This is a genomic window from Methylobacillus draconifructus (assembly GCF_045984385.1).
Taxonomy (GTDB): domain Bacteria; phylum Pseudomonadota; class Gammaproteobacteria; order Burkholderiales; family Methylophilaceae; genus Methylobacillus; species Methylobacillus flagellatus_A.
Genome location: NZ_JBJQIJ010000001.1, coordinates 1 through 461373, shown reverse-complemented (window position 1 = coordinate 461373; position 461373 = coordinate 1). Strand labels below are relative to the sequence as shown.

Here is a 461373-nt window from a genome sequence, read left to right as displayed (position 1 = left end):
CTGCTGCCTGGGCTGCGATCGGCATCAACGCCAGCGCGAGCCACATTCCTCGAATAAACACCTTGCGATTCTCCTTTAGCCGCATTATTCATGCATTATAGCGGTAGTGCCCGATTGCCTGCACCAATGCGCTTGCCTGGCCGCACCTTGGGCGACATGCCATGCAACGATGCTCTGACACAGCCATTTCAACATTAGTTCTTAAAGCCTGTTCACGATCTTTTCATAGGGCAGGTATATGCATGCGATATATGGCAGTAATGTTGCCGATAGGTAAAAATACCTGAAGATATGGTCAGAATAACCAGTTTAAGCCGCTGCAAGCGCCTTGTTTTGCTTTAAAATATCCGCTTACCGCTAAAAACACATTCCATGTTCGATTTCTTCAAAAAAGACAAAAATCCGCCTGCCGCAACTCCCGAACCGGAGAACATAGCGCCGGCAACGCCCCAGGTCCCCACCCAGGAAAAACCGACCTTGAGCTGGACGGAACGCTTGAAGCGCGGCCTGGCCAAGACCCGCAGCCAATTGGGCCTGCAACTGGCCAGCCTGTTCGGCGGCGGCAAGATTGACGAGGATGTCTACGAGGAACTGGAAACCATCCTCCTCACCTCGGACGTCGGCATCGCCGCCACCCAGACATTGCTTGAGCAGATACGCACCCGCGTCAAGCGCCAGAACCTCAACGACACCACCCAGCTCAGGGAAGCGCTCAAGCAATCCTTGCTGGAACTGCTCGCACCCTTGGAAAAGCCGCTGGATACCGCCACCGCGCAACCTTTCGTCATCATGCTGGCCGGCGTCAATGGCGCAGGCAAGACCACCACCATCGGCAAGCTTGCCAACCTGTTCCAGGCGCAAGGCAAATCCGTGCTGATCGCGGCGGGCGATACCTTCCGTGCCGCGGCACGCGAGCAATTGCAGGCCTGGGGCGAGCGCAACAACGTGCATGTCATCGCGCAGGAAAGCGGCGATCCCGCTGCCGTGATCTTCGATGCCGTCAATTCGGCCAAGGCGCGCGGCATCGATATCGTGCTGGCAGACACTGCGGGCCGTCTGCCCACCCAGCTCAACCTCATGGAGGAAATCCGCAAGGTACAGCGCGTCATCGACAAGGCGCTGCCCGGCGCGCCGCATGAGATCCTGCTGGTGCTCGACTCCAACACCGGACAGAACGCCGTCACCCAGGTCAAGGCGTTCGACGATGCCCTGGGCGTCACCGGCCTCGTGTTGAGCAAGCTGGACGGCACCGCCAAGGGCGGCGTGATCGCGGCGATCGCCCAATCGCGCCCCGTGCCCATCCGCTACATCGGTGTGGGCGAATCCATTGACGACCTGCGCCCGTTCAAGGCCAGCGAGTTCATAGAGGCATTATTCGAATAATGTGCTACTTGAATCACATGCCTTGCTCGAATAAGGAAACCACCCGCGCATGATACGTTTTGACCAGGTCAACAAGCGTTACCGCGGCAGCGACGAGATCTTGCGCCATGTGACTTTCGAGATCGCGGCAGGCGAGCTGGTGTTCGTCACCGGGCATTCCGGCGCGGGCAAGAGCACCCTGCTCAAGCTGATGGCCGGGATCGAGCGTCCGACCAGCGGCACCGTGCTCATCGGCAACCAGAACATCAGCAAGCTGCGCCCGCGCATGCTCCCCTACCTGCGCCGCAAGTTCGGCCTGGTGTTCCAGGACCACAAACTGCTCTACGACCGCAATTGCTTCGAGAATGTCGCCCTGCCGCTCTACATCAACGGCATTACCGGCCAGGAGGCCGCCAAGCGCATCCGCGCGGCGCTCGACAAGGTTGGCCTGCTTTCCAAGGAGAAGGCCATCCCCGTTACGCTGTCAGGCGGGGAACAGCAGCGGCTCGCCATTGCCCGCGCCGTGGTCAGCCGCCCGGCCATCCTCATTGCCGACGAGCCTACAGGCAATCTCGACGAGGAATATGCCACCGATATCATGTCGCTGTTCCGCGCGTTCCAGCAGGTAGGCGCCACTGTCATCATCGCCACGCATGATGCGCACAGCATCCAGAACATCCCGGCGAAAGTCCTGCACCTCGACCACGGAAAGCTCTCGGTATCATGAAACACTGGATCAACCAGCACACCCAGGTCTGGCGCCTCGTCTTGTCGCGCATCATGCGCAACAAGCTTTCCACCCTCATGATCTGGAGCGTCATCGGCATCGCGCTGAGCCTGCCCGCCATCCTGTATGTCGTGATCGACAACCTCAACCAACTGGCAGGCGGGGTCAGGAACGAGCCGCAGATCAGCGTCTTCATGAAACTGGATGCCGAGGCGGCCGCGGTTCAGGAACTCAAGCAAAAACTGCAACAGCACCCGGGCATTGCAAAACAGCAATTCGTCAGCAAGCAAGCGGCCTGGCAGGAAATGCAGCAAGAACAGGACGTCGCGAGCCAGCTGGAAAAGAACCCGCTGCCCGATGCCTTCTTCATCGAACCCAAGGACCACTCGCCCGACGGCATCGCCCGCTTGCAGCATGAAATCGAGGGCCTGCCTGGCGTAGAGCACGTGCTGGCGGACGCCGACTGGGCTAAACGCCTCTATGCGCTGCTGCAATTAGGTAAGAAAGCGGTATGGGTGCTCTCCGGCCTGCTCGGGTTTGCACTGGTGGCGATTATCGGCAACACCATCCGCCTGCAGATTGCCACCCAGCGCGAAGAAATCGAAGTCAGCAAGCTGATAGGCGCCACCGACGGCTTCATCCGCCGCCCTTTCCTCTATGCAGGCACGCTGTACGGCCTCGGCGGTAGCTTGCTTGCGCTGGGGTTCGTCAACGGCATTCTTACAATCTTTAACCTCTCGGTAGCAGATTTGGCAGAACTTTATGGTAGCAGCTTCATCTTAGTGTTACCTGGCTGGGAAATCAGCCTGGGAGTAATCGCATGCGCTGTGGTGCTGGGTTGGCTGGGTTCCTATATTGCCGTCAACCGCTCACTGGCGCGCCTCAACCCCAACTAACCAACCTAAGAACCCCGGACTGAATTTACCGTGGCTGCACCGCGCCTGTTTCGCCATCTCCACGCATTGATCGCGAGCCGTTTAGGCAAGGCGCCCACTCAGCCGGACCCTTCCGACCTCCCCTGGCAATCGCCGGCCGACCGGGAGCAATACATCGAATTCCGCATCAGCCGCCGCACGCTGTATGCACTGATATTCTCCCTGATATTGCACTTGATCCTGTTCTTCGGCTTTATCATGCCGACGATGGACCAAGGAGAAGAGTCCGAGCAGGATGGCGGGCAAAAAGAGCTGGTCGTGAGCCTGGCACAGCCGGAGAAAAAACCGCAACCTGAAATGACGCCGCCGCCAGCTGCTGCCCCCCCGCCTCCGCCGCCTGCCGCCAGCAAACCCACGCCCAGGCAGCCCAAGCAAAGCAAGCCTACGCCTCCCGTCGTGACCGGCAAGAGCAAGCCCCTGCCCCAGCCCGAGCAAAAACCGGCTCCCCGACCTGAGCCGCAGCCTGCCCCGACGCCAGCGCCGCCGCGCCCGCAGGAGCCCGACCCCTCGCAATATTCTGACATGTCTTCCTATATGGCCGCCATGCGCGAATACCGCCGCGCCACGGACAACAACTATGCCGCGATGATGGAAAACCAGCGCGCCCAGCGCGAATCCGGCAGCCGCTCGCTGTCTGATGAAGAAAAGCGCGATGAAACCATCAAGAAAAACCTGTCGTCAGGTGCCAGCGGCGTCTTCCGCATCCTCAGCATGAGCAACTACACCTCCACTTTCGAGTTCCGCGGCTGGATCAACGATTTCAGCACCGCCAAGCGCGAAGTATTCCAGATCGAGGCCAAGGCGGGCGAAGACATCCAGCGCGCCACCGTGCGCAAGATGATAGAACTGATCCGCCGCCACTACTCAGGCGATTTCAACTGGGAATCAAGGCAGATGGGCCGCGTGGTGGTATTGTCCGCGCGCATGGAAGACAGCGCCGGCCTAGAGGACTTCCTGATCAAGGAATTCTTCGGAGATGGCGACATGCGCTACCTGGACATGCAGCGCCGCAGGCCGCCGCCTGGACCGCCTAGGTATCCGGTGCCTTAACGCTGCCAAGCAGCTTGGCGGCGGCGTGCGAAAAGCAATATCAAACCAAGAGATAGCAACGCGACACTAGACGGTTCAGGGACTGGTAAAGTGGCTGGTCCAAATCCAGCCAGCATTGCTTCCGGCGATAACGGAATCCATAATTCATCTTGAAATTGCTTGTCGTATGTCGTCAAGATAGTGAGACCAGCAAGCGCAGGTGCATATTGCGATACATAGCTTAGTAAAATTGTTCCGGTATCAGCCTTTTCATTTGTTCTGTTCCAATAGGCTACAGGCAACAACGCTTCGTCGTCGTAACCGATCGCCACAGACCAATTTTCTGGCATCACCGCCTGCTCAAGCGACCAATCACCAAAATAAGGCAGCTTCAAACTAGCGACAGCCTGTGTAGAAAGCGCGAACGCATAATTCCACCCGTCCTCATTTTTGAATGGGATAAGTTGGAATAGGCTGGGCCTGATATGTACAGGAAACTCAGCAATGGGACCTATCCCTATCACCTCTACAGGATAGATAACTTCTGTATTGCAGCCCCCTTCAGCACATAAAGTCACCCCTGCATGGGAAACGGTAGAGACCGACATAGCGCCGATCCAAATCAGAACGGCAATCAATGCTTTGTAGTGTTTCATTGAGAACTATTTTTCTAGTTTATGAGTTGCTCATTCAATCACCATCAAATGAAAGAATAATGACTCTGCTCATAGTCCAATTACTCAATCCCTCCGCTTCTTTTGCATATATGGGCGCCAGATTGCGCTCAATAAAAAAGCTGGCATTGCTATGCCAGCATTTCATAAAACGACAACTGCTTACCTTGAGAATTACTTCTCGGCAAAAGCCCGCTCGATCACGTAATCGCCCACATCTCCAATGCGCTCCGATACCTTGAGCCCTGCAGCGTCGAGAATCTTGCAGGTATCGACCAGCATTTGCGGGCTGCCGCACAGCATGGCGCGGTCGGTCTCGGGGTTGAGCGGCGGCAAGCCGATGTCCTGGAACAGCTTGCCGTTTTCCATGAGATCGGTCAGGCGGCCCTGGTTGCGGAACTCTTCGCGGGTCACGGTGGGATAGTAAATCAGCTGGTTCTTGACCTGTTCGCCAAAGAATTCGTTTTCCGGCAATTCCTTGGTGATGAACTCTTCGTAAGCTAGGTCGTTGATGCGGCGTACGCCGTGCACCAGGATCACTTTCTCGAAACGTTCGTAGATTTCAGGGTCCTGGATCAGGCACATGAACGGCGCCAGGCCAGTGCCGGTGGAGAGCAAGTAAAGGTGCTTGCCGGGCTTCAGGTCGGACAGCAGCAACGTGCCGGTCGGCTTGCGGCTGACCAGCAATTCATCGCCCACCTTCAGGTGTTGCAGGCGGGAAGTCAGGGGGCCGTTCGGCACCTTGATACTGAAGAACTCGAGGTTTTCCGCGTAGTTGGGGCTGGCGATACTGTAAGCGCGCATCAGCGGCTTGCCGTCCACCTGCAGGCCGATCATCACGAACTGGCCGTTCTCGAAACGCAAGGATTCGTTGCGGGTGGTGGTAAAGCTGAACAGGCTGTCGTTCCAGTGCTTAACGCTCAATACTTTCTCGGAATTAAATGCGCTCATTGATATCGATTCTCTTTAAAATTTTTGGTTACTTGCTCAAGGCGGCGGTCAGCTCGGGCACGGCGTCAAACAGGTTGGCGACCAGGCCGTAATCCGCATGCTGGAAGATAGGCGCATCGGGATCGTGATTGATCGCGACAATGATCTTGCTGTCCTTCATGCCGGCTAAGTGCTGCATCGCGCCGGAAATGCCGATTGCGAAATACAGTTCGGGCGCCACGATGGTGCCGGTCTGCCCTACCTGGATGTCGTTGGGGGCGAAACCGGCATCGACTGCGGCACGGGTCGCACCCAATGCGCCGCCAAAGCGGTGCGCCAACGGCTCGAGCAGTTCATTGAAGCGCTCGGCCAGGCTGCGGCCGCCGGAAACCACGACGCGCGCGGAAGACAGTTCAGGACGGTCGGACACGGTCTTGTCCTCCTTGATCCAGCGGCTGAGGCCGGCACTCGCTGGCACGTTCACTGCCGTCACTTCCGCATTGGCGCCGTTTGCAGCAGCGGCAAAAGAAGTTGCGCGGATGGTCACCACCTGAATGGCATCGCTGCTTTCAACCGTAGAAAGCACGTTGCCTGCGTAGATTGGGCGCACATAAGTAGATGGCGCGGTAATGCTAATCGCGTCGGAGATCATCGCTACGTCGAGCAAAGCAGCGACGCGCGGCAATACGCTCTTGCTGAATGCGGTATGCGCTGAAAGGATGACCTTGTAGTCAGCGCCCAGTTGCACCAGCAAGGCGGCTACGTCTTCAGCAAGCGGATGCTCAAAATGCGCCGCATCTGCATGCAGCACCTTGGCGACACCGGCGATTTCGCTGGCTTCCTTAGCCAGGGCTGCGCTATTGGAGCCGGTGACCAGGACATGAACCGGGAGTTGCCATGCGCCAGCAGCGCTGACTGCCTGGCGGGTGGATTGCTTGATATGTTTGCCGTCGTGTTCGGCCAGAATCAGGATGCTCATTACAGGACTTCCGCAAGACGTAGGTTTTCAACGAGTTCAGCCACATTCGCCACCTTGATGCCGGGCTTGCGTGGCTCGGGGTCAGCAACCTTGAGTTGCTTGAGGCGCGGGGCGATATCGATGCCGAGGTCGGCCGCCTTGATGTTGTCGATCGGCTTTTTCTTCGCCATCATCATCGCTGGCAGCTTGATGAAGCGTGGCTCATTCAGTCGCAGGTCAGTGGTGACCACTGCAGGCAGCTTGAGCGCCACCACGTCGGTACCGCCGTCGATTTCACGCGTGACTTCGATTTCATCGCCCTTGACTTCGATCACGGAGGCAAAGGTGCCCTGGCCTGCATTGATCAATGCGGCGAGCATCTGGCCGGTCTGGCCCAGGTCGTCGTCGATGGCCTGCTTGCCGAGGATGATGAGCCGAGGTTGCTCACGTTCCACCACGGCCTTGAGCAGCTTGGCGACGCCCAATGGCTGCAGTTCGGTGTCAGTCTCGACCAGCACCACCCTGTCGGCACCCATCGCCAATGCATGGCGCAGGGTATCCTGACTATTGGTCTTGCCGATGGTCACGGCCACCACTTCGGTCGCAATGCCGCGTTCCTTAAGGCGCACCGCTTCTTCCACGGCAATTTCGTCAAACGGGTTGATGCCCATCTTGACACCGGCGATATCGACATCGGAGCCATCCTGCTTCACGCGGGGCTTGATGTTGTAATCCACCACATGTTTTACAGCAACTAAGACTTTCATATTGTGATCCCACTCCATCATTTGCCGCACATTTTAATCAGCGGTAAAATATCTGTTAAATCAATTATCACTATATCACATATCTATCACATCGATATGAGAATCATTCTCAGGTGAAGCACACCTTACGACAACTCGAAGTATTCGTTGCCATTGCACGCCTGGAGAATGTGTCACGAGCGGCCGAGGATTTGTCATTGTCGCAATCCGCCGCCAGTACTGCACTTGCCGAACTGGAACGACAGTTTGACTGCAAACTGTTTGACCGCATGGGTAAAGTGCTGAAACTCAACGAACTGGGCCGTAGCCTGCTGCCAATGGCAGCCGCCGTGCTGGACCGCGCCGCTGAAATAGAGAGCATTTTACAGGGAAAATCCGCCTTTGGCTTGCTAAAAGTAGGCGCCACGCTGACGATAGGCAACTACCTCGCCACCCTGCTGATCGGCTCGTTCATGAAGCAGCACCGGGATTGCCAGGTGCAATTGCATGTGCAGAACACCAACTCCATCATGCAGCAGGTGGCGATGTACGATCTCGACCTCGGCCTGATCGAAGGCAATTGCCACCACCCCGATCTGCAGGTCGAACCGTGGATCGAAGACGAACTGACCGTGTTCTGCTCGCCGCAGCATCCTCTCGCCAAACAGGGCAGCGCCAGCCTGGAGGCCATTCTTGCCGAGAGCTGGGTGTTGCGCGAGCATGGCTCGGGCACGCGGGAGACGTTCGACCATGCCTTGCGCCACCATCACAGCCGCCTGCACGTGCGCATGGTGCTGGAGCATACCGAGGCCATCAAGCGCGCCGTGGAATCCGGCATCGGCCTGGGCTGCATCTCCCGCCTCGCGCTCAAGGACGATATCGCGCGCGGCAACCTGGTAGCGCTGGCGACGCCCGAGCTCGACCTGAAACGCCAGTTCATGTTCGTCTGGCACAAGAAGAAATACCAGACCGCCGCCGTGCGCGAATTCCTCAACCATTGTCGGCTGCTGACCCGCGACGTGCGGCGCAGCGACGAAATCAACATACCGTATATTCCATGAAAGTTTTAGCATGCAACGCGATGTAATGAATTATGACGTACTGATTGTCGGCGCAGGCCCGTCCGGGCTTTCCGCCGCGATCCGCATCAAGCAACTGGCGCTGGAGCAGGAACGCGAAATCAACGTCTGCGTGCTGGAAAAAGGCGCCGAGGTAGGCGCGCATGTCCTCTCGGGCGCCGTGATCGACCCGATCGCCCTCAATGAATTGATTCCCGACTGGAAGGAAAAAGGCGCCCCGCTCCATACCCCCGTCACTGACGACCACTTCCTGCTATTGGGCAAGGAAAAGAGCTTCGACATCCCCGCCAAGCTGATCCCGCCGCTCATGAACAACCACGGCAACTATATCGTCAGTCTGGGCGACGTCTGCCGCTGGCTGGGCGAGCAGGCCGAAGCCCTGGGCGTGGAAATCTACCCCGGATTCAGCGCCGCCGAGGTGATCTACGACGAAGCCGGCGTGGTGCAGGGCGTCATCACCGGCGACATGGGCCGCGACAAGGAAGGCAACGAGAAGCCGGGCTTTGCGCTGGGCATGGAACTGCGTGCGCACTACACCCTGTTTGCCGAAGGCGCGCGCGGCTCGCTCACCAAGAACCTCACTGAGCATTTCCAGTTGCGCGCTCTGTCCGAACCGCAGAAATTCGGCATCGGCTTCAAGGAACTCTGGCAGATCGAGCCGGAGAAATCCAAGCCCGGCCTGGTGATGCACTCGCAAGGCTGGCCGCTGGACAACAGCACGGGCGGCGGCTCCTTTATCTACCACCTTAAGGAAAACACCGTAGCCGTCGGCTTCGTGGTGCACCTCAACTACAGCAACCCACACCTGAGCCCGTTCGACGAATTCCAGCGCTTCAAGACCCACCCCGCCATCCGCCCGCTGCTGGAAGGCGGCAAGCGCCTGAGCTACGGTGCCCGCGCGCTGACAGAGGGCGGCCTGCAATCCATCCCGCGACTGGCCTTCCCCGGCGGCTTGCTGATCGGCTGCACCGCCGGCTTCATGAACGTACCGCGCATCAAGGGCTCGCACAATGCCATGAAGTCGGGCATGCTCGCGGCAGAAGCCGTGGTGGAAGCCCTGGCGCAGGAAACATTCGGCGCCACGCTGGAAAGCTACCCGGAAAAAGTCCGCAATTCCTGGATATGGAAAGACCTGCAGGCCGTGCGCAACGTCAAGCCTGCCCTCTCGCGCTTCGGTAACATCCTGGGCAGCATTTACGGCGGAATGGAAATGTGGCTGGCCTCGTTCGGCATCACCACGCCATGGACGCTCAAACACGGCAAGGCCGACCATGAAACCCTGAAGCCCGCAGCCACCAGCCCAAAAATCGCCTATCCCAAGCCTGACGGCGTGGTGAGCTTCGACAAACTCTCCTCGGTCTACCTCACCAACGTCATGCATGAGGAAGACCAGCCCTGCCACCTGGTGCTGCGCGACCAGAGCATCCCGGTCGACATCAACCTGCCGCAGTACGACGCGCCAGAACAGCGCTATTGCCCGGCCGGGGTCTATGAAATCGTCACCAACGAGGGCAACCCGAGATTGCAGATCAATGCGTCCAATTGCATCCACTGCAAGACCTGCGATATCAAGGACCCGCTGCAGAACATCAACTGGCGCACGCCGGAAGGCGGCGGCGGACCGAACTACATCAGCATGTAAATAAACAACAAAACCAAGGGCGAGCGCAGCGAAGCCAAGTCGCTGTTGCTTTTGACGTTGGGTTTGAATTCCCCGTCTGGCTGCGCCGAGTAGCGCAGCTTTTAATGGATTAAGGACTGGCGTCTGTCTGAGCGCTAGCGAGTTCAGCCAGTCCCCATTAAAAGCGAGCAACGCAGGTTGCCCGGAACAACGTTCCGGGTCGCAGACAATCGGGTCGCCTTTCCTTTGGTTACTTTCCTTTGGCGAAGCAAAGGAAAGTGACTCGCCCGTCAGGGGCGAAACCCATCCTCGCGCCAATCGCAGTTTTGATGAAGACGGAAAATCGTTGAGCTTGATGGGATTGGATTTGGGTTGTTGAAGGAACAATGGTCTTGACTCCTATCGCAGGTGATTGACCCATTGCCTTTCGCTTGTCAGCGAGTCCCTTTATTTTGCTTCGCCAAAATAAAGTAACCAAACAAAAGGCGACCCCGGAGTCTGCGCCGGGAGCAAGCTCCCGGTTCCCTGCGTTGCTCAATCTGTCTGGGAGCTTGCTGAACTCGCTGCGCTCAGACAGACGCAAGCTCTTTTTCCAGACAGATTTCCGCTACTCGGCGCAGCCAGACGGGAACAACGTCAAACCCATACTTGGCTTCGCTACGCTCGCCCTTGGTTTTAAGAGGTGCGCACTCCACTGAACAACAAGCTAAAACCCCATAAACAACAAACCCCTGGCAAAAGCCAAGGGTTTGCAAAATACTACACGCTTCAAGCGTGCTGTTTCACAGCTTAATAGAGCACACGGGTGCGCAATGTTCCCTCAACCGTCTGCAACGCCTCGATCGCGGCATCTGAAGCCGAGGCTTCCACATCCATGATCATGTAGCCGATATCGCCCTTGGTCATCATGCTTTGCGCAGCGATGTTGATGTTGTTGCGCGCGAACAGGCTGTTCACGGCCGACAGCACGCCCGGCACGTTGCGGTGGATGTGCAACAGGCGGTGGGTACCCGGCTGCTGCGGGATGGAGACTTCGGGGAAGTTAACGGCCGTAATCGTGGAGCCAGCGTCGGAATAACGCACGAATTTCTCGCCGACCTCGATGCCGATATTGGCTTGCGCTTCCTGGGTCGAGCCGCCGATATGCGGGGTGAGGATGACGTTCTCGAACGGACGCAGCGGGGAGAGGAACTCTTCGTCATTGCTCTTGGGCTCAACGGGAAACACGTCGATCGCCGCCCCTGCCAAGTGTTTGGATTCGATCACCGTTGCCAACGCGTCGATATCCACGCAGGTGCCGCGGGCCGCATTGATGAAGATGCCGCCCTTCTTCATCTGCGCGAACTGCTCGGCGCGCATCATGTTCATGGTGGAAGGCAGTTCCGGCACGTGCAGGGAGACGACATCCGCCTGCGACAGCAGCTCTTCCATCGTGCCGACCTGGCGTGCGTTGCCCAACGGCAGCTTGGCGATCACGTCGAAGTAGATCACCTTCATACCCAGGCTTTCGGCCAGCACGGACAATTGCGAACCGATGGAACCGTAACCCACGATGCCCAATGTCTTGCCGCGCGCCTCGAACGAACCTTCTGCCGACTTGGTCCAGCCGCCCTTGTGTACCAGCGCATTCTTCTCGGGAATGCCGCGCAGCAGCAGGATGGTCTGCGCCAGCACCAGTTCCGCCACCGAGCGGGTATTGGAATAAGGCGCGTTGAATACCGGGATGCCGCGCTCCAGCGCGCCATCCAGGTCCACTTGGTTGGTGCCGATGCAGAAGCAGCCGATGGCGGTAAGCTTGTTGGCGGCATCCAGCACGCGGCTGGTAACCTGGGTGCGGGAACGAATGCCAAGGAAATGCACATCCTTGATCGCCTCGATCAGCGCGTCTTCGTCCAGCGCGGTCTTACGGTAATCGATGTTGCGGTAACCCGCGGCGTTCAACACGTCCACGGCGTTCTGGTGCACGCCTTCAAGCAGCAAAAAGCGGATCTTGTCTTTTGGCAGGGAAAGTTGTTGGGTCATTACGGCTCCGGTAAAAGGCCAAAAATCAGTGATCGTAGCATACCGGCAAACTTATTAAACCCCTATCAAATCAGGGATACGGCCCCGTCGAGCGCAAATGCAGGCAGCACGGATAAAACTGAGATCGGGAATCAATATCAATTATAAAACTGCTAGAATAGTTGATTAAGTCGCTTGACCGTTGACTATTTTACATTGACGTTTTTAATGCCATTTTCACAGGTAAATGTTTGATGAATGCACCCGCCAGCCTTCCCTCCTCCCTTCTGGAACAATTGCAGACCATCGTAGGCGAACAACGCGTCAAGACCGATGAAGACAGCCTGAAAAGCTGGGGAGTGGACTGGACCAAGCATTTCGATCCCCGTCCATCCGCCATCGTCTTTCCCGGCAGCACCGAGGAAGTGCAGGCCATCGTCAAGCTGGCCAACCAATATAATATCCCCGTCACACCGAGCGGCGGCCGCACCGGGCTTTCTGCCGGGGCAGTCGCCGCCAATGGCGAGATCGTCATCAGCCTGGACCGCATGAACAAGGTCTTGTCCTTCCTGCATGCCGACCGTTTGGTGCGCATACAGGCAGGCGTAGTCACCGAGCAATTGCAGCAATATGCCGAGCAACAAGGCCTTTACTACCCCGTGGACTTCGCCGCTGCCGGCTCAAGCCAGATGGGCGGCAACATCGGTACCAATGCCGGCGGCATCAAGGTGATCCACTACGGCATGACGCGCGAATGGGTGCTGGGACTGACCGTGGTCACCGGCAAGGGCGACATCCTGCGCCTCAACAAGGGCATGATCAAGAACGCCACCGGCTACGCGCTGCACCAATTGTTCATCGGCTCCGAAGGCACGCTGGGCATCGTCACCGAGGCCGAGATCAAGCTCACGCGGCAGCCACAGGACCTCAAGGTGCTGGTACTGAGCGTGCCAGACTTTGCAGCGGTCATGCCTATCCTGCATGCGTTCCAGCAGCGCATAGACCTCACCGCCTTCGAGTTTTTCAACCAGGTAGCGCTGGAGAAAGTCCTCGCTCACGGTCACGCGGCGCGCCCTTTTGAAACCGAATCCCCGCTATATGTGCTGCTCGAATTCGAGGGCCGCTTCGAGGCCGTGGTCGACGACGCCATGCAGATATTCGAACATTGCATGGAACAAGGCTGGATACTCGACGGCGTCATGAGCCAATCGCAGGCACAGGCACAGGCCCTGTGGCATTTACGCGAAGGCATCTCCGAGACCATTGCGCCGTTCACACCGTACAAGAACGACATCTCGGTGCTGATCACCCACGTGCCCGCGTTCATTGCCGACATCGACGCGATCGTGGCCGACAACTACCCGGACTTCGAAGTCTGCTGGTTCGGACATATCGGCGACGGCAACCTGCACCTCAACATCCTCAAGCCGGCCGACCTGACCAAGGACGAGTTCTTCGAAAAATGCAAGGTGGTCAACCAGTTCGTCTTCGAGACCGTGCAGAAATACAACGGCTCGGTTTCCGCCGAGCATGGCGTGGGCATGACCAAGAAAGACTACCTCGCCTACACCCGCGACCCGGTCGAGATCGGCTATATGCGCGAACTGAAGAAGGTATTTGACCCGAATGGAATCATGAATCCGGGCAAGATCTTCGACCTGTAGCGCAACCCGGCTCAGCACGGGGCGCCTCCGGCATGTAGCGCCGCGTTGCGGCCCAGAACACCAACGCCAGCAAGCTGACCCCGGCTCCGAGGATGCACACGCCTTGCCAGCCTGCAGAAGCATATATGGCGGTCGTGCCGATCGCCCCCAGCCCGCTGCCGACCGCGTAGAACAGCATATAAAGCCCGACCAGCCGGCCATGCGCCTCCGGGCGGGTGCGCAGGATCATGCCCTGATTGGTGACATGCAGCGCCTGCCCGCCGATATCCAGCAGCACAATGCCGGTTACCAGCGCCCACAAAGACCACTCCATCAACGACAGCGGCCACCATGCCAGCAGCAATACCGCCAGCGCGGCGGCAGTGGTACGCTGGCCGAATCCACGGTCTTCCCATTGGCCGGCACGGGCAGCAGCCAGGGCGCCCGCTGCGCCTACCAGCCCGAAAGCGCCGATCACGGTATGCGAAAAACCATAAGGCGGCGCGCTCAACGGCAGCACCAGCGCAACCCAGAAGATATTGAAGGCGGCAAACATCAGCATCGCAAGCATGCCGCGAATCTGCAATACCCGCTCATCCCGCAGCAAAACCAGCATTGAAGCAATTAGGCGCGGGTAGCTCAAGGTACCAGAGATAACAGGCAGCGCTGGCAGCCCCCGCCATAACGGCAATGCGAGAACCAGCATCAACGCCGCAGCACAGAAATACACACCTCGCCAGCCGGCCAGGTCTCTGATACCGCCAGCGAATACGCGGGCCAGCAACAGGCCGATGAATACGCCGCTTTGCGCCGCGCCGACCACTCGCCCTTGCTCATGTGAAGCGGAGGCAGAAGCCGCGTAGGCAATCAGCCCTTGCGTCATTGCCGTGCCCAGCAAGCCGACGCCAAGCATGCCCGCCAACAGGACGATGACAGATTGCGCCAACCCCACCATGCCCAGCATCACCACCAGCAATAGCAACTGCACGATCATGAGACGTCGGCGATCCACCCAGTCGCCCAACGGCACGAGGAACAGCAAAGCCAGGGCGCAGCCGACTTGCGTTGCGGTGACCACGCCGCCGACCGCCGCATGGATGATGCCGAATTCCAGGGCCAGCGCATCCAGCAGCGGCTGGGAATAATACACATTGGCTACGCTCAGCCCGCTGGCGATAGCGAATAGCAAGACCATGCTCGACGACATGCGCGCTGGCGGTTCCATCGTATTGCCATGGCGCATCGATGCGGGAATTAAGACGGGATGCTTCATTACCATCAATCTAGTTTCAAAATAAAACTCATTGAATGGTAGATAATCTAGTTTTAAAATGCAACTTGAATTCAGATATCCCGACGAAGGGAACACCATGCCTCGCCGCAACCCGAAAAAACCTGAAACCTGCCCCGTAGCACGCTCCGTCGATGTGGTTGGCGACCGCTGGTCGCTGCTCATCGTGCGTGACGTTTTCGACGGCATGCACCGCTTCGGCGATTTCCAGCGCAGCCTGGGCGTGGCCCGCAACATCCTGTCCGACCGTCTGCGCCGGCTAGTCGATGCAGGCATCCTGCAAACCCGGCCGGCTTCAGATGGCACTGCCTACCAGGAATATGTACTGACGCCCAAGGGGGAAAGCCTGTTTCCGGTGGTGGTGGCCTTGCGGCAATGGGGGGAACGCCATTTGTTTGCACAAGGTGAACATCACTCCCTGCTGATCGACAGAAAAAACAAGCAGCCTATCGCTTATATGGCCCCGCAAGCCGGTGACGGCAATGTCCTGATGCCGAGCGAAACGGAAGTGCAGAAGCTGTGACAGCATCAGCATACTGACGCAAGCCAATTTCAAACCATTGCCGAATATTGCTGTCTTATATTTACACGGTCGGGTATAGCGGGCTTAGCGGATGGATTTCACGAGATAACGCTGGAATCACCGCAATAATTGACCTGAAAGCCGTTATTTACGGTTGAAAATAGCCCTACTGTGCATGGTAGTTTTTATTGTCTACCTGTGTACAATTCGGTATATAGTTCGTACTATAAGCAAAGCAAGCATAACAATAACGTAGTCGTAGTTAGAACCTGTTCAAGGTCTTTTTATGGGATACGTTGATCCGGTAAGGCAGCCGAAGCAAGGCGCAAACCACAGGCGTGCTGATAGCACGGCGAGGATTTGCAACGCAGCAGCGGCTACCTTACCGGATCAACCCGCAGGGCATGGCTTGAAAACGCGCCCGCTCTGCGTTGCAGTCCTTGACGAGGGCAGTAAGCATCCTCTGCGGACTGCGTCTTGATCGGGCGCGTTTTGAAGTCATGCGTACCGATAAAAAGACCTTGAACAGGTTCTGGTGGATTCGAGGAGAAAGTAATGCATGACCAGATGGCACGCATTAAATCGCACATCGAATCACATCAACATATGGCCGGTGCGTTAATGCCCTTGTTGCATGCGATTCAGGACGATTTAAGCTATATCCCGGAAGAGTGCTACGGCTTGATTGCCAAGGCGCTCAACCTCTCTGTGGCGGAAGTCCATGGCGTGGTGACGTTTTATCACCATTTCCGCACTAAGCCGCCAGGCAGGCATGTCCTGCAGGTATGCCGCGCCGAGTCGTGCCAGGCCATGGGCTGCGGCGCTTTGGAAAACCATGTGAAATCCTCGCTGGGCATCGACTACCATGAAACCACCAGCGACGGCAGCATTACGTTGGAACCCGTCTATTGCCTAGGCAACTGCGCCTGCTCTCCCGCCATCATGCTCGACGACGAAATCTACGGCCGCGTCAGCCCCCAGCAAGTCGAATCCCTTCTCGCCAACGCACGGAGGGACAATCCATGAATACCGTTTACATTCCCCGCGATTCCAGCGCCCTTTCACTGGGCGCCAACCTGGTGGCCGCAGCCATCGCCAAAGAAGCCGAATCGCGCAATATTCCACTGAATATCATCCGTAATGGCTCCCGCGGCATGTTCTGGCTAGAGCCGTTAGTCGAAGTAGCAACGAGTGCGGGGCGCATCGCCTACGGCCCCGTCACGCCTGACCAGGTGGCATCCCTGTTTGACGCAGGCTTTCTTGATGGCGGACAGCACGCGCTGAGCCTGGGCCCAACGGAGGAGCTGCCCTGGATGAAACACCAGGAGCGCCTAACCTTTGCGCGCGTCGGCATCACCGACCCGGTGTCGCTGCAGGACTATATTGCCCATGACGGCTACAAAGGCCTGCGCAACGCAATTGACATGGAGCCGCAAGATATTGTGCAGCAGGTCACCGATTCCGGACTGCGCGGGCGTGGCGGCGCCGCTTTCCCGACCGGCATCAAGTGGAAGACGGTGCTGGAAGCGCCAGCCGAGCAAAAATACATTGTGTGCAATGCAGACGAAGGCGACTCAGGGACATTCTCCGACCGCATGATCATGGAAGGCGACCCGTTCGTCCTGATCGAGGGCATGACGATCGCAGGGATTGCCGTCGGCGCCACGCAAGGCTATATCTACGTACGCTCGGAATACCCGCACTCGATCGCCGCGCTCAACCTGGCGATCAAGAGCGCCTATGAATCAGGTTATCTCGGGCGGGGCATTCTCGGCAGCCAGCATGACTTCTACCTGGAAGTGCGCCGTGCCGCGGGCGCTTATGTCTGCGGCGAGGAAACCGCCTTGCTGGAAAGCCTGGAAGGCAAGCGCGGGTTGGTGCGTTTCAAGCCGCCGCTACCCGCCATTTCCGGCCTGTTCGGCAAGCCGACCGTCATCAACAACGTCATCTCCCTCGCCAGCGTGCCCATCATCCTCGACAAGGGCAGCGTCTATTACCGCGACTACGGCATGGGCCGCTCCCGCGGCACCTTGCCAATCCAGCTCGCAGGCAATATCAAGCATGGCGGTCTGGTGGAAAAAGCCTTTGGCGTCACCCTGCGCGAATTGCTGTACGACTACGGCGGCGGCTCCGCCAGTGGCAGGCCGATCAAGGCTGTCCAGGTCGGCGGCCCGCTAGGCGCCTACCTGCCGGAGTCGCAATTCGACACCCCGCTGGATTACGAGGAATTCGGCAAATTGTGGGCCGTGCTAGGCCACGGCGGCATCGTTGCCTTCGACGATACGGTGGATATGGCGCACATGGCGCGTTATGCCTTTGAATTCTGCGCCGTGGAATCCTGCGGCAAGTGCACCCCATGCCGCATCGGCTCCACCCGCGGCGTGGAAGTCATGGACAAGATCATGGCAGGCACCGATCACGCCAAGCACATCGCATTGGTGCGCGACCTCAGCGATACCATGCTGAACGGGTCGCTCTGCGCGCTTGGCGGCATGACGCCCTACCCCGTTCTGAGCGCGCTCAACCATTTTCCCGAGGATTTTGGCGTGAGCAAGAAGGAACGCGCGGCATGAGTTAACGCAGCAAACATCCGGCAAACCACCCTGCCCCACATAAAAAGCGGGGTTTGCCAAAGTGGTCAAGAGGAGAAAGTGATGGACAAGCAAGCGGATTACGGCACCCCAGCGAGCCGGACAACTGAGCAGCAAGTCACGCTGGAAATTGACGGCATGCAAGTGACGGTCGCCAAAGGCACATCGATCATGCGCGCCGCGATGGAGGCAGGGGTAAGCATTCCCAAGCTCTGCGCCACGGACAGCCTGGAGCCGTTCGGCTCCTGCAGGCTCTGCCTGGTGGAAATCGAAGGCAGGCGCGGCTATCCCGCCTCCTGCACCACCCCGGTCGATGAAGGGCTGAAGGTGCATACGCAAACGCCCAAGTTGGCCGACATCCGCCGCGGCGTGATGGAACTCTATATATCCGACCACCCATTGGACTGCCTCACCTGCTCCGCCAACGGCGATTGCGAACTGCAGGACATGGCCGGCGCCGTGGGCTTGCGCGAAGTGCGCTACGGCTATGACGGCGAAAACCACCTGGCCGCCGGCAAGGATATCAGCAACCCCTATTTCCAGTTCGACGCCTCCAAGTGCATCGTCTGCTCGCGTTGCGTGCGCGCCTGCGAGGAAACGCAAGGCACCTTCGCGCTCACAATCCAGGGCCGCGGGTTCGACTCCAAGGTTGCCACAGGCAATTTCGACAATTTCCTCGATTCGGAATGCGTCTCCTGCGGCGCCTGCGTCGCCGCCTGCCCCACCGCGACATTGATGGAAAAAACCGTGGTCGAGCACGGCCAGCCCGAGCACAGCGTCATCACGACCTGCGCCTACTGCGGCGTCGGCTGCTCGTTCCGCGCCGAGATGAAGGGCGAGCAGGTGGTGCGCATGGTGCCGGACAAGAACGGCGGCGCCAACCACGGCCACTCCTGTGTCAAGGGCCGCTTCGCCTGGGGCTATGCCACCCATCGCGACCGCATCACCACGCCGATGATACGCAAGAGCATCCACGACCCATGGCAGGAAGTGAGCTGGGAGGAAGCGATCGGCTACGCCGCCAGCGAGCTCAAGCGCATCCAGGCCAAGCATGGACGCAATTCCATAGGCGCCATCACCTCCTCGCGCTGCACCAACGAGGAAACCTACCTGGTGCAGAAGCTGGTGCGCGCCGCTTTCGGCAACAACAACGTCGATACTTGCGCCCGCGTCTGCCACTCGCCTACCGGCTACGGCCTCAAGCAGACCCTGGGCGAATCCGCCGGCACGCAGACTTTCGACTCCATCATGAAATCCGACGTGATCATGGTCATCGGCGCCAACCCGACCGACGGCCACCCGGTATTCGGTTCGCAGATGAAGCGCAGGCTGCGCGAAGGCGCGAAACTCATCATCGCCGATCCGCGCGCGATCGACCTGGTATCCGGCCCGCACGTCAAGGCAGATTACCACCTGAAACTACGCCCAGGCACAAATGTCGCGCTGATCACCGCCATGGCGCATGTGGTCGTCACCGAAGGCCTGGCCGACGAAGCCTTCGTCAGGGAGCGTTGCGAGTGGGATTCCTACCAGTACTGGAGCGAATTCGTCGCGCAGCCCGAACATTCGCCGGAATCCATGCAGGAAGCCATCGGCGTACCCGCCGCCGACATCCGCGCCGCCGCGCGCCTGTTCGCGACGGGCGGCAATGCCGCGATCTACTACGGCCTGGGCGTCACCGAGCACAGCCAGGGCTCGACGATGGTGATGGGCATCGCCAACCTCGCGATGGCTACAGGCAACATCGGGCGCGAAGGCGTGGGCGTCAATCCGCTGCGCGGCCAGAACAACGTGCAGGGCTCCTGCGACATGGGCTCGTTCCCGCACGAGTTCCCGGGCTACCGCCACGTGTCGGACGACGCTACCCGCGCCTTGTTCGAGGCCGCCTGGGGCAGGCCGCTCGACAACGAACCCGGCCTGCGCATCCCCAACATGCTCGATTTCGCGATCGACGGCAGCTTCAAGGCGCTGTATTGCGAAGGCGAGGACATCGCCCAGTCCGACCCCAACACCCAGCACGTCACCCATGCGCTTGCCTCCATGGAATGCGTGATCGTGCAGGACCTGTTCCTCAACGAGACCGCGATGTACGCCCACGTGTTCCTACCCGGCTGCTCCTTCCTGGAAAAGAGCGGCACATTCACCAACGCCGAGCGCCGCATCTCGCCCGTGCGCCGCGTGATGACGCCGAAGAACGGCTACGAGGACTGGCAGATCACCGCCCTGCTTTCCGAAGCGCTGGGCTACCCGATGCCTTACCAGCATGCCTCGGAAATCCTGGACGAAATCGCGCGCCTCACGCCGACCTTCCATGGCGTCAGCTTCAAGAAGCTGGATGAAATGGGCAGCGTTCAATGGCCATGCAACGAAGAGCATCCCGACGGCACGCCCATCATGCACGTGGATGAATTCGTGCGCGGCAAGGGCCGCTTCATGATCACGGAATACGTGCCGACTTCGGAAAAGGTCAACGGCAAGTACCCCCTCATCCTCACCACCGGGCGTATACTGTCGCAATATAACGTGGGCGCCCAGACACGCCGCACCGACAATGTCGCCTGGCATCCCGAGGACGTGGTGGAAATCCATCCCCAGGATGCGGAAGACCGCGGCATCAAGGATGGCGACTGGGTGGGAATCACCAGCCGTGCGGGCAACACAGTGCTGCATGCCAAGATTACCGAGCGCGTTCAGCCCGGCGTGATCTACACCACCTTCCACCATCCGGAATCTGGCGCCAACGTCATTACCACCGATAACTCGGACTGGGCAACCAATTGCCCTGAATTCAAGGTCACTGCGGTGCAGGTCACCCGCGTGTCGCAGCTGTCAGACTGGCAGCGCCACTACCAGGAATTCAGCGACGAGCAGATTGCCCTGGTCAAACAACGGGATACAGCCCGTGTGGAATAAGGATGAATGCATCAGAGTTCTTGATTGAAGCGGAAGCGACCGACAGCAGTGTGACGGTGCTCAAGTACAAGCATGGCGAACTGCATGAGTTGCAGGACCAGGTCGCCGAGGAAGTACCTATTGCCATGATCTACAACGGCATATCGCACGCCGTCATGCTGGCCACGCCGGACGACCTGACCGATTTCGCGCTCGGCTTCTCGCTGTGCGAGGGCATATTGTCCGACCCGAAAGAGCTGTACGGCATCGACATCGTCGAGCGCGTCAATGGCATCGAGCTGCAAATGGAGATCGCCAGCGAGAATTTCGTCCACCTGAAGGAACGCAGGCGCAGCATGGCCGGCCGCACAGGCTGCGGCCTTTGCGGTTCGGAAAGCCTGGACCAGGCCATCAGGGTGCCCCGCAGGATACAGGCTGCGGATATCACTTTCGATGCCGAAGCCATATACCGTGCCCAGCGCGAATTGCAGGCCCAGCAGGCATTGCAGGGCAGGACAGGTGCGACCCACGCGTCGGCATGGGCGGACCGGGAGGGCAAGGTGCTGCTGGTGCGGGAAGACGTCGGGCGGCACAATGCCCTCGATAAATTGATTGGCGCCCTCGCCGAGCGGCAGCTGTCCCGCGAGGGGTTTGTGCTGACTTCCAGCCGGGCGAGCTACGAAATGGTGCAGAAAGCCGCCAGCGCGGATATTCCCATGCTGGTGGCAATCTCCGCGCCCACCGGGCTGGCGATCCGCATGGCCCAGGGCTGCGGCATGACCCTGGTAGGATTCGCCCGCAAGGAGCAGCATGTCGTTTATAGCGTCGCGGAACGTTTGTTACACAAGGAGCTGGCATGAGCATGAACATCGAGCAGTTGGTGAAGATGGCCAACCAAATCGGGGATTTCTTCCGTTCCTATCCTGACCATGAACAGGCGAAGAAGGATATTGCGAGCCATTTGCAGCGTTTCTGGGCGCCCCAGATGCGCCAGCAGATCCTGCAGCATATCGGCGAGCATCCGGATAGCGGCCTCAATCCCCTGGTATCAAGCGCCATCAGGGAACATCTTCATTAAGAGCGGCCAACAAAACTCTCCTCGCGTCGTTGCCCTGCCTTACCGTACTGCTTGTACTGCCTGCGGCAGAGCGCCTAGCCAGGATCGCTTCGCTGAGTTCTGTTAGCCGCTCCAAGGTTGCCCTGCTCAATAAAAATGCCCGGCGCAGACCGGGCATTTTTATTACATAGTGAATTGATGCTTAAGAGTGTTATCTTGCCACCTCTTCTTAAGCCTTTTCATCATGCTTGGGACGTACCTTGGATTGGAATTCGGCCCATTTCTGCTTTTGCTCGGGCGTCAGCACTTGGTAAACCTCATGCAGCGTATTGCTGCGCAACACCAATAAATCCGCTTGCAGCTTGGCTTGTTCGCTGGCGATCTCCTGCACTTTCTTTTGATCGTATTGATCATTCGCGGAAGCTGAAGCCAGGGCCTTGAATGAAGCGTGCAAAGCTTGGCGCTTTTCAGCCAGCACCGGCTTCTGCTTATCGACGATCTGCTTCACCTGGGTTTGCTGCTCGCCGCTCAGGTCCAGCTTGCTGAGCTTGCGTTCCAGGAAACGCCCTTCGGAAAAACCGCGATGCTCGCCAAACGCGGCATGCTTTTTATCCTTGTCGCATTTCTTGTCGCCATGCCCCGACTCGGCATGCACTGCAATATTCATTGCCAGCAAGGAGGAAGCGAGGATAAGGGATGGAACCAGGAATTTGCGTGGCTTGATCATGATGAATGCTCCTTTGGTTGTGAAGAACGACAAATAAGCTTGTCTGCATACTATGATCCAGACCTCGGCTAAATGTTTGTTGCCTTTGGTCAAATCGGTGTAATTGTGCGTAAAACTTTGTAAGATGCTGATTCCTGCTATAAAGCCTGCGGCAGAATGCCGTTTGCAATTTTAAAGAAGTGAAAGGTAAACACAGTGCTACGTATCCTGCTCATCGATGATGACGTCGAACTCTGCCAGATGATGGAAGAATACCTGGGGGCCGAGGACTTCACATTGACGATCGCCCATGACGGGGAAGAAGGTGCGCGCCTCGCCCTTTCCGGCGAATACGATCTCGTGGTGCTGGATGTGATGATGCCCCGCTTCAACGGCTTCGACACCTTGCGCTTGATCCGCGTCAGCAGCCAGATCCCGGTCATCATGCTCACGGCCAAGGGCGACGAGATAGACCGTATCGTGGGCCTGGAACTGGGGGCGGACGACTACTTGTCCAAGCCGTTCAACCCGCGCGAGCTCGTGGCGCGCCTGCGCGCCATACAGCGCCGCGTCGTTGTGCGCGACGAGGCCCTGCACAGCCAGAGCACGCCCAACATCACTCGCGTCGGCAAAATCGCCATCTACCCTTCCGAGCGCATTATCGAGTGGAAAGGCGAACCGCTGGACATCACCACCAGCGAATACGCCCTGCTGGAAGTCCTGGCCCGCCATGCCGGGCGCGTCGTCAGCAAGGCCGACCTTTTCACCCAGGCATTGGGGCGGCCGGAAAGCCGCTATGACCGCAGCGTGGACGTGCATGTGAGCAACTTGCGCCAGAAACTGGGCCTGCTGGAAGACGGGCGCTCGCCGATCCAGACCGTGCGCGGCGTCGGCTACCAGTTCATCGCGGGCTAACCTGACCGGGCCATACACATGGGCAAGCTATTCTGGAAAATATTTCTTGGATTCTCACTGACGTTGCTGGTAACTGTCGCAGGCGTTGGCGGTGCAATCTACCTGAATGAAAGAAACCCTTCCGGCGAAGAAGGCTTCCTGCGCGACCGCAGGGCGGATTTCGTTGTCGGCATCACCGCCAATGCCCTGCAATACGGCGGGGAAGCGGGCGCCAAGGCCTTGTTCGATAACTGGCCCGGGCACAAGGTGCCGACCGTACTGGTAATAGGCCAGGACCATGAGGATATCCTCAACCGCACGGTCCGGCCCGAAACCCTGCAGCAAGCTATCCATGCGCTGGACCAAACGCCGCCCATCCCCAGCGTGCGGCGCGTGCAGTCCAGCGACGGCAAGCAATACATCCTCTTCATCCCGGCCGATAGCGCAGACTCTGCAGGCCCGCCTCGCTATAACCTGCAGCTGCAGATTTTCATCGCCCTGCTTGCAAGCCTGCTGTTCAGCGCGGGGTTTGCGCTCTACCTGAGCCGCCCAATCAAGCTCCTGCGCCAGGCCAGCCGCAGGCTTGCCGAGGGCGACCTGAGCACGCGCGTGAGCCCGGAGCTTGGCAATCGCAACGATGAACTGATAGAGCTGGGCGAAGATTTCGACTATATGGCAACGCGGCTGCAAACCTTGCTCGATGCCCAACGCCTGCTGTTGCACGATGTCTCGCATGAGCTGCGCTCGCCGGTCGCCCGCATGCGGCTGGCGGTGGGCCTGGCCCAGCAGCAGCCGGACAAGCTGGCCTCGGCGCTCAGCCGCATCGAACGTGAAACCGAGAGGCTGGACGAGCTGCTCGGCCAGATGCTGACGCTTTCGCGCCTGGAATCTGGCATCAGCAGCGAAAGCAGCGAGAAGCTCAACCTCAATGACCTGCTCGCCACCATTGTCCAGGACGCCAATTTCGAGGCGCAAGCCGTCGGCAGCAATATCGCGTTCCATGCGTCGAACGAAGTGATATTGCACGGCCATTACGAATTGCTGCGCCGCGCGTTCGAGAACATCATCCGCAATGCGCTCAAGTACAACCAGGCCGGCGAACCGATCGAGGTATCCATCAGGCAGGAGCATCATTCCGTGACGGTGGAAGTGCGCGACCATGGCCCAGGCTTGCCGGAAACGGAAATTGAGTCGGTTTTCCAGCCGTTCTACCGCGTGCGCGGCACGGACAAGGCAGGCCATATCGGCTATGGTCTGGGCTTGGCGATTGCCAAGCGCGCCATCGAACACCATCAGGGAAGCATTTCGCTCAGCAATTGCGATGACGGCGGCCTATGCGTACGCTGCATTTTCCCGTTATCCATCACGACAAGCTCATGAGCTAGGCAAAATATAGTTGGGCTGCATCCGTCCATACTGCCGTATGCCTTCGGTATGCAATTGTGCTGGCAGCGCCTCGATGAATGAGAGCGGCCTTGAGCTCATCCTTGGGCAGGCGGGTATCACACGCCCGGACGTTTTCTGCCATGCTAAGCTATCACCCAGGCCGGACTCGCGTTTTCCAGCCAAGCGCCACATGGCTGTAGACAAAAGAAATGGTGCCAGCCTGCTTCGAATTAAGGCTGGTCCACAGTCGCTTAACGTGTAAAAAACAGCTTGATGCGGCGATAGATACGGCCAACGAGCGTGCCGTCCAACTGGTAATGCTTGCGCAGGGGCTGCTTGACCTCCCAGGTGCAGCGGAGGCCTGCAGGGAAAGTGACCAGGTCGCCCTTGCGGAAAGTCACGGAAGCGCTGCCATCGTTAGGCGTAATCACCACTTCCCCATCAAGCACATAGGCAATTTCCTGTTCGGGGAACACCCATGGGAATGTCGAGACTTCCTTGGACCAGGTCGGCCACTTGCCGACTCCTAATTGCTCCAGGCGGGTAGCGGATGGGTTGCTTTCGATCACGATCTTGCTCATTGATATACTTTCAGTCTTTGCCCCTTTCAATATGCTGCAGGGGCGTTTTAAAATCATGTTCCTGGATAACAGGAGCAAAAGGCATTATGGTAACGCCCATGTCCTTACAATGCCAGCAAGTCCCTATATCTGGACCGGAATAACCCAGGATCACCCCGATGACGCTCACGACTTCACACCTGCCTGCATGGCCAGCATTGCTCCAACATCATGGCGATGCCGAACTTGAGTTCATCCCTGACGCAACTGCATTTGATAGATGGCAAACATCATCCACGCCAGCAAAGCTGATAGATACAGAAGGTAGGATATTTGAAATCGACAGGGATAAGCACTTGAGAGCGGCAGGCTATGCCTCACTGGAGGAAATCCTGGGATTGATCCGCGCGCACGCCTTGCTGGAAGGTGTTTGCTGCACGCCAAAACTGGGCGCACCCGATATTCCTTCGGCCATGACCGTGCTCTCCAGCCTGGTTGAAGCCTAACCAATGGATACTCGCGACCTGGAACTGCTGGTCACGCGCACCATGCCTTTCGGCAAATACAAAGGGCGGCTGATCGCCGACCTGCCCGGGAACTACCTCAACTGGTTTGCCCGCGAAGGCTTCCCCCCTGGTGAAATTGGACGTCTATTGGCGTTGATGCAGGAGCTGGACCACAACGGCCTCTCCGGCCTACTCACGCCTTTGCGCTCGCAATAATCCGCTTGCCAGGCTTTCCAAACCGCTTATCCCAAGCATGCAACCGGAATGATGTCGAGCATATGAAATGAAAACGCCGGGCAAAAAGCCCGGCGTCGGATTTTGAGTCTTCCGCCAGGGGGGGATGGCATGGACTCTAGGTAGCCTAAAAACAGGCTGGTACTTCACTTCACTAGTAAGCACCTTTTATGCCAAATTAAATAAGTTATTGATTAAAATAATAATAAATATTATTTATCTAACATTGCCCGCTCGAAGATGTCTCCAAAAAGAGACGCAATCCATTGAACCTGCTTTACGAAACAAAATTAACTATATGTTTTTAAATAACAATATCATGTCTCCCAAAAGAGACATAGATCTGACGTCAAAATGAAACGCAACATCATATGATGACTATCCAACATTTAGGATAGAAATAAAACTCAGTTGAGAGAGGCTCTATTAGCCAAATGCGCATTTTGCTCTAGCCATAACTGATCTTGCCGACGCACTTGTGCCACACGTTCCCGCCAATCTCGCAATTGCTCGTCCTCGATCTGCAGTTGGATTGCCATGATCTCCTGGCGCGAATAGCCTTCCTGCACCAACTGGGAATGCAAATGCACGCTCATCCGGGACAACAGGCGTTCGGCCTTCTTGTCGCTCAGCTCCGATGCCTTGGTGAAATACTCTGCCTGGTATATATAAGCTCTCATGATCAATCTCCCTTTGAACGACACGAAGCTCATCCTTGAACGTCAAACAAGGTAACCTAGCTTGATGTCATTTACATGACAATAATATGTCATAAGAACTAGTCTATTATTTTGCCCCGTTTATAAACGGCGAACAAAACAGACCGGATGATGAACATAGCCCCACCCTACAAATTTATTGCGGCAGATGCTGAAGACGATGCGGCCTATACTATGTCTGAAGATGGGGTAAAGGAGCGGCCTGGAAAGCTAGGCAAGTGAACGAACGTAAGGAGAGATTTTGCTCGATCTGGCGCAGCAAAATACCAGATAAAATAGGACGAAGCATTCAGCACGAACACCCACACCTTTGAAATCAGGCGTGGGTTTAATACACAAACCAGCTATCGCTTTGCTTTCAACCGCCAGCCGATCATCAGCATTAAGCCAACCAATAGCATCGCCCAAGTATCGGCCTCAGGCACTGCCGCCGCAATGCGCAGGTTGAAGGCTTCATCATATTGCGCCTGGGTAATGCCGGCAGACTTGAACAATACATGGAAAGGGTCCGAGTCTATGTATTTCTGCTCGCCGTTTTCCATGGCCGGCGACCATATCTGCAGCGTCAGAAGGTAAGCCCCTGCCGGTGCGGAACTGGATAGCGCCCAATCCAGATGGGAATGGAAAGTCCCATTCTGGCTGGCGGCATCGATCGCAGCCGTTTGCGGCCCACTGATGCCGTCGGCACTGTAAACAGTGCCTCCTGCATAGTAGTTGTACTGTGCCGCATAAGTGGGATTACGTGGGTTCAACATGTAATTGACAAAAACATCTGCTGGAATGGCACCATAAAGCGTCACCGTTGCGCCGCTGGCAGCATCGCCCCAGAGCCCGATGCTCGGATCCCAGTATGAAAGGGTTCCGAGCGCCCTGAAATGCACCTCTTCACCATACTTAAAAGTATTGGCAAAGGATTGGAACCCCGGATCGTCAGTCAGTCGTGGCCCGCCTTCCAGATCGTCAAAATATCCCGGGAAAATCTTGTAACCGGTTTGGGTATCGACAGGTAATTTGCCCGCTAGGTCGAAATCACCATAAAAATCGATGTCGATTTTGCTGCCGGCAACCGGACCGTTGCTGGTATCGACCCGCACATCATAATGCACAGCCTGGGCAAAGGTGGCATAGCCCAACATGGCGAGTGCCAATATAGAAGATTTGATCATTGCTTACTCCCCAATCATGACTTAAAGAAAAGCACCCCTGGGGGTGCTTTTCTCAAAGGATTCAAGCCTGTTGACGACGACGCAATTGCCAACCCATCAAGCCCAGACCGGCGAGGAACATGGCATAAGTGCTTGGCTCCGGCACCGCTACAACCAGATTGTCTTGCAGGTCGTGGAGCGCATGGTGGGCATCGCTGGCGCTCAAGCCGTTGTTAAGCACGAGATAGAAGGGATTGGAAGATAGATAGCCGTTATCGGAAAGCACCAACTGGTTGCCTTGCAACTCGAGCTCAACCAATTGCAGGGTAATGAAGTAAATGCCATCAGTTGGAGAACCTGAAGCTGAACTGATACTAAAGTCGAGATGAGAGTGAATCTTGCCTGAGGAACCGGCTTGGCCAATCAGGCCAAAAGTATCACCATTGATACCATTCACATCCCATGTGGTGGTTTCGCCATAGGCACCTGCAACGCTGATGCTTTCACCATTGTTGACCACATTGGTCCAAACATCGCCAGTCCAAGACCACAAGTTGCCAATGGCCTGATAACCGATGATGGTATCAGGGGCAAAGCTATTGGTTGGACTATCGAAGCCAGGATTGCTTGTCGCGTAAGGACCGCGGGCAAAATCGCGGAAATCGCCCTCGAAAATGGCATAGCCGGTGCCTTCCTGATAGTGCAGCCCTGAGTCAGCGCTACCCACCTCGAACTGGCCATTGTTCAGTGTCACGATGATATCACCTGCATGCAGGTCCTCTGCAAATACAGCCCCGCTGAACAAGCTCGCGCTTACAAACATAGTTGCGATCAAATGACGCATGGCATTACTCCCTTTATAAACAAGAAGATATAAATTCCCATCCAGATACACTATCTGAACCGTAATCCATGATATACAACACTGTTGCACAATGCAACTTAGTAGCATTACAATGATTGCAATCATGAAAACTTCAGATAATTTATTGGTTTAGATGTGCGTCCCCCTGTCGACCCCTCACGCTCCTGCCGCCTTGCCGCACTGATTTCCCTGGCTTTTCCCGGCGCTTTTCTATCGGTACTGGCATTCGCGGCAGAAAAGGCAAGCGAAGAAGGCCCTTCCATTGTGCTGGACGCCATTGAAGTACAGGCTGCGCCGGAAGAACTGACCAACTCGCTGGATCCGTCTAGCACGCTTTCCGGCAAGGAGCTGATGCTGAAAAGCGCGGCGACGCTGGGGGCCACCCTGCAGGACGAACTGGGCGTGGCCAACGCCACATTCGGCCCGAACGTGGGCCTGCCGCTGATCCGCGGGCAGCATGGCTCGCGCACCCGGGTCATGGTCAACGGCGTAGGCACGCATGACGCCTCCGCCATGAGCCCGGACCACGGCACCACGGTGGAATCCCTGTTGGCAAAGGAGATCAAGGTATTGCGCGGCCCGGCCACAATACGCAATGGCGGCGGCGCCATCGGCGGCGCGGTGGAAATCACGGATGGCCGCATTCCCGAGCGCTTGCCGGCCAAGACCAAGGTCACTACGCAGTTGCGCTTCAATACCAACCATGACGAGCGCATCATGGCGACCGAACTGCTCACCAAGGCAGGCCAGGTGGCTTTCCATGCCGATGTGCACGGGCGGGAGAGCAACGATATTCACGTGCCAGGCATGGCCATTGATGAAGCTGCACTCGCCTATATGTGGATGGAACCTCCAGGCGACAAAAATACTCATGGATACACAGGCAATACCAATGCCCGCAGCAAGGGGGGCAGTGTCGGCGCCAGTATCTTTGGCGAGATGGGCTACATGGGCGTTTCGCTCAGCCACTATGCCAACAACTATGGTATCCCGTTGGGTCTTCCTCACAGCCATGGCGGTCCAGTGGGGCAAGCGGAGCGCGTGCGCATCGATATGCAGCAGGAGCGCATTGACCTTAAGGGCGAATTGTTTCTGCCGTATGAATGGCTGGAGAGCATCGCATTGCGTATCGGAAAGTCTCGCTACCATCACGATGAACTTAGTAATGGCTTAGCACAAACGCGCTTCAGCAATGATGTGATTGAACATCGGCTGGAATTCAATCACCGGCTATTTCCCAACCTTTCCGGCACCTTGGGCTTCCATGGTATCAATCGTGATTTTGCTGCCTTGGGCATAGAGGCATTCGTACCCGAATCGAAAATAGATACAAAAGGCTTTTACTTAATTGAAACGCTCGATTTCAATCCCTGGCAGTTGGAATTTGGTTTTCGCAAAGAGAAAAGTAAGGTTAATGCCAATGCGCAGCCTATTCATATTGGTAACTTTCCAGGGGTTATCCCTGCAGCAAAAAAAGATTTTAGCCCCGAAAGCTATACACTGGCATTGAAGTACGCCCATAAAACCGGAAGCATCACCATTAATCGCTGGGTTGCCAGACGCGCGCCAGACATTCAAGAGCTTGCTGCCTTCGGCCCGCATTTAGCCACGAAGACCTATGACATCGGTTCAAGAGATCTAGAGGTTGAGACCTTGAATGGCTGGGATATTCGCCTACAGCAAACACTCGGTAAGTTGGATGCCAACCTCAACCTGTTCAAATACTCTGCCGACAATTATATTTACCAACAAAATTATGGGTTTATGTGTAACCGGAATGGCTTCTATTACCCGAAAGGAGGGGCAACAATTACTCCTGGTTGCAACATGTTTAATATGCGATACGAACAGCAGGATGCGCGCTTTTACGGTTACGAGGCTGAAGTTGGCTTACCCCTGCAGATCCCCGGCATGCGCAAATTCCGCGCCAGCGTGTTTGCCGATCAGGTGCGCGGCATGCTGGACGACAACACCCACGTGCCGCGCCTCACGCCAGCCCGCCATGGCTTGCTGATACAGGCAGCCATAGGGAAATGGGATGGCGATATCCGCCTGACCCATGTTCGCGCGCAGACGCGCACTGGCACGATGCCAACAGGCGAAGGCGACGAAATGATGCCGGAACCCGGCACCGACAGTTACAACAAGGTCGATATCGCGCTACGCCGTAGTATTGAAGTATCCAACTGGTTCACCGGCGACCTGTTCATCAACATGCGCAACATCACCAATGCGGAAATCCGCAACAGCACCTCGTTCCTGCGTTACTACACACCGGAGCTGGGCCGCAATATCGAGATCGGCATGCGGATCGACCTTTGACGGCCTGCCCAAAACATCGCACGAACCAAGGCAACGAACACTCAATCTCATTCTCTACACTTTAATCAGCTCCGTCACTCAATGCTTCTGCTCTCCATCTTCATTGCCACGCTATTGGGTGGCGTCGTTTCAGTCCTGATTTCATCTATCGTCTCGCTCACCGTCCTGGCTCGGGTCGCGGACAAGATGGTGGCATTCGCCGTCGGGATATTGCTGGCCTTTGCCTTGACCGACATCTTGCCCGAGGCGATCGAATCGGGCTTATCGCCCGATGATGCCGGCTGGATATTGATGGCTGGCATCTTGGCGTTCTTCTTGCTGGAAAAAATGGCATTATGGCGACACGACCATCAGCATGCGCATGGCGCGGTCATCCTTGATCAAACGGTGTCCATGATCGTGATCGGGGACGGATTGCACAACTTTGTCGATGGCATGCTGATCGCCGCCGCGTTTTTGACAGATCCCGCGTTGGGCTGGACGATGGCGGTGACGGTCATGATGCATGAGATACCGCAGGAAGTATCGGATTTCATGGTATTGCTGAATGCCGGCCTGTCAAAAAGCCGTGCCCTATTGCTCAATGCCTTGTCGGGCGCGGCCATGGTGCTGGGCGGCTTTCTCGGCTGGCTGTCATTGGGTACCATGCAAACCGCAATTCCTGTGATGTTAGTCATCGCGGCATCGAGCTTTGTTTATATCGCCGTCGCGGACCTGGTGCCGGAATTGCAGCGTAAACGTTCATTGAAGGATGGCGCAGTCCAGATTGCATTGATACTCGGCGGGGTTGCCGTGTCGTTGGCAGCCCAGCATCTTCACCACCACTAACCACGTTATTGGCGTGGACAGGATCAAGAAGGAGCCCTATGCATTCATACTCCAGATTATTCATATATGGCGTCGGCAGCCTGTTGCTCATCACAACGCCTGCGCACGCGCACGAGCAGCATGCACATGTGCACGGCGCCGCCAAATTGAACATCGCCATTGAGGGCAAGTCATTGATTCTTGCACTGGAAAGCCCTATGGAAAGCTTGCTGGGCTTTGAACATGCCCCCCGCAACCCGCAAGAGCAGGCAGCGGTGGATGCGTTAAAAAAACAGCTTTCCAAGCCTGCCCAGTTGTTCGAGTTGCCGGCCAAGGCAGAATGCGAAAGCACTGCAATCGACCTGGAGTCCCCGTTGTTCGAACATGATATCCACCAGCATGACAGCCATCATGCCGACCTGGATGCCGAGTTTGCCTATGAATGCAAACAGCCAGGCCAATTGAAAAGGCTGAGCGTGCAGTTGTTCGAGCGGTTTCCCCACCTGCACAAGATCGACGTCCAGATCGTGGCCGGGAAAATCCAGAAAATTACCAGACTCACCCCAGGGCAAAACCAGGTCGCATGGTAGGCATGATTTCTCCGGTCATCGAGATCGAGAACCTGCAATTTGAATGGTCGCCAGGGCAACCTTGCCTGGATATCCCGTCCCTGATCATCGCGCCGGGGGAGCATATTTTCCTGCACGGGCCAAGCGGCGGCGGCAAAAGCACGCTCTTGGGTTTGCTCGGCGGGGTGCATCTCCCTCAAGCTGGCACTGTCACCATCCTCGGCCAACGGCTGGACGCGCTGAACGGCGCTGGACGGGACCGTTTCCGCGCCGACCATATCGGCTTTCTGTTCCAGCAATTCAACCTGATTCCCTATCTCTCGGTGCTGGACAACGTCTTGCTGCCCTGCCGCTTTTCGCCATACCGGCGCAACAACATTGCTGGCGACGTGGTTCAGGAAGCGCAGCGCCTGCTTGCGGCGCTCCGTATCGATGCCGCGCTCTGGTCCCGCAAGGTCACGGCCTTGAGCATAGGCCAGCAGCAGCGCGTCGCCGCAGCCAGGGCATTGATCGGCAGGCCGGAAATCATCATCGCCGACGAACCCACTTCCGCGCTCGACGCGGAGCATCAAGTGGCATTCATTGACCTGCTGATGCAGGAATGCCTTGCCTCTACCACCGCCCTCATATTCGTCAGCCACGACCACCGGCTGGCCGCCAGCTTCAACCGCAGCATTGCGCTCGCCGAACTCAATCGCGTTGCCACGCAGGTGACGGCATGAATATGCGATACCTGCTGAAAATGGCGCTGCACAGCGCCTGGAACCGCAAGCTGACGCTGGGCATGACCGTGATGGCAATTGCCCTGAGCGTTACTCTGCTGCTTGGGGTCGAGCGCCTGCGCGATCAGGCGCACCAGGGGTTTGGCCTGTCCGTGTCCGGCACCGACCTGGTAGTAGGCGCGCGTACCAGCCCGGTACAGCTCATGCTGTATTCGGTATTTCGCATCGGCGAGGCCACCAACAACATCAGCTGGGCCAGCTACGAGAAACTGAAACAGCATCCCATGGTGGCCTGGAGCATACCCATTTCGCTGGGTGATTCGCATCTCGGCTTCGCCGTGCTGGGCACCAATCAGGATTATTTCAGGCATTACCGTTACGGCGACCGCCTGGCCCTGAAGTTTGCCTCGGGCAAGCCTTTCAATGCCACCTTTGACGCCGTGCTGGGTGCCGATGTCGCCAAGCAACTCGGTTACGAGGTGGGTAGCCGCATCACCCTGAGCCACGGCATGGGCAACAGCACAAACAGCCTGGCGGAGCACGGCGACAAGCCATTTGTCGTCGTCGGCATCCTCAAGCCCACAGGCACACCGGTCGACCGTACCGTCCATGTCAGCCTGGAAGCCATCAGTGCGATCCATCTGGATTGGGTGGGCGGAGCGCGAGCCCCAGGCTTCCAGATTCCGCCGCAATACGTACAGAAATTCGACCTGCAGCCCAAGGACGTCACCGCCGTGCTGATCGGCCTGAAAAGCCGGGCTGCCGTGTTCCGCGTGCAACGGATGGTGAATGAAAGCAAGGACGAGCCTTTGCTCGCCGTCATGCCCGGCCTGGCGCTGGAACAATTGTGGCAAGTGGTCGGGGTGGCGGAGAAAAGCCTGATGGCGGTATCCGCCATCGTGGTCGTGGTGAGCCTGAGCGGTTTGGTTGCCGTCATCATGGCCGGCTTGAACGAGCGCCGCCGGGAGCTCGCCATCTTGCGGGCGGTGGGAGCCCAGCCGAGGGAAATCCTGCTGCTGTTGATGTATGAAGGGATATTCGTCATCCTGGTCAGCATCGTGACCGGCCTGATCGCGCTGACTATCGCCACCCTATGCGCAGCCCCCATCATGCAATCCCATTTCGGCATCAGCATGACGGCCGGCTGGCCCAGCCTGGAAGAACTTCGCCTGCTTGCCGCCATGGCCCTGGTCGGCCTGTTGGCGAGCCTGTTCCCGGCCTGGATGGCCTACAGGCTCTCGCTGGCGGACGGCCTCACGCCCAGGCTGTAAACGCACAGCAGGATCAATCAATCGGAGTAAGAGGATGAAAGCAACTTTTTGGATGCTGGGCATGATTGCCACCATCATCAGCCACACCCCGTCGCTGGCCGCCGACTACAAGGTGGGCGAGCGCATTGGCGAGGCCAAGGCCCTTTCGAAAGCGAACCCGGCCTATAAGACCCTGGACTGGGACGACATGATGCCCGCGGACTGGGACCCGATGAAATCGCTCAAGGGGCTGGACCTGGAAAAGCTGGATGACGCTGATCCGCGCGCAATCGAGGCGCTGGAACAGATGCGCAGCGCCTGGAACGACGCTCCCATCGTACAAAAGCTGGACAAGCAGCACGTGCAGATTCCGGGATTCGTCGTGCCCTTGGACATGAACGGAACGCAGGTGCGCGAATTCCTGCTGGTGCCTTATTTCGGCGCATGCATCCATGTGCCGCCGCCGCCCAGCAACCAGGTGATCCATATCGTCCTGCCCAAGAGCCTGCCCAAGGACCAACAGAAAACATTGAACCAGGCGGCGCAACAATATGGCCCAGTCTCCGTCAGCGGCTTGATGGAGACCGTCGCCAGCAATACCGCGATGGGCTTCGCCGGGTACCGCATCAAGGCCGAGCGCCTCATGCCGTATAAACTAAAAACAAACTAAGACGTCATAGGAAAGAAGCAAGTCACTGCTGGGGAGAAGAATTGTCATCACGCCGAAGAAATGTGCGATGGAATATTCTTCCCTCTCAACGCGAAACTTTTCACCACTAGCACTCTCAAACAGTGAGTGCTAGAATCGTTTCCATGACGGAGGTTTCAAATATGACCAACAGCATGACATTACCTGCAATTTCATCTTTCGACAGCCTTGATCAGTACATGCGTGCCATCAAGAGCTTTCCCGTGCTCAGCGCCGAAGAGGAATTGAAGCTGGCAACCCGCCTTCAAAAGGAAAACGACCTTGAGGCTGCCAAAACCCTGGTAGTGTCCCACTTGCGCCTGGTGGCAAGCATTGCCCGCAACTATTCGGGCTACGGCCTGCCGCAGTCCGACCTGATCCAGGAAGGCAACATCGGCCTGATGAAGGCGGTGCGCCGCTTCGACCCGGAGCGCGGCGTGCGCCTGGTGTCGTTTGCCATGCACTGGATCAAGGCAGAGATCCATGAATACATCGTGCGCAACTGGCGCCTGGTGAAAGTAGCCACGACCAAGGCCCAGCGCAAGCTGTTCTTCAACCTGCGCAGCATGAAAAAAGGACAATCCGCCAGCCTGCATTCGGACGAAGTGGCGCATATTGCGCGCGAGCTGAACGTGAAGCCTGAAGAGGTGCTGGAGATGGAGGCCCGGATGTCCGGGCACGAGATTGCGCTTGAAGGCAATGCGGACGATGAGAACGAGGATGTATTCAGCCCCATCTCCTACCTGCAGGCGACCCATGCCGAGCCTTCCGAAATCCTGGAAGAGCAGGAAGTCGAGCAACTGCATACGACGGGGCTTTCAACCGCCCTGGCCAAGCTGGACGATCGTAGCCGCCGCATTGTGGAAGCCCGCTGGCTGCAAGAAGGCAATAGCGCCACCTTGCATGACCTGGCCGAAGAGTTTGGCGTATCTGCCGAGCGTATCCGCCAGATCGAGCAAAAAGCCATGAAGCAAATGAAGGGCTTCCTGGCTTCTGCCTAACCTCAATGCGACACCCAAATAAAAAAGGCTGCAATTGCAGCCTTTTTTATTGAATCCGTTCTTAACCGAACAGTATCACCGACAACGCGCTCAGCCACGAAACGGCGATGAGGGCGATCGTGATAGTGAGCGGCAGATTCTCGAAAGTGAAATAGGACCTGAAACCTTCGTCCGCTTTATTGGTAGTAGCCATTCAAATTCCCCAGCAAGTTATTTCTTGATTTTATTCTGATTAGCCCCAGTCTTCAAGTGGTTAAATGGAATCAGGGGGTCGTCGTCGTCCATCAGGATACGCTGCGCAGGGCCTTCCAGGTCGTCATACTGACCGCTCTTGATCGCCCATAGAATCCCCACTGCGGCAAAGCCGATGAACACGAATGTCAGGCCAAGTTGCAGCAGCAGGCTGGTAAGACTCATGCCGCTTCTTCCTCTACTATCCTGTTGTCGAATATCAGCGCATTGTGCATGTGCTGGCGCAATATCTTGAGATCGGCCATCTGTGCCAGGATGTTTTTTTCGATGGCCTCCAGTTCGCCGATGCGGTCTTCCAACGTATCAGTCGCCTTGTAGATGCGCTTGATGCTTTCCAGGCGCCGGCGCAGTTGCAGCTGGTGCTCGCGCACCTGGGACTCCATCGGGGCGATCACCGCCTTCAGCCAGTTCTCGACATCATGGTTGGCGACTTCGTATACATGGATCACGCGGCTGGCCAGTGTCTCGAAAAACTTAGACGTCAATGTCATCTTTTCGTTCGTCAGCATGTTTAATGTCGTATTGAACTGCTCGCGGTACGCGCGCTCCAGCTTGCCGAGCTCCTTCTGGTAGCGCAGGGTGGAGAACGCTGGCGGCTCAGCCTTGCGCAAACCGTGGTCCTGCGCGAATTTCTCATACATGGCGTCCATCATGCGTTTGATTTCGTCGATCTGCGCTTCGGATTTCAGCAGGCGGTCGCGCAGGTCGGCAAAGAAGCCGTCCATCGCGCTGCGTATGCTCTTGGTGAAACTGGCGTTGACCATGGTGCTGCGGGTATTGGTCACCTGCACGCGCAGGGCTTCCATGCCGAGCAAGGTGAACAGCTTGTTGGTTTGCTGCGAGAACACGCTGCGCAGGGCCTGGAAACGTTGCAGCCCCTTCTCGAAGATTTCCTTGTCCACCTTGACCTTGTTCATCATGTGTTCGATGACGTCTTCATTCTTGCCGCGCAAGCCGCGCAGCTCGTCCAATTGCTCATTGAGGCTGGACAGGCGGGCATCGAGCAGGATGTTGGAGTTCTTCACCAAGTCGTCGACTTCGCTGATGGTATTGTCGCGCACAATCTCGCGCTTGGAGGGGATCAACTCCTCGGACAACGCCCTTTCCAGGGTGGATAGCCCGCTGCGCTCCAATAGGGCGTCATCCCCTGCAATCTTCGCCAGCAAACCCTTCTGGGCCGAAATCGGGAAGATCTGGCCTTGCTCCAGCCCCAGCAGCTCCGCGCTGGACGCGATCTGTTTGGCGATTTCGCGGCTGATTTCGGTCTCGTTGCGCAACTCGTCCCACAGGCCGTCGATCTTGTTCAGCACCGCCAGCCTGCCCTTCTGTTTCCAGCGCGTGCCGCTGATGTACTGGCGCCAGACATCGATCTCGGACTTGGTCACGCCGGTGTCTGCGGACAGGATGAACAATACGGCATGCGCATTCGGCAGCATGTTGAGGGTCAGTTCCGGCTCGGTGCCGATGGCGTTGAGCCCCGGCGTATCGAGGATCACCAATCCCTGCTCCAGCAGAGGATGCGGGAAGTTGATGACGGCATAGCGCCAGCAGGGAATGTCCACGGTGCCGTCCGCGTTGACCGCCAAGGCATCGTCGGCACTATTGGGATCGAACAGGCCGTAACGCTCGGCCTCTTCCACGGTCACGCGCTTGGTGCGGCTGACTTCCTTGAACACCTCCACCATGTTATCGCTGTCGCTCACGTCGAACGGCAGGACGGTCCACTCCTCGGGATAACGCTTGTATTCGGTAGTGGTGGCGTCCGAGGTGCGGGTTTCCACCGCGAGGAGCTGCAGGGAGGTGGGCTTGGAAGGGTCGTACAGCAGTTCGGTAGGGCACATGGTGGTGCGGCCTGCGCTCGAGGGCAGCAATCGCTGGCCGTAAGCCGAGAAGAAGATGGCGTTGATCAGCTCGGACTTGCCGCGGGAAAATTCCGCCACGAACGCCACGTTGAGCTTGTCCTCGCGCAGGCGCTCCAGCAACTGCTGCAGCCGTAGGTCTATCTGTGCATCGTTGAGCTCTTGCTCGTTCAACCAGTTGCGGTAGTCGCAGATTGTTTCCACCAAGGCTTTACGCCACTCGGAATATGCCTGAAAGTGACGTTCAAGCTTGTTGTCGGCCATAGCACCCCCCGATGCTTATTATTTAAGCGCTACTCTAGCATGCTTATGTAAATTCACAAATGAATCAGCCGCCTAAATCCCTTTTCTGAACCTTGCCGCCACCTATCATGCATCATCAGCGTGACGGTATTTTGAAGCGCGCGAATACATTCTGCTATCATCGCCTTTTGAGTAAATTCCGGCATTTGGCAGATGAGCGGCTTGAGCCCAGAGATTCCACGTCCCACCGATATCCGCTTGCACCAGGTTTCGCGCGCATTGGAAATCACCTTCGACAACGGCGTCAGCGGCATGCTGCCGTGCGAGTTCCTGCGCGTGTACTCCCCTTCTGCAGAAGTGCAAGGGCATGGCAATCCGGTGCTGCAAACCGGCAAGCGGGACGTGAACATCACCGGCATAGAACCGGTGGGCCATTACGCCGTGAAGCTGGTGTTCAGCGATGGCCACGACACCGGACTTTACTCCTGGGATTATCTTTATGAATTGCTGCAGCGGCACGACGCACTGTGGCAACAATACCTTGACTGGCTCGCACAGGCAGGCGCCAGCCGCGACACTGACAATTGATTTAAGGCAAACACCATGAGCGACAACGCCAAGACGCACTTCGGCTTCCAGACTGTGGATGAACGCGAGAAAGCCCGCAAGGTCGGTGAAGTATTCCACTCCGTGGCACGCAAATACGACCTCATGAACGACGTCATGTCCGCGGGCCTGCACCGCGCCTGGAAACGCTTCACCGTCGAGGTCAGCGGCGTCAGGCCCGGCGACCGCGTGCTGGACGTGGCCGGAGGCAGCGGCGACCTGTCCCGCCTGTTCTCCAACAAGGTCGGCCCCACAGGCCAGGTCATCCTGACCGACATCAACGCCTCGATGCTGGCAGTGGGGCGTGATCGCTTGATCGACGACGGCAAGGCTGTTCCCGCGCTGCAATGCGACGCGGAGAAACTGCCTTTCCCTGACCAGCATTTCGATTGCGTCATCGTCGCCTTCGGCCTGCGCAACATGACGCACAAGGACAAGGCGCTGGCCGAAATGCAGCGCGTGCTCAAGCCCGGCGGCCGCCTGCTGGTGCTGGAATTCTCCCAGGTATGGAAGCCGTTGGCGCCGATTTACGATGCCTATTCATTCAAGCTGCTGCCCATCATGGGCAAGCTGTTTGCGAACGACGCGGACAGCTATCGCTACCTGGCCGAATCCATCCGCATGCATCCCGACCAGGAAACCTTGAAACAGATGATGCTGGATGCCGGCCTCGGCAAGGTCGACTACTACAACCTGGCAGCCGGCGTGGTCGCCCTGCACAAAGGCTGGAAAACCTGACCGCCCTTGCTTAACGCGCTGGAATCGAACCACCATGCTGAAGCCACTCCTCACCCGCCTGCTCAATCACCTATTGGCCCAGAACAGCTGGACTGCCGGCCAGTTGCAACCCTTCGGCGGCAAGCACGCCCGCTTGATCCTGCCCCCGTTCAGCGCCACGCTGGCCGTGCTTGAGGATGGCGGCCTGGCGATCGCGGGCGAAACCGCCAATACCGACGCCACCATCACAGTGCCGCCTTCCGTGGCACTGCGTATCCTGGCCGGCGACGAATCGGCCGGCGCGGCCGCGTCCGTCTCGGGCGATACCGAGTTCGCTGCGGCTTTGGCAAGGGTATTGCAAGGCATCTCATGGGAATATGAAGAGGACTTGAGCCGGGTGATCGGCGACATTCCGGCCCATGAAGCCGTCAAGCTAGGCCGCGCCGCCGTTTCGCAGGCAAAACGCCAGACTGCGAATGTGGCCGGCATGCTGGCGGAATATTGGCAGGAAGAGCAACCGCTGATTGCCAAGAAACGTCATATCGAACAATTCGTGCGCGACGTGGATACGCTGCGCGAGGACACCGAGCGTTTGCAAAAGCGCATCGACAAGCTGAAATCCCGCCTGCAGGCGGACCACTAGAAAGAATTCCCATGCGTTGGTTGCGCCTGCTCAACATCATCTTCGTCACGCTTCGCTTCGGCCTGGACGAATTTGTCCTCGGACACACCAGCCTGCGCCCATTGCAACGCCCGGTGCAAATCCTCCTGTTTTGGCGCGACACGTCCCGCCCGCGCGGCGAACGGCTGCGCCTGGCGCTCGAATCGCTGGGCCCCATCTTCGTCAAGTTCGGCCAGATGCTCTCCACGCGGCGCGACCTGATTCCGCTGGACCTCGCCGACGAACTGGCGAAACTGCAGGACCGGGTGCCGGCCTTTGGCTACGATGACGTTGAAACCATCCTCAGGCAGGCCTACGGCAAGCCGGTGCTGGAAGTGTTCCAGAGCTTCGACGTCGAGCCGATCGCCAGCGCCTCGGTCGCCCAGGTGCATTTCGCCCAACTGCCCGACGGCAGGCCGGTGGCGGTCAAGATCCTGCGTCCCGGCATCAGCAAGGTCATAGAGAAGGACCTCAAGCTGCTGGATGGCGCAGCATGGCTGCTGCAGACACTTTCCTCCGACGGCAAGCGCCTGAAGCCGCGGGAAGTGGTGGCCGAATTCGCGCGCCATATCCACAGCGAGCTCGACCTCATGCTGGAAGCAGCCAACTGCAGCCTGCTAGGCCGCAACTTTGCCGACAAGCGCCTGCTGCTGGTGCCCGAAGTCTATTGGGACTGGTGCCACGAGCAAGTGATGGTGATGGAGCGCATGAACGGCACGCCGGTCAGCCAGGTGGCCTACCTGCGCGAAATCGGCGTCGACATCCCCAAGCTCGCGCGCGATGGCGTGGAAATATTCTTCACCCAGGTGTTCCGCGACGGCTTCTTCCATGCCGACATGCACCCGGGCAATGTGCAGGTAGCGGACGATGGCCGCTATGTCGCATTGGATTTCGGCATCATGGGCACCCTCAACGACGAGGACAAGCAATACCTGGCACGCAACTTCCTCGCCTTCTTCCGCCGCGACTACCGCGAAGTCGCACGCGCGCATATCGAATCCGGCTGGGCGCCCAAGGATACGCCGCTCGACGAATTCGAGACCGCGATCCGCGCCGTGTGCGAACCCATTTTCGACAAGCCGCTCAAGGAAATCTCGTTCGGCAAGGTATTGCTGCGCCTGTTCCAGACATCGCGCCGCTTCGGCGTCGAAATCCAACCCCAGCTCGCCATGCTGCAGAAGACTCTGCTCAACGTCGAGGGCCTGGGACGCGACCTCGACCCCAATCTCGACCTCTGGAAAACCGCACGCCCCTACTTGGAGCGCTGGATGTCGGAACAGATAGGCTGGCGCAGCGCGCTGGACAACCTGAAAGCCGAGCTGCCCTACTGGGGCAAAATTCTTCCCCAAATGCCGCGCCTGATCCACCAGCAGCTGGAGCGCGGCCTGCAACTTCCTCCCACCAATGCCGAGCTGCAACGCATGCTTGAGGAACACCAGCGCCAGACCCGCTGGCTGCGCCTCATCACCGTGGCATTGATCTTGCTGGTGCTGTTGCAAAGCACGACTATCCTGTTCTGGTGGCTAGCCCGCCATTGATACGAGCCCGGACTATTTCTGCAAGGCCATTGATTTTCAGAGATAAAGCCTACTTTCAGGACAAGTTTTTGCTAAAATCTGCCTTCCTTTGAAAAGGCACCACTTTTATCCAATTTCAACCTCATAGCAAAGGGCTGGTTTAGTGCTGATCTGGTTTGTCATTCTCTACGTCCTGGTTTCCATCAGCATCGGCCTGTTTGCCGCCACCCGGGTCAAGACCACCAAGGATTACGCCGTAGCCGGACGCCACCTGCCATTGCCGGTAGTGATGGCGACCGTGTTCGCCACCTGGTTCGGCGCGGAAGCCGTATTCGGCGTCTCCGCCACCTTCGTCAAGGATGGCCTCAATGGCATCGTCGCCGACCCGTTCGGCTCCAGCATGTGCCTGGTCATTGCAGGCTTTTTCTTCGCGACCAAGCTCTACAAGCTCAATATCATCACCCTGGGCGACTTCTACCGCATGCGCTACAACCGCACCGTGGAAGTGCTCACTACGATTGCCATCGTCATTTCCTACTTGGGCTGGGTTGCCGCGCAGATCAAGGCGCTAGGCCTGATCTTCCATATCATCACCGACGGCGCGGTGAGCGAGGAAGCCGGCATGATCCTCGGCACGGCCATCGTGCTCACCTATACCACGCTGGGCGGCATGCTCTCGGTCGCCATCCTGGATTTCGTGCAGATGAGCGTGATTATCGGCGGCATGCTCTATATCGCCTACATGGTCTCCGGCATGACCGGCGGCGTCGCGCCCGTCATCGAGCATGCCCGCCTTGCCGGCAAGCTGGACTTCTTCCCGCCTGCCGATCCCTGGCTCTGGGTCACCTTCATCGGCGCCTGGATGACCATGATGCTGGGCTCCATCCCGCAGCAGGACGTGTTCCAGCGCATCACCTCGGCCAAGAGCGCCAAGGTTGCCATCTGGGGCTCCGTCCTGGGCGCATCGGTCTACTTCTGCTTCACCTTCGTGCCCATGTTCATCGCCTACTCGGCCACCCTGATCGACCCAGGCTTCTTCAACACCCTGATCGACCAGGACTCGCAGCGAGTATTGCCTACGCTAGTGTTGCAGCATATGCCGATCGCCGCCCAAGTGATTTTCTTCGGCGCCGTGCTGTCAGCAATCATGAGCTGCTCGTCCGCCACCTTGCTCGCACCGTCCATCTCGTTCGCCGAGAACATCGTGCGCGGCTATTTCCCGCACTTGAACGACCGCGGTTTCCTCAAGATCATGCGCATCTGCCTGGTGGGCTTCGCCAGCTGCGTACTGGTCTATGCATTGAACACCGAGCTCTCCATCTTCCGCATGGTGGAATCCGCATATAAGATCACGCTCGCAGGCGCTTTCGTGCCGCTGTTCTTCGGCGTGTTCTGGAAACGCGCGACCAACCAGGGTGCTCTGGCCGCCATCATCGGCGGCATCAGCACCTGGATATTGGTGGAAGTGTTGGCGGGCGAGGAAGGGCTGATCCCGCCGCAATTGCTGGGGCTGGGCGTCAGCATCATCGGCATGGTGGCGGGGTCGCTATTGCCGCAGAAGATCGCCCCCCAGCGCCGCCATGAGCAACCAAGCTACCTGCATGGCCATGCGGCGCATCCTCACGTGCCGCATAAAGGCAGTTAACAATCCTGTAGGCGTTGAGCCTTATTACTTTGTAACGCCTAGCCGGGGATGAACAACCATCCTGATAAGACTCAGGAAGCTGCTGTATTCAACCGCTGGCGGACATACGGCCAATAGCTGGCGAGAATCAATGCCAACGCCAGCAAGAGATAGATCCAGCGCAATGAATAGGCGGTAACAAAGCTGGCGACCGGCTTCTGCTTCTGCACGAAGGTATAGAAATCGGGCTTGTCCTGAGCCAGCACGTACTGGGCATTGATCTCCTCGGCCAGTTCCTTCAGATATGCCTCTTCCAGCTTGGAAAGATAGCGGTCGTAGTCGGCAGAAGCTACCACCGGATCCGGATCGTCGCGGCTGGTATCGTTGTAGGTGACGCCGACCGCACCGGCGGAGTTCTCCTTGGCATCGGAGGACCAATAGCCCACCCATTTGTTGCTGGAGTTGTAACGCGGAATCGGCACGTCCTCGTTGCCGCCGACGCCGACGAAGACGATATTCTCGCCGATCTGCACGTCATCGAGCTTGAGCTTGTTGATCGCGTTCACCTTGGGCGCCTCGTCGCCGTCGGTGAAGAACAGCAGGCGCGCAGGCGCATTGAGCGAGTCGAAGGCCTTGGCCGCTCCCTTGACGCCAAAACTGATGCGGCTGTTGCCGCGCCAGGACATGCGCCACTCCAGGTGCTCGATCGCATCGACGATGATGTCGTAGTTGGCGCAGGTTTCCAGCGGCGTGAACAACAGCGCGACATCTTCCGCGGCAAACACGCCCAGGCTGAAGTAAGTGCCGCAGGGCGAATTCTCCACCAGCTTGCGCATGAGGTGGCGCGTGTAGGCCATGCGGCTCACCGGCTTGCCGTTGAGGCTGACGTCCTCGGCATTCATGCTTTGCGAGACATCGGCGAGCAATAGGTAGTTATGCACGCGCTGCTTGAGCTGTATTTCCGGCTTAAAGATCGCCAGCAGCAGCAACACGACCACCAACAGGTACAACCCGGACTCGTAATGATCCCTGGCCCAGCGCCAGCCATGGCGCAGCCTCAACTGCCACTTCATGGCAGGCCCACCGGAATGTTGCTGAGCTCCATGCCTTCCTGTTCCTTTTTCAACCCCTCGATGCCATTGGGCTGCACCAGCAGCATTAGGCTGAGGTTGAACTTTGCCTGCCTGAATGCGGGGTCTAGCCGCAAGGCTTGCTCATAGGCGATCTGTGCCTGAGACAAGTCGTATTTCGCCTCGTCCTTGAGGCTGCCGTCGTCATTGAGGCGGCGCTTCAAACCGGACTGCAGGAGGTTGTTGCCGATGTTGTACTGCACCAGCGCCTGCTGCGGCTGGCTCAAGCCGGTTTCGAGCAGCTGGCTGTAGCTTTGCACCGCGTGCTTGTAATCCCCGGACTCTCCCAGCTTGTAAGCCGCCATGAACTTCTGTTCGAAACCATAGCCGTCGTGAGTGACCAATGCTCCGGCCTGGATCTGCCGGTTGGCATCATGGCGCTGCATCAGCGTATTGCCTTCGTAGACGCTGCCCGCCAACCCGGCAACCGCCAGCAGTCCAAACAGCAGGTTGAGGCCTTTTATGCGGATTCCCATGCTTTTACCCTGAAATTTTTAATGACGAACATGCCCAGGCTCAACACCAGGGCCACTACAATCAAGTCGCGCGCGTAATCGCGCCCTGGCACGGTGATGGCATACTGGATCGTATTCTTCTCGCGGCTGTCGATATCCTGGATCGCCATCTGCAGCGCGACGGGATTATCCGCCTCGTAAGCCTTGTAGGTGATCTTGAGCGACTTGAAGAAACGGTCGAGCTGGATCGCCGCAGGCCCCCTGTCCTCTTCGAACACGCGGTCGCCGAATATGCTCACGTCGTCCGGTTCGCGCAACACGATCCAATAGAGCTTGACATCCTTGTCCTTGAGCTCTTCCCTGATGCGCGCCTTGACGCGGGGGCTCAACTTGCCCGCGCCGTCGGACAACAGGATGATGGCGCGCGAGCCCGAACTCTGGATGCTGTCGAACAAGCTGGCCGCCTGGGTGATGCCCGCACCGATATTGGTCTGGTTGATGCCGGCGCTGGTCGCGGCATTGATCGCGGCATGGATGGCATCGCGGTTGGCCGTGATCTTGACGCCATACAAGGCGGAATTGGTAAACGCCACCACGCCCATCATGTCGTCCGGCCTGGAGTCGATGAATTGCGTGATCAGCCGGCGTGCGGCGCCGGACTTGATTTCCCCGGCACGGCCGCTGGTGGCGTCGCCAGCGAAGGGATGATCCATGCTCACGCTGCGATCGATCACCATCACAGTCTGCGCGCCCTTGCCGACGCGGTTCACGACCTTGTCGCTGCCTTGCGGTGCTGCCAGGGCCAGCACGAGACTAGCGATGATGACGGCCGTCACCACCTTGAGCAGCAAGACGATATTGTCCGAGAATGGGTCTTCCGGCACCATCTCCAGCCAGGAGTAACGCTGCCCCTGCAGGCTCCTGAGCCAGAAAGGCGCCAGTGCGAGCGGCAACAGCAGCAAGGCCCAGGGATTGAGCAAACTCATGCGATTCCCCGTTCACAATCCCTCAGGCGGCGGCAAAGCTGCTGCAGCTCCTTGAGCAGGGCTGGGCTACCTGCGTTTGCGCCGGTGAACAGCAAAGTCTCGGAGCGCTGGAAAAAGCTGTCGATATCTTTTGCGAGCGGCTGGTACTGCGGATGCTGCGCGAAGAACTCGCCCAATTGCGGCCGGAACAAGGTGCTTCCATGCACTTGGTTGAATGCATGGTGCACGTAGCCAAGCGCCTGCGCCTGGTGCCCGGCTTGCGCAGGCGTCTTGCGCAGCTTGCGATAAGCCTGGGCGAAGCTGCCGCCCATCCACGGCAGCCAGCGACGGTCGGCATTGATATAGACCAGCCCGACTGCGCCTACCAGGAACACGGCCAACGCAAGCGCCAGCCGCTCCGGCCCGGTATCCAGCAAGGCCGGCTTGCGTTGCGGCTGCGCATTGCTGCGCGCGGTATGAATGTTGCCCGCCGTCAGCGGCGAGCTCCAGAAATGCCAGGCAGGCACATTCACCTCCGCTGGCGTATCGCCGCCGCCTAGCGCCAACGTCACGGCGGGCAAGCGCATGACGCTGGGCTTGCTTGCCGCGGCGAACACCTGGTAGCTGAGCTTGACTTCATAGCGCTGGATGCCTGCCGTCTTTTCGCCCTGCAGCGCGACGCCCACCAGCTCTATGCCGTCGACGCGCTCGCCCTTGAGAGGCAGGGATGACTTGGGCAACTCATAGGGAGGGCTGGCCTCGATCACCAGCCTGCGCTCGAGTACGTCGCCTATCATGATGCCCGTCGCGATGCGAGGATTGTCCAGGCTGACCAGGGCGGCTTCCGCTGCATGTGCCATAGCTCCCGCGCAAAGGCCGATAGGAAGCAGGCAGATGGAAAACAAGGTCGTCAGTTTTTTCATGCTGTCAGGTATTTTTCAAAATAATGCGTCATTGCCTCGGCCTCGAACACCCCGCTGACGAAATGCGGCGGGCTCTCGAAAGCCAGGAACAGGTCTTCCAGCGCCGCCCGGCGCTGTTCAAACGCGGTAATAAATTTGGCACGGACCGACTCGCGGAAGAAAATCGTGCGGTCGCGCCCCGTCTCGGGGTCCAGCATCGTGCCCAGGCCGAAGCGTGGCAGGCGCCGGTATTCCTCTTCTTCCCACAGCACGACCGGCACCACCTGGTGACGGGAAAACATGTTCATGGCCTGGATAATGGTGTCGAACGGCATATGGAAATCCGATATCCAGAACACCAGCCCCTTGTTCTGGCTCAACAGGGGTCCTACCTCCAGGATGCCGGTCGAGCCTCGCCCGAGCGCGTCTATGCCGGTAAAGGCATCGATACGCTCCAGCGCTTCATGCACCTGGTAGCCAAGCGGCAGCACGTAGTCATCAAGCACATGCTGGTCGTAGCCGATCAGGCTGAATACGTCGTTCTCGGCCGATACCGAATACGCGATCGATGCCGCCACCTCCTGCACCAGCTCGATCTTGCGGCGGCCGCCCTTATACTGCATGGAGCTGGACAGGTCGCACACCGCATACACCGGCGTGATCGAGTCATGGTAGAAAAGGCGCACCTGCACCTGCTCATAGGGGTCGCGCAGGCTCTGGCGCAAATCCATGCGGCGCAGGTCGGGATAATCGACCAGCGAGGCGTTACCCTTATACTCGAACCCCAGCCCGCGCTGTATCCCCAGGTGATCGCCAGCATGGACGCTGACAGACTTCCAGGGGATCTGGTAGGAAAACGGCTTGATATATGACGGCAGCATGACTCAGGACGGCACCGCCACGGTTTGCAGTATCTTGGCAGTCAATTCGCGGGCCAGCACCGTGCGGCGGCTTTCGTACATGGAGTTGAACACCAGGCGGTGCGCAATCACCTCGTGGAACACCGCATGGATATCCTCGGGATAGACATATTCCCGCTCCATGAGCCACGCATGCACGCGGGCCGCCTTGAGCAGCATGCCCATGCCGCGCGGGCTAGCGCCGGCCTGGATCAGGCGCTGCATGTCGACGCCCTCGAGCGTGATGCCGAAGTCCTGCGGCTTTTGCGTGGCATCCCAGAGGTCGATCACGTAGTCTTCCAGCGCCTGGGAAGACTGCACATGGTTCTGCACCACGTCGGAAAAATCGTTGAGCATGTTGAACGGCAGCAGGCCGGTCTCGACAGTGCGCGTCAATTGCTCGGCATGCTGGAAGCGCGTATCGAACACCAGCGATTTGCGCAGCGCCTTGTCCTCCGGCACATTGATCGGGATTTCCATCATGAAGCGGTCGCGTGCCGCAGCAGGAATCTCGAACGTCTCATTCTTTTCTACCTGATTGCGATCAGCAAACACAATCATATGTGGCAGACGGTATTCACGCTTGAACGCATGCAAATGACGTTCCGCCATCACGCGCAGCATCAAGGCATGGACTTGCGGGCGGGCACGGTTGATCTCGTTAAAGAAGAACACCGAGAGATTCTCCCCAGCGCGCAGCAATGGGCCCTCGTCGATCTGCGGACGGCCCTCGGGCCCGAGGAAGGTATGGTAGACAAGGTCATTCGGCATCAGGTCCACCGTGCCTTCAATGCGCTCATAAGCGCCGCCAATGCCGCGCGCCACCGATTGCAGCAATGTGGTTTTGCCGACACCCACCCCGCCTTCCAGCATGACATGCCCACGCGCGAAAATCGCGATGTTGATCAAGCGTATGGCCGCATCCTGGCCTACAATCACGCTCTTGACCTCTTCCTCGAGCCTCAAGGCGCGCATTCTCCAGTCCGCTAACTGGCCATCCGTTGCTGTACTTGCCATATCCATCCTCAACCCGCGTCAATAAATATACAGATCTGTATATTCTGAGGATTAAATTAACTTTTGGCAATGGTTTTTAGAAAAACTCCCGGCGTCCATGCCCAAAACATCTCAGCGTTTCCGTCCAGAAAATACCGTTAAGGAACTGAAGTAAAAAGGCATATAACCGGCCAAGACACTATTAAAACGCCAAACTGCAAACGCAGCGACATCCAATAAAAAGGGCTCTTTCGAGCCTTTTTATTCACGCAGATTGATCCAGGTTAATTGCGTTTGCGCCTTGCGGCAACCCCCAGCAATCCCAGCCCTGCCAATAGCATTGCAAGGTTTTCTGGTTCAGGCACCGCGGAGACAGTCACGACAAAATCGTTATAGTCAGCCCCATCGTAAATCCAATCTTCATAGGCCAATGCATAAGTGCCGCTAGCACTCAACCAAACCTGCAAATCGCCAGCAGCTCCTCCCGGAGCCAATTGATCAGCATTGATGCTGGAATTGAACAGAATTCGGCTGGCTACGCTTTCCAGCGTCACGGTCAACGTGGCGCCAGGAACATCCGCGCCACTGAAAATCACCGAGGAATATCCATAAGGATCTGGCGTAAAGGTTGCGTCCAGCCAGAATTCCTGGGTTGCCGCATGGGCAGTATGCTCTGCCACAAAGGTGAAAGTCAGCTTCTGGTCGATCTGGTTCCAGCTGCCACCGATAAAATCAGCGTAATCTATCTGGGTCCAACCGGTCGCCTCAACTCCCTGCAATATCTCGGCCAATGCCGGCTCTGCCGCTTGCGCCGAAGGCGCTGCCATCCCCGCTACGACAAGAAGAGGTACCAATGTCGCGATCATTGCTCTCATGATGACTCCCTATTGATAAATGGATTTCCATCATAAGCAATAAAGATATATTCAAATATAGTCCAGATAGACTATTTTTATTGAAATATTAAATTAATTATATCAATATTATTTTTGGCAAGAGGGGCAGTAAAAGGTGGAACGCTGTCCCAGGCGCAACGTTTCAACTGGCTTCTCGCATACCCGGCAAGGCTCGCCGGTACGGGCATAGACGAAATAGGTTTGCTGGAAATAGCCAGGGTTGCCATCTGCCCCGAAAAAGTCGCGCAAACTGCTGCCCCCGGCCTGCAGGGCATCGTGCAAGGTAGCCTTGATTTCCTGCACCAGCCGTTCGCACTGCGCCAGGCTAAGCGCCCGGGCCGGTGTCTGCGGATGAATGCCGGCACGGAACAAGGACTCGCTTGCGTAAATATTGCCCACGCCCACCACCAGGTGGCTGTCCATAATCAAGATCTTGATCGGAGATGATCGAGTGCGTATGGCCCGGTGAAGAAACTCACCATTGAAAGACTCATCAAGCGGCTCGGGCCCCAGCACACTGAGCAGGCTATGCGCTTCCGGGTGCTCACCCGCCCACAAAACCGCGCCAAAGCGGCGCGGATCACGCAAGCGCATCACGCGGCCATCGGCAAAATGCAGATCGAAGTGGTCATGCTTCTCAGGCGACGTATCCCGCTCCAGCAGGCAAAGCCGCCCGGACATACCCAGGTGCAGGATCAGGCAGCCGCTTTCAAAACGGGCAATAATGTATTTGCCGCGGCGCGTCAGCTCCAGCAGCCTGGAGCCATGCAAAGTCTGCGGCAAATGGGCAGGAATGGGCCAGCGCATGGCAGGCTGGCGAATCACGGCTTGCGTCACAGTGGCGCCGACCAAGGGTTCCAAGCCGCGACGCGTGACCTCGACTTCTGGTAATTCCGGCATCAGCTCATGAGCTACTTGCCCAGGCCCACGGGCGGGTTGAGCATGGTAAAACCGATATCAGGCGGGAAATAGTAGCGCATCCCTTCATCAGGCCGTCCCAGGATCAGCTGTGGAGATTCCTGCAGCCTCTCAAAATGCACTTGCTTACCATCCTTGAGTTTGACCGAGAACGAGGGATAGCGATTCTTGCGGTCGGGAGTGTATGGCTCGACAGAAGATGCGCGGATTTTTGTCCAGAACTCGTCGAACCATTCGTTAAGCTCTTCCTGCTTGGGCTTGTCATTAGGCACGGACACCTGCCATTTGCCACCGGCATCGCGGTCGAGCTGCAGGCGAACCTCTTCCCATTGCTCCAGGCGCGAGAAGTCGAACCCTGCAATCTCCTCCTTGGGTTTGAGCGGGCTCTTGTCCAGCATTTCCAGCAACTGGGTCGCCGCCGTTTCCGAATACAAGCCGGACAGCAGGTACACGGAATCCTTGTAGGCCACATATTGCTCGGCGGTCACCGGGTTATAGAGGCCGAAAATGAACTCCTCGTCATTGAGCCTGATTCTCAGCCTGGGGTTGTCCAGGCCGAAGCGCGCGGGGTCCTCGGCGGAAAATTTTTCACGGCTGGTGCCGGCCACGATCGAAACGATCCGCTGCACAGTCACCTGGTCGGCCCGTGCGGCATATGGCTGGGCCAGGTACCAGAAACCGTCGGTCTTTTCGAACACCACCGGCGCCTTGGCGGGAAACTCGATGCTCAGCTTGTCGAAATCCGACAATTTGAGGCTGGACACCTCATAGCTAGCCGCCTGCTCTTCCTGGTCCTGCGGCTTGAGGTAGAGGAACGCCACGATTCCCGCCACCAGCAACAGCAGCACCAGGTTTACGATCCATCTCGACCTCATGCCTTGCGACGCCTCCACCAGATCACCACGCCGATCACGATCAAGCCCAGCGGCAGGATGCGGCTGAAGCCGATGAAGACAAACTGCGCCAGCAGGTTGGCCCAGCCCTCGGAAGGAATCACGATATTCACGTCCTTGCGCGGCTTGGGCTGGATGGTGATCAGCCTGTCGTCGCCCGCCAGCCAGTTGACGATGTTTAGGCCCAGGTCGAGGTTGCCGCCATTGGAGAGGAAAGTGTTGGCAAGGAAGTTGCCGTTACCCACCACCACCACGCGCTGGCCTTTTTCGCCGTACTTGCGCTCCAGCGCCACCGCGATATTGATCGGTCCAGGCAAGTCCTTCTTGCTGTCGAAACTGACGTTGTCGTCCACCTTGCCGGTCTCGAGCCAGCCATTGGGCGCCACTTCCACCAGGTTGGACGAACGCCAGCCGTTCTCGAAGGAATCCTCGGCATGGATCATGCGCGCCTCGGGGAACAAGGTGCGCAGCATGAAGTTCTTGGTGATCGCATGCACCCCGTACTGGTTGGCGAACGCCACCTTGGCATCCGCGCCATAGCGGGTCGCGGAAAGGTCCACCACCATGCCCGGCGTCAGTTGCAACCCCAGATACTCGGCAATCGGCTGCAAGCCGTGCAGGTTGACCTCGTCGTCGATCAGCCACAGCAGGTTGCCGCCCTTTTCCAGGTATTGCTTGATCTTCTGCACCTCGACCTCGGTCACGTCCACCTCTGGACTCGCGATCACCAGCATGGCGCCGTTGCTCGGCACTTCCTGCGCGATCAGCAGGTCGGGATTGGACAGCTTGAAGCCCTTCTTTTCCAGGTGCCGGCCAAAGTCGCCCAGGTCGTGGTTCTTGACGCCGATCAGGCTGCGCTCGCCGTGCCCGTCCAGGAACATCACGGCATTCTGGTTGGTGCGGGACAGGCGCACCAGCAGGTTGGTCATGTCCTGCTCGATGAATGCTTGCGGTGGCACGATGTGCTCGGTGCGCTGGTTGTACTCCACCACCAGCTCGATCTCTGCCTTGACCCCGGCTTCCTGCGTCGCCTTGGGCTCCTCGGTCGGGCTGACGAAGCTCAGGGTGATATCCGGCTTGACGCGCTGGTAGCGCTCGACGAACTTGTTGATGTACTTGCGCGTGTCGTTGTCCTTGACGACGTAGGCCGTGATATTGATCGGCCCTTCCATCTCCTTGAGGACATTGACGCTGCCCTCGGTCAGGGTATTGCGGCCGCCCTGCGTCACGTCGCGGCTGACGTGGTATTGATACGTCAGGAAGCCGAGCAGGAACACCAGCACCAGGAACAGCACCACGAAGAAGCTGTTCTGCACGAATAATTGAAAGCGTAGTTTGCGATTGGTTTTCATAAAGTCTCTCGATCAGCCACGCAAGCGATCTGCATCCAGCCTACGAACAGTCAGGGTCAGAAAGGTAATGATGAACAACAGGAAATAGGCAATGTCGCGGGTATCCAGCATGCCGCGCGAGAAAGGCTCGAAGTGGCGCATCAGGGACAGGTTGGCGATCGTATTGCTCGGATCGCCCGCGAGGAAATACTCGATCAACTGCAAGGCCAGCAATGCGACGAAGGTAATGATCGCGGCGACCACCGGCTGCTGCGTGGTGCTGGATACATAAGTCCCCAACGCGCAGTAGCTTGCCACCAGCAGGAACAGGCCCAGCAGATTGGCGAGCAAATAGCCAAAATCAATATCCGCCCACAAGTTGAGCGAGAACACCATGGCGCCGATCAGCAATACGCTCAGGGACAGGAACGACAGCAAGCCGACGAACTTGCCGAGGACGATCTCGGTCAGCGACAAGGGCGCGCTGAACAGAAAAGGCAATGTTTGCTGGCGGCGCTCCTCGCTGATCAGGCGCATCGAGAGCAAGGGTACGGCGAACAGCATGATGAAAGGCGCAATGCCGAACACGCTGCCGCCAACGAACTCGGTCACGCCCATGCGCTGGTCGGGCCGCATGGCGCCCGACATGGTGAGGAAGTACTGGTCGACCCCCATCAAGTAGAAAGTAGCAAAGACGAATTGCAGCAGGGCGAGGATCACCCAGCCCATGGGCGAGGAAAACAGGCCCTTCAATTCTTTTCTGGCGATATTGACGATCATAAGAAGTCCTTAAAACTCAGGCTGCCTGCCATCAGGCAGCGGCAGCCTCCTGGAATGTAAGCTGGACGAAGACCTCTTCCAGAGAGGTTTGGTCAGGATTGATCTGGAACAGGCCCCAGTTCTGGCTGACGGCGGCCTGCACCAGCGCCTCGGACGGCGCCTCGCCCGGCGTATGCCGGATGCGCAGCAGGTTGCCTTCCAGCGCCTCGACCGATTCCACGCCGGGAATGCCCAGCAATGCCTCATGGGGGGGCGGCTGCCTGAGCCCGAGAAGCAGGCGGTTGCCGTGGCGCTGCTGCTTGAGGACATCGATGCCGCCATTGAACACCAGGCTGCCCTTGTGGATGATCTGCACGCGGTCACAGACCATTTCGACTTCCGGCAGGATATGGGTGGAAAGAATCACGCTGTGCTCGCCGCCCAGCTCCTTGATCAAGGCGCGGATGTCGCGGATCTGGATCGGGTCCAGCCCCACGGTCGGCTCGTCCAGGATCACCACCATCGGGTTGTGGATGATGGCCTGGGCGATACCCACGCGCTGCTGGTAACCCTTGGAGAGATTCTCGATCAGGCGCTTGCCCATTTCGGTCAGGCCGCAGCGCTGCTTGGCAATGTCGACCGCCTTCCTGATATGCTGGCGGCTGACGCGATGCAAGCGGGCCGCAATCGTAAGGAACTCGTCCACGGTCAACTCGCGGTACAAGGGAGGCTGCTCGGGCAGGTAGCCGATCAATGCCTTGGCATCCTTGGGACGCTCCATCATGTCGATACCGCAAATCTTCACCGAACCGTTGCTAGGCGCCAGGTTGCCTGTCAGCATCTTCATGGTGGTGGACTTGCCTGCGCCATTCGGCCCGAGGAAACCCAGCACTTCGCCCTTGTTCAGGGTAAAGCTGACGTCGTTGACCGCTGCACGGCTGCCATATTTACGGGTTAACTCTGAAGCCTCTACGGTAATAGTCGTCATATGTGAGTGAATTATCCGGTTTTAAGGGGTGCTAAGTTAGAAAAACATCACTCGCCTGTCAAGTTTGTCTCGCCTTTTCGGCATCGCGAAAACGCAAGAACAAGCCCGACGCTGTTGAATTATCATGTTTAAAACCGCTATAGCCGGACATGAGGCCGCGTCCTAAAGCATACAGGTACGTAAACCATACGGCATCCGGTTGATAGCATCGCGCATTATGGGTGAACTTGTGCACACTGTCACGGACTAAGAAAGACGGTGCAAAATCGTGCAAAACTTGCGCCTACCCCATTGAAAACAAGCTCAGCAGGCCTCAATATGCTAATTATCAACCCGCTACGAGATTTCCTTGAAAATGCTTATTAGCAAAAAGATCGCAATTGCAGTTGCCTGCGCAGCAATGACGCTGGGCATGGGGAATGCCGCCACTGCGGCAAACAAGGCAGAAAGCCCCTCGCCTGCGCTCACGGGCGAATTCGTCTATAAATACCTGATCGGGGAAATTGCCGGGCAACGCGGCCAATTCGACCTGGCAAGCGCGTTGTTCCTCGACCTGGCCCAGACCAACCAGGACTCGCGCCTTGCGGAGCGTGCAGCCAAGACCGCCGTGATGGGCAACGACGGACGTACCGCGATCGATGCGGCCAACCTCTGGTCGCAGCTTGACCCCGGTTCCACGGAGGCACACCAGGCCCTGACCCAGATGCTGATCAACACCGGCAAGCTGAACGAGGCCAAGCCGCACCTCAAAGCCTTGCTTGCCAATGAAGAAGGCCGCGCCAGCGGCTTCATGTTCCTCAACAACCTGCTTTCCCGCCAACAGAACAAGGCCGCGGTGCTGAGCCTGGTACAGGAACTCGCGCGCGATTACCCGGACCTTCCCGAAGCGCATTTCGCAATCGCGCATGCCGCCTGGAACGCAGGCAATACCGAGCTTTCCCTTAATGAACTCAACCAGGCGAACAAGCTGCGCCCGGGCTGGGAAATGGCCGCGCTGATGCAAGGCCAGGTGCTGCTGGGCAAGTCTCCCGAACAGGCCGTGGATTTTTACCGCGGCTTCCTTTCCACGCACGCGGATGCCAATGAAGTGCGCCTAGCCCTGGCCCGGATATTGGCCGGACAAAAGAAATTCGACGAAGCCAAGAACGAGTTCATCAAGCTGATCGAGGCCTCCAACGGCAACCCGGAAATCCTGGTGGTGGTGGGCCTGCTCTCGCTGCAGGCGAACGAACTGCCCGATGCCGAAAAATATTTCAAGGACGCCCTGGGCAAGGGATTCAAGGACAAGGACCAGATTTACATCTATCTCGGCCAGATTGCCGAGAAGAAGCGCAACGACGACGAAGCGTTGCAATGGTATAGCAAGGTCGCCCCTGGAGAAGTGCGCTATGTCGACGCGCAGCTCGGCGTTGCCAACGTCATTTCGCGCCGGGAAGGCATCGACGCCGCCATCCAATCGCTGGAGAATTTGCCGGACCTGACCGATGCGCAGCGCGCAGCGGTCGTGCACGCGCAAGCCAACGTCCTGACCCAGGCCAAGCGCCACCAGGAAGCCTACTCGCGCCTGGAAAACGCCATCAACACCCTGCCCAACTCGCCCGAGCTGGTCTACGACTTTGCCATGGCGGCGGAACGCGTCAACAAGGTGGACGTGATGGAGCGCGAACTGCGCAAGCTGATCAAAATACAGCCTGAGTTTGCGCAGGCGTACAACGCGCTGGGGTATTCGCTGGCAGACCGCAATGTCCGCCTCGAGGAAGCTAGGGTGATGATTGAAAAAGCGCACGAGCTAAGCCCCGAGGATCACTACATACTCGACAGCCTGGGCTGGGTGCACTACCGCCTGGGCAACCTGGACAAGGCCCTGGAATACTTGCGCCGCGCCTATTCGCAGCAACCGGATCCGGAAATCGCCGCCCACCTCGGCGAGGTGCTGTGGAAGCAAGGCAAGCGCGACGAGGCAGTCAAGACCTGGGAGGCAGCGCTTTCAGCCTTTCCTGAAAACGAAGTCTTAATCAGCACCAACAGGAAATTCAATCGTTAAGATGCAAGCTGCACAGCGCTGGCTGCTGCTGGGCACCATATTGGCGGCTCCGGGCTGCGCCAGCATTCCCACCACCACCGTCCCAAGCGCGCCCGAGGTTCATCAGCAACACTTGGCTAACGTTGCCGGAATCGACCAGTTCAGCCTGAACGGGCGTATCGGCGTACAGACCGAAGCCAAGGGCTTCTCAGGCTCGACGCAATGGCAGCATACTCCCCGGCATGACACTATCTCGCTGTTTTCTCCGCTGGGAAGCCAGGTCGCCGCCATTGAGCGCACCAGCGGGAATGTCAGCCTGGTGACCAATGACAACAAACGCTACGAAGCCGTGGACGCCGAAACCCTGACTGAGCAGAACCTGGGCTGGCGCCTGCCCATGAACGGGCTGTCGGACTGGGTGCTGGGGCGCCCAGGCAAAGAGCCGGTAGAAGCCGCCCAATGGGACGATGCCGGGCGCCTGGTCAAGCTCAGGCAGGACGGCTGGGATATCGAGTACGGCCAATACGCCACCGTCAACCATTACCAGCTCCCTATGCGCATCACCCTGCGCAATGCCAGCAGGCTCACGCTCAAGCTGATCGTGCAGCAATGGCAGTTGCCATCGCGTTAAGCAACAGCCTCCTCAAGACCATGCAAGATTTCCACGCTTACCCCGCACCGGCAAAAATCAACCTGTTCCTGCATATCACAGGCCGCCGGCCCGACGGCTACCACCTGCTGCAAAGCGTGTTCCGCCTGCTGGATTTTGGCGATACCGTGCATATCAGGCCGCGAACCGACCATATCATCCGGCGCACGGAAAATACGCCCGGCGTGCCTGAAGAAAGCGATTTGTGCATCCGCGCGGCGAAACTGCTGCAACAGCATTCGGGTTGCAAGCTGGGAGCCGATATCTACGTCACCAAGCGCACTCCCATGGGAGGCGGGCTGGGCGGAGGCAGCTCCGACGCTGCCAGCGTTTTGCTGGCCCTCAACCGATCGTGGAGTCTCGGGTTGCGCCGCGAAGAGCTTATCTCCCTGGGCCTGAAACTGGGAGCGGACGTCCCCTTCTTCATTTTCGGAGAAAACGCCTGGGTGGAGGGAGTTGGCGAAAAACTGCAATCAATTCAATTGCCTCAAACCCATTACCTGGTCATCACCCCGCGCGTCCATATTTCGACCGCAGAAATTTTTGCATCGAAGCAATTGACAAGGGACACGAATCCCACGACAATAGCGGCCTTTCTGAGGGACTTGGTTCACAACGATCTCGAAACCGTGGTTAGACGGCAGTACCCGGAAGTTGAAAAATGCCTGCAATGGCTGTCTCAATTCTCCAAGGCTCGCATGAGCGGTTCTGGCGCTTCGGTATTCGCAGCATTCGACGACCAGGAAGCTGCGGAAGCTGTGCTGGCAAGAATGAATGAAACGCGCGAATTGCAAGAATATGCGGGTTGCGAGGTTTCAGGATTCTATGCAAAAGGGCTGGATCAACATCCCCTGCGCAGTTTTGCAGCCTGATGGAAACAACGATCAAATGGGGAGTCGCCAAGCTGGTTAAGGCACCGGATTTTGATTCCGGCATGCGAAGGTTCGAATCCTTCCTCCCCAGCCAGAATAAAAGCGTGTAACTTAAAAATTACACGCTTTTGTTTTTTGCACGCGATTTATACAAGCGATATCTCGCGGTTTTTATAGAAGCGACTTCTCGCGGTTTATGTTAGAGATAAGGATTCCAACTGTGGCCAAGGGCGACATGATGGTATTTACCGGCAACGCCAACCGTGCGCTTGCCGAAGAGGTGGTTAGCCACCTGGGCATAGAGCTGGGCAGGGCCACCGTTGACCGCTTCAGCGACGGCGAAGTGATGATCGAGCTGCTGGACAATGTCCGCGGCAAGGACGTGTTCATCCTGCAATCCACCTGCATGCCGACCAACGACCACCTCATGGAAGTGATGGTCATGGTCGACGCCCTGCGCCGCTCCTCCGCCGCGCGTATCACCGCAGCGATTCCTTATTTCGGCTATGCACGCCAGGACAGGCGCCCGCGTTCCGCACGGGTCGCAATCACCGCCAAGGTGATCGCCAACATGCTCACGACGGTAGGCGTCAACCGCCTGCTGACCATGGATTTGCACTCCGACCAGATCCAGGGCTTTTTCGATATTCCAGTGGATAACATCTACGCCACCCCTATCCTGCTTCATGACTTGACCCAGCAGAAGCATGACGACCTGGTGGTGGTATCGCCCGACGTCGGCGGCGTGGTACGCGCCCGCGCTGCGGCCAAGCACCTCAACGTCGACCTGGCGATTATCGACAAGCGCCGCCCAAAGCCCAACGTGGCCAAGGTGATGAATATCATCGGCGATGTTTCCGGCCGCACCTGCGTATTGATGGATGACATGGTGGATACCGCCAATACCTTGTGCGAGGCCGCGATTGCGTTGAAGCAGCAAGGCGCTAAGAAAGTCGTGGCCTACTGTACCCACCCTGTGCTTTCCGGCGAGGCTGTATCGCGCATCACCAATTCCGAACTGGACGAACTGGTGGTCACCAACACGATTCCATTGCGCCCGAATGCGCAGCAATCGCCGAAGATACGCGTGGTCAGCGCGGGCGAGCTGTTTGCGGAAACCATACGCCGCATCAGCAATGAAGATTCAGTGAGCTCCCTGTTCGTAGATTAGGCGGGAGCACGGTTCCGGCGGATGGGCATGCCCACCCGCCCTTTCTGTTATCTGGTCGCGGATAACAGGCAAACCCAAGGCCGACAGGCCTTTTTTAGGAGTAGTAAAATGGCAATTACAATCAAAGCAGCCAAACGCGAAGGCAAAGGTACGGGTGCGAGCCGCCGTCTCCGTCGCGCTGGCAACGTTCCAGGTGTTGTTTACGGTGGCGACAAGGAGGCTGTCAGCCTTGAGTTCAACCACAAGGAACTGTTCCTCGAATTCCGTCATGAAACATTCCACGCTTCCATCCTGAACCTGGAAGTGGACGGCAAGAAGGAACAAGTCGTTCTGCGTGACTACCAACTGCACCCGGTCCGCAACACCATTCAGCACATCGACTTCCAGCGCGTCAGCGCGAGCGAGAAGGTGCACGTGAAGGTGCCTCTGCACTTCATCAACGCCGACGTTGCACCTGGCGTGAAGCTGGGCGGCGGCATTGTGACCCACATCCTGACAGAAGCGGACGTGAGCTGCCTGCCTAAGGACCTGCCGGAGTTCATCGAAGTGGACCTGGGCAAGCTGGAAGCCGGCCACTCTATCCACCTGTCCGAAATCAAGCTGCCCAAGGGCGTTGAGTTCGTCCAGCTGGCACATGACAACGACTCGGCTGTCGCATCGATCGCCAAGCCACGCGGCGGCGCTGCTGCTGAAGGCGAAGCGGATGCTGAAGGCGAAGCTGCAGCCGAGTAATACCGGCGTCAATGCTTGAACGCGCGCTCCGGGCGACCGGGGCGCGCGTATTCATTTTAAAGAGTCACATCATCATAATGAACGGTATCCGCCTTTTTGTTGGCCTCGGCAATCCCGGCGCCCAATATGAAGACACCCGCCACAATGCAGGCTTCTGGTGGATAGACCAGGTCTGCGCGCAGACTTCCAGCAAAACCGCTTTGGAAGCCAAATTCTTCGGCCTCAGCGGCCGGCTCAACGGCCATGCCGACACCTGGCTGCTCAAGCCGACTACCTTCATGAATGCCAGCGGCCGCGCCGTGGCGGCACTGGCGCGTTTTTACAAGATTCCGGCCGAGCAAATCCTGGTCATCCATGACGAATTGGATTTGCCCCCCGGCGCTGCCCGCCTCAAGAAAGGCGGCGGCCACGGCGGCCATAACGGCCTCAAGGACATCGCCGCGCAACTGGGCACCAATGACTTCTGGCGCCTGCGCCTGGGCATCGGCCATCCAGGCGACCGCAGCGCGGTGGTCAATTATGTGCTGCACGCGCCGCTGCGCGACGAATTGCAGCAGATAGAATATGCCATGGACGACAGTACGCTCGTATTGCCGCAACTGCTCGAAGGCAAGTTCGAGGAAGCCATGCTCAAGCTGCACACCAAGAACAAGCAGAATTAACCCTTAACCAAGAACAGGCAGATCACCATGAAATGCGGAATTGTTGGCCTACCCAACGTAGGAAAGTCCACCCTCTTCAATGCGATTACCCGCGCAGGCATCGAAGCCGCCAATTACCCGTTCTGCACGATAGAACCCAATGTCGGCATCGTTGAAGTGCCCGATCCGCGCCTCAAGCCGCTGATCGAGATCGTCAACCCGCAGAAGATCCAGCCCGCGATCGTCGAATTCGTCGATATCGCCGGCCTGGTGGCTGGCGCCTCCAAGGGCGAAGGCCTGGGCAACAAGTTCCTCGCGAACATCCGCGAGACCGATGCGATTGCCCACGTGGTGCGCTGCTTCGACGACGGTAATATCGTGCACGTCGCAGGCAAGGTGGACCCGCTGGCCGACGTCGAGACCATCAACACCGAGCTCGCGCTCGCCGACATGGAGACCGTGGAAAAAACCCTGCAGCGCGAAAGCAAGAAAGCCAAGTCCGGCGACAAGGAAGCGATCGCATTGTGCGCAGTGCTGGAGAGGGTGCAGAAGCACCTCGACCAGGGCCATCCGGTTCGCACCCTGGGCCTGGATGAAGACCAGCTCAAATTGATCAAGCCGCTGTGCCTGATCACGGTCAAGCCCGTGATGTATCTCGCCAATGTCGACGAAGGCGGTTTCGAGAACAACCCCTTGCTGGAAAAAGTGCTGGAACTCGGCAAGAAGGAAGGCGCGCCCGTGGTCGCCATCTGCGCCAAGATCGAGAGCGAGATCGCCGACCTGGAAGATGAGGACAAGGCCATGTTCCTCTCTGAACTGGGACTGGAAGAACCGGGCCTGGACCGCGTCATCCGCGCCGCCTACGACCTGCTCGGCCTGCAGACCTACTTCACCGCCGGTGTGAAGGAAGTGCGCGCGTGGACCGTGCGCAAAGGCGCCACCGCCCCGCAGGCTGCCGGCGTGATCCATACCGACTTCGAGCGCGGCTTCATCCGCGCGGAGGTCATTGCCTATGACGAATACGTCAAGCACAAGGGAGAGAAAGGCGCGCAGGAAGCCGGCAAGATGCGCCTGGAGGGCAAGGATTACATCGTGCAGGATGGAGATGTGATGCACTTCCGCTTCAACGTCTAACACTCATCCACTCCGTAACTCAAAAAAATCCGTGTCGCAAGCACGGATTTTTTATGTCTCCCATCAATTAGGAAGGTAAGTGGATGACGCTGATCCTGCCGTCCGCCTCCAGCCGCATTTCCTTGACTTGGTCTAGGGTTTCCAGCCCCTCCTCACGGATTTTGGACATCAGCTCTTCCTTGGTGATCCATTCCCGCCGCAGGTTTTTCCACTGGATTTCGCCATTGCGTACCAACATCATGCTGGACGACTCGGTAAACCGCCGGATCAATGGAAAGCGGTATCCCAGATAATCGAACAGCAGGTTCCAGCTTAACAAGGTCGCCACCAGCAACGCTCCATCCACGAACGTCTTGGAATCACCGCTCATGGCATTTTGGGACGCATCGGCAACAATCACCACGAACAGGAAATCGCCTATTCCCAGGCTGCCCACGTCCCGCCGCAATACAAAACGGAAGATGAAGAACAAAAACCAGAACACCAACGATCCCCGGATGATGATTTCCAAAGGTGGAACGCTGAAGGTGAATAATTCCATTACCGCCTCGCGAACAAGTCTATTGCCGCAATATTAAGCATGTCTTACGGGAGGCATGTGTAGTCCGATTGCGCAAAAGAGTGTAGGAAAAGTAGGAAAATACCGAATATCCCGCTTCTTCCAACTTGTCCCCGCTACTCCTACAAAAGAATCAGCACTGTCCGATTCCCATTGACGACGATCTGGCACCATTATGCAAGTTCACGAACCAATGGAGCCCGACATGATGTCTGGATTATGGTTACGCAAGCAATGCCTTAACCTGCTCGCAATATCACTGCTCGCCTCCCCCATGTTCATCCTGAATGACGCCTCGGCGGCAGAGGTGCTGTCTGCAAAAGATCAAGGTTACCTGAAAGACATTACGCGCCTGGAGATATTACAGACCGAAGCCAGCGAACTGGCCGTGATCAAGTCCAGCAATGAAAATGTGCGGGACTTCGCGCGGGAAATGCTCAAGGCACAGACCCAGATGGGCGAAGCGCTCAAGCAGCTGGCCAGCCAGAAACGCGCCGACCTCCCGACGGAGCCATCGCTTTGGCAAAAAGCCAAGTTCAGGAGCCTGTCCTCCAAGGACGGTGCCGAATTCGACCTGGGCTATGCCAAGACTATCGGCGTCAAGTCCCAGGAGGAAATCGTGAAATTGCTGGGCAAAGTAGCCAACCGTACCGAAGACCCCGATATCAAGACATTTGCCCTGCAGCAGTTATCGCCAGCGACATCGAATCTGGAAACAGCCAAAGCCTTGCTCGCCGTTATCAAGGCCACGGAAGACGACTGAGTTCAAGCAAGGCGAATGTCGAGTTTTCTGACACGGATATAAGACGCTGGCTTATAACGAGACGCTCTAGGCCGGCCAATAATGAACACACTTTCTTTTCATTTGAGAGAGTTGCAAGACTAACTGCCTCACTCTATCAACTTCGTTATGGAGGTTTATCATGGTACAGACTGCAAGTCCGCGCGGCTTTGCCGCAATGAGTCCTGAGAAACAACGACAGATCGCCAGCATGGGCGGTAAAGCCGCTCACGCCAAAGGCACAGCCCACGAATTCGACTCCGCCTCCGCCCGGCTGGCAGGCCGCAAAGGCGGACAAGCCGCCCACGCCAAAGGCACGGCGCACCAATTTACTTCCAAGGAGGCACGCGCTGCAGGCCGCAAAGGCGGCCGCCGCAGTTCATAGGCCTTCAAGGCAGCCATGACTAATCTCTCATGGGTGCCTATACAAAAAAGCCAGGAAGAAATTCCTGGCTTTTTATTTATCTCCGATTTTCTACACCTGGTCGCGCTCCAGGAAAAAAGCATAATGCTGGGAATAAAGCTCGCTGCCTTTTTCCAGTATGGATTTATACACCCGCGCCGCTTTTAACCCTTCCTGCGTGTGATGCACCAGCGGAGACATGAGACGGATCACGTAATCCATCACATCCATTTGATTGCTCGACTCATTTACCCCTCCTGCCAAGCTTTCCTCTGGGGTCTCTAGCTTTGTCAGGGCAAGTGCAGACGGGGCGGCGACCAGATCTGAGACATCAGCATACTGCAAATGCTTGCCATACTCCTGGCTGTATGCCAACCAATCCAGCAGCACCTGCTGCTGGTACCCTTGTGCGGGTAACAGACTTTCGCGCTCCAGCACATGCCATAATCTGGTCCTGCCTTTGTCGTCTGGCTGCATCCAGCCTTCATTGCATAACTGCTGCAATAACAAAGGCAATGGCAGGCTATTCGTCCAATGGCCGCGAATACCCCGTTCCATGCAATCAATCCGGTAGGCCCGCTCAAGATAAGCAGCATAAGGCTGTATTGTTGCCAAGAAGGCCTTCTGCAGATCGAATGAGGCGACAATCTTGGGGATATCCAGTCCCAATTGATGCAATTTGTAGCCGTTGTTGACCCGATGAAGCAAAGCTTGCCTTTCTTCATCATCATCCGCCGCATCAAGAAGTGATTTCAGCAACTTGATGGCGCTGGCAACGCAAGCGTCATCCTCTGTGGCATGCAGCGTAAAGTAATGCGGCTGAACCTCTTGCTCGCTCAACTCGTAAGCCGCAATCAGCATCGGCAGAGAGACTTGCTCGTATCCCAAGTTGAATCCAATGATTTCCGGCAAGTAATCGTCGACATGGCGCCCCAATGCCAACCTGATCGCTCCTTGCACGTAATACTGGTCATCCAAACCATACCAATCTGAACAACCGTTTTGGTCAAGCAGCTTCTGGTATAGCTTGACTTGGTTGCAACATTCGTCGCCATCACCCAGGTTTCGGAGATAAATCTTGCACAACGGCGCAAACTTGGCCTCGCGCCAATGCCTGAGAAAACCATATAGCCAGGCACCCTCTACCATACGGCTGGGAGCAACAGACTGCAGGAAGTGCAATGCATGCGCCTTGCAGGAGAAATATCGCGCTTTCTGCCCGGCATGCCTGTCGGCCAAATACGCCCGGTAACCAGCTTTTACCCGCGCACAACGCTGCTCCAGCCATTGAGGTAATGCTGCCATCTCGTCTGGCAAATCGCTCTCAAGCGACTCTGCTTCGGCCAATTTCCCATTAAGAAACGTTCGTGCGGATTTATATGCGCCATCAACATCAGCGCGGCGAACCAAGGCATGGAATAAATCACGGGCGGGAGCAGAGGCCGCTTGAGAAAGCGGCTGCGGAGGATTACGCTTGAATACTATCGAAGAAACATCGCGCCTGAATACCAAGCTTGGAATAGCGCCTGACACGACGCCCCGATCCAGCGTAACCTCTTTCATGATACACCCCCCCGCATTACAAGCCAGTAAGATTAAGATATAGGGAATTATCTAGAAAAGTAGACCCGCATACCGTCAGACAATTCCGCCGGTTTTCGTAGGAAAATCAACACAATCACGAGAAAAGCATACATTCCCTTTATCTTTCAATTAATTAAGGCGTTCAATGAAAAACTCCCGACCTTTTCAGGACCCGCTTCTCCCCAAGCTCTGCTCCTCTTACTCGTTATAAAACACATATTGGCTTTGACTTTAAGCAAACAAGAAAATAAAATAGCGGGCTTGGTTGAATCCTATGGGTTCTGGTGATGTAGCTCAGCTGGTTAGAGCACAGGATTCATAATCCTGGGGTCGAGGGTTCAAGTCCCCCCATCACCACCAAAACACAATCCAAAGCGGTTCAACTGAAGTCATCAAAGCCCGTAAATCCTAAAGATTATGGGCTTTTTTGTTTTTTGGCGTTCAGTCCGGTCCATTGCAATCCATCACTCGATGGGGGCATAATTGGGGGCATGTACCCAACAGGGGATATTTGATGCCCCCAAATGAGGAAAAATGCCCTATGAAGCTGAATGATATAGCTGCAAAAGCACCTGACGCAGCAACAATGAACGCTTTGCTATAACCAAACTGCCTCCTCGGTTGCCGGGACAATTCAATACCCAGCATGGCTCGACTTTGACAAACGCTTAGATCAGATCAAACAATTAAGATTAGCGCATCAAGATGCCCTTCTGAGTAAACGCCTGCTAATGCCCACTGCTTTCGCACTGGCGATCCCAACATCAATTGCCATTACCTTGCTAAGCCTTAAAAGTTCGGCCCAAGGCCTTCTTGCAAGACAACGCTTAGCCTCACTTCCTTTTCTCCGTTAATGTCTTCTCACAGCCTTGCCAGATATCGTCTCATGTTTGTCCTTTCTCCGATTAGGTACATTGAACCGGCTTGGCTTGAATTCAATGTCATACATTACCAAAGGAGAAAGTCATGTTTTCACATAATAAGCGTTTGCAATACACCGTCCATGTCTCGGAGTCCAATCCCGGGTTGGCAAATTTGATGCTTGAACAGTTTGGAGGCCCTCAAGGCGAGCTTGCCGCCGCCTGTCGATACTTCACGCAAGCGATTGCCGAGGATGATCCTGGGCGCAAGGATATGCTGTTCGATATCGCCACGGAAGAGTTAAGCCATCTCGAGATCATCGGCACGATGGTTTGCATGCTAAACAAGGGCGCCAAAGGAAAACTGGCGGAAGGGATCGACAGCGAAGCTGAAATTTATCGTTCATTGTCGGGCGGCGGCAACGATAGCCACATCACGCAACTGCTCTATGGCGCAGGAGCGCCTTTGACCAACTCTGCAGGCGTGCCCTGGTCGGCGGCCTACATTGATACCATAGGCGAGCCGACTGCCGACCTGCGCTCGAATATCGCTGCAGAGGCTCGCGCCAAGATCGTGTATGAACGCTTGATCAACTTGACCACAGACTCGGGAGTCAAAGATGCGCTCACCTTTTTGATGACCCGGGAGATTGCTCACCAGAAATCCTTCGAAAAAGCCTTGTATGCTATCCAGCATAATTTCCCTCCAGGCAAGACGCCCGGAGACCCCCGCTTCACCAATCTCTACCTGAACATGTCCAAGGGAGATGAAATGCGGGGGCCATGGAACCAAGGAGAGCAATGGGAATATGTTCAGGATCCAGGCTCGCTTGGCCAAGGCGGCGGATTGGCTAGCGTTGAACTGAGCACGGATGAAGAAGCACTGAACCTGCAGATGGCACTGCGCACCCAGTCCAACCCAGAGGGAAACCCCTTGACCGGGGCGGAGTTAGGGATGGGGTCAGGCAAATCCGACGCCTTGCATTGATTCTTTTATTTCCGGCAAGCCCCGCAAGGGGCTTGGCCTTTTCAGGAAACTTTCACTTGATCGACAAGTCTCCCTCCCAGGAGGCGCTATCCATATGAGATCGTTACTTGCATTTGCTCTGCTGGCGGTGGCAATGCTTGCCCATGCCGACACAATAGATGAATCCAAAGAGGAAGCGCGACAGCGACAGCAGGTTGAGGCTATCAGACAATACGAGCGCAGCGGGCACCGCGAGCCTTTTGGTGGGGAGCGTGAGCGCATCGGCAATCCCCCTCAGCCCACTCCCAACGACGCATACGAAGATGGAAGCCAACTCCAACCCCAACGCAAGCAATATGACTGGCAGAAACGGTGACTCTCTTTTTTTAAGAGTCATGGCATAATGCAGAGGCAGGTTATCGATTAGCATTAATTAAACCCTACGGCCCGCATCCCCCCCGACAATGCAGAGAGGAAGACTTCCTTGAAAGCACCGACCATGCGTGACCACGCTCCAGATGCTATGGGAGAAGCAGAGTACCAGTTCCTGCTCAAGCTCAGCAATTCCATTCGTCCCCTCGTCAATACCGAAGAAATCAAGCAATGCGTCTGTAAGATGCTGTGCGAGGCGATGCCGGCCGAACGTGCCAGCTATGCCGAGATCAGTGCCGTCGGTGATGCCATGATCAACATCTCCTATCAGCGTCCGGGCATTGCAGAAATCCACGGCAGCTTCGAGCTCGACAAGTTCGGCAAAGGCCTGATGGATCGGCTGCGCATGGGAGAGACGCTCGTCATGCGGGACATCAAGCATGAGGATTCGTTAAGCGAACAAGAGCGCCATGCCTATGCTTCCGTCGGGGTGCAAAGCTATATTGCCGTCCCTTTGATCAAGCAATCCACGCTCATGGCAATGCTCTCGATCAATGCCAGCGCTCCCCGGCAGTGGTCTGCGCACGATGTGCTTCTGCTGCAGAAAGCGGCGGAACGTACCTGGGAAACGGTGGAGCGCGCACGCGCGGAGCGTGCCCTCAGCCTCACCGAGATGCGCTCTCAGCAGATTTTTGATTCCATAGATCAAGGCATGTGCATTATCAAGATGGTCTATGATGGCGCAGGCAATCCGATTGACTATATCTTCCTGCATACCAATGCCGCTTTCGCCAACCAGACCGGCCTTGTCAACGTCATCGGGAAAGGCATGCGCGAGTTGGCCCCCCAACATGAGCAAATCTGGTTTGACACCTATGCGCGCATCGACAGAACCGGCGTGCCGGAACGTTTTGAGCACCGGGCGGAAGCGTTAAAGCGCTTTTACGAGGTTTACGGATTCCGCATCGACGAACCGGAACAGCACACGCTCGGCGTCTTGTTCAAGGATATTTCCTCGCGCATAACTACCGAGCAAGCGCTCATCAAGGCCAACAAGGCAAAGGATGATTTTCTTGCCGTGGTGTCTCATGAATTGCGCAATCCGCTGAACCTGATCCTGCTAAATGCGGAGCTGCTGGGACGCCTGCCCGAGGCCAGTTCTCAGCCCATCATCCAACGCGTTGCGGATACGCTGAGCCGTACTGTCAAGAACCTCGCCACCGTGGTGGATGACCTGCTGGACTTGTCGCGCATCAATACCGGCAAGCTGGCGCTGCAACGCAGCCATTACCACCTTGAGAACCTGGTGGAGAGGCTGGCCACCTCCTTCCAGGATGAAGCCAGCCAGAACGCCGTCCCGCTAAGCCTCGAGTTGCAACCCGGGATTGTGATCTACGCCGACTCGACACGGATCGAGCAAGTGATATGGAACCTGCTTTCCAACGCATTGAAATTCACGCCATCAGGCGGCGCCATTCATATTTCCTTGTCGACACGCGACGAATGGGCGATGCTGGAGGTGACCGACACCGGCCAAGGTATCCCTGCCGATGTGTTGCCGCATGTCTTCGACATGTTCGTGCAGGAAGACTCTTCTTCCTCGCGGATCAACAACGGCCTTGGCATCGGTCTAGCCCTGGTCAAACAGATTGTGGAGTTGCATCAAGGGAGAGTGGAGGCCTTCTCCCAGGGCAAGGGCATGGGCGCAAGCTTTCGCATCTTCTTGCCGCTGAGTCACTCAGCCACCCAGGAAACCAGCCAAGCGAAACCCGGACCGGAACGACCCACTCGCCTCCTGCTGGTGGAAGACAACGGGAATTCCGCCGAGTTGCTAGCGCAATTGCTCACCCTGGAGGGTTACGCAGTGGATGTTGCATTCGACGGCCAGAGCGGGCTGAAGCAGGCGACCAATGCCAAGCACGGCTATGACCTTATTCTCTCCGATATCGATATGCCCGGCATGGATGGTTTTCAGTTGGCCAGATTGCTGCGCGCGCACGAGAAGACTGCGGCGACACCGCTCATTGCAGTGACCGGCATCGCCCTCCAAGGCAGCCGCGACAAATTATACTCGGCGGGCTTCAATGATGTCGTATCCAAACCCATCACCATCGCTGCAATACACACGGCAGTAAAAAACCTGCTGCGTTAACGCAGCCGCTTGCGGAAACCTCGAAGGCAATGCGGCCATCACCCTTCCTCGTCGCTGCCACTTAAGCAATATTGAGGCTTCGCTGGCACTTGAACCTCTCCTCCATTCCGGGTTCGAACTATTTCCAACGGAATCCAGAAAGGAAAAATGATGGGGCAAGAAAACCAAGCGCCTTTATTCCCGGTCATTACGTTCACCACCACGCCCATCCCTGAAAATGGGCTCATCGTGTTTTCCCCGGCTTACCTGAGCGAATTAGGACAACAGCCGGAAGATGCCATCACGGGGCCGAACTACGCATTCACTGCCGATCAAGCCGTGGCATTGATTCTTGAGCTTCATCGCGCCATTGACCAGATGGAGAACTCGAGTTACCTAAAACGGTCGCTGCAAGACATCTAGCATGTCCTCTATCGCCTTACACAACACCTTTCTCCATCATGCCTGAAAGTGTCTTTTTAATGATAAATGACATAGCGCCTGCCTCTCATGCCGCCGTACCATTCATCAAAAAATCACAGATATTAACCAACGTTATGGACCGCAATCATGGCATTGCATAACTCCTGCAATGCATAATACGATCTATATAAAATATTCGTATATGTGATGTTGTTCGACAATTAAAATTATCGTTACCTGCTCTAGCTTTTTCATACTGCTTAATAGGAATTTCTAATGAAATGTCCCATGATTCCGCCAGATTAAACCGAACGCTTGCAAGCATTAGCAGCCTATGGATTAGGTTCGGACCGGCCGCTTCCGGCACTTGAACCGGTGGTACAAATCGCTGCCCGCATGTTCAACATGCCAGTGGCAGCCATCAACATGATCGGCAGCGACCATGTATTTTTCGCGGCCAGTACCGGGGTCGGGAATGTGGACATGAGAAGGGACGTTTCCTTCTGTGCCCATGCCATTAACCAGACCAATGTGATGGTCGTGCCCGATTCCCATCTCGATGAGCAGTTTCACGATAATCCCTTAGTCCTCGGGCCTGCCAATTTGCGTTTCTATGCAGGCGTCCCGTTGATTTCACCTGACGGTCATGCGCTAGGAGCCTTATGTGTGATCGACGGCCAGCCCAGGGAGTTTTCCGGGGAAGATTGCGAGCGCCTACGCGAACTTGCCAAGATGGCAGTGGATCGCCTCGAGCTGCGCCGCCTGGAAATCTCGACAGAGCAATCTCGCCAGCCGTTCGAGGAGTTCGCGCGCAACTCGCCCACAGCAGTTGTCTGGTTTGATGCCCATCGCAACATTGTGACCTGGAACCAGGCCGCCGCAGCGCTGCATGGTTATCGCCTGGATGAAGGCGAAGGCTTGCTCGTCGATCAATTGATTCCGGAACGGGAACACCCCATTTTCCATCAATTGGTCGCACAAACGGTAACAAGCGGTAACCACCGGCACCTTCGACGGCATATCCATGCCGGAAGCCACTCATGGCCTGCGCAAGGATGGAAGCGAATTCGAACTGGGGCTTTCCCTCTTCTGCTGGCAAGAGCATGGCCAGCTTATTTTCAATGCGCACCTGCAGGACATCACGGCAAAAAAGCGGGAGGAAGCGGAGCTGCACCGCTTGGCCACTACCGACCTGCTGACCGGCCTGGCGAACCGCGGCCGCTTTTATCGTGAAGTGGAACAAGCCTTGGTCGCTGCAAAACCGATCGCCGTCTTGATGCTCGACCTCGATGGATTCAAGGATGTGAATGATACGCTGGGGCACGCGGTAGGAGACAGCATCCTCCGCGAAATCGCCCATCGACTGGAGCATGCGCTGGCAGGCTCCGGCTTGGCAGCCCGCATCGGCGGCGACGAATTCGCGCTGCTATTGCACGAATTAAAGGACCCTGCGGAAGCACAGGCTGTTGCACAGGCCTTGATCGAGGCGCTGGTCGATGCGATTGTGATCGACCATCATGAAATTCGCATCACGACCAGCTGCGGCGTAGCGATAGCGCCACAACACGCGCAAGAGGCGCTGGAGTTAATCGGTAACGCAGACTTGGCCTTGTTCCATGCCAAGCGCCTCGGCGGGGCGCAATCCTATGTATTCGTCCAAGCCCTCAGGATGGAGGCGGTGGCGCGCCATCTTTATGGCCTGGAATTGCACCGGGCGGTGCACGATGGCGAATTCGTCCTCTTCTACCAACCGCAGGTCCGCTTGTCCGACGGATTGTTGGCTGGGGCCGAAGCGCTGATCCGCTGGCGGCACCCCGAGCGCGGCTTGCTGTCACCGGCGGCTTTCCTGCCTGTGTTGGAAAACGGACCGCTGGCGGCAACGGTAGGCAACTGGGTGCTGGATGAAGCCTGTGCCCAAGTGGCGCAATGGCGGCGTCAAGGCTTGGCGGACTTCCGCATGGGGGTCAACCTGTTCGGCGCACAGTTCCGGGTGGACGACCTTGCGAAGACGGTCATCTCTATGCTTGAGCGCCACGGATTGCCGCCCTCGGCGCTGGAATTGGAAATCACGGAAAATACGTGCTCGAGCATGACGAGTTGGCACTCGAATCCATACGCCGTTTGCGGGAGGTCGGCGTCGGCATCGCCTTTGACGATTTCGGCACAGGATACGCGTCGCTCAGCCTGCTCAAACATTACCCCTTAAGCCGTATCAAGATAGACCGCTCTTTTGTCCAGGGAATGCTGGAGTCGCAACAGGACAATGCCGTCGTCAATGCCGTGATTGAGATGGCGAACGCATTTTCGTTGGATACGATTGCGGAAGGCATTGAAACTGCGGAACAACAAAAGGCCTTGCTTGAAATTGTCTGCTCCGAAGGCCAGGGATATCTTTTCTCCCGCCCTTTGTCTGCCATCCAGTTCGCTGACATGTTCGGCTTGGATCACTACCTATCCAGACGGGCTTGAATCGTCTATCAAGATAGCAGATCGGACAACGCCGCTCAGCAAGCGTCGGCTGCAAATTCTTGGGATGCTCAGTCATCTTCTCTGACAAAACTCCAGCTCTTGCACAGCCATTATTTGATCTTATCCCGGCCGTTTCCAATGCAAAAGCGAGGGGTAATTTTCCCAATTAGCGGAAGAATTTTGATCGCCTATTTAATAGACCACATTCAAAATTAAGGGCGTGAGCAGCTACTGCCATGCATGCTGCAAGCGGCGGCTTTCACAAAAATTAAACTTCCTGGTTACAGTAAGCTCCAAGCAATAACCAATATTATCCTGACATATTGACGATTACCATTTTTTCTATTTTTGACCTCGACCATATTGTTTCTGAATAAGTGGCGATGTTGTGATCGCCTTGATTTAAATATGAATTGATATGATCGCCAACCTGGCTTCCCGAAGCGGTAGTGTTATCATTTTTCTTTCATTGTATTGATATATTCATTGTTTTATTTTTAAGGTTAATTTGAATATAATGCCGGATCGAAGTGAATTAATTCAGATGATTTCAAAGAATGATTGCTGCATTTCTTCACTGGCGGTATCTTGAATTTATTTCCACATGACCACAAACAGGACTGACTCATGGCAACTATTGATACAAAAAGAGAAAAGCTGAAGCAAAAGATTTCTGCTCTGACAGAGCAATTGGAAGCGCTGGAAAAAAAACCAGTGGAATTGAACCGTCAAAGCGAAGGCATGCCAGAACTGATCGCCGCATTTGACGCAGTAGTCAAATCGCACAAGGTTGCCGCGGTCGACGTATTCGAAGTATTGCTCAAGGCAAAAAGAACCGGGCTGACGCTGGTGAAAAAGGCTTAATCCAGGTCAGTTTTATCCAGGGGCGGACAGGGTTCCGCCTTTTTTATTGCCCTTGATAACAGTTTTTACAACAGCCAGTCGATGGGCATTATCGACAATATTCTCACAAAAAAACGCTGCATCAGGGTGGTGCCCGGGTCAACGCTGTACCGCTGCTCCACCCCGTCCTGGTATGACAGCCAATACAAGCGGTTATTTTCATCCAGCCGGACTTCATAAGCGCTCTCCGGCACATCCGCCTTGAATGCCTGTTCCATCTGCTGGGCCAGTCCCGGGCTTTCGATCATGAAGCCAAGTTCTGTATTGAGCTGCGCTGAACGCGGGTCGAAATTGAACGAGCCGATAAATACGCGCGAACGGTCAATGGTAAAAGTCTTGGCATGCAAACTGGAACCCGAACTGCCCAGTGCCCCCAGATACTTAGCCATGCCGCTTCCAGCCACCTGGCTGCGCATTTCGTACAGCCGTATGCCGGCCTGCAACAACGGCTTACGCCACTTTGCGTAGCCCGCATGCACCGCCACCACGTCGGTAGATTCGAGCGCATTGGTCAGGATGCGGATATTGATGCCCTTCCTGGCGAGCGCGGAAAACCCATCGACCCCGGCCTGGGTCGGCACGAAATAAGGAGAGACAAGGTCGACGCTCTCTTTCGGGTTGCGCAGGATGCGGGCCAGGTTGAACACCATCAGCTCATCCTTTTTTGCCTCTCCGGTAATCTTGTCAGGGCTATCGCTGATCAGCTCCACCTTGGACCAATCGAATGCATGCTGGCCCTTGATGAAATCATGGATGAACTGGCTCTCCTTCAATGCCTTGAGGTAGCCTTGCCCAGTGACGGTTTTTTCCGCCTTGTCTGCCGCAGCGCTCAATGCTTGCAACTCCTCATCGCTTGGGGCGGGAATCAGCACGCTCAAGGGGTAGGCTGATGCGCTGGCCCAGTAGCGGTCGAAATCCTGAGAGGTGTCGTCCACTACAGCGCCGATCGCCATGACATCGAGGTCTGCAAACAATATGCCGTCCGTCGCGCCGAAATACTCATCGCCGACATTGCGTCCGCCGATAATGGTCACCATGTTGTCGGCAGTGAACGACTTGTTGTGCATGCGGCGGTTGAGGCGCGAGAAATCCGTGAGAAAGCCCAGCGGCTTGAATGTTCGGAAAGGGAAAGGATTGAACAGGCGGACTTCGATATTGGGATGCTTGTTGAGCGCAGCCAGCCTGGCATCCATTTCACGACCGCTGATGCCGTTATCGTCCAGCAACAGCCTTACCCGGACGCCACGCTCCGCCGCTTTGCGCAATGCTTCGAGGAACAGTATGCCCGTATTGTCGTTGCGCCAGATGTAATATTGGACATCTAGGGTCTTTTGCGCGGAATGGGTTAACAGCATGCGCGCTGCAAAAGCACTGTAGGCATCCAGCAAAGGCATGATGCCGGATTCGCCCGGATGGGCGGCCTTGAGCGGCCGCATGGTCTGGCCCAACTGCGTGTCCGCCACCTCCTCCACCCGGAGCGCCATGGAAGGCGGCTTGTCGCTCTCACGCACCTGAGGCAAGCCGCATGCGAACAATGGCACGACCAACATCAGCATGATGCCTCGCTGGCACCAGGCCATGCCAGCATGCAGCCAATCCAGCTTGTTCAATCGTCTGGCCGGGGAGGCCCTCATGCTGCCATCTTCTTCATATTCTGGTTCTCTGTAAGAATAAGCCGGATGAGCTTCGCTGTGTGACACATGAATTGCCTCTCGGGTTCTTTGCGCATCATGAGAAAAATTAAGCCTCGCAGGGAAGATTGGAACAATCCTGGCAGACTATAATCAATGCATAATACAAATACAAACACCAGCAATTCACTATTCGATGGAAAAGGAGAACCGCATTATGACCAGCCACACTCGGCAATGGGGGTCGCAATCCTGGCTTTGGCTGTTTATTGTTGTCTTTATCAGCGCGGCGCTGCTTTACTACATTTTCGGCGGGCCGGCAGTCCCTGATAGTGCGGAGCAACGCAATGATCGTGCGGCGATACAGGATTGCTGGAAGCGCCATGCCAATTCCGCGCTTTCGCCCACGGAACTGAAATATGTCGCTGAAGCCTGCGAATTCATGGAAAACGAATTTGTCCTGAAATACCGGCAAAACCCCTGATCAGGGGCCTGATTCAGAATCACAGCCGCCACCCCACATGGCATATATCGGGGCACTCAAAAACGACTGAATACTAAAGGAAAAAATAACAACGCACGGTGCATCTGCCCGCCTCCCTTCATCATCTACTGCGTAAAGCTTCCCGGCTGGCAAATGCCGGATGCAGCGCGCTGATGAACAAACATTTGTGAAACGCACCTTGTGAATTTACTGCACACTAGGTGGCGGGCGGCCAGTTGGCAGACAACATCTATTTTGTGACAATAATGAACAAAAGCGAAGCATATCGCCGCACTATCAGTAAGCAACAGAAGTTGATCGTATCGGGGAATTTATTTGGGAAAGAACGCACATGGAAAGAATTCCATTATTGCAAGCACAGGTTGAAGCAATGGCAAGACAGTTGAACCAACGCACGCTGGAAAGCCTGGAATACCGCATTCTCATGAAGGCTGTCGTCGCGGCCCACCCCGACAAGGATACGTTATCGTCCTGCATTCAAGAACAACGGGACCGGCTTGTCGAGCAAGGCATCATTGGCAATATCGTCGAGGGGGACCGCGAATATCTCAATGAATATATAGAAAAATGGCTGGATCTCTGCCAGCAATGAGCCAGCCTAAAAGGGCTCGACCTAGGGGCATTTAACCTTATTGAAAAACACCTTGCCGTAACCGTCACGTGCGCTGTCCGGATTATCCGCAGGATAAGCCACCACTTTATAATCATCGCCTGCATAGCGGATCGCCTCTTCCGCTATTGGCTGAAAATCCTCAAGCGCACTCACGCTCTCATCTAGTGGCCGTATGGTGAAACCGTCTATTTCCATTTCCACCTCATGATGGGGCGAGGGCGTCTTGAGCTTGGCAATCAAGCTTTCCATTTCATTTGCCTCACTTCTCCACGTACCCTGATGCAGCCTCTATAGAGACAGATGCATTCGCAAGGTCTGGACGCTCCGCCTCGAACTGGGCTTTGCCGATGCGATACGCCTCCTCCACATCGGTCGCATCGACGTCATTGCTCCATAACGGCGGCTCGACAGCCGAGTGTCCTTTATAGCGCACATTGACCGTAAATAATGCCATCACGGATCGCCCTTTTCTCAATGCCGCAACGCGTTGTCCGCATCGGAGGGAATATGGCCGCGCCAGCCGCCCGCAGGCGCCTTGCGTGATTCCAGCAACTGACGGTAACGCTCAAGGTCTTCCGCAATCTTGAGCTCCAGCACACCCATCATGCTGGCGGCCGTTTCAGCCACGGTGTCGGTTTCATATTCAATTTCTAGACGCACGCGGGTGGAATGGACATCTACATGCTGGAAGGACACGACTCCAGTATTGCGTATGCCGGAAACGCTGCGCCACGCGATATGGTCGTCCGGCACCTGCTCGGTAATCTCGGCTTCCCATTCGACGGCCTTCCCGCCGATCTGCGCAAGCCACCAGACATGCCTGTCGTCCAGCTGTTTTACATTGACTACACTATCCATGAAGTTGGGAAAGGTCTCGAACTGGGTCCACTGGTTATAGGCAATATTCACAGGAACCTTGACGTCTATGGTTTTTTCAATGGTCGGCATATCAGACTCCATGCACACTTTACAAGAATGAAAACCAGTGTAATCGCCGTGTTATCCGCGCAAGAGCTGGCTTATTCCTAAAACCATGTCGGAAAAACCAACGGTTTTATACTGACACGTGCCAAAGGCCTGCCACTGCATGAGAAATTCATATAAAAAGTTGCGCGCTGACACAATCTTGAGTTAATTTTCGAATACCCATACTGTCCATGCCGGAATGCTAGGCAGCATGGCTCGCAATTTGATCTCTCGCCAAGTTTGAAAGGTTTCCCCCCGGATGGAGCACACGCCACTCATTGCCACCATAGTTGGAGGCCTGGTACTGGCTTTTATTTTCGGCATGCTGGCCAACCGCCTGAAGATGCCGCCGCTTGTTGGTTACCTGATTGCAGGGGTCGTCGTGGGCCCACATACCCCGGGGTTTGTCGCTGACGCCAACCTTGCCCATGAACTATCGGAAATCGGCGTAATCCTGCTCATGTTCGGCGTAGGCCTGCATTTTTCGCTGCGCGACCTGCTTTCGGTCAAATCGATTGCCATTCCCGGCGCTATCGTGCAGATCGCCATTGCCACGCTGCTCGGCCTTTCAATGGCATTGGCGATCGGCTGGCCGCTGGGAGAAGGCCTGATCTTCGGCCTGGCGCTGTCCACAGCCAGCACCGTCGTATTGCTCACCGCCTTGCAGGAACGGCGCATCCTAGAAACCAAGCGCGGGCAGATCGCGATTGGCTGGCTCATCGTGGAAGACATTGCCATGGTGCTCACCCTGGTGCTGGTGCCTGCGTTGAGCGGCATGCTGGGCGGCGAGAGCAACAACCTGGACGGCAGCGCCCTCCTCAACACCATGGCGTTGACCATAGGCAAGGTGATCGCCTTTGTCGCCGTGATGCTGCTGGTCGGACGCCGCATCATCCCTTGGCTGCTGGCACGCACTGCCGCCACCGGGTCGCGCGAGCTGTTCCGGCTCGCCGTGCTCGCGATTGCCCTCGGATTCGCGCTGGGTGCCACCTATATTTTCGGCGTATCGTTCGCGCTGGGCGCGTTCTTTGCCGGCATGATCCTGAGCGAATCAGAGCTCAGCCACCGCGCCGCGGAAGAATCCCTGCCGTTGCGCGATGCGTTTGCCGTATTGTTTTTTGTCTCGGTCGGCATGCTGTTTGATCCTTCCATCCTCTTTCGCGAGCCTTGGCTCATTCTCGCTACCCTCTTCATCATCGTCATCGGGAAATCATTGGCCGCCTTCGGGATCGTGCTGGCCTTCCGCCATCCATTGGGCACTGCATTGACGATTTCTGCCAGCCTGGCGCAGATTGGCGAGTTCTCATTCATCCTGGCCTCCCTTGGAGGCTCGCTGGGCCTGCTGTCAGACACCGGACGCGACTTGATCCTGAGTGGCGCGATTCTCTCCATCCTGATCAATCCGTTGCTGTTCGCCTGGCTTGACCGCCTGAAGCCGTGGCTGCTCAACCGCGAAGAGAAGCGTCCCCTCAAGGGCGAAAGCGGCGCACGCACCATCTCGTATCCCCACCTGCACGCCCATGCCGTCCTGGTGGGCTATGGACGCGTCGGCAAGCTGGTAGGCGCGTCGCTACGCCAGCAAGACCAGCCGTTCATCGTGCTGGAAGACCAGCCTGAAACAGTCCAGGCCCTGCGCGAGCAGGGTACCCCGGCCTTGTGCGGCAATGCCGCGGCGCCCGGCATGATGGAAGCTGCCAATCTCAAGTCCGCGCGCTGGCTGCTGGTCGCCATCCCTGACGCGCTGGAAGCAGGACAAATCATCGAGCACGCCCGCAAGATCAACCCGCAGATCGAAGTCGTGGCGCGCGCGCATTCCGACGCCCAGATCGAGCACCTGGAAAAACATGGCGCGTCCTACACCATCATGGGAGAAAGGGAAATCGCCAAGGGCATGGCGAACTGGGTGCGTGCCGGCGTGGAATGGTAGCCCTGTGACTTGGCGTCTGGAACTTGGCGCTAGCCAGGCTTTCGGTACGGCGCACGCTCGTCCAGCTCTTGCTGGTAGTGGCTGATGCCAACGCCTTCGCGTGAGACAAAGCGCCTGACCGCGGCCTCGAAATCGGCATGGGTGATATGATGGAATGAACAGGTTTCCCGCGCCACGAATCCGCGTGCCAGTTTGTGCTCCCCCTGGGCGCCGCCCTCGAAGAAGCGGATGCCCTGCTCGATGCAGAACTCCTGCGCTTGGTAATAGCACAGCTCGAAATGCAGGTTGGGGACATAAGCCAATGCGCCCCAATAGCGTCCATACAGGCAATCCGCATCGTACAGGTTGAGCGCTGCACCGATACGTCGGCCATCGCGCTCCGCCAACACCAGCATCACGTTGTCCGGCAGGCGCTCGCCCAGCTCGTGGAAAAATGCCTGGGTCAGGTAAGGGCTAGAACGGTGCTCGAGATAGGTATTGAGATAGCACTTGTAGAAAAAATCCCACTCGCGCTCGCTGATATCGCACCCGCGCAGGCGCCGGCAGCTCACCCCGGCCGCACCGACCCTCTTGCGTTCCTGGCGGATTTTCTTGCGCTTGTCATGCGTAAGGGTCATGAGGAACTCGTCAAAGCCGGCAAACCCCTGATTCTGCCAGCGGAATTGCACTCCCTGGCGCCTGAGCCAGCCTTGACCTGACAACATACTTGCATTTTTCGCGTCGGGAAACAGGACATGGACAGACGACAGCTGCAAGCGGTGCGCCGTATCGCGCAGGATATCCGCCATCCGCGCTTGCAGCACGGCATCATGCGACAATAGCCGCGCACCCGTAATCGGCGTGAAAGGCACTGCCGCCACCAGCTTGGGGTAATACTCCAGCCCATGCTGGGCATAAGCGTCCGCCCAAGACCAGTCAAATACATATTCTCCGTAGGAATGATGCTTGAGGTAGAGGGGCACGGCCCCTGCCAATTTGCCGTCGCGCCTGAATACCAACGGCATGGGTTGCCAGCCGGTGCCCTCGCCAACCGAACCGCTATGCTCCAACGCACTGAGGAAAGCGTGGCTGAGCAAGGGAGACCCATCCGTCAGCGCATTCCATTGCGCACTATCCAGCTCGCTCACGCCTGCGGCGATTTCAAGCTCGATGTTCATGGCGTCTCAACCGGTGAGAACCGCCATGGCCGAATTGCGGCAATTCCATATGCGCTGACTTTGCACCGAATGAGAAAAGACACCTTACTCTCCAATACTGGCGACACTCTAGAGTATCAGGATAATACGGCGGAAGCAGGCGAAAAAACACCACTACCCGCCGGTTGACGCGATAGTGGTGAAGCGGAGGAGAGGTTGAAATATTGGCAGCCATGGGCGTCGCAAAATCGCGACACCCGTGGTTAACACTTGTGGCTTAATACTACTTGCGCTTGCCCGCTGAATCGACGCCATGACCAATGACGCCGCCAATTGCTGCCCCGCCCACGGTGCCGAACGAACTCCCGCCCGTCAGCACCGCTCCCGCTACGCCGCCAATGGCGGCACCCGTAGCCGCATTCTTTTGGCGCGTGGACAATCCGGAACAACCGCTCAACATGGCGAGCAACAATAACCCTGCAATCGTTTTCTTCATTTCATTTTCCTTTCAAATTCCAGGTATTCACCCGGTACTGTTCAGATTGCAAAAACTAGGCCATTAATGATTTTTAAATTAAAATCAATTAGTTGATTAGAAAATTCACAACCAAGGGAGAGGGAAAGTTGAAAAATTGTCGCCAATAAAAGACAAAAGAAAAGCACTGTCCCGGCAAGGCAGTGCTTAAAGGTTTCACAAGGAAGATTTATTATTGGAATTCAGTCATAGCGCCCGCTTGGGAACGGCAACGCTCACATCCTTTACATCGTGCAGCGGCGCTGGTTCAGCCACATCCTGCAATTCTTTGTCCTTCTTCTCGAGCGCCTTGTGCTGACGCTCGGCAATCTGAGCCTGCATGACCTCAAGCTCGTTCATCGTAATCACGCCGTCGCCATTGAGGTCGAACTGTATGAAATGACGAGCCACCTGGGGAAGCATTTCCACCGCTTCCTCACGTGAAATCACCCCGTTGCCGTCTTTGTCAGCTTCTTGAAAACGCTCCAGAATGCGCTGGCGCATCATGCGCCTACGTTCTTCAATCTGAGCATGGGCAGCATCGACGCTGCGGGAGTATTCGTAAAGATCGCGCCGCAAGCGCTGGCGATCCTCACCAGAAATTTTTGCATCCAGGGTTTGATGGATATGTGCCGTCGGCACTTCCTGCGCATCGGCCGCCATATCGTCATTTGCATAACGTACGTTCGCAGCATGGACGACGCCGGCAACGCCCAGCAATACTGCCGTCATTACCAGCTTATGATGCCAAACCAGATCAGTTACCATCAACATAAAGCTAAACCGTACACTTGCAAGATCATATGATTCGCTCGCCTCTGTTTTAAGCTTACTTGCGCCCTCGCCAGCGGCTAACAACATGCGTGGCTCAGGAACCATTCAACCTCGCCATTGATGTAAAAATGTACTGGCAAGCAGTTGAATGAGGCGACATCATCCCTCATTGATGTAAACTGAGTGTTTCATATCGGCTTCTCATTGTAAAAAATTGTAACAATTATTGTGTGGGATTTTCCACCTTATGCAAACCCATAAGCTGGCAATAAAGAGAATCAGCACAAAGACGATGGAACCTGTAAATAATACTTTTCATCCACCCTCATTTCCGCAGAAAATATGGCTATGCAGACACCTTCGAAAAAAATATTAATGGTGGACGACGACTTGCGCATGCGCGAGTTGTTGCAACGTTATCTGGGCGAACAGGGCTTTTCGGTAAAAGCCGTCTCCGATGCCGGAGAAATGGACCAAGTGCTTGCCCATGAGCATGTGGATTTGCTGGTACTCGACCTCATGCTCCCGGGAGAGGACGGTCTTGCCATTTGCCGCCGCCTTCGCGCCAACGGCAGCACCATCCCAGTCGTCATGCTCACCGCACGCGGAGACGAGATAGACCGCATCATCGGTTTGGAGATGGGAGCGGACGACTACCTGCCCAAGCCGTTCAACCCGCGCGAGCTGCTCGCCCGCATCAATGCGGTCCTACGCCGCCACAGCCGGCTCCCGCCCGGCACGCCGGTGGCAGAGGCGGAACACATCAGCTTCGGCGAGTTCATCTTCGACCCCTCGACACGCACGCTGACCAAGAACGGCGAACCCGTCACCATTACCAGCGGCGAATTCGCCCTGCTCAAGGTATTCGTCGACCATCCGCGCCAGCCATTGTCGCGCGACCGCCTCATGCAATTGGCCCGCGGACGCGAACTGGATGTATTTGACCGCAGTATCGACGTGCAGGTATCCCGCCTGCGCCGCCTGATCGAGCCGGACCCATCCCATCCGCGCTACCTGCAGACCATGTGGGGGTTCGGCTATGTCTTCGTTCCCGATGGCGAAACTCAGAAAAGCTAGTGTCGCGCCTCCGTGAGCCTGTTGCCCCGCACCCTTCTCGCACGCGTCATGCTGCTGATCGCCCTGTTGCTCGCAGCAGGGCAGTTCGCGGCGCTAAAGCTGTTCGACTACTTCGAAAGCGAGCCACGCGCCATGGCGGCGGCGCTACAGGCGATCACGGTCGTCAACTATACCCGCGCCTCCCTGCTCGCCGCGCATGAAAACCGCAGGCTAGCCTTGCTCTCGGAGCTATCCGGGCGCGAAGGCGTGCGGATTTACGCCGCGGACATGCTCGAGGAAATCGAGCCGCTTCCCAACGATCACCTCATCCGCCTGATCGCGGAAAAAATCCGCGAGCGCCTGGGCAAGGACACGCTCGTCGTATTGAACCACTTCGGCATACCCGGCCTGTGGGTCAGTTTCAGCCTGGGACAAGACGATTATTGGGTAGTGATTCCTCGTATCCAGGTAGACCGGCCATTCCCCTGGCAATGGCTGGGCTGGGGCGCCCTGGTTATCATGCTGTCATTGCTCGGCGCCTACCTGATCGCATCGAATATCCACCATCCCTTGCGTCTGCTGGTCAAGGCAGCAGGCCGCCTGAGCAGCGGCGAATATCCCCCGCCATTGCCGGAAGAAGGCGCACATGAGCTACGCGAAGTCAGCCGTACCTTCAATGAAATGACCGAAGCGCTGGTACGTCTGGACAACGAACGGACCTTGCTGCTAGCTGGTATTTCGCATGACCTGCGCACGCCGCTGGCGCGCCTGCGCCTCTCCGTGGAAATGCTGCCTGACGAGTACTGCGCCAGCCTCAAGACCGGCATGATCCAGGACATCGGCGACATGGACAGCATCATTCACCAGTTCCTGGATTTTGTGCGCGGGATCGAAGGCGAGCCGACGCAGATGATGGACCTCAATGCATTGCTTACCTCGATTGCAGACCGCCATATCCGCGCAGGCCGCAAATTGACCATGTCCCTGGCGCCGACCCATCTGATTCCCGTGCGCCCGCTAGCCATGCAGCGGCTGCTCACCAACCTGATCGATAATGCCTTTGCCTATGGCGGCGGTGAAGTCACGGTCAGCACGCGCATCACGGCAGGCAACATCATTCTCAGCGTATTGGATAACGGCCCAGGCATCCCTGCCTCGCAGATGGAACGCCTACTGCGGCCATTCGAGCGCCTGGACACTGCGCGCGGCAACAAAAGCGGCAGCGGCCTGGGATTGGCGATCTCCGACCGCATCGCCAAGTTGCACAAGGGCCAGCTCACCCTGCTCAACCGCCCGCAGGGAGGCCTGGAAGCCAGGCTTACCCTGCCGATACAGCCTCAGGTGACGGCGCAAACCAAGCAAGCTTTTCGCGTAAACGCACAACCTCGCCGACAATAATCAGGCAAGGCGCGCGCAACCCTGCGTGCTCCACCAGCCCGGGCAATGTCGCCAGCGTGCCCTCCACTACCCGCTGCCGCTGCGTCGTGCCTTGCTGGATGATGGCGATGGGCAGGCTTTCGGAAGCGCCGTGAGCTTGCATTTGCCGGCATATCTCGGGCAAGCCGACCAATCCCATATAAATCACGACTGTCTGGTTCGGGCGCACGAGGGCATGCCAATCCAGGTTGACCGAACCGTCCTTGAGGTGCCCGGTCGTGAACAGGCACGACTGCGCATAGTCCCGGTGGGTCAGCGGGATTCCGGCATAGCTGGATACCCCATTCGCCGCCGTGATGCCGGGCACCACCTGGAACGGGACGCCGTTCTCCATCAGCGTCTCTATCTCTTCGCCGCCACGGCCGAAAATGAACGGGTCGCCGCCCTTCAGGCGCAATACGCGCTTGCCTTCCTGGGCAAGGCGTACCAATAGCTGATTGATGTCCTCTTGCGGCAAGGTATGCTGGTCGCGCGACTTGCCCACATAAATCAGCTCGGCGTCCCGCCGTACCAACTCCATGACTTCCTTGCTCACGAGTTTGTCGTAGACGCACACATCCGCTTGCTGCATCAGGCGCAGGGCGCGGAAAGTCAGCAGGTCTGGATCTCCCGGGCCGCCGCCGACAAGATAGACTTCGCCATGATTCAGCTCGCCACTCCCTGCCAGCAATTGCTCCATGGCATGCCGCGCCGCAGACTCCTGTCCGGACAATACCTGTTCGCCTATCGCTCCCTGGAACACATCTTCCCAGAAAATCCGCCGCTGCTGCCCGGTACTGAACCGCCGCTTCACTGCCTCGCGGAACTCGGCGGCAAATGCTGCCAAACGGCCGTAGGCGGCAGGAATCATGGTTTCAATCCGGGTGCGCAGCAGGCGTGCGAGCACTGGCGCAGCCCCGCCGCTGGACACCGCCACCAGCAGTGGAGAGCGGTCCACGATCGAAGGCACGATGAATGTACAAAGTTCAGGCGCATCCACCACATTCACAGGAATATTGCGTGCCTGCGCCGCCTGGGAAACGGCGCGGTTTACCTCGGCATCGTCCGTCGCGGCAATCACAACCGCAGCGCCATCCATCTGCGATGGCTCGAATACCAAGGCAAAATGACGTATCCGCCCTTCTGCCAGCCATTGCATCAACGTAGGGTGCAACTCAGGCGCCACCACCGTGATATCAGCCCCGGCTTTTTCCAACAGGCTGACCTTGCGGCTTGCAACATCGCCTCCTCCGACCACAAGGCAGGGTCGATTGCGCAGTTTCATGAAGATAGGCAGTGTTTCCATGCATGGCATTTTATTCCATTTCCAACTTAATACGAGACTAGGCGCGACGACACGGACAGTGCAATTACACGGCAAGGAGGAGCAACACCGTATCGGATTAATTGGAAATGGGATTACTCTGCGATTGGCTTTCCGCAGCAGCTAAGCTAAAATGAGGCCTTACCCTACTGTTTTTCTTACGCTATTTTGCAGCCTGCGACGTCCACCTTCTACTCCTCCCGCGCCTCGAGCGCAGCCTGACCTGCTGTATGAATCCGCCGAAAAGAATTTTCATCAAAACCTTTGGCTGCCAGATGAACGAGTACGACTCGTCGCGCATGCTCGACATGCTGCATGCCGCAGAAGGCATGCAGACCACCGAAAACCCGGAAGAGGCCGACGTCATCCTGCTCAATACCTGCTCGGTGCGCGAAAAGGCCCAGGAGAAGGTGTTCAGCCATTTGGGGCGCTTTGCGCCGCTCAAGGAAAAGAACCCCAACCTGGTGATCGGCGTAGGCGGCTGCGTTGCAAGCCAGGAGGGCGAAAGCATCGTGGCGCGCGCGCCTTATGTCGATGTCGTCTTCGGCCCGCAGACCTTGCACCGCCTGCCGGACATGATCCAGTCCAAGCGCAAGACCGGCATTTCGCAGGTCGACATCAGCTTCCCGGAAGTGGAGAAGTTCGACCACCTGCCGCCGCCGCGGGTGGAAGGCGCCGCGGCGTTCCTCTCCATCATGGAGGGCTGCAGCAAATATTGTACGTTCTGCGTCGTTCCCTACACGCGCGGCGACGAAGTCTCGCGCCCGTTCGATGACATCCTCACCGAGGCGATCCAGCTTGCCGAGCAGGGCGTCAAGGAAATCACCCTGCTCGGGCAGAACGTCAATGGCTACCGCAGCGAAACTGCGGAAGGCGAAACCGCAGACCTGGCGCTGCTGATCGAGTACCTGGCCGAGATCCCGGAAATCGAGCGCATCCGCTACACCACCTCGCATCCGAATGAAATGACCCCTGCGCTGATTGATTGCTACGCCCGCATTCCCAAGCTGGTGTCGCACCTGCACCTGCCGGTTCAGGCTGGCTCCGACCGCGTGCTCATGAACATGAAGCGCAATTACACTACATTGCAGTACAAGTCCGTCATCCGCAAGCTGCGTGCGGCGCGGCCGGACATTTGCATCACCTCGGACTTCATCATCGGCTTCCCGGGCGAAACCGAGCAGGATTTCGAAGCCACCATGAAGCTGATGCGCGATGTCGGCTTTGATTTCAGCTTCAGCTTCGTTTACAGTCCGCGTCCCGGCACGCCTGCCTCCTACCTGCCCGACGATTGCAGTGCAGAGGAAAAGCAGTCACGCCTGTCACGCCTGCAGGCGCTCAATGAAGCGCAGGGCAAGGCCGTTAGCGCCTCCATGGTAGGCAGCGTACAGCGCGTGCTGATCGAAAGCGTTTCCGCCAAGAGCGACAGCGAACTCGCCGGGCGCACCGACAACAACCGCATCGTCAATTTCCCTGGCGATGCCGCCTTGATCAACCAGTTCGTCAACGTAAGAATCACCGAAGCCCTTTCACATACCCTGCGAGGAGAGTTGGTCTAACAATATGCCGGTAGACATTACCCTACAACCTGAAGACAACATGCGCCTCGCCAACCTGTGCGGCGCGCTGGACGAGAACCTCAAGCAGATCGAAGATGCGCTGGATGTCGGCATCTCGCGGCGCGGCGCGCATTTCCGCTTTTCCGGGGAGCAAGGCAATACCCGCCTCGCCGCACAATTAGTCGAGAATTATTACGAGCGCGCGGGCAAGCCCATCAGCCTGGAGGAAATCCAGCTGGGGCTGGTCGAACTTGACCGCCTGTCGCCCGACGAGGTCGCTACGCCTATGACTACCCTGATGACCCGGCGGCAGGACCTGCATGGCCGTACCCCGCGCCAGGTCAGCTACCTGCAGCAGATCCAGGATTTCGACATCACCTTCGGCATCGGCCCCGCCGGCACCGGCAAGACCTATCTCGCGGTTGCCAGCGCCATCGACGCCATGACGCGCGACCGAGTCAAGCGCATCGTGCTGGTGCGCCCGGCAGTGGAAGCCGGCGAGCGCCTGGGCTTCCTGCCGGGCGACCTCTCGCAGAAAGTGGACCCTTACTTGCGCCCGCTCTATGACGCTTTGTATGACCTGGCAGGCTACGACAGCGTCAACAAGATGTTCGAACGCGGCGCGATCGAAGTCGCCCCGCTCGCCTATATGCGCGGCCGCACCCTCAACCAGAGCTTCATCATCCTAGACGAGGCGCAGAACACCACGCCGGAACAGATGAAGATGTTCCTCACCCGCATCGGCTTCGGCACCAAGGCCGTCATCACCGGCGACGTTACCCAGATCGACCTCGCGCGCGGGCAGAAAAGCGGGCTGGTGGAAGCACAGAAGGTACTCAAGGATGTGCGCGGCATCGCCTTCACGCAATTCCTTTCCGAGGACGTGGTACGCCATCCGCTAGTGCAAAAAATCATCAATGCCTACGAACGCTACGACAGCGAACGGCATGCGCAGCCCAATGCAGGCAAATCTGGAGCCGACGGCAAACCCGGCACGGACAAGGAATAACCGCCATGCCCAAGCTCGCCATGAGTGTTCAATACGCTAGCGAAAACGACGGCCTTCCCAGCGAGAAGCAATTCCGCCGCTGGGCGCGCGCCACCCTGCGCGTGGATACCGAAGCGACCTTGCGCATCGTCGATGAAGAGGAAGGCCGCATGCTCAACCGCGACTACCGCGGCAAGGATTACGCCACCAACGTACTGACCTTCCCCCTGGTGGAAGAGCCATGGCTGGTCGGCGACATCATCCTCTGTGCCCCGGTGGTCGCCAAGGAAGCGCATGAACAAAACATTACACTGGAAGCGCATTACGCACACCTCACCGTGCATGGCATACTGCACATGCACGGCTATGACCACGAAGAGGAACACCAGGCCGAACTGATGGAATCGATAGAATCCGCCACCATGGTCCGGCTTGGCTATGCAGACCCTTATTTATCAGAAAAACGGAAGCCTTAATCCATCATCATGGCAGAACCCGACAAACGTAGCGCCAACGACAAACCCCATTGGCTGGAACGCCTGACCCACTTCCTGCTGCGCGAGCCTGAAGACCGCGAGCAGCTCATCGAACAACTCCACACCGCCTATGCCAACAGCGTTCTCGATGCCGATGCGCTGGCCATGATAGAAGGCGTATTGCAGGTTTCCGAAATGCAGGTGCGCGACATCATGATCCCGCGCTCGCAAATGGACGTCATCGACATCACCGACCCGCCCGAGAAATTCATCCCGTTTGTCATCGAAGCCGCGCACTCCCGCTTTCCCGTCATTGACGAAAACAAGGACGACGTCATTGGCATCCTGCTGGCCAAGGACTTGCTGCAGTTCTATAGCGGCAAGGACTTCAACGTGCGCGAGATGCTGCGTCCGGCCGTGTTCATCCCCGAATCAAAGCGCCTCAATGTCCTGCTCAAGGAATTCCGCAGCAACCGCAACCATATCGCCATCGTCGTCGACGAATACGGCGGCGTGGCCGGCATGGTCACCATTGAGGACGTCCTGGAGCAGATCGTCGGCGATATCGAGGACGAATTCGACGAGGACGAGAACGAAGACAACATCATCCAGGACGCGCATGGCCGCTACCGCGTCAAGGCGCTCACCGAAATTGCCGATTTCAACGAGGCCCTGGGCACCGAGCTCAGCGACGAGGAATTCTCCACCATAGGCGGCCTGGTGGTGAGCAAGTTCCAGCACATGCCCAAGCGCGGCGAAGAGGTCAGTTTCGACAACCTCAATGTCACGGTATTGCGCGCCGACAGCCGCCGCGTTTATTCCCTGCTGGTCGAAGTCGTTCCACCCGTACAGGATGAAAGCGGGCTGTAACAAGAGAGCTCTTCACTGAGAACGCCCAATAAGCCATTGTTGCAACAGGAACTTCAGCTCAAAATCGCTATCAAAACTGTCTGACACCTTGAATAGGGAGTTACGTGATGCGTATCGTGTGGTTTACCCTGTTATTGTCCTTGTCCTCCGGCCCGCTCCTGGCGGAAGAAAGCCAGCAGCCGTTGGAGACCGCCATCCCTACGGCTGAAACCGAATTTGTCCAGAACATCCATCAGTTCGACAAGGCCACGATCGTCGCCCAGTTCGGAGAGCCCGCCAGTAAGCAGGACTATCACCGGCCGGGCACGGACGAGCTTATGGCTTCTGTCTGGCAATACCACTACATCAATACCGATCTTGAGGGCAGTTATTACCAGACCACCGAGCTCGATTTCATCGGCGACAACGTGGTCATGGTGGTATTCATGAACCACGATGGCAAGGACGACAGCAAGTCCTCACCCAATCCGTTTACTCCCGACCTATAGTCCCAGCGTCACAACACAATAAAAAAGCCGGAATTTATCCGGCTTTTTTATTGCGATACATAGACCATATGCCAATCCAATGATTGGCAACGATACTGGTGAAGGCTACTTCTTGAGCGAATCCCGAATTTCACGCAACAACAGGACATCCTCTGGCGTAGCGGCTGGCTCAGGTACCTCGGCAGTCTTGAGCTTGTTGATGGCCCGGATCAGCAGGAATACGGCAAACGCCACAATCAGGAAGCTCACCACCGCATTGATGAACAAGCCGTAGTTGAGGGTCACTGCGCCGGCAGCATGTGCAGCCGCGACAGAGGCGTAAGGCGAGGCCACTTCAGCGCCATCCTTGAGCACGATGAAGAGGTTGCTGAAGTCCACGTTACCGAGCAATAAGCCAATCGGCGGCATGATGACGTCATCGACCAGTGATTTCACGATCGAGCCGAACGCCGCACCGATGATGATACCCACTGCCATGTCGACTACGTTGCCGCGCATCGCAAACGCTTTGAATTCCTTAAACATATTATCTCCCGTCAAAAACAGTCAGTTTGAGTAGCGCATGCATGCCGCATACCTGATACCAGTCCGAGCCGCTATAATGCAATAAACACGCGATATCCGTCCAGTTTAATACCCCTGAGGCCCACTTGAAACTTCCGCGCTTGGGTTTACCCCACTTTGCCGCCCTGCTTGCCGGGGCATTCTGCGTCATCGGCTTTGCGCCCTTTTATTGGTATCCGGCCACAATAGTAGGACTCGCCGGCCTGGTCTACCTATGGCAGAAGTCGCAAACCCCGGCCGAGGACTGGTGGCTGGGCCTGGCCTTCGGGCTTGGCTTGTTCGGCGTCGGCATCTACTGGATATACATCAGCCTGCATGATTTTGGCGGCATGCCTGCCGTCATGGCCGTCTTCGCCACTTTCATGCTCAGCCTCTTCATGGCCCTGTTCCCGGCCGCCACCGGCTGGGGGGCGCGCAAGCTCGGCAATCCCTGGCTGGGCATCCCGGTACTATGGGTATTGAGCGAATGGGTGCGCGGCTGGATATTCACCGGCTTCCCCTGGCTTTTGGCAGGCTATTCGCAAATCCCTGACAGCCCGCTGGCCGGGTTTGCCCCGGTACTCGGCATCCACGGCGTCTCGCTCGCCACCGTCCTCAGCGCCGGCCTGCTCGCCGCCATTGCCTTGCATTGGCGCCAGCGCATCATCTTGTTCCGCAGCGCGGCATTGCTGATCCTGCTATGGGTTGCCAGCGGCCTGTTGAAGCTGCCGCAATGGAGCACGCCGGCAGGTGCGCCAGTTTCCGTCGCCTTGCTGCAAGGCAATATCACGCAAGACCTTAAATGGGAAAACCAGACGTTGCGCGAAACGTTGCAACGCTACCTGGACATGACGCTGCAGACCAAGGCGCAACTCATCATCCTGCCTGAGACCGCGTTCCCGCTGATTTCCAGCCAGTTGCCGGCCGATTACCTGCACCACCTTGCCGACCATGCGCGGCAAAACGGCGGCGACATCCTGATCGGCACGGTCGAGCATGAAAACGACCGTTACTACAACAGCATGCTGAGCCTGGGCAGCTCGCCTGAGCAATCCTACCGCAAGACACACCTGGTGCCCTTCGGCGAATTCATTCCGCTCAAGCAGGTGTTTGGCTGGGTCTATGAGAACTGGCTGGACATCCCGCTCACCGACATGTCGCGAGGCGGCTTCCAGCAACGCCCGATGCGGATCGCAGGACAAGCCGTCGCCATCAACATCTGCTACGAGGACGTATTCGGCGAGGAAATCATCCTGCAATTGCCCGAAGCCAACATCCTGGTGAACACCAGCAACGATGCCTGGTACGGGGAGTCGTTCGCCGCCTACCAGCATTTGCAGATTGCACAGGCGCGATCGATGGAAACCGCGCGCATGATGCTGCGCTCGACCAACACCGGCGCCACTGCCATCATCCGGGCGGACGGCACGCTGGCAGCACATGCGCCGCATTTCCAGACCACCATTCTTGAAGGCGAGGCCCAAGGCTACCAGGGCACGACCCCTTATGTGCGCTGGGGCAACTGGCCGGTCCTGATCCTGCTGTTCACCGCGCTTGGCCTTTTATGGCGCCGTCGCGCCCGGCCTTTTGCCGCGCGGTAAAAAGAAGTAAAATCAAGCCCTTTTGCACGTTGCCGCAATGCGTGATGCGCCACCAGGCATCACACAGCGCCAACGGGTGAGCAAACCCAATCCAGACAAATAGTTAATCACACCATGCTGACTTTTCAACAGATCATCCTGACCCTGCAGCAATACTGGGACAAACAAGGCTGCGCGCTGCTGCAGCCTTACGACATGGAGGTCGGCGCAGGCACCTCGCATACCGCCACCTTCCTGCGCGCGCTCGGCCCCGAGCCCTGGAAAGCCGCCTACGTGCAGCCCAGCCGCCGCCCCAAGGACGGCCGCTACGGCGAAAACCCCAACCGCCTGCAGCACTACTACCAGTTCCAGGTCGTGCTCAAGCCGGCGCCCGACAATATCCTGGAACTCTACCTGGGCTCGCTGGAGGCCCTGGGCTTCGATCTGAAGAAAAACGACATCCGCTTTGTCGAGGACGATTGGGAAAACCCGACGCTGGGCGCCTGGGGCCTGGGCTGGGAAGTCTGGCTCAACGGCATGGAAGTCACGCAATTCACCTATTTCCAGCAGGTAGGCGGCATCAACTGCCGCCCGATCACCGGCGAAATCACCTATGGCCTGGAACGTCTGGCGATGTACCTGCAAGGTGTGGAAAACGTCTACGATCTCGTCTACTCCAAGGGCGTCAACGGCGCGCCCGACCTCAAGTACGGCGACGTATTCCACCAGAACGAGGTCGAGCAGTCCGCCTATAACTTCGAGCACAGCGACGCCGACTTCCTTTTCACCGCCTTCAACGCCCATGAAAAGAAGGCGCAGGAACTCATGGAGCACAAACTCGCCCTGCCCGCCTACGAGCAAGTACTTAAGGCCGCGCATACCTTCAACCTGCTCGACGCGCGCGGCGCGATTTCCGTCACCGAGCGCGCCGCCTATATCGGCCGCATCCGCAACCTGGCGCGCGCCGTGGCCGCAAGCTACCTCGACAGCCGCGCCCGGCTCGGCTTCCCGATGGCGCCGAAGGCCTGGGCGGATGAAGTATTGGCAGAACTGGCAAAGAAAGCAGCAGCATGAGCAACCTACTCGTAGAACTATTCGTTGAAGAACTGCCGCCCAAGGCATTAAACAAACTCGGGCAGGCGTTTTCCCAAACCCTGCTCGACAGCTTGAAAGCGCAAGGCCTCACCGCCGCAGACTCCAGCGTCACTTCTTACGCCTCGCCACGCCGCCTCGCCGCGCACATTACCAAGGTCGCGGCCAAGGCCGATGACAAGGCCGTCGCGCAGAAGCTCATGCCGGTCAGCGTAGGCCTGGATGCAGACGGCAACGCCACGCCCGCCTTACTGAAAAAACTGGCGGCGCTAGGCGTCGATGCCAGCGCCGATGCTAGTGTAGCCGGCCAGCTCAAGCGCGAACATGACGGCAAGGCGGAAGTGCTGTTCCTCGACCTCACCGTCGCAGGGGCAACACTGGCGGAAGGCTTGCAGAAAGCGCTGGATGAAGCCATCGCCAAGCTGCCCATCCCCAAGGTCATGACCTACCAGCTGCAGGACGGCTGGAGCAACGTCAACTTCGTGCGCCCGGCGCATGGCTTGGTCGCATTGCATGGTAGCGAGATCGTCCCTATCAATACATTGGGCTTGACCGCCTCCAACCAGACGCAAGGCCATCGTTTCGAAGCCACGCAGAATCCCATTGTGCTGCGTGACGCCAACAGCTACGCTGAGCAATTGCGGCAGGACGGCGCCGTGATTCCCGGCTTCAAGGAGCGCCGCGACGAGATTGCGCGCCAACTAGAAGCTGCCGCAAGCAAGCTCAAGCTGCGCCCGATCGAGGACGAAGCCCTGCTGGACGAAGTCACTGCGCTGGTCGAACGCCCCAACGTGCTGGTCGGGCAATTTGAACAAGAATTCCTTGCCGTGCCGCAGGAATGCCTGATTCTGACCATGAAGGCCAACCAGAAATACTTCCCGTTGCTGGACGCAGAAGGCAAGCTCACCAACCAGTTCCTCATCGTCTCCAACATCAGCCCGGCAGACCCGAGCGCCGTGATAGGAGGCAACGAGCGCGTGGTGCGTCCGCGCCTGGCCGACGCCAAGTTCTTCTTCGAGCAGGACCGCAAGAAAACGCTGGAGTCGCGCATTCCCGGCCTGGCCAAGGTGGTATACCACAACAAGCTGGGCTCGCAAGGCGAGCGCATCGCCCGCATGAGTGCGATAGCCAACCTCGTAGCAACCGCCCTGGGCGACCAAACCCTGGCCGCACAAGCCTCACAGGCGGCGCAGTTAGCCAAGGCCGACCTCGTCACCGACATGGTCGGAGAATTCCCTGAGCTGCAAGGCATCATGGGACGCTACTATGCGCAGCACGAGGGGCTGAGCGACGACATCGCCTATGCCATTGAGGACCACTACCGCCCGCGCTTCGCAGGCGACGAGCTGCCGCGCAACCGTATCGGCCTCGTGGTCGCGCTCGCCGACAAGCTGGAAACCCTGGCGGGCATGTTCAGCATCGGCGAAAAACCCACCGGCGAGAAAGACCCGTTCGCGCTACGCCGCCATGCCATCGGCATCCTGCGCATCCTCACCGAGGGCGGCCTGTCCCTGCCGCTCAACACTCTGCTTGAACAGACATTGTCGGTATTTCAGCACGCATTCGACCATGCAGCTGGATTACAGGCGCTGGAAGAGTTCATTTTCGACCGGCTGTCCGGCAGCCTGCGCGACCAAGGCTACAGCGTGCAGGAAGTCGATGCGGTTCTGGCATTGAGGCCGCAGTTACTTGGAGATATCGCCAAGCGGCTGGAAGCCGTACGCGCTTTCGCCAGCCTGCCCGAAGCGGCCAGCCTGGCCGCCGCCAACAAGCGCGTCGGCAACATCCTCAAAAAGTCCGAAAGCGCGATCGAGAACAATATCAACCCGGCGCTGCTGCACGAAGATGCGGAAAAAGCATTGGCACAATCGCTTTCGCAAGTTCAGCCGCAGGCGCAACAGGCGTTTGCCGCCGGCGACTACACAGGCTCGCTCAAGGCATTGGCCGCGCTCAAGGAGCCGGTGGACACCTTTTTCGACCACGTGATGGTCAATGCAGACGACCCGGCATTGAAGGCCAACCGCCTGGCATTGCTGGCGACTCTGCACCAGGCCATGAACCAGGTAGCCGATTTGTCCAGGCTCGCGGCATAATAGCCATAACAGCCTGACCGGGAACCGCCATGAAACTTGTCATACTCGACCGCGACGGGGTAATCAACCAAGACAGCGCCCAGTTCATCAAGAGCCCTGATGAATGGAAGCCGATCGAGGGCAGCCTGGAAGCCATCGCCCTCCTCAACCAGAACGGTTACCGGGTGGCATTGGCGACCAACCAGTCGGGCATTGGCCGCGGGCTGTTCGACATGGCCACCCTGAACGCGATCCACGACAAGATGCACAAGGCGCTAGCGCAGTTCGGCGGCCGCATCGATGCCCTGTTTTATTGCCCGCATGCGGCGGATGCGAACTGCAATTGCCGCAAACCCAAGCCTGGCATGATAGAGGAAATCAGCAAGCGCTTCGGCATGGACCTCAAGGGCGTGCCCAGCGTGGGAGACTCATTGCGCGACCTGCAGGCCAGCGCGGTATTCGGCGCACAACCTATCCTGGTGCTCACGGGCAAGGGCGAGAAAACCCTGGCGGCCGGCGGCCTGCCGGAAAACACCTGGGTATGCGATAACCTGGCCGAGGCAGCGCGCCGCATCATCACCGAACCAGCTTAATCAACCTGCTTGATCGAACTTGCTTAATCTATGATCTATATCCGCTCTTCCCTCTACATGCTGGGCATGTGGATTTTCACCCCCATATTCACCACGCTCTCCCTGCTCACATTCCCGTTGCCACGCAGGACGCGCTACATCCTGATCTCCGGCTGGGCAAGGAGCATGCTCTGGTGGCTGAAGCTGACCTGCGGCTTGCGCTACCGCGTCATCGGCAGGGAGAACATTCCCGACCATCCCAGCGTCATCCTCTGCAAGCACCAGTCCGCATGGGAGACCCTGGCCTTGCAGCAGATTTTCCCACCGCAAGTCTGGGTGTTGAAGCGCGAATTGCTATGGATTCCGTTTTTCGGCTGGGGATTGGCATTGACCTCGCCGATCGCCATCAACCGTGCCGCGGGACGCGAAGCCCTCAAGCAACTGGTCGCCAAAGGCAAGGAACGCCTCAAGCAGGGCTTCTTTGTCGTGATCTTCCCCGAAGGCACCCGCGTCGCTCCCGGCACCCGCGGCAAATACCATATTGGCGGGGCATGGCTGGCTGCGCACACCAAGTCCACCGTCGTGCCCGTGGCGCACAATGCCGGCGAATACTGGGGCAAGAACTCCTTCCTCAAGCGTCCCGGCACGATCACGCTCAGCATAGGCAAGCCGATTGAAACCGCAGGCATCAAGGCCGATGAGCTCAACCAGCGGGTCGAGGACTGGATCGAGCAGGAAATGCTGCTGCTGGACCGCAAATAATGCAGTACGTCCTGGCCCTGCCCGACGGGGAGCAAATCCCTTACCGGCTTGAGCGGCGGGCCAGGCGCACCATCGGCATGAAGATCACTGTGGATGGCCTGATCGTGCATGCGCCGCTGCGCATCCGCCATGCCGACCTCGAAGCCCTGTTGCGCAGCAAGGCACGCTGGATTACCTCCAAACTCAAGGCCAGGCAAGCGGCGGTCGTTCCCGAATTCGAGTGGCGCGATGGCGCCGAACTGCACCTGCTAGGCCAGCCGCTGACGTTGAGGATCACGCCATCGTCGCGCAACAGCAGCCCCAAGCTCGAAGGCAATGCGTTAAAAATAGCCACCACCAATATTCACGACCATACCATGATCGCCCGCAAAGTGATCCAATGGCTGCAGAAAGAAGCCAGGCTGGACTTTGCGCGCCGCCTGCCGATATTCGCAGCCAGGCTAGGCGAACCCACCCCCGCCCTGTTTCTTTCTAATGCCAAGACACGCTGGGGCAGCTGCAACTCCAGGCGCGAAGTCCGCCTCAACTGGCGCCTGATCCAGGCGCCGCCTGCGCTGATCAATTACGTCATTGCCCACGAACTCGCGCACCTGCGCGAAATGAACCACTCAGCCAGGTTCTGGGCAGTAGTAGCCAAGCTGTACCCCGACTACCCAGCCGCCGAGCAAGCCCTCAAGGCCTGCTCGCAGCAGCTTTACCGTCTAGGCTGACGGAACCCGCATACGAATTTGCTGCCGACAATTGTTGCATACAAAAATAAACAATACTATACTGCAGGCATGCAGCTCACCAAATTCACTGATCTTGGCTTACGCGTATTGATGTACGTTTCCCAGCATGAGCGCAACAAACCCATCACCATCAGTGAAATCGCCACGCAGTTCAATATCCCGCGCAACCACCTGATCAAGGTCGTCACCTTCTTGAACAAGACCGGCTGGATCCAGACTACGCGCGGCCCCAATGGCGGCCTGAGGCTGGGCACGGACCCCGCTTCGTTGCGCCTTGGCCACGTGATCCGCGTGCTGGAAGGCAGCGTATCGCTGGTGAACTGCCAAGAGCCGCCCTGTCCGCTGGGAGGGCAATGCGGCCTCAAGCATGCGCTGGACCAAGGCCTGAATGCGTTCTACGAATATATGGATACCTACACATTGCAGGATGTAATTCATAACAGCACAGCCCATGTCATCATCAAGCTGCAGCAGAGCCATCTGGCGGGAATGCACTGAAATGCCCGCACCACGTTGCAGCGCTTTTTTTGCAGCAATTGTTTCATTTTATGTACAACATAAGGAGCCGATATGCTTTCTGCCGCAGCCCGTCCCTATATTGACGCCAGCGTTCCCGTCCTGAGGGAACATGGTCTGAAAATCACGCAAGCCTTCTATCAGAATATGCTGGGCACCCACCCCGAGCTCAAAAACCTGTTCAATATGGGCAACCAGGCCAGCGGCATCCAGCAGCAGTCCTTGGCTTCTGCCGTTTTTGCCTATGCCGCCAATATCGACAACCCTGCCGCCCTGGCGCCCGTGGTCAAGCGCATCGTGCACAAGCATGCCGCCGTCGGCATCACGCCGGAGCACTACCCTATCGTCGGCACGCACCTGCTCGGCGCCATCAAGCAAGTATTGGGAGAGGCCGCCACCGATGAGCTGCTGGCAGCTTGGGGCGAGGCCTATTGGCTGCTGGCCGACCTCCTGATCGAGGAGGAAAAATCGCTGTATGCTAGCACCGCCAGCACGGCAGGCGCCTTGATGACGCTCAAGGTCGCGCGCAAGGTATTCGAATCAGAGCACATTGTCTCGTTTTACCTGCAGCACCCGGACGGGCGTAAACCAGGGGATTTCCTGCCCGGCCAATACATCAGCGTGGAAATGCAGTTCGAGCAAGGCAAGAGGCGCCAGCTCAGGCAGTACAGCCTGTCGGACTCGATCGCGGCTCCCTGGTGGCGCATCTCGGTGAAGCGCGAACAGGAGGCAGAAAAGCCGCAGGGCCTGGTTTCCAACTGGCTGCATGACGAAGTCAAGGTCGGCGACCTGATCCAGGCCACGCCTGCATTCGGCGATTTTGTGCTGGATACCGTCATCAGCGACCAGCCATTGCTGCTTCTTTCGGCCGGCGTCGGCATTACCCCCATGTTGTCCATGTTGAACTCAGTGCGCGACCTCGCACCGCAGCGCCCGGTATTCTTCGCGCATGCGGCGCGCAGCCCGGCATGGCAAAGCCATAGCCTGGACCTGCAAGAAGCCAGGTATCGCATGCCCAACCTGGCAACCGCATTGTTCTATGAAAGCCTGGAAGGCGCGCATGGCAGCATAGGCGGCGTATACCACGGAAGGATGGATGTCACCGGCTTATGGCCGGCAGCGCTGCAAAATGCGGATATTTACCTGTGCGGCCCGCTGGGCTTCATGCAAGCGCAGCGCGAGCAGCTATTGCAGGCAGGCGTCAACCCCAACCGCATCAAGCGCGAGGTATTTGGCCCAGACCTGCTGGATCATTTACTGTAAGCAAAGAAATAAACGGAAAATTCTGGCACCGGCGGGCAATATGCTCGCCGGCAATGGGAGTCTACTCAGGCAAAGCCGACCGGCATGGCGATGTCGTTTTCCTGATGCGCCTCGCGCAAGCATTGCTTGGCGCAGCTGGCACATTGGCCGCACTCGCTGGCCACGCCCAGATCGCGCCTCAAATCCTTGAGACTGCTGGCTCCTGCGCGCGCTGCCTGGAGAATTTGGCGATCAGTGATGGCCCGACAAACACAGACGTACATAGAACGATCAGTGGCTTTCTCTTGCTGAATCAAGATGCGTTAACAAACGATAACCATTATCGTTTTAACTCCCTGTCTTGTCAAGAGAAATTCCCGACCGACATGCAATAAAAAACCGCAGGCAAAGCTGCGGTTTTTTCTGGATGAAAGCCAGCTTAGTCTGCGGCTTCCATATGGGCTTGCAGATAGTTGGGCAATGTCACATCGGCAATCAGGCTGTGCTGGGTTTCCAGCCAATCGATCGCAGCCTCGCTTTTTTCCAGCAGTTCTTCCAGCAGGTCGCGGCTGACGTAATCCTGCAACTCCTCGCATAACGCGATCGCCTCCACCAGCAACGGGCGGTGGATTTCCCTTTCGTACTTGAGGTCGCCCTGCAGGCATTCCACCACATTTTCACCGATCAGCAACTTGCCCAGGTTCTGCAGGTTGGGCAGGCCGTCAAGGAACAGGATGCGCTCGATCAGCTCATCCGCCTCCTTCATCACGCGGATGGATTGCTTGTACTGATAGTCGTTGAGCTTTTCCAGCCCCCAGTTGCGGAACATGCGGGCATGCAGGAAGTACTGGTTGATCGAGGTGAGCTCGTTCTTCAATACCTTGTTGAGAATATCGATAATCTTTTTGTCGCCCTTCATCATATGCTCCTTATCAAACCGCAGGCTCAGACTTCATCTGGCTCTGCAGGTAGTTTTCCAGGCCGACCAGGCCGATCAGGCGTAGCTGTTGCTCGATCCAGTAGGCATGGTCCATTTCGGTATCGTCGAGTTGCAGCAGCAGCATGTCGCGCGTCACATAATCGCCGGCCTTTTCGCATTGCGCCATGGCCGCCTTGAGATCGGCTACGACCTTGTATTCCAGCGCCAGGTCGGACTTCAGCATCTCGGGCACGGTTTTCCCTGTCGTCAACCCATGGCGCTTTTCCAGGTTTGGCTTGCCTTCCAGGAACAGGATGCGCTGAATGATGGCGCGTGCGTGCTGGCGTTCATGGTCGGACTCGTGCAGGGTTTTCTGCGCCAGTTGCCCCAGGCCGAAGTCGGCATACATTTCGCCATGGAGCAGGTATTGATCAACAGCTGTCAGCTCGCCTGCCAGCAGCTCGTTCAGGGTTTCGATGATTTTCTTATCGCCTTTCATAGCGCCTCCACGGATGATTTGTCCAATTGCACGCATCATACCCAATACCATCTGAAATGGATAGGAAAATATTTTTGTAAATTATTGATTTTTAATGATTTTATAAAGAAAAATACCAACAAGAATCATTCTTCGTACTACACGAGAACACGTCACTTTCGCGAGAAGATATCGAAAAGAAAAAGCTGGAATGCAGGCGCGCTATCGCAGGCGCAAGGCGTTGAGTATGACGATCAGGGAGCTCACGGACATGCCGATCGCCGCCATCCATGGCGCAATAAGCCCCGTGGCGGCAAATGGCAATGCCACGGCGTTATAGACCAGGGCCCAGGTGAAGTTCTGGCGCACGATGCTGACGGTGAAGCGTCCCGTGGTGATGGCATGGTCGATCTCCTGCAGGTTTTCCCCGAGCAGCACGATATCCCCGGAGGCCCTCGCCATTTGCGTGCCATTGCCCATGGCGAACGACACTTGCGCCCCTGCCAGCACCGGGGCGTCGTTGATGCCGTCGCCGACCATGGCAACCACCTCTCCTCGCTGCTGCATCTCGCGCAAGGCGGCAAGCTTGCCCTCAGGGGTCAGGCCCGCCCGCCAGTCGTCAATACCGGCCACCGAGGCGAAATGCTGCACGCTGGAGGCCGTATCGCCGCTCAATATCGATACGGCAATGTTGCGCCTCTTGAGATTGCCTACCAGCGCCGCGACTTCCGGGCGCATCGTATCCGCCAATACAAATGCCGCCATCACCTGCCGCGAATTGCTGAGCCATACGATGCTGGCTCCTGGCTCCAAACCGGACAATTCAGGGTATGCAACCTGAGGATTGAGCGCCATATTGCCGATAAAGTAGCGTTCGCCATCCACTTCGCCGCTGATGCCCTTGCCTGGCTGGTTATTGACGCCAACCACGCCGGAACGCTCGCCCGCAGGCACCACGTCGGTGAAGCTGCGTGCCAGCGGATGTTCCGAGGCCTGCTCCAGGCTTGCGGCAATGCGCAGCGACGCTTCAGCCTCGTACCCATGATAGGGAACGGTTGCAATAATGTGCGGACGGCCGATGGTCAGCGTGCCGGTCTTGTCGAACACCACATGCGTGACCTTGGCGAGGGACTCCAAGGCATGGCCGCGCGTCAGCAACACGCCCCGCCCAACCAGGTGCGAGCCAGCCGCTGCAAATGCCGCTGGCGCTGCCAGCGATAACGCGCACGGGCAACTCACCACCAGCACCGCGAGCACGATCTCAAAGCAGCGCTCCGGCGCGATCCACCACCAGGCCAGGCCGATCACCACGACGGCAATCAGCAGGATAGTGGTGAAATACATGGCGACATGATCGGCCACCCTCGCGAGGCGCGGCTTCTCCGCCTGGGCGCGGTCCAGCAGGCGCGCGATCCCCGCAATCACGGTCTGCTCGCCAAGGCCGGTCACCCTGACTTGCAGCGGACTTTCGTAATTGACGCTGCCGGCATAAACGTAGGTCCCCGGCAGTTTTGCTACCGGGCGGCTTTCGCCGGTGAGCAGTGCCTCATCGACCTGGCTTTCCCCTTCCGTCACGACGCCGTCGCCTGCAATGGCCTCGCCGGGTTTCACCAGCAAGGTATCGCCTACTTGCAGCTCATGCAGCGGCACCATCTGCGGCTGCTGATTATCATCCAGCCTGGTAGCCATCGGGGGAATCAGCCGGTGCAGGTTCTCCGCCGCTTCCACCGATTTTTCTCGTGCGTGGCGCTCCAGGTAGCGCGTGGCGAGCAGGAAGAAAATCAGCATGGTCAGGGTGTCGTAATACACGATGCCTTGCCCCTGGAATGTCACCCAGACGCTACCGATGAAGCCGGTGATCAGACCCAGGCTGATAGGCACGTCCATGCCCACCCTGCGGTTGACAATGCTGCGCCAGGCGGCTTGGTAGAACGGCCAGGCCGAATAGATCATCGCCGGGACGGTGATCACCAGACTGAACCAGCGCAGCAGTTGCTCGGTGGCAGGCTCCAGCCCCTGCTCAGGGCCGGCATAGAATGCCACGGCCACCATCATCACCTGCGCCGCGGAAAGCCCGGCGATCGCCAGCCGGCGGAAATCCTGCCGCCGTTGCTGTTCGCGCACGGCTTCCTGTTGTTGCGCGCTGAAGGGGTGAGCGTGATAGCCCAGCTTGCGGATTTCGGCCAGGATCTGGCTCAAGCGGATTTTGCCGTCATCCCAGCGCACTCGCGCACGGTGGGAGGAATAATTGATCGAAGCCGACGCGACGCCATCCAACTGCTGCAGGTGGCGCTCGTTGAGCCAGATGCAGGCTGCGCACGTGATCCCCTCGAGAATCAGCGAGGCTTCCAGCAAGTTTCCCGATTCATCGTGCACAAAGCTTTTCTGCACTTCGGGATGGTCGTACAGCTCAAGTTGGCGCAGCTCGTCCGGCACCAGCTCCTCGGCTGTCTGGGGCAGTTCGGTACGGTGCCGGTAATAGTCTTCCAGCCCGTTCTCGACGATCGACTCGGCCACCGCCTGGCAGCCATGGCAGCACATCCGGCGGCACTGCCCGAGGATGGCCGCGTGAAACTCGCTGCTGGCCGGTACCGGCAGGCCGCAATGGTAGCAAGACGCTTCCAGCGCCTGCGGACTATTCATCGCCGATGAACAGCGACTCCTGCTTGCGGTAGCGCTTGTCGCCCTGCTTGACCAATACTTCGGCAATCCATCGCCCCGAGTCGGGCAAGACGACATCGGCGCCATATTCCCCTTCGGCCTGTTCTTCCAGGACGTAAATCTTGTCGTCGCGGCTATTCGCCATGCGCCAGAAATTGAGCGTTACCTCGGCCTGGGTGACGGCATTGCCGTTCTCGTCGAGAATACGCGCCACAATGCGCTTCGAGGTGCCTGGATTCAGATCCTCGACTCCTTGCAGCTTGAGCTGCCAACCCAGGGCTTGCTGCTGCTGCAGCTGCTCGAGGTGCGGCTGGTAGCTCTTGTTGCGGTCATGCGGCATCACGCCTGGAAACGCGGTATGCACCCGCTGGTTGTCAGGATTGGGCAGGAAAAAGGATGTCAGGCTCTGCGGCAGTCCCCGCCCTGCTATGGAAAGCAGGATCGCATTCGAAATCACCAGGAAAATGAAAAAGCCGATGATGATCTTCGGGCCCCAATGCATGGATTGCTGCTTCTGCTTCATGCTGCCAAACACGCCGAGCAGGCCCGCATTGGCAAGGAACACCGCGAAGTGGATCGCCAGCACATCGCCGCCCGCCCAATGCTGGGTGCTGTAGACGATATACAGCAGGAACGGGATGGCGCCGCTCAATACGGCTGCCCAGAAGTTGACCACCCGGGCGGCACGCAGCAGGAAATAAAGCCCGATGGCGAAGATGAGGCCGCCGAACAAGGTTTCGGCGATGGATAAAACGGGAATCAGCTTAAGCATGTATCAATGACTGTTGAAATTGGTCTTCACCACCACGGGCTCGGCGTCTGCGATCGTGGGAACGATCACAAACGAGAATTCTTTGGTATTACGCGCGATATCGCTGGCGAGGTCAACCTTGGCGTTCAGGCTCAGGCTTTTGCCGGCACGCACGCGGATTTCCGGAATATTGCCGAGGTCCAGCGCGCCGGCGGGAATGCCTTGTACTTTCAGCTCGTAGCGCTGCTCGTGCTCGGTCTTATTGGCGATGTTGATCTGGTAGCGGTTGCGCACGCTGCCGTCAGACAGCATGACGAACAAGGGCTGCCTGACCTGCTGCACGTTGGCTTCGGTATCGTTCCGGGTGCCGATGTTGTAGAACAATACCATCGTCGCCACCACCAGCGCCGAGGCGTATCCCAGGACCTTGGGGCGCTTCCACTCCAGGCGCGGCTTGTGCGGCGCCGGGCTGTCGATATTCTGCTCGGAGTCGTAGCGGATCAGGCCGCGCGGGGAACCGATGGAGTCCATGATGTTGTTGCATGCGTCGATGCACAGGCCGCAGGAAATACACTGGTATTGCAAGCCGTCGCGGATATCGATCCCGGTCGGGCAGACCTGGACGCAGAAGCCGCAATCGATACAATCGCCGTGGCCGGCCGCCTGGCGCTCCTCGCGGGTACGCAGTCCCTTGGCCGGCGCCTTGCGGCCGGCGGCGCCTTCCCCGCGCTTCACATCGTAGGCGACAGCCAGGGTATCCGGCTCATACATGACGCCCTGGAACCTGGCATACGGACAGGCAAGGGTGCAGATGTGTTCGCGCGACAAGCCGGCTGCGACATAGGTCGTGATGGTCAGCACCACCACGGTGATGTACCCGGCCTCCGCGGCCGTGCCGGCGAATAGCCGCGGCACGAAATCCGGCGCATAGGCGAAATAGCATGCAAACGTCACCCCGGTCCAGAACGACACCAGCACCATCAGACCATGCGAACTGCCCATCTTGATGATCTTTTCGGCGTTCCAGGGCTGCTTGAGCAATCTCAGGCGTGCGGGCCGCTCCCCCTGGATCATGCGCTCGATCATGATGAAAAGATCGGTCCACAGGGTCTGGAAGCAGAAATAGCCGCACCATGCACGGCCGATCAGGCCCGTGGTAAAGAACAGCAACGCGGCTGCGATGAACAGCAGCATTGCGAGCCAGAAGATATCCTGGGGGTAGACAACCAGGTTGAAGATGAAGAAGCGGCGCGATTCCAGGTCGAACAATACAGCCTGGCTCGCAGCGGTATTGCGCTCCCATGGCATCCACGGCAACAGGAAATAAACGGAGTAGGCGATCACCATCACCGCAGTCTTGAAAGTGCGGAACTTGCCTTTTACCGAACGCGTGACAATCGGGATTTGCCGGTTTAGAAGCGGGGATTTTTTAGTAGTGCTGGCCGAACTGGTTGCTTCCATAACGCTGGTGATACACCACCCCTCTAAAAATGCAACTGCTCTAGAAATAAAGGCCCACGCAACCGTGAGCCTTTATTCAATATCGATGCGGTTTAGCGACCGCCGCCCAGTGTGTCATGTACATAGACAGTCAGGAGCTTGATTTGTTCTGGCTTCAACCGTTCCTCCCAAGCAGGCATCACGCCGCTGTTCATCCCGCCGGCGATGATACGCTTCACTTCGGCAACCTTTGCTTCCTGCCCAGTCTTGCCGCCGACATCCGCCCAAAGCCATATCTTATCGGTCAGGTCGGCAGAACCCATTGCCGTATTGCCCTTAGCATCCGGGCCATGGCATGTAAAGCATATCCCGGCGCCGCTGAACAATGTCTTGCCTTGCGTAGCCAGGGCCGCATCATGCGGTTCGCCGGACAAGCTTAATACATAGTGTGCAAGCTGGGTGATTTGATCGTCTTCCAGGCTGTCCTTGAACGGAGGCATCACGCCATTGCGGCCGCCTTCGATCGTCGCGTGGATCTGCTCGTAGGTACCGCCGAACTGCCAATGGTCATCGGTCAGGTTAGGAGCCATGCCGACCTTGCCTTGACCGCCTGCCTGGTGGCAAGCCGCGCAATTTTCGGAAAACAGTGTCTTGCCCGCGGAGTTCACGAACTGCATCAGCTCCGCATCCTTGGAAACGTCCTCGAATGACATCGCAGCCACCTTGTCGAACCATTGCTTCTGGTCGGCCTGGTGTTCGTTCATTTCACGCATGTACTTGGCACGCATGTTCCAATGGGAGGTCTTTTCCACTTCCTTGCCGTCTGCAGTCGTCGCAGTATAGGTAATGGTATGCAGCCCGGGAACGCCCTTGGTGAACTTGTCGCCGATCGGCCAAGCCGGATACAGCAGCCAGTAGACCACGGTGAAGATGAATGTGATGTAAAAACCCCAGATCCACCAGGTGGGCAACGGGTTGGTATATTCCTCGATACCGTCCCAGCTATGGCCCGTGGTCTTTGGTGTTGTCGTCGTAGCCTTATCCTGACTCATAATGCTTTCCTAACTAGATTTCGTCATCTTGCAGCGGAATATTCTTGTGGCTTTCCAGCCTTTCGCCGCGCTTTTTGCTTCCGAAGACATAGAACAGGATGCCGCAGAACACGAGGAAGAAAATCAACAAAGACAAAGGCTTAGTATTTTCAAAGCGAGTGAACCAGAGCAGCCATTCCATCGTCTTTACTCCTTAGCGGAATTTGACGAAATAATCGTCATCATATTTCTTGAAATCAACCATGGTGCCCAGCACCTGCAAATAGGCTACCAGCGCATCCATTTCGGTGATATTGCTTGGGTCAGTATCGTAGTTGCCCGACTGCGCCTGAGCGGCCAGGTTCTTGTCCGCATCAGGAATGTGCAGTTGCTTGGCAATATCCTCGCCGAACTCTTTCACATTGCGCTCGAACTCCGCCTGGCTGTTGGAATACGGCACCCCGACGCGGCGCAGGGCCAGCAAGCGGTCCTTGATGTCGTCGTACTTGAGCTCGGTGGTTGCCAGCCATGGGTAGTTCGGCATCACGGATTCCGGCACCAGGGAGCGCGGCGCGATCAAGTGCTGGGTATGCCAATTGTTGGAGTACTTGCCACCCACGCGCGCCAAGTCAGGGCCGGTACGCTTGGAGCCCCACTGGAACGGATGGTCGTACTTGGACTCGGCAGCCAGGGAATAGTGGCCGTAGCGCAATGCTTCGTCACGGAACGGACGGATCATCTGCGAATGGCATAGATAGCAGCCTTCACGGGTGTAAATATCGCGGCCGCGCTGCTCCAGCGGTGTGTAGGGACGCACGCCTTCGACCTTTTCCACTGTTTCCTTGATGAAAAACAGCGGAATGATCTCAACCATGCCGCCGGCACTGATTGCCAGCATGGTGAACACCAGCAGTATGCCTAGGTTGCGCTCAATTTTGTCATGCTTCATGAATAACTCCAGTAACTCGTCTTTACAATCAAGCGCCGATTAGGCTGCCGCCACATTGAGGCCGGCATGGGCCTCGGTGCTGCCTTGACGGATGGTCTTGTACATGTTGTAGCACATGAGAATCATGCCCGCGAGGAAGAACGCCCCGCCCGCGGCACGCATGACGTAGAACGGATGCGCAGCGGCCACAGACTCGACGAAAGAATACTGCAGGTTGCCGAAGTCATCGAAAGCGCGCCACATCAGGCCCTGCATGATGCCCGAGATCCACATGGCGGTGATGTAGAGCAGGACCCCGATCGTCGCGAGCCAGAAGTGGACGTTGATCAGGCGCAGGCTGTACATCTGGGTGTTCCAGATGCGCGGCACCAGGTGGTACATGCTACCGAAGGTGATCATAGCAACCCAGCCAAGCGCACCGGAGTGGACGTGGCCGACAGTCCAATCGGTATAGTGGGACAGCGCATTCACATCCTTCAGGGACATCATCGGACCTTCGAAGGTGGACATGCCGTAGAAGGACAATGCGACGATCAGGAATCGGATCACCGGGTCGGTGCGCAGCTTGTCCCAGGCGCCAGACAAGGTCATGATGCCGTTGATCATGCCGCCCCAGGATGGCAGCAACAGCATGATGGAGAAGGTAGCAGCCAGCGTGCCGGTCCAGTCGGGCAATGCAGTCCAGTGCAAGTGGTGCGCACCCGCCCACATGTAGAGGAAGATAATCGCCCAGAAGTGCAGGATGGACAGGCGGTAGGAGTACACCGGACGGCCGGCTTGCTTCGGAACGAAGTAGTACATCATGCCGAGGAAGGCCGCGGTCAGGAAGAAGCCCACCGCATTATGGCCGTACCACCATTGGGTCATTGCATCCTGGGTGCCGGAGAACAGGCTGTAGGACTCCAGGGAGAACAGCTTCACGGGCACTTGCAGGTTATTGAAGATATGCAGCAGGGCCGTTGCGAGGATAAAGGCAAGGTAGAACCAGTTGGCGACGTAGATGTGCGGCTGCTTGCGCTTGAGCAAGGTGCCGACATAGATGCCCAGGTAAGCCACCCATACGAAGAGGATCAGCAAGTCGACCGGCCAGGTCATCTCGGCATATTCGCGTGCCTGCGTATAGCCGAACATGTACCCGAGCGCAGAAAGCGCCACCGCGGCCTGCCAGCCCCAGAAGGTGAAATTGGCCAGCCCCTCGCCCCCGAACAGGCGAGCCTGACAGGTACGCTGTACAACATAGTATGAGGTTGCGAACAGGGCGCTGCCGCCGAAACCGAAGATCACGCCACTGGTATGCACAGGGCGCAAGCGGCCGAATGTGATGTACGGGCTGTCGAAATTCAGGAACGGAAAGGCCAGTTCAGAGGCGATATACACGCCGACGAACATACCAATCGCACCCCAGATCAAGGTCATGATGGCGAATTTGCGAATAATATCGTAGTTATATTGTTCGCTAGCACCAACACCAGCAGACGCAATGCTTGCCGTTGCCATGGTCGCACTCCTCATCTAAAAGTCTAATTTATAAAAATCGCAAAATTATATTCTTTATCCAAGCCCTTGGACAAGAAAAACCCTAAAAAAATTGGGTAATATCATGCGCCAGTTGTTCCGGCGTCTCGTCATGCCGCAAATAGGCACGCACTTTTCCTTCCCGGTCAACCACATACACGCCGGTACTGTGATCGACGGTATAAGCATCCCCATCTTCCGCCGGCCGCTTGGCGTATACCACCTTGTAATTTTTCGCGACCCGCTTCAACTGCTCCGGCGTTCCGTTCAAACCGATAAAACGCGCATCGAAGAATGGAACATATTGCGCCAGCACTTCCCGCGTATCCCGCTCCGGGTCTACGCTGACAAACAATACTTGCACGTCCTGCGCCTTGTCGCCCATGAGCTTCATGGCGTTCGCCAGGGACAGCATGGTGGTCGGGCACACATCCGGGCAATGCGTATAGCCGAAAAACAACACTACGACCTTGCCCTTGAAGTCTTCCAGGCGCCGCACCTGGCCTTGATGGTCAGTCAGGGTAAAAGCACCGTCCAACTCCCTGTCGCTGATATCAACGCCGTATAGTTCCAGCTCCTGCTTCCCCGGCCCGCATGCAACCAAGGAGAAAACTAGGAAAATCCACAACCATCTCAACATACATCCACCCGTGGCCGACAATCCAAACTAGGATTATCGGCCACCAGGCGGTTTATGCCAAACCGCAGCCCGTGGCTGCCGGGCAATTAGAAGCGCTTGCCGAAACCAAAACCGATGACCCATGGATTGATGTCCAGGCTATCGATCTTGGGGCCGTTCTTGAGCTTGACGTCGGTATCGATCCATAGGTATTTGACGTCAGCGTTGAGCAACCAGCCATCCTTGAAGTTGATATCGAAGCCGGCTTGCAGCGCAGGGCCCCAGCTGTTGCGCTCGACGCGAATATCCTGACCACCCAGCTGACTGGTATGCAATCCATTATCCATGAAGCGCGTATAGTTGATACCGGCACCTACATAAGGGTCGAATGTCTGGTCGGGGCGGAAGTGCCATTGCGCTGTCAATGTTGGCGGCAACAAATTCACCGAACCCAGGTTTTCATTCGCCACACCGCTAGCGCCTTTGATGCTGACATCATGGCGGGTGCCCAAGGCAAGGATCAGCTCCAACGCAATGTTCTTGGTCACATAGTAGGAAATATCCAACTCGGGAATCACTTGGTCGTTGACTTCCAGCTTGGAACCAGCGCCAGCGCCCAGCAGGGCATTGGTGTAATTTCCCAGCTTGCTGTCTTCATTCGGGCTCACATTCACCGCGCGCGCACGGATCACCCAGTCGCCAGCTTCGGCCATCGCAGCGGCAGGAACCATCAACGCACAAGCCAGCAACACACTTTGCTTCAGTTTCATCATATCTCTCACTTTATTATTGACTACAAAACAGGACACCATGAAACCCATTCTACCCCCATTAACCATAACTTAAAAGTGGTTAATATCCGATCAAATTACTCAACTTATTTAGGCTCCAAATTATTTACTTCATCCCGCCCATATCCGTCGCCAGGTACCGCCTTCTCGCCAACAATTTTGAGAAAACCAGCTATTCAAATACAAGGCCTTGCGCGTACAATGGAAGTTTTTGACAGCACTTGGTAACGGAGAAGCAAAGATGTCGATGGCCGACCGCGATGGTCTGATTTGGTATGACGGAAAAATGGTACCTTGGCGTGATGCCACTACGCATGTACTGACCCATACATTGCATTACGGCATGGGCGTATTTGAAGGCGTGCGCGCCTACAAGACGGACAAGGGCACTGCGATTTTCCGCTTGCAGGAGCACACTGACCGCCTGTTCCGCTCCGCCCATATCCTGGGCATGAAAATGCCATTTGACAAGGCGACCCTGCTGGAAGCGCAAAAAGCCGCCATCCGCGAAAACAACCTCGAGTCGGGCTACATGCGCCCGATGGCGTTCTATGGCGCCGAGGCCATGGGCATCTCCGCCAAGACGCTTTCCACCCACGTGATCGTGGCGGCATGGAAATGGGGCGCCTACATGGGCGACGAGGCGATCAAGCACGGCATCCGCGTCAAGACTTCCTCGTTTGCTCGCCATCACGTCAATATCCACATGTGCAAGGCAAAAGCCAACGGCAACTACATGAACTCGATCCTGGCCCACCAGGAAGCCGCCCAGGACGGCTATGACGAAGCCTTATTGCTGGATGTCGACGGTTTCGTCGCCGAAGGCTCGGGCGAGAACATCTTCATCATCCGCAACAACAAGATCTACACGCCCGACCTCACCAGCGCGCTGGAAGGCATTACGCGCGACACCGTAGTCCAGCTTGCCACGGAATTCGGTTACCAGATCATCGAAAAGCGCATTACCCGTGATGAAGTCTATTCTGCAGACGAGGCATTCTTCACCGGTACCGCAGCCGAAGTCACCCCGATCCGCGAACTGGACAATCGCGCCATTGGCGCCGGTACGCGTGGCCCGATCACCGAGAAGCTGCAATCCAAGTATTTCGACGTGGTGCACGGCCGCTCCCCTGAGCATATCGGCTGGCTGACACTGGTATAACACAGCGCAAGAGGACACGACATGGCAACCGACACCAAGGAAATCGAAGTCACGGCGAAAGACCTGCCCCTGCACTGCCCGACCGACGAGGTAGCGCTGTGGTGCTCGCATCCACGCGTTTTTCTTGATATCGCCGCCACGGGCCATGTCGCCTGCCCTTACTGCGGAACCAAGTACAGATTACAAGCCGGCGAAACCGTCGCACACCATTAAACAATAAAGCCGGACTTGTCCGGCTTTATTGTTTCCATACATTGATCGATACAACAGTGCTCACAGTGAATTGAGTGATTGCCCGCCTATCGCCTCGACTTCTATATCGCCGCCATGCAATAAGCGGATCAGCTGTTTTGCATTACCTGCAGGGCTGTTGGTCCAGGCCCTGACGGTACCTGGCGTCCCTGAGACGGCCAGCAACCCTGCCTCCTCCAGGCGATGGCGAACCTGTCTCGCCACCGCTTCCCCTGTATCGATGAGCACGACATCCGGCCCGGCAATCTCGGCGATAAGGGGTTTGGCAAAAGGGTAATGCGTGCATCCCAATACAATCGTGTCGGCTCCCACATCTATTAATGGGGCGACATACTCCGCCACCAGCGCACGGGTGGCTTTACCATCCAAGTCTCCCCGCTCTATGCATTCGACCAGGCCCAAGCACGCCTGGGTCACCACCTTGATATTCTTCCCGTAATGCGCAAGCAAGGCGGCAAATTGCGCGCTCTTCAATGTTCCGGTAGTAGCCAGCACCCCCACAACCCCACTACGCGTTGCAGCCGCGGCAGGCTTGACTGCCGGCTCCATCCCGATGATGGGGATATCGAGCTCACTCCTGAGAGTCTGGATCGCAGCCGCTGTGGCCGTATTGCACGCGACGACGATCGCCTTGGCTCCATGTCCAATCAAAAACCGGGAAATCTCCCTGGATCGTTCAATGATGAAAGCCTGCGACTTGGGACCATATGGCGCGTTCAGGGAGTCCGCGAAATACAGCAGGCGCTCGCCAGGAAGCTGCTCACGGATATGCCGCAGCACGGACAGCCCGCCCACGCCGGAATCGAATACGCCAATGGCCGGAACGACACAAGGGCTTTCAGGCGGATAAATTGATGAATAGGCCACGATAGACAGAAGAAATAAGAACCTAGGCAGTTTACCCAAGCGCTGGCTTGCGAGCCAGCATGCGCATTGCTTTACAATGCGCCTTATGCACGCGACAAGGATAAGCAACCATGGGCAACCGCCTGAGCAAGATATATACACGTACTGGTGACGATGGCACCACCGGCCTCGGCGACGGCAGCCGGATAGAGAAGGACAGCTTGCGTGTAGAGGCCATGGGCTGCGTGGATGAGCTCAATGCGGCGCTGGGGGTATTGCTGGCCGAACCGCTGCCACTCCAAGTAAGCCAAGCCCTGACGCAGATTCAGCATGACCTGTTCGACCTGGGAGGCGAGATTTCCATTCCCGGCTACCGGCTTTTGCAAGCGAGCCGCGTGGAGGCGCTGGAACACACCTTGGACTCGCTCAACGTTCAACTTGCCCCGCTCAAGGAGTTTATCCTCCCCGGTGGCACGCGTGCTGCAGCGTTATGCCACCTGGCCCGCACCATATGTCGCCGTGCGGAACGGGTACTGCTTTCCCTGCACCGCCAGCAAGCCACCAGCGATGCCGCCTTGCCCTACCTGAACCGCCTGTCGGACCTATTGTTCGTCATGGCGCGCTACCTTAACCATGCGGCGGGCGAAGCGGATGTATTGTGGCAGCACCGGCGCACATAGCATGCATATTAATTATGCATATAAAAATAGATTAAAAAAGTATTTTTAACTATTAATAACTATTGCTAAAGTGCGGGCTATCAATTCATTGAGTTTTTAAAGAACCCCTACATCATGTCGATATTAGCCGTGGAATTTACATTAGGTCTTATCCGTGAGCAGGGGACCGCTTGCCTGGTTCACCAGGCGGCACAACGTAGTCATATCCCAGCGTCTCGTTGTCCTGTTTAAACACCCCTAACACCTACTGTATCACCAGCGGTTGAATATCAACACTTGTTAACAAACAAGGTTCGCTTGCCAGTCAACTGGAAGCAACAAACATCAGGGAGATTTATCTTGATCAAGAAAACTGGGCTTATCCAGCTATTGATTGCCAGCGGCATTGCACTCACGGCCGGACTCACTTATGCAGCCGAAGAAGCTGCGAACGCGCCTCTGTCAGCAGAGGAGCTAGACCAACAAGAACGCATCAAGGCGCGCAAAGCGGAAATTGCAGCCGAGGCGGCACTCGCGAAAAAAGCGGAAAAAGGCTACTGGGTTGCTCCGCGCGCCTATGGCACGCAACGCGAAAGCGAGCCCCCTAGATTCACCAAGCCGATCAACCAGACCTGGCTCAAGGAATATACCGACATCGACTGGCTGGACGTCGGTGCCGACTACCGGTTCCGTTATGAAAACCGGGAAAATGATTTCCGACGTAACAGGAATGTCACTGATGAGCCATTCCTGCTTCGCTCTCGCATCTACCTTGCAGTGCGCAACAAATTTGATCCTTTGAGATTCACGCTCGAACTGGAAGACGATCGCCGCAACCATAGTCAATTCGCCCGCGACAACCGGGATGTCGACCTGGCCGAGCCGATCCAGCTATATGGCGAGCTGTTCTTCAAGGACGGACTGGGCAAGGATGACCTCGGGAACGACCGCCCCATCAGCATCAAGGCCGGCCGCATGGCGTTCGAGCAGCTTGACCGCCGCCTGATCGCCCGTAACGAATGGCGCAACACGACCAATACATTCCAGGGCGTGCGTGCCACTTTCGGCCAGCACAAGAACGACTGGGAGCTGGACCTGTTTGCGTTGCAGCCTATCGTGCGCTTCACCGAGCAGCTCAACCAGCGCGACAAGGCGCAATGGTTCTATGGCGCCGTTTTCGACTGGCGCAAATGGTCCGATATCGTGACGCTGTCCCCATCCTACTTTTACCTTAAGCAGGATGGCGATGAAGTCAAATACAATGCCTCCGGCGCCAGGGTCACTAATATCAACGACTTCAAGGACCGCGAAATCCACACTGCCGGGCTGCGCGGTTATGGCGTAGTCGGCAAGACCGGCTTCGACTACGACGTCAGCTACTACCGCCAATGGGGCGAGGAAGACGTGACGCCGACCACCAAGCGCGACCACCGCGCCTACTCCTACATCGCTGAAGTCGGCTACACCGCAGACCACGCCTGGAAGCCGCGCTTCAGCGCCAATTATGGTGTAGCGAGCGGCAACAAGGCCTCCACCACCGGCACCCAGGAACGCTTCGACCGCCTGTTCGGCTTTGCGCGCCCATGGTCGAGCAATGATTACATCCAGATGGAAAACATCAATGCCACCAAGATCCGCGCCGAGTTCACCCCATATACCGGCGTCAATATTGACACAGGCTACAGCTGGTACAAGCTGGATAGCGCAACCGACCGCTGGGGTGCGGGCAACAACCTGGTCAACACCGGCACCAACCAAGACAGGGATCTTGGCGAGGAATGGGATATTCGCGTCAGATTCCCGATTGTGAAGCAGGTCACGGGCAATGTGGGTTATGCCTACTTCAAGGGCGGCGACTTCGTGAAGAACAATACGAGAGACCGCAAGGACACCTCCAACTTCTTCTATGTCGAGTTGACGGTCAGCGCCTTCTAGTTCGCCTTTTTCTGTATATCTCCATTTTCAACCGGGATCGCCATGGGCTTTCCCGGTTTTTTTGCGCCTATCGATATTCAAAAAAACGATAAAATTATAAAAACAAATTATTTTTAACTATTTAATAACCTTGCTACAGTTCACCCATTCATTGAACACTGCCAAGGGCAAACGTATGTCACAAGAACCAAAATTAAAAACCAGCAACGAGGTGATTCAGGAAATCCTGCGTTCCATCGATCTGCTGCGTTTTGGCTCCATCGAGATCACGGTCCACGATGGCCGCGTCACCCAGATCGAGCGCCGGGAAAAAGTACGCTTCAACAACGACACGCCAAAAACCAAGCCAGCCTTGCAAAGCGCTGTTAACCACTAAGTAAATATAAAAAAGGATTTTGCATGAACCGTTTTATTCCCCGCCTTTCCGGCTTGATCGCCATCGCGGCATTGGGCAGCTCGCTCTCTGCATTGGCGGCCGATGTCACACTGCTGAATGTCTCCTATGACCCGACGCGCGAGCTCTACCAAGAGTACAACAATGTCTTTGCAAAATACTGGCAAGCCAAGACGGGCGACAAGGTCACCATCAAGACTTCCCATGGCGGCTCTGGCAAGCAGGCACGCGCCGTCATCGACGGCCTGCAGGCCGACGTGGTCACGCTAGCACTTGCCTACGATGTCGATGCGCTACAGGAAAAGGCCAAGCTGATCCCCAAGGACTGGATCAAGCGCCTGCCGGACAACAGCTCCCCTTACACCTCCACCATCGTGTTCCTGGTGCGCAAGGGCAACCCCAAGAACATCAAGGATTGGGACGACCTCGCCAAGCCCGGCATCAAGGTGATTACCCCCAACCCCAAGACTTCCGGCGGTGCGCGCTGGAACTACCTGGCAGCCTGGGCTTACGGCCAGAAGAAATTCAACAACGATGAATCCAAGACCCGCGAATTCATCGGCAAGATTCTCAAGAACGTACCGGTGCTGGATTCCGGCGCCCGCGGCTCGACAACCACCTTCGTGGAACGCGGGATCGGCGATGTCCTGCTGGCATGGGAAAACGAAGCCTTCCTGGCGCAAAAGGAACTAGGCCCGGACAAGTTCGAGATCGTCGCGCCGTCGCTGTCGATCCTGGCCGAGCCGTCCGTCTCGGTGGTGGACAAGGTGGCCGACAAGCGCGGCACCCGCAAGGTGGCAGAAGCCTACCTGGAGCATCTGTACAGCGAGGAAGGCCAGGAGATTGCGGCAAAGAACTACTACCGGCCGCGCCTCGAAAGCGTCGCCAAGAAGTATGAAAAGTTCTTCCCCAAGCTGAGCCTGGTCACCATCGACTCGGCCTTCGGCGGCTGGCAAAAGGCGCAGAAAACGCACTTTGCCGACGGCGGCACCTTCGACCAGATCTACCAGCAATAAATTGACGATTCATTGATTAACAGGCAGCGCCGAGCACAATTTGGCGCTGCCAGCAGCTAAAGGAGACTCTCATCATGAGTACTGCGTTAATTGTAGGCGGCGACCAGATTGAAGGCATCAAGCAAGAGCTGTCCAACTTCGGTGTCACGCATATCAACCACTGGTCGGGCCGCAAGGTCGGCGACGGCAAGAAAGCCATTCCGCACGATACCGACCTGATCGTGTTGGTCACCGACTGGATCAGCCATACATTCACCCACAAGATCAAGCAAAGCGCAGCCAAGCGCGGCGTGCGAATTGTTTACACGCCGAATGGTCCAACAGCATTGCGCACCCGCCTGCAAAAACTAGATCCTGATTACGTTGTGGAGGACGAATGTAGACCAGATCAACCTGCAGGTCGGCACGGAAGTCTTGGCCCTGATCAAGGCAACTGAGGTTTCCATAGCGAAAGTCTGAGGCATCATGCCCGATGCATTAATAATGCAAGCTGCCAAAAGAAAAGGCCGGACATCCCGGCCTTTTCTTTGCATCAGCACTACTTACTTTATCAACGCCCACTGCAAACCAGTGATATGTCTAGCAGATTTCAATGTCAGCATAGGTGTTATAGAGCGCCAATGACAGCCTTACTATAGTTTCCACAAAAAACCACCGCAGAAACAACGCATTTGGACCATTTTTACCCCTAGGTAAAAGCTGATTGCATTCACATGCATAACGAACCAGGACTAATAGGTGTTAATAATCATGGGCGCTCAGCAGCTTTCAGCCACTCAACTACACCATTAACTCCCATAGAAAGTAGAATATCCTGTACTGCCACAACACGTTGCAGCATCGCGCCGCTATCAGACTCTTCTCGTTCCTCTGCTTCAGCAAAGAGACGCGTCATTAGTTGAGTAAGACTATCCTCATGGTCATAAAAATATGGTTTGCAATGGGTGACATAATCCAGATAAATTTCGGTTGCAGCCAAGGCTTGTTCCGGATCATGCTGCGAGGTCGCGTTGAGCCATTCGTGAAACTCGAAGAGACGATGGTGCTTTTTCTCTTGATCGTGATCGCTCTTGAATACATCAAAACAACGTCGAATCAGCTCTATCGGCACAGAGATCACCGCCGACCTGTCGAAAAGATGTCCCACTTGCTCCGCAACTGCTTTGGCATGAGTAGCATCAGCATTCAAACCCGCATCCAGCCCCATAAAACATTGCTCAGTGTGCTGCCGAATGTTTTCAAGGTTTGTCCAAACGGTAGCTGCGCCCTGCCACGCTTCCGTTTGATCCAGCACACTCACGTCCTCCAACAACTCTGCAAAATCGATGCGCCGAGCCAGGGCCGCCAAGGCCGAAATGCGCCCCCATGTTTCCAAGTCTTTGCCGCTGCCCTCGCCACGGAGGTAAGCCAACAGAGGCCTCACCACCTCAAAATGACTATGATAGGCATAATAAAGGCAAGGCTCCGCGATCTCCCAAAGCATCTCCGCATCCTTCATAGCGAGGTTAAACAAATCCCAACCCAGGTCAAAAGCTTTGCCTTGCAAGTATGGCAAGCGACGCAGAATCAGTGATCGAATAGCAGGATGTTCGTCACTGGCAAAACGATGCAAGGCAGGGACCAGCAATTCAGGAAATGCACTACCACGTTTATGCAGATTAATTGCCAGAATCATTAATGCTTCGGCAACATCCCCTTTCGCCATATTGATCCCTATGGAGATCAACCCTACGTTATCTCCTCTAATGGGATCATCCTCGTGGAGTCCTTCAAAACCTATGGCCAGAAAAATCAACCGCTCGGCGATCGGCGCATCGTAGATGACATTAGAACAGGCTTCCAGCGCTTTGGCTGCAGGGCGGCTGCGATCCCAATGCTTCGGATGCCTTTCCAGTTCATCAAGAATCAGCCCAGCCAAGACAGAAGCATCGGGCTCTTCGATAGGCTCCCATGTACCGTTGGTTTGCAAATTGCCATAACGATGAGCCAGATAAGTGGCAACACCCTCCATAATGTCATCCCGGAACCGCTTTGGAATATCCACCCAATAGTTAGACAACATTTTCAGGAATCGCGTGGGATGACGGGAAGATGCCTCTCGCAGTTGCCAGCCGACCTCGCGCTCACCACCAACCAGAAAATCATCGAAATGATTTTCATATCCAGCGTAGTGGGACAACAAGCACAGCACCCCGTCATTGCCTGTACTGAGAAATACCTCGTATGAAAACGGCGCACTTACCGTGCCTCCACGCGAGCGTATATCTGGTTGCCGGATCAGCGCGCCAGCCTGCTTTTCATATATCTCCAACACTTCTTGTGCTTCTGGCGAGCGCTGGTGGCAAGGGATCGTGACGATAAATTCGGCTCGTTTTCTCAATATCCAGAAATGGTCGGACTCATCTGAAATCTCTTTACCCCAAAGGGCCATGATGTTTGCCATCACGGAATCTTGCATTGAGGTATCGATTAAGGTGAACGCTGACTGAATCAATGTTCCCAATTCGTAGGAAAGTTCAAACTCCAGCAAATTCTTGTTGCACAACATACGCCCGATCAAATCGATATTGACTGCAGGTGCTGAAATGCATGCGAGGATAGCGAAGTAAATCAACGCCCCTTCGCGACTAGAACATAGACGCTCACGGTTATTCCGCCACCAGTCCGAGTTTGCTTTGGCATGGTGAAGAATAGCTCCTTCAACCGCATCAAGCAGCACATTCATACTATCTGCATGCCGAATATCGCGCTGACTGTGTGCATCGTCGTATGAGGTTTCGCTCAAAAATCCATAGCGGTAACCGATGCGGGTTTCGCCGTAGCGCGATGCACGAACATTGCTCCAGTGCTCTATCGATTCCAAAACTAGATCCAGTAATACCGTGGACTGCTCCATGCGTAGACGGAGAAAATTTTCTTCACGGTCACCGAACTCATGGGAGTTGCAACGCAATTTATTATCGAACCTGTACTTAAGTAAGTCATCGTCGCTAACGCCATCTGCGATATAGCGCCAAAGCAGGGAATCATCCATCACACCGGCGGCCACACAACGTGCGATGGCTCTTCCAAGTGAGCTGTGTTTGGAGCGTGGCATATCGAGCAGCCGCTCAAGTAGCGGAACAACCAGCGCAATATTTTCAGATGTTATTTCTGATAGATGAAACCCAAGTTGTTCTGCAATGCCATTGCCATCCAGCCAATCCAATGACAGCGCCTCCGACCATAGCGCCAGCACGCTGGCAGCGTCTGCACGTCCCCACTGCGCTACTCGATAAACATGCCTTGTCATCCCTTCGGCATCCCTTACGCTCCTCAAGTAGGGAACCAGATGCCTTAACCAGAAGTGATGCCATTCAATTGCCCCAGCACCATAAATCACCTGAAACACGTCACGATGCTTTTCGCGCAAGTCGCGTATCAATGGCCAATCATCATCCTGGGGCTTCTGCTCTGCAAATGATTCTGCAACCAAACGCCTGATATGGAAGGCGCCACCACCCGTCAATACGGTACGTAGCTGCCTCCTGAATTCGCGACGCTCGCCCAGCGCCAACTGGGCTACAAAGCTGCGAATGCTTGGACGGACGAAAGGAACTGGCGGTAGACCCTGAATGAATCCATTTAGCGTGACGCCACTGCGCACCGCCCCACTGATGACCAATACGTCCAGCAGGGTTTGATGCCCGAACGTCAACTTCCCGTCCTGGGTTTCCTGCATCACATTGAGGCTGCAAAGTACCCGGAGAATTTCCTGCGATGCGCCGAAACGCTGATACGGCACAGCCAGACTGCGTGAATTCAGCATATCCGCAGCAATGGCTTCTATCGCTTGAATTGCCGAATCCCCCAGCGCGTTGTTGGCCCGCACGATAGTTCCAAGATAGCGTTGCGCCAAGGCTTGGCTGGTTACCACATTAAAGCTGCCCTCGCGCTGCGCCAACTCGACGAACAATGCCAGTTCGCGTGGATTCTTTATCAGCTCGCGAGTAACCACATCGATGGGTGTCGTTGCAATCCCCAGCTTATCGAGCAACGGCGCAACCTCAGCATTCCAGTCCAAAGGCTGACACTTCAATTCGCAATCCCATTTCCTTTCGGCAATTCGACGGTCGTAATGCCTGTCAAAGTCGCGGCAGGCAGTCACCACGGTAATATTGGCAACCAATAGCAAACGGTCTATCTGCGCCAAAAAGTAGGTCAGCACACGATGGTCGCGAGCGATGGACAGCACATCCAGCGAATCCATGACCACAATTACATGTGCGCTTTCGGACAGGCGGGCAACCTTTTCGACCCATTGCTCAGGCAAGCCTTGGGATTTTCGATCTTGTGCAGTAGCCAGGTCGGCAAATTCACGTGACTGAATGAAGATCGGCGCAATGTCTGAACAGGTTTGCGCTCGTTGCTCCAAGGCCTCTTGTAGCGCGAGCATCACACAGGTTTTCCCAGAGCCAGGCAGCCCGGTGAGCAAGATGGCCCGCTTCTTTGCATCGATTGCGGCAAGCAGTTCGTTCACAGTCGGGCTGGAAATCCTCTGCCCAGCAATATCTCTCCGCCATGACCTGCCAATAGCGGAAGTGCCGGCAAATGACAAGCGCACCTCGGCAAGATCCATGGGAGGTGCCAGCATGGCTCCAGCATTATGAATAATAGTCCTGAGGTCATTTTTGGTGAGTCGGTGCCGATTGGCGGATGTGCTGTCACCAATCATGCGCGCCCCGAGTTGATCTAGGCGAGTCCAGAGAGCATCGAACGCGGCATTCGGGTTGCTCGCCATGCTCCGCAAGCGTTCGAGCAGCAGATTGACCATGCGTTCTAGTGGAGGACTAAGCTCAAATTCTGTGCGCTGCAGGAATTCGTAGGAGGAAACGTTGGGGGAGGACGCAGCAAGCCGTGCCGTCAAAGCCGCATCTATCGCTTTCTGCTCCTTGCCTAAACTTGCTTGATAACTGACCTCATCATTTTGAATCGAGCTGTGTTCTCTCAATTTCGCAAGGTCACCAAAGTTGTTACGCGAATAGAAACGCACCTCGGCATTTCCGTTATTTCCCAACAAGTTGGATGCCTTGTCCAGTTCGTCCGCAAGGTCTGATATTGACCAAGCCTTGAAATCGGTCTGATTTTTCTTGCACTGACAAGCAATCAGAGTGCCGTCGGCCTTACCGATCACGACATCGTCCACCGAATAAGCTATCGAATCAATCTCAAGCCAAAGACATTCCGGATCGGATAGGACTGTCAATGCCCAATCAAATGCTACCAATGTTTGGTAACCGTCCCCTCGATTGGAACGTACTCCTGCGATACTCATCCACTCCCCCATTAGCAGACATTTATTCCGCGCAACTATCAGATTACTCGTATGCGAGGTACAGGTATTTCAGCCTAATCAGCATTATTACTCTAGAAACTCTACAAATCAGCATAGATAGTGTCATTTCTCACTCCGCACCATTAAAATTACCAAATATTATATAAATATAAAAACATATTCTTTTAATTTTTTTAACTCCCTTATTAAAGTACACCCTACCAATTTGGTATCACTTACATTCCACTTGGAGAGGTTTATGCTGAAAGCACTACTCACCACCGTGCTGCTGATCTCCAGCATCACCGCTTACGCGGGCACCACACTACTTAATGTTTCCTACGATGTGACACGCGAGTTCTACAAAGACTTTAACCCTGCCTTCAGCAAATACTGGAAGCAGAAAACCGGGGAATCCGTCACCATCAACCAATCCCATGGCGGCTCGAGCAAGCAGGCCAGATCCGTTGCGGACGGCTTGCAGGCGGACGTCATCTCCATGAACCAGAGCAACGATATCGATATCCTCTTCGAGCGCGGCAAGCTGATTCCTGCTGATTGGCAGAAGCGCCTGCCCAATGCCAGCTCGCCCACCACGTCGACCACCGTCTTCCTGGTGCGCAAGGGCAACCCCAAGAACATCAAGGACTGGGACGACCTGGTCAAGCCCGGGGTCGGGGTGGTCATCCCCAATCCCAAGACCTCCGGCAATGGTCGCTATAGCTATCTTGCCGCCTGGGGCGCCGTCATCAAGAAAAGCGGCGACGAAGCCAAGGCGCGCGATTTCGTCACCAAGCTGTTCAAGAACGTGCCGGTGCTGGACGCGGGCGGCCGCGGCGCAACCACGACTTTCGTGCAGCGCGGCATTGGCGACGTATTGCTGACATTCGAAAACGAAGTCTTCCTCATCAACAAGGAGCTGGGGAACAACAACTTCGACGTGGTCTACCCGTCCTCCAGCATCCTGGCGGAAAATCCGGTTTCACTGGTCGACAAGGTGGTGGACAAGCGCAAGACGCGCCAGATAGCGCAAGCCTATCTGGAATTCCACTATTCGCCGGAAGGACAGGAAATCGCCGCCCGCCATTACCTGCGCCCGCGCTCGGCCGAAGTCCTGGCGGCCCACAAGGCCGACTTCAAGCCACTGCAACTGTTTACCGTGGATGATACCTTCGGCGGATGGCAGAAAGCCCAGAAAACGCATTTTGCCGACGGTGGAATATTCGACCAGATTTATGTGAATAAATAAGCAGCCAGCCATGACGACAAAGAACACAGCCCCCACCTCCGCTGCCATCGAGCAGCTCAAGTCCCAGTTGCGGGAATCCCTCTACCTGGATCTCGACGAGTACGGGCTGGAAGAACAATCCTCGGGAGAGTTCAACAGCACCTTCCTGGGCTTGCAGCTCAACAGCGCCTTCCAGCCTATCTACGATAGCGAGGCCGGGGACTTGTTCGGCCACGAGGCCTTCATCCGCCCATCGCTGGGCGGCCAGCAGGGCATCAGTCCCGAATTCGCCTTCAGCTTTGCCGGGCAGGTAGGCAAGCTGGTGAAGTTCGACCGCGTCGTGCGCACGCTGCACGTGCTCAACTTCCGCCAGATCTATGCGGAAAACGGCTTGCTGTTCCTCAACGTGCACCCTAACCTGCTGATCAGCGTCAATGCGCACGGCAAAGTGTTCGAGCGCATCCTGCACTCGAATTCCGTACCGACCAACCGCGTGGTCATCGAGATACAGGAAAGCGTCGTCGAGCACGAGAACCAACTGGCGGACGCCATCGAGAATTATACGGAACGCGGATACCGCATCGCCATCGGCAACTTCGGCAACAAGCACTCCCACCTGGAGCGGCTGTGGAAACTCTCGCCCGAGTTCGTGAAGCTGGATACCAGCCTGATCAAGGAAGCCGAGCGCAACCCGCGCGTACGCAAGATCCTGCCCCGCTTGATCCAGCTGGTGCACGACATCGGCGCACAACCGGTGATTACCGGCATAGAATCGCAGGCCGGACTGGAAATCGCCATCGAGTCGGGCAGCACGTTGCTGCAAGGCTATTTCCTCGGCAGGCCGGCCACCGCCAAGGAATTACAGCCTGCCGAGGCCTTGAAGCCCGCGCTGCGCCTGAACAAGCGGGCCGCAGCATAACGGCGCGGCCCATAGAAAAATAACGTCGGGGCATATCATTATAAAAACATATTATTTTTGCCCGGCAGTCGCTTCTGCTACATTGCACCAGCCCAACTCCAGCCAAACAAACTAAACTCACAATATGGCAAAAAAACACAAACCGCATAACGTGCTGCCCGGCTTCAACCTCTCTCTCGGCTATACGTTGTTATACCTGAGCCTGATCGTCTTGATTCCATTGTCGGCCGCCTTCTTCAAAACCACCGAACTAAGCTTCGGTGAATTCTGGCACACCGTCACCACGCCGAGGGTCATCGCCTCGTATAAGCTCACCTTCGGGGCATCCCTGTTCGCCGCCCTCATCAATGCGGTTTTTGGCTTGCTGACCGCATGGGTGCTGACGCGCTACACATTTCCAGGAAAAAAGCTGGTCGACGCACTGGTCGACCTGCCGTTCGCCCTGCCTACCGCGGTGGCAGGCATTGCGCTCACCGCGGTCTACTCGGCCAACGGCTGGATCGGCAGCCTGCTCGAACCTTACGGCCTGAAAGTGGCATTTACCCCGCTGGGCGTCGTCGTGGCACTCACATTCATCGGACTGCCGTTCGTCGTCCGCACCGTGCAGCCCGTGCTCGAGGACCTGGAGGCGGAAACCGAGGAAGCCGCCGCCAGCCTGGGGGCCAACCGCTGGCAAACCTTTCACCGCGTCATTCTGCCCGCGCTCTGGCCCGCCCTGCTCACCGGCTTCGCGCTCGCCTTTGCCCGCGCGATTGGCGAATATGGCTCCGTCATCTTCATTGCAGGCAACATGCCGATGATCTCCGAGATCACCCCGCTGATCATCATCACCAAGCTGGAACAGTATGACTACACCGGCGCTACCGCGGTCGCGGTGGTCATGCTCGTCATCTCGTTCCTGCTATTGCTCACCATCAACGGCCTGCAATGGTGGAGCAGCCGCCGCAACAGCGCATCGCGATAGGAACACAAGCATATGTCGACCACCGTTTCCCAACTCGCCCACTACAACGCCAAGGTAGCGCGCAGCCGCGCGACCTCCGAGCCCACCTGGGTTCGCTGGGCCCTGATCATCTCGGCCCTGTTGTTCCTCAGCCTGTTCCTGTTCATTCCCCTGGCTGCCGTGTTCACCGAGGCGTTGCGCAAGGGCTTCGAAACCTACATCGCCGCCCTGGTGGAGCCCGATGCCGTCTCCGCGATCAAGCTCACCCTGATCGCGGCCGCCATCTCGCTGCCGCTCAACCTGGTATTCGGCATCGCAGCAGCCTGGGCGATCGCCAAGTTCGAGTTCAAGGGCAAAAGCATCCTCATCACGCTGATTGACCTGCCGTTTGCCGTTTCCCCGGTCATCGCGGGCCTGATCTATGTGCTGATCTTCGGCCTGCAAGGCTGGTTCGGCGAATGGCTGATCGATCATGACCTCAAGGTGATTTTCGCCATCCCGGGCATTGTGCTGGCCACGATCTTCGTCACCTTCCCATTCATCGCGCGAGAGCTGATCCCGCTCATGCAGGCGCAAGGCAAGGAAGAGGAAGAGGCAGGCCTGGTGCTGGGCGCGTCGGGCTGGCAAATCCTCTGGCACATTACCCTGCCCAACATCAAATGGGGCCTGCTGTACGGCGTGATCCTCACCAATGCGCGCGCCATGGGCGAGTTCGGCGCGGTCTCGGTGGTGTCGGGCCATATCCGCGGGCTCACCAACACCATGCCGCTGCATGTGGAAATCCTCTACAACGAATACAACTATGCAGCTGCGTTTGCCGTGGCCTCGCTGCTGGCTTTCCTTGCGCTCATCACGCTGGCGCTCAAGTCGTATATCGAATGGCAAAGCAGCCGTAGTGCCAGCGCGCGTGAAAAAGCCTCTGACCAATAACGTATAAACAGCATACCTGTCACAAGGATGACATCATGAGTATTGAAATCCGCAACATCAAAAAAGAATTCGGCAGCTTTACCGCACTGGGGGACGTCAGCCTCGACGTGCCAAGCGGCGAACTGGTTGCCCTGCTCGGCCCTTCGGGATGCGGCAAGACCACGCTGCTGCGCATCATCGCCGGCCTGGAATCGCCCGATTCCGGCAGCATCCACTTCCATGGCGAGGAAGCAACCAACCGCGACGTACGCGAACGCCAGGTTGGCTTCGTGTTCCAGCATTACGCCTTGTTCCGCCACATGACCGTGTTCGAGAACGTCGCGTTCGGCCTGCGGGTCAGGCCGAAGAAAACCCGTCCCAGCGAAGCCGAAATCCATCGGCGGGTGCACCAGCTACTGAGCCTAGTGCAGCTCGACTGGCTGGCGGACCGCTACCCGCCGCAGCTTTCCGGCGGCCAGCGCCAACGCATCGCGCTCGCCCGCGCGCTCGCTGTCGAACCCAAGGTATTGCTGCTGGACGAACCCTTCGGCGCATTGGACGCCAAGGTGCGCAAGGACTTGCGCCGCTGGCTGCGCCGCCTGCATGACGAGCTGCACATCACCAGCGTATTCGTCACGCACGACCAGGAAGAAGCCCTGGAAGTCGCGGACCGCATCGTCGTCATGAACCAGGGTAAGATCGAGCAAATCGGCTCCCCGCAAGAGGTATACGATAACCCCTCGTCGCCGTTCGTCTATAAATTCCTCGGCAACGTCAACCAGTTCCATAGCCGCGTTGACCAGGGTCAGGCCCATATCGGCAACATCACGCTCAGCCTGGATGAGCACCATGCCGTGCAAAACAGCAATGCGCTCGCCTACGTGCGCCCGCACGACATCGATATCTACACCGAACCAAATGGCAACCCGGCATTGCAAGCCGTCGTCAGTTACATCCACGCAGCTGGCCCGCTGGTGCGTCTGGAACTGCAACCTGTGAACGATGCCGACATCATCGAAGCGGAAATCACGCGCGAGCGCTTCCGCGAACTTGCCATCGATCAAGGCAGCCACGTCTACCTCAAGCCGCGCAGCGTGCAAGTGTTCCTGGAGAGCAATACCAGCCCAGGCTAGGCTAGGAATACTCCAGCCGACTGACCCAAAGGCCTGTGTGATGCAATATCGCACGGGCCTTTTGTTTGGCTTGAGGAAGAAACGACTTATTCAATCAGTAACCATTGTGATAGCTTAAGTTATAATGACCGCTATCAAGCTGCGCCCAAAACTAAAAACTTATCAAATGATCAAAAAACTGCTGCAACGCGTTTTTAAATCCCCCAAAAAACCTGCCTCCTCCAGTACGGTCCGTCCTCAGGGCAACACCGAGCGCATTCCTGCCAAGGTGCACCGCATAGACCGCAAGCTCATCAGCAATGCAGCGATCAAGACTACTGACGGCTTGCAAAAGGCGGGCTTCGAGGCATTTATCGTGGGTGGCGCGGTGCGCGACCTCCTGCTCAAGCAGCGTCCCAAGGATTTCGATGTCGCGACCAATGCCACGCCTGAACAGGTTAACCGCATTTTCCGCCGCTCGCGCATCATTGGGCGCCGCTTCCGCCTGGTGCACGTGATGTTCGGCGATGAGACCATCGAGGTTTCCACCTTCCGCGGCAGCCATCTGGCGGAACAAGGGGATGCCAAGGTGACGGACAGCGGTCGCATCCTGCGCGACAATGTGTTCGGCAGCCAGGAGGAGGATGCGGCGCGGCGCGACTTCACCGCCAACGCGCTCTATTACGACCCGTCGACCGAAGAGGTGCTGGATTTCCATCATGGCGTAGCCGACATCCAGGCCGGCGTATTGCGCATGATCGGCGACCCGGTCACGCGCTACCGCGAGGACCCGGTGCGCATGCTGCGCGCTGTGCGCCTTTCGGCGAAACTCGGCCTGAAGCTGGATGCGGCAACAGAACGGCCGATTTCCGAATTGGCCGAGCTGCTGCATGACGTGCCGCCTTCGCGGCTGTTCGATGAAATGCTCAAGCTGTTCCTATCCGGCCATGCGATTGAGAGCGCCAACGCCTTGCGCCAGCACGGGCTGCACCATGGCTTGCTGCCGTTGCTGGACGTGGTGCTCGAACAGCCGATGGGCGAGCGTTTCGTCAGGCTGGCATTGAAAAACACTGATGAGCGCGTACTGGCGGACAAGCCGGTTTCGCCCGGCTTCCTGTTCGCCACCCTGTTGTGGCACGAGGTGCTGCTGGCCTGGAAGAAATTCGAGCAGCAAGGCAATAAACCCATCCCGGCATTGCATATGGCGATGGACGAGGTCTGTGACATCCAGGCCGAGAAGATGGCCATCCACAAGCGCTACAGCGTGACGATGCGCGAAATCTGGGGTTTGCAACCCCGCTTCGAGCAGCGCGCGGGCAAGCGCCCCTACAGCCTGCTGGAAAGCCCGCGCTACCGTGCCGGCTACGATTTCCTGCTGTTGCGCTGCGAATCAGGCGAACTGCCCACCGACATCGGCCAATGGTGGACTGAGTTTGCCAACGCCGACGGCGAGAAACGCCAGGCCATGCTGCTGCCCGACACCGCCCCGCGCAAACGCAGGCGCCGCCGCACCAAGAAGCCAGCCTCGGCCGCAACAGAGGAGTGATCATGGCGCGCGCCTATATCGCCTTGGGCAGCAACCTGCGCGATCCCGCCCAAGAAGTCAGGCAAGCCATGGCAGAGCTTGCCACCCTGCCGGGAACCCGCCTGGTGCGGCCTTCTTCGCTCTACCGTACAGCGCCTGTCGGCTATGACAACCAGCCCGACTTCATCAATGCCGTCGCCGAAATAGAAACCAGCCTGGAGCCTATCGCGCTATTGCATGCCATCCTCGGCCTGGAAAACCAGCATGGCAGGGAACGCCCTTTTCCCAACGCGCCCCGGGTGCTGGACCTGGACCTGTTGCTGTATGATGAAGTGACCATGAACAGCGCCGAATTGACACTGCCGCATCCACGCATGCACCAGCGCGGCTTTGTATTGCTGCCGCTGGCGGAAATTGCGCCGGAACTGCATATTGCCGGCCAGGGCAAAGTGGCAGACCTGGCAGCGCAATGCGGGGACCAGGGAGTGGCATTGTGGCAGGAGGACAATGCATGAGCATTTTCGACCGCTTCCACTACATCGTCGTCGAAGGCCCCATCGGTAGCGGCAAGACCACGCTCGCGCATAAGCTGGCCGATATGTTCCCGGTCAACCTGCTGCTGGAAAATGCGGGCGCCAATCCTTTCCTGCCCAAGTTCTACCAGGATGCGCCGCGTTACGCCCTGCCGACGCAGATGTTCTTCCTGTTCCAGCGCGTGGAACAGATCCGCGACCTCAGCCAGCGCGACATGTTCAACCAGGCGACAATTGCGGATTTCTTCCTGGAAAAAGACCCGTTGTTCGCGCGCTTGAACCTCAACGACGAGGAATATGCGCTCTACCGCCAGATGTACAAGCACCTGCATGTGCAGGTGCCCACGCCCGACCTCGTGATCTACCTGCAATCCCCGGTGGAAACGCTGCACGAGCGCGTGAACCAGCGCGGAACCGCCTACGAGCAGGAGATTCCGCGCGAATACCTCGCCCGCCTGTCGGATGCGTACAGCAACTTCTTCCACCAATACGACGGCGCCCCCGTGCTCATCGTCAACAACGAAAAACTCGACATCACCGAAAAGGAAGGCGCCATCCAGATGCTGCTGGACCGCATCATGCAAATGCGCGGCCGCCGCGAGTTTTTCAACCCCAACCTGGAATAGGAGCCTGTTCGGCATGAACCTCCTGGCATTGCAACAGATGAAAGCGCGCGGCGAGAAAATCGCCGTGCTGACCAGTTACGACGCCAGCTTCGCGGCGCTCAGCGACAAGGCCGGCGTTGAGGTGCTGCTGGTCGGCGACTCGCTGGGCATGACCATGCAAGGCCACGCCAGCACCCTACCCGTCTCGCTGCACGATATGGAATATCACACGCGATGCGTCGCCAACGGCGTGCAGAACGCCTTCGTCATCACCGACATGCCGTTCGGCAGCTTCCAGAAAAACCCCGAACAGGCCTTCGAGAACGCCGCCCTGCTGATGGCGGCGGGCGCGCAAATGGTCAAGGTCGAGGGCGGCGCCATCATGCTGGAGACCGTGCGCTTCCTGGTGGAGCGCGGCATCCCTGTCTGCGGCCATCTCGGCCTGACGCCGCAATCCGTGCACCAGCTTGGCGGCTATCGCGTACAGGCCAAGGATGAGGCCGCAGCTCGCCGTTTGCTTGAGGACGCGAAAGCCCTGGCACAGGCAGGCGCTGGCATGCTGGTGCTGGAAATGGTGCCTGCAGCGCTTGCGGCCGCGGTGAGCCAGGCCGTGCAGATTCCCGTGATAGGCATTGGCGCGGGCAAATACTGCGACGGCCAGGTGCTGGTGTTGCAGGACATGCTGGGGATTTACGCGGGCAAATCGCCGCGCTTCGTGCGCAACTTCATGCAAGGCGCCGGCAGCATCGAGCAAGCGATCAGCGACTATGTCGCCGCCGTGAAGGCGCAAACCTTCCCCGATACGGAACACAGCTTCGAGTAACCCATGACGCTACAGGTAATTCCCCAGATTGCGAACCTGCGCGCGCGCCTTGCGCAGGAAGACAGCATCGCCTTCGTCCCGACCATGGGCAACCTGCATGCCGGGCATATCCACCTGGTGGAGCTCGCGCGGCAGCGTGCCGAATGCGTGGTGGCGAGCATTTTCGTCAACCCATTGCAATTCGGCGCTAACGAGGACCTGGCGAATTACCCGCGTACATTGGCGGAAGATTGCGAAAAACTGCAGGCGGCAGGCGCGGACATCGTGTTCACGCCATCCGTCGAGGAAATGTACCCCACCGAGCAAACCATGCGCATCACCCCGCCACCGATTGCGAACGAACTATGCGGCGCCGCACGGCCCGGCCACTTCGACGGCGTCGCCACTGTGGTCATGAAGCTGTTCAGCATCGTGCAGCCGCAGATTGCCGTGTTCGGCAAAAAGGATTTCCAGCAACTGTTCATCATTCGCGAGCTGGTGCGCCAGTTCAACCTGCCGATCGAGATCGTCGCGGGCGAGACCCAGCGGGAGCAAAGCGGCCTGGCCCTGAGCTCGCGCAACGGCTACCTGAACGACGGGCAGAAGCTGGAAGCGCAACGGCTCTACCGCACATTGAAGCTGATCGTCGACAATGTGCAGAAAGGCAACCGCGACTATGCCGCGATCGAGGCGCAAAGCAGCCAATACCTCACCCAGCTGGGCTGGATCGTCGATTACGTCTCCATCCGCTCCGCCGCCACGCTCATGCCGGCCAGCCCGGACGACCGCGACCTGGTGGTGCTTGCCGCGGCACGGCAGGGCAGCACCCGGCTGATCGACAATCTCGAATTTTCCGTTTGAAATAAAGCCTTCTTACAGGGCTCGGCCATAGCGTCATGCTGCCGCCTTAATCGTTGGCTATCTTGTTCTATTGGCTCCATCCATACCGCGGCCATGAACATGAAACCAACCATGTTAAATTGCACCCGTCTATTCAACTGCACCGGCCTCATAGCGCTAGCCATCCACATGGCAGGATGCCACAGCACAGCAACGACACCCTTGACCGCAGCCCACCGCATCCATTCGGCAGATGCCTTGTGGCGCATCACGCACGAGCAATGCGTGCCGCGCCAGTTGGCAGAAAACACGCCCGCGCCATGCGCCAGTGTCAACCTGGAAGATCAATACGTCATATTCAAGGACAGGGTCGGCCCGTTGCAGTACCTGCTGATTCCCACTGAAAAAATCAGTGGCATGGAGTCTACTGATTTGCTCAATCCATCCACCAGCAACTTTTTTGCGCATGCCTGGCAGGAACGCCGCTGGCTGGAAGTGCTTTACGGGAAAACCATTCCTGCCGAAACGCTTTCACTCACCGTCAATGCCCAGCGTGCGCGCACGCAAAACCAGCTGCACATCCATATATCCTGCCTGAAACCTGTAGTCAGAAATCAGCTGGATTCACTCTCCGCCAAGCTGGGCTCCGAATGGCAACCCATATCGAACGGGATGAACGCCCACCAGTACTGGGCACGCACCCTAGACCTGGATGAACTCGCGCACCACAGCCCCTTCCTGCTGCTTGCCAACGGCTTGCCGCAAGCGCGCGGCCATATGGGCGAATTCGGCCTCGGGCTTGCCTCCCTGCAAAACGGCAATCTTGTGCTGCTGGCCAGCAGGCAATCCGACTGGCTGCCTCATCCATCGATGGAGGAAATCCAGGACCATCAATGCCCACAGCTCTTCCATTGACACTCCGCAGAAAGTCACAATTAAGAAGCATTATTATTTATAATCAGCCTTTACTTGAACCCTTCCGCAACTGCCAAGCGTGCTGCAAGACACTCCCCGCCCGACCCTGCTGGCCTCGCTCACGCGACATTACGACGAGCTGGTGGACTATATCTGCCGCCGCTTCGGCGACCGCGGGTTTGCGCGCGAAATCGTGCACGATGTCTGCGTGCATATCATGGAAAAGCCAGCAATCGAGGCCAGGCAGCCGATTGCCCTGCTCAAGCGCATCTCGCACAACATGGCGGTGAATGAATGCCGCTCCGAAAGCGTGCGCACCCGCTTGATCGAATCCATGGCCGAGCTGCCGGATACCACCAGCGTTCCCGATCATGCTGCCGCGCTGGATGCCCAGCGCGAGGTGCAACTGCTGGCGCAAGCCATCGAACAACTGCCGCCGCGCTGCAAGCAAGTGTTCATCATGCACAAGGTTCATGGCCTGACCCAATCCGAGGTGGCCGCGCAACTCGGCATTTCCGTCAAGATGGTGGAGCGCCATACCCGCCTGGGGCTAGCTGCCTGCAAAAAACAACTCGGACGCGATTAAGCATCTATGTCGCAGCAAAATCCGCCGCCCGGCAAAGAACAGCACAGCGCAGAAGACGCACTGGCACAGCACCGCGACACTCTGAAAGAACTATTCCCGCTGCCGGAAATCAAGAAGCCGCGCAAGAAGAAAACCGCCGCGAACGCAACCCTTCTGCTCGCCATGATCGCCGCAGGCTTGCTCTGGCTGGACCCGGCCTACAGGAGCGAACAGCATGCCACCGTCATCGGGCAGCGTGCCGACATTACACTGGCGGACGGCAGCAAGCTCACGCTCAATACCGATACGCAACTGGAGGTTTCCTGGCACCTGCGCTCGCGCCGCGTGGCATTGCGCCAGGGCCAGGCGCTGTTCTCCGTCGCCAAGGCCGCATACCGGCCATTCACCGTGGCGGCGGGAAAGGCGGACATCAGAGTGGTCGGCACCGTGTTCGACGTCTATCGTCAGCAGGACCATGTGACGGTGACGGTGGAAGAAGGCAAGGTGCAGGTCACCAGCAAGGCGGCCGATGGCTATATGCGCGCCATGCTCACTGCCAACCAGCAAATCACCATGTCAGCAGACGGCGCCTTGCAACCGGCACACGACATCAACCCTGCCAACAGTCTGGCTTGGCGGGACGGCAAACTGGTGTTTGAGCAAACACCGCTCAGCCAAGCCATCGCGGAAATCCAACGCTACCGTCGTGAGCCTATCCGCCTGCAATCCGCAGCGCTGGGCAAACTCCGCTTCTCCGGCGTATTCGCCATCGACAATACCGACAAGCTGCTGCAATTGCTGCCGGATATCCTGCCGGTCAAGGTAAAGCAGCAAAAAGATGGCAGTTTGCTAGTTAGCGAAAAATAATCAAAAAAATTCTCATTCCCAGGTTGGGGTAACGACCTTACCAAACGGCTAACTCCCTGTAGGTCATTAAAATCGCTTTACAGAAGGGAAGTTTTACCGTGTCACATCACTACGCACTCAGGCAGGCCGCCGTCGCCATCGGCCTGCTATTTGCCACATCCATCCATGCCGATACCGGCAAGCTGACGTTCGACATCCCAGCCGAGCCGCTGGAACAGGCCGTCAACCGCATCGCCAAGCAAGCCGACGTCCAGGTGCTGCTCGCCAGCAGCTTGGCAAGCGGACTGACCACCCCTGCGATCAAAGGGAACTTCACTGCTCGCGAAGCATTAGAAAAATTGCTGGCAGGCTCGAACCTGAGCTTGCAAGACAAGGGCAACAATAGCTTCATTATCATTAACGCTAAAGAAAAATTCTCAGCAGCATCCGAAACTGCCAACAATGAGCCAACAGAATTTGCATTACAGCAGATAGTCGTTACTGCAACCAGGACGCCAAAAAGCATTGCTGAAATTGCCGGCACAGTACAAACGATCAGCAATGAGCAAATCACGCAACAAGCGGCGGCTGGACGCAAGACCGCTGACGCCCTGGCACAATTGATTCCGTCATTGGCACCAAGCAGCGGCACCACCAGCAATTATGGCCAGACCATGCGCGGACGGCAGGTATTGATCATGATTGATGGCGTTTCACAAACGGGTTCGCGAGATGTTTCCCGGCAATTGAACAGCATTAGTCCCAGCATGATCGAACGTGTTGAGGTTGTATCCGGAGCCAGCAGCATTTACGGCTCAGGCGCGACCGGAGGCATCATCAATATCATCACCAAGCGAACAGACAAGTCCAAACCGATTAGTTATCAGTCAAAAATAGGCGTTGCCTCAGGCACCAATCTCAATCGTGATGGACTCGCCTATGAAATTGGGCAAACCATTTCTTTTAACAAAGACAAAATCGACGGATTCCTGGGAGTGAACTACACCAGCCGCGGCGATCAGCTGGACGGCAATGGGAACCGGATTGCCCTTGACCCTTACCAGACCAGCCGTGCCGACACTGATACTATCGACCTGCATGGACGGTTGAATTTCAATCTGGAAAACCACCAAACCTTAAGCCTTGGGGTTCAGTACTATAAAGACGAACAAGACACCTCATATGCACCAGATTACACTGGTAGTTTCTCAACCAACCCGACTTTCCGCGCAGTCCGGGGCTTGCATTTAAGCAATCAGCCATTTACCGAGCGCTATGCAATCAATACGCAATATCAGCACAAGGATTTCCTGGGGCAGATATTGAATCTTGAAGCTTACTATCGCAAAGAGAAAGCGCGCTTCTTCCCTGTGTACGCTGGCACCGCCTTCGCCAATCAGTCACAATCCAATATTGATGTCGCTGGCTTCAGATCAACAATCCAAACAGACCTGCAAATTCAAGACAAGGATTTAAAGCTGACATACGGCTTCGACTATGACCATGAGAAAGACAGCCAGTACTATGATCTGATGCAGGCGAGTAACAACGGTTTGTCCTATACCTACACAGGTAACAGCTTTGATGCCGGTCCAGACTCAAAAATCCAAAACTTGGGTATCTTCCTGCAAAGCGATTTCGTTGCCAGCGACAAACTCAACGTGCAGGCAGGTATGCGGTATCAATACATCCGGGCTGAAACAGATGCATTTATCCCGACAAGGCAAGCTGCAAGGGCCGCGCAAGGGCTTGCTGCCGACCTGACTCCTGTCGACAGCGGATCAAGCAGCGATGCCAAGGCATTGTTCAATCTTGGGGCAGTCTACAAGCTCCAAGAACAACAACAAGTATTTGCCAATTTCTCGCAAGGGTTCAGCTATCCTGATGTGCAACGCGTCATGCGTGACGTACCATCCGGTTACAACTTGTCTGCGGCCAACATCACCCCTATCACTGTGAATAGCTATGAGCTGGGATGGCGCTTACACATGGAACAAGGACCGAATGTCGGAATCACTGGCTTTTATAACACTTCTGACAAGGTAGTGCAGTTCCAGTCTAACCGAACAATCAATGTTGCCAGCACGGATCAGCGTATCTATGGAATAGAGCTGAATGCAAGCTATCCTGTCTTCGAGCAGTTCAAGCTGGGAGGCACATTGGGTTATACTCGCGGCCAATTCAAGGACGCCGCCGGGGAGTGGCGTGAATTGAATGCGTACCAAGTCTCACCGGTCAAGGCCACCCTGTTTGGCGAATGGAACAACGACCAAGGCTCCGGCGTTAGGGTACAAATGCTGGCAATTCAAGGCTCAGACCGAGCCTACAAAGACTCCCTCGTCACCGCCAATGATGCTAACGTAGTCCCCAATGATGCTGCAATTATCAAGGGATACGCCATCGTGGATGTACTGGCCCATTTTCCGGCACCTAAAGGGCGCATCGATGTTGGTGTGTACAACGTGTTCGATAAATACTATCGCACAGTCTACACCCAGCAGTCCGCTGTTACGTTCGCACCGGTTTCAAGTATTCCGGCTGAAGGCAGAACATTGGCGGTTAGCTACACTATCAATTATTAAACTATCCGATTAACGCCAGACCCGATACCGAACCCGGGCATTCCCATATGTCGGGGTTCGGTATTGTTGGATAGCATCAATTAACAACCTGGAAGACTATCCAATCCCATCAATGTTAATGGTTCATGGCTTGGCGAGATAAGGGGGAAGCCCTCTTTCCATGACATAGGATTTACCTGGATTAACAACCAAGACGTATCCAAGCCTCTACAATCAAGCGTACCGCAATCGCATAACAAGGAACGAGCATGTTACGCAAAAGCTTTCTATTGATCGTCATTTCCGCCGTGCTGCTTGGCGGCTGCTGCGGCTTCGGCCCGCATGGCGGCCATGGCGGAGGTCCGGGCAACTCCGATCGCGGACAGGGCGGCGACAGGCCCGCGCCTGGACGTTGAGCGACTTGTCAAAAAGAAAAAGCCGGCATCTGCCGGCTTTTTACATCATCCCTTGCTGAAAGTATCGCAGGCTTCCACCTTGCCGCTCTTGTAGCCGGTATTGAACCATTGCATGCGCTGGGCGCTGCTGCCATGGGTGAAGCTTTCCGGCACCACGTAGCCCTGCCCGCGCTTTTGCAGGTTGTCGTCGCCGATCTGCGCGGCCGCATTCAACGCAGATTCGATATCCCCGGCTTCCACGAGGCGGTACTGCGCATCGGCATGGTGCGCCCATACCCCTGCCAGGCAATCGGCCTGCAGTTCCTGCAGCACGGAAAGCTGGTTGGCTTCCGCCTTGCTCGCACGGGAGCGCAGTTGATCCACCTTGGGCAGCACGCCGAGCAGGTTCTGTACATGGTGCCCGACCTCGTGCGCGATCACGTAGGCCCGCGCGAACTCGCCCGGCGCGCCCAGCTGCCTTTCCAGCGTGTCATAGAAGCCGAGGTCGATATAGACGGTGCGGTCGAGGGAGCAATAGAACGGCCCCATGGCGCTCTGCCCCACGCCGCAACCGGTCTGCGTGGTATTGGTGCTGCCGCCGAACAGCACCAGCCTGGGTTCCTGGTAGGTGCGGCCCGCCTCGCTGAACAGCTTGCCCCATACGTCCTCGGTGTTCGCCAGCACCGCGGAAACGAACATGGCCTGCTTGTCGTCCGCGGGCGGCGCCGCGCCTTGTTGTTGCGTTGCCGGCGCATTGGCGCCATCGAGCAGGCCGAGGATGGTCAGCGGGTTCACGCCGAATATCCAGCCCGCCACCAACGCCACGACTACGGCGCCCAGGCCGAGGCCACCTTTGCCGCCACGCCCGCGCCTGTCTTCCACATTGCCTGAACGCCTTAATCCATCCCACTTCATGTTCGATCTCCCGTTGAACGCCTACGACTGGCATTGCCGCAATCTAGCATTTTTACAACGATAGGGTAGCACTTGGCCGGCCTGTCGGCAGCAAATCATATTGCCATTGTGGAATACCACCGAATCCTACTAAAATGAGAATCGTTATCATAACATTCCGGCCTGACGTTCATGTCCGCTCCTCCTGAGTCATCCATCATCACCGATTTGTATTCCGCCCATCACGGCTGGTTGTCCAACTGGCTGAACAAGAAACTCGGTTGCCCGCACAATGCTGCGGATATCGCCCAGGATGCATTCGTACGGCTGCTGTTGAAGCATGAAGCGCTGCAAGGACTGGCTACGCCGCGCGCCTACCTGGTGCGCATCGCCAAGGGGCTGCTGGTCGACCAATGGCGCCGCCAGGAACTGGAGAGGCACTACCTGCAAGCCCTGCAACAGCATGAAACGCACACATCAGGTTCGCAGGAGCTGCAACACATGATCGTCGAGACCCTGCTGGAAATCGACGCCATGCTGAACCGCCTCAATCCCAAGGCCAGGCAGGCGTTCCTGCTTGCCCAGATCGACGGGCTGACATACCGTGAAATCGCGACGCAGCTCGATGTCTCAGAACGCATGGTGAAAAAATACATGGCCGCCGCGATGATGCATTGCCTGCTGCTGCGGCGCGAACTCAACGAGGCGCGCGCATGAGCAATGCGAGCAAGAGCGAAGGCGACCTTCTCGCCCTGCAGCAGGCGGCGGAATGGTTCGCCGTATTGCGCGACGAGCATGCGCACGCGCAAGACCGCACCGCGTGGCAGGCGTGGCTGGATGCGAGCCCCCTGCACCGGCAGGCCTGGAATGAAGTCGAGGCGACCCACTCGCCTTTCGAGCAATTGGCCAGCGTTGCGGACAGGCAAGCGTCGCGCAACGCGCTGAACCAGCCGCGGACAAGACGGCAGGCGCTCAAGCTGCTCGGCATCGGCGGCATGGCGTTTGTCGGCGGCATGCTGATCAAGCGCTACGCCCCATGGCAGGATTGGGCCACCACCCTGACCGCGCGTGCAGAAACCCACCGCACAATCGCAGGCAAGACCGGCATGGTGGCGCTTGCCGACGGCGGCAAGCTCTGGCTCAACACCCGCACCCAGGCCAAGGTGGAATACGGCTTCAGCCTGCGCCGCATCACCCTGCTTGCGGGGGAAGTCCTCGTGCAATCCGCGCCGGACAGCCAGGAACCGGCCCGCCCGCTCGTCGTGGACAGCCGGTACGGCCGCCTCACCGCGCTGGGCACACGCTTCACGGTACAGCAGCAGGCGGACCATACCTTGCTCGCCGTCTACCAGGGCGCAGTGGCGATCACCCGCCAACACGGCAAGCCCGTCGTCATTGAGGCTGGCTGGCAGACGCGCTTCGACGCACGGCGCATCGCCCATCCCGAACCGGCGTTGCCTGCGCGCGAAGCCTGGACGCGCGGCATCCTCATCGCCGACAACCGCAGGCTGGACGACTTCATTGCCGAACTCGGCGACTATTACCCCGGCAAGCTCAGCGTCGCAGCCGAAGTGGCGCACCTGCGGCTGATGGGCGCTTATCCTTTCAATGATGTGCCGCAAGTGCTCCACGCGATCGCCGAGACCCTGCCGGTGAGGCTTGAGCGCACCGCACCGGGCGAGATGGCGCTGGTGTCCGCACGTTAGAGCCTATTCAATCTCATTTCATAGGGTACGCATGGCATCAAAACGCGCCCAGTCAAGGCGCAGTCCGCAGGTAATGCTCATTGCCTTGCGAAGGGCTGCAACGCGGAGCGGGCGCATTGGGGCCATGCCCTTCGGATTGTCCCGGCAGAGCAGCCGCTGCTGCGTTGCAAATCCTCGCCGGGCAATAAGCCCGTCTGCGGTTTGCGTCTTGCATCACCTACTCTGCCGGGGCAACGTGCCCTATGAAATGACTTTGAACAGGCTCTTAGGAAAAAATTTCATCCCCGAGGTTCCCTTTTCCACGTTTGCTTCGGTTTAGGGATGAAGCGTTTTAATTCCAACTTCTTCATCAGGGAACCTCAATGCATCATCAGATTTCAATCAAGCCGCTCAGGCAACACCTGCGCGCAGCCATCCTCGCTGTTTCCATCGGCAGCGTTGCAGCCATGCCCGCCTTCGCGGCGGAGCCCAATGCGGCGCAGCACGAATACCATATCCCGGCCGGCCCGTTGAGCCAGGCGCTGAGCCGCTTTGCGGCAGAGGCCGGCATCCTGCTCTCGGCGGACGCCGCGCTGGCTGACAGCAAGACCAGCGCCGGGCTGAACGGGCGGTACAGTGTGGATGCTGGCCTGGAGGCTTTATTAAAAGGCTCGGGCCTGCACCTGCAGCGTCTAGGCGAAAAGCGATATTCCGTCACGGCAATTCCAGCCAAGGGCGACACATTGCCCGAGTTGCATGTATCTGCATCCCAGAATCAAGACGCGGATAATCTGGAATACGATGGTCGGCATAGCTATGCCGCCGTCCGCAGCATCTCGGCCGCAAAAAGCAACGCTTCACTCCTGGAAACGCCTCGCACCATCAATGTCATCACCCGGGAACAGATGGATCACATGGGAGTCCAGACAATCACTGAGGCGCTGCGTTACACCCCTGGCGTAGTGTTGCAGTACAGCAACACGGATTCTCGCTATGACTGGATGACCGTACGTGGCTTCACCCCTCCCACACGCTATCTTGACGGCTTGCGATTGCCTTTCGGCGCCAACGGTTATTCCCAGACTAAAATTGACCCTTACCTGCTGCAACGAGTTGAAGTGCTCAAAGGGCCGGCGTCCAGTCTTTATGGTCAATCTTCACCAGGCGGAATATTGGCGTTGAGCAGCAAGTTGCCCACTGACATCAAACGCGGGGAAATCCAGCTGCAATCTGGCAGATATGATCGCCAGCAAGCCGCATTCGATATTTCCGGTCCTATTGATGAAGAGGGTCGCATACTGTACCGCCTGATCGGGCTGGGCCGCGATGCGGACACCCAAACCCGCCATGTGGAGGATGACAAATACCTGATCGCCCCCAGCCTGACCATCAAGCCTAATGAAAATGTCAGCCTGACATTGTTGGCACATTATCAGAAAATCGACTCTCGCGGCGGCGCAGCGACAGCCTTGCCGGTTCAAGGAACGTTACAGCCATATGGCAATTGGGGCCGCCTGCCGACGAGTACATTTATCGGAGAAAAGAACTACGACCGTTATGTCAATGAGCAATCGTTCCTTGGCTACATGTTCAGCTATATCATCAACCCACAATCGACATTCCGCCAGAATGTCCGTTATACACGTGTTGATACAGACTCCAGACGGGTGCAAGGAACCTGCTTGAGCGCGAACAATTGCCTGCCGACCAACCTCATCCGTTACGCATGGGCGTTCCCCGAAGTATCCGACATGCTGACGATAGACAATCAGCTTGACACCCGTTTCAACACGGCAGGGCTGGAGCACCGCATGCTGCTTGGGGTCGACTATACGTACGAGGAAGCGACTTACCGCGAATCCAACCTGAACATCATCAACCTGATGGACTATAACGCCTACCTTGACCACGGCGCGCTATCGCTGACTGCACCAGCATGGGCAACCAAAATCGACTCCAGCCAAAGGCAACTCGGGTTCTATTTACAAGACCAGATCAAGTGGAGTAACTGGGGGTTACAACTGGGTGTACGTCATGACGATGCAAGAAAGACGAACAAGAACCTGGCTTATGGCTCAGGCGGCACTAGCCGCGTCACTAACGACGACAACGCGCTGAGCGGCAACATTGCCTTGAGTTACACGTTCGCCGGGCAACTGACTCCTTATGTCTCCTTTGCAAGTTCATTCCAGCCAAGCACGGGGGTAGATAGCAACGGCAGTCCTTTGGACGCGACAAAAGGCAAACAATACGAAGCGGGAGTCAAGTATCGGCCATCGGGCATGGATGCGCTATTGAACTTGTCGGCCTACAAGATTAATCAGCGCAACATCGTCACCACAGCCCCCGACGGCTCCCGCATGCAAACAGGCGAAGTGGAGATCAAGGGCGTCGAGTTGGAAGGAAAAGCAAGCCTGGGACATGGTGTTGAAGCATTGGCATCATATGCTTACACAGATAGCGAGATCACCAAAACCAGCGCATCCACCCAGCTAGGCAATGAGCTTGCCTTTGTGCCTCGCCATCAGTCAGCAGCCTGGCTGTACCATACGGCAACTTCCGGCATATTGGATGGTATGTCGTTCGGCCTGGGCGCGCGCTATTTGGCTGGCTCGTTCGGAGAGAATGAAAATCTTTATAAAACCAACGATGTCACCCTGCTGGATGCAACCCTGCGGTATGACCTAGCCAAAGCGAACCCCAAGTTCAAAGGCTTCAGCCTGCAAGTCAACGCCGCCAACCTGGCGGACAAAAAATATGTTGCCACCTGCATCGCTGCCGCAGGTTGTTACTATGGCGACCGCCGCAACATCTATACCACGTTGAAATACCAGTGGTGACAAGTTTGATGGCTTACGTAAACTGATATATAGGGACTGAATCGCCAAAGAAAAAGCCGACCAGAACGTCGGCTTTTTCTTGCATGATCGGTCTGTCATTCCTGCACCATTCAGAACCCTATCACCAAGCCAAGGCCTTGCTGTATACACAACACAAGACTACCCAACGACCTAGGCATAGAAGCGCACTACTCGTTTATTGCTCCTCCACCTGGTATTTCATGTTCCCTATCCACAGCTCGCGCCAGGCGTTGGGCTTGGCGGAGAAATCCAGTGCGTCCAGCTCACGCTGCATCTTGGCGGCGCCCAGCGCGCCCATGTCCTTGCCCGCCAGCCGCCCGGCCACTTTCCATACGCCCTGTTCCTGGGAAAAGATGCGGCTGCCGTAGCCGTCCAGCAGCACCAGCTCCCGCCCGCCGTCGCCGTTCAGGTCCAGCGTCAACACCGGGCACTGCTTGTCGGCACGGCAATTGAGATAAATATCGCCGGCATTGTATCGCCCGAGCAGGAAATCCAGGAATGCCGGATCAAACCCGGTATCGTGCGGATAAGGCGTCAAGCGCTCGCGCAATTGCTCGCGCGTCAGCGGTTCCGGGCCCTTGGGCTTGAACGTGCGATGCGTCACCTTCAGCGCATCCGCGGCCTTCTGCCGGATCAATTCCGCATGTTCGTGCGCGGTATTGCGGGCGAGCTCCTGCAGGCGCTGGTTGCCGTAGCGCCCGCCTTGCAGCCGCAGATACTCGAAATCAAAGTCGCTGACCGGCGTGCGGCCGTCCAGCAGCCTGGCAACCTGGCTGCTCACCGCCACCCTGGCCGGGTCGAGCACCGGCGTCATGGTCAGTATCAGCAATGACACCGTGAACAGCGCCGCGGCAATATTGACCTGCCTTGCTTCCAGCATCCAGACGGCGCTGCGCCTGAGCACCGCGAACGCATAACCCAAGGCGTAGATAGCCATGGTGACGATGGCCAATACCGCCCATATCCTGTCCACGCTCCAGCCATATTGTACGACGCGCAGGCCGAGCGAATAGGCGCAGAGGGCGATGTAAACCGGCATCGCCAGCAGGCCGAGGCTGATGAAGCGCAGCAGCCAGCGGGGGAAACGCTGCTCGCCCGAGGCGTCCTGCCAGGCGGCGTTGAACAGGAATACGGTCCATGCCAACAGGCACAGCATCAGGCTGGTGGCGTAGCCTGTCTTCCAGAGCAGGGCCAGGCCCTGGAACGGCAATGCCAGCAGGAACAGGATCAGGATGAGGCTCACCACGGGCAGCAGCCAGCCCAGGATGTTCAGGCTGGCGCGGTAGATGCCCACCAGCGCCTCCTCTTTCGCGGCATAGAGGGAGATACCGATGCCAAAGGCGATCGCCGTGACGGGATAGGCGAATATGCGGCTGGTGAAGAGGTCCATGAGGAAACCGATGTTGAGGACCTTGAACAACCCGGCCAGCAGGAACAGCAATATCCACAGCAGCCCGGTGAATAATGCCGCCAGCACCAGCTTCACCAGGTTGCGCCAGGCGGCGGAAAACAGCAGCGAATAATCGCTGAACCAGCGATGAGTGACCAGCTTGTGCTCGGCGAACGGCAACAGGACAAACCAACTGCCCAGCGTAATGAAGCCAAGCAAGAAGCCGCGCCGCTCGACGCTGCCAACCGGCAGGCCGTCCACCCATGCCTGGCAGCCCATGTAGGCCGCGGCAGCGGACATCACCAGGGAGAAGCCCGCGGACATCCACCACAATGCCGTTTTGTTGCGGTGCGCGGAGAGCATCATCTGGCTCAACGGCAGCGTCAAGATGAATGCATACAAGGGCCAGATCACGCTCAAATGCTGGCCCTTGTCGACCAACCTGATCAGCCACTCGTGCAGCAGCCACAGGCCTATCCCCTGCAAGGTCGCCCAGGCGATGATCCAGCTACGCTCTTGTCTATTCATGACATTAATATCTCCCTCAGCAATAAATCTTCATTTATTCAGCGTGTTGTTTACACTATAATAGCCGGTCTTGTTTTTTCACATTGGTTGGCCATGCAAAGAACTATGCTCAAATCCAAGCTGCACCGCGTGCGCGTGACGCACTCGGAGCTGGACTATGAGGGCTCCTGCGCCATCGATGAAACGTTGCTCGAAGCAGCCGACATCAGGGAATATCAGCAGATCGACATCTACAATGTCAACAACGGCGAGCGGTTCACCACCTACGCGATCCGTGCCGAGCGCAACTCCGGCATCATCTCGGTGAACGGCGCTGCCGCACGCAAGGCCAGCCCTGGCGACCTGCTGATCATTGCCACCTACGCCAGCTATACTGAAGCAGAACTGGCCCAATTCAAACCCCAGCTGGTGTATGTCGATGCCGAGAACCGCATCAAGAACCAACGCCAGCACATCCCCGTACAAGCCGCCTAATGCTAGATCTAGAACAAATGAAGCTGGCCGTCGTCGACGCGCTGGAAGACATCAAAGCCTTTGACATCACCGTGATGGACGTGAGCAAGCTCACCTCCCTGACAAGCTACATGATCGTCGCCAGCGCCAACTCCACGCGCCAGGCCAAGGCCATTGCCGACAACGTCCGCGAGAAGCTCAAGGAAAAAGGCGCCAACATCCAGGGCACCGAGGGCGAGAAGGAAGGCGAATGGGTGCTGGTCGACCTGGGCGACATCGTCGTGCATGTCATGGTGCCCGCCACCCGCGCCTACTACAACCTCGAGCAACTCTGGGGCGAGGCCGAAAACCGCCGCGGCCACATCAAAGCCGCAGAGTAATCAGAGCCTGTTAATACTAATCAAGGAGTCGCGAAGACATGAAACATTTGTCCAATCAAGGCGCACGTTGCAGTACGTATGTCGATACGCACAAAACGGGCAACGCCGAGTGGACGAATGTTTCATGTCTTCCCGTAGGGTTGAAGCGAGAAAAGGCCGTCCACGGCGTTACCAATGCTCGCAAGGCACTCAGCCTTGCTGTGCTTGGCGTCTTGCAACCAGCCTTTTCTCGCTCCAACGCGATCCCCTTGATTAGTATTAACAGGCCCTAATCCTCCTTGAAGCTGCGGATCATTTCTGTCGGCCATAAAATGCCTGATTGGGTGCAATCCGCATGCACCGAATACACCAAGCGTATGCCGCGCGAAATGAGCGTGGAAATCGTCGAAATCAAGCCCGATAAGCGCGCCTCGGGCAAGAACTCCGAAACCGTGCAGGAAGCCGAAGCCAAACGCATCCTCGAAGCCGCGAGCCGCGATTACCTCGTCGCGCTGGACGAACGCGGCCAGGAAGTCACCACCCTGCAATTAGCCGACAAGATGCGCCTGTGGATGGAAAGCGGCCGCGATGTGAGCCTGGTGATCGGCGGGGCTGACGGCTTGCATGACAGCCTGAAACAGAAAGCCGACTGGCTATGGAGCCTGTCCAGGCTCACCATGCCGCACGGCATGGTGCGCGTGATGCTGAGCGAGCAACTCTATCGCGGATTGAGTGTCATCAACAATCATCCTTACCACCGCGAATAACCCATGACCAAATCCCTGGTGTGGTTCCGCCGCGACCTGCGCGACTACGACCATGCCGCGCTCTACCATGCCCTGAAGGATTCCGAACAGGTCATGTGCGCCTTCGTCTTCGACACCGATATCCTCGATGGCCTGCCCAAAGAAGACCGCCGGGTGGAATTCATCTGGGAAAGCGTACATGAACTCAAGCTTGCCCTGCAGGAACGCGGCGGCGACCTGCTGGTACGCCACGGCAAGGCGATTGACGAAATCCCCGCGCTCGCAAGCGCATTGGGCGCGGAGTGCGTCTACTGCAACCGAGATTACGAACCGGCAGCAGTGAAAAGGGACGACACCGTCAGGCAGCGGCTGGAGGCGCAAGGCATCGCGTTCAAGCGCTTCAAGGACCAGGTGATCTTCGAGCGCGACGAAATCATGACCAAGTCGGGCACCCCGTTCAGCGTCTTCACGCCTTACAAGAACGCCTGCCTGAGGAAATTGGACGACTTCTACCTCAAGACCTACCCGGTAGACCGCTACATGCGCCACCTGGCGCAATCCGCACCTCAGCCGATGCCGCCCTTGGAGTCGCTAGGCTTTGCGCGCAGCAACCTCAAGCAACTCAAGCTGCCTACCGGCATGTCGGGCGGCATGGCCTTGTTCGAGGATTTCAGCGAGCGCATGCCGCGCTACCGCGATGCGCGCGACTTCCCCGCACTGAAAGGCCCATCATACCTTTCGGTGCATCTGCGTTTCGGCACCGTCTCCATCCGTCATTTGGCGAGGACGGCCTGGCAGCAAGGCGGCGCGGGCGCGGAAACCTGGCTCAACGAATTACTGTGGCGCGACTTCTATTTCCAGGTCCTGCACCATCACCCGCAGGTAGCCGCAGGGCATAGCTTCAAGCCGGAATTCGAGCATATCCCGTTTCCCAATGATGAACGCCTGTTCCAGGCCTGGTGCGAAGGGCGCACCGGCTATCCGCTGGTCGACGCCGCCATGCGCCAGATCCACCAGACCGGCTATATGCACAACCGGCTGCGCATGGTAGCCGCCAGCTTTTTGGTAAAAGATTTATTGATCGACTGGCGCTGGGGCGAACGCTACTTCGCTGAACACCTGATCGACTTCGATCTCGCCGCGAACAACGGCGGTTGGCAATGGGCGGCATCGACCGGCTGCGACGCGCAGCCGTGGTTCCGCATCTTCAACCCGGTGACGCAATCGGAAAAATTCGACCCGGAGGGCAAGTTCATCCGCAAATATGTGCCCGAGCTTCAGCCATGCGACAATAAGGAGATCCATGCGCCGTGGCTGATCCCGCCATTGCGGCAGCAGGCGCTAGGACTGGTGATCGGCAAGAACTACCCCGCCCCCGTGGTAGACCACGCCATGCGCCGGGAGCAGGCGCTGGCGCTATACAAACGGGCTGGCAGCAAAGAGGAAACTCAGGAGTAGCCGGTCATGAAGCTCCGATACCGGCAGGCTACGCCGTCGGGTCGGTGAAGGAATGGTACTCCTGCAAGCGCTCCACCTCTTCCCGCGCTCCGAGGATGACCGCCACGCGCTGATGCAGGCTGCCCGGCTCCACCTCCAGGATACGCCTGTGCCCGGTGCTGGCAAGGCCGCCTGCCTGCTCCACCAGCCATCCCATGGGGCTGGCTTCGTACAACAGCCTCAGGCGCCCGCCGCGCCCCACGCTGCGGCTATCCAAGGGGTAGAGGAACACGCCGCCCCGCACCAGCAAGCGGTGCACTTCCGCCACCATGGTGGCAACCCAGCGCATATTGAAATCCTTGCCGCGCGGGCCGCTGCTGCCGGCAATGCATTCATCGACATAGCGCTGCACCGGCGGCTGCCAGAAGCGCTGGTTGGACATATTGATCGCGAATTCCTGGGTGCCCGCGGCAATGGTCAGGTCGGGATGCGTCAGGTAGAACTCGCCCTGCTCGGGATCCAGGGTGAAACCATGCACGCCATGCCCCAAGGTCAGCACCAGCATGGTGGAGGTGCCGTACAGCGCATAACCCGCCGCTAGCTGCCGGGTCCCGGACTGTATGAACGAAGACTCGTCTATTTGCGCCTGCGGCGCGGGCAATACGGAAAAAATGCTGCCGACGGACAGGTTGAGGTTGACGTTGGAAGAACCGTCCAAGGGGTCGAACACCAGCAGGTACTCGCCCTGTTTCCCGGCAAACGCCTGTGCATGCTCCATTTCCTCGGAGGCGATGGCGGCCACCTGCGGCAGCCGGGCCGCCATCTCGACAAAAATATCGTTGCTGATCAGGTCCAGCGTTTTTTGCTGTTCACCCTGCACGTTCTCGCGGCCGGCATTCCCCATGTTGCCGCGCAACGCGCCATGGCTGATTTCGCGCGCAACCGCCTGGCAGGCGCCGGCAACCTCTTGCACAAGCGATAAGAGACTATCCGCATGGGCATATTGCCTTCCCTGCCCGGCCAGAAAATCTGAAAGTTTCAGCATGATCGTCCACGTCCTTTCCGTGATGCTAGAGCAATATAGCCAGCGGCGGCACAAAGCGCCACCTGGATAACGAATTGTTTCATTTTTACAACTAGTGTGCCTCCACGGGTTCGAGTTGTATTAAATTCGATAGACAACTAAAAACCGCTCGGTTAAAGTGAGTTCCGTTTGTGTCAAATTAGAGACACTCAATAATAATTAGGACAGATGTATGCGCGTTAAAATTTCAGGGATTGCGATTAGCGTCGCACTTGCGCTCAGCATGACAGGCTGTGCGACCCAAGCCAATAAAGACCCGCTGGAAAGCATGAACCGGGGAATTTATAAGTTCAATGATACTGCCGACAAGGCCGTCATCAAGCCGATTGCGGGCGCATACAAGGCAGTAGTGCCAAGCCCGGTCCGCACAGGCGTCAACAACTTCTTCACCAACCTGGGCACCTTCACCTCGCTGATCAACAATATCCTGCAACTGGAACTGGGCAAGGCCATGGACAATGCCGGCCGCCTGGTCATCAACTCCACCATCGGTATCGGCGGCCTGATCGACGTCGCCTCCATGGATGACGTGCCCAGGCATAAAGCCGATTTCGGCCAGACCTTGGGCAAGTGGGGCGTAGGCAGCGGCGCCTACCTGGTATTGCCGTTTATCGGCCCAAGCACATTCCGCGATACCGCTGGGCTGACCGTCGACACGCTCTACTTCGACCCGATCCAGTACACAAATCACGTCCGCGTGCGCAACCAGTTGCGCCTGCTGAGCTTCATTGACCTGCGCTCGCAGTATTTGCCCGCAAGCGACCTGATTGACGATGCTGCATTGGACCCTTACATCTTTATGCGCGAGGCTTACTTGCAGCGCCGTGAGCAATTCGTCACCGGCCAGGCATCCTCGGAGTACGATGACTTCGACGATGACGACGAAGAAGAAACGCTGCCAGCCCCAGCAGCACAATAAATAATAGCCATCCAGCAAAAAAGCCACGCAATGCGTGGCTTTTTCATTGGGTGCAAATCAAGTTAAAGCCAAAGGCTATTCGCCGCTTGCCACCGTCATGCGCTCGATCAAGATGGAGCCGGTCTGCTTCGAGCCCTGCACCAGCACATCATTGCCCACCGCCACGATATTCATGAACATCTCGGCCAGGTTGCCCGCGATCGTGATTTCCTCGACCGGATAGGCAATCACGCCGTTCTCCACCCAGAAGCCCGCCGCGCCGCGGGAGTAGTCGCCAGTGACCATGTTGATGCCGTGTCCGAGCAATTCCGTCACCAGCAGCCCTGTGCCCATCACCTTGAGCAAGCCGGCGAGGTCAAGGTCGCCGTGCCGGATGATCAGGTTATGGTTGCCGCCCGCATTGCCCGTGCTCTGCATGCCGAGCTTGCGGGCGGAATAACTGCCGAGCATATAGCCTTCCAGCACGCCGTTGTTGATCAACGTCCTGCCGCGGGTGGCGACGCCTTCATTGTCAAAGGGCGAGCTGGCGAGGCCGCGCGGGATATGCGGCAGCTCTTCTATGTTCACGAGGGAAGACATCACCTGCTTGCCCAGGCTGTCCAGCAGGAACGACGACTTGCGGTACAGGCTGCCGCCGGAAATGGCTGAAACCAGGTGCGAAATCAATCCCGAGGCCAGCGGCGCTTCGAACAACACCGGCACCTGGCAAGTCTTGACCTTGCCGGGGCCGAGCCTACGCGCTGCGCGCTCTCCGGCGCGCAAACCGACGGCACGCGCCGAATCCAGGTCGCCGGGATGGCGTGCGCTGGTATACCAGTAGTCGCGCTGCATGCTATCGCCCGCCTCGGCGATCACCGAGCAGCTCAAGCCGTGGCGCGAGCTGGGATAGCCGGCATTGAAGCCGTTGCTGTTCGCATATGAGAACAGGCCTTCGTAAGTGGAGACCGAAGCGCCCTCCGAATTGCTGATGCGAGGATCGGCCGAACGCGCTGCCTGCTCGCATTCCACCGCCAAGGCCAACGCCTCGTCCACGCTGATGTCCCACGGATGGTGCAAATCCAGGTCGGGAATATCCCGCGCCAACAAGGCGGGATCGGCCAGGCCGCAGAATTCATCCTGGGCCGTGTAGCGCGCGATATTGCATGCCGCGGCGACAGTGTCCCTGAGCGCGTCGGCGCTGAGGTCGGAAGTGCTGGCATGGCCCTTCTGCTGGCCGAAATAGACGGTCACCGACATGCCCTTGTCGCGGTTGTATTCGATGGTCTCGGTCTCGCCCATGCGCACCGAGACGTTCTGGCCTATTCCCAGGCTGACTTCAGCCTCGGCCGAGCTTGCGCCCGCCGCCTTTGCCAGGCGCAGGACTTCATCGCTCAAGCCCCTCAGCTCATCCAGCGTGTATGAAAAGCGCGAACCACGCTCTGTCTGGTCGTTCACAGAAGTCTCTTTGCAAAAAACTGTTATCATACATCAGCATGAAACCTAACAAGACAGAAAACACCGAACACAGCATTGAGCCTGTCAGCAAGACCAAGCGCAAGGCAGAGGCGGATGCCCTGCAAGCCATAGGCGTGACCCTGGTCGAGCTGCCGAAGGAGAAGCTGGCCAAGCTGGACCTGCCGGAAGCCCTACTGGATGCCGTCAACGAAGCCAAGCGCATCACCTCGAACGGCGCGCTGCGCCGCCAAATGCAATACATCGGCCGCCTGATGCGCGATATCGACACCGCGCCCATCGTTGAGCAACTGCAGCGCTGGGAAGGCTCGCACAATGAAGAAAACGCGCGCTTTCACCGGCTGGAGCAATGGCGCAGCCGCTTGCTTGAGGACGAGTCTGCGCTGGCAGAGTTCATCAACGAATATCCCAACACGGAAGCACAACAGGTACGCAACCTGATACGCAATGCACGGCGCGAGCAATCGGCAGGCAAGCCGCCCAAGAGCAGCCGCGAGCTATTCAAGATATTGCGCAGCATTACGGAAAATTTAACGACCGGCACTGAACTCAACGATGATTGATCCAATCAGTGCCATAGTAGGCAGGTAAAGCCCTTCCGGGAGTTTCCGGCTGTGCCGGCGCAAGCCGAGCGCAGATTGATGCCGCACATAAGACTGGCAAGGTTACCGCAAACTTTAACGATGCATTTTTAAACCTCATGGGCTTAGCTTATTTAACACTGGTACCTTTTTTCGGGGCGATTCTCACCAAACTCAGCACCAGGCTGGGACGCTACTCGTCCGCCTGGGTCGCCATCCTTTCTGCAACGCTGTCGCTATTCCTGCTGTGGCCGCTGGCGATACAGGTCTGGCAAGGCGAAACCGTCATCCAGCGCATCGGCCCCTGGCTGCCCGAGCTGGGCATCGACCTTGCATTTCGGCTGGACGGCTTGTCGCTGTTGTTCAGCCTGATGATCCTGCTGGTCGGCCTGATCGTGGTGATCTATGCCCGCTACTACCTCTCCCCGCGCGACAGCATGGGGCGCTTCTACGCCTACCTGCTGCTGTTCATGGGCTCGATGCTTGGCGTCGTGCTCTCGGAGAACATCATCCAGCTGCTGATGTTCTGGGAGCTCACCAGCCTGTCCTCGTTCCTGCTGATCAGTTATTGGCAGCAACGCGAGGAAGCCAGCCGCGGCGCGCGCATGGCGCTCACGATCACGGGCGGCGGCGGGCTCGCGATGCTCGGCGGCTTCCTGCTCCTTGGCAATATGGCGGGCAGCTACGACCTCAGCGACATCCTGCTGGCAGGCGATGCGATCCGCAGCCACGAGCATTATTCATCCATGCTGCTGTTGATCCTGCTTGGTGTGTTCACCAAGTCGGCGCAGTTCCCGTTCCATTTCTGGCTGCCCAATGCCATGGCCGCGCCCACCCCGGTGTCCGCATACCTGCACTCCGCCACCATGGTCAAGGCCGGTATATTCCTGCTCGCGCGCCTGTTTCCAGCGCTCGCCGGCACGCCGGAGTGGACTTGGATCGTCTCCGGCATCGGCATTGTCACTTTCCTCACAGGCAGCTACATCGCCCTGTTCAAGCACGACATGAAGGCGCTGCTGGCCTATTCCACCATCAGCCATCTCGGCCTGATCGTCGCGCTGTTCGGCATCGGCACGCCGCTGGCGGTGGTCGCCGGCGTATTCCACATCATCAACCACGCAACCTTCAAGGCCTCGCTGTTCATGCTGGCCGGGATCGTCGACCACGAAACCGGCACCCGCGACATGCGCCAGCTGCGCGGCCTCAGGCGCTACATGCCTTACACTGCGGCGCTGATGGTCATCGCCGCAGCCGCCATGGCAGGCATCCCCGGCCTCAATGGCTTCGTTTCCAAGGAAATGTTCCTCGAACAAGTCGTCGTGTATGGCGATACCTTCGCCCATCCCTGGCTGCTGCCAGCAATCGTGACGGCTGGCGCAGTGTTCTCCGCCGCCTATTCCATCCGCATCGCCCATAACGTATTCTTTGGCGGCGAGCCTGCCGACCTGCCCAAGGCGCCTCACGACCCGTCAAGCGGCATGCAGATTCCGGTCGCCATCCTGGTGGCCGCCTGCGTCGTGGTCGGCTTGTTCCCGGCGATTGCGCAACCCCTGGTCACACTGGTGGCAGGCAGCGCTCTGCAGAGCGCGCCGCCTGCCTTCCATCTCGCGATTTGGCACGGCTTGACGCCCGCCTTGTGGATGAGTGCGGTCGCACTGGCGGGAGGCATCCTGGTATACCGCCAGCGCGAGGCATTCTTCTCGCTGCAAAGCCTCGTCAACGGCAGGATAGACGCCAAGATCATCTACAACGGCGTCATGCGCCGGTTGTTCGCCTGGTCGAGCGCCATCACCATGAATGCCGACAACCTTTCGCAAAAACGCATGTTGTGGATATTGTTCGTCACGGCGATCGTGCTGGGCGGATACGGTTTCCTCAGCGGCGGCGGCCCGCTGGCGGGCAACCGCGCCATGCTGCCGGTAGACCCCATGAGCGCCATGATCGCCATCATCATGATGGCGGCGGCCCTCGCCACTGTCATCATGCACCAGCAGCGCTTCACCGCGCTGATCCTGGTAAGCGCAGTGGGCCTGGGCGTGGCGCTGACCTTCGTGAAGTTCTCCGCGCCCGATCTGGCGCTGACCCAGCTCGCCGTGGAGTTCATCACCGCCGTGCTGCTGTTGTTGGCCTTGTTCTTCCTGCCGCAGGCAACGCCGGATGAGCAGGACCGCCTGCGCCAGGCCCGCGATATCGTGATCGCGGTTTTTTCCGGCTTAGGGATAGCCGCGCTGAGCTATGCGGTGCTGACCCGCGAATATGAAACCATCGCCGACTACTTCATTGCGAACAGCGTCAGCGGCGGCGGGGGAGCCAATGTCGTCAACGTATTGCTCGTGGACTTCCGCGGCTTCGACACCATGGGCGAGATCACGGTGCTGGCATTGGCCGGCCTGGGCATTTACGCCATGCTCGACCAGCTCAAGCTGCTCAGCCCCAAGCAGGATGCCGAAGGCCGCCCGTGGAATCCCGACACCCACCCCTTGATCCTCGCCACCTTCAGCCGCATCCTGCTGCCGCTTGCCATGCTGGTGGCGGTATTCATCCTGCTGCGCGGGCACAACCTGCCCGGCGGCGGCTTCATTGCGGGCCTCATCACCTCGGCGGCGCTGATCGTGCAGTATCTTGCCAACGGGGTAGAGTGGACGCGCAGCAAGCTGCCGGCCAACACCCATCCGCTCATCGGCTACGGGCTACTGACCGCGGCAAGCACCGGCGTCGCCAGCTGGTATTTCGGCTATCCGTTCCTCACCTCGACTTTCGAGCACGTGCACCTGCCGCTGCTCGGCGAGTTCGAGCTGGCCTCGGCCATGGCGTTCGACATCGGCGTGTTCCTGGTGGTGGTCGGCACCTCGCTGCTGATCCTGATCAACCTGGGCATGATCCACCAGGTCAGCTACTTGCCCCGCATCGGCAAGAACACGGGCGGCAAAGAGCCCAAACCGGCGCGAGCCGCAGCCATCGACAAGGCTGAAAAGACTACAACGAAAAAACAGGAAGACATGCCATGGAAGCCTTGATCTCCATCCTGATCGGCATACTCACCGCAGGGGGCGTCTATCTCTGCCTGCGCAGCCACACTTTTCCCGTCGTGCTCGGCCTGACCCTGCTGTCCTATGCCGTCAACCTGTTCCTGTTCATGATGGGACGGCTGGTCATCGGCAAGCCGCCCATCATCAGCGAGCAGGCCAGCAATTACGCTGACCCCTTGCCGCAAGCGCTGGTGCTGACCGCCATCGTCATCAGCTTCGCGATGACCGCCTACATCATCGTGCTGGCGCTCAAGGCGCGTACCGAAATGGGAAACGACCACGTTGATGGAAAGGAAGTCCGTTGAGCCACCTTGCCATCGTTCCCTTGCTGCTGCCGCTGTTTACCGGCATTTTCCTGCTATTGCTGCGCGAGCAGCGCATCTACGTCAAGCGCGCCATTTCCGGCATCAGCAGCATCGCGTTGATTGCTGTCGCAGCCAAACTGCTATGCACGGTCAGCGATGGCAGCATCCTGGTCTATTCGTTGAGCAACTGGCCAGCCCCGTTCGGCATCGTCCTCATGGCCGACAGGCTCGCCGCACTGCTGGTGCTTACCACCTCCCTGCTCTCGCTGTTCGCGCTGGTGTACGGCATGCGCGGCACCGACAGGCAGGGCCGCCAGTTCCATATCCTGTTCCAGTTGCAATTGTTCGGGCTCAACGGCGCGTTCCTCACGGCCGACCTGTTCAACCTGTTCGTGTTCTTCGAAGTGCTGCTGCTGGCCTCATACAGCCTGTTGCTGCACGGCGGCGGTCGCAAGCGCATCCGCTCCGGCCTGCACTTCGTCGTCATCAATGTGGTCGGCTCCTCGCTGTTCCTGTTTGCCGTCGGCGTCCTCTACGGCATTCTCGGCACGCTCAATATGGCCGACATGGCGGTCAAGGTCACCCATGTCAGCACGGACAATGTCGGCCTGGTCAAGGCTGCGGCCCTGCTCCTGTTCGTGGTGTTCGCCCTCAAGGCGGCATTGTTGCCGCTCTATCTCTGGCTGCCTTCGGCCTACTCTCAGACCAGCGCTCCCGCTGCCGCCCTGTTCGCCATCATGACCAAGGTGGGCGCCTACAGCATCCTGCGCGTCTACACCCTGGTATTCGGCAATGAAGCCGGCCCGCTCGCCAACCTGCTGGACGGCTGGCTGCTGGGCATGGCGCTCGCCACCATCGTCATCGGCAGCTTCGGCCTGCTCGGCAGCAAGCGCCTGCGCCAGCAAGTCGCCTATCTGGTCGTGATTTCCGCAGGCACCCTGCTGACTGGCTTCAGCCTCGAATCCCAAGCCGGGATCGCAGCCGGACTGTACTACCTGCCGCATACCACGTTTGCCGCCGCCGCGCTGTTCCTGCTGGCAGATCTGATCGTGCAGCGCCGCGACCAGATGGAAGACCGGCTGGAAGCCGGGCTGGTGATCACCAGGCAAAAATTCCTCGGCGCCACCTTCTTCATCCTGGCCATCATTGCCTCGGGCCTGCCGCCGCTCTCGGGCTTCATCGGCAAGTTCATGCTGCTGCGCGCGGCGCTGGAACATCCCGCCTTGCCCTATATCATGGCGATCATACTGGCCAATGGCCTGTTGACCGTGATCGCCATGGCGCGCACCGGCACCCTGTTCTTCTTCGAAGCCCATGCGGTCGACACCTCGACCAATTCCTACATCAAACAGGGCGAGCCCGAGCCGCTGCGCGTGCGCGAGCTGCTCCCCATCCTGTCGCTGTTGTCGCTATGCGTACTCATGACCTTCTGGGCCGGCCCAATCAACAGCTACTGCCTGGACACGGCCAGCCAACTGCTGGATACGCCGTCCTATATCCACGCCGTCCTCGGAAAGGGAGAACAGTAATGCAACGCTTCCTGCCCCACCCGCTGCTGACCGTCATCCTGGGCGTCATCTGGCTGCTGCTCACCAACAGCATAGACCCCGGGCAGATCGCCTTGGGATTGCTGCTGGGCTGGGCCATCCCGTTCTTTGCCCTGCAGTTCTGGCCCGACAAGCTCAAGGTGCACAAGCCGCTCACGCTGCTGAAATTCAGCGGCATCCTGCTATACGACATCATCGAGGCCAACTTCATCGTCGCCATGCGCATCCTGGGCAAGCCCGAGAAACTGCGGCCGGCGTTCATCGTCGTGCCGATCGACCTCGATTCCGATTTCGCGATGAGCATCCTGGCGAACACCACCTGCCTCACTCCGGGCTCGCTCTCGGCACTGCTTGCGCCCGACCGCAAAAGCATCCTGGTGCACACGATAGACGTCGATGACATCGACGCCTTCATCCACACCATCAAAACACGTTACGAACTGCCACTGAAGGAGATTTTCGAGGAATGATAGAAATCGCCATCCACATCGCATTCGTGCTGGTCTCGGCCGCGCTGGCGCTGAACGCCTGGCGCCTGCTCAAGGGGCCCAGCGCGCCCGACCGCATCCTGGCGCTGGACACGCTCTATATCAACACCATTGCCCTGCTGGTGGTGTTCGGCATCCACATCAAGAGCATGGTGTACTTCGAGGCGGCATTGCTCATCGCACTCATGGGCTTCATCGGCACCATCGCCATGTGCAAATACCTGCTGCGGGGGGACATCATCGAATGAACATCGTGCTGGAAATCCTGCTTTCGCTGCTGATCGTCACCGGCGCATTGCTCACCTTCATCGGCTCGCTCGGGCTCGCGCGCCTGCGCGACTTCTACACGCGCCTGCATGGGCCGACCAAGGGCACGACGCTGGGCGTCGGCAGCCTGTTGATCGCTTCGTCCATTTTCTTCAGCGTGCAGGGCGACGGCGTCAGCCTGCACGAAGTGCTGATCACCCTGTTCCTGTTCATCACTGCGCCGATCAGCGCGCACTTGCTGGCAAAATCGGCGCTGCACCTCAAGGTGGAATCGCTGGTGCCCTTGCCGGACGAGGCCATTGCGCGCAAGAACAGCCAGCACAAGCCCTACCAGACGCTGGATTAGCCCGGCTCAATGCGCTGGCGGCTTGTCCGTAGCATGGACATGAGCATGCTCGTCCGCCGCACGCTCAAGATCCTCCACCTCCATCCCGGTGTCGCGCTTGGGGGGCAACAGGAACAAGGCCGGGTTCTGGATGAAGCGCTTGGCCAATGTCTTAAGCAGCAAGCGCCACTGGGCAAACGTCACCTTGCGCGACTTCATTGCCACATACAGCGCCAGACTGAAACTCACCACCAGGTTGGTGGTGCCGATCAGCCAGATGCCCAGGATGGCCGTCACCAATACCTGCCAGGAAAACAGAAAATCCAGCGCGACGAAGGAATAGCCGGTAAACGCCGACGCAAACGCAATGTGGCGGATATCGATGGGCAGGCCAAGCAGCACGCCCAGGCCGGACATCCCGCCCAGCAGGCAGCCGAAATAGAAATTGCCGGCCAGCGCCCCGAGGTTATTCTCTACATAGCGCGCCACGCGGTCCAGGCGCGACGGGCCCAGCAGCCACTCCAGCCAGCCCAGCGCCCGCAGGCGCTGCGGAATCTTGTTATAGACCGCCAGGTTGTCGTGGTAGCCCGCAATCAGGCCTGACAGGAACAGGCACACCCCGGCAATCGCGGCATAGAACACGGCGCCGCTGTGGAACGGGTCGTTGGCATCCAATAACGCATGGGCTTTTTCCGGCGTGATGAAATGCTGCCCCGTCACGCTCAGGATCAGCCAGCCCACCAGCATCGCGACGGGCACCGCCATCATGACGTTGCCGAGAATGGCTATGGTCTGGCTGCGGAAAGTCTGCGCGATGATGGTGACCAGCTTGTCAAGGTTCTTGTTCTTGCGGTCACTCGCGTCGATGCTCGCGGCAATCGCGGCCGCCGTCATTGCCGGCTGCTTGGTCGCCACCGTGAAATGCAGGATATGGATCAGCGCGAAACCCAGGCCGTAATTGAGGCTGAACAGGATCGCCTCGGTCAGCGGCGCGTAATGGTGCTTGGCCGCGATGATCTTGAGCATGGTCATGAGCGCAATGATCACGCCTGCGCCCATGGCGGACCGCATCAAGCCGAAATACTCGCTGCGCGTTTCAGTGATGTAATGCTCGCCGGTGCGGCTGGCATTCTCCGTGACGCGCAAGGCCATCAGCTCGACGTTCTCGCGGAAATGCTGCCGCACGTCGTTCTTGTGCCGCTCCGCGGAAACCAGCGTCTTGAACAATTGCACCATCGCCGTCCCGGCATCCGCATCGCTGCGCACCAGCTTGATGATGCCCAGCAGGCTCTCGAGGCGCCGAACCTGCTGGCTCATGCGCTGCAGCAGGAAGGTGAGGTGCACGCTGGTCCCGGTTTGCGAGCTGTTGCGCCGGATCTTGGCGATCACCTCCCGGCACTGGTCCAGCATCACGAGGATATGCCCGACATCGTGCTGCTGCTCCAGGGGCATGGCGAGCAAGGCCTGCAGCTCAACGCTCTGGGTAATGAAGGGCGAATCGTGGTATTCGATCTCGGGATGGTTGCGGATCAGCTCCGGCTCCAGGCCGGAAGCCGCCAAGCGATAGGACAATACCTGCGCCGCATCCAGCAGGCTCTTCTGGCATTCCGCCACCTTGTCCGCGGGCACCTCGTGGAAGCGCAAGGCATGCACGAGCTGCAGCCAGACCTCATCCGGCACCGCGGCCACCCATGTCTCGTCGCCGCCCTTCGGGAATATCTGCCCGAACAAGTCCTTGAGATAGGCCGGGTTGATGGCGTCCGGGAGTATCTTGTGCCCGATGCGCCGCGACAATTCGGTAAAGAAACCGCTGTTAGGCTGGATGCCGGAATCCACGTACAGCGATATGGGCTTCCGTCCCACCAGCAGGCTCACGATGGCATCCCTCAGCACCTGCGCCTTCCCAGGGTCGCTGTTCAATACATGGCAAAGCGCCTGCACTGCGTGGGCCGCATGGCCGGTATCGCTGTTCTGCCGCGGTCGGATTTCCGCCACCAGGTCGGCAAGCAAGCGGGCGGCATTGGTATTGTGTCGTGCGTAATCGCGCAGGATATGTTCCATCAGCATATTTCTATCGGTAATGTTTTTATGGTCTGGTTGAAGATGCTTTTTTTATCGTAAAGCGTTCCGCTTGAGATATTGTCTACTATAACGCCGCGCCCAGCGTCACGCGCAATCGCTTCTCGGCGTTGACCCGGCGCAATACCAACTCCACCTCCTGCCCGGCATGACGGTGCGTCGCTTGCTGCAGCACCTGGGCGGAAGAAAGCGCTTCCCCCCCCAGGCTGAGCAATACGTCGCCGACCGCCACTCCCGCCTGCGCTGCGGGAGAGCCGGTAATCACCGCTAGGACGGTCACGCCAGGCCCGGGATCATCCTTGCTGCGCTGCATCACGTGCACGCCCAGCGCGGGCGGCGCCAGCTTGGCCCAGTAGGTTGCAAAATAACTGTAGAACTCCCCGCTGCCGCCTGCGCTTGCCTGGGTCTTCGCCTGTTCCTTGATTTTCTGCATCCTCATGGCCGCCGTCGGCGCCGCAATCAGTTTCGTATACACGACCACGACGTCCGCCTGTACCTTGGAGGCATGAGCCACCGCGCGCGATGGCGGCACGTCGCCAGCCTCGAAGCTCGAGTAGCCGAGCATCTCGTAACCGTCATTCAGCATACGCTGGTAATCGTCGGTCTCCCTCACACCCTTGTAGATAGTGGGTTCGGCCGAGCCCGGGCTGAGCTTGACGCCGTGCAGCTGGCGCGCCACATAGTGCTGGGTATACAGGTTTTCCTCTTGCGGCACCTCCACCACAGGTTCAGGCGCCACCGGCTTTTCCGGCACGGTCTCCTTGACCACCGGCTTGCTACAGGCTGCCAGCATGGCAAGCAACAGCACTATTAAATATGGTCGTAAATATGGGCGCATATCCCCTCCACTCGTTTTTCCTGGTGACAATGGTATGATGAAACCACGTTTTTTTCATTCCCGGCGCGCAATTGTGCCGGGATCATTATGACTTAAATCCCCAGAAGCATAATCATGGCAACAGACACTATCCGCATCGGGCTGGTTTCCATCAGCGACCGTGCCTTTACCGGCGTATACGAAGACAAGGGCATCCCCTCCTTGCAGGAATGGCTTGGCCGCGCGCTCACCACTCCTTGGGAAAGCGCGTTGCGCGTGATTCCTGACGAGCAGGAGGAAATTGAATCCACATTGTGCGACCTGGTCGACTTCGAAGGCTGCAACCTGGTGCTGACCACGGGCGGCACCGGCCCTGCCGTACGCGACGTGACGCCGGAAGCCACACTGGCGGTGGCGGACAAGGTCATGCCCGGCTTTGGCGAGCAAATGCGCCAGATCAGCCTGCAATTCGTGCCGACCGCGATCCTTTCGCGTCAGGTCGCGGTGATCCGCAAGCGCTGCCTGATCATCAATCTCCCGGGTCAGCCCAAGGCCATCGCCCAGACGCTGGAGGGATTGAAGGACGAAAGCGGCAACACCGTGGTGCACGGCATTTTCGCCGCCGTGCCCTACTGCCTGGACCTGATCGAGGCGCCCTATATCGAAACCAATCCCGATATCGTGCAAGCCTTCCGTCCAAAGTCGGCCCAAAAGCCGGCCTGAGCCATGGCATCGGAATTCGACCTGATACGGCGCTATTTCCAGCGCCCCCATCCGTCGGCCGTGCTTGGGGTAGGCGACGATGCTGCATTGATCAAGGTATCCCCCGGCATGGAACTCGCCATATCGACCGACATGCTGGTAGCAAACACTCACTTTTATCCTGATACCGATCCATGGCTGATCGGGTGGAAATCGTTGGCAGTCAACGTCTCAGATATGGCGGCCATGGGTGCGCAGCCGCGCTGGGCGACATTGTCGCTTGCCTTGCCCGAGGCGGACGAAAACTGGGTTGCAGGGTTTGCCGAAGGCTTCTTCGCCTGTGCCGGGCAGTTCGACATCGCTCTGATAGGCGGCGACACCACGCGCGGGCCGTTGACCATCAATGTGCAAATCATGGGCGAAGCGCCGCCGAGAGCTGCCCTGTTGCGTAGCCAGGCACGAGCGGGCGACGACATCTGGGTCTCGGGCCACTTGGGCGACGCCGCCCTGGCCTTGGCCGCCATCAAGGGCAGTTATCCGCTCAGCGATGCAGAGCTCGGTGCCTGCAGCAAAGCCTTGCACCAGCCCGAGCCCAGGGTTGCATTGGGATTGGCATTGAGAGGGCTGGCACATGGCGCGCTGGATATTTCCGACGGGCTGCTGGCAGACCTCGGGCATATCCTGGAAAACTCGCAAGTGGGAGCGGAGGTGTGGCTAAAGACGATTCCCACATCAAAAATTGTAAGCGCATACTCTCACGAAGAAGCAATACAGAAAATGATATTGGCCGGCGGCGATGATTATGAGTTATGTTTTACCGCCCCGACTGAGAACAGGCAGAAGATTGCCGGCATCGGCCGGCAATTGGGCCTGGACATGGCCGTGATTGGCCGCATCACAGATACGCGGCAACTCGTCGTCCAAGGCCTGGACGATACGCCTCTCGCCATCAAGGAGCACGGTTTTGACCATTTTGCCTGACCGACATTTCCTGCTGCGCCACCCCGCGCATTTTCTCGCACTGGGCTTTGGCAGCGGCCTGGCGCGCAAAGGTCCGGGCACCTGCGGCACATTGGCCGCCCTGCCATTGTTCGGCTTGCTGATGCTATTGCCCGAGGCGAGCCACCTTCCCATCCTGGCGCTCCTGTTCCTGGTTGGCATCCCGCTCTGCGGCATCACCGGGCGCAACCTGGGCGTCGACGACCATGGCGGCATCGTCTGGGACGAGATCGTGGCCTTCATGCTGGTACTGGAATTCACGCCCAAGGCATGGGAGTGGTGGCTGTACGCCTTCATCTTGTTCCGCCTGTTCGACATCTGGAAACCATTCCCGATCCGCATCCTGGACCGCCAAGTGCACGGCGGCTTCGGCGTGATGCTGGACGACCTGCTGGCCGCGATCTATGCAATTGCCGTATTGAAAGGAACACAATGGTGGATGATGCAGAGCTTTTAAGCCTTTCGCACACGCTGGGCGAAACCCTGATCAAGCAGGGCTTCAGGCTCGCCCTGGCCGAATCCTGCACCGGCGGCTGGGCCGCGCAATGCGTGACGGCCGTCCCGGGCAGTTCTTCCTGCTTCGACCGCGGCTTCGTCACCTACAGCAATGAAGCCAAGCAGCAAATGCTCGGGGTGGGCGGCGAAACCTTGAGGCAGCACGGGGCGGTCAGCGAGGAAACCGCCAAGGAGATGGCCCTTGGCGCACTCGCCTACAGCACGGCCGACATCAGCGCGTCGATTACCGGGATCGCCGGGCCGGACGGCGGAAGCGAGCAAAAGCCGGTAGGCACCGTGTGCTTCGGCTGGGCCCACCGCGACGGCCGCATCGTCACCCGCACCCACCACTTTTCCGGCGACAGGGAAGCCGTGCGCAGGCAGTCTGTCAAAACCGCATTAACAGGCTTGTTGCAACTTACCTTAGCCACTGATTTATGAAATAATTGCAGGCTTTAGCAGGCAACTCGAAAAGGTATTCACTGATGGATGAAAATAGAAGCAAAGCGCTGGCCGCCGCCCTCTCGCAAATCGAGAAACAATTCGGCAAGGGCTCCATCATGCGCATGGGCGACACCGACGTCGCCGCTGACATCCAGGCAGTCTCTACCGGCTCCCTGGGCCTAGACATCGCCCTGGGCATCGGCGGCTTGCCGCGCGGCCGCATTGTCGAAATCTACGGCCCCGAATCCTCCGGCAAGACCACGCTGACATTGTCCGTGATCGCGCAAATGCAGAAACTGGGCGGCACGGCAGCCTTCATCGACGCCGAACACGCGCTCGACCCGCAATATGCGCAGAAGCTCGGCGTGAATGTCTCCGAGTTGCTGATCTCCCAACCCGATACCGGCGAACAGGCACTGGAAATCGCCGACATGCTGGTGCGCTCGGGCTCCGTCGACATCGTCGTGGTCGACTCCGTTGCCGCGCTGACGCCAAAAGCCGAAATCGAAGGCGAAATGGGCGACTCGCACATGGGCCTGCAAGCCCGCCTGATGTCCCAGGCGCTGCGCAAGCTCACCGCCAACATTAAGCGCACCAACACATTGGTCATTTTCATCAACCAGATCCGCATGAAGATCGGCGTGATGTTCGGCAACCCCGAAACCACCACCGGCGGCAACGCACTCAAGTTCTACGCTTCCGTGCGCCTGGATATCCGCCGTACCGGCGCGATCAAGAAGGGTGACGAGATCACCGGTTCCGAAACCCGCGTCAAGGTGGTGAAGAACAAGGTTTCCCCGCCGTTCAAGCAGGCGGAGTTCGACATCCTCTACGGCGAAGGCATCTCGCGCGAAGGCGAAATCATCGAACTGGGCGTCAACCTCAAGCTGGTCGAGAAGGCTGGCGCATGGTACAGCTACAAGGGCGAAAAGATCGGCCAGGGCAAGGACAATGCGCGCGAATTCCTCCGGGAACACCCAGAAATCGCCAATGAGATCGACGCCAAGATTCGCGAGCACTCCAATCTGGCCAATGCCGCGATGACGACGGCGCCGGATGAAGAAGACGACGAATAAACCTGCCACCAGCCTGCGAGAGCGGGCTTTGGCATATCTGGCACGGCGAGAATATTCCTATCAGGAGTTGCTGCACAAGCTGAGTCCCCATGCGGGAGAGGAGGACGACCTCCCCGCCCTGCTGGAGGACTTCAAGAAACGCGGCTGGCTATCCGATACACGTTATACCGAGCAGATCGTGCATGCCCGCAAGGGCCGTTACGGCAGCCTGCGCGTGGCGCATGAGCTCAGGCAGCACGGCGTCAGCGACGAACTGATCGGCAAGGCCGTGGCGGGCATGGCCCCGGACGAACTGGAAGCCGCTACGGCGGTTTACCGCAAGAAGTTTTCCCAGCCGCCGCAATCGCGGGAGGAATGGGCGAAGCAAGCGCGCTTCCTGCAAGGGCGCGGCTTCGGTTTTGAAGTGATACGCAAGGTGCTGCGCGGCAGCCCGGAAGATATCGAGTGATGCGGCGGGCAGCATCCCGCGCATATTGGATTTTTGACATTAACGTTTTGAGCAAGAACACACATCAATGAAGAGCAACCAGATTCGCCAGGCCTTCCTGGACTATTTCGCCTCCAAGGGCCACCAGATCGTCAGTTCCAGCTCGCTGGTCCCGGCAGGCGACCCCACCCTGCTCTTCACCAACGCCGGGATGAACCAGTTCAAGGACGTGTTCCTCGGTTTCGACAAGCGCCCCTACACCCGCGCCACCTCATCGCAGAAGTGTGTGCGGGCGGGCGGCAAGCACAACGACCTCGAGAATGTCGGCTACACCGCGCGTCACCACACCTTCTTCGAGATGCTAGGCAACTTCAGCTTCGGCGACTACTTCAAGCGCGACGCCATCAACTATGCCTGGGAACTGCTCACCGAAGTCTTCAAACTGCCCAAGGATAAGCTCACCGTCACCGTCTATGCCGAGGATGACGAAGCCTACGACATCTGGACCAAGGAAATCGGCGTGCCCGCCGAGCGCGTGATCCGCATCGGCGACAACAAGGGCGCGCGCTACGCCTCAGACAATTTCTGGATGATGGGCGACACCGGCCCCTGCGGCCCCTGTACCGAGATTTTCTACGACCACGGCGAGCACATCTGGGGCGGCCCTCCCGGCAGCCCGGAGGAAGACGGCGACCGCTTCATCGAAATCTGGAACAACGTCTTCATGCAGTTCAACCGCGACGAGCAAGGTGTGATGCACCCGCTGCCCAAGCCCTCCGTCGATACCGGCATGGGCCTGGAGCGCATTGCCGCTGTGTTGCAAGGCGTGCACAGCAACTATGAGATCGACCTGTTCCAGCATCTGATCAAGGCCGCTGCCCGCGTCACCAGCACCGCAGACCTCGACAGCCCGTCGCTCAAGGTGCTGGCCGACCATATCCGCGCCTGCAGCTTCCTGATCGCCGACGGCGTCATCCCGGGCAACGAAGGCCGCGGCTACGTGCTGCGCCGCATCATCCGCCGCGCGATCCGCCACGGCTACAAGCTGGGCGCGCGCGCCGCGTTCTTCTACAAGCTGGTGGCGGAACTGGTGGCCGAGATGGGCGACGCCTATCCCGAACTCAAGAGCGGCGAGCAGCGCATCACCGATATCCTGCGCCTGGAAGAAGACCGCTTCTTCGAGACCATCGAGCACGGCATGGCGATCCTCGAAGCCGAGCTTGAGGAAATGGCCAAGACTGGCAACAAGGTATTCAACGGCGAAACCGCCTTCAAGCTGCACGACACCTTCGGCTTCCCGCTCGACTTGACTGCAGACGTCTGCCGCGAGCGCGAGGTCAGCGTGGATTCCGCCGCATTCGACGCCGCCATGGCGCGCCAGAAGGAACAGGCCCGCGCGGCAGGCAAGTTCAAGATGGCGGCCAACTTGGAATACACAGGCGCCGCGACCACTTTCCACGGCTACGACACGCTCGAAGCGCAAGGCAAGGTATTGGCGCTATACAAGGACGGCAGCGCGGTCGACGCCCTCAACGAAGGCGAGCTGGGCGTGGTCGTGCTCGACAACACCCCGTTCTATGCCGAATCCGGCGGCCAGGTCGGCGACCAAGGCATCTTGAAGGGGGCGGAAGGCATCTTCCAGGTGGAAGACACCCTGAAAATCCAGGCCAGTGTGTTCGGCCACCACGGCGTATTGAGCACCGGGACGCTACGCGTGGGCGACGAAGTCAGCGCGCGCGTGGACCTCGCCTCGCGCCACCGCACCATGCGTCACCACTCCGCCACCCACCTCATGCACAAGGCATTGCGCGAAGTGTTGGGCGGCCACGTGCAGCAAAAGGGCTCGCTAGTAGATTCTGATAAAACCCGTTTCGACTTCTCGCACAACGCCCCGGTCACCGCCGAGGAAATTCGCCGCATCGAGGAGATCGTCAACGCCGAGATCCTCGCCAACGCGCCGACCCAGGCCCGCGTGATGCCGATTGACGAAGCGCAGAAGACCGGCGCCATGATGCTATTCGGCGAGAAGTACGGCGACGAAGTGCGCGTGATCGACATCGGCAGCTCGCGCGAACTCTGCGGCGGCACCCATGTGAGCCGCACCGGCGACATCGGCCTGTTCAAGGTCGTCTCCGAATCCGGCGTCGCCGCGGGCGTGCGCCGTATCGAGGCCGCAACCGGCGATGTGGCATTGCATTACATCCAGCAGCAGCAGCAACTGCTTACAGACGCAGCCGCCTCCTTCAAGGCGCCTGCGGCCGAGCTGGCTGGAAAGATCAGCCAGACCCTGGACCAGGTCAAGTCACTGGAAAAGGAACTCGCCCGCCTCAAATCCAAGCTGGCCTCCTCGCAAGGCGACGAGCTCGCCAGCCAGGCCGTGGAAGTCAACGGCGTCAAGGTGCTGGCCGCCACGCTGGAAGGCGCTGACGCCAACACCCTGCGCGAAACCATGGACAAACTCAAGGACAAGCTCAAGACCGCCGCCATCGTGCTCGCCAGCGTCAACGGCGACAAGGTCAGCGTCGCCGCGGGCGTGACCGCAGACACCCTCGCCAAGGTCAAGGCCGGCGAGCTGGTCAACTTCGTCGCCGCGCAAGTCGGCGGCAAGGGCGGCGGCAAGCCGGACATGGCCATGGCGGGCGGCACCGATGCCGGCAAGCTGCCGCAGGCGCTCGCCAGCGTTGCCGGCTGGGTGGGAGAAAAACTGAATTAACAGCCGCCGGCGCCTGCACCGCAAGCGCCGGTGTTTTATTGATGCACCTTTGATACCGACATAGATATGGCACTTATCGTACAGAAATACGGCGGCACCTCGGTCGCCAATCCAGAACGCATCGGCAACGTCGCCCGCCGCGTAGCGCGCCACAAGGCGCTGGGGCAGCAGGTCGTGGTCGTGGTCTCCGCCATGTCAGGCGAGACCAACCGCCTGATCGGACTCGCCAAAGAAGTGATGCCCAACCCGCACCCGCGCGAGCTGGACGTGCTGGTCTCCACCGGCGAGCAAGTCACCATCGCCCTGCTCTCCATGGCGCTCATGGAGCTCGGCGTCAAAGCCAAGAGCTACACCGGCAGCCAAGTCAGCATCGTCACCGACAACGCGCACACCAAGGCGCGCATCCTCAAGATCGACGAAGAACGCATCCGCAAGGACCTCGATGACGGCTACGTCGTCGTCGTGGCCGGCTTCCAGGGCGTGGACGAGCACGGCAACATCACCACGCTGGGCCGCGGCGGCTCCGACACCACCGGCGTCGCGCTTGCAGCCGCGCTCAAGGCCGACGAATGCCAGATCTACACCGATGTGGACGGCGTCTACACCACCGACCCGCGCGTCGTGCCCGAAGCGCGCCGCCTCAAGTCGGTCACCTTCGAGGAAATGCTGGAAATGGCCAGCCTGGGCTCCAAGGTGCTGCAAATCCGCTCGGTCGAGTTTGCAGGCAAATACAAGGTCAAACTGCGCGTGCTTTCCAGCTTCGAGGAAGAAGGCGAAGGCACGCTGATTACATTCGAGGACGACAACAACATGGAACAACCGATCATCTCCGGCATCGCCTTCAACCGCGACGAAGCCAAAATCACCGTCCTGGGCGTGCCCGACCGCCCAGGCATCGCCTACCAGATCCTGGGCCCCGTGGCGGACGCCAACATCGACGTCGACATCATCATCCAGAACGTCGCCGCCGACGGCACCACCGACTTTACCTTCACCGTGCACAAGAACGACCTGCAGAAGGCCCTGGACATCTTGCGCGACAAGGTGCAAGGCCATATCGGCGCGCGCGAGATCATCGGCGACGACAAGACCGCCAAAGTCTCCGTGGTCGGTGTCGGCATGCGCTCGCACGTCGGCATCGCCAGCCAGATGTTCCGCACACTGGCGGAAGAAGGCATCAACATCCAGATGATCTCCACCTCCGAGATCAAGATTTCCGTCGTCATAGACGAGAAATACATGGAATTGGCCGTACGCGTCCTGCATAAGGCTTTCGGACTAGAAGAAGTTTAAGAATTACGCCGTTTTGGCGTTGATTTTTGCGGCGTAATCAAGTATTGTTACGCCCTCGTGCGGAGAGCTGGCCGAGTGGTCGAAGGCACTTCCCTGCTAAGGAAGCATACGGGCTTAAACCTGTATCGAGGGTTCGAATCCCTCGCTCTCCGCCACACGACAACGGCGTGTAGCAAAGAATGAAATTATGCTGGCATAAATCTCATCTTCGCGTATAATGCACGCCTCACACACGCGCCCGTAGCTCAGCTGGATAGAGTACTTGGCTACGAACCAAGGGGTCAGGAGTTCGAATCTCTTCGGGCGCGCCAAATTTTCAAGGGTTAGCTTAGGCTAGCCCTTTTTGTTTTCTATGTTGTGACAGATTTGTGCCTTGCGCTGTCACAGTTCAAGCACCCAATCCGCTCAGTTTGTTTTAGCATAAGGCGCTAGGTGATCTGCTGATAGATGCGCATAACGCCGCACTATTTCTGGACTTTCCCAACCACCTAACCCTGCAAGGCAAATAATGGCGTACCACATTTTGCACATGCCAGCTTGCCCAAGTGTGGTGGTGTAAATTGTACAAGCGGAAATGCTCAATGCCTGCCTCTGCGAACGTACGAATACCTAGTTACTTCAAAATTTCACGCTCTAATATGAAACTCTATCCGACAAACTTTAGTTTTGGCCACCCCCTTATCTATTTCCTACCGGTACGAGATAGCCTTTATTGCTCTTAACTATCTCCAGCATCTTGTTTAGATATATCGCCACCAGGCCCACCGAGCAGCCGAAGAAAAAACTATCGATAGTATACTGGGTAGCATTTGCACGATTTATCTAGGCTTCACATCCCAATTCTCCATGTCCTGAAGCGAGGCAAAATCCGAGGAGATCATTCACCTTACCGTCAGCATGAAATCGATAGTTCCAAGCTCACGTCATCAGCAGACATAGCTTTTCTATGATAAAAGGCACTAATTTATGCGCAAGGTATCCATAAAATCTTGATATATGCGAGACATCCGTTGGGCCTGTGAACTAGATACTCTAACAATTATCTGCAGGGAAAGGCGAACATGCCTGTCCATTCATCCATAACCTCAAAATATAACCAGAAAGATAGAGCTGGACGACAACTTGCATGGCAAGCTGCTTCTTAAGCATCTTAAAGGTAAAAGCATATGACTATTAAATTCTTATAACACAAGAACGGCTTGTCAATGTATATTACTGAGATTGGTTTAGGTTTAAATTGAGTTTGGGAGAAAAATATGGATCCATTACCGGTTTACGGATCTGAACAAAGAATATCGGTTAGCCAAGTACGACAAGGCGATCATCGTTTTTTTACATTCACAATTGAAAGTGATTTACTTGCCAAGTGCTGTTTTGCGACAACAAAAGAAGAAGACACTTTGTTAGGATTTCAGAGAGTACTAGACCTAAAAAGAGCCCAGGCTATTGCTGACTACATTGATAACGGTTTAGGAACTATTCCGAATTCCATTGTTCTTTCGGCTCAACCTGAGGCTAAATTCAAGCTAGTAGATCGAGGAAAAACTATTTCGTTTATTTTCGACCCTCACTCATTCTTGATTATTGATGGTCAACATCGTGTTTTTGGTTTTGCACTAGCTAGAAAGCAAATGCGTATTCCAGTTGTTGTGTATGACAATTTGACGAAAGCTCAAGAAGCACAGTTATTCATTGATATAAATACCAAGCAAAAACCTGTCCCCAAAGAGCTAATTTTGGCTATTAAAAGCTTAGCTGCAAGCAATAGTGATGAAGAAGCACTATTGGGTGAGGTTTTTGATTTATATGATCAGGATGAGTCTAGTGCGCTAGCTGGATTAACAAGCCCAACTAAAGCAAGCAGCACAAAATTATCAAGAGTTACTTTCAATGCAGCATTCAAACCTTTGCTAACTTACTGGAAAGAAAACAAAAGTAGTTATGATATTTATACTACAACTAATTCATTTTTTCATGCTGTTACATCAGGGTTACGTAACAAAAAAATAGAAAAAGCTATAACCAACAAAACCACTTTCCGAGCATTTGCGACAATATTCCCCGACTGCATAAGCAGAGTTCAAGATAAACATGGCAAGCAATATACTCCTGATAATTTTTCTAGGGTTATTAAACCTATCTTTGAAATGAAAAGCAGTACCTTTACAAACCCAAGTGGGACTCATACATCATTAGCAAATGATTTTCTAAAAGCCATGAAGGTTACTCTTTCCATTTGAATAGCTATGACATTAGTTGAATTAGCGAAATTTTTTTGGTTGCATGATTTGATTCGAATCAAATCAAATGCTACTGAGGGATTACAAAATTGGTTCTTAACCGGTGATTATTTGATTTCCCAAGTTCCAACGAATAAAAAAATAGAGGTATTTCCGCGCTCCACTGAAGAACTAACCAAAGCTTTTTCGAATGACCTATCAAGGCTAAGTAGTGCAGCCTTTGAAAGCGCAGAAGGACTAACGAAAAACCCGATCTTCCCTTATTCAAGTGGGTGGATACTAGTTAGAGCTTATTATTCAGCCTATTTCGCAGCTAATGCTTTAATGAGATGTTTTGGATACTCAAGCACAAACATAGATATACTTCAAATCACATCATTAAAAGATACCGCACGTTTGTGCGGATTCCCTTGTCCCAGTAAAGCTAAAACAACTCCCCAGCCAGGGGTGTATTTCATTGAATATTCTGTAGCGAGTCTTGAGGTAACACTTTCTATAGTAAATTCTAACGGAGGAGTGCACGGAAAATTCTGGGAATCCTTTTCCAAGTTTATTTCAAGTCTAGAATTAAAAATATCGAACTCTACAAGCTTAGTTAAAGATGACAAAAAAAAGGCAAAGAAGGAATTAGATACTATTAAGAAAATGCTATGTGGAGTTGGATCAACAAACTTTAATTGGCTGTCCTTCGTTCGCAACAATATAAATTATCGTTTGGACTATGATGTATGGCATCCTTATAAAGACTGTGAGATGGATAGCGAACAGATTATCAAAATTTTTGACGACATATGGAAGCAAACTCCTGACCCTAGCTTGGTCAATGTAAACACTGATAATTTACAAAAGTTTATTGCTGTTTGTGCGTTCATGGTTTCTTGGTGCAAAGCAACCTTAGAAAAAATGAGTAACTTTAATACACCGGCAGCTCACTTTCTTAAAAAAGGTCCAATTTCTTTTTTAACAACAGCTGGGATTTAGCTATAGTTTCTTTAGACGGTGTTTAGATTTAATAAGCGCTGTAATAGGCTGATTTAATATATTTTTATTTTCTAAGCGCCTCTTTACAAACTTAAGAGGTCAGAAGTTGAAATCTCTTTGGACAGAATATATTTAAATACCGGTTATGCTAATCGGCTTTTCTTTGAGTTGTAAATTGGATCAACTTACGATTTATTAGTACGGACTTTAGTAGGATTTAACTTCCCCGACTCTTCTGCATGAGACCAATCCAACTCAGCCAAGCCAGATTCCATATCCAGCCGTCTCAAAAGCTTGCGCGCATCGAAAGGCGCTTTGACTTTGATATCGTTATCAAAGTAGCAATACACATCACGAGACTTTCGCGGCAGAGGTGCCTGGTCTGAAATCAGGCGGGCATCTTTTGGCTGCGTGCCTTTACTCCAGGCTTCAATCCGCAGCGCCCAGTCATCCAGCGCCTTGTCCGTGTAGCCGCTGGCGTACAGTGCTTCAGCGCCGTGCAAGCGCAAATAGGTGAAGTCGGCGGTGATATCTTTCTTGTCAGGCCATTTGCCGGCCGTATCGGCTATCACCAGCGCTACCTTGTATTTGCGCAGCAGCGCAATGAATTCCGGGGTTTCAAAGCTTTGATTGCGGATTTCGACGGCATGACGCAAAGGGCGTTTTTCTTCCGCCTTGATGTATTCGCGTCCATACATGGACGCATCGCGGTGTTCCGCCAGTTTGGCGGCGGCATGGGTATCGTGCGGCAACAGTTTCAGGAAGTGTTCAAACAGGGTGGCGTCGAACCGGAAGCTGGGCGGGAACTGCCATAGGATGGGGCCCAGTTTTTCCTTCAGCAGCAATAACCCGGAAGCAAAGAAATTCGCCATAGGCTGTTCGACATCTCTCAGGCGCAGGACATGGGTAATGTAGCGCGTTGCCTTGATGCTGAAGATGAAGCCCGGCGGCGTCTGCTCGTACCAATGCAAATAACTGCTCGGGCGCTGCAATGCATAAAAGGAGCCGTTCAGTTCTATCGTCGGCAAGGCGCGCGAGGCGAATTCGAGCTCGCGCTTTTGCACCAGCCCTTTGGGATAGAAGACGTTGCGCCAGGGCGCATAACGCCAGCCTGATATGCCGATACGGATATGAGCAGCCATGGTGTTTTGGCTGCGGCAAAAACGGGAAGTTCAGAATATGGATGCCCTGCCCTGACGCGCAAAACCGCACCAAGGTTACACTTCGCGCTATACCAATTGGATGCCCACCAAACAAAAAGGGCTAGCAATGCCAGCCCCGTGCTTTACGGTGTCGCTAAAGGCATCAAGCTGCTTGCCGTTCCTCCAGCAGTTTAGGATTGCTCTCTACTCGGATATCGATCTTGCGGGGCTTGAGCGCTTCGGGCACCTCCCGTACCAGCTCGATCGTCAACAGGCCTTTGTCCAGCGAGGCATTGGTCACCTTGACATGGTCAGCCAGCTGGAAGGTATGTTCGAAATCGCGCGCGGCAATGCCCTGGTGCAGGTAGTTGCGTGATTTGGCTTCAGCATCCCTGGCATGGCGGCCTTGGACCTTGAGCTTTTGCTGTTCGGTCTCGATATGCAGTTCAGATTCGTCAAACCCCGCCACGGCCATGACGATTTTATATTGGTCGTCGCTGAGCAGTTCGATGTTGTAAGGCGGATAGCTGATGTCGTTCTCGCTGCGCTGGGCCTCGGCGATTAATTGGGCCAACCGGTCAAAACCAATGGCAGAACGATACAGTGGCGAAAAATCAAATGTACGCATGATGTCATCCTTTCTGATTTAAGCGATTGAACATGGCAGACCCCATGATGGGCATCTGCTTGTTTCAGAAAATAGGGATGGCCATTTATTTTTCAAGAGGATATCCGAAGCGCAATTCAATGCGGCGCGGTTCCAGGTATTTGCTCATTGCAGATTTACACGGTTGAAACACTATGCTTGCGTGGAGTGCACTGCACGGCACTTTTTCATGCCTCGGACGGTCTTTATCTCTGCCCACCACACTGCGGAGTTGCGCTATGCCGGACACGAAGATGGACGAATGTACTGCCCAACTCAACGAGACGCTGGGCAGCGAGCTGCATGGAGACATGGAGCTGTCGGCGCAAGCCGCGCGCCTGCGCTACGTGCAGGACGAAAAGCCCGGCTTCGGCCGCAAGCGTACTGCCAAGGGATTCCGCTATGTGGATACGCAGGGCCGCCCAGTGCGGGACGAAAAGCAATTGGCACGCATCCGCTCGCTCGCCATTCCGCCGGCCTGGGAGAAGGTATGGATATGCCCCTATGCCAATGGCCACCTGCAAGCCACCGGCTACGATGCCAGGCAGCGCAAGCAGTACCGCTACCACAAGGAATGGCGCGCGATCCGCGACGAGGCCAAGTTCGAGCACATCATCGATTTCGCCCTGCACCTGCCCATGATCCGCGAGCGCATAGATGCCGAGCTAGCACAGCCCGGCCTGAGCCGGGACAAGGTGCTGGCCCTGGTGGTCGCGCTGCTGGAAACCACCATGATCCGCGTCGGCAACGACGAATATGCGCGCAGCAACCGCTCTTTCGGCCTGACCACCCTGCGCAACCGCCACGTCGAGGTCAGCGGCGGACGGATCGCCTTTCACTTCAAGGGCAAAAGCCGGGTGGAACATGCAATCGAGATTCAGAATGCCAGGCTGGCGCGGCTGGTGCGCAAGATGAAGGAGCTGCCCGGCCAAGAGTTGTTCCAGTACCTCGACGACGATGGCAAGCGCCACGCCATCGATTCCAGCGACGTCAACGACTACCTCAAGCGCATCACCGGGCGCGACTACACGGCCAAGGATTTCCGCACCTGGTCGGGCACGGTGCAGACCTTCCACACGCTATCGGCCGCCGAGCCGTTCGAGAACCAGTCGCAAGCCAAGAAGAATGTGCTGGCCGCGATTACCGAAGCCGCACGCAAGCTCGGCAATACGCCCAGCATCTGCCGCAAGTGCTATGTGCATCCGCTCATCATCGATATCTACATGACCGGAAAACTGTTCGCAGCCCTGCGCAAACACAGCCAGCCGCAGGAGCTCGACGCCTGGCAGGCGGCTGAGCAGGACGTGCTGGCGTTGCTACAACGCCATGCCGGGGTGAAACAGCCAGCCTGATGCCGGCAACCATAGGAACTTGCAAAGCGGCAGCCTGCACCTTGCTGCAGTCAACAGGCCGATCGTGGCGCTCCACTGACGGACGAGGATAAACCCACCATGGTTGACACCGGGTACGTGCTGAATTGCAATCAACGCCTGAGCCCGTGACCAGCATCGCCAACGTGGCGGCAAAATGGGGGCTCTGGCACATGAGCCTGTTCTCCCTTTATTACCGGTAACTGTTCAGGGAATGTCCCAACAAAACCTTGGAACACATGCGCCTTAAGAAAACATTCTCATAGCGCCAGCAGCATAGTCTCGAAGCAGATATCCCAAGGGATATCTGCTTTTTGACGGGCAAGAAGTTTAACGGAGGGTCTAGCGGGCGTAGCGCTTGACCGGCTTGAACGGGCGGGACGAACCCGCTTCAATATGCCGGAAGATGATCCTGCCCTTGGCAAGGTCGTAAGGCGACATCTCGACCGTGACCTTGTCGCCAGCCAGGATGCGGATATGGTTCTTGCGCATCTTGCCGCCGGTATAGGCGACCAATATATGCCCATTGTCCAAGGTGACGCGGAAACGGGAATCCGGCAGGATTTCATCTACTTTGCCCTGCATCTCGATGAGTTCTTCTTTTGCCATGGTCTTTCCTTTCAATAATATCAGGCAAAAGCCTGTGGGTTTTTCAGCCAGACCTGCCCTTGAGTGGCGGCATGGTTCAGGGCTTTTTCGCGCGAAATGAATTCGCGGGCGAAGCTGACAATACGGCAATGCGTGCCCGTTCCCTGGCCGCTGCGGATGGACAGCGAGGCGGTATAGCGCCCGTTCCTGTTGCTATGCGAGATCGGGGTGATTAAATAACGTCCGGCCATAAAAGGCTGGATGTTGAGTGATTTCATATGCAGTTACTCAGGCAGCGCAATGCTGCGGAAAACGGTGCCATGCAACCGGTTGGAGGGCTGGAGGTCACCTGCGGACTGGAAAAATCGTCCGGTATGGGGCTTGCCGTTAAGGAAGTTTGACCACTGTAAAAACTCTTTTGGGAGCCTGTGGCTTTAAGTGGCGGTGATATTGGGGAAACCGCAGCACGTCTCAGACTTGCTGTAGGAAAGGTAAGCAATTAGCTACAACACCGAACAGTATAGCGCATTAAGCGCAACTCACAAAACTCTGGTATAGAGGCAGCATGGCCCGGCGGGCCTGACAAGGCATGAAGGTTGCTGCCGGCTGCGACAATTTGTCACATTATCCCAAGCCGGCGATGTTGCTATATTTCACCCCCTCATAACAAAAAACTGCCGATACGCCCCGTGTCGTGGCAGACATGCCGCCACGACCGCGACGCTTCGCACATTGCCTCTCGACCCAATATGACGACACCATACCCATTCCTGATCAAGGCCTTGATTGCCGGGATGTTTTCCTCGGCCATGGGCATTTCATATGTCTATGCAGAGGAATCCGCCCAGGCAAAGAACCAGCCGGACGGCACCCAGACCCTGGATACCGTGCACGTCAAGGCCGCCCCCATCAAGCACCAGCAGGGCTTGAACATCGACAAGCCGTCCGAGGCAGGCTCCCGGCTCGGATTGACCATCCGCGAGAACCCCGCCTCGGTCGCCGTGGCAAGCCGCCAGCAAATGGAGGAAACGGGCGCACGCAATTTCCAGGATGCGGCCAACAGCCTGCCCGGCGTGAATGCCTCTGCACCTCCCGGGCACGGCGGTTTCGTTGCCTACAGGGGGTTCACCGGCGCACAGGTCAACCAGTTGTTCAACGGCATCAGCTTGCAGTACAACAGCGCCAACCGCCCTGTGGACGCCTGGGTCTATGACCGAGTAGAACTGGTGGGCGGCCCCTCCTCCTTCCTCTACGGCAGCGGCTCCGTCGGCGGCAGCCTGAACTATGTCACCAAGCTCGCGACCCGCGACGAGGAAATTCGCGAAGCCCGCATCAGCTATGCGCGCTACGACACCATAGAAACCGCTCTCGGCCTGAACCATGCGCTGAACGGCAACAACTGGGTGCGCCTGGATTTCAGCCGTAACACCAGCAACGGCTATATCGACCGGCAGCAACGCGAGGCGGATAGCCTGGCGTTGTCATGGCTGGCCGACATCACGCCAGAGTTGTCGCATACGCTGGCATTGGAACACCACGTCGAGCAGGAAGACAGCCCCTACTGGGGCACGCCGACGCTGAACCCGCAGGCCGGCAGGTTGAAAATCGACACGTCCAACCGCTTTGCCAATTACAACGTCGCGGACGGCCGTTACGAACAGCGCGTCACCTGGGCGCGGTCCATCACCGAATACCGGTTCAACGCGCAGACTTCACTGCGCAACACCTTCTACCACTACACGGGCCAGCGGGATTTCCGCAACCTCGAGGTATACCGCTACAACGCCGGCAACAGCGCCGTCTTGCGTTCGGGCGCCTACATGCAGCGCCATGACCAGGAACTCAACGGCAACCGGGTCGAAATCCTGCACAAGGGTGCGCTGTTCGGCTTGCAAAGCGACTGGTCTTTCGGCGCGGACTACAACGTGAACCGGCAAACCGTGTTCCCGACTTCGGTCAGTACTATTCCGGCAACTTTTCCCGAACCTGGCAATTTTTATGACATCCCCGGCATGGGCAACGGCCTGCAGAAAGGCCGCAGCACCAAGACCAGGACCTTGTCCGCGTTCATCGAAAACCGCCAGTTCCTAGCCCAGCGCCTGTCATTGGTGACCGGGTTGCGTTACGACCATATCGACCTGCACCTGGACAACAATCCCGGCGCCAGCCCGGCAACGGTCGACCGGCGCTGGGATGCGTTTACCGGGCGCGCAGGCATCGTATTCGACGTGACTGAGGACGCCAACCTCTATGCCCAATACAGCACCTCGGCGGAACCGCCTGGCGGCACGCTCACCAGCGCCAGCGCGGCCCAGGTGGACAACAATTTCAAGCTTTCCACCGGTTACCAGGCCGAGGTCGGCAGCAAGTTGAATTACCTCGACGGACGGGGCACCGCCACCATCGCGGCTTACCGCATCGTGCGCAGGGATTTCCCGGTGACCGACCCGCAGGACCGCAACAACACCATCCAGGTGGGCCAGCAGACCTCCACCGGCATCGAGCTTGCCTCCTCCCTTCAAATCACACCCAAGCTGCGCGCGGAAGGCAATATCGCCTGGGTCAACGCGGAATACGACGACTTCAATGAAGCCGTCGGCACCGCCGTCGTTTCCCGCAAGGGCAGGCACCCGATCAATGTGCCCGACCAGGTCGCCAACCTGCGCTTCATCTATGACATCACTCCAGACTGGCAAGCGGGCATCGGCGCGCGCTACGTGGCTTCCGTATACGCCAACAACGCCAATACCATGTGGGTGCCCTCCTACACCTTGTTCGACGTGCATACGAAATACCGCGTCAGCAAGAACGCCGACCTGGTCGCCCGTATCCGCAACCTCACGGACGAGACATACGCGCGCTTCATCCACCAGACCAATACCCAATACTATGTCGGCGAACCACGCAGCCTTGAAGTTGCGCTGCATGTCCGTTTCTGAATTATCGAAGTGCCTGAGGCTACCTTCATGACCTCAAATTGTCGCCATATCGTATTCAATTGGACATGTTGATTTGTCAGTATCGTCCTACAACAACATCAGCCCAGCCTGATAAGCGGGACTGAATTTTCACTCTACAATCGTGCCCACTTATTTACTTTGCTATCAGGAGCCGCAATGTTTGGCCAGAATCTCGAGCAATCTATTTATGACGCGCAACAAAGCATTCAAGTCCTGCAACCCCTCAAAGACAATATCGAGGCCTACAAGAATGTGCTCACGGTAGAAGACGTATTGAGCCTGATCGAGCAGCAAATCCGGGATGCCAACAAGCGGCGGCAAGCCTTCCTGCTAGCAAAGAAACTGGACAGGCATCTGCCGGATACCGCAAAAGCTGCCTTAATCAATACTTAAATATCATCAATAAAAAAGCCGGCATAAGCCGGCTTTTTTATTGATGGAAACCACTCAATTACTTGATAGGCAAAGGCACCAACTCGCCGCCCTTCATGTCAGGAATCAAGAGGAAGCGCCCATCGGCAGATACTGCGATGTCTGCAGCGGATTGGTGGCCCTCGCTGATCAACTGCGGCGTCGCGCGCGGTTCGATCAATTGCCAGACCTTGCCGCCGGCCCAGTCGCTGACGTAGAGCAAACCGTCCGTATCCCGCACCAGGCCGTCAGCGCCGCCAAAGCCCTGATTGAGCAGCGTGACGCTCGCCTTCTTGCTGGCGAAATTCACCTGGAACAGTTTGCCGCTGCCGAAATCGGCCACCAGCAGCTTGCCTGGACCGTCGAGCAGCAGCCCGTTCGGGCGCTTGATGCCGGACTTGTCGTTGACCAGCTGGGCGATCTTGCCTTCTGGAGATATCTGGTAGATCGCGCCGTGCTTGCCATTGTCATCGCCGCTGTCCGAGACATAGACGTTGCCCAGCCCGTCGATCTCGATGTCGTTGAGGAACACCGGCTTTTCCTGGAAGTCTCCCGGCTTGGCAATCACGGTCTTGCTGCCGTCCAGCCCAACCCTCACCACCTGGTCCACGTCCGCGACATAAAGCTGGTTGTTGAAGAGGTCGAGACCCTTGGGATCATTCAAGCCCTCCGCCAGGGTCTGGCGGCTGCCGTCCTTGTTGATCACGGTGATCTTGCCGTCGCCGTTCTTGCCGAATTCGCCGATCTCGCTGACGAAGATGCGTCCGTCCGGATGTGCAACTGCGGACTCCGGCATTTTCAGGCCGGTGACTTTTGCCTGGTGGCCGCTCTTGCCGCGGGCAGGCGCCGCCGCGGCGAATTCGCCGTAGCTGACACGGTAGATGACGCCGCTATAGTCGTCGGACACCAGCAAGGAGCCGTCGTTGAGTTGCAACACGTCGACAGGGCGGCCCCACGCCTCGCCGTCATTGAGCCAGCCGTCGATGAAGACTTCGTTCGATTTCACCTTGTGGTTTTCGTCGAACACCACGCGCATCAACTGGTAGCCGACAGGCTTGCTGCGGTTCCACGAACCGTGCTGGGCGACGATGGCGTTGCCCTGGTATGCGCTCGGGAACTGCTTGCCGGTGTAGAACTTGAAGCCCAGGTTCGCGCTATGCGCCTGGAAGCCGAGCACGGGCGGCGTCACGGCTTGTGGCGGCTTCTTGTTCTGCCAATCCTTGGGGCGCGCATCTTGGCCGCCGACGTAAGGGAAGCCGAAATGCAGTCCGGCCTGCGGTGCGGCGTTGAACTCGTCAGGCGGGATATCGTCGCCCATCATGTCCATGCCGTTGTCGGTGAAGTGCAATACATTGGTGCCCGGCTGGAAATCCAGGCCGACGGAGTTGCGCACGCCCTTGGCGAACACTTCTGTGTTCTTGCCGTCCGGGTCCATGCGGATGATGGAGGCCTCGATGCCTTGCGGGTCGCACACGTTGCACGGCGCGCCAATCGTCACGTACAGCTTCTTGTCCGGGCCAAACGCGATGTAACGCCAGCCGTGGTGCGCCTTGTCCGGCAGTTGGTCGTAGATCACTTCGCGCATCTGCTTGAACGGCAGGTTGAGGTCGAAATCGGGTGCGGCATAACGCGTGATGCGGTGCTGCTCGGCCACGTACAAGTGCCCGTCCCACATGGCGACACCATTGCCCACCTTCAGGTCGTCGAGGATGGTGATCACCTCGTCGGCCTTGTGGTCCTTGTTCTTGTCCACCACGGCGTAGACCTTGTTGCCCCGGGTGCCGACGTAGACGGTGCCGGAAGTCCCCAATGCCATTTGCCGTGCGCCAGGCACTTCGGCGTAGACTTCCACCTTGAACCCTTCCGGCACCTTGAGCCGGCCCAGGTTCGCTTCTACATCGGCCAGATCGGCGTTGGCCGACGCCATCCAGCCCATGGCGATCATCAGGCCTAGCACTTTGCTTGTTGTTTTCATCGCGTGTTGGCTCCTTATCAAATAATCTAAGCAGTATGCCAAAAGCATTAATTTCCATATATAGAAATATCTCAATTACACAATTCCATATTCAGGAACAATGGCGGCTTGATCGCCATTAGGAAAATTCCTACAAAAAGATAAGAAATTTCAGGCTTACGCCATTTAATCAATTCTTAATACTATTCGTCTAAAATGAATTCCATGTATTGAGGACGACATCATGTGCAGAGGCATTAAATTGACCGACCATTCCGGTCTTGAAAAACGAATCGAGTTTCCCCACCCCAAGGCGGCATTGCCGATCCACAGCGCCGAAGGCCATATCAAGTGGCTGCGCTGGGGCAACGACCTTGAAGAGAAAGAAGGCGGCTTTTTCGTCGGCGGCTGGGCTCGCCAAATATCACTGGAACAAGGCAAATGGGACAAGCTCAAGCCAGAACCCGTCGACTTGGTAGCCGAGGAATTCCTGAGCCGCGACCCGGAACGCAATGCGCACTGGATCGACATCCCGCCGGGCCATGCCATCAAAGGCATTATCGCCACCCATCATGACGAGCGCAGGATCTATGTCATCACCACCGAGCCTCCCGAGGAATATGCCTGGATGGATGACCGCTGGCCGTTGATTGCGCCTTCGGCAAGCAATTAAAAACACAAATAAAGAGGCCTGCGATTGCAGGCCTCTTTCTTATTTATTGCCGTGAATCAATGCTTGCCTGGCAGGTTGCAGTATTGGGCAATGTCCTCGTCCAACTCGCTGAACCTCGACTCTTCACCTTCGTGCACCTCGACGACAAACTTGCGTGCATCGCCGTAATCCCCGTTTTCAGCCTTCACACGGTATTCTCCGCAGACAACGCTGGTATCACCGTGACGGACTTCTTCCAAATTCTCCAACTTGGCGGTTTCAGGATTCTCAATATGCTTCAATGCCGTCGCCTTGGCGGTATCCACAGCCTTGCCGTCCAGCATGCGTACCTGGGTAAAAGCGACCCACACCAGTATCAAGGCAATGATGGCAGCAAACAGTTTGGACTTGGATAATCTCATTTCTTCTCCTTTTTATGATGCGAAACAGGTGGCGGCACGCGAGCCGTCATGACCGAAGGCCGTTACATCTTGACGGTGCTTTTATTGAATGCGCCGGACTTCTGGTGACAAATCCCCTTGTCAACCAGCACAGGCCGTTGATAACGCTCGAAGCCGCGCGGCTTGCCAAGGGCTTGCTTATCCTGCAAGGCGTTCTGCTGAGAGGACAGTGAGCGGTCGCTGACGCTCAGCATCGCTCCCTTGTTCATTTGTACCGGCACGGCATGCTGCAGTTCGCTACTGCACATTTCGGCTGCCGGTGCGGCATTGCCTGCGAGGCTGGTCATTGCTAAAAAGGATGACAGAACGAGCACTCGAAAGGTTGTCTTCATCTTATTCTCCTTAACAGTCATGCTGGTGATGATGTTCGATAATGGATCCATGCAAATTATTTGGCATACCGATGAAACTTAACTTGCATTGATGTTGCCCAATTGACTATGGCTCCATCATAGCCAAGCCAGTTGCGCCTCCCCATAGGACGGCGATGATAGTTTTTGTCAGAAGGCGCTGACATCGCGATCCCAAAACACAAACGAAAAAGCCCCGCTTAGCGGGGCTTTCTCTTGCTTGCTACCAGCTGTTTAGAACAACAGCCAGATCAATACCAGGACCGTAATGGGGACACCCAGTAACCATGCGATGATATAAGGCATATATCTCTCCTTTAGCTAATTAATATGTATTTCTGGCTGCGGCATGCACCAGGTTACGCGCAGTCAGGGAACCAGCGACCAAGGCAGCGACCAGGCTCAGCAGGAAACCCAGGGTAGCCCAGAGCGCAAACTTGGCGGCTGCTTCAGCTGCCTTGTCGGCGGCTTCCTTGGCTTTTTCCTTGCCGGCTGCATAAGCGTCCTCAAGCTTTTTCACTTCCTCGTCGGCCTGCTCCTTGGAAACGCCTGTCGCATCCGCCAGTGTGGAAACAACGCGGTCACGATCGATGGCTCGGCTCGCTTCATCAGGATTAGTCAGGTAGCGGCTCAAGGCGTGCCAGTAAGCACCGCCGCCACGATGACCCCTGCCCTGGCCTTCCTCGGTCACCTGTTGATCCACGCTGTTCTTGGCATTGCGGAAGAATTCTTCCACTTCTTGCCTCAGTTCGCCGCCAGGTCCATTGGTCGCAAGCAAGGTACCGCCCGCGACGGCGCCGCTGCCAGCTACGCCGAGCGCGCCTGCGGTGGTCTTGAATGCGCCGCCAGCGAGGTTGGTGAATACGCAAGCGCCCGCGATGGTGGCCAATGCCCAGATGACGATGCCCAGCAATGCGCCGCGGCAACGCGTGATTTCACCGGAGGACAACACGGCAACAATGGTTCCCGCTGTCAGCGAGAATATCCATGACACGATCCACCACAATGCCGCTCCAATGCCAAATGCCTCGGCTGTAGGCGTGCTGCCTGGATCGGTCGGCTCTACGAAACTGAAGCCCACGCCTGTGCCCAACAGGCTCAAGATCAGTTGTATCGCGACCGCCACGGCCAGCCCGGCCAAGATCGCCCGCCATGAAATGGGTAAGACCAGCCAGTCATCCCTCCTTGCTGCTTCGCTATGCAACGTTGCCATATTTGCCTCCTATTGAGTGGTTGTTTTAGTTCTAGCCTCGAATGCGGCTGATAGGCAGATTAGGAGAAGCAGGACAGCGACGTCATCGGTAAACTGCTCGAATAATTGTCAGAACGATCCTACGCGGACAAGCGGACAAACAAACTTCATTTTTTCCTACAAAGAAGCGCTATATTGTCCTACATCGTCGATACCGCATTGTGAGTAGCATATGGGAATCTCTTCATTGCCCTAGACTTAGCGCGCCATGAAAAAAATTGCATTGATCAGCCAGGACAGCTTGGTCAACTATTCGCTCAGCCATCTGCTTTCGCAGCACAAGGAAATGCAGATCAAGCATGTGTTGGCGAATATCGACGAGGAAAAGATCAGGAAACTGCGGGCCAAGCGGCAGCTCGACTTGGTCATCGTCTGCGTGTCTTCCTGCAAGAGGGACGGGTTGGAGCTGCTGTCGCACTTGCGCGGCATTGCGCCGCATATCCCCGTGCTGTTGCTCAGCAATACCGAAGACGAGCATTTCCTCCTCAACTTCATCCGTTGCGGCAGCAAGGGCTACCTCGACAAATATGCTGGTGAAGGCGACCTGCTCCAGGCCATAGAAACGGTGTCTGACGGAAAATATTATCTGCCGGAAAAACTCAGGCTGGCACTGCAGGCGGAACAAGAGCCCCTCCCGCACGAGCAGCTTTCCAAGCGCGAATTCCAGGTGTTCCTGAAATTCATCCAGCGCAAAACCATTGCCACCGTGGCGCGCGAATTGAACGTCACCGCGGGCGCCGTCAGCGTGTTCCGCAGCCGGGTATTGAAGAAACTCAACTTCAAAAGCAATGCCGATTTCATCTTCTACGCATTGCAACACCACTTGCTGACATTGCCAGACATACAACCCCAGCACTCCCCCACCTAGCATGCATTGGCAGTCAGGCTGTGATGCAGCCCGACTGCTTAGCCTGTTCACGATCTTTTTGTGGCGTGACGCGTGAACAGGCCCTTGTGCCTACTTTTCCATCCAGAGGAATTGGTCATTATCGGTCTTGATGAAGAAATGGCCGTTCTTGTCTATCTTCAATGCGCGAATGCGGTATTCGCTCAACACCGGCTCGGCATATATCAGACGCTCGCCTTCCTTGCGCATGTATAGCAGGGAATTGGCGGCCATCCCCGCGACGAAGAAGCCGCCTTCCCAATACTCGTTCTTGCCGGTCTTGGGATATTTGGCGATCGCGCCCACGCCTATGGAGGGGTTGAATACGAACGCGGGCTTCTCGAACTTCTCGTGCGAGTTGTACTTGTTGCCGTAGTAGTTGCCCATGCCCTCGCGCTCATATAGGGTGCCGTAGCTCACCACCGGCCAGCCGTAGTTCCGGCCATGCTTGATGAGGTTGATTTCATCCCCGCCCTTGGGCCCGTGCTCGGTTTCCCACAACTCGTTGCTTTCACGGTCGAAATACAACCCGCCGGAAGGCGAGCGCAAGCCCGAGGCATAAATCTCGGCGCTAGAATCACGCAGGTTGATCTTGATCATCTTGCCGAGCGCGGTGGTTGGGTCTTGCACCCCGTCGGGCTTGGAAAAATCCCCCACGCTCAGGAACATGGTGTCGTCATCCGCGCCCAATACCAGCTTGCCACCCACTTGGTGGCCGAGGAAAGGCTCCTTGATCGCCGGGTAGGTGACGAAGATATCCTTGCGGAAAGTCAGCTCGGCATTCTCCTGGTCGAGCTCGAAGGCGGATACCGCCAGCCTGGCGCCGTTCGCCTCGTGGTCCCAGGTGGTATAGGCCACATAGAGGGTATTGCCAACCAGCAATGAATCCTTGACCCCGGCGAGCTCCTTGCAATACACCAGGTTGTCATAATCATCGCCCTTGCTTTCCTCGCGCTCTTCCAGCCCGGGCTTGGTCAATGCGTCGGCGTTCTTGGTAATCTCGATCTCATTGGATTCGTTGATCTTGGTGAAATAGACCTCGCCACACTTGGTAATGAAGAGAAATTGCTTGTTGCCCAGCATTTCGAAGGGGCCGGTGGGATATTGATCGCTGAACGGCAGCTCGCGGACTTCGAGCTCTTCGGTGCCGAAGATCGAGGATAGCTTGGCCTGGCGCGGGTCTGGCACCATTTCATCCACATCGACGCTGGCAAAATAGCCCTGGCCGAAAGGCCACCATTGCATGTGGTATTGACCTGCCCCGGCAAAAAACAACGCAATGCCAATTATCAGGAGCAACAGAGAAATAAAAAACTTTTTGTATTTTTTAATAATATGCATACGCTGCCTTATTCATGTTGATTTGTATAGGAAATTTCTGCAGCAGAACTCCCTTTCCAAATGACAAGCGCATTGATCAAAAGTTGCTGAGCCGTCAGCTCATGCTGTCGCACTCTGCCTCTTCCGCCACATGCCAACGGTTGCGCCCCGCCAGTTTTGCCTTATACATCGCCTTGTCGGCTTGCCGCAACAAAACATCGTCGGTGATGTGCTGCTCGGAGCTCAATGCAATGCCGATGCTGGCGGAAATGTGCAGCCCGCCTTCCACCGGGCGCGCCAGTTCCTGCACCAGCTTCTCGGCAATCCTGATGGCATCCTCAGCCCCGTGGATATCCTCCAACACCACGACGAACTCGTCCCCGCCCAGGCGGGCGGTCACGTCGCTCACCCGCGTCACCTTGCGCAGGCGCGCAGCCACCACCTGCAGCACCAGGTCGCCGGCAGCGTGGCCATAAGTATCGTTGATTTCCTTGAAGCCATCCAGGTCGATCAGCAGCACCGCCACGAGGCCCTTGTCCCGTCCTGCCCGGGCAAGCGCGCGCTTGAGGCTGTCGTTCATGAGGGTGCGGTTCGCCAGCCCGGTCAAGGCGTCGTGCAATGCCATGTAGCGTAGCTCGCGCTCCTTGTGGCGCAGCTGGGTGTTGACCGCCTCGATTTCCTTGGTGCGCAAGGCGACCCGCTCTTCCAGGTCGTGTTCCGTCTTGATCAGGGCATCCACGAGCTCCTGCTTGGCGTTCAGCGTGTCGCGCTGCGCCTGCTCCTTTTCCTTGCGCATGATGGTGATGCGGTCCGCCAGGGCAAATGACAGCATAAGCATCTCGATGGCGGAGCCGAGCTGCATGGAATAGATGGTGAAGGCGTTGGTGGGCACCCAGCCGAGATTGCGCAAACCGAGTATCACGACCCCGGCCAGTACCGCGCTCCATGCCAGCAGGAAATAGAACGCGCCCGGGTTCCTGCGCATATAGGATACGACCGCCACTGAGGTGACGAACAATGAAAACACCACGCCCGACAATGACACCAGCAAGGCCGAAAACCGGTATGACAGCGCCAACGGCGACAGCATGATCAAGGCAAACAATACGGCGAACGCGAGCATCAGCCGGTCCAGCCTAGGAAAGTTGCCGCGCGTGTTCAGGAAGATGCGGCTGAAAAACACGCCGAAGAAACCAGTCGCCGCCATGCCGCAAGGCAGGGCAATATTGCCCCACTCTGGCCAGGCAGGCCAGAGGAACTGGTTCCCCAGGCCGTTCAACGATGCCTGCGCCACCACCATGCTGCCGACGAAAGCCACGTAAAACAGGAACACGGTTTCGCGCGTAGAGAGGTAGATCAGGAAATTGTAGAAAAACAGGGCAAGAAGGGCGCCGTAATACAAACTCAGCAAAGAATAGGCGTACTGGTCATGCGCATGCATCGCCTTGACCTGCCAGAGGTTGACCGGCACCGTCAACGTCCCCTGCGACACGACCTTGATGTAAATGACATGCTCCCCCGCCGGCAGCTTGAGCGGGAAGACCAGGTTGCGGTGCGGGTAAGGCCGCTGGTTGAAAGGATAAATATCGCCAGCCACCTGCCGCTGATAGACGCCGTTACTGTCCGGGCTATACACCTCGACATGGTCCAGGGAGGCAAAAGCGACTTCCAGCAGGCGGTCCTCGACGCTATCGGCCGCCACCGACACCGGCAGCGCAAACCAAAACGAGGAGCGGGAGTAGCCCAGGTTGACGTTGCCTCGCTCATTCAGCGCAGGCTTCCATGCGCCGTCCTGCTGCAAAGCCGGCAAGTCCTGCAACGCAAGCTGATGGCCCGGATCCTCCAGGTATTGCAGGAACGGGCCGGCGTGCGCCAACGCATGGCTGGCATCCAGGCGCAACGCGGCAGGTTGCGCCCAGGCCCAGGCATGGCAGATCAGCAGCAGAATCAATATGACTAGCCTACGCAACCACTCCCCTTCTCCGCGTTATGATGTTATTGCATCATGACGACAATATCTCCTGCTGATGGCGGGAAACAAACTCCATAATGTTGTTTGCCGGCAGGGGCTTGCTGAAATAATATCCCTGAGCACTATCACAGCCCTGGGCGCGCAAATATTCCAATTGTGCTTCAGTTTCGACGCCTTCCGCCACCAGCCCCAATCCCAGAATGCGCGCAAGCGCGATGGTGGCGGCACAAATCGCCGCGTCATTCGGGTCGGTCTCGATGTCCTTGACGAATGAGCGGTCTATCTTCAGGCGCGTCAAGGGCAGCAGCTTGAGATAACTCAGGGAGGAATATCCGGTGCCAAAGTCATCGATCGCCAACGCGACCCCCTTGTTCTTCAGTTTCTTCATGCGCGGGATGGTCTGCTCGGGATCGTCCATGGCCGCGCTTTCGGTGATCTCGAGCTCAAGCATTCCCGGCTTGATATTATGCGCCGAAATCAAGCTGTCAATCAGGGTAAACAGATGCCTGGATTTTAATTGACGCGCAGAAATATTGACAGAAATACATACCTCTTCCAAACCTTGCTGGCTCCACTGGCTGATTTGCCGACACGCCTCGCGCAACACCCACTCGCCCAGCGGAATCACGAGGTTGCATTCCTCCGCGATCCTGATGAACTTGTCCGGGTACACCATGCCCCATTCCGGGTGGTTCCAGCGCACCAGGGCTTCCATGCCAATAATGCGCCCGGTGGCGATCTCCACCTGCGGCTGGTAGTGCAGCTCGAACTCGTCCCGCAGCAATGCCTGGCGCAAATGGTTCTCCATATGCATGCGCTCATTGATTTCCTCGCGCATCTTTTCGGTGAAGAACTTGAAATTGTTCTTGCCGGAAGACTTGGCCTCATACATCGCGGTATCGACATTCTTGAGCAGGCTATGGGCGTCGCTGCCGTCGCGCGGGGAAATCCCGATGCCGATGCTGGAAGACGAATGTAGCTCATAGCCCTCGATCAGGTAAGGCTGGGCCAGGCGCTGCAACACCTGCTCCGCCACGCGGCCCACTATCTGCGGCGCCTGCTGGTTATCGAGCACGATCACGAACTCATCCCCGCCAAGCCGGGCCACCAGCCCCTGGTCGGCAACACAGGAAACCAGGCGCCTCGCCACTTCCACCAATAGCTGGTCCCCGACATGGTGCCCCAGAGTGTCGTTGATGATCTTGAAGTTATCAAGGTCGAGGATCATTACGCCGATGGGCTGCGCGTTTGCCAGCCGCTCCTCCAAACCGTTGTAGAGGCTCATGCGGTTCGGCAGGCCGGTGAGCGTATCGGTATGCGCGAGGTCATGGATCCTGGCCTCGTTGGCCTTGCGATCGCTGATATCGCTGAAGGTATTGATGTAGCACTCGGCCCTGCCGTCCTGGCCGGTCACGGTGGTAATGGTCAGCGCCACGGGGAAGACATGGCCTTGTTTATGCCGCATTAAGGTCTCGCCCTGCCAGACGCCTTTCTCGCTGACGGAAAAATAAGCCTGCTGCCGGCTTTCCGCCATCATGTGCTCGGCCGCAAGAAAACTGACCGGCATGCCCAGCAACTCCTGCGCCGAATATCCCGTCAAGTCGGTGACAGCGGGATTAATGCCGATCACTTCATCGGCCGGGCTGGCAATCAGCATGCCTTCGCTCGAGGAGGTGAATACGCTGGTGGCCAGGCGCGTCCTGGCGTCACGCTGACGCAGTTGCTGGATGGTCCGCAGCCAGACATAGGCGAGCGTCGCCAAGGCCAGAGCCAGCGATACGCCGATCCAAAAAATCCAGTCGTCCGGCTGCGCCAGGTGCCCCCAGCCCTTGGTCGGCATGCTGGCAAGCTGCCAGTAAACATGCCCGTCCAGGGTAATATCCAGCAACACCGGGTTATGGCTGAACAAGGCGCTGTCCCCGCTGATCATTTCAGCATAGCCGCGGTCATCCAGGCGCCGCAGGGCATAACTCAAGACCGGGCCGTGCACCTGCAAGCCCGCTGCCTGCAATAGGCTGTCGATATCCAGCGCGACCGAAGCGGCACCCCAATAGGATTCCTGGCCGGCCTGGTCAAACACGAACAAAGGCAAGCGGTGCACCAGGCCGCGCCCGCCCTGCACCAGGTCAATCGGCCCGATCAATTCGGGATGCCGCGACTCCTCCAGAGAGACCTCCTGGCCGGTCGCCTGGGCCTGGTAGCGCAACCCGAGCAGCTTTTCATTGCCTGCCAGAGGATATACGTAGCGCACCACATTGCCTGGTGCCATGGTGATGGTTTTGAGGTGGCGCCCGTAATGTACCAGGCTGGCCACGACGCGGTTGAAACTGTCGGCATTGAAATTGGGGTTGGCGGCGACATAGGTCGTCAGGCCCAGCCCAAGATGGATGGAACTGTTCAGCTCACCTTCGATACGCGCACGCACGCCTGCGGCCAAGGTCGTCACGTAATGGCGCTCTTCCTTGACCTTGGCTTGATGGTCAATCTCGTGGATATAGAAAGCGAGGCCAAGCAGGGAGATACCGATCAGGACTGCGACGATCAGGGGCGAGTAAAACCTCCATCCTCCTGGTGCAATGCTGAATTGGCCGCCCTGGTCAGAAAACATGTTTTTTTAAGTTCTTTGGTTTGAAAATGGTGCACCAATTGTAACTTGGCTTGCCGGCCCATTGACCGGTAAAAGAGAATGGGAAGCCGCCCCTTAATCAATTAACGGCTGGATCTAGGAAAGATTGAATTTTTTAGGCAGCCTAGGCCGGTAGTGGATGGTGTGATTCGTGCTTGCAATACCGTACATAATTCAGCACGGAGGACACGGCGATGATCCTGATCCTGCTTGTCGCCTTGATTGTACTATCGCCCCTGGCAATGACGAATGCGTTTTCACATATCCTGCTGGTCAGCATTTATGCAGGGCTCGCCCACCTAGCGAGCTTCATTGCGATCGCCGCCCTGCTGCGCCATGTCATGCGCCGGCAACAGGTTGCCAACTGGCGCGCAAGGCGGCTGCGCTCGTGATGTCAGTTACTGCCAGACATACCCAAGGTTGAAGATCAGCGCACTATCCGTGCTCTTGCGTCCTTCAGCCGGCTGTCCGGCCCAATCCAGGTTGTACTGGATCGAGGCGTTGAAGTTGTTGATGATGGGGAAGCGCAAGCCGGTCTTGGTGAAAGCCAGCGCATTGCTTGCGCTGTCCAGGCCCAGCAGGACTTCGTGCTCATGGAAGAACTGGGTGCTGCCGCCGAAGACGCGCTGATCGTACTTCAACGCCCAACGTGCGCCCGGGTAGCTCTCATTCTCGGCCTCATAATAATTGACCGTCACATAGTTCAAACCGCCTTCGACGAAGAGGTTGAGGTCAGGCCGTTCATATACCTGGTAACCGCTACCGACGCCGGTTGTCGTTCGCAGCTTGATGTCACGGAAGCGGTCGTTTTCCAGCGTGTTGTTGGCATAGACGTACCACTTATTGCTGATGAATCGGTCCAGCTTGATGGAGGAGCGGTTGTTGAACTGCGTATTCTCGCCGTTGTTGGTCGCGCGGTTGACCACGGCGGCCACTGTCAGGCGGTGATTGAGCGTACGCGCGATCGATTCGCCATCAAGACGGATCGTGGTGGTGTCGGTATTACCCTGCGTGACGGAACCGCCCAGGTTGATACGGCCGCTCCAGTTGACCCCGACGCCGGACAATTCTGGCGTGGGGTTGATGTAAAGCAGGTCGGCCAAGGGAATCTCTTTCTCCTCGTACTGCTTCTTGCCGTCCTCCTCGTCATCCAGCTGCACCAGCTTGATCGTGGCCTTGCCATTATCGTAGCTTTCCAGCGTCGTCTTCAGGTTGGAGCGGTCTGTCAGCGTCACGGCCAGCGGCTCATCGGTCTTGATGGTCTCGATCTCGGACCAAGTAACCTGGATGTCGCCCGCATACGAGGTCTTGAACACCACCTTCTCGTTGAATTTACGCACCACCTTGCCGGTGATGACGTCACCATTCTTCAGGCGGATCTCATCTGCCCCGGCCGATAACGGCAATACTCCCAAGCCTACCGCCACGGCACTGGCAATAGTGAAGCCTTTCCACACAACACGATACAAAATTGATCCTTTCTGGCTCCGTCCCTTGCGGGACTTTGGCCCATAATCCGACATAGAACGATGTTCAAATTTTCAAACTGCGAATGACTTGTGACACACACCTGTCCCATGGTCAATCAACTGCAACACGGCTTTAGCTGATACTGACTTCGCGCTTCACAGGCTTGTCCTGGAAAGCTTCCCGAACAGACTCGCCCATCGATAGGCCGGACGGGCGGATGAAATGCAACTTGATTAAAACTAGATATCCGTAATGGCTATTATTCTATTCTTCAATAATCGATGAGATCAAACCTCGGCCAAAGAGTTCAGCATCAGTATGCTCCAGCCTACGATCGCAGCGCCGATTATGCGAAAATAGCTATCCCACTACACTGCATCCCGAGGAAGAGTCCGCATGAACAAGCCCGCCATCATCCTGCTTGCCGCACTGTCGCTGCACGGTACTGCCGCATTGGCCGTATGCAAGGACTATGGCAACTTCAAGCCGGAAGACGGCAGCCAGGTTGTCGGCGGGGTCGCATTCGCGGACTACAAGGAAGACAAGATAGACGCCTACTTTTACGGCGAAATGTGCTGGACCGCCTCCGAAATCGCCGAGGAAGGCAACCGCCGTATTTTCTACAAGCTAATCGCCGGCCATGATGCCAACGGTCGTATCGCAGGCTACGTGCCGCTTGCCGAATCGGCGCCCGCCATGTTCACTTGCCCGCAAGGCAGCGTGCAAGCCCCGTTCGATGGCTACTTCGACAAGGTAGACGGCCCCAGGCCCGGCTTCCGCACCCTGGTTTGCAAAACCACGCAAACTGCGCCATAAGTTTGACATCTGCGGGCAATATCATGTCCGCAACCGCACAAACCCAGGCATGAAGGCTTGCATAAAGCTATAATAATCAACTTTTTTACAATACCAATACCGTGCCATGCCTGGTTACCCTCCGGGCGGCGGTGAGAAAAGAATGAGCCCATACCAGAAAATTGCGACTGACGATGTTCGCATCAAGGAAATCAAGGAGCTGAGATTACCGTCCGAGCTGCTTGAGGAGCTGCCCGCCAGTACCGCCATCACCGACAACATCGTGGCTACCCGCAGCGCCATTCATAAAATCCTGCACAGCGCCGACGACAGGCTGCTCGTCATCATCGGCCCCTGCTCCATCCACGACTATGATGCGGGGCTGGAATACGCCCGCCGCCTGGTCGCGCTGCGCGCGCGCTTCGAGCACGAATTGCTGCTCGTGATGCGGGTCTATTTCGAAAAGCCGCGCACTACCGTGGGCTGGAAGGGCCTGATCAACGACCCATTCCTCGACGGCAGCTACCGCATCAACGAGGGCCTGGAACTGGCACGCCGCTTCCTGCTGGACGTCAACGCCCTCGGCATGCCTGCCGGCACAGAGTTCCTCGACGTCATCACCCCGCAATACACCGCAGACTTGGTCAGCTGGGGAGCGATCGGCGCTCGTACGACCGAATCGCAGATCCACCGCGAACTGGCCTCGGGCCTCTCCTGTCCGGTAGGCTTCAAGAACGGCACGGACGGCAATATCCGCATTGCGGTCGACGCCATCAAGGCAGCGGCCAGCCCGCACCATTTCCTCTCCGTGACCAAGGAAGGCCGTTCCGCCATTATATCCACCAGCGGCAACGAGGATTGCCACGTCATCCTGCGCGGCGGCAAGACGCCGAACTACGATGCCGCCAGCGTGGAAGATGCCGCGCGCGAGCTCGCCAATGCGGGATTGGCCGCCAAGGTCATGATCGACTGCTCGCATGCCAATAGCCTCAAGCAGTTCAAGCGCCAGATCGACGTCGTCGCCGACGTCACCAGCCAGATTGCCAGCGGCGACGACCGCATCGTAGGCCTGATGATCGAATCGCACCTCAATGAAGGCAGGCAGGACCTGATCCCGGGTTGCCAGCTCGAATACGGCAAATCGATCACCGACGGCTGCCTAGGCTGGGACGACTCCATCACCCTGCTCGACAGCCTGGCCGAAAGCGTACGCCAACGCCGCAAGCGCCAGGAAGAAACCGAGTAAGGCCGCGAACCGGAACCTGACATGCAGTCCTCAGCCTCATGGCGGCTGATGCAGGCAAGCGACTTGCCAGCCGTCATGCAGATAGCTGCGCAAGTGCATCCCGGCTATCCGGAAGACCTGGCGATCTTCGCCGAGCGCCAGCAGCTGTACCCGCAAGGTTGCTGGATACGGCAACAAGCAAGCCACATCTGCGGCTACCTCGTCAGCCATCCGTGGCAGCTCGGCATGCCTCCCAGCCTCAACAGCCTGCTGCAGGCGCTGCCCAGCCGGGCAACCACCTATTACCTGCACGATATTGCCCTGCTGTCGTCCGCGCGCGGCGCGAATGCCGCTGGCGATATCCTCGCGCAACTATATGCACAGGCCGCACATGAACGCCTGGACAACCTCTCGCTTATCGCCGTCAATCGCTCGCTCCGCTTCTGGCAGCGGCAACAATTCCAAGCAGCCAATCATCTTGTCCCGGCAGCAAAATTACAAAGTTACGATCGTGCCGCTAGCTACATGGTGCGTACGCTGGCTTGATTCAAACCTGCTCAAGCGGCAGGCATAAAAAAGCCCGGCTAGGCCGGGCCGTTTGTACGCAATATCCTATTTTAATGAACTGGAGCCGATGCCGCCGATTGCGCGGGTTTGGGCTCATGCATAAGCAGCAAGGCCAACCCTGCCCCGATTCCCGCAGCAGCCGCGCCCAGCAGGAAAGCAAGCTGGTAGCCGGCCAGTAACGCCGACGGCAAGGCATTACCCTGCGCCAGCCACTTTTGGCTCACCAAGGCGGCCAGGCTTGCCAATACAGCCAATCCCACCGCGCCGCCCATCATGAAGGCCGTATTCACCACGCCGGACGCCAGGCCGGAATCTTCGGGCGCCACATCATTCATTGCCGCAAGCAGCAATGGATTGAAAGCGATGCCGCCGCCCAGCCCCAGCAGTACCATGGAAGGGAATATATCCAGCCAGAACATGCCATCCAGCGGCGCACGGGCGAACCATCCCAAGCCTAGCGCCGCCAGCACCAATCCCAGCGTCAACGAAGCGCGAATCCCGATGCGCATCACCAGCCACGCAGACAAGCCAAGAGAGAACAAGGCCATCACCACATTGGCCGGCAGGAACGCCAACCCCACCTGCAAGGCGTCGTAACCCAACACGAACTGCATATACAGCGCCGACATGAAGAACCAGGCGAACAATGCAGCCGCCCAGAGCACGGCCACCACATTGGCCACCGACACATTACGCTTCCGGAACAGGCTCAAGGGCATCAATGGCGCAGCCACGCGCAATTGCAAGCCGATAAAACATGCAAACAACAACCCGGCCAGGGCAAACAAGCCCAATGTCTCACCGGAAAGCCAGCCCGTCTCGTTGCCATTCACAATCGCATATACCGCCAGCATCATCGACGCCGTAATACTCAACGCACCGGCAACATCGAGCTTCTGCGGACGCAACTCGGCGCCATGCGCAGGCAGCAGCCGCAAACACAGCCCATAGACCACAATCCCGATCGGCAAGTTGACGAGGAAGATCCAATGCCAGCTCAAGGTGCTTGTAAGCAGTCCGCCCAACAACACCCCCAGACTGCCACCGCCCGCACAGACAAACCCGTAAACCCCCATCGCCTTGGCACGCTCGCCCTGCTCGGTGAACAGATTCATGATCAACGACAACGCCACCGCCGACACCACCGCCCCGCCGAGCCCCTGCACGGCGCGCGCCCAGACCAATTGCTGCTGCGTCGCGGCCATCCCGCAAATCAGCGAGGCCAGCGTGAACGACGCAATCCCGATCAGGAACAAACGCCGCTGGCCGAAGAAATCCCCCAGCCGGCCGCCGAGCAGCAGAAAACCGCCGAAGGTGAGCATATAGGCGTTCACCACCCACACCAGCGAAGTTTCGCTGAACCCAAGGTCGGCCCGGATCGACGGCAGCGCCACATTCACGATCGTGGTATCGAGCACGATCATGAGCACGCCGAAACACAAGACGATCAACGCCAGCCAGCGGTTATGGGTTTGTGCATGATGGCCTGTTTGCATAGCGCTAACCTCACAATCAAAAATGCCAGGCAACAAGCCTGGGAAGAAAAATCAATTTGAAGATACGGCCTTGAAACGAAAAAAGGGTTAGCTAAAAAGCTAACCCTTTGATATTCCTGGTGGGCCGTGCGGGACTCGAACCTGCGACAAACGGATTAAAAGTCCGCTGCTCTACCAACTGAGCTAACGGCCCTTGAGATGAGACTCTCATCTCGGAAAGCGCGCAATTATGAAGAAAAGCGCCGGTGGCGTCAATGCTGGATTGCAATTTCCTTTGCTTCAGCAACCCATCCCATCAAGCAATTCCGGTGCAAGCCTATGCGCAGGAAAGGATTTCCCGGCGCATCACCTCATGCCGGGAAAACGGCCCTGCATTGCGCGCATGATTTTGCTCATGCCGCCCTTCGAGAACATTTTCATCATTTTCTGCACTTCCTCGAACTGGTTGAGCAGGCGGTTGACTTCCTGCACCTGCACCCCTGCGCCGGCGGCGATGCGGCGCTTGCGCGTGGCCTTGATGATGTCCGGCTTGCGGCGCTCCAAGGGGGTCATGGCATTGATGATGCCCTCGATGCGGCGCAACGCCTTGTCGCCAGCTTCATTATTGACCTGGCCCATCATGCCGGAAATCTGGGCGGGCATCTTGTCCATCAACGAACCCATGCCGCCCATCTTGCGCATTTGCAGCATCTGCGCCTTGAAGTCGTCAAGGTCGAAGTTCTTGCCGGACTTGACCTTGTCAGCAAGTTTCTTGGCTTCGTCCAGGTCTACATTCTTCTGTGCCTGCTCGATCAGCGAAAGCACGTCGCCCATGCCCAGCACGCGCGACGCCATGCGCTCGGGATGGAACAATTCGATGCCATCGACTTTCTCGCTCACGCCGATGTACTTGATCGGTTTGCCGGTGACATGGCGCACGGACAATGCCGCGCCGCCGCGGGCATCGCCGTCGAGCTTAGTGAGCACCACGCCGGTCAATGGCAGGGTTTCGCCGAAGGCGCGCGCGGTATTGACCGCATCCTGGCCCTGCATGGCATCGACCACGAACAAGGTCTCGATCGGGTTGAGCAAGCCGTGCAGTTGTTTGATTTCGGCCATCATGGCTTCGTCGATGCCCAGGCGGCCCGCGGTATCGAAGATCAGCACGTCATAGAAGTGACGCTTGGCGAAGTCGAGCGCCTGGGCGGCGATATCCGCCGGCTTTTGCGTCGCGTTGGAATCGAAGCAGTCCACTTCCAGACTCTTGGCCAGGGTTTTCAACTGCTCGATCGCGGCAGGCCGGTAGACGTCGGCACTGGCCAGCAGCACTTTCTTTTTCTCGGCCTTCAGCAGCCGCGCCAGCTTGGCGGAGGTAGTGGTCTTACCGGAACCCTGCAAGCCTGCCATAAGGACGATGGCGGGAGGATTGGTGGCAAGGTTGAGGCCGACATTCTGCTCGCCCATGAGGCGGGTGAGTTCTTCGTGCACGACCTGGATCACGGCCTGGCCCGGAGACAGGCTTTGCAGCACTTCTCGGCCTACCGCGCGCTCCTTCACCTGGCTGACGAAATCCTTGACCACCGGCAAGGCCACATCGGCCTCCAGCAATGCCATGCGCACTTCGCGCATGGCGTCGGTGATGTTCTCTTCCGTGAGGCGGGCGTGCCCGCGTAAGGTTTTGACGACTTGCTGTAATCTGCTGCTGAGGTTTTCGAACATGATGGATACCAGTGGCGGCCGCCGTGGATTAACGCGTGCGTCAGGCGGCTGCATGTTATAGTGTTGTGAATATATGAATTCTAACCCAAGTCATCCCGTATGATTGCGTTTCTACCCGTTATTACCGCATTGATTTACCTGTTGGTGGCCGTCAATTACTGGCGCCAGACCAAGACCAGCGACGCATCGACTCCTTCCAAGCAGAATTGGCAGTCCGGCCTAATCGCCGTCGGGCTGGTGCTGCATGCGCTCTCGCTCTATTGCCACTTGTTTTCGCAGGGGCTCAACCTGAGCTTTACCAATGCGCTTTCCACCATCCTCTGGCTCACGGTATTGATTTACTGGATCACCAATATCAAACACCACCTGCATAGTCTGCAGGCATTCGTATTACCGCCAGCGGCCTTTTTCGTATTGCTACAGGCATGGCAGCCTGAATCGCACGTGATCCCCTACGCCGACCAGCCCTTGTTCGTGGCCCACCTGGTGATTGCGATGCTGGCCTACAGCCTGCTGACCTTTGCCGCGCTGCATGCATTGCTCATGACCGCCGCCGAACGCAAGCTGCACCAAAAATCGAGCTGGCTCAAGCTGCCCGACTTCCCGCCGCTCATGACGATGGAAACCCTGTTGTTCCGCATTATTACGCTAGGGTTCGTCCTGCTGACGCTGACCTTGATCAGCGGCATGATGTTCTCGGAGCTGTTGTTCGACCAGCCGTTCCAATTCAATCACAAGAACGTGTTCACCATACTCTCGTGGCTGATCTTCGGCGGGCTGCTGTTTGGCCGCTACCGTTATGGCTGGCGCGGACGCACCGCGGTGCGCTGGACCTTGAGCGGTTTTGTCGTGCTATTGCTGGCTTATGCAGGCAGCAAGTTCGTGCTGGAAGTCCTGCTGCACCGCTAAAGCAGCTAACAAAACACTTCTGGCTATATATCAACGCAGGCTGATGACAGGCCAGCCCGCTTCCTCCGCATACGTCTTGAGCGTAGGGTCCGGATCCACCGCCACAGGCTTGTCCACCAGCTTCATCAATGGCAGGTCATTATGGGAGTCGCTGTAGAACCAGGTAGTTTCGAAGTCGCTTAATGCCTGGTTGCGCTCTTCCAGCCACTCGTTGAGCCGCGTGATCTTGCCGGCCTGGAAGCTCGGGGTTCCCGTCACCTTGCCGGTAAACCTTCCATCCACTTCCTCTGGCGTGGTGCCAATCAGGTTATCGATGCCGAACTCGTGCGCGATCGGGGTGGTCACAAAGCTGTTGGTCGCGGTAATGATCATGAGCAGATCGCCATTCTGGCGGTGCTTCTCCACCAATGCGCGCGCCTTGTCGGTGATCATGGGACGGATTTTCTGCGCCATGTATTCACGGTGCAAGGCGTCCAGCTCGCTGCGCGGACGTTCGCTCAGGGGCTTGAGCTGGAAATCCAGGAAGGCGTAGATATCAAGCCGGCCGGCCTTGTAATCCTCATAAAAGGCAAGATTCTTGGCCAGGTGCTCCTGCTCGTTGAGCAAGCCCTTGCTGATGAGGAACTGGCCCCACTGGAAATCGCTGTCCCCAGCCAGGAGCGTGTTATCGAGGTCAAACAATGCGAGCTGCAAAATGTTTCTCCGTCTACGGCAAAAATTGTTAGAGTTTAGCTTATGAACCTGAAGTATGCGACCTTAACCATCCCATGCCGCAAGGCGATCCAGGGCAATGAACCTGCCTGACTACCTGGTTCCGGCCGCCTGGCAATGGGTTGCCAATGCGCTGGCGCTGGCCCTGCTTGCCTATGCCGTCATCAAGTCTCCCTGGAAGCATTTGAGCGATCCGGCATTGCAACACGTGTTCCTCGGCTCCATCGTGGCATTGATGGTGATCTGGAGCGTCAAGGCAGGCATACGCCCCGGCCTCAACATCCACCTGCTGGGCGTCACGGTCTTGTGCCTGATGTTCCGCTGGCAACTGGCGCTGATCGCGCTGGCGTTGATCCTCGTCAGCGTCACCGCATTCGGCATGGCGGGATGGCAAACGCTGGGCATCAATTTCCTCATCATGGCGGTGATCCCGGTGGCCTTCAGCTACAACCTGTTCCGCCTGGTGGACAGCAAGCTGCCCAACCACTTGATCATCTACATCTTCGCCTGCGGCTTTCTATGCGCGGGACTCACCATCAGCCTGTGCGGCTTGAGCGCGGTGCTGATGCTGAGCGGCATGCAGGCCTACCCGCCCGACTACCTGTTCAGCAACTACCTGCCCTATTTCATCCTGATCGCCTGGTCGGAAGCTTTTCTCACCGGCATGGCGGTCACGCTGATGACGGCGTTCCGCCCCCACTGGCTGGCCACGTTCAGCGACAAGCGCTACCTGAAAACCAAGCATTGATTGCCAGGGCATTGACAGCTTAGCTGCGCCGCCCTAACGGCAATACCAGGACCACCGCAAGCATGATCAGGATCAGCGCAAAGAACTCCGCGCTGCCAACGGCCTCTCCCGCCAGCCACGCCCCCAGCAGCAACGCGATCAGCGGGTTCACGAACGCATAGCTGGTCGAGAGCGCAGGCCGCACTGTATTGAGCAAGTACAGGTAGGCGCTATAGGCGATCAGCGAGCCGAACACGATCAGGTACAGCAGGGCAAACGCTGCCTGCATCGACACGGTTTGCGGCACGGCCTCGCCTCTTGTCCAGCTTGCCGCTGCCAACAACGCGCCTCCGCAGAGCATTTGCGCCGCACTCGCCATCGCCCCTTTCGGCATGGGCAAGTGCCTGCCCCAGGCGGAGCCGAAGGCCCAGCTTGCTGCCGCGACCAACAATATGACGGCGCCCAATGGGCTGGCCTGCATCTCCTCTCCCAGGTTCAGCACCACCACGCCCGCCGTCCCGACCAGGATGCCGGCCCATTCGCGTTTTGTCGGCACATGCGCCCAGATGCCGGCGAACACGGCAGCCCACAAGGGCATGGTGGCAACCGCAAGGGCCGCCACGCCTGAGGATACTTCCTGCTCGGCATAGGCCACCCCGCCGTTGCCCACCGCAAGCAACAAGCCGCCCACGAGCAATGCGCCGCCCCACTCCTTGCCCGTGGGCGCCCGTGCTCCCTGCCTGCGCAGGAACAGATACAGTATCCCGCCTGCCGCCAGGAAGCGCATAGCGGCCATCATGAACGGCGGCAGGCTTTCAATCGCGATGCGCATGGCCAGGTAAGTCGAGCCCCAGATGAAATACAGCGCGAACAATGCGAGTCCGATCAATAAATGCTGGCGAGAGAAACGCACACCTTGTCCTTTCCAGGCTTGTACCGGCTTTGCAGCAATAAAAAAGGCGCCTTGGAGGCGCCTTGCTTAATCATCAACCATTTACAGGTGGAAATCGCCAGCGGCCTCGGGCTGGTAATCAATCTTCAATATCCTGTACTGGCGCACGCCTCCCGGCATGGCCCAGTCGATCACGTCGCCGACCCGGTATCCCAGGATGGCAGTGCCCAAGGGAGCCACCACCGAAATGCGGTTGGCCGAAGCGTCCGCATCGGCAGGAAACACCAGCGTGCAGTGCATCTCATGCCCATTCGCCTCGTCGCGCAGCAGCACGCGCGAATTCATGGTCACCACATCCGCGCCGACCTGCTCGGAGGCCACTTCTTCGCTGCGCGCCAGTTCATCTTCGAGGCGGGTAAGGTTGCCTGCCTCGGGGAAGCCGTTCTTGCGCAGTTGCTCAATCATGGAAAACAGCCGGTCCATATCAAAACTTGTTACCTGGATTGCACCTTGCAACATGGGGATTCCTTTACTTTTACCTTGATGATATTCGATCGTTAAATGAATGAATGCACTATACCTGCGGATGTGCCCGCTCGGCATTCGCATGCAGTTTATTGAGGGCGTTCAGGTAGGCCTTGGCCGAGGCGATCACGATATCCGTATCCGCCCCATGCCCGTTGACGATGCGCCCGCCCTTGGACAACCGCACCGTCACCTCGCCCTGCGCATCGGTGCCGCTGGTGATGTTGTTGACGGAATACAGCAGCAGCTCGGCGCCGCTGCTGATAATCTTCTCGATAGCCTTGAACGCCGCATCGACAGGGCCGCCGCCAGTAGCGTCCGCACGGCGCTCGACGCCATTCTCCGCCACGGTCACCTCCGCATGCGGCACTTCGCCCGTCTGCGACGCCACATGCAGGTAGCTCAGCTTGAAGCTTTCCTCGTTGACCACGTTATCGCTGACCAGGGCCTGGATATCCTCATCGAATATCTCGGACTTCTTGTCCGCCAACTCCTTGAAGCGCGCGAATGCCGCATTGAGCGCATCCTCGCTTTCCAGGGTGATGCCCAGCTCGGTGAGACGGGTGCGGAAAGCATTGCGCCCGGACAACTTGCCCAGCGTCAGCTTGTTGGCGCCCCAGCCCACATCTTCCGCACGCATGATCTCGTAAGTCTCGCGGTGCTTGAGCACGCCGTCCTGGTGGATGCCGGACTCATGGGCGAACGCGTTCGCGCCGACGACAGCCTTGTTGGGCTGCACCGGATAGCCGGTGATCGTCGATACCAGCTTGGATGTCGTCACGATCTGCGTGGTATCGATGGTGGTATCGAGCTGGAACACGTCGCGGCGGGTCTTCACCGCCATCACCACTTCCTCCAGGCTGGCATTGCCCGCCCGTTCGCCCAGGCCGTTGATGGTGCACTCCACCTGCCGCGCGCCGGCCAGCACGGCAGACAGCGAGTTCGCCACCGCCATGCCGAGGTCGTTGTGGCAGTGGGTCGACCACACCACCTTGTCGGAGTCCTTCACGCGCGCAATCAGTTGCGCCATGCGCTCGCCCCATTGCTGCGGCACGGAGTAGCCCACGGTGTCAGGCACGTTGATGGTCTTGGCGCCTGCCGCGATTACGGCGTCAAACACCTGCACCAGGAAATCGATGTCGGAGCGCACGGCATCCTCGGCAGAGAACTCGACGTCGTCGGTATATTCCAATGCCCACTTCACTGCCTGCACGGCACGCTCCAGCACCTGCTCAGGCGTCATGCGCAGCTTGTTCTGCATATGGATCGGGCTGGTCGCGATAAAAGTATGGATGCGGCGCTTCCTGGCCGGGCTGATCGCCTCTCCCGCGCGGCGGATGTCGTTCTCGTTGGCGCGCGCGAGCGAACAGACGGTGGACTCGGTAATCACTTCGGCAATGGCGCGGATGGCATCGAAATCCCCGGGGCTCGCCGCTGCAAAACCGGCCTCGATCACATTCACGCCCAGCTTTTCCAGTTGACGGGCGATTCGCAGCTTCTCTTCCTTGGTCATGGCCGCGCCAGGGCTTTGCTCGCCGTCGCGCAGGGTGGTATCAAAAATGATGAGCTGGTTCTGTGTCATGGCCTGAAATTCCATCAACGTTTGGGTTTATGAGCGGAAGCGTCTCAGTAGGTATGGCTAAAGCTGGGCAGGAGCAATACTAGCGCGGGCTGCGCAGCATCAGGCTCGCCGGGGCCAAGAAAGCCCGGGCAAGGGGGAAATCCGGATTGTGCCTGAAGTTCTGCATAGGTGATTGAATATAATTCTTTTCCTCCCGCAAGGCAAGCCGAAGCCCTGGCATGCCTGCGGATTCAAGCCGGCAACTTGGCGCGTGGGCGAATTTGAGGCACGATGGCGGACATTAACCCGCAATCGCTTACAGGCCAGCATGTCCCATATCACATTTCCATTACGCACCTTTTTCCTACGTGGGCTGAAAAGCGCATTTTTCCAGCGAGTGAATGTTGAAGGACTGCGGATCAGCCCATTGCAGCTACTATTGATGCTGGCGATTACCACTGCCGGCAGCATCCTGATGGGACGGCTGGTGATCATCGGCCAGGCGGAATTCTTTCCCAAGGCGTTGCTCTGGGGCTGGCTGGTCGTGCTGCTGTTGCTATGGCTGTGCTGGTACCTCAGCGACCACGCGCGCACGCACGGCCTGCAGGTGCAGGCCGCCGCATTGTTTGCCATCGGCACCGCGCAGGCGTTCGTGCTGGATATCCTCAGCACCTTGGTCTATGTCGGCCTAATCCAGCCGCAAGGCCTGGATGGATCCGCCTGGCACTGGGCACTGTATATCGCCACCACCACCTGGGCGGCGCTGGCCTTCTGGCTGCTGCTGACACGCAGCACGCAAGTGCCGGGCAGACTCATCTTGCTGACCGGGATATTCGCGTTTGGCGCGCCGCTGATCGTGCATTTTTCACAAGCCCCCATGTACTGGCTGCCTTATGAAGAGGATAGCGCCGGCACGGACAACAGCCTGCAGCTGACCCAGGAAAAGCTGGAAACCCAACTGCAGCTCGCCAGCAAGCAACGTGCAGCCGTCAAGCCTGAGCGGCCAGGCGTTGTCGACCTGTTCAGCATCAGCTATGCGCCTTATGGCGACGACGAGGTATTCCTGCGCGAGAGCAGCATGGTCAATGCCGTCATCGAGGAGCGCTTCGATGCCGCAGGTCATATGCAGGAGCTCGTCAACCACCCTGCCACCCTGGAAACCCTGCCATGGGCCAGCCTCGAAAACCTGGAGCGCGCCATTAACCGCGCCGCAGACCTCATGAATACCGAGGAAGACTTGCTGTTGATCTACCTTACCTCGCATGGCGCGCAGAACGGGGAACTCGCTGCCTCGCTCTGGCCGTTGGAAATGGACATGCTCACCCCGCAGGCCCTCAACCTGTGGTTGGACAAGGCAGGCGTCAAGTACCGCGTCATCGTGGTATCGGCGTGCTATTCCGGCAGCTGGATAGCGCCGTTGCAGAACGAGAACACGCTGATCATGACCGCAGCCGACGCCACCCATACCTCATTCGGCTGCGGCAGCGGCTCGGAGTTGACCTTCTTCGGCCGCGCCTTGTTCGACGAAGCCTTGCGTAACACCTATTCATTCGAAGAGGCTTTCCAGCATGCCCTGCCTGTCATCCGCAAGCGCGAACAGCAAGCAGGCAAGACGGATGGCCCTTCCAACCCGCAAATCCATGTCGGTGAAAAAATAAAGCCCGTGCTGCAGGCGTTGCAGCACGGGCATTGATCCAGCAAGCGCTTAGTTTTATTGACCGGGAGGAGCGGACTGGTCGGCAGCGGCGGGCTTCGGCTTGCGCTTGCCCCATAGCCAGAGGATATAGCCTGAGACCCCGTAGGCCAGGAACACGGCGAACAGCACTTCCGGCGGACTGTAGGAAATCAGCACGAACGCCAGCACGATCAGCAGGATCACGACGAACGGCACGCTGCGGCGCAGGTTGATGTCCTTGCCGCTGTAGTAACGCAGGTCGCTCACCATGGATAGGCCGGCAAACAAGGTGATGAACCATGCCACCCACTGCATCTTGACGGCATCAAAAAACACCTCCGTGCCGCTCACGTGGTTTTCATACGACACCCAGACCAGCCCGGCAAGCAGGGCAGCAGCCGCAGGGCTGGGCAGGCCCTGGAAATAGCGCTTGTCGCTTTCGTCCAGCTTGGTGTTGAAGCGCGCAAGGCGCAAGGCCGCACCGGCGCAATAGATGAAAGCAGCGATCCATCCGAGCTTGCCCAGCGGTTTCAGGGCCCAGACGTACATCACCAATGCCGGCGCGACGCCGAACGACACCATGTCGGACAGGCTGTCGTACTCGGCGCCGAACGCGCTTTGCGTATTGGTCATGCGCGCCACCCGGCCATCGAGGCCGTCCAGGACCATGGCAATGAAAATCGCCACGGCGGAATGCTCAAAGTTGCCGTTCATGGCCTGCACAATCGCATAGAACCCGGCAAAAAGCGCCGCTGTGGTGAACAGATTGGGCAACAGATAAATGCTGCGCTCGCGCAGGCCGGCCTCCATGAAGGAGCGGTGGCGGTGTGGACGGTTGGGAATGTCAGCCATTCAAGCATTTCCTCATTGAACGATCGTGCAGGATATCTGCACGCAAAACTGCGCACAGTATAGCAAGCACATGGCCATCATGCGCGCGCTCGATACCATATAAAGCGTCAGTCCATGGTAGTATCGCGGCTTGAATTTTGGCTAAGCATCATGGAATTTACCCTTATCAAGCAAGACGGCGCCGCGCGGCGTGGCACCGTCAGCCTCGCGCACGGCGATGTGCAAACCCCGGCCTTCATGCCGGTCGGCACTTATGGCTCCGTCAAGTCGTTGTCCCCGGTCGAAGTGCGCGACACCGGCGCGCATATCCTGCTCGGCAACACCTTCCACCTCTGGCTGCGCCCCGGGCTGGAAGTCATCAGCGAATTCGGCGGCCTGCACCAGTTCATGGGCTGGGACGGCCCCATCCTCACCGACTCGGGCGGCTTTCAGGTTTGGAGCCTGGGCGACCTGCGTAAGATCACCGAGGAAGGCGTGCGCTTCCGCTCCCCCATCAATGGCGACAGCTGTTTTCTCACGCCTGAAGAGTCCATGCGCATTCAAAAAGTGCTGAACTCGGACATTGTCATGATCTTCGACGAGTGCACGCCCTATCCCGCGACGCATATCGAAGCGCGCGACTCCATGCGCCTCAGCCTGCGCTGGGCCGCGCGCAGCAAGGCCGCGCACCAGGGCAACCCGAACGCGCTGTTCGGCATCATCCAGGGCGGCATGTACGAAGACCTGCGCGACGAATCGCTGGCCGGGCTCGCCGAGATCGGCTTCGACGGCTATGCGATCGGCGGCCTCTCGGTAGGCGAACCCAAGGAAGACATGCTGCGCATCCTCGCTCACACCGCGCCGCAAATGCCGCAGGACAGGCCGCGCTACCTCATGGGCGTGGGCACGCCGGAAGACCTGGTCGCCGCCGTAGCGCACGGCGTGGATATGTTCGACTGCGTGATGCCGACCCGCAACGCGCGCAACGGCTGGCTGTTCACGCGCCATGGCGACATCAAGCTCAAGAACGCGCGACATCGGAAGGATACGCGACCGCTGGACGAGGACTGCAGTTGCTATACCTGCCGCCACTTCAGCCGCGCCTACCTGCACCACCTGCACCGCAGCGGCGAGATCCTCGGCGCACGCCTCAACACCATCCACAACCTGCATTACTACCAGGAATTGATGGCCGGGATGCGCCAGGCCATTGAGCAAGGCCGGTTTGCCGCTTTCGCTAGCGAGTTCAGGCAAGGGCGGCAGAAATTGCAGCAAGCAGCATAATCCAGCGCATATGCCACAATATGTTAGAATTTTGGGCTAATATTTTGCGCTTCAAGTATTTCTACCCATTGAAAAGAAAGGTTTACCCGTGTTAATCGCTTCTGCGTACGCTGCTGATGCAGCCCAGGCCGCTCCAGACTGGATGAGCTTCCTTCCCTTGATCGTTATCTTCGTGCTGTTCTGGTTCATGCTGATCCGCCCGCAAATGAAACAGGCCAAGGAACAACGCAAACTGATCGAAGCCCTGCAAAAAGGCGACGAAGTGACCACCAGCTCCGGCATCGTCGGCCGCATCACCAAGGTAGGCGAAGGCTACGTCAGCCTGGAAATCGCGCCGGAAACCGTGATTACCGTACAAAAGCACACTGTGCAAACCCTGTTGCCCAAGGGCACCATCAAGTCCCTGTAACATAGCCGCTATATACTTGACTCACGATCTTTAACATCACTGAAACACTGAAATGCGAGCCGCTTCATGAACCGCTACCCTTTATGGAAGTACCTGATGGTGCTGGTTGTCGTCCTGGTAGGCCTGCTTTATGCAGCCCCTAACCTGTTCGGCGAATCCCCGGCCGTGCAAATCACCGCAGCCAAGGCCAATACCAAGGTGGATGCAGCGCTGCTGGAAAACACGGAAAACATCCTGAAGCAGGAGAACATCCCGTTTGAAGCGTTGTTCCTCGACGTCACCGGCGTCAAGGTTCGCTTCCCCAGCACCGACATCCAGCTGCAGGCCAAGGACGCGCTCCAGGCGCGGCTGGGCAAGGATTACGTGATTGCGCTCAACCTGCTTTCACGCTCCCCCGAATGGCTGCGCAGCATAGGCGCCCGCCCGATGTATCTGGGCCTGGACCTGCGCGGCGGCGTGCACTTCCTGCTGCAGGTGGACATGAAGGCGGCGCTCGACCAGGCGGCGGAACGCTATGTCGGCGATTTCCGCAGCGCATTGCGCACCGCCCGGCTCAGCTATCTCGGTGTTTCCCGTGATGGCCAAGCCGTCAATGTCCGCTTCAAGGACATGGCGGAACTCAACAAGGCGCAACGCGCCCTGGAAAAAGATTATCCCGACCTCGCCTTCCGCACTTCCGACCGCGGCGAAGACAAAGTCCTGACCGCCGTATTGAGCGAGCCAGCGAAAAAGCGCATCCAGGAATTCGCCATCAAGCAGAACATCCAAACCCTGCACAACCGTATCAACGAATTGGGCGTTGCCGAGCCCGTGATCCAACAGCAAGGCATTGACCGTGTCGTCGTGCAACTGCCAGGCGTACAGGATACTGCCAAGGCCAAGGAAATCCTCGGCCGTACCGCCACGCTGGAAATCCGCATGGTGGACGAGGACAAGAGCAACGCCGTGACCCTGGAAAACGCCTCCAAGGGCCAAGTGCCGTTCGGTACCGAGTTCTACACCGACCGTAACGGCATCCCCATGCTGGTCAAGAAAAACGTGGTGCTGACCGGCGACTACATCACCGATGCCGGCCCGGGCATGGACCAGCAAGGCGGCGGCGCAGTGGTGCACGTCACCCTGGACGGCCGCGGCGCGCGCATCTTCAAGCAGGCCACGCGTGAAAACGTCGGCAAGCGCATGGCGATCCTGCTGATCGAGAAAGGCCAGGCGGAGGTGATTACCGCCCCCGTGATCCGCGAGGAAATCGGCGGCGGACGCGTACAGATTTCCGGCATGGCGAATACGCAGGAAGCCACTGACGTCGCCCTGCTGCTGCGCGCCGGCGCACTGGCCGCCCCGATGGAGATCATCGAGGAGCGTACCGTCGGCCCCAGCATGGGCGAAGCCAATATCGAGCGCGGCATGCATTCCACCCTGTGGGGCTTTGTGGCGATCTCCGTATTCATGATTGTCTACTACATGCTATTCGGCACGGTTTCCGTGCTGGCGCTGAGCATCAACCTGCTGTTGCTCGTTGCCTTGCTCTCCATGCTGCAAGCCACGCTTACATTGCCCGGCATCGCGGCGGTCGCGCTGACCCTGGGTATGGCGATCGACGCCAACGTGCTGATCAACGAACGTATCCGCGAGGAACTGCGCAACGGCAACACGCCGCAGGCTTCCATCCATGCGGGCTATGAACGTGCGTTCGGCACCATCCTCGATGCCAATGTCACCACCATGATCGCGGGCCTGGCGCTGTTCATGTTCGGCACCGGCCCGGTCAAGGGCTTTGCCGTCGTGCACGTGCTGGGCATCCTGACTTCGATGTTCTCGGCAGTGCTGGTTTCCCGTGCGGTCATCAACCTGATCTACGGCTATCGCCGCAAGATCAGCAAGCTGTCCATCGGCTAACTATCGATCAACAGGTAAAACACTAGAGTAAACATCATGGAATTTTTCAGAATCAAAAAAGATATACCGTTCATGAGCTATGGCCGTCTCACGACGACCATCTCGCTCGTGACCTTCCTGTTGTCGGTATTCTTCCTGGCCACCAAGGGCCTGCACCTGGGCGTGGACTTCACCGGCGGCACGATGATGGAGGTCAGCTACCCGCAAGCGGCCAACCTCGACAGCATCCGCAAGTCGGTCGACGAGATCGGCCTCAAGGATGCCACCGTGCAGAATTTCGGTACCAGTCAGGACGTATTGATCCGCCTGCCGATCAAGCCCGGCCTGTCGACCGCGCAGCTTTCCGAAAAAGTGCTGGCGGCGCTTTCCGCCGACAATCCGGAGGTCAAGCTGCATCGCGTCGAGTTCGTCGGCCCGCAAGTCGGCCAGGAACTGTACGACAAGGGCGCGCTGGCGATGCTGTTCGTCTGCGTCGGCATCATGGCCTACCTGGCCATGCGTTTCGAATGGCGCTTTGCCGTGGCGGCCGTGATCGCCAATATGCACGACGTCATCATCATCCTCGGCTTCTTTGCCTTCTTCCAGTGGGAATTCAACCTCACGGTGCTCGCCGCGGTGCTCGCCGTGCTGGGCTACTCCGTGAACGAGTCCGTGGTGGTGTTCGACCGGGTGCGCGAGAACTTCCGCAAGATGCGCAAGGCCAGCGTGCCTGAGGTGATCAACAATGCGATCACCCGCACCATGTCGCGCACCATCATCACCCACTTTTCGACCGAGCTCATGGTGCTGTCGATGCTGTTCTTCGGCGGCGAGGTGCTGCATAACTTCGCCCTGGCCCTCACCATCGGCATCCTATTCGGTATTTACTCCTCGGTACTAGTGGCCAGCCCGATCGCCATGTACCTTGGCGTATCGCGCGAGAACCTGATCGGCGGCGAAAGGAAACCCGAGGCGGAAGAAGCCCTGCCTTGACAAAGCCGGCGCTTCGCGCCGAAACTAGCGGTATCTCATTCCCCGATTGATACCGTTGGACAGTTCCTTACTATGGCAGCTGGGCATTCTTGCCCTGCTGCTATTCGCCTCCGCTTTTTTCTCCATGGCCGAAACCAGCCTGTTGATGCTCAACCGGCACCGGCTCACCATCCTCGCCAAAGAAGGTTTACGCAGCGCCGAATTTGCCACCAGGCTGCTCAACGAGCGCGAGCAGTTTCTCGGCGCCATCCTGCTGGGCAATACCCTCGCCAATGCCGCAGCTGCAACGCTTGCTGCCTTCATCAGCATCCGCCTGTTCAACCTCGGCGAGCTGCTGATGCCGGTTTCCACCGTGCTCATTACCTTTGCCATCCTGGTCTTCAGCGAAATCACGCCCAAGGTCATCGCCTCCCGGCATGCCGAGCCTCTCGCCCTGTCGTTCAGCTATGTATTGCTGCCGTTGGTCAAGGCCGGCTACCCGTTGATATGGCTGGCCAACCTGTGCGCCAACAGCCTGCTGCGCCTGTTGGGCATGAAAGTCAGCTTCACCGAGAGCAACCATACCACCAGCATAGAGGAACTGCGCAGCATCTTCAGCGAAACCACCAGCCCGATCCCGCAAAAACACCGCGAGGTATTGCTGAACCTGCTGGATCTGGAGCAGACCACCGTCGATGAAATCATGACCGTGCACACGCAGCTTGAGATCATCGATTTCGAGGCGCCGATGGAGGAAATCCTCGCCCAGATTACCGAGAGCCAGCATTCGCGGCTGCCGGTGCGCAAAGGGCCGAACGAGGAAATCATCGGCATGCTGCGCATCCGGGACATCATGAATGTCTTGCGTACCAAGCCCCTCAGCCAGCAGCTGCTGAGCCAGCATATGGAAGCGCCTTACTTCATCCCTTCCGGCACGCCGGTCTATACTCAGATGCAGGAATTCAAGCAGTGCCAGCAACGCATTGCCCTGGTCGTGGACGAGTACGGTGAACTCAAAGGCCTAGTCACACTCGAAGATATCATCAAGGCGATTATTGGCGATTTTGCAAATGTATCCGCGGAACAACGCCTGGCATATCGCAAGGAAGACGGGGGCAGTTGGCTCGTGGATGCAAGCAACAGTCTGCGCGACATCAACAAAAAACTGGGTATCGACCTGCCGCTCGATGGCCCGCGTACCCTGAACGGGTTGATTGTCGAACATTTCGAGGATATCCCGGAGCCTGGCATCGGGCTCAAAATCGGTGACTACAAGCTGGAAATCCTCAAAACCCAGGATCGCGCTGTAAAAACTGTAAGAATTCATCCGTAATAGTCATTACATGGCAAAAATCTTGCATGTAAAACTATGCAGCCGGTAATAACCCTACTCAATTCAGACTTGAAAATTTCTGCATTCGGCTCAAAATAGATCAAACGTATGGCTAGCATCAAACATCAGGACAATATCGTCGAGAAGGTAGGCAACGCAAAAACCAAGCCTCCCTCGATGTACAAAGTCATTCTGCTGAATGATGACTACACGCCCATGGAATTCGTGGTGGATGTCATGCAGCGCTTTTTTCAGAAAAACCGTGAACAAGCGACGCAAATCATGCTCCAAGTACATACCGAGGGCGCAGGCGTATGCGGCGTGTATCCGCACGGCATCGCCGAGACCAAGGTCAACCAAGTCATTAGTTATGCCCGTGAGCACCAGCACCCGCTGCAATGCACCATGGAAGAAGCCTGAAGAAAGCTGAGGAAGCTTAGATGATCGCGCAAGAACTTGAAGTATCCCTACATATGGCATTCATGGATGCCCGGCAGAAACGCCACGAGCTCATCACCGTGGAGCACCTGCTGCTGGCCATGATCGACAACCCGACTGCGGCGGACGTGTTGCGCTCGTGCGGGGCCAACCTTGACAATCTGCGCACCGAGCTCAACAACTATATCGAAGAGCATACGCCTACGGTGGAAGGCAACGAGGAAGTCGACACTCAGCCGACGCTGGGCTTCCAGCGCGTGATCCAACGCGCCATCCTGCATGTGCAGTCTTCCGGCAAGAAGGAAGTCACCGGCGCCAACGTGCTGGTCGCCATCTATGGCGAAAAGGATTCCCATGCGGTCTTCTTCCTGCACCAGCAGGGCATCACGCGCCTGGACGTGGTCAACTATATTTCCCATGGCGTCGCCAAGGTCACCGACGGCAGCAACGCCAAGCGCCCTGAAACCGAGCAGGAGGCCGAAACCGAGGCCTCCCCGTCCAGCGCGCTGGAAAATTACACCCAGAACCTCAACCAGCAGGTGCTGGCAGGCAAAATAGACCCCTTGATCGGCCGCGCCCAGGAACTGGAACGCGTGATCCAGACCTTGTGCCGCCGCCGCAAGAACAACCCGCTGCTGGTCGGCGAGGCCGGCGTCGGCAAGACCGCCATCGCAGAGGGCTTGGCACGCCGCATTGTGGAAGGCAACGTGCCGGAAGTACTCGAGAACGCCGTGATCTACTCGCTGGACATGGGCGCCTTGCTGGCAGGCACCAAATACCGCGGCGACTTCGAGCAGCGGCTCAAGGCAGTGATGAAGAAGCTGGCTGACCAGCCTGACTCCATCCTGTTCATCGACGAAATCCATACCCTGATCGGCGCGGGCGCTGCCAGCGGCGGCACGCTGGACGCGTCCAACCTGTTGAAGCCGGCGCTTTCCAACGGCTCGCTCAAATGCATAGGCGCGACCACCTACCAGGAATTCCGCGGCATCTTCGAGAAGGACCATGCCTTGTCGCGCCGTTTCCAGAAGGTCGACGTGGTCGAGCCCAGCGTTTCCGAAACCGTGGAAATCCTCAAGGGCCTCAAGTCTCGCTTCGAGAAGCACCACAGCGTGAAATACACCGCCTCCGCCCTGAACACGGCTGCCGAGTTGTCCGCACGCTACATCAACGACCGTCACCTGCCCGACAAGGCCATCGACGTGATTGACGAAGCTGGCGCGGCGCAGCGCATCCTGCCGAAATCCAAGCAGAAGAAGGTGATCGGCAACAAGGAAATCGAGGACATCATCGCCAAGGTGGCGCGCATTCCGCCCAAGAACATCTCCAGCGACGACCGCAACGCGCTGAAAACGCTGGAGCGCGACCTCAAGGCCACCGTCTTCGGCCAGGACAAGGCCATCGAGGCGTTGTCCGCCGCGATCAAGATGGCGCGCAGCGGCCTCGGCAGCCTCAACAAGCCGATCGGCTCCTTCCTGTTCTCCGGCCCTACCGGCGTCGGCAAGACCGAAGTGGCCAAGCAGCTCGCCTATACCCTGGGCGTGGAACTGATCCGCTTCGACATGTCGGAATACATGGAGCGCCATGCCGTGTCGCGCCTGATCGGCGCGCCTCCAGGCTATGTCGGCTTCGAACAGGGTGGCCTGTTGACGGAAGCCATCAACAAGACGCCATATTGCGTATTGCTGCTGGATGAAATCGAGAAGGCGCACCCGGACATCTTCAATATCCTGCTGCAGGTGATGGATCACGGCACGCTGACCGACAACAACGGCCGCAAGGCGGACTTCCGCAACGTGACCATCATCATGACCACCAATGCAGGCGCAGAAGCGATCAGCAAGACCAGCATCGGCTTCACCCTGGGCAGCAACACCGGCGACGAGATGGGAGACATCAAGCGCCTGTTCAGCCCCGAGTTCCGCAACCGCCTGGACGCGATCGTCTCGTTCGCCCCGCTCTCGGAAGAGATTATCGTGCGCGTGGTCGACAAGTTCCTCATGCAGCTTGAGGACCAATTGCACGAGAAGAAAGTGGAAGCCACGTTCAGCGATGCGCTCAAGGCCTATCTGGGCAAGAAGGGCTTCGACCCGCTCATGGGCGCCCGCCCGATGTCGCGCCTGATCCAGGACACCATCCGCCGTGCCTTGGCGGACGAGTTGCTGTTCGGCAAGCTGTCCAATGGCGGCCATGTGCATGTGGATATCGACAAGGACGACAACATCAAGCTCAGCTTTAACGAGTCGAGCAAGCCCAAGGACAACAAGCCGGCTTTGGAAGCTGATGTCACTGGCTGATGCTCAATATTCAATATTGATGTCGAAAAAACGCCGCAGAAATGCGGCGTTTTTATTTGCATGTCTAACTTTAGATTTTCACTGGGAATATCCAGCTTCTAACCGGCATAAACCTGATATTTCTGCATGACGGCGGCAAAACGCGCACTTGCCAGCCACGCCTGCAACCAGGCCTGCAGCCGGGGATAAGGCGCGGCCTCGAACCAGGACTGATCCACCATGGAAAACTGGCGCACGAACGGAAATATCGCCACATCCGCCAGGCTTGCATGGTCTCCCAGTAAATAGGGCCGCTGCTGCAGGTGCGACTCCAATTGCTGCAGGAACGCTTCGCCCTGCGCACGATACGCCTCGGGCGGCTGTTCAGGAAAACGAATCGCATATTTATAGCGGTCCAACGCGCGTTTGAACGGGCCGTCGTTCTCGGCAATCAAGCTTTCCGCCTGCGCCAGCAGGGCCGGGCTGCCGAGCCAGTCCTCAGGGTCATGCCGTTGCAGCGCCCAGCGCATGATATCCAGGCTTTCATCGATTACGGAACCGTCAGGCAATACCAGCACCGGCACCGTGCCCTTGGGCGACACTTGCAACATATGCGCAGGCTTGGCCTTGAGCGCTATCTCGCGAATGTCCACCGCGATGCCGGCATAATGCAATGCCATGCGGGCGCGCATGGCATAGGGGCAACGCCGGTAGGAATACAGGACGGGCTGCGCCACCTCAACCCAGCTTGCGGCAGATTTCGTCAACCAGTACCGGGCCGCGATAGACCAAGCCGCTGTAGACCTGCACCAGGCTGGCGCCTGCCGCGATTTTCTCTTCGGCGTCCTCGCCGCTGAGAATCCCGCCCACGCCGATGATCGGCAATGCGCCAGCAAGATGGTCGGAAAGGGATCGGATCACCGCAGTGGAGCGATCGCGCACCGGGGCGCCGGACAAGCCGCCCGCCTCTTCCGCATGCGGCAGGCCCTGCACCGCATCGCGCGCCAGGGTGGTGTTGGTGGCGATCACGCCGTCGAACCGGTATTCCATCAGCAATGCGGCAATATCGGCGATCTGCGCCTCGTCCAGGTCAGGCGCGATCTTAAGCGCGATCGGAACATATCTGCCATGCCGGTCGGCCAGAACCTGCTGCTCAAGCTTCAAGGCATGCAGCAACTGGCCCAAGGCCTCTTTCTCCTGCAGGGCGCGCAGGTTCTTGGTATTGGGCGAGGAGATGTTGACCGTGACGTAATGCGCGTGGGCGTACACCTTGCGCAGGCAATGCAGGTAATCGTCGACCGCCCTTTCGTTCGGCGTGTCGAAATTCTTACCGATATTGATGCCCAGCACGCCCTTGTACCTGGCGGCAGCCACGTTTCTCAACAAGGCGTCCACCCCGAGGTTGTTGAAGCCGAAACGGTTGATCACCCCCTGCGCCTCGGGAAGGCGAAACATGCGCGGCTTGGGATTGCCAGGCTGGGGACGCGGCGTGATCGTGCCGATCTCGATAAAGCCGAACCCGAGCCCGGCCAGCGCATCGATATAGGCGCCGTTCTTGTCCAGCCCCGCCGCAAGGCCGACCGGGTTGGGGAAATTGATTCCCATCGCCTGGCGCTGCTTGCACTTGGAGGGCCGGGGGTAAAGGTTCAGCAGCCCGGAGCGTTCCAGCCGCTTCAGGTTCTTGAGGGTAAAGTCGTGGGCGCGTTCCGCATCCAGGCGGAACAACCAGGGTTTAGCAATGGAATAAAGCATGGGGGGATTCTACCGGAAAACCCACACCAGCTCACTGGCTATGACGCCGAAGATCATGCGAATCGATGCCAATAAAAAAGGCGCCTTCAAGGCGCCTTTGCGAAGCATCGTCAGATGCGCATTTCAGCAATCCAGCACCAACACCTGTTCGGAAAGCCGGATCATGCGCTCTACGGCGGCAGTGACCCACACGATGCCGTCACCCACCTGGCCGGTATGCCCGACCTCGACGAGGACTTGCAATATGCCTTCCACCAGTTCATCCGGACAGACGATCTCGATGCGCACCTTGGGACTGTAATCCGTGAGTTCCTCCCGGATGCCGAGCGTAGGGCGCGCCACATGATGGCCGCACCCTTCCACCTTGCTCACCGTCATGCCCGGGAAACCTTTGATATTGCGCAGCCCGGAGCGGATCTTGGGCAGGCGCTGCGGCGGGATAATGGCTTTGATCTCTTTCATGTTCGGCTCCTTGTCATCATGCTTCTACGCGCTGTTCTTCAAACTTGCGATATAGCGTCGGCACCACGACCAGCGTCAGCAGGGTGGAAGTAATCAATCCCCCGATGACCACGATCGCCAGCGGACGTTGGATTTCCGAGCCAGGCCCCGTAGCGAAGAGGAAGGGCACCAAGGCCAGCATCGCCACCGTTGCCGTCATCATCACCGGCCGGAAACGCTGCGTGCACCCCTTGAGGATAGCCTCGTTCTGGCTCAGACCCTCGTCCCGCAGGCTGCGGATATAGGACACCAGCACCACGCCGTTGAGCACGGCGATCCCCCACAGCGCAATGAAGCCGACCGAGGCAGGCACCGAGAGGTATTCCCCGGTCAGGAACAAGGCAATGATGCCGCCAATCGACGCGAACGGCAGCACCATGATGATCATGGTGGCATAACGCACCGAATTGAACAGCAGGAACAACAGGAAGAAGATCGCCCCTATCGTCACCGGAATGATCACCATGAGGTGCCCCATCGCGCGCTCCATGTTCTGGAACTGGCCGCCGAACTCGAGATAGTACCCCTCGGGCAGCTTGAGCTTCTGCGTCAGCACCTGCTGCAACTCGGCCACGAACCCGCCCAGGTCGCGGTCCTTGACGTTGATGCCGACCACCACGCGGCGCTTGGCCAGCTCGCGGCTGATCTGCGCCGGGCCGTCGCGCACCTCGATTTTCGCGAGATCGCGCAAGGCCACGCGCGAACCGTTGGGCGAGGTGATGAGGATATTGCTAATCGCCTCGATATTGCCGCGGAAGTTCTCAGGGTAGCGCACTGCCGCGCTGAAACGACGCTGCCCTTCGTAGATTTCCGTCGCCACCTTGCCGCCGATCGCGGTCTCGATCACGTCGTGCACGTCCGAGGCATTGATGCCATGGCGCGCGATCGCATGCCGGTCCACGGTGATGTTCAGGTATTGCTGGCCGGAAACCTTCTCCACCTTGATTTCCGTGGCGCCGCGCACGCCGCCGGCAATTCGGGAAATCTCGTCCGCCTTGGCCTTGAGCAGGGTCATGTCCTCGCCGAACACTTTCACAGCCACGTCGGCCCGCACGCCGGTGAGCAGTTCGTCCACGCGGTCGGAAATCGGCTGCGCCATGACAATCTGCACCCCTGGCAGGGACTGCTCCAGCACCTCTCGCATTTTTTCCGCGATATCGTCCTGGGTCCAGCCATCCGGCCATTCTTCACGCGGCTTGAGGCTGATGATCGGCGTCGACTCGTTCTGCGCTTGCGGGTCGGCCGGGCTCTCGCCGCGGCCTACGCCGGACACCGCAGATTTCACGCCCGGCACCTTTTCCATGATCAGCCGCATCGCGTCGCTTTCCATCTTGGTCGATTCCTCGAGCGAGATGTTGGGCACGCGGTTGATCCCCGGCACGATGGAGCCCTCCTTCATTTCCGGGATAAAGGAAGTGCCGAGGAACGGCACCAGCAGGATGGTGCCGATGAACAGGGCGGTGGCGGCAATGATGGTGGTCTTGTCGTGCGCCAATGCCCAGTTCAGCATCTTCAGGTAGGGCCGCTTGATCGCCTGGATCAGGCGCGTATCCTCGCCGCTGCCGCCCTTTAGGATGTAGGAGCACAGCACCGGGGACAATGTCAGCGAAATCACCAGCGAAATGAACAGCGCGATCGCAATCGTCAACGCCAACGGCGCGAACATCTTGCCTTCCATGCCCTGCAGCGTCATCAACGGCAGGAACACCAGGATGATCACGCCGACGCCGAACAGCACCGGCGTTCCCACCTCGGCGGCAGCTTCCAGCACCACGCGTACCTTGCTTTCGCCGGGACGGTGCCCGAGGTGGTGGAATGCGTTCTCGACCACCACGACCGAGCCGTCGACCATCAGGCCGATCGCGATCGCCAGGCCGCCCAGCGACATGAGGTTGGCCGAGATGCCGTAATAGTTCATCGCCATGAAGGTGATCAGCGGCGTGAGAATCAGCGTGCTCACCACGATCAGGCTGGAACGCACATCGCCGAGGAACAGGAACAGGATGATGATGACGAGGATGATGCCCTCGATCAGCACCTTGGTCACCGTGTGCAGGGCGGAATCCACCAGCTCGCTGCGGTCGTAGTAAGGCACGATCTGCAATCCGCCGGGCAGCATGCCCTGCTCGTTGATCTCCTTGACCCTGGCCTTGACGCGGCTGACCACTTCCTTGGCGTTGCCGCCGCGCATCATGATGACGATGCCGCCGACGGATTCGGTATAGCCGTTCTTGACCACGGTGCCCACGCGCACCTCATGCCCGATCTGCACTTCCGCCACGTCGCGCATGTAGACCGGGACCCCGTTCTGTTCCTTGAGCACGATATTGCGGATATCGTCGAGATTCTCGATCAGGCCCACGCCGCGGATCAGATATTGCTCCGCATACTGCGGCAACACCCCGCCGCCGCTGTTGGCGTTGTTGCGCGCCAGGGCCATGTAAATGTCTTGCAGCTTCAGGCCGTAGTGGCTCATGCGGTCCGGATTGACCAGGGCTTGGTATTGCTTGACGTAACCGCCCTGGGAATTGATTTCCGCAATGCCCGGGATGCCGCGCAGCAACGGGCGCACTACCCAGTCCTGGATGGAGCGGCGCTCGGTCAGCTCCTCGCGCGACAACGGCTTTTCGCCGTCGGTCGGCTTTTCCAGGGTGAATTGATAGACCTCGCCCAAGCCGGTCGCCACCGGGCCGAGGATGGGCGTCACGCCTTCCGGCATGCGGTCCATCACCTCCATCAGGCGCTCCATCACCAGTTGGCGGGCAAAATACACATCCGTCTTGTCGGTAAACACCAGCGTGATCAACGACAAGCCATTGCGGTTCATCGAGCGCATTTCCTCCAGGCCCGGCAGGCCTGTCATGGCGATTTCCAGCGGTACGGCAATGAAGCGCTCCACCTCTTCCGGGGAGCGGCCCGTAGCCTGGGTGGCGATCAGGACCTGGACGTTGGTGACGTCGGGAAACGCATCGACGGAAAGTTTCTTCAGGGCAAAGGCCCCGGCGGCCATCAAGGCCAGCGCCACGACCACGACGATCAGGCGCTGCTTGAGGGCAGCTCTAATGAGGGATTCGATCATGGCCTATTCCAGTTCCTTGCGCTTGCGCTCATTATTGACGTGGAAAGCGCCCTCGATAATGATGGTCTCGCCCTCTTCCAGGCCGGACGCCACGGCTGCCATCTCGTTGTACTCGCTGCCCAGCTCCACTTCGCGCAGGCGGAAGCGGTTGGGGCCGATCTCGACATAGACGTAGTCCTTGTCGTTCTCGCGCACCACGGCGCGCCTAGGCACTGCCAGTTGCATCGTGGGCTTGGACTGCACGAGCATGGAAACCAGCATGTCCGGCTTGATGGCCTCGTCGCTGTTTTCCAAGTCGGTACGCACCGTCACGGTACGCGTCAGCGGGTTCACCACATCGCCGACGAAAATCAGCTTGCCGGTGAATTTGCGGTTGCTCAGGGCCGGGATCTCGATCTCGACATCTTCCCCTTCCTGCACCAGCTCGACCTGCTGTTCAGGCACTTCAGCCACCGCCCATACGCGCGACAGGTCCGCAACGATGAACAACTCCTCCGCCGGCTGCACCACCTGGCCCAGGTTGACCCTGCGGCTGATCACCGTGCCCGAAAGGCGGGCATCCACGTTGCTATAGGAACGCAATTGCCCCGAGCTGGCGATTTGCGCGATGGACTTTTCCGACATGCCCAGCACCTGCAATTGCTCCTTCGCCGTATATAAGTCGGCCTGGGCAGCGCTCAATTCGGCCTCGCGGCGCTGCAGTTCTGCGGCTCCGATCACGTCGGCCTCGAGCAACTGACGCGCGCGCTCCACCGCCTTGGTCTGCAACGCGATCTGTTGCGATGCCTTGATGTACAGCAACTGGTTCTGCGCGAGCTCGGTACTGTTCAGCGTTGCAAGCACCTCGCCCTGCTTGACGTCCTGCCCCAGGATCACGTTGATGTCGGTGATGCGCCCGGTGACCGAGGCGCCGATACGCGCCACGCGCTGCTCATCCACCTGGATGCTGCCGGGCACGCGCAAGACTTCCCGGATTTCGGCCTTGCCGGCCGGGGCAATCTTGACCTGGTTCTGCAACAGCTCGGAAAGCTCGACGATGTTGGGGTCTTTGGGCTCATCTGCCGCTTCGTCGGGCGTTGCGGCCGGCTTGCATGCCGAAAGCAGCAAGGCCAGCACGACCAGGCCGCTTGTTGCGAAAGTGGAATACGGTTTCAATAGGGAATTGGGGAACATTACGGCTTAACCTCCAGAAGTTCTGTACCAAGCAGGCGCTCTATTTCCAGCATGCTGCTGACATAATCGAATTTTGCGGCAAGGTAATCCTTGCGCACGAGACGGAAAGTGCGCTGGGCATCCATATACTCGAGGATGCCGCGCTCGCCGTAACGATAGGCGGCCTCCGCCACCTTGAGCACCGACTCGGCCTGGCTCAGCAAGCCATTCTCGAAAGCGGCCAGTTGTTGCTGCGCAATCAGGTAGCGCTGATAGGCAGCCTCCATATCCCGGCGCAATCCCAACTCGCGGTCGTGCAGGGTTGCCTGGGTCTGGCGCACATCGGCGGAAGCCGCCGCAATCGGGCCCTGGCGCCTGTCCCACAATGGCAAGGGAATCGCCACGCCAAAGCGCATCTGCCTGAGATCGGGATCCTCTTCGACGCTGGCCTTGAGCGTCAGGCCGGGATTACGCAAGCGCTCTTCCAGCTTGAGTTTGGCCTCGGCAGTTTCAGTCGCCGCCCGTACTTGCGACAATTGCGGGCTGTGCACCACCTGGTCGCGCAACTTCTCCAGCGACGGCAAGCCATATCCCATGGGCAGCTCGCCTTCCACGTCGTATTCGATCGGGATGCTGGAACCCAGCAAGCCGCGCAAATAGGCCTTGCCTTCGTTTACCCGCACCAAGGCTGACTGGTAATCGCGCTCGGCAGCCAATGCCTCGGTATCGGCCTTGATCAGTTCATACCTGGGCGCCTCGCCGACCTCCACCCGCAACTTGACCCGCTCGCGGATCTGCTGCAACAGGTTACGGTCGCCTTCCACCAGCTTGAGTACGGCCTTGCGCTGGATCACGTCGTAGAATGCATTCTTGACGCGGGAGCGCAGCTCGATCCGGATCAGCTCCGTTCCGGCATCCGCCACCTTGGTCCCCGATTCTGCAGCCGCAATCCTGGCATCGCGCACCCATGGGTACTCCAAAGGTTGGGACAAGCCGACGTTCCAGTTGCGGTTATCGCCCTGCCCGCCCGGCGTCAGGTAACGGCTGGGGCCCATCACCGCTTCCACCTGGGGGTTGCTGTACGTCGATGCGGTGGTGACCGCGGCTTGCGCTGCGTCGCGCTGTGCAGCCGCAATGCCAAGCGCTGGATTGTATTGCATGGCCGTATCGATCATGTCTGGCAGCGTATATGCCGCCAATGCCGACGGCACATGGCCGCATACCAGCATGACAGATAGCACGCGCACAAGAAATGGTCGCAGGCCGGCTTGCGGTACTGGCAATGCACCATGCCGGCGCATGCCTGTCTCTATATTTGTTTTCATTTCACTTTTGAACCGATTGATCAACTTTTCCGTATTGATGCATTGCTTATAGCAAACATATGCGGAGCGTACTAGCCTGCCGCGAAAGGCAGGCTCCTGATGCGCATCATTGCCGCAGCTAGGCTCCGCTTTCCTCGGATATCATCGTTTTGCTGGGATATCCTTAGCAAGGCTTGGGCCAGTCTATGCACCAGGAGGTGACGCCGTGATGAATCCGTGATACTGACCAAGGCAGCACTTGCCACTTGAGGACAAGCTGCTCAGGGCGGATTCCAGGCGCAATCAGGCAATAGGAGGACGGGTAATCAGGAAGAGATCGGGTTGGCGGTAAGTCTCGGCCAGAATGGCGAGCTTGAGATCAAAAACAAAGGGAGGGCGAACTAAAGGCATATGCATGACCAGGATGGGCTCGCTGACCTCGCGGTCATTATCCATTTCCACCTGCTGCACATGGGTAAAAGTCGGGTCGTCATACTCCATTGCATACGATTGCTCGGCTTGCTGGGCAAACAAACACAGGCACACAATGACGCTAAGTAACGCAAATACGCGTTTTGCAAAAGACATGGCTCAATTATAGCCAGAAAATCCAATGCTGAGAACCAGTTTGCGGCATTGCCCCTATATGAAACGCGGCCAACTCGGCGAAGCACTCTGCGGGCCATACAAGTAGTGTTACTGCAAAGCGGCGCAACGGCGCCAGGACAGTGCGCCCTAAACGCGGCGCCAGCTCGTGCCTTGTGCGGTATCCTCAAGGACGATGCCTTGCGCGCTCAACGCATCGCGGATCCGGTCCGCCTCGGCAAAGTTCTTGCCCTTACGGGCAAGCAGCCGCTCCTCGATCAGCCGTTCGATTTCCTCTGCAGCCAGGCCAGCCGAGGCATCCCCTTGCAGAAACTGGTCGGGCTCGCGCTGCAACAAGCCCAATTGCCCGGCAAGCGCCTTGAGCAGGCCGGCCTGCACTACTGAGCCCGTGCGGTTGGCCTCGCTCGCCAGCTCGAACAATACGGCAAATGCTTCCGGCGTATTGAAGTCATCGTCCAGCGCCTGCTTGAATCGTTCCGCATCCGGTTGCTGCCAGTCGATGTCAACCGTCGGCAGCTCAAGGCCGCGCAAGGTATTGTAAAGCCTGGTCAACGCCTGCTTGGCGTCATCCAGGTGGTGGTCGGAATAGTTCAGCGGACTGCGGTAGTGCGCACGCAGAATGAAGAAACGCACCACCTCGGCATCGTACTTTTCAAGCACTTCCCGAATAGTGAAGAAATTGCCGAGCGATTTCGACATTTTCTCGTCATCCACGCGGATAAAGCCGTTGTGCATCCAGTAATTGACGAACGTGCAACCATGCGCGCCTTCGCTCTGCGCAATCTCGTTCTCATGGTGGGGAAACTGCAAGTCCTGCCCGCCGCCGTGGATGTCGAAGTGCTGGCCGAGATGCCGCGCGCCCATCGCGGAGCATTCGATATGCCAGCCCGGACGGCCTGGCCCCCAGGGGGAGTCCCAGCTCGGCTCGCCTGGCTTGGCCGCCTTCCACAAGACGAAATCCATCGGGTCGCGCTTGTGCGCGTCCACTTCCACACGCTCCCCGGCGCGCAAATCCTCGAGCGACTTGCTTGACAGCTTGCCGTAGTTGGCGAAACTGGACACCGCATAATAGACGTCGCCATTATCGGCCGCATAGGCATGCTGATTTTCAATCAGTGCACTGATCATGGCGATCATTTCATGGATATAGTCAGTGGCGCGCGGCTCAAGATCGGGTCGCCAGACGCCAAGTCGTGCTGCATCCTCGTTCATCGCGTCGATGAAGCGGCTGGTGAGCGCAGTGATGGTCTCGCCATTTTCATTCGCGCGCGCGATGATCTTGTCGTCAATATCCGTGATATTGCGCACATAGGTCACGTCGTAACCGGAGCTGCGCAGCCAGCGGTTCACCATGTCGAACACCACCATCACGCGCGCATGCCCCAGGTGGCAGTAGTCGTAAACTGTCATGCCGCAGACATACATGCTGACCTTGCCTGCCACGATCGGGTAAAAAGTCTGCTTTGCGCGCGCAAGCGTGTTATAGATTTTCAGCATAGTTCAGGTTGCGAGGTGTAGGGATTGGAAGATTCGTCATCAAGCAATGTTTATTGATTATGCCTGCTACGTTGGCAGTAGTGCTTGCATGCGCTTATTGATAGAATTATGACCATAATAATAGCCTGGAATTATAGCATATGCCTATTGCACGCGCGCTGAGCCATAGCCTGCTGATCGCCGCTTTACTGCTCTCGCCGAAGGGATGGGCAAGCGAACTGGATGAAATCAACCAGCTCGCGGAACAAGGCAAAACGGCCCAGGCGCTGCAGCGCCTGAACGGCTACCTGGGCAAGCAGCCCACCGATGCCAAGGCGCTGTTCCTCAAGGGCGTGCTGCTGGCCGAGAGCGACAAGCAGGACGAGGCCATCAAGGTATTCAGCGAGCTCACGGAAAAATACCCGCAATTGCCCGCGCCATACAACAACCTGGCGGTGCTCTACGCCTACCAGGGCAATTATGAAAAAGCCAAGGCCGCGCTCGAGGCCGCCATCCGCACCCACCCGAGCTACGCCACGGCCCACGAGAACCTGGGAGACATCTATGCCCGCATGGCGTCGGAGTCGTATAGCCGCGCCTTGCAACTCGATACCAATAACAGCCGAGCCAAGAGCAAACTCGCGCTGATCAAGGATTTATTGCCGCCGCCCGGCGACATCGCTGCCGCCAAGGCGCCATCCAAGGAGGCTGCCAAGCCCAGCCTCGCGGCAGTACCGGCGGCAGCCAAGACCGACACCAAGCCAGCCCCCGCGCCTGCCAAGCCTGCGGAAACCAGCAAGCCCGCTGCCGAACCTGTGCCTGCGAACGTCAAGCCCACCGCGCCGGAAGTGGCGGCTACGCCAACGTCCCCCACAGAACAGAAAAAATCTGATCAGACACAAGCGGTGCTGAATGCCGTAGAATCCTGGGCAAAAGCTTGGTCCAGCCAGAATGTGGAGCAATATCTCGCCAGCTATGCCAAGGATTTCAAGACGCCGAACGGGGAAAGCCGTGCAAGCTGGGAGGCGACACGCAAAACGCGTGTCGGCAAGCCTTCAAGGATCGAAGTCAATTTAACCAACGTGAAAATCAGCATTGAGAATGAACACACTGCGCGCGCCACATTCCAGCAGTCCTACGAGGCTGATCATTTATCGCAACGCACGCGCAAGCAACTGGTCCTGGTTCAACAGCAAGGCAAGTGGTTGATCCAGCAGGAGCTGACAAACCGGTAACCCTATACAGCATGATCAAACGCTTTACCAAACTGTTGTCCACGGCCCTGCTCATCGGGGGCGGCCTGCTGCCCTGGAACGCCACGGCAGACAAATCCAGTCCGCTTCCAGGCAACGTGCTGCCCGCATTCAGCAGCAACCAGGCCGAGCGCCTGCTGGTACAAAGCCTGCTTGAAATCAACGAAGGCCAGTTGCGCGAGGCCTTGAACACCATAGACCAACTGTTGCAAGCCGTGCCCAACTTCCGCCTCGCCCACCTGGTGCGCGGCGACTTGCTGATGGCTTTTGCGCAACAGTCCACCAAGCTGGGCGATGATAAGAATGCCGCGGTGTCCGACTTTCAGGAAGAGGCCAAGGTCCGGATAGAGCGCCATCTTGCCACCCCGCACGAAGGCAAAATCCCCGACGTCCTCTGGCGCATGGCGCCGGAACAACGCTATGCGATCGTGGTAGATACGGCAAAATCACGGTTATACGTTTACCAGAACCGCGACAACCAGCCTCATCACTTGGTGGACTACTACATCACCATGGGCAAGAACGGCAGCGAGAAATTCGTAGAAGGGGATAAACGCACGCCGCTGGGGGTTTATACCGCAGGCAAAAAACTGGAGCGCAAGCTGCCCGACTTCTACGGCGAAGCCGCCTACCCATTGAACTACCCCAACCCGCTGGATAAACAGCAAGGCAAGAAAGGCCACGGCATCTGGCTGCACGGCACGCCCAAGGATGTCTACAGCCGCCCGCCCAAGGCCAGCGACGGCTGCGTCGTGATTGCCAACCCGGACATCAAGGCCCTGACTCCCGTATTGCAGCAAGGCGCAACGCCGGTCATCATCAGCAACAGCCTGCAATGGATCACGCCCGAGGAGGCCAAGCACCGTCAGCAGGCACTGGATCATGCCCTGGAACAATGGCGCCATGACTGGGAAGCGCAGAACACGGAACAATACCTTGCACATTATGCCAAGGACTTCTTTAGCGACAGCGGCAACCTGGAAAACTGGAGCCAGAATAAGCGGCGCATCCAGGCCAGCAAGGCAAAAGTGCAGATCGGCCTATCCAACATCAGCATGTTCCGCTATCCTAATGGCCCAGCGTCCATGGTTTTGGTCAGTTTCGACCAGGACTACAAGAGCGATGCACTCGCCAACCGCATGAAGAAACAGCAGTACTGGGTGTGGGACAATCAGCGCTGGAAGATCATGTATGAAGGTCCCGCATGATGCAGATTTTGACATTGGAGGAAATTCTGATGCGCGCAACCACACGTGCCTTACTCGCCCCGTTCCTGTACCTAGCCATGCTGTGCGCCAGCCTGGCGGCGATTGCCAGCGACAATGCGCCGCAGCAGCTGGAAGTGCAGACCAATCACGGCAGCTTCGTCATCGAGCTATACCCGGACAAGGCGCCTAAAACCGTCGCCAACTTCATCCAGTACGTCACCAGCGACTTCTACACTGGCACCACCTTCCACCGCACCGTGGACCGGTTCATGATCCAGGGCGGCGGCCTCACTGCCGACATGAAGGAGAAATCCACCTTTTCTCCAATCGAGAACGAATCCAACAACGGCCTCAAGAATGAATACGGCTCCGTCGCCATGGCACGTGCATTCGCGCCCAATTCCGCGACTTCGCAATTCTTCATCAACCTGTCGGACAACAAGTTCCTCAACTTCCACAAGCCCGAGGCCGCCTATATCGGTTATTGCGTATTTGGCAAGGTAATCAAGGGCATCGACGTGGTTGAGCGCATAGGCAAGAGCCCGACCAGGGTAGTAGGCGCTCACCTCAACGTGCCGGTCGAGCCTGTCGTCATTGAAAAGGTGGCATTGCTGGACCAGCCCATCAACATTGCCGATCGCCTGGACTACAAGAAAGTCAAAACCATCGCGCAGACAGAAGCGCCAACCAAAAGCAAAGGAAAGAAACCTTGATCAAGCTACATACCAATTTCGGTGAAATCACCCTGGAACTCGATGAGGAAAAAGCGCCGATTACCGCTGCCAACTTCATCCAGTACGTAAAAGACGGCTTTTACGACAACACCATCTTCCATCGCGTGATTGACGGCTTCATGATCCAGGGCGGCGGCTTCACCCCGGACATGCAGCAGAAACCGACCAATGCGGCAATCAAGAATGAAGCCAACAACGGCCTGCAGAACAAGACCTATACCATCGCCATGGCGCGCACCCCTGCCCCGGACTCTGCCAGCAGCCAGTTCTTCATCAACGTGTCCGACAACGACTTCCTCAACTTCACCGCGCCGACCTCCCAAGGCTGGGGCTACGCCGTGTTCGGCAAGGTGACAGCCGGCACGGAAGTCGTCGACCAGATCAAGAAGGTCAAGACCGGCAGCAAGAACGGCCACCAGGACGTCCCTCTGGAGCCTGTGGTCATCGAACGCGCCGAAATCGTTTAAGCACCAGCATGGGATATGCAGGTCAGGAGAAAACGGCGTTCAGCCTGTTGATTTCCGACCTGCACCTATGCGATTCCAGACCTGCCATTACCGCCCAATTTCTTGGCTTCCTGCAGCAGCAGGCCAGCCAGGCTGAGGCGCTTTACATCCTGGGCGATTTTTTCGAATATTGGGCCGGAGACGACGATCTTGCCCAGCACCAGCCCATCATCCAGGCATTGCGTACATTATCCGAGCAAGGCACCCAGCTCTACTTCATGCACGGCAACCGGGATTTCCTGATTGGCAAGGCATTTGCCGCCGCAGCCGGGCTGACATTGCTGCCCGACCCGACACTCGTCACGCTGTACGGCAAACGCGCATTGTTGAGCCATGGCGATGCGCTCTGCACCGATGACGTCGCCTACCAGGATTTCCGCCGCCAGGTGCGCGCCCCTGCCTGGCAGCAGGCTTTCCTGCAACAACCGCTCAGCGCGCGCAAGGACCAGATCGAGGCACTGCGCCAACGCAGCGAGCAGGAGAAGTCCGGTAAGCGGGAAAGCATCATGGATGTGAATGCAGAGGCAGTCGCCGCATTGCTGCGCGAGTACGATTACCCGGAACTATTCATCCACGGGCACACGCATCGCCCCGCATTGCATCCCCTGGAAGTGGACGGCCGCAGGGTGGACCGCTGGGTGCTCGGCGACTGGTACGAACAGGGCAGCTGCCTGGTTGTAGACCGGCAAGGCGTACGCAACCAGCAATTGCCGTAACAAGTGACGTGATGATCCATCACGGGGCGTAGCCCGGTATCGCCGCCTCATCCACTGCGTCGATTTGCCCGGGTTGCAGGTAGCGCCTGGCATAGTGCAAGTAGACCTTCTCCCGGATGAAGATATCGAACAAATCGGGATCGATATGCTGATCCAGCTTCATTTCACCCAATATATGCAATGCCTCTGACAAGGTCTTGGCCTTCTTGTAAGGCCGGTCACCGGAAGTCAATGCTTCGAAGATATCGGCAATGCACATCAAGCGCGCCGGAATGGAAAGCTGCTCCTTGGTCAGGCCTCGCGGATAGCCATGGCCGTCGAGGCGCTCATGGTGGCCGCCGGCATATTCGGGAACGCGCTGCAGCCCTGGGGGATAGGGCAGGGATTCCAGCATGTCGATGGTGACGACGATATGCTGGTTCACCACCTGGCGCTCTTCCGGTGTCAGCGTGCCGGAACTGATGGTCAGGTTGTACACCTCGTCCTCGGTAAGGAAATTCACTGTCTTGCCTGACTCATCCTCCAACTGGTATTGAGCAATCTTCTTCACCCGCTCCTGATCCTCAGCCGGCATCGATTCGGAACCCACATTCACCCGTTGTAAAAATGCAAGGTCGTCGTCAAGCTGCCTGATCCAGTCGGCATGTTGCCGCTCAAGCTCATCCAGCCCTTGCTCGCGCCCCTGGCGGACCGCATCGAGCTGTTGCCGCAGCAGGCGGCATTCCGCCTGTTTTTTCATCAAGGCAAACCGTTGCTCGAGCAGGCCGATACGGTCAAAAATCGTGGACAGCTTGGTCGGCTTGTCCATCAAGGATTCGGGCGTCGCGATCTTGCCGCAGTCGTGCAGCCAGGCAGCAATGCGCAACTCGTCCAGCTCCTTGCCGTTCATGTAAAAGTCCTTGAGCGGCCCTGATGCCGCCCGGTTCACCGCGGCAGCCAGCATCATGGCCAGCTCGGGCACGCGCCGGCAATGGCCGCCGGTATAGGGCGACTTGGCATCGATCGCCCCGGCAATCAGGCGGATGAAGGCCTCGAACAAATTCCGCAAGCCCTCTATCAGCTGGCGGTTGGTCAGCGCAACCGCGGCCTGCGACGCCAGGGATTCCACCAGTTGCTGGCTGGAATCGGAAAAAGGCACGATCTGCCCGGCGGCTTCCTTGGCGTTGATCAATTGCAGGACGCCGATGATCTCGCCCTCGTGATTCTTCATGGGCACGGTAAGGAAGGAGCGCGAACGGTAGCCGGTCGTCGCATCGAACTGCCGCGTACCGGAGAAGTCGAACCCCTCTGCGGAATAGGCGTCCTCGATATTGACGGTGCAATCGTTGAGCACGGCATACGCCGCCACCATATGGTGATTGGGCTGCCCGTTGGCGAGGTAAAGCGGCAGGGGCTGGAAGGGAATGGGATTGCCGGTAGTGCCGCCCATGGCGATGCCAAGCGAGCTGGTCCGCATGATCTCGAAGCGTAGCGTCTTGTCCTGCGTCACGCTGTAAAGGGTGCCCGCATCCGCATTGGTCAGGCGCTTGGCGCTCATCACGATCATTTCCAGCAGCCGCTGGTGGTCGTGCTCGGCAGACAGGGCAATACCTATTGCGTTCAGGTCTTCCAGCTGCTTGACCAATGCGCCGCGTGCCGTCATTCCCCCTCCGTCCGGTTCGACCAAAACACTATGCCAGCGAGAACAACATCCTGACCCCGGCCAGCTCGATAATATCGCCATCCGCCAATAGTTGAGCCTGCAGCCCTACCGCAGCGCCATTCAGGACCGGGCGGCCGTCGCCCTCGACATGGGAAAGAAAGTAGCCGTGCGGCCGCTTGGTGATGACGGCGACCTGCACCCCGCTCTTGCCCAGCGTCGTCAATGTTTTCCTGATTACCAGCTCCCGCCCGGGACTGGCGCCGTTCAACACTTTGACCTTGGCGAGCCCGGCAGGTTGCAATCCGGCCGCCCTATTCACCGCCCGCCCATCGGCATGGTGGCCTACAGGCTCCTCGGCGGCTTGCTTTTCCGCCGCCTCCGCCATCATTTCCCTGATGGCCGGCATGACCAGCACCGTTTTCTCGAATCCGCGATCGGCGGCAAGGTCCTCCTCAAGATACTCGATCTGGTGACGCCCCAGGCCTATCCTGTCGCCATCCCTCAACTGGTGCCGGGTAATGGCGTTGCCATTCACCAGGGTGCCGTTGGTGCTGCGGTTGTCCTCGATGTAGAACACGCCGTCTTCTGCCAGCACGGCGGCATGCTCGCCGCTGATGGCAAGGTTTTCCAGCCTGATATCGCAGCTGGGCCGCCGCCCTTGAATCCTTCATCCCCTGAGCCAGCAAGCCTGCTTTGTTTTTTTTATGGTTATTATGCTGCACAATCTTTACAAAGCCTGCGCCAGATTACAAGCCTCTCGTCGCCTCAATGAATAATTCACAGCATGACGGCGGATAAAAAAATAGCCAGCACAACGGCTGGCTATTCATGCATCAATACGGGAGAAACTACTTCCTGCCTCGCTGGAACTCATCGGGCCTGGCTTCCGCCGCGATCTTGTCCAGCACGCCGTTGACATACTTGTGGCCGTCAGTGCCGCCGTAGAGCTTGGCAAGCTCCACGCCCTCGTTGATGGCGACGCGGTAAGGGATGGTCACGTCATGGATCAATTCGTACGCCGCAATGCAGAGGATGGCATGCTCGATCGGGCTAAGCTCGGATAGCTGGCGATCCAGCGAGCCCACCAGGCGCGCGTCCAGCTCGTCGATGTTCTCCGCCACGCCTTCGAGCAATTGGCGGAAATATTCGTAATCCGCGCGGTCGAAATCAGGGTCGTCGGCCAGCTCGCGGATAATGACCGAGACATCCTTCTGGTTCATCAAGCCCAGGTAGACGCCCTTGAGCACCAGCTCGCGCGACTTGCGGCGGCTGCGCCCGGCCTTCGGGGCCGGCTTTTTCGCCTCTAGCGGCTTCTTGTCTTGATCGCTCATAGTTGCTTCAGCAGGTTGATCATTTCAACCACGACGTCCGCAGCCTCGGCGCCCTTGATCGCCATGCGGGCTTCGGCCTGCTCGTCGTTCTCGGTGGTGAGGATGGCGTTGGCGACGGGAATGCCGGTACTCAGTTGCACATCGGAAATACCGCGCGCGGATTCGTTGGAAACCACCTCGAAATGGTAGGTCTCGCCACGGATAATGGCGCCTAGCGCGATCAGGCCGTCAAACTGCTCGCTATCCGCCATCTGCAACAGAATGGCTGGCGTTTCCAGCGCGCCGGGCACGGTGGCGAGCGTGATGTCGTCATCCGCCACGCCCAGCTTGTGCAGCTGTTCGACACAAGCCTGGAGCAAGCCGTCGCCGATGTTGCTGTTGAAACGGGACAGCACGATGCCGATGCGCAAATCCTTGCCATTCAAATCTACTGCGATTTTCTTCATGATTTCGTCCGAACTAGGCGCAGCCGCACTGCGCTATTGAAATGAGCCAGGCAATCCGCTGGCGAATCCCCTCATTTTAACACGCCAGGGGAGACTTAGAGCCGGACAGCAGTTCGGCATGGCGAAAACAATCCACGACGTGGTCGTTCACCATGCCGACTGCCTGCATGAAGGCGTAGCAGATCGTGGAGCCGACAAACTTGAAGCCGTGCTTCAGCAAAGTCTTGGACATCTGGTCGGATATCTCGGTCCTGGCAGGCACATCCGCCAGGCCAAGCCGATGGTTGACCTGCGGCTCGCCCTGCACGAACTGCCAGAGGAAGGCGTCCAGGCTGCCGTATTTCGCCTGCACCTCCAATGCTGCGCGGGCGTTGCCGATGGCGGCATTTACCTTGAGCCGGTTGCGGATGATGCCCGGGTCCGCGAGCAAGGCCTCCACCTTGTCCGCATCGTAGGCCGCGATTTTGGCGATATCGAACTGGTCGAACACCTTGCGGTAATGTTCCCGCTTCTTCAACACGGTGCTCCAGCTCAAACCGGCCTGGGCGCCTTCAAGCACCAGTAACTCGAACAGCAGCCTGTCGTCGTGCACGGGCACGCCCCATTCCATATCATGATAAACGACATCCAAGGCGCCCTTGGCCCACCCGCAGCGGCAGAGGTCAGTCACAACAATTTCCAATAGCAAACATCAATGGAACAAGATAACCGCTTTCTGCAAAGTGTTCCAGATACCGTATGTGATCGGGATGCCGACCGCGACCCATACCGCAACGGTCAAAACGGCATTGCTCTTGTGTGCGGCTACCTGCGTCATCTTTTGCGCCTGCTCATGGGAGACCTTCTTTTCTGCCTCCAGCTCGGCCGGGGTCATGTAATGTTTCTCCGCCACCGGGCGCACCAGCAGGTTGCATATCAGGCCGACCAGCAGCAGGCCCGCCAGCACGTACATGATCATGTTGTAGGCATGGTCGGCAGGAACGCCCTGGTCAAGCTGGTAATCACGCAAGTAGTTCACAATTACGGGCCCCAACACCCCGGCGGTCGCCCAAGCGGTCAATAATCTGCCGTGAATCGCACCCACATGCTGGGTGCCGAAAATGTCGGCCAGATATGCCGGAATCGTGGAGAAGCCGCCGCCGTACATGGTGAGGATAATGCAGAACAAGCCCGCGAAGAGCGCCACGCTCCCTATGCTGCCCGCCCAGGGCGACAGCACGTAGAGCGCGAAGCCTAAGGCAAAAAAGATCACATAGGTCAGCTTGCGGCCGAGGAAATCCGAGCAGGATGCCCAGCCGATACGCCCCAGGATATTGAAGAAGGAAAGCAACCCGGCAAAACCGGCACCGATGGCCGCCACCTGCAGTTTCTGGTCCCCGCTCAGTTCCGCCAGCTTCAGCGGCACATCGATCAGCCTTCCGCCAAACACCTCCTGCAACATCGGCGATGCCATGCCGATCACGCCGATCCCGGCGCTGACGTTGAGGCACAACACCCACCACAGCAACCAGAACTGCGGCGTCTTGTGCGCCTGGTTCACATGCACATGGTGCGGCGTAATCATGGCCTTGCCATTGCTCGCTGGAGGCGTCCAGCCATCGGGCTTCCAATCATGCGCTGGCACCCGGTAGCCCAGCGAGCCTATTATCATGGCGATAAAGTACAGCACGCCCATGGTCGCAAAGGTTTCCCATACGCCGACGGAAGTCTCGGTGGCGAAATAATTCATGAGCGTATTGGCAAGCGGCGCGCCTATCATGGCGCCGCCGCCGAACCCCATGATCGCCATGCCGGTCGCCATGCCGCGCCGGTCCGGGAACCACTTAATCAAGGTCGAGACCGGGGAGATATACCCCAGCCCGAGGCCGATGCCGCCGATCACGCCCGAGCCCAGCCACATCATCCAGAGCTGGTGCGTATACACCCCGATCGCGGAAATCAGCAGACCTCCGCCCCAGCACACGGCGGCAACGGCGCCCGCCTTGCGCGGCCCGGCATGCTCCAGCCAATGTCCGAACACCGCCGCCGACGATCCCAGGAAGACAAAGAACAAGGTATACATCCACCCCAGGTCGCTGATTTTCCAGTCGCAGGTGGTCGTGATCGCCCGCATCCAGAAACTCACATCCTCCCCGCACGCAAGCGGCTCGGAAATCCCCAACGCCTTGGACAGCGGCAACCAGAACACGCTGAAACCGTAGGCCATGCCAATCGACAAATGCACAGCCAGCGCGGCGGGCGGCACCAGCCAACGGTTGTAACCCGGCCCTGCCGTAATACGTTCCTTTGAAAAAAAGCCTGCCATGCCCACCCCTCGGTTTTATTCGAATTTAGAATTGATTTGCAAAGTAACAAAAGGAAACATTTTGTTACAAATCATCATACAAGTCGAATAAAACCGCAATGCTCGAACAGCTTTAATCATGTTCATCAATCTGTCATATTAGCGTCATATATTGCTCGTCATTCAACAAGTGAGGAAACACGACATGCCAGCGAATATTCTGGTGGTAGAAGACGAACCGGCAATCCAGGAATTGCTTGCGCTCAACCTGACGCAGGCGGGCCACAACCCGGTCCGGGCATTGAGTGTGGAGCAGGCGCAAATGCTGATCCGTGAAACCTTGCCGGACCTGATCCTGCTCGACTGGATGCTGCCTGGCATGAGCGGCATCGAGTTCGCACGCAAGCTGAAGGGCGACGAGCTTACCAAGGCCATCCCCATCATCATGCTGACCGCGCGCGGCGAGGAGGCCGACAAGGTCCGCGGCCTCGAAGTAGGGGCGGATGACTATGTCACCAAGCCTTTCAGCCCGCGAGAGCTCAATGCGCGGATCAAGGCCGTGCTGCGCCGCCGCGCGCCGCAAATGACCGATGACCCGCTCGAGGTCGGCGGCCTGCGCCTGGACCCGATGACGCACCGCGTTTCCGGCAATGGCAAGACATTGGAGCTGGGGCCGACCGAGTTCCGCCTGCTGCATTACTTGATGTCCAACCCGGAGCGCGTGCATTCGCGCACCCAGGTGCTGGACCGCGTATGGGGCGACCGCGTGTTCGTGGAGGACAGGACGGTGGACGTGCATATCCGCCGCCTGCGCCGCGCCCTTTCCGAGTCCGGTCATGAAGAATTTATCCAGACAGTGCGCGGCGTTGGCTATCGTTTCTCTGCACAGTAGCTCATAATAGCGACTGTCTTAAGACAAGAAGCAATTCGTGCAAGATATCCGCTGGAAAGCCTTGTGGCTGGGATTAGCCACCATATTCGCCTGCCTGGTCGTCTGGGCGGCCACAGACGCCATGACGGCGCTATTGGCATTCAGCGCCATCGTGCTGCTGTACCTGGTCAGCCATCTTTACTGGCTGCACCAGCTGCTGCAATGGTTCAAGAAGCCGGAGCTGAATACCATGCCCGTGGGCAGCGGCATATGGGAAGACGTGTTTTCCGCCATCTATTACGAAAAACGCCGGAATAATCGCAGCCAGGCGCAAATCAGCTCGGCCCTTGACCGCTTCCGCCATGCTGCCAGTGCATTGCCCGACGGCGTAGTCCTGCTCAATGGCAATGACCAGATCGAATGGTGCAACCCGACGGCGGAAAGCCAGCTTGGCTTGTCCATGCGGCAGGATGCGGGTCAGCCCATCACCTACCTGGTCCGGCCGATTGACTTCATCCAGTACCTGCAAGAACAGAACTACTCCGAGCCGATCAAGCTCAAGTCCTGGCGCACGACCGGCGCCACGCTGGAAATCCAGCTCGTGCCGTTCGGCAGCAACCAGAAGCTCCTGATTTCGCGCGATATCAGCCAGATGGAAAAGCTGGAAACCATGCGCCGCGACTTCATCGCCAATGTCTCGCACGAGCTGCGCACGCCCTTGACCGTGGTAGGCGGCTTCCTGGAAACGTTGACCGACATGGAAGGCGCCGTGCCGGAAAGCACGCGCGCCTATTTCGGCATGATGCAGGAACAGACCGGCCGCATGCGTCGCCTGATCGAGGACCTGCTCACGCTCTCCCAGCTGGAAAATAGCCCGGAGGCCCCGCAAGAAAGCGAGATCGACCTAGGCACCCTGCTCAATATGCTGCTGCACGAGGGCATCAGCCTCAGCCAAGGCAAGCACGAGATCACCCTCGAACCGGTGGAGCCCGGCCTGTTCATCAAGGGCGCGACCGAAGAACTGCACAGCGCGCTGGGCAACCTGGTCAGCAACGCCGTGCGCTACACCCCGGCCGGCGGCAAGATCAACCTGCGGCTGTTCCTGCGCGGCAAGGATGTGCTGTTCAGCGTGCAGGACACCGGCATCGGCATCGAGCAGCAGCACATCGACCGCCTCACCGAACGCTTCTACCGCGTGGACCGCAGCCGCTCGCGCGAGACAGGCGGCACCGGCCTCGGGCTGTCCATCGTCAAGCATATCCTCACCCGCCACCAGGGGCGCCTGGAAATTGAATCCGAAGCCGGCAAGGGCAGCACGTTCACCGCCGTGCTGCCGCAAAGCCGGTTAGTGCGCAAACCCGTGCCAGAATCGGCAGCTACTGCCGCGTAACCGCCTCTGCTTCGGGCGGCATATCGGCATTCTGCCAGCCACGCCGGTAGACACGGATATCGGCGCCCTTGATGCGCGCGGCGTTGAACAGCTTCCTGGCGCGCATCGAATCCAGCCGGATGCCATAAGCCGCATAGACGAAATCCGCCATCGGCGCACTGCTCTTGCGGAAAAAGGGCAACTGCGGCGAACTGCCGTAAAAACTTTCCACGAAACTCGTGATGCCCGCCACGCCGTAATGTCCGCCGGCCAGCTCCTCCAGCCAGGGGCCGCCTGAGTCGCCCATGGTCGGCATGGGCAATGCCGGGTCGTAATCCCCCTGTTCATTCAGGCGATTCACAGCCAGCAGCGTTTCCAGCGTCGAGACCGCGCTGGCCTTGCTCTCGAACTGCACCTGGTAGCGCGCATAGAACAACGTGTCCAGGCTGGCATAGGCAGCAGGCACAAAAGCCTCAAAGCCCTCCGTTGCGCGATGCACATGCTTGCTTGCACAACGCAGGCTCACCGGCAGGGCGTCTGCCGCGCCATAGCCGTAGCCGCACAACAATAGGGTATGCGCCGGCTCATCAAGCAGGACTGGCGCAATATCGATTTCATCGGGCAACTCGATGTCGAACACCAGGACCGCCAGGTCGTCGATCAGGTTGCCGCGCACCTTGTCGAACTCGGGGAATATGGCCTGCTTGAGCCGGGCCAGCCGGGCCATAGCCAATAAGGAGTCGGGCGCGCGCGCGATGGACAATAAAGGCAAGCCGTCGCGCTCATCCAGGCTCACCTCGCGCAGGCAGTGCGCTGCGGTCAACAGGGTCATCGGCGTCCTGCCCACCACCACCGCGCTACATTGGCTATGGCTCACGCGCCATTCCTGGCGGTATTCGTGCCATTCGCGATGCTCAAACGCCAACTGCACGACAGCCGTCCTGCTGACAGGAGCGCCGTTCATCAGTGCCATGGCTGGTGCATGCACCAGCCAGCTCAGCATGATACAAAATCCAGTCACGCCATATGGTCTGCCCAAGAGGACCTCCCTGACACCAACCTGCATTTGGAGCGCTAACAGAACTTCAGTGAAACTGATCCTGGCTAGACGTTCTGCCGCAGTCGATACTACGGTTAAGCAAAGCATGGCAATAGCGCCGGGAGATTATTGCCAGCCGCACTTCACTTTACTCCTGAATGAGCAAGAGCTGGAAGACTAACGCGGCGCAAACATGATGATCGCCATGCCGATCAAGGCTACCGCTACTCCGACGACATCCCAGGTACTAGGCCTGATGCCATCCACCAGCCACAACCAGCCGAGCGCCACGAATATATACACCCCGCCATATGCCGCATATACCCGCCCTGCTGCAGTTGGATGCAGGCTCAACAGCCAGGCAAACACCGCAAGACTGATGGCGGCTGGCAATAGCAACCAGGCAGAGCCGCCTTTCTTGAGCCAAAGGTAAGGCAGGTAGCAGCCCAGGATCTCCGCCAACGCGGTCACGACGAATAACGAGAATGTTTTCAACACGAGCATGCGAGATACCGGCAAGTTTTAAAATGAGGCCATTATAGACAAACTCAGGGCACGCCTTTTGGATAATATCGCCCACCCCGGCATCCAGCCTGGCGATCCACTTGCACTACAGACAAAAGACGACAAAATCGCCAGCAATCCGCCTACAAAACAAAGAGATAAACTCACACCCATACCAGATTGACATTCATTCATCGACAGCATCAGAATAGTCAAAAATGTTAAGGGCAACCTTGGTTGAAAAATCGAGGACGCAAAGTCACCGGTCTAAGGTAGCAGCACTTTGTCTACTATGACAGCGGAACCGCCATATTGAGCACCTCGCCCGCCAAGCTTCCTGCCTGGCCCGTTGCGCAAAGGCTGTCTAATCATCTGCCAATGCCGGCCTTGCCCCTTAGCAATAAAAATATTGATTGCATATTGTTATAGGGGAATCACGCTTGCTGCCATCTCGTCATGGATTATGGGCCGTATTGGCCTTGCTTTACGCATGCCCGTCCATTGCGGCAATCGAACCGATCGACACCTCCGCGCAGGAACAGCTATTGCAGCAGGAACGCCTGCGCGTCCTGCGGCAGCAACAGGAAACAGCGCCGGACATGCGCCAGCCTGGCTCGCAGCCGCCAGCCCCGCTTGCCTATCCAACCGAGGAATCCCCCTGCTTCACCATCAGGCAGATCAGCCTTGAAGGCGAACATGCCGATCTCTTCCAGTTTGCATTGCAGGATGTCTTGCATGGAGATAAAGACCACATCGCCATCGGCCGCTGCCTGGGCGCGCAAGGCATCAACACCGCGATGTCGCATGTGCAGAACACCATCGTGGCCGAGGGATACGTCACGACACGCATCCTCGCCGGCCCGCAGGCCTTGGGCAATGGCCACCTCCGCCTCGCCGTGATCCCCGGCAAGGTGCGGCAAATCCGCTTCACCCCGGATTCCAGCCAGCGCATCCGCTACGGCAACGCATTGCCGGTCGCCCCTGGCGACATCCTCAACCTGCGCGCCATCGAGCAAGGCCTGGAAAACCTCAAGCGCTCCCCCACCTCCGACGCCGATATCCAGATCGAACCCGCCGATGGCAATGCGCAACCCGGCGAGAGCGACCTGGTGATCCGCTACCGCCAGGCATTGCCCTTCCGCCTCACCTTCAGCGCGGATGATGGCGGCTTCGACAGCACGGGCAAATACCAGGGCGGCGTCACGCTCTCCGGCGACAACCTGCTGGGCCTGAGCGACTTGTTCTACATCAACCTCAACCAGGACCTGGGCGGCGGCGACAAAGGCAGCCGCGGCTCGCGCGGCAAGACCCTGCATTACTCCATCCCTTATGGTGATTGGCTGTTCAGCGCCACCGGCTCGAGCTACACCTATCACCAGGAAGTCGCCGGCCTCAACCAATCCTACCTCTACAGCGGCCGCACCCAGAATGCCGAATTCAGGCTAAGCCGCATGGTCTACCGCTCCGCCATTAACAAGACGCAGCTTTCCCTGGGGAGCTTCTTCCGCAAATCATTCAACTACGTGGACGACACCGAGGTGGAAGTGCAGCGGCGACGCACTGCCGGATGGTCGCTGGGCGTCAGCCAGAGCTGGTATCTCGGCCAATCCATATTGGATTACAGCCTCGCCTACCGCCGCGGCACCGGCGCGCAACAGGCATTGAAAGCGCCTGAAGAAGCGTTCGGCGAAGGCACTTCGCGCATGGAAATCATCACCGCCGATATCAGCTTCATGGCCCCGCTTTCCATCCAGGCGCCATGGGGAACACAAGCCCTGCGCTACGCCGCCAACATCCGCGCGCAATCCAACCTCACCCCGCTCACGCCGCAGGACCGCTTCGCCATCGGCAACCGCTACACCGTGCGCGGCTTCGACGGGCAGTTGACCCTGAGCGCGGACCGTGGCTGGTTCATCCGCAACGACCTCAGCGCCATGCTCGGGCAAAGCGGGCAGGCGCTTTATCTCGGGCTCGACTATGGCGAGGTAGGCGGTCAATCCAGCGACACGCTTATCGGAAAACAACTGGCTGGCGCTGTCATCGGCATGCGCGGAGGCTACAAGGGTTTCAGCTACGACCTGTTCCTGGGGCAGCCCGTCAAAAAACCGGATGGATTCGAGACCGCAAAGACGGCAGCCGGATTCAACCTCAACTGGTCGTTCTAGCCGCAAGCACGTTAAAGGGGAATCAAGATGAACAAACACCGTTACCGCCTGGTATTCAACCGTGCCCGAGGCCTCATGATGGCCGTGGCTGAGAACATCGCCGTCCACAACGCCGCGGCCAGCCCATCCCCCAATGCCTCGCCCATCGCCAGGCAAGTGCTGGCAAACATCACGCCGTTGCGGCTTTCCCTCATGCTCATGCTGGGTTCCGCCCTAGCCATCATCAATCCAGCCCAAGCCGACATCATCGCCGACCCGTCGGCGCCAGCCGGCCAGCAGCCTATCATCGGCAACACCGCCAACGGCCTGCCGCTGGTCAACATCCAGACGCCCAGCGCCGCCGGGGTGTCGCGCAACACCTACAGCCAGTTTGACGTCAATGCCCAGGGAGCCATCCTCAACAACAGCAACGCCAATGTGCAGACCCAGCTTGGTGGCTGGGTGCAGGGCAACCCCCTGCTCGCAGGCGGCACCGCCCGCGTCATCCTCAACGAAGTCAACAGCAGCAACCCCAGCTTATTGAACGGCTTCATCGAGATCGCAGGCAGCCGTGCCCAGCTCGTCATTGCCAACCCGGCCGGCATCAGCTGCAACGGCTGCGGCTTCATCAACGCCAACCGCGCCACCCTCACCACCGGCACCCCCATCCTCAACGGCGGCAACCTGCTGGGCTACCGCGTGGGCGGCGGCGGCATCAGCTTCTTAGGCCAAGGCATGGATGCCTCCCAGGCCAACTATACGGACATCATCGCGCGGGCGGTGGAAGTGAATGCCGGCATATGGGCCAACGAACTCAATATCACCACCGGAGCCAACCAGGTCGATATCGACAGCAACGGCAAGCAGACGGCGGTTTCCCAGACCGCCCCGGCAAGCCCGGCCCCTGCCTTTGCCGTGGACGTGGCAGCCCTGGGCGGCATGTACGCCGGCAAAATCCACCTCATCGGCACCGAAGCCGGGCTGGGCGTACGCAACGCCGGGCATATCGGGGCCAGTGTGGGCGAAGTCGTCGTGACTGCTGACGGACACATTACCAACTCCGGCACGCTGGCAGCGCACACCAATATCGACATCACCACCAATCACAGCTTGCAGAATGCAGGCACCATCAACGCCAATGCCGGGCTGAGCCTGAATGCAGAGAACATTGACAACGCCGGGGAAATTGCTTCATCCGGCACCACGCTGTTCAGCCAAGATGCGATTATCAACCGCGGCACCATAGACGGTAATACCACGCATATAACCGCAGACAGGCTGGACAACATCGGGCATGGCAGCATATTCGGTGACCACCTCAGCATCCAGGCCAGCGAGATCAACAACCTCGCGGAAACCGTGGATGGCACCACCACCGCTGCCATCATGGCTGGGCGCACCCGGCTGGACCTGGCAACAGGCAACCTCATTAATCGCGACAATGCCATGCTGTTCAGCGGCGGGGACATCGCCATCAGCGGCGTCCTTGATGCCTCAGGGATAGCCACCGGCAATGCCGCTTCCGTCATCAACCAGGACGCCACCATTGAAGCGCTGGGCAACATGGTCATCAACGCAAATGAGCTGCAAAACCTCAACACCGGCCTGCAAGTGGGAAGGACAGCGGAAACCACCGCAGGCTACGACAAATTCACCCCGGCAGGCCAGGGGGTCGTCTGGGATAGCGCAGACTACCCCGGCGCCAGGATTGGGAATGTTAATGTTGAATGGCGCGATGCCGGTCCGTACCGCTTCCGCGAATACACGCGCTACCAAGGCACCAGCTACACTTCCCACACCGAAGTGCTCGCCTCCACGCCCGGCAAAATCCTCTCTGGCGGCGATATGCGGATCACGGGCAATGTATTGAACAGCGATAGCCAGATCATCGCCGGCGCTGCGCTGGACATCAGCGGCGCCACTGTGCAGAACCTTAACACCGAAGGCCAGACCATCGTCCGCCACAGCGGCGGCGCTTGGTATTACGACTGGGATGGCAACGATAACGATTACGACATTGACTATCTGGGCAACCACAGCCCCGGCAACATCGTCACCACCTACAACCTGGACACCACACGCCTTGAAGGCGACGCTGCGCCGCCCGCCAGCGGCACCGTGGTCAGCAGCAACCCGAACACAGTCAACAACAACGCCTTGTTCCAGACGCTGCCCGATGTTTCAGGAGACTATCTGATAGAAACCAATCCCCGATTCACCAATTACCGCACCTGGCTGAGCTCCGACTACATGGTGCAGCAACTCTCATTCGACCCTGCCATCACGCAAAAGCGCCTGGGGGATGGTTTCTACGAGCAACGCCTGGTGCGTGAGCAGATCGCCGAACTGACCGGCAGGCGCTTCCTTGATGGTTACGCCGACGACGAGGCGCAATACCAGGCCCTCATGAATGCCGGGCTCACCGTGGCAAGCCAGATCCAGCTCATTCCCGGCATTGCGCTCTCAGCGGAGCAAATCGCCCAGCTCACCTCCGATATCGTCTGGTTAGTGGAGCAGGAAATCACCCTGCCCGACGGCACCGTCACCAAAGCCCTTGTTCCTCAGGTGTATGTGCGGCTGCAAGATGGCGACCTGAACCCCGCCACCGGCATCATGGCGGGCAACAGCATCAACATCCAAGCCACCGATACGATCGCCAACGGCGGCACCATGGCAGGGCGCACCCTGGCCGTGCTCAATGCAGACAACATCCAGAACCTTGGCGGCACCATCAGCGCCGATGTCACGGCATTGCAGGCTGCTGGCGACATCGACAACATTGGCGGCATTATCATGGCAAAAGATGCGCTGGTACTTGAAGCCGGCAATGACATCAACATCGCCAGCACCACGCAGAGCCATGCCCAGACCATAGGCGCCAGCAGTTTCAGCCGCACCAATCTCGACAGGGTGGCCGGGCTTTATGTCGGCAACCCCGATGCCGTCCTCGTCGCCAGCGCAGGCAACGATCTCAACTTAATAGCCGCCAGCATCGTCAACAACGGCAATAACGGCATCACCTCGCTCCAGGCAGGCAACGACATCAATCTAGGCACGCTGCAAATCGCCGAACAGAACAACAGCGTACGCAATGCCAAAAATCGTGTTTCCTACGGTAGCGCGCAAGATATAGGCACCGCCATCCAGGCCGGCGGCGATATCTCCCTGCAAGCTGGCAATGACGTCAGCATCAAGGCTGGCAGCATCAATAGCGAAAGCGGCAGCCTCGGCATCGCCGCAGCCGGAGACATCACCATCGCCGCAGGCGAGGCCAGCAGCAACTTCGACCTGGCCCGCAAGACCAGGCGCAGCAGCGGATTGAGCAGCACCACCAAGACCTACCGCACCATTTCCAAATCCACCGAGGCCATCGGCAGCAGCCTCAGTGCGGATACCGTCAGCCTGCAAGCTGGCGTACCAACCGAAACCGCATTAGCGGCTACGGGAGACATCAACATCACCGGCAGCAACGTCGTTTCCACCAATAGCACCCAGCTACAGGCCAGCGGCGACATCAATATCGCCGCAGCTGAAAACACCAGCTACACCTTCAACCAGAAAACCACCAAGAAATCCGGCTTCTCCGCCAGCGGCTCCAGCATCGGCTACGGCACCAGCAACCTGAGCCAGAAGCAGACCGGCACGACGGTCACGCAGAGCGGCAGCACCGTGGGCAGCGTCGAAGGCGGCGTCGCTATCCAGGCAGGCAACACCTACACGCAAACCGCCAGCGATGTGCTCGCGCCACAAGGCGATATCGAGATCAGCGCCCGGCAGGCCAACATCACCGCAGGCAACAACGCCTCCACCCAGACCACCGAGACCAAGTTCAAGCAGAGCGGACTGACGCTGGCGATCACCAGCCCGGTCATTTCGGCCATCCAGACGGCCAACCAAATGCAACAAGTATCGAAACAAGTAGAAGACTCCCGTTTGCAAGCGCTTGCGGCCACTGCCGTCGTCGCAAGTACAAAAAATGCTGCCGATGCAATTGCCAGCAACCCTAGTACAGCAGGAGGATTTAATCTAAGTCTATCCATCGGCACCAGTCAGAGCAGCAGCACCTCCACCCAAACCAGCAGCACCGCCCAAGGCAGCAATGTCATTGCGGGTGGAAATGTCTCGATCACGGCAGCAGGCGCAGGAGAACAATCTGACATCAACCTTATAGGCAGCAACATCAAGGCTGGTGGCAATGTAAACCTCAAGGCAGATGATGAGGTAAACCTGCTCGCCGCACAAAACATCGATACTCTCATTAGCAAGAACAAATCCAGCTCAGCTAGCGTTGGCATCAGTATTGGCTCTAATGGCCTCGCTATTACTGCAAGTGCTTCTCAAGGAAAAGGCAAGGCCAACGGTACTGATACCACTTGGGCAGAAAGTGTGGTGCAGGCTGGAAATAAAGTGAGCCTGGAAAGCGGTACGGATACCAACATCATCGGATCGCAAGTAAAAGGTACGAAAGTAGTCGCCAATGTGGGAGTTTCAGGCAATGGTGATCTCAATATCGAGAGCCTGCAGGACTTGAGCACTTATGATAGCAAGCAGAAAAATAGCGGTTTCAGCATCAGTGTACCAATTGGCACCGGTATGATGAGTGGATCAATGAACTCATCGAGCAGTAAGGCACACAGCGATTATGCTAGCGTGAATGAACAGGCTGGTATCTTTGCCGGGGATGGCGGCTTCCAAGTAAATGTAAACGGTCACACTGATCTTAAAGGTGCAGTCATTGCGTCCACCCCGTTAGCTATTGACCAACAAAAAAATAGCCTGAGTACTGAAACACTGACAGTTTCAGACATATCAAATAGCGCCGAATATAGCGCATCATCAGAAAACACAGGGATGACACTCAGCTTTGATGCGTCAAAAAGCATGACTAAGAACATTGGCAATAATCTGGTCAGTGCCCCAAGCACGCTTACCCCAGATATTGAGCGAAATGGAGAAGATAGCAGTACAACCCGTAGCGCCATCAGCTCAGGGATAATATCTATCAAAGACTCTGACAAACAGCAAGCGCTCACTGGAAAAGATGCACAAACCATGATCGCAACTATTAACCGCGATACAGAAAATGCAAATCCAACCGCGTTGGAAAAACCCGATATGGCGAAAGTCCAACAGGAGCTACAAGCAACAAACCAGATCATCGCTGCCGTTACTACAGAAACAGTACAAATCATCAATACCTATTATGAAAAACGTGTGCAGGAATATGATGCTCAGTACAAAAAAACACTGGATGATGCCAGAAACAAGGAAAAACAAGCTCAAATATTGGAGGCGAATGGCGATACTCAGGCAGCACAAGCACTAAAGCAACAAGCACAAACATTACGAGCGCAAGCGATCAACATCCGTAATGAACGTGATAACCCTACGATTTCCCAAGCAGAAACACTAGCACTCAGTTCACTGCTGATTAGCGGGCTAGGTACAGGCCAGGTTAACCTTGCCAATGCAGCAACCACTTATAGCGTAGGTGCTGCTGGAGATAAATTCCTGCTTGTTGCGCAGAAACGCGATAGCGATATTGCGCAAGGCTTTGTCGTACAGTGCCAAGTGACGCCAGCACAATGCGTAGAAGCAGCAGCTAAGGATAATTACCTGAAAAATGCCATCAATAATCCCGACATTCCCTTTGAGAACCGTATTGAAGCATTACGCAACCTGCAAGTCGAGGATCAATATGGTAATGAGAAAAACGCATTTGTCATTACCATTGTCGATGACAATAACGCAGGCAATCAAAATGTGGCCATCAACGGCATCATGAATGAGCCAGACCGTGCGTTAGTATTGGCCATCGGACATTTACGAGGAGAAAAAGAAGGACAAATACTATACCTCTCGTATAACGATACACAGGGAGCTGTCGCCGACTTGTTGAATGCAACCATTGATAAATATACTGGCTCAACATCAAATACATCTGTGAGCCTAGGCAATGCGCTACAAGCAGCACAGGAAAAACATCCTGATGAGAACATCTACCTCTATGCACATAGTGGCGGAACGTTAATCTCAGCTATTTCATTAAATGATCTGGTAAGTGGTGGTCAAACCATGCCCAACCTCAAGGTGGATTTCCTAGGTCCAGCGGCTTCAATCTCGGCAGCAGCAGATGCCGCAATCAACGCAGCAGGCTTGGCCAATGCCACGCTGGAAGAAAAAATGAATTGGATTAAATATGGTAATACAAATGGTTTACCAGCTATTAATCCTGACTTACTAAATGATTACACAAACATCAATTATGGGCTTGGCTACTACAACCACAGCAATGATACAGTCGCCACTATCGTTGGAGGTAATGTGGGGATGAGTGATCAATATCAGGGGGCCAATCTTGTTGGTGTGGTACCAGGTTCTGAATCTAGAAACTTAGCCTCATCTCTGAAAGAAATCTTTGCGCTTTTCACAACAAGCAATAGTGCACACTCTACCTATCGCTGGAACGACCCTAAAACCTGGCCAACCACACAATTGACGACCACCATTAATCAACAACCAGCATCAGGAGCTCAGTAAGTGAGGACTATCATTATATTGGCGATAACAATTTCATTAATGGGATGTTCCTTTAAAAAAGCCTATGAGCGTATTGAAAACTCATACCTGCCTACTTCCAAACCATTTTCGTCGGACTTAAAAGTTGTGTGCACAAACAATCATAATATTTTCGAACCTGGAAATTTCAGAATTCAATTTGGAATATTCTCCCCATCCAATGTGCAATATACAAAAGAAAACTGTTTACCTTTCATTCGTCATGGAGTTATCAGGGAAACTGACAAACTCCCCATCACCACATCCAGTAATCCAAACTACAACCGGATAGAGGTTGAACCTTTTCCCAACTCCAAATACATCCCTAATCTGGATCCAGAAAAAGGCGCTGTCTATGTATGGGAAACCTATGCAGGGAAAGAAAGAGTGGATGGCACGATTGCTTATCGATTGATTATTTACAAAGGCTCAAAATTGCCGATTGGAGGGGATCTGACAAGATACAGTGACACGCTTAACTATAATTACAATGCGTATGAAAAATTAATGATTCATGGTCAGGAATGGGAGTTTGTTTCTTTTCAGCCTCGCCTATCACCTTATAACAAACCACGAGAAGCAGAACTCAAACCCGGTAGTGTAATTTCTGCCATGGATTTCTATATGACCAGGGTAGGCGACTATAGCCTGTTAGTTTATGGCAGATTCCCTGATTCTGTTGTCTATTATCCAGAATGGTTTAATCCTCGCCGCGCATTGCTGAGGGAATGGGTTGAGACTTTCAAGATCATGCCAGTGCCCGATGGTTATGTGTTGCCTTCACAAGAAGAGATTCAAACATTGCGTGAAAAGGAGATTCAACGCTGGAAAGACAGTGAGGCTAATCCGGTACCGCGCCCTGTCAGGGTAGATCCGGAACAGGCCCGCCGAGCATTATCTGCGCCCGTGAGGTAACGATGAAACTATTCTATTGCTTGGGATTTACCCTTGAGATTACAGCGTTTCTCTTTCTTTCTGCATGCACCACCAATCAGGTCATTGATTCATCTCCCGACAGAGAACCGACTGCACAATTGCGGGTATTTTCCTTACCTAATAACACTTACTTGTATCCAGGAAAATCTTGCTTCCAGCCAGGAAGTAGTGAAGAAATCTTGGCGCACAGCGGCGGTAAAAATTATGGTGCTTTGAATGCGCTTTCTGTGCTTGGTGGTAACAAAAAAATCGGGATGCCGGAAACAGAAGATATGACGTGGTCTCATCATGAGTTTCATGTTGCCGCGGGCAAGCCTCTGACTATCGTGATATCCCTAGAGCGGGATGGTCAATTATCCAATGGCCGATTTTACCATTCAGGTTGTGGCCCTATTGCTGGCTACTTTTACCCTCAACCCAATCGCAATTATGATGCTGCAATGATTATTGAGCGCGCGCAATGCTATCTTCGAGTAAGAGAGTTGGTTGCGGATAGCTCAAAAACAAAATTCCAACCAAAAGAAATTACAATTAACCCTGCGCCTTCATGCAATTCACAAAATAATCAATTCGATTAACTATAAGACGATCAATCGAGTCTGACCCCTTTGATTTCTTGATGATTTTGTGGGAACGATCATAGGAAGGAATCAGGCAACTGGAGGGACGACTCCGATTAACAGCAACCTACTTAAAGAATGGGTGAAAATATTTTATGGCGACTCAACCGTGCATAATAACTATGGTAGCGGAAAGCCTGAAGGCAGTGGTCAATCCTATTGGCACGACTCCCCTGATGGCAAAGCCATTACCCAAACCATTACCCAAACCATTACCCAAACCATTACCCAAACCATTACCCAAACCATTACCCAAACCATTACCCAAACCATTACCCAAACCAAATAACCCTAAAGATAGATTCATAATGAAGATTACTCAAATTTTTATTGTTTCACTGTTTTCTTTCATGCTACTTGGTTGCGGCACTAGAAATCTGGCCCCCTCCGCTTCTAATTGTTATGGAAATGGGCAACCTGGATGCGAGCAATATTGGGGAGGAGGAAAACCCAAGCTGGTGACGATTGACCCGCCAGTTACTGATGAGTTTATTAGAAAATTTAAAATTCCAAGCAAGGAAAAATACATTAACAGAAGTGAGGTATACGTTTTTAAACGATGGAGCAAACCCGGAACATCAAAATTGGAAAAAGAAAAAGCGCTACTTGAATGTGGCTCTGGAGAGTACCTTAACGATCATGGTTATCAGCGCATGAAAAATACATCGCTGGAAGACTACAATGCCGGCCTCATCAGGATTCAGCGTTGTATGTTACAAGATGGATTCCGCTATCTGGGAAAATTCGAACCTTGTAGCGGTCATAACCCACCTTCCTCCTGTCAGATTGCAGCTCCTGCAAGAGACCTGAATACAAGAGTGAATAGTCAATATTGTGTAGCTAATGCTTACATAGATGCGTGTCAACCACAACCAATAGAAAGAATACTGGCCACTGACAAATGCCAGAAATCCCCATATCTTTATTTCTGTCAACCTAGCTATTATGGGATAGACATTTGCGAGCGATACCCAAAATCAGAAAATTGTCAGCCAGAGCAAAACACTATTACCCAGGAAAAACCAAACTCAGGCTCTTCTACCTATTTGCCACAGAGCAGATCTGTTGATATGACGAATCAACTCCAACGCAATATACAAAATCAGAATAACAGGCAAATGAATAATATGTTGAGGAACGTTGCACCTCGTTAGTTTTTAATTTCAAGACAAAGGAATATCGATGATAAGAATAACATTTTCACTCGCCATCTCTATCGCGGCGTTATGCGGATGCGTGACAACACAGGGCTTTTATAGCGTTGATGCTTACGATGCAAATGGCAACAAATTAAATAATGTCAATCTGACTGTACAAGGCAGCGGGATTTATTCTGCTAGAAATGCTTTATGTCAACGCTATCCACAAGCCAAAGTCATTATTCTCGATATCAAGACAAATGAGGAGCTGAAAAACGAAAGCCCATATCAGTGCCAATGACTACAATATGTTTAATTTAGATCAATGCCCTATTTAATATTATTAAGAAAAGCACAATATCAAATGCATATAATTTTAAAACTGTCAGTATCTATTTTCTTGTTCATCATCACTGGTTGCGCTACGGTTCCTCAGCAACAGGTATTAAATTCAGCGGGAAATCGAGCATATCTTACCTCGCGTTACCAAGAAGCAGCCCAGCGATATGAAAAGGCGCTGGAGGCTGCGGAGAAAAATAAAGACAAGCAATTTATTGCAATTGCTTCATATGGTTTGGGTAGGGCAAAAATTAAACTTTGTCAATTCGATGAAGCCGAACATTGGTTGAAAGAATCAATTAAGGCACGTGAAAGCGTACCTGATTCCAACATGGCATACATGACACAAAACCTATCAGAGCTGGCCCGCCTGCATATGGCACAGCAGCGGTATTCAGATGCCATTCCGTTGTTTGAGAGGGCAACACCGATGCTTTATAAACTTAATATTGAGCAAAGCGACCCGATTGCACTTGCAGATCAATTTGATGCATATGAAGAGTCTCTACGAAAGATCGGCCGGATAGTAGAAGCTGATGAAATCGCGGCAAAATCCTTGGAATTGAGGATAAAAAATCCTGGCAAATTTGCTCACTTCCGACCAGATCAAATTTCAAAAAATTGTTTCCCCCCTGTCAATTAAAGAATTGAGAAAAATATGAAGATCAAAACTATATTTATTTCTTTACTTGCTGTGTGTGTAGTGGCTTGTGCAGCACCCATCAATCGAAAAAATGCAGAAAATTATACAAGGCAAGGCGCTATCGCCATGGCAAACAATGATTGGCAAACGGCGCGCCGGGCATTTGCACGTGCTGTCGTCAATGCTGATCTTGGCGGTGTGGCACCGTCAACCCGTGCGGTATTGAGTTACGAATATGGCCGCTCTTTAGGTGCCACCTGCTTTTTTGATGATGCAGCTTACTATCTGAAGCAGGCGTACGACTTGGACAAGCAAACAGGCGGTCCGCTTTACATGAGTCTGGTTGAACTCGCCCGGTTACATCTGGATCAAGGGAAGTTTGCAGAGGCAGCCACCTATTATCAACAGGCAATCCCTGACCTGAAACGCCACAATATTCCTCAAGTCGGGCCTATAGGCTATGCCGATACTCTGGATGAAGCCGCTATTGCATTAGATGCCATCAGCCAAAAAGAAGAGGCCTCCACATTAAGGCAGCAAGCTATCACTCTTCGTTCAGAACATCCCGGACAAAAATCCATAACCGACCGGACACCTTATGGAAAATTCTGCAATTGAACACTTTTTTAAACTTCCCGATCCAATTTGAAACGTTAGCAATCATAGGGGACAACCTACTTTGCCCCCAATTATTAAAATTTCCCGCACGTCTGTGAGGCTGCTTGCAAGGCCGGGATAAAAATCAATTGTCGTTAATTTTATAGGGGTAAATGATGAAAAGAAAAACCTGCTTCGGCGTTTTGGCCTTATGTGTGCTGACTTTCAGCGCTTGTTCTACAACGCCTGTCATGACGAATACTCAATTGAAAGATGGCTTGATCAACAGCGATGTGGTTATTTTACCCATCGACAAGCCCGTTTCCCTCGTAGAGAGAACGAAAGCCCAGGCCATTGGCAATATGGTGGTTTCGTCCGTGGCTGGAAGTGCCGCTGCAAGCGCGGGAGGCGCTGGCAACATGCAGCAGTTGCAAAGCAACGTACAGATCGGGCAGCAATTCGGCCAGCAGTTGAACCAGGCATTGCCTAACAAGCATGCTGTCAGTGCCGGCCGCGGAGTGGAGGCTGCTCTGGCAAAGAGGCTGACGGATTTTTTTGACACGCTCCATTCAGGCGGTGCACCCAAAGCGCATACCTATTACATGGCCATCCACCCGCGCTTATGGGAGTTGGGCTACGTGTCGCTGCTGACGAGTCAGCAGTACGCCCTGAATTACCTGATCGATGTATCCATCCTGGAAAAGCATGAGGAAAAATATCAACCGATCAGAACTTTCAGTTGCACGGGCAATGCCGCCGAAAAAATGCCGTTAGATGATTGGAAAGCCAATAACTATGAAAAGGTGGATACGGCAGCCGAAGCAATTGTGGAAAAATGTTTTAGTCAATTCGTCGCCGCCATCAAGCTTAAATAATCGGAGCTTTCGGTCCAAACCTAGACAAGAATCAAAGGGGTCAGACTCGATTGATCGTACGATGCATATCTCCTCAATATCCTATCTCTCATGCAGAGGCATACATTGCCAGTCTTTCACCTAATCCTGATGATCAATCGAGTCTGACCCCTTTGATTTCGGCTTTCTACATTGTTCAGAGCAACACTTTACAAAAACCAATACCGACTCTTTGAAAAGTGTTTATTTACCAACACCATGGGTCGTTTAGCGAATGCCCAACAATATGGTGTTGCATACCCAACACCTTAAAATAATCAAAATAAAAACTTAATCCAATAAAATCAACATCATAAACAAGAGCCCCGAATGGGCACGAGATTTGCGCTTTATTCCTCAACTAAAAAGGGGAAATTGTCGTGAATCAATCATCCACATTGGGGAAATCAGCCATCAAGCTGGCAGGAAGAGTATCAACCGGCAGCATGCTCATCTGGGCAACACTGGCGCCAGCCGCTGATGACCAGATTGCCGACATTGACGGCAATCCCGCATCAGTTTCTATCCAAGCTGAGCAGGAGGCCGAGAGGAACAGGCTGCAATCCGTTGTGGTGACTTCGCAAAAACGTAGCGAGAATGTTCAGGATGTACCCATACCTATCAGTGTGATTGGCGGAGACAAAATCCAAGATACGAGCTTGTCCTCGGCCTCGCAAATCGGCAATTACATCCCAAATTTTTCTGCGGAGCGCAATAATGGTCATGGTTTGCCGCGCTGGAACCTGCGTGGGTTATATACCGGCGACCCGCAAGGCACGACGGTTTCCCCTCTCGGCGTCTATTACGACGACATTTATATTTCCAATGTCACCGCCGCCAACCGTCCGCTGTTCGACCTGGAACGGGTAGAAGTATCGCGTGGGCCGCAAGGCACGTTGTGGGGTAAAAACAGCACGGCAGGTGCCCTCAACTTCATCTCCAAGAAGCCCACTTTTGACCCGGATGGCTTCATCAAGCTCGATGGCGGCAGTTATGACAGGCGCCGAGTGGAGGGTGCCATCGGCGGTGCCATTCTGGATGAAAGGCTAGCCGGACGTATTTCCTTCTATGACGAAAGCCAGGACGGTTTCGGCCGCAATGTCTATGGTGGCGACAGCCGTCGCGGCAAACTTGAAGATCAGGCATTTCGCGCGCAACTGTTGGCCAAGCTTAGCGAAAACCTCGATACCCTGCTTACCGTGCATCACCGAGAATACAAGACTGAAGGCGTCTTGGCGCGTGCGACGAGATACGGCACCGGTGCAAACGGTGCAGACCAATATGGATTTATCGGAACACCGGGACTCACCAATAGCAATATCAATGGTCGCAGCCCCTTAGTGACCCAGGAGGGCATCAGCAACCGTCTGACCTGGCAACTAGGCCGCCTGGAGTTGACATCGATCACTGCGCTTGACGATTACCGCTCTCGTGCACGCGGTGACACGGACGGTGATGGCGGGCCGTACGATTTGCAACGCAGCTGGGCCGGGTATCAACGCAGCAAGCAACTATCGCAGGAGTTCCGCCTGGCATCTCCACGCGAAGACAGGTGGAACTGGCTAGTAGGCTTCCACTATTTCCGCGAGGATGCTTCCCAAAGCAGCGCCACGGCCCGGTTGCCTAATAGCTATAACACTACGCCTAGCTTCGACCGAAACGACTGGGACCAGAAAACCACCAGCTACGCATTTTTTGGCAGCAATACATTCAACTTCACAGAACAGTTCAATGTCACCGCAGGCCTGAGATGGTCGTCCGAAACCAAGAAAATCAACCTGCTTAGACGCGCCAGCAGCGGATCGGCAAGCTTCAGCAACCTGAACCAATGGTGGAAGTTCTCATCCGTCACGAGCCCTTTGGTGGATGCCGCAGTTCAGGACCAGGAAAAAACCTGGCGCGACTGGAGCTGGGACATCACGCCGGAATACAAGGTCAACGATAACCTGCGTGTTTATTTCCGCTATGCGCGGGGTTTCCTCTCCGGCGGCTTTAACGGCGGCGCTAACAACCAGGCCGCAGTGGGGCTGGTCGATCCTGAATACCTGACCGACTATGAAATCGGCTTGAAATCCGAGTGGCTAGACGGCCGCCTCAACTTCAATGCCAACGGTTTTTACTATGATTACAAGGACATTCAGACCAATGTGCAATTCGTGTACCAGAACCGTTATACCTCCTTCCGCACCAACGGCGCCAAAGGCAAGGTCTGGGGCACGGAATTTGAGCTGAGCGCGCTTCCTGTAGACAACCTCAGGATCAATGCCGCCTTATCCCGGTTGCATACGGAATATACGGATTTCGTCACAGCCAACGGCACGGACTATACCGGGGACGAGTTCGGCCGTTCGCCGAAATACAGCGTCATTCTCGGAGCTAATTACCGCATTCCGCTTGCTGGCAACAATGCCATTGTCTTCGATACCAATTGGAATTACCGCAGCCCGCAATGGCTTTCGATCGACCATACGAACAAGGCGTTCCGAGATGATTCGCGCCTATTGGGCCAGGCCAGCGTCTCCTACCTGATCAATGGTGGCGACATCAAGCTCACCGCCTACGTCGACAACATCACCGACAAACGATATCTGGCGAACTCAGCACCCGGCGGATTCAACACCGGCAATTTCACCTATGCCGAGCCTCGTACCGTAGGGTTTTCAGTCACAAAACAATTCTTCTGATGAATCAAGATGCCGCACTCATGATGAGGCCGCGGCTTTTTATATCGTGAGGATATTAGCCATGCATATACGTCTGATCGGGTTATTAGTATTGTTGACAAATATTCCGGCACTACCAATACAAGTCACCAACATCGCCATGGCAACAATTCCGCCTGATTGGAGCACTGTGGCATGGCAACGCATCATTGACGCAGACATACAAGATACCAGCAACTATTTGGCACTCAATGCCAGTCCTGATTTATCCGCCCATCGATATCCATCCATCAGCCACGATGCACAGGCGATGGTTGAAAGCAAATATTCATCAGCAGGAATCCATGTGCTGGCAAGCATTCATTAACGACGACATGTCGCACCGCGATATGGACCATGAAACTCATTTGTACCAATGGAGAAATCAATGCAATTCAAGATAAAACCAATACTGGCCGCAGCAACACTCGCCTTGGCCAGTTCGAACACTTACGCGTTGGAGAGCGTAAACAAATCCCTACTGCAGGCAATTGATAAAAAGCTGGAAGCAATACAGCCTGAGATCATCGCAGTACGGCAGGATATCCACCAGCATCCGGAGCTGGGGAACCGCGAAGTGCGCACCAGCAAGCTGGTTGCTGAACGCTTGCAAAAACTTGGCCTGGACGTGAAAAGCGGAGTAGGCGTAACAGGAGTGGTTGCGGTACTGAAGGGTGGAAAACCTGGGCCAGTCATTGCATTGCGCTCGGAGCTGGATGCGCTGCCGGTCGAGGAAAAGACCGGCCTGCCCTACGCCTCCAAGGAACGGTCTGAGTATAACGGCGAGAACGTCGGCGTCATGCACGCATGCGGCCATGATGGCCATATTGCCATTTTGCTGGGCGTGGCAGAGGCTTTGGCTGCGAACCGTGAGAAACTGGCTGGCACAATCAAATTTGTATTTCAGCCTGCGGAAGAAGGGCCTCCAGATGGGGAAGAAGGTGGCGCGGCATTATTGGTAAAAGAGGGCGTGTTGGAGAACCCGAGACCTGGTGCCATCTTTATGTTACACGTCGGTGCGGGTGAATCTGGCAACCTCAGCATCACCAGAGGTCCTGCATCTGCCAGTTCTGACCATTTCACCGCAAAGATTACGGGCGCTCAGTCCCATGGCGCTGCTCCATGGCGTGGGATAGATCCTGTACCTATCGCGGCGGAAACCATCCTTGCCTTGCAACAGATTCCCAGCCGCCAAGTAGATCTAGTGAGCGCACCAGCTCCCGTCATCAGCATTGGACGGGTTGATGGTGGTGTACGTCATAACATCATTCCTGAGTCCATCAGCCTGGATGGCACCTTACGCACAAAGTCCAACCTTCAGCGCGAGGATGTGTTGAAGCGCATCCAGCGTGTGGTCGAACATGTATCAGCTGCACATGGCGCCAAGGGTGAATTTATTCTCGATAGTCATCACTGGCCTGCCGGATACAATGAGCCGGTGTTTGTGGATAGGGTGATCCCCAGCCTGGAAAGTGCAGCCAAAGCGGAAGGAAAACAATTCAAGATCAATACCATTTCAGGCTATCACGGCGAAGACTTCTGGGAATATGGCAAAGTGATCCCGGCATTGGCATTCGGACTGGGAGTCACGCCGCCTTCAATCCCACTTGATAAAGCCGCAGGAAATCACTCCCCCTATTTCCAGTTGGATGACAAGGCATTGATCGTCGGGCAAAAGGCTTTTGTGCGGATCGTACTGGACTACTTTGCCAAGGGCGGTTACGACCTGCCTCCCCCGCAACAGCACTAGAACAAACACTAAAATAAAAAGCCAGCTGACGCTGGCTTTTTTATGCAGCTCGCTATCGTTACAGCAACACTTTCTCTATCCCGCCATTGTTGGCCTTTTGCACGTAATCCTGCATCCAGTTTTCGCCCAGCAGGTGCTTAGCCATTTCGACGACAATGTAGTCGGCCTCGATGCCGGTATCCTCGCCGTAGCGTGACAGGCCTTGCAGGCAGGACGGGCAGGAGGTGAGGATTTTCACGTCCTGCTCGGGACGGCCCGGGGTCAGGCCCATTTTCGCCATGCCTTTTTCCAGTTCTTCCTGCTTGCGCATTTTCACCTGGGTGGCGATATCGGGGCGCGCGACGGCGAAGGTGCCGGACTCGCCGCAGCAGCGGTCGTTGAGCGCAACGTCGTTCTCGCCCACCAGCGCCTGCGTCACTTTCATCGGCGCATAGGTCTTCATCGGCGTATGGCAGGGGTCGTGATACATGTAGCGCGTGCCGGTGACGCCCTCGATCTTGAAGTTCTTCTCCATCAGGTATTCGTGGATGTCCAGCAATCGCGCGCCCGGGAAGATGCGCTCGAATTCGTACTTCTGCAGCTGGTCCATGCAGGTGCCGCAGGAGACGATCACGGTCTTGATGTCGAGGTAGTTCAAGGTATTGGCGACGCGGTGGAACTGCACGCGGTTGTCGGCGGTGATCTGCTGGCCCTTGTCGTGGTTGCCGCTGGAGGTCTGCGGATAGCCGCAGCAGAGGTAGCCGGGCGGCAGCACGGTAATCGCGCCGGCCTCGTACAGCATGGCCTGGGTGGCGAGGCCGACGGTGGAGAACAGGCGCTCCGAGCCGCAGCCGGGGAAGTAGAACACCGCGTCCGAATCGTCGGTGGTCTTCTGCGGGTTGCGGATTACCGGCACGATGGTGTCGTCCTCGATGCCGAGCAAGGCGCGCGAGGTCTTGGTCGGCATCGCCTTGGGCATCGGTCGGTTGAGGAAGTGGATCACCTGCGCCTTGATCTCGGGCTTGCCCAGCGTTTGCGGCGGCGCCTTCTTGGTGCCGTTGAGCACGCCCAGCCGCTTGAACAGGCCGTGCGCGACGCGCTGCGCCTTGTAGCCGAAGCCGACCATGGCGGTGCGCATGGCGCGGATGGTGGCCGGATCCTTGATGTTGAGGAAGGTCATCGCCGCCGTGGTGCCGGGGTTGAAATGCTTCTTGCCTTGCTCGCGCAGGAAGTTGCGCATGGCGATGGAGACGTCGCCGAAGTCGATATCGACCGGGCACGGCTTCTCGCAGCGGTGGCACACCGTGCAATGGTCGGAGACGTCGTTGAACTCGTCGAAATGCTTGAGCGAGATACCACGCCGGGTCTGCTCCTCATACAGGAAGGCCTCGATCAGCAGCGAGGTGCCGAGTATCTTGTTGCGCGGGCTGTAAAGCAAATTGGCGCGCGGCACGTGCGTGGTGCACACCGGCTTGCACTTGCCGCAGCGCAGGCAGTCGCTGATGGAGTCGGCAATCTCGCCGATCGCCGATTGCTCCATGATGATGGATTCCTGCTCCAGCAGGCCGAAGGAGGGCGTATAGGCCGAATGCAGGCCGGAGCCCGCCATGAGTTTGCCCTTGTTGAAACGGCCTTCCGGGTCGACCTTGGCCTTGTAGTCGGCGAATTTCGCCACGGTCTTGTCGTCTAGGAACTCCATCTTGGTGATGCCGATGCCGTGTTCGCCCGAGATCACGCCGCCCAGGCCGGTCGCCAGCTTCATGATGCGCGCCACGGCTTCGTGCGCGGTCTGCATCATTTCGTAGTCGTCGGAGTTCACGGGAATATTGGTATGCACGTTGCCGTCGCCCGCGTGCATGTGCAGCGCGACGAAGACGCGGCCTTTGAGGACTTGCTTGTGTATCTCGTCGCAGCGCTCGAGGATGCGGCGGTACTCGCGCCCGGTAAAGATGCGGTGCAGTTCCTTCTTGATGTCCTGCTTCCAGGAGATACGCACCTGGTGCTCCTGCACGGCGCGGAAAATGTTCTCCACGGCAAGGTCGCTGAAATCCGGCCCGAGCAGGGAAATCGCGCCGTCTAGGTTGTCCAGCACCTTTTGCCAATGCTGACGCGTGGCGGCGAACAATTCCAGCGCCATCTGGCGCTTGGCGGCAACGCTTTCAGGGTCGGCTTGGGTTTCGTCGTCCTCATACAACGGCAGGTCGCCTTCGATAAAGGCCTCGAGCGCATCCAGCAACTTGAGCTTGTTCTTGATCGAGAGCTCGATGTTGATGCGCTCGATGCCGTCAGAATAATCGCCCAGGCGCGGCAGCGGAATCACCACGTCTTCGTTGATCTTGAACGCATTGGTGTGCTTGGCGATCGCGGCGGTGCGCGCACGATCGAGCCAGAATTTCTTGCGCGCCTCGCTAGACACGGCAATGAAGCCTTCGCCGCCGCGCGCGTTGGCAAGACGCACCACCTGCGAAGCCGCTTCGCCTACCCCGGCCTCGTCGTCGCTCGCGATATCGGCGATCAGCACCATCTTGGGACGCTCGCTGCGGTTGGCCTTGGTGGCGTAGCCCACCGCGCGCAGGTAGCGCTCGTCCAGGTGCTCAAGCCCGGCGAGGATGGTGTTGGGGTGCGCGTCGAGATAATCCTTGACCTCGACGATGGAAGGCACGGCAAGCGCGACGTGGCCGAAGAACTCCAGGCACACGGTGCGCACGTGCTTGGGCATGCGGTGCAGGATGAAGGTCGCCGAGGTAATCAGGCCGTCGCAGCCTTCCTTCTGGATGCCGGGCAGGCCTGAAAGGAACTTGTCCGTGACGTCCTTGCCGAGGCCGACGGTACGGAAGCTGGGGCCGGGAATGTCGAGTAATTCCGGCTCGCCGATGATGGTCTTGCCGTCCTCTTCATAGCGCGTGATGCGGAACCGCGCGGTCTCCACGTCGTGGATCTTGCCGAGGTTGTGGTCGAGGCGCTCGATGAACAGCCACTGCGCGTCCGGCGTCACCATGCGCCACGAAGCCAGGTTGTCGAGCGCTGTGCCCCAGAGCACGGCTTTCTTGCCGCCGGCGTTCATCGCGACGTTGCCGCCTATACACGAGGCGTCGGCGGAAGTCGGATCGACGGCGAACTCCAGCCCGGCGGCGCTGGCCGCCTCCATCACGCGGCGCGTCACCACTCCCGCGCCGCAATGGATCACCGGCACAGTGCCGTCCATGCCTGGGCCATTAACACCAGGCAGCTTGGCGTAAGTCACGTCGGAATACTGGTCGAGCTTTTCGGTGTTGATCACCGCGGAAAGCTTGGTGAGCGGCACGGCGCCGCCGGTATAGCCGGTGCCGCCACCGCGCGGAATGATGGTCAGGCCGAGCTCGATGCAGACGCGCACCAATGCGGCGATCTCCTGTTCTGTATCCGGCGTGATCACGACGAACGGGTATTCGACGCGCCAGTCGGTCGCGTCCGTCACGTGAGAGACGCGCGACAGGCCGTCAAAGCGGATATTGTCCTTGCGCGTATGGCGCGACAGCCTGCTCAATGCCTGTTTGCGCAGTACCTCGATGTCCTGGAACTCCTGCGCAAACGCTTCAACCGCCTTGCGTGCCGCCACCACCAGCTTGAGCACCTTGGCGTTGCCCGCGCTGCGCTCGTCTATGGCCTTGATGCGGTGCGCCAGCGCGTCGATCAAGGCCTTGCGACGCTTCTTGTTGGCAAGCAGGTCGTCCTGCAGATACGGGTTGCGCGATACCACCCACAGATCCCCCAGCACCTCGAACAACATGCGCGCCGAACGGCCGGTCTTGCGTTCGGAGCGCAGCTCGTTCAGCACGTTCCAGATATCCTCGCCCAGGAAGCGGATGACGATTTCACGGTCGGAGAAGGATGTGTAGTTGTAGGGGATTTCGCGTAGGCGGGCAGTCATGCTGATCATTACGGCTAAAGGCACAATTATATCATGGGGATAGATACAAAAATAAGCGCAAATGCAGTACTGGCGCGGCTTTCAAGAGAATGAGAATTGTTAGCATACGCAAGAAAGCCTGTGCATTTCAGATGACAAACCCGGTGAAAAGCACCACAATGCCATCATAGATACATTGATGTTGGAATGGTTGTCTTCACCATGTCGCAGAAATTACGCAAAGTCCTGGTCCCTCTCGCCATTGTCGGCCTGCTCGCCTTTCTTGGTTTTTCCCTGACGCAAAAGCCGCAAGCGCCCGACATCACCTTCGTTACACTGGAGGGCAAGACCATTCCCCTGTCTTCCCTGCAGGGCAAGCTGGTATTGGTGAATTTCTGGGCAACCGACTGCCCCGGCTGCATCGCGGAAATGCCCGGATTGATCCAGACCTACAAGCAATACAAGGACAAGGGGTTTGAGGTGATTGCGGTCGCCATGTCATACGACGGCATCCAGCAGGTCATCAACTATTCCCACAACAACGCCCTGCCCTTCCCCGTCAGCCATGACAGCAGCGGCAATGCCGCCGTACAGTTCAACGATGTCCGCGTCACGCCGACCTCGTTCATCATCGACAAGCAAGGCCGCATCATCCAGAAATTGATCGGCGAGCTGGATTTCGGCTCCCTGCGCAAACTGCTTGACCAGCATATTGGAATGGCAGGCTGACATGCTGTGGATCAAGGCTTGGCATATCGTGTTCATGGTGACCTGGTTCGCCGGCCTGTTCTATCTGCCGCGCCTGTTCGTCTACCATGCCCAGACCGAAGACCGCACCGGCAGCGAACGCTTCAAGATCATGGAGCGCAAGCTGTTCTTCGGCATCATGACGCCGGGAGCGGTGCTCACCATCGCGTTCGGCCTCTGGCTATGGCAAGGTTACGGTTTTTCAGGCGGCTGGCTGCACGCGAAGCTCACATTGGTCGCGCTGCTGGTTGCCTATCATGTGTATTGCGGCAAGCTGCTGTTCGATTTCAAGCACGACCGCAACCGTCACGGCCACGTTTTTTACCGTTGGCTGAACGAATTGCCCGTGCTCTTGCTGGCCGCGGTGGTGATATTGGTGGTCGTCAAACCTTTCTAGCCAGGATATGCCTATGTTCAATCGAAATCACTCATGGTTGATGCAATCCCTCAAGGCAAGCAAAGACAAGCCGCAATCGCGCTTGTTGAAAATTTTCGACCTGACGCTCATGCCCGCACGACCGTTGCAGGATATTGAACAAGAGCTGCTGCGGCAAAAAGCCAGCCTGACCCGCTTCCTCAGCAAGCAGGCCAAGGCAGGCGGCGCCCAGCTGCCTGAGATACTGGCGCAGCAAATCATCATCATGCTGGAAAATGCGTTGCGGGAAGAACTGCAGCACCCAGGCAGCCAGGCATTGCGCCATGCGCGCACGGCCAGCGACGCCTTGATTCACGCCCAATGCGACGGCAGCTGGCGCAAACTGCGGGACTTCGGCATGAGCGCCAGCTTCATCAGCCTGCTGGGGATCACCTTGTTTATGTCGTGGTACATGCTGCGGGAAACGCCAACGGTGCACAAATCCTCATCCAGCCACCAATTATGGAACACGGTGGCTCAGGAAAAAGTCGCGAGCCCGCACCATGTCGCGGAACTTTACAACGCCATCGAGCGCATGCGCCAAGGCAATTGCCAGTTCCCCCAGGCATTGATGCTGGGCGCTTCCGAACGTGGCGTGTTCCTCACCAACATCGTGGCAGGCAATCTTTCCAGCCAGGCCGAGGAAATCATCCTGGCCACCCAATTGTTGAAGAAAGTGAGCTGCGAATACAGGCCGCTCACCATGCTCTCCGAATCGGAACAGGCCTATATCAAAGCCCAGCTGACGGTTCCTTTGGTCACGGTCAAGAAGCCCATCCAGCAATCCTGAACAGTTCCTGAAAACAAGAAAGCCGGTTTCCCGGCTTTTTTGTTGCTTATTTAAGGGCGCTCAGTGCAAACTGGCTTTCAATTGCGACAAGCCGGATTGGAATATGCCCGTGATGGTGTCCACGCCCGCTTTGTCGTCGCTCGGCGCCTTGCGCTTGAATTGGCTGACCCACACCACGCGGCTACGCGTTCCTTCAGGCCTCACTGAAAGCGTGGCGCTGTATTCGCTCACCGGCAATACGCTTTCCGTAATTTTGTACGAAAGCTTCATCTTCTTGGCATCACGCGCAGTCAAGGTCTCATGGATCTTGCCGCCATCCTTGAGGGTCAAAATGCGTTTCGCGCCAGGTTTTTCCTCATCGCCGTCCACGATCTCCGTCGAGGCGATTCCCGGATGCCAGCTCATATCGTCGAAATGGCCGATCTTGGCCCACACCACCTCAGCCGGCGCATCCAGCACAATGGTTTCTTTCACGGAAAGCGGTTTATCCGCCGCAAAGACTGAAGACGCAATCACCATCAGCCCGCCCAACCCCCATGATAAAAGTTCTCGCATACATACCTTCCTGTAAATAGCAGACTAGTTTGTTCCTACAAATGCAGCGGCTGTCAATTTACACTTTTTTATACTTTTGTAACAGTTTGTTTACACTTAAACCAAGCAGGATTCAAAAGCAGGACTTATACTCGGGCATTAGCCGGATGATGCAGATAATGAATCTGTTATTCACCTGCTTTGGCATGAATATGTATATACTGCCCAGTATATAAACATTGCGTACAATCTGTACGTTCAATAAGGAATCGCATTATGTCCGTGCTACGGGAAAAAATACTGCATGTTGCCTCCGACCTGTTCCAGACGCGTGGCATCAACTCCACCGGGGTCGATACGATCGTCGCGGTCGCCGGCACGACCAAGATGACGTTGTACAAGTATTTCCGCAGCAAGGAAGACCTGATCCTGGAAGTGCTCCAGAAAGGCCATGCCGACTTCACCGACTGGCTCAGCCAAAACCTCAGCAAGAATGCCAGAAAGCCTTCCGAGCGCCTGCAAAAGCTGTTCGACTTCATCGAGGAATGGGTCACGGCGCCGGATTTCCGCGGCATGGCCTTCCTCAAGGCATCTGCCGAATTCCCCAATGAGGAAAACCCTGTCCATCGCCTTTCGGCCGAGCAATCGCGCCAGTTCCGCCAATTCCTGGCAGAACTCGCCGCCGATGCCGGCGCACGCGACCCGGACAGCCTGGCGTTGCAGCTCTCCATCCTGATCGAGGGCGCCATCCAGGCTGAGCAAATCAAGCGTGGCTCCGGGGCAGTGAAATATGCCAAGAAGGCAGCCAAAATCCTGATCGAGAACTCATTGGAGAAACAAGCAGCGTAACTGCACCGTCATCCGCCACCCCACAAGAAGCCCGCAGCCTTGCGGGCTTTTTTCATGCTTGCAGTCGGCCTGCAGGCCCTAGATAATGCGGGTTTATACACGATTGCGATAGATAGGCTCTAGACATGCGGATATTGATTTGCGGCTCCATGGCATTTGACACCATCATGGTTTTTGGCGACCAGTTCAGGAACCATATCCTGCCAGACAAAATCCACATGCTGAACATATGCTTCTTCGTGCCGGAAATGCGCCGCGAGTTTGGCGGCACAGCCGGCAACATTGCCTACAACCTCAAGCTGCTGCAAGGCAACCCGGTTATCATGGCGACAGTGGGCGATGATTTTGCAGGCTATACGAACTGGCTGGAACAACATCGGCTGGAAACCACCCACATCAAGAACATTCCTGGCACCTTCACGGCCCAGGCCTTCATCACCACCGACCAGGACGACAACCAGATTACGGCATTCCACCCTGGCGCCATGAGCGAATGCCACCAGAACAGCGTGCATGATGCGCAGGACATCGGCCTCGCCATCATCGCGCCGGACGGCCGCGAAGGCATGTTCCTGCACGCAAAGGAATGCCACGAGAAAGGCATCCCGTTCATGTTCGATCCCGGCCAGGGATTGCCGATGTTCAACGGCGAGGAATTACTGCATTTCATCGATCTTGCCACTTATGTCGCCGTGAACGACTATGAGGCGCAACTATTACAGGACAAGACTGGTCTTACGCTGGAACAGGTAGCGGAAAAGGTCACGGCCTTGATCGTGACCGAAGGGGCTAAAGGCTCTACGATTTATGCCGATGGAAAGCTATACAGAATTCCATGCGTGAAAGCGGAGCAGGTGGTGGACCCTACCGGCTGTGGCGATGCCTACCGCGCCGGCTTGCTTTACGGCATTGCGCAAGGATGGGACTGGACAGTGAGCGGGCGCCTGGCATCCGTGATGGGCGCCATCAAGATCGCCAGCCGCGGCGCGCAAAACCACAAAGTCACGCGCGAAGAGATTCAACATATTTATAGTCAGGTGCTGGTTGACGAAACATTGTCAGAATACGCTGAAGAACAAAACGCTTAAGGAGCAATAGCATGCGCATTACGTCTTTATTGGCAGCAGCAATTATTTTACTTACCCTGGGCGGTTGCATGAGCTCGAACTCAGGCGACGTATATAGCCGCGACGAGGCCCGCAAGACCCAGACCGTGCGCCTGGGCGTGGTGGAAAGCGTGCGCAACGTCAGGCTGGAAGGCACCAAGACGCCCATCGGCGGCGGCGCAGGCGCCGTGGTCGGCGGCATTGCGGGCAGCTCCGTCGGCGGCGGGCGCGGACAAGCGATTGCAACCGTGCTCGGCGCCTTGGTGGGCGGCCTGGCGGGCGCAGCAGCTGAAGAAGGCGTCACGCGCAAGGACGGCCTGGAAATTACCGTCAAGCTTGAAAGCGGCAACCTGATTGCCGTGGTGCAGGAAGCGGACGTCCAGTTCAACCCCGGCGACAAGGTGCGCCTGGTGGAAAGCGGCGGCGTCACCCGCGTGACCCATTAACTCGCTCTTCCCTCTCATCTCCATCAATGCCGGGCTTGCCCGGCATTTTCATAAAAGCTTAACCTGGTTTTAACCGTTCCGTCATTCGGCACTTTTAGAGTGTGGCCTATCTCAATCGTCAGGATAAGCCTCATGCTTGACCGGCAGTCTTCCCTTGGCACCAAGAATGGTGCCAGCCAGCTATATGTCAGCCTTGCCCGCAACGCCTCTGAAATCGCCGAAGCGCAACGCCTGCGCTACAAGGTATTCGCAGAGGAAATGGGCGCCAACGTCTCCGGCACTGAAGGCCTCGACCAGGACGGCTTCGATGCCTTCTGCGACCACTTGCTGGTCCGCAACCATGAAACCGGCGAAGTCGTCGGTACTTACCGCATCCTGAGCCCTGCCATGGCCAATGAAGCCGGCGGTTATTATTCCGCTGGCGAGTTCGATCTCTCGCGCCTGCGCCACCTCGCCTCCAGCATGGTGGAAGTCGGCCGTGCCTGCGTCCACAAGGATTACCGCATGGGCGGCACCATCACCCTGCTCTGGGCAGGCCTTGCCAACTACATGAAAGTGCATCGCTACGAATACATGATCGGGTGCGGCAGCATCGGCATGGCCGACGGCGGCCACATGGCGGCCAGCTTGTACCACCAACTGCAGCAGGATCACCTCTCGCCCGTGGAATACCGCGTATTCCCCAATTGCCCGCTGCCGCTGGAGGCATTGCGCAAAGACCTGGAAGTCGCCTGCCCGCCGCTGATCAAGGGTTACTTGCGCCTGGGCGCCTATATCTGCGGCGCGCCAGCCTGGGATCCCGACTTCAACACAGCAGACATGCTGGTTATGCTACCATTGTCGCGACTCAACAAACGCTATGCAGCTCACTTTTTCAAATAAGCTGCCGACCACCACCTGCTTGCCCGAAAAAAAGACGTCCCTGCCTATACAGCTATTCCGCCTGACGCGCCTTGGGTTGCACACGCTTTACGGCGTTGCCGTCGCGGCGACCATCCTGCCCTATGTGGGTGCTGCAAGGCGCGACAGGATCATCCGCCGCTGGAGCAGGCAGTTCCTGGGCATTCTCAATATCCAGGTCATTGCCAAGGGCCATGTTCCCAATGAGGATGTACGCGGCACCATGTTCGTCGCCAACCACATCTCCTGGCTGGACATCCATGCGCTCAACAGCATCCGCACTGTGCGTTTCATCGCCAAGTCGGATATCCGCTCGTGGCCGGTGATTGGCTGGCTGGTAGCGCAAGCGAATACGCTGTTCATCGAGCGCGAGAAAAAACAGGATGCCAGCCGCATGGTGGAAACTGCAGCAAAGAGCATCTTGGCTGGAGACTGCTTATGCTACTTTCCCGAAGGCACGACGACGGATGGCACGGAGCTGAGGCCGTTTAAGGGCAGTCTCATGCAGGCAGTCATTGATACGGATACGGCAATCCGTCCATTCTCGATCCGCTACCCCAAGATAGACGGCAGCATCAACACGGCGATGGCCTATCATGGCGAGACCACGCTATGGCAATCCCTGCGCATGGTGTTGGCGCAGCCAAGACCGGTTGTGGAATTGGATTTTGCCGCCCCGATTGCCAGCGCGAGACACGAAAGGCGCGGACTCTGCCTCATGGCAAGGCAGTCGATCGCCGCCAGGTTGAACCTGGACTAAAGGCTGAAGGAAGCTACGATCAGCTGCCCTTGATTGCACGGGCCCCGTCTGCAGGATGGCAAGGCACCTGGAAAGTCCGGCGGTCCTCAAGGCGCAGCGCCGTCAACTTGCCGCCCCATAGGCAACCCGTATCCAGCGCATAAAGATTGTCGCGCTGCTGCAAACCCAGCGCGGACCAATGCCCGAAAATCACCGTGGCATCGGCTGAGCGCCGTTCGGGTATGTCGAACCAAGGCAATTTACCCGCTGGGATATCGGCCAGCTCGCCTTTGAAGTCAAAATCCATTGCGCCGTCAGGCGTACAGACGCGCAAGCGCGTCATGGCGTTCGTGATCATGCGCAGGCGGTCCATCCCTTGCAAGCCGGGCTCCCAACGCAATGGATAGTTGCCATACATATGCGCAAGAAAACTTTGGTAGCCGTCACCACGCAAGGCGGTTTCTACCTCGCGCCCCAGCTCCAAGGCCTGATCGGCACGCCACTGCGGCAGCAAACCCGCGTGCACCACCACTAAGTCGCCATCCGCATGCATCATGGGACGCAAACGCAGCCATTCCAGCAGCTCATCCCGGTCAGGCGCATCAAAAATAGCCTGCAAGGTATCGCTGCGGTGCGCACGCACATAGCCCTCCGCCACAGCCAATGCATGCAGGTCGTGGTTGCCCAGCACCATGACCAGGCTGGATTCATGCGCCTTGGCCCAACGGAGCGTTTCCAGGGAACCGGAACCGCGATTGATCAAGTCACCGACCAGCCAGAGCTTGTCTTTTAAGGGATCGAACCGGATGACATCCAGCAGGGAAAGAAGGGAGCGATAACAGCCCTGGATATCGCCTATCGCATAGGTGGCCATGGGCTGTTTCTAAATTGAGGAAACTTCTGAAGAGACAGATACCAGAAGCAGTTATTCGCTCTTTTCTTCATCTGCTGTCGGCGCTTCAGCAGCAGGTTCATCATCAGCGTCATCTTCGTCTTCGCTGGCAGTATCTGCAGGCTTCGCTGCGGCGGCTGTCTCAGGCTTTTGCTCCACTACGGGATCATCAACCAAACCAGACTGAATGCCAAAAAACAAACGCGCAACAAGGAACAGCACCAGCAATGGCGCAAACAAGGCGCCTAATGCCGCAAGAATAAATTGCGTCTTGGTTGTTTTCGGAAAATCGTACTCGTGCGCGCTCATACAAAACCAATCCATACAGGGAAAATGCCAAGGATTATACTCAATAACCCCCGCTAGAGAAAAGGTTATAGCAAGGACAAGCATGTATTCATTTGCTATAATTCGTGTCCTGCTCAAAATGCGCCCGTAGCTCAGTTGGATAGAGTGTTGGTTTCCGAAGCCAAAGGTCACAGGTTCGACTCCTGTCGGGCGCACCATCACCGAATTAGAAGTTAGACTTTTCAAACCCGGCCTTATCGGAAGTTCGCACAAACTCGCGCGGTTACGCTCCTGAATATTTCCACACATGGTTTGCAGGGCATCGACTGCCGCATCCAACGCCATGAAAATGGCTTGAACATTTCAATGTCATACGGTTTTTTCTCATGAGAGGTTTGTGATGAGCAAAAATGTGGCAGCTCATAAATACAAATGAGATGTTTACTTATTTGTACTCAGAATATAAATTGCTCGGTAACTCACCCTAAGTTTTCCTATTCAAGGAGATTAATTTGCTGAGCGTGCCTGTTAATTCACGTTTATCCCCCTTCGCCATTTCACTCATGCTAGCGCTGGCAAGCATTCATTCCCATGCAGAAGAAGAAAAACATGAAGATTCCCCTTTGGAGGAAATAAATGTAACAGCCAGTGCGGATGCTTCTGCCGAGGGCTTGGTCAAATCCTATGCCGGACGACAGGTAGCAAAAGGTGCTCGCATCGGCTTGCTGGGCAATAAAGAGATCATGGATACTCCGTTTTCCTTCAATGCTTATACCAACGAGCTTATTCAGGATCAGCAGGCAAAGAGCGTGGGCGACGTATTGCTCAACGATCCTTCCGTGCGTGTTGCACGCGGCTACGGCAATTTCCAGGAATCTTATTATATCCGCGGCTTTATCTTGGGCTCTGACAGCGTGGCATACAATGGCTTATACGGCTTGCTTCCGCGTCAATATATTTCTGCCGAACTGTTCGAGCGTGTCGAGGTTTTACGCGGCGCTTCCGCGTTCCTGACTGGAACAAACCCTAATGGCGACGGCATCGGCGGTGCCATTTCCCTTTTACCCAAGCGTGCGCCAAACGAGCCTATCAACCGCGTCACCCTGGGTTGGAGCCGTGGCGACCAAGGCTTGGTATCGGCAGACTTTGCCCGCCGCTTCGGTCCGGATGAACGCATGGGCATCCGCCTTAATGTCACGCAACGACGCGGCGGTACCGGCATAGATGACGAACATGTTGAGCTCGGCCTTGCTTCGATTGGGCTGGACTGGCGTGGCGACCAGACGCGAATTTCCGCCGACCTCGGCTATCAAGACAACAAGCTGCGCGAAACGCGCACTAATGTGACATTGGCAGACAATATCACCACGGTGCCTCGCGCGCCCAAGAGCAGCAAAAACTGGGCACAGCCATGGTCATACTCAAACGAACGCGACCTATTCGGCACTCTGCGGGCCGAACATGACCTCAGCGACAATCTCACGGCATGGTTTGCCGGAGGCTTCCGTGAGAGCGATGAGGCCAATTCGCTTGCCAACCTGGAGGTATCCAATGGCGCTACCGGGGCTAGCTCGATCTACCGCTTCGACAACACCCGCGAGGATTCGGTCAGGACTGGCGAAATCGGCCTGCGCGGCAAGTTTTCCACCGGTCCGGTGGAGCATGAATGGGTATTGAGTTCCAGCTATTACAAGTTGGAGAAAAAGAATGCCTACGTCATGGATTATCTAAATGTCTTGGCCACCAACCTGTATGACAACGTGAAATACGCCCGACCGGGCTATTCGGTTGATGCACTGTATGGTAATACTCTCTCCAACCCACGCTTGAATGGCACTACCCTGCTGCGCAGCATCGCGATTGGAGATACGCTTTCCTTCCTCGACAAACGTGTGCTGCTCACATTAGGTTTGCGTCATCAGAAAGTCGATATCAAGAATTACACTTACAATACACTCTTGATTGATAGCGAGTCAGACCAGAGCCGTACAAGCCCGGTCGTCGGAGTAGTCTACAAGCCCACCAAGGCGGTATCGCTGTATGCCAATTACATCGAAGGCCTCAACACTGGCGAATCTGCCCCATTTCAAGCCAGCAATTCGGGCACCATATTACCCCCTTATGTCGCCCGCCAGCAAGAAATCGGTGTCAAGGTCGACCTAGGTAAGCTGGGCTTTTCCACCGCCTACTTCACCACCGACAAACCTCGTGGCGTAGTTGAAGGCGACGATGTATTCCGTACGAAAGGCGAAGACAGGCATCAGGGCATCGAGCTGATGGCGTTCGGGGAAGCAATGCCTGGCCTGCGCGTGCTAGGCGGCGTGACCTTCCTGGATACAGAACAGCGGGATACCAATGTCGCTGCTACCGAAGGGCAACGCACCATCGGCATCCCCAACAAGCAAGCCAATCTTGGCGCTGAATGGACGGTGCCTGGCATTAGCGGCCTTTCCCTTGACGCTCGGGTCATTGCCACTGGAAACGTCTATGCCGATGCGGCCAATACTTTATCCGTACCCGGCTGGACGCGCCTTGATATCGGCGCCCGTTACCTGATCGACCTAGGCGACAATTTATTGACGCTGAGGGGCAGAATCGACAATGTGACGGACCGCGATTATTGGGCATCAAGCGGCGGCTATCCAGGATTAGGATATTTGGTGCTGGGAGCGCCTCGCACTTTGACTATAAGCGCCACGCTGGATTTCTAGCTCGCCTATAATCCGGCTATCACATTGTCGGATATGCAGTCCATGATCTCGAGCAAGCTGCCTAAGGTAGGCACCACGATTTTCACTGTCATGTCGCAGCTGGCAACCGAGCATGGGGCTGTCAACCTAGGACAGGGCTTTCCTGATTTCGATGTGCCGCAAGCGCTAATGCACGCGCTCGAGCAGGCCGTGCGAAATGGCTTTAACCAGTATGCGCCGATGGCAGGCATCCCCGCCTTGCGGCAGGCGATTGCCCGCAAGACCGAGCGCGCTTACGGCTACATGCCCGACGCCGATCGTGACATCACAGTGACCAGCGGCGCCACCGAGGCGATATTCAACGCGGTTCACGCAGTGGTGCGTGCTGGTGACGAAGTGATTGTGCTTGACCCGGCCTACGACAGTTATGAACCTGCGATCGAGCTGGCGGGGGGAGTCGCGGTGCACGTGCCGCTGTCTGCTGAAACCTTCGCCCCGGATTGGCAGCGTATTCGCGATGCCGTCACGCCGCGCACGCGCATGCTGGTGATCAATACTCCCAACAATCCTTCCGGCGCGATATTCACCCGTGACGATATGCTGGCGCTTGCATCGTTAATCGACGACACGGACATCTGGCTGCTGTCCGACGAGGTTTACGAGCATATGGTCTACGATGGCGCTCGGCATGAATCTGTACTGCGCCACGCATCGCTGCGGGAGCGGGCATTTGTGGTATCCAGCTTCGGCAAGACCTACCACTGCACGGGCTGGAAGCTCGGCTATTGCATTGCGCCGCCATCCCTGAACGCCGAGTTCCGCAAGGTGCACCAATACAATGTGTTCTGCAGCTTCGCGCCGGCACAGCACGCTTTCGCTCATATGCTGGATGCCCAGCCGGAACACCACGAGCAGCTCGGCGCCTTCTACCAGGCCAAGCGTGACGGGTTCCGCGAACAATTGCTCACCACCAGTCTTTTCCCCCTGCCTGTACCAGGCGGTTATTTCCAGTTGGTGGATTATTCGGCCGTCAGCCAGTTGGACGACGTCGAGTTCTGCCGTTGGCTGACGATTGAAAAAGGCGTCACGGCGATCCCTCTCTCGCCTTTCTATGCCCAGCCACCAGCAGGCCAGCGCCTGGCACGGCTATGCTTTGCCAAGAACCAGGAAACGCTGGATGCGGCCATCGAGCGCTTAAAAGCGCTCTAGCCCGGCAACACTCCTCGCTCAGCTTCTCCGCCTCAATCGGGATTTCACGATCAATGCCTATGCTGGGCGCTGGAACTATTGCTCGGCAGGATTATCTTATTTTGCAATACCCCTTAATTCCATTTCACAATAAAAGGAGATTGATCATGGCAGACGTGCCTCATCAAAAATCCCCGCTGCTTCCAGATCGGCTCTTGCACGGCACGCCGCACAATCATCCAATCGAGCATATCTTCGGCATGTCTCCACAGCTTCCCTGCCTGGAAAGCGAAAAGACCCTGGTCAACTTCGTGCTGCCGCCTTGGAGCCAGTTCACCGACTGGGACAAGAACCGGCAGGCCCGCTTTATCGAGAATATTTTTCTCGGCGTGCCGATCGGATATTACGTGATCCATGCGCCGCAATGGCGCACAAGCGGCGTCAAGCCGATGTCGGGCTGGCTGCTGGATGGCGTCAACAGGATTACCGCCATCCGGGATTTTGTGGACAACAAGATCAGCATCTTCAATGGCGTTTTCCATGACGACCTGGACGAACTGACGCGCGAGAGAAGGTTCTATCATCAGCCTTTCCCTTGCTTTGAACTGCAATACTCGAATGACCTGCAGCATTTGCGGGCCATATACGAGCATCTCAACTATGGAAAGCTGGAGCATGCTTCAAGGACATATAGCCATTCGCGGTTACAATGACTTGATCACCTCGGCATGAGAAGGCCGCCAAGCAACGGCGCTGGGGAACGCCTTGCATGTCCAAATTGAAGCCCGACTGAAAGCTGTGGCAGAATCTACTATAATCAACAAGAAAAAATTCATGCTATCCGACGAAACCATAGCGCTTGCCAAATCCAGGGCCAATTATGCAGGCTTTGTGCCCGTTCACCAGAGCAACGACTGCATCAGGATCGCCTACGCCTGGCTGGACGCACAGATCAAGACCTCCGCACCATCCGAGGTGCCTGTAAGCCAGCGGGGGCTGATCCGCTCCTGGGGAGGCGCCTTGGTGATGTACGGCGACATTATCGTGGCGGCTGAGTTACATCCAGACATTCATGGCATTTATCCCAGACTCAACCTTTCCAGGGAGCTGACATTGCCTGATCCCGCCCGGCTAGCCAACGTTGCGGGCGCCAACGAACACCCCGCCCTCAAACAATTCGACGTGGCACGTTTTTATACGCATATAGAAAAACAGCACGTGCAGATTTAAGTCCTGACCGCTTTCACTGTTGACGGACGCGAAAAAGAGGACTACATTTTCATCCAAGGACTATCCACGCCAACATCGGCGTACTGAACATTTTTCCATACCAGCAACAGCGCTGGTAATGGTCAGAGCAAAAAAGCTCGCCAACCGTTTCGAAACGGTTGGCGAGCTTTTTTTTCGCCTGTCGCAGGCGTGGGTATCCTGGATTTTTGCAGACAACTTAACCTAGGAGCAAGAAAATGATACATGGTGATATTTCCAGCAGTCACGATACCGTCGGCGTCGCAGTGGTCAATTACAAGATGCCGCGCCTGCATACGAAGGCCGAGATTATCGACAACTGCAAGAAGATCGCGGACATGGTGGTCAACATGAAAGCCGGCCTGCCGGGCATGGACCTGGTGATCTTTCCCGAATACAGCACGCACGGCATCATGTACGACGGTCAGGAGATGTACGACAACGCCACCACGGTACCCGGCCCGGAAACCGCGATCTTCGCCGAGGCCTGCCGCAAGGCCAAGGTCTGGGGCGTGTTCTCCATTACAGGCGAGCAACATGAAGAACACCCGAACAAGGCGCCATACAACACGCTGATCCTCATGAACGACCAGGGAGAGATCGTGCAGAAATACCGCAAGATCATGCCGTGGGTGCCGATCGAGGGCTGGTATCCCGGCAAGGAAACCTTCGTCAGCGAAGGCCCCAAGGGCCTGAAGGTCAGCCTGATCATCTGCGACGACGGCAACTACCCGGAAATCTGGCGCGACTGCGCCATGAAGGGCGCAGAACTCATCATCCGCTGCCAAGGCTATATGTACCCGGCCAAGGAACAGCAAATCCTCATCAGCAAGGCCATGGCGTTCGCCAACAATACCTATGTCGCCGTCGCCAATGCCGCGGGTTTTGACGGCGTATATTCCTATTTCGGGCACTCCGCCATCGTCGGCTTCGACGGCCGTACGCTGGGCGAATGCGGCGAAGAGGAAAACGGCGTGCAATATGCGGCGCTGAGCAAGCACCTGATCCGCGATTTCCGCCAGCACGGCCAGTCCGAGAACCACTTGTTCAAGCTGCTGCACCGCGGCTACACCGGGGTATACAACTCCAAGGATGGGGAGCACGGCGTTGCCGAATGCCCTTACAGCTTCTACGGCAAATGGGTGCAAGACCCACAAGGCGCACGGGAAATGGTAGAGTCATTCACGCGCACGACCCTGGGCACCAAGGAGGCCCCGATCGAGGGACTGCCTAACTAGGCAATGTCCAGCAACCTGCCCCGGCTGAGCCGGGGCACAACCTGAAAGCAAGCCATGGCAAATTCCGACCCGATTCATGTTGGCGTCCTGTTCTCGACCAGCGGCGCAACCGCCACCATCGAGCGCTCGCAAGCATTCGCCACATTTTTCGCCATTTCCGAGATCAATGCCGCAGGCGGCATCCATGGCCGCGAGCTGGTGCCAATCTATTACGATCCGCAAGGCATACCCCGGCAATACCAGGCATTTGCCGAGCGCATGATCCGAGACGACAAGGTCAACGTCATCTTCGGCTGCTACATGTCGAGCACGCGCAAGGCGGTAATTCCCGTGGTGGAGAAATGGCGCAAGCTGCTGTTCTACCCCACGCCCTATGAAGGCTTCGAGTTCTCTCCCCACGTGATCTACACCGGCGCGGCGCCCAACCAGAACAGCGCCCAACTTGCTGATTACATGACGCGGCATTTCGGCGCGCGCATCTACCTGGTGGGCAGCGACTATATCTACCCTTATGAGTCCAACCGCATCATGAGCGACTTCATCCTCGAAGTGCCCGGCGGCAAGAAGCTCGCCGAGCGCTACCTGCCGCTCGATGCAACCGAGAAGGACTTCATCCCCATCGTGCGCGACATCAAGGCCAAGGCCCCGGATTTCGTGTTTTCCACCGTAGTGGGCAAGGCCACGCGCATGCTTTACCAGGCTTATGCCGATATCGGCATGGACGCCGTCAAGATACCGATTGCCAGCCTCACCACCTGCGAGGCGGAGGTCGCCGAAATGGGCCGCCGGATTGCGGCAGGGCACATCACCTCCGCGCCCTATTTCCAGTCGATCGGGAGCGAGCGCAACCAGGCCTGCCTGCGGAATTTCCGCCAGCAGTTCGGCGACGAGATCGAGCCGAACATGTGCTGGGAAGCGGCTTATTTCCAGGCGCAGCTATTCGCCGAAGCGATGCGGGAAGCCGGCGATGACAGTTATGAGGCGCTGCTGCCGCGCCTTCTGGGCCGCGAATACCAGGCGCTTCAAGGCCGGGTCGCCATCAACCCGGCCAACCACCACACCCGGCTCAACCCGCGCCTGGGAAGGGTCAACGAGCAAGGCATGTTCGACATCATCGCCGAATCCGTGGCGGGCGGCGTCACGCCGGACCCTTATCTGGTAACCCATACCGGCGAGGAATGGAATACCCTGCAATACCTGCCGGAGGCCATGCATGGCTAGCAACGGCAAAAGCAGCGCGCGCCAGCGCTCCACGCTGGACCTGTTCCGCAGCCTGCGCAATGCGCGCATCGCCATATTCCATCCCAAGGACGAAAACCGCGACACCCTGGTGCAGCAATTGCTGCGCATCGGCTGCCAGACCGTCACCCTGTGGCCGCCATTGGCAGAGCTGCCGGAAAATACCGACATCGTATTTTTCCTGCTCAACGCCGAGGCCAGCGCCAAGAAAAAACTGCCCTGGCTCAACCCAGCCTCTGCCATTCCCTTGATCGGCATTGTCGAATATGAAAATCCCACTATCCTCGATACCGCCACCAGCCTGGGCTGCCACGGCATCCTCGCGAGCCCGGTGCATGCCAACGGTATCCTCTCCACCTTGATCATGGCCATTCACCATTGCCAGGAAATCAAGGCGCTCAACAAGCGCAACCAACGCCTGGAACAAAAACTGCAAGCTGCCAACCAGATCAGTGCGGCGCAAACCATCCTGGCTCGCACCCGTAACATCAGTGCCATTGAGGCATACAAAGCCATGCGCGAGCAGGCCATGCTCAAGCGCGTGACCATCGAGGAAATCGCACGCGCCATCCTGCATGCGGACGGGATTCTCCACAGCTGAAAAAAAGGAGTCATGCACCTCGGTGATGACTCCCTCAAGAAGGCTCCATGATTGCAAAAGGAGCAGGCATCGCTCATAAAAAGCCGGTGTATTGTCGCAAACCTGCAAAAAGACGCCATTCTCCTGAAGCACTACTCCTTTATGGGTACTTCAAGCAACATGGGCAAAAAAACGCCAGGGAACTGCCGGATGGCAGTTGGCCTGGCTTAGGGCCTGTTAACGCTATTGAAGAAGATCGCGTTAACAGGCCCTAGGGGACTACGTCAGTACAACGCGGGGTGGGTTAAAACTGCGAAACGCCCGGAATCCAGTTTGTGCCGGCCAACGGCACTTTCGCCATCGCCGATGCTTCCAGCGTCAATGCGACCAGGTCCTCCGGCTCCAGGTTGTGCAGGTGCGACTTGCCGCAGGCGCGCGCGATCACCTGGGCTTCCATCGTCATCACCGAGAGGTAATTAGCGAGACGGCGGCCGGCCTTCACCGGGTCGAGGCGCTTCATGAGCTCGGGGTCCTGCGTGGTGATGCCTGCGGGGTCCTTGCCTTCATGCCAGTCGTCATAAGCGCCGGCGGTGGTGCCGAGCTTGTTGTACTCTTCTTCCAGGTGAGGGTCGTTATCGCCCAGCGCAATCAATGCGGCGGTGCCGATAGCCACCGCGTCCGCGCCCAGCGCCAGGGCCTTGGCTACATCGGCGCCGTTGCGGATGCCACCGGAGACAATCAATTGCACCTTGCGGTGCATGCCCAAGTCCTGCAGGGCTTGCACGGCGGGACGGATCGCCGCGAGGATGGGGATGCCGACGTGCTCGATGAACACTTCCTGCGTCGCGGCGGTGCCGCCCTGCATGCCGTCCAGCACCACGACATCGGCGCCGGCCTTCACCGCCAATGCCACGTCGAAGTAAGGACGGGTCGCGCCCACTTTCACGTAGATAGGCTTTTCCCAGTCGGTGATCTCGCGGATTTCCGCGATCTTGATCTCGAGGTCGTCCGGGCCGGTCCAGTCAGGATGGCGGCAGGCGGAGCGCTGGTCCACGCCCTTGGGCAGGCAGCGCATCTTGGCGACGCGATCGCTAATCTTCTGCCCGAGCAGCATGCCGCCGCCGCCCGGCTTGGCGCCCTGGCCGATCACGACCTCAATCGCATCGGCCTTGCGCAAGTCGTCCGGGTTCATGCCGTAGCGCGACGGCAGGTATTGGTAGACAAGGATAGAGGACTGCCCACGCTCTTCCGGCGTCATGCCGCCATCGCCGGTGGTGGTGCTGGTGCCCACGGCGCTCGCGCCGCGGCCCAGGGCTTCCTTGGCCGGGCCGGACAATGCGCCGAAGCTCATGCCGGCGATCGTGACCGGGGTCTTGAGGTGGATGGGCTTCTTGGCAAAGCGGTTGCCGAGGATGACGTCTGTGCCGCATTTCTCACGGTAGCCTTCCAGCGGATAACGGCTGACGGAGGCGCCGAGGAACAGCAGGTCGTCGAAGTGCGGCAGCTTGCGCTTGGCGCCCGCGCCGCGGATGTCGTAGATGCCGGTCGCCGCTGCGCGGCGAATCTCGGACATGGTGTGCTTGTCGAAGGTCGCAGAAAAACGCGGCTCGGTTTGCGGGATTTTTGGCGTATCGCTCATGATTAATAGGCTCCTGCGTTATCTACGTGGAAGTTGTACAGCGTGCGTGCGGAGCCCAGCAGCGTGAAACTGTCGGGGTCGGCATCGGCGTAGCCGGACTCTTTCAACAGCTTGACCAGTATCTGGCGCGCCTCGTCATCCATGGGCTTGACCTCGCAGTCGGCTCCCAGGCTCTGGATAGTGCCGCGCACGAAAATGCGGGCCTCGTAGAGGGAATCGCCCAGCGCTTCGCCGGCATCGCCCAGGATCACCAGGTTGCCAGCCTGCGCCATGAAAGCGGAGAAACTGCCTACCGAGCCGCCGACCACGATATCGACGCCCTTCATGGAGATACCGCAGCGCAAACCTGCATCGCCGTCGATCACCAGCAAGCCGCCTTGTGCAGTGGCGCCTGCCGCATTGGAAGCAAAGCCCTTTACGTGCACGCGGCCGGACATCATGTTCTCGGCTACGCCGGTGCCGGCGCTGCCCTCGATCACCACGTTGGCAAACTGGTTCATGCCTGCAGCGTAATAGCCCGCATGCCCCTCGATCACCACATCGACATCAGCCTTGAGGCCGACGGCAATGTTGTGCGCGCCGCCCGGATTGGTGATGGTAACCTTCTTGCCATCAAGTTCCGTCGCATCGCTGTGCAAGTATTGGTTCACCTCGCGCAGCGCGGTTTTTTCCAGGTCGAATGTTACAGTTTCCATACGTACATCTCCTTTGGTGCAGGCTCGAACACCTTGGCGTTCTTGATATCGGGCAAGTGGGCCAGCGAGCGGAACTCGGACGCGATCGCGACATAATCGTCATGCTCGGCCACAATGGCGGGCTTGCAGGCGAACGGGTCGCGCACCAGCGCCAGTTGGTCCTTGGTGCCCATCAGCAGGGTATAGAAGCCGTCCAGCTCGTCGAAGCCGTGCTCGAGCGCGGTCTTGAGGTCGTCGCCCTCGCGCATGCGCCATTGCAGGAAGCGGCAGGCGGCCTCGGTATCGTTGTCGGTCTCGAACGAGATGCCTTCGTGCTCCAGCTTGCGGCGGATGCTGTGCGCATTGGAGAGCGAACCGTTGTGCACCAGGCACCAGTCTTCGCCCGCGGTGAACGGGTGGGCGTGCGAAGGGGTGATCGCGGACTCGGTCGCCATGCGGGTATGGCCCACGAGGTGGCTGCCGGACAGCTTGGAGAAGTCATAGCGGCTCGCTACTTGGGCCGGCGTACCGGTGTCCTTGTAGATGTCCATGAGCTGGCCGACGGACAGCAGGTGCACCTGCGGGTAATGTTCCTTGAGCCAGGCCTTGACGCTTTCCGGGCTGGTGGTCGTCGTCACCACGGCATGGTTGACCTTCACTTCCACCTTGGCATCGGCCTTGAGGCCGTTGTTGAGGTCGACGCTGAGCTTGGCCCAGTCGAACTCGGGGGAGGCGCAATACAGGCTGAACTTGCGCTCAGTGTTATCCACGGGCGCGCCGAAAATCGCCAGGCCGGCAGAATCCGGGCCGCGCTCGGTCATGCCGATCAGCATGGGTAGCATGAGTTCTCCGATATTGGCGCGCAACTTCTGGTTCTTCACCAGCAATCCAACGATTCCACACATGATGTTCTCCTTACATAGAATCCAAAATAATTTAGAAAAACTCGATATACCGGTTGATTTCCCAATCCGATACATGGCGTTGATAGTCGACCCACTCGGCGCGCTTGAGCTTGATGAACTCTTCCGTGAGCGAATTGCCCAGCGCATCGCGCAACACCTGGTTAGCCTCGAGCTGGGCCAGCGATTCGTTGAGGTTTTGCGGCAGGATGCCGATGCCCTGCTCCTTCATTTCCGCCAGACTCAGATCGAACAGGTTGCTGGCATGGCCGGGGCCAGGGTGCAGCTCGCGCTTCACGCCGTCGAGGCCCGCGGCGATCACCGCCGCCGTGGTCAGATAGGGGTTGCAACTGCCGTCCGGCAGGCGCAGCTCCAGGCGGCCATAAGGAATGCGTACCATGGTCGAGCGGTTGTTGTTGCCGTAGGAAATATAGGCGGGCGCCCAGGTCGAGCCGGTGAGCGACTGGCTCACCACCAGGCGCTTGTACGAGTTGACGGTAGGCGCGGCCAGCGCGGTCAATGCCGGGGCGTGGTGCAGGATGCCGCCGAGGAAGTGATAGGCCAGCGTCGAGAGGCCGTGGCCGGTCGTGTCGCCATCGTCATGGAACAGGCTCTTGCTGCCGTCGCCGATCGACATGTGCATGTGCATGCCGTTGCCGGGGCGGTTGCCGAACGGCTTGGGCATGAAGGAACAGGTCATGCCGAGCTCGTTGGCGATATGGCTGGCCGCCATCTTGAACAAGATGTAGTCGTCCGCGCTCTTGAGGCAGTCGGCGTAGGTGTAGTTGATCTCGAACTGGCCGTTGGCGTCCTCGTGGTCGATCTGGTATACGTCCAGCCCGGCCGCGATCAGCGCTTCGGTCAGCCGTTCCAGGAACACGGCCTGCCGCGTCATGCCCTTGTAGTCGTAGCAAGGCTTTTGCAGCGTGTCGGTCTCGTCGCAGGGATGCAGCGCGCCCTTCTCGTCGCGCTTGAGCAGCGAGAATTCAGGCTCCAGCCCGGTGTAGAGTGTCCAGCCTTGCGCGGCCAGGCGTTCGACCTGCTTCTTGAGCACCACGCGCGAATCGTATTCATATGGCTTCTGGTCGACATGGCCGTCGCAAATGATGCGCGCATAGCCGGGCTGCCAGGGAATCAGGCTCAGCGTGGACAAGTCGCCCACCGCCATGTAGTCCGGGCCGTTGGGCAGGATGCCCATACCCCAGATCGCGCCACCGGCGAATCCCGCGCCATCCTTGAGGATGGATTCGAGATGGGCTGCAGGCACCGATTTCACCTTGGCGACGCCGTGGATATCCACGAACTGCGCCAGCACGTATTTCACGCCGTTGTCGGCCAGGAACTTCTTCGCGGCCGCCAATTGCTCGGCCGGCGTGCCTGGCTGATACGTGAACTTTCCATCTACTATCTTCATAACATAACTCTCCGAGTCCAATTGAGTTTTATGAATAGGCCGCGAAGTAGCGCCCTATCCCGACGGGTCCGCCCTTGTGCTCGTGAGCGATGCCTGCGATCACTTCCCACAAATATGAACCGTACGAACTATCACACCACAGCCTGTAGAGGCTCTCCTCCTCCTGCAGGTCCTGGCGTATCAGGACTACGCTGACCCCGGCGAATTGCGTCATGACGACGTCTTGTGCGCCGAGCGAAGCGCGAGTTAAATCAATAGAACAAACCTCTGAAAACAACGCCTGCACCGCGTGGCCGCCGATCACGAACGACGCTTCCACATGCGGCACCGGATACACCCCTTTGGCCCCTGCATAGGCTTGTGCCAGCCTTTCGCAGCTTGTGCCTCCCGGCGCATCTTCGATCAGGAATTCGCTGTTGCCCAGGCGCAAGACCAGGCTGCCGTCCACGTTGCGCGCCCAGGTGTTGGCACGCGGCGGGATGGCGACGCCCTGCCTGGCCAGCCAATCGGCAGCCTGCGCGCCCTTGACGCCGAACTTGCGCAGCAAGCTCGCATCAGCGACTCCCAGATTCTTTTTCCTCTCTTCTTCCAGTTCCTTGCCGCCAAAGTGAGCCGCCACTTTCATCTGATCGATGACGTCCCAGGCAATCTGTTCGCCATGCGCGTGGTTCAATGCATGGGCGATGGGAGTAATGAGTTTTTCTGTCTGCATGTCAGGTCTCAATGTTGGCTGGCAAGAAAATGGAAAGGCACTACGGTCGCGGGCGCTATCGCGCCGCTATCGGTGCGGATCTCGAAACTGGAACCCACGCCGCTGTGCTGCGGCGCGACATAGGCGAAACCGATCACGCGGCCCACGGTTCTGGAATACGCAATACTGGTGACACGGCCTTCGATCTCGCCGTTGCGGATCACCAGGTTGCATTCGAACGGCATCTCCCCCGCATAGCCGGGGTTGAGCGCAAACGCCACCAGGGCCTTCTTGAGCGAACGCTTGGCGATGATCTCCAGGCTGCGCTTGCCGATGAAATCCGGCTTGTTCATGTCGATGGCATGCTCCGCGCCGATTTCCAGCGGGTTGGTCAGGCCGTCGGTATCAATGCCGGGCATGGCATGGCCCATCTCCAGGCGCAGGATGCGCTGCGCATCGGTGCCGAACGGCTTGAGGCCCAGGCTGGAACCTGCGCGCATCACCTGTTCCCAGACGAAAGCGGCTTGCGGGGTGGGCACGTGCAACTCATAAGTGCTGTCGGCGACGAAGGCCACGCGCAGCAGCCGTACCGGCACCCCGGCAATTTCGGCCTCACGCGCGCTATGCGGCTGTTGCTCGCCGAGGTTGAAATTCACGAGGCCGGATAAGACCTGCCTTGCGAGTGGCCCGGCGACATTGATCGCGGCATAGGAGCCGGTGACGTTGACCAGGCCGATATCGAGCTGCCAGAGTTGCTGCCAGCGCTGCATCTCGCGGTAGACCGCGGCGGCATTCGAGGTGCCCGAGGTCAGGTAGAACAATTCCTCCTCCAGGCGGTGCGCCAGGCCGTCGTCCACCACCACGCCTGTTTCGTCCAGCAGCATGGTGTAGCGCGACTCGCCAACGCCTTGGTCGGCATAACGGCCGGTGAAGAAACGCTCGAGGAACAAGGCGGCCTCCGGCCCATGCACCTCGATCTTGCCGAAGGAACTGCTGTCGATGATACCGGCCTTGCCGCGCACGGCTTCCACTTCGGCGAGGATGGTGTCCTGCACGCTCTGACCAGGCACGGCATAGTAGGCGGCGCGCTTCCAGGGGCCGACATCGGTGAACACGGCGCCCAGCGCCGCATTGGTGTCATGCAGCGGCGTGGTGCGGTGCGGATGGAAGCCGCGCCCGCCCAGATGCCCGATCGGCGTGGGATGGAAGAACGGACGCGAGGTCGTGGTGCCGATCTGCTCCACCGGCACGCCACGCAGGCGGGCAAGGATGCGAATCGCGTTCATGTTGGAATGCTTACCCTGGCTGGGACCCATGCCGACGGTGGTGAAACGCTTCATCAGCTCGATATTGTCGAAGCCTTCCTTGGCGGCGTTGATGAAGTCTTTGACCTGAATGTCCTCGTCGAAATCGACGAAATTCTTGCCCTTGGCATGCATGACGATGGGGTAAGGGTGGCTTTGCGCGCTTAAGCTGACTGGCACGCTCGCAGCTTCTGCCAGGTTTTTGCCGATATGGCGCATCGCGGCAATCGCGGCACGCTGGCCGTCAGCCAGCTTGTCGGCCAATGCATAGACGCCGTTGACGCGGCCTGCGGCGAAGATACCCGCTGGCAATTTGTTGGGGACGAACTGGTGCACGCCATAGTCGTAGCGCATCGCGGTGCCGGCCTGGTACAACAGATTGGCAGCAGGCGCCCAGCCCGCGCACATCGCCACGCCGTCGCATTCGATGCGGGTCTTGCTGCCGGTGTCCGCCTCGGCGCTGTCGGCGTTATAGGGCGCGACCACCACGGCCTTGACGCTGAACTTGTCGGAAGCAGGTTCGACTTCATACACAGCACTACCCTGCAGGGTTTTCACGCCACGCCGCGCCAGCCCGGCAGGCAAGGCCGCGTCCACTTCGGTGCGCAGGTCGATCAATGCCGCCACCTTGACGCCTGCTTCCAGCAGGTCGTGGGCGACGCGGTAGCCGTAGTCGTTGGCGGTGAACACCACCCCATGCTCGAACGGCTTGACGCCGTAGCGGTGCAGCAGGCGCTGCGCCGCAGAGCCGAGCATGACGCCGGGAATATCGTTGTTGCGGAACACCGGCGGCTGCTCGAAAGCGCCGCTCGCCATCACCACCGCCCCGGCGCGCACCTTGACCATGCCGTCCTTGGTCACCACGGGAATCAGGTGGTCGGGATAGTAGCCGGCGGCATATGCGCTGGTGATCACCTGGATATTCGGCAATGCCTGCACCTCGGCGGACAACTCGCCCAGCAGCTTGCCGGATTCCTGGCTGCCGCCCCAGTCGAAGCCCAGACTGCCGCCGAGCTGGGCGTTCTCGTCCACCAGCACCACGCGCAGGCCCTGTTTGCCAGCCTCGATAGCGGCGGACAGGCCGGAAGCGCCCGCGCCGACCACCAGCACGTCGCAGTGGATATGTTGCTTGGGCTTGGTGATGCGCGGATAGTTGAAGTTGACCACGCCCAGGCCGGCCGCCTTGCGAATGACGTTTTCCCAGAACGGGAACATCTTCTTGGGCGTATGGAACGCCTTGTAGTAGAAGCCCACGGGCAGCAGCGGAGCGATACTGTCAATGATGCGGCTCTTGTCCTTGCGCACGCCGCCGTCGGTATTCACCGCCTCCAACACAGCGCCGTTGCTCACGGGCGCCACGTCGCCGCGGATATTGGTGTCCAGCCCGTCGGTCAGCATCACGTTGACGTCATGGTTGGCCAGGCTGAGGATGCCGCGCGGACGGTGATACTTGAAACTGCGCCCCAACACTTTTTCGCCACTCGCCCAAAGTGCACTGGTAATGGTGTCACCCTCAAAACCGCTGTAATCCTTGCCCTCAAAGCTGAACTTGACGACAGCAGCACGGTTGATCCACTCACCTGCTTGTTTGGTCAAACGTGCACTCATTTGCTGCCCTCCTGCCCTTTCAGATATGTACGAATCACTTGGTCGGTCAATGTATTGCGCTCGGCGATGAACCAGGTGCCGCTGGGCGCGTGGTACCACCACTCCTGCTTGAGGCCGGGCGCGCCATGGCGGTTGTGCACATAGTCGGCCCACTCCTTGTCGCTGCAACCGGCAGCGGGCGGGATGCGCAATTCGCCGCCATAGACGAATTCGCTCAGTGGTCTGGTTCCATTCACGGGACAGGTCAGTAATTTCATCGTGTATTCCTCATCTATGCCCTGGCTTAGTGGCCTACCGAGGCCGCGCCTTTTTCGCCGGTCAGCTCGTAGTCCTCGAAGCGCGACAGACGGAAGGAATGAATCAGCTCGGGCGCCTGGTCGCGCGCGATGGTTTCGGCCATGGTCTTGCCGCTGATCGGCGTCGCCTTGAAGCCCCAGGTGCCCCAGCCTGCGTCGAGGTAGAAGCCCTTGACCGGCGTCTTGCCCATCACCGGCGCAAAATCCGGCGTCATGTCGGCCATGCCCGCCCATTGGCGCACTACCTTGATATTGGAAAGGAAGGGGAACATGTCCAGCATGTGCGAGGTCAGCCCCTCGACGAAATCCAGCGTCGAGCGCGTGGAGTGCACTTCGTAAGGGTCGAGCGAGGAGCCCATTACCAGCTCGCCGCGCGAGGACTGGCTCACATACACATGCAGGCTGCCGGAGACGAGAATGGTATCCAGCCACGGCTTCATCGGTTCGGTGACGCAAGCTTGCAGCGGATGGATGACGATAGGCGTTTCCACATCCACCATCTCGCAGATTCTCGGCGTGAAGCCCGCCACGGCGGACAGCACGTTATTGGTAGCGATATAACCTTTGTTGGTGTTCACGCCCACTACCTGGCCGCCCTTCACGTCGATACCAGTGACTTCGGTATTCTGAAAAATCTCCACACCCAGCCGGTCCGCGCCGCGGGCATAGCCCCAGGCCACGGCATCGTGGCGCGCCACCGAGCCAGGCGCATGGTAGAGCGCGCCGACGATGGGCGCCTTGCCACTACAGCTCAAGTCAAGCTGCGGACAGGCCTTGGCAATTTCGTCCGGGCCGACGACATAGCTTTCCACGCCCACGTGCTTGTTGACCTCGGCGCGCCAGCGCATGGTGCGCATCGCGGATTCGGTATGTGCGAGCGTGAAATGGCCGCGCGTGGAATAGAACAGGTTGAGGTCCAGTTCCTCTGAAAGGTCTTCATAGATCTTGACGCTGGCGTCGTAGAACTTCACGCCTTCGGGCGTGAGGTAGTTGGAGCGCACGATGGTGGTGTTGCGGCCGGTATTGCCGCCGCCGATATAGCCTTTCTCCAGCACCGCGACATTGGTGATGCCATGGTGCTTGGCCAGGTAATACGCCGCTGCCAAGCCGTGGCCGCCGCCGCCGATGATCACCACGTCATAGGATTTCTTCGGCGCGGTATGCGCCTGGAAAAACCGCGTTCCCGGGTACTCCCTGCTCAACGCGTATTTAAGCAATCTCAACGGCATTTATCGTGGCTCCAAAAAACTTTAGTCATCAATACTGCATACACTTCAAGTAAACTTTTTTTCTCTAAAAGAAACTTTAGTGCATTTATACCGAGGTCAAAAACCAGCGTCAACACATTTATGAAACTTTTTTTCATAAAAAGAAACTTTGCACCAAGAACAAGCAAATTCAAGGTGATAGGCACCACATTTGTGCATGTTTTTGTTCATTTCACGACATAGCAAAGGTCATGCAACCTGGATGCCAGATATCACTTCCAAGCCTGGAAAAATGAAAAACTCGGGAAAAGAAAAGCGCCTCTCGAGCGAGGACGCATTCAAAAAAGGCCATCGAAGAAACCGAGAGTCAACGGTCAGCGCACCATCCCGTATTAGAATCCTATCCAGACACATTCTTCAGCCCAGGAAAGGACCGAGCCTTGAGCATATTGGAAGCCCTCAAATACGTTTCTATCGTCGTGATCGGCCTGCTGCCCATCATGAACCCGCTCACCACGATCCCGCTGTATATGGCGCTGACGCGCCAAATGACAGTCGAGACCAGAAAGCGGCAAGCCAAGAAAGCCTGCATCTACGCGTTCTGCATCCTCACGACGTTCCTGTTGCTGGGCAACGGCATCATCAACCTGTTCGGCATTTCCATGCCGGGGATTCGCGTCGCGGGCGGCATCATCATCCTGATCCTGGCCCTGCGCATGATCTTCTCGGGACTGGATTCGTCCTCCAGCGTGGATTCGGAGCCTGACGAAATCAAGCATGCCAACCTGGATTATTCGTTCTCGCCATTGGCGATGCCCAGCATGGCCGGGCCGGGCTCGATCGCGGTCATCATGAGTTTCGGTTCGCAGATTCCCGAAGGCTCCCACCTCATCGGCGACCCCATCGTCATTACCGGGATTGCCATCACCACCGGCATCGCCTACCTGGCGCTGTCCTCGGCCACCTATATCGAGAAAATGCTGGGCGAGCACGGCATGCAGGCCGTCACCAAGATCATGGGCTTCCTGCTCACCTGCGTGGCGGTACAGTTCCTGGCGTCGGGCATACGCGACTTCTATATCGAATTCGCCAAGATGTAGAGATGTAGAAACGATCAAGGCCTCTCGCGAGGCCTTGATGTCCTTGGGTAGCTGAAACTTATAGCTGCTGCATGTAGATCACGATCAGCACCGCCACGCCGATGGCGACGAACGGCATGACGCCCGCGCGTTTCTTCACGCCCGCCTCGTCGCCCATATGCATATCCTCGAGCATGGCCCTGGGGAACACGCCCTTGTCCTGCACGTAGTGGCGGTAGAGGAACACCGGCACGATCAGCGCAGCGCATACCACGCCGGACCACAAGGTGCCCTCGCCCCAGATATTGGCGCCCAAGCCCATCAGGGCGACATTCACAAAGCTCAAGATGGTGCCCAGGACGATCAGGATCAACGGCGCCTTGTAGGGGCGCTCCCATTTCGGCCGGTCCAGGCGATGGATCCAGCCCGCGTTAAGATTGAGGAAGTTGAACATGATGTAGCAGACATTCGACACCGCCAGCACGAACACGTAATCGGACATCAGCAGCAACACCAGGTTGAAGCAGAGGTCGGTCCACATGGCGCGCGTCGGCGCCCCGTGCTCGTTGGCATGGGAAAGGTATTTGGGCAGCCAGCCATCCACCGCACCCTGGTACAAGGTACGGGAAGAGCCCGCCATGGAGGTCATGATGGAGAGCAGCAGGGCCAGCACCAGCATGATGACGATGATATTGCCCAGCTGCTGGCTGCCGCCCAGCATGGACGCCAGCGCGCTAGCGACGCCCATGCCGCTGTAAATGTCCGGGGCCAGCATGCCGTCGTAGACTGCGGGGCTGATTTCATTGCCCGCAGCATCCAGCACGGCGGGCGTCACCAGGTGGCCGAGGCCGAGATCGGCCTGGAACGCGATCGGCACCAGGGTGAATACGGCGAGGCAGAGCAAGCCCGAGTAGAAGATCGCCTTGAAGGTGTCGGTCTTGGGATTGCGGAACTCGCGCGTATAGCAGACTGAGGTCTCGAACGCATAGGTGGACCAGGCCGCGATGAACATGCCGCCCGCCATCAGCTTCCAGCCCTCGATATCCCAGGCGCCGTTCACCACGTTGCCGGCCTCGTCGTAAGCCAGCGGGGCGACTGGCAGGAAATTGGCGGCGGAAATGTCGCCGGTGAGGATGGGCACGATGCCGATCAGCATGAGCGGGATCAAGGCCGCCAGGCCCAGCACCATGGTCACGCGCGAAGAGCGCAGGATGCCGCCGTGCTGGATGCCGAAAACGCCGAGCAGCACCGCCGCGCCGAGAATGAAGGTGGCGTCGATGCGCAGGCTGAGGCCAGACTTGATGAAGCCGAGGTCCATCAAGGTAATCTGCCAGGTATTGATCACCGCGTCCGCAGGGAACATCGCGAGCAGGATATAGCCCGCCGCCAGGCCGGAACCTATCGCCAGCACCGGCGTCCACGCCAGCCAGTTGCACCAGACCGAGATCGGCGCGATGAACTTGCTGTAGCGCACCCAGGCGATGGCGCCGTATACCGAAGCGCCGCCGGACTTGTGCGGGAACATGCCCGCGATCTCGGCATAGGTGAACGCCTGGATGAAGCCGAAAGTGATCGACAGCATCCATGCCAGCCAGGCGGGCTTGCCCACGGTCGAGGCAATCGCGCCAATCGAAAACAGCACCAATGCCGGCACGCCGCTGGCGACCCAGAACGCGCCCTGCCAGCCTATCTTGCGGTGCAGGCTGCCGGACCTGGGCGGCTGACCGATGGTCGCCGCCGTGACATCTAGGGATGGGGTAGCACTCAATTTGCAGTCTCCTGAACATGAACATCAAGATGCGGGAATGCATCTTCTCCAGGATTGCATTGGATAACGGATGGGCTGGCTGCCACAATTCCCACTACGGATTACTCCTTAGGAGGTATAGGGGCCCAGAATAAAGTTACCACTTACTTCCTTTCTAATTCATTCCGGAACCAGGGCGACGACGCAGACAATCCAGTTGCACGGCAAGGAGGAGCAACAAGGGCGGCTTGAAGGGATTACTTCTGGCGGTGCGCCCAGACAGCGGCTTCGAGGCGGCTGGTCAAGCGCAGCTTGCTCAACAGGTGTTTCACATGCACCTTCACCGTGGTATCGGAAATACCGAGCTTACGCGCAATCGCCTTGTTGCTCAGGCCGTCGGCAAGGCATTGCAGGATTTCCTGCTCGCGGTCGGTCAGGGAAACCTGGTCTGGCGTCGCAGGCGCCGGCTTGTTACCTAGCTCCTGCAACGCTTGCCTGAGCACCTCGGTCAAGCGGTCCTGGATCACGGTCACGCCGTCCGCAATTTTCTTCAGGCTGGCGCAAAGCTGCTCCGGCTCCATATCCTTGAGCAGGTAGCCGTCCGCGCCAGAGCGCAGGGCCTCCAGAAGATCGTCCTCGGCATCGGACACGGTCAGCACGACAAAACGTGCCCGGAGGCCGCCGGCCTTGAACCTGCGCAAGGTCTCCAGCCCGTCCACCCCTTTCATGTTGAGGTCGATCAGCACGATATCCGGCGCAAGCGCAGGCGCCTGCTCCAAGCCCTCCAGCCCCGACGAGGCCTCGCCGACCACCTCGAACAGCGGGTCGGCGCCTATCATCTGGCTCACGCCCTTGCGGAACAGGGCATGGTCGTCAATCAGGAATACCTTTAGCATAGTGTCCACTTACTTTCGTGCAATAGGTTGAAATAACTTCACTTGGATTACTGGTTGAGCTTGGGCGTAAAAATCAGCCTGACGCGCGTGCCGCCCTGGCGCCGCGCGCTGACCGTGATGTCCCCGCCCAGGCTGTATGCCCGGTCGCGCATGATGCTCTGCCCGTAATGGCCTGGCTCGTCCGTTGCATTGGCCGGCATGCCCATGCCGTCGTCATCGATAGTCACCACGACGGTGCTGCCCGGGATGTATGCCAGCGCCACCACGACATTCTGCGCGCCCGCATGGCGGATGATGTTGGAAAGCGCCTCGCGTATCACGTGCAGGATATGGAATTCCTCATTCACTGTCAGGCGGCAATTGACCAGGCGGTTATCCAGCGTGATCGACACCGCCGAGCGGTTGGAAAACTCGTCAATCGCCGCCTGGATGGCGAATCCCAGCCCGCGCACATCCATATGCATGCGGAAAGTGGAAAGCAGCTCGCGCAATTCGCGGTAGGCGGTATCCAGGCCTTCACGCAATTCGCCCGCAATCTCGTTAGTGATCCCGCTGTTTTCCCCCGGCTCGCCGGTTGTCTGCGTTTGCAGCCGCGCGATCTGGATCTTCATGTAGGAAAGCGACTGCGCCAGGGAATCATGCAGTTCGCGCGCAATCGCGGCCCGCTCCTCAAACAGGGCCAGCCGCCGGGCCTGCTCCTCCCGGCTTTGCGCGCCCAGCACCAGTGAAAGCAGTTGCGCCGTGATTTCCGCCAGCGAAATATCGGACTCGTACAACTCCTGGCCCGGCTTGGCTTCCAGGATCAGCATGCCGAAATTGTCGCCCGGGCAGGCGAATGTCGCGGCAATACACTCGTTCGCCAGCATGAACTTGGCCGAGCGCCGCGTCGCCAGGTCGCGCAACACCTCTTCCGGCAAGGCTTCCGGGGCGTATTGCGAAAACAGCAGGCGCTCCCCCCGACTCTCCCCGCCGTCCAGCACGAAGCGCAACGATACGTTGCGCAGGTCCAGGCTGCTTTCCATCGAGTAAATCATGGTCTTAAGCACGGATTCGTTCAGCACATTGTCGTTCAGCGACAGCACCAGGCCGTGCAGGAAGGTACGCGCACGCAGCAGCCGGCGCAGCAGTTCGCTCCGCGTGCGGTTGAACCATTCGGTTTCGGACTTGAAGCCCTGCATCTGCGCAGAGAACGCCTGCACCACGCCTTCCAGCTGGGAAAGTTCGTCCATGTCCCGCCGGTCCTGTGCGGGCAGCTGCTCGCCCGGCAGCATGGCGACCAAGGCCGCGACCCGGTCGATTAATATCTGCTTGACCATCAACGCTACCGCGACCAGGCTGCACAACAGCAGCAACAGGCCAATGAACTGCAGCATCACCAGCACCGTCTGCTTTTCGTCGACGTCACGGCGCAATGCATCGAGCATGGCATCATGGCCTGCCAGTATCGACTGCATCGTTCTTGAGGCTTCCCTTCCGTCCGCAAGGTAAGCGGCTTCGTCCTGCTGCAGCCGGGCAATCAGCGAGGCCAACTTTCGGGACTGGTGCTCGGCATACCATTGGCGGGCGGTATCGCCGCCGCTCAACGTCGCCGCGCTCCAGGCAGGAAGGGGCTGCCGCACTCCGGCATTGCCGGGAAGCTGGCTCCATTCGAGCTTGCGTTGCGCCAACTGCTGGATTGCGGATTGGCTGGCGGGTATGTAATCTAGAAGGAACAGCGAGCCTGCCTGCATCATGACGGCCAGTATCGCCGCGCAAGACAGCAGCATGACGAGGCGCAGGTACAGCGCATGGCGCAGCAAGCGCTCGCGCAGGATGCCAAGCGGCTTGCCCAGCCTTGTCTTGATGGTTCCGGATTGCAAATTGTTCTAGCCTTTAGCCACTGCCATGAGCCTATATCTTTTCAGCACACTGATACTGAGCATTATCTTCCTGCTGGTGTTCAACAGCTGGTGGACCGCCAGCGCGCCATTCGCCACCCACCTCACCGGCCTCCTCATCGTCAGCAGCATATTGCTGACGCTGCTGCTGATGGCGGCGCTGGCCCCCGTGCTGGCGCGCCAGAACATAGGGCGCATGCAGGCGCGCATGCGCAGCCCGAACTGGGAGCACGAAGTCTCCTCGCGCCTTTCGTCACCCGCAGCGGTGGTGGAGAACCATACGGTGGTATTCGCCAACCAGGCCTTCCTCAACGAGCTGGGCATGGCCGGCATGTCGGACCAGATCGTCGGCATGCCGCTCACCAACGTCATCCATCCGGGAGACCACCAGTTGCTGGCTGCATTGCTTGCCAATATCGACACCCCCGCCAGGGAGGATAGCACTTTGCGCCTGCTTTGTTTGGACGGCACCGTGCTGCCGAGCAAGCTTTCCCTCTCCCCCATGGGGCACGGCGCCACCCACCAGCGCCTGCTGCTGCAATTCTCCCCGATTTCCAGCGGACCGGCCACCGGCGTGCGCTTCAACGAACAATTCAACTACCACCTTCTCATCAACCGCCTGGAGGAAGTGGTGTTCGAGCTGCAACGCGGCAACAGGCTGAGTTTCCTCAACCCCAGTTGGGAGGCCCTGCTCGAGTACTCGATCGAAGAATCCCTGGGCAAACCGCTGATCGACTTCATCCACCCCGAGGACAAGCCGCTCGCGATTGCGCGCCTGGACTCCATCGCCCGCGGCAAGCGCCTGCGCTGCAATGAGCAGATCCGGCTGATCAAACGCAACGGCGAGCCGTGCTGGGTGGAAATCCGCGCCCGCAGCTCCGCCATGGCGGAAAACGAGGGTGCCAGCGTGCTCGGCACCCTCACCGACATCACCGAGGCGCGCCAGGTGGAAGCCGGCCTCAGGAGCAACCGCCACTCCCTCAGCAGCCTCATCAACAACGTGCCGTGCATGATCTACCGGCGCAAGGCCGACCACGGCCTCAATTTCGAGTTCGTCAGCGACGGCAGCCTCAACCTCACCGGCTACGGTGCGCATGAGCTGATCGCCAGCCACGCCCTCAGCTTCAGGAAACTGCTGCACCCGGGCGACTATCAAGTATGGGAAACCGCCCGCGAACAGCTCACGCAGCGGCAGGCGTTGCAGGCGATCTACCGCCTGTATTCACGCAACGGCTCCTATCAATGGGTCTGGGAGCAGGGCAACGGCATCTACGCCAGCACCGGCGAACTGCTTGCCGTGGAAGGCTTTATCGCCGCCCTGGGCGGAGAGAATGCCGAGGCGGCCCCGATCTTCATGCAACTGCAACGCCAGCTCGGTCACTGAGCGCGGCCAAAACTCTCCTGGCATTGTTACCTTGCCGAAGAAGTAAGAGCCTGTTCAATGTCTTTTCATCGGACACGCATGGGTCCAAAACGTGTCCGGTCAAGGCGCAGTCCGCCGGTAATGCAGATGCCTTGCCAAGGACTGCAACGCAGAGCGGGCGCGTTTTGGAGCCGTGCCCTTCGGGTTGCCCCGGCAGCGGCTTCGCTGCCGGGGCAACGTGCCTGATGAAAAGACATTGAACAGGCTCTAAGGCAAGGCGGCACATTCACTACGTTTTAAAACACAACCATATCATTCCGGCTGCGTGCCGGGCGGCAACGCCTCGCCATCGTCGCGTTGCGACAGCCACGCCAGCACGGGCTCGTGATACGCCCTGATGCCTTTGTATTCCAGCAGGTCGGGGTGCAGGTCGCGGATCACGCGATGGAAACGCTTCACCCAGCGCGGGTAGGTCGCCATCTCCTCCAGGCTCATGAGGTAGCAGCGGATGCTGAACAGGATGGCGTTGCTGCGCGGCAAGCGGAACAGGCTTTGCAGCTCCACCCGCAAGTGCGCTTTCTCGCCCGCGTTACCCGCATCCACTTTCAGCCGGTCAGGACCCCACTCCGGGTAATGCTCCGGCGAGGTATCCAGGCGCGGGTTGATGGTCATGGTCCAGTTCAGGCGGCGCACCGGGCTGCCCTGCTGCAGGCTCATGAGGAACTTCAACGCGCGGTCCATGATGCCCATTTTCTCCACCTGCGGCACAGGGCCGTGCCATTCGTGCCACGACATGCCGACGTCGAACGCGAGCGACCAGTCGGCCTGGCTGGTGATGAAGCCCGCGTCGGCGAACAATGTTCCCTCGCGCTGGTCAAGCAGCACGAAATCCCCTTGCACCTGCCGGCCCATGTACTCGAAAGGCTCCATCGGCAACGTGGAAGCATCGCCGAACACGAAGCTATCCTCTATGCCCAGTACCAGGTTGTTCCAGGTCCAGCGCTCGCCATGCTTGCTCAATTTGAATTGCGCCGGGTAATCGCGCGCCAGGCTTTCCATGGTGAGCTCCAGGAAATCCCATTGCGCGTCCATCATGTGCGGCAATGCCGCATAACGCCCACGGTCCTGGTCCAAGGTCGCCCATTTGTCCACGCACTCGTCAGCATAGTGCTCGTCAATGTCGAACGGGTGCTCATAGACGGAGCCTTGCGCGCCGGGCTTGTGCGGCTCGATGTTGACCGAGTACATGTAGTGGTCCACGTCGAACGGGAAAGGAAAGCGCCGGATCGCCGCGGGAGAGTTGTGGAAAGTGTAGGCGCCACGGAAGGTTTCCGCGTCGAGTTTGTAGGCAAGGTTGTTCATGGTGCACCTCAGAGGTTGAGTTCAATAAACGAGCATTTGGCGCGCGAAACGCAAGGCATGATCTTGCCGCCCGAGCGCCTTTCGTCTTCGGACAGGTAATGGTCGTGATGCTCGATCACGCCGTCCGTCGCCAGCACTTCGAGCTCGCAGCGGCCGCATGCGCCGCCGCGGCACAGGTAGGGCACATCGACGCCGGCAGCCTCCATGGCCTCCAGCATGCTTTCCTCGGCACCCACTTCCACCACCCGCGCCGATTGCCTGAGGCGGATGGCGAACGGCTCGCCCACGGGCGGCGCGAGGAACTCCTCATGGTGGACATGCGCCTCGGGCCATCCCAGCCTGCTGGCGGTATTCCGCACGGCCTCGACCATGCCGCCGGGACCGCAGACATACACATGCGTCCCCAGCGGCTGGCGCGAAAGCAATGTGGCGGTATCGAGCATCTGCCCCTGGCTCTGGTCGTAGCAAACCAGCCTGCCGCCCAGCAAGCCTTGCAACTCGCCGACAAACCCGGCGTGGCGCTGGGAGCGGAAGGCGTAATGCAGCTCGAAATCCGCCCCGCTGCGCAGCAAGTCATGCACCTGCGACATGAACGGCGTGATGCCGATGCCGCCCGCCACCAGGATATGCTTGCGGCCAACGCGCGAAATGGCGAACAAGTTGACCGGCCAGGAGATTTCCAGCGCTGTGCCTACCTCGACCTGCTCATGCATGAAGCGCGAACCGCCGCGCGAGTTTTCCTGCAGGCGCACGGCAATCTGGTAATTGCGGCGGTCCGAAGGCGGGCTCAGCAGCGAATAGGCGTTGCGGTAGGTACGCGGCCCTGCCGGCATGGACACCACCACATGGCTGCCGCCGGAAAACCCGGGCAATTCGCCGCCGTCGGCAGCAATCAGGGTGAAGCGGCGTATGCCTTCCGCCGCCTCGTCAATCTCGGAAACGATCACTTTCAAGCTGCTCATGGATAAATCTCCTCGGCCGCTGGTATCTCGCCGGGCGCTTCGGCATCGACCATCAACCCCATATAGGCGCCGAGCCGGCGCGAGAAATGGTCGCGCACGAAAAGATGGCGCCGGCAGCCGCTGCATACCGCGATATTGGTCGTGACATGCTGCGTTATCGTCTTGCAGTGCACGCAGTACACCGGGCGCGCCAGCGACACATGCTGCTCGCGCATGATGTCGGCATTGAGCACGCCATGCTTGGCGGCCAGCGTCGAGACCTGCCAGAGGAAATCCTCATCGCCGGCTGCATACAGCCGCGTACCCATGTACGCGTTGGAAAGCAGGGCGTCGAACGCAGCCCATAACGCCTCCTGGCTGGCGAATACCTGCACGCCGTCGCCTGCCACGGATTTCAGCGCGGCAGTGTAATCCGCCTCTTGGCCGGCCAGGTACAGGATGACGACAGCCTGCTCGGGCAGGCGTTGCTGGTAAAGGCGCAGCACGGCGCGCCCGGCCTCGCCCTGCGCCAGCACCACGTGAGCCTGCGCCTGGTGCTGCCAGGCCAGGCTGGCATATACCGGCTTGCTCCTGATCCAGTATCCGCGTTCCATGGCTCAGCCCTCGCTGCGTGGATGGGTGCGCAAGCGCAGCGGGTCGTAGAACGGGATTGGGGCGATATAAGCCTTGCAATTGGTCGTCTTGCCCTGGATCTCGACCTCGGTGCCGTTGGCGGCAAACTCCGGCGCAATATGCGCCAGCGCGAGCGACTGCATGAGATAGCGGCTATAGGAAGCGCTGGTGACCACGCCCACCTGCTTGCCGCCGATATGAATAGGTGCGCCGGCTTCCACGGCAACCGCCGCCTGGCAGACCAGCCCTATCTGGCGCACGCGCTCCTTGCCCTTGGACGCCAGCACGGCGGCCTTGCCGATATAGTCGCCCGGCTTGTCGAGATCGACGCCCCATGCCATGTTGACCTCCCATGGCGTGGTATCGCCTTCTATCATCTCGAACGGGAAGAACAGCAACGCCGCCTCTATGCGCGTGAGCTCCAGGGAGTTCCATGAGGCGGGAATCACGCCGAACGGCTCACCGGCTGTCAGCAATTCGTCCCACAGCAGCACCGCGTCTTCCGCGCGGCAGTAGATTTCATAGCCGAGCTCGCCGGAGTATCCGCCGCGGGCGATATAGACATCCTTGCCGCACAGCTTGGCCGGCTTGTGCTGGAAATAGGCCAGCTCCTTGAGGTCGAACGCCAGCAAGGGGCTCAGCACCTCCAGCGACTTGGGACCTTGCAGCGAGAGGATATGCGCGCCGAGGTCGGGCTCGACCTGGACGTCGAGGCCTTGCGCGATCTTCGCCAGCTGTTGCTTGGTCGCGCCGCTGCCGTGGGATAAGCGGAATGCGGTGGCGGAATCGCGGATCACCATGATGTCGTCGCAAATCGCCCCCGCTTCGTTCACCTCCGCCGCCAGCAACGAATGGCCGGGCTTGAGCCTGGTAATGTCCCGCGCCACCAGCCGGTCCACCGCCTTTTCGGCATCCGGGCCGGCGACATTGACGATATTCAGCGCCGATACATCATAGAGCCCGGCCCTGGAACGTACCGCGACGACTTCGTCGTGGACATCGGCGTCATAGCTCCAGGGAATGGGCATATCGTTCCAGGTCTCGCCGTCCAGTTTGGAGCCGAGGGCGCGATGGCGTTCGTTGAGAATCGAATTCCTTGACATGCTTTATCCTTAGAAGTGGTCATTTCAAGGTCAACAATAGTCAAAACGCCAGTCGCGGAAAATTCTCTCGAAGATGTACTCCCAAGGTGGTATCTGCGCCCGGCCCAACCTTACCGCTGTCTTAATCCAGCTTCAGATTCTTAGCCCAGCGCGCATATACATGCCCTGCCCATTGGTTGAGCGTGGCGATCCTCGCGTCGAGGTCATGCATTATCTCGGCGGCAGACTGGATCATGGGCTGTGCGGGGTCGGCATCACTCCCTCCCTTGAGCTCTTCCGGCGATATCCCGCACCACTCGCGCACCATCTCCGCCTTCATCTCGATATGGCACTGGAAGCCGATATGCAAGTCATCGAGCACATAGGCCTGGTTGGCGCAGTGCTCGCTGCGCAGGATACGCACCGCGCCCGGCGGGATGGAGAATGTCTGGTAATGCCACTGGAACAAGTCCAGCGCGGCATGGCCGCCCAGCCACTCCACCGCTTGCGGCACAGCCTCGGGCCAGGCACGCACCCAGCCGATCTCGGTAAAACGGCTATCCATCACTTCCCCGCCCATCGCCTTGGCGAGCATCTGGCCTCCCAGGCAATGCCCGATCACAGGGATGCGCTGCACCACAGCCTCCCTGACCAGGGCCAACAAGGGCGGTATCCAGGGCAAATCGTCATTGACGCTCATGGGCCCGCCCATCATGGCAAGGCCGCTATATGCATGGATATCTGCCGGCAATGCCTCGCCCAGGTCCATTCTCAATACCTGGAACGGAATATGCTCGTTTACGAGATAATCCCCAAGGTGCCCCGGCCCTTCGGAAGCGCTAAACTGCACGATCATCACGGGTTTCATGTCATGGTTCCTGTTGTGTTGGGTTGGCCGCCTTGCCGTATGTGGTGCCATGGAATATTATTAATAAACTTTTTTTAATTTCAAGAAACTTTTCCTGCCATACAGTGCCAAGAAAAGCAAGAATCAGACGAGCAGCCATCAAGCTGTTTTCCAGTAATTTAAGAAGTGAGAAAGAAGACGAGAAATGGCGGAACATGTGAAAAAAGCGCTGCCGGCAAATACCGACAATGAAAGCAAACCGCTGGGCAAGCACCTGGGCAATGTCATCAAGGATATCCGCCAGCAACATGGGCTCACCATTGCTGAAGTGGCCGAACGCGCCAACATCAGCCGCGGCATGCTCAGCAAGATCGAGAACGGCCTGGTTTCCACCAGCCTGGACACGCTGGAGCAGCTTGCCAACAGCCTGGGCGTGACGATTTCGAGACTGTTCCAGGGCTATAACCAGCCAACGGGAGGCGCCCAGCTCGTAAAAAAAGGCCAGGGCATGGAAGTGGTGCGCCGGGGCACCCGCAACGGGCATACCTACCACCTGCTGGCCTACGACCAGGGCCCGAAGAAACTGTTCGAGCCGTTCCTCATCACCCTGGAAGACCCGGGCGAGGAATTCCCCTCCTTCGAGCACAGCGGCACCGAGTTCCTCTATATGCTGGAAGGCGAGCTGGGATATCGCGTGGGCGAAGAAGTCTACATGCTGGAGCCGGGCGACGCCCTCACCTTCCGCGGCGAGATTCCCCACCGCCCGGAATACCATGCCAAGCTGCCGATCCGCTTTCTCGCCATCATCCATTACGACACGGAAGAACCGGTCGAACATGAGTGAGCCAACCGCCTTCGTCCGCCCCGCCGAACCTGCAGACATCCCGGCGTTGTGCGGCCTGCTGCAGCAGCTCTTCAGCATAGAGCAGGACTTCACCCCCGACCCGGCGAAGCAAACCGCAGGATTGCGCCTGCTGCTGGAGCGGCCCGACCGGGGCACCATCCTGGTGGCGCAACTGGCCGGCGGCCAGGTGGTCGGCATGGTCAGCGCGCAACTGGTCATCTCCACAGCACAGGGCAGCCCTGCCGCCTGGATCGAGGACATGGTCATCGATGCGCAATGGCGGGGAACCGGCCTGGGCAAGCAGCTGCTGAATCAGGCCCTCGCCTGGGCCAAGACGCAGGGTGCCACCCGCGCCCAGCTATTGGTGGACATGGACAACCAGCCCGCCATCGCCTATTACGACCACCTGGGCTGGAACGCCACGCGCTTGCAGGCACGCAATATCTTCATATAGAAGTTGGATCAGGCAAGCGCCGCCCCGAGCTGAATTTCATGCTGCGCTCATTGTCACACCTTGCAACAAGAGCAAGAGCGGATCGAAAGGAGCGGTTTGAAATACAGGCGGGAGATAGACGGTTTACGTGCAGTTGCAGTGCTGGCAGTGGTGTTCTTCCATGCCGGTTTTTCTGGTTTCAGCGGTGGTTATGTCGGCGTTGACGTCTTCTTCGTCATCAGCGGATACCTCATCACCTCCATTCTGCTCGGCGAGCTCGAGCAGCAACGCTTTTCCATCATCAACTTCTACGAACGCCGCGCGCGCCGCATCTTGCCCACCCTGGCAGTCGTATTGCTCGCCACCAGCGTAGCGGCATTTTTCCTCATGCCGCCCTCGCTGCTGCACGACTATGCGCGCAGCCTGGTATCGGTAGCCGCATTCGGCTCCAATGTGTTTTTCTACCTCAGCAGCGGCTACTTCTCCACGGCCTCGGAAGAAAAGCCCCTGCTCCACACCTGGAGCCTGGCGGTGGAAGAGCAGTATTACCTGCTATTCCCGCTACTGCTTGCCGGGCTCTGGCTCGTGCGCCGCATCAGTATCACTTGGGTAATGCTGATCCTGGCCATGGCCTCCTTGGCCTTGTCGGAATACCTGCTGCGGCAGAACGCGGTCGATGCCAACTTCTACCTCATTTTCAGCCGCGCCTGGGAGTTGCTCGCAGGCTCACTGCTCGCGCTGCTGGGGCCGGAGAGATGGAGCGGCCTCAACCAAGGCGTACGCAACGGCCTGGCCTGGACCGGGCTCGCCCTGATTATCGGCGCGGTCTTTCTGCTGGACCAGCAAACGCCGTTCCCCGGCCTCTATGCCCTTTTCCCCGTGCTGGGCGCCTGCCTCATCATCGCGTTTTGCGACCCCGCCGGCGCGGTGGGAAAACTACTTTGCAGCCGGGCCATGGTCGGCATCGGCCTGATTTCCTATTCGCTCTACCTCTGGCACCAGCCGCTGTTTGCCTTCATGCGCATGAAAAGTACGTCCCATCCGAGCGCGCTGATGTTTTCCATTGCGATTGCGCTCGCCTTCTTGCTCGCCATCCTCAGCTATTTCTATGTGGAGCAGCCCTTCCGTAACAAGAAGCGCTATTCCCGCGCTCGCATCTTCCAGCTGTCCGGCGTGGCGCTAGGCGTGATGCTGGCCGCGGGACTGGCAGGGATGCAGGGCAAGGGCTTTCCCGATCGCTTCCCGCAGCCGGAACTCATGACCAGCGCCGTCGGTAGCCCACTGAGAGAGAAATGCCACACCAGCGGCACCGATTACTTGAAACCGGCGCAATCGTGCGAATACTTCGGCAAGCGCATTACCTGGGCTACATTGGGCGACAGCCACACCGTGGAATTGGCCTATGCCTTGGGAGAAAAGCTCAAGCAACGGGACGAAGGCCTGCTGCACCTGAGCTTCAGCGGCTGCCCGCCCGCCTTGCTATTCGAAGCTAAGGAGCCTGGGTGCAGCGCCTGGATGCGCGAAGCCGTTGCCCACCTGGAACAACGGCAGGACATCAAGCACGTATTGATCGGCTTCAGCTATACCCGCGCTCTGTTCGGCAATCTGGAGCACTATCCGTCATTGCCGGATAAAAGCCCGGTCAATAAGTTCACGGCTGAATATGCGGGCATGAGCCGCGAGGAACTCCGGGAGGAATACTGGCAAAGTCTGAAAGCCACCATAGACCGCCTGCTCGCCGCTGGCAAGGACGTATATATCGTGTACCCCATCCCGGAACTGCCCATGGATATCACCAAGGCAGTCACACCAATGTCCATTCTGCACAAGGCACCGCCGCAAGACCTTGGGCACATGACCAGCCGCGATTTCTATTTTGCCCGCCATGCCTTCATCCTGGAAAAGCTGGATAGCCTGCCCTATGGCGAGCGCCTTCATGCCATCAAGCCGGTGGAACAACTTTGTAAGAATGGAAGCTGCCCGGCAGTAGCCGATGGCCAGGCGCTCTACTATGACGACAATCACCTGAGTATCGCTGGTGCCAGGCAAATCCTCACAATCCTGCATAAAGATTCCAGATAAACCCAGCGCCAAGGACGAATAAAAAGCCCGGCATTCGCCGGGCTTTTTCTCTAGGCCTGAAACTGCCAGGCTATTTAGGAGTGGTAAGCACGCTCGCCGTGGGACGCTGTATCCAGGCCTTCGCGCTCGTCCTCTTCGGAGACACGCAGGCCGACCACCAGGTCCACGATCTTAAACAGGATGTAGCTGACGATGCCAACGTAGACCACGGTGAAGCCAACCGACACGGCTTGTACGTAGAACTGGTGGCCCATGGTCACGCCTTCGTCGTAACCGACGCCGCCCAGGGATGGCGCCATGAAGATGCCAGTGCCCAGCGCGCCGACGATACCGGCGATACCGTGGACGCCGAACACGTCCATGGTGTCGTCGTAGCCGAGTGCGTTCTTGAGCTTGGTGACGGACCAGAAGCTGATGAGGCTGGCGATGAAGCCGAGTACGATCGCACCCATCGGGCCTACGAAGCCGCAAGCAGGGGTGATCGCAACCAGGCCGGCAATCGCGCCGGAAATCGCGCCCAACATGGAAGGCTTGCCTTTGCTCAGCCATTCGGCAATCACCCAGCCGACGACAGCGGCAGCGGTTGCCAGTTGGGTATTGACTACCGCCAGGCCAGCCATGCCGTCAGCAGCCAGTTCGCTGCCGACATTGAAGCCGAACCAGCCAGCCCACAGCAGGGAACCGCCGACCATGGTCAGGACCATGTTGTGCGGAGGCATGGCTTCCTTGCCGTAACCGATGCGCTTGCCCAGTACCAAGGCACCCACCAGGGCTGCGATACCCGCGTTCATGTGCACCACGGTGCCGCCAGCGAAGTCGGCTGCGCCCATTTCGCCGATCCAGCCGCCGCCCCAGACCATATGAGCCATGGGCAGGTAGGAGAACGTCATCCACAGCACCATGAACAACAGGACCGCGGAGAACTTGATGCGCTCGGCAAAGCCGCCGACGATCAGGGCCGGGGTAATGGCCGCGAACGTCATCTGGAAGGTGACGAACAGCAGTTCAGGAATGGTGCCTTCCAGGCTGTCCGGCGTAATGCCCGCCAGGAACGCCTTGCTCAGGCCGCCGATGAAGGCGTTGCCTTCGGTGAAGACCAGGCTGTAGCCATACACCGCCCACAATACGGACAGCAGGGAGAATGTCACCAGCACTTGCATCAATACCGACAACATATTTTTGGAACGTGCCATGCCGCCGTAGAAGATCGCGAGGCCGGGCACGGCCATGATGATGACGAGCACGGTGGCCACGATCATCCAGGCGGTATCGCCGCTGTTCAAGACTGCTGGTGCTTCCGCGGCTACTTCTTCTGCCATACAGGAACCTGCCGCCAGCATGCCGCCCAGCAAGGTGGAAATGGATAAGAATCGCTTCATGACGCCCTCCCTCAAAGCGCATCGCCGCCGGTTTCACCGGTGCGGATGCGATAAGCCTGTTCAAGATCAAAGACAAAAATCTTGCCATCCCCGATCTTCCCGGTGCTGGCAGATTGCTCGATTGCGTCAATCACCTGATCCAGCAAGCTGTCTTCAATGGCGACCTCCAGTTTCACTTTAGGAAGAAAATCCACCACATATTCAGCGCCGCGGTAAAGCTCGGTATGCCCCTTTTGGCGTCCGAATCCCTTCACCTCGGTGACGGTAATCCCTTGTACGCCAATAGCGGAAAGAGCTTCCCGCACTTCGTCAAGCTTGAAAGGCTTGATGATAGCGGATATGAATTTCATACATGCTCCTTGCATCAAAGATTGTTGATAATCACCAGAGTCCTGGCATATTCATTTGTTTCGTTAGAACAGCCGATGTTCAGCAACTCTTGTGCCAGCATTAATTTCTTTTTATTTTCAAAAGCATACAAAAAGATGATACGCACATGCCATTCCACAGCCGGTTTTCGATGCACAACAATTGCGCAATGCACCAATAATGTGCGCCCCATGCAAGCCGAGCGGTTGACATTTGTTGACAATCTCCCTGAAGGGCGGCGGTATAAGATTGGCTATGGTGGTGCGTGATATTGCCGCAATGGCTTGGCATGTTTCCGTCATGCGCGCCTATAATGCAAAAAAAGGAAAGAAAAGAAATGCGTTTTGCTGCCTTGGATGACAACAACTCGGAACTGGAGCTCATAGAGAAAACGGTAGTGTCGCTGGGACATGACTGTCACACCTTCAATGATGGCAAATCCTTGCTACGCACACTGCAGCACGAAACCTTCGACTTCCTCATCCTCGACTGGGAGCTGCCCGACACTTCCGGCCCGGAAATTGTGCAATGGGTACGCGCCAATCTCAAGGAAGCCATTCCCATCCTCATGATCACCAACCGCAGCGACGAGCGCGACGTAGTGCATGGCCTCACCTCCGGCGCCGACGACTTCATGAGCAAACCGGTCCGCGTGCGCGAACTGCACGCCCGCATCAACGCGCTCCTGCGCCGGCTCTACCCGCAGCAAACGCAGCAGGAATTCGTCTGGGGCAACTATAAATGCAATGTCGCGCAGCAACGCTTCGAGCATAACGGCATACCGGTCACCCTCAAGAACAAGGAGTTCGAACTGGCGTTGTTCCTGTTCCAGAACCAGGGGCGTCTGCTGTCGCGCCAGCATATCCAGGAACAGATCTGGGGCATGCAATCGGTGGACCTGCAAACCCGCACATTGGACACGCATATTTCAGCAATACGCTCCAAGCTGAAACTGCACCCCAACAACGGCTACAAGCTGGCCGCGGTCTACGGCATGGGCTACCGGCTCGAGAGCGATACGCTGGTACCGTTACTGGAAGAGAATTCTTAATATTATTACCGGGGATCACATGAACGCAGTGCGCAATCACGAACATTCGCCATGGCGGCCTAACTGGCGGCCGGTCTTCCTGGCCGGGCTCGTATTGGCGGCCCACGCGTCGGCTCAGGCCGATACGGTCAGCCACACCGTAGAGCCCGGGGACAACCTTTACAACCTTGCCACCCGCTATATGGGCGACCCGCTTGCCTGGCCGGACATCCAAAAGCTCAACCGCCTGCCCAACCCGCACCGCCTGCAGCCAGGCACCAGCCTGCTCATTCCCCAAGTCAGCAGCACCGTCACTGCCAGCTTTGTCCATGGCGAAGTATTGCTGGTCGACGATGCAGGCAACACGATCAAAAGCATCTCGCATGGCGATCAATTGACCGAAGGCAACATCGTGCGCACCGGCCAGAATAGCTACCTGTCGCTGGAATTTGCCGACCACAGCGTTGCCCGCATCCTGTCCAATACCCGGGTGCGCCTGGACCGCATCAAGGAAGGCGGCCTGGTGCCGCAAGGTCAGAGGATCATCTACCTGGAACAGGGCGACGTGGACGTCTCGGTGACGCCTGCACCCAAGCGCAATCCGCAGCATTTCAAGGTCATCACGCCGCAGGCAGTGGCCGCAGTACGCGGCACGCGCTTTACCGTGGGAGCGGGCGACACTTCCACCACCAGCGTGACCCAGGGCCAGGTGGAAATGCAGCCGGCGAAGCCAGGCAAGCCCAAGTCCGGAAAAATGCTGCAAGCCGGGCAAGGCATCGCGGCCACCGACAACAGTCTCGGAGAGGTGCAAACATTGCTGGCAGCGCCGGACTTGAGCCAGTTGCCGTCTACGCTCAACGAACCAGAACTACTGCAGTTCAATTGGCCAGCCCTGGATGGCAGCAGCGAATACCAGTACCGGATCGCCCAGGACGAAGCCATGGAGCAAGTGCTGTGGAACGCGGCATCGGACTCGGCCAGTGCGGAGCTTCCCAGCCTGCAGGATGGAGAATACCTGCTAGCAGTCCGCGCGCTGGATATCCATGGCATTGCAGGCTATGAAGCCCAGCACCGTTTCACCATCCACAGCCATCCTTCCAGCCCCTGGCTGTTGGCGCCGCAGCAGGGACAAATCGTTGCCGGCAACAGCATCCTGCGTTGCTCGCCAGTGGAAGGCGCACAAGGCTACCGCCTGCAAATTGCCAGCGACCGCGAGTTCCAGCAGCTTGTCGTGGACGCCGACAACCTCGACCATTGCCAATACCAGCTCGAATCTCTCGCGGAAGGCCGGTACTACTGGCGCGTCGCCGCCCTAGCCTCTCGGGATGGAGGTCCCCTGGGACCATACAGTTTGCCAATCGACATCATCATCAGCGAGGATGCCGGCACCCCGGCCGCCATACCGGGGCAAGCCTATTGGATTAGTAAGCTGGAGGATGTTCGCTATATCGCCCAGGTCAGCCGCACGCCCCAGTTTGAATCCCTGGTGGCCGAACAGGTACTCGATAGCCCAAGCATCAATCTCCAGTCACTGCCGACTGGGCGCTATTACGTCAGGCTCGCCACCAAGCTGGAGAACCATACCGGACCGTTCTCCGATGCGCGCATCATCGAGGTGAAGCACGAAGAAGATGGCGTCGACCGCACCTGGTTTGACAAACCCAAGTCCTGAGCGCCGTTACGCACTGCATGCCCTCGACGACGCTATCTTCGGCTCCCTCATACAGTAAACGGCTCTGGCTGCTGATCTCGGGGATCATCCTGGTCCTGATAGCGGTATTGTCCCACCAGCGCACACTCATCATTGCCGATGACCTGATCCAGGACGCCATCATTGCCAGCCAGCAGCATCCGCTGACTGGCAAGGTAGTGATCGTGGCAATTGACGACGACAGCGTCGCCACATTCGGCCGCTGGCCCTGGCGCCGCAGCCTGCATGCAGAACTGGTCAACCGCATCAGCGAACAACGGCCGGCCGCCATCGGCCTCGACATCCTGTTCAGCGAAGCCGACCTGCAGCATCCTGAGGACGACCAGCTGTTAGCCCGGGCCATCAGGCAAAGCGGCGTGGTTACGCTGCCTGTAGTCTTCAGGGAGGTAGGGCAAACCCGTCATGTGCAAACCCCTGCCCCCATATTCTCGCAAGCAGCAGCCGGTCTCGGGCATGTCCACATCAAGGTGGATTACGACGGAGTGGTACGCTCGGCGCTCATGCAACAATCGGCAGGCCAAGTACGATACCCCCACTTCAGCAAGGCCATACTGGGAGGCGCAGAACGCCCACACCAGCATAGCGGCGCGAAGCAATCCATTGCCCAGCTGATCCCTTATGCAGGGAAGGAGGGATATTTTCCCCGCATCTCCTATCGCGATGTAATCGAAGGGAAAATTCCTGGCGATATATTCAAAGACAAGCTGGTGCTGGTGGGCGCCACCGCCACCGGCATCGGCGACCAATACGCCACCCCGGTTTCAAGCGATGGCCTATTGATGCCTGGCGTTGAAATCCTCGCCAACATCCTCGAGAGCCAGTTGAGCGGCCGCATGCTCGCGCCCGCCACTGCCTGGCAGAACATCGCGCTCAACCTTGCTTTCGTCAGCCTGGCCCTACTCGGCTTCATGCTGCTGAGCCCGCTGTCTGCCTTGCTGCTCAGCTTTTCGCTGCTCCTCCTGTTGCTCTTGGTCACCTATGGGGTAGCCATCGTATTCGGCACCTTGCTGGCACCATCGGCAGGAGCGCTCGGCCTGATCCTGATCTATCCGCTCTGGAGCTGGCACCGCCTGGACACCGCTGCCCGCTTCCTGGCTGCGGAATTCGAATCCTTCAAGCGCGACTTCCCGATGCTGTCGATACCGCAGGCTCCCGCTGCGTTCCATGATTTCCTCGACAAGCGCATCAACGCCCTGCATGAAGCCACCCATCAATTGCAAGGCATGCACCGCTTCATCAGCGATAGCGTCAACGGGCTGCCGGACCCCACCTTGATCTGCGATCCCGACGGCATCATCCGTATTGCCAACCAGGCGGCGGCCGGATATTTCGGGGTCGATACCTCCGCCATGCTGCAGCAGCAACCATTGCTGCCATTGTTGCAGCATATCCAGGACAAGCAGAGCAATCAGCCCGTCATCAACACGGATATCCTGCAAGCCCAGCTCGAAATCGAGGTGGAGGCGCAGGATGACAAACAGCGCGAATTGCTCGTCAAGCTCGCGCCATGCAAGGATGCCGCTGAACAGCATATCGGCTGGATATTCAGCATCATCGACGTTTCCAAGCTCTGGCAGGCGGAAAAGGACCGTGACGAGGCCTTCCGCTTCATCACGCACGACATACGCGCGCCCCTGTCCTCCATCATCTCCCTGGTTGAACTGCAGAAACTGAGCCCGGAAAAGATCGAGGAGCGCTGGCTGAGCATGATAGAAAAACATGCCGACAACGCCCTGACGCTGGCAGACGACTTTGTGCAGCTGACGCGGGCCAAATCCGGCCATTACCAGCTAAACGATATCAACCTGGCTGACCTGCTGCATGAGGCGATCGACGATGCCTGGATCCTCGCCTATGCGCGCGACATCACCATCACACTGAGCGACACTCCATCCGAAGCGCATGCCTGCGTCGACGGCACCCTGTTCAAACGCGCCATCGCCAATCTGCTGAGCAATGCCATCAAGTTCAGCCCGGACCACTCCACCATCTCGTGCAGCATCCGCACGGCAGGCAGGTATTGGAGCATCGCGGTGCAGGATGCCGGCATCGGCATCAGCCCGGAAGCGCAGTCGCAACTATTCCAGTCATTCAGCCGCGTGCACCAGCAAAGCCATCCTCATATCGAGGGCACCGGCCTGGGCCTGGCCTTTGTCCAGGCCGTCGCCACCCGCCACCAGGGCGAGGTGCGGCTGACTAGCGTGCCTGGCGCAGGCAGCACCTTCCACATCCTCGTCCCCAAGCACCCCTAGCATCTTTTCCCAAGCGTTTCCCCGGCCCGCGCGCCAGCAAATGTCAACAATTGTCAGATCCCTATGACAAGGCATTTGGCTACTGCAAGATAGCGTCAAACCAAAAGTAAATTAAGCAGAAGGGGAGGCGATGGACGCCATCCTGCACCAAACCGTTTCATCCCGTTTACGCTGGACAACACGCTTTCTCATGTTGTTGCTGATCACGGCCAGCCTGCTCGCCATGCTGCACGCCACGCATCCATGGCCGCAACTGGCGGCATTCGCCCCTGTCGTCGCCACCCTGGTCGTGCTCAGCACCACGACCACTGCCCTGCTCCTGCTGTTGCAGTTCAAAATCCAGAAACAATTCTTCCTGGTACCGCTGGCCGGCGCCTACGCCATCTATGCCCTGGCTGCCATCACCAGCCTGATCTCGATGCATGGATCACCTGTCACGCCTGTCAACACCGCTGCCATCTCATCCAGTACCATGTCCAACTGGGGCGCGTACTGGCAGTTCGGCTTCTGCGGCTTCATCATCATTGCCATGATATTCCGCAAGGCGGCCGACTCCTTTCCGCAACTGAACCGCATCAGCCTTGGCAAGAATACGGTGCCGTTCATGCTCACCCCGCTGCTCGGCATCATCCTCTACATGCTGGCGCTCAATTCCGGCAACCTGTTTTCCGCCATCATGAGCAGCGCGCCTATCGTCACCGCGCCGCTGGGCTGGGGCAGCTGGATCATGGCGGCCGCCACCTTCGCCTTGGTGCGCACCTTTTGCAGCGACAACAAGCTGGTCACGATTTTCCTGTCCGTCGCGGCGCTTTCCCATCTGTGCCATGTCTCGCACCTGCTGATAGACAGCACCCCGTTCAGCGCCAACTGGTACATGGCGCAGCTGCTCAGCCTGTTTTCCTCCACCACTTTGCTCGCCGTATTGATCCTGCAGCTCAGCCAGTTCTCCCGCGACCTGGCGGACTCGCATTCCGCGCTCCTGGAAAAAGCCCACAAGGACAGCCTCACCGGCATCTACAACCGCGGCTATTTCGACGACACCGCTGCGCTCGAATGGCGCCGTGCGCAGCGCAATAACAGCTCGCTATCCATCCTCATGGTGGATATCGACCACTTCAAGGAATACAACGATCAGTTCGGACATATCAAGGGCGACAAATGCCTGAAGAAGATTGCCCAGACCCTGCACGCCAACATGCAGCGCCCTGGGGATTTTGTCGCCCGGTTCGGCGGCGAGGAATTCGTGGTGTTGCTACCGAACAGTACGGCAGAAGGCTGCCACGCGATCGCGCGGAAACTGCATATGGCGGTCCAGAAACTCAAGATATCGGCAGGTAACCACCGCAAAGTATGCGTGAGCATCGGCCATGCCACATGGGAAGGCCCTTACGAAAACCGCTCCATCAACGAGCTGCTGTCCCAGGCCGATCTCGCGCTATATACCGCCAAGCGCCTGGGCAGGAACCGCATCGTACGCTACGAGGACCTCGCGCACAGCCTGGCCTGGAGCAAATCCCTGTTTCCGCCGGGCGTCATGTCGCCGCATTAGGGATTATCGAAGTTTTGCGCATGCCTGGTGTCCGTCCGACCCCCGTTTTTTCCAGGCATGCTTTTTATACCGCAGCAGAGGCAGGCATCAATACACATCCCGCCTGTACCTGCCCTCGGAGGCAAGTTGGGTGAGGACATCCTCGCCTAGCGCTTGCAGCAGGACCGCATGCACCTCTTGCGCCATACCGTTGGCGCTGCCGCAGACGTAAATGGCGGCGCCCTGTGCCACCCACTCCGTCAATAGGCCGGTGTTGGCAGCCAGCACATGCTGCACATACAGCTTCTGCGCCTGGTCGCGCGAGAATGCGGTATCCAGCCTGGACAAGACACCGCTGGAGTGCCAGGCGCGTATCTCATCCATGAAATGAAAGTCATACGCCGCGTTGCGCTCGCCGAACAGCAGCCAGTTGGGTGCGTTCGAAGAAATTGCGCGAGCCTTGAGGTGAGCGCGCAATCCGGCAATGCCGGTGCCGTTGCCGATCAGGATCAATGGCCGGTCTTCTGCGGGAGGATGGAAGGCCGCATTCTCACGAATGCGCAATCCCACCGTACCGCCTAGATCGACGTATTGCGTGAGCCAGCCAGAACCCAGGCCCAGCCGCCCATCGGAATATGATGCTTGCCGCACCAGCAGCTCCAGCTGACCGTCGCCGGGCAAGGAGGCAATCGAGTATTCACGGTGAGGCAAAGGACGCAATTGCTGCAACAGCAGATCAGGCGATAAGCCCCGGAGTGCCTTGACTTCGGATTCCGCGTGGGGCAGCAGGCGCTCCTGCAGCCAATCGTTCAGGCGCCTGCCGTCCACCATAGCCGCGCCGTCCAATGCCAGTTGCGCGAGGAAATGTGCCACCTCATGCGAGGGATTACGCGGACCGATTTCGGCAATATCGCCGGCCTGCCATGTCGCACTGGCCGACTCGGCACGCAACGCCAGGTGATAGACCGGCGCTCCGGAGCTGCCCTGATTCAATTGCTGTCTCAGCACTAGGCGCCATGATTGGTATTGCGGTGCCTCCCAGTCCGGCATCTCGGTACTGCCTGCCAGCAAGCCCAGTTGATATTGCCAGTGGCGCAACGCGCCGGCATCGCCCGCATCCACCTGCACCAGGTCGAACAAAGGCAATGCATGCACATGCTGCAGCCAGGCATCGAGCTGGTGGCCGAAACCGCAGAAATTGGCGTAACTGCTGTCCCCGAGCGCCAGGATGCCGTATTGCAGATGCGCGAGCGACGGCGTCGCCGTCATGGCATCCTGCACAAAACCGCGGGCATTGTCGGGAGGATCGCCTTCCCCCGTGGTACTGACGACAAACAATGCGCGGCGGGCCTTTGCCAGCGCGGCGGCATCAATCGCGTCCAATGCCAGGCACTGTGCGGGCACGCCCGCCTCTTGCAGGGATTCGGCCGTCTTCAATGCCAGCTCGCGGGCGTAGCCGCCCTGGCTGGCATAGCTCACCAGCACTGTCTCGACATCGGCAGCCGGCACCGTCGCCGAGGCAGCCGGGAGTTGCCGATGGCGTTTGATGATCCAGAAACAAAATGCCAGGTAAGCTACGCATACCCCCATGGCAAGCGCATAGCGGTTGAAAGCGGGGTTGTTCACGGCGGCGTGCGCCTCGCCGCTGAGCAACAGGCTGAGCAAGAAAGCATGCGCCCGCGTCACTGCAGCATTTCCTGCAGCTTGGGCGATGCCTGCTGCACCAAGCTGGTTTTGCCAGCTTGCGTCTCTATCGTGAACAAGGCGGCGATGTCATGCGTCTGCGCATACGCCAGGCCACGCTCAAGGCCCATGACGGTCAAGGCCGTGGCAAACGCGTCGGCCTCCATGCAGCTGGTTGCCAGCACGCTGACGGAAACCGGGGGCCGGGCAACCGGCCAGCCGGTCTGCGGATCGATGGTATGGGCATAGCGTCGCCCATGGTGCTCGAAATAACGGCGATAGTCGCCGGAGGTCGCAAGGCCCAAGCCATGCATGGCCACCACATAGTCATCCAGCATGGAGGCTTCCGGCGTACGCTCCAACGCTACCCACCAGGGCTGCCCGTCCGGCTTGATGCCATGCCCGTAGAACTCGCCGCCGACTTCCACCAGATAATGCTGCACGCCATGCTGGCGCAACGCCGCGGCAACCTGGTCCACGCCGAAGCCCTTGGCAATGCCGGAAAAATCCAGGGCGAGCTTTCCAGGCTGCTTCAGCGCTCGCCGGACAGGGTCGAATTGCAGCCTTTTCCAACCGCTTTCCCGCAACGCCTCATCGACGCTGGCTTGCGTCGGCGGCAACTCCTGCGCCTGACGGGGGCCGAACCCCCACAGGTTGACCAGGTTCCCCAGGGTGGGATCGAAGCAGCCGTCGGTCTGCGCGGCCACTGCCAGCGCCTTGGACAGCACTGCGGCAAACTCCGCCGGCACCAGCATTTCCGTATCTGGCGCAGCGTGGTTGAACCGGTTGATCGCCGAATCCTCCAACCAGGTACTCATCTGCTGCACCACCTGGTCAAGCGCGGCTTCCACCGCTTCTGCCACTATATTCTCCGTGAGCCCCGCTGCTTCGACATAGCGAACGGACCAAGTCGTCCCCATGGTCTCGCCGCTGAGCGTGACAATGCGGCCGCTGGGCAGCTCGCGCGGCAAATCCGCAAGCCGCTGCGGGATCAATACCTGCCGCATGCCTATTGCGGCAGTACTTCCAGCGTCAGCACATAGGCCAGGCTGCGCTCCTTGGCCACCTTGGTTTGCACTTTGTTGTCACTATAGTCCGCATCCAGCCAGTAGAGGCCGGCTTCCGGCAGGTTGATCGTCACCTTGCCGTTGGCATCGGTCTTGAGCTTCTGCTCGCCCTTCTGGTTGCGGTAGCGGGTCTGGCCCTTGATGACCTCGACCTCGACCCCCGCCGTCGGCTTGCCGTCCACCAGGAATTGCAGGGTCAATGGCTCGCCCGCCACAAGGTCGTTCGGGTGCGTGCCGGCCACAACCTCCAGGCCGCGTCCGACAGTCTTGATCTTGCTCGGAGAACCCACGGTCACATAGGTTTCGAGCCGGTTGGAGATTTCCGACACCTTGAGGTCCTTGGCATCGGCGGGCACGCGCTGCTGGAACTCTTCCGCAGAACCCATGAAACGCTTGGGCTGGTCGCCTTCCTTCCAGAAGGCGCGCACTCCTTCTCGATATAAGGATAAGCGGTAAGTACCGTTCTTCTCGAAATAGGCATCAAAGGTCGTGCGCAGCTCGCCTTTGCTGACATTGGCAGGCTGCAGCAGGCTTTCGTCCGGCGCGACGATCTTCAGTTCGTCGATCTGTAATGGACGATGGTTGAAGTGGAAAGGGTCGTTGGAAACTGCAGCGTCGAAAGTGACGAATTGCGGCGCCGACAACACGGTGCTCGATGGCAACAGCCAATAGCCATGGGCGTGAACGGCGCTTGCACTCAAGGCCGCGAGAGCAGCCAATACATATGTTATAGGTTTCATATCAATCAGGATTCCATTGTCATTAAGGGAAGTTAAGGCTTCAGTTCCAGGCTGATCGCGCCCAGCTCCGATTCGCCGCTGGCCTTCAGGCTTTCCGCCTTTTGCACCGGCCACTTGAACGGGACGCGCACCAGTTCGCGGTCGCCCTTCTCGCGCGAGGCTTCGACCACAAGGTTGTATTCCCCGGCAGCCAGCTTCTCCAAGGGGGCCTTGCCTTCGGTATAGGAAAGCGTATGTTCGCCTACCGGCTTGGTTGCCCCTGAAACGCCGTCCAGCGGCATATTCAGGTCGCGCCCGCCCTTGCGCCACCATTGGCGCAAATCCTTGAGCCACTTGGTGCCCTTGTTGTCCGCCTTGTCCTTCGCATACCAGACGGACAAGGTAGTCGCGATCTCCTGGTTGGGGGTTTCCACCCAGACCGCCACATAGGGACGGTGATACTCGGCAGCATTGATCCTGGGGATCGTCACCTTGACGTCCAGCCCGGCCGCATGGCTGGCACCGGCAAACATGGCCGCGATCAAGGCCGGAATCACTGCGTATCGCATCAAGCTCTCCTTAATGAATGAATAATATTGCCAGAATGAGGGGCAGCACCAGGCCAATGCCTACCAACGGCCAAGTGAACGGGCGGTTGCCCGCATGCATGTGCAGCAGGCACAGGCCCGTGATTGAAAACACCAACGCCGTGACGGAAAACACATCAAGGAACCAGCTCCACGCCAGCCCGGCGTTACGTCCCTTGTGCAAATCATTGAAATAGGAAACCCAGCCGCGCTCGGTCAACTCGTAATTCAACTCGCCATTGCCACGGTCGATGACTACCCAGGCATCCCCGCCCGGGCGCGGCAGGGAGACATACACTTCGTCATCCGACCATTCAGCGGCACGCTCGCCTGCCTCAATGCCAAGCGCTCCCGCCATCCAGTCTGCGATCACCTTCGGCAGAGGGGCATTGTCCGCATATTCTTGTTGCAGTCTTGGTAACAATGGCGCGGGCAATCGCCCATTCTTCTTGGTGACTACCGGCTCGGACTCGATACTGCCGGCATTGTTGAGCGTCAGTCCAGTCGCGGCGAACAGCAGCATCCCGACCAGGCAGATGGCGGAACTGATCCAGTGCCAGCGATATAAATGCTTAAGCCAGAATGAGCGTGCTTTTTGAGCTTGGTTACTTTGCATGTCAACGTACGAACACTGGCGAACCCGATAAATGAGAATTTATCTCATTATATCAAAGACTATCGCCTCGGCCGTATCAAGCATGGCGCCTGCACGCAAAAGAATGTCGGATAAATGTAAAGAAGTGTAATGAAGGCAGGGCAAGTTGCCGCAAGCTCCGGTATAATCCGGCCTCCGCCAGACGGCAGCATGCCGACGCGGAAAAGAACAAGCAACTTACGGAAACAACAAGGGACTTTTTAGGAGAATATTGCCTGACTGGTGCCGGGGGGGGGACTCGAACCCCCACACCTTGCGGCGGCGGATTTTGAGTCCGCTGCGTCTACCAATTCCGCCACCCCGGCAACAAGGCGTGCATTATAGCAACCCTTATGACAATGCGCACTACTGATTTCGATTTTTTCTTGCCCGACGACCTCATTGCCCAATTTCCCGCCAAGGAACGCAGGGGGAGCCGCCTGCTTCAGCTGGACGGCAATACGGGCAGGCTGGACGACCGGCTGTTCCTCGACTTGCCGGACTTGGTCAAACCGGGAGACCTGTTCATCTTCAACGACACCCGCGTCATCAAGGCCAGGCTGCATGGCGAAAAGCTCAGCGGCGGCAAGGTGGAGGTTCTCGTCGAGCGCGTGACCGGGCCGTTCGAGGCGTTGGCCCATGTCCGCGCATCCCGTGCGCCCAAGCCCGGCAACATCTTGCGCATTGCAGATGCGTTTGAGGCCGAGATGGTGGGGCGACATGACGATCTTTTCCATTTGAGAATCCTGGGCGACATACCCCTGCTGGACTTGCTGGAGCGGCACGGCAGCCTGCCCCTGCCGCCCTACATCACGCACGATGCCGAAAGCGCCGACGAGGAGCGCTACCAAACCGTGTACGCACGCGAACCGGGAGCCGTTGCCGCTCCCACGGCCGGCCTGCATTTCGACGATGCCATGCTGGAAGGGTTGAGAAGCCTGGGCGTCAACATCGCCTACGTCACCTTGCATGTCGGCGCCGGCACCTTCCAGCCGGTGCGCGTGGACAATATCAGCGAGCATAAAATGCACAGCGAGCTCTATTCCGTGCCGCAAAGCACTGTGGACCTGATACGACGAACGCAGGCCGGCGGCGGCAAGGTCACGGCGGTGGGCACGACGGCATTGCGCGCGCTGGAGAGCGCGGCGCGGTCGGGAACCCTACATGCCGGGCAGGGGGAAACCGACATCTTCATTACGCCGGGCTACCGCTTCAAGGTGGTGGAGCGCCTGCTCACCAATTTCCACCTGCCCAAGAGCACCCTGTTGATGCTGGTTTCCGCCTTTGCGGGCGTGGAACACATCCGCACCGCTTACGCCCATGCCGTGGCCGCCCGCTACCGTTTCTTCAGTTATGGGGATGCCATGCTGATCGAGCGGCAAGACTAGGAGGATGCGACAAGCACATATCAATGACACATGAATGTCATGAATATGTCATAATGCGCCAGCACAATGCTGGCTCTTCCAGCGAAAACCAAATTCTTGATGAATACCAAAGCGTTACACTCAAGCAAATCCGTTAGTAGTCGCCCGGAGCTGAGCAAGAAGCACAGCCTTATTACCCAAATCCTGTTTTTTGGCACCCTGTTTGCCGGATTGCTGTTTACCGTTGCCAGCCTGAACCACGACGTCAGCAACACCGACACCTCTCCCACCACCTGGCTGCCTTTCATCCTGCTGGGCGTGGCCCTGCTGATTGCGCTGGGCTTCGAGTTCGTCAATGGCTTCCACGACACCGCCAATGCTGTCGCCACCGTCATCTATACCCACTCTCTGCCTGCCAACGTGGCCGTGGTCTGGTCCGGGCTTTTCAACTTCCTCGGCGTCATGGCTTCCAGCGGCGCCGTGGCGTTCGGCATCATATCCCTGCTGCCGGTGGAGCTCATCCTACAGGTCGGCTCTGCCGCCGGCTTCGCCATGGTGTTTTCATTGCTCATCGCCGCCATCCTCTGGAATCTGGGCACCTGGTTCCTGGGCCTGCCTGCTTCCTCGTCGCATACCCTGATCGGCTCCATCATCGGCGTCGGCGTCGCCAATGCCCTGATGCATGGCCGCGACGGCACCAGCGGCGTGGACTGGGCCCAAGCAAGCAAGGTGGGATATTCCCTGCTGCTTTCTCCCTTGGTCGGCTTCATTGCCGCGGCGCTCGTGCTGCTGGCATTGCGCACCATCGTCAAGAACCGTGAGCTTTTCCGCGAACCCAAGGGCAACAAGCCGCCGCCAGCCTGGATCAGGGGCATCCTGATCCTGACCTGTACCGGGGTTTCGTTCGCGCACGGCTCCAATGACGGGCAGAAGGGCATGGGCCTCATCATGCTGATCCTGGTTGGTACCGTTCCGATGGCATATGCGCTGAACCGCGCCATGCCCGCCGACCAGGCGGTCCAGTTTGCCGCGGTGGCGCAGGTCACCCAGGCATCGCTGCAGAATACCGCGCCCGGCGCCGCGCCGGACAAGCCGCTGCAAATCCTTTCCGTCTACATCCGAACCAAGGAAGCAACGCCTGAACTCCTGCCCGCGCTGGCCGCAGTCACCGGCAGCATCGGGGAGCAGGTCAAAGGCTACGGCAGCCTGGCCAAGGTGCCAGCGGATGCGGTCGCTAACGTGCGTAACGACATGTACCTGACTTCGGAAGCCATCCGCCTGATCGACAAGAACCCCGAGGCGGTGCACCTGGATGCCGACACCAAGGCCAACCTCATGGCCTTCAAGAAGGAAATCGACAAGGCCACCAAGTTCATCCCGCTGTGGGTGAAGATCGCGGTTGCGATCGCGCTCGGGCTAGGCACCATGGTGGGCTGGAAGCGTATCGTGGTCACCGTGGGCGAGCGAATCGGCAAGACCCACCTGACCTACGCACAAGGCGCATCAGCGGAAACCGTCGCCATGCTGACCATCGGCGCGGCCGACCTCTACGGCCTGCCGGTGTCGACTACGCAGGTTCTATCGTCCGGCGTGGCGGGCACCATGGCCGCGAACCGCTCCGGCCTGCAAATGGGTACCATCCGCAACCTGCTGATGGCCTGGGTGCTGACCCTGCCCATGGCGATGCTGCTTTCCGGATCGCTTTACTGGCTGTTCTCGCAATTTATTTAATCAACTTTATTCCATCAGGACGCAAGGCCAAGCCGCCTGGCAATCCAGCCGGCGGCTTCGCGATTGCCGCGCGGCGCTACCCTCTGCGGTTTCGGCGCATTGAGCATTTCCAGCAGGCTGCCGGCAAAATCCCCGCTCGCCAGCCGGCCTGCATCCACATGCAGGCAGAGGCCGTTCACCCGCAGCCAGGAAATGAGGCAATCCTGTTCCGGCCAACCGTCGCGCGGCACATACAGCACCGGAACGCCATGGCAGGCCGCCTCGACGAATGTGCCGTAGCCAGGCTTGGTCAGCACGAGATCGCTGCTTGCCAGCAAGGTGGAGAAGTGCATCTGCAACGGCTCCTGCGCATGGAAATCCGCCCGCTCCGCACCCTGCATCCAGGCTTGTGGCAACAACCAATGTACGCCGGGCAATACCGGGAAATTAGCCGGGCTGACCTGCGTACTGATGCCGCCCATGCCCACCAATACCAGCTTGTGCTCACTGCCGTGCTGCAGCCCGATTGCTTGCAAGATGACGGCACGGTTTTCCTGCGCCATATCCGCAACCGGCCCCACTGCATGGCAATCCAGCCACGGCATTTCCATGGAAGGCTCGATGCGCAGGAAACCGCGCGCGCTGGCATAAGCATGGCGCATTTGCTGCTGCACATGATCTAGGGCGGGGTCGGCTGCGTAATGGCGGAGGATGTCCGCCCAGTTCAGCGAGCACATGGACAAGGCAGGCAGGCCAAGCGCCGAGGCCGCCGCCAACGGCAGGTAGGCCACGTTGCTGAGCACGGCATCCGCATGCTGCGCGGAGATCCATGCAGCCTCGTCCTCGACCTTTGCGTCCCAGTCTGCATGGAAGTCCAGGTAGGCGGCGACGCTGGCCGCCACATCCACTTCCAGCGCGGATTGCATCAGCATGCCGAAATCGGCGCGACGCGGCTCATATATAAATGGGACATGAATGCGCGAGCGCAGGAAGCTTTCGCCGACCGCGCTGCAAACCACCAGCGCCAGGTGCGGCTGGTCCTGCGCCAATTGGTTGAGTACGGGCGCAATCTGCGCCACATGCCCATAGCCATGGCCGGAAATATAGACAAGCAGGCGGCGCTTGTTGCGATCGGAACCAGCTGCCACTATGGCTGCCTAGTTGAATGCCGTTGCCGTGACCGGCGCGGCGGGCGGTTGGTAAGTCCAGGACTTGCGCCAGGCATTGACGACGAGATTGGGGTATTCCGGCCTGCCCAGGCTGCCGTTGTAGCGGCCCAGGGCACGGTAGAGGTCGCCTTTCTCGATATCGAGGTAATGCCGCAGGATGGTGCAGCCGTAGCGCAGGTTCAGGCGCATGTGGAATAGGTTGTGGTCATTCGCGCCGATGGCCTTGACCCAGAACGGCATCACCTGCATATAGCCGCGCGCGCCGACCGACGACACCGCATATTTGTTGAATGCGCTTTCCACATGGATTAATGCCAAGACCAATTGCGGATCCAGCCCGGCCCGCGTCGCCTCGTAATGCACGGTACGCAGGAAATCCTCGCGCATCCGCGTGTCTGGAATACGCTTCTGCAAGCGGTTGGACATGGCTTGCAACCAAGCCAGCCCTTCCTCCTGGCTGGAAACGACCAAGCGAGGCGCGGCGCTATCGCTGATCGAGCGCTGCATCATTGCCCGTACGCTGTTGGACAGGGGCTCTTCCTTCTGCGCGCCGGCATAAGCCGATATGCTGGCGCACCACAGGCTGGCGAACAACAGTAAGCCAGCCCGCTGCATCAGAGCGCCTGCCTGATCACGGACACGATATCCGCCAGTGGCACTGTCTCGGCACTGGAAGCGGTACGTGGCTGGTATTCGACCTGGCCTTCCTTCAGGCCGCGATCGCCGATGACGATACGATGCGGGATGCCGATCAGTTCCAGGTCGGCAAACATGACGCCCGGACGCTCGCCGCGGTCGTCCAGCAGCACGTCGATGCCCGCAGCGGACAGCTCGTCATACAGCGCATGGGCGGCAGATTGCACGGCCTCGCTCTTGTCATAGCCGATCGGCGCAATCGCCACCGAGAACGGCGCCATGGCTGCGGGGAAGATGATGCCGCGCTCGTCGTTGCCTTGCTCGATCGCAGCACCGACAATGCGCGATACGCCGATGCCGTAGCAACCCATTTCCATGAACTGCTTCTGGCCGTTTTCATCGAGGTAGGTCGCTTCCATGGCTTGCGTATACTTGGTACGCAACTGGAAAATGTGCCCGACCTCGACGCCGCGGCACAGGCTGATGGAGCCCTTGCCGTCCGGGCTGGGATCGCCTTCCACCACGTTGCGGATGTCGGCCACCGCCACTGGCTCCGGCAGGTCGCGGCCGAAATTGACGCCGGCCAGGTGGAATTTGGGCTTGTTCGCGCCGCAGACGAAATCGCTCATCACCGCCACGCTGCGGTCCGCGACCACCTGGACCTGCTCGGAAACCCCTACCGGGCCGATAAAGCCCGGAGGACAGTTGAGGTGGTCGCGGATTTCCTGTTCGGAGGCGAAACGGAAACTGGACAGCCCGGGCACCTTGGCGGCCTTGATTTCATTCAGCGCATGGTCGCCGCGCAGCAGCAGCAGGTAGAACTGGGTCTTGCCGGCCTCGTCGGTTGACACCACGGCGATCGACTTCACGGTCTGCTGCAGCGTGACGCCCAGCAATGCCGCCACGTCCTCGCAGGTGGTCTGCTTGGGGGTGTCCACCTCGCGCAGGGCTTCTTTCGCCTCGGCTCTTGGGTGCGCGGGAGCCAGCGCTTCCGCCAATTCCACATTTGCCGCGAAGTCCGAGCTCTCGCAATAGGCCAGCGCATCCTCTCCTGAATCCGCCAATACATGGAACTCATGCGAGCCGTCGCCGCCGATGGCGCCGGTATCCGCGCGCACGGCGCGGAACTTCAGGCCAAGGCGGTTGAATACGTTGCTGTAGGCCTGGTACATGGCGTCGTAGGTCTGTTGCAGCGATTCCAGGTTGGTATGGAAGGAATATGCGTCCTTCATGACGAATTCGCGCGCGCGCATCACGCCGAACCTCGGACGGATCTCGTCGCGGAACTTGGTCTGGATCTGGTAGAAGTTCAGCGGCAATTGCTTGTAGGAGCGGATCTCGCGGCGCGCGATATCGGTGATCACCTCTTCGTGCGTGGGGCCGAAACAGAAATCACGCTCGTGACGGTCGCGGATTTTCAGCATCTGCGGACCGAATACCGCCCAACGGCCGGTTTCCTCCCACAGCTCCTTGGGCTGCACGGCCGGCATAAGCAATTCCATCGCGCCCGCACGGTTCATTTCCTCGCGCACGATGGTCTCCACCTTGCGCAACACGCGCAGGCCCAGCGGCATCCAGCTATACAGGCCCGAGCCCAGGCGCTTGATCATGCCGGCACGCAGCATGAGCTTGTGGCTGGGAAGCTCCGCCTCTTGGGGCGCTTCTTTTTGTGTTGCTATGAAAAACTGTGACGCACGCATGTTATCGCTTCTTGGAAATTTCGGATGCTGCGAATTCTATCGGGAAACGTGCGCGGCGTCAGCCTAAGCAACAGCGGCAGTCTTTTCAACCAGGCTGTACAGCTTGTCCCGCAATGGTACGAACTCGGGCTCCTGGTCGACGACATAGTAATTCGCCGTCTGGCCGAAACTCAGGTTCACCGCGTACCCTAGCGCGATCGAGCGAGCCGGGAACGGGCCCCGCGCCACGATACCGCGCGTCAGGCTGCCTGATACCAGGATCACGCGGGACTGCGGGGGAATATCGCCATATTGCGTTGATTGGGAAGACGGAACGAGGTCGACGAACTGATGGAACAGCTTTTCCCCGTTGTCGGTGACAGGACCGTCCAGCTGGTCCAGGTACTGCTCGATGACGGCCTGGTCTTCGTCTTCGTATACGCCGACCAGCCTCATTCCCTTGATGACACTACCTCTAAATAAGGCTTTCATTTTATTGCCTTTCCATGGATGGTATCCATTTAATATAACGGCATGCCGCGACAAAAGCTGAGACGGCACGCTGGCGGTCTCGGCTTTTGGCCCCGACCCGCCTGTTTCCCACCAAACGACAGCATTGTTGCTCTTGCTGTTTTTTTATGGGCACTCACCACAATACCAAAAAACTGTTATAACCTTATTACCGCATGGCATATTGCATGCAAGCATGTACAACACAGAAAGATTGACGCCGTACCGCTATGACAACACTCACTTCATCTGAATGGGCCGCCTGGGTCCAAGCCATCGGCTCCGTCGTTGCCATTTTCGCCGCCATCGGCATTTCTGCCTGGCAAAACTATATAGACACCCGTCGCCGCAGCATGGAACAGCGCGGCTATTCCAAGCGGCTGATGTCGGTCACCCACAAGATCGCCTACGACATCTATCTGACACTGCACAATATTGAACAGTTGCGCAGCAATCCGTTAAAAAACGAAACCCGGCAAATGCGCGACTTCAACCGCAGCAAGCTGGGCCGCCTCGAGCAGGCTTTACATGCCATTCCGCTGCACAACCTCGGCACCATTACCGCCGTCGAGCAGGTCATGATCATCTTCTCGCAAATCGAAGCGGCGAACAACCTGCTTGCGCCGGAACCTGCAGACATGAAACACCATATCGACCATGTGCCGTGCAGCGAGATCTACGGCCGCGCCTGGCGCCCGATCGTGGAAGCCTGCCGCGTCGCCAGCTACACATTGCGCGGAGAGGTGCTCAACTACACTTAGCCAGGCGAACAAAGCCTTTCACTACTTTTGTATATGGCTTTTTTTACAGTTCTTAGGCGGGCCTAACCAAGCCTCTACAATACAACGGGCTTGTTGGATAGCTCGTTCTTGTCATCCGCCGTTGCGGGGAAATGCTGCTGCAAGGATTTGCCGATTTCCGTAATGGCATAGACCACGCCTTCCTCGAACCGCCCCTGGCGGAATTTCTCCTGCATCACTTTGATGATGCATTCCCAGCCATGCTGGCCCAGGTGGCGATTGATGCCGCGGTCGGCCAGTATCTCGACGTCATGGTCCGCCATCAGCAGGTAGATCAGCACGCCGTTGTTCTGCTCGGTATCCCAGATGCCCAGCTGCGAGAACAGCTGGATCGCCCGCTGGCGCGGCGTGACGCCGCGCAGCACGGCCAGGGGATGCAGGTCGCCCTCGACGACGAAGCGGATTTCGCCGTTATGCGTTTTCTCGCTGGCGGCAATCGCCTGCTCGATGCGCTGCAATGCAGCCGCAGGGAAATGCCGCCGTACATGCCACGGGGTATTGAATATATGCGCCAGCAGCCGCAGGAGTGTATGTCGCTTCTTCATGCCTTACCAATCGCCCGAGGCGCCTCCTCCTCCAAAACCACCGCCGCCGCCAGAGAAACCGCCTCCGCCCCAGCCGCCACGGCCGCCGCCAAAACCACCGCCGCCGATCGGCACGCCGCCCATGGCGGAGCCGACCATGGTGATGAAGAATGCGACAAAACCCAGCGCCGCGGCAAACAGCAGCCCGCCGCCGAACAACATCACCGCGCCGCCCACCAGGCTGCCATTGATCGCGCTGCCGAGGAAATTGCCGAATATGGCGCGCAATACGCCGCCGAGAATCAGCCCACCAAACAATAGCAAGGGCAGCATTTCACCAAACCCGCCACCGCCTTGGCCGCCCTGAGCCCGCGGTTTGGGCGGCGCAGGCAGCCCTTCGCCGGCAATCAGGCGCGTGATGTAGCCCAGCGCCGCATCGATGCCGCCATAGAAATTGCCCTGGCGGAATGCCGGCGCCATCACGTCGGACACGATGCGCTTGGCAATCACGTCGGGAATCGCCCCCTCGAGGCCGTAACCCACCTCGATGCGCATCTTGCGGTCGTCCTTGGCCACCAGCACCAGGACGCCGTCGTCGACTTTGCCGCGCCCGAGCTTCCAGGCTTCCACCACGCGCATGGAGTATTGCTCTATCGCTTCCGGCGCCGTGGTCGGCACCAGCAGCACGGCGATCTGGCTGCCCTTCTCCTGCTCGAATTGCGCAAGCCTGCTTTCCAGCGCCGCCTGTTCCTGCTGGCTCAGCGTGCCTGTGAGATCCGTCACCCTGGCCGTCAACGCCGGCACCGCCACCTCATCCGCATGGACGCAGCCGGCAATCGCCAGCCATAACCACAATAGCGGCGCCAACAGCCTGGCGTATGAATGCTTGTTCAACAAAACCGACACGCTGCCCTATTACTTATCGAAGCTGACAGCAGGCGCCTTGGAGATTTCGCTTTCATTCTCCACCGAGAAGTTTGGCTTAGGCTGGTAGTCGAACATCTTGGCGGTCAGGTTGTTGGGGAACTGGCGCACGGCGGTGTTGTAAGCCTGCACGGACTTGATGTAGCGGTTACGCGCCACCGTCACGCGGTTCTCGGTGCCCTCCAACTGCGCCTGCAAGTCGCGGAAGTTGGCGTCCGCCTTGAGCTGCGGGTAATTCTCGGCCACGGCCATCAGGCGCGAGAGCGCAGAGGTCATCTGGCTTTGCGCAGCCTGGAAGCGCGCAAAGGCCTGCTCGTCGTTCAGCAGTTCCGGCGTTGCCTGGATGCTGCCCACCCTGGAACGTGCATCCGCCACCTGGGTTAGCACTTCCTGCTCGTGGGAGGCATAGCCCTTGACGGTGTTCACCAGGTTGGGCACCAGGTCGGCACGGCGCTGGTATTGGTTCAGCACCTCGGACCAGTCCGCCTTGACCTGTTCATCGAGGCTCTGGAAAGTGTTATAACCACAACCGCTCAAGGTCAGCACCATCAATAGCGCCGCCAACTTCAACCAGATTTTTTGCATGTTCTATCCCTTCGTTCCAAGAATCAATTCAATCCACTACTGATGAAGCGCCTGGAAAAACTTACCGAAACAATTTCGCCGGACGCTCCAAACACAGGCTCATGCCCATCATTAAACTAAGCTGAAGATGGGGGCGATGCCGCCGATTGCAAGCCCCGCATGGTTTCCCGCGCGAAGCACAAGTCATCCCAGGCCTTGGCCTTGTCCGGCAGGTTGCGCAACAGGTAGGCCGGATGGTAAGTGATGATCACCGGCACCCCGTGAAAATCATGCAGCCTGCCGCGCAAGCCGGCAATGCTTTTGTCGCTAGCGAGCAGCGACTGCGCCGCGAACTTGCCCAGCGCGACAATCAATTTCGGCTTGATCAGCTCCACCTGGCGCTTGAGGTAAGGGTCGCACTTCACCACCTCCTCGCCATGCGGATCGCGGTTGGCGGGCGGGCGGCACTTGAGCACGTTGGCGATATAGACATTCTCGCCGCGCTTCAGTGCGATGGCGGCCAGCATATTGTCGAGCAATTGGCCAGCCGGGCCGACGAATGGTTCGCCGCGTCTGTCCTCCTCGGCCCCGGGTGCCTCGCCGACGAACAGCCATTCCGCATTCGGGTCGCCGACGCCGAACACGGTTTGCGTGCGTTTCTGTGCCAGGTCGCACGCTTCGCATTCCGATACGCTCTGCTGCAAGGCTTGCCAATCCATGGTCATGATGGCGGTCCGCCTGTCGCCCTGCGGAGCGGAAGCTTCTTCTTCAAACAATGGCGGTACAACGCTATCACCGAACTCCGGCCATGACTGCATGGCTTCGAAATATTCCGGATCGGGCCGCATATCGCCAGCCTCATGATTGCCTGCCTCGGGCATAGGCTCCGCTTGAGCCGCTATCGGGGCCGGCGAGGTTTCAACCGGTCCAGGCACCTGGGTTTGTAACGGCTCACTGGCGACCGCCTTGGCAGGAGCGTCTGTCCTCTCCGCTACCGGATCAGGTTCAATTGCTGCAACCTCGCGCCGCTCATCCTGCGACTGACCTGCAGCCGGCAATACTGCCGGGTCACGCAAGCGCCAGACTGGCAATAACTCCAGCTCGCGCAACATATCGTCGCGGCTCAGGCCCATGTCGCCTCCTTCACAATGCCGCTCCCATCAGCACGGCATCCTCGCGCCCCTCAGGCGCGGGGTAATAGCCGCGGCGGACCGCCATCTCATTGAAGCCCATGCTTTCGTACAGGCTCAGCGCCGCCTGGTTGGAAGGACGCACTTCCAGGAACATGTTCAGCGCGCCATGCTGACGGCCGATATCCATCATATGGGCCAGCAGATTGCGTCCATAGCCCTTGCCCTGCCAGGGTGCCGCGATGCTGATATTGAGCAGGTGCGCTTCATCGAGCACCAGCATCATGACGGCATAGCCGAACAGCTCGCCGTCGCGCTCATATACCCAGCAGCTATGGCCGGCACTCAGCGAGTCGCTGAAGTTGCCGCGCGTCCAGGGGTACGGAAAAATCGTCGGCTCTATCCTGGACACGGTATCCAGGTCTGCCGCCTGCATGGGCCGCAGCCTGGCCTCTGGCTTCAGCACGGCGTTCATGCGCCGGACGCCTTGGCTTCGCGCTCGCGCGTGGTCAGCGCGACCTTGTTGCGGATATAGATGGGGGCAGCTTCGCTGGCCGGACGCCCCAGGCCAGCTTCAAACCCGGGCAATGCCAATCGCGCAATCGCCGCGGCACGCGGATAGGCCTGGGGAAGACACTGTGCCAGTTGCGGGCCATAGCGCTGCTCCAGCGCTTGCGCATAAGCCTTCCAGCCGCTGCCTATCCCGATCCAGCCCTCGCCCTCGATTGCCGGCACCGCATTCGGCGCATATAGTCCGGGAGCAATAACCTCCTGCCAGCCTGCCGCTGTTTTCTCAGCCGTCGTTTTTTCATAGACAGCGTGGTACACCTCGCCCATGCGCGCATCCAGGCAGGCGACCACCCTGCCGGCTCCCTGGGCGTCCTCGGCCAGCGCCAGCAAGGTGCTTACGCCGATGACGGGCAGCCCCGCCCCGAAAGCCAGGCCCTGGGCCACGCCGCACCCTATGCGCAAGCCCGTGAACGAGCCGGGGCCCGCGCCGAAGGCGATGCCGTCCAGGTCGCGCAATCCGACGCCCGCTTCGTCGAGCAACTCGCGCAGCAAAGGCAGGATACGCTGGGAATGGGACTGGCCCGCCAGTAGCTCGCGCTCGGCAAGCCTGCCATCGAGCAGCAGGGCCAGCGACAGGTATTCCGTAGAGGTATCTAGGGCGAGGAGTTTCATGCCGGATATATCACGCCGGATCAAGTGGGGAAGAAGCGAAGAATTCTACTACATCTTCCACATTGCGCGTCCGGCGCATCGGCGGCAGGCTCTGCCAGATTCTGCGCCCGTAGGGCTTGCTGATCAGCCGTGGGTCGCAGATCATCAGCACCCCGCGGTCGCGTTCGTCGCGGATCAGGCGTCCCGCCCCCTGCTTGAGGGTGATGACGGCATAGGGCAACTGGTACTCCATGAAGGCGTTCTTGCCCTCGGCGTTCATCTTGTCGATGCGTGCCGCCAGCACCGGGTCGTCGGGCGGCGCGAACGGCAGCTTGTCGATGATCACGGCAGACAGCGCCTCGCCGCGCACGTCCACGCCCTCCCAGAAGCTTTGAGAGCCCACCAGCACGGCATTGCCGAGCTGGCGGAAGCGCTCCAGCAGCTCGCTGCGCGCGGTATCGCCCTGCATCAGCAGCGGGTACTCCAGCCCCTCGGCCGCAAAGGCATCCTTGAACAGCGCATGCAATTCGCGCATCGCGCGCAGGCTGGTGCAGAGCACGAACGCACGCCCGCGGCTAGCCTTGATGACCGGCAATGCCATGGCGGCGACGGCGGCCGCATATCCGGCGCTATTGGGCTCGGGCATGCCCTGCGGCACGTAGAACAAACCTTGCCGGCCGTACTCGAACGGGCTGTCCCAATGGCCGGTGGTGGCCTCCTGCAGGCCCATCTGCGCGAGGTAATGGCTGAAATCGCTTTTCACCGCCAGGGTCGCGGAGGTGAAAATCCAGCCGCGCGGCTGGGCGTTGAGCTGCTTGCTGAACCCTTCGGCCACGGAAAGCGGCGTGGCATGCAACTGCACCGACTGGCTGAACACTTCGACCCAGCGCACCAGGTTGGCATCGGCGGCGGCATGCCAGCGTTGCAGCAAGGCCTGCAACGCAAGCGCGCGCTGCCAACAGTTGTCGACGGCCGGATCGCGCTCCGCCTGGGTTTCCAGGACGTTTGCCAGCTCGGCGAGCTTTTCCTGCATCGTCGCATAGGCAGCCTCGAAGTTGCGCAATGCCAGGGCCTTCTGCACCGGCAGGCGCGCGCCCTCATAGGCGAAGATCAGGCGGAAATCGCGCACGGCTTTTTCCAGCGCGGCCGTCGCCTCCGGCAATGCCGTGCAATCCTTGACGGTGGTGAGGTATTCGTTATGGGAGTCGCGTGCCAGTTCCATGAGCTGGCTGGTGGAATAGCCCTCGCCGAAGAACATGCCCGCGACTTCGGGCAACTGGTGGGCCTCGTCGAAGATCACGGTATTCGCCGCGGGCAACAGCTCGGCCACGCCTTCGTCGCGCAGCATCACGTCGGCGAAGAACAAGTGGTGGTTCACGACCACCACGTCCGCGGCCAGCGCGCGCTTGCGCGCCTCCATCACGAAGCAATCCTTGTAGAAGGCGCACTCCTGCCCCACGCAATTGTCGCGGGTGGAAGTCACCGCGGGCCAGACGGTGGCGCTTTCGGGCACCGAAGTCAGCTCGCTCTTGTCGCCCGTGGCGCTGTTCTCGGCAAAAGCCTGGATCTTGTGGACATAAGCCGCGTCTTCGCGCGAATAGAAGCGGCCCTCGCTCATCGCGCGCTGCAGGTGGAAATGGCAGACGTAATTGGCGCGCCCCTTGAGCATGGCGACGGTGACCGGCACCTTGAGCGCGTCGCGCACCGCAGGCAGGTCGCGGTTGAACAATTGGTCCTGCAAGGTCTTGGTGCCGGTGGAAATGATGACCTTGCCGCCCGACAGCAGCGCGGGCACGAGGTAGGCGAAAGTCTTGCCCGTGCCGGTGCCGGCCTCGGCTACCAGCTGGCGGTTGTGCTTGATCGCCTCGGCGATCGCCTGCGCCATTTCCTGCTGTTGCAGGCGCGCGCGATAGCCTGGGATGGTTTCCGCTAACGGGCCTTGTGCGGAAAATACATGGTCTAGGTCGCTCAAGCGGGACTTTCAGGGTGATCTATCGAAAACCCTGACATTATACTGGACTTGCGGCTGGATTCCGTGCGGTTCTTGACCGCGGCACATTAACACCAGTCCGGGTTGGGCAAAGCGGCAAACACCTCGCGCAGGCCGTCGGACCAGCCCTGGCGTATGGTGTTGTAGTAGGGGTCGCTTTCGGTAAGGCGCTGCCTGCAATCCGCATGGAAGCTATCCGTGCGGTAGATCAGCAGGTCGATCGGGGCGGCAACGGAAATATTGCTGCGTATGGTCGAATCGAAGGAGATCAGCACGCACTTCACTGCCTCCATGATATCGCTCTCGTGCGTGATCACCCGGTCGATGATGGGCTTGCCATACTTGGTTTCGCCGATCTGGAAGTAAGGGGTTTCCTGGCTGGTTTCGATGAAATTGCCCGCAGCGTAAATCGAGAACAGCTTGGGTGCCTCGCCCCGGATTTGTCCGCCGACGAGGATGCTGGCGTTGAAATCGGTGTTATGGTTCTTCAAATGCTCATGGTCGAGCTCGTACACCACCCGCAGCTGCTCGCCCACCAGCTGCGCGGCATCGAACATGCTCGCGACGTTGTGCAATGTCGCGCCCTCGTTGAGCTTGATCGCGTCGCGCAGACGGTTGATCACCGCCTGCGTGATGGCAAGGTTGCCTGCCGTCATCAAGGTAATCACCCGCTCGCCCGGCACGTCGAACACGCTCATCTTGGGGAACACGGCCACTTGGTCGACGCCGGCATTGGTACGGGTATCGGACGCCAAGACCAGCCCCTGGTCAAGCAACAAGCCTACACAGTAAGTCATGCGGAAAACACGGTGATTGAGTTGGGTTCATCATACGCATGCGCACAGGGCTCGACAATACCACGAGGGGAGTAGTGCCACCCGCCTACGCAAAATGACGTACACTTGCCTTTTTCCCACAGACTCAGGGACAGTCACATGGAATACCGCAAGCTAGGCAAATCCGACCTCGACGTATCCGCCATCTGCCTGGGCACCATGACCTTCGGCGACCAGAACACCGAAGCCGAGGGCCATGCCCAGCTCGATTACGCGCTGTCGCAAGGCATCAACTTCATCGACACCGCCGAGATGTACCCGGTGCCGCCCAAGGCAGAGACCTATACCCGCACCGAAAGCATTATCGGCACCTGGCTCAAGCGCCAGCCGCGCGACAAGATCATCCTCGCGAGCAAGGTGGCGGGCGGCAACCGCAAGCTCGACTGGATACGCGGCGGCCCGAGCGCGGTAGACCGCGAAAATGTGCGCTCGGCCATCGAAGGCTCGCTCAAGCGCTTGCAGACCGACTACCTCGACCTCTACCAGATCCACTGGCCGGAACGCAACGTGCCGATTTTCGGGCAATACCAGTTCGACCCCACCAAGGAAACCAAGGCCTGGGTGTCGATCCACAACCAGCTTGAAACCCTGGCCGAACTGGTGAAGGAAGGCAAGGTACGCTACGTCGGCGTATCCAACGAGCAACCGTGGGGCGTAATGGAATTCCTGCGCGTTTCCGAGCAATACAGATTGCCGCGCATCGCCTCCATCCAGAACAGCTACAGCCTGCTCAACCGCGGATTCGAGTTCGGCATGACCGAGATTGTCTACCGCGAGCAAGTGAGCCTGCTGCCTTACTCTCCCCTCGCATTCGGCCATCTCACGGGCAAATATATCGACGACCCGCAGGCCAAGGGCCGCGTCACCCTGTTTCCCGGCTACGCCCAGCGCTACACCAAGCCCAACGTCACCCCTGCCAGCGCGGCCTATGCGGCGCTCGCACGCAAGCATGGCCTCAGCCCTGCCGAACTGGCGCTCTCGTTCGTCTACCACCGCTGGTTCGTGACCAGCACAATTATCGGCGCCACCAGCCTGGACCAGCTGCAGGAAAACATCGGCGCCTGGCAAAAGCCTCTTTCGCAGGACATTTTGCAGGAGATCGAGGCGATCCACCTGCGATACATGAACCCCGCGCCTTGAGGCGATATTCCTAGCGGCATGCAGTTGCCCAGCCTGAATACCGCACGCTTGGTGTTGCGTCCTTATGTCATACAGGATGCGCCAACCGTGCAATCGATGTTGGAAGACCGGCAAATTGCAGCCATGTGCGCTTCCATTCCCTGGCCTTACCCGCCCGGTGCAGCCGAGGAATGGCTCGGCACTCATGAAATTCATCACGACCAACTGACGGGCGTCATTTTTGCCGTGACCAGGCGGCAGGACGACGTCCTGCTTGGCACTGTCAGCCTGCTGGATATCCATGCCGCCGACCGCCGCGCGGAAGTCGGCTATTGGATTGCTGCCGAACACTGGAACCAGGGTTACTGTACGGAAGCCTTGCAGGCGCTCATGGCGTTCGCGCGCAACACGCTGGGCATTACGCGCATTACCGGGCGCTGCCTGGCGCATAACCGGGCATCGGCACGCGTGCTGGAAAAATGCGGCTTGCTCCAGGAAGGTGTGCTGCACGCGCATGCCCGCTCAGAAGGGAAATACCACGACGTACTGGCCTTTGGCGTTTGCTGGCCAGAGCGCATGCACTCTGCGGACGGTTGAAGACCTATTGCCAGCATCCGCTGGCAGTTCGCATCAGCCTAATTTGAACCTGCCCACCGCCAAAGCCAGCTCGTCCGCCTGCTGCTGCAATGAGGCTGCCGCTGCAGCCGCCTGCTCGACCAGGGCTGCGTTCTGCTGCGTGACCTGGTCCATCTGGCTGATCGCGATGTTCACCTGTTCGATACCGCTGGTCTGCTCGCGGCTGGCGACAGTGATTTCGGCCATGATATCGATGATGCGCTGCACGCTCTGCACCACTTCCTGCATCGTCGCTCCCGCTTCCGTCACCAGCTTTTCCCCGGTGCCGACACGCTCCACCGAGTTGCCGATCAGCTCCTTGATTTCCTTGGCGGCCGAAGCGGAACGTTGCGCCAAGCCGCGCACCTCCGCAGCGACCACGGCAAAGCCCCGCCCTTGCTCGCCGGCCCTGGCGGCTTCGACTGCTGCATTCAATGCCAGGATATTGGTCTGGAAGGCAATCCCGTCGATCACGGCGATAATATCGACAACCCGCTTGGAGGCCTCGTTGATCGATTCCATGGTTGATACCACCTGCGACACCACATTGCCGCCGCGCAAGGCAATTTCGGAAGCGGAGGCGACAAGCTGGTTGGCTTGCTGGGCATTATCCGCGTTCTGGCGCACTGTAGCGGTGATTTCCTCCATGGAGGACGCGGTCTCCTCCAAGGCGCTGGCCTGCTGCTCGGTACGGGAGGATAAATCCAGGTTGCCTGCCGCGATCTCGCTGGAGCCAGTCGCAATCGCGTCGGTGCCTTGGCGCACCCTGTTCACGATGCGCACCAGGCTGTCATTCATTTCCTTCAATGCCGAGAGCAGCTGGCCGGTTTCGTCCTGAGACGATACGTTGATGTCAGCTGTGAGGTCGCCGGCGGCCACGGTCTTTGCGATTGCAATAGCGCTGTTGAGCGGGCGCGTCACGCTGGTGATGATCCAATAGGTCAGCCCGGCGCCGGCAGCAGTCAGGATAAGCAGTGCCAGCAGAATCGACGAGACGGCAAGATCGTGCTGCTTCTGCGCCGATGCTTGATTGCGCTCGCGAATGCTTGCCGAGTGCTCGCTGACAAACGCCACGATCTGGTCGATCTTTTGAGTAGGTTCGCGGTCCATGCCCTTGACCAGCTTATCGACGGCCTGCGTGCTCTCGAGGCGGGAGCTGTCGAACTGCTTGAGCGCATCAAGATAATCGAATTCAAGCTTGGCAAGCGAACTTTTCGCCTCGGTCACCATGTCCTCATCCAGGCCGAGCTTAGCGAAAATAGTCTGCAGCCTGCCTAACTCCTCTTGCGTCTCTTTGCCGCTCTTGATGAAGGCATCCCGGTATTTGGCAAACGCTTCCATATCATGGCCGCGTAACAACGTGTTCTTCCACTCCTGGATTTGTATCTTGAATATGACTTGTGCCTTGCGGGCAGTATCCACTGCCTCTTCCGAGGACGCGGCCTGTTCCAGCGTAAGCTGGAGCAGAGCGTTCGTTTTCGACAGCGCGATCCAACCCGTCAGCCCCAGGATCAGCGACCCCAGCAGAAGAAACACGCTCAGGCCGATCAAGCGCGTGGAGATTTTTATATCATGAAGTTGCATTGTCTTACTCGGGAGTTGGAACAGGTTGGATGGGATGAGGCCACACTAGCGGCAGCTTCGTCATTTACGGCATTCCCCAGCGAAACTGAAGACATAAAGCGCGTTGCCCGCATGACAATTTCGCCACATAAATATTGCAATTTAATGTCATTTTGACGAATTGAATTAAAGACCCATCAACGGAGCGCCTATTAAGTACTCGAGAAGATAGAAAATAACCATATAAATACAAAATTTTATGGAAATATTTTTATCAAGGGGTGTCCTTTTTTCATTCTCGCGTGTCATTACTAGTAGAAGACCTGAAAATTTCAGAGTGATCGGCATAACAATTTGAAGCGAAGCTCATTCGCCGGCACATTTCCCTGACGTTGGACGTATCCACCCTCCCCTCGCGGGAGGGCTTGTTTTGCGCTTGGCCGCGCGGCTGCTTGGCTGCGGCCTGTATTGATGTTTTAATCAAGCCATCGAGCCTGCCGCCCGCCAATGTAAAGGAGTCCGATGCGCATCGTCTTTTTCAGCACCCAGGTATACGACCGGGAAAGCTTTCTTGCCTTTCCCAAGCCCCAGAATACCGAATTCATCTTCCAGCAGCCCAAGCTCACGGTGGATACCGCCGTGCTTGCCGCAGGAGCGGAAGTCGTCTGCGCCTTCATCAATGACGACTTGTCCGCCCCGGTGCTGGAGAAGCTGGCAGCCAACGGCACCAGGCTGGTCGCATTGCGCTCCGCGGGCTACAATCATATCGACCTGGAAGCCGCACAAAGGCTCAACCTCGCCGTCGTGCGCGTGCCCTCCTATTCGCCGCATGCGATCGCCGAGCATACCGTCGCATTGATCCTTGCGCTCAACAGGCACCTGACGCGCGCCTACAACCGTACCCGCGAAGGCGATTTCAGCCTGCGCGGATTGACGGGCTTCGACCTGGTCAACAAGACCGTAGGCATTGTCGGCACGGGGCAGATCGGCGCAGCGTTCGCGCGCATCATGGCAGGCTTCGGCTGCAAGATACTGGCCTACGACCCTTACCCCAACCCGGAAGTCACCGCCTTGGGAGCCAGTTATCTCGAACTCGACGCGCTATTGGCGCAATCCCATATCGTCAGCCTGCACTGCCCGCTGAGCCCTGCGACCCACCACCTCATCAATGCCAGCTCGCTCAGCCGCATGCAGCAAGGCAGCATGCTCATCAACACCAGCCGCGGCGCATTGGTGGACACGCCCGCCGTGATCGACGCATTGAAGCGCGGCCACTTGGGCTACCTAGGCTTGGACGTTTATGAAGAAGAAGCGGACTTGTTCTTCGAGGATTTATCCGACTTTCCATTGCAGGATGACGTGCTGGCGCGCCTGCTGACCTTCCCCAACGTCATCATCACCGCGCACCAGGCTTTTCTCACGCGCGAAGCGCTCGATGCAATCGCCGGCACCACGCTTGCCAATATCAGCGCCTGGGCGGAAGGCAAGCCGCAAAACCTGGTCAGGCTGGAAACATGAGCCTGATCCCCAGCCAGCTTCCCGAAGGGCTGGAAGCCTACAAGCGTACCCCGGACTTCACGCCGGACAACCTGCCGGCCGCCCTGCAATCGCAGCATTCCACCAAGGCCGGCATCTGGGGCCTGCTGCATGTATTGGAAGGCCAAGTCGTCTACCGCCTGGCGCCGCCGAATGAGGCATCAGCGATTGCCGATGCGGGGGAAACCATCGTCATATTGCCGGAGATCATCCATTGGGTGGAATTCGGCATCCCCGGCAAGTTCTATGTGGAGTTTTACCGCGAAGCGGCAATTGAGTAGCTGTTTTCACGCTTCGCGGCAACTCGGTTACAGCTCTGCACACTACCGAAACTGTGACTGTTGCCCATCTGCTAGAGAACAGATAAGGCTGAACAAGCACTGTCCTCAAGTATCGAAAGGCTGATGACGCCTTTGCTTTGTCTAGTCCCTTTCCACGACCCGGTCCAGCAAGCAGTCGATCCGCGGCGCAATCAGGATAATGGACAGGAACACCACGGGCCATGCCGTGATGAAAGCATGGGCCCATTGATGCAGGAAGAGAGGCGCAGGCATGCCGCGCAACGCCAGGATCACCGCCGACACGATCAGCGAGGTTACCGCCGACATGACAAAGGCGAACAATGGCTTGCGGTACCGGGAGTGCAGGCGCCTGCCATGCGGCGGCAACCTTACCAAGGCAACGCTTCGCCCTGATGGAAGAATCCGCCGCTGGGCCCTTCCGCGCCCAGTGTGGCGAGTTGTGCGCTGGTCTTGCCGCTGCCATCCACCTCCATCGGGGCGTTGGCGCCACCCAGCGCTGTCTTCACCCAGCCGGGATGGGCGGCATTGACCTTGATCGCCGTATGCTTGAGCTCGTGCGCGAGATGCACGGTATAAGCGTTCAAGGCGGTCTTGGATGTATTGTAGGCGACGCTCTTCGCCTGCTCGATAGGCGAATCCGGCATGCTGTGCAGGCTGAGGGAAGCGAGGATGCTGGAAAGGTTGACGATTCGCCCAGCCTTGGAGCGCTTGATCAAGGGCAGCAAGGCCTGGGTCAGCTCAATCACGGCGAAGAAATTGACCTCGAAGGTATCGCGCAGCACCTTGCCTTCCACTTGGCTGCTGTTGTTGCCGCCGACCAGGTTCTCTTTCAAGATGCCTGCATTATTCACCAGGATATCCAGCTTGCCGAAATGCTGCTCGACAAACGCAGCCACCTGGGCGGCGGCCCCTGGCTTGCCCGCCTCGTAAGGCACCACGACAGCCTTGATACCTAGCGCCTGCAATTTTTCCGCTGCGGCTTCGCCGCCTGCGGGGTCGCGCACAGCCAATATCACCTGGATGCCTTGCTCCCCCAGTTCCTTAGCGGTTTCGAAACCGATGCCGCGGTTGGCGCCGGTAATCAATGCAACCTTGCTTTCCATGTTACTCATGCTGATCTCCTATATTTATGTACCATACGGTAAATAAATATTAAACGGTGCGAAAATACATTGTCAAATAATTTTTAACCAAGTGGTACAATATTATTAATTCGATAGTGATTGCGAGTATGAACATGGCTGACATCAAGAAACCACGGGGCCGCCCCAGCAAATTCGACCCGGAGGCATCCCTGGAGATTGCGATGCGATTGTTCTGGGCCCATGGCTATGAAGGCACCTCGGTCGCGGAGTTGACCGATGTCATGGGAATCAACAAGCCAAGCCTGTATGCCGCGTTCGGCAGCAAGGAGAAATTATTCGAGAAAGCGCTGCAGCGATACATCGCCGGCCCGATTGCATTCGTTTCGGCGGCGCTCGGCGAACCCACTGCCTACCGCGTGGTAGAAAAACTATTGTCGGAAAGCGTCCATTTCCTTACTGCGCCGGATTCGCCCCGCGGCTGCATGGTCAATACGGGGTCGCTGAGTTGCAGCAAAGAAACCGCCGCGGTCAAGGAAACACTGGCGAAATACAGGCAACAGTTCGAAACTTCCCTGACGGCGCGCCTGCAACGCGCCCAACGAGAAGGCGACCTGCCTGGGCAAACCAATCCTGCCACCCTCGCCAAGTACATCGCCACCTTGCATCAGGGCATGAGCACACAAGCCGCCAGCGGTGCCAGCCGCGAAGCACTGCTGGATATGACAAGGCTTGTGCTGGACAACTGGCCATCTCGTTGACCTTCCTGCATCAAGGTGTTACTTTATTGCTACCAACACTAGCAGTATGCCAATGACAACCACCAGCCTCAAATTGCCAGACAACCTGAAAACGCGCATCAAGCAACTTGCCGATGCGACAGGAAAGACTGCGCATGCCTTCATGCTGGACGCGCTCACAGAACAAACCTTGCGAGAGGAAAAGCGGCAGGCGCTGATCGCCCGCGCCCTGGAGGCAAAAGCCGAACATGAACAATCCGGCACCGCTTATGCGGCAGAAGATGTGCATGCCTACCTGCGCAACAAGATACAAGGCCAGCATACAACCAGACCCAAACCCATCAAGCAGACACGATGACCAGCATCGTCTACTCCTCGGCTGCATTGGAGGATATTGAAAGGCTAGTGGATTTTCTGCTGGAGCAATCAGGCGAATGGGCCATGGCCACCTTCGATATCATCGATCACGGTATCTCGCTGCTGGCGTTGCACCCGGATATCGGCCGGCCAATATCCGGCACGGACTTGAAGGAACTCGTGATTTCACGCGGGCGAAGCGGCTATATCGCGCTGTATGAATTCGACCCGCTCACTGACCAGGTATTGATACTGGCGATCAGGCACCAGCGCGAGCTTGAATGAAAGTAATATTGAAATCGCCAGAACCTGGATTCGCTCAACTCATACTGCCCACCTCGAGCAGATGCGTCTTACACAAGCAATGCAACTAAAGCCCATCATCCAAATACTGCACGTCAACCCTGACCCGCAGATACCTGCCTAACTCAGACAACTCCACCACATCAATCCTGCGCTCCCCGGATTCAATCTTGGCAATCACACACAAAGTCACACTAGATATTCCAGATATCCCACATGGACATGGGCTATCTTTCAAGCGGGGAGTAGCAGATGGATTACTCGATACCAAAGAACATGAGAGCCTGCCTCATGATACTCACTCAGCCAGCTATCAACGTGGGATAGCCCTTGGCATTACATTCAAAAATGAAATTGCGAAACTCGTAAAAAATATTTAAGACAAGAAAATGCATCTTCCCCTTACTATATCAATTTGCATCATGTTAACGGCTTGTGGACTGGCATATCAGAAGCAAGTAAAAGAATTACTCAGCCGCTACACCACTACAGACTGGGGATATCTACATGATGAACATGAGTATCAAGAAAAGCGCTTAATTCAGGAAATGCTGAAAGATCCGGACAGTGCAAAATTCCGGTTTGGATCAACCCAACGAATGGTGAAGAATGTTGGAGGTAGGCCTACCTTGGTTTGGATTTCTTATGTATTCGTCAATGCAAAAAACTCTTTTGGAGGTTATACCGGCGAGAAAACCTATGCATTTGCCTACAAATGCAACCTCACCAAAGATTGTAAATTAGTAGACTATGCAACACCCGGCCAGTATGCCGACCAGTTAGATTGGCAATTGTGAATTAAATAGAGTTCACAATTTAAGTTACTTGCATCATCTGATTGAGTAATTAGACAGGTCGTTTGGCGAAAAACTGCACTGGCTGCGGTTGCGGCATTTGCAGCACGTTCTTGCGTACCTTGCCCATCACGTGCATTTCGCAGCGCTTGCAGTCAAACTTGAGGCTGATCCTGTCCTTGCCGCTGACGAGGGTCATGGGTTCGGCGGTAATCGTGCCCTGCACGCCGATCACGCCCTTGGCTTCCTTCGGACACATGGCGAAGCTGTAGCGTAGGCAGTGCTTGGTGATCATCACCGGCACTTCGCCCAGTTCCTCGTTTGCCTCGTAGGCGGCGGCAATCGCCTGCACACCGTGCTTTTCGTAGAACTCGCGCGCTTTCTTGTTGTAGACGTTGGAGAGGTAGCTCAGCGTATCCTGCGGGTATTGCGCAGGCGGCTCGGCGGGCTTGCCGGGCCTGGGGCGCTCGTAACCGAGCAGGCGCGTGGCTTGCAACTGGGCCACCGCTTCGCGCCGGAGCTGGTTGACGACGGAATTGGGAATGAACGATGCAGCCTTGAGGTCCAGCGCGATTTCGCCAGCGGAAAATTCGGTATTGCCGAGCTTGGCGAGGTTTTCGCGGATATTGGCTTGCGCCTTTTCCGCCTGTTCGGCCGGCTGCTTTTCCGCCCTGGTTTGCACATAGGCCATGAAGCTGTCTTCGTCCTGCATGCTGAGCGAGAAGCCGTCCGCCGTTTCATGCAGCGTCATCGCCACACTGATTTTTCGCTGGGCGGAATCCTTTTCCAGCAAGCGCAGGAAGGCATGGTCGCGGTTGCGGTAGACCTTCATGTTGCGGCGCATGTCGGCGGGCATTTCGTTCGGGTAGAGGCGCTTGCCCTGCACGGTGTTGATGCGCATGCCGGTGAGTTCCTTGTGCACGTCGAAGAAGCAGACGCCGTCGCCGTTGTGCAATTCCAGCGAAGTTTCCACTTCAAAATAATCCGGCCCGACCTTGGTGACGCGACCGATTTCCTCGCCCGCGAACTTGGGCGTATCGAACGCGCCGACATCCTCGCCGCGTCCGTGCAGGAAGTATTCGGTGGTGCTGCGGTTGAAAGTTTTTTCCGGCTGCGGCACGAAGCTGAAGATCGCGCGGCCCGAGGAGGCGCGGCGGTAATGCGGGCTATCCTCGAGGATGTCGTCCAGCAACTGGCGGTAGTAGGCCGTGGCGTTCTTGACGTAGGCGATATCCTTGTAACGCCCCTCGATCTTGAAAGCGCTCACGCCCGCCTCCGCCAGCGCGCGCAGGTTGGCGCTCTGGTCGTTGTCCTTCATCGACAGCAAGTGCTTATCCTTGGCGAGGATGCGGCCCTGGCTGTCTTCCAGCGTGTAAGGCAGGCGGCACTCCTGCGAGCATTCGCCGCGGTTGGCGCTGCGCCCGGTGTGGGCGTGGCTGATGTAGCACTGGCCGCTGAACGCCACGCACAGCGCACCATGGATGAAATACTCCAGGTTGCACTTGGTAGCGGCTGCGACCTTGCGTATGGTATTGAGGTCCATCTCGCGCGCGAGCACGATCTGGGTGAAGCCGACCTGGTCGAGGAACACCGCCTTTTCCACGGTGCGGATGTCGGTCTGGGTGCTCGCATGCAGCTGGATCGGCGGAATATCCATCTGCAGCAGGCCCATGTCCTGCACGATCAGCGCGTCCACGCCCGCGTCGTACAATTGCCAGGCGGTCTGCCGCGCTGCTTCGAGCTCGTTGTCGTGAAAGATGGTGTTGAACGCCACGAACACTTCGGCATGGTAGCGGTGAGCATGCGCCACCAGCCGCGCAATATCCTGCACCGAGTTTTCCGCCTTGGCGCGCGCGCCGAACGCCGGGCCGCCGATATACACGGCATCGGCGCCGTGGTTGATCGCGGCAATGCCGTAATCGGCATTCCTGGCCGGAGCGAGCAATTCAAGATGGCGGCGGCTTTGGGTCATGGCTTGTAGGAATAAAGCGAATGGCAAAAGGATGCGCAATATACCATAATCACGCAAGGGATAGCGCCGAATTGCTCAGGCGCATCAATATGATACAAGCAAAAACAATATGATCAGGAGCACTCCATGCGCATCAACACCATCCGCAACATCTGCTTCACCATCTGCATCCTGTGCATACTTGCCAGCCTGTTGCTCGGCGTCGCCATGATTTGGGACTGGATCAAGGATTCGGATTTCATCCACAAGAGCTTCATGACCCTGGGCGTATTGTTCGTCGCCTCGCTACTGACCTTGACGGTGGCCAAGAAGCTGGGCGTAGGCAACGATTAGATTGTGGCTGGTTCCTTGACGCCAACCTCTTGACATCAACCCAGGGATGCTCCTGATTTCACGCCCTCTTCCCGCCCCGCCGCTTCGGTGAGCACCGCCACATTATCCTTGGTGAAGAAGCCCTGGAAATCGCCGAAGCGCTGCACGTATTCCACAATCAGGGACGAATGCTCGGAGGCGTTGGAGAATATCTGCTTCAAGCCTTCCTCGCGCGAACCGATGACGTCGAGCAGGAAGCCCTTCCCCTGCGAGGCGATCGCATTCACGGCGAACTCGATATGCTCGACGCCCTCGCGCTCGCCGTCCTTCACCGCCACCGCGATATGGTGCAGGCGCGGCCCGTAGTTGCGCACGAAGGTTTCGGTGGGCGACGGCAGCTTTTCCAGGTGGTTGACGAAATAAGGCGTGTTGTTGGCGGTGAACACCTTGGCCGGGCTCTTGGATTCCGGCAGTCCGTGCGCGCTTTTGGTGACATTGGTCGATGAGTTCTGGTCGAAGATATTGTAAGCGCCCCAGAAGTAATAGCTCGACCACGATAGGTATTCCAGGATCGCCACCTCGCGGCTCTGGCTGTAGATCCGCGTCGCGAGATGGTCGATCGGCAGCAGCAGGTCGCCGAAATTGAGCTTCTGCTGCAAGGCCTTGGCCGCTTCATAGGCCATCTGCAATTCAGGATCGATGCGGCTTACCCCGAGGGAATACACACGCATTTCTTCCGGTTTGCGCTCCAGGTAGGCGACGATATTATGCGTATAGGGCGAGGGCTTGCTCACGGCGAGGTTGCCTGGCAGCTCCAGCTTGCGCACCTCGTCCTGCGTGAAAAAGCGGAATTCCCGTTCCTGCTGCAGCTTGACTACGTCATGCAGGCTGTCCACGCGGATGATCTCGCCCATGTAGCGGCTATTCGGCTTGCGCGCCCCCACCGGGTAGATTTCGTTGAGGCTGCGAAAAATGCCGCGCAGGTTGGGATCCTTCACTTCCCGCACCAACAGGTCGGGCGAGTCCAGGTCGATGCGCAGCACATGCGTCCAGTGCGATTCGCTCTCCAGCGTCACCAGGTAATGGTACGAAGTCATGAAGCATAGCTCCGCGACATACTTGACCGAATGCCCCGGGTCCACCGTGATCATGAGCGCATCAATCTCATGCACCATCGCGGTCAACCCCACCGCGTCGCGCTCTTCCAGCAACTTGACCAGGTACTCCTCGAAAAATGCCGAGTTCTCCTTGTCCCCGTGGCGGGGAAACTGCAATGAATTCATGCGTTTTCCTTGTAATACTTTCGGCTATCTAAACCAGAAACCCTAAAAACGCGGTGGACAAATCCCTCTAAACCGAGCGATGCAGAAAAAGTGGCTGGCAAGGCGCATCCACGCAGACAGTACACTGAAGTACGGCAAGTGGATGCAACGCCGCCAGACGCTTTTTCTGCATCGCGATCATTGTTGGGATTGGAGTTGGCTGACATGCACCCCCACCGTCATCGTCTCCAACCCGCCGCCCACGCGCATGCCGCTCACAGGGCAGGCGTCGCCGTAATCCAGGCCGGTCGCCAGGCGCACGTGCACGCCATTGGTCCTGCAACGGTTGGATACGTCAAAGCTGGTCCAGCCGGACGGCATCCATGCATCAGCCCAGGCATGGCTTTCCATCAAGCTGCCGTCATTAGTGAACAGGTAACCGCTCACATAGCGTGCGGGGATGCCCAGGTAACGGCAGCAAGCAATGAAAATATGCGCATGGTCCTGGCAGACGCCGTGCCCGCTGCGGAATGCTTCGGCAGCGGAGGTATCCACGGCAGTCACGCCACGGTTGTACGGCACTTTGTCCACGATCGCATGCATCATGTCGTCCAGCGCTTGCTCGTTAGGCTGATTGACTCGGAATTGCTCCGCAAAGTTGCGCAGGATTGCATCCGTAACCGTCAGTGCAGTGGTACGCAAATAAATCTCGCGCGGCAGCATATCGTATGCAGGCGGGATATCCAGGCCTGTTTCCACCTCACCCGTGGCCAGGATATTGATTTCTTCATGCGGGGTATCCAGCACCAGCAGATGCGCTGCATTGCCATAGGCATCGTTGTGACGCTGCAGGTGGCCATTGACCCGGATCTCCCAGCGCCTCACCCGCTGGCCGAAGCCGTCCTGCGGCGTCAAGCGCAGTTTCTGGATGGTGTAATTGACAATATCAGTGTAGAGATAATGCGTGCGGTGGTTGATCGTGAACTGCATGGCAATGCTCCATTCATTCAGTCTCGGCGGCTAGGCCATTGATCGGCGCATTCAAGAAGGTGCGCTGGATCTCGGCACCGAGATTGTTGTTGGAAGTGATGAAATCGGTGAGGAATTCGTGCAGCCCTTCCTGGAAAATATCGTTCATACGTCCATAACGCAGCCGTGCGTGCAGCTCGCCTGCAAGACGCCTGCATTCGCTGCTATGGCGGCCGCTGAGCTGGTCCAGGATGGGCGTGATCTCGGAAAAGCAGGCATGCAACGAGCGCGGCATGTCCTCCCGCAATACCAGCAATTCCGCCACCTTCCATGGCTCGATCGCGTCGTTGAACACCTTCTGGTAGGCCTGGAAGGCGGAAACCGCGCGCAATATCGCGCTCCACTCGTAATAATCCACCGCGCCGCCCACTTCTTCGTCGCGGGGCAGCAGCAAATGATATTTGACGTCGAGCAGGCGCGCGGTATTGTCTGCCCGCTCGATGAACGTCCCCAGGCGCAGGAAGCGGAACGCGTCGTCCCGCAGCATGGTGCCGAAGCTCACGCCGCGGAACAGGTGGGAGCGGGACTTCACCCAGTCGCAGAACTCGCCCAGCCCCTTCTGCATCAAGTCCATGCCGACAAACTGGCTGAATTCCAGCCATAGCGCATTGATGTTTTCCCAGGTTTCCGCCGACAGCGTGACGCGCACGGAACGCGCGTTTTCGCGCGCGCTGCGCAAGGTCGAATAGATGCTGGACGGGTTGTGCGTATCCATGGCGAGGAAGCGCACCACGCCGGCCGCCGTCACTTCGCCGTAATCCCGGCGATAGCTGTCCACGCCGCCGGCAATCTGCAATGCAGGCTCCCATAGCGTGGTTTCGCTCTGCGAGGCGTTCGGCACCAACGACATGTTGTAAGTCACGTCCAGCACGCGCGCCATGTTCTCGGCGCGTTCGATGTAGCGCGCCATCCAGTACAAATGATCTGCGGTTCTGCTTAGCATGGCATCAATCTTTCAAAATCCAGGTGTCCTTGGTGCCGCCCCCTTGCGAGGAATTCACCACCAGGGAGCCTTCGCGCAACGCGACACGGCATAACGCGCCCGGCACCAGGCTGACCGTCTTGCCCGACAGCACGAAGGGCCGCAGGTCGACGTGCCGTGGCGCGATCCCCTTTTCCACCAAGGTCGGGCAAGTCGACAACGCCAGCGTCGGCTGGGCGATGTAGTTGGCCGGGTTCGCCAGGATGCGCTGGCGGAAATCCTCCAGCTCCTGCTTGCTGGCGGACGGCCCGACCAGCATGCCGTAGCCACCCGACCCCTGGACTTCCTTAACCACCAGTTCCGCCAGGTTGTCCAGTACGTACTTGAGGTCGTCCGCCTTGCTGAGCTGGTAGGTCGGCACGTTCGACAGGATAGGCTCCTCGCCGAGATAGAACCTGATCATCTCGGGCACATAGATGTAGGTGTCCTTGTCGTCCGCCACCCCGGTGCCCACCGCATTCGCCAGCGTGACGCCGCCATTGCGGTAGACGGAAAGCAGGCCCGGCACCCCCAGCATGCTGTCGGGACGGAAGCTCAACGGGTCGATGAAGTCGTCGTCGATGCGGCGATAGATCACGTCCACGCGCTTGGGGCCTTCGGTCGTGCGCATATAGACCGCATTGTTGCGCACGAACAGGTCCTGACCTTCCACCAACTCGATGCCCATTTGCTGAGCGATGAAGGCATGTTCGAAATAGGCGCTGTTGTAGGCTCCTGGCGTCAGCAGCACCACCGTCGGCTCATGCACGCCGGCCTGCGCCACGGCTCGCAGGTTGTTGAGCAGGACCTGCGGATAGTGCTCAACCGGCGCCACCGGGTAGCGGCGGAACAATTCGGGAAACAGGCGCATCATCATCTTGCGGTTTTCCAGCATGTAGGAAACCCCGGAAGGCGTGCGCAGGTTGTCTTCCAGCACGTAGAAGTCGTTTTCGCCGGTGCGGACCAGATCGACGCCGGCGATGTGGGCATAAACGCCCTTGGGCACGTCCACGCCGAACATTTCGGGGCGGTATTGCGCGTTCGCCAATATGCTGGACGGCACAATGCCCGCCTTGATGATGTCTTGCTCATGGTAGATATCATGCAGGAACATGTTCAGCGCCTTGACGCGCTGGATCGCGCCGTCGGACAGACGCGACCACTCGCCGGCGGAGAGGACGCGCGGCACGACGTCGAACGGAATCAGGCGTTCCGCGCCGGCATCCTCGCCATAGACGTTGAAGGTAATTCCTACCCGGCGAAACAGTAGTTCTGCTTCCTGGCGCTTGCTCTCAAGCTGCTGGTGCGGCACCCCTTGCAGCCAGGCAGCGTATTCGGCATAGATTGGCCGTACCGCTTCGTCTTGCAGGAACATCTCGTCAAAAGGTTTTTTCTTAGCGGTATCCATGCAATACCTCTCGCAAGGGTCATGCCAGATAAAAATTCCTTGTTATTCATTGCGTTAAAAATATAGCAATCAATAACATCAGGCATTTGCACCAAAACAGTGCAAATGCCAGCTACCGCCGGGTGCCAGCACCAGGCTGGCGATGAGAGACTCAATCCTTGCCGGAACGCCAGATCGAGATCATCAACATGATGCCGATGACGAACGCGAGGAAAAAGCCAAGAAAACCGAACGCGGGCAGGCCGAAAAGCTCGGGCCCGCCTCGCACCGTCATGACGATGGACGAGCCGATGATCAGCGAGGCGGTGATCAGCGCCATGGTGAGGCGGTTGGTGCTGTGGTCGAGCTGGTGCCCGAAGTGGTCCAGGCGCTTCAAGTCCAGGTTGAGCTTCAACCTGCCCCGTCCCGCCTCCTTCAGCACCTGCGACACGTCGCCGGGCAGGTCGCTCACGGCTCCCAGCGTCTTGCTGAAGCCGCGCGTACCCTTGCGCCACAAGGTCTTGGGCATGTAGCGCTCGATGATGATCTTCTTCACGAAAGGCGTGAGGTGGCTGATGATCTGGAAATCAGGATCAAGCTGACGCCCCAGGCCTTCCAGGGTGATCAACGCCTTGAACAACATGGTGAGGTCAGGCGGCACCGACAGATGGTTCTCGCGCATGATCGTGGTGAGGTCGTTCAAGAGAATGCCGAAACTGATGTGCTTGAGCGGCGCATTGTCATAGGTACAGATAAACTCATCGACATCAGCCCCCAGCTTGTCCTCGTCCACCACTACATTGCCAGCCCACGTGATCAGGATACCGCGCAGGGTATCAATGTCGCGCGACACCAGCGCGGCGAGCAGGTCGGCAATTTCGTTGCGCCGGTCTATGCTGATGCGCCCGACCATGCCGCAATCAATCACGGCGATCTTGTTTTCCGGCAGGAAAAAGATATTGCCGGGATGCGGGTCGGCATGGAAAAAGCCGTCGATCAAGACCATCTTCATGACGGCATCCGCGCCGCGTGCGGCAAGCAGGGGCAAGTCCATCCCGGCTTGGCGCGCCTCCTCCAAGCTATTGCCCGGTATGCCGTTGATCTTTTCCATCACCAGCACGCTTTCGCTGGTGTAATCCCAATAAATCTTGGCGAAACTGGTGGTTTTGTCAGTGAGAAAGTTGCGTGCGAAACGCTCGGTATTGCGTCCTTCCAACGCGAGGTCGAGCTCGCGCTTCAATGACTTGGAGAACTGGTCCACGATCTCGGTAGGATTGAAGCGCCGCGCCTCCTCCACTTCAGCCTCGATCAGGCGCGCGATGTGGTGCAGCAGGCGCAGGTCGGCGTCAATGTTCTCGCGTATGCCTGGCCGGCGCAATTTCAGGATCACCGGGGTGCCGTCCTGCAGCTTGGCCTGGTACACCTGGGCAATCGAGGCGCCCGCCACGGGCGTGGTATCGAAATCGCGGAATACCTCGAACGGGGATTTGCCAAGCGCCTCCTGCAAGCCGGGCAGCATATCCTCGAACGGCACGGGCGGCACCTGGTCCTGCAGCTTGGACAGCTCTTCTATCCAATTGGGAGGGAAAATATCCGGGCGCGTTGCCAGCACCTGTCCCATCTTGACGAAGGTCGGTCCCAACTCCTGCAGCGCCATGCGCGCGCGGACTTCAGAAGGCAACTGCATGATTTCACGCGAGGCTTCCGAATTGAGCGCATTGCCCGCGCGGCGCAACCAACTGCGCTTGCCGAGCCGCTCCGCAATGTCACCCCAGCCGTAATGCATGAGGATGCGGCCAATCGCACGCACACGCTTGAAATCACGCATTACCGAAATTGTTTCACGCAGCATAGTCTTCCCGGCCAAAAAACTGAGTTTGTATTATTCGTCCTGATCCAGGCGATCGGCACGCTGCTCGATGCGCGCAGCCATTTCCTTGAGCTTGTGGCTGGCGGCATGGGCCACTTTCGCGCCCACATGCTTGACCGCCTGCTTGCCCGCGCGTTTCAGGCGGCTGCCCGTCCCGTGGATGCGCCTGGCGACAGATTCTGCCAGCAGCCGCGCACGCTCACGCGACCCCAGCCTGAAATGGCTGGCATATTCCGCCAGGGTTTGCTCCATTTCTTCCGGGCTCAAGTGGTGCAGCACCTCGCGGCGCCTTGCATCGTCAAGATTGGTTTTCAATTTCTGCATAAGTGGATAAGCGCTCGAACTCATGATGACATGCCTTATTCCAACATCGACAAAGCCATTCTACACCAAGCCATCAAGCTTCCCTTTCCTTATTGCCAAGACAGTCGCGCTGGCGTTCGAGTTTCAGGAAAACTTAAAGAACTGGTTTACAGAACCGAAAATAAACTAATAGAATCGGGACTAGTGATGAAATTACCTGTCATTTTTGCTGTTTTTGTATTGCTGAACAATTCCCCTGCCTGGGCGGGAGAGGTCAGCGCTGCCCGGCAGCTTCAGCAGGACGCCATGGAGGCGACCCAGGGCTGGACCGAATCCGTGCAGGAAGTGCTCATCAATGCCCTGAGCTTGACCGGCATCAAGTACAGCTACGGTGGAATATCGCCAGAAACCGGGTTCGATTGCAGCGGCTTTGTGCGTTATGTCTTCCAGCAGTCCACCAGCATGACCCTGCCTCACGGCGCAAAAGCCATCAGCAAGCTCGGACAGCCGGTCTCACAGGAACAGCTGCAGCCGGGGGATTTGGTGTTTTTCAACACCTTGAAATCCGCGTTCTCGCATGTCGGGATTTATCTTGGCAACCAGAAGTTCATCCACGCCCCCAGTTCGGGCGGCGGCGTGCAGGTCGTCGATATGACGGACAATTACTGGGCCAAGCGTTTCAACGGCGCCCGCCGCATGGAAGACAGCCGATAAGTTCCTCAATACTGCACGTCAAGCCAGGGCAGTATCCAGCATCATCATCAGCACGAAGCCGATAATCAAGCCGCTGGTCGCAAAGACTTCATGTCCCTTGCGGTGCGACTCTGGAATAATCTCGTGACTCACCACGAACAGCATGGCGCCTGCCGCGATACCCAAACCCCAGGGCAATAGCGCCGCAGAAGAGCTCACGATCGCAGCGCCGAGCACGGCGCCTGCAGGCTCGACCAGCCCGCTCGCCATCCCGATCAATATCGCGGTGCGGCGGGAATAGCCCACCACCGCCAAGGCCATCGCCACGACGAAGCCTTCCGGGATATCCTGGATTGCGATCCCGGTAGCCAGTGCGCCGCCGCGCACGACGTCGCCGCCCGCAAAGCCTACGCCAATCGCCAAGCCTTCCGGCACGTTGTGCAACGCAATGGCAAATACGAACAGCCAGGTACGCTTCAAGGCCAGCGTATTCTCGCGTTCCATGCCCTTGATGAAGTGCTCGTGCGGCACCCATCGTTCCAACGCCAACAACAGTGCAGCGCCGATAATGATGCTGCCGCCCACCATGGAGGCGGCGCCCCATGCGCTCGCGCCTTGGGCCTGGGCCGACTCGATGCCCGGCACGATCAGTGAAAAGGCGCTGGCGGCGAGCATGACGCCCGCCCCAAAGCCGAACAGGGTATCCATGATGCGGTCTGGCAACTGCTTCCAGAAAAACACCGGCAAAGTGCCTGCCGCGGTTGCCAATGCCGCGGCGGAACCTCCCCAAAAGGCATCGCGCACCTGGGGTACGTCCCAGGCGGCTTGCCCCCAATCCCCAAACGATTGCACCAAAAACAGAATGAAGCCCAGGATACCCAGGGCTATCATCCACAGCCATAGCTTTTGCCGGTTGTTAGCGAGAATGAAGGGGAAGTTCATGACACGTTCCAGTCCCTACTTGGACAAGGCTTCCTGGTAACGGCGTGCGACCTCATCCCAGTTGATGACATTGAAGAACGCGCCGATATATTCCGGACGGCGGTTCTGATAGCGCAAGTAGTAGGCATGCTCCCAGACATCCAGGCCGAGAATCGGCGTGTTGCCGTGGGACAAGGGGTTATCCTGGTTGGCGCTGCTTTCCACAATCAGCTTCTTCTCGGGAGTCACGGACAGCCATGCCCAACCGCTGCCGAAACGCGTCAGGGCAGCCTTGGTGAAGGCTTCCTTGAATGTATCGAAACCGCCGATGTCGGCCTTGATCGCGTCCGCCAAGGCGCCGGTAGGCTCTCCGCCGCCATTGGGGGACATGACCTTCCAGAACAGGCTATGGTTGGCATGGCCGCCGCCATTGTTGCGCACCGGGCCGCGCAGGTTTTCCGGCAAGCTGTCCAGCTTGGCGACAAGCGCCTCTACCGGCTCGTCCGCAAAAGGCGTGCCTTCGATGGCGGCATTCACGTTGTTGATATAAGTCTGGTGATGCTTGGTATGGTGGATTTCCATGGTCTGGGCATCGATGTGCGGCTCGAGGGCCGTATAAGCATAATCAAGGGGGGGTAATGTATACGTCATTATTTTGCTCCTTAGTTTTTTGATCGTTAAATTTTAGAGGGAATGTTGAACCCGGTTGCCGCAGTCAATCTGCACGAGCTATCTTATGCTTTTTAGCACAGAAAATCTCACTGGGATTCAGGATTTAGTGTAGCGGCTGGTCTTGCAGGCTACAGAACTGCCCGCAGACACGCAAGGTCCTCGCTACTAAAGGATGTTGACTATACAGCTGGCTAAAGTTCAATAGTTCTCTGTATGTACAGCGCCCGTGACGCTGGGCTGCTTCGCGCAATGCGCAATGCATCGCGGGATCGGAGCAAATGCGCGACAGGCATTGGTGCACCTCGCACAGCCGGCATGCCGCAGTATTGATATCTCCCTGGCGGGCATAAACATTGGCGAGGTTATGGTGGGATACCACATAGGCGGCAAACACGGTATCGATCGGCACGGCCTGCTCATCCGCCTGCACGCACTCCCTGAGCAGCAACTTGGCCTGCTCGAGCGCAGTCTGGTATTGCCGCAATGCTAGCTGGTCCTGCTTGTCGGAATAGGCGCGGTTTCCCTGGCGAATGGTATTTTCCCAAGTCGCGATCGTATGGTCGGATGCTTCGTCAGGTAGGGAAGATATGGTGTCGTGATGCCTGACCGGGCTCATGTGGCTGGCTCTACAATTAATAATGACAATGAGAGGAATTATTATTTATTTACAAACGCAATACAACTCCCTTCCGTCATAAAAATTGGGAGGAGCTTTACAGCTAGCCCAAGTCCAGCGATAGCAGGCGTCTAATGCGCCTGCAGATTCTGCTTGGAAAACAAGCGCCCTTGCACGCAGTCCACCCGCATTTTTCGCGCCCAGTCCAAGGCTGCGCAGGTGTCCACGTCGGTCATCACCGTTTGCACGCCGATCTTGCGCGCCGCTTCTACCAGCCAATCCACCATCGCCTGGGCGGCCTTGCCGTCCAGCTCCCGCAACGCCCGGCTGCTGAACTTCACCATGGCAGCATCAAGAAAGGCGCTCAAGGAGAACATGCCCCAGGACAGCCCGGCATCCTCCAGTGCGACCGAGGTGCCGGAATGCTGCAACAGATCCATCATGTGCTGGGTGCGGAAAGTCTCGTGCATGGTGTGGTTCTGGACGACATTGATGACGATCTCGCGTTCGGACCAGGCATATTCCTTGAACAGGCCGAGGAATGGGTTGTCCTCCCCCTCGCCTCCGGCAAAGAAGCTATCCATGTCAAGATCCAGCATCAGCCAGCCCTCGCCCGGAAAGCTGGCAATCTGCAGCTTCTTCAATTCCAGCTCGAGATGAAACAGCAATAACGGATTCTTGCGCAGGCTTACCCTCAACTTGTCTGCATTCAACGGCCTGCCGTTGCGCGCCCAGAACCGTGCATGGGCTTCATAGCCCAGCATCTCGATCGATTGCACGTCCACGATAGGCAAATAATCAGTGCCGAATTGCCGCGCCATCACCACGTCCAGCAATTCGTTGGGGGCCATGTCGTGCGGCTCGATCTCATGATCGAGCAATAAGGCCCCTATTTCCGATTGGTTAAATGCATTCATGTTGATGAACCTTCCACAAAATCCCTGTCAGGAAACATCATAAATGAGAACAATTTACATTTAAAGAGTTATTTCCAACTATTTTAGTCGGATATTATTTTCCTCCCGCAAAATCCTATTTAAATAATTTGATTTCAGCTACTTGCGATCGCTATGGCCGAGATCGCGCTCGGGATCGATACGGTCGCGCACCAGTTGCTTTAATTCCTTCGACTCGGGAAAACGCCCGTGTTCCTTGCGCGAGAATAGCAGCTCCCCATTCAGCCTGACCTCAAAAATCCCTCCGGTTCCCGGAACCAGACTGACGCGCTTAATGTCTGACTCGAACGTTGTCAGCAGCTCCTGCGCCATCCAGGCCGCTCGCAACAGCCAGCGGCACTGCGTGCAATATTCGATTTCCAGTTCCGGCAACTTGGGCAGGCTCATTGACTAACAGCTCCATATGTAAAATAAAGAAATTTAGCGTTCAAGTGATTGAAAAGCAAAAAATGACTGTGCGATACTCTGCAACGTTTTGCAATGACAACATAAATAGCGGAAAATGGGCTAGTCGCTCCCTGTCTTCCAATTACAACCATTAGTATTCAACCATTCTGGTTTTTCCATTGAGGAATCGTTTTACATGCGCAAACTTAAAAAGATCGGCTTGATCGTCGCAGGCCCGTTGCTTGGCGTCATGCTGAGCTTGAGTTACTCCGCCATTGCGGACAAGGAAACCAAGCCGCAGCTGCCGCTCGATGACCTACGCACATTTGCCGAAGTATTCGGCAAGATCAAGAGCGACTATGTAGAACCGGTTGAAGACAAGAAGCTGCTGACCGAAGCCATCAACGGCATGCTGTCAGGGCTGGACCCCCACTCGGCCTACCTGGACGCTGATGCGTTCAAGGACTTGCAGGCAGGCACCCAGGGCGAATTCGGTGGACTGGGCATTGAAGTCGGCATGGAAGACGGTTTCGTCAAGGTGGTCGCCCCGATCGAGGATACGCCCGCATACAAGGCCGGCCTCAAGAGCGGCGACCTGATCATGAAACTGGACGACACGCCGGTGAAAGGCATGACGCTCACCGATGCCGTCAAGCGCATGCGCGGCAAGCCGGATACCAAGATCACCCTGACCGTGCTGCGCAAGGGCGAAGCCAAGCCGCTGACCTTCGTGCTCACTCGCGCCATCATCAAGACCCAAAGCGTCAAGTACAAACTGTCTGAACCCGGCTATGCCTATATCCGCGTCACCCAATTCCAAGAGCATACCGGCGAAGACCTCGCGAAAGCGCTGAAAGCCATGCGCGAACAGAACAAGGAAGCCTTCAAGGGCCTGATCCTCGACCTGCGCAACAACCCTGGCGGCTTGCTGAACGCAGGCGTCGGTGTTTCCGCTGCCTTCCTGCCCAAGGGCGAGCTCGTGGTCTATACCGAAGGCCGCGGCGAAGAAGCCAAGATGCGCCTCACCGCCAATCCTGAAAACTACGTGCGTGGCGGCGCACGCGCAGACTACCTGCGCGACTTGCCGGCCGACCTCAAGACACTGCCTATCGTAGTGCTGGTCAATGGCGGTTCCGCATCCGCTTCGGAAATCGTCGCCGGCGCATTGCAGGATCACAAGCGCGCAATCATCATGGGCACCCAGACCTTCGGCAAGGGCTCTGTGCAAACCATTCTGCCGATGAACAACGGTGCGGCCATCAAGCTCACCACCGCCCGCTATTTCACGCCGAAGGGCCGCTCGATCCAGGCCAAGGGCATCGTGCCAGACATCTTGGTGGAAGAAGCAACAGTCAACTCGCAAGAGCACGCTGCAATGCTGCGCGAGGCTGACCTGAGCCGCCACCTGAGCAACCCCAAGGATGGGGAAGAGGTTCCTATCGTCCAGCCTGCGCCAGCCGAGCAAGAGGATACCAAGCCCGAGGCACCTGCTGCCGAGCCTGACAGCAAGGATCAGAAAGACAAGGCAGCGCCAAGCGGCCCGATCGAGCCAGGCTCCAAGGCCGATTACCAGTTCAACCAGGCGCTCAACCTGCTGAAGGGCCTGCAGATCCTGCAACGCAAATAAGCAAACCCCCAGGCCGCCTCAGGCGGCCTGGCCTCTGCAATCCTGCAATTCCCGCCATGCTAGACCGCCTCATCATTGAATTCGACAAAGGCCTGCGCACGCTGTTGGCCACGCCGGCCAGCCAGCGCCCACATCCAGGCGCCGCCCTGCCAGAAACGCTCACTGAGAAACAAGACAAGCGGCATGCCGCCGCCTTGATGCGCGTCAACCATACAGGCGAGATATGCGCACAAGCCCTCTACAGCGGTCAAGCCATTAGCGTGCGCAGTCCTGAAACAGCCGCCACGCTTCGTGCAACTGCACAGCAGGGGGCCGAACACCTGGCCTGGTGCGAAAAACGCATCAAGGAACTGGGTAGCCATACCAGTTTGCTCAATCCGCTGTTCTATGGCGGCTCTTTTGGCCTGGGATTGGATTGCTCGCAGGCGCGTTGGGAGACCGTTGGAGCCTAGGCTTCGCAGCGGAAAACGAGCGCCAGGCCGGCAATCAACTGACCCGCCATCTTGAGACATTGACCGCCGACGACCAAAAAAGCCGCACAATCATCAGCCAGATGCAAGCCGATGCGGCGGGCCATGCGCAGCAGGCGGCTATGCAAGGAGCAAACGGCCTCCCGTTCCCGCTCAAGGCAGGCATGCGCATTCTTTCCAACATCATGACAACGACGACTTATCATCTATGACGACATTCAGCGAAATACTGGCTAGCCTCGAGTCCAGCGACCATATCCAGAAAATCGAGCTGCTCGACATCAAGGGCAGTGCGGCAGGCACCATTGAGAACAAGCCGGGCAGCCAAGGCTCCGTGAAGGTATACCACCACCTTTACAAGAAATATGGCAGCATCAGCGTGGCCGCAGCCCGGGAAGGGCTGGAGATTTATGCCGAGCATACCGGCGACGCCGAAGCCAACCCGGGCAAACATCCCAATATTGATCGATTGTTCGACATCATCAAGAACGAACAGCCGCTCAACGTCAACATTATCTAGCCCCAAGCCCCGACCGGGGCTTTTTTGTTGCATCAATTCCCAAGATTGCCACAATTCCGCATTTCCAAAAATCCACAGATGTAAATTGTTGTTATTTTTCTTTGCAAATTATTCACATTACCAATAGCACTCATTATCATTTCACCGCTTTTTAATTCATCAGGGAAATGAATATATGCAACCTCGTTTTAAACTCCGTGCAGGAGTATTGGCACTGCTTTGCCTGTCAAACGGCAACATGTCTTTTGCAGAAGAATCCTTGCCTGAAATCCAGGTCAAGACTACTAGCGGCAATGAGCAACAGGCAACCGAACAGAGCAAATCATACACAGTCAAATCCAGCGCTACGGCCACCAAACTGAACACTACGTTACGCGAAACTCCACAATCCATCTCTGTGATGACGCGTCAACTGATCGATGACTTCAAACTAACTTCTATTAATGACGTACTCGACTTAAGTACGGGCATCAAAGTGGAGCGTGCAGAAACCGACCGGACCTATTACACCGCCCGTGGCTCGGATATCACCAACTTCCAGATTGATGGACTAGGCGTACCATTCCCAGATGGCTTGCTGATTGGCGACATCGACACTTCTGTCTACGATAGGATAGAAGTGCTGAGAGGCGCCAACGGCTTACTTTCAGGCACTGGCAATCCTTCCGCGACAATCAATTTCATCCGCAAACGTCCTACTTCAAGCTTCCAGGCGAAGGTCGACCTCACCGTCGGCTCATGGGACAAGCGCCGCATCGACGCCGACCTATCAGGCCCGCTCAATGCCGCAGGCAATGTACGCGGCCGTCTGGTATTGTCCAACCAGAACCGCCATTCCTATCTGGACCGCTATAGCCAAGAGCGTAACGTCGCTTATGGCATCATCGAAGCCGATATTACCGATAACACCACGTTAGCCTTGGGACATACTTATCAGCAGAACGACACGAATAGCCCAATGTGGGGTTCGTTGCCACTGCTTTACACGGACAACACCCGCCGCCATTATTCGCGTTCCGCCTCCACATCTCCGGACTGGAGCTATTGGAATACCACAAACAACATCACTTTCGCCGAACTGACTCACCTGTTCGACAACGGTTGGAAACTAAAGACCCAACTGACCCGCAAGGAAATGACCGGTGACGCCAAATTGCTGTATGTCTACATGAATGAAGACCGAGCTACCGGCACCGGCCTAATAGGTTGGCCTGGCGCCTATCGCGACTCTTATAAGGAACTGATCGCCGATATCTATGTTTCAGGCCCCTTCCTTCTGGGTGGACGAGAACACGAATTGGTCGTCGGCAGCAACTGGTCGCGTTCCACTTATGACGAACATGAAAAAGCGGCCTCTTATGGCACAACGGCCATCACCAGCTTCGATAGTATTGGCGACTTGCCGAAGCCGAACTGGATCCCCGGCGATTTTGGCAGTTTTGACATCAAGCGACTAAATAGCTATGCCGCCGTCAAGTTCAACCTCAGCGATCGCTGGAAGCTTACCGGCGGAGCCAACCTGCTGAGTTATGAGCACAGTGGGATCGCCTACGGCGAGGAACGCGAAACCAAGGCGCATGACAAGGTCACGCCCTATCTTGGCGCCGTCTTCAATCTCAATGACCAGCACTCGCTCTATGCCAGCTATACCGGTATTTATAATCCGCAAACCAAGCTGGATCGCAGCTTAACTCCAATCGCGCCGTTGCAGGGCAAGAATTTTGAGGCAGGTATCAAAAGCGAGCTGCTGCAACATTTAAATACGTCTTTCTCCATATTCAAGAACGAGCAAGAAAATTTGGCCCAGCAAGCCGGCACAATAGGGCCACGCACTATCTATGAAGGCATTGACGTCACTACCAAGGGTTATGAGTTTGACATTTCAGGCGAGGTAAGCGAACGCCTGAAGCTCAGTGGCGGCTATACCCGCTTGATGAGTGTCAAAGGAAAAGACGATCAAAATGTCAAACCCTATACTCCGAGGCAAATGCTCAAGCTCACTGCCACCTATCAGGTGCCTTATATTGAAAAACTCAAAATCGGGGCCAGCGTCAACTGGCAAGATGAAACACATGTGGACATCAACAATGTCCGTGTCAGGCAGGATAGTTATGCCCTCGTCAACCTGATGGCGAATTATGAGATTGACCAGCACTGGAGCGCAGCAGTGAACGTCTACAACCTAACTGACGAGAAATACCTCACCAGTCTGATGTGGGCGAATGGCGGTCAAAGTTACTACGGCGCCCCGATGAATGCCAGCGCCACTCTGACCTGGAAGTATTAACTAGCTAAGCTAAGTTTCTATAACAAAAAGCCCCGCAATGCGGGGCTTTTTATGTCTAGAGCCTGCCGGAAATCGGCGGGTGGTAAATGATCTGTACGTGAGTCCCAGCGGGATCGGCGCAATAGAAGCTTCTCGCGCCATCGCGATGGGTTTTGGGCGCCATGAGTATCTTGACGCCGTTGGCGACAAAATGGGCATGCCACTCGTCCACCAGCTCTATATGGCTGATGATGAAACCGATATGGTCGAGTCGCTGCTTGCCATCCATAGCTTCGTTGCTGCGGTGCAATGCGAGGTTGTCGTTGCCCGAGGTGAGATAGTAGTTATCGGGGTCGGGCTGCCACTCGACCTGCATGCCGAGGATGTCAACATAGAAATGCAGGCAGGCCTCGATATCCTGCACGAACAGGGCCACATGGCGCAGCCCTTGCATGCCCTGGGGTCGGCTCAAAGCTCGGCCTCTTGGATTTCGAAGTCGTGGGTGATCTCGGCCGCCTTGCCAAGCATGATGGAAGCCGAGCAATACTTCTCGGCCGATAATTTGACGGCGCGTTCCACCTGGGCCGGATTCAGGCCCTTGCCGGTCACGACGAAATGCACGTGTATCTTGGTGAATACCTTGGGGATTTCGTCCGCGCGCTCGGCGATGATCTCGGCCACGCAATCCGTCACGGGCTGGCGCGACTTCTTGAGGATGGTAACGACATCGAACGACGTGCAGGCGCCCATGCCGATCAGCAGCATTTCCATCGGTCGCATGCCCAGGTTGCGGCCACCGGCTTCCGGCGCGCCGTCGAGCACCACGGCATGACCGGTCTCTGACTCGCCCATGAAACAGACGTTCTCAATCCACTTAACACGTGCTTTCATTTTGCCTTTTGTCCCACTCAACCTAGATGGAAAAAACATCCACGGCCCATGCCATGGATGCCATTAGCAAGCGCTTACTTGACGCCCAGCAGCTCCACATCGAATACCAGGGTGGCATTAGGCGGGATCACGCCGCCGGCACCGCGCGCGCCATAGCCGTACTCCGGCGGGATGACGAGGGTGCGCTTGCCGCCCACCTTCATGCCGGCAAAGCCTTCGTCCCAACCGCGGATGACCTGTCCGCCGCCCAGATAGAACACGAAAGGTTCGCGGCGATCCACGGAACTGTCGAACTTGGCGCCCTTGCCGTCGGGTTTGCTGGGGTCGTACAGCCAGCCGGTGTAGTGCACGGTCACGTTCAGGCCGGCTTCGGCTTCACGGCCTTCACCTACCTGGGTGTCGATTTTCTGTAATTCGGTGATGTTGTTGCTCATTACGATTTTTTCCTTGTCACTATTGGTATCGGCTGAACAGCCACTCATGGCGAGTATGGCCAGCACGAACGCGCTTGCCAGCATGGCAATTGGTTTCATGGATTACTCCGATAGCAGGTTTACAACAGCAGCGCACTCGCCAAACACAGGCGCTTGCACGCGGCGCGAAGCCAGTATGATACCTAGATTATGCGGCCCTGTGCGGATCAAGGCTGCTGGTAGACCCAGTCGATGAGCGCATCCTGCGCCGCGCGCGAGGCGCTGGCCTTGGGATCGTTCACCATGATCACGGCTACCCAGCGCCGACCCCTGCGGTCGTGCACATAGCCCGCCAAAGCGCTGACGCCGTTGATGGTGCCGGTTTTCAGGTGCGCGCTGCCCCTGGCCTGGCTGTTGCGCAAGCGGTTGGCCATGGTGCCGTCCACCGAGGGGATAGGCAGTGCGGAAAGATATTCCGGCATCACCGGGCTGGCATAGGCCGCCAGCAAGAATGCCGCCATGTGCCGCGCCGTGATCTGCTCATCGCGCGAGAGTCCGGAGCCGTTCTCCAATATCAATTCAGGGAAATGCAGCCCCTTGCTGGCAAGCCACGCCTTGACGACGTGAACGCCATCGGCCTCGGTCGCCGGGCTGGCAACCCGCTCTGCCGCCATGGTCAGGAACAGCTGTCTGACCATGAGGTTGTTGCTGTATTTGTTGATGGTGCGGATGATTTCCGACAATGGCTGCGAGTCATGCGCCACCAAAAGCTGGGCGTCCTCGGGCAATGCGCCGTAACGCCACCCGCCGCGGAGCTTGCCCCCTAGCGACAGCCAATTGCTGCGGAACAAGCCATATGCGTATGGGCCGTCTTCCAATACGTTCAATTCCAGGGTCTTGTCACGGCAAGCCGAAGGGTAATCGCCCTTGAATGTCACTGCAACTTCATCGCCCAGCGGCTCCACCACGAACTGCAGCCGGCTTTTCCAATCTCCGCAATCACCGCGCACCAGGTTCAACTGGTTGTGAATATGGATTTCCGGCAATTCAGGATCGGCCTCGATGTTCAGCTTGCCTCCCTCGACGAGGAAATGGAACGAGGTGGACTTGATATTGACGGCAAACGCGTTGGGAACGGCGTTGTAGGGCGCATGCGGTTTGTCGTCGAATTCGGCGGCGTCATGGTAGCGCCGGGCAAAATAGCGGGTATCGAGCACGATATCGCCCCGGATGTCCTCCACGCCCGCCAATTGCAAGTCTTCCAGCATCGCCCGCATATCGGCGGCAAGCAGGTAGGGGTCGCCGCGCCCTTGAATGATCAGGTTGCCGTGCAAGACGCCGTTTTCCAGCCTTCCATCATGGTAGACCTCGGTACGCCAACGATAGGCCGGTCCCAGCAGCTCCAGCCCGGCATAGGTGCTCAGCAGTTTCATAGTCGAGGCGGTCTTCATCGGCCGGTCGCTTTGGTGATCCACCAATGGCGACGGCTGGTCGACACGCTGCACATAGACAGAGACATTCTCGGCAGGAATGCCGTTTTTCCTCAGCAACTCGCCGACCGGTTCCGGCACCGCGGCATGCACCAGCGTCCCAATCCCCAGCAGCAGACCTACCCAAAGCAACCTCATATGCTCTCCTCCAACGCAGCCAGGGCTTGTTCCAGCATCCAGTCCATCTCTTCCTCGCTGATGACATAGGGCGGCATGAAGTAGACCGTATTGCCCACCGGCCGCAATAGCAGTCCCCGCTGCAACGCCGCCTGGTAGAACCGCTGCTGGAAACCGGGCTGGCCCGGAATGGCGTCGAACGCCCAGATCATGCCGGTGTTGCGCAAGTGGACAATCGGCAGGTTTTGCCATGCCGCCAGCTTGTGGTTGAGGTAATCGGCCTTGCGGCGGTTGCTGTTCAGCGCATCCTGCTGCGCGAATATTTCCAGGGTAGCCAGCGCCGCGCTGCATGCCAGGGCATTGCCGGTGTAGCTGTGCGAATGCAGGAAGCCTCGCGCGACATTGTCATCGTAGAATGCGGCGTAGACGTCATCCGTGGTCTGCACGACGGAAAGCGGCAGGTAGCCGCCCGTGATGCCCTTGGAAAGGCAAATGAAATCAGGCTTGATGCCGGCCTGCTCGGTGGCGAACATGGTGCCGGTGCGGCCGAAGCCCACGGCGATCTCGTCCGCGATCAGGTGCACCCGGTAACGGTCGCACAATGCACGCAAGCGCTGCAGGTAGATGGGGTGATACATCGCCATGCCCGTGGCGCACTGCACCAGCGGTTCGACAATCACCGCGGCAATCGCGGCATGATGCTCAGCGATGTATGCCTCGGCTAGCTCCGCGCAACGCAACGCATATTGCTCCGCGCTCTCGCCCGGCTCCGCAAGCCGCCAATCCGGGCTGGGCAACGATACGGACTCGCGCAGCAAGGGCGCATAGGTATCCTTGAACAGGGCAACATCGGTGACGGAAAGCGACCCCAGGGTTTCGCCGTGGTAGCCGTTCTGCAGGCTGAGGAAGCGCGTCTTGCCGGGCTGCCCATGGTTGCGCCAGTAGTGGAAACTCATCTTGAGCGCGATCTCGGTAGCGGAGGCGCCGTCGGACGCGTAAAAACTGTGCCCCAGTCCGGTGAGCGCAGACAACTGTTCGGAAAGCCGAACCACGGGCTCGTGGGTGAAACCCGCCAGTATCACGTGCTCGAGCTGGCCCAGCTGTGCCGCGATTGCCTGCTTGATATGGGGATGGTTATGGCCAAACAGGTTGACCCACCACGAACTGACGCCGTCCAGGTAGCGCTTACCGTCAAAGTCCTCCAGCCACACGCCCTCGCCGCGCCTGACCGGCACCAGGGGCAGCGCTTCGTGCTGCTTCATCTGGGTGCAGGGATGCCAGACGGAAGCCAGGCTGCGCTGCAACAAGGATGCGTTACTGGTCGTCATGCGCTGGTTTAATGCAGGACGTAGGATGCCGCCTCGTCCGCCAATACAATACGATCCGTCGTCAGGCCCAGGTCCCAGGCGGCTTCCTGTGTCGCCAATTGCAGCATGCTGCTCAAGGCATGGCTCAATTCCGCTGTCAGCGCGATGCTGTAGACTTCCCCGGCCTGGCTATGCAGCTCCAGCATGGATTCGGTGTGATCCATGTGCACCAGCTTGCATTCCGCAATCAGTACCGGCGGCTCGGCGGTCGCCGGCTTGATGTCATGGTAGGCGCCAGAAAGGTTGATGCCCTGTATCAACGGCAAACTTTCCACCTCCTGGTTGAAATGCTCCAACAGCTCTTCGGCCGTCACGGCCAGGGTTTCATGCATGTTCACGGGGGAGAGCTCGCTATCCTGCAATAACCCCCACAGCACACGCACGATACGCCGCGTCAGCCAGGCATTAAGCTCTGCCGCATCAGCCAGGCTGATTTTGAGCAACATGCGATCCTGGTGGCTGCTGTAGCTCAAATGAAGCTGCTGGATTGCCACATCCTCAAACCCTTCCGACATTTACTGCTCCCTGCAAAACGACTCGATTGAATATGCAATTATAAGGCTTTAAACAACTCTTTACCGGATAATCCACGGAGCTCCCCGCAACGCGAGATGTCGCCTGGCCACACAATGGCCTGGCGGGCTTGATACGCCAGCGGTTCCGGCCGTGTGCCGACATCTATTTTCGAAATCAGGAAACCAATTTGAACCTCGGCAGTCGAACCGCTTAACTGCAAGAGCATTAAGTATTCCTGTTGCAATAATTTTTTTACCCATGCTAGGATGAATATCGCCTTGCATGTGTCGGGCAGCCCCGATGCATGTAATTGGTAACGATTGAACATAAGAAACGTAATGGAACAAAGATTAGATCCAACTGCCTTGAGAATTCGACTGATATTGCTGTCAGTCGTATTGTCTTTGCTCAGCTTGGCCTATATCTGCATGCAGCTGCCTGACGCACTCTACGTCACGGATGCCAACGTTGTTCAAATCGTCAAAGTCGAATCTTCTCCCACGGGAGGCGGCGAACCGCCTTCCACGTTAGCACTATCCTTCACCGGCTTCCTGCTCACCGCGCTTCTGCTCGTTGCCAGCGCACCGGTCTCCTGGACGCGGACAAGCAACACCACGGCAAAACGCCTTTATTTCTCCACCAACGCAAGACCCCGAGATCCTCCATCTCTTGCCTGAGAGCCGCTAACAAAATTCTTCTCTGGCGTCGTCGCTCTGCTGTCTTACCGTACTAGTTGTACTGTCTGCGGCAGAACGCCTAGCTAGAATCGTTGCACTGAATTTTGTTTGCGCCTCAAAGGGCATTTCCTGCCCACGCAGTATTTCCACCGGACGTTAACAATGCGATGAGATCGTATTCAGGCATAGGGCTGTTTTACCTAATGACTTGAATACCTCGAATACCACTGCAACGCATTGACATGCAAACGGCTTCATTCGCCATTGCCACGCCTCATGCTGCCCGGTATTCAGCAACGCTGACTGCTCCTGCGGAAATCCTGCCCGGCAACACCCCTAACTCACGCTGACCATTGCCCGCCCGACCCTGTGCGCTTGATGCACATGCGTCGCAAGGCCTTGCACGCGATGAATTCAGGACTTGACCTCTTTATTAACCGAGCATCGATCAATCTTATGATGAAAAAACTTTCTTTCGCCCTAGGCGTGATGGCGACGCTGCTGAGCGGCTGCCACCAGGCTGAATCCAACGAACCCCACGAACTGCCCAAGCTCAAGGTGACCTCGCCGCTGCGTCAGGACACCTCCATCGTGAAGGAATACGTTTCCCAGATCCGTGCCATCCGGCATATCGAGGTCCGCGCCCTGGAACGGGGCTACCTGCAAGACACGTTTGTCGACGAGGGGCAGCAGGTCGCCAAGGGGCAACCCATGTTCCGCATCATGCCCAACCTCTACCAGGCCGATCTGCAGAAGGCCAAGGCCGAGGCCAACATGACCAAGATCGAATACGACAACACCAAGGCGCTGGCGGACAAGAACATCGTTTCGCCCAATGAGCTGGCGCTTGCCAAGGCCAAGCTGGACAAGGCCAACGCCGAGGTCAATGTGGCGGAAACGCATCTCGGCTTCACCAATATCAACGCGCCTTTCACCGGCATCATGGACCACCTGGAAGCCAGGAACGGCAGCCTGGTGGATGAGGGCGACCTGCTGACCACGCTGTCCGACATCAGCAGGATGTGGGTGTACTTCAACGTGCCGGAATCCGAATACCTCGACTACGTCCAGAGCAAGAAGAATCACGCCCAGGACAAGGAAAAGGTGAAGCTGAAAATGGCGAACGGCGACGTGTTCGACCAGGAAGGCGTGGTCGAGACCATAGAAGCCGATTTCGACAACAAGACCGGCAACATCGCCTTCCGTGCCGCCTTTCCCAATCCCAACCAAGTACTGCGGCACGGCCAGACCGGCAGCATCCTCATGAGCATCCCCTACAAGGATGCCTTGCTGATCCCGCAGAAAGCCACGTTCGAGATTCTCGACAAGGTCTACGTCTACGTCATCGACAAGGACAACAAGATTCAGCAGCGGCTGGTCACCATCGATGCGGAGCTGCCCCACCTCTACATCGTCAAGGACGGCCTGGAAGCGAGCGACAAAATCCTGATCGAGGGCTTGAGGAAAGTCCATAACGGCGAGCAGATCGCCGTCGATTTCATCTCCCCTGACAAGGCCATGTCGGACCTGAGCCTTTACGCTGAATAACCCAACCAGGCGACGAGATCAATGCTGAATATTTTCATCAAAAGACCGGTCATGGCGATTGTATTGTCGCTATTGATCGTATTCATGGGGTTCTTGTCGATCAAGACCCTGCCCACATCGCAGTTTCCCGACATCGCGCCGCCGCGCGTGATCGTCTCGCTGGCCTATCCCGGCGCCAGCGCCGACGTGCTGGTGCAATCCTCGCTGATTACGATCGAGCGCGCGATCAACGGCGTGCCCGGCATGAAGTACATCGTGTCTGATGCGACGAGTGCCGGCGAAGCCACGATCCAGGTGATCTTCGACCTCGGCGTGGACCCCAACCAGGCCATGATCAACGTCAAGACCCGTATCGACCAGGTGATGAGCCGCCTGCCCGAGCTGGTGCAGATGGAAGGCGTGGTGGTCGAGCGCGTCCAGCCCAGCATGCTGATGTACATCAACCTTTACAGCAAGGATAAGCACGCGGACGAGAAATTCCTCTTCAACTACGCCAACGTCAACATCATTCCCGAAATACAGCGCGTCAACGGCATCGCGCAGGCCAAGATTCTCGGCAGCCGCCAGTACGCGATGCGCATCTGGCTCAACCCCGAGCGCATGCGCGCCTACAACGTCTCCACCGAGGAAGTCATGGAGGCGATCAACAGCCAGAGCGTGATCGGCCGCCCCGGCCGCCTGGGCCAAAGCTCGGGCATCACCGCGCAATCCAAGGAATACGTGCTGATCTACCAGGGCCGCTACAACAAGCCTGAGCAGTATGCAGACATCATCATCCGCGCTAACTCCGAAGGCGAGATCCTCCATCTCAAGGACATCGCCAAGGTCGAGCTGAACAGCGAGTTCTACGATATTTACTCCAACAAGGACGGCTATCCTTCGGCGGCCATCGTGCTCAAGCAGAACTACGGCAGCAACGCCACCGAAGTGATCGAGCATGTGAAGGAAAGAATGGAGGAGCTGAAGGCCTCCTTCCCCGAAGGTATGGATTATGAAGTCAACTACGACGTATCCAAGTTCCTGGATGCCTCGATCGAAAAGGTGATCCACACTCTGATCGAGGCGTTTGTCCTGGTAGCCCTGGTGGTGTTCATCTTCCTGGGCGACTGGCGTTCCACCCTGATCCCGATCCTGGCGGTGCCGGTGTCGCTGATCGGCACCTTCTTCGTCATGCAGATGTTCGGGATTTCGATCAACCTGATCACGCTGTTTGCGCTGGTGCTGGCGATCGGTATCGTGGTGGATAACGCCATTGTGGTTGTGGAAGCTGTCCATGCCAAGATGGAAACCGAGCACTTGACTCCCTACAAGGCCACCCAAAAGGTGCTGGGGGAGATCGGCGGGGCGATCGTCGCCATTACCCTGGTGATGACCGCCGTGTTCGTGCCCGTGGCCTTCATGACTGGGCCGGTGGGCGTGTTCTACCGCCAGTTCTCCATCACCATGGCAGCTTCCATCATCATCTCGGGCGTCGTCGCCTTGTCGCTGACGCCGGTGCTGTGCGCGATGCTGCTGAAGAACAACCACGGCCAGCCCAAGCGCAAGACCCCGGTCAGCCTGTTCATCAATGCCTTCAACCATGTGTTCGAGAAGGTGACGGGACGCTACACCCAATTGCTGGATATCGTCGTCACGCGCCGCATCGTCACCTTCCTCATGCTGGCCGCGTTCGCCGCCGGTACCTTCCTGGTCGACAAGACCTTGCCCGCAGGCTTCATCCCGGGCGAGGACCAGGGCATGGTGTATGCGATCATCCAGACGCCGCCCGGCTCCACGCTGGAAGTCACCAACAAGATCGCCCGGCAGTTGCAGGGCATCGCTTCCAAGGTCGAGGGCGTGCAGTCGGTATCTTCCCTGGCGGGCTACGAGGTGCTGACCGAGGGCCGAGGCTCCAATGCCGGCACTTGCATCATCAACCTCAAGGACTGGTCCGAACGCAAGCAATCCGTGCATCAGATCATCGAGGAGCTAGAAGAAAAGACCAAGGACTTCGGCGCCGTGATCGAGTTCTTCGAGCCGCCAGCCGTCCCCGGCTATGGCGCGGCATCGGGCCTGGCGCTGCGCCTACTCGACAAGACCGATAACACGGATTACCACGAGTTCGACAAGATCAACCAGGATTTCATGAAGGCGCTCGCCAAGCGCAAGGAGCTCACCGGCCTGTTCACCTTCTATGCGGCGAACTACCCGCAATATGAAATCCAGATCGACAACAAGCTCGCGATGCAGAAGAAGGTTTCGATCGCCAAGGCGATGGACAACCTGGACATCCTGATCGGCAGTACCTACGAGCAGGGCTTCATCCGCTTCAACAACTTCTTCAAGGTCTATACCCAGGCCGGGCCGGAATTCCGCCGCTACCCGACCGACATCCTCAACTACTACGTCAAGAACGAGGAAGGCGAAATGGTGCCCTACTCGGCCTTCATGAAGCTGAAGAAAATGCAGGGCCCGAACGAGATCACGCGCTACAACCTGTACAACTCCGCCACCATCCGCGCCATGCCTGCCGACGGCTACACCACGGACGACGCGATCAAGGCCGTGGAGCAAGTGGCGAAAGCCACCCTGCCGCACGGTTATGACGTCGGCTGGGAAGGCTTGTCCTTCGACGAGGCCAACCGCGGCAACGAGGCCATCATCATCTTCGGCGTCGTGCTGGTGTTCGTCTACATGGTGCTGGCGGCGCAGTATGAAAGCTTCATCCTGCCGTTGGTGGTCGTACTCTCGCTGCCCGCGGGCGTGTTCGGCTCGTTCTTCCTGCTCAAGGCATTGGGCCTCGCCAACGACATCTATGCCCAGGTCGGGTTGGTGATGCTGGTCGGCCTGCTCGGGAAGAACGCGGTGCTGATCGTGGAATATGCGGTGCAGAAGCATGCGCAAGGCCTCTCGATCAAGGATGCCGCGATCGAGAGCGCACGCGTGCGTTTCCGTCCCATCCTGATGACCTCGTTCGCCTTCATCGCCGGCCTGATCCCGCTGGTGATCGCTACGGGCGCGGGCGCAGTGGGCAACCGCACCATCGGCAGCTCGGCGCTGGGCGGCATGCTGTTCGGCACCATCTTCGGCGTCATTCTCATCCCTGGCCTGTACTACATATTTGCCAAGCTGTCCGACGGCAAATCGATGATCAGGAACGAAGAAGTCGAGCCTTTAACTGAAATCTATCACTACAGCAAAAACGATGATGACCAAGAATAAAGCCATTCAACTTGCCGTGTTGGGATGCCTGGCGCTCATGGTGCAATCGTGCGCCATCCCGACGATCACGAAAAAAGAACCGCAGGTCGCATTGCCGGAGCATTACAGCAGCGCGAACGATAGCGCTGCCGGCACCGGCAGCGCTGCCCGCGTCAACTGGAGGGAGTTCTTCGAGGACCAGCACCTGTCCGCGTTGATCGATACCGCCATTGCCAATAACAAGGAGATCAACATCCTCATGCAGCGCATCAGCGTTGCCGAGAACGAGATCCTCGCGCGCAAGGGCGAATACCTGCCCTCGGTCGGCATCGGCGCCACCGCCGAAACCGAGAAGACCGCGCGCTACACCCGCAACGGCGCGATCGAGGAAGGCCTGGAGATCAAGGAAGGCAAGCATTTTCCCAAGTATTTCGGCAATTACCAGTTCGGGCTGGTCGCCTCCTGGGAGCTGGATGTCTGGAAGAAGCTGCGCAATGCCACCAAGGTCGCCACCATGGAATACATGGCGTCGGTGGAAGGGAAGAATTTCCTCATCACCAACCTGGTGGCGGAGGTCGCCAATTCCTACTACGAACTGCTCGCGCTGGATAACGAGCTCGACAACCTGGACAAGAACATCGCGATCCAGGAAAACGCGCTGGGCGTGGTGAGGGAGCTGCAGCAATATGCGCGCACTACTTCGCTGGCGGTGAAGCGGTTCGAGGCCGAGGTCAACAAGAACCAGAGCCAGCGCTATGAGGTGAAGCAGAAGATCGTCGAGACGGAGAACCGCATCAACTTCCTGCTGGGCCGCACGCCGCAGCCGATAGCACGGTCTTCGGCTGGTTTCATGGAAATGAAGCCCAAGATGCTGGATGTGGGCATCCCTTCCCAGCTACTGGAAAACCGTCCCGACATCCGCCAGGCGCAACTGGAGCTGGAAGCCGCCAAGCTCAACATCGAGGTGGCGAAGGCAAACTTCTATCCATCCTTCGCCCTCAAGGCCGGGCTGGGGTTCCAGGCATTCAACCCGCGCTACCTGCTCAACATGCCTGAGTCGGTTGCAGGCTCGTTCGGCGGCGACCTCGTCGCGCCGCTGGTCAACCGCAACGCCATCATCGCGGCCTACAAGAACGCCAGCGCCGGGCAGATCAAGGCCGCGTTCGAGTACGAGCAGGCCATCATCAACGCCTATAGCGAAGTGGCAACCCAGCTGTCGAACCTGGACAACCTCGACAAGAACTACCAGTTGAAGAACAGCCAGGTCGACACCCTGACCAACTCGATCGAGATCTCCAACCAACTGTTCCAATCCGCCCGCGCGGACTACATGGAAGTGCTGCTGACGCAGCGCGACGCGCTGGAGGCGAAGATGGACCTGATCGAGACCAAGCAGAAGCAAATCATGGCAATGATCAACTTATACAGAGCGTTGGGAGGTGGTTGGCAATAGAGACTATCAAACGTACCGCAAAGCAAGCCCCAATATTAATTAATTGATTTTCAGGAGATTTATCATGAAACAGGCAATTTCGATTCTGACCTTCGCGTTATTGGCCTCCTCCGCACTGCTGGCCCAGGCGCAAGACGGCAACGCGCTGCTCAATGGCCAAGTGCTGGCGGCTGCCAATATCAGCCCGCTCAATGCCACTTTCGATGCGCGCATTGCGGAAACACAGGCGGTCGGCACATCCAAGAACGTGGCCCTCCTCACCAACAACCGCCCGCATCCCAAGTACGGCTTCAACATCAACCGCATCAATACCTCCGCCGAGCGGGCGGACCGCAACCTGGGCAAGCACTTCGTCTATGTGCTCCATCCCAAGAACGGCTTCCTGGTCAAACGCTACGTAGGTTGATCAAGTATCGATCAAGGGCAGACTGGTAAAAAAGCTCGAAACTCTGCACCCTCGGCCTGGTTCGATGAATTAGGCCTTTTTTTTGCATATTGGCGCAAGGCATCCAGACCGGCCGGACTCTCCATCAAGGCAGCTTAATTGTCTTGAGTACGGCAGAGAGCACCCCGGGGAATTTCTGCTCGATCTCGGCGAGCCGGAGGGAATTCAAGTGCTCCTTGCCGTCGATCACGGTTTCCACTAGCCCGGCGGCACGCAGGATCTTGAAATGATGCGACATGCTGGACTTGGGGCGGTTCAGGTCCAGTTCGCCGCACGTCATCTGCCGTCCCGCCTGCGCCAAGTGTCCGACGATCTCCATGCGGGCCGGATCTGAGAGCGCATACATGATGTCGGTCAGCTCCACTTGCTCGATGGCAGGATGTTTAATTTGTCTCATGGACAAAATTTATCATAGCCGTTACCATGTTTCCATAGTTCGAATATTTTGGAACTATGGAAACAAACCCTGACGCCATCAGGGAAATGCTTTCCCACCTACCAACCGTCGCTACTCAAAAGGAATGACAATGGCAGACCTATTTTCCTCATACCAGTTGAAAGATGTCGAATTAAAAAACCGCATTGCGGTGCCGCCCATGTGCCAATACATGGCGACCGACGGCCTGGCCAATGATTGGCATCAAGCCCACTATACTTCGCTTGCGCGTGGCGGCAGCGGCCTCGTGATCGTCGAAGCCACCGCCGTCGCGCCTGAAGGGCGCATCACCCCGCACTGCCTGGGGTTATGGAATGATGAACAAGCAGAGCAATTACGTACGATCGCGGCCGCCATCAAGGCTGCCGGGGCCGTGCCCGGCATCCAGATCGCCCATGCGGGACGCAAGGCCAGCGCCAATATTCCCTGGGAAGGTGACGACCACATTCCCGAAGGCGATGCCCGTGGCTGGCAACCCATCGCGCCCTCGGCCAAGGCATTCGGCGGCTTGCTGCCGCGCGTGCCGACCGCCATGAGCGTTGCCGACATCCAACGGGTGCAGCAAAACTTTGTCGATGCCGCCCGGCGCGCCGTCGCAGCGGGGTTCGAATGGCTGGAGCTGCACTTCGCCCACGGCTACCTGGCGCAGAGCTTTACCTCCATCCATTCCAACCTGCGTACCGATGAATACGGCGGCAATGCTGAAAACCGGGGCCGCTTCACGCGCGAAACCCTGGCGGCCGTGCGCAAGGTCTGGCCCGAAAACCTGCCATTGACCGCACGTTTCGGCGTGCTGGAATTCGACGGGCAGGATGAGCAGACCTTGAGCGAATCCATCCAGCTGGTCAATGACTGGAAACAGCTTGGCCTGGACATGCTCAGCGTCAGCATCGGCTTCAGCACCCCAGAGGCAAAGATTCCGTGGGGGCCTGCCTTCCTTGCCCCGATCGCCCAGCGCGTGCGCAACGAGGCCAATATCCCGGTGTCCTCCGCCTGGGGATTCGGCGCGCCCGACCTCGCCGACCAGGCCGTCCGCAACGAACAGCTGGACATTGCCATGATAGGCCGCGCCCATCTCGAGAATCCGAACTGGACCTACCAAGCAGCCAAGGAACTGAACAAGGAAAACCCGGCCTGGGTGCTTCCGCCTCCTTATGCCCATTGGCTGGCGCGTTACCACGACCCAAGACAACGATAACCATCCTCGCCATCCCGATCAGCCTACACGGCTCATCGGGGTGAGCGCGATAAGCTCAACCACCTCTTCCACAAAAGCCTGGGCCAGGCGGCATGTCAGGCACGCATGACATTGCGTATTGGCCTTGGCTTTTCTTCCCGGATGGGCAGATTCACCAACGCCGCCGCAATAGCCAGCACGATGTCGGCATACCACATCCACGAATAATCTCCATTCATGTACAGGGCGACCCCGCCCAGCCATGCCCCGAAAAATCCGCCGACCTGGTGGCTGAGCAAGGCCAGGCCGAACAGCGTGGCCAAATAGCGGGCACCGAACAGCTTGCCGATCAGCCCGGCTGTCGGCGGCACCGTTGAAAGCCAAGTGAAGCCCAAAACCGCTGCGAATAGATAAAAGGTCCATTCCGTCTTCGGCGCGAGCAGGTAAAAACCAATCGCCACCGCCCGCGAGGCGTACATCCAGAACAACAGCATTTTCATGCGCCGGGTCTGCCCGAGCCAGCCTGCGCAAAGGCTGCCGAGCACGTTAGCCAAACCGATGATCGCAATCGATGTCGCGCTGGTGGAGGCAGGCAGCCCGCAGAGATCAATCTCTCCGGGCAGGTGGGTCACCAGGAAAGCGATATGGAAGCCGCAGGTGAAAAACCCTGCATGCAGGCAAAGATAGCTGCGATCCTTGAATGCGATGCGCACCTGCTCTGCCAGGGTCATGCTGCCGGGTGGAGTAGCCGCCTGCCGGCCAGCTGCATCTTTCTTTTCCCTCAGCGGAATCGCCAGCAAAATAGCGCTCAGCGAAGTCGCGGCCAGCACCATGATTGCCGTGACCCAGTTGAATGCATGGATGAGCGCCTGGGCAAACGGGGCGAAAATAAACTGGCCCAAAGAACCCCCGGCATTGATCACGCCTGCGGCAAAAGACCGTTGTTCGCCGGGCAACCGTTGCGCCGCGGCTCCCATCAGGATGGAAAAACTGCCGGCACCCGCACCCACAGCCGTCAGGATACCGATGGAAAAAATCAAGCCGAACCCGGATTGCATGAATGGGGTGATTGCCAAGCCGATGGCGAGCATCACCGTCCCCAGCACGATGACCTTGAACGAGCTCACCCTGTCGGCCAGCATGCCGAAGAGCGGTTGGGCCACGCCCCAGGCCAATTGTGCAATCGCCATGGCCATGCTGACCGTCACGATCCCCAGGCCGGTGGATGTGTTCAGGGGCGAGACGAACAAGCCCAGGGATTGCCGGATGCCCATTGTGACCGCCAGGATGGCAGCGGCAGAGATCACCAATGTCCAGAACGTCCGCTTAGCGTTTATTTCCATCAACACCCACACTTTTGATTGATATGCTCGAGGCTGAGTAGAATACATGCGAACTGGCGATATGTGTTCGCCTTGCAGACTATCTGTGCAAATCATGGCAAATCATGCGCAATCTGGCATGATCAAGATTTCATGACTTCCCGCCCCACACAACGAGAAGGTCGGTATGCATAACCCTAGTGTATTCAAAGAAGAACGCCTGGACGTTCTATACCAGCTCATCACCGAGCACCCGCTTGCCACCCTCGTCACGTCGGGTGCGCAAGGCTTGATGGCCAACCTGGTGCCCTTCACGCTGCACGCGGATAAAGAAAATGGCGTCTTGCGCGCCCATCTCGCCAGGGGGAACAAGCAACTGGACGAACTGCGGGCAGGCGGCGAAGCCCTGGTGGTTTTCCAGGGGCCGCAATTCTACGTTACGCCTTCTTGGTATCCGTCCAAAGCGGAACACGGCAAAGTCGTCCCGACCTGGAATTACACCATGGTCCAGGTGCGCGGAACACCGCGCGTGATTGACGACCCTGACTGGCTGTTGGCCCAAGCCGGCCATTTGACCCAGCTCAACGAAGCCGAGCGCACTCAACCCTGGCATGTGGCGGACGCCCCGGAAGATTTCATCGCCTCGCAGTTGAAAGCGATTGTGAGCGTGGAGATTCCGATCCAGTCGATTGCCGGGAAATTCAAGCTGAGCCAGAACAGGCAGCAGCAGGACAAACAAGGCGTCATGCAAGGTTTCGAGGCCGAGCGAGGCTGTCCCGTCACCGGCTACTTTGCCGAGGAATAAAGGCGGCCATTCATACAAGCCGCGCGCGAATTACACCGCAAGAATTGGAGTGCTTGCGATTGAACCCGACGATATCCTTAGCATATGGACAGGATTGAGGATATTGCAATGGAGCCCGGCATGAGCAAACCGGCTTATCTTTCCGACGAGGCACGCTGGCAAGCAATTGCCAACCGGGATGCGGCGGCGGACGGTTGTTTCGTCTATGGCGTGAAGACCACCAGAATCTATTGCAAGCCCAGCTCGCCCTCCCGGCTGCCGAAACGTAAGAATGTGGAGTTTTTCGCCACCCCGGCATTGGCCGAAGCCGCAGGTTACCGCCCCAGCCAGAGGAAGCAAGACAAAAATACCCTCGCCGCAGAAAGGGCAGCCCTGGTTGCCAAGGCATGCAAGCTCATCGAGGCGTCGGAAACGCCGCCCAGGCTGAACGACTTGGCCGCACGCATCGGCCTGAGTGCCTACCATTTCCACCGCATCTTCAAGGCCGAGACTGGATTGACGCCCAAGGCTTATGCAAGCGCCTACCGCGGGCGCAAGCTGCGGGCGCAGCTGGATACGCCGGACAACTCCGTCACGGACGCCATTTACGGCGCCGGCTTCAACTCCAGCAGCCGCTACTATGAAACTGCCGGGCAATTGCTCGGTATGCGGGCAAGCGACTACCGTACCGGAGGGAGCGGCGCCGTGATCCGCTTTGCCGTAGGGCAATGCGCGCTGGGCGCGATCCTGGTCGCCCAGAGCCAGAAGGGAATATGCGCCATCCTGCTGGGCGACGATCCTGAACAGATCGTGCGCGACCTGCAAGACCAGTTTCCCAAAGCGCGCCTGATTGGCGGAGACGAGGATTTCGAACAGTTGGTCGCCCAGGTCGTCGGCTTCGTCGAAGCGCCCTCGCTTGGCTTGAACCTGCCTCTGGATATCCGCGGCACGGTTTTCCAGGAGAGAGTATGGAAAGTGCTGAGAGAAATCCCGCCAGGAACTACCGTCAGCTATGCCGAAGTTGCAAAGCGCATGGGCTGCCCGCGCGCGGTCCGCGCCGTGGCGCAGGCCTGCGGCGCCAACAAGATCGCGGTCGCGATTCCCTGCCACCGCGTGGTGCGGCGGGATGGCGATATCTCCGGCTATCGCTGGGGCGTCGAGCGCAAACGCGAGTTGCTCGCGCGCGAGCAGGAATCATGAATACCGTGCCGCTCGCAGCTTTGAATTTAGGAACCAATTATCTTTCAATCGCCATCCGGGGATATTTCTTGCACTACGTGATAGGAGACAGTGAATGCCGCACCTATCGTTATTGATGGAAAGAATGAATACGCCGATTGGACAAATGCTGCTCGTCACGGACGAACATCAACGCGTTCGCGCCCTGGATTGGCAAGATCATGAAGACCGCCTGCACCTCTTGATGCAAAGGCAATACCGTGGCGATACCGTCATATTGAATACGCATTCAGGAACATCTCCAGCGGCCTTGGCAATGCAGGCGTATTTTGAAGGCGACCTTCAGATCATAGACACTATCGCGATTGCAACCGGAGGCACCGACTTCCAGAGAACGGTGTGGAAAGCATTAAGGGATATCATCCCGGGAACGCCCATCAGCTACACCGCCCTGGCGGAGAAGATAGGCAAGCCCTCGGCCGTGCGTGCCGTTGGGCTGGCGAATGGCGCCAACCCGGTCGGCATTATCGTGCCATGCCACAGAGTGATCGGGTCCGACAAATCCCTGACCGGATATGGGGGAGGATTGGAACGTAAAAAATGGCTGCTGAATCATGAACTGCCTAAAACAACAGCAGGGCAATTTAGCTTGCACTATTAATCAGCGTTTTAACCAAGGACTTGGCATGGCCAACGAAATCGCTGCCTTGCTGGCTTCTTTCCGTAATGGCCGCCCCTTCCACCACTAGCGCCAATTGCAATGCCAAGGCCTCGGCCTGCTTGATGCCGGCCTTCTCCGCCAACTCCGCAAACTGACTTCTCAATTGCCTGGAAAACTCCCGGGATCTCTGATTGACCGGATGATCAGACTGGGGAAACTCGACGCCGGCCTTGATCGAGGCAAACCCTTTGAAATCCTTTTCCCCGATGATATCCAGCAGGCCGACGACCAATGCCTCCAGTTCAGCCAACGCGCTTTCCTGCCGTGACGCCTCGGCCAGCCTTTGCCAGAGCTTCTCTTCCTGGGTGCGAAGGTGCTCGATGATGAGAAGCTCCTTCGACTTGAAGTATTTGTACAAGGTCACCTTGGCGACCTGCGCCTGGGCGGCGATGTTGTCCACGCTCGTCGAATTGATGCCTTGCCTGGAAAACAAATCGCCAGCTACCTCCAAGATGTACTCACGCATCCGCCTTGCCATATCAAACGCCCATTCCCAATATTATCTTTTGCTTGTTTTGCAACTTGGAGTAGCACTCCCAAGCCCGATGTTGTTCGTACCATGCCAACAATGCTTCCAGCTTCCGGCTATCCAATGCCGGGTTACTGGATAACCCAGACTGCACGACGTGCATGTAAGTCTGCAACTGATCCTGGGGAACGCTCGCATAGCTGGGGGCCGGGCAGATTCCCGACTGAATATTGCGTTTGAAGGCAAGCGCCTTAAGCAGCAGATCCGGGTCGATGGCGTCCACAACCGCAGCTTCTTGATATTCGGTGCCCTGCTGGGCAAATTGCGCCTGTTGATGTTGTCCTGAAGGCCAGACATGCAGGCCGAGAATAGCGATGGCAGTCACTGCCGCGGCATACCCGCCTGCGAGCAAGGATTTCTCAATCCTCGTCGCGAGCGGCGGCCGCGCGTCCGCCAATACGGTCTTTGCCGCCTGTTGGGCGGTTAGCAACGCGCCCGTCCCGGGACTGCGCAATTCCTCAGCGACCGCCCCTTGCAACAAAATCATCAACTGTGCAACGACGGCTGCAGGATTCTGCAGCTTTGCTACCGTAGCGAGTCGAAGCAAGTGCGCGCTTAATACGGGACAGACCGCAGCCAAAGAATGTTGCGATGCATACTCCTCAAGCGCCCTCTCCCGGATGCCGGGCGCACTCAGCCAAGTATCGAGAAGGGAATATACGCACAGCAGCTTCTCGGCCGGTTTTTTGCCGCTGCGTTCTATCATGTGGATCAACCATGCGCTATTGAGTAAATCCATTGCCTTGCCTTATATGTACTATACCGTTCATTCTGACACATATGCGTTCATCGAGTTATGAATGCAGTCTGGTGAAACAGCGCGGTAACTTCAGTTATTTGGCGGCTTCGCTCAACTGTTCGAGCTTATCCTTGATCAATTGGGCAAGTTTTTCCGCTGTGCGTATTGTGGTGTTTTTATCGCTCCACGAACTCTCCAGCTGGGCAGACTTGGACATGACGACAGCACGCTTTTTGACGTCCACCAAGATCAATCGTGGATAGACAAATAAATAGGTGGGTTTCAAGGCCACGCCAATCACCAGGTAATCCGCCCCGGTTTCCTTGTTGAGCTCAATCGCCGTTTCTACGTTGTCATAAAGATAGGTAGGCGAATGCTGCTCCACCTCCGATTTCACCTTGGCACCTTCCTGGATGACATTCACTCCCTTGTTTTTAAGCGCTTCCTTGAACTTGGTCGACAATAAATCGATGCGCTGCAGCTCTTCCGGCGCATTAGGCAGATTGGTCAGATCATTGAGCTCGAATGCCAACACTACGACTTTGGGCGACTGTTCAACCGCGAGGACAGTTCCCCACAACCCCAAGCCCAGGACTACCATCAATAATTTAAAAACCATGTGCATATTACAATCTCCATAGACTTTACCCGATAAAACCAAACCGTTTAGTTTAAAACTAAACTGTATAGTACATTTTTAGCATGAAGATGCAAAACTTCTTTTGCATTCCATCCTAGCGAGCATCTGGATCAGCCGCGCCCTTCATCCACAAACCCTCAACTTGAAAGACTATGCAAATGAAAAAGCCGAGCCCCTAGGACCACGAGGAAAGGTACGTAACCAAGTGAGCGACAAAATGCCAAGTAAAGATGAATCGGCAGAGTTATTGCTGTTGCCGTACGGCTTGGATTGGCATCTGTGGATTGACGATGAGGTATGGCGAGGTCTGCAGGCGCCAGATTTGGCAGGGATGCCGATGATGCAGCCGCTGACGGTGACTTTTTCGTGGATATTGCCCAGAGATAGGCAAATCACTCGCTTACAAAGCATCTTGCAAATCCACTACTTTATATTTGCAACATAATTTGAGAAGAATTCTGGCAATCGAACAATGATCAGCATTTTCCCCTTAAGTCCTTGTTTGGTTTCGCTGATACCAGTCCTTGCTGCGATTGACGATACAAACTACTGCGAGCATGGCCGGAACTTCAATCAGAACGCCAACGACCGTGGCTAAGGCCGCCCCCGAATGAAAGCCAAACAAACTGATAGCGGTGGCAACTGCCAATTCAAAAAAGTTACTCGCACCGATCAAGGCTGAGGGACAAGCCACGCTATGTCGTTCACGCGCTTTGTAGTTCAGCCAATAGGCCAGTCCAGCATTGAAGAATACCTGGATCAAGATAGGGACTGCCAGGAGTGCAATGACAAGTGGCTGCTCAATGATGGAGCGCCCCTGAAAGCCGAACAGCAAAATCAATGTCAGCAATAATGCAGCAATCGACCAGCTACCCGCAGCTTTCATGACCCGCTCAAAACTAGCTTGTCCTTTGGCCAGCACTACCTTGCGCAGCAATTGAGCCACCCACACCGGAATCACAATATAAAGCACAACAGATGTCGTGAGCGTAGCCCACGGCACACTGATCGCAGAAATGCCCAGCAGCAACCCGACCAAGGGAGCAAAGCCAAAGATCATGATGATATCGTTCAGTGCTACTTGGGATAAGGTAAACAAGGGGTCGCCTTGCGTGAGCCGGCTCCAGACAAACACCATCGCCGTGCAAGGAGCGGCAGCGAGCAGTATTAATCCGGCAATGTAGCTGTCTACCTGATCAGCAGGCATCATGCCGCCAAACAGATGTCGAATGAATAACCAGGCAAGCAATGTCATTGAGAATGGCTTGATCAGCCAATTCACAAATAGCGTGATACCGATACCTTTGACGTGCCGGCGTACTTGCCCCAGAGCTGAAAAATCCACCTTGGCCAGCATAGGGATGATCATGACCCAGATCAAAAACCCAACCGGTAAGTTCACTTGGGCAAATTCAAGCCGGGCAATCGCCTGGAATACGTCAGGCCAAAGCTGCCCTAAGGAAACCCCTATCAGTATGCACAAGGCTACCCAGAGGGTGAGATAGCGTTCAAACATACTCATTTGATGCTATCCAGCAAGTGTTTGATATCGGAGGCTCTCATGGCCTCTACTGGCAGGCTGATGAAGCGTTCCACGCAATGCTGTATCTGCCCGCGGATGCGTGAAAAAGCAATCCGCTTATCTTCATCGCTACCTTCAATAGCGGCGGGATCCTCAAAACCCCAATGTCCTGAAACCGGAGTACCAGGCCAGATGGGGCAGGCTTCTCCGGCTGCGTTATCACAAACAGTAATGACAATATCCATCCTTGGGGCCTCTGGTTTGGCAAACTCATCCCAGCTCTTGCTACGCAATTCTTCGGTGGAATACCCAAGGTCAGCAATTTGCTCGATGGCGAAGGGATTCACTTTGCCCGTGGGGTTACTGCCGGCACTATAGGCCTTGAACCTGCCCTGACCTAACTTGTTGAACAAGGCCTCTGCCATGATGCTTCTGGCGGAGTTGCCTGTGCAAAGGATGAGGACATTGAAAGTTTTAATGGTCATTTGGCAGATGCTTTAGAAAGTTGAAATTGCACTGGAGTGCACGGAACACCGCCACAGCAATTCTCAGTGAGGTAGGCCAGGACACTGTGCATGTGCTCGTAATTGGCTGAGTAGATGACAAAACGGCCTTCATTACGCGACGTCACTAGCTGGGCATGGCTGAGTTCTTTCATATGGAAAGATAATGAAGATGGGGCGATGCCCAAAGACTCGCTGATCTTGCCTGCGGCCAAACCAGCTGTCCCAGCCTGCACGAGAAGTCGATATATTGAGAGCCGGGATTCCTGGGCAAGAGCGGCTAACGCTGTAACGATGATTTTTGATTCCATATTTCAATAATATTTGAACAATAGAACCAAATCAATCAACACATAATCACGATTTGCTTATTTAAACTGGGTAGGCTGACCTCGGCATTGGCCAGGACGAATAATGGCATGATGCCGAATGCCACCCAGGAATGAAGTGCCATTTGGATGCGAGTCACCGGCGGCGGCTCGCGTTGGGCAATACGGAGCTTACGCAGTGGTTGTGCCAGTTGTTAGTTATCTGAGGACGCTTCCTTGAGCAACTGGCGATGAACGCGTGAGAAAGCACCGGGGTCATGAGCCCGAAGACTACGCCAGCCAGGCTGGGATGGGCTCCGGTGATGAGCAACCCGATCCAGATGATGGCACTAGGCAGAACCTATGCCCATACGCTGTAGCAGGATGAGGCTGCTAATACTCTGGATTTAAATTGCAAACGACATGACCCACCCCCCTAGCGCAGCTATCAGGACGACTAGGGCAGGCGGTACACGGCCATAAACCAGCAGCCCAAATGCAGTCAGCGCAAGCCCAAAGTCTGCTGTGCTATGAATGGAGCTGGTCCACACCGGATCATAAAGGGCTGACAGCAGGATACCGACCACACTGGCGTTGATCCCTGCTATTGTAGTTTGGATACCCCGGCGGTGGCGGAGGCTTTCCCATAAAGGTAGCGCGCCGATGAGCACCAGACAAGCCGGCAGGAAGATTACCCCAAGTAACACGAACCCACCTAACCAGCCGTGTAGTGGACCCTGAGCCACGGCGCCCAGATATGCCGCGAAGGCGAACAGCGGCCCAGGTACAGCTTGAACTGCGCCATAGCCTGCTAGAAAATCAGCATTGCTCACTGTTCCACTGGGTATGACCGTGGCCTGGAGTAACGGTAAGACGACGTGACCGCCACCAAAGACAAGTGCGCCAGAGTAATAAACGCCTTGGAGCAGTGCCCAGCTCGAAGAACCGCTGACTGCAGCCCATAGTGGCAGGACAACTAATGATACGGCAAATAGCAGCAAGACGACGATGCCGAGTTTGCGCGAGACGGGATATACATGTGCTTGGCTAATAACCTGCTGTGATAAAGTGAGTCGCCAGCGGCCCAGCAGGCCTCCAACGACGATGGCAGCGATCTGTCCCGTGGCAGTTGGCAGGAGCAGGGTCAGAAGCGCGCCTAGGATAGCCAGGACGGCACGAGGCTGATCTGGGCATAGCGACTTGGCCATATTCCAGACCGCCTGCGCTACTATTGCCACTGCGACAACCTTCAAACCATGCACCCAGCCTGATTCGATCAATCCTTGGTACTGAATGATGCCGAAGGCGAATAGGATCAGCGCTATTGCCGATGGCAAGGTAAAGCCCGCCCAAGCCGCCAGCATGCCCGGCCAACCCGCCCGACCCAGGCCTAGCGCCATACCAACTTGGCTGCTGGTCGGTCCCGGGAGAAGCTGGCAGAGTGCGACAAGATCAGAATAGCCACGGTCATCAATCCAGCAGCGACGCTCGACGAATTCCGTACGGAAATAGCCCAGGTGTGCGATAGGACCGCCAAAAGAGGTTAGTCCCAGCCTTAAAAACACCAAAAAAACATGCCAGGCATTGTCATGCACTGTGGTGGCCGATACTGACATCACATGGCTTTCTGCTACAGGTGCCGAGACAAGGCTTCGACCCTATTCTTGCGTTCGCCGTATCGGTCGACAAGTAACGGGGAGATATCACGAGTGAGTATAGTGAACTTCACCAACTCTTCCATGACATCCACCACCCGGTCATAGTCGCTAGAAGGCTTCATGCGACCAGCCTCATCAAACGCCTGAAATGCTTTGAGCAATGATACCTCTACATTAGCTAAGCCATCGTCATGTGTATTCATTGAGGTCAATCCTTGTCTACTGTCGCCGATACCAAATCTTACTATTATTGACGATGTACACCACGGCCAGCATCGCTGGAACTTTAATTAACACGCCAAGACGGCGGAAGGCAGGGTTAAATAGTGGCTTACTGCCCAAGTTCAAGAGGACTCTTGAGTCGCGCCTCCGTCGTGTGCTGACAGCAACGATTCGCGCTTCTCCGCCCATTTCAGCATTGCATCCAAAGCGGGGCACAAGGCCTGCCCCCATTCCGTCAGTCGGTACTCGACCTTTGGGGGTACTTGCGGATAAAGCTTGCGCGAAACGATTCCGTCCGCTTCCAACTGACGAAGCTGCTGGGCCAGCATCTTCTGAGAAATCCCGGGAATCAGCTTCTCGAAGTCGGAATAGCGTTGCACTTGTCCACCGAAAAGATGGAAAAGAATGATCAGCTTCCATCGGCCTTCCAGTAGCCGAATGACTTCTTCTACGCCAACGGCGGCAGTGGCGGGTGTGTATATTTTTCCCATGTCTCAGTAACTTACTTTTTAGTGCGTTCTTGATAGTTTGAAAGTATATGGCGAAAATTCTCATACAGTAAATCACAGCGAGAACGCAACCATGCCCCTTTCACTACCGGATCCAGTCTCCGTTTACTTCGAGATCAGCAATGGCTCGGACATCTCTCAAATTTCCCATTGCTTCACATCGGATGCGATTGTTGTGGACGAAGGCAAGACGCATCGGGGACATGTAGCCATCCAGGCATGGCAGCGCGAGGCACAGAAGGCATTCAAGTACACGGTTGAGCCTGTCGGCGTCTCCCGAGAAGGGGCTCGCTTGAAGGTCGCAGCCAATGTCGTCGGCAATTTCCCTGGCAGCCCGGCGCAACTCGACCACGTGTTCGGTCTGGATGGCGACAAGATCAAGTCACTGGAGATCGGTTGATGTCCATGAACCTGGAATTACAAGGGCTTTTCATTTCACTGCCTGCAGCAGGATCAAACTGCAGGTGAACGATATCCCTACAAACCTTCCTTCTGATAGCCACCTCCAAGGCCGATCCAACCCCCAATTGCTCCAAGGGCGCAGCAGGTAATCGAACACTCGCGCTATTACCCCATTAAAGATATCCAGCAAGGTAGCCAAATATAACCATCCTTCACGGGGTTCAACCAGGGTGCAACCGTATAGCACTCAATCTCTCGACCCTAGAAGGCCTATACCATCATGATATAGACCTTGCTGCTTACATGCTTCCCAAGTCCTCTATGGCATCGATCACCATGCCAGTGCCAATAGCGATCATGAGAATGTCTGCTGCCACTCTGACATATTTATAGCCACGCGGTGGTGGGTCCAGTCTGGCCATGATGACTGGAGGTAGGTCGTAATACACGACATCGCGCGGTAGTGGATAGCCTCTACGCCATTTTTTGGCTTGTCCTGGCGGCATGCAGCCATTATTCTTTTTCGCTAACCCAGGTGGGCAATGGCCTGCGTGGTATTGATCGCGATAGTAGTCCTGGATGATGACGCGTTGGTTGGTGGAGAAGTGGATGTCGATATCGATGTTGCCTCCATCCCTGCGACCATCGTAGGAGTAACGGTCAGAGCCTCCTCCTTGTTGTTGCTGTTTTTTCATTTGTCCGGGAGGGCCGCTATTTCCATTGCCTTTTCCGTGTGGTGGGTCTGCTAGTAGCGGGCTGCTTAAACTCAGGCTGATACAGAAGACTGAGATACCCAGCAATATCTGTTTGGCTGTTGCGTTCATGGCTCTCTCCATAGTTGTGAGAATATAAGTTTTATTATGATGGGGGTTTTGCAATGTTGAGACTGAGTATCATTTATTTTTATTAAAATCAGTCACTTACAGTTAAAACTGGCCTATTGTAACTAATCCTGGACTATAGAAATACGCGCCATAACAATAAAATTGAATCAATCATTCCAGTTGCCCTCTCTGTCAGGTATTTTTCATGCTGAGCAATTGGAAAGAACAAGCATTTGCACTCCAGACCCGCCACATGCCGTCGATCATGGCGAACTATGTCAGCCATTGTGGAATAGGCGTGGAAAATCCTTTCAACGCCTATGGCCTACTCGGCGTCCTGCAGAGTGTGGACGCGCTTGCCGATTGTTTCTGTATAACTGATCCCGCCATCCAAGCAACGCAGATACTATCTTCGCCTTGACCAGCGGTAGCATATCCGCCTCCACTTAGGGTTGTCCCATTAATATCAGAGAACATACTCTTGAATTCAATAATCTAGTTTTCGATTGCAAAAATCTTGATTTAAATTTCAGGCGACAAAAAAATTTCAAAATCCACCCTTGAAAAACCACTACATCGTCCCTATCATTAGCACTCAATAGGGTGGAGTGCTAAACCGCCCTAGCAACCAAACTTGTAACAAACCCAATGATCATTTAAAGATTTTAGGAGAGAAACTCATGGCAATTCGCCCATTGCAAGACCGCGTTATCGTGAAACGCCTGGAAGAAGAGCGCAAGACCGCATCCGGGATCGTGATTCCTGACTCCGCAGCTGAAAAACCAGATCAAGGTGAAGTGATTGCTGTTGGTCCTGGCAAGAAGGACGACAACGGCAAGGCGATCGCCCTGGACGTCAAGGTGGGTGACAAGGTGTTGTTCGGCAAATATGCAGGCCAGGCCGTCAAGGTAAACGGCGAAGAAGTGCTGGTGCTGCGCGAAGATGACATTCTGGGTGTTGTGGAAGCCTAATAGCGGCACAACATTAGCTCAAACAAGTTTATTAGGAGATATAAATGGCTGCAAAACAAGTGATTTTCGGCGATGAGGCACGTGCCAAGATCGTTAATGGCGTGAATGTTCTGGCAAACGCCGTCAAGGTGACCCTGGGCCCTAAGGGCCGCAATGTTGTCCTGGAGCGTTCCTTCGGCTCCCCAACCGTCACAAAGGACGGCGTTTCCGTTGCCAAGGAAATCGAGTTGAGCGACAAGCTGGAAAACATGGGTGCGCAACTGGTGAAGGAAGTCGCTTCCAAGACCAATGACAACGCCGGCGACGGCACCACTACCGCTACCGTACTGGCACAAGCCATCGTACGCGAAGGTTTCAAGTACGTAGCTGCCGGCTTCAACCCGACAGACCTCAAGCGCGGTATCGACAAGGCTGTTGCCGAGATCGTCAACGAGATCAAGGCGATCTCCAAGCCAACCACCACCAGCAAGGAAATTGCCCAGGTAGGTTCCATTTCCGCCAACTCCGATGCGGATATCGGCCAGATCATTGCTGACGCGATGGACAAGGTAGGCAAGGAAGGCGTGATCACCGTTGAAGACGGTTCCGGCCTCGAAAACGAGCTGGATGTCGTAGAAGGCATGCAATTCGACCGCGGCTACCTGTCCCCATACTTCATCAACAATCCAGAGCGCCAGATCGCCCTGCTGGAAAACCCGTTCGTTCTGCTCTACGACAAGAAGATCAGCAACATCCGCGATCTGCTGCCGACCCTGGAGCAAGTTGCCAAGGCTGGCCGTCCCCTGCTGATCATCGCGGAAGACGTTGAAGGCGAAGCGTTGGCGACCCTGGTGGTGAACAACATCCGCGGCATCCTGAAGACCGTAGCTGTCAAGGCGCCTGGTTTCGGCGACCGCCGCAAGGCCATGCTGGAAGATATCGCCATCCTGACCGGCGGCAACGTGATTGCTGAAGAAGTCGGCCTGAGCCTGGAAAAAGTGACCCTGGAAGACCTCGGCCAAGCCAAGCGCGTCGAGATCGGCAAGGAAAACACCACCATCATCGACGGCAACGGTACCGAGAGCAACATCAAGGTGCGTATCGACCAGATCAAGAAGCAGATCGAAGAAGCCACCAGCGACTATGATCGTGAAAAACTGCAAGAACGCGTAGCCAAGCTGGCTGGCGGCGTTGCCGTGATCAAGGTCGGTGCCGCCACCGAAACCGAAATGAAGGAAAAGAAGGCTCGCGTTGAAGATGCGTTGCACGCTACCCGCGCTGCCGTTGAAGAAGGCATCGTGCCTGGCGGCGGCGTTGCACTGCTGCGCGCCCGCGCTTCCATCAAGGAACTGAAGGGTGAGAACCCAGATCAGGACGCAGGTATCAAGATCGTGCTGCGCGCGATTGAAGAGCCGCTACGCCAGATCGTGGCTAACGCCGGCGACGAACCCTCTGTTGTCGTCAACAAGGTACTGGAAGGCACTGGTAACTACGGTTACAACGCTTCCAACGGCACTTATGGCGACCTGGTCGAATTAGGCGTTCTCGATCCAGCCAAGGTGACACGTTCCGCGTTGCAGAACGCTGCTTCAGTCGCTTCCCTGATCCTGACTACCGATGCATTGGTAGCAGAGCTGCCTAAGGAAGAATCTGCACCAGCTATGCCTGATGCAGGTGGTATGGGCGGCATGGGCTTCTAATCCACCCCTACTCATAGGTTGCCACAAGGCAATCTCAAATAAAAAGCCCCGGTTCGCCGGGGCTTTTTATTTGTTCGTTCCGCCAAGCAAGCAAGAAGCTAGTTCAGCCTGCCGTGAATTCGTCATACTTGTCTGCCAGAATATTTATTCCCACATACAATCAATAAAGCATATACTCGCAAATGATTAGCATTGTTAATTAAAAAATCAAGGGCCTAAGACCCAATAGAGCAAGACTCGGAAACAACAGGCAAAAAAAACCCCGATTAAAGGGGAGTAAAATCGGGGTTAAGCATTTAAGCCTCATTGGGATAAGGCTTCCCGCTCAGGGAGGAAAGCGGGAGACGAGTGCGTCGTCTGGAAAATAAGACCGGGCCTTAATCGGATAGTTCATCCAAAGTGCGTTTTTTACATCTGCTTACAATTGCGCACTAAAAGTGCACGCCTGCTTCATTAGCAACACCTGCCTCGGCGGTTCTCTTCAATGCGCTCACCTGCGATAATGCAGGCTATGATGAATTCCACCTTCTCCACTTCTCTGCTCGACGGCCTCAATGAAAAACAACTGGAAGCCGTTACCCTTCCGCACCAGTCCGCGCTGATCCTGGCCGGGGCCGGCAGCGGCAAGACCCGCGTACTCACGACTCGCATCGCCTGGCTGATCCAGACCGGGCAAGTCTCCCCGCACGGCATTCTTTCCGTGACCTTCACCAACAAGGCCGCCAAGGAAATGCTCACCCGCTTGGGCGCCATGCTGCCGATCAACATTCGCGGCATGTGGGCCGGCACTTTCCACGGCTTGTGCAATCGCCTGTTGAGGGCGCACCATCGCGAGGCAGAATTGCCTGCTACATTTCAGATCCTGGATACCGCAGACCAGCTTTCCGCCATCAAGCGCGTCATGAAGGCGATGAATGTCGATGACGAGAAATTCCCGCCCAAGCAGGTGCTGGGCTACATCAACAGCTGCAAGGAAGAAGGCCTGCGCGCCTATGCGGTGGAAGCCTACGACAGCCACTCGCAACGCATGCGCGAAATCTTCGAGGAATACGATAAACAGTGCCAGCGCGAAGGCGTGGTGGATTTTGCCGAGCTGCTGCTGCGATGCTACGAGCTATTGAGCAGGAACAACAGCATCCGCGAACATTACCAGCACCGCTTCAAATACATCCTGGTAGACGAGTTCCAGGATACCAACCGCCTGCAATACCTGTGGCTGAAGCTCCTTGCAGGTGCGGACAACTGCATCTTCGCCGTGGGCGACGACGACCAGTCCATCTATGCCTTCCGTGGCGCGCGCGTCGGCAACATGCGCGACTTCGAGCAGGACTTCAACGTGCAGAACGTCGTCAAGCTGGAGCAGAACTACCGTTCCCACAGCAATATCCTCGATGCGGCCAACGCCATCATCATGCATAACCGCAACCGCCTGGGCAAGAACCTCTGGACCTCTGCCGGCAAGGGCGAGCCCATCCGCGTATATGAAGGCTACAACGATAAGGACGAGGCCACATTCATCGTCGACGAGATCAAGGCCCTGCACAAGGAAGGCACCGAGCTTAGCCAGATCGCCCTGCTCTACCGCTCCAATGCCCAGTCGCGCATCCTTGAGCACGAGCTGTTTTCCGCAGGCCTGCCTTACCGCGTCTACGGCGGCTTGCGCTTCTTCGAGCGCGCCGAGGTCAAGCATGCGCTCGCCTATCTGCGCCTGATCGCCAGCGGCGACGACGACACCGCCCTACTGCGCGTGATCAACTTCCCGACGCGCGGCATCGGCGCTCGCAGCCTGGAGCAATTGCAGGAACTGGCGCGCCAGCAGGAAAGCAGCCTGTGGCAGGCGGCATGCGCGAAAGCCGGCGACGGCAAGCCAGGCCGCGGCCTGGACGGCTTCGTCGCCCTGGTCAAGCAGATGCAGGAAGAATCCATCGGCCTCACGCTTGCAGAGCAGGTCGAGCTTGCCACCCGGCTTTCCGGCCTGCGCGACCACTATGCGGCGGACAAGGAAGGCGAAGACCGCCTCGCCAACCTGGATGAGCTGGTGAATGCTGCAATTGCTTTCATGAACCAGGACATCGGCATGCAGGTGGACGAGAATGGCGAGGTTGCCATGTCCATCCTCGCGCAATTCCTCGCCCATGCCAGCCTGGAGGCCGGCGAACACCAGGCCGATGTCGGCCGCGACGCGCTGCAGTTGATGACCGTGCATGCCGCCAAGGGCCTGGAATTCAATACCGTTTTCATCAGCGGCCTGGAAGAAGGGCTATTCCCGCACGAGCAGAGCAGTTACGAATCAAACGGCCTGGAGGAAGAACGCCGCCTGATGTACGTGGCCGTGACCCGCGCACGCCAGCGGCTTTATATCAGCTTTGCGCAAAACCGCATGCTGCACGGGCAGGTACGTTATGGCATTCCGTCACGCTTCCTGGATGAAATCCCGGAAGCGCTGGTCAAACGCCTGAACACCGTCTCGAACAAATCCTATGGCGGCGCCAGCCAATACACGGCTGCCGCCGCCCCGGCTCCTCGCCCTCAAGCCAGCATGCCTTGGAAAATCGGCCAGGCCGTGGCCCACAGCAAGTTCGGCCAGGGCGTGGTAGTCAATTACGAAGGCAATGCCAACGACCTGCGCGTGCAGGTCAATTTCGGGCGGGAAGGCTTGAAGTGGCTGGCGCTGGAATACGCCAAGCTGGAAACGCTATAGCAGTTCGACGCGGTCAGGCCGCGGCATCTTGAAGATGTCACGGTTGCTGACGTACTGGAACGCCAGCATGAGGGCGCTGGCGAACAGCATGCAGGCAAACACCAGCACCAGCATCAAGAACCCGCCCATGGCCTTGGAGGCTGCAGACATCATCCCCACCAGCACGCCTGCCAGCGTCATGCTCAACATGATGATCAATGTCACGGACACCCACGTCAGCAGCAAAGGCAGCAGATATTGGATAAACGCGGCCAGACTGGACTTGATGGCGCGCACCACTGAATACTGCTGGAACGCGACCAATGCCGGGGCGAACCAGATCACTAGCACCAGCGGCACCAGCAGCAACATCAACTTGACCAGGATGGGGAAGGACTGTTCCAGCACCTGCTCCGGGCTTTCTTCGCTCCTGGCCAGGGCTTCCAGCTTCATGGCGTCTTCTGCCGTCAGGATATTGATGAGCAGCACGTATGCGACGCAGATGGCGCCCAGGCCCAGCAGCTTCCTGAAACTGGGCTTGATTTCATTGAGCAGGTCGCCCAAGTCGCTGTCGCGGCCGGCATCGGCATCGCGGTAGAAACCTACCGCCAGAGCCAGGAAAGCCGGCAGCAAGAGGAAGGAAACGAATTTCAGGCCTATCAAGCCAGGCAGCATAGCGAAAAAAAACACATGCGCCAGGCCGAGCAGCATCCACTTGCCCGGTTTTTGGCGGAACAAGGCGATTATGTCGCGCACCCACGCGTTCACTTGGCCGAAAATGGTTGGTTTGGCTTGCATGTCGTCCCTTAAAGTAGCCGGCAACGCTGCGCCAGCATGTTCATTTTATTGCCTTGAGCCACGAACAGGTTAATTTGCATCGACCCAGGCCGCCAGTATCTGCTCGCGTGCCGCGATAGCGTTGCGCAGGATGCGCTCGAAGTAATCCGGATCCTTGGCGTGGGTAAGTTCGCCGGCCTGGGGAAAATGCAGGTCATTAAGGCGCGACAGCCAGAAGCGCATGGCGGCAACGCGCAACATCCCGGGCCAGGCGGCATGCTCCTCTTCAGTGAGGGGCCGCACTGCATGATAGGCATCGAGAAACGCCCGCACCCGGCCGGAATCCAGCGTGCCATCGGCGTTGACGCACCAGTCGTTGACCGCAATCGCAATGTCATACAACAGCACATCGTTGCAGGCATAGTAGAAATCGATGACGCCGCCGACCTTGTCCCCGTCCATCAGCACATTGTCGCGGAACAAATCGGCATGGATCACGCCGCGCGGCAATGCGCTGGTGTCGAACGCCTGCTCGAACTCGAGCTGCGCATCCAGCATGCGGCGGTTTTCCGCCTCCAGGAAAGGCGCCACCTTGGCAGCCGTGGCAATGCGCCAACGCTGGCAGCGCAGGTTGCTCATGCTGGCCTCGAACGATGCGCCGGCAAGATGCATGCGCGCCAGCACCTCGCCAATCGCGGCGCAGTGCTGCGGCGAGGGGTTGTCCAGTGACTTTCCTGCCAGGCAGCTCACCAATGCGGCAGGCTTGCCGTTCAGCTCGCCAAGTGTTTGCCCCGCAATGTTCCTGACCGGATGCGGGCACGGAATACCGCGTTCGGCCAAGTGCGTCATCAGGTCGAGGAAATTGGGTAGCTCTTCCGCGCTATGCTCTTCAAACAACGTCAGCACATAACGCCCGCTGCCGGTGGTGACGAAATAATTGGTATTGGTGATGCCTGACGCGATCCCCTGCAGGTCAAGCAACTCCCCAAGGTCATAGCCTTTGAGCCATTGCTGCATCTGCTCGAATGAAACGGTGGTGAATACGGACATAGAAAACTTTTGGAAAAACCGGGGAAGGTTGCAGAGAGGGTCAAGCGCCACCCTCTCCGGGCACAATGCTTGACGGTCAGAACCGGAACAATACCCACTTGGGGATGCTGACCGTAGGCGCGATATCGCCTTCGCTACGGGCCCAGCCAGCATTTGAATCATCTTTGGTCAGATAATAAGGGGCGCCCACTTTGGGGGTTACCTTCATCATGTAGAGATTGCCGTTGATGCGGTATTCCTCGACCGTATCTTCGCCTCGCTTGGTAATGGTGACTTCAGGCTCAGGATTCTCTCCCTCCATCCCTTCCGGCGGCGGTGGCGCCTCGGGCAAAGGCTCTAGGTTGTCGGGGATGTCCGCAGCAGAGGCCATCAGCGGCAGGAGAAGCGCCAACATCAGCAAAATTTTATGGGTACGCATGACAACCTCGGCTCAGAATAATGCAGCAATTCTATCAAATAGGCCCATCCGCCAAAAGGGCGTTGTTGCTTATTAACAACAAGATATTGGAATGGTCGGCAACCGCCGCCAAACTTTGATTCGCCTACAGATAAAACTGCATGATTTGCTGCTCCGCCGGCGATGGCTCGAAACCCCTGGTCTCATAATGCTTGAAGATAGCTTCGACGATTTCATGGGGCTTGTCGATCACCTGCAGCAAATCGAGGTCTTCCGGCGAAATCATGCCCTCGGCGCCGAGGGTCTCGCGTATCCATGACAGCATGCCGCGCCAGAACGGCTCATGTACCAATATCAATGGAATCCTTCTCGTCTTGGCCGTCTGGATGAGAGTAAGCGCTTCCATCAGCTCATCCAGCGTACCGAAACCGCCCGGCATCACTACATAGGCCGAGGCGTATTTGACGAACATCACCTTGCGCATGAAAAAGTGCTGGAAGTTCTGGCTAATGTCCTGGTAGGGGTTGCCTTTTTGCTCGTGCGGCAATTCGATATTGAGGCCGATGCTGGGCGACCTGCCCTTGTATGCGCCCTTGTTGGCCGCTTCCATGATGCCGGGGCCTCCCCCTGAAATCACGCTGAAGCCGGCATCGGACAGGAGACGCGCGATCTCTTCCGTCAGCTTGTAATAGGGATGGTCGGGCGGCATGCGCGCGCTGCCGAAGATGGAAACCGCGGGGGTGATTTCCTTCATGCGCTCGGTCGCCTCGACGAATTCTGCCATAATCTCGAACGCGCGCCACGATTCACGTGCCGAGTACTTCTTGTTGGGGAGCTCGGGGTCGAGGATCTTGGGAAGTTTTTTAGCAGCTGACATAAGGTTCCACACTAGTTCAAGATGAAAACATTGTTATTAGTAGACGGTTCGTCCTACCTCTATCGCGCCTTCCATGCGCTGCCCGACCTGCGTAACAAGGCGGGCGAGCCTACGGGCGCGATGTATGGCGTACTGAACATGCTGCGCCGCCTGCACAAGGACTATCCGGCTGATTATAGCGCCTGTGTCTTCGATGCAAAGGGAAAAACCTTCCGCGACGATATTTACCCCGAATACAAGGCACACCGCCCACCGATGCCGGACGACCTCTCCCGACAGATCGAGCCCTTGCACGAGGCGATCAAGGCCATGGGCTGGCCTTTGCTGATGATAGACGGCGTGGAAGCCGACGACGTGATCGGCTGCCTGGCGCGGCAGGCCGAGGAACAAGGCATGCAGGTGGTGATCTCGACCGGCGACAAGGACATGGCGCAGCTCGTCACGCCGCACATCAAGCTGGTCAACACCATGACCAATGAGGTGCTGGACGAAGCAGGCGTGGAAGCCAAGTTCGGCATCCCCCCCGCCCTGATCATCGACTACCTCACCCTGATCGGCGACAGCGTGGACAACGTACCCGGCGTGGAGAAGGTCGGCCCCAAGACCGCCGTGAAATGGCTCAGCCAGCACGGCTCGCTCGATAAACTCATCGCCAATGCAGCAGAGATAGGCGGCGTGGTGGGCGACAACCTACGCAAGGCGCTGGACTGGCTGCCCACCGGGCGCGAACTCATCACTATCCGCTGCAAGCTGGACCTGCCGCAAATGGTGACTGATCTTGTTACCCAGCCAAGCGACAATGCCAAGCTCGCCGAGCTCTACGAGCGCTTCGAGTTCAAGACCTGGCGGCGCGAGCTGGAAGCCGGCGGCAACGAGGGTGCCGCCGTAAAACCCTTGGCCCCGATCGGCGACCTGTTTTCCGCCGCTGCCGTGCCTGACCGCCAGTTCGAGACCATCCTCGACCAGGCCAGCCTGGACAAATGGCTGCTGCTGCTCAAGTCAGCGCCCTTGGTCACCTTCGACACCGAAACCACCAGCCTGGATGCCATGCAGGCCAAGCTGGTCGGCATGTCGTTCTCGGTGGAAGCGGGCAAGGCAGCCTACGTGCCGCTCGCGCACGACTACACCGGCGTCCCGCAGCAGCTCGATTTCGCCGCAGTGTTGCAGCAAGTCAAGCCTCTGCTCGAGGACGCATCGCTCCCCAAGCTGGGCCAGAATCTCAAGTACGACAAGCATGTGCTCGCCAACCACAGCATTCAGCTGAACGGCATCGCGCACGATACCCTGTTGCAGTCCTACGTTCTGGAAAGCCACCGCACCCACGGCATGGACGACCTCGCCATGCGTCACTTGGGCGTGCAGACCATCACTTACGAACAAATCGCCGGCAAAGGCGCCAAGCAAGTGCCGTTCAGCCAGATCGGCATCGATACCGCATCCGAATATGCCGCCGAGGATGCCGACATCACTCTGCAACTGCACCAGGTGCTGTATCCGCAGATCGAAACGGACGACAAGCTGGAGTTCGTCTACCGCCAGATCGAGATGCCACTGCTCGACATCCTCTACACCATAGAGCGCAATGGCGTGCTGATCGATCAGGCCATGCTGCAGGCGCAAAGCCACGAGCTCGGGCAGAAACTCATCGAACTGGAACAGCAGGCCTACGACATTGCGGGACAGCCGTTCAACCTCGGCTCGCCCAAGCAATTGCAGGAAATCCTGTTCGGCAAGCTCGGCATCAAGCCGCTCAAGAAAACCCCGAGCGGCGCGCCCTCCACCGATGAAGACGTGTTGCAGGAGCTGGCGCTGGATTACCCGTTGCCGAAAGTGCTATTGGAATACCGCGGCCTCGCCAAACTGAAATCGACCTACACCGACAAGCTACCGCGCATGATCAACCCCGCCACCGGCCGCGTGCATACCAGCTACAGCCAGGCTGTGGCGATCACCGGGCGCCTGGCCAGCTCCGACCCCAATTTGCAGAACATCCCCGTGCGTACCGCGGAAGGCCGGCGCATCCGCGAAGCCTTCATCGCCCCGCCAGGGTCGCGCATCATTTCCGCCGACTATTCGCAGATCGAGCTGCGCATCATGGCGCACTTGTCGCAGGATGAAGGGCTGCTATCCGCATTCGCCAAGGGCGAGGATATCCACCGCGCCACCGCCGCCGAGATTTTCGGCGTGCAACGCGACGAAGTCAGCAGCGAACAACGCCGCTACGCCAAGGTGATCAATTTCGGCCTGATCTACGGCATGAGCGCCTTCGGCCTCGCGCAGAACCTCAACATCGAGCGCGGCGCGGCGCAGAGCTACATCGACCGCTATTTCGCGCGCTATCCCGGCGTGCGCGAATACATGCAGAACACGCGCATGGTGGCCAAGGAGCAAGGCTATGTCGAAACCTTCTTCGGCCGCAGGCTGTGGGTGCCCGAGATCAACAGCCCCAACGGCATGCGCCGCGCGGGCGCCGAGCGCGCGGCCATCAATGCGCCGATGCAAGGCACCGCGGCCGACCTGATCAAGCTCGCCATGATCGCCGTGGATGGCTGGTTGAAAACGCAAAAACTGCAAAGCAAGATCATTATGCAGGTGCATGACGAACTGGTGCTGGAAGTACCGGATGCTGAATTGGAATTGGTGCAGCAAACCCTGCCCAAGCTCATGCAGGATGTTGCCAAGCTGGATGTGCCGTTATTGGCGGAAGTGGGCGTGGGCTCAAATTGGGAAGCCGCGCATTAAGAGCGGCTAGCCAGGAGCGCTTCGCTGAGTTTTGCCGGCCGCTCCAAGGCGGCTTCAGCATTGCGGCCAGGACGCCGCCATTGGATCACTTGCCTTGCTCCTTGTCCAGCTCCTTGAGGAAATAGTCGATCTCCCATTCGCAGCCGCCGCAGCCGGTCAACGCGCCGGTCATGTCGGCAATGCCCTGCAGATCGAACCCCTGCCGGTGCAAGGCGCGAATCTTGCCGCGCTTCACGCCGCTGCAAAAGCAGAGGATTTCGTCGTCGGGGTCTTGTTTCGGGTTGCTCATGGCATATATGATCTATTGATAACACTGGCGTCATTTTACCTATTCAACGGCAAAAACTTGCACAACATGACCCATCTGCGGCAAATTAGCTGCCTAGCAATTCCGCGCACCAGCTCATCCTCGACATCATGACCGACACCACATCAGCCCGCTTCGGCGTCATCATCATCGGCGACGAAATCCTCTCGGGAAAGCGCCAGGACGCACACTTGGCCAAGGCGATCTCGCTGCTGGCCGCAAGAGGCCTCGCCTTGTCGTGGGCGGAATACCTCGGGGACGACCGGGCGCAGATCGCGGCGACATTGCAACGCACCATGGCGAGCAGCGACATCGTCTTCTGCTTTGGCGGCATAGGCGCCACCCCGGACGACCAGACCCGCCAGGCCGCGGCAGAAGCCGCCGGCCTGGCGATTGCGCGCCACCCGGGCGCGGTAGCCGAAATCGAGGCGCGCTACGGCGAGGCTGCCTATCCCAAGCGCGTGTTGATGGCGGATTTTCCCCGGGACGCCGCCTTGATCCCCAACCCGGTGAACCGCGTGCCCGGATTCTCGCTGGGACGGCACTATTTCATGCCCGGCTTCCCGGAAATGGCTTGGCCGATGACGGAATGGATACTGGACACGCATTACGCCCACCTGTTCCACCTGCAACCGGCCGCCGAATCCTCCATCCTGGTGTTCGATACTGGGGAAAGCCAGCTGCTGGACCTGATGGAAGAGATCACGCGGCAATACCCCAGCCTCAAGCTGTTCAGCCTGCCGCGCCTGGACGAAAGGCGCACCATCGAACTCGGCGTCAAGGGCGAGGCGGCGGCAGTCGCCGAGGCCATGCGGCGAATCCGTGAAGCGCTCGATACGGCAAATCACCCCTGGCAGCCTTTAGAGAGGAGCTAGACGAATGGATTGCCGCCCGTCCTGCGGGGCATGCTGCATCGCCCCCTCGATCACCAGCCCGATTCCCGGCATGCCCGAAGGCAAGCAGGCCGGGCAGCGCTGCGTGCAGCTCGACGAACTCAACCGCTGCCTGATCTTCGGCAAGCCGGAGCGGCCAGCGGTCTGCAGCTCCTTGCGGCCCGATATGGAAATGTGCGGCAGCGACGAACGGCACGCCTTTGCCTGGCTGGCCCAGCTGGAGCAACTCACCTCGCCATAAGATGCCATAAGACGATAGATTGACAGTCTATTGTTAGCCGGCCTCTAATAGAACGACCATTCTATTGGAGCGACGAAATGACCCTCCCCGCCCGGGAAAGGCTACTGGAAGCGGCTTGCAAACTGTTCTACCAAAACGGCGTTCATGCCACGTCGGTGGAGGACATCCTAGATGAGGCATTGGTCGCCCGGCAGAGCCTGTACCTGCATTTCCAGTCCAAGGACGGACTGGTTGCGGAATTCCTCAAGCTGCGAGACCAGCGCTGGCTCGGCGGCCTGCGGGCCTTCGTGGATGCACATGCGCAAAGCCCGCGAGATTCCCTGCTCGCACTGTTCGATTTTCTGCAATCCTGGTTCGAGGAACCGGGCTTCCACGGCTGCGCCTTCATCAACATCTCGGCGGAATTCTCCGACCCCGGCCACGGCTTCCGACTAATCGCCGCGGAACACAAGCGGCGGCTGGCCGACTATATCCTTACGCTCTGCATTGCCGCAGGATTGCCGCAGCCTGCGGTCCAGGCGCGCCATTTCGCCTTGTTGATGGAAGGCGCCATCGCCACCGAACTCGTTACGCCGGGCAGCCAAGCTGCCGCCCAGGCCCACCAGCTGGCCACCATGCTTCTGGAAACCGTTTCCCCCACCGATAGGAGAACCTAGCATGTCACTACCACGCAAAACCGAGACGAAAACCGCCGGCTTCCGGCTCGGCATCTACGTATTCAAGGATGCGGAAATCATCGATTACGCCGCCCCGCACGGCGTGTTTTCCGTAGCGCGCCGCCTGGACCCGGAACTCGACGCCTTCCTGGTCGCCGACAGCCTGCGCCCGGTGCAGACCCAGGCCGGGTTCACCGTACTGCCCAACTACAGCTTTGCCGACAACCCCGCCATGGATGCCTTCCTGATCCCGGGCGGCTTCGGCACACGGCAGGAAATCCACAACAAGCGCCTGCACGACTATATCCGCTCGCTGCCTGAACAGACGCTGCTGACCAGCGTCTGCACCGGCTCGTGGATTTACGGCAACATGGCGTTGCTGGACGGCATTCCCGCCACCAGCCGCAAGGAACCTGACCGTATCGAGCAGTCCAACGCCGGCATGGTCCCCATAGAGCGCCTGGCGAAACTTGCCCCGCAATGTCGAATCAGCAGCGCCCGCGTGGTGGACAGCGGCCGCATCGTGACCGGCGGCGGCATTGCCGCGGGCATGGAAGTCGGGCTGCACTTGCTGCGCCGGGCCGGCTATGACGAGGATTTCATCCTGGAAGTCGCCCGCATCATGGAATACCACCAGGCTTATGCGGGATATAGGGAAGATATCGAGTATGCTGGCTGAATGTTGAATAAGGACACGCGCCTCTCGACGATGCCTAAGCCATGCATGAAAAAAACATGATGCCCTTGCCTGCAGCCGGCGCGCCTGCGATCCGGGTAGGCTGTGCGGGCTGGGGAACCCCGCCGCAGCATGCCGCATTGTTCCCGCCCGGCGGCAGCCATCTCGAGCGCTATGCGCGGCTGTTCGACACCGTCGAGATCAACTCGTCCTTCTACCGCCCGCACCAACACAAGACCTATATGCGCTGGGCGGATACGGTGCCGGAAGGCTTCCGCTTCTGGGTCAAGATGCCCCGGGAAATCACCCATCAGCGCCGGCTGCTCGATTGCGAAGATAGCCTGCTGCGCTTTCTGGAGGAAATCTCCGGGCTAGGCTGCAAGCTGGGCGGCATCCTGGTCCAGCTGCCGCCCAGCCTGGCGCTGGACATGCCTTCCGCACTGACGTTTTTCACATTGCTGCGCCAGCATTACCCTGGCGCGGCGGCATGCGAACCGCGCCATGCGAGCTGGTTTTCAATGCAGGGCGAGCACCTGCTACAGGATTTCAGGCTGGCACGCGTGGCAGCGGACCCAGCCAAATTTCCCACCGCCGAAGCGCCAGGAGGCGACCCGGGTTTCAGTTATTATCGGCTGCACGGCTCGCCGGAAATCTATTACTCGTCCTACCCCGAAGCATATTTGAGGCAGCTTGCGAATACGCTGCAAGCAGCCAGCGGCCCGGCCTGGTGCATTTTCGACAATACCGCGCGCGGCGCTGCCACTGCCAATGCGCTGGACACCATGAATCTGCTAGGCATAACAACGCACCAAGGCTGAGCATTGCTTATTAAGATAACAGCGCCCGCGCCCGCCCAGGCACACTCTTGGTGCATGGCGCCGACACATGCACCAAGCCGGGCTGCGCCACCCTTTCCCTTTTCAGCAACGGCCCGCATTGATTGGTGCCGCAGCTCGGCCAGTGCAGGGAATGCTATTTGCTTAAGGCTTACACCGTATTCTTTTTAAGCCTTGGACCATGTTTTCTCTCCACCATCTCAGCTTGCGCAGCTCTTGTTGATCGTCATCGCAATGATCCTGGCGGGCTTCAGCCTCACCATCGCAGTACTGACCTACAAGGCCTCGCATTTGCAGCAGGAATCGGCGCTCGAGTATGCCCGCGCCCTGTCGAGGCAGCACGCCAACGAAGCCAAGGCCGAGATAGACAGCGCTTTCGATGCCGCCCGCACCCTGGCGCAATCCCTGGAGGGGCTTCGCGGCGACGGGCTGGCAAACCGCAGGCTTGCCGACAGCATGCTGAAGCGGGTACTGGAAGGCAACCCGGGATTTGTCGGCGTCTGGACCATATGGGAGCCCAATGCATTCGACGGGCGCGACAACGAGTTCGTCAACCAGCCGGGCACCGATGCCACAGGCCGCTACCTGCCTTACTGGAACCGCGGCGGCGGCCAGGTGGCGGTGGAAGCGCTGGCCGACTACGACGTCCCTGGCGCGGGCGACTACTACCTGTTGGCCCGAGACAGCGGCGAGGAAACATTGCTCGAGCCTTACGAATACGAGATCGGCGGCAAGAAGGTTTTGATCACGAGCATGGTGGTGCCGATCCGCTACAAGGGCGCGGTGGTCGGCGTTGCGGGCGTTGACATGCTGCTGTCGGAGTTCCAGCAGCGCATCGCCGAGGTCAAGCCGTTCTCCACCGGCTATGCCAGCCTGGTTTCCAACCAGGGCAGCTACGTCGGCGACCGCGATGCGGGCAATGTGGGCAAACCCATGCCCACCGGCGGCGCCTGGGACAAGATCAGGCAGGCGGTCGCTTCCGGACAGCCCTACCAGGACAGCGCCCGGGACGGGACATTGAACACCACGGTATTGAGGATCTACCAGCCGATCGCGATCGCCCAGAGCAAGACGCCCTGGTCTTTCGCCGTCACCGTACCGGAGGATAAAATCCTAGAAGGCGTGCACAGCCTGCGCAACACGGCCATCGTCATCGGCTTGCTGAGCGTCGTCGTGGTCTCGCTGGCACTGGGCTACCTGGTGGACCGCATGGTGATCCGCCCGATCGGCGGCGAACCCGGCGATGCCGCCGACCTGGCCAGCCATATCGCCAGCGGCGACCTCACCTCCCAGGTCGCGCTCAAACCGGGCGACAACTCCAGCATGCTGCAGGCGATGAAGGTGATGCAGGACAAGCTGCGCGACATGGTGAGCGACATCCGCGCCAGTAGCGAGTACGTTTCCAACGCGTCTTCCGAAATCGCGCTCGGCAATAGCGACCTGTCGCAAAGGACGGAAAACCAGGCGGCATCGCTGGAGGAAACCGCCGCCAGCATAGAAGAGCTCACCTCCACCGTAGGCCAGAACGCGGACAACGCGAGAACGGCCAACGAGCTGGCCGCCAACGCCTCCAGCACCGCCGAGCGTGCCAGCAGCACCGTTACCGGGGCCGTGAGCACCATGCAGCAGATCACGGACGAGTCGCGCAAGATGTCGGAGATCACCAATGCGATCGAGGGCATTGCCTTCCAGACCAATATCCTCGCGCTCAACGCCGCGGTCGAGGCCGCACGCGCAGGCGAGCAGGGCCGCGGCTTTGCCGTGGTGGCGCAGGAAGTGCGCAACCTGGCGCAGCGCAGCGCCAGCGCCGCCAAGGAAATCAAGCAATTGATCGACGGCTCGGTCGCCAAGATCGGGCAAGGCTCGAAACAGGTCGCGGATGCCGGCCACGCCATGGAGGAAGTCGTCGCCGCGGTACAGCGCGTCTCCGGCATCATGCGCGAGATCGCGCATGCCTCCGAGGAGCAGAGCAGCGGCATCCAGCAGATCAATACCGCCATCACCGCGATGGACGAAGTGACGCAGCAGAACGCCGCCCTGGTGGAGCAGGCGATGGCCGCCGCCCATTCGCTGGATGAGCAGGCCCAGCAGTTGAGCAAGACGGTTTCCTTGTTCCGGCTGAGCTGACGACGCGGATATGCGCTTAAACTATACAAATTTGTATATAAAATTATCCATGGGGTTACGCCGGCAACTTAAAGTAAAACATTGCTTTACCCTGCCCGCGCCCGCTGTTTCCGCGCCTGTGCTCCAGCAATATGTGCTTTGTTACTCCGGCGTTTGCATATAAAATGGGCAGCTTTTCCACGTCATTGATACGGTTATAGTCAGGTGCAGATCGGTCCTTACAAGCTGAAGAATAATCTGGTAGTCGCCCCGATGGCGGGCGTGACCGACCGGCCCTTCCGCGTCTTGTGCAAGAAGATGGGCGCAGGCCTGGCCGTCAGCGAGATGGTGACGTCCAACTCCCTGCTCTACGGCAGCGCCAAGACCCTGCGTCGCGCCAACCACGAAGGCGAGGTCGACCCGATCTCGGTGCAGATCGCAGGCGCCGACCCCAAGATGATGGCGGAGGCCGCCAAGCACAATGTGGACAACGGCGCCCAGATCATCGACATCAACATGGGCTGTCCTGCCAAGAAGATCTGCAACGTCATGGCAGGCTCCGCGCTGCTCAAGGACGAGCCTTTGGTTTCACAGATTCTCAAGGCGGTGGTCAATGCCGTGGATGTGCCGGTCACCCTCAAGATCCGCACCGGCTGGGACAAGAACAACCGCAATGCCGTGGCTGTCGCCAAGATGGCGGAAGACATCGGCGTGCAGGCGCTCGCCATGCATGGCCGCACCCGCGCCTGCCTCTACACCGGCGACGCGGAATACGACACCATCGCCGCCGTGAAGCAGGCCATCAAGATTCCCCTGATCGCCAACGGCGACATCACCACGCCGGAAAAAGCCAGGTTCGTGCTCGACTACACCAAGGCCGACGCCGTGATGATCGGCCGCGCCGCCCAGGGCCGCCCGTGGATTTTCCGCGAAACGGAACATTTCCTAGCGACTGGCGAGCACCTGCCTGCGCCCGAAGTCGAGGAAATCCACCAGGTCATGCTCGAGCATATCCACGACCTCTACGACTTCTACGGCGAGCTGACCGGCATGCGCGTCGCGCGCAAGCATATTTCCTGGTACACCAAGGGCCTGGTCGGCTCGGCCAATTTCCGCCACCACATGAACCAATTGCAGAGCATTGAAGAGCAGCTGCAATCCATCAACGATTTCTTCGGCGAACTCAAGCAGCGTGATGCGCGCCTGCAATACGAAGCAGAGTCTGCTGCCACCGACGACGAGGCCATGGCTGCATAATGGCTAGCCAGCAGGATCTCGCCAGCTGCGTGCGCGCGGCCTTGGATGAATACTTCAAGGACCTCGACGGGCAGCCTCCCCATGCAGTGTACGACATGGTGCTGCAATGCATGGAAAAGCCTTTGCTGGAGTACGTGTTGAACCGCGCGGGCGGCAACCAGAGCAAGGCGGCCGAGATTCTCGGCCTCAACCGCAACACCCTGCGCAAGAAACTCCAGCAACACAACCTTCAATAACCTCTTCTGTTAGAAGCTTTTCATTATGGCTGTTATCAAACGTGCGCTTATCAGTGTTTCTGATAAAACCGGCATTCTCGAATTTGCCCAGGCCCTTTCAGGCTTTGGCGTTGAAATCCTCTCCACTGGCGGCACAGCGAAGCTGTTCCGCGACAATGGCATCGCCGTGATCGAAGTCAGCGACTACACCGGTTTCCCGGAAATGCTTGACGGCCGGGTCAAGACCCTGCATCCCAAGGTGCATGGCGGCCTGCTGGGCCGCCGCGACCTGCCAGAGCATGTGGCCGCGATGCAGGTTGCCGGCATCCCGAATATCGATCTGCTGGTAGTCAACCTCTATCCGTTCGAGGCCACCGTGGCGCGTCCTGACGCCACGCTGGAAGACGCGATCGAGAACATCGACATCGGCGGCCCGGCCATGGTGCGTTCCGCCGCCAAGAACTGGCAGGACGTCGCGGTGCTGACCGACGCCTCGCAATACGAGGAAGTGCTGGCGGAAATGCGCAGCACCAACGGCGCCACCAGCAAGGCGACGCGCTTTGCCTTATCCGTCGCCGCGTTCAACCGCATCAGCAACTACGACGGCGCGATCAGCGATTACCTGTCCTCCTTCAACGCAGACGGCACGCGCAATGAATTCCCCGGCCAGGCCAATGGCCGCCTGGTCAAGGTGCAGGACCTGCGCTACGGCGAGAATCCGCACCAGAAGGCCGCGTTCTACCGCGACCTCTACCCTGCGCCCGGCTCGCTCGTGACCGCGCAGCAATTGCAGGGCAAGGAACTGTCCTATAACAACATCGCCGATGCCGATGCGGCCTGGGAATGCGTCAAGAGCTTCGACAGCACCGCCTGCGTCATCGTCAAGCATGCCAACCCTTGCGGCGTGGCTGTGGGCGCTAACCCGCTCGAAGCCTACCAGAAGGCGTTCCAGACAGACCCGACCTCCGCGTTCGGCGGCATTATCGCATTCAACCACACTCTGGACGGCGCAGCGGCAGAAGCCGTTTCCAAGCAGTTCGTCGAAGTATTGATCGCGCCGGACTATACCGAGGAAGCCCTGGAGATATTCAAAGCCAAGGCCAATGTGCGCGTGCTCAAGATTGCATTGCCAAGCGGTGGCGACAGCGCATGGAGCCGTGGCCGCAACTCGCACGACACCAAGCGCGTCGGTTCCGGGCTGTTGATCCAGACCGCGGACAACCATGAAATCAGCATTGATGACATCAAGGTGGTCACCAAGAAGCAACCGACGCCGGAACAGCTGGAAGACCTGCTGTTCGCCTGGCGCGTCGCCAAGTACGTGAAATCCAACGCCATCGTCTTCTGCGGCAACGGCATGACCTTGGGCGTGGGCGCAGGCCAAATGAGCCGCGTCGACAGCACCAAGATCGCCGCGATCAAGGCGCAAAACGCCGGCTTGACCTTGCAAGGTTCCGCCGTGGCGTCCGATGCGTTCTTCCCGTTCCGCGACGGCGTAGACGTCCTGGCGGAAGCCGGCGCCACCTGCGTGATCCAGCCGGGCGGCAGCATCCGCGACGACGAGGTGATTGCGGCGGCGGATGAGCATGGGCTGGTGATGGTGTTCACCAACATCCGCCACTTCCGCCATTGATCGTCACTGGCAAAGCGCCGCTGGCTGCGTTGCACCTCCTTGCCGTACTCGTTTGTACTGTCTGCGTCGGTGCGCCTTGCCAGCAACGCTTTGCCAATGACTCTGCTGGTTGAAGCCACATAAAACCAGGAAACGTTAAAATATCAGCGTGTTTGGCTAATTGATAATCAAAGGGTAAAGATGAAAGTTCTAGTGATAGGCGGCGGCGGACGTGAGCACGCACTGGCATGGAAGCTCGCGCAGAGCGAGCGGATCAGCCGCGTATTTGTGGCGCCGGGCAACGCAGGCACCGCGCTTGACCCCGACATGGTCAACGTGCCCATCACCAAAGTTGCCGAACTGGTCGAGTTTGCGCAGAAGGAGCAGATCGGCCTCACCGTCGTCGGCCCCGAGGCGCCGTTGTCGCAGGGTGTGGTCGATGCGTTCCGCGCCGCCGGCCTGAAGATTTTCGGCCCGACCCAGGCCGCCGCGCAGCTCGAGAGCTCCAAGGATTTCGCCAAGGCGTTCATGATCCGCCACAACATCCCGACCGCGGCCTACGCCACGTTCACCGATGCCACCGCCGCGCATGACTACGTCGAGCGGCAAGGTGCCCCTATCGTGATCAAGGCCGACGGCCTGGCCGCAGGCAAGGGCGTGGTGGTCGCGATGAATGAAGACGAGGCGCATGCCGCGATCGACGCCATGCTTGCCGACAACAAGCTCGGCGCTGCTGGCGCGCGCGTGGTGATCGAGGAATTCCTCACCGGCGAGGAAGCCAGCTTCATCGTCATGGTCGACGGCAAACATATCCTGCCGCTCGCCACCAGCCAGGACCACAAACGCCTGCTGGACGGCGACCAAGGCCCGAACACTGGCGGCATGGGCGCGTATTCCCCCGCTCCCGTCGTCACGCCGGACATCCACGCCAAGGTCATGCGCGAGATCATCGACCCTACCGTGGCAGGCATGGCGAAAGACGGCATCCCCTATACCGGCTTCCTCTATGCCGGCCTCATGATCGGCGAGGACGGCAGCGTCAAGACCCTGGAATTCAACTGCCGCATGGGCGACCCGGAAACCCAGCCCATCATGCTGCGCCTCAAGAGCGATCTGGTCGCCCTGGTGGAGCATGCGGTCAACGGCACGCTGAATGAGGCCAAGACTGACTGGGACCGCCGCAGCGCGCTCGGCGTCGTGCTGGCATCTGCCAACTATCCTGACACACCGCGCCTGGGCGATGAAATCACCGGCCTGCCGAAAGAACTCACGGACGCCCATGTATTCCATGCCGGCAGCAGCATCAAGGACGGCAAGGTCGTCACCAGCGGCGGCCGTGTGTTGTGCGTGGCGGCGCTGGGCGAAACCGTGAAGTATGCCCAGTCCCAGGCCTACAAGATTGCCGACGGCATCAAGTTCGACGGCATGCAGTTCCGCACCGACATCGGCTATCGCGCCGTCAAATCCTAAGAGATAGCACAATGCAGGCACGCGCACTACAGCATTTCCTGCGTAGCGGCGGTGTCATCGCCTACCCGACCGAGTCCTGCTTCGGACTCGGTTGCGACCCCACCAACCATCATGCACTCAAGCGCCTATTGCGCATCAAGGGCCGCCCGCAGCGCAAGGGGCTGATCGTGATTGCACACCAATTTGCGCAATTGCGCAAACTGATCGCGCCGGTCACGAAAGAACAGAAACAACACATGTTCACCCGCTGGCCCGGACCGCATACCTGGCTGGTGCCTGCGTCGCAACGCTGCCCCGCATTGCTCAGGGGCAAGCACACATCCCTGGCGGTGCGCGTCACCGCCAACCCATTCGCGGCGAATCTCTGCCGCAACGCTGGCATGGCGCTGGTTTCAACCAGCGCCAACCACAACGGCCGGGTTCCGGCCAAAACCACTCGCGAATGCCATCGCCTGTTCGGCAGCCGTGTCAGGGTGCTGCCCGGCAGGACTGGCGGCGCGAGCAAACCTTCGACCATACAGGATCTCATCACTGGCAAGATTCTACGCCCGTGAAGCATTGAGACCCGGTGACACCTGGAGAGCTTCATGAACTCAAATGCAATCTTCGACTACCTTCAAGGCCTGCAAGCCCGCATCGTGGAAGCCATCGAGCTGGTGGACGGCAAGCGCTTCCTGCACGATAGCTGGCAGCGAGCGGAAGGCGGCGGCGGGACGTCCTGCATGCTGGAAGAGGGCAATGTGTTCGAGCGCGCCGGCATCGGTTTCTCCCACGTCATCGGCAGCAAGCTGCCGCCGTCCGCGAGCGTCGCCCATCCCGAGGCGGCGGGCCGCAGCTGGCAGGCCATGGGCGTCTCGCTGGTGTTCCACCCGCGCAACCCCTATGTACCCACCGTGCACATGAACGTGCGCTTCTTCGTGGCGGAAAAACCCGGCGAGGAGCCGATCTGGTGGTTCGGCGGCGGCATGGACCTCACGCCTTACTACGGTTTCGAGGAAGACGCCGTGCATTTCCACCGCACCTGCCGCGACGCGGTGGCGCCGTTCGGCGAGCAGTACTACCCCCGCTTCAAGAAAGAATGCGACGACTATTTCTACCTCAAGCACCGCAAGGAGGCGCGCGGCATCGGCGGCATATTCTTCGACGACTTCAGCGAACTGGGCTTCGAGCAAAGCTTCGCATTCCAGCGCAACGTCGGCGATGCCTTCATCAATGCTTACCTGCCCATCGTGCAACGGCGTAAGGATATTCCATACGGCGAGCGCGAACGCGACTTCCAGGCCTACCGCCGCGGCCGCTATGTCGAGTTCAACCTGATCTACGACCGCGGCACCATTTTCGGGCTGCAATCCAACGGCCGCACCGAGTCCATCCTGCTGTCCATGCCGCCCATTGTCAAATGGCGCTACGACTGGAAGCCGGAAACAGGCTCGCCCGAAGCCAGGCTCTATAGCGATTTCATCACCGGGCGCGACTGGCTCACGGAAAACAAATAAGCCAGGCACCCCAGCATGCCCGGGCCGGGGAAATTTAAAGCCCGGGCATAATTCGTGCATACTAGAAAAACAAAAAAACGGGAGTCCCTATGCTTGCACAGCTATTCCGCACCAAACCGGTTGAAATAGGCCGCCACAGCGGCCTGAAGAAATGCCTGTCGGCATTCGACCTTGCCTTGCTCGGGATAGGCTGCGCCATCGGCACCGGCATCTTCGTGCTCACGGGTATTGCCGCCGCCGTGTACTCGGGCCCTGCCGTGGTGATTTCCTTCGTCATTGCCGGGCTGGCCGCCGCCTTTGCCGGCTTTGCCTATGCCGAACTCGCCTCCTCGGTCGGCGGCTCCGGCAGCGCCTATGGTTACAGTTACGTGGCGTTCGGCGAATTCGTTGCCTGGACGATCGCCTGGATATTGCTGCTGGAATACGGCGTGGGCGCCGCCGCGGTGGCCAACGGCTGGTCAGGCTACTTCATCAACACCCTGGCCAATTTCGGCATCGTCATCCCTGAAGCCTGGACCAGGGCGCCAAGCCAGGGCGGCATCATCAACCTGCCCGCCTTCGGCATTATCTGGCTGCTGGTGTTCGTGCTCATCAGCGGCGTCAAACAAAGCTCCACCGTCAACAACGTCATGGTGGCGATCAAGCTCAGCACCATCGCTATTTTCCTCGCCATCGCCGTCGGCCATATCAATAGCGACAACTGGCAACCCTTCATGCCGTTCGGCTGGTTCTCCAGCCAGGCGGACGGCAGCAATATCGGCATTCTGGCGGGCGCCTCCCTGGTCTTTTTCGCCTATTTCGGCTTCGATGCCGTCTCCACCGCCGCCGACGAAGCGCGCAACCCGCAGCGCGACCTGCCGATCGGCCTGATTGCCTCCGTCACCTTCTGCACCCTCGTCTATATCCTGGTCTCGGGCGTGCTGACCGGCGTGGTGCACTATTCCGACCTCAACGTATCCTCCCCTGTCGCCTATGCGCTGAGCAAGCTGGGGTACGGCTGGTCGTCCACGCTGGTCGCCACCGGCGTATTGGCAGGCTTGATCACGGTATTGCTGGTACTGCTGTACGGCCTCACCCGCATCCTCTACGCCATGAGCCGCGACGGACTGATTCCCGCCGCATTCTCCAAGGTCAACCCGGACCGCCAGTCGCCGACCCGCGTAATCCTGTTCTGCGGCAGCATCATCTCCATCGTCGCCGGCTTCTTCCCGCTTGGCACCCTGGCCGAGACCGTCAACATCGGCACCCTCGCGAGCTTTGTCATGGTATGCGTCGGCGTCATCGTCTTGCGCAAACGCCAGCCCGACCTGCATCGGCCTTTCAAGAATCCAGGCGGCCCTATCATTCCTATCCTCGGCATCATCTCCTGCAGCGCCCTCATGGCATTCCTGCCCGGTGAAACCTGGCACCGCTTCCTGGTCTGGGTAGGCATCGGCATCGTCATGTACTTCGCCTACTCCATGCACCACAGCAAGCTCAGGCAACGCAACAGCTAGTAACTCACAAGGGCGAGCGCAGCGAAGCCAAGTATGGTTTTGACGTTGACTTCCCCGTCTGGCTGCGCCGAGTAGCGCAGTGCTGGATGGAAATAAGGCTTGCGTCTGTCTGAGCGCTAGCGAGTTCAGCAAGCCGCCATCTAGCACGAGCAACGCAGGGGACCGGGAGCTTGCTCCCGGCGCAGACTCCGGGGTCGCCTTTGCTTTGGTTACTTTTATTTGGCGAAGCAAATGAAAGTAACTCGCTGACAAGCGAAAAGCAACGGGCCAATGGTCTGCAACAGTGGTCAAGACCATTGCTCCTTCAACAACCCAAATCCAATCCCATCAAGCTCAACGATTTTCCGTCTTCATCAATACTGCGATTGGCGAGAGGATGGGTTTCGCCAAAAGAAAGATACGAAAGAAAACGCAGTTTCGGCGGAGCCAAAAGGCGACCCGACTGTCTGCGTCCCTACACTACGTTCCGGGCAACCTGTGTTGCTCGCTTTTAATGGGGACTGGCTGAACTCGCTTCGCTCAGACAGACGCCAGTCCTTAATCCATTAAAAGCTGCGCTACTCGGCGCAGCCAGACGGGACTAAAACCACGGCGACTTGGCTTCGCTGCTCTCGCCCTTGGTTTTTTGGGAAAAAAAAGCCAGTCCACAAGGGACTGGCAAGAAGGGACTACTAAAATGGAGATGAGCCCTGCCTTTCGGCAGGGGTACTGCCTAAAGATGGTTTAGAGGCTGAATACGTTGAGTGCGCCACCGCCTGGTGCCGCATTCCACTCCTTCAACTCCTTGTAACCACCTGCTGCGCCCAGACCTTCGTTGTCGTTGGTCAGGCCCAGGTTCATTGCCACACCTGCCCAGCCACCGATGCCGGAGAGGATTGCGACGTATTGCTTGCCCTTGTGACCATAGGTGATCGGATTACCGACGACACCGGAGCCCACGCGGAATTTCCAAAGTTCCTTGCCGCTCTTGGCGTCGACAGCCTTGAACCAGCGATCGAGCGTGCCATAGAAGACAACGTCAGACGCAGTCGCCAAGGCGCCGCTCCAGACCGAGAACTTCTCTTTCTTGTACCAGGCTTGCTTGCCCTTGAGGCCGTCCCAGGCCATGAAGCCGCCCATGACGCCGTCAGGACCGGGGTACATGCTCAGGGTTGCGCCAACCCAAGGCTGGCCAGCCACGTACTTCACTTCCACAGGCTCGTAATCCATGCAGACGTGGTTGAGCGGCACGTAGAACAGCTTGGTCTTGGGAGAGTAGGCAGCAGGCTGCTGGTCCTTCACGCCCAACGCTGCGGGGCAGATGCCCGTGACGTTCACGTCTTCGTGGGTGGAGAACTTGGGGTCCTTTTGCGGGATGCCGGTCACGAGGTCAATGCCAGTCGCCCAGTTGACGAACGGGTGCATCTTTTCCGCCACCAGCAGCTTGCCGGTCTGGCGGTCCAGGGTGTAGCCGAAACCATTGCGGTCAAAGTGGGTAGCGAGCTTCTTGCCGTCCGCATCCCAGAGGATGGTTTCGTTCACTGCATCGAAGTCCCACTCATCGTGAGGCGTCAATTGATAACCCCACTTGGCGACGCCAGTGTCCAGGTCGCGCGCGAAAATGGTCATGGACCATTTGTTGTCGCCGGGACGCACGTCCGGGTTCCAGACGGATGGGTTGCCTGTGGAGTAGTAAACCAGGTTCAATGCCGAATCGTAGGAATACCAGCCCCAGGTCGCGCCGCCGCCCTGCTCCCAGCCGTTCTTGGTCGCTTGCGGCTTGAGCCAGGTCTTCACGCCCAGGTCCTTTTCAGGGAACTTCAGCTTTTCCTTGGGCAGAGCCTTGTAGGAGCCGCCTTCCTTGTTGCCGCCGTTTACGTCTTCATATACGGACAACGAGCTGTAGTGAGGATTGTCCTTGTTGAAATCCTTGCCGATCAGCACTTCGCTGTCAGGACCGGTGCTGTACGCGCGCCATGCAATCGAGCCATCCTTGATGTTGTAGGCTGTCAGGTAGCAGCGGACGCCGTATTCGCCGCCCGAGCATCCGGTGATGACCTTGTCCTTGAACACGTGGGGCGCGTTGGTGGTGGTAGCGCCTTGCTTAACGTCGACAACACCTACGTCCCAAACCTTGGCGCCGGTCTTGGCGTCCAGGGCGACCAGTTGGCCGTCGTTCTGCTGCAGGAAGATCTTGCCGTCGCCGTAGGCGAGGCCGCGGGTGACGTTATCGCAGCAGAGCAATGCCTGCACGGAAGGATCCTGCTTGGGGAAATAGGACCATTTGATCTTTTCCTCGTTGTTCAGGTCGAGCGCATAGACATTGTTGGGGAATGCGGTGGTAAAGTACATCGTGTCGCCGATCACCAGCGGAGCGCCTTCATGGCCGCGGTTAACGCCGGTAGCGAATGTCCAGGCGGCCTTCAGGTTCTTGACGTTGGATTGGCTGATCTGGGACAGCTTGCTATAGCCTGTGCTGGCATAGTCCTTGCGCTGCGTTACCCATTGGTTGTCGTCCTGGATCAGCTTTTCCAGCTCATCTGCTGCAAAAGCAGGGATGGATGTCAGGCCGATCAGGCTGGCACCCAGTGCTATTTTCAAATGCTTCGCTTTCAAGGGATATTCTCCATAGTATGTTTGTTGTTTTATTGCTGGCCGATGCTCTCCACCTCAGCCAGCACCATGACCATGCCTGGTCATCAACTTGCAGGCCCTATTCAGCAATCCCCATGCCAGCCAAAACAATCACCGGGAATAATTCCTGAAAACCATGAAAAAATAATACGTTGCCATATGAATTTATTCCTAACTATCGACTCGAACCCGCCGTAATCAGTTGTCACGAAATTGCACAAGTGCTACATTTGGGAACAGTTCCTAATATCAATCATGAAGTCCACCATGCACCACCCCATGACAAAGTCCCTGCAGGAAATCGAGCATGCAAGGCTGCAGTTTCTTGAGCAAGGCAATATGGCGGAGGGCGTGGTGAACAAGACAATCGCGCGCTCCTGGCAACGCAGCCTGGATAACGGCATCAATGCTTCCCAGCCATTGAGCACTGCAACGCTGGACCGGGTGGAGCTGGAGAAGAAACGCAGCAAGCACCATTTGCTGCTGACGCAGGCCAAGCCCGAGATCACCGCGCTATACGAGCAGATTGCCCACTCATACAGCATGGTGGCGCTCACTGAGGCAGAAGGCGTCATCCTGCATAGCGAAGGCCAGCACTTGCTGGTTGACCTTGCGCCTAGCGAAATCATGAGCCCGGGCTATTCATGGCGCGAGCAGGAGCGCGGCACCAATGCCATCGGCACGGCGATTGTGGAACAGCGGCCGGTAGCGGTACAAGGCGCGGAACACTTTGTCGAGCAACTGCACGGTTTCAGCTGCTATGCCGTCCCCATTTTTGGCCCCAACCAGCAACTGCTTGGCACGCTCAACGTCACCAATGCGTTTGCCGCCCACCAGCAGCACACACTGGCGCTGGTGAAGATGGCCGCCCAGCAGATTGAAAATCGCGTGTTCAGGGCCTGCCACCAAGGGCCGGTAACACTGCACTTCCATACCTCCGCCGATTTTATCGGCTCGGCATGGGAAGGAAATGCAGCATTGTCACGCGAGGGCGAGCTACTGGCCATCAACCGCAATGGGCTGGGCTTGCTGGGCTTGAAAAGCCCGCCCGCGCATTTCCAGTCCATGTTCCTGGAGTCGTTCTCCCACGCCTGCAATGAACACCGGCAAAGCGCTCCGCTGACGCTCACGCTCGCAAACGGCGAACCCGTCTACGCAAGGCTCAGCATTGAACCGGAAACAGCAGCCAGCAACAAGATCGCCGGCATACGCCATGCATCCAGGCCAACCGGTCCCGCGATCACCATGACCGGCGATGATCCGCGTATCGCCGAAATATTGAGCCAGGCCAGGCTGGTCATGAACCAGGATATCTCCATCCTGATCCAGGGGGAAACCGGCGTCGGCAAGGAATTGCTTGCCAGCGCCATCCACCAGGGCAGCGCCCGCGCCGACGGCCCGCTGGTCGCCATCAATTGCGCCGCATTGCCGGAAGGGCTGATCGAGGCGGAACTGTTCGGCTACGAGGAAGGCGCCTTTACCGGCGCACGCCAGAAAGGCAGCCAAGGCAAGATCGAGCAAGCGCATGGCGGCACCTTGTTCCTCGATGAAATCGGCGACATGCCATTGCTCCTGCAGGCCCGGCTGTTGCGTGTGCTGCAGGAACGCAGCATCACTCCGCTGGGCGGCAGCAAGTCCAGAAAACTGGATTTTGCCGTGATCAGCGCCACCAATCAGAAATTGCAGGAAAAAGTAGCCGACGGCACATTCCGCAAGGATCTCTACTACCGCCTGAACGGCATCAGCCTGACATTGCCGCCATTGCGCGAACGTCAGGACCTGCTGTCCATCATCCGCAACATCATGGCCACGGAAAGCGGCGGCGATGTTGAAATCCACGACGAAGTGCTCCATCTGTTCCGCCAGCATCCCTGGCCAGGCAATATCCGCCAGCTGCACAACGTGCTGAAAACCATGCTGGCCCTGGCTGCTGGCAAGCCATTGCAGCGGCAGCACCTGCCTCCCGGCTTCATGGACGAGCTGGACAGCATTGCCCCGGGGCAAAAAAGCACGCCCCTGGCCGCAGGCTCCATCGACGATATCACCAATGAAGCGGTCAAGCTGGCGCTGCAGCACCATGAAGGCAATATCTCCGCCGCGGCACGCGAGCTGGGCATGAGCCGCAACCGCTTCTACCGCAAGCTCAAGGCGCTGGGTCTAGCCTAAGGACGCCCTGATTCCATCCAACAAAAAAGCCAGTCAAAACATTTGACTGGCTTTGCTTGGAGCAACTGCAGCAACCGCTACAAGGTCAATATCCACTGCACGATGACCTTAATATCCTCATCCTTCACCTGCGGGCTGTTCGGGCCCATGGGCACCGGCCCCCAGACGCCGCTGGTGCCGTTCTTGACCCGGCCTATCAGCTTGGCTTCCACCCCGGGCTGGCCACGGTACTTGGCCGCGATATCCTGCAATGCCGGGCCGATGACCTTTTGCTTGATCGTGTGGCAAGCCAGACAACCGTTTTTCTGTGCCAGCGACTCCGCCACCTTTGCATCCACCGCTGCCGCCTGCCCAGCCATGAGCAAGCAGCTCGCGGCTACCAATATGCGCATGATTGTCTTCATTCATTCTCCTTGGGAGCCTGCACTCCCGCTGAATCGCGTTACAACGGCCGGCTATTGGCAATGCACCCATTGCCAATCCAATCACCCGGCTACAAACTTTCAGTGCTGTACTGCACGCTCAAAGTATGAGAGCTGCCAGGCTCGACAGTGACGACATTGCCCCTGACGTTGGAGGTCTCGACACATACCATCTGCCGCCAGCCATGGTGGCTGCCCAGGTCGCCGATCTCGGCCGCCTTGCGTTCCCATGGCGTCCAGACCACGGTAGATTGACTGCCGGTTTTCTCGATGACGATCTTGCGGCGCAAGCCCGGGTCTTCCAGCACGCAGGTCGACTCGGTATTCAGGTAAACCCGGTCCACCTCGTCATTGAAGCTAATGTCGCCGGACTGGCGCTTGCGAGCGTAGTCCTCGACCTTGTCCTCATACTCAGTATGATCCAGCCCAAGCACCTTGACTACCTCGATATCGCTGACCTGGAAATAGGTATGCAGGGCTTCGCCGATCACGAACGGCTCATTACCTTTATTAGTGGTAGTCAGCGCCATCTTGAGCGTCGGGCCAATGTTGACGGTCAAGGTCAATTCGCAATCGTAAGGCCACTGCTTTTCCACCTGACGGCTCTCCACCAGCCTCAAGACAAGGCTGGTGGTGTTGTCCGCCTCAGGCTTGGCATCGACCACCTCCCATGGCACCACGCGGGCAAAACCATGCGGACAGAGGGTCTCGTCCGTCGCATGCGGGCCGAACCACGGCCAGCAAACCGGCACGCCGCCACGGATAGAACGTCCGGCGACGAAGCGCGCCTGGTCGGACAACCACAACACCGGCGCCTCGGCATGGCGCGGGTTCCATTGCATGACGTGCCCGCCTTGCAAGGCGACCTTGGCGGTGGCATGCGGGTTTTCGATTTCCAGCGTCACCAACCCGTTCAGGTCTGCGGAAAAATGGATTTTATGCCCGACCCCGTACCGGGCATTCAATTCGTGTACTGATTGCATACGCTCTTTTAAAACTGATTGATGAATTCTTTTTATTATTATCGATGCTGCCTACTTCTCGATCTGGCTTACGTCGCGCACCGCACCTTTGGCCGCGGACGTGCTCATTGCAGCATACGCACGTAATGCAACGGATACATGACGCTGACGGTTGACCGGCTTCCATGCGTCTTTGCCGCGCGCCTCCATCGCGGCACGCCGGTGGGCCAGCACTTCATCCTTGACCGCCAGGTGGATGGTACGGTTGGGGATATCGATCTCGATGATGTCGTTTTCCTCCACCAGGCCGATCGCGCCGCCCTCGGCAGCCTCCGGCGAGGCATGGCCGATGCTCAGGCCGGAAGTGCCGCCTGAAAAGCGCCCGTCGGTCAGCAGCGCGCAAGCCTTGCCCAGTCCCTTGGATTTCAGATAGCTGGTCGGGTAGAGCATTTCCTGCATGCCAGGGCCGCCGCGCGGGCCTTCGTAGCGGATGATGACAATGTCGCCCGCCTCGATCTTGTCGGCCAGGATGCCTGCGACGGCATCGTCCTGGCTTTCGAAGATACGCGCACGGCCCGTAAACTTGAGGATGCTGTCGTCCACGCCCGCGGTCTTCACGATGCAGCCGTCCAGCGCAATGTTGCCGTAGAGCACCGCCAGGCCGCCGTCCTGCGAATAGGCATGCGCCTTGTCGCGGATGCATCCTTCCTTGCGATCTGTATCCAGATCAGGCCAGAGCATCGACTGGCTGAAGGCAATCGTCGTGGAAATGCCGCCTGGCGCGGCGCGGTAGAATTTCTTCACCTCCTCGTCCGTGGTGGTCATGATGTCCCACTTGTCCAACGCCTCACCCAGGGTAGGGCTATGCACGGTCGGGGTATCGCGGTGGATCAGCCCGGCCCGGCTCAACTCCGCCAGGATACCCATCACGCCGCCCGCGCGGTGCACGTCCTCCATATGGTATTTAGCCGTGGCGGGCGCCACTTTGCTGACGCAAGGCACGCCGCGGGAAATGCGGTCAATGTCGGCCATGGTGAAATCCACCTTGGCCTCGTGCGCCGCTGCCAGCAGGTGCAACACGGTGTTGGTCGAGCCGCCCATGGCGACATCCAGGCTCATGGCGTTCTCGAACGCCTTGAGATTGGCGATGCTGCGCGGCAACACGCTCTCGTCATCCTGCTCGTAATAGCGCTTGGTGATTTCCACGATCAGGCGGCCCGCCTTGAGGAACAGCTCCTTGCGCGCGGCATGCGTGGCCAATGTGGAACCGTTGCCCGGCAGGCTCAGGCCCAGCGCCTCGGTCAGGCAGTTCATCGAGTTGGCGGTGAACATGCCGGAACAAGAGCCGCAGGTCGGGCAGGCGGAGCGCTCGATCGCGTCGGACTCTTCATCGGATACATTGCTGTCCGCGGCCGCCACCATGGCATCCACCAGGTCGAGCTTGTGCACGTTGCCCTGCCAGTTGACCTTGCCGGCCTCCATCGGGCCGCCCGAGACGAACACCACCGGAATATTCAGGCGCAGGGCCGCCATCAGCATGCCCGGGGTGATCTTGTCGCAATTGGAAATGCATACCAGCGCATCGGCACAGTGGGCACTCACCATATACTCCACGGCGTCCGCAATCAAGTCGCGGCTGGGCAGGCTGTAGAGCATGCCGCTATGACCCATGGCGATGCCGTCGTCTACGGCGATCGTATTGAACTCCTTGGCGACGCCGCCCGCACGCTCGATCTCGCGCGCCACCAACTGCCCCAGGTCCTTGAGGTGCACGTGCCCTGGCACGAACTGGGTAAAGGAATTGGCGATCGCAATGATCGGTTTCTGGAAGTCGTCCTCCTTCATCCCGGTGGCGCGCCAAAGTGCGCGTGCGCCTGCCATATTGCGGCCATGGGTGGAGGTTCTGGAGCGGTATTGCGGCATAAAAACCCTAAACTAAACGTATAATTAGGAGATTTTACTCCAATCCAAGGGCCAATCCCAATGCTTGTTCATCCACAATTTGATCCAGTCGCCATCCACCTGGGCTCGTTCGGCATTCATTGGTATGGCCTGATGTACCTCATCGGCTTCCTGGCTTTTCTCTGGCTCGGGCGCTGGCGCATCGCCCACCAGCCGTGGTGGTCGCAGGCAGGCTGGACGCCCAAGACGCTGGATGACGCCTTGTTCTACGGCGCGCTCGGCGTCATCCTCGGCGGCAGGCTGGGCTATGCATTGTTCTACCAGCACGAGTACTACCTGGCCCATCCCCACGAGATTCTCTTCCTCTGGCAAGGCGGCATGTCCTTCCATGGCGGCTTCATCGGCGTCATGGCCGCCATGCTGCTGTTCGCCAGGAGGCGCGGCCTGACATTCTTCGGCATCATGGATTTCGTCGCGCCGTTGGTGCCCGTCGGCCTGGGCGCAGGACGCATGGGCAACTTCATCAACGGCGAGCTATGGGGCCGCGCCAGCGATGCGCCCTGGGCCATGGTCTTTCCGCAAGTGGACAATATCGCGCGCCACCCTTCGCAGCTTTACGAATTCCTGCTTGAAGGCGTCGTGCTGCTCATCCTGCTCTGGTGGTATTCCAGCAAGCCGCGCGCCAGGGGATCGGTGTCGGCGCTGTTCCTGATCGGCTACGGCAGCTTCCGCTTCCTGGTGGAATTCACGCGCGAGCCGGACAGCTTCCTCGGCCTGCTGTCGCTAGGCTTGAGTATGGGACAGTGGTTGAGTTTGCCGATGGTGATTGCGGGGATATGGCTGTTGATTGTGAGCTTGCGTCAATCCCCAAAAGCATGATCGCCCAGGAAGGTTTCACGCCCGCCTAGCCAGTATTGCTGTCGTTGTAGCGGGAAATAAGCGCAAGCGCTTAGAGACTACCCTAAGGCTAATATCTAAGCGCTATTCCCGCTAATCCCCCTCCAAACTGTACCCTAAAAATTTCCCCGTTTCTGTATCTGGTTTCCTTCCGTTTGCTCCCTTACGATTGTTGCAATCGTCATTGTGTATTCATAGCGTCGGCCCGCCTTCACGGATGCCGGCCCGATTTTTTGAACAAACGTAGGAAGATATGTCGCAACCTAAAGCCGCCATCAAGCCTTACCACCACCCCGCCGCAGGCTGGGGGGCACTGAAGCAAGTCGCCGCGCAGCTCGCGCTGCAGAAGATCCCCGTGAAGGGCGTCATGACCCTGCTTTCGCAGAACCAGCCTGACGGCTTCGACTGCCCTGGTTGCGCCTGGCCGGACAAGGAGCACACATCCACCTTCGAATTCTGCGAGAACGGCGTCAAGGCCGTGGCGGCTGAAGCAACCGCCAAGCGCGTGCCGCCGGAGTTCTTCGCCAAGCACACAGTCACCGAGCTGATGGAGTGGAGCGATTTCGACCTGGAAAACGAGGGCCGCCTCACCCACCCGATGCGCTACAACCCAGCCACCGACAAGTATGAGGAAGTATCCTGGGACGGCGCTTTCGAGCTGATGGCCGAACACCTAAATGCGCTTGCCGACCCGAACGAGGCGATTTTCTATACCTCGGGCCGCGCCAGCAACGAGGCAGCCTTCCTCTACCAATTGTTCGTGCGCGAGTTCGGCACCAACAATTTCCCTGACTGCTCCAACCTCTGCCACGAATCCACCAGCATGGCCTTGCCTCCCACCGTGGGCATCGGCAAGGGTTCGGTGACGCTGCATGACTTCGAGCATGCCGACACCTTGCTGATTTTCGGCCAAAATCCTGCCACCAACCACCCGCGCATGCTGGGCGAGCTGCGCGAGGCCGCCAAGCGCGGTGCGCGCATCGTGGCGATCAACCCATTGAAGGAACGTGGCCTGGAGCGCTTTGCCGACCCGCAAAGCCCATTCGACATGCTGTCATTCAAGGGCAGCAAGATCAGTGACATGTTCATCCAGCCCAAGCTGGGCGGTGACTTAGCCCTCATCAAGGGCATGATCAAGTTTGTCATCCAGTGGGATGACGAAGCCATCAAGAATGGCACCGAGCGCGTGGTAGATGTGGAATTTATCCAGCAGCATACCAATGGCTTCGAGGCGATTGCTGAAGATGCCCGCAACGAAAGCTGGGATGCCATCCTGGAAGAATCTGGCGTGCCGCTGGAGCAGATTGAGGAAATTGCACGTATTTATGCCACCGGCGACCGTGTGATTTCTACTTGGGGCATGGGCATCACCCAGCACAAGCATGGCGTCGCCACGATCCAGACCCTGGTCAACCTGATGCTGCTGCGCGGCAATATTGGCAAGGAAGGCGCAGGCCTGTGCCCGGTGCGCGGCCACAGCAACGTACAGGGCAACCGCACCGTGGGTATCTATGAAAAGATGCCGCTGGCCTTCCTGGAAAGCCTTGAGCGCGTATTTGACATCAAGGTGCCGAAAGAACCTGGCTACGATGCCGTATCCGCCATCCAGGCGATGATAGACGGCAAGGCCAAGTTCTTCTTTGCCCTCGGCGGCAACTTCTCGATCGCCACGCCCGATACCGACCGCACATGGGAAGGCCTGCGCAATTGCGACCTGACCGCACACGTCACCACCAAGCTCAACCGCAGCCACCTGGTGCACGGCAAGGAAGCCTTGATATTGCCGTGCCTGGGCCGCACCGAGATCGACACCCAGGAAACCGGCCCGCAAGGCGTGACCGTGGAAGACTCCATGAGCATGGTGCATATCTCCTACGGCATGAACAAGCCGGCCTCGCCGCACCTGCTGTCCGAGCCCGCCATCGTCGCGCGCCTGGCCCATGCCACGCTCAAGCACAGCAAGACGCCGTGGCTGGAATACATCAAGGACTACAGCAAGATTCGCGACGCCATCGAACAGACCCTGCCAGCCGCGTTCAAAGACTACAACGAGCGCATCAAGCACCCGGGCGGCTTCCGCCTGCCGGTGCCGTCCAGCGACCGCGTCTGGATCACACCTTCCGGCAAGGCCGAGTTCACTTTGCAGGAAATCCCGCGCAACTCGCCTATCCACCAGGCGCGCGAGCAATATGGCGACCGGATGTTCGTGCTCATGACCACGCGCTCCCATGACCAGTACAACACCACCATCTACGGCATGGACGATCGCTACCGCGGCGTATTCGGCCAGCGCCGCGTCGTGTTCATGAACCCGGAAGACATCAAGCGCATGGGCCTCAAGGCCGGCGACTGGGTCAACCTGATCAGCGTCTGGCAGGACGGCATCACCCGCCGCGCCGACAACTTCCTGGTGGTGTCCTACGACATCCCGCAAGGCTGCCTGGGCGGCTACTACCCGGAAACCAACAACCTGGTGCCCCTGGAAAGCGTGGCCGACTTCTCGCATACGCCTACCTCCAAGTCGATCCCGGTGATTATCGAGAAGACGGCAGAACAGAAGGTATCCAATGCTGCTTGACCGGGACTGCGCAGAGCAGGAAACAGGCGACTTTGCCTCCGACCATGCCCAGCTCGACCAAAGCGCGGTGCTGATGCTGGGCATCCTGGAACTCCTGCATGCCGAGCATGAGGAAGGCCGCGCCCGCGTGCCGCTGGCTGCGATCTGCAAACGCCTGGGCATCCGCATGAGCACGTTGCAGCGCCTGATGACCGCCTTGGGCGAGCAAGAGCTTGTCGTCGTCTCCACCGAGAAAGAGCGCCTGGTCGCCGCGCTGACGGCAGGCGGAGAGGAAATCTCGCAGGCTCTGCAGGCCGCTTAATCCGGCCGATCTCCAGCCCACACCCGGCAAAAACTCCGGCCGCGCCAGCGCTTGGCTGGAGTACAATGGCAGGCATCAAGGACTCGACCCCTGCCCCGCCAACATGAAGCTTTATGTCTCGTTTGCTGCCCGCATACGCGCGATGATTGATGAAGGCGTATTGCGGCCCGGCGACAAGATTTTCTCGGTGCGGCAAGCGAGCCAGAAATACGGCCTGAGCATCAGTACCGTCCTGCGCGGCTATCTGCTGCTGGAACAGGAAGGCATCATCAGCAGCCATCCTCAGTCCGGCTACTACGTCACGCCGCGCAAGCGCCTGCAGCAACGCAACCCGTCGCCGCTGTCCAAGGACATCGACCTGTCCGAGGTCGATGCGAGCAAGCTGGTGCTTACCACGCTCAAGTCCATCCGCGAGTTCGGCACCGTGCCGCTGGGCTCGCCCTTCCCGGACCCGCAACTATTCCCGCTCAAGAAGATCCACCAGTACGAAAAAGCCCTGACCGACGATGAAGGCGAATGGGGCGTACTGAGCGACCTGCCGCCCGGCAACGAAATGCTGCGCCAGCAGATTGCACGCCGCTACCTGGCTATCGGCATGGACGTTTCGCCCGACGACATCGTCATCACCCACGGCGCTACCGAGGCCATTACGCTATGCCTGCAGGCCGTCGCCAAGGCCGGCGACGTCATTGCGCTGGAATCCCCGGGCTATTACGCCTTGGCCCATACCGTGGAGCGCCTGGGCATGCAGGTAGCCGAGCTGCGTACCGACCCGGATTCCGGCATCGACCTGGATGCATTGCGCGCCACCACCGACAATGTGCGCATTGCCGCCGTGGTGCTCACCGCCAACTTCCAGAACCCGCTGGGCTTCGTCATGCCGGACCAAAAGAAGCAGGCACTGGTGGAATTCCTCGAAGACCGGCAGATTCCGCTGATCGAGGATGACGTCTACGGCGAGCTGTACTTCAGCGAAACGGCGCCCAGGCCTGCCAAGGCGTTCGACCGCTCCGGGCTGGTGCTGCATTGCTCGTCGTTCTCGAAATCCCTGGCGCCTGGCTACCGCGTCGGCTGGACCGTGGCCGGACGCTACCGGCAGGAAGTGGAGCGCCTGATGTTCCTCAATAGCCTGTCGCTGCCCTCCGCGCCGCAGATCGCGATTGCGAAATTCATGCAGCGCGACAGCTTCGAACAGCACCTCAAGCAATTGCGGCATACCCTGCGCTCGCAGTATGTGCTGATCCGCAATGTGATAGAGGAAAGCTTCCCCGCCGGCACGCAGCTTTCGGAGCCCAAAGGGGGATATGTGATCTGGGTCAGGCTGCCCGCGCAACTGGATGCGCTCATGCTCTACCGCGCCGCCATCGACAACGGCATCACCGTCGCGCCGGGAACGATCTTCTCGCGCAAGAAAGACCTGACCCACTATATCCGGCTCAATTTCAGCCACTTATGGACATTGGCGATAGAACAGGCGGTCAGGGAGGTGGGCGCATTGGCCTGCGGGATGCTAGCAACCGGCAGGCATGATTAAGAGCAACTGACCAAACGCAATGCCGTACCACGTCACTACACCTTTGGCAGGTTTTGCTGCGCCTAGCGCTAGGTTGCCAGCCGTCAGCAACAGCGTTTGACGCCATCCCATTTCTGCTGCTGCCAAGCTTTGAAGAATTCTTCCCGGGTAAGGGGCGGCTCCTGGTGGCCGTGCCGTTCCTGGTTGGCGGCGTACAGCGACAAATAGCGTTCATAAGCATCATCTCCCGACACCTGGCGCAGGAAGCGCCAGGCCCGGTCAACCGCTTGCTGGCATGCCTGCCACATCAATCGCGCACCCAGGCAGTATCCAGCTTGGTCTGGATATAAGCCGACTCGACGGAAGGACGTACCGGCTTGCCGCTCAGGCTGCGGTAACTCACGCGCAGCATGTCGACGATCACGGTCCATAGCACCGCCACGAAAAACAAGGTCAGCACCGCATCAAGCTGCTGGTTGAATATCAGCTGCGGCGCCACGGCAGCCTTCTCGGGAGGCAGTACTCCCGCTGCGAGCTTTGCCGACATATCGTTGGCCGCCGCTATGAAGCCGACGCGGACGTCCGTACTGGTGATCTTTTCCCAGGCGGCCGTGGTGGTGACCACCACCAGCCAGCCCAGCGGCAAGCCGGTCACCCAGGCATACTTGAGCTTGCCGGACTTGATGAGGATGCCCGTGCCTACCGACAACGCGATCGCCGCCAGCATCTGGTTGGAAATGCCGAACAACGGCCAGAGGATATTCACCCCGCCGTTCGGGTCGATCACGCCGATGTAGAGGAAATAGCCCCAGCCTGCCACGACAATGGCACTGGTGAGCAATACCGATGGATACCAAGAAGTCTGGCCGATCCTGGGCCAGAAATTACCCAGCATGTCCTGCAGCATGAACCGGCCCACGCGGGTGCCGGCATCCAGCGTCGTGAGGATGAAGATCGCCTCGAACATGATGGCGAAGTGGTACCAGAGCGCGAGCAAGTGCTCGCCGAACGCGCTGCCGAAGATGCTGGCCATGCCTACCGCGAGCGAAGGCGCGCCGCCGGTACGGGCGAACAAGGTCGATTCCCCCATCTGGCGCGCCAGGGTTTCCATCTGCTCCACCGTGACAGGAAAACCCCAGCTGGATATGACCGCCACGGCATCTGACGCTTCCTTGCCCACCAGGCCGGCCGGACTGTTGATCGCGAAGAAAACGCCTGGGTCGAGCACCGTTGCCGCGATCATCGCCATGATCGCGACGAACGACTCCAGCAGCATGGCGCCATAGCCTATCATGCGGATGTCCGACTCGTTGGCGATCAGCTTGGGCGTGGTGCCTGAAGCGATCAAGGCATGAAAGCCGGATACCGCGCCGCAGGCGATGGTGATGAAGACGAACGGGAACAAGGCCCCGCCGAAAATCGGCCCGCTGCCGTCGATGAACTGGGTCAATGCCGGCATCTTCACCTCGGGCTGCAGTAGGATGATGGCCACCGCCAGCAGGAAAATGGTGCCCAGTTTCATGAAGGTGGAAAGGTAATCGCGCGGCGCCAGCAACAGCCACACCGGCAGGATGGCAGCGGCAAAGCCGTAGGCGATCACCCACCAGGCCAGCGTGAGCCCGTCATGGTTGAACAGGCTACCCAGATAGGGGTGGTGGTCGATATAGCCGCCGCCGAACACCGAGAGCAGCAGCAACGCCACGCCGAGCACCGAGGCTTCAAGCACGCGGCCCGGCCGCAAGTGGCGCATATAGAGGCCGACGATCATCGCGATCGGTATCGTGGCCGCCACAGTCGAGGTCGCCCAGGGGCTATGCTTCATGGCATTGACCACCACCAGCCCGAGCACCGCAATCAGGATCACCATGATGGTGAACGTCCCCACCAGCGCGGCAAAACCGCCGATCGGCCCCAGCTCCTCACGCGCCATCTGGCCCAGGCTGCGGCCGTTGCGCCGCGTCGACAGGAATAGGGTCACCATGTCCTGCACCGCGCCGCCCAGCACCGCGCCCACCAATATCCATAGAGTGCCAGGCAGGTAACCAAACTGCGCCGCCAGCGTCGGCCCGACCAGCGGACCCGGGCCTGCGATCGCGGCGAAATGATGGCCGAACACCACCCACTTGTTGGTCGGCACATAATCGCGGCCGTTATCCAGGCGTTCCGCCGGCGTCGCCCGGCTGGCATCCACCATCAGGACACGGGCGGCAATCCAGGCCGCATAGAAGCGGTAGGCGATCGCGAACACACAGACCGCCGCCGCCACGAACCACAAGGCGTTGATGCTTTCGCCGCGATGCAGGGCGATCCCTCCCACCGCAGAGGCCCCGACGACGGCGACCAGGAGCCAGATCAAGTATTGCAAGGTTTTATTCATTTAGGTTTATGATGTCTCCCAATAATGCCCGCCAGTATAAAACCAAATCCGCAGGCTGAGCGCATGAACAGATTCTGAAAAACCGGCCGGAACAGATATTGCTAGCATATATTCTGCAGTCTGCATCCAAACCAACAATATTGAGAGATAAGCATGAAATTCACCTGTATCAGCTTTCTGACCTTGCTGGCCTTGAGCCTGCCTGTAATAGCGGCACCGGACGACGCGCCGCCGATCGAAACCACGACCGCGAACGGCGACAAAATATTGCTGCATCCCAACGGCAAGTGGGAATATGTGGACAAGGTGAAAAAGGCCGAAGCGGACAAGGTAGCCAAGCAATACCCGGAAAACCAGGGCTGTCCTCCCGGCACCCAGGGCGGCTTGTTGGGCCTCGGCCGCTGCATCCCCCCTGGAGACAAGGATTTCAACCGCGGCTCCATGAGTGGCAAAGGCCGCTGAATCCGAACCCGGGTAGCCCATCTGTTGGCTGCCCCGCTCGCCCTAACCTTGCGCAGTATTGTATGCTAGACATTCAATGCCCCAGCCCAAGCGAGGTTCATCCTGCAAGCCCCAAGCCGTCCTTTACGATTGTTCAGCGAGCTTTGGCCGTTATTGCGGCCATACCGCTGGCAAATCCTGCTCGCATTCTGTTTGCTCAGCCTGGCTTCCGCCATCCTGCTGCTGGTGCCTTGGGCGTTCCGCGACCTGATCGACCAAGGGTTCAGCACGGATTCCGCCACCACGCAGAGCGTGCAGGACATCAACCGGCATTTCGTTTTTATCTGCGGCCTGGTGATTGCCTGGGCCTTGATCGTGGCGTGCCGCTATTTCATCGTTTCCTGGATAGGCGAGCGCGTCACCGCCGACCTGCGATCTCTAGTATATGAGCGAGTGCTCACCCAGTCGCCGCAATTCTTCGAGACCTTGCAGACGGGCGAGGTGCTGTCCCGCCTGACCGCGGACACCACCTTGATCCAGACCGTCGTCGGCAGCTCAATCTCCCTGGGCCTGCGCAGCCTGTTCCAGTTCATCGGCGGCATGGTCATGCTCGCGGTCACGAGTTGGTACCTATTCAGCCTCAATCTCGGACTCATGCTGTTGCTGACGCTGCCGATCATGCTGATTGGCAGATCGGTAAAGAAACTGTCGCGGGAATCCCAGGACCGCATTGCAGACAGCTCGGCCATGGCCGGGGAGATACTCAATGCCATGCCGACGGTGCAATCCTTCGCCCAGGAACCCCGCGAAAACCAGCGTTTCCGGCACAGCGTGGAAACCAGTTTCAAGGCTGCCGTCCGCCGCATCCGCGTGCGTGCGTTCCTGGCCGCGTTCGTCATTGCGGGCATCAGTGCGGCGATCATCTTCGTCTTATGGCTAGGGGCGCACCAGGTCACGCAAGGCGAGCTTTCTGGCGGCGAACTTGCCTCCTTCATCCTCTATGCGGCCCTGGTTGCCAGCAGCGTCAGCACCATTGCAGAGGTATGGGGGGACATCATGCGCGCAGCTGGGGCGACAGAGCGCCTGCTCGAACTGCTGAACAGCGAGCCTACGATCCGCAACCCGTCAACGCCAATGGCGCTGGGCACCACCAGCACGGCGAGCGTCAAGTTCGAGAAAGTGAGTTTTTACTATCCCGCAAAACCTGGTCAGGCAGCGCTTGACCAAATCTCGCTTGAGGTCAACGCAGGCGAAACCGTCGCCCTGGTGGGCCCGTCGGGTGCGGGCAAGACCACCCTGTTCCAGCTCCTGCTGCGGTTTTACGATATTCATGAAGGAGCTATTAAAATCAATGGGCAGGACATCCGCAGCCTCTCGCTCAGCACTTTGAGGAACATGATTGCCATCGTGCCGCAGGACCCGGTAATCTTTTCCGCCAATGCGCTGGAGAACATCCGCTACGGCAGGCCTGACGCCAGCGATGAAGAGATAAAGCGCGCAGCCCAGGCGGCGCAAGCCCATGAATTCATCGAACGCCTGCCGCAGGGATACGCCACTTTCCTGGGAGAGCGCGGCACCCGGCTTTCCGGCGGCCAGCGCCAACGCGTTGCCATCGCCCGCGCCATTCTCAAGAACGCGCCTATCCTGTTGCTCGATGAAGCGACCAGCGCCCTGGACGCGGAATCGGAAACCCTGGTGCAGCAAGGCCTGGATTCGGCCATGCACGGCAGGACCACCCTGGTGATCGCGCACCGCCTCGCTACCATACAGAATGCCGACCGCGTCGTGGTGCTGGAACATGGCCGCATCATCGAAACCGGGACGCCGAATGAATTGCGGCAGCAATCGGGACTTTACAGCCGTCTCGCCAAGCTTCAACTGGATATCCAGCCATAGACATGCACCGCGATAAAGCGGCTTCTTGCGCAAATGCACTACAAACGTGCAATTGGCTGCCGATAATGCAGGTTCCATGGCGGCACCATGCGACTCGCGGGTAAAAACCATCGTGCTCACAGCCTTGACAAGACAGTGAACGGCCGTCTTCCAACACCTATCCAGCCCCCACCGTATCCGCACTATCACCAGGCGCTAACACCTTGGACTGCGCAACCATCGTCGCGCAATCATTTAACCCCGGCATATTTTTTGCTGCATCACCACTGGATGCACTACGCCATCGGCGGCGTGGTTCATTCACCGTAGCGCAATATTCCGCAGAGATTGACGATTAGGACAACGGCGTCCACTCCAGGTATTCCTTTTTTAAGAGGGGTATCAGGAGTGGGCGCTTTTTTTATTTTTAAAGAGGTGTAACGTATGGCTTATCTCCTACCTTCAGAGTTCGTGACCAAAATGGTCGATGCCGGCGAGTCGAAGATATTCATGTCGACCCGCGATACCGTGATCCGGGCCTATATGGCTGGCGCCATCCTGGCGCTGGCCGCCGTGTTTGCCGTGACGGCCTCGGTGCAGACCGGCTATCCGCTGATCGGCGCCATCCTGTTCCCGGTGGGGTTCGTCATGCTCTACCTGCTAGGCTTCGACCTGCTCACCGGCGTGTTCGTGCTCACGCCCCTGGCCCTGATCGACAAGCGCCCAGGCGTCACCATCAAAGGCATTTTGCGCAACTGGGGGCTGGTATTCGTCGGCAATTTCCTCGGCGCGTTCACGGTGGCGGTGTTCATGGCCATCGTCTTTACCTATGGTTTCGCAGCCGAGCCGGACAAGGTGGGTACCATCATCGCCGGCATAGGCGAGAAACGTACGCTGGGCTATGCCGAGTTCGGCGCGGCCGGCATGCTGACGGTATTCATCCGCGCCGTCATGTGCAACTGGATGGTATCCACCGGGGTGGTCGGCGCCATGATTTCCACCAGCGTTTCCGGCAAGGTGATTGCGATGTGGATGCCCATCATGGTGTTCTTCGCCATGGGCTTCGAGCACTCTATCGTCAACATGTTCCTCTTCCCTTCGGCCCTCATCATGGGCGGCAACTTCTCCATCATGGATTACCTGATCTGGAACGAACTGCCCGTCGTGCTCGGCAACCTGGTCGGGGGATTGGCGTTCACCGGGCTGACCCTGTATTCCACTCACGTCAGAACAGCGCCGAAACGCAGCATTGGTTGATATAGCGACGGACTACGGCGCTCTTCATCTCAGCCGTAGTCCCAACATATGCGCATGAACAATACGCTCGCTATTTCCGTCGGCCAGCATTCCGACCGGGGACGCAAGGACATCAACCAGGATTTCCATGGCGCCTGCATCCCGCAAGGCCACCAGCTCATTACCAAGGGCATCGTGGTCGCGTTGGCCGACGGCATCAGCAGCAGCGCCGTCAGCCAGGTCGCCAGCGAATCCGTGATCCGGAACCTGCTCAGCGACTATTACTGCACCTCCGATGCGTGGAGCGTCAAGCATGCCGTGCAGTGCGTATTGAGCGCGGTCAATTCCTGGCTGCATGCCCAGACCCGGCGCAGCCAATACCGCTATGACAGTGACAAGGGCTATGTCTGCACGCTCAGCGCCCTGGTGGTCAAATCCGGCCAGGCCCACCTCTTTCATATCGGCGACACGCGCATCTACAGGCTCAGCGGCCAAGCGCTCGAACAGCTCACCGAGGATCACAGGGTCGCCTTCAATGCAGAGCAGAGCTACCTGAGCCGGGCATTGGGCATAGGCCCGCAGGTCGAGATCGACTACCTGTGCATGCCGGTGGAGGAAGGGGACATCTTCGTGCTGGCCTCGGACGGCGTGTACGAACATACGGACGCGCAATGCGTCGCCGCCGCCATCGCCAGCAACGCGAATGATCTAGACGCTGCTGCGAGGCGGATCGTGGAAGAGGCCCTTGAACGCGGCAGCCGGGACAACCTGACGATACAGATTGTCAGGATAGACCGCCTTGACCAGCATCGGCCCGGCCTGCTCTTGCAGTACCCGAGCCTGCCAGCGCCCTTGCTGGAAGCACGGATGGATTTCGACGGTTACCATATCGTCAGGGAACTGCACCACAGCCACCGCAGCCACCTCTACCTGGCGATCGACAGCGATACCGGCCAGCAGGTTGCGCTCAAGACGCTATCTACCGACCTGAGTGCAAACGCGGCGCAGCTAAACCGCTTCGCGCTCGAAGAATGGGTGGCGCGGCGCATCAACAGCGCGCACGTGCTGAAACCGTGCCAGCGCGGACGCAAACCCCATTATCTGTATGTCGCCATGGAGTTCATCGAAGGCATTACCCTCGCGCAATGGATGAGGGACAACCCCAGACCGGGCCTGGAAACGGTGCGCGGTATCATTGAGCAAGTTGCCAAGGGCCTGCAGGCCTTTCATCGCGCCGAGATGCTGCACCGGGATTTGCGGCCGGAAAACATCATGATAGACCGGCATGGCGTCGTCAAAATCATCGACTTCGGCGCAGTCTGGGTCGCAGGCCTTGAGGAATGCAATGCGCCGGAAGCCCTTCCAGTTCCGGGCGCCGTTCAGTACATGGCGCCCGAATACTTCCTCGGCGATGCCGCTTCGGCGCTTTCAGACCAGTTCTCCCTGGGCGTCATCGCCTACCAGATGCTCACAGGCAAGCTGCCCTACGGCGCCCAGGCCGCCAGAATCAAGACCCGCGCGCAACTGCAGCGCCTGTCCTATATTTCCGCCATCGACGGGCACAGCAGCATTCCCTCATGGATAGACGACGCGCTGGCGAGAGCAGTGCACCCGGAACCGGAAAAACGCTACCCTGTCTTGTCGGAATTCATCCATGACCTGAGACACCCCAACCGGCAATTCCTCGACAGGCACAGGGGCGGGCTAGTGGAGAAGAATCCTCTCCTGTTCTGGAAGACGACCAGCCTGCTATTATTGCTGCTCGTCGTCGTCCTGCTCTACATCATCAAACTCTCCTGAACCTGCATGCATCCAGAGAAATCAAGGTTCCAGGAAGAAACTTGCTGCTCTGCAGTTGCCTTAGCCGATTGATCAACCATCGTTGAACCAGCAACCGCCATGCTGTTGCGCATAATTTTTGCTACCGGATTTAGATATGAAAGACATTTCTCCCGACCAAACCATCATCCTGGCCAAGATACGGCATGTCGAAGAGCTCGAGCGGCTGTCGATATGCACCGTGTTTGTCGAGACCATCGGCCTGATCATCCACCAGATCCAGGCCGAGCGCGGCGCAAGCTGCCTGTACCTGGCTTCGGCTGGCCAGCGTTTCGGCAAGGAGCGCAGCGAGATCATCGAGCAGAACCAGGGCCTGGAGGTGAAATTCCGCGAGGCGTTGCAGCGCCACCTGGACCATAACAGCATGGCCGACGCCAAGCAGCTCACCCTGATTTCGTGGATATTGCTGGGCTTCGACCAACTGAAATCGCTACGCCACCAGGTGACGCTACACAAGATTTCATTTCCCGATTGCATACAATCGTTCAACCGCTTTATCGGCAGCCTGATTTCGCTGATCTTCGACATCACCGACAATGCCGTCAACAGCAAGATCTCCACTTATCTGCTCGCGCTCTACAACCTGGTGCAGGGCAAGGAGTTTGCCGGGCAGGAACGCGCCGTAGGCTCCTATATGTTCGGCTCCGGCCATGTGCAGCAGGAACACCAGCACAAGCTGCTGGAGCTGGTTGCCTTGCAGGACAGGCATTTCGAGCTGTTCTGCCAATTCGGCGGCAGCCCGTTGCAAAAGTCATGGGCGGCTTCGATGGATACCAGCATCCACCATCGGCACCGGCAATACCGCAACAAGCTCACCCATGCGCAGGACGGCCAAGCCGTGAAAACGCACGATGGGGACGAATGGTTCGAGCTCTGCAGCCAACGCCTCACCGATATCTGGCATATCCAGTGCCAGCTCATCAAGGGCATGCATGGCATGCTGGAGACATTGATCCACGAGGCGAAGAGCGACTTGGACAAGACCCGCCAGTACCTGCAGAAAGTGCGCAGCCAGCCGGCCCATGCCACCACGCTGGATAGCGCCTTCTTCAACCTCTCCATCCCGGTGGAAAACGCCTATACCTTCCTCGCGCACGACAACCAGCACTCCTATCCCATGGAGTCCATCGTCTCGCTGCTGCAGCAGCAATCGCAGCAGATTGCCGAGATTGAGAACGAACTGTCGGAAACCAAGAAAGCGCTGGCGGAGAGGAAACAGATCGAGCGCGCCAAGGGCCTGCTCATGAGCAAGCGCGGCATCAGCGAGGTAGAGGCCTACAAAATCATGCGCAGCACCGCCATGGAACAGAATCGCAAAATCATCGATGTGGCGGACAACATTCTCGCCAAGCAAAACTCCCTATCGTGATGGCAGTGAACCTCTGGTGCAACCGCACTCAGGTGGTGCAAACCGGCATCGCTGGCCGGATTCAACAAAACTCCCTCCCCAGGTAAATATCCTTACAAAACAATCGCGTTTTGAAATAAAGCTTCCCTGGCACAGCATTTGCTAATCCCTGATTAACAACGGCAGCCAATGGCGGTTGTCATTGTTTAAGCGGCATCCGCAGCAATACCTGGCGCCGCGATGCGCTACCCAGCAGCCCGCAGGGCTTTGAAGGCCAAGGACAAAGGCGTCCTGGTTGCAGACAACATAACGTCTGCAACCAGGACGCCTTTTTTGTTTTGGCGCTTACAGGCGATGGCAGCTTGATACCAGGAAAAAAGAAGGCCCGTCGGGCAGGACGGGCCGGTACTACCGTTACCCCATCTGAGAAAAGGAGCAACCCATGCAAAGTAATTCGAGATTCATGATCCGTCAAGCCTGTTATGGCGGCTTGCTGGGGCTGGCGCTCACTGCCGCAGCCCAGGCGGAAGAGGCCGCGCCGGAATATACCTTCATGGATGCCGTCAAGGCCGGCAAGAACCTGACCAGCTTCCGCCTGCGTTACGAACATGTGGAACAGGACGGCAACGCCCCCAGCGGCCGGCCGCTCAAGGATGCCAATGGCATAACGCTGCGCAGCCTGGTCGGCTGGCAGACCGCGCCATATCACGATTTCAGTTTTGCCGGACAGATCATCGACGTCAGCAAATTCAAGGACGATTTCAACGACAGCACCAACGGCACATTGATCAACAGCGTCTCCAACCAGCCCGGCAAGCTTGACTACGCCAAGATCGTCGATCCTGACGATACCGACATCAACCAGTTGTATGTCGACTGGACCGGCATCAAGAACAACCGCGTGCGTATCGGCCGCCAGCAGATCAACCTGGACAACGTGCGCTTCATCGGCGATATCGCCTTCCGCCAGGTCATGCAGGTGTTCGACGGCGTCACCGTGCTGAACAAGTCGTTGCCCGATACTGAAATCTATGTCGGCCATATCGAGCGCGTGAAACAGATCACCACCAAGCTGCGCTCCGACGGCGCGCTGGAAATCGTCAACCTGAAATACCGGATTTCGCCGACCGCATCCGTGACGGGTTACGGCTATTTCTCCAGCTTCGACGATCTCGGTTTTGGCCGCGCGTGGTTTGGCAACGCCGCAGGGACGGGCGGCATTGCCGCCGGCAAGAACGGCAACATCAACCAGGAAGCCGACCAGGGCAACAAGACCCTGGGCATACGGCTGGACGGCGCGCATGCCTTCACGCCCCACTGGAAAGGCCTTTACACGGCGGAATACGCCAAGCAGACCGATTACAGCGGCGGCGACTCCCGTATCGATGCCCACTACTACAAGCTGGGCGGCGGCGCGGCCTATGGCAATTTCTCGCTGCGCGCCGACCAGGAGCTGCTGTCCAGCAACAACGGACGTTACGCCTTCCAGACCCCGTTCGGCACCAACCACCTATTCCAGGGCTGGGTGGACAAATTCCTCACCACGCCGTTGGAAGGCATCAAGGATACGTTCGTCACCGCGACCTACAAGATCGGCGACTTCCTGTTCTTTGCCGATTATCACGTCATTAAGTCGGATGACCGCTTCAATACCGTGGGCGGGGGTTTCGGCGACCAATACGGAACGGAATGGAATGCCGCCGTCACCTATAACGTCAACGCGCACCTGATGACCAAGCTCGAATACGGCAAGTATTCCGAGAGGGACCAATACACCGCCTTGCCAGGCAACAATGCCGCGGGCCGGGTGCGCGATACGGAAAAACTCTGGCTCACCATGATGTACACCTTCTGATAGAGGCGAAAAAATGTCAGGAAAAGTTTATTTGATAGGCGCAGGACCCGGCGACCCGGAGCTCGTAACGTTGAAGGCGGTCAAGGCCATGCAGCAGGCCGAAGTTATCCTCGTGGACGACCTGGTCAACCGTGAAATCCTCCAACATGCGCCGCAAGCACGCGTCATCGAGGTCGGCAAGCGCGGCGGCTGCAAGTCAACGCCGCAACACTTCATCAACCGCATGATGGCGGCATTGGCGGAGCAAGGCCAGACCGTTGCCAGGCTGAAAGGCGGCGACCCCTTCCTGTTCGGCCGCGGCGGCGAGGAAATGCTGGAACTGCGGGCCGCAGGCATCGAGGTGGAGATGATTCCCGGCATAACGAGCGGCATCGCCGTGCCAGCTGCCTTGGGCATCCCGGTCACCCATCGCGCCTACACGCACGGCGTGAGCTTCGTCACCGGCCACCTGCAGGACGGCGGGAGCGGGCAGAACTGGAAAGCCCTGGCCGAAAGCGGCACCACCCTGGTGATCTATATGGGAATGAAACAGCTCGCCAGCATCACCAGCGAGCTGCTGGCAAGCGGCATGTCCCCCGATACGCCGGCGGCGGCGATCCAGAACGGTTCGCTCCCCCAGCAGCAGCATGTCACCAGCACATTGTCATTGCTGACGGCGGCAGTACAGCAGGAAGGCCTCGCCAGCCCCGCCATTATCGTGATTGGCGACGTGGTCAGGCTGGCCCACGGCAAGGAGTTGCTGCAATCCCTTTCAATCGCGGCATGAACAGAGACGACATCATCGCGTGGCCAGGTGCAGTTCCGGTCAGCGCGCTCCCCAATCCACTACTCAAGGAAATATCATGAAAAAAAGTTTCTGGCAGGCAGGACACAAACCGACCCTGTTCTCTGCTTTTCTCTATTTCGACCTCAGTTTCATGGTCTGGGTGCTGCTTGGCCCCTTGGCCGTGCAGATTGCCGCCGACCTGGCCCTGACCCCGGCGCAAAAAGGCATAATGGTGGCCACGCCGGTATTGACGGGCGCCCTGCTGCGCCTGGTCATGGGCGTGCTGGTCGACCAGATCCAGCCGAAGATGGCAGGCCTGATTGGCCAGCTTATCGTGATCGCCGCATTGGCCTTCGCCTGGCTGAACGGCATTCACAGTTATCAGCAGACCCTGATCCTGGGCGTATTCCTCGGGGTTGCGGGCGCATCCTTTGCCGTGGCACTGCCGCTGGCTTCACGCTGGTACCCGCCCGAGCACCAGGGCACCGCGCTTGGAATCGCGGGCGCTGGCAACTCCGGCACCGCGCTGGCTGCGCTGTTCGCCCCCGGGCTGGCGCTGGTATTCGGCTGGAACAATGTGTTCGGCCTCGCTTTGATTCCACTCGTGATCACACTCGTGCTCTATACGATGCTCGCCAAGGACGCGCCCAACCCGCCTGAATCAAAGTCGCTCACCGAATACCTCAAGGTACTGCAGGACAAGGATGCCTGGTGGTTCATGTTTTTCTATAGCGTGACCTTCGGCGGCTTTGTCGGCATGGCCTCTTCGCTCACCATCTACTTCAACGACCAGTACGGCCTCGACCCGGTGCATGCGGGCTATTTCACCGCGGCCTGCGTCTTCGCCGGCTCCTTGGTGCGCCCGATTGGCGGCAACCTGGCCGACCGGATCGGCGGTATCCGCACCCTGAGCGCCATGTACATCCTCGCTGCCGCCTTCCTGTTCATCCTCAGCTTTGGCTTGAGCCAGCAACTGGCAGGCCTGGCCGTCGTGGTGCTGGCGATGATCGCCCTGGGGATGGGCAATGGCGCGGTATTCCAACTCGTGCCGCAGCGCTTCCGCAAGGAGATCGGCGTGATGACCGGCCTGATCGGCATGGCAGGCGGCATCGGCGGCTTCTACCTGGCTTCCAGCCTGGGATACTCCAAGCAGATTACCGGCAACTACCAGCTCGGCCTGGCCATGTTCGCCAGCCTGGCGGTCGTCGCCCTGTTCGGCCTGACCATGGTCAAGGAGCGCTGGCGCACCACCTGGGGCTCCGCCGCCGTCACCAGCGCCAGGGTATAGTAGAACCGCATGGCGCTGGAATTCACCACGGGCTCGAGCTCGGTCACCGGGCAGCGCGAACGCAACGAGGATTTTGCGGGCATGGTGACGCCTGCCGGCGCCATCCTCAATGTCAAGGGCGCCGTCTTTGCCGTGGCCGACGGCGTCAGCGGCAATGCCGGCGGACGCGAAGCCGCCGAAATGACCGTGCGCAGCCTGCTGACGGACTACTACGCCACCCCCGACACCTGGGAAATCCCGGCAGCATTGGACAAGGTGATCACAGCGGCCAACCGCTGGCTGCTTGCGCAGGCCTCGCAGCACCGTGAAATGGCAGGCATGGCGACGACCCTGTCGCTCCTGGTATTGCGCGGCCAGCGCTATTATTCAGGACATGTGGGCGACAGCCGCCTGTACCGCCTGCGCGCGGGCAAACTGGAGCTGCTTACCGCCGATCATGTCTGGGACAGGCCGGATATGCGCCACGTGCTCAAGCGCGCCGTCGGCCTGGATCAGCAGCTCAACGTGGACTATGCGGAAGGCGGCATACAGGCCGGCGATGTCTACGCATTGATGACCGATGGCGTCTGGGCCGCCTTGGAGCAGCAAGTCATCCACCATATTCTGGGCCTGTACGACCATCCGCAACGCATCTGCGACGAACTCACGCGCCTGGCCCTGGCAGCTGGAGGCAACGATAACGCCACGGCAGTGGCGGTACGCGTTATCAAGCCAGGCAAGGAAACGCTCACCGACCACCTGGCCGAAGGCCGCCAGCTTGCATTGCCTCCCAAGCTCAAGGCTGGCGATCATCTCGACGACTTCGAGATCGTGGAGCTCTTGCACCAATCCCGCGCCAGCCTGGTATACAAAGTCAGGCACCGCCAGAGCGGCCAGCTATGGGTGCTGAAAACCCTGCAGCCCTTATTGGCTGAGGACCGCCAGAGCTGCCAGGCCCTGCTCAACGAAGAGTGGCTCGCCAAGCGCATCATGTCGCAATACCTGCCCCAGGTGCTGCCGCTCGATGCCGGCCAGCGCAGCAAGCTGTATTACGTAATGAGCTGGCACGAAGGTGCTACCCTGCAATACCGCCTGCAACACGGGCACCACTTCACCACGGCCGGCATCACGCGGATCGGGATAGAGATGCTGCGCGGGATCGGCGCCCTGCACCGGCTGCATATCCTGCACCGCGACATCAAGCCCGCCAACCTGCATATTGGCAAGGACGGCCGCTTGCGCATCCTTGATCTCGGCGTCGCCTCCAGCGGCAACCACCTGCAGGATGACTCCATGTCCAACCCCGGCACCCCCAGCTTCATGGCGCCGGAATTGTTCGAGACCCAGCAAGCAGCCTCGGTGCGCAGCGACCTCTTTGCGGCGGGGGTCACGCTCTACCACCTGCTGACGCGCAAATATCCTTACGGCGAGATCGAGCCGTTCCAGCATCCGCGCTTCGGCGAGCCCGTGCCGCCCACCCGCTACCGTCCCGACATCCCCGGCTGGCTGGAAAACATCATCCTCAAGGCCGTGGCACGCAACCCGGCCTCCCGCTTTGAAACCGCGGAGGAAATGCTGCTGGCGTTGGAAGTCGGTGAAATCCGCCCTATCCTGCCGGTACAGCGCACCCCGCTGTTCGCGCGGGCGCGCCTGCAGCAATGGCAGTGGCTGGCGGTATGCTCGCTGCTCGCCAATGTGATCCTGGTCTACCTGTTGTTCATTTCCTAGCAACACACTACCTTTGAGCGAATCCGCCCCGCTATCCAGATGAAAATACTTCCTATTATTGAAAGATCAATTCTGGTGCAATCGTTTTTAATCGGCGTCATTAACGTGCGCCGTCCTGATTCATCCTGCATATGCTGACGCCTCTCCAAAATGAATGGCTGCCCATATCGGATGACAAGAAAATCCATATGGAAAAATGGGTTACACGATTTTCTCGGGTTTGTGGCTACGGCATAAACCATGTTGGCATGCCCATTGCTTATCTGGTAGCAAATCTCGTTCATTGACGATGAGTATTTTTAGCAGGAGGGTTTCCGTAGTCAGGAAATCCTTTTGTGGACAACGGCGTCCATAGCTTGCTTACGCACTGCCCCTGGCAGTCGCTGCGCAAGCCATGGACGCCGTTTTTGTTTTTGGGCTTACGCAACAGCAACGCATGACCATGGAAAGACGAGTGCCATAGGCCGGCGTGCTTGCACCTGATGGGAAACACTACGATGAATGAATATACCCGCATAGTGGTCGTCGGCAACGGCATGGTCGGCCACTACTTTGTACAGGAGCTGGTTAAGCGCCATCCTGACCTCGCCGCAGCAAACCTGCAAGTGACAGTGCTGGGCGAAGAACCGCGCCCTGCTTATGACCGCGTGCATCTTTCCAGCTTCTTCTCGGGCAGCACGGCTGAAGACCTTTCATTGGTCGAGCCCGGTTTCTATGACCGCCCCGGCCTGCAATTGCGCCTGAACGCCCGCGTCAGCCACATCGACCGCCACCAGCATAGCGTCAGCCTGACCGACGGCACCGTGCTGCCATACGACAAGCTGGTATTGGCTACCGGCTCCGTGCCTTTCGTGCCTCCCGTGCCCGGGCGCGACCGCGAGAATTGCTTCGTCTACCGCACCATCGAAGACCTGGAAGCCATGACCGCGGCAGGCGCCACCGCCAGGAGCGGCGTCGTGGTCGGCGGTGGCCTGCTAGGCCTGGAATGTGCCAAGGCCCTGCGCGACATGGGCCTGGAGACCCACGTGGTGGAATTCGCCCCGCGCCTGATGGCGGTGCAGGTGGACGAGAGCGGCGGCCGAGTGCTGCTCACCAAGATCGAGGAACTCGGCGTGCATGTGCACACCAGCCGCAACACGGTCAACATCACCGACGGCGCCACTGCCCGCCACCGCATGGTGTTCTTCGACGAAACCTGGCTCGAGACCGACATGATTGTCTTTTCTGCCGGCATCCGTCCCCGCGACGAGCTAGCCCGCGAATCCGGCCTCGCGATCGGCGCGCGCGGCGGTATCGCGATTGACGAGTTCTGCCGCTCCAGCGACCACGACATCTATGCGATTGGCGAATGCGCAAGCTGGAACGGGCAGATGTACGGCCTGGTCGCCCCTGGCTACGACATGGCGCGCATCGCCTGCGCCCATCTTGCCGGCGATGCCGCCGCGGTTTTCCAGGGTGCCGACATGAGCACCAAGCTCAAGCTCATGGGCGTAGATGTCGCCAGCGTCGGCGATGCGCATGGCGAAACCCACGGCGCGCGCAGCTACCAATACCTGGATGAAGTCCGCAATATCTACAAGAAGATCGTCGTCAGCGAGGACGGCAAGAAACTGCTCGGCGCGGTGCTGATCGGCAATGCCGATGAGTACGGCACCCTGCAGCAAATGACGGTCAATGCAATGCCCTTGCCGGAAAACCCCGAATTCCTCATCCTGCCTGCCAGCGACGGCAAGGAAAAACCCGGCCTGGGCGTGGATGCCCTGCCCGACAGTGCCGTCATGTGCTCGTGCAACAACGTCACCAAGGGCCAGATCGGCGAGACGGTGGCCAATGGCGCCTGCTCCATCGGCGAGATCAAAGCCTGCACCCAGGCAGGGACTTCCTGCGGCGGCTGCGTGCCGCTGGTCACGCAAGTGATGAAGGCGCAAATGGTCAAGCTCGGCATGACAGTGAACAACCACTTATGCGAACACTTCCCCTACTCGCGCCAGGAGCTTTACCACCTGGTGCGCGTGGGCCAGATCAGGACCTTCGACGAACTGCTGGAAAAACACGGCAAGGGCCTGGGCTGCGACATCTGCAAGCCCACCGCCGCCAGCATCCTCGCCTCCTGCTGGAACGACTTCATCCTCAAGAAGGACTTGGCCTCGCTACAGGACTCCAACGACTATTTCCTCGGCAATATCCAGAAGGACGGCAGCTACTCGGTCGTGCCGCGCATGCCCGGCGGCGAGGTCACGCCCGACGGGCTGATCGCCATCGGCAATATCGCCAAGAAATACGGCCTCTACACCAAGGTCACCGGCGGCGCGCGCGTGGACATGTTCGGCGCGCGCGTCGAGCAATTGCCCAATATCTGGGAAGAACTCATCGCCGCAGGCTTTGAATCCGGCCACGCCTACGGCAAGTCGCTGCGCACCGTGAAGAGTTGCGTCGGCTCCACCTGGTGCCGCTACGGCGTGGACGACAGCGTGGGCCTCGCCGTGCAGCTGGAGAACCGCTACAAGGGCCTGCGCGCGCCGCACAAGATCAAGTTCGGCGTCTCGGGCTGCACGCGCGAATGCGCCGAGGCGCAAGGCAAGGACGTTGGCGTGATCGCCACCGAGAACGGCTGGAATCTCTATGTCTGCGGCAACGGCGGCATGAAGCCGCGCCATGCCGAACTGCTCGCGAGCGACCTGAGCAAGCAAGAGCTGGTGCGCATGATAGACCGCTTCCTGATGTTCTACATCCGCACCGCCGACCGCCTACAACGCACCAGCACCTGGCGCGACAACCTCGAGGGCGGCCTGGACTACCTCAAGGACGTCATCATCAACGATTCGCTGGGCCTGGGCGCGGAACTGGAAGCGCAGATGCAACATGTGGTGGACAACTACCAGGACGAATGGAAGACCGCTGTCACCGACCCCGAAGTGCGCAAGCGCTTCCGCAGCTTCGTCAACAGCATGGCTGGCGACGCCAATATCGTCTTCGTCAAGGAACGCGAGCAAATGCGCCCCGCCACACCACAGGAAAAACAGCAGGCGAAGGTCATTCCCATCCTCGCACTTGCCGAGTAACCAACGGAGCAAACCCATGAGCCAATTACAACAAACCGCTTCATCCAGGAACACAATCGAGCAAATGTCCATGTCCGCCGGTATGGAAGGGGCATGGCAGCCGGTCTGCGCGCTGGAGGACATCTGGCCCGACACGGGCGTATGCGCCTTGGTGGAAGGGCATCAAGTCGCGATTTTCCGCATGAAGGGCGACGTGCTGTACGCCATCGACAACCATGATCCGCACAGCGGCGCCAACGTGCTCTCGCGCGGCATCGTCGGCGACCTGGGCGGCGAGCCGGTCGTCGCGTCGCCCATCTACAAGCACCATTACCAGTTGCGCACCGGCATCTGCGTGGAAAACGCCGCCACCCGCTTGACTACCTACCCTGTGGAGTTGCGCGATGGCGCAGTCTGGGTGCAGGCCTAGGCCGGAACGGAACCAGCAAGCGATGGCAACGCAAGTCAAATCGGTCTGCCCTTATTGCGGCGTCGGCTGCGGCATTGTCATGGAAGTCGAGGACGAGCGCATCGTCAAGGTCGCGGGAGACAAGCAGCACCCGGCCAATTACGGCCGCCTATGCACCAAGGGCAGCACCTGCGCGCAGGCGATCACGGCTTCGGGACGGCTGGAGCATGCCTACCTGCGCCGGCAGCGCAATGCCGAGCCCGCACGCATCGGCATGGACCAGGCCATCAAGGAATCCGCGCGCCGCCTGCGCGCCATCATAGACGAACACGGCCCCGATGCCGTTGCGCTCTATGTCTCGGGGCAGATGTCGATCGAGTCGCAATACCTCGCCAACAAACTGGTCAAGGGCTATATCGGCAGCAACAACATCGAGTCCAACTCCAGGCTATGCATGGCTAGTGCTGGAAGTGGGTACAAACTTTCACTGGGAGCCGACGGCCCGCCCGGCTCCTATCAGGATTTCGACCAGGCCGACCTGTTCTTCGTCACCGGCGCCAATATGGCGGACTGCCATCCCATCCTGTTCCTGCGCATGATGGACAGGGTCAAGGCCGGCGCCAGGCTGATCGTGGTCGATCCCCGTCGCAACGCCACGGCGGAAAAGGCCCACCTCTTCATGCAAATCAGGCCCGGCACCGATATGGCCTTGCTCAACGGCCTGCTGCACTTGCTGCACAAGCACGGCCATACCGACCCGGACTTCATCGCCAGCTTCACCGAAGGCTGGGAAGCCATGCCGGCATTCCTCGACGACTATCCGCCTGAAAAAGTGTCCGAGATTACCGGCATACCGGAAGCCGACATCCGCCAGGCCGCCGGGTGGATAGGCCAGGCAAAAAACTGGATGAGCTGCTGGACCATGGGGCTCAACCAGAGCACGCACGGCACCTGGCACACCAACGCCATCTGCAACCTGCACCTCGCCACCGGCGCGATCTGCCGCCCCGGCAGCGGGCCCTTCTCGCTCACCGGCCAGCCCAACGCCATGGGCGGCCGCGAAATGGGCTACATGGGGCCAGGCCTGCCCGGACAACGCTCGGTGCTGGCGGAACAGGACCGCGCCTTCATCGAGAACCTCTGGGATGTTCCCGCAGGCACCCTGCATACCCGTTCGGCGGGCGGCACCGTCGCCATGTTCGAGCAGATGGCCGCGGGCAAGATCAAGGCTTGCTGGATCATCTGCACCAATCCGGTCGCGAGCGTCGCCAACCGCAAGAACGTCATTGCCGCACTGGAGCGCGCGGAACTCGTCATCACCCAGGACGCCTACCTCGATACGGAAACCAACCGCTATGCCGACATCCTGCTGCCCGGCACGCTCTGGGCCGAAGCAGAAGGCGTGATGATCAACTCGGAACGCAACATGACGCTGATGCGGCAGGCCGTGCCGCCGCCGGGAGAAGCCATGCCCGACTGGCAGATCATCGCCAGCATCGCCTGCGAAATGGGCTATGCCGAAGGCTTCAGCTACTCCTCTGCCGCCGAGGTGTTCGATGAAATCCGCCGTGCCTCCAACCCCAAGACCGGCTACGACATCCGCGGCGTGAGCCACCAGCGCCTGCGCGCAACCCCCGTGCAATGGCCTTGCGCGCCGGATGATGCGCAAGACCGCCACCCTATCCGCTATCTCAATGACGGCATCAGCCAGCAGATTAAAATGCAGGAGGACGGCGAGCGTCCGCGCATCGCCTTCGCCACCGAAAGCGGCAAGGGCATGTTCTTTGCCCGGCCCTGGCTGCCGCCTGCGGAAATGCCGGACCAGGACTTTCCTGTTGTCCTCAACACCGGCCGCCTGCAGCACCAATGGCATACCCTGACCAAGACCGGCAAGATCCCCACCCTGAACAAGCTCAACCCGGGGCCGTTCGTCGAGTTGCATCCCGAAGACGCAGCCAGTCTCGGCATCCGGGACCAGGACCGGGTCGCAATCCGCTCGTGCCGAGGATCAGCGGTATTGCCGGCAGTAGTCACCACGCGCGTCCGTCCCGGCAATTGCTTCGCGCCATTCCACTGGAACGACGTCTTCGGCGACGACCTGGCGATCAATGCCGTCACCAGCGATGCCATAGACCCATTGTCGCAACAACCCGAATTCAAGTTCAGCGCCGTCGCCCTCGCCAGAGTGGAAAGTCCCGCCCAGAACGCGCTGGACGCAGCTGCCGAGACAAGCGGCAACACGCGGGCAAGCATAAGCAACACGAAGGAAATGGCCATGAGAGATATTGACGCACTGGCACAACTGCTCGGCCTTGACGACATCCCTGCCGTCAAGCTGGAACCGGTGGAACAGCTCTACCTGCAAGGGTACCTGACCGGATTGCGCAGCGACGCTTCGCGCCAGGCGGGCGGCGTGCCTACGCTGCCGCCAACCGCCCCATTGCCGCCGGAGAAAAAAACCCTGGTCGACGGCATGCTGGCCGGATTGTTCTCCCGCACCTGGATTGCGCCTGGCAGCCTGCCAGCCGAGCGCGATCATGATGCCCCTTCCCAGCCTGCCGTTCATATCCTCTGGGCATCGCAAACCGGCAACGCCGAAATCTTCGCCAGCCAGTGTGCCGCCAGGCTGCAGGCGGAGGGCTGGCAAACCGTGCTCAGCAGCATGGACGAGGTCAAGCCTGCCAGCCTGGCAGAGGCCGGCCATGCCATTCTGCTGGCCAGTACTTTCGGCGATGGCGACCCGCCCGACAACGGCAGCCAGTTCTGGGCCGCATTGCAGACGGAAAACACGGCATTATCCGGCCTGCAATACGCCGTGCTGGCCTTGGGCGACTCCAACTACGGCCAGTTCTGCGGCTTCGGCCGCAAGCTCGACGCCAGGCTGGCCGCGCTGGGCGCAACGCCTTTCACCGCACGCACCGATTGCGAACCGGACTATGAAGCCGCCGCGCAGGCCTGGCTCAACCACGTCACCAGCGCGCTCGCGAGCCGGAAATCCACCCGGCAATCCACGGCACGGCAGCTAGCGCTCGCAGGCGGCATGCCCGCCGGAGAGGAGGACAACAGCACCCCGGCAACAGCGCCAGCCTATAGCCGACAGCATCCCCTGCACGCCAGACTGGCGGTAAACCAACGCCTGAGCAGCGACAGCTCTGAAAAAGAAGTGCGCCAATTCGTCTTTGACCTCAACGATAGCGGGCTCAGCTATGAAGCGGGCGATGCGCTGGGCGTCTGGCCGAGCAACGACCCGGCGTTGGTGGGCGACATGCTCGCGGCGCTGCAACTCTCCCCGGCCACGGTGGTGCAAGTGCAGGACCGCGGCGAAATGACGCTAGTGGAAGCCTTGTCGCATCACTACGAAATCGCGCGCATCACCCCGGAAATATTGCAATTCATCAATGCCCGCGCCGGCAATGCCGAGCTCGCCGCCTTGCTCGGGACACAGGACGAACTCAAGCAATGGCTTTGGGGCAAGCAGCCCATAGACCTGCTGCATGCCTATCCCATCCAGGCGGAAGCCGCGGAGTGGCTGACGGTATTGAAGCGCCTGCAGCCGCGCCTCTACTCGATCTCATCCAGCCCCCGGGCATTTGCCGACCAGGTGCACCTGACGGTGTCGATCGTGCGCTACGGCCAACATGGCACCGCACGCGGCGGCGTCTGCTCCACCTTTCTCGCCGACCGGGCGGCAGGGCAGGCTGTGCCCATCTTCCTAAAGAAATCGGCGCATTTCCGCGTGCCCAGGAACCCGGATACTCCCTTGGTCATGGTCGGCCCCGGCACCGGCATCGCGCCGTTCCGCGCCTTCCTGCAGGAGCGCCAGGCTACGGGCGCCACCGGGAAAAACTGGCTGTTCTTCGGCGAGCAGCACGCCGATACGGATTTCTATTACCGCGACGAACTCGCCGCGATGCAGCAGGCGGGCGTCCTGCATCGCTTGGACACGGCGTTCTCGCGCGATCAGCAGGAGAAAATCTACGTGCAGCACCGCATGTTGGAACATGGCGCGGAACTGTGGCAATGGCTGGAGCAAGGCGCGCATTTCTGCGTCTGCGGCGATGCCAGCCGCATGGCGCGCGACGTGGATGTGGCACTCAAGCAGGTCGTGCAGGCCCATGGCAACATGAGCGCAGAAGCCGCCGCGCAATACATCGCCAAGATGGCGCAGGACAAGCGCTATGTGCGGGATGTGTATTAGATTGCAACATTGAATGAGATGTTTGGCTAGCGTCTGTAACCGGATCGCCAGCTCAGGCTTATTGGCCGCCTCATCTGTCATGCTGAACATGAATCTCGCTGCCCTAAATCTCACCAGCCCCGGAACCAACCCTCTAGGTGCATGTCAGTCCTGACAATGGCACAATTGCGCATTACAAATAATTACAAATCCGGAGATCATGACATGAAACACTTTCTGCTTGCCGCAGCGCTTGGCAGCATATTGGCGGTGCCTGCCTGGGCGGAAGAGCCAACCACCCCGCAGCATGCGACCACTGCCGAGGGTGAGCGCATCATTCTCAACGAAGACGGCAGCTGGCGTTATGCCGACCAGGAGAAAACCCAGCCGAGGAAATCCGCCAAGGACTGCCCGCCCGGATCGCAAGGCGGCTGGTTCGGCACCCGCTGCATCCCGCCAGGCGACAAGGACTTCAACCGTGGCTCCCTCAGCGGCAAGGGGCGCTAGGAGAGGCTAACCAGGACCGTTACGCCAAGTTTTGCAGGCGCTTTTAATAGCGATACGGCCCCTAAAGCAACCCGCGTTCAGAAAATGACACGATCTGGTTGCCGGCCACGACAAAATGGTCGAGCACGCGGATATCGATCAGGTTGAGTGCGGCCTTCAATGCCTGGGTCAAATCACGGTCGGCCTGACTGGGCTCGGCGACGCCGGAAGGGTGGTTGTGCGCGAATATCATGGCCGCGGCGTTGTGGCGCAAGGCGCACTTGACGACTTCGCGCGGGTATACGCTGGTCTGGGCCAGCGTGCCGCTGAACAGCTCCTCGATCGCCAGCACCCTGTGTTGCGAATCAAGAAAAATCCCCATGAACACCTCGCGCGGCAGAGCGCCGATCCTCAAACTCAAATACTGCCGCACCGCCTGGGGCGAAGTCAGCACATCGCGCCCCTGCATCTGCTCCAGCAGCGCCCGGCGGCTCATTTCGAAAATCGCCTGCAACTGCACGAACTTGCTCACGCCCATGCCATGCACCTGGCAAATCTCATCGACACTGGCCGCGAAAATGCCATTGAGGCTGGAAAACCGCGTGAGCAGATCGCGCGCCAAGTCTACCGCGCTCTTGCCGGCCACGCCCGTGCGCAGGAAAATCGCCAGCAGCTCGGCATCTGAAAGCGCCATCGCCCCCGCCGCCAACACCTTCTCCCGGGGCCGCTCCCCCTCGGGCCAATCAGTAATCGCCACGCTTCAGCCTTTCATATAAAATCAAGCAACTCTATATCGCAGTTTTGCTGCACCCGCACATTTCCTGATGAGCCATTATTCCATAAAAAAACTCTTGCTCGGCGTTACGGGCGGCATTGCTGCCTATAAGGCGGCAGAGTTGGTCAGGCTGCTGGTCAAGCAGGACATAGAAGTGCAGGTGGTCATGACGCCGGCGGCGACGCAATTCGTCACCCCGATGACCTTCCAGGCGCTCTCTGGCAAACCGGTCTATACCGATCTATGGCAGCCGGACAATGGCAATGGCATGGCGCATATCGACCTGTCCCGCCAGGTGGATGCCGTCCTGGTGGCGCCCGCCAGCGCGGATTTTCTCGCCAAGCTGGTGCATGGCGCCGCGGACGACCTGCTCTCCACGCTTTGCCTGGCCCGCGACTGCAAACTGCTGGTCGCTCCCGCGATGAACCAGCAAATGTGGAACAATCCGGCCACCCAGCGCAATATCCGCCAATTGCAGCACGACGGTATCAGCATCCTGGGGCCCGCCAGCGGCTCCCAAGCCTGTGGCGAGACCGGCCCCGGCCGCATGCTTGAGCCAGAAGAACTGGTGGAGCGCTTACTCTCCAGCTCCCAGCCCAAACTCTTTGCCGGCAGGCGCATCCTCATCACCGCCGGGCCAACGCAGGAAAGCATAGACCCGGTTCGCGTCATTACCAATCACAGCTCGGGCAAGATGGGCTACAGCATTGCCCGCGCAGCTATCGAGATGGGGGCGGAAGTGACTTTGGTGAGCGGCCCGGTCGCATTACAGGCCCCTTCTGGCGCCAACACCATTCCTGTCACCAGCGCCCAGGAAATGCTCGCTGCCGTCGAGGCCAACATGAAGAGCCAGGACATCTTCATCTCGGTCGCGGCCGTCGCGGATTACCGTCCCGTCAAGGCAAGCCAGCATAAGATCAAGAAAAGCGCAGCGCCACTCACCATCACGCTGGAAGCCAACCCGGATATCCTCGCCACCGTGGCCTCACGCCCCGATGCGCCATTCTGCGTCGGCTTTGCCGCCGAAAGCGAGAACCTGCTGCAATATGCCGACGAAAAACGCCGCAGGAAGCGTCTGCCATTGATCGCAGCCAATATCGCCAGCGAAGCATTGGGACAAGACCAGAGCAGCTTGGTATTGCTTGATGACGAGGGAGCGCATCCCCTGCCGCAGGCGCCCAAGCTCATGCTGGCGCGTAGCCTGTTGCAACATATCGCGGCTATGATGGATAAAAACCGCGTTGGATAAGCCGACCCCAGACAAACCAACCAAGAAAGCACATTCATGAGCCTCAAGATAGACGTCAAGATACTGGATAACCGCTTGCAGCACATGTTACCCAGCTATGCGACGCCAGGTTCCGCAGGCCTGGACCTGCGTGCGTGCATAGAGCATACGCAAACGCTAGCCCCGGGCGAAACCATCATGATCCCCACCGGCATGGCGATCCACCTGGCCGACCCGCACTATGCCGCCCTGATCCTGCCGCGTTCGGGCCTAGGCCACAAGCACGGCATCGTCCTCGGCAACCTAGTCGGCCTGATCGACTCCGACTACCAAGGCCAACTCCTGGTTTCCTGCTGGAACCGCGGCAAGGAAAGTTTCATCCTCAACCCGCTGGAGCGCATCGCCCAATTGGTGATTGTCCCCGTCGTGCAGGCAAGCTTTAATATTGTCGACGACTTTCAGGCCAGCGAACGCGGCGCAGGCGGCTTCGGCAGCACTGGCAGACAATAAGTCCCTGATAAAAATCTTTGAATTCACTTGAAAAGATATCGTTTTTCATGGTATAAATGCGGTCTTTTCGAATTTCGGAGTCCGCCATGGCACGCGTATGTCAGGTAACCGGCAAAAAGCCGATGGTTGGGAATAATGTTTCCCACGCAAACAACAAGACCAAGCGTCGTTTCCTTCCCAACCTGCAAAACCGCAAGTTCTGGGTCGAAAGCGAAAACCGCTGGGTTAGCCTACGTATCACCAATGCTGCTCTGCGCACTATCGACAAGAATGGTATCGATGCTGTTCTGGCTGATCTGCGCGCCAGCGGCGAAAAGATCTAAGGACTGAATCATGCGTGAAAAAATCAAACTGGAATCCAGCGCAGGTACTGGTCATTTCTACACCACGACCAAGAACAAGCGCACCATGCCAGAGAAGATGGAGATCAAGAAGTTTGATCCCGTTGCCCGTAAGCATGTCCTGTACAAGGAAACCAAGCTGAAGTAATTGAGCCATTGGTGAAATTGGAAAAGCCCGCAATTGCGGGCTTTTTATTTGTTATTTGACGTAGATAACCGTTTAGCGCCTGGCGCCCCCCTCAAAAACCGGTCAGCTTGCCGCGCCATTAGGCGTATTATCCGCATCTGCGGGATTGGCCAAGCCGTGACCAAAAACATGCACCTCGCGTTGCGGGAATGGAATCGAAATGCCGCGCGCCTTGAATTCATCCCAAAGGTTCAAATAAACAGTGGACGGAATATCGCCCGCCCCATTCTCAGGGTCAGGCACCCACACTGTCAGGTTGAGATCTATACCGCTTTCGCCGAAACCGACCAGCTTAGCATCCGGCGCGGGGTCCTTCATCACACGCGGGTGCCGGCTTGCCACTTCCTTCATCAACTCCAGCGCCGCCCTCAGGTCGGTGTCGTAACCCACCTGGATGGGCAAGGCGATCTTGACGCGCCTGCGGGTGGCCGTATGGTTGACCACCGCGCTGGTAATCAGGGTTTCATTAGGAATGATCACATCTGTCCCATCCAGCTGCCGCAATACCATATACCGCGAGCGCAACTCTTGCACGCTGCCGTAATAGGAACCAATGGTGACAAAATCTCCCAGACTCATGGATTCGTCTAGCAGAATGATGAACCCGCTGACATAATTGCTCGCAATCTTCTGCAGGCCAAAACCCAGCCCTACCCCCAATGCCCCGCCGAACACCGAGAGCAGGGTGATATCGAGGCCAACCGCAGACAAGGCAATCAGTACGGCAATAAACACGAAGGCGATGCGGATCACCTTGTTGATCACCACCCGCATATTGATGGTGATATTGGTGGCCAGCATCAATTTGTTTTCGATCAGGCGGCTCAACCACAAGGCGATGAACACGGTGATCAATACCGTGAACACACCCTGGATCACCAGCCACAAGCTGACGGCGCTCTTGCCAATATTGAAACGTACGCCATCGAGCGCATCGATAATATCGGGCAGCAGGCCTGTCACGTGCAGTACCAGGATCAGCCAGACAACGGTCGAGAATACATTTTCGGTCGTCCTCAGCCACCCGCTGGGTGAAAACACATATCGCAGCACATACACGGCCAAACGGATGACCGCCATGGCAATCAGCAGGCGAGAAGCCAGCTCCAGCAAGCTCGCGCTGTACCAATGGCCGATGATCAATTGCCCGATCAATACCATGACCAGCGAGGAAATCGGGAACAGGACGCGCGTCAGGCCTTCGATTGCCGCATGGTGGGCATTGCTGTTGGCAAGCCGTGCACGTTGCAAGCTATTGATGGACCAGGCGATCACCAAGCTGGCGACAATAATGCCTACTTGCCACAGCACAGCCGCCGAGGAGAAATCGGTAGCCAGGTCTTGCCAGACCGAAAAAATCGTATTGTTCATAGCAAGAAGATCGTTGCAAGTCCGAGGAAAATAAAGAACCCGCCGCTATCCGTCACTGCAGTGATCAGGACGCTGGAGCCGACCGCAGGATCACGGTTGAACTTTGTCGACATCACCAAGGGGATCATCACGCCCATCACGGCAGCCAGCAGCAGGTTCAAGGTCATCGCGGCCGTCATCACGGCACCCAGGGCGATATTATTGTAAAGCAGGTAGGCGATCACCCCGAGCACGCTGCCCCAGATCAGGCCATTGAGCAGCCCCACGCCGGTTTCCTTGATCAGCAGCGACTTGGTGTTGTGGCTGGAGATCTGGCCCAGCGCCAGGCCGCGCACAATCATGGTCGTCGTCTGGTTGCCTGAGTTGCCGCCTATTCCCGCCACGATCGGCATCAGCGCGGCTAGGGCCACCACTTTCTCGATAGACCCTTCAAACAAGCCGATGACGCGGGAGGCCACAAATGCCGTCACCAAATTGATGGCGAGCCACATCCACCGATTCTGCACCGATTTCCATACCGATGCGAAGATATCCTCCTCTTCGCGCAGACCTGCCATGGACAACATGTCGCTTTCCGCTTCCTCACGGATGTAGTCCATTACCGTATCCACGGTGAGACGGCCTACCAGGCGGTTGTTTTCATCCACCACAGGAGCAGTCACCAGATCGTACCGTTCGAACGCTTTGGCCGCTTCGTCGGCCTTGTCTTCAGGGTGGAACACCACGGCGTCATCCGCCATGATCTCAGCAACGCCGGAATCCAGGTCGTTCACCACCAGGCGCTTCAGGGGCAGCACGCCGCGCAGCACATCATTGCGGTCGACCACGAATAATTTGTCCGTGTGGTCCGGCAAACTGCCGATACGCCGCAGATAACGCAAGGCCACTTCCAGGGTAATGTCTTCACGGATCGTAATGATATCGAAGTCCATCAGGCCACCGACTGAGTCGTCGGAATAAGCCAATGCGGACTGCAAGCGTTCGCGGTTGCGGCTATCTAGGCTCTCGAGCAGTTCTTGCAGCACATCCTTGGGCAAGTCGGGCGCCAGGTCCGCCAGCTCGTCTGTATCGAGCTGTTCGGCGGCGGCAAGCAACTCGTCGCTGTCCATGTCCGCGATCAGCGTCTGGCGCACCGCGTCCGACACTTCCAACAGAATCTCGCCGTCGCGCTCGGCCTTGACCAGGTCCCAGACATCCAAACGCTGTTCCAACGGCAGGGCTTCGAGAATATACGCTACGTCGGCAGGATGAAGGCTATCCAGCTTCTTTTGCAGCTCGGCAAGATTTTGTCTGTGCACCAGGGTCTGCACGAGCTCCTGTTTGGGCATATCCTGCTTGTGCACCAACTCCTCAACCAGGCGGTGCTTGTTCAGCAGGGTGATAACCTGTTGCAGGCTTTCCTGCAAACTTTCCTTCGATTCCTGAATATCCGCCATATGCTCTTGAAACCTGTGCCAATATGTTGAGGGAAATGCCTGGCAGGCATTGGTCGCAGTGAGAAATTATATATTCAGCATTGATGCCGCTTCAGCAAATACTAAACTATTTCTTTAAGTATCTTGGGATAAGCCAAAGATTTTTCTATCAATGACGCGCAATGCAAATGAAGGAAATCATCAGTTATAGATTGTAATGATGACCTCCCTTTGACAGATTGCGCGATTCAATCCATACATGTGCCATGACAATGTATTTGGCAAATACTTGATAATAAAAAAGCCGGTTCAAGAACCGGCTTTTTTAGGCTAAGGCTGAGCGCTTATTCAGCTGCTACAACCTCACCATCTGTAGCCAGTTCTGGGCGATCAACCAATTCGACCAATGCCATAGGCGCATTGTCGCCTACGCGGAAACCGCACTTCAGGATACGCAGGTAGCCGCCATTGCGAGTTTGGTAACGAGGACCCAACTCGTTGAAAAGCTTACCGACGATATCGCGGTCGCGCAGGCGGCTGAACGCCAGACGGCGGTTAGCCAGAGTCGCTTCCTTGCCAAGGGTGATCAAAGGCTCTGCTACACGACGCAGTTCCTTTGCCTTTGGCAGGGTCGTCTTGATGATTTCATGGCGAAGCAAAGAGTTAGCCATGTTACGCAGCATAGCTTGACGATGGCTACTGGTGCGGTTTAATTTACGATTGCTGTTGCGATGACGCATAGTGATTCCCTCACACCTTTTCCAGGCCCGCAGGTGGCCAGTTTTCTAGTTTCATGCCCAATGTCAGGCCCTTGGAGGCCAGTACATCCTTAATCTCATTCAAAGATTTACGGCCTAGATTTGGCGCTTTCAACAGCTCATTTTCAGTACGCTGAATCAGGTCACCAATGTAATAAATATTTTCCGCCTTCAAGCAGTTGGCAGAACGCACTGTCAATTCCAGATCATCCACTGGACGCAGCAGGATAGGGTCTACCTGAGGCGCTTGCTTCACTTCAATTTCAGAAGGAGCGCCTTCAAGATCAGCAAATACGGAAAGCTGACCCATCAGGATGCGTGCGGCGTCACGGATAGCTTGCTCAGGCTCAACCACGCCATTCGTTTCAACATCCATGATCAGCTTGTCCAAGTCAGTGCGCTGCTCAACGCGCGCGCTTTCTACTTGGTAGCTTACCTTGCTGATCGGGCTGAAAGAAGCATCCACCTGGATGAAGCCCAATACACGATCTTCATCTTCGCTCTTCTGACGCTGCGGCACAGGCTGATAACCACGGCCCATTTCAACCTTGACTTCAAGATTGAGCTTGCCGCCCTTAGTCAGATGCGCGATCACATGGTCAGGATTGGCGATTTCAGCGTCATGGCCAGTTTCGAAATCACCGGCAGTCACTACCCCTTCGACACTCTTGTTCAATGTCAAAGTGGTTTCGCTCTTGCTATTCAGCTTGAGTGCAACACCTTTGAGGTTCAGCAGGATATCTACCACGTCTTCCTGCACACCATCCAGTGTAGAGTATTCATGCACCACACCATCAATCTTGACTTCGGTAATGGCGAAGCCAGGAATGGAAGACAGCAATACTCGACGCAAGGCGTTACCCAGCGTATAACCAAAACCGCGCTCCATTGGCTCCAGTGTCACCCGTGCACGCACAGGCGAAATCACGTCAACGTCAACAACGCGTGGCTTTAAATATTCAGTCGGACTGTTTTGCATAGCTATCCTTACGGTCCTCGATTTCTTTAAATAAATCAACCACGACAACCCAGTTATCGTGGCTGCAACCTTATATCCAGCTTAGATACGACGCTTCTTCGGTGGACGGCAACCGTTGTGTGGCACGGGGGTCACGTCGGAGATGCTGGTGATCTTGAAACCAACGGCATTCAATGCGCGCACAGCGGATTCGCGACCTGGGCCTGGGCCCTTGATGCGCACTTCCAGATTCTTGACACCGCACTCCTGAGCAGCCTTGCCGGCAGCTTCAGCAGCCACCTGGGCAGCAAAAGGCGTACTCTTACGGGAACCCTTGAAGCCTGCGCCGCCGGAAGTTGCCCAAGACAAAGCGTTACCTTGGCGGTCAGTGATCGTGATGATGGTGTTGTTGAAAGAAGCATGCACGTGAGCAATACCCTCGGCAATATTCTTTTTGACTTTCTTGCGTACGCGTACGTTAGCTTTAGCCATTATTTGCTATTCCTTACTTGGATGCCTTGATAGGCTTGATTGGACCCTTGCGAGTGCGCGCATTGGTCTTAGTGCGTTGACCACGAACCGGCAAACCGCGACGGTGACGGATGCCGCGATAGCAGCCAAGATCCATCAGACGCTTGATGTTCATCGTCACTTCGCGGCGCAAATCGCCTTCCACCTGCAGCTTGGCGACTTCATCACGCAGCTTTTCAACTTCAGCGTCGTTCAAATCCTTGATCTTCGCTGTCGCGGATACGCCTGCAGCCAGACAAATTTGTTTTGCCGTAGTACGGCCCACACCGTAAATCGAAGTCAATGCGATTTCAGTATGTTTATGATTTGGGATGTTTACCCCTGCTATACGAGCCATGTAGCTACTCCAAAATAATGGCGCATCGTTTAATCAAATCGCCAAAAAAGCCCAAAATTTTAACAGCTTGACCGGGTTTTAACAAATAGATTAAAAACCAGCCCCATTTAAAACCACGTTACCGGATTAACCTTGGCGTTGCTTGTGACGTGGGTCAGTGCAAATAATACGCACAACACCACGGCGGCGAACCACCTTGCAATTACGGCACAATGTCTTCACTGATGCACGAACTCTCATCTCTCACCTCTTCGCAAAAATCTTACTTGGCGCGGAAAATAATCCGCGCACGCGATAAATCATAAGGAGTCATTTCCACAGTGACCTTGTCACCGGGCAGGATACGAATATAGTGCATGCGCATCTTGCCTGAAATATAGCCCAGCACGACATGGCCATTTTCCAGTTTGACCCTAAACGTTGCATTCGGGAGGTTCTCGAGAACCTCGCCTTGCATTTCAATACGATCTTCTTTTGCCATACCGCCAATTAACGCGGGAGACCCGCCCCACCCTTAAAGTTAGCTTTTTTCAGCAAGCCTTCATATTGATGCGACATCAAGTGGGATTGCACTTGTGCCATAAAATCCATGGTGACCACCACGATAATCAACAAAGAAGTACCACCAAAATAGAACGGCACATTGAACTTCAGAATCAAGAACTCAGGCAGCAAACATACCGCGGTGATATAGAGAGCACCAGCCAGGGTCAGACGACCCATGATGCGATCGATATATCGCGCAGTCTGCTCACCAGGACGGATCCCTGGAACAAATGCACCACTCTTCTTCAAGTTGTCCGCTGTTTCTTTTGGGTTGAATACCAACGCGGTATAAAAGAAACAGAAGAATATAATTGCCGTAGCAAAGAAAATAATATACAGCGGCTGGCCTGGGGAAAGGGTTGAACCAATATCCTTCAGCCAAGACATGCTTTCGTGGCTACCGAACCACCCAGCCATCGTGGCCGGGAACAAGATAATGCTTGAAGCAAAAATCGGCGGAATCACACCAGCCATGTTGAGCTTCAATGGCAAGTGGCTAGTTTGGCCACCGAACACCTTGCGACCAACCTGGCGCTTCGCGTAGTTCACTGTAATTTTGCGCTGGCCGCGTTCGACAAACACCACGAACGCGGTCACAAGTACGGCAGCGACAAACAGGAACAGTACCAACGGAATCGAGAACGCACCTGTGCGTGCCAACTCCAGAGTACCGCCAATCGCATGTGGCAAGCCTGCGACGATACCGGCGAAAATGATGATGGAAATACCATTACCAATACCGCGCTCGGTGATCTGCTCGCCCAGCCACATCAAGAACATGGTACCGCCGACCAAGGTAATCACCGTGGTGAAGCGGAACATGAAACCTGGATCCAGCACCAGGCCGGCCTGTCCTTCCAATGCGATGGCAATGCCCAATGCCTGGAATGTAGCCAAGAATACCGTGCCATAGCGCGTGTACTTGGTGATAGTGCGGCGACCGCTCTCGCCTTCCTTCTTCAACTGCTCCATGCGCGGGGAAACCACGGTCAGGAGCTGCATGATGATGGAGGCCGAGATATACGGCATGATACCCAAGGCAAAAATCGTAAAACGCTCCAGGGCACCGCCCGAGAACATATTGAACATGCCGAGGATACCGCCGCTCTGCGACTCGAACAGTCGGGCCAGCACATCCGGGTCAATACCGGGAACCGGAATGTGCGCACCAAGACGGAAAACGATCAAGGCACCCAATACGAAAAGCAAGCGGTTTTTCAACTCGCTTACTTTTCCTACCGCACCGAAAATACTATCGTTAGCCACGAATTGATTACTCTACAATCTTGCCGCCAGCTGCTTCAACCGCAGCACGGGCACCCTTGCTCAGCGCCAGACCTTGAACTGTCACAGCCCGAGTCACATCGCCAGAGAGATATACCTTCACAGCGCGAGCGCTGCCAGGGATCACATTGGCTTGCTTCAATGCCAACAGGTCAATCACGTCAGCTTCGATGCGGACCAGATCTGCGGTGCGTACATTGGCAGTATCAGCCTTGGTCAAGGAATTGAAACCACGCTTAGGCAGACGACGTTGCAAAGGCATTTGACCACCCTCGAAACCCACCTTGTGGAAACCACCGGCGCGGGACTTTTGACCCTTGTGGCCGCGGCCACCAGTCTTGCCCAGGCCGGAACCAATACCACGACCAACACGACGCTTGGCGTGCTTAGCGCCTTCAGCAGGCTTGATAGTATTCAGCTTCATTATGCTTCTACCTTTAACAGATAGCTCACCGCATTGATCATGCCGCGATTGGCAGGAGTATCCTGCACTTCAACGGTCTGGTTCAGGCGACGCAGGCCCAGGCCGGCGACGCTTGCGCGATGAGACTTGATTCTACCGATGGTGCTCTTGACCAAGGTCACCTTGATCAAATCATTTGCTTTCTTTGCCTTAGCCATGATGATTAACCTCTGATTTCTTCTACGCTCTTGCCGCGCTTTGCAGCAATCTCAGCAGGAGTATTCATGGACTTCAAGCCGTTCAGGGTGGCGCGTACGACGTTGTATGGATTGGTGGAACCAATACATTTCGCCAATACGTTGGTCACGCCCATCACTTCGAAGATGGCGCGCATTGCACCGCCAGCAATAATGCCGGTACCTTCGGAAGCAGGCTGGATGAATACCTTGGCAGCACCGTGGACACCGGTGACAGCGTGATACAGGGTGCCATTGTTCAGGCTTACCTTGATCATGCTGCGACGAGCTTCGTCCATCGCCTTTTGCACGGCAACCGGCACTTCACGCGCCTTGCCCTTGCCCATACCTACACCACCATCACCGTCACCTACTACGGACAGTGCGGCGAAACTCATGATCCGGCCACCCTTCACCACCTTGGTGACGCGGTTGACGCCGATCATTTTCTCGCGCAAACCATCAGTTTGCTGCTGTTCAATTTCAACTTTTGCCATCATCAACCTCAGTCTTTAGAAGGACAAGCCGTTTTCACGCGCGGCATCAGCCAGCGCCTTGATACGGCCATGGTACTTGTAGCCGGAACGATCAAATGCAACAGTAGTGATACCTGCAGCCTTGGCCTTTTCCGCGATACGCTTACCGACCACTGCGGCAGCGGCAACATTGCCACCGTTCTTGATGTCGTTGCGGACTTCAACCTCAAGGGTGGAAGCGCTAGCAAGCACTTTGTCACCAGTTTCGGCAATAATCTGAGCATAGATGTGGCTGTTGCTACGATGCACACTCAGGCGGATAGCTTTCAACTCGGCGATCTTGGCACGGGTTTTACGTGCACGACGCTGACGTGAATTCACATTACTCATAGCTACACCTTACTTCTTCTTGGTTTCTTTGATAATCACCACTTCATCGGCATAGCGAACACCCTTGCCCTTATAAGGCTCTGGAGCACGATAAGCACGAATCTGCGCGGCGACCTGACCAACCACCTGCTTGTCGGCACCGGTCAACACGATCTCGGTAGGAGATGGTGTTTGCACCGTTACGCCTTCAGGCATCTTGTGGTTCACTGGATGGGAAAAACCCAGGTCCAGGTTCAGGTTAGTGCCCTGTGCCTGCGCCTTGTAACCCACACCAACAAGAGTGAGCTTGCGGGTAAAACCCTGAGAAACACCGGTTACCATATTGAACACCAAGGCACGCAAAGTACCGGACATCGCGCGCGCATGTTGCGACTCACGGGCAACAGCAAATGTCAGATTGTCGCCGTCACGCTCGATCGCAACATCGCCACTCAACGGGAGGGACAACTTGCCGAGCGGGCCGCTGACTGCAATATTGCCAGCACTCAATACCACTTCAACCTTGGCGGGGATAGCGACTGGATTTTTAGCTACACGAGACATTGCTTTCTCCTTAAGCCACTACGCACAGCACTTCGCCACCGATACCGGCGTCACGTGCTTTACGATCAGTCATTACACCCTTGGATGTGGAAACAATCGTCACACCCAACCCATTCATTACCACTGGAATCTCTTGATTGCCGCGATAGATGCGCAGGCCTGGACGGCTTACGCGCTCAATCTTCTCAATCACTGGACGGCCAGCATAGTACTTCAAGCTGATGTTCAGCTGCGGCTTGCCATCGGCATCCTGCACAGCGAAATCATCAATGTAGCCTTCATCCTTCAGCACAGCTGCAATAGCACGCTTGAGCTTGGATGACGGCATGGAAACAGAGACCTTGTTGGTGCTTTGCGCATTACGGATACGCGTCAGCATATCGGCAATCGGATCACTCATACTCATACTAAATTCCTCCGTTACCAGCTAGCCTTGGTGACGCCTGGCACTTCGCCACGCATCATCAACTCGCGCAACTTGCTACGCGCAATGCCGAATTTACTAAACACACCACGTGGACGGCCAGTCAACGCGCAGCGGTTACGCTGGCGGACAGGGCTGGAATTACGAGGCAGACTTTGCAACTTGTTGCGTGCGGCACGACGGTCTTCGGCAGATGCATTGGCATCGTTGATAACCGCAACCAATTCAGCACGCTTGGCTGCATATTTCTTCACTGTGTCGCGACGCTTTTGCTCGCGCTCGATCATGCAGGTTTTTGCCATGATTAGTTCCTAAATGGGAAGCTGAATGCGGAGAGGAGCGCACGCGCCTCTTCATCAGTCTTTGCAGTGGTAGTGATGGTGATATTCAACCCGCGCAATGCATCGATCTTGTCGTATTCGATTTCCGGGAAAATGATTTGCTCACGCACACCCAGATTGTAATTGCCACGACCATCGAAGGACTTAGGGGAAATACCGCGGAAGTCACGAATACGAGGAATAGCCACTGTGATCAGACGATCCAGGAATTCGTACATATGCTCACGACGCAGCGTCACCTTGCAACCAACAGGGTAGCCATCGCGGATTTTGAAGCCGGCGATGGACTTCTTGGCTTTGGTCACGACAACCTTTTGACCTGCGATCTTTTCCAGGTCAGCCACGGCGTTTTCCATGACCTTCTTGTCAGCAACAGCCTCGCCCACACCCATATTCAAGGTGATCTTTTCAATGCGAGGCACTTCCATCACAGACTTATAGTTAAACTGCTCAACCAGCTGCTTAACCACAGTGTCCTTATAAAAATCTTTTAAACGAGCCATGATCTACCCTTATGCGTCCACAACTTCGCCACTGGACTTAAATACGCGAACCTTGCGGCCATCGTCCAACGTCTTGAAGCCAACGCGATCACCCTTCTGGGTGGCACGATTGAATAAAGCAACATTAGAGACGTCGACTGGCATCTCCTTACTGATGATACCGCCAGCCACACCGCGCATTGGGTTGGGCTTGGCATGCTTCTTGACAACATTGATACCTTCGACCAGAACCTGGCCTGTCGCCAACACGCGCAGCACGGTACCGCGCTTGCCTTTATCTTTACCTGTATTCAGGATGACTTCATCACCCTTGCGAATCTTACTCATCCAGCAACTCCTTATAGAACTTCGGGTGCCAGAGAAACGATCTTCATGAAACGCTCGCCACGCAGCTCACGTGTCACCGGCCCGAAAATACGGGTGCCAATCGGTTCCAGCTTGTTGTTCAACAATACTGCAGCGTTGCTATCGAACTTAACCAAGGAACCGTCTGGACGACGAACACCCTTGGCGGTACGAACAACAACCGCGCTATAGACCTCGCCTTTTTTGACGCGACCACGTGGGGCAGCATCCTTCACGCTGACTTTGATGATGTCACCAATGCCTGCATAACGACGCTTAGAACCACCCAACACCTTGATGCACATAACAGAGCGTGCACCGGTGTTATCGGCAACATCCAGCCGAGACTGCATTTGAATCATGAGAATAATCTCCAACTTAATCCGTTAAACCAACACCAGCCGCTTGTCAAAAACGGCTGACAGCACCACGGTCAGTATTGGGGCGCCAGCTTGTTGGGCGCCAAAAGGTCCGACATTATATATTGCCCTTCCAAGCGATTGCAAGTGGAAGGGCAATTTTTATTACACAATACGTGCTTTTTCTACAATCTTGCTAACGCGCCAAGTCTTGGTCTTGGAAAGCGGACGGCTTTCCTCGATCACGACCAGGTCGCCTTCCTTGCACTCATTGTTTTCATCGTGAGCATGGAACTTGTTGGAACGACGCACGACCTTGCCGATCAAAGGATGTTTCACCTTACGCTCGACTAGAACGGTCACAGTCTTGTCCATCTTGTCGCTTACTACACGGCCACTCAAAGTGCGAACTAGTTTTTCAGTTTGATTTTCGCTCATAATGACTCCGCTTAAGCTTGACTTGCATTAGCCGCTTTGGCTTTTTCAGCAAGCACAGAACGAACGCGAGCGATATCACGGCGCACTTTGCCTACTTGGTCAACTTTGTTCAACTGCTGAGTGGCAAGTTGCATGCGCAGAGAAAATTGCGCGCGGCGCAACTCGATCAGCTCATTGTTCAACTCTTCAACAGTCTTGTTTCTCAATTCGGACGCTTTCATGACTAGCTCCCAATATGACGAGTAATGAAGGTAGTCTCGATCGGCAGCTTTGCAGCAGCCAAGCGGAACGCTTCACGTGCCAGCTCTTCACTGACACCGTCCATTTCATACAACATCTTGCCAGGCTGGATCTGGGCAATGTAGTACTCGGTACTACCCTTACCGTTACCCATACGCACTTCAGCAGGCTTCTTGGAAATCGGCTGATCTGGGAAGACGCGGATCCATACACGGCCGCCACGCTTGATATGACGGGTCATCACACGACGAGCCGCTTCAATCTGGCGTGCGGTCAGACGACCACGACCAATTGCCTTCAGACCGAACTCGCCAAAGCTTACCTTGTTACCGGTAGTTGCGATGCCCTTGTTGCGGCCTTTCTGCATCTTACGGAATTTCTGTCTAGCTGGTTGCAGCATTTTTTGCCCCCGACTTTCTTACTTTCTTTTCTGGCTCAGCAGGTTGAGCGGCTTGTTCGAGCTTGTTGCCGAACACTTCGCCCTTGAACACCCATACCTTGATACCGATGATACCGTAGGTAGTCTTTGCTTCTGCCACACCGTAATCGATATCGGCACGCAATGTATGCAAAGGCACACGGCCTTCGCGATACCATTCAGTACGCGCGATTTCGATACCATTCAAACGACCCGAACTCATGATCTTGATGCCTTGGGCACCCAGGCGCATCGCGTTCTGCATCGCACGCTTCATGGCACGGCGGAACATCACGCGCTTTTCAAGCTGCTGGGCAATGCTTTCGGCGATCAGTGTCGCATCGATCTCAGGCTTGCGGACTTCTTCAATGTTCAAGTGAACAGGAACACCCATCAAGCCTTGCAAGCCGGAACGCAAGGACTCGATGTCCTCGCCCTTCTTGCCGATCACGATGCCAGGGCGTGCGCTGTAGATGGTGATCTTGGCGTTCTTGGCAGGACGCTCGATCACGATCTTGCTTACAGCAGCATGAGCGAGCTTCTTCTTCAGAAATTCGCGCACCTTGATGTCACTGCTCAGCATCGCAGGGAAATTATTACTATTGGAATACCAACGAGAAGACCAGTTCTTCTGGACGCTCAGACGGAAACCAAACGGATGAATTTTCTGACCCATAACGATTCCTTTAGTTACCAACGGTCACAGTAATGTGACAAGTTGGCTTGATAATCCGTCCAGCGCGACCCTTGGCACGAGCGCGAATACGCTTCAATACCAGACCCTTGTCGACATAAATCGAAGTCACCCTCAACTCATCGATATCTGCGCCTTCATTGTGCTCTGCATTGGCAATGGCAGACTCAACCACCTTCTTGATAATTTCAGCACCTTTCTTAGGCGTGAAATTCAGGATATTGAGTGCATTGTCAACTTTCTTGCCGCGGACCAAGTCAGCAACCAAGCGAGCCTTTTGTGGGGACAGATGAACACCTCTTAATACTGCAGATACTTCCATCGTCTTCTCCTACCTCTTGGCCTTCTTGTCGGCAGCATGACCCTTAAACGTACGGGTCAGCGCAAATTCGCCGAGCTTGTGACCTACCATGTTTTCAGAAATCAACACCGGCACATGCTGCCTGCCGTTGTGAACCGCAATGGTCAAACCAATGAAATCAGGCAGGATGGTAGAACGACGGGACCAAGTCTTGATTGGCTTCCTGTCGCGTGTGGCTGCAGCAGCCTCTACTTTCTTAGCCAGATGGCCATCAACGAATGGCCCTTTCTTAATTGAACGTGCCATATTGATTACCTCTTATTCGCAGGACGACGGCTGACGCGCATGTTATCCGTACGCTTATTGCTACGTGTACGATAACCCTTTGTTGGCAGACCCCATGGGCTGACAGGGTTCATACCAGCAGCAGTCTTACCTTCACCACCACCGTGCGGGTGATCGACAGGGTTCATGACCACACCGCGGACGGTAGGACGAACACCACGCCAGCGCACAGCACCAGCCTTACCGATGGAGCGCAGGGAATGCTCTTCATTACCCACTTCACCAATGGTTGCCTTGCAGTCGACGTGCACGCGGCGAACTTCGCCGGAACGCAGACGCAGCTGAGCATAACTGCCTTCGCGCGCCAACAACTGCACGGAAGTACCGGCGGAACGCGCAATTTGCGCACCCTTGCCAGGCTGCAACTCGATGCAATGGATGGTGCTACCGACAGGAATATTGCGCAAAGGCAATGCATTACCTGCACGAATAGGCGCATCAGAACCACTCACCAATTGCGCACCAGCGGAAACACCGCGAGGAGCAATGATGTAGCGGCGCTCGCCATCCGCATATACCAGCAGCGCCAAGTGAGCACTACGGTTTGGATCATATTCCAGACGCTCGACCTTGGCTGGAATACCATCCTTGTTACGACGGAAGTCAACAATACGGTAATGTTGCTTGTGACCGCCACCTTGATGGCGCGTCGTGATATGACCGTTGTTGTTGCGACCAGCTTTCTTGCTCTGCTTCTCCAGCAGCGGCGCATAGGGCTTACCCTTGTGCAGCTCAGGTGTCACCACCTTGACTACGGCGCGCCGGCCTGGGGAAGTAGGCTTGACTTTAATCAGTGCCATGATTTCTCCTATTCGCCCGCTGCGAAGTTAATTTCTTGACCTGGCTTCAGGCTAACATAAGCCTTTTTCCAGTCCTTGCGGCGGCCGAATGTACGACCAGCACGCTTTACCTTGCCGCCCACGTTGACAACCGTCACGGCATCAACCTCCACCTTGAACACCAATTCAACCGCAGCCTTGATTTCTGGCTTGGTTGCATCAGTACGCACGCGGAAAGCGATTTGCTGATGCTTGTCAGCAACACGGGTAGCCTTTTCTGTAATTTGTGGCGCAAGAATGACTTGCAACAAACGTTCCTGAGTACTCAATGCGCTCATGCCAGGATCTCCTCAAGCTTCTTAACAGCACCTGCAGTAGCCAGAACTTGCGGGAAGCGCACCAAGCTTACAGGATCAACATATTGCGCTTCGAGAACCAGAACGTGTGGCAGGTTGCGAGCGGACAAATACAAGTTTTCATCAAACTTATCCACCAACACCAGCAAGCCTTCGTTGTAGCCAAGACCCTTGATTTTCTCAACCAATTGCTTGGTCTTTGGCGTATCGACCGCAAATTCCTCAACCGCACTCAGGCGATCTTGACGCACCAGCTCGGACAAGATGGAACGCACACCGGCACGATAGGCCTTGCGGTTGATCTTGTGGCTGAAGTTTTCGTCAGGAGTGTTAGGGAATGCACGACCACCTCCGCGCCAGATGGTGCTGGAGCTCATACCGGAACGAGCACGACCGGTACCCTTCTGATTCCACGGCTTCTTGGTAGTGTGACTGACTTCCGCACGAGTCAATTGAGCGCGAGTTGCAGTGCGTGCGTTTGCCTGATAGGCGACCACAACTTGATGCACCAACGCTTCATTGAATTCACGACCGAAAGTCGTTTCAGAAACAGCCAAACCAGCCTTAGCGGGCTTGCCATTCTTATCGATTAACTTGATTTCCATTATGCCTTCACCTTCACACTAGGGCGCACGACAACATCGCCGCCTTTAGAGCCAGGAATCGCACCCTTGATCAACAATAGGTTACGCTCAGCATCCACACGCACGATCTCAAGATTCTGTACGGTGGTCTTCACAGCACCCAGGTGACCAGGCATGCGCTTACCAGGGAAAACGCGGCCAGGATCCTGCGCCATACCGATGGAGCCGGGCACATTGTGGGACCTGGAGTTACCGTGGGAAGCACGATTGGAAGCAAAATTGTGACGCTTGATAGCACCTGCAAAACCCTTACCCAGGGAAGTGCCGGTGACATCAACCAACTGGCCAGCCTGAAACAGCTCGACAGTGATCTGGCCGCCTACATTGTAGTTAGCCAATACGTCATCAGAAACAGGGAATTCCTTGATACCAGCACCAGCAGCAACGCCGGCTTTGGCATAATGACCGGTCAATGCCTTACCAATGCGGCTGGCACGACGCTCACCGTAAGCAACTTGAAGGCTGGTATAGCCGTCGCTTGCAGCAGTCTTGATCTGTGTCACACGGTTAGGTACGACTTCCAGCACTGTTACCGGAACGCTTTCGCCTTCATCGGTAAAAATGCGGGTCATGCCCACCTTGCGACCAATAAGCCCTAAGCTCATGATCGATTCCTTATAATAATTAAAAAGGCCGATTACAATTGACCGACCCGGGTACGCGAAAGGGTCGGATTATATCCGACCCACTTCAAAAACACAAGTTACAGCTTGATTTCTACATCAACGCCAGCTGGCAGGTCCAGCTTCATCAATGCATCAACCGTCTTGTCAGTAGGATCAACAATATCCATCAAGCGCTGATGAGTACGGATTTCGAACTGATCGCGAGATGTCTTATTGACGTGGGGAGAACGCAGAATATCAAAGCGCTCAATACGAGTTGGCAAAGGTACGGGACCTTTGACCACTGCACCAGTACGCTTGGCCGTTTCAACGATCTCAAGTGCGGACTGATCAATCAGACGATAATCAAACGCCTTGAGGCGGATACGGATTTTTTGAGCTGCCATGTTATTTCCTTAAAGAGCGATATTTCTAAAGAGCGAAAAGGCCGCAGGCATCAAATGCTTGCGGCCCAACCAGAATGACTTACTCTACGATCTTAGCCACAACACCGGCACCGACGGTACGGCCGCCTTCACGAATCGCGAAGCGCAGACCTTCTTCCATCGCGATCGGCGCGATCAGGGAGACGGTGATGGAGACGTTGTCGCCCGGCATGACCATTTCGGTACCCGCTGGCAGCTCTACTGCGCCGGTCACGTCGGTGGTGCGGAAGTAGAATTGTGGACGGTAGCCGTTGAAGAATGGGGTATGGCGGCCGCCTTCGTCCTTGCCCAGCACGTAGATTTCGGCAGTGAATTTGGTGTGCGGCTTGATGGAGCCTACCTTGGAGAGCACTTGGCCGCGCTCGACTTCTTCACGCTTGGTACCACGCAGCAGTACGCCGACGTTGTCGCCCGCTTGACCTTGGTCGAGCAGTTTGCGGAACATTTCGACACCGGTACAGGTGGTCTTGAGGGTTGGCTTGAGGCCGACGATTTCGATTTCGTCGCCAACTTTGACGATGCCACGTTCTACACGGCCGGTCACGACGGTACCACGACCGGAGATGGAGAATACGTCTTCTACTGGCATGAGGAAGGTGCCGTCAACTGCACGCTCCGGTGTCGGGATGTAGCTGTCCAGGGCTTCTGCCAGACGGAAGATGGCAGGTTCGCCGATGTCGGATTGGTCGCCTTCGAGGGCGAGCTTGGCGGAGCCCTTGACGATGGGGGTGTCGTCTCCAGGGAATTCGTACTTGGAGAGGAGTTCGCGCACTTCCATTTCAACGAGTTCGAGCAGTTCTGCGTCGTCGACCATGTCGGCCTTGTTCAGGAAGACGATGATGTAGGGTACGCCAACTTGACGGGCGAGCAGGATGTGTTCGCGGGTTTGTGGCATGGG

At 57.8% G+C, this 461373-nt stretch carries 456 protein-coding genes, 7 tRNA genes, 2 pseudogenes and 1 riboswitch (1 of these 466 only partly in view); of the genes and pseudogenes, 249 read left to right on the top strand and 216 right to left on the bottom strand.

All coding sequences use genetic code 11. The features are described from left to right. Positions 1-46, bottom strand: partial view of a M16 family metallopeptidase gene (locus ACKF11_RS02320; protein ID WP_407996029.1) — the 5' end (the start) only. The gene continues 1298 nt to the left of window position 1, outside the view; 46 of the gene's 1344 nt are visible here — the first part of the coding sequence; it begins with the start codon at positions 44-46; its stop codon lies beyond the left edge, outside the window. A 326-nt stretch (positions 47-372) separates the two neighbouring features. Here ACKF11_RS02320 and ftsY point away from each other — a divergent pair, with 326 nt between their 5' ends. From ftsY to ACKF11_RS02300, 4 genes are read left to right on the top strand one after another with little or no spacing between them, the layout of a single operon-like run. After that, positions 373-1383, top strand: a complete 1011-nt coding sequence (gene ftsY / locus ACKF11_RS02315; protein WP_407995811.1) for a signal recognition particle-docking protein FtsY — start codon at positions 373-375, stop codon at positions 1381-1383. Positions 1384-1432: 49 nt separating this feature from the next. Then, positions 1433-2089, top strand: a complete 657-nt coding sequence (gene ftsE, locus ACKF11_RS02310) for a cell division ATP-binding protein FtsE (RefSeq protein WP_407995810.1) — start codon at positions 1433-1435, stop codon at positions 2087-2089. After that, on the top strand, positions 2086-2985 hold the full coding sequence (gene ftsX, locus ACKF11_RS02305) for a permease-like cell division protein FtsX (RefSeq protein ID WP_407995809.1): 900 nt from the start codon (positions 2086-2088) through the stop codon (positions 2983-2985). Before ftsE ends, ftsX begins: the two co-directional genes overlap by 4 nt. Positions 2986-3015: 30 nt before the next feature. Further along, positions 3016-4074: a hypothetical protein gene (locus tag ACKF11_RS02300; RefSeq protein WP_407995808.1), complete on the top strand. Its 1059-nt coding sequence runs from the start codon at positions 3016-3018 to the stop codon at positions 4072-4074. On the opposite strand, the gene ACKF11_RS02295 is transcribed toward ACKF11_RS02300, so the two are convergent. From ACKF11_RS02295 to ACKF11_RS02280, 4 genes are all read right to left on the bottom strand, one after another. Further along, the gene (locus ACKF11_RS02295; protein WP_407995807.1) at positions 4071-4709 is read right to left on the bottom strand and encodes a PEP-CTERM sorting domain-containing protein; all 639 of its coding nucleotides are present in this window, start codon (positions 4707-4709) and stop codon (positions 4071-4073) included. The two genes, ACKF11_RS02300 and ACKF11_RS02295, sit on opposite strands and share 4 nt — an antisense overlap. 192 nt (positions 4710-4901) lie before the next feature. Further along, positions 4902-5678 carry a ferredoxin--NADP reductase gene (locus ACKF11_RS02290; RefSeq protein WP_309564666.1) on the bottom strand — a complete coding sequence of 259 codons (777 nt, stop codon included), beginning with the start codon at positions 5676-5678 and terminating at the stop codon, positions 4902-4904. Between the two features lie 28 nt (positions 5679-5706). Then, complete coding sequence (locus ACKF11_RS02285; protein ID WP_407995806.1) at positions 5707-6636, bottom strand: electron transfer flavoprotein subunit alpha/FixB family protein; 930 nt, start codon at positions 6634-6636, stop codon at positions 5707-5709. Further along, on the bottom strand, positions 6636-7382 hold the full coding sequence (locus ACKF11_RS02280) for an electron transfer flavoprotein subunit beta/FixA family protein (RefSeq protein WP_407995805.1): 747 nt from the start codon (positions 7380-7382) through the stop codon (positions 6636-6638). Before ACKF11_RS02280 ends, ACKF11_RS02285 begins: the two co-directional genes overlap by 1 nt. Positions 7383-7495: 113 nt before the next feature. Here ACKF11_RS02280 and ACKF11_RS02275 point away from each other — a divergent pair, with 113 nt between their 5' ends. Then, a complete protein-coding gene (locus tag ACKF11_RS02275) occupies positions 7496-8422 on the top strand; it encodes a LysR family transcriptional regulator (protein ID WP_407995804.1) in 927 nt (308 codons plus the stop codon). 10 nt (positions 8423-8432) lie between these two features. Continuing rightward, positions 8433-10082: an electron transfer flavoprotein-ubiquinone oxidoreductase gene (locus ACKF11_RS02270; RefSeq protein WP_407995803.1), complete on the top strand. Its 1650-nt coding sequence runs from the start codon at positions 8433-8435 to the stop codon at positions 10080-10082. A 768-nt stretch (positions 10083-10850) separates the two neighbouring features. Here the strand turns inward: ACKF11_RS02270 and serA are convergent. Beyond that, positions 10851-12083, bottom strand: a complete 1233-nt coding sequence (gene serA / locus ACKF11_RS02265; protein WP_309564661.1) for a phosphoglycerate dehydrogenase — start codon at positions 12081-12083, stop codon at positions 10851-10853. A 233-nt stretch (positions 12084-12316) separates the two neighbouring features. On the opposite strand from serA, the gene ACKF11_RS02260 reads away from it, so the two are divergent. Then, positions 12317-13726 carry a D-2-hydroxyglutarate dehydrogenase gene (locus tag ACKF11_RS02260; protein ID WP_407995802.1) on the top strand — a complete coding sequence of 470 codons (1410 nt, stop codon included), beginning with the start codon at positions 12317-12319 and terminating at the stop codon, positions 13724-13726. On the opposite strand, the gene ACKF11_RS02255 is transcribed toward ACKF11_RS02260, so the two are convergent. After that, positions 13695-14978, bottom strand: a complete 1284-nt coding sequence (locus tag ACKF11_RS02255; protein WP_407995801.1) for an MFS transporter — start codon at positions 14976-14978, stop codon at positions 13695-13697. The two genes, ACKF11_RS02260 and ACKF11_RS02255, sit on opposite strands and share 32 nt — an antisense overlap. A 97-nt stretch (positions 14979-15075) precedes the next feature. On the opposite strand from ACKF11_RS02255, the gene ACKF11_RS02250 reads away from it, so the two are divergent. The 6 genes from ACKF11_RS02250 (at position 15076) to ACKF11_RS02225 (ending at position 22080) form a co-directional block, all read left to right on the top strand. Continuing rightward, positions 15076-15519, top strand: a complete 444-nt coding sequence (locus ACKF11_RS02250) for a winged helix-turn-helix transcriptional regulator (RefSeq protein WP_407995800.1) — start codon at positions 15076-15078, stop codon at positions 15517-15519. 555 nt (positions 15520-16074) lie between these two features. Beyond that, on the top strand, positions 16075-16545 hold the full coding sequence (locus ACKF11_RS02245; protein WP_407995799.1) for a formate dehydrogenase subunit gamma: 471 nt from the start codon (positions 16075-16077) through the stop codon (positions 16543-16545). After that, positions 16542-18092, top strand: a complete 1551-nt coding sequence (locus ACKF11_RS02240) for a formate dehydrogenase beta subunit (protein WP_407995798.1) — start codon at positions 16542-16544, stop codon at positions 18090-18092. Before ACKF11_RS02245 ends, ACKF11_RS02240 begins: the two co-directional genes overlap by 4 nt. An 81-nt stretch (positions 18093-18173) precedes the next feature. Then, a complete protein-coding gene (fdhF, locus tag ACKF11_RS02235) occupies positions 18174-21023 on the top strand; it encodes a formate dehydrogenase subunit alpha (RefSeq protein ID WP_407995797.1) in 2850 nt (949 codons plus the stop codon). 2 nt (positions 21024-21025) lie between these two features. After that, entirely contained in the window at positions 21026-21862 is an 837-nt protein-coding gene (gene fdhD, locus ACKF11_RS02230; RefSeq protein ID WP_407995796.1) for a formate dehydrogenase accessory sulfurtransferase FdhD, read from the top strand. Next, entirely contained in the window at positions 21859-22080 is a 222-nt protein-coding gene (locus ACKF11_RS02225; protein WP_405029480.1) for a formate dehydrogenase subunit delta, read from the top strand. Before fdhD ends, ACKF11_RS02225 begins: the two co-directional genes overlap by 4 nt. A gap of 208 nt (positions 22081-22288) precedes the next feature. On the opposite strand, the gene ACKF11_RS02220 is transcribed toward ACKF11_RS02225, so the two are convergent. Beyond that, positions 22289-22786, bottom strand: a complete 498-nt coding sequence (locus ACKF11_RS02220) for a Spy/CpxP family protein refolding chaperone (RefSeq protein WP_287112032.1) — start codon at positions 22784-22786, stop codon at positions 22289-22291. A 195-nt stretch (positions 22787-22981) separates the two neighbouring features. On the opposite strand from ACKF11_RS02220, the gene ACKF11_RS02215 reads away from it, so the two are divergent. Further along, positions 22982-23680 carry a response regulator transcription factor gene (locus ACKF11_RS02215; protein WP_287112190.1) on the top strand — a complete coding sequence of 233 codons (699 nt, stop codon included), beginning with the start codon at positions 22982-22984 and terminating at the stop codon, positions 23678-23680. 18 nt (positions 23681-23698) lie between these two features. Further along, on the top strand, positions 23699-25039 hold the full coding sequence (locus ACKF11_RS02210) for a sensor histidine kinase (protein ID WP_407995795.1): 1341 nt from the start codon (positions 23699-23701) through the stop codon (positions 25037-25039). Positions 25040-25296: 257 nt separating this feature from the next. Here the strand turns inward: ACKF11_RS02210 and ACKF11_RS02205 are convergent, their stop codons facing one another. Beyond that, positions 25297-25626 (bottom strand): cupin domain-containing protein, encoded by a 330-nt coding sequence (locus ACKF11_RS02205; RefSeq protein WP_407995794.1) that lies wholly within the window; start codon positions 25624-25626, stop codon positions 25297-25299. Positions 25627-25784: 158 nt separating this feature from the next. Between ACKF11_RS02205 and ACKF11_RS02200 the strand changes: the two genes are divergently transcribed. Continuing rightward, positions 25785-26111 (top strand): DUF4144 family protein, encoded by a 327-nt coding sequence (locus ACKF11_RS02200; protein WP_407995793.1) that lies wholly within the window; start codon positions 25785-25787, stop codon positions 26109-26111. A 3-nt stretch (positions 26112-26114) separates the two neighbouring features. Further along, positions 26115-26327, top strand: coding sequence for a DUF3820 family protein (locus ACKF11_RS02195; protein ID WP_309564648.1), 213 nt, complete (start codon positions 26115-26117; stop codon positions 26325-26327). A gap of 425 nt (positions 26328-26752) precedes the next feature. Here the strand turns inward: ACKF11_RS02195 and ACKF11_RS02190 are convergent, their stop codons facing one another. From ACKF11_RS02190 to ACKF11_RS02180, 3 genes are all read right to left on the bottom strand, one after another. Further along, positions 26753-27025: a hypothetical protein gene (locus ACKF11_RS02190; RefSeq protein ID WP_407995792.1), complete on the bottom strand. Its 273-nt coding sequence runs from the start codon at positions 27023-27025 to the stop codon at positions 26753-26755. A 383-nt stretch (positions 27026-27408) separates the two neighbouring features. Next, on the bottom strand, positions 27409-28230 hold the full coding sequence (locus ACKF11_RS02185) for a PEP-CTERM sorting domain-containing protein (RefSeq protein ID WP_407995791.1): 822 nt from the start codon (positions 28228-28230) through the stop codon (positions 27409-27411). A gap of 61 nt (positions 28231-28291) precedes the next feature. Further along, positions 28292-29053 (bottom strand): PEP-CTERM sorting domain-containing protein, encoded by a 762-nt coding sequence (locus tag ACKF11_RS02180; RefSeq protein ID WP_407995790.1) that lies wholly within the window; start codon positions 29051-29053, stop codon positions 28292-28294. A gap of 156 nt (positions 29054-29209) precedes the next feature. Between ACKF11_RS02180 and ACKF11_RS02175 the strand changes: the two genes are divergently transcribed. The 7 genes from ACKF11_RS02175 (at position 29210) to rpoH (ending at position 36433) form a co-directional block, all read left to right on the top strand. Further along, complete coding sequence (locus tag ACKF11_RS02175; RefSeq protein ID WP_407995789.1) at positions 29210-31396, top strand: TonB-dependent receptor; 2187 nt, start codon at positions 29210-29212, stop codon at positions 31394-31396. An 81-nt stretch (positions 31397-31477) separates the two neighbouring features. After that, positions 31478-32224, top strand: a complete 747-nt coding sequence (locus ACKF11_RS02170; protein WP_407995788.1) for a ZIP family metal transporter — start codon at positions 31478-31480, stop codon at positions 32222-32224. A 38-nt stretch (positions 32225-32262) separates the two neighbouring features. Continuing rightward, positions 32263-32793 carry a DUF2796 domain-containing protein gene (locus tag ACKF11_RS02165; RefSeq protein ID WP_287112020.1) on the top strand — a complete coding sequence of 177 codons (531 nt, stop codon included), beginning with the start codon at positions 32263-32265 and terminating at the stop codon, positions 32791-32793. A 2-nt stretch (positions 32794-32795) separates the two neighbouring features. Then, complete coding sequence (locus tag ACKF11_RS02160; RefSeq protein WP_287112019.1) at positions 32796-33494, top strand: ATP-binding cassette domain-containing protein; 699 nt, start codon at positions 32796-32798, stop codon at positions 33492-33494. Continuing rightward, a complete protein-coding gene (locus ACKF11_RS02155) occupies positions 33491-34765 on the top strand; it encodes an ABC transporter permease (protein WP_407995787.1) in 1275 nt (424 codons plus the stop codon). The genes ACKF11_RS02160 and ACKF11_RS02155 overlap by 4 nt, the downstream gene beginning before the upstream one ends. 34 nt (positions 34766-34799) lie before the next feature. Further along, positions 34800-35414, top strand: a complete 615-nt coding sequence (locus tag ACKF11_RS02150) for a DUF3299 domain-containing protein (protein WP_407995786.1) — start codon at positions 34800-34802, stop codon at positions 35412-35414. 161 nt (positions 35415-35575) lie between these two features. Further along, complete coding sequence (gene rpoH, locus ACKF11_RS02145; protein WP_309565117.1) at positions 35576-36433, top strand: RNA polymerase sigma factor RpoH; 858 nt, start codon at positions 35576-35578, stop codon at positions 36431-36433. 61 nt (positions 36434-36494) lie between these two features. Here rpoH and ACKF11_RS02140 read toward each other — a convergent pair whose 3' ends face one another. The 3 genes from ACKF11_RS02140 to ACKF11_RS02130 are packed head-to-tail and all read right to left on the bottom strand — an operon-like array spanning position 36495 to position 38808. Next, on the bottom strand, positions 36495-36626 hold the full coding sequence (locus tag ACKF11_RS02140) for a hypothetical protein (protein ID WP_407995203.1): 132 nt from the start codon (positions 36624-36626) through the stop codon (positions 36495-36497). Positions 36627-36643: 17 nt separating this feature from the next. Next, positions 36644-36850: a cbb3-type cytochrome oxidase assembly protein CcoS gene (ccoS, locus tag ACKF11_RS02135; RefSeq protein ID WP_407995785.1), complete on the bottom strand. Its 207-nt coding sequence runs from the start codon at positions 36848-36850 to the stop codon at positions 36644-36646. Then, on the bottom strand, positions 36847-38808 hold the full coding sequence (locus ACKF11_RS02130; RefSeq protein ID WP_407995784.1) for a dynamin family protein: 1962 nt from the start codon (positions 38806-38808) through the stop codon (positions 36847-36849). Before ACKF11_RS02130 ends, ccoS begins: the two co-directional genes overlap by 4 nt. 192 nt (positions 38809-39000) lie before the next feature. Here ACKF11_RS02130 and ACKF11_RS02125 point away from each other — a divergent pair, with 192 nt between their 5' ends. From ACKF11_RS02125 to ACKF11_RS02105, 5 genes are all read left to right on the top strand, one after another. Further along, positions 39001-39375 carry a gamma-butyrobetaine hydroxylase family protein gene (locus ACKF11_RS02125; RefSeq protein WP_407995783.1) on the top strand — a complete coding sequence of 125 codons (375 nt, stop codon included), beginning with the start codon at positions 39001-39003 and terminating at the stop codon, positions 39373-39375. A gap of 15 nt (positions 39376-39390) precedes the next feature. Further along, positions 39391-40131, top strand: coding sequence for a bifunctional demethylmenaquinone methyltransferase/2-methoxy-6-polyprenyl-1,4-benzoquinol methylase UbiE (gene ubiE, locus ACKF11_RS02120; RefSeq protein WP_407995782.1), 741 nt, complete (start codon positions 39391-39393; stop codon positions 40129-40131). Between the two features lie 34 nt (positions 40132-40165). Continuing rightward, entirely contained in the window at positions 40166-40753 is a 588-nt protein-coding gene (locus ACKF11_RS02115; RefSeq protein WP_407995781.1) for a ubiquinone biosynthesis accessory factor UbiJ, read from the top strand. Between the two features lie 11 nt (positions 40754-40764). Next, a complete protein-coding gene (gene ubiB / locus ACKF11_RS02110) occupies positions 40765-42309 on the top strand; it encodes a ubiquinone biosynthesis regulatory protein kinase UbiB (RefSeq protein WP_407995780.1) in 1545 nt (514 codons plus the stop codon). A gap of 142 nt (positions 42310-42451) precedes the next feature. Next, complete coding sequence (locus ACKF11_RS02105) at positions 42452-43933, top strand: high affinity choline transporter 1 (protein ID WP_407995779.1); 1482 nt, start codon at positions 42452-42454, stop codon at positions 43931-43933. 71 nt (positions 43934-44004) lie between these two features. Here ACKF11_RS02105 and ACKF11_RS02100 read toward each other — a convergent pair whose 3' ends face one another. From ACKF11_RS02100 to ACKF11_RS02045, 12 genes are all read right to left on the bottom strand, one after another. After that, entirely contained in the window at positions 44005-44985 is a 981-nt protein-coding gene (locus ACKF11_RS02100; protein WP_309564630.1) for a vWA domain-containing protein, read from the bottom strand. Then, the gene (locus tag ACKF11_RS02095; protein ID WP_407995778.1) at positions 44982-45518 is read right to left on the bottom strand and encodes a hypothetical protein; all 537 of its coding nucleotides are present in this window, start codon (positions 45516-45518) and stop codon (positions 44982-44984) included. The genes ACKF11_RS02100 and ACKF11_RS02095 overlap by 4 nt, the downstream gene beginning before the upstream one ends. Then, positions 45503-46483: a vWA domain-containing protein gene (locus ACKF11_RS02090; protein WP_407995777.1), complete on the bottom strand. Its 981-nt coding sequence runs from the start codon at positions 46481-46483 to the stop codon at positions 45503-45505. The genes ACKF11_RS02095 and ACKF11_RS02090 overlap by 16 nt, the downstream gene beginning before the upstream one ends. Beyond that, complete coding sequence (locus tag ACKF11_RS02085) at positions 46480-47385, bottom strand: nonribosomal peptide synthetase MxaA (protein WP_407995776.1); 906 nt, start codon at positions 47383-47385, stop codon at positions 46480-46482. The genes ACKF11_RS02090 and ACKF11_RS02085 overlap by 4 nt, the downstream gene beginning before the upstream one ends. Continuing rightward, entirely contained in the window at positions 47382-48245 is an 864-nt protein-coding gene (locus ACKF11_RS02080) for a DUF58 domain-containing protein (protein ID WP_407995775.1), read from the bottom strand. The genes ACKF11_RS02085 and ACKF11_RS02080 overlap by 4 nt, the downstream gene beginning before the upstream one ends. Before the next feature lie 3 nt (positions 48246-48248). Continuing rightward, entirely contained in the window at positions 48249-49280 is a 1032-nt protein-coding gene (locus ACKF11_RS02075) for an AAA family ATPase (protein WP_407995774.1), read from the bottom strand. Between the two features lie 263 nt (positions 49281-49543). Beyond that, complete coding sequence (locus tag ACKF11_RS02070; RefSeq protein WP_407995773.1) at positions 49544-50134, bottom strand: PEP-CTERM sorting domain-containing protein; 591 nt, start codon at positions 50132-50134, stop codon at positions 49544-49546. A 108-nt stretch (positions 50135-50242) separates the two neighbouring features. Then, entirely contained in the window at positions 50243-51055 is an 813-nt protein-coding gene (gene mutM / locus ACKF11_RS02065; protein WP_407995772.1) for a bifunctional DNA-formamidopyrimidine glycosylase/DNA-(apurinic or apyrimidinic site) lyase, read from the bottom strand. 11 nt (positions 51056-51066) lie between these two features. Then, positions 51067-51948, bottom strand: coding sequence for a DUF4340 domain-containing protein (locus ACKF11_RS02060; RefSeq protein WP_407995771.1), 882 nt, complete (start codon positions 51946-51948; stop codon positions 51067-51069). Continuing rightward, positions 51945-53318 (bottom strand): GldG family protein, encoded by a 1374-nt coding sequence (locus ACKF11_RS02055; RefSeq protein ID WP_309564621.1) that lies wholly within the window; start codon positions 53316-53318, stop codon positions 51945-51947. Before ACKF11_RS02055 ends, ACKF11_RS02060 begins: the two co-directional genes overlap by 4 nt. Before the next feature lie 12 nt (positions 53319-53330). After that, the gene (locus ACKF11_RS02050) at positions 53331-54077 is read right to left on the bottom strand and encodes an ABC transporter permease subunit (RefSeq protein WP_407995770.1); all 747 of its coding nucleotides are present in this window, start codon (positions 54075-54077) and stop codon (positions 53331-53333) included. 31 nt (positions 54078-54108) lie between these two features. Beyond that, positions 54109-55044 (bottom strand): ABC transporter ATP-binding protein, encoded by a 936-nt coding sequence (locus tag ACKF11_RS02045; protein WP_309564619.1) that lies wholly within the window; start codon positions 55042-55044, stop codon positions 54109-54111. A 355-nt stretch (positions 55045-55399) separates the two neighbouring features. On the opposite strand from ACKF11_RS02045, the gene ACKF11_RS02040 reads away from it, so the two are divergent. The 8 genes from ACKF11_RS02040 (at position 55400) to ychF (ending at position 62266) form a co-directional block, all read left to right on the top strand. Further along, positions 55400-57088, top strand: coding sequence for a tetratricopeptide repeat protein (locus ACKF11_RS02040; RefSeq protein ID WP_407995769.1), 1689 nt, complete (start codon positions 55400-55402; stop codon positions 57086-57088). A 1-nt stretch (position 57089) separates the two neighbouring features. Beyond that, a complete protein-coding gene (lolB, locus tag ACKF11_RS02035; protein WP_407995768.1) occupies positions 57090-57698 on the top strand; it encodes a lipoprotein insertase outer membrane protein LolB in 609 nt (202 codons plus the stop codon). Between the two features lie 20 nt (positions 57699-57718). Continuing rightward, a complete protein-coding gene (ispE, locus tag ACKF11_RS02030; RefSeq protein ID WP_407996028.1) occupies positions 57719-58588 on the top strand; it encodes a 4-(cytidine 5'-diphospho)-2-C-methyl-D-erythritol kinase in 870 nt (289 codons plus the stop codon). A gap of 17 nt (positions 58589-58605) precedes the next feature. After that, positions 58606-58682, top strand: a tRNA-Gln gene (locus ACKF11_RS02025). Positions 58683-58823: 141 nt separating this feature from the next. Then, positions 58824-59759 (top strand): ribose-phosphate pyrophosphokinase, encoded by a 936-nt coding sequence (locus ACKF11_RS02020; protein WP_309565115.1) that lies wholly within the window; start codon positions 58824-58826, stop codon positions 59757-59759. A gap of 108 nt (positions 59760-59867) precedes the next feature. Further along, a complete protein-coding gene (locus ACKF11_RS02015) occupies positions 59868-60491 on the top strand; it encodes a 50S ribosomal protein L25/general stress protein Ctc (protein WP_407995222.1) in 624 nt (207 codons plus the stop codon). Positions 60492-60568: 77 nt separating this feature from the next. Further along, positions 60569-61153 carry an aminoacyl-tRNA hydrolase gene (pth, locus tag ACKF11_RS02010; protein WP_407995767.1) on the top strand — a complete coding sequence of 195 codons (585 nt, stop codon included), beginning with the start codon at positions 60569-60571 and terminating at the stop codon, positions 61151-61153. A 27-nt stretch (positions 61154-61180) separates the two neighbouring features. After that, positions 61181-62266: a redox-regulated ATPase YchF gene (gene ychF, locus ACKF11_RS02005; protein ID WP_287111988.1), complete on the top strand. Its 1086-nt coding sequence runs from the start codon at positions 61181-61183 to the stop codon at positions 62264-62266. Between the two features lie 67 nt (positions 62267-62333). Here ychF and ACKF11_RS02000 read toward each other — a convergent pair whose 3' ends face one another. After that, complete coding sequence (locus ACKF11_RS02000) at positions 62334-62807, bottom strand: DUF421 domain-containing protein (RefSeq protein WP_407995766.1); 474 nt, start codon at positions 62805-62807, stop codon at positions 62334-62336. Between the two features lie 223 nt (positions 62808-63030). Between ACKF11_RS02000 and ACKF11_RS01995 the strand changes: the two genes are divergently transcribed. Next, on the top strand, positions 63031-63588 hold the full coding sequence (locus ACKF11_RS01995) for a DUF4142 domain-containing protein (protein WP_309564613.1): 558 nt from the start codon (positions 63031-63033) through the stop codon (positions 63586-63588). A 160-nt stretch (positions 63589-63748) separates the two neighbouring features. Further along, positions 63749-63991: a KGG domain-containing protein gene (locus ACKF11_RS01990; RefSeq protein WP_309564612.1), complete on the top strand. Its 243-nt coding sequence runs from the start codon at positions 63749-63751 to the stop codon at positions 63989-63991. Between the two features lie 90 nt (positions 63992-64081). Here ACKF11_RS01990 and ACKF11_RS01985 read toward each other — a convergent pair whose 3' ends face one another. After that, positions 64082-65314, bottom strand: a complete 1233-nt coding sequence (locus ACKF11_RS01985; protein WP_407995765.1) for an iron-containing redox enzyme family protein — start codon at positions 65312-65314, stop codon at positions 64082-64084. Between the two features lie 562 nt (positions 65315-65876). Between ACKF11_RS01985 and ACKF11_RS01980 the strand changes: the two genes are divergently transcribed. Next, a tRNA-Met gene (locus tag ACKF11_RS01980) sits at positions 65877-65953 on the top strand. Positions 65954-66559: 606 nt separating this feature from the next. Further along, positions 66560-67441, top strand: a complete 882-nt coding sequence (locus ACKF11_RS01975) for a manganese catalase family protein (protein ID WP_309564559.1) — start codon at positions 66560-66562, stop codon at positions 67439-67441. A gap of 103 nt (positions 67442-67544) precedes the next feature. On the opposite strand, the gene ACKF11_RS01970 is transcribed toward ACKF11_RS01975, so the two are convergent. Next, positions 67545-67850, bottom strand: coding sequence for a hypothetical protein (locus ACKF11_RS01970; protein ID WP_407995764.1), 306 nt, complete (start codon positions 67848-67850; stop codon positions 67545-67547). Between the two features lie 54 nt (positions 67851-67904). Here ACKF11_RS01970 and ACKF11_RS01965 point away from each other — a divergent pair, with 54 nt between their 5' ends. The 5 genes and pseudogenes from ACKF11_RS01965 (at position 67905) to ACKF11_RS01945 (ending at position 73679) form a co-directional block, all read left to right on the top strand. Beyond that, positions 67905-69944, top strand: coding sequence for a hybrid sensor histidine kinase/response regulator (locus ACKF11_RS01965; protein WP_407995763.1), 2040 nt, complete (start codon positions 67905-67907; stop codon positions 69942-69944). 150 nt (positions 69945-70094) lie between these two features. Continuing rightward, positions 70095-70346: a BssS family protein gene (locus ACKF11_RS01960; protein ID WP_407995762.1), complete on the top strand. Its 252-nt coding sequence runs from the start codon at positions 70095-70097 to the stop codon at positions 70344-70346. Between the two features lie 396 nt (positions 70347-70742). Beyond that, entirely contained in the window at positions 70743-71579 is an 837-nt protein-coding gene (locus tag ACKF11_RS01955) for a GAF domain-containing protein (RefSeq protein ID WP_407996027.1), read from the top strand. Beyond that, positions 71524-72815, top strand: a pseudogene (locus tag ACKF11_RS01950) (putative bifunctional diguanylate cyclase/phosphodiesterase). Before ACKF11_RS01955 ends, ACKF11_RS01950 begins: the two are co-directional and overlap by 56 nt. A 627-nt stretch (positions 72816-73442) precedes the next feature. Next, positions 73443-73679, top strand: coding sequence for a hypothetical protein (locus tag ACKF11_RS01945; protein WP_309564554.1), 237 nt, complete (start codon positions 73443-73445; stop codon positions 73677-73679). Positions 73680-73744: 65 nt separating this feature from the next. Here the strand turns inward: ACKF11_RS01945 and ACKF11_RS01940 are convergent, their stop codons facing one another. Beyond that, positions 73745-75352 carry a phospholipase D family protein gene (locus tag ACKF11_RS01940; protein WP_407995761.1) on the bottom strand — a complete coding sequence of 536 codons (1608 nt, stop codon included), beginning with the start codon at positions 75350-75352 and terminating at the stop codon, positions 73745-73747. A 214-nt stretch (positions 75353-75566) separates the two neighbouring features. Between ACKF11_RS01940 and ACKF11_RS01935 the strand changes: the two genes are divergently transcribed. Further along, complete coding sequence (locus ACKF11_RS01935; RefSeq protein ID WP_407995165.1) at positions 75567-75833, top strand: hypothetical protein; 267 nt, start codon at positions 75567-75569, stop codon at positions 75831-75833. Between the two features lie 391 nt (positions 75834-76224). Further along, positions 76225-76446 (top strand): hypothetical protein, encoded by a 222-nt coding sequence (locus ACKF11_RS01930; protein WP_309564551.1) that lies wholly within the window; start codon positions 76225-76227, stop codon positions 76444-76446. 21 nt (positions 76447-76467) lie between these two features. On the opposite strand, the gene ACKF11_RS01925 is transcribed toward ACKF11_RS01930, so the two are convergent. The 3 genes from ACKF11_RS01925 to ACKF11_RS01915 are packed head-to-tail and all read right to left on the bottom strand — an operon-like array spanning position 76468 to position 77415. Next, on the bottom strand, positions 76468-76716 hold the full coding sequence (locus ACKF11_RS01925; RefSeq protein WP_309564550.1) for a hypothetical protein: 249 nt from the start codon (positions 76714-76716) through the stop codon (positions 76468-76470). A gap of 10 nt (positions 76717-76726) precedes the next feature. Continuing rightward, the gene (locus ACKF11_RS01920) at positions 76727-76921 is read right to left on the bottom strand and encodes a hypothetical protein (protein WP_407995760.1); all 195 of its coding nucleotides are present in this window, start codon (positions 76919-76921) and stop codon (positions 76727-76729) included. Between the two features lie 17 nt (positions 76922-76938). Further along, the gene (locus ACKF11_RS01915; protein WP_309564548.1) at positions 76939-77415 is read right to left on the bottom strand and encodes an SRPBCC family protein; all 477 of its coding nucleotides are present in this window, start codon (positions 77413-77415) and stop codon (positions 76939-76941) included. Positions 77416-77692: 277 nt separating this feature from the next. On the opposite strand from ACKF11_RS01915, the gene ybaL reads away from it, so the two are divergent. Continuing rightward, positions 77693-79360, top strand: a complete 1668-nt coding sequence (gene ybaL / locus ACKF11_RS01910) for a YbaL family putative K(+) efflux transporter (RefSeq protein WP_407995161.1) — start codon at positions 77693-77695, stop codon at positions 79358-79360. A gap of 29 nt (positions 79361-79389) precedes the next feature. Here ybaL and ACKF11_RS01905 read toward each other — a convergent pair whose 3' ends face one another. The 3 genes from ACKF11_RS01905 to ACKF11_RS01895 form a co-directional block, all read right to left on the bottom strand. Then, positions 79390-80517: a GNAT family N-acetyltransferase gene (locus ACKF11_RS01905; protein ID WP_407995759.1), complete on the bottom strand. Its 1128-nt coding sequence runs from the start codon at positions 80515-80517 to the stop codon at positions 79390-79392. Positions 80518-80779: 262 nt separating this feature from the next. Continuing rightward, positions 80780-80992 (bottom strand): YMGG-like glycine zipper-containing protein, encoded by a 213-nt coding sequence (locus tag ACKF11_RS01900; protein ID WP_407995159.1) that lies wholly within the window; start codon positions 80990-80992, stop codon positions 80780-80782. Positions 80993-81217: 225 nt separating this feature from the next. After that, a complete protein-coding gene (locus ACKF11_RS01895) occupies positions 81218-81889 on the bottom strand; it encodes an EF-hand domain-containing protein (protein WP_407995758.1) in 672 nt (223 codons plus the stop codon). 237 nt (positions 81890-82126) lie between these two features. Between ACKF11_RS01895 and ompR the strand changes: the two genes are divergently transcribed. Together ompR and ACKF11_RS01885 are read left to right on the top strand one after the other, a co-directional pair. Continuing rightward, the gene (gene ompR / locus ACKF11_RS01890; protein ID WP_407995157.1) at positions 82127-82861 is read left to right on the top strand and encodes an osmolarity response regulator transcription factor OmpR; all 735 of its coding nucleotides are present in this window, start codon (positions 82127-82129) and stop codon (positions 82859-82861) included. A gap of 12 nt (positions 82862-82873) precedes the next feature. Continuing rightward, the gene (locus tag ACKF11_RS01885) at positions 82874-84238 is read left to right on the top strand and encodes an ATP-binding protein (RefSeq protein ID WP_407995757.1); all 1365 of its coding nucleotides are present in this window, start codon (positions 82874-82876) and stop codon (positions 84236-84238) included. On the opposite strand, the gene cysG is transcribed toward ACKF11_RS01885, so the two are convergent. Further along, positions 84159-85562: a siroheme synthase CysG gene (cysG, locus tag ACKF11_RS01880; protein WP_407995756.1), complete on the bottom strand. Its 1404-nt coding sequence runs from the start codon at positions 85560-85562 to the stop codon at positions 84159-84161. The genes ACKF11_RS01885 and cysG overlap by 80 nt on opposite strands. A 248-nt stretch (positions 85563-85810) precedes the next feature. Here cysG and miaB point away from each other — a divergent pair, with 248 nt between their 5' ends. From miaB to ACKF11_RS01855, 5 genes are all read left to right on the top strand, one after another. Beyond that, the gene (miaB, locus tag ACKF11_RS01875; protein ID WP_407995755.1) at positions 85811-87139 is read left to right on the top strand and encodes a tRNA (N6-isopentenyl adenosine(37)-C2)-methylthiotransferase MiaB; all 1329 of its coding nucleotides are present in this window, start codon (positions 85811-85813) and stop codon (positions 87137-87139) included. Between the two features lie 4 nt (positions 87140-87143). Further along, positions 87144-88148 carry a PhoH family protein gene (locus ACKF11_RS01870; protein WP_309564539.1) on the top strand — a complete coding sequence of 335 codons (1005 nt, stop codon included), beginning with the start codon at positions 87144-87146 and terminating at the stop codon, positions 88146-88148. A gap of 5 nt (positions 88149-88153) precedes the next feature. After that, complete coding sequence (gene ybeY / locus ACKF11_RS01865) at positions 88154-88603, top strand: rRNA maturation RNase YbeY (RefSeq protein ID WP_407995754.1); 450 nt, start codon at positions 88154-88156, stop codon at positions 88601-88603. Positions 88604-88612: 9 nt separating this feature from the next. Then, positions 88613-89473 (top strand): CorC family transporter, encoded by an 861-nt coding sequence (locus ACKF11_RS01860; RefSeq protein ID WP_407995152.1) that lies wholly within the window; start codon positions 88613-88615, stop codon positions 89471-89473. 107 nt (positions 89474-89580) lie between these two features. After that, the gene (locus tag ACKF11_RS01855) at positions 89581-89961 is read left to right on the top strand and encodes a hypothetical protein (RefSeq protein ID WP_407995753.1); all 381 of its coding nucleotides are present in this window, start codon (positions 89581-89583) and stop codon (positions 89959-89961) included. Positions 89962-90066: 105 nt separating this feature from the next. Here ACKF11_RS01855 and mscL read toward each other — a convergent pair whose 3' ends face one another. Next, on the bottom strand, positions 90067-90486 hold the full coding sequence (gene mscL, locus ACKF11_RS01850; RefSeq protein ID WP_309564535.1) for a large conductance mechanosensitive channel protein MscL: 420 nt from the start codon (positions 90484-90486) through the stop codon (positions 90067-90069). Between the two features lie 125 nt (positions 90487-90611). Between mscL and lnt the strand changes: the two genes are divergently transcribed. The 8 genes from lnt (at position 90612) to hmpA (ending at position 99092) form a co-directional block, all read left to right on the top strand. Further along, complete coding sequence (gene lnt, locus ACKF11_RS01845; protein WP_407995752.1) at positions 90612-92105, top strand: apolipoprotein N-acyltransferase; 1494 nt, start codon at positions 90612-90614, stop codon at positions 92103-92105. A 114-nt stretch (positions 92106-92219) separates the two neighbouring features. After that, complete coding sequence (glyQ, locus tag ACKF11_RS01840) at positions 92220-93158, top strand: glycine--tRNA ligase subunit alpha (protein ID WP_309564533.1); 939 nt, start codon at positions 92220-92222, stop codon at positions 93156-93158. Beyond that, the gene (glyS, locus tag ACKF11_RS01835; protein ID WP_407995751.1) at positions 93155-95269 is read left to right on the top strand and encodes a glycine--tRNA ligase subunit beta; all 2115 of its coding nucleotides are present in this window, start codon (positions 93155-93157) and stop codon (positions 95267-95269) included. The genes glyQ and glyS overlap by 4 nt, the downstream gene beginning before the upstream one ends. 29 nt (positions 95270-95298) lie before the next feature. Beyond that, entirely contained in the window at positions 95299-95841 is a 543-nt protein-coding gene (gene gmhB / locus ACKF11_RS01830; protein ID WP_407995148.1) for a D-glycero-beta-D-manno-heptose 1,7-bisphosphate 7-phosphatase, read from the top strand. A gap of 30 nt (positions 95842-95871) precedes the next feature. Next, positions 95872-96582, top strand: coding sequence for a lysophospholipid acyltransferase family protein (locus ACKF11_RS01825; RefSeq protein WP_407995750.1), 711 nt, complete (start codon positions 95872-95874; stop codon positions 96580-96582). Beyond that, positions 96582-97292, top strand: a complete 711-nt coding sequence (locus tag ACKF11_RS01820; RefSeq protein ID WP_407995749.1) for a M48 family metallopeptidase — start codon at positions 96582-96584, stop codon at positions 97290-97292. Before ACKF11_RS01825 ends, ACKF11_RS01820 begins: the two co-directional genes overlap by 1 nt. Before the next feature lie 69 nt (positions 97293-97361). After that, a complete protein-coding gene (locus tag ACKF11_RS01815) occupies positions 97362-97811 on the top strand; it encodes an RrF2 family transcriptional regulator (RefSeq protein WP_407995145.1) in 450 nt (149 codons plus the stop codon). 72 nt (positions 97812-97883) lie between these two features. After that, the gene (gene hmpA / locus ACKF11_RS01810; protein ID WP_407995748.1) at positions 97884-99092 is read left to right on the top strand and encodes an NO-inducible flavohemoprotein; all 1209 of its coding nucleotides are present in this window, start codon (positions 97884-97886) and stop codon (positions 99090-99092) included. A gap of 65 nt (positions 99093-99157) precedes the next feature. Here the strand turns inward: hmpA and ACKF11_RS01805 are convergent, their stop codons facing one another. The 12 genes from ACKF11_RS01805 to ACKF11_RS01750 form a co-directional block, all read right to left on the bottom strand. Continuing rightward, positions 99158-99355 carry a (2Fe-2S)-binding protein gene (locus ACKF11_RS01805; RefSeq protein WP_407995747.1) on the bottom strand — a complete coding sequence of 66 codons (198 nt, stop codon included), beginning with the start codon at positions 99353-99355 and terminating at the stop codon, positions 99158-99160. A 155-nt stretch (positions 99356-99510) separates the two neighbouring features. After that, positions 99511-99990 (bottom strand): bacterioferritin, encoded by a 480-nt coding sequence (bfr, locus tag ACKF11_RS01800; protein ID WP_309565114.1) that lies wholly within the window; start codon positions 99988-99990, stop codon positions 99511-99513. Positions 99991-100003: 13 nt separating this feature from the next. After that, on the bottom strand, positions 100004-100489 hold the full coding sequence (bfr, locus tag ACKF11_RS01795; protein WP_407995746.1) for a bacterioferritin: 486 nt from the start codon (positions 100487-100489) through the stop codon (positions 100004-100006). Positions 100490-100690: 201 nt separating this feature from the next. Beyond that, entirely contained in the window at positions 100691-103111 is a 2421-nt protein-coding gene (locus ACKF11_RS01790; RefSeq protein ID WP_407995745.1) for a heavy metal translocating P-type ATPase, read from the bottom strand. After that, positions 103104-103901, bottom strand: a complete 798-nt coding sequence (locus ACKF11_RS01785; protein WP_407995744.1) for a FixH family protein — start codon at positions 103899-103901, stop codon at positions 103104-103106. The genes ACKF11_RS01790 and ACKF11_RS01785 overlap by 8 nt, the downstream gene beginning before the upstream one ends. Before the next feature lie 3 nt (positions 103902-103904). Further along, on the bottom strand, positions 103905-105341 hold the full coding sequence (gene ccoG, locus ACKF11_RS01780) for a cytochrome c oxidase accessory protein CcoG (protein ID WP_407995743.1): 1437 nt from the start codon (positions 105339-105341) through the stop codon (positions 103905-103907). 92 nt (positions 105342-105433) lie between these two features. Next, positions 105434-106372: a cytochrome-c oxidase, cbb3-type subunit III gene (ccoP, locus tag ACKF11_RS01775; RefSeq protein WP_407995742.1), complete on the bottom strand. Its 939-nt coding sequence runs from the start codon at positions 106370-106372 to the stop codon at positions 105434-105436. Between the two features lie 13 nt (positions 106373-106385). Next, positions 106386-106553, bottom strand: coding sequence for a cbb3-type cytochrome c oxidase subunit 3 (locus ACKF11_RS01770; protein WP_309564520.1), 168 nt, complete (start codon positions 106551-106553; stop codon positions 106386-106388). Between the two features lie 12 nt (positions 106554-106565). Further along, the gene (ccoO, locus tag ACKF11_RS01765) at positions 106566-107300 is read right to left on the bottom strand and encodes a cytochrome-c oxidase, cbb3-type subunit II (protein ID WP_407995138.1); all 735 of its coding nucleotides are present in this window, start codon (positions 107298-107300) and stop codon (positions 106566-106568) included. Positions 107301-107339: 39 nt separating this feature from the next. Then, positions 107340-108797 (bottom strand): cytochrome-c oxidase, cbb3-type subunit I, encoded by a 1458-nt coding sequence (gene ccoN, locus ACKF11_RS01760; protein ID WP_309564518.1) that lies wholly within the window; start codon positions 108795-108797, stop codon positions 107340-107342. Between the two features lie 82 nt (positions 108798-108879). After that, entirely contained in the window at positions 108880-109455 is a 576-nt protein-coding gene (locus ACKF11_RS01755) for an SCO family protein (protein ID WP_407995137.1), read from the bottom strand. Between the two features lie 86 nt (positions 109456-109541). Then, positions 109542-110204 carry an OmpW/AlkL family protein gene (locus ACKF11_RS01750; RefSeq protein ID WP_407996026.1) on the bottom strand — a complete coding sequence of 221 codons (663 nt, stop codon included), beginning with the start codon at positions 110202-110204 and terminating at the stop codon, positions 109542-109544. Positions 110205-110466: 262 nt separating this feature from the next. On the opposite strand from ACKF11_RS01750, the gene ACKF11_RS01745 reads away from it, so the two are divergent. Together ACKF11_RS01745 and ACKF11_RS01740 are read left to right on the top strand one after the other, a co-directional pair. Next, positions 110467-111387: a branched-chain amino acid transaminase gene (locus ACKF11_RS01745; protein ID WP_309564515.1), complete on the top strand. Its 921-nt coding sequence runs from the start codon at positions 110467-110469 to the stop codon at positions 111385-111387. 21 nt (positions 111388-111408) lie between these two features. Then, positions 111409-111600, top strand: coding sequence for a zinc-finger domain-containing protein (locus tag ACKF11_RS01740; protein ID WP_407995741.1), 192 nt, complete (start codon positions 111409-111411; stop codon positions 111598-111600). A gap of 60 nt (positions 111601-111660) precedes the next feature. Here the strand turns inward: ACKF11_RS01740 and murI are convergent, their stop codons facing one another. Further along, on the bottom strand, positions 111661-112509 hold the full coding sequence (gene murI, locus ACKF11_RS01735) for a glutamate racemase (protein ID WP_407996025.1): 849 nt from the start codon (positions 112507-112509) through the stop codon (positions 111661-111663). 107 nt (positions 112510-112616) lie between these two features. Between murI and ACKF11_RS01730 the strand changes: the two genes are divergently transcribed. The 5 genes from ACKF11_RS01730 to ACKF11_RS01710 all read left to right on the top strand — a co-directional run bounded on the left by ACKF11_RS01730 (position 112617) and on the right by ACKF11_RS01710 (position 116926). Further along, entirely contained in the window at positions 112617-113165 is a 549-nt protein-coding gene (locus ACKF11_RS01730; RefSeq protein ID WP_407995135.1) for a cob(I)yrinic acid a,c-diamide adenosyltransferase, read from the top strand. A gap of 339 nt (positions 113166-113504) precedes the next feature. Beyond that, entirely contained in the window at positions 113505-115079 is a 1575-nt protein-coding gene (locus ACKF11_RS01725; protein ID WP_407995740.1) for an alginate export family protein, read from the top strand. A 175-nt stretch (positions 115080-115254) separates the two neighbouring features. After that, on the top strand, positions 115255-115455 hold the full coding sequence (locus tag ACKF11_RS01720; protein WP_407995739.1) for a YezD family protein: 201 nt from the start codon (positions 115255-115257) through the stop codon (positions 115453-115455). A 23-nt stretch (positions 115456-115478) separates the two neighbouring features. Then, complete coding sequence (locus ACKF11_RS01715) at positions 115479-116489, top strand: sulfate ABC transporter substrate-binding protein (RefSeq protein ID WP_407995738.1); 1011 nt, start codon at positions 115479-115481, stop codon at positions 116487-116489. Between the two features lie 74 nt (positions 116490-116563). Further along, on the top strand, positions 116564-116926 hold the full coding sequence (locus ACKF11_RS01710; RefSeq protein ID WP_407995737.1) for a DUF2325 domain-containing protein: 363 nt from the start codon (positions 116564-116566) through the stop codon (positions 116924-116926). A 311-nt stretch (positions 116927-117237) separates the two neighbouring features. Here ACKF11_RS01710 and ACKF11_RS01705 read toward each other — a convergent pair whose 3' ends face one another. Next, a complete protein-coding gene (locus tag ACKF11_RS01705) occupies positions 117238-121803 on the bottom strand; it encodes an AAA family ATPase (protein WP_407995736.1) in 4566 nt (1521 codons plus the stop codon). A gap of 259 nt (positions 121804-122062) precedes the next feature. Here ACKF11_RS01705 and ACKF11_RS01700 point away from each other — a divergent pair, with 259 nt between their 5' ends. The 15 genes from ACKF11_RS01700 to ACKF11_RS01630 all read left to right on the top strand — a co-directional run bounded on the left by ACKF11_RS01700 (position 122063) and on the right by ACKF11_RS01630 (position 136522). Further along, positions 122063-123052: a sulfate ABC transporter substrate-binding protein gene (locus tag ACKF11_RS01700; RefSeq protein WP_407995735.1), complete on the top strand. Its 990-nt coding sequence runs from the start codon at positions 122063-122065 to the stop codon at positions 123050-123052. 10 nt (positions 123053-123062) lie between these two features. Continuing rightward, the gene (locus ACKF11_RS01695; RefSeq protein WP_309564502.1) at positions 123063-123950 is read left to right on the top strand and encodes an EAL domain-containing protein; all 888 of its coding nucleotides are present in this window, start codon (positions 123063-123065) and stop codon (positions 123948-123950) included. A 124-nt stretch (positions 123951-124074) separates the two neighbouring features. Continuing rightward, the gene (gene cysT, locus ACKF11_RS01690) at positions 124075-124914 is read left to right on the top strand and encodes a sulfate ABC transporter permease subunit CysT (protein WP_407995734.1); all 840 of its coding nucleotides are present in this window, start codon (positions 124075-124077) and stop codon (positions 124912-124914) included. Positions 124915-124926: 12 nt separating this feature from the next. After that, the gene (gene cysW / locus ACKF11_RS01685) at positions 124927-125823 is read left to right on the top strand and encodes a sulfate ABC transporter permease subunit CysW (RefSeq protein WP_309564500.1); all 897 of its coding nucleotides are present in this window, start codon (positions 124927-124929) and stop codon (positions 125821-125823) included. A gap of 35 nt (positions 125824-125858) precedes the next feature. Further along, positions 125859-126935: a sulfate/molybdate ABC transporter ATP-binding protein gene (locus ACKF11_RS01680; protein ID WP_407995733.1), complete on the top strand. Its 1077-nt coding sequence runs from the start codon at positions 125859-125861 to the stop codon at positions 126933-126935. Between the two features lie 166 nt (positions 126936-127101). Continuing rightward, positions 127102-128460, top strand: a complete 1359-nt coding sequence (pcnB, locus tag ACKF11_RS01675) for a polynucleotide adenylyltransferase PcnB (RefSeq protein WP_407995732.1) — start codon at positions 127102-127104, stop codon at positions 128458-128460. A 2-nt stretch (positions 128461-128462) separates the two neighbouring features. Continuing rightward, the gene (folK, locus tag ACKF11_RS01670; RefSeq protein ID WP_407995731.1) at positions 128463-128954 is read left to right on the top strand and encodes a 2-amino-4-hydroxy-6-hydroxymethyldihydropteridine diphosphokinase; all 492 of its coding nucleotides are present in this window, start codon (positions 128463-128465) and stop codon (positions 128952-128954) included. After that, positions 128951-129598 carry a deoxynucleoside kinase gene (locus ACKF11_RS01665; RefSeq protein ID WP_309564493.1) on the top strand — a complete coding sequence of 216 codons (648 nt, stop codon included), beginning with the start codon at positions 128951-128953 and terminating at the stop codon, positions 129596-129598. Before folK ends, ACKF11_RS01665 begins: the two co-directional genes overlap by 4 nt. Positions 129599-129611: 13 nt before the next feature. Further along, the gene (gene panB, locus ACKF11_RS01660) at positions 129612-130400 is read left to right on the top strand and encodes a 3-methyl-2-oxobutanoate hydroxymethyltransferase (RefSeq protein ID WP_407995730.1); all 789 of its coding nucleotides are present in this window, start codon (positions 129612-129614) and stop codon (positions 130398-130400) included. Between the two features lie 3 nt (positions 130401-130403). Continuing rightward, a complete protein-coding gene (panC, locus tag ACKF11_RS01655) occupies positions 130404-131240 on the top strand; it encodes a pantoate--beta-alanine ligase (RefSeq protein WP_407995729.1) in 837 nt (278 codons plus the stop codon). 93 nt (positions 131241-131333) lie between these two features. Next, the gene (locus ACKF11_RS01650) at positions 131334-132134 is read left to right on the top strand and encodes a CDP-diacylglycerol diphosphatase (RefSeq protein ID WP_407995728.1); all 801 of its coding nucleotides are present in this window, start codon (positions 131334-131336) and stop codon (positions 132132-132134) included. 79 nt (positions 132135-132213) lie between these two features. Beyond that, entirely contained in the window at positions 132214-132720 is a 507-nt protein-coding gene (locus tag ACKF11_RS01645; protein WP_407995727.1) for a sigma-70 family RNA polymerase sigma factor, read from the top strand. Positions 132721-132726: 6 nt separating this feature from the next. Next, positions 132727-133566: a FecR family protein gene (locus ACKF11_RS01640; protein ID WP_407995726.1), complete on the top strand. Its 840-nt coding sequence runs from the start codon at positions 132727-132729 to the stop codon at positions 133564-133566. 98 nt (positions 133567-133664) lie between these two features. Continuing rightward, positions 133665-136127 carry a TonB-dependent receptor gene (locus ACKF11_RS01635; RefSeq protein ID WP_407995725.1) on the top strand — a complete coding sequence of 821 codons (2463 nt, stop codon included), beginning with the start codon at positions 133665-133667 and terminating at the stop codon, positions 136125-136127. A gap of 248 nt (positions 136128-136375) precedes the next feature. Beyond that, positions 136376-136522 (top strand): hypothetical protein, encoded by a 147-nt coding sequence (locus ACKF11_RS01630; protein ID WP_407995724.1) that lies wholly within the window; start codon positions 136376-136378, stop codon positions 136520-136522. A 45-nt stretch (positions 136523-136567) separates the two neighbouring features. Here ACKF11_RS01630 and ypfJ read toward each other — a convergent pair whose 3' ends face one another. Next, positions 136568-137416 carry a KPN_02809 family neutral zinc metallopeptidase gene (gene ypfJ, locus ACKF11_RS01625; protein WP_407995723.1) on the bottom strand — a complete coding sequence of 283 codons (849 nt, stop codon included), beginning with the start codon at positions 137414-137416 and terminating at the stop codon, positions 136568-136570. A 171-nt stretch (positions 137417-137587) separates the two neighbouring features. Here ypfJ and ACKF11_RS01620 point away from each other — a divergent pair, with 171 nt between their 5' ends. The 3 genes from ACKF11_RS01620 (at position 137588) to ACKF11_RS01610 (ending at position 141920) form a co-directional block, all read left to right on the top strand. Continuing rightward, complete coding sequence (locus ACKF11_RS01620) at positions 137588-138112, top strand: sigma-70 family RNA polymerase sigma factor (RefSeq protein WP_407995112.1); 525 nt, start codon at positions 137588-137590, stop codon at positions 138110-138112. Then, positions 138109-139101, top strand: a complete 993-nt coding sequence (locus tag ACKF11_RS01615; protein ID WP_407995722.1) for a FecR domain-containing protein — start codon at positions 138109-138111, stop codon at positions 139099-139101. The genes ACKF11_RS01620 and ACKF11_RS01615 overlap by 4 nt, the downstream gene beginning before the upstream one ends. Before the next feature lie 362 nt (positions 139102-139463). Beyond that, positions 139464-141920 carry a TonB-dependent siderophore receptor gene (locus tag ACKF11_RS01610; protein ID WP_407995721.1) on the top strand — a complete coding sequence of 819 codons (2457 nt, stop codon included), beginning with the start codon at positions 139464-139466 and terminating at the stop codon, positions 141918-141920. A 196-nt stretch (positions 141921-142116) separates the two neighbouring features. Here the strand turns inward: ACKF11_RS01610 and ACKF11_RS01605 are convergent, their stop codons facing one another. Continuing rightward, on the bottom strand, positions 142117-143859 hold the full coding sequence (locus tag ACKF11_RS01605) for a DUF4153 domain-containing protein (RefSeq protein ID WP_407995720.1): 1743 nt from the start codon (positions 143857-143859) through the stop codon (positions 142117-142119). Between the two features lie 93 nt (positions 143860-143952). Between ACKF11_RS01605 and panD the strand changes: the two genes are divergently transcribed. From panD to ACKF11_RS01585, 4 genes are all read left to right on the top strand, one after another. After that, a complete protein-coding gene (gene panD, locus ACKF11_RS01600; protein WP_309564478.1) occupies positions 143953-144333 on the top strand; it encodes an aspartate 1-decarboxylase in 381 nt (126 codons plus the stop codon). After that, a complete protein-coding gene (gene rsfS, locus ACKF11_RS01595) occupies positions 144333-144692 on the top strand; it encodes a ribosome silencing factor (RefSeq protein ID WP_407995719.1) in 360 nt (119 codons plus the stop codon). Before panD ends, rsfS begins: the two co-directional genes overlap by 1 nt. 278 nt (positions 144693-144970) lie before the next feature. Continuing rightward, on the top strand, positions 144971-145438 hold the full coding sequence (gene rlmH / locus ACKF11_RS01590; protein WP_407995718.1) for a 23S rRNA (pseudouridine(1915)-N(3))-methyltransferase RlmH: 468 nt from the start codon (positions 144971-144973) through the stop codon (positions 145436-145438). 3 nt (positions 145439-145441) lie between these two features. Next, the gene (locus ACKF11_RS01585) at positions 145442-146875 is read left to right on the top strand and encodes a cryptochrome/photolyase family protein (protein ID WP_407995717.1); all 1434 of its coding nucleotides are present in this window, start codon (positions 145442-145444) and stop codon (positions 146873-146875) included. Between the two features lie 28 nt (positions 146876-146903). On the opposite strand, the gene ACKF11_RS01580 is transcribed toward ACKF11_RS01585, so the two are convergent. Further along, positions 146904-147899 carry a class 1 fructose-bisphosphatase gene (locus tag ACKF11_RS01580; RefSeq protein ID WP_407995716.1) on the bottom strand — a complete coding sequence of 332 codons (996 nt, stop codon included), beginning with the start codon at positions 147897-147899 and terminating at the stop codon, positions 146904-146906. A gap of 211 nt (positions 147900-148110) precedes the next feature. Here ACKF11_RS01580 and ACKF11_RS01575 point away from each other — a divergent pair, with 211 nt between their 5' ends. Next, positions 148111-148857: an MlaA family lipoprotein gene (locus tag ACKF11_RS01575; protein WP_309564472.1), complete on the top strand. Its 747-nt coding sequence runs from the start codon at positions 148111-148113 to the stop codon at positions 148855-148857. 75 nt (positions 148858-148932) lie between these two features. Here ACKF11_RS01575 and pmbA read toward each other — a convergent pair whose 3' ends face one another. Further along, positions 148933-150291 (bottom strand): metalloprotease PmbA, encoded by a 1359-nt coding sequence (pmbA, locus tag ACKF11_RS01570; RefSeq protein ID WP_407995715.1) that lies wholly within the window; start codon positions 150289-150291, stop codon positions 148933-148935. Between the two features lie 38 nt (positions 150292-150329). Here pmbA and yjgA point away from each other — a divergent pair, with 38 nt between their 5' ends. The 7 genes from yjgA to ACKF11_RS01535 all read left to right on the top strand — a co-directional run bounded on the left by yjgA (position 150330) and on the right by ACKF11_RS01535 (position 156872). After that, positions 150330-150872, top strand: coding sequence for a ribosome biogenesis factor YjgA (gene yjgA, locus ACKF11_RS01565; protein WP_309564470.1), 543 nt, complete (start codon positions 150330-150332; stop codon positions 150870-150872). Between the two features lie 137 nt (positions 150873-151009). Further along, positions 151010-153907 carry a monovalent cation/H+ antiporter subunit A gene (locus ACKF11_RS01560; RefSeq protein ID WP_407995714.1) on the top strand — a complete coding sequence of 966 codons (2898 nt, stop codon included), beginning with the start codon at positions 151010-151012 and terminating at the stop codon, positions 153905-153907. Continuing rightward, positions 153895-154224 carry a Na+/H+ antiporter subunit C gene (locus ACKF11_RS01555; protein ID WP_407995713.1) on the top strand — a complete coding sequence of 110 codons (330 nt, stop codon included), beginning with the start codon at positions 153895-153897 and terminating at the stop codon, positions 154222-154224. The genes ACKF11_RS01560 and ACKF11_RS01555 overlap by 13 nt, the downstream gene beginning before the upstream one ends. After that, positions 154221-155753 carry a monovalent cation/H+ antiporter subunit D gene (locus ACKF11_RS01550; RefSeq protein WP_407995099.1) on the top strand — a complete coding sequence of 511 codons (1533 nt, stop codon included), beginning with the start codon at positions 154221-154223 and terminating at the stop codon, positions 155751-155753. Before ACKF11_RS01555 ends, ACKF11_RS01550 begins: the two co-directional genes overlap by 4 nt. Next, positions 155753-156241: a Na+/H+ antiporter subunit E gene (locus ACKF11_RS01545; protein ID WP_407995098.1), complete on the top strand. Its 489-nt coding sequence runs from the start codon at positions 155753-155755 to the stop codon at positions 156239-156241. Before ACKF11_RS01550 ends, ACKF11_RS01545 begins: the two co-directional genes overlap by 1 nt. Beyond that, positions 156238-156507: a K+/H+ antiporter subunit F gene (locus ACKF11_RS01540; protein WP_230347967.1), complete on the top strand. Its 270-nt coding sequence runs from the start codon at positions 156238-156240 to the stop codon at positions 156505-156507. The genes ACKF11_RS01545 and ACKF11_RS01540 overlap by 4 nt, the downstream gene beginning before the upstream one ends. Further along, entirely contained in the window at positions 156504-156872 is a 369-nt protein-coding gene (locus tag ACKF11_RS01535; protein WP_309564465.1) for a Na+/H+ antiporter subunit G, read from the top strand. The genes ACKF11_RS01540 and ACKF11_RS01535 overlap by 4 nt, the downstream gene beginning before the upstream one ends. 6 nt (positions 156873-156878) lie before the next feature. Here ACKF11_RS01535 and ACKF11_RS01530 read toward each other — a convergent pair whose 3' ends face one another. After that, a complete protein-coding gene (locus ACKF11_RS01530; RefSeq protein ID WP_407995712.1) occupies positions 156879-158918 on the bottom strand; it encodes a site-specific recombinase in 2040 nt (679 codons plus the stop codon). A gap of 79 nt (positions 158919-158997) precedes the next feature. Beyond that, positions 158998-159768, bottom strand: a complete 771-nt coding sequence (locus ACKF11_RS01525; RefSeq protein ID WP_407995711.1) for a PDZ domain-containing protein — start codon at positions 159766-159768, stop codon at positions 158998-159000. 114 nt (positions 159769-159882) lie between these two features. On the opposite strand from ACKF11_RS01525, the gene mog reads away from it, so the two are divergent. From mog to ACKF11_RS01465, 12 genes are all read left to right on the top strand, one after another. After that, on the top strand, positions 159883-160470 hold the full coding sequence (mog, locus tag ACKF11_RS01520) for a molybdopterin adenylyltransferase (RefSeq protein ID WP_407995095.1): 588 nt from the start codon (positions 159883-159885) through the stop codon (positions 160468-160470). 3 nt (positions 160471-160473) lie between these two features. Beyond that, on the top strand, positions 160474-161430 hold the full coding sequence (gene thiL / locus ACKF11_RS01515) for a thiamine-phosphate kinase (protein ID WP_407995710.1): 957 nt from the start codon (positions 160474-160476) through the stop codon (positions 161428-161430). Further along, on the top strand, positions 161414-161905 hold the full coding sequence (locus ACKF11_RS01510; RefSeq protein WP_407995709.1) for a phosphatidylglycerophosphatase A family protein: 492 nt from the start codon (positions 161414-161416) through the stop codon (positions 161903-161905). Before thiL ends, ACKF11_RS01510 begins: the two co-directional genes overlap by 17 nt. After that, a complete protein-coding gene (pncC, locus tag ACKF11_RS01505; protein WP_407995092.1) occupies positions 161881-162384 on the top strand; it encodes a nicotinamide-nucleotide amidase in 504 nt (167 codons plus the stop codon). Before ACKF11_RS01510 ends, pncC begins: the two co-directional genes overlap by 25 nt. A gap of 44 nt (positions 162385-162428) precedes the next feature. Next, positions 162429-163463: a recombinase RecA gene (gene recA, locus ACKF11_RS01500; RefSeq protein WP_309564458.1), complete on the top strand. Its 1035-nt coding sequence runs from the start codon at positions 162429-162431 to the stop codon at positions 163461-163463. After that, complete coding sequence (gene recX, locus ACKF11_RS01495; RefSeq protein WP_407995708.1) at positions 163444-163911, top strand: recombination regulator RecX; 468 nt, start codon at positions 163444-163446, stop codon at positions 163909-163911. The genes recA and recX overlap by 20 nt, the downstream gene beginning before the upstream one ends. A gap of 67 nt (positions 163912-163978) precedes the next feature. Then, positions 163979-166603 carry an alanine--tRNA ligase gene (alaS, locus tag ACKF11_RS01490; protein WP_407995707.1) on the top strand — a complete coding sequence of 875 codons (2625 nt, stop codon included), beginning with the start codon at positions 163979-163981 and terminating at the stop codon, positions 166601-166603. 66 nt (positions 166604-166669) lie between these two features. Beyond that, positions 166670-167896: an aspartate kinase gene (locus ACKF11_RS01485; protein ID WP_407995090.1), complete on the top strand. Its 1227-nt coding sequence runs from the start codon at positions 166670-166672 to the stop codon at positions 167894-167896. Between the two features lie 61 nt (positions 167897-167957). Next, a tRNA-Ser gene (locus tag ACKF11_RS01480) sits at positions 167958-168051 on the top strand. A gap of 79 nt (positions 168052-168130) precedes the next feature. Then, positions 168131-168207, top strand: a tRNA-Arg gene (locus tag ACKF11_RS01475). A 945-nt stretch (positions 168208-169152) separates the two neighbouring features. Then, the gene (locus ACKF11_RS01470) at positions 169153-170136 is read left to right on the top strand and encodes a DGQHR domain-containing protein (RefSeq protein ID WP_407995706.1); all 984 of its coding nucleotides are present in this window, start codon (positions 169153-169155) and stop codon (positions 170134-170136) included. Between the two features lie 6 nt (positions 170137-170142). Next, on the top strand, positions 170143-171117 hold the full coding sequence (locus tag ACKF11_RS01465; protein WP_407995705.1) for a hypothetical protein: 975 nt from the start codon (positions 170143-170145) through the stop codon (positions 171115-171117). 185 nt (positions 171118-171302) lie between these two features. On the opposite strand, the gene ACKF11_RS01460 is transcribed toward ACKF11_RS01465, so the two are convergent. Continuing rightward, complete coding sequence (locus ACKF11_RS01460; protein WP_407995704.1) at positions 171303-172259, bottom strand: DUF72 domain-containing protein; 957 nt, start codon at positions 172257-172259, stop codon at positions 171303-171305. 163 nt (positions 172260-172422) lie between these two features. Continuing rightward, the gene (locus tag ACKF11_RS01455; protein WP_407995703.1) at positions 172423-172887 is read right to left on the bottom strand and encodes an Hsp20 family protein; all 465 of its coding nucleotides are present in this window, start codon (positions 172885-172887) and stop codon (positions 172423-172425) included. A 257-nt stretch (positions 172888-173144) separates the two neighbouring features. Here ACKF11_RS01455 and ACKF11_RS01450 point away from each other — a divergent pair, with 257 nt between their 5' ends. Beyond that, on the top strand, positions 173145-174257 hold the full coding sequence (locus ACKF11_RS01450; protein WP_407995702.1) for a DNA topoisomerase IB: 1113 nt from the start codon (positions 173145-173147) through the stop codon (positions 174255-174257). 360 nt (positions 174258-174617) lie between these two features. Here ACKF11_RS01450 and infA (ACKF11_RS01445) read toward each other — a convergent pair whose 3' ends face one another. Then, a complete protein-coding gene (gene infA / locus ACKF11_RS01445) occupies positions 174618-174884 on the bottom strand; it encodes a translation initiation factor IF-1 (protein ID WP_407995701.1) in 267 nt (88 codons plus the stop codon). Between the two features lie 20 nt (positions 174885-174904). After that, positions 174905-175141: a hypothetical protein gene (locus ACKF11_RS01440; protein WP_407995700.1), complete on the bottom strand. Its 237-nt coding sequence runs from the start codon at positions 175139-175141 to the stop codon at positions 174905-174907. On the opposite strand from ACKF11_RS01440, the gene ACKF11_RS01435 reads away from it, so the two are divergent. The 3 genes from ACKF11_RS01435 to ACKF11_RS01425 all read left to right on the top strand — a co-directional run bounded on the left by ACKF11_RS01435 (position 175142) and on the right by ACKF11_RS01425 (position 178216). After that, positions 175142-175264: a hypothetical protein gene (locus tag ACKF11_RS01435; protein ID WP_267864441.1), complete on the top strand. Its 123-nt coding sequence runs from the start codon at positions 175142-175144 to the stop codon at positions 175262-175264. A gap of 348 nt (positions 175265-175612) precedes the next feature. Further along, on the top strand, positions 175613-177802 hold the full coding sequence (locus ACKF11_RS01430) for a TonB-dependent receptor (protein WP_407995699.1): 2190 nt from the start codon (positions 175613-175615) through the stop codon (positions 177800-177802). A gap of 177 nt (positions 177803-177979) precedes the next feature. After that, positions 177980-178216 carry a hypothetical protein gene (locus ACKF11_RS01425; RefSeq protein ID WP_407995698.1) on the top strand — a complete coding sequence of 79 codons (237 nt, stop codon included), beginning with the start codon at positions 177980-177982 and terminating at the stop codon, positions 178214-178216. Positions 178217-178274: 58 nt separating this feature from the next. On the opposite strand, the gene ACKF11_RS01420 is transcribed toward ACKF11_RS01425, so the two are convergent. Further along, on the bottom strand, positions 178275-180209 hold the full coding sequence (locus tag ACKF11_RS01420; protein WP_407995697.1) for a PQQ-dependent sugar dehydrogenase: 1935 nt from the start codon (positions 180207-180209) through the stop codon (positions 178275-178277). A 223-nt stretch (positions 180210-180432) separates the two neighbouring features. On the opposite strand from ACKF11_RS01420, the gene ACKF11_RS01415 reads away from it, so the two are divergent. Continuing rightward, complete coding sequence (locus ACKF11_RS01415) at positions 180433-180861, top strand: hypothetical protein (RefSeq protein WP_407995696.1); 429 nt, start codon at positions 180433-180435, stop codon at positions 180859-180861. A gap of 56 nt (positions 180862-180917) precedes the next feature. On the opposite strand, the gene ACKF11_RS01410 is transcribed toward ACKF11_RS01415, so the two are convergent. From ACKF11_RS01410 to ACKF11_RS01400, 3 genes are all read right to left on the bottom strand, one after another. Then, positions 180918-181262: a hypothetical protein gene (locus ACKF11_RS01410; protein ID WP_407995695.1), complete on the bottom strand. Its 345-nt coding sequence runs from the start codon at positions 181260-181262 to the stop codon at positions 180918-180920. A gap of 62 nt (positions 181263-181324) precedes the next feature. Beyond that, entirely contained in the window at positions 181325-181633 is a 309-nt protein-coding gene (locus tag ACKF11_RS01405; RefSeq protein ID WP_407995694.1) for a hypothetical protein, read from the bottom strand. 343 nt (positions 181634-181976) lie between these two features. Next, positions 181977-182864, bottom strand: a complete 888-nt coding sequence (locus ACKF11_RS01400; protein WP_407995693.1) for a hypothetical protein — start codon at positions 182862-182864, stop codon at positions 181977-181979. A gap of 247 nt (positions 182865-183111) precedes the next feature. Between ACKF11_RS01400 and ACKF11_RS01395 the strand changes: the two genes are divergently transcribed. Beyond that, complete coding sequence (locus ACKF11_RS01395; protein WP_407995692.1) at positions 183112-183771, top strand: LuxR C-terminal-related transcriptional regulator; 660 nt, start codon at positions 183112-183114, stop codon at positions 183769-183771. A gap of 90 nt (positions 183772-183861) precedes the next feature. On the opposite strand, the gene ACKF11_RS01390 is transcribed toward ACKF11_RS01395, so the two are convergent. From ACKF11_RS01390 to ACKF11_RS01380, 3 genes are all read right to left on the bottom strand, one after another. After that, entirely contained in the window at positions 183862-185034 is a 1173-nt protein-coding gene (locus ACKF11_RS01390; RefSeq protein WP_407995691.1) for a PQQ-dependent sugar dehydrogenase, read from the bottom strand. 190 nt (positions 185035-185224) lie between these two features. Further along, positions 185225-187078 carry a diguanylate cyclase domain-containing protein gene (locus tag ACKF11_RS01385; RefSeq protein WP_407995690.1) on the bottom strand — a complete coding sequence of 618 codons (1854 nt, stop codon included), beginning with the start codon at positions 187076-187078 and terminating at the stop codon, positions 185225-185227. Positions 187079-187112: 34 nt separating this feature from the next. Continuing rightward, positions 187113-189689, bottom strand: coding sequence for a bifunctional diguanylate cyclase/phosphodiesterase (locus ACKF11_RS01380; RefSeq protein ID WP_407995689.1), 2577 nt, complete (start codon positions 189687-189689; stop codon positions 187113-187115). A gap of 212 nt (positions 189690-189901) precedes the next feature. Between ACKF11_RS01380 and ACKF11_RS01375 the strand changes: the two genes are divergently transcribed. Continuing rightward, positions 189902-190099 (top strand): hypothetical protein, encoded by a 198-nt coding sequence (locus ACKF11_RS01375; protein ID WP_407995688.1) that lies wholly within the window; start codon positions 189902-189904, stop codon positions 190097-190099. 6 nt (positions 190100-190105) lie between these two features. On the opposite strand, the gene ACKF11_RS01370 is transcribed toward ACKF11_RS01375, so the two are convergent. Next, positions 190106-191176, bottom strand: coding sequence for a DUF481 domain-containing protein (locus tag ACKF11_RS01370; RefSeq protein WP_407995687.1), 1071 nt, complete (start codon positions 191174-191176; stop codon positions 190106-190108). A 397-nt stretch (positions 191177-191573) separates the two neighbouring features. On the opposite strand from ACKF11_RS01370, the gene ACKF11_RS01365 reads away from it, so the two are divergent. The 3 genes from ACKF11_RS01365 (at position 191574) to ACKF11_RS01355 (ending at position 193743) form a co-directional block, all read left to right on the top strand. Then, entirely contained in the window at positions 191574-191993 is a 420-nt protein-coding gene (locus ACKF11_RS01365) for a hypothetical protein (RefSeq protein WP_407995686.1), read from the top strand. A gap of 142 nt (positions 191994-192135) precedes the next feature. After that, positions 192136-193218 (top strand): 3-deoxy-7-phosphoheptulonate synthase AroG, encoded by a 1083-nt coding sequence (gene aroG, locus ACKF11_RS01360; RefSeq protein WP_407995685.1) that lies wholly within the window; start codon positions 192136-192138, stop codon positions 193216-193218. A 21-nt stretch (positions 193219-193239) separates the two neighbouring features. Next, positions 193240-193743 (top strand): GNAT family N-acetyltransferase, encoded by a 504-nt coding sequence (locus tag ACKF11_RS01355; RefSeq protein WP_407995684.1) that lies wholly within the window; start codon positions 193240-193242, stop codon positions 193741-193743. Positions 193744-193814: 71 nt separating this feature from the next. Here ACKF11_RS01355 and ACKF11_RS01350 read toward each other — a convergent pair whose 3' ends face one another. From ACKF11_RS01350 to ffh, 3 genes are all read right to left on the bottom strand, one after another. Then, positions 193815-195260, bottom strand: coding sequence for a DHA2 family efflux MFS transporter permease subunit (locus ACKF11_RS01350; protein WP_407995683.1), 1446 nt, complete (start codon positions 195258-195260; stop codon positions 193815-193817). Between the two features lie 117 nt (positions 195261-195377). Continuing rightward, positions 195378-195453, bottom strand: a tRNA-Lys gene (locus tag ACKF11_RS01345). Positions 195454-195605: 152 nt separating this feature from the next. Then, a complete protein-coding gene (gene ffh / locus ACKF11_RS01340; RefSeq protein WP_407995682.1) occupies positions 195606-196958 on the bottom strand; it encodes a signal recognition particle protein in 1353 nt (450 codons plus the stop codon). A 99-nt stretch (positions 196959-197057) separates the two neighbouring features. On the opposite strand from ffh, the gene ACKF11_RS01335 reads away from it, so the two are divergent. Continuing rightward, the gene (locus ACKF11_RS01335) at positions 197058-197867 is read left to right on the top strand and encodes a cytochrome C assembly family protein (RefSeq protein WP_407995681.1); all 810 of its coding nucleotides are present in this window, start codon (positions 197058-197060) and stop codon (positions 197865-197867) included. A 30-nt stretch (positions 197868-197897) separates the two neighbouring features. On the opposite strand, the gene ACKF11_RS01330 is transcribed toward ACKF11_RS01335, so the two are convergent. Beyond that, the gene (locus tag ACKF11_RS01330) at positions 197898-198560 is read right to left on the bottom strand and encodes a histidinol-phosphatase (RefSeq protein WP_407995680.1); all 663 of its coding nucleotides are present in this window, start codon (positions 198558-198560) and stop codon (positions 197898-197900) included. Between the two features lie 97 nt (positions 198561-198657). On the opposite strand from ACKF11_RS01330, the gene ACKF11_RS01325 reads away from it, so the two are divergent. Beyond that, positions 198658-199326 carry an energy-coupling factor ABC transporter permease gene (locus ACKF11_RS01325; RefSeq protein ID WP_407995679.1) on the top strand — a complete coding sequence of 223 codons (669 nt, stop codon included), beginning with the start codon at positions 198658-198660 and terminating at the stop codon, positions 199324-199326. Positions 199327-199345: 19 nt separating this feature from the next. On the opposite strand, the gene yedA is transcribed toward ACKF11_RS01325, so the two are convergent. The 3 genes from yedA to ACKF11_RS01310 all read right to left on the bottom strand — a co-directional run bounded on the left by yedA (position 199346) and on the right by ACKF11_RS01310 (position 202304). Continuing rightward, positions 199346-200218 (bottom strand): drug/metabolite exporter YedA, encoded by an 873-nt coding sequence (gene yedA / locus ACKF11_RS01320; protein WP_407995678.1) that lies wholly within the window; start codon positions 200216-200218, stop codon positions 199346-199348. 81 nt (positions 200219-200299) lie between these two features. Beyond that, positions 200300-200716 carry a nucleoside diphosphate kinase regulator gene (rnk, locus tag ACKF11_RS01315; protein ID WP_407995043.1) on the bottom strand — a complete coding sequence of 139 codons (417 nt, stop codon included), beginning with the start codon at positions 200714-200716 and terminating at the stop codon, positions 200300-200302. Positions 200717-200771: 55 nt separating this feature from the next. After that, positions 200772-202304 carry a 2-isopropylmalate synthase gene (locus ACKF11_RS01310; RefSeq protein ID WP_407995677.1) on the bottom strand — a complete coding sequence of 511 codons (1533 nt, stop codon included), beginning with the start codon at positions 202302-202304 and terminating at the stop codon, positions 200772-200774. Positions 202305-202710: 406 nt separating this feature from the next. Here ACKF11_RS01310 and ACKF11_RS01305 point away from each other — a divergent pair, with 406 nt between their 5' ends. Continuing rightward, entirely contained in the window at positions 202711-203976 is a 1266-nt protein-coding gene (locus ACKF11_RS01305) for a C13 family peptidase (RefSeq protein ID WP_407995676.1), read from the top strand. Between the two features lie 18 nt (positions 203977-203994). Here the strand turns inward: ACKF11_RS01305 and pssA are convergent, their stop codons facing one another. Then, positions 203995-204810 (bottom strand): CDP-diacylglycerol--serine O-phosphatidyltransferase, encoded by an 816-nt coding sequence (pssA, locus tag ACKF11_RS01300; protein ID WP_407995675.1) that lies wholly within the window; start codon positions 204808-204810, stop codon positions 203995-203997. Positions 204811-204960: 150 nt separating this feature from the next. On the opposite strand from pssA, the gene tgt reads away from it, so the two are divergent. The 7 genes from tgt to clpA all read left to right on the top strand — a co-directional run bounded on the left by tgt (position 204961) and on the right by clpA (position 213397). After that, positions 204961-206073, top strand: a complete 1113-nt coding sequence (gene tgt, locus ACKF11_RS01295; RefSeq protein WP_407995674.1) for a tRNA guanosine(34) transglycosylase Tgt — start codon at positions 204961-204963, stop codon at positions 206071-206073. A gap of 88 nt (positions 206074-206161) precedes the next feature. Further along, entirely contained in the window at positions 206162-206482 is a 321-nt protein-coding gene (gene yajC / locus ACKF11_RS01290) for a preprotein translocase subunit YajC (protein WP_407995039.1), read from the top strand. A gap of 66 nt (positions 206483-206548) precedes the next feature. Next, complete coding sequence (gene secD, locus ACKF11_RS01285) at positions 206549-208378, top strand: protein translocase subunit SecD (protein WP_407995038.1); 1830 nt, start codon at positions 206549-206551, stop codon at positions 208376-208378. A gap of 36 nt (positions 208379-208414) precedes the next feature. Further along, positions 208415-209350, top strand: a complete 936-nt coding sequence (secF, locus tag ACKF11_RS01280) for a protein translocase subunit SecF (protein WP_309564420.1) — start codon at positions 208415-208417, stop codon at positions 209348-209350. A gap of 46 nt (positions 209351-209396) precedes the next feature. Continuing rightward, on the top strand, positions 209397-210662 hold the full coding sequence (locus ACKF11_RS01275; protein WP_405029478.1) for an HlyC/CorC family transporter: 1266 nt from the start codon (positions 209397-209399) through the stop codon (positions 210660-210662). Positions 210663-210770: 108 nt separating this feature from the next. After that, a complete protein-coding gene (gene clpS / locus ACKF11_RS01270; RefSeq protein ID WP_230343275.1) occupies positions 210771-211082 on the top strand; it encodes an ATP-dependent Clp protease adapter ClpS in 312 nt (103 codons plus the stop codon). Between the two features lie 20 nt (positions 211083-211102). Continuing rightward, positions 211103-213397 (top strand): ATP-dependent Clp protease ATP-binding subunit ClpA, encoded by a 2295-nt coding sequence (gene clpA, locus ACKF11_RS01265; RefSeq protein ID WP_309564418.1) that lies wholly within the window; start codon positions 211103-211105, stop codon positions 213395-213397. Between the two features lie 98 nt (positions 213398-213495). On the opposite strand, the gene ACKF11_RS01260 is transcribed toward clpA, so the two are convergent. The 8 genes from ACKF11_RS01260 to cysS form a co-directional block, all read right to left on the bottom strand. Next, positions 213496-214113, bottom strand: a complete 618-nt coding sequence (locus ACKF11_RS01260; RefSeq protein WP_407995673.1) for a glutathione S-transferase — start codon at positions 214111-214113, stop codon at positions 213496-213498. A gap of 1 nt (position 214114) precedes the next feature. After that, positions 214115-215128: a quinone-dependent dihydroorotate dehydrogenase gene (locus tag ACKF11_RS01255; RefSeq protein WP_407995035.1), complete on the bottom strand. Its 1014-nt coding sequence runs from the start codon at positions 215126-215128 to the stop codon at positions 214115-214117. Between the two features lie 123 nt (positions 215129-215251). Next, positions 215252-215590, bottom strand: coding sequence for a P-II family nitrogen regulator (locus ACKF11_RS01250; RefSeq protein ID WP_309564415.1), 339 nt, complete (start codon positions 215588-215590; stop codon positions 215252-215254). 16 nt (positions 215591-215606) lie between these two features. After that, a complete protein-coding gene (locus tag ACKF11_RS01245; protein ID WP_309564414.1) occupies positions 215607-218708 on the bottom strand; it encodes an efflux RND transporter permease subunit in 3102 nt (1033 codons plus the stop codon). 3 nt (positions 218709-218711) lie between these two features. After that, positions 218712-219881, bottom strand: a complete 1170-nt coding sequence (locus ACKF11_RS01240) for an efflux RND transporter periplasmic adaptor subunit (RefSeq protein ID WP_407995034.1) — start codon at positions 219879-219881, stop codon at positions 218712-218714. Next, positions 219881-221185 (bottom strand): TolC family protein, encoded by a 1305-nt coding sequence (locus ACKF11_RS01235; RefSeq protein ID WP_407995033.1) that lies wholly within the window; start codon positions 221183-221185, stop codon positions 219881-219883. Before ACKF11_RS01235 ends, ACKF11_RS01240 begins: the two co-directional genes overlap by 1 nt. Before the next feature lie 282 nt (positions 221186-221467). Then, complete coding sequence (locus tag ACKF11_RS01230) at positions 221468-221752, bottom strand: hypothetical protein (protein WP_309564411.1); 285 nt, start codon at positions 221750-221752, stop codon at positions 221468-221470. A 147-nt stretch (positions 221753-221899) separates the two neighbouring features. Further along, positions 221900-223267, bottom strand: coding sequence for a cysteine--tRNA ligase (gene cysS, locus ACKF11_RS01225; protein ID WP_407995672.1), 1368 nt, complete (start codon positions 223265-223267; stop codon positions 221900-221902). A gap of 140 nt (positions 223268-223407) precedes the next feature. Here cysS and ACKF11_RS01220 point away from each other — a divergent pair, with 140 nt between their 5' ends. Genes ACKF11_RS01220 through ACKF11_RS01200 form a run of 5 tightly spaced genes read left to right on the top strand, consistent with a single transcriptional unit; the run spans position 223408 to position 227663 of the window. After that, positions 223408-224481 carry a L,D-transpeptidase Cds6 family protein gene (locus ACKF11_RS01220; RefSeq protein ID WP_407995031.1) on the top strand — a complete coding sequence of 358 codons (1074 nt, stop codon included), beginning with the start codon at positions 223408-223410 and terminating at the stop codon, positions 224479-224481. A gap of 11 nt (positions 224482-224492) precedes the next feature. Further along, positions 224493-225707: a L,D-transpeptidase family protein gene (locus tag ACKF11_RS01215; RefSeq protein ID WP_407995030.1), complete on the top strand. Its 1215-nt coding sequence runs from the start codon at positions 224493-224495 to the stop codon at positions 225705-225707. Between the two features lie 29 nt (positions 225708-225736). Then, positions 225737-226420 carry a peptidylprolyl isomerase gene (locus ACKF11_RS01210; protein WP_309564407.1) on the top strand — a complete coding sequence of 228 codons (684 nt, stop codon included), beginning with the start codon at positions 225737-225739 and terminating at the stop codon, positions 226418-226420. Next, the gene (locus ACKF11_RS01205) at positions 226417-226908 is read left to right on the top strand and encodes a peptidylprolyl isomerase (RefSeq protein ID WP_309564406.1); all 492 of its coding nucleotides are present in this window, start codon (positions 226417-226419) and stop codon (positions 226906-226908) included. Before ACKF11_RS01210 ends, ACKF11_RS01205 begins: the two co-directional genes overlap by 4 nt. 8 nt (positions 226909-226916) lie before the next feature. Beyond that, positions 226917-227663: a UDP-2,3-diacylglucosamine diphosphatase gene (locus tag ACKF11_RS01200; RefSeq protein ID WP_407995671.1), complete on the top strand. Its 747-nt coding sequence runs from the start codon at positions 226917-226919 to the stop codon at positions 227661-227663. Between the two features lie 19 nt (positions 227664-227682). Here the strand turns inward: ACKF11_RS01200 and ACKF11_RS01195 are convergent, their stop codons facing one another. Together ACKF11_RS01195 and ACKF11_RS01190 are read right to left on the bottom strand one after the other, a co-directional pair. Further along, positions 227683-229305: an HD domain-containing phosphohydrolase gene (locus ACKF11_RS01195; protein WP_407995670.1), complete on the bottom strand. Its 1623-nt coding sequence runs from the start codon at positions 229303-229305 to the stop codon at positions 227683-227685. Between the two features lie 28 nt (positions 229306-229333). Further along, positions 229334-229921, bottom strand: a complete 588-nt coding sequence (locus ACKF11_RS01190) for an FHA domain-containing protein (RefSeq protein WP_407996024.1) — start codon at positions 229919-229921, stop codon at positions 229334-229336. Here ACKF11_RS01190 and ACKF11_RS01185 point away from each other — a divergent pair. Further along, positions 229907-230077: a hypothetical protein gene (locus tag ACKF11_RS01185; RefSeq protein WP_407995669.1), complete on the top strand. Its 171-nt coding sequence runs from the start codon at positions 229907-229909 to the stop codon at positions 230075-230077. The two genes, ACKF11_RS01190 and ACKF11_RS01185, sit on opposite strands and share 15 nt — an antisense overlap. A gap of 76 nt (positions 230078-230153) precedes the next feature. On the opposite strand, the gene nusB is transcribed toward ACKF11_RS01185, so the two are convergent. The 4 genes from nusB to ACKF11_RS01165 form a co-directional block, all read right to left on the bottom strand. After that, positions 230154-230636, bottom strand: a complete 483-nt coding sequence (nusB, locus tag ACKF11_RS01180; protein WP_407995026.1) for a transcription antitermination factor NusB — start codon at positions 230634-230636, stop codon at positions 230154-230156. After that, positions 230633-231082, bottom strand: a complete 450-nt coding sequence (ribH, locus tag ACKF11_RS01175) for a 6,7-dimethyl-8-ribityllumazine synthase (protein ID WP_407995025.1) — start codon at positions 231080-231082, stop codon at positions 230633-230635. Before ribH ends, nusB begins: the two co-directional genes overlap by 4 nt. A gap of 76 nt (positions 231083-231158) precedes the next feature. Next, the gene (locus tag ACKF11_RS01170) at positions 231159-231752 is read right to left on the bottom strand and encodes a DNA-3-methyladenine glycosylase I (RefSeq protein WP_407995668.1); all 594 of its coding nucleotides are present in this window, start codon (positions 231750-231752) and stop codon (positions 231159-231161) included. A gap of 21 nt (positions 231753-231773) precedes the next feature. Next, complete coding sequence (locus ACKF11_RS01165) at positions 231774-233387, bottom strand: OFA family MFS transporter (protein WP_407995667.1); 1614 nt, start codon at positions 233385-233387, stop codon at positions 231774-231776. Between the two features lie 184 nt (positions 233388-233571). On the opposite strand from ACKF11_RS01165, the gene phoB reads away from it, so the two are divergent. Together phoB and phoR are read left to right on the top strand one after the other, a co-directional pair. Further along, entirely contained in the window at positions 233572-234258 is a 687-nt protein-coding gene (phoB, locus tag ACKF11_RS01160) for a phosphate regulon transcriptional regulator PhoB (protein ID WP_309564398.1), read from the top strand. Positions 234259-234295: 37 nt separating this feature from the next. Then, positions 234296-235627: a phosphate regulon sensor histidine kinase PhoR gene (gene phoR, locus ACKF11_RS01155; RefSeq protein WP_407995666.1), complete on the top strand. Its 1332-nt coding sequence runs from the start codon at positions 234296-234298 to the stop codon at positions 235625-235627. Here phoR and ACKF11_RS01150 read toward each other — a convergent pair. Both ACKF11_RS01150 and ACKF11_RS01145 read right to left on the bottom strand, forming a co-directional pair. Next, positions 235614-236609, bottom strand: coding sequence for a trypsin (locus ACKF11_RS01150; RefSeq protein ID WP_407995665.1), 996 nt, complete (start codon positions 236607-236609; stop codon positions 235614-235616). The two genes, phoR and ACKF11_RS01150, sit on opposite strands and share 14 nt — an antisense overlap. Positions 236610-236822: 213 nt before the next feature. After that, the gene (locus ACKF11_RS01145; RefSeq protein WP_407995664.1) at positions 236823-237149 is read right to left on the bottom strand and encodes a YnfA family protein; all 327 of its coding nucleotides are present in this window, start codon (positions 237147-237149) and stop codon (positions 236823-236825) included. A 216-nt stretch (positions 237150-237365) separates the two neighbouring features. After that, positions 237366-237461: riboswitch (cyclic di-GMP riboswitch) on the top strand. Positions 237462-237589: 128 nt separating this feature from the next. On the opposite strand from ACKF11_RS01145, the gene ACKF11_RS01140 reads away from it, so the two are divergent. The 13 genes from ACKF11_RS01140 (at position 237590) to ACKF11_RS01080 (ending at position 255470) form a co-directional block, all read left to right on the top strand. Continuing rightward, the gene (locus ACKF11_RS01140; protein ID WP_407995663.1) at positions 237590-239314 is read left to right on the top strand and encodes a ShlB/FhaC/HecB family hemolysin secretion/activation protein; all 1725 of its coding nucleotides are present in this window, start codon (positions 237590-237592) and stop codon (positions 239312-239314) included. 27 nt (positions 239315-239341) lie between these two features. Continuing rightward, positions 239342-245833: a two-partner secretion domain-containing protein gene (locus ACKF11_RS01135; protein WP_407995662.1), complete on the top strand. Its 6492-nt coding sequence runs from the start codon at positions 239342-239344 to the stop codon at positions 245831-245833. Then, on the top strand, positions 245834-246766 hold the full coding sequence (locus ACKF11_RS01130; RefSeq protein ID WP_407995661.1) for a hypothetical protein: 933 nt from the start codon (positions 245834-245836) through the stop codon (positions 246764-246766). It abuts the gene before it with no gap. A gap of 2 nt (positions 246767-246768) precedes the next feature. Further along, the gene (locus ACKF11_RS01125) at positions 246769-247365 is read left to right on the top strand and encodes a hypothetical protein (protein ID WP_407995660.1); all 597 of its coding nucleotides are present in this window, start codon (positions 246769-246771) and stop codon (positions 247363-247365) included. 49 nt (positions 247366-247414) lie between these two features. Continuing rightward, positions 247415-247696, top strand: coding sequence for a hypothetical protein (locus ACKF11_RS01120; RefSeq protein ID WP_407995659.1), 282 nt, complete (start codon positions 247415-247417; stop codon positions 247694-247696). Positions 247697-247715: 19 nt separating this feature from the next. Continuing rightward, the gene (locus ACKF11_RS01115; RefSeq protein ID WP_407995658.1) at positions 247716-248561 is read left to right on the top strand and encodes a hypothetical protein; all 846 of its coding nucleotides are present in this window, start codon (positions 247716-247718) and stop codon (positions 248559-248561) included. Positions 248562-248589: 28 nt separating this feature from the next. Continuing rightward, positions 248590-248847, top strand: coding sequence for a hypothetical protein (locus ACKF11_RS01110; protein ID WP_407995657.1), 258 nt, complete (start codon positions 248590-248592; stop codon positions 248845-248847). Positions 248848-248946: 99 nt separating this feature from the next. Further along, on the top strand, positions 248947-249528 hold the full coding sequence (locus ACKF11_RS01105; RefSeq protein ID WP_407995656.1) for a tetratricopeptide repeat protein: 582 nt from the start codon (positions 248947-248949) through the stop codon (positions 249526-249528). A 15-nt stretch (positions 249529-249543) separates the two neighbouring features. Next, positions 249544-250146, top strand: a complete 603-nt coding sequence (locus ACKF11_RS01100; RefSeq protein WP_407995655.1) for a tetratricopeptide repeat protein — start codon at positions 249544-249546, stop codon at positions 250144-250146. Between the two features lie 152 nt (positions 250147-250298). Further along, positions 250299-251000 carry a hypothetical protein gene (locus ACKF11_RS01095; RefSeq protein WP_407995654.1) on the top strand — a complete coding sequence of 234 codons (702 nt, stop codon included), beginning with the start codon at positions 250299-250301 and terminating at the stop codon, positions 250998-251000. 398 nt (positions 251001-251398) lie between these two features. After that, entirely contained in the window at positions 251399-253702 is a 2304-nt protein-coding gene (locus ACKF11_RS01090; RefSeq protein WP_407995653.1) for a TonB-dependent receptor, read from the top strand. Positions 253703-253763: 61 nt separating this feature from the next. Further along, positions 253764-254048: a hypothetical protein gene (locus tag ACKF11_RS01085; RefSeq protein WP_407995652.1), complete on the top strand. Its 285-nt coding sequence runs from the start codon at positions 253764-253766 to the stop codon at positions 254046-254048. 48 nt (positions 254049-254096) lie between these two features. Then, positions 254097-255470 carry an amidohydrolase gene (locus tag ACKF11_RS01080; RefSeq protein WP_407995651.1) on the top strand — a complete coding sequence of 458 codons (1374 nt, stop codon included), beginning with the start codon at positions 254097-254099 and terminating at the stop codon, positions 255468-255470. Positions 255471-255528: 58 nt separating this feature from the next. Here ACKF11_RS01080 and ACKF11_RS01075 read toward each other — a convergent pair whose 3' ends face one another. Next, positions 255529-259359, bottom strand: coding sequence for a DUF3683 domain-containing protein (locus ACKF11_RS01075; protein WP_407995650.1), 3831 nt, complete (start codon positions 259357-259359; stop codon positions 255529-255531). 186 nt (positions 259360-259545) lie between these two features. Here ACKF11_RS01075 and ACKF11_RS01070 point away from each other — a divergent pair, with 186 nt between their 5' ends. The 3 genes from ACKF11_RS01070 to ACKF11_RS01060 are packed head-to-tail and all read left to right on the top strand — an operon-like array spanning position 259546 to position 261290. Beyond that, positions 259546-260067: a peroxiredoxin family protein gene (locus ACKF11_RS01070; RefSeq protein ID WP_407995649.1), complete on the top strand. Its 522-nt coding sequence runs from the start codon at positions 259546-259548 to the stop codon at positions 260065-260067. Position 260068: 1 nt separating this feature from the next. Further along, positions 260069-260482 carry a protoporphyrinogen oxidase HemJ gene (gene hemJ / locus ACKF11_RS01065; RefSeq protein WP_407995648.1) on the top strand — a complete coding sequence of 138 codons (414 nt, stop codon included), beginning with the start codon at positions 260069-260071 and terminating at the stop codon, positions 260480-260482. 13 nt (positions 260483-260495) lie between these two features. Further along, positions 260496-261290 carry a hypothetical protein gene (locus ACKF11_RS01060; protein WP_407995647.1) on the top strand — a complete coding sequence of 265 codons (795 nt, stop codon included), beginning with the start codon at positions 260496-260498 and terminating at the stop codon, positions 261288-261290. Between the two features lie 60 nt (positions 261291-261350). On the opposite strand, the gene ACKF11_RS01055 is transcribed toward ACKF11_RS01060, so the two are convergent. Next, positions 261351-261845: an SRPBCC family protein gene (locus ACKF11_RS01055; RefSeq protein ID WP_407994737.1), complete on the bottom strand. Its 495-nt coding sequence runs from the start codon at positions 261843-261845 to the stop codon at positions 261351-261353. A 255-nt stretch (positions 261846-262100) separates the two neighbouring features. On the opposite strand from ACKF11_RS01055, the gene ACKF11_RS01050 reads away from it, so the two are divergent. The 5 genes from ACKF11_RS01050 to ACKF11_RS01030 all read left to right on the top strand — a co-directional run bounded on the left by ACKF11_RS01050 (position 262101) and on the right by ACKF11_RS01030 (position 265885). Then, a complete protein-coding gene (locus ACKF11_RS01050; protein ID WP_309564386.1) occupies positions 262101-262673 on the top strand; it encodes a TetR/AcrR family transcriptional regulator in 573 nt (190 codons plus the stop codon). A gap of 125 nt (positions 262674-262798) precedes the next feature. Then, positions 262799-263761, top strand: coding sequence for a carbohydrate kinase family protein (locus ACKF11_RS01045; RefSeq protein WP_407995646.1), 963 nt, complete (start codon positions 262799-262801; stop codon positions 263759-263761). 11 nt (positions 263762-263772) lie between these two features. Further along, entirely contained in the window at positions 263773-264225 is a 453-nt protein-coding gene (locus ACKF11_RS01040) for an outer membrane lipoprotein (protein WP_309564384.1), read from the top strand. 132 nt (positions 264226-264357) lie between these two features. Next, complete coding sequence (locus tag ACKF11_RS01035; RefSeq protein WP_407995645.1) at positions 264358-265107, top strand: GNAT family N-acetyltransferase; 750 nt, start codon at positions 264358-264360, stop codon at positions 265105-265107. Continuing rightward, complete coding sequence (locus tag ACKF11_RS01030; RefSeq protein ID WP_407995644.1) at positions 265085-265885, top strand: lysophospholipid acyltransferase family protein; 801 nt, start codon at positions 265085-265087, stop codon at positions 265883-265885. The genes ACKF11_RS01035 and ACKF11_RS01030 overlap by 23 nt, the downstream gene beginning before the upstream one ends. Before the next feature lie 19 nt (positions 265886-265904). Here ACKF11_RS01030 and ACKF11_RS01025 read toward each other — a convergent pair whose 3' ends face one another. Then, entirely contained in the window at positions 265905-266738 is an 834-nt protein-coding gene (locus ACKF11_RS01025; RefSeq protein WP_407995643.1) for a symmetrical bis(5'-nucleosyl)-tetraphosphatase, read from the bottom strand. A gap of 51 nt (positions 266739-266789) precedes the next feature. Next, positions 266790-267065: a hypothetical protein gene (locus ACKF11_RS01020; protein WP_309564380.1), complete on the bottom strand. Its 276-nt coding sequence runs from the start codon at positions 267063-267065 to the stop codon at positions 266790-266792. Positions 267066-267185: 120 nt separating this feature from the next. On the opposite strand from ACKF11_RS01020, the gene ACKF11_RS01015 reads away from it, so the two are divergent. From ACKF11_RS01015 to ACKF11_RS00975, 9 genes are all read left to right on the top strand, one after another. Then, a tRNA-Arg gene (locus tag ACKF11_RS01015) sits at positions 267186-267262 on the top strand. A 303-nt stretch (positions 267263-267565) separates the two neighbouring features. Further along, positions 267566-269755 carry a TonB-dependent receptor gene (locus tag ACKF11_RS01010; RefSeq protein ID WP_407996023.1) on the top strand — a complete coding sequence of 730 codons (2190 nt, stop codon included), beginning with the start codon at positions 267566-267568 and terminating at the stop codon, positions 269753-269755. 42 nt (positions 269756-269797) lie between these two features. Then, positions 269798-270943, top strand: coding sequence for a pyridoxal phosphate-dependent aminotransferase (locus ACKF11_RS01005; RefSeq protein WP_407995642.1), 1146 nt, complete (start codon positions 269798-269800; stop codon positions 270941-270943). Positions 270944-271089: 146 nt separating this feature from the next. Further along, positions 271090-271635: a DUF262 domain-containing protein gene (locus tag ACKF11_RS01000; RefSeq protein WP_309564377.1), complete on the top strand. Its 546-nt coding sequence runs from the start codon at positions 271090-271092 to the stop codon at positions 271633-271635. Between the two features lie 121 nt (positions 271636-271756). After that, entirely contained in the window at positions 271757-272152 is a 396-nt protein-coding gene (locus ACKF11_RS00995; protein ID WP_407995641.1) for a hypothetical protein, read from the top strand. A 236-nt stretch (positions 272153-272388) separates the two neighbouring features. Next, positions 272389-273408, top strand: a complete 1020-nt coding sequence (locus tag ACKF11_RS00990) for an aliphatic amidase (protein ID WP_407994730.1) — start codon at positions 272389-272391, stop codon at positions 273406-273408. A 54-nt stretch (positions 273409-273462) separates the two neighbouring features. Beyond that, positions 273463-274629 carry a transporter substrate-binding domain-containing protein gene (locus ACKF11_RS00985; protein WP_407995640.1) on the top strand — a complete coding sequence of 389 codons (1167 nt, stop codon included), beginning with the start codon at positions 273463-273465 and terminating at the stop codon, positions 274627-274629. Further along, positions 274622-275248, top strand: coding sequence for an ANTAR domain-containing response regulator (locus tag ACKF11_RS00980; protein ID WP_407994728.1), 627 nt, complete (start codon positions 274622-274624; stop codon positions 275246-275248). The genes ACKF11_RS00985 and ACKF11_RS00980 overlap by 8 nt, the downstream gene beginning before the upstream one ends. Positions 275249-275295: 47 nt before the next feature. Then, complete coding sequence (locus ACKF11_RS00975) at positions 275296-275502, top strand: hypothetical protein (protein WP_407995639.1); 207 nt, start codon at positions 275296-275298, stop codon at positions 275500-275502. A gap of 29 nt (positions 275503-275531) precedes the next feature. Here the strand turns inward: ACKF11_RS00975 and ACKF11_RS00970 are convergent, their stop codons facing one another. The 8 genes from ACKF11_RS00970 to ACKF11_RS00935 are packed head-to-tail and all read right to left on the bottom strand — an operon-like array spanning position 275532 to position 284984. Continuing rightward, positions 275532-276866 carry an FMN-binding glutamate synthase family protein gene (locus ACKF11_RS00970; RefSeq protein WP_407995638.1) on the bottom strand — a complete coding sequence of 445 codons (1335 nt, stop codon included), beginning with the start codon at positions 276864-276866 and terminating at the stop codon, positions 275532-275534. A gap of 2 nt (positions 276867-276868) precedes the next feature. Beyond that, entirely contained in the window at positions 276869-277561 is a 693-nt protein-coding gene (locus ACKF11_RS00965; RefSeq protein WP_407995637.1) for a GltB/FmdC/FwdC-like GXGXG domain-containing protein, read from the bottom strand. Beyond that, positions 277549-278445, bottom strand: coding sequence for a class II glutamine amidotransferase (locus tag ACKF11_RS00960; RefSeq protein WP_309564370.1), 897 nt, complete (start codon positions 278443-278445; stop codon positions 277549-277551). Before ACKF11_RS00960 ends, ACKF11_RS00965 begins: the two co-directional genes overlap by 13 nt. A gap of 31 nt (positions 278446-278476) precedes the next feature. Next, complete coding sequence (gene glnT / locus ACKF11_RS00955) at positions 278477-279856, bottom strand: type III glutamate--ammonia ligase (RefSeq protein WP_407994723.1); 1380 nt, start codon at positions 279854-279856, stop codon at positions 278477-278479. Positions 279857-279884: 28 nt separating this feature from the next. Further along, entirely contained in the window at positions 279885-280568 is a 684-nt protein-coding gene (locus ACKF11_RS00950) for a sarcosine oxidase subunit gamma (protein ID WP_407994722.1), read from the bottom strand. Positions 280569-280576: 8 nt separating this feature from the next. Next, positions 280577-283459: a 2Fe-2S iron-sulfur cluster-binding protein gene (locus ACKF11_RS00945; protein ID WP_407995636.1), complete on the bottom strand. Its 2883-nt coding sequence runs from the start codon at positions 283457-283459 to the stop codon at positions 280577-280579. Then, entirely contained in the window at positions 283456-283716 is a 261-nt protein-coding gene (locus ACKF11_RS00940) for a sarcosine oxidase subunit delta (RefSeq protein WP_407994720.1), read from the bottom strand. Before ACKF11_RS00940 ends, ACKF11_RS00945 begins: the two co-directional genes overlap by 4 nt. Positions 283717-283742: 26 nt before the next feature. Beyond that, positions 283743-284984: an FAD-dependent oxidoreductase gene (locus ACKF11_RS00935; RefSeq protein WP_407995635.1), complete on the bottom strand. Its 1242-nt coding sequence runs from the start codon at positions 284982-284984 to the stop codon at positions 283743-283745. A 419-nt stretch (positions 284985-285403) separates the two neighbouring features. On the opposite strand from ACKF11_RS00935, the gene ACKF11_RS00930 reads away from it, so the two are divergent. Then, positions 285404-286063 (top strand): MarC family NAAT transporter, encoded by a 660-nt coding sequence (locus tag ACKF11_RS00930; protein WP_309564364.1) that lies wholly within the window; start codon positions 285404-285406, stop codon positions 286061-286063. Between the two features lie 58 nt (positions 286064-286121). Here the strand turns inward: ACKF11_RS00930 and ACKF11_RS00925 are convergent, their stop codons facing one another. The 3 genes from ACKF11_RS00925 to ACKF11_RS00915 all read right to left on the bottom strand — a co-directional run bounded on the left by ACKF11_RS00925 (position 286122) and on the right by ACKF11_RS00915 (position 290544). Beyond that, positions 286122-287810: an APC family permease gene (locus ACKF11_RS00925; protein ID WP_405029477.1), complete on the bottom strand. Its 1689-nt coding sequence runs from the start codon at positions 287808-287810 to the stop codon at positions 286122-286124. A gap of 236 nt (positions 287811-288046) precedes the next feature. Further along, entirely contained in the window at positions 288047-288685 is a 639-nt protein-coding gene (gene narL / locus ACKF11_RS00920; RefSeq protein ID WP_407995634.1) for a two-component system response regulator NarL, read from the bottom strand. A 47-nt stretch (positions 288686-288732) separates the two neighbouring features. After that, the gene (locus ACKF11_RS00915) at positions 288733-290544 is read right to left on the bottom strand and encodes a histidine kinase (RefSeq protein ID WP_407995633.1); all 1812 of its coding nucleotides are present in this window, start codon (positions 290542-290544) and stop codon (positions 288733-288735) included. A 25-nt stretch (positions 290545-290569) separates the two neighbouring features. On the opposite strand from ACKF11_RS00915, the gene ACKF11_RS00910 reads away from it, so the two are divergent. After that, positions 290570-291946, top strand: a complete 1377-nt coding sequence (locus tag ACKF11_RS00910; protein ID WP_407995632.1) for a PAS domain-containing protein — start codon at positions 290570-290572, stop codon at positions 291944-291946. Positions 291947-292237: 291 nt separating this feature from the next. Here the strand turns inward: ACKF11_RS00910 and ACKF11_RS00905 are convergent, their stop codons facing one another. From ACKF11_RS00905 to ACKF11_RS00880, 6 genes are all read right to left on the bottom strand, one after another. Continuing rightward, positions 292238-293287, bottom strand: coding sequence for a heme-dependent oxidative N-demethylase family protein (locus ACKF11_RS00905; RefSeq protein WP_407995631.1), 1050 nt, complete (start codon positions 293285-293287; stop codon positions 292238-292240). Positions 293288-293295: 8 nt separating this feature from the next. Further along, a complete protein-coding gene (locus ACKF11_RS00900; RefSeq protein ID WP_407995630.1) occupies positions 293296-294249 on the bottom strand; it encodes a PDR/VanB family oxidoreductase in 954 nt (317 codons plus the stop codon). Beyond that, positions 294246-294842: a dimethylamine monooxygenase subunit DmmA family protein gene (locus ACKF11_RS00895; protein WP_407995629.1), complete on the bottom strand. Its 597-nt coding sequence runs from the start codon at positions 294840-294842 to the stop codon at positions 294246-294248. The genes ACKF11_RS00900 and ACKF11_RS00895 overlap by 4 nt, the downstream gene beginning before the upstream one ends. 3 nt (positions 294843-294845) lie before the next feature. Then, entirely contained in the window at positions 294846-295964 is a 1119-nt protein-coding gene (locus tag ACKF11_RS00890) for an aminomethyl transferase family protein (protein WP_407995628.1), read from the bottom strand. 121 nt (positions 295965-296085) lie between these two features. Next, positions 296086-296811, bottom strand: coding sequence for a type 1 glutamine amidotransferase (locus tag ACKF11_RS00885; protein ID WP_407995627.1), 726 nt, complete (start codon positions 296809-296811; stop codon positions 296086-296088). A 1-nt stretch (position 296812) separates the two neighbouring features. After that, positions 296813-296950, bottom strand: coding sequence for a hypothetical protein (locus ACKF11_RS00880; protein ID WP_309564355.1), 138 nt, complete (start codon positions 296948-296950; stop codon positions 296813-296815). A 45-nt stretch (positions 296951-296995) separates the two neighbouring features. Here ACKF11_RS00880 and ACKF11_RS00875 point away from each other — a divergent pair, with 45 nt between their 5' ends. The 3 genes from ACKF11_RS00875 (at position 296996) to ACKF11_RS00865 (ending at position 300149) form a co-directional block, all read left to right on the top strand. Further along, the gene (locus ACKF11_RS00875; RefSeq protein WP_309564354.1) at positions 296996-297634 is read left to right on the top strand and encodes a helix-turn-helix domain-containing protein; all 639 of its coding nucleotides are present in this window, start codon (positions 296996-296998) and stop codon (positions 297632-297634) included. Then, the gene (locus ACKF11_RS00870) at positions 297627-298088 is read left to right on the top strand and encodes a GNAT family N-acetyltransferase (RefSeq protein ID WP_407995626.1); all 462 of its coding nucleotides are present in this window, start codon (positions 297627-297629) and stop codon (positions 298086-298088) included. Before ACKF11_RS00875 ends, ACKF11_RS00870 begins: the two co-directional genes overlap by 8 nt. A 96-nt stretch (positions 298089-298184) precedes the next feature. After that, positions 298185-300149, top strand: coding sequence for an acyltransferase family protein (locus tag ACKF11_RS00865; protein ID WP_407995625.1), 1965 nt, complete (start codon positions 298185-298187; stop codon positions 300147-300149). Between the two features lie 74 nt (positions 300150-300223). Here ACKF11_RS00865 and ACKF11_RS00860 read toward each other — a convergent pair whose 3' ends face one another. From ACKF11_RS00860 to ACKF11_RS00850, 3 genes are read right to left on the bottom strand one after another with little or no spacing between them, the layout of a single operon-like run. After that, the gene (locus ACKF11_RS00860) at positions 300224-301528 is read right to left on the bottom strand and encodes an ammonium transporter (RefSeq protein ID WP_407995624.1); all 1305 of its coding nucleotides are present in this window, start codon (positions 301526-301528) and stop codon (positions 300224-300226) included. Between the two features lie 11 nt (positions 301529-301539). Next, positions 301540-301878 (bottom strand): P-II family nitrogen regulator, encoded by a 339-nt coding sequence (gene glnK, locus ACKF11_RS00855; RefSeq protein ID WP_011478800.1) that lies wholly within the window; start codon positions 301876-301878, stop codon positions 301540-301542. A gap of 14 nt (positions 301879-301892) precedes the next feature. Continuing rightward, complete coding sequence (locus tag ACKF11_RS00850) at positions 301893-302120, bottom strand: hypothetical protein (RefSeq protein WP_407995623.1); 228 nt, start codon at positions 302118-302120, stop codon at positions 301893-301895. Between the two features lie 114 nt (positions 302121-302234). Here ACKF11_RS00850 and ACKF11_RS00845 point away from each other — a divergent pair, with 114 nt between their 5' ends. From ACKF11_RS00845 to ACKF11_RS00830, 4 genes are all read left to right on the top strand, one after another. Continuing rightward, positions 302235-302948 carry a response regulator transcription factor gene (locus ACKF11_RS00845; protein ID WP_407995622.1) on the top strand — a complete coding sequence of 238 codons (714 nt, stop codon included), beginning with the start codon at positions 302235-302237 and terminating at the stop codon, positions 302946-302948. A gap of 19 nt (positions 302949-302967) precedes the next feature. Next, positions 302968-304599: a FecR family protein gene (locus ACKF11_RS00840; protein ID WP_407995621.1), complete on the top strand. Its 1632-nt coding sequence runs from the start codon at positions 302968-302970 to the stop codon at positions 304597-304599. 17 nt (positions 304600-304616) lie between these two features. Beyond that, the gene (locus ACKF11_RS00835; protein ID WP_407995620.1) at positions 304617-306890 is read left to right on the top strand and encodes a CHASE2 domain-containing protein; all 2274 of its coding nucleotides are present in this window, start codon (positions 304617-304619) and stop codon (positions 306888-306890) included. Positions 306891-307020: 130 nt separating this feature from the next. Next, entirely contained in the window at positions 307021-308439 is a 1419-nt protein-coding gene (locus ACKF11_RS00830; protein WP_407995619.1) for a GGDEF domain-containing protein, read from the top strand. Positions 308440-308526: 87 nt separating this feature from the next. Here ACKF11_RS00830 and ACKF11_RS00825 read toward each other — a convergent pair whose 3' ends face one another. The 6 genes from ACKF11_RS00825 to ACKF11_RS00800 all read right to left on the bottom strand — a co-directional run bounded on the left by ACKF11_RS00825 (position 308527) and on the right by ACKF11_RS00800 (position 313434). After that, positions 308527-310104, bottom strand: coding sequence for a flavodoxin domain-containing protein (locus ACKF11_RS00825; protein ID WP_407995618.1), 1578 nt, complete (start codon positions 310102-310104; stop codon positions 308527-308529). After that, on the bottom strand, positions 310101-311108 hold the full coding sequence (locus ACKF11_RS00820) for an FAD:protein FMN transferase (protein WP_407994697.1): 1008 nt from the start codon (positions 311106-311108) through the stop codon (positions 310101-310103). Before ACKF11_RS00820 ends, ACKF11_RS00825 begins: the two co-directional genes overlap by 4 nt. Positions 311109-311110: 2 nt before the next feature. Then, entirely contained in the window at positions 311111-311908 is a 798-nt protein-coding gene (locus ACKF11_RS00815; protein ID WP_407995617.1) for a DUF4198 domain-containing protein, read from the bottom strand. A gap of 32 nt (positions 311909-311940) precedes the next feature. Continuing rightward, positions 311941-312456: a DUF2271 domain-containing protein gene (locus tag ACKF11_RS00810; protein ID WP_309564343.1), complete on the bottom strand. Its 516-nt coding sequence runs from the start codon at positions 312454-312456 to the stop codon at positions 311941-311943. Between the two features lie 10 nt (positions 312457-312466). After that, complete coding sequence (locus ACKF11_RS00805; RefSeq protein ID WP_407995616.1) at positions 312467-313090, bottom strand: PepSY-associated TM helix domain-containing protein; 624 nt, start codon at positions 313088-313090, stop codon at positions 312467-312469. A gap of 259 nt (positions 313091-313349) precedes the next feature. Beyond that, positions 313350-313434 (bottom strand) — tRNA-Leu (locus ACKF11_RS00800). A 33-nt stretch (positions 313435-313467) separates the two neighbouring features. Here ACKF11_RS00800 and queA point away from each other — a divergent pair. Both queA and ACKF11_RS00790 read left to right on the top strand, forming a co-directional pair. Continuing rightward, positions 313468-314496, top strand: coding sequence for a tRNA preQ1(34) S-adenosylmethionine ribosyltransferase-isomerase QueA (gene queA, locus ACKF11_RS00795; protein WP_407994754.1), 1029 nt, complete (start codon positions 313468-313470; stop codon positions 314494-314496). 99 nt (positions 314497-314595) lie between these two features. Beyond that, on the top strand, positions 314596-316206 hold the full coding sequence (locus ACKF11_RS00790; protein ID WP_407994753.1) for an inorganic phosphate transporter: 1611 nt from the start codon (positions 314596-314598) through the stop codon (positions 316204-316206). Positions 316207-316220: 14 nt separating this feature from the next. On the opposite strand, the gene ACKF11_RS00785 is transcribed toward ACKF11_RS00790, so the two are convergent. The 4 genes from ACKF11_RS00785 to ACKF11_RS00770 all read right to left on the bottom strand — a co-directional run bounded on the left by ACKF11_RS00785 (position 316221) and on the right by ACKF11_RS00770 (position 320161). Then, a complete protein-coding gene (locus tag ACKF11_RS00785) occupies positions 316221-317333 on the bottom strand; it encodes a hypothetical protein (RefSeq protein ID WP_407995615.1) in 1113 nt (370 codons plus the stop codon). Between the two features lie 9 nt (positions 317334-317342). Continuing rightward, entirely contained in the window at positions 317343-317969 is a 627-nt protein-coding gene (locus ACKF11_RS00780; protein ID WP_407995614.1) for a lytic transglycosylase domain-containing protein, read from the bottom strand. Next, on the bottom strand, positions 317969-319690 hold the full coding sequence (locus tag ACKF11_RS00775; RefSeq protein WP_407995613.1) for a proline--tRNA ligase: 1722 nt from the start codon (positions 319688-319690) through the stop codon (positions 317969-317971). Before ACKF11_RS00775 ends, ACKF11_RS00780 begins: the two co-directional genes overlap by 1 nt. Positions 319691-319753: 63 nt before the next feature. Beyond that, on the bottom strand, positions 319754-320161 hold the full coding sequence (locus tag ACKF11_RS00770; protein ID WP_309564337.1) for a hypothetical protein: 408 nt from the start codon (positions 320159-320161) through the stop codon (positions 319754-319756). Between the two features lie 248 nt (positions 320162-320409). Between ACKF11_RS00770 and ACKF11_RS00765 the strand changes: the two genes are divergently transcribed. Continuing rightward, the gene (locus ACKF11_RS00765; protein WP_309564336.1) at positions 320410-320940 is read left to right on the top strand and encodes a hypothetical protein; all 531 of its coding nucleotides are present in this window, start codon (positions 320410-320412) and stop codon (positions 320938-320940) included. 74 nt (positions 320941-321014) lie between these two features. Here ACKF11_RS00765 and ACKF11_RS00760 read toward each other — a convergent pair whose 3' ends face one another. From ACKF11_RS00760 to ACKF11_RS00725, 8 genes are all read right to left on the bottom strand, one after another. Further along, entirely contained in the window at positions 321015-321524 is a 510-nt protein-coding gene (locus ACKF11_RS00760; RefSeq protein WP_407995612.1) for a TPM domain-containing protein, read from the bottom strand. A gap of 3 nt (positions 321525-321527) precedes the next feature. Then, the gene (locus ACKF11_RS00755) at positions 321528-322400 is read right to left on the bottom strand and encodes a TPM domain-containing protein (protein ID WP_407996022.1); all 873 of its coding nucleotides are present in this window, start codon (positions 322398-322400) and stop codon (positions 321528-321530) included. Positions 322401-322418: 18 nt separating this feature from the next. After that, positions 322419-323012, bottom strand: coding sequence for a LemA family protein (locus ACKF11_RS00750; protein WP_309564334.1), 594 nt, complete (start codon positions 323010-323012; stop codon positions 322419-322421). A 116-nt stretch (positions 323013-323128) separates the two neighbouring features. After that, on the bottom strand, positions 323129-324124 hold the full coding sequence (locus ACKF11_RS00745; protein WP_407995611.1) for a uracil-DNA glycosylase: 996 nt from the start codon (positions 324122-324124) through the stop codon (positions 323129-323131). 10 nt (positions 324125-324134) lie between these two features. Beyond that, on the bottom strand, positions 324135-324596 hold the full coding sequence (gene rimI, locus ACKF11_RS00740) for a ribosomal protein S18-alanine N-acetyltransferase (protein ID WP_407994689.1): 462 nt from the start codon (positions 324594-324596) through the stop codon (positions 324135-324137). Then, a complete protein-coding gene (tsaB, locus tag ACKF11_RS00735; RefSeq protein ID WP_407995610.1) occupies positions 324593-325303 on the bottom strand; it encodes a tRNA (adenosine(37)-N6)-threonylcarbamoyltransferase complex dimerization subunit type 1 TsaB in 711 nt (236 codons plus the stop codon). Before tsaB ends, rimI begins: the two co-directional genes overlap by 4 nt. Before the next feature lie 10 nt (positions 325304-325313). Beyond that, positions 325314-327254: a DNA repair helicase YoaA gene (gene yoaA / locus ACKF11_RS00730; protein ID WP_407995609.1), complete on the bottom strand. Its 1941-nt coding sequence runs from the start codon at positions 327252-327254 to the stop codon at positions 325314-325316. Positions 327255-327340: 86 nt separating this feature from the next. After that, positions 327341-328069, bottom strand: a complete 729-nt coding sequence (locus ACKF11_RS00725; protein ID WP_309564329.1) for a proteasome-type protease — start codon at positions 328067-328069, stop codon at positions 327341-327343. Between the two features lie 138 nt (positions 328070-328207). Between ACKF11_RS00725 and ACKF11_RS00720 the strand changes: the two genes are divergently transcribed. Beyond that, positions 328208-329248: an NADP(H)-dependent aldo-keto reductase gene (locus ACKF11_RS00720; protein ID WP_407995608.1), complete on the top strand. Its 1041-nt coding sequence runs from the start codon at positions 328208-328210 to the stop codon at positions 329246-329248. Positions 329249-329266: 18 nt separating this feature from the next. Then, entirely contained in the window at positions 329267-329824 is a 558-nt protein-coding gene (locus tag ACKF11_RS00715) for a GNAT family N-acetyltransferase (RefSeq protein WP_407995607.1), read from the top strand. Between the two features lie 33 nt (positions 329825-329857). Here ACKF11_RS00715 and ACKF11_RS00710 read toward each other — a convergent pair whose 3' ends face one another. Next, a complete protein-coding gene (locus ACKF11_RS00710; RefSeq protein WP_407995606.1) occupies positions 329858-331426 on the bottom strand; it encodes a methyl-accepting chemotaxis protein in 1569 nt (522 codons plus the stop codon). Positions 331427-331927: 501 nt separating this feature from the next. Here ACKF11_RS00710 and ACKF11_RS00705 point away from each other — a divergent pair. Both ACKF11_RS00705 and ACKF11_RS00700 read left to right on the top strand, forming a co-directional pair. After that, entirely contained in the window at positions 331928-332923 is a 996-nt protein-coding gene (locus tag ACKF11_RS00705; protein ID WP_407995605.1) for a 2-hydroxyacid dehydrogenase, read from the top strand. Continuing rightward, positions 332920-333222: a TehB family protein gene (locus ACKF11_RS00700; protein WP_407995604.1), complete on the top strand. Its 303-nt coding sequence runs from the start codon at positions 332920-332922 to the stop codon at positions 333220-333222. Before ACKF11_RS00705 ends, ACKF11_RS00700 begins: the two co-directional genes overlap by 4 nt. 141 nt (positions 333223-333363) lie before the next feature. On the opposite strand, the gene ACKF11_RS00695 is transcribed toward ACKF11_RS00700, so the two are convergent. Both ACKF11_RS00695 and ACKF11_RS00690 read right to left on the bottom strand, forming a co-directional pair. Beyond that, a complete protein-coding gene (locus ACKF11_RS00695) occupies positions 333364-333618 on the bottom strand; it encodes a DUF2798 domain-containing protein (RefSeq protein ID WP_407994680.1) in 255 nt (84 codons plus the stop codon). Next, positions 333612-334355, bottom strand: coding sequence for an SDR family oxidoreductase (locus tag ACKF11_RS00690; RefSeq protein ID WP_407995603.1), 744 nt, complete (start codon positions 334353-334355; stop codon positions 333612-333614). The genes ACKF11_RS00695 and ACKF11_RS00690 overlap by 7 nt, the downstream gene beginning before the upstream one ends. Before the next feature lie 125 nt (positions 334356-334480). Here ACKF11_RS00690 and ACKF11_RS00685 point away from each other — a divergent pair, with 125 nt between their 5' ends. From ACKF11_RS00685 to ACKF11_RS00665, 5 genes are all read left to right on the top strand, one after another. Beyond that, positions 334481-335086, top strand: coding sequence for a TetR/AcrR family transcriptional regulator (locus tag ACKF11_RS00685; RefSeq protein WP_407995602.1), 606 nt, complete (start codon positions 334481-334483; stop codon positions 335084-335086). A gap of 52 nt (positions 335087-335138) precedes the next feature. Continuing rightward, positions 335139-335423: a CopG family ribbon-helix-helix protein gene (locus ACKF11_RS00680; protein ID WP_407995601.1), complete on the top strand. Its 285-nt coding sequence runs from the start codon at positions 335139-335141 to the stop codon at positions 335421-335423. Next, on the top strand, positions 335420-335707 hold the full coding sequence (locus ACKF11_RS00675) for a type II toxin-antitoxin system RelE/ParE family toxin (RefSeq protein WP_407994676.1): 288 nt from the start codon (positions 335420-335422) through the stop codon (positions 335705-335707). The genes ACKF11_RS00680 and ACKF11_RS00675 overlap by 4 nt, the downstream gene beginning before the upstream one ends. 188 nt (positions 335708-335895) lie before the next feature. Continuing rightward, a complete protein-coding gene (locus ACKF11_RS00670) occupies positions 335896-336105 on the top strand; it encodes a hypothetical protein (RefSeq protein ID WP_407994675.1) in 210 nt (69 codons plus the stop codon). A gap of 9 nt (positions 336106-336114) precedes the next feature. Further along, positions 336115-336522, top strand: a complete 408-nt coding sequence (locus ACKF11_RS00665) for a hypothetical protein (protein ID WP_407995600.1) — start codon at positions 336115-336117, stop codon at positions 336520-336522. 49 nt (positions 336523-336571) lie between these two features. On the opposite strand, the gene ACKF11_RS00660 is transcribed toward ACKF11_RS00665, so the two are convergent. Next, on the bottom strand, positions 336572-338491 hold the full coding sequence (locus ACKF11_RS00660; RefSeq protein ID WP_407995599.1) for a peptidase U32 family protein: 1920 nt from the start codon (positions 338489-338491) through the stop codon (positions 336572-336574). Positions 338492-338617: 126 nt separating this feature from the next. On the opposite strand from ACKF11_RS00660, the gene ACKF11_RS00655 reads away from it, so the two are divergent. Further along, positions 338618-338824 carry a hypothetical protein gene (locus ACKF11_RS00655; RefSeq protein ID WP_309564314.1) on the top strand — a complete coding sequence of 69 codons (207 nt, stop codon included), beginning with the start codon at positions 338618-338620 and terminating at the stop codon, positions 338822-338824. A gap of 35 nt (positions 338825-338859) precedes the next feature. On the opposite strand, the gene ACKF11_RS00650 is transcribed toward ACKF11_RS00655, so the two are convergent. The 6 genes from ACKF11_RS00650 to ACKF11_RS00625 form a co-directional block, all read right to left on the bottom strand. Next, positions 338860-340086 carry a hypothetical protein gene (locus ACKF11_RS00650; protein WP_407995598.1) on the bottom strand — a complete coding sequence of 409 codons (1227 nt, stop codon included), beginning with the start codon at positions 340084-340086 and terminating at the stop codon, positions 338860-338862. A gap of 177 nt (positions 340087-340263) precedes the next feature. Next, entirely contained in the window at positions 340264-341055 is a 792-nt protein-coding gene (locus ACKF11_RS00645; RefSeq protein ID WP_407995597.1) for a transglutaminase family protein, read from the bottom strand. 13 nt (positions 341056-341068) lie between these two features. Beyond that, on the bottom strand, positions 341069-342037 hold the full coding sequence (locus ACKF11_RS00640; protein ID WP_309564311.1) for an alpha-E domain-containing protein: 969 nt from the start codon (positions 342035-342037) through the stop codon (positions 341069-341071). A 4-nt stretch (positions 342038-342041) separates the two neighbouring features. Next, a complete protein-coding gene (locus tag ACKF11_RS00635; protein WP_407995596.1) occupies positions 342042-343463 on the bottom strand; it encodes a circularly permuted type 2 ATP-grasp protein in 1422 nt (473 codons plus the stop codon). A 151-nt stretch (positions 343464-343614) separates the two neighbouring features. Next, positions 343615-345294, bottom strand: a complete 1680-nt coding sequence (locus ACKF11_RS00630) for an ABC1 kinase family protein (RefSeq protein WP_407995595.1) — start codon at positions 345292-345294, stop codon at positions 343615-343617. Between the two features lie 30 nt (positions 345295-345324). Further along, positions 345325-345660, bottom strand: coding sequence for a hypothetical protein (locus ACKF11_RS00625; RefSeq protein WP_309564308.1), 336 nt, complete (start codon positions 345658-345660; stop codon positions 345325-345327). Positions 345661-345822: 162 nt separating this feature from the next. On the opposite strand from ACKF11_RS00625, the gene ACKF11_RS00620 reads away from it, so the two are divergent. Continuing rightward, complete coding sequence (locus tag ACKF11_RS00620) at positions 345823-346329, top strand: C40 family peptidase (protein WP_407995594.1); 507 nt, start codon at positions 345823-345825, stop codon at positions 346327-346329. 18 nt (positions 346330-346347) lie between these two features. Here the strand turns inward: ACKF11_RS00620 and ACKF11_RS00615 are convergent, their stop codons facing one another. The 5 genes from ACKF11_RS00615 to ACKF11_RS00595 all read right to left on the bottom strand — a co-directional run bounded on the left by ACKF11_RS00615 (position 346348) and on the right by ACKF11_RS00595 (position 349860). After that, on the bottom strand, positions 346348-347250 hold the full coding sequence (locus ACKF11_RS00615) for a ZIP family metal transporter (RefSeq protein ID WP_309564306.1): 903 nt from the start codon (positions 347248-347250) through the stop codon (positions 346348-346350). 15 nt (positions 347251-347265) lie between these two features. Then, a complete protein-coding gene (locus ACKF11_RS00610; protein WP_407995593.1) occupies positions 347266-347880 on the bottom strand; it encodes a superoxide dismutase in 615 nt (204 codons plus the stop codon). A gap of 124 nt (positions 347881-348004) precedes the next feature. Further along, positions 348005-348517 (bottom strand): DUF2753 family protein, encoded by a 513-nt coding sequence (locus tag ACKF11_RS00605; RefSeq protein WP_309564304.1) that lies wholly within the window; start codon positions 348515-348517, stop codon positions 348005-348007. A 131-nt stretch (positions 348518-348648) separates the two neighbouring features. Next, on the bottom strand, positions 348649-349434 hold the full coding sequence (locus ACKF11_RS00600) for an EAL domain-containing protein (RefSeq protein ID WP_407995592.1): 786 nt from the start codon (positions 349432-349434) through the stop codon (positions 348649-348651). A gap of 138 nt (positions 349435-349572) precedes the next feature. After that, complete coding sequence (locus tag ACKF11_RS00595; protein ID WP_407994662.1) at positions 349573-349860, bottom strand: Rdx family protein; 288 nt, start codon at positions 349858-349860, stop codon at positions 349573-349575. 196 nt (positions 349861-350056) lie between these two features. Between ACKF11_RS00595 and ACKF11_RS00590 the strand changes: the two genes are divergently transcribed. From ACKF11_RS00590 to ACKF11_RS00575, 4 genes and pseudogenes are all read left to right on the top strand, one after another. Next, a complete protein-coding gene (locus tag ACKF11_RS00590) occupies positions 350057-351487 on the top strand; it encodes a S41 family peptidase (RefSeq protein ID WP_407995591.1) in 1431 nt (476 codons plus the stop codon). 56 nt (positions 351488-351543) lie between these two features. Then, positions 351544-352169, top strand: a pseudogene (gene coq7 / locus ACKF11_RS00585) (2-polyprenyl-3-methyl-6-methoxy-1,4-benzoquinone monooxygenase). Further along, entirely contained in the window at positions 352166-352477 is a 312-nt protein-coding gene (locus tag ACKF11_RS00580; protein ID WP_407995590.1) for a DUF2322 family protein, read from the top strand. The pseudogene coq7 and the gene ACKF11_RS00580 overlap by 4 nt, the downstream one beginning before the upstream one ends. Positions 352478-352652: 175 nt before the next feature. Beyond that, complete coding sequence (locus ACKF11_RS00575; RefSeq protein WP_407995589.1) at positions 352653-354764, top strand: TonB-dependent siderophore receptor; 2112 nt, start codon at positions 352653-352655, stop codon at positions 354762-354764. Positions 354765-354819: 55 nt separating this feature from the next. Here the strand turns inward: ACKF11_RS00575 and ACKF11_RS00570 are convergent, their stop codons facing one another. From ACKF11_RS00570 to ACKF11_RS00540, 7 genes are all read right to left on the bottom strand, one after another. Beyond that, positions 354820-355197 carry a VOC family protein gene (locus ACKF11_RS00570; protein ID WP_309565110.1) on the bottom strand — a complete coding sequence of 126 codons (378 nt, stop codon included), beginning with the start codon at positions 355195-355197 and terminating at the stop codon, positions 354820-354822. 14 nt (positions 355198-355211) lie between these two features. Then, on the bottom strand, positions 355212-355634 hold the full coding sequence (locus ACKF11_RS00565) for an OsmC family protein (protein WP_407995588.1): 423 nt from the start codon (positions 355632-355634) through the stop codon (positions 355212-355214). A 74-nt stretch (positions 355635-355708) separates the two neighbouring features. Continuing rightward, positions 355709-356167 (bottom strand): FKBP-type peptidyl-prolyl cis-trans isomerase, encoded by a 459-nt coding sequence (locus tag ACKF11_RS00560; protein ID WP_407995587.1) that lies wholly within the window; start codon positions 356165-356167, stop codon positions 355709-355711. A 107-nt stretch (positions 356168-356274) separates the two neighbouring features. Beyond that, positions 356275-357675: a D-alanyl-D-alanine carboxypeptidase/D-alanyl-D-alanine endopeptidase gene (gene dacB, locus ACKF11_RS00555; RefSeq protein ID WP_407995586.1), complete on the bottom strand. Its 1401-nt coding sequence runs from the start codon at positions 357673-357675 to the stop codon at positions 356275-356277. Further along, positions 357672-358982, bottom strand: coding sequence for an adenosylmethionine--8-amino-7-oxononanoate transaminase (gene bioA, locus ACKF11_RS00550; RefSeq protein ID WP_407995585.1), 1311 nt, complete (start codon positions 358980-358982; stop codon positions 357672-357674). Before bioA ends, dacB begins: the two co-directional genes overlap by 4 nt. An 8-nt stretch (positions 358983-358990) precedes the next feature. Beyond that, entirely contained in the window at positions 358991-359536 is a 546-nt protein-coding gene (locus tag ACKF11_RS00545; protein ID WP_309564293.1) for a hypothetical protein, read from the bottom strand. Positions 359537-359574: 38 nt separating this feature from the next. Then, the gene (locus ACKF11_RS00540) at positions 359575-359865 is read right to left on the bottom strand and encodes a hypothetical protein (protein ID WP_407995584.1); all 291 of its coding nucleotides are present in this window, start codon (positions 359863-359865) and stop codon (positions 359575-359577) included. A gap of 10 nt (positions 359866-359875) precedes the next feature. Here ACKF11_RS00540 and ACKF11_RS00535 point away from each other — a divergent pair, with 10 nt between their 5' ends. The 5 genes from ACKF11_RS00535 (at position 359876) to ACKF11_RS00515 (ending at position 366801) form a co-directional block, all read left to right on the top strand. Beyond that, on the top strand, positions 359876-360214 hold the full coding sequence (locus ACKF11_RS00535) for a hypothetical protein (protein WP_407995583.1): 339 nt from the start codon (positions 359876-359878) through the stop codon (positions 360212-360214). 456 nt (positions 360215-360670) lie between these two features. Further along, the gene (locus ACKF11_RS00530; protein ID WP_407995582.1) at positions 360671-361762 is read left to right on the top strand and encodes an efflux RND transporter periplasmic adaptor subunit; all 1092 of its coding nucleotides are present in this window, start codon (positions 360671-360673) and stop codon (positions 361760-361762) included. Positions 361763-361783: 21 nt separating this feature from the next. Further along, on the top strand, positions 361784-364963 hold the full coding sequence (locus ACKF11_RS00525; RefSeq protein ID WP_407995581.1) for an efflux RND transporter permease subunit: 3180 nt from the start codon (positions 361784-361786) through the stop codon (positions 364961-364963). Continuing rightward, a complete protein-coding gene (locus ACKF11_RS00520; protein ID WP_407995580.1) occupies positions 364947-366395 on the top strand; it encodes a TolC family protein in 1449 nt (482 codons plus the stop codon). The genes ACKF11_RS00525 and ACKF11_RS00520 overlap by 17 nt, the downstream gene beginning before the upstream one ends. 64 nt (positions 366396-366459) lie before the next feature. Then, positions 366460-366801, top strand: a complete 342-nt coding sequence (locus tag ACKF11_RS00515; protein WP_407995579.1) for a hypothetical protein — start codon at positions 366460-366462, stop codon at positions 366799-366801. A 124-nt stretch (positions 366802-366925) separates the two neighbouring features. On the opposite strand, the gene ACKF11_RS00510 is transcribed toward ACKF11_RS00515, so the two are convergent. Next, positions 366926-367237: an ArsR/SmtB family transcription factor gene (locus ACKF11_RS00510; RefSeq protein ID WP_309564286.1), complete on the bottom strand. Its 312-nt coding sequence runs from the start codon at positions 367235-367237 to the stop codon at positions 366926-366928. A 130-nt stretch (positions 367238-367367) separates the two neighbouring features. On the opposite strand from ACKF11_RS00510, the gene ACKF11_RS00505 reads away from it, so the two are divergent. Then, positions 367368-368474: an NADH:flavin oxidoreductase/NADH oxidase gene (locus ACKF11_RS00505; protein WP_407995578.1), complete on the top strand. Its 1107-nt coding sequence runs from the start codon at positions 367368-367370 to the stop codon at positions 368472-368474. Positions 368475-368569: 95 nt separating this feature from the next. Here ACKF11_RS00505 and ACKF11_RS00500 read toward each other — a convergent pair whose 3' ends face one another. Next, positions 368570-369796 carry an MFS transporter gene (locus ACKF11_RS00500; protein WP_407994647.1) on the bottom strand — a complete coding sequence of 409 codons (1227 nt, stop codon included), beginning with the start codon at positions 369794-369796 and terminating at the stop codon, positions 368570-368572. Between the two features lie 166 nt (positions 369797-369962). Here ACKF11_RS00500 and ACKF11_RS00495 point away from each other — a divergent pair, with 166 nt between their 5' ends. The 3 genes from ACKF11_RS00495 to ACKF11_RS00485 all read left to right on the top strand — a co-directional run bounded on the left by ACKF11_RS00495 (position 369963) and on the right by ACKF11_RS00485 (position 372399). Beyond that, on the top strand, positions 369963-370580 hold the full coding sequence (locus ACKF11_RS00495) for an FMN-binding negative transcriptional regulator (protein WP_407995577.1): 618 nt from the start codon (positions 369963-369965) through the stop codon (positions 370578-370580). A gap of 120 nt (positions 370581-370700) precedes the next feature. Next, entirely contained in the window at positions 370701-371759 is a 1059-nt protein-coding gene (gene ada / locus ACKF11_RS00490) for a bifunctional DNA-binding transcriptional regulator/O6-methylguanine-DNA methyltransferase Ada (RefSeq protein ID WP_407994645.1), read from the top strand. A gap of 94 nt (positions 371760-371853) precedes the next feature. After that, entirely contained in the window at positions 371854-372399 is a 546-nt protein-coding gene (locus ACKF11_RS00485) for a methylated-DNA--[protein]-cysteine S-methyltransferase (protein ID WP_407995576.1), read from the top strand. Here the strand turns inward: ACKF11_RS00485 and ACKF11_RS00480 are convergent. The 3 genes from ACKF11_RS00480 to ACKF11_RS00470 form a co-directional block, all read right to left on the bottom strand. Next, entirely contained in the window at positions 372383-372925 is a 543-nt protein-coding gene (locus tag ACKF11_RS00480) for a TetR/AcrR family transcriptional regulator (RefSeq protein WP_407995575.1), read from the bottom strand. The genes ACKF11_RS00485 and ACKF11_RS00480 overlap by 17 nt on opposite strands. A gap of 13 nt (positions 372926-372938) precedes the next feature. Further along, complete coding sequence (locus tag ACKF11_RS00475) at positions 372939-373694, bottom strand: hypothetical protein (protein ID WP_407995574.1); 756 nt, start codon at positions 373692-373694, stop codon at positions 372939-372941. Positions 373695-373821: 127 nt separating this feature from the next. After that, positions 373822-374352: a DUF2380 domain-containing protein gene (locus ACKF11_RS00470; RefSeq protein WP_407995573.1), complete on the bottom strand. Its 531-nt coding sequence runs from the start codon at positions 374350-374352 to the stop codon at positions 373822-373824. 97 nt (positions 374353-374449) lie between these two features. On the opposite strand from ACKF11_RS00470, the gene ACKF11_RS00465 reads away from it, so the two are divergent. Further along, positions 374450-374812 carry a hypothetical protein gene (locus tag ACKF11_RS00465; protein ID WP_407994640.1) on the top strand — a complete coding sequence of 121 codons (363 nt, stop codon included), beginning with the start codon at positions 374450-374452 and terminating at the stop codon, positions 374810-374812. 45 nt (positions 374813-374857) lie between these two features. On the opposite strand, the gene arsB is transcribed toward ACKF11_RS00465, so the two are convergent. The 8 genes from arsB to ACKF11_RS00430 form a co-directional block, all read right to left on the bottom strand. Beyond that, positions 374858-375889 carry an ACR3 family arsenite efflux transporter gene (arsB, locus tag ACKF11_RS00460; protein ID WP_407995572.1) on the bottom strand — a complete coding sequence of 344 codons (1032 nt, stop codon included), beginning with the start codon at positions 375887-375889 and terminating at the stop codon, positions 374858-374860. Then, positions 375886-376374: an arsenate reductase ArsC gene (locus ACKF11_RS00455; protein WP_407995571.1), complete on the bottom strand. Its 489-nt coding sequence runs from the start codon at positions 376372-376374 to the stop codon at positions 375886-375888. Before ACKF11_RS00455 ends, arsB begins: the two co-directional genes overlap by 4 nt. Next, positions 376371-376703, bottom strand: a complete 333-nt coding sequence (locus tag ACKF11_RS00450) for an ArsR/SmtB family transcription factor (protein WP_309564274.1) — start codon at positions 376701-376703, stop codon at positions 376371-376373. Before ACKF11_RS00450 ends, ACKF11_RS00455 begins: the two co-directional genes overlap by 4 nt. 35 nt (positions 376704-376738) lie before the next feature. Further along, positions 376739-376885 carry a Na+/H+ antiporter NhaA gene (locus tag ACKF11_RS00445; protein ID WP_407996021.1) on the bottom strand — a complete coding sequence of 49 codons (147 nt, stop codon included), beginning with the start codon at positions 376883-376885 and terminating at the stop codon, positions 376739-376741. Next, complete coding sequence (locus tag ACKF11_RS15315; protein ID WP_473234710.1) at positions 376858-377025, bottom strand: hypothetical protein; 168 nt, start codon at positions 377023-377025, stop codon at positions 376858-376860. The genes ACKF11_RS00445 and ACKF11_RS15315 overlap by 28 nt, the downstream gene beginning before the upstream one ends. Before the next feature lie 82 nt (positions 377026-377107). Next, positions 377108-378316 (bottom strand): chromate efflux transporter, encoded by a 1209-nt coding sequence (chrA, locus tag ACKF11_RS00440; protein WP_407995570.1) that lies wholly within the window; start codon positions 378314-378316, stop codon positions 377108-377110. Positions 378317-378330: 14 nt separating this feature from the next. Next, the gene (locus ACKF11_RS00435; protein ID WP_457137258.1) at positions 378331-378480 is read right to left on the bottom strand and encodes a hypothetical protein; all 150 of its coding nucleotides are present in this window, start codon (positions 378478-378480) and stop codon (positions 378331-378333) included. 222 nt (positions 378481-378702) lie between these two features. Next, the gene (locus tag ACKF11_RS00430; RefSeq protein ID WP_309564273.1) at positions 378703-379071 is read right to left on the bottom strand and encodes a winged helix-turn-helix transcriptional regulator; all 369 of its coding nucleotides are present in this window, start codon (positions 379069-379071) and stop codon (positions 378703-378705) included. A gap of 91 nt (positions 379072-379162) precedes the next feature. On the opposite strand from ACKF11_RS00430, the gene ACKF11_RS00425 reads away from it, so the two are divergent. Further along, on the top strand, positions 379163-379489 hold the full coding sequence (locus ACKF11_RS00425) for a nuclear transport factor 2 family protein (protein WP_407995569.1): 327 nt from the start codon (positions 379163-379165) through the stop codon (positions 379487-379489). A 301-nt stretch (positions 379490-379790) separates the two neighbouring features. Here ACKF11_RS00425 and ACKF11_RS00420 read toward each other — a convergent pair whose 3' ends face one another. Continuing rightward, positions 379791-380315, bottom strand: coding sequence for an RcnB family protein (locus ACKF11_RS00420; RefSeq protein ID WP_407995568.1), 525 nt, complete (start codon positions 380313-380315; stop codon positions 379791-379793). 205 nt (positions 380316-380520) lie between these two features. Here ACKF11_RS00420 and ACKF11_RS00415 point away from each other — a divergent pair, with 205 nt between their 5' ends. From ACKF11_RS00415 to ACKF11_RS00400, 4 genes are all read left to right on the top strand, one after another. Next, the gene (locus ACKF11_RS00415) at positions 380521-380736 is read left to right on the top strand and encodes a hypothetical protein (RefSeq protein WP_407995567.1); all 216 of its coding nucleotides are present in this window, start codon (positions 380521-380523) and stop codon (positions 380734-380736) included. A 259-nt stretch (positions 380737-380995) separates the two neighbouring features. Next, positions 380996-381286, top strand: coding sequence for a co-chaperone GroES (gene groES, locus ACKF11_RS00410; RefSeq protein ID WP_309564260.1), 291 nt, complete (start codon positions 380996-380998; stop codon positions 381284-381286). Positions 381287-381330: 44 nt separating this feature from the next. Continuing rightward, the gene (gene groL / locus ACKF11_RS00405) at positions 381331-382965 is read left to right on the top strand and encodes a chaperonin GroEL (RefSeq protein WP_407995566.1); all 1635 of its coding nucleotides are present in this window, start codon (positions 381331-381333) and stop codon (positions 382963-382965) included. Positions 382966-383467: 502 nt separating this feature from the next. Next, positions 383468-385666, top strand: a complete 2199-nt coding sequence (locus ACKF11_RS00400; RefSeq protein WP_407995565.1) for a UvrD-helicase domain-containing protein — start codon at positions 383468-383470, stop codon at positions 385664-385666. On the opposite strand, the gene ACKF11_RS00395 is transcribed toward ACKF11_RS00400, so the two are convergent. The 4 genes from ACKF11_RS00395 to ACKF11_RS00380 form a co-directional block, all read right to left on the bottom strand. After that, a complete protein-coding gene (locus ACKF11_RS00395) occupies positions 385661-386443 on the bottom strand; it encodes a BPSS1780 family membrane protein (RefSeq protein WP_407994621.1) in 783 nt (260 codons plus the stop codon). The two genes, ACKF11_RS00400 and ACKF11_RS00395, sit on opposite strands and share 6 nt — an antisense overlap. Positions 386444-386512: 69 nt before the next feature. Then, complete coding sequence (gene thrB / locus ACKF11_RS00390) at positions 386513-387472, bottom strand: homoserine kinase (RefSeq protein WP_407994620.1); 960 nt, start codon at positions 387470-387472, stop codon at positions 386513-386515. A gap of 76 nt (positions 387473-387548) precedes the next feature. Further along, the gene (locus tag ACKF11_RS00385; protein ID WP_309564256.1) at positions 387549-387890 is read right to left on the bottom strand and encodes a DUF2782 domain-containing protein; all 342 of its coding nucleotides are present in this window, start codon (positions 387888-387890) and stop codon (positions 387549-387551) included. A gap of 124 nt (positions 387891-388014) precedes the next feature. Beyond that, on the bottom strand, positions 388015-388746 hold the full coding sequence (locus tag ACKF11_RS00380; RefSeq protein WP_407995564.1) for an LOG family protein: 732 nt from the start codon (positions 388744-388746) through the stop codon (positions 388015-388017). Between the two features lie 21 nt (positions 388747-388767). Here ACKF11_RS00380 and polA point away from each other — a divergent pair, with 21 nt between their 5' ends. Then, positions 388768-391488, top strand: a complete 2721-nt coding sequence (polA, locus tag ACKF11_RS00375; protein ID WP_407995563.1) for a DNA polymerase I — start codon at positions 388768-388770, stop codon at positions 391486-391488. Between the two features lie 85 nt (positions 391489-391573). Here polA and ACKF11_RS00370 read toward each other — a convergent pair whose 3' ends face one another. Further along, the gene (locus tag ACKF11_RS00370; protein WP_407995562.1) at positions 391574-391777 is read right to left on the bottom strand and encodes a (2Fe-2S)-binding protein; all 204 of its coding nucleotides are present in this window, start codon (positions 391775-391777) and stop codon (positions 391574-391576) included. 128 nt (positions 391778-391905) lie between these two features. Between ACKF11_RS00370 and ACKF11_RS00365 the strand changes: the two genes are divergently transcribed. The 13 genes from ACKF11_RS00365 to ACKF11_RS00305 all read left to right on the top strand — a co-directional run bounded on the left by ACKF11_RS00365 (position 391906) and on the right by ACKF11_RS00305 (position 404749). Next, positions 391906-392670 (top strand): competence/damage-inducible protein A, encoded by a 765-nt coding sequence (locus ACKF11_RS00365; RefSeq protein WP_407995561.1) that lies wholly within the window; start codon positions 391906-391908, stop codon positions 392668-392670. A gap of 4 nt (positions 392671-392674) precedes the next feature. After that, positions 392675-392929, top strand: a complete 255-nt coding sequence (locus ACKF11_RS00360) for a YkgJ family cysteine cluster protein (RefSeq protein WP_407994617.1) — start codon at positions 392675-392677, stop codon at positions 392927-392929. 77 nt (positions 392930-393006) lie between these two features. Further along, the gene (locus ACKF11_RS00355) at positions 393007-393585 is read left to right on the top strand and encodes a TetR/AcrR family transcriptional regulator (RefSeq protein ID WP_407995560.1); all 579 of its coding nucleotides are present in this window, start codon (positions 393007-393009) and stop codon (positions 393583-393585) included. Position 393586: 1 nt separating this feature from the next. Further along, a complete protein-coding gene (locus ACKF11_RS00350; RefSeq protein ID WP_407995559.1) occupies positions 393587-394264 on the top strand; it encodes a DJ-1/PfpI family protein in 678 nt (225 codons plus the stop codon). Positions 394265-394305: 41 nt separating this feature from the next. Beyond that, a complete protein-coding gene (locus tag ACKF11_RS00345; RefSeq protein WP_407995558.1) occupies positions 394306-395079 on the top strand; it encodes a DUF72 domain-containing protein in 774 nt (257 codons plus the stop codon). Positions 395080-395316: 237 nt separating this feature from the next. Further along, positions 395317-397224: a methyl-accepting chemotaxis protein gene (locus ACKF11_RS00340; RefSeq protein ID WP_407995557.1), complete on the top strand. Its 1908-nt coding sequence runs from the start codon at positions 395317-395319 to the stop codon at positions 397222-397224. 204 nt (positions 397225-397428) lie between these two features. Continuing rightward, entirely contained in the window at positions 397429-398460 is a 1032-nt protein-coding gene (gene dusB, locus ACKF11_RS00335; protein WP_407995556.1) for a tRNA dihydrouridine synthase DusB, read from the top strand. Further along, positions 398460-398696 (top strand): Fis family transcriptional regulator, encoded by a 237-nt coding sequence (locus ACKF11_RS00330; protein ID WP_309564245.1) that lies wholly within the window; start codon positions 398460-398462, stop codon positions 398694-398696. The genes dusB and ACKF11_RS00330 overlap by 1 nt, the downstream gene beginning before the upstream one ends. A gap of 25 nt (positions 398697-398721) precedes the next feature. Beyond that, positions 398722-400308, top strand: a complete 1587-nt coding sequence (purH, locus tag ACKF11_RS00325; protein ID WP_407994612.1) for a bifunctional phosphoribosylaminoimidazolecarboxamide formyltransferase/IMP cyclohydrolase — start codon at positions 398722-398724, stop codon at positions 400306-400308. Between the two features lie 180 nt (positions 400309-400488). Next, positions 400489-401757, top strand: coding sequence for a phosphoribosylamine--glycine ligase (purD, locus tag ACKF11_RS00320; protein ID WP_407995555.1), 1269 nt, complete (start codon positions 400489-400491; stop codon positions 401755-401757). Positions 401758-401768: 11 nt separating this feature from the next. Further along, positions 401769-402311 (top strand): L-threonylcarbamoyladenylate synthase type 1 TsaC, encoded by a 543-nt coding sequence (gene tsaC, locus ACKF11_RS00315; protein ID WP_407994610.1) that lies wholly within the window; start codon positions 401769-401771, stop codon positions 402309-402311. A gap of 33 nt (positions 402312-402344) precedes the next feature. Further along, entirely contained in the window at positions 402345-403253 is a 909-nt protein-coding gene (gene hemF, locus ACKF11_RS00310; protein WP_407995554.1) for an oxygen-dependent coproporphyrinogen oxidase, read from the top strand. A gap of 89 nt (positions 403254-403342) precedes the next feature. Further along, the gene (locus ACKF11_RS00305) at positions 403343-404749 is read left to right on the top strand and encodes an APC family permease (RefSeq protein ID WP_407995553.1); all 1407 of its coding nucleotides are present in this window, start codon (positions 403343-403345) and stop codon (positions 404747-404749) included. A 723-nt stretch (positions 404750-405472) separates the two neighbouring features. Here ACKF11_RS00305 and ACKF11_RS00300 read toward each other — a convergent pair. Beyond that, positions 405473-407344, bottom strand: a complete 1872-nt coding sequence (locus ACKF11_RS00300) for a methanol/ethanol family PQQ-dependent dehydrogenase (RefSeq protein WP_407995552.1) — start codon at positions 407342-407344, stop codon at positions 405473-405475. Between the two features lie 297 nt (positions 407345-407641). Between ACKF11_RS00300 and ACKF11_RS00295 the strand changes: the two genes are divergently transcribed. After that, positions 407642-409528, top strand: a complete 1887-nt coding sequence (locus ACKF11_RS00295; protein ID WP_407995551.1) for a sigma-54-dependent Fis family transcriptional regulator — start codon at positions 407642-407644, stop codon at positions 409526-409528. Positions 409529-409605: 77 nt separating this feature from the next. Here the strand turns inward: ACKF11_RS00295 and ACKF11_RS00290 are convergent, their stop codons facing one another. From ACKF11_RS00290 to ilvD, 3 genes are all read right to left on the bottom strand, one after another. After that, positions 409606-409932, bottom strand: coding sequence for a c-type cytochrome (locus tag ACKF11_RS00290; RefSeq protein ID WP_309564237.1), 327 nt, complete (start codon positions 409930-409932; stop codon positions 409606-409608). 89 nt (positions 409933-410021) lie between these two features. Next, positions 410022-410933 (bottom strand): D-hexose-6-phosphate mutarotase, encoded by a 912-nt coding sequence (locus ACKF11_RS00285; protein WP_309564236.1) that lies wholly within the window; start codon positions 410931-410933, stop codon positions 410022-410024. 51 nt (positions 410934-410984) lie between these two features. After that, on the bottom strand, positions 410985-412835 hold the full coding sequence (gene ilvD, locus ACKF11_RS00280; protein ID WP_309564235.1) for a dihydroxy-acid dehydratase: 1851 nt from the start codon (positions 412833-412835) through the stop codon (positions 410985-410987). A 60-nt stretch (positions 412836-412895) separates the two neighbouring features. Between ilvD and lgt the strand changes: the two genes are divergently transcribed. The 4 genes from lgt to ACKF11_RS00260 all read left to right on the top strand — a co-directional run bounded on the left by lgt (position 412896) and on the right by ACKF11_RS00260 (position 418124). Continuing rightward, on the top strand, positions 412896-413693 hold the full coding sequence (lgt, locus tag ACKF11_RS00275; protein ID WP_407995550.1) for a prolipoprotein diacylglyceryl transferase: 798 nt from the start codon (positions 412896-412898) through the stop codon (positions 413691-413693). Positions 413694-413964: 271 nt separating this feature from the next. Then, positions 413965-416289 (top strand): FdhF/YdeP family oxidoreductase, encoded by a 2325-nt coding sequence (locus ACKF11_RS00270; protein WP_407995549.1) that lies wholly within the window; start codon positions 413965-413967, stop codon positions 416287-416289. Next, positions 416279-416590: a hypothetical protein gene (locus tag ACKF11_RS00265; RefSeq protein ID WP_309564229.1), complete on the top strand. Its 312-nt coding sequence runs from the start codon at positions 416279-416281 to the stop codon at positions 416588-416590. The genes ACKF11_RS00270 and ACKF11_RS00265 overlap by 11 nt, the downstream gene beginning before the upstream one ends. Positions 416591-416693: 103 nt before the next feature. Further along, a complete protein-coding gene (locus ACKF11_RS00260; protein WP_309564228.1) occupies positions 416694-418124 on the top strand; it encodes an aminotransferase-like domain-containing protein in 1431 nt (476 codons plus the stop codon). A gap of 83 nt (positions 418125-418207) precedes the next feature. Here the strand turns inward: ACKF11_RS00260 and ACKF11_RS00255 are convergent, their stop codons facing one another. Together ACKF11_RS00255 and ACKF11_RS00250 are read right to left on the bottom strand one after the other, a co-directional pair. Next, the gene (locus tag ACKF11_RS00255) at positions 418208-418411 is read right to left on the bottom strand and encodes a CstA-like transporter-associated (seleno)protein (protein WP_309564227.1); all 204 of its coding nucleotides are present in this window, start codon (positions 418409-418411) and stop codon (positions 418208-418210) included. After that, a complete protein-coding gene (locus tag ACKF11_RS00250; protein ID WP_407995548.1) occupies positions 418411-420480 on the bottom strand; it encodes a carbon starvation CstA family protein in 2070 nt (689 codons plus the stop codon). The genes ACKF11_RS00255 and ACKF11_RS00250 overlap by 1 nt, the downstream gene beginning before the upstream one ends. 153 nt (positions 420481-420633) lie before the next feature. Here ACKF11_RS00250 and ACKF11_RS00245 point away from each other — a divergent pair, with 153 nt between their 5' ends. From ACKF11_RS00245 to ACKF11_RS00185, 13 genes are all read left to right on the top strand, one after another. Further along, positions 420634-420942 carry a hypothetical protein gene (locus ACKF11_RS00245; protein WP_309564225.1) on the top strand — a complete coding sequence of 103 codons (309 nt, stop codon included), beginning with the start codon at positions 420634-420636 and terminating at the stop codon, positions 420940-420942. A 129-nt stretch (positions 420943-421071) separates the two neighbouring features. After that, positions 421072-422817, top strand: a complete 1746-nt coding sequence (locus ACKF11_RS00240; RefSeq protein WP_407995547.1) for an ABC transporter transmembrane domain-containing protein — start codon at positions 421072-421074, stop codon at positions 422815-422817. A gap of 423 nt (positions 422818-423240) precedes the next feature. Continuing rightward, a complete protein-coding gene (locus ACKF11_RS00235; protein ID WP_309564223.1) occupies positions 423241-424053 on the top strand; it encodes a formate/nitrite transporter family protein in 813 nt (270 codons plus the stop codon). A gap of 54 nt (positions 424054-424107) precedes the next feature. After that, positions 424108-425832: a bifunctional protein-serine/threonine kinase/phosphatase gene (locus ACKF11_RS00230; protein WP_407995546.1), complete on the top strand. Its 1725-nt coding sequence runs from the start codon at positions 424108-424110 to the stop codon at positions 425830-425832. 136 nt (positions 425833-425968) lie between these two features. Next, positions 425969-427240: a nitrate- and nitrite sensing domain-containing protein gene (locus ACKF11_RS00225; protein ID WP_407995545.1), complete on the top strand. Its 1272-nt coding sequence runs from the start codon at positions 425969-425971 to the stop codon at positions 427238-427240. A 421-nt stretch (positions 427241-427661) separates the two neighbouring features. Continuing rightward, the gene (locus ACKF11_RS00220) at positions 427662-429074 is read left to right on the top strand and encodes an alginate export family protein (protein ID WP_407995544.1); all 1413 of its coding nucleotides are present in this window, start codon (positions 427662-427664) and stop codon (positions 429072-429074) included. A 13-nt stretch (positions 429075-429087) separates the two neighbouring features. Beyond that, positions 429088-429840 carry a uroporphyrinogen-III C-methyltransferase gene (gene cobA, locus ACKF11_RS00215; protein ID WP_407995543.1) on the top strand — a complete coding sequence of 251 codons (753 nt, stop codon included), beginning with the start codon at positions 429088-429090 and terminating at the stop codon, positions 429838-429840. A 76-nt stretch (positions 429841-429916) separates the two neighbouring features. After that, a complete protein-coding gene (locus ACKF11_RS00210) occupies positions 429917-431128 on the top strand; it encodes a nitrate/nitrite transporter (protein WP_407995542.1) in 1212 nt (403 codons plus the stop codon). 9 nt (positions 431129-431137) lie between these two features. Next, positions 431138-432835, top strand: a complete 1698-nt coding sequence (locus ACKF11_RS00205) for a bifunctional protein-serine/threonine kinase/phosphatase (protein ID WP_407995541.1) — start codon at positions 431138-431140, stop codon at positions 432833-432835. A gap of 497 nt (positions 432836-433332) precedes the next feature. Beyond that, positions 433333-435897, top strand: a complete 2565-nt coding sequence (nirB, locus tag ACKF11_RS00200) for a nitrite reductase large subunit NirB (RefSeq protein WP_407995540.1) — start codon at positions 433333-433335, stop codon at positions 435895-435897. A gap of 16 nt (positions 435898-435913) precedes the next feature. Beyond that, complete coding sequence (nirD, locus tag ACKF11_RS00195; protein ID WP_407995539.1) at positions 435914-436306, top strand: nitrite reductase small subunit NirD; 393 nt, start codon at positions 435914-435916, stop codon at positions 436304-436306. Positions 436307-436328: 22 nt separating this feature from the next. Beyond that, positions 436329-440483 (top strand): sulfite reductase subunit alpha, encoded by a 4155-nt coding sequence (locus ACKF11_RS00190; protein WP_407995538.1) that lies wholly within the window; start codon positions 436329-436331, stop codon positions 440481-440483. Positions 440484-440687: 204 nt separating this feature from the next. Then, positions 440688-440969 carry a hypothetical protein gene (locus tag ACKF11_RS00185; protein WP_309564213.1) on the top strand — a complete coding sequence of 94 codons (282 nt, stop codon included), beginning with the start codon at positions 440688-440690 and terminating at the stop codon, positions 440967-440969. A gap of 61 nt (positions 440970-441030) precedes the next feature. On the opposite strand, the gene radC is transcribed toward ACKF11_RS00185, so the two are convergent. Then, positions 441031-441705, bottom strand: coding sequence for a RadC family protein (radC, locus tag ACKF11_RS00180; protein ID WP_407994586.1), 675 nt, complete (start codon positions 441703-441705; stop codon positions 441031-441033). A 67-nt stretch (positions 441706-441772) separates the two neighbouring features. Here radC and coaBC point away from each other — a divergent pair, with 67 nt between their 5' ends. From coaBC to rpmG, 4 genes are all read left to right on the top strand, one after another. Then, positions 441773-442972, top strand: a complete 1200-nt coding sequence (gene coaBC, locus ACKF11_RS00175) for a bifunctional phosphopantothenoylcysteine decarboxylase/phosphopantothenate--cysteine ligase CoaBC (protein WP_407995537.1) — start codon at positions 441773-441775, stop codon at positions 442970-442972. A gap of 36 nt (positions 442973-443008) precedes the next feature. Continuing rightward, complete coding sequence (dut, locus tag ACKF11_RS00170) at positions 443009-443461, top strand: dUTP diphosphatase (RefSeq protein WP_309564210.1); 453 nt, start codon at positions 443009-443011, stop codon at positions 443459-443461. Between the two features lie 86 nt (positions 443462-443547). Beyond that, positions 443548-443784 (top strand): 50S ribosomal protein L28, encoded by a 237-nt coding sequence (gene rpmB / locus ACKF11_RS00165; protein WP_011478680.1) that lies wholly within the window; start codon positions 443548-443550, stop codon positions 443782-443784. Between the two features lie 10 nt (positions 443785-443794). Next, a complete protein-coding gene (gene rpmG, locus ACKF11_RS00160; protein WP_011478679.1) occupies positions 443795-443950 on the top strand; it encodes a 50S ribosomal protein L33 in 156 nt (51 codons plus the stop codon). A 102-nt stretch (positions 443951-444052) separates the two neighbouring features. Here the strand turns inward: rpmG and ACKF11_RS00155 are convergent, their stop codons facing one another. The 31 genes from ACKF11_RS00155 to ACKF11_RS00005 all read right to left on the bottom strand — a co-directional run. Then, positions 444053-445360 carry a mechanosensitive ion channel family protein gene (locus tag ACKF11_RS00155; protein ID WP_407995536.1) on the bottom strand — a complete coding sequence of 436 codons (1308 nt, stop codon included), beginning with the start codon at positions 445358-445360 and terminating at the stop codon, positions 444053-444055. Continuing rightward, the gene (gene mgtE, locus ACKF11_RS00150) at positions 445357-446796 is read right to left on the bottom strand and encodes a magnesium transporter (protein ID WP_407995535.1); all 1440 of its coding nucleotides are present in this window, start codon (positions 446794-446796) and stop codon (positions 445357-445359) included. Before mgtE ends, ACKF11_RS00155 begins: the two co-directional genes overlap by 4 nt. A gap of 323 nt (positions 446797-447119) precedes the next feature. Beyond that, positions 447120-447515 carry a 50S ribosomal protein L17 gene (gene rplQ, locus ACKF11_RS00145; RefSeq protein ID WP_230346588.1) on the bottom strand — a complete coding sequence of 132 codons (396 nt, stop codon included), beginning with the start codon at positions 447513-447515 and terminating at the stop codon, positions 447120-447122. A gap of 10 nt (positions 447516-447525) precedes the next feature. Continuing rightward, positions 447526-448512 (bottom strand): DNA-directed RNA polymerase subunit alpha, encoded by a 987-nt coding sequence (locus tag ACKF11_RS00140; protein ID WP_309564207.1) that lies wholly within the window; start codon positions 448510-448512, stop codon positions 447526-447528. Between the two features lie 81 nt (positions 448513-448593). Further along, the gene (gene rpsK, locus ACKF11_RS00135) at positions 448594-448983 is read right to left on the bottom strand and encodes a 30S ribosomal protein S11 (RefSeq protein WP_011478671.1); all 390 of its coding nucleotides are present in this window, start codon (positions 448981-448983) and stop codon (positions 448594-448596) included. A 13-nt stretch (positions 448984-448996) separates the two neighbouring features. Then, complete coding sequence (gene rpsM, locus ACKF11_RS00130; protein ID WP_011478670.1) at positions 448997-449359, bottom strand: 30S ribosomal protein S13; 363 nt, start codon at positions 449357-449359, stop codon at positions 448997-448999. A 126-nt stretch (positions 449360-449485) separates the two neighbouring features. After that, the gene (gene rpmJ, locus ACKF11_RS00125) at positions 449486-449599 is read right to left on the bottom strand and encodes a 50S ribosomal protein L36 (RefSeq protein ID WP_081620790.1); all 114 of its coding nucleotides are present in this window, start codon (positions 449597-449599) and stop codon (positions 449486-449488) included. Positions 449600-449621: 22 nt separating this feature from the next. Beyond that, entirely contained in the window at positions 449622-449840 is a 219-nt protein-coding gene (infA, locus tag ACKF11_RS00120; protein ID WP_011478668.1) for a translation initiation factor IF-1, read from the bottom strand. Between the two features lie 8 nt (positions 449841-449848). Next, complete coding sequence (gene secY / locus ACKF11_RS00115; RefSeq protein ID WP_407994579.1) at positions 449849-451171, bottom strand: preprotein translocase subunit SecY; 1323 nt, start codon at positions 451169-451171, stop codon at positions 449849-449851. Between the two features lie 7 nt (positions 451172-451178). Continuing rightward, on the bottom strand, positions 451179-451613 hold the full coding sequence (rplO, locus tag ACKF11_RS00110; RefSeq protein ID WP_309564205.1) for a 50S ribosomal protein L15: 435 nt from the start codon (positions 451611-451613) through the stop codon (positions 451179-451181). Continuing rightward, entirely contained in the window at positions 451613-451810 is a 198-nt protein-coding gene (gene rpmD / locus ACKF11_RS00105; RefSeq protein WP_309564204.1) for a 50S ribosomal protein L30, read from the bottom strand. The genes rplO and rpmD overlap by 1 nt, the downstream gene beginning before the upstream one ends. A 5-nt stretch (positions 451811-451815) precedes the next feature. Further along, complete coding sequence (rpsE, locus tag ACKF11_RS00100; protein WP_011478664.1) at positions 451816-452325, bottom strand: 30S ribosomal protein S5; 510 nt, start codon at positions 452323-452325, stop codon at positions 451816-451818. A gap of 15 nt (positions 452326-452340) precedes the next feature. After that, a complete protein-coding gene (gene rplR / locus ACKF11_RS00095) occupies positions 452341-452694 on the bottom strand; it encodes a 50S ribosomal protein L18 (RefSeq protein ID WP_407995534.1) in 354 nt (117 codons plus the stop codon). Positions 452695-452703: 9 nt separating this feature from the next. Next, a complete protein-coding gene (gene rplF, locus ACKF11_RS00090) occupies positions 452704-453237 on the bottom strand; it encodes a 50S ribosomal protein L6 (RefSeq protein WP_407994578.1) in 534 nt (177 codons plus the stop codon). A 10-nt stretch (positions 453238-453247) separates the two neighbouring features. After that, entirely contained in the window at positions 453248-453643 is a 396-nt protein-coding gene (gene rpsH, locus ACKF11_RS00085) for a 30S ribosomal protein S8 (protein ID WP_309564201.1), read from the bottom strand. Positions 453644-453657: 14 nt separating this feature from the next. Further along, on the bottom strand, positions 453658-453963 hold the full coding sequence (gene rpsN / locus ACKF11_RS00080) for a 30S ribosomal protein S14 (protein WP_407995533.1): 306 nt from the start codon (positions 453961-453963) through the stop codon (positions 453658-453660). Between the two features lie 2 nt (positions 453964-453965). After that, positions 453966-454505, bottom strand: coding sequence for a 50S ribosomal protein L5 (gene rplE / locus ACKF11_RS00075; RefSeq protein WP_309564199.1), 540 nt, complete (start codon positions 454503-454505; stop codon positions 453966-453968). 9 nt (positions 454506-454514) lie between these two features. Next, positions 454515-454832: a 50S ribosomal protein L24 gene (rplX, locus tag ACKF11_RS00070; protein ID WP_309564198.1), complete on the bottom strand. Its 318-nt coding sequence runs from the start codon at positions 454830-454832 to the stop codon at positions 454515-454517. Positions 454833-454843: 11 nt separating this feature from the next. Beyond that, positions 454844-455212 (bottom strand): 50S ribosomal protein L14, encoded by a 369-nt coding sequence (gene rplN / locus ACKF11_RS00065; protein WP_011478657.1) that lies wholly within the window; start codon positions 455210-455212, stop codon positions 454844-454846. A gap of 162 nt (positions 455213-455374) precedes the next feature. Beyond that, a complete protein-coding gene (gene rpsQ, locus ACKF11_RS00060) occupies positions 455375-455647 on the bottom strand; it encodes a 30S ribosomal protein S17 (protein WP_025872351.1) in 273 nt (90 codons plus the stop codon). An 11-nt stretch (positions 455648-455658) separates the two neighbouring features. Then, complete coding sequence (gene rpmC / locus ACKF11_RS00055) at positions 455659-455868, bottom strand: 50S ribosomal protein L29 (protein WP_011478655.1); 210 nt, start codon at positions 455866-455868, stop codon at positions 455659-455661. Between the two features lie 2 nt (positions 455869-455870). Next, positions 455871-456287 carry a 50S ribosomal protein L16 gene (rplP, locus tag ACKF11_RS00050; protein ID WP_011478654.1) on the bottom strand — a complete coding sequence of 139 codons (417 nt, stop codon included), beginning with the start codon at positions 456285-456287 and terminating at the stop codon, positions 455871-455873. Beyond that, on the bottom strand, positions 456271-456981 hold the full coding sequence (rpsC, locus tag ACKF11_RS00045; protein ID WP_407995532.1) for a 30S ribosomal protein S3: 711 nt from the start codon (positions 456979-456981) through the stop codon (positions 456271-456273). The genes rplP and rpsC overlap by 17 nt, the downstream gene beginning before the upstream one ends. 10 nt (positions 456982-456991) lie before the next feature. Then, positions 456992-457321 carry a 50S ribosomal protein L22 gene (gene rplV, locus ACKF11_RS00040; protein ID WP_230343045.1) on the bottom strand — a complete coding sequence of 110 codons (330 nt, stop codon included), beginning with the start codon at positions 457319-457321 and terminating at the stop codon, positions 456992-456994. Between the two features lie 9 nt (positions 457322-457330). Then, positions 457331-457606, bottom strand: a complete 276-nt coding sequence (gene rpsS / locus ACKF11_RS00035; protein WP_407994576.1) for a 30S ribosomal protein S19 — start codon at positions 457604-457606, stop codon at positions 457331-457333. A gap of 5 nt (positions 457607-457611) precedes the next feature. Next, complete coding sequence (rplB, locus tag ACKF11_RS00030; protein WP_407995531.1) at positions 457612-458445, bottom strand: 50S ribosomal protein L2; 834 nt, start codon at positions 458443-458445, stop codon at positions 457612-457614. Positions 458446-458453: 8 nt separating this feature from the next. After that, positions 458454-458762, bottom strand: coding sequence for a 50S ribosomal protein L23 (gene rplW / locus ACKF11_RS00025; RefSeq protein WP_309564193.1), 309 nt, complete (start codon positions 458760-458762; stop codon positions 458454-458456). Continuing rightward, the gene (rplD, locus tag ACKF11_RS00020; protein WP_407995530.1) at positions 458759-459385 is read right to left on the bottom strand and encodes a 50S ribosomal protein L4; all 627 of its coding nucleotides are present in this window, start codon (positions 459383-459385) and stop codon (positions 458759-458761) included. The genes rplW and rplD overlap by 4 nt, the downstream gene beginning before the upstream one ends. Next, a complete protein-coding gene (gene rplC / locus ACKF11_RS00015; protein ID WP_309564191.1) occupies positions 459385-460029 on the bottom strand; it encodes a 50S ribosomal protein L3 in 645 nt (214 codons plus the stop codon). Before rplC ends, rplD begins: the two co-directional genes overlap by 1 nt. Before the next feature lie 98 nt (positions 460030-460127). After that, on the bottom strand, positions 460128-460436 hold the full coding sequence (rpsJ, locus tag ACKF11_RS00010) for a 30S ribosomal protein S10 (protein WP_011478646.1): 309 nt from the start codon (positions 460434-460436) through the stop codon (positions 460128-460130). Between the two features lie 79 nt (positions 460437-460515). Continuing rightward, a partial coding sequence (locus ACKF11_RS00005; RefSeq protein ID WP_407995529.1) for an elongation factor Tu occupies positions 460516-461373 on the bottom strand: 858 nt, incomplete at its 5' end.

Coding starts and splice junctions, on each gene's coding strand:
- infA (WP_407995701.1), bottom strand. CDS start 174,884: ATGGCAAAAGAAGAACTCATCGAGATGCAGGGCAAAGTAGATGAAATC.
- ACKF11_RS01035 (WP_407995645.1), top strand. CDS start 264,358: ATGCTTGACCGGCAGTCTTCCCTTGGCACCAAGAATGGTGCCAGCCAG.
- ACKF11_RS00600 (WP_407995592.1), bottom strand. CDS start 349,434: ATGAATGCATTTAACCAATCGGAAATAGGGGCCTTATTGCTCGATCAT.
- ACKF11_RS01255 (WP_407995035.1), bottom strand. CDS start 215,128: ATGCTTTATTCCATTGCTAAACCCTGGTTGTTCCGCCTGGATGCGGAA.
- ACKF11_RS01585 (WP_407995717.1), top strand. CDS start 145,442: ATGACCAAATCCCTGGTGTGGTTCCGCCGCGACCTGCGCGACTACGAC.
- ACKF11_RS00515 (WP_407995579.1), top strand. CDS start 366,460: ATGAAACAGGCAATTTCGATTCTGACCTTCGCGTTATTGGCCTCCTCC.
- ACKF11_RS02160 (WP_287112019.1), top strand. CDS start 32,796: ATGATTTCTCCGGTCATCGAGATCGAGAACCTGCAATTTGAATGGTCG.
- ACKF11_RS01485 (WP_407995090.1), top strand. CDS start 166,670: ATGGCACTTATCGTACAGAAATACGGCGGCACCTCGGTCGCCAATCCA.
- yjgA (WP_309564470.1), top strand. CDS start 150,330: ATGAAACCTAACAAGACAGAAAACACCGAACACAGCATTGAGCCTGTC.
- ACKF11_RS02165 (WP_287112020.1), top strand. CDS start 32,263: ATGCATTCATACTCCAGATTATTCATATATGGCGTCGGCAGCCTGTTG.
- folK (WP_407995731.1), top strand. CDS start 128,463: ATGGCGCGCGCCTATATCGCCTTGGGCAGCAACCTGCGCGATCCCGCC.
- ACKF11_RS00235 (WP_309564223.1), top strand. CDS start 423,241: ATGGCTTATCTCCTACCTTCAGAGTTCGTGACCAAAATGGTCGATGCC.
- ACKF11_RS00945 (WP_407995636.1), bottom strand. CDS start 283,459: ATGAGTGCACGTTTGACCAAACAAGCAGGTGAGTGGATCAACCGTGCT.
- ACKF11_RS01150 (WP_407995665.1), bottom strand. CDS start 236,609: ATGCTGAGCTGGCTGGTGCATGCACCAGCCATGGCACTGATGAACGGC.
- hmpA (WP_407995748.1), top strand. CDS start 97,884: ATGCTTTCTGCCGCAGCCCGTCCCTATATTGACGCCAGCGTTCCCGTC.
- ACKF11_RS02190 (WP_407995792.1), bottom strand. CDS start 27,025: ATGAGAGCTTATATATACCAGGCAGAGTATTTCACCAAGGCATCGGAG.
- ACKF11_RS00635 (WP_407995596.1), bottom strand. CDS start 343,463: ATGGATACCGCTAAGAAAAAACCTTTTGACGAGATGTTCCTGCAAGAC.
- cysS (WP_407995672.1), bottom strand. CDS start 223,267: ATGCTGAAAATCTATAACACGCTTGCGCGCGCAAAGCAGACTTTTTAC.
- ACKF11_RS01410 (WP_407995695.1), bottom strand. CDS start 181,262: ATGAGATTATCCAAGTCCAAACTGTTTGCTGCCATCATTGCCTTGATA.
- ACKF11_RS01185 (WP_407995669.1), top strand. CDS start 229,907: ATGCTCGCCGCTGATGGCAAGGTTTTCCAGCCTGATATCGCAGCTGGG.
- ftsY (WP_407995811.1), top strand. CDS start 373: ATGTTCGATTTCTTCAAAAAAGACAAAAATCCGCCTGCCGCAACTCCC.
- ACKF11_RS00970 (WP_407995638.1), bottom strand. CDS start 276,866: ATGAGCGATACGCCAAAAATCCCGCAAACCGAGCCGCGTTTTTCTGCG.
- ACKF11_RS01100 (WP_407995655.1), top strand. CDS start 249,544: ATGAAGATCAAAACTATATTTATTTCTTTACTTGCTGTGTGTGTAGTG.
- chrA (WP_407995570.1), bottom strand. CDS start 378,316: ATGTCAGTATCGGCCACCACAGTGCATGACAATGCCTGGCATGTTTTT.
- thiL (WP_407995710.1), top strand. CDS start 160,474: ATGGCATCGGAATTCGACCTGATACGGCGCTATTTCCAGCGCCCCCAT.
- ACKF11_RS01245 (WP_309564414.1), bottom strand. CDS start 218,708: ATGATCGAATCCCTCATTAGAGCTGCCCTCAAGCAGCGCCTGATCGTC.
- ACKF11_RS02185 (WP_407995791.1), bottom strand. CDS start 28,230: ATGATCAAATCTTCTATATTGGCACTCGCCATGTTGGGCTATGCCACC.
- ubiE (WP_407995782.1), top strand. CDS start 39,391: ATGAGCGACAACGCCAAGACGCACTTCGGCTTCCAGACTGTGGATGAA.
- rplR (WP_407995534.1), bottom strand. CDS start 452,694: ATGAGTAATGTGAATTCACGTCAGCGTCGTGCACGTAAAACCCGTGCC.
- ACKF11_RS00815 (WP_407995617.1), bottom strand. CDS start 311,908: ATGAAACCTATAACATATGTATTGGCTGCTCTCGCGGCCTTGAGTGCA.
- ACKF11_RS00685 (WP_407995602.1), top strand. CDS start 334,481: ATGGCTGACATCAAGAAACCACGGGGCCGCCCCAGCAAATTCGACCCG.
- ACKF11_RS01535 (WP_309564465.1), top strand. CDS start 156,504: ATGAACATCGTGCTGGAAATCCTGCTTTCGCTGCTGATCGTCACCGGC.
- ACKF11_RS01460 (WP_407995704.1), bottom strand. CDS start 172,259: ATGGCTGCTCATATCCGTATCGGCATATCAGGCTGGCGTTATGCGCCC.
- ACKF11_RS00485 (WP_407995576.1), top strand. CDS start 371,854: ATGCCGCACCTATCGTTATTGATGGAAAGAATGAATACGCCGATTGGA.
- ACKF11_RS00245 (WP_309564225.1), top strand. CDS start 420,634: ATGAAATTCACCTGTATCAGCTTTCTGACCTTGCTGGCCTTGAGCCTG.
- queA (WP_407994754.1), top strand. CDS start 313,468: ATGCGCACTACTGATTTCGATTTTTTCTTGCCCGACGACCTCATTGCC.
- ACKF11_RS01215 (WP_407995030.1), top strand. CDS start 224,493: ATGATCAAACGCTTTACCAAACTGTTGTCCACGGCCCTGCTCATCGGG.
- rplN (WP_011478657.1), bottom strand. CDS start 455,212: ATGATTCAAATGCAGTCTCGGCTGGATGTTGCCGATAACACCGGTGCA.
- ACKF11_RS00610 (WP_407995593.1), bottom strand. CDS start 347,880: ATGACGTATACATTACCCCCCCTTGATTATGCTTATACGGCCCTCGAG.
- pncC (WP_407995092.1), top strand. CDS start 161,881: ATGGTGGATGATGCAGAGCTTTTAAGCCTTTCGCACACGCTGGGCGAA.
- rplW (WP_309564193.1), bottom strand. CDS start 458,762: ATGAGCGCATTGAGTACTCAGGAACGTTTGTTGCAAGTCATTCTTGCG.
- ACKF11_RS00700 (WP_407995604.1), top strand. CDS start 332,920: ATGAGCCTGATCCCCAGCCAGCTTCCCGAAGGGCTGGAAGCCTACAAG.
- ACKF11_RS00360 (WP_407994617.1), top strand. CDS start 392,675: ATGGATTGCCGCCCGTCCTGCGGGGCATGCTGCATCGCCCCCTCGATC.
- pcnB (WP_407995732.1), top strand. CDS start 127,102: ATGATCAAAAAACTGCTGCAACGCGTTTTTAAATCCCCCAAAAAACCT.
- ACKF11_RS01695 (WP_309564502.1), top strand. CDS start 123,063: ATGACGACAAAGAACACAGCCCCCACCTCCGCTGCCATCGAGCAGCTC.
- ACKF11_RS01860 (WP_407995152.1), top strand. CDS start 88,613: ATGGCAGAACCCGACAAACGTAGCGCCAACGACAAACCCCATTGGCTG.
- recX (WP_407995708.1), top strand. CDS start 163,444: ATGAAGAAGACGACGAATAAACCTGCCACCAGCCTGCGAGAGCGGGCT.
- ACKF11_RS01060 (WP_407995647.1), top strand. CDS start 260,496: ATGTTCAATCGAAATCACTCATGGTTGATGCAATCCCTCAAGGCAAGC.
- rplB (WP_407995531.1), bottom strand. CDS start 458,445: ATGGCACTGATTAAAGTCAAGCCTACTTCCCCAGGCCGGCGCGCCGTA.
- ACKF11_RS01615 (WP_407995722.1), top strand. CDS start 138,109: ATGAGCAATGCGAGCAAGAGCGAAGGCGACCTTCTCGCCCTGCAGCAG.
- ACKF11_RS00380 (WP_407995564.1), bottom strand. CDS start 388,746: ATGTCAGCTGCTAAAAAACTTCCCAAGATCCTCGACCCCGAGCTCCCC.
- hemF (WP_407995554.1), top strand. CDS start 402,345: ATGAACTCAAATGCAATCTTCGACTACCTTCAAGGCCTGCAAGCCCGC.
- ACKF11_RS00480 (WP_407995575.1), bottom strand. CDS start 372,925: ATGCGTGAGTACATCTTGGAGGTAGCTGGCGATTTGTTTTCCAGGCAA.
- thrB (WP_407994620.1), bottom strand. CDS start 387,472: ATGTCCGTATTCACCACCGTTTCATTCGAGCAGATGCAGCAATGGCTC.
- ACKF11_RS01960 (WP_407995762.1), top strand. CDS start 70,095: ATGGGGCAAGAAAACCAAGCGCCTTTATTCCCGGTCATTACGTTCACC.
- ACKF11_RS00500 (WP_407994647.1), bottom strand. CDS start 369,796: ATGGAAATAAACGCTAAGCGGACGTTCTGGACATTGGTGATCTCTGCC.
- rpmC (WP_011478655.1), bottom strand. CDS start 455,868: ATGAAAGCGTCCGAATTGAGAAACAAGACTGTTGAAGAGTTGAACAAT.
- ACKF11_RS02140 (WP_407995203.1), bottom strand. CDS start 36,626: ATGGCTACTACCAATAAAGCGGACGAAGGTTTCAGGTCCTATTTCACT.
- panB (WP_407995730.1), top strand. CDS start 129,612: ATGAACCTCCTGGCATTGCAACAGATGAAAGCGCGCGGCGAGAAAATC.
- lgt (WP_407995550.1), top strand. CDS start 412,896: ATGCTTGTTCATCCACAATTTGATCCAGTCGCCATCCACCTGGGCTCG.
- ACKF11_RS01355 (WP_407995684.1), top strand. CDS start 193,240: ATGCAGTCCTCAGCCTCATGGCGGCTGATGCAGGCAAGCGACTTGCCA.
- glnK (WP_011478800.1), bottom strand. CDS start 301,878: ATGAAATTCATATCCGCTATCATCAAGCCTTTCAAGCTTGACGAAGTG.
- ACKF11_RS00540 (WP_407995584.1), bottom strand. CDS start 359,865: ATGTTCAATCGTTACCAATTACATGCATCGGGGCTGCCCGACACATGC.
- ACKF11_RS00870 (WP_407995626.1), top strand. CDS start 297,627: ATGAGTGAGCCAACCGCCTTCGTCCGCCCCGCCGAACCTGCAGACATC.
- ribH (WP_407995025.1), bottom strand. CDS start 231,082: ATGAAGAAAATCGCAGTAGATTTGAATGGCAAGGATTTGCGCATCGGC.
- nirB (WP_407995540.1), top strand. CDS start 433,333: ATGAATGAATATACCCGCATAGTGGTCGTCGGCAACGGCATGGTCGGC.
- rpmG (WP_011478679.1), top strand. CDS start 443,795: ATGCGTGAAAAAATCAAACTGGAATCCAGCGCAGGTACTGGTCATTTC.
- ACKF11_RS02075 (WP_407995774.1), bottom strand. CDS start 49,280: ATGGCAAGTACAGCAACGGATGGCCAGTTAGCGGACTGGAGAATGCGC.
- ACKF11_RS00665 (WP_407995600.1), top strand. CDS start 336,115: ATGCATCTTCCCCTTACTATATCAATTTGCATCATGTTAACGGCTTGT.
- ffh (WP_407995682.1), bottom strand. CDS start 196,958: ATGTTCGAAAACCTCAGCAGCAGATTACAGCAAGTCGTCAAAACCTTA.
- rpmB (WP_011478680.1), top strand. CDS start 443,548: ATGGCACGCGTATGTCAGGTAACCGGCAAAAAGCCGATGGTTGGGAAT.
- ACKF11_RS01405 (WP_407995694.1), bottom strand. CDS start 181,633: ATGAAGACAACCTTTCGAGTGCTCGTTCTGTCATCCTTTTTAGCAATG.
- recA (WP_309564458.1), top strand. CDS start 162,429: ATGGATGAAAATAGAAGCAAAGCGCTGGCCGCCGCCCTCTCGCAAATC.
- ACKF11_RS00430 (WP_309564273.1), bottom strand. CDS start 379,071: ATGGGAAAAATATACACACCCGCCACTGCCGCCGTTGGCGTAGAAGAA.
- ACKF11_RS00965 (WP_407995637.1), bottom strand. CDS start 277,561: ATGGAAACTGTAACATTCGACCTGGAAAAAACCGCGCTGCGCGAGGTG.
- ACKF11_RS02290 (WP_309564666.1), bottom strand. CDS start 5,678: ATGAGCGCATTTAATTCCGAGAAAGTATTGAGCGTTAAGCACTGGAAC.
- ACKF11_RS00470 (WP_407995573.1), bottom strand. CDS start 374,352: ATGCACATGGTTTTTAAATTATTGATGGTAGTCCTGGGCTTGGGGTTG.
- alaS (WP_407995707.1), top strand. CDS start 163,979: ATGAAGAGCAACCAGATTCGCCAGGCCTTCCTGGACTATTTCGCCTCC.
- ACKF11_RS01050 (WP_309564386.1), top strand. CDS start 262,101: ATGTCCGTGCTACGGGAAAAAATACTGCATGTTGCCTCCGACCTGTTC.
- ACKF11_RS00190 (WP_407995538.1), top strand. CDS start 436,329: ATGGCAACGCAAGTCAAATCGGTCTGCCCTTATTGCGGCGTCGGCTGC.
- ACKF11_RS02200 (WP_407995793.1), top strand. CDS start 25,785: ATGACGCTCACGACTTCACACCTGCCTGCATGGCCAGCATTGCTCCAA.
- ACKF11_RS00155 (WP_407995536.1), bottom strand. CDS start 445,360: ATGAACAATACGATTTTTTCGGTCTGGCAAGACCTGGCTACCGATTTC.
- ACKF11_RS00950 (WP_407994722.1), bottom strand. CDS start 280,568: ATGCAGACAGAAAAACTCATTACTCCCATCGCCCATGCATTGAACCAC.
- groES (WP_309564260.1), top strand. CDS start 380,996: ATGGCAATTCGCCCATTGCAAGACCGCGTTATCGTGAAACGCCTGGAA.
- ACKF11_RS00205 (WP_407995541.1), top strand. CDS start 431,138: ATGGCGCTGGAATTCACCACGGGCTCGAGCTCGGTCACCGGGCAGCGC.
- ACKF11_RS01210 (WP_309564407.1), top strand. CDS start 225,737: ATGCGCGCAACCACACGTGCCTTACTCGCCCCGTTCCTGTACCTAGCC.
- ACKF11_RS00305 (WP_407995553.1), top strand. CDS start 403,343: ATGCTTGCACAGCTATTCCGCACCAAACCGGTTGAAATAGGCCGCCAC.
- ACKF11_RS02155 (WP_407995787.1), top strand. CDS start 33,491: ATGAATATGCGATACCTGCTGAAAATGGCGCTGCACAGCGCCTGGAAC.
- ACKF11_RS02125 (WP_407995783.1), top strand. CDS start 39,001: ATGAGCGGCTTGAGCCCAGAGATTCCACGTCCCACCGATATCCGCTTG.
- ACKF11_RS00565 (WP_407995588.1), bottom strand. CDS start 355,634: ATGAAAGCACGTGTTAAGTGGATTGAGAACGTCTGTTTCATGGGCGAG.
- ACKF11_RS00645 (WP_407995597.1), bottom strand. CDS start 341,055: ATGCAGTTCACGATCAACCACCGCACGCATTATCTCTACACTGATATT.
- ACKF11_RS00285 (WP_309564236.1), bottom strand. CDS start 410,933: ATGCAATCAGTACACGAATTGAATGCCCGGTACGGGGTCGGGCATAAA.
- ACKF11_RS00960 (WP_309564370.1), bottom strand. CDS start 278,445: ATGTGTGGAATCGTTGGATTGCTGGTGAAGAACCAGAAGTTGCGCGCC.
- rimI (WP_407994689.1), bottom strand. CDS start 324,596: ATGAACGCCGTGCTGAAGCCAGAGGCCAGGCTGCGGCCCATGCAGGCG.
- ACKF11_RS00295 (WP_407995551.1), top strand. CDS start 407,642: ATGACAAAGTCCCTGCAGGAAATCGAGCATGCAAGGCTGCAGTTTCTT.
- polA (WP_407995563.1), top strand. CDS start 388,768: ATGAAAACATTGTTATTAGTAGACGGTTCGTCCTACCTCTATCGCGCC.
- secD (WP_407995038.1), top strand. CDS start 206,549: ATGAACCGCTACCCTTTATGGAAGTACCTGATGGTGCTGGTTGTCGTC.
- ACKF11_RS01545 (WP_407995098.1), top strand. CDS start 155,753: ATGCAACGCTTCCTGCCCCACCCGCTGCTGACCGTCATCCTGGGCGTC.
- rplF (WP_407994578.1), bottom strand. CDS start 453,237: ATGTCTCGTGTAGCTAAAAATCCAGTCGCTATCCCCGCCAAGGTTGAA.
- ACKF11_RS00270 (WP_407995549.1), top strand. CDS start 413,965: ATGTCGCAACCTAAAGCCGCCATCAAGCCTTACCACCACCCCGCCGCA.
- ACKF11_RS02095 (WP_407995778.1), bottom strand. CDS start 45,518: ATGGGAATCCGCATAAAAGGCCTCAACCTGCTGTTTGGACTGCTGGCG.
- ACKF11_RS01870 (WP_309564539.1), top strand. CDS start 87,144: ATGCCGGTAGACATTACCCTACAACCTGAAGACAACATGCGCCTCGCC.
- ACKF11_RS02285 (WP_407995806.1), bottom strand. CDS start 6,636: ATGAGCATCCTGATTCTGGCCGAACACGACGGCAAACATATCAAGCAA.
- ACKF11_RS00630 (WP_407995595.1), bottom strand. CDS start 345,294: ATGCTGCGTGAAACAATTTCGGTAATGCGTGATTTCAAGCGTGTGCGT.
- ACKF11_RS02280 (WP_407995805.1), bottom strand. CDS start 7,382: ATGAAAGTCTTAGTTGCTGTAAAACATGTGGTGGATTACAACATCAAG.
- ACKF11_RS00680 (WP_407995601.1), top strand. CDS start 335,139: ATGACAACCACCAGCCTCAAATTGCCAGACAACCTGAAAACGCGCATC.
- ACKF11_RS01235 (WP_407995033.1), bottom strand. CDS start 221,185: ATGAAAACAAATATAGAGACAGGCATGCGCCGGCATGGTGCATTGCCA.
- ACKF11_RS01580 (WP_407995716.1), bottom strand. CDS start 147,899: ATGCTGAAACTTTCAGATTTTCTGGCCGGGCAGGGAAGGCAATATGCC.
- ACKF11_RS01070 (WP_407995649.1), top strand. CDS start 259,546: ATGGTTGTCTTCACCATGTCGCAGAAATTACGCAAAGTCCTGGTCCCT.
- ACKF11_RS01080 (WP_407995651.1), top strand. CDS start 254,097: ATGGAGAAATCAATGCAATTCAAGATAAAACCAATACTGGCCGCAGCA.
- ada (WP_407994645.1), top strand. CDS start 370,701: ATGAGCAAACCGGCTTATCTTTCCGACGAGGCACGCTGGCAAGCAATT.
- ACKF11_RS00400 (WP_407995565.1), top strand. CDS start 383,468: ATGCAGGCTATGATGAATTCCACCTTCTCCACTTCTCTGCTCGACGGC.
- arsB (WP_407995572.1), bottom strand. CDS start 375,889: ATGAGTATGTTTGAACGCTATCTCACCCTCTGGGTAGCCTTGTGCATA.
- ACKF11_RS01785 (WP_407995744.1), bottom strand. CDS start 103,901: ATGCTTAAGCTGATTCCCGTTTTATCCATCGCCGAAACCTTGTTCGGC.
- ACKF11_RS00765 (WP_309564336.1), top strand. CDS start 320,410: ATGACAACACTCACTTCATCTGAATGGGCCGCCTGGGTCCAAGCCATC.
- ACKF11_RS02060 (WP_407995771.1), bottom strand. CDS start 51,948: ATGAGGTCGAGATGGATCGTAAACCTGGTGCTGCTGTTGCTGGTGGCG.
- ACKF11_RS01420 (WP_407995697.1), bottom strand. CDS start 180,209: ATGAAAACAACAAGCAAAGTGCTAGGCCTGATGATCGCCATGGGCTGG.
- lolB (WP_407995768.1), top strand. CDS start 57,090: ATGCAAGCTGCACAGCGCTGGCTGCTGCTGGGCACCATATTGGCGGCT.
- ACKF11_RS00720 (WP_407995608.1), top strand. CDS start 328,208: ATGGAATACCGCAAGCTAGGCAAATCCGACCTCGACGTATCCGCCATC.
- serA (WP_309564661.1), bottom strand. CDS start 12,083: ATGACCCAACAACTTTCCCTGCCAAAAGACAAGATCCGCTTTTTGCTG.
- ACKF11_RS02255 (WP_407995801.1), bottom strand. CDS start 14,978: ATGAAGCATCCCGTCTTAATTCCCGCATCGATGCGCCATGGCAATACG.
- ACKF11_RS02020 (WP_309565115.1), top strand. CDS start 58,824: ATGATGGTATTTACCGGCAACGCCAACCGTGCGCTTGCCGAAGAGGTG.
- ACKF11_RS01040 (WP_309564384.1), top strand. CDS start 263,773: ATGCGCATTACGTCTTTATTGGCAGCAGCAATTATTTTACTTACCCTG.
- ilvD (WP_309564235.1), bottom strand. CDS start 412,835: ATGCCGCAATACCGCTCCAGAACCTCCACCCATGGCCGCAATATGGCA.
- ACKF11_RS00225 (WP_407995545.1), top strand. CDS start 425,969: ATGAAAGACATTTCTCCCGACCAAACCATCATCCTGGCCAAGATACGG.
- tsaC (WP_407994610.1), top strand. CDS start 401,769: ATGCAGGCACGCGCACTACAGCATTTCCTGCGTAGCGGCGGTGTCATC.
- rplO (WP_309564205.1), bottom strand. CDS start 451,613: ATGAAGCTGAATACTATCAAGCCTGCTGAAGGCGCTAAGCACGCCAAG.
- ACKF11_RS01740 (WP_407995741.1), top strand. CDS start 111,409: ATGGCAACCGACACCAAGGAAATCGAAGTCACGGCGAAAGACCTGCCC.
- ACKF11_RS02115 (WP_407995781.1), top strand. CDS start 40,166: ATGCTGAAGCCACTCCTCACCCGCCTGCTCAATCACCTATTGGCCCAG.
- ACKF11_RS01640 (WP_407995726.1), top strand. CDS start 132,727: ATGTCGCAGCAAAATCCGCCGCCCGGCAAAGAACAGCACAGCGCAGAA.
- ACKF11_RS02170 (WP_407995788.1), top strand. CDS start 31,478: ATGCTTCTGCTCTCCATCTTCATTGCCACGCTATTGGGTGGCGTCGTT.
- ACKF11_RS00435 (WP_457137258.1), bottom strand. CDS start 378,480: ATGAAGCCTTCTAGCGACTATGACCGGGTGGTGGATGTCATGGAAGAG.
- ACKF11_RS00770 (WP_309564337.1), bottom strand. CDS start 320,161: ATGAAAGCCTTATTTAGAGGTAGTGTCATCAAGGGAATGAGGCTGGTC.
- ACKF11_RS01970 (WP_407995764.1), bottom strand. CDS start 67,850: ATGCTAATCGATAACCTGCCTCTGCATTATGCCATGACTCTTAAAAAA.
- ACKF11_RS00985 (WP_407995640.1), top strand. CDS start 273,463: ATGGCAAATTCCGACCCGATTCATGTTGGCGTCCTGTTCTCGACCAGC.
- ACKF11_RS01450 (WP_407995702.1), top strand. CDS start 173,145: ATGCCGGACACGAAGATGGACGAATGTACTGCCCAACTCAACGAGACG.
- ACKF11_RS00650 (WP_407995598.1), bottom strand. CDS start 340,086: ATGAATTCATTGCAGTTTCCCCGCCACGGGGACAAGGAGAACTCGGCA.
- ACKF11_RS01440 (WP_407995700.1), bottom strand. CDS start 175,141: ATGAAATCACTCAACATCCAGCCTTTTATGGCCGGACGTTATTTAATC.
- ACKF11_RS00810 (WP_309564343.1), bottom strand. CDS start 312,456: ATGCGATACGCAGTGATTCCGGCCTTGATCGCGGCCATGTTTGCCGGT.
- ACKF11_RS00690 (WP_407995603.1), bottom strand. CDS start 334,355: ATGAGTAACATGGAAAGCAAGGTTGCATTGATTACCGGCGCCAACCGC.
- ACKF11_RS00545 (WP_309564293.1), bottom strand. CDS start 359,536: ATGTCGGAAGGGTTTGAGGATGTGGCAATCCAGCAGCTTCATTTGAGC.
- glnT (WP_407994723.1), bottom strand. CDS start 279,856: ATGAAGATAGTAGATGGAAAGTTCACGTATCAGCCAGGCACGCCGGCC.
- mscL (WP_309564535.1), bottom strand. CDS start 90,486: ATGTTTAAGGAATTCAAAGCGTTTGCGATGCGCGGCAACGTAGTCGAC.
- ACKF11_RS02045 (WP_309564619.1), bottom strand. CDS start 55,044: ATGACGACTATTACCGTAGAGGCTTCAGAGTTAACCCGTAAATATGGC.
- mutM (WP_407995772.1), bottom strand. CDS start 51,055: ATGCCGGAATTACCAGAAGTCGAGGTCACGCGTCGCGGCTTGGAACCC.
- ACKF11_RS00450 (WP_309564274.1), bottom strand. CDS start 376,703: ATGGAATCAAAAATCATCGTTACAGCGTTAGCCGCTCTTGCCCAGGAA.
- rpoH (WP_309565117.1), top strand. CDS start 35,576: ATGACCAACAGCATGACATTACCTGCAATTTCATCTTTCGACAGCCTT.
- ACKF11_RS00260 (WP_309564228.1), top strand. CDS start 416,694: ATGAAGCTTTATGTCTCGTTTGCTGCCCGCATACGCGCGATGATTGAT.
- rplP (WP_011478654.1), bottom strand. CDS start 456,287: ATGCTGCAACCAGCTAGACAGAAATTCCGTAAGATGCAGAAAGGCCGC.
- ACKF11_RS01075 (WP_407995650.1), bottom strand. CDS start 259,359: ATGACTGCCCGCCTACGCGAAATCCCCTACAACTACACATCCTTCTCC.
- rpsN (WP_407995533.1), bottom strand. CDS start 453,963: ATGGCAAAAACCTGCATGATCGAGCGCGAGCAAAAGCGTCGCGACACA.
- narL (WP_407995634.1), bottom strand. CDS start 288,685: ATGCTAAAGGTATTCCTGATTGACGACCATGCCCTGTTCCGCAAGGGC.
- ACKF11_RS00350 (WP_407995559.1), top strand. CDS start 393,587: ATGTCACTACCACGCAAAACCGAGACGAAAACCGCCGGCTTCCGGCTC.
- ACKF11_RS00640 (WP_309564311.1), bottom strand. CDS start 342,037: ATGCTAAGCAGAACCGCAGATCATTTGTACTGGATGGCGCGCTACATC.
- ACKF11_RS00230 (WP_407995546.1), top strand. CDS start 424,108: ATGAACAATACGCTCGCTATTTCCGTCGGCCAGCATTCCGACCGGGGA.
- ACKF11_RS01525 (WP_407995711.1), bottom strand. CDS start 159,768: ATGCGCCCATATTTACGACCATATTTAATAGTGCTGTTGCTTGCCATG.
- ACKF11_RS00805 (WP_407995616.1), bottom strand. CDS start 313,090: ATGCAAAGTAACCAAGCTCAAAAAGCACGCTCATTCTGGCTTAAGCAT.
- gmhB (WP_407995148.1), top strand. CDS start 95,299: ATGAAACTTGTCATACTCGACCGCGACGGGGTAATCAACCAAGACAGC.
- cysW (WP_309564500.1), top strand. CDS start 124,927: ATGTCGACCACCGTTTCCCAACTCGCCCACTACAACGCCAAGGTAGCG.
- ACKF11_RS00290 (WP_309564237.1), bottom strand. CDS start 409,932: ATGAAGACAATCATGCGCATATTGGTAGCCGCGAGCTGCTTGCTCATG.
- ACKF11_RS01310 (WP_407995677.1), bottom strand. CDS start 202,304: ATGACACAGAACCAGCTCATCATTTTTGATACCACCCTGCGCGACGGC.
- ACKF11_RS01430 (WP_407995699.1), top strand. CDS start 175,613: ATGACGACACCATACCCATTCCTGATCAAGGCCTTGATTGCCGGGATG.
- ACKF11_RS00880 (WP_309564355.1), bottom strand. CDS start 296,950: ATGGCTGCTCGTCTGATTCTTGCTTTTCTTGGCACTGTATGGCAGGAA.
- ACKF11_RS00185 (WP_309564213.1), top strand. CDS start 440,688: ATGAAACACTTTCTGCTTGCCGCAGCGCTTGGCAGCATATTGGCGGTG.
- cysG (WP_407995756.1), bottom strand. CDS start 85,562: ATGGAAACACTGCCTATCTTCATGAAACTGCGCAATCGACCCTGCCTT.
- ACKF11_RS01395 (WP_407995692.1), top strand. CDS start 183,112: ATGAAAAAAATTGCATTGATCAGCCAGGACAGCTTGGTCAACTATTCG.
- ACKF11_RS01975 (WP_309564559.1), top strand. CDS start 66,560: ATGTTTTCACATAATAAGCGTTTGCAATACACCGTCCATGTCTCGGAG.
- ACKF11_RS00715 (WP_407995607.1), top strand. CDS start 329,267: ATGCAGTTGCCCAGCCTGAATACCGCACGCTTGGTGTTGCGTCCTTAT.
- tsaB (WP_407995610.1), bottom strand. CDS start 325,303: ATGAAACTCCTCGCCCTAGATACCTCTACGGAATACCTGTCGCTGGCC.
- dacB (WP_407995586.1), bottom strand. CDS start 357,675: ATGAGGTTGCTTTGGGTAGGTCTGCTGCTGGGGATTGGGACGCTGGTG.
- ACKF11_RS01555 (WP_407995713.1), top strand. CDS start 153,895: ATGGAAGCCTTGATCTCCATCCTGATCGGCATACTCACCGCAGGGGGC.
- ACKF11_RS00895 (WP_407995629.1), bottom strand. CDS start 294,842: ATGGAACGCGGATACTGGATCAGGAGCAAGCCGGTATATGCCAGCCTG.
- ACKF11_RS02245 (WP_407995799.1), top strand. CDS start 16,075: ATGCATGACCAGATGGCACGCATTAAATCGCACATCGAATCACATCAA.
- ACKF11_RS00475 (WP_407995574.1), bottom strand. CDS start 373,694: ATGATAGAACGCAGCGGCAAAAAACCGGCCGAGAAGCTGCTGTGCGTA.
- ACKF11_RS00625 (WP_309564308.1), bottom strand. CDS start 345,660: ATGAGTTCGAGCGCTTATCCACTTATGCAGAAATTGAAAACCAATCTT.
- ACKF11_RS01920 (WP_407995760.1), bottom strand. CDS start 76,921: ATGGCATTATTTACGGTCAATGTGCGCTATAAAGGACACTCGGCTGTC.
- ACKF11_RS01470 (WP_407995706.1), top strand. CDS start 169,153: ATGGATCCATTACCGGTTTACGGATCTGAACAAAGAATATCGGTTAGC.
- ACKF11_RS02085 (WP_407995776.1), bottom strand. CDS start 47,385: ATGAAAAAACTGACGACCTTGTTTTCCATCTGCCTGCTTCCTATCGGC.
- ccoP (WP_407995742.1), bottom strand. CDS start 106,372: ATGAGTCAGGATAAGGCTACGACGACAACACCAAAGACCACGGGCCAT.
- ACKF11_RS01755 (WP_407995137.1), bottom strand. CDS start 109,455: ATGTTGAGATGGTTGTGGATTTTCCTAGTTTTCTCCTTGGTTGCATGC.
- rpsC (WP_407995532.1), bottom strand. CDS start 456,981: ATGGGTCAGAAAATTCATCCGTTTGGTTTCCGTCTGAGCGTCCAGAAG.
- rpsS (WP_407994576.1), bottom strand. CDS start 457,606: ATGGCACGTTCAATTAAGAAAGGGCCATTCGTTGATGGCCATCTGGCT.
- ACKF11_RS02180 (WP_407995790.1), bottom strand. CDS start 29,053: ATGCGTCATTTGATCGCAACTATGTTTGTAAGCGCGAGCTTGTTCAGC.
- ACKF11_RS00255 (WP_309564227.1), bottom strand. CDS start 418,411: ATGTGGCAGGCATGCCAGCAAGCGGTTGACCGGGCCTGGCGCTTCCTG.
- ACKF11_RS00935 (WP_407995635.1), bottom strand. CDS start 284,984: ATGCCGTTGAGATTGCTTAAATACGCGTTGAGCAGGGAGTACCCGGGA.
- ACKF11_RS01365 (WP_407995686.1), top strand. CDS start 191,574: ATGAACAAGCCCGCCATCATCCTGCTTGCCGCACTGTCGCTGCACGGT.
- ACKF11_RS02130 (WP_407995784.1), bottom strand. CDS start 38,808: ATGGCCGACAACAAGCTTGAACGTCACTTTCAGGCATATTCCGAGTGG.
- ACKF11_RS00425 (WP_407995569.1), top strand. CDS start 379,163: ATGCCCCTTTCACTACCGGATCCAGTCTCCGTTTACTTCGAGATCAGC.
- tgt (WP_407995674.1), top strand. CDS start 204,961: ATGGAATTTACCCTTATCAAGCAAGACGGCGCCGCGCGGCGTGGCACC.
- ACKF11_RS01815 (WP_407995145.1), top strand. CDS start 97,362: ATGCAGCTCACCAAATTCACTGATCTTGGCTTACGCGTATTGATGTAC.
- rnk (WP_407995043.1), bottom strand. CDS start 200,716: ATGTTGCAAGGTGCAATCCAGGTAACAAGTTTTGATATGGACCGGCTG.
- glyQ (WP_309564533.1), top strand. CDS start 92,220: ATGCTGACTTTTCAACAGATCATCCTGACCCTGCAGCAATACTGGGAC.
- ACKF11_RS00835 (WP_407995620.1), top strand. CDS start 304,617: ATGCCCTCGACGACGCTATCTTCGGCTCCCTCATACAGTAAACGGCTC.
- ACKF11_RS01435 (WP_267864441.1), top strand. CDS start 175,142: ATGCAGTTACTCAGGCAGCGCAATGCTGCGGAAAACGGTGCCATGCAA.
- ACKF11_RS01325 (WP_407995679.1), top strand. CDS start 198,658: ATGAACCTGCCTGACTACCTGGTTCCGGCCGCCTGGCAATGGGTTGCC.
- ACKF11_RS00775 (WP_407995613.1), bottom strand. CDS start 319,690: ATGCGTGCGTCACAGTTTTTCATAGCAACACAAAAAGAAGCGCCCCAA.
- ychF (WP_287111988.1), top strand. CDS start 61,181: ATGAAATGCGGAATTGTTGGCCTACCCAACGTAGGAAAGTCCACCCTC.
- ACKF11_RS00525 (WP_407995581.1), top strand. CDS start 361,784: ATGCTGAATATTTTCATCAAAAGACCGGTCATGGCGATTGTATTGTCG.
- ACKF11_RS01935 (WP_407995165.1), top strand. CDS start 75,567: ATGACCAGCCACACTCGGCAATGGGGGTCGCAATCCTGGCTTTGGCTG.
- ACKF11_RS01715 (WP_407995738.1), top strand. CDS start 115,479: ATGAACCGTTTTATTCCCCGCCTTTCCGGCTTGATCGCCATCGCGGCA.
- ACKF11_RS00140 (WP_309564207.1), bottom strand. CDS start 448,512: ATGCAAAACAGTCCGACTGAATATTTAAAGCCACGCGTTGTTGACGTT.
- rpsJ (WP_011478646.1), bottom strand. CDS start 460,436: ATGGCAGCTCAAAAAATCCGTATCCGCCTCAAGGCGTTTGATTATCGT.
- dut (WP_309564210.1), top strand. CDS start 443,009: ATGAGCCTCAAGATAGACGTCAAGATACTGGATAACCGCTTGCAGCAC.
- ACKF11_RS00990 (WP_407994730.1), top strand. CDS start 272,389: ATGATACATGGTGATATTTCCAGCAGTCACGATACCGTCGGCGTCGCA.
- ACKF11_RS01115 (WP_407995658.1), top strand. CDS start 247,716: ATGAAGATTACTCAAATTTTTATTGTTTCACTGTTTTCTTTCATGCTA.
- clpS (WP_230343275.1), top strand. CDS start 210,771: ATGGCTAGCATCAAACATCAGGACAATATCGTCGAGAAGGTAGGCAAC.
- ACKF11_RS01955 (WP_407996027.1), top strand. CDS start 70,743: ATGTTCAACATGCCAGTGGCAGCCATCAACATGATCGGCAGCGACCAT.
- ACKF11_RS00710 (WP_407995606.1), bottom strand. CDS start 331,426: ATGCAACTTCATGATATAAAAATCTCCACGCGCTTGATCGGCCTGAGC.
- ACKF11_RS01705 (WP_407995736.1), bottom strand. CDS start 121,803: ATGAGTATCGCAGGAGTACGTTCCAATCGAGGGGACGGTTACCAAACA.
- ACKF11_RS01915 (WP_309564548.1), bottom strand. CDS start 77,415: ATGCCGACCATTGAAAAAACCATAGACGTCAAGGTTCCTGTGAATATT.
- ACKF11_RS00560 (WP_407995587.1), bottom strand. CDS start 356,167: ATGAAACCAATTGCCATGCTGGCAAGCGCGTTCGTGCTGGCCATACTC.
- ACKF11_RS00495 (WP_407995577.1), top strand. CDS start 369,963: ATGCATAACCCTAGTGTATTCAAAGAAGAACGCCTGGACGTTCTATAC.
- ACKF11_RS02090 (WP_407995777.1), bottom strand. CDS start 46,483: ATGAGTTTGCTCAATCCCTGGGCCTTGCTGCTGTTGCCGCTCGCACTG.
- ACKF11_RS00830 (WP_407995619.1), top strand. CDS start 307,021: ATGGACGCCATCCTGCACCAAACCGTTTCATCCCGTTTACGCTGGACA.
- ACKF11_RS00570 (WP_309565110.1), bottom strand. CDS start 355,197: ATGCAAGGGCTGCGCCATGTGGCCCTGTTCGTGCAGGATATCGAGGCC.
- ACKF11_RS01925 (WP_309564550.1), bottom strand. CDS start 76,716: ATGGAAAGCTTGATTGCCAAGCTCAAGACGCCCTCGCCCCATCATGAG.
- ACKF11_RS01620 (WP_407995112.1), top strand. CDS start 137,588: ATGTCCGCTCCTCCTGAGTCATCCATCATCACCGATTTGTATTCCGCC.
- clpA (WP_309564418.1), top strand. CDS start 211,103: ATGATCGCGCAAGAACTTGAAGTATCCCTACATATGGCATTCATGGAT.
- ACKF11_RS01250 (WP_309564415.1), bottom strand. CDS start 215,590: ATGAAAGAGATCAAAGCCATTATCCCGCCGCAGCGCCTGCCCAAGATC.
- rplE (WP_309564199.1), bottom strand. CDS start 454,505: ATGGCTCGTTTAAAAGATTTTTATAAGGACACTGTGGTTAAGCAGCTG.
- ACKF11_RS02100 (WP_309564630.1), bottom strand. CDS start 44,985: ATGAAGTGGCAGTTGAGGCTGCGCCATGGCTGGCGCTGGGCCAGGGAT.
- ACKF11_RS02225 (WP_405029480.1), top strand. CDS start 21,859: ATGAGCATGAACATCGAGCAGTTGGTGAAGATGGCCAACCAAATCGGG.
- phoB (WP_309564398.1), top strand. CDS start 233,572: ATGCCAGCGAATATTCTGGTGGTAGAAGACGAACCGGCAATCCAGGAA.
- ACKF11_RS01425 (WP_407995698.1), top strand. CDS start 177,980: ATGTTTGGCCAGAATCTCGAGCAATCTATTTATGACGCGCAACAAAGC.
- ACKF11_RS00745 (WP_407995611.1), bottom strand. CDS start 324,124: ATGGGCCTGAGCCGCGACGATATGTTGCGCGAGCTGGAGTTATTGCCA.
- rpsH (WP_309564201.1), bottom strand. CDS start 453,643: ATGAGTATGAGTGATCCGATTGCCGATATGCTGACGCGTATCCGTAAT.
- ACKF11_RS00220 (WP_407995544.1), top strand. CDS start 427,662: ATGCAAAGTAATTCGAGATTCATGATCCGTCAAGCCTGTTATGGCGGC.
- ACKF11_RS01165 (WP_407995667.1), bottom strand. CDS start 233,387: ATGGCAGGCTTTTTTTCAAAGGAACGTATTACGGCAGGGCCGGGTTAC.
- ACKF11_RS01240 (WP_407995034.1), bottom strand. CDS start 219,881: ATGTTCCCCAATTCCCTATTGAAACCGTATTCCACTTTCGCAACAAGC.
- ACKF11_RS00510 (WP_309564286.1), bottom strand. CDS start 367,237: ATGAGACAAATTAAACATCCTGCCATCGAGCAAGTGGAGCTGACCGAC.
- ACKF11_RS01110 (WP_407995657.1), top strand. CDS start 248,590: ATGATAAGAATAACATTTTCACTCGCCATCTCTATCGCGGCGTTATGC.
- coaBC (WP_407995537.1), top strand. CDS start 441,773: ATGAGCCATTATTCCATAAAAAAACTCTTGCTCGGCGTTACGGGCGGC.
- ACKF11_RS01745 (WP_309564515.1), top strand. CDS start 110,467: ATGTCGATGGCCGACCGCGATGGTCTGATTTGGTATGACGGAAAAATG.
- groL (WP_407995566.1), top strand. CDS start 381,331: ATGGCTGCAAAACAAGTGATTTTCGGCGATGAGGCACGTGCCAAGATC.
- ACKF11_RS01930 (WP_309564551.1), top strand. CDS start 76,225: ATGGCAAGACAGTTGAACCAACGCACGCTGGAAAGCCTGGAATACCGC.
- secF (WP_309564420.1), top strand. CDS start 208,415: ATGGAATTTTTCAGAATCAAAAAAGATATACCGTTCATGAGCTATGGC.
- ACKF11_RS00900 (WP_407995630.1), bottom strand. CDS start 294,249: ATGAGCAGCTTGAAAGTGATCGTTTCCGAGATTGACGAGGCGGCGGAA.
- ACKF11_RS00330 (WP_309564245.1), top strand. CDS start 398,460: ATGGCTAGCCAGCAGGATCTCGCCAGCTGCGTGCGCGCGGCCTTGGAT.
- ACKF11_RS01825 (WP_407995750.1), top strand. CDS start 95,872: ATGATCTATATCCGCTCTTCCCTCTACATGCTGGGCATGTGGATTTTC.
- ACKF11_RS00750 (WP_309564334.1), bottom strand. CDS start 323,012: ATGCAAAAAATCTGGTTGAAGTTGGCGGCGCTATTGATGGTGCTGACC.
- ACKF11_RS00875 (WP_309564354.1), top strand. CDS start 296,996: ATGGCGGAACATGTGAAAAAAGCGCTGCCGGCAAATACCGACAATGAA.
- ACKF11_RS01350 (WP_407995683.1), bottom strand. CDS start 195,260: ATGCAAACAGGCCATCATGCACAAACCCATAACCGCTGGCTGGCGTTG.
- ubiB (WP_407995780.1), top strand. CDS start 40,765: ATGCGTTGGTTGCGCCTGCTCAACATCATCTTCGTCACGCTTCGCTTC.
- ACKF11_RS01005 (WP_407995642.1), top strand. CDS start 269,798: ATGATCTCGAGCAAGCTGCCTAAGGTAGGCACCACGATTTTCACTGTC.
- ACKF11_RS01995 (WP_309564613.1), top strand. CDS start 63,031: ATGATGTCTGGATTATGGTTACGCAAGCAATGCCTTAACCTGCTCGCA.
- ACKF11_RS02150 (WP_407995786.1), top strand. CDS start 34,800: ATGAAAGCAACTTTTTGGATGCTGGGCATGATTGCCACCATCATCAGC.
- ACKF11_RS02260 (WP_407995802.1), top strand. CDS start 12,317: ATGAATGCACCCGCCAGCCTTCCCTCCTCCCTTCTGGAACAATTGCAG.
- ACKF11_RS01700 (WP_407995735.1), top strand. CDS start 122,063: ATGCTGAAAGCACTACTCACCACCGTGCTGCTGATCTCCAGCATCACC.
- ACKF11_RS01195 (WP_407995670.1), bottom strand. CDS start 229,305: ATGACGGCACGCGGCGCATTGGTCAAGCAGCTGGAAGACCTGAACGCA.
- ACKF11_RS01710 (WP_407995737.1), top strand. CDS start 116,564: ATGAGTACTGCGTTAATTGTAGGCGGCGACCAGATTGAAGGCATCAAG.
- ACKF11_RS00940 (WP_407994720.1), bottom strand. CDS start 283,716: ATGAAATTACTGACCTGTCCCGTGAATGGAACCAGACCACTGAGCGAA.
- ACKF11_RS01380 (WP_407995689.1), bottom strand. CDS start 189,689: ATGTTTTCTGACCAGGGCGGCCAATTCAGCATTGCACCAGGAGGATGG.
- ACKF11_RS01895 (WP_407995758.1), bottom strand. CDS start 81,889: ATGGTTCCTGAGCCACGCATGTTGTTAGCCGCTGGCGAGGGCGCAAGT.
- ACKF11_RS02205 (WP_407995794.1), bottom strand. CDS start 25,626: ATGAGCAAGATCGTGATCGAAAGCAACCCATCCGCTACCCGCCTGGAG.
- ACKF11_RS01400 (WP_407995693.1), bottom strand. CDS start 182,864: ATGGCAACGTTGCATAGCGAAGCAGCAAGGAGGGATGACTGGCTGGTC.
- rplQ (WP_230346588.1), bottom strand. CDS start 447,515: ATGCGTCATCGCAACAGCAATCGTAAATTAAACCGCACCAGTAGCCAT.
- ybaL (WP_407995161.1), top strand. CDS start 77,693: ATGGAGCACACGCCACTCATTGCCACCATAGTTGGAGGCCTGGTACTG.
- ACKF11_RS02050 (WP_407995770.1), bottom strand. CDS start 54,077: ATGATCGTCAATATCGCCAGAAAAGAATTGAAGGGCCTGTTTTCCTCG.
- ACKF11_RS02195 (WP_309564648.1), top strand. CDS start 26,115: ATGGATACTCGCGACCTGGAACTGCTGGTCACGCGCACCATGCCTTTC.
- ACKF11_RS00575 (WP_407995589.1), top strand. CDS start 352,653: ATGCAACCTCGTTTTAAACTCCGTGCAGGAGTATTGGCACTGCTTTGC.
- ACKF11_RS01085 (WP_407995652.1), top strand. CDS start 253,764: ATGCATATACGTCTGATCGGGTTATTAGTATTGTTGACAAATATTCCG.
- ACKF11_RS00840 (WP_407995621.1), top strand. CDS start 302,968: ATGAACGCAGTGCGCAATCACGAACATTCGCCATGGCGGCCTAACTGG.
- ACKF11_RS01415 (WP_407995696.1), top strand. CDS start 180,433: ATGTGCAGAGGCATTAAATTGACCGACCATTCCGGTCTTGAAAAACGA.
- ompR (WP_407995157.1), top strand. CDS start 82,127: ATGGCTATGCAGACACCTTCGAAAAAAATATTAATGGTGGACGACGAC.
- ACKF11_RS00760 (WP_407995612.1), bottom strand. CDS start 321,524: ATGAAGAAGCGACATACACTCCTGCGGCTGCTGGCGCATATATTCAAT.
- ACKF11_RS00520 (WP_407995580.1), top strand. CDS start 364,947: ATGATGACCAAGAATAAAGCCATTCAACTTGCCGTGTTGGGATGCCTG.
- ACKF11_RS01940 (WP_407995761.1), bottom strand. CDS start 75,352: ATGAGGGCCTCCCCGGCCAGACGATTGAACAAGCTGGATTGGCTGCAT.
- ACKF11_RS01720 (WP_407995739.1), top strand. CDS start 115,255: ATGTCACAAGAACCAAAATTAAAAACCAGCAACGAGGTGATTCAGGAA.
- ACKF11_RS01455 (WP_407995703.1), bottom strand. CDS start 172,887: ATGCGTACATTTGATTTTTCGCCACTGTATCGTTCTGCCATTGGTTTT.
- hemJ (WP_407995648.1), top strand. CDS start 260,069: ATGCTGTGGATCAAGGCTTGGCATATCGTGTTCATGGTGACCTGGTTC.
- ACKF11_RS00385 (WP_309564256.1), bottom strand. CDS start 387,890: ATGCGTACCCATAAAATTTTGCTGATGTTGGCGCTTCTCCTGCCGCTG.
- pssA (WP_407995675.1), bottom strand. CDS start 204,810: ATGGCTGACATTCCCAACCGTCCACACCGCCACCGCTCCTTCATGGAG.
- fdhD (WP_407995796.1), top strand. CDS start 21,026: ATGAATGCATCAGAGTTCTTGATTGAAGCGGAAGCGACCGACAGCAGT.
- ACKF11_RS00615 (WP_309564306.1), bottom strand. CDS start 347,250: ATGAACTTCCCCTTCATTCTCGCTAACAACCGGCAAAAGCTATGGCTG.
- ACKF11_RS00910 (WP_407995632.1), top strand. CDS start 290,570: ATGAGCCTATATCTTTTCAGCACACTGATACTGAGCATTATCTTCCTG.
- ACKF11_RS00365 (WP_407995561.1), top strand. CDS start 391,906: ATGACCGACACCACATCAGCCCGCTTCGGCGTCATCATCATCGGCGAC.
- ftsX (WP_407995809.1), top strand. CDS start 2,086: ATGAAACACTGGATCAACCAGCACACCCAGGTCTGGCGCCTCGTCTTG.
- ACKF11_RS01000 (WP_309564377.1), top strand. CDS start 271,090: ATGGCAGACGTGCCTCATCAAAAATCCCCGCTGCTTCCAGATCGGCTC.
- ACKF11_RS00265 (WP_309564229.1), top strand. CDS start 416,279: ATGCTGCTTGACCGGGACTGCGCAGAGCAGGAAACAGGCGACTTTGCC.
- ACKF11_RS01650 (WP_407995728.1), top strand. CDS start 131,334: ATGAACATGAAACCAACCATGTTAAATTGCACCCGTCTATTCAACTGC.
- ACKF11_RS01945 (WP_309564554.1), top strand. CDS start 73,443: ATGGCAACTATTGATACAAAAAGAGAAAAGCTGAAGCAAAAGATTTCT.
- rplX (WP_309564198.1), bottom strand. CDS start 454,832: ATGAGTAAGATTCGCAAGGGTGATGAAGTCATCCTGAATACAGGTAAA.
- miaB (WP_407995755.1), top strand. CDS start 85,811: ATGAATCCGCCGAAAAGAATTTTCATCAAAACCTTTGGCTGCCAGATG.
- ACKF11_RS00250 (WP_407995548.1), bottom strand. CDS start 420,480: ATGAATAAAACCTTGCAATACTTGATCTGGCTCCTGGTCGCCGTCGTC.
- ACKF11_RS00415 (WP_407995567.1), top strand. CDS start 380,521: ATGCTGAGCAATTGGAAAGAACAAGCATTTGCACTCCAGACCCGCCAC.
- ACKF11_RS00590 (WP_407995591.1), top strand. CDS start 350,057: ATGCGCAAACTTAAAAAGATCGGCTTGATCGTCGCAGGCCCGTTGCTT.
- glyS (WP_407995751.1), top strand. CDS start 93,155: ATGAGCAACCTACTCGTAGAACTATTCGTTGAAGAACTGCCGCCCAAG.
- ACKF11_RS00455 (WP_407995571.1), bottom strand. CDS start 376,374: ATGACCATTAAAACTTTCAATGTCCTCATCCTTTGCACAGGCAACTCC.
- ACKF11_RS01220 (WP_407995031.1), top strand. CDS start 223,408: ATGCCTATTGCACGCGCGCTGAGCCATAGCCTGCTGATCGCCGCTTTA.
- ACKF11_RS01045 (WP_407995646.1), top strand. CDS start 262,799: ATGCGGATATTGATTTGCGGCTCCATGGCATTTGACACCATCATGGTT.
- cobA (WP_407995543.1), top strand. CDS start 429,088: ATGTCAGGAAAAGTTTATTTGATAGGCGCAGGACCCGGCGACCCGGAG.
- ACKF11_RS00345 (WP_407995558.1), top strand. CDS start 394,306: ATGCATGAAAAAAACATGATGCCCTTGCCTGCAGCCGGCGCGCCTGCG.
- ACKF11_RS00660 (WP_407995599.1), bottom strand. CDS start 338,491: ATGACCCAAAGCCGCCGCCATCTTGAATTGCTCGCTCCGGCCAGGAAT.
- ACKF11_RS01855 (WP_407995753.1), top strand. CDS start 89,581: ATGCGTATCGTGTGGTTTACCCTGTTATTGTCCTTGTCCTCCGGCCCG.
- panD (WP_309564478.1), top strand. CDS start 143,953: ATGCAAAGAACTATGCTCAAATCCAAGCTGCACCGCGTGCGCGTGACG.
- ACKF11_RS01605 (WP_407995720.1), bottom strand. CDS start 143,859: ATGAATAGACAAGAGCGTAGCTGGATCATCGCCTGGGCGACCTTGCAG.
- ACKF11_RS01540 (WP_230347967.1), top strand. CDS start 156,238: ATGATAGAAATCGCCATCCACATCGCATTCGTGCTGGTCTCGGCCGCG.
- ACKF11_RS00395 (WP_407994621.1), bottom strand. CDS start 386,443: ATGCAAGCCAAACCAACCATTTTCGGCCAAGTGAACGCGTGGGTGCGC.
- ACKF11_RS01055 (WP_407994737.1), bottom strand. CDS start 261,845: ATGCGAGAACTTTTATCATGGGGGTTGGGCGGGCTGATGGTGATTGCG.
- ccoN (WP_309564518.1), bottom strand. CDS start 108,797: ATGGCAACGGCAAGCATTGCGTCTGCTGGTGTTGGTGCTAGCGAACAA.
- ccoS (WP_407995785.1), bottom strand. CDS start 36,850: ATGAGTCTTACCAGCCTGCTGCTGCAACTTGGCCTGACATTCGTGTTC.
- ACKF11_RS01095 (WP_407995654.1), top strand. CDS start 250,299: ATGATGAAAAGAAAAACCTGCTTCGGCGTTTTGGCCTTATGTGTGCTG.
- rpmJ (WP_081620790.1), bottom strand. CDS start 449,599: ATGAGAGTTCGTGCATCAGTGAAGACATTGTGCCGTAATTGCAAGGTG.
- ACKF11_RS00210 (WP_407995542.1), top strand. CDS start 429,917: ATGAAAAAAAGTTTCTGGCAGGCAGGACACAAACCGACCCTGTTCTCT.
- panC (WP_407995729.1), top strand. CDS start 130,404: ATGACGCTACAGGTAATTCCCCAGATTGCGAACCTGCGCGCGCGCCTT.
- ACKF11_RS00790 (WP_407994753.1), top strand. CDS start 314,596: ATGAATACCAAAGCGTTACACTCAAGCAAATCCGTTAGTAGTCGCCCG.
- ACKF11_RS00780 (WP_407995614.1), bottom strand. CDS start 317,969: ATGCAGCGGGCTGGCTTACTGTTGTTCGCCAGCCTGTGGTGCGCCAGC.
- ACKF11_RS01665 (WP_309564493.1), top strand. CDS start 128,951: ATGAGCATTTTCGACCGCTTCCACTACATCGTCGTCGAAGGCCCCATC.
- ACKF11_RS02270 (WP_407995803.1), top strand. CDS start 8,433: ATGCAACGCGATGTAATGAATTATGACGTACTGATTGTCGGCGCAGGC.
- rplC (WP_309564191.1), bottom strand. CDS start 460,029: ATGAGCTTAGGGCTTATTGGTCGCAAGGTGGGCATGACCCGCATTTTT.
- ACKF11_RS02250 (WP_407995800.1), top strand. CDS start 15,076: ATGCCTCGCCGCAACCCGAAAAAACCTGAAACCTGCCCCGTAGCACGC.
- ACKF11_RS02080 (WP_407995775.1), bottom strand. CDS start 48,245: ATGCTGCCGTCATATATCAAGCCGTTTTCCTACCAGATCCCCTGGAAG.
- ACKF11_RS01900 (WP_407995159.1), bottom strand. CDS start 80,992: ATGAAGAAAACGATTGCAGGGTTATTGTTGCTCGCCATGTTGAGCGGT.
- ACKF11_RS01025 (WP_407995643.1), bottom strand. CDS start 266,738: ATGGCCACCTATGCGATAGGCGATATCCAGGGCTGTTATCGCTCCCTT.
- purH (WP_407994612.1), top strand. CDS start 398,722: ATGGCTGTTATCAAACGTGCGCTTATCAGTGTTTCTGATAAAACCGGC.
- rsfS (WP_407995719.1), top strand. CDS start 144,333: ATGCTAGATCTAGAACAAATGAAGCTGGCCGTCGTCGACGCGCTGGAA.
- nusB (WP_407995026.1), bottom strand. CDS start 230,636: ATGAGCGATCAAGACAAGAAGCCGCTAGAGGCGAAAAAGCCGGCCCCG.
- ACKF11_RS01985 (WP_407995765.1), bottom strand. CDS start 65,314: ATGGCAGCATTACCTCAATGGCTGGAGCAGCGTTGTGCGCGGGTAAAA.
- ACKF11_RS01145 (WP_407995664.1), bottom strand. CDS start 237,149: ATGCTCGTGTTGAAAACATTCTCGTTATTCGTCGTGACCGCGTTGGCG.
- infA (WP_011478668.1), bottom strand. CDS start 449,840: ATGGCAAAAGAAGATCGTATTGAAATGCAAGGCGAGGTTCTCGAGAAC.
- ACKF11_RS01335 (WP_407995681.1), top strand. CDS start 197,058: ATGATTGCGTTTCTACCCGTTATTACCGCATTGATTTACCTGTTGGTG.
- ACKF11_RS01750 (WP_407996026.1), bottom strand. CDS start 110,204: ATGAAACTGAAGCAAAGTGTGTTGCTGGCTTGTGCGTTGATGGTTCCT.
- ftsE (WP_407995810.1), top strand. CDS start 1,433: ATGATACGTTTTGACCAGGTCAACAAGCGTTACCGCGGCAGCGACGAG.
- nirD (WP_407995539.1), top strand. CDS start 435,914: ATGAGCCAATTACAACAAACCGCTTCATCCAGGAACACAATCGAGCAA.
- ACKF11_RS01530 (WP_407995712.1), bottom strand. CDS start 158,918: ATGCTGATGGAACATATCCTGCGCGATTACGCACGACACAATACCAAT.
- ACKF11_RS00595 (WP_407994662.1), bottom strand. CDS start 349,860: ATGAGCCTGCCCAAGTTGCCGGAACTGGAAATCGAATATTGCACGCAG.
- bfr (WP_309565114.1), bottom strand. CDS start 99,990: ATGAAGGGCGACAAAAAGATTATCGATATTCTCAACAAGGTATTGAAG.
- ACKF11_RS01730 (WP_407995135.1), top strand. CDS start 112,617: ATGGGCAACCGCCTGAGCAAGATATATACACGTACTGGTGACGATGGC.
- ACKF11_RS00655 (WP_309564314.1), top strand. CDS start 338,618: ATGCGCATCAACACCATCCGCAACATCTGCTTCACCATCTGCATCCTG.
- ispE (WP_407996028.1), top strand. CDS start 57,719: ATGCAAGATTTCCACGCTTACCCCGCACCGGCAAAAATCAACCTGTTC.
- ACKF11_RS00905 (WP_407995631.1), bottom strand. CDS start 293,287: ATGAACAACCTTGCCTACAAACTCGACGCGGAAACCTTCCGTGGCGCC.
- rpsE (WP_011478664.1), bottom strand. CDS start 452,325: ATGGCAAAAGTTGAAATTGAACAGCAGCAAACTGATGGTTTGCGCGAG.
- ACKF11_RS02240 (WP_407995798.1), top strand. CDS start 16,542: ATGAATACCGTTTACATTCCCCGCGATTCCAGCGCCCTTTCACTGGGC.
- ACKF11_RS00995 (WP_407995641.1), top strand. CDS start 271,757: ATGCTATCCGACGAAACCATAGCGCTTGCCAAATCCAGGGCCAATTAT.
- ACKF11_RS01770 (WP_309564520.1), bottom strand. CDS start 106,553: ATGGAATGGCTGCTCTGGTTCACTCGCTTTGAAAATACTAAGCCTTTG.
- ACKF11_RS00355 (WP_407995560.1), top strand. CDS start 393,007: ATGACCCTCCCCGCCCGGGAAAGGCTACTGGAAGCGGCTTGCAAACTG.
- ACKF11_RS01820 (WP_407995749.1), top strand. CDS start 96,582: ATGCAGTACGTCCTGGCCCTGCCCGACGGGGAGCAAATCCCTTACCGG.
- ACKF11_RS00820 (WP_407994697.1), bottom strand. CDS start 311,108: ATGCGGCAGGTATTGATCCCGCAGCGGCTTGCGGATTTGCCGCGCGAG.
- bfr (WP_407995746.1), bottom strand. CDS start 100,489: ATGAAAGGCGATAAGAAAATCATCGAAACCCTGAACGAGCTGCTGGCA.
- rplD (WP_407995530.1), bottom strand. CDS start 459,385: ATGGAAATCAAGTTAATCGATAAGAATGGCAAGCCCGCTAAGGCTGGT.
- ACKF11_RS02220 (WP_287112032.1), bottom strand. CDS start 22,786: ATGATCAAGCCACGCAAATTCCTGGTTCCATCCCTTATCCTCGCTTCC.
- cysT (WP_407995734.1), top strand. CDS start 124,075: ATGGCAAAAAAACACAAACCGCATAACGTGCTGCCCGGCTTCAACCTC.
- aroG (WP_407995685.1), top strand. CDS start 192,136: ATGAGCCCATACCAGAAAATTGCGACTGACGATGTTCGCATCAAGGAA.
- ACKF11_RS01790 (WP_407995745.1), bottom strand. CDS start 103,111: ATGAATAGTCCGCAGGCGCTGGAAGCGTCTTGCTACCATTGCGGCCTG.
- ybeY (WP_407995754.1), top strand. CDS start 88,154: ATGCCCAAGCTCGCCATGAGTGTTCAATACGCTAGCGAAAACGACGGC.
- ACKF11_RS00675 (WP_407994676.1), top strand. CDS start 335,420: ATGACCAGCATCGTCTACTCCTCGGCTGCATTGGAGGATATTGAAAGG.
- ACKF11_RS01680 (WP_407995733.1), top strand. CDS start 125,859: ATGAGTATTGAAATCCGCAACATCAAAAAAGAATTCGGCAGCTTTACC.
- ACKF11_RS00975 (WP_407995639.1), top strand. CDS start 275,296: ATGATTGCAAAAGGAGCAGGCATCGCTCATAAAAAGCCGGTGTATTGT.
- ACKF11_RS01905 (WP_407995759.1), bottom strand. CDS start 80,517: ATGAACATCGAGCTTGAAATCGCCGCAGGCGTGAGCGAGCTGGATAGT.
- ACKF11_RS00420 (WP_407995568.1), bottom strand. CDS start 380,315: ATGAACGCAACAGCCAAACAGATATTGCTGGGTATCTCAGTCTTCTGT.
- ACKF11_RS01125 (WP_407995660.1), top strand. CDS start 246,769: ATGAAACTATTCTATTGCTTGGGATTTACCCTTGAGATTACAGCGTTT.
- ACKF11_RS01200 (WP_407995671.1), top strand. CDS start 226,917: ATGGGATATGCAGGTCAGGAGAAAACGGCGTTCAGCCTGTTGATTTCC.
- fdhF (WP_407995797.1), top strand. CDS start 18,174: ATGGACAAGCAAGCGGATTACGGCACCCCAGCGAGCCGGACAACTGAG.
- ACKF11_RS01390 (WP_407995691.1), bottom strand. CDS start 185,034: ATGCAATGGTGGCCTTTCGGCCAGGGCTATTTTGCCAGCGTCGATGTG.
- ACKF11_RS02015 (WP_407995222.1), top strand. CDS start 59,868: ATGGCAATTACAATCAAAGCAGCCAAACGCGAAGGCAAAGGTACGGGT.
- ACKF11_RS00845 (WP_407995622.1), top strand. CDS start 302,235: ATGCGTTTTGCTGCCTTGGATGACAACAACTCGGAACTGGAGCTCATA.
- ACKF11_RS01610 (WP_407995721.1), top strand. CDS start 139,464: ATGCATCATCAGATTTCAATCAAGCCGCTCAGGCAACACCTGCGCGCA.
- ACKF11_RS01560 (WP_407995714.1), top strand. CDS start 151,010: ATGGGCTTAGCTTATTTAACACTGGTACCTTTTTTCGGGGCGATTCTC.
- ACKF11_RS02055 (WP_309564621.1), bottom strand. CDS start 53,318: ATGAAAACCAATCGCAAACTACGCTTTCAATTATTCGTGCAGAACAGC.
- ACKF11_RS00620 (WP_407995594.1), top strand. CDS start 345,823: ATGAAATTACCTGTCATTTTTGCTGTTTTTGTATTGCTGAACAATTCC.
- ACKF11_RS00725 (WP_309564329.1), bottom strand. CDS start 328,069: ATGACTTACTGTGTAGGCTTGTTGCTTGACCAGGGGCTGGTCTTGGCG.
- bioA (WP_407995585.1), bottom strand. CDS start 358,982: ATGACGACCAGTAACGCATCCTTGTTGCAGCGCAGCCTGGCTTCCGTC.
- ACKF11_RS01630 (WP_407995724.1), top strand. CDS start 136,376: ATGTTACGCAAAAGCTTTCTATTGATCGTCATTTCCGCCGTGCTGCTT.
- ACKF11_RS01575 (WP_309564472.1), top strand. CDS start 148,111: ATGCGCGTTAAAATTTCAGGGATTGCGATTAGCGTCGCACTTGCGCTC.
- mgtE (WP_407995535.1), bottom strand. CDS start 446,796: ATGGCGGATATTCAGGAATCGAAGGAAAGTTTGCAGGAAAGCCTGCAA.
- ccoO (WP_407995138.1), bottom strand. CDS start 107,300: ATGAAGCATGACAAAATTGAGCGCAACCTAGGCATACTGCTGGTGTTC.
- ACKF11_RS01375 (WP_407995688.1), top strand. CDS start 189,902: ATGATCCTGATCCTGCTTGTCGCCTTGATTGTACTATCGCCCCTGGCA.
- mog (WP_407995095.1), top strand. CDS start 159,883: ATGGCAACAGACACTATCCGCATCGGGCTGGTTTCCATCAGCGACCGT.
- rpmD (WP_309564204.1), bottom strand. CDS start 451,810: ATGGCTAAGGCAAAGAAAGCAAATGATTTGATCAAGGTGACCTTGGTC.
- ACKF11_RS01020 (WP_309564380.1), bottom strand. CDS start 267,065: ATGAGCGCGCACGAGTACGATTTTCCGAAAACAACCAAGACGCAATTT.
- ACKF11_RS02040 (WP_407995769.1), top strand. CDS start 55,400: ATGCTTATTAGCAAAAAGATCGCAATTGCAGTTGCCTGCGCAGCAATG.
- ACKF11_RS00370 (WP_407995562.1), bottom strand. CDS start 391,777: ATGAGCAACCCGAAACAAGACCCCGACGACGAAATCCTCTGCTTTTGC.
- ACKF11_RS01465 (WP_407995705.1), top strand. CDS start 170,143: ATGACATTAGTTGAATTAGCGAAATTTTTTTGGTTGCATGATTTGATT.
- ACKF11_RS02070 (WP_407995773.1), bottom strand. CDS start 50,134: ATGAGAGCAATGATCGCGACATTGGTACCTCTTCTTGTCGTAGCGGGG.
- ypfJ (WP_407995723.1), bottom strand. CDS start 137,416: ATGAAGTGGGATGGATTAAGGCGTTCAGGCAATGTGGAAGACAGGCGC.
- ACKF11_RS00580 (WP_407995590.1), top strand. CDS start 352,166: ATGACGACATTCAGCGAAATACTGGCTAGCCTCGAGTCCAGCGACCAT.
- ACKF11_RS02210 (WP_407995795.1), top strand. CDS start 23,699: ATGGGCAAGCTATTCTGGAAAATATTTCTTGGATTCTCACTGACGTTG.
- pth (WP_407995767.1), top strand. CDS start 60,569: ATGAACGGTATCCGCCTTTTTGTTGGCCTCGGCAATCCCGGCGCCCAA.
- purD (WP_407995555.1), top strand. CDS start 400,489: ATGAAAGTTCTAGTGATAGGCGGCGGCGGACGTGAGCACGCACTGGCA.
- ACKF11_RS00605 (WP_309564304.1), bottom strand. CDS start 348,517: ATGAGCCCGGTCAGGCATCACGACACCATATCTTCCCTACCTGACGAA.
- ACKF11_RS01805 (WP_407995747.1), bottom strand. CDS start 99,355: ATGTACGTCTGTGTTTGTCGGGCCATCACTGATCGCCAAATTCTCCAG.
- ACKF11_RS00530 (WP_407995582.1), top strand. CDS start 360,671: ATGATGAAAAAACTTTCTTTCGCCCTAGGCGTGATGGCGACGCTGCTG.
- ACKF11_RS00535 (WP_407995583.1), top strand. CDS start 359,876: ATGGAACAAAGATTAGATCCAACTGCCTTGAGAATTCGACTGATATTG.
- rplV (WP_230343045.1), bottom strand. CDS start 457,321: ATGGAAGTATCTGCAGTATTAAGAGGTGTTCATCTGTCCCCACAAAAG.
- ACKF11_RS00980 (WP_407994728.1), top strand. CDS start 274,622: ATGGCTAGCAACGGCAAAAGCAGCGCGCGCCAGCGCTCCACGCTGGAC.
- ACKF11_RS00505 (WP_407995578.1), top strand. CDS start 367,368: ATGGCAGACCTATTTTCCTCATACCAGTTGAAAGATGTCGAATTAAAA.
- ACKF11_RS00885 (WP_407995627.1), bottom strand. CDS start 296,811: ATGAAACCCGTGATGATCGTGCAGTTTAGCGCTTCCGAAGGGCCGGGG.
- ACKF11_RS01230 (WP_309564411.1), bottom strand. CDS start 221,752: ATGTCTTTTGCAAAACGCGTATTTGCGTTACTTAGCGTCATTGTGTGC.
- ACKF11_RS00705 (WP_407995605.1), top strand. CDS start 331,928: ATGCGCATCGTCTTTTTCAGCACCCAGGTATACGACCGGGAAAGCTTT.
- rpsK (WP_011478671.1), bottom strand. CDS start 448,983: ATGGCTAAAGCTAACGTACGCGTACGCAAGAAAGTCAAAAAGAATATT.
- ACKF11_RS00860 (WP_407995624.1), bottom strand. CDS start 301,528: ATGAAGCGATTCTTATCCATTTCCACCTTGCTGGGCGGCATGCTGGCG.
- ACKF11_RS01135 (WP_407995662.1), top strand. CDS start 239,342: ATGAACAAACACCGTTACCGCCTGGTATTCAACCGTGCCCGAGGCCTC.
- ACKF11_RS02295 (WP_407995807.1), bottom strand. CDS start 4,709: ATGAAACACTACAAAGCATTGATTGCCGTTCTGATTTGGATCGGCGCT.
- ACKF11_RS01030 (WP_407995644.1), top strand. CDS start 265,085: ATGCAGCTCACTTTTTCAAATAAGCTGCCGACCACCACCTGCTTGCCC.
- ACKF11_RS01990 (WP_309564612.1), top strand. CDS start 63,749: ATGGTACAGACTGCAAGTCCGCGCGGCTTTGCCGCAATGAGTCCTGAG.
- rpsM (WP_011478670.1), bottom strand. CDS start 449,359: ATGGCTCGTATAGCAGGGGTAAACATCCCAAATCATAAACATACTGAA.
- ccoG (WP_407995743.1), bottom strand. CDS start 105,341: ATGGAAGCAACCAGTTCGGCCAGCACTACTAAAAAATCCCCGCTTCTA.
- rpsQ (WP_025872351.1), bottom strand. CDS start 455,647: ATGAGCGAAAATCAAACTGAAAAACTAGTTCGCACTTTGAGTGGCCGT.
- ACKF11_RS02000 (WP_407995766.1), bottom strand. CDS start 62,807: ATGGAATTATTCACCTTCAGCGTTCCACCTTTGGAAATCATCATCCGG.
- ACKF11_RS00890 (WP_407995628.1), bottom strand. CDS start 295,964: ATGTCAAGGAATTCGATTCTCAACGAACGCCATCGCGCCCTCGGCTCC.